This window comes from Kitasatospora griseola, assembly GCF_044999035.1.
GTDB classification, from domain to species: domain Bacteria; phylum Actinomycetota; class Actinomycetes; order Streptomycetales; family Streptomycetaceae; genus Kitasatospora; species Kitasatospora griseola.
In genome coordinates, this window is sequence record NZ_CP173360.1 from 1,678,139 (window position 1) to 2,139,511 (window position 461,373).

Annotated in this window: 369 protein-coding genes and 5 pseudogenes (2 of these 374 only partly in view); 190 read left to right on the plus strand and 184 right to left on the minus strand. The window is 73.5% G+C overall.

The annotated features are described in order from the left end of the window. The 3 genes in view from ACI1MP_RS07850 to ACI1MP_RS07860 are tightly spaced (at most 1 nt apart) and all read right to left on the minus strand, a layout consistent with a single transcriptional unit that may run on beyond the window. Positions 1-277, minus strand: partial view of an ATP-binding cassette domain-containing protein gene (locus ACI1MP_RS07850; protein ID WP_404868140.1) — the 5' end (the start) only. Its footprint begins 479 nt before the window's first position; 277 of the gene's 756 nt are visible here — the first part of the coding sequence; it begins with the start codon at positions 275-277; its stop codon lies beyond the left edge, outside the window. Further along, positions 274-1,266 (minus strand): ABC transporter permease, encoded by a 993-nt coding sequence (locus tag ACI1MP_RS07855; protein ID WP_380333201.1) that lies wholly within the window; start codon positions 1,264-1,266, stop codon positions 274-276. The genes ACI1MP_RS07850 and ACI1MP_RS07855 overlap by 4 nt, the downstream gene beginning before the upstream one ends. Position 1,267: 1 nt before the next feature. Further along, positions 1,268-2,215: an ABC transporter permease gene (locus ACI1MP_RS07860; protein ID WP_404868141.1), complete on the minus strand. Its 948-nt coding sequence runs from the start codon at positions 2,213-2,215 to the stop codon at positions 1,268-1,270. A gap of 561 nt (positions 2,216-2,776) precedes the next feature. Here ACI1MP_RS07860 and ACI1MP_RS07865 point away from each other — a divergent pair. Further along, positions 2,777-3,622 carry a response regulator transcription factor gene (locus ACI1MP_RS07865; protein ID WP_157815557.1) on the plus strand — a complete coding sequence of 282 codons (846 nt, stop codon included), beginning with the start codon at positions 2,777-2,779 and terminating at the stop codon, positions 3,620-3,622. A gap of 275 nt (positions 3,623-3,897) precedes the next feature. Further along, on the plus strand, positions 3,898-4,404 hold the full coding sequence (locus ACI1MP_RS07870) for a DUF2625 family protein (RefSeq protein ID WP_404870773.1): 507 nt from the start codon (positions 3,898-3,900) through the stop codon (positions 4,402-4,404). A 102-nt stretch (positions 4,405-4,506) separates the two neighbouring features. Here the strand turns inward: ACI1MP_RS07870 and ACI1MP_RS07875 are convergent, their stop codons facing one another. The 4 genes from ACI1MP_RS07875 to ACI1MP_RS07890 form a co-directional block, all read right to left on the minus strand. Beyond that, positions 4,507-5,460, minus strand: a complete 954-nt coding sequence (locus tag ACI1MP_RS07875) for an IS481 family transposase (protein WP_404868142.1) — start codon at positions 5,458-5,460, stop codon at positions 4,507-4,509. A 117-nt stretch (positions 5,461-5,577) separates the two neighbouring features. Then, positions 5,578-5,946, minus strand: a complete 369-nt coding sequence (locus tag ACI1MP_RS07880; RefSeq protein WP_387990767.1) for a nuclear transport factor 2 family protein — start codon at positions 5,944-5,946, stop codon at positions 5,578-5,580. 121 nt (positions 5,947-6,067) lie between these two features. After that, entirely contained in the window at positions 6,068-8,467 is a 2,400-nt protein-coding gene (locus ACI1MP_RS07885) for an FtsX-like permease family protein (protein WP_404868143.1), read from the minus strand. Then, the gene (locus ACI1MP_RS07890) at positions 8,464-9,231 is read right to left on the minus strand and encodes an ABC transporter ATP-binding protein (RefSeq protein WP_404868144.1); all 768 of its coding nucleotides are present in this window, start codon (positions 9,229-9,231) and stop codon (positions 8,464-8,466) included. The genes ACI1MP_RS07885 and ACI1MP_RS07890 overlap by 4 nt, the downstream gene beginning before the upstream one ends. 559 nt (positions 9,232-9,790) lie before the next feature. Here ACI1MP_RS07890 and ACI1MP_RS07895 point away from each other — a divergent pair. Both ACI1MP_RS07895 and ACI1MP_RS07900 read left to right on the plus strand, forming a co-directional pair. Then, a complete protein-coding gene (locus ACI1MP_RS07895) occupies positions 9,791-10,288 on the plus strand; it encodes a copper-binding protein (protein ID WP_404868145.1) in 498 nt (165 codons plus the stop codon). After that, the gene (locus ACI1MP_RS07900) at positions 10,278-10,709 is read left to right on the plus strand and encodes a hypothetical protein (protein WP_404868146.1); all 432 of its coding nucleotides are present in this window, start codon (positions 10,278-10,280) and stop codon (positions 10,707-10,709) included. The genes ACI1MP_RS07895 and ACI1MP_RS07900 overlap by 11 nt, the downstream gene beginning before the upstream one ends. 46 nt (positions 10,710-10,755) lie before the next feature. Here the strand turns inward: ACI1MP_RS07900 and def are convergent, their stop codons facing one another. After that, positions 10,756-11,403, minus strand: coding sequence for a peptide deformylase (def, locus tag ACI1MP_RS07905; RefSeq protein ID WP_380336494.1), 648 nt, complete (start codon positions 11,401-11,403; stop codon positions 10,756-10,758). A gap of 74 nt (positions 11,404-11,477) precedes the next feature. Between def and ACI1MP_RS07910 the strand changes: the two genes are divergently transcribed. The 7 genes from ACI1MP_RS07910 to ACI1MP_RS07940 all read left to right on the plus strand — a co-directional run bounded on the left by ACI1MP_RS07910 (position 11,478) and on the right by ACI1MP_RS07940 (position 18,524). Further along, positions 11,478-11,972: a winged helix-turn-helix domain-containing protein gene (locus tag ACI1MP_RS07910; protein WP_404868147.1), complete on the plus strand. Its 495-nt coding sequence runs from the start codon at positions 11,478-11,480 to the stop codon at positions 11,970-11,972. Positions 11,973-12,094: 122 nt separating this feature from the next. Next, on the plus strand, positions 12,095-12,850 hold the full coding sequence (locus ACI1MP_RS07915; RefSeq protein WP_380336489.1) for a hypothetical protein: 756 nt from the start codon (positions 12,095-12,097) through the stop codon (positions 12,848-12,850). Then, positions 12,850-14,679: an asparagine synthase (glutamine-hydrolyzing) gene (gene asnB / locus ACI1MP_RS07920; RefSeq protein ID WP_404868148.1), complete on the plus strand. Its 1,830-nt coding sequence runs from the start codon at positions 12,850-12,852 to the stop codon at positions 14,677-14,679. The genes ACI1MP_RS07915 and asnB overlap by 1 nt, the downstream gene beginning before the upstream one ends. 44 nt (positions 14,680-14,723) lie before the next feature. After that, the gene (locus tag ACI1MP_RS07925; RefSeq protein WP_404868149.1) at positions 14,724-15,275 is read left to right on the plus strand and encodes a flavin reductase family protein; all 552 of its coding nucleotides are present in this window, start codon (positions 14,724-14,726) and stop codon (positions 15,273-15,275) included. Continuing rightward, entirely contained in the window at positions 15,272-16,750 is a 1,479-nt protein-coding gene (locus ACI1MP_RS07930; RefSeq protein WP_404868150.1) for a 4-hydroxyphenylacetate 3-hydroxylase N-terminal domain-containing protein, read from the plus strand. The genes ACI1MP_RS07925 and ACI1MP_RS07930 overlap by 4 nt, the downstream gene beginning before the upstream one ends. Continuing rightward, complete coding sequence (locus tag ACI1MP_RS07935) at positions 16,747-17,631, plus strand: class I SAM-dependent methyltransferase (protein ID WP_404868151.1); 885 nt, start codon at positions 16,747-16,749, stop codon at positions 17,629-17,631. The genes ACI1MP_RS07930 and ACI1MP_RS07935 overlap by 4 nt, the downstream gene beginning before the upstream one ends. A 47-nt stretch (positions 17,632-17,678) precedes the next feature. Beyond that, a complete protein-coding gene (locus ACI1MP_RS07940; RefSeq protein WP_404868152.1) occupies positions 17,679-18,524 on the plus strand; it encodes a helix-turn-helix domain-containing protein in 846 nt (281 codons plus the stop codon). A 232-nt stretch (positions 18,525-18,756) separates the two neighbouring features. Here ACI1MP_RS07940 and ACI1MP_RS07945 read toward each other — a convergent pair whose 3' ends face one another. Further along, positions 18,757-19,995, minus strand: coding sequence for an MFS transporter (locus tag ACI1MP_RS07945; RefSeq protein ID WP_404868153.1), 1,239 nt, complete (start codon positions 19,993-19,995; stop codon positions 18,757-18,759). Positions 19,996-20,204: 209 nt separating this feature from the next. On the opposite strand from ACI1MP_RS07945, the gene ACI1MP_RS07950 reads away from it, so the two are divergent. The 3 genes from ACI1MP_RS07950 (at position 20,205) to ACI1MP_RS07960 (ending at position 22,992) form a co-directional block, all read left to right on the plus strand. Further along, complete coding sequence (locus tag ACI1MP_RS07950) at positions 20,205-21,452, plus strand: aromatic acid exporter family protein (protein WP_380336443.1); 1,248 nt, start codon at positions 20,205-20,207, stop codon at positions 21,450-21,452. A gap of 221 nt (positions 21,453-21,673) precedes the next feature. After that, positions 21,674-22,333 (plus strand): hypothetical protein, encoded by a 660-nt coding sequence (locus tag ACI1MP_RS07955; RefSeq protein ID WP_404868154.1) that lies wholly within the window; start codon positions 21,674-21,676, stop codon positions 22,331-22,333. Between the two features lie 53 nt (positions 22,334-22,386). Beyond that, positions 22,387-22,992 carry a class F sortase gene (locus ACI1MP_RS07960; RefSeq protein WP_404868155.1) on the plus strand — a complete coding sequence of 202 codons (606 nt, stop codon included), beginning with the start codon at positions 22,387-22,389 and terminating at the stop codon, positions 22,990-22,992. 35 nt (positions 22,993-23,027) lie between these two features. Here ACI1MP_RS07960 and ACI1MP_RS07965 read toward each other — a convergent pair whose 3' ends face one another. Genes ACI1MP_RS07965 through ACI1MP_RS07975 form a run of 3 tightly spaced genes read right to left on the minus strand, consistent with a single transcriptional unit; the run spans position 23,028 to position 25,935 of the window. Continuing rightward, positions 23,028-24,626 (minus strand): hypothetical protein, encoded by a 1,599-nt coding sequence (locus ACI1MP_RS07965; protein ID WP_404868156.1) that lies wholly within the window; start codon positions 24,624-24,626, stop codon positions 23,028-23,030. After that, entirely contained in the window at positions 24,623-25,522 is a 900-nt protein-coding gene (locus tag ACI1MP_RS07970; RefSeq protein ID WP_404868157.1) for an ABC transporter ATP-binding protein, read from the minus strand. Before ACI1MP_RS07970 ends, ACI1MP_RS07965 begins: the two co-directional genes overlap by 4 nt. Before the next feature lie 29 nt (positions 25,523-25,551). After that, the gene (locus tag ACI1MP_RS07975) at positions 25,552-25,935 is read right to left on the minus strand and encodes a hypothetical protein (RefSeq protein WP_404868158.1); all 384 of its coding nucleotides are present in this window, start codon (positions 25,933-25,935) and stop codon (positions 25,552-25,554) included. Positions 25,936-26,283: 348 nt separating this feature from the next. On the opposite strand from ACI1MP_RS07975, the gene ACI1MP_RS07980 reads away from it, so the two are divergent. After that, positions 26,284-27,303 carry a DUF2382 domain-containing protein gene (locus ACI1MP_RS07980; protein ID WP_404868159.1) on the plus strand — a complete coding sequence of 340 codons (1,020 nt, stop codon included), beginning with the start codon at positions 26,284-26,286 and terminating at the stop codon, positions 27,301-27,303. A 124-nt stretch (positions 27,304-27,427) separates the two neighbouring features. Here the strand turns inward: ACI1MP_RS07980 and ACI1MP_RS07985 are convergent, their stop codons facing one another. Together ACI1MP_RS07985 and ACI1MP_RS07990 are read right to left on the minus strand one after the other, a co-directional pair. Beyond that, on the minus strand, positions 27,428-28,099 hold the full coding sequence (locus ACI1MP_RS07985) for a response regulator (RefSeq protein WP_380336420.1): 672 nt from the start codon (positions 28,097-28,099) through the stop codon (positions 27,428-27,430). Between the two features lie 44 nt (positions 28,100-28,143). Further along, on the minus strand, positions 28,144-29,337 hold the full coding sequence (locus tag ACI1MP_RS07990) for a histidine kinase (RefSeq protein ID WP_404868160.1): 1,194 nt from the start codon (positions 29,335-29,337) through the stop codon (positions 28,144-28,146). 161 nt (positions 29,338-29,498) lie between these two features. Here ACI1MP_RS07990 and ACI1MP_RS07995 point away from each other — a divergent pair, with 161 nt between their 5' ends. Continuing rightward, positions 29,499-29,825 (plus strand): putative quinol monooxygenase, encoded by a 327-nt coding sequence (locus ACI1MP_RS07995; protein WP_404868161.1) that lies wholly within the window; start codon positions 29,499-29,501, stop codon positions 29,823-29,825. Between the two features lie 82 nt (positions 29,826-29,907). Here the strand turns inward: ACI1MP_RS07995 and ACI1MP_RS08000 are convergent, their stop codons facing one another. From ACI1MP_RS08000 to ACI1MP_RS08015, 4 genes are all read right to left on the minus strand, one after another. Continuing rightward, positions 29,908-31,077, minus strand: coding sequence for an aminotransferase class V-fold PLP-dependent enzyme (locus ACI1MP_RS08000; RefSeq protein WP_404868162.1), 1,170 nt, complete (start codon positions 31,075-31,077; stop codon positions 29,908-29,910). Positions 31,078-31,266: 189 nt separating this feature from the next. Beyond that, positions 31,267-33,312, minus strand: coding sequence for a dipeptide ABC transporter ATP-binding protein (locus ACI1MP_RS08005; RefSeq protein WP_404868163.1), 2,046 nt, complete (start codon positions 33,310-33,312; stop codon positions 31,267-31,269). Further along, complete coding sequence (locus tag ACI1MP_RS08010) at positions 33,309-34,193, minus strand: ABC transporter permease (protein WP_404870774.1); 885 nt, start codon at positions 34,191-34,193, stop codon at positions 33,309-33,311. Before ACI1MP_RS08010 ends, ACI1MP_RS08005 begins: the two co-directional genes overlap by 4 nt. 149 nt (positions 34,194-34,342) lie before the next feature. Further along, positions 34,343-35,329 carry an ABC transporter permease gene (locus ACI1MP_RS08015; RefSeq protein WP_100586301.1) on the minus strand — a complete coding sequence of 329 codons (987 nt, stop codon included), beginning with the start codon at positions 35,327-35,329 and terminating at the stop codon, positions 34,343-34,345. A 362-nt stretch (positions 35,330-35,691) separates the two neighbouring features. On the opposite strand from ACI1MP_RS08015, the gene ACI1MP_RS08020 reads away from it, so the two are divergent. Further along, the gene (locus ACI1MP_RS08020; RefSeq protein WP_404868164.1) at positions 35,692-37,383 is read left to right on the plus strand and encodes an ABC transporter family substrate-binding protein; all 1,692 of its coding nucleotides are present in this window, start codon (positions 35,692-35,694) and stop codon (positions 37,381-37,383) included. Positions 37,384-37,435: 52 nt separating this feature from the next. Here ACI1MP_RS08020 and pip read toward each other — a convergent pair whose 3' ends face one another. Beyond that, the gene (gene pip / locus ACI1MP_RS08025; protein WP_380336407.1) at positions 37,436-38,407 is read right to left on the minus strand and encodes a prolyl aminopeptidase; all 972 of its coding nucleotides are present in this window, start codon (positions 38,405-38,407) and stop codon (positions 37,436-37,438) included. 226 nt (positions 38,408-38,633) lie between these two features. Here pip and ACI1MP_RS08030 point away from each other — a divergent pair, with 226 nt between their 5' ends. From ACI1MP_RS08030 to ACI1MP_RS08055, 6 genes are all read left to right on the plus strand, one after another. Then, a complete protein-coding gene (locus tag ACI1MP_RS08030) occupies positions 38,634-39,362 on the plus strand; it encodes a WXG100 family type VII secretion target (protein ID WP_404868165.1) in 729 nt (242 codons plus the stop codon). After that, complete coding sequence (locus ACI1MP_RS08035) at positions 39,359-40,303, plus strand: nucleic acid/nucleotide deaminase domain-containing protein (RefSeq protein WP_404868166.1); 945 nt, start codon at positions 39,359-39,361, stop codon at positions 40,301-40,303. Before ACI1MP_RS08030 ends, ACI1MP_RS08035 begins: the two co-directional genes overlap by 4 nt. 82 nt (positions 40,304-40,385) lie before the next feature. After that, positions 40,386-40,955, plus strand: coding sequence for an SUKH-4 family immunity protein (locus tag ACI1MP_RS08040; protein WP_404868167.1), 570 nt, complete (start codon positions 40,386-40,388; stop codon positions 40,953-40,955). A gap of 39 nt (positions 40,956-40,994) precedes the next feature. Continuing rightward, positions 40,995-41,861 carry a nucleic acid/nucleotide deaminase domain-containing protein gene (locus tag ACI1MP_RS08045; RefSeq protein WP_404868168.1) on the plus strand — a complete coding sequence of 289 codons (867 nt, stop codon included), beginning with the start codon at positions 40,995-40,997 and terminating at the stop codon, positions 41,859-41,861. Positions 41,862-41,864: 3 nt separating this feature from the next. Then, the gene (locus ACI1MP_RS08050; protein ID WP_404868169.1) at positions 41,865-43,598 is read left to right on the plus strand and encodes a hypothetical protein; all 1,734 of its coding nucleotides are present in this window, start codon (positions 41,865-41,867) and stop codon (positions 43,596-43,598) included. A 91-nt stretch (positions 43,599-43,689) separates the two neighbouring features. Then, positions 43,690-44,064, plus strand: coding sequence for a helix-turn-helix domain-containing protein (locus ACI1MP_RS08055; RefSeq protein ID WP_380336404.1), 375 nt, complete (start codon positions 43,690-43,692; stop codon positions 44,062-44,064). 60 nt (positions 44,065-44,124) lie between these two features. On the opposite strand, the gene ACI1MP_RS08060 is transcribed toward ACI1MP_RS08055, so the two are convergent. The 7 genes from ACI1MP_RS08060 to ACI1MP_RS08090 form a co-directional block, all read right to left on the minus strand. Beyond that, positions 44,125-44,727 carry a ClpP family protease gene (locus tag ACI1MP_RS08060; RefSeq protein WP_043910653.1) on the minus strand — a complete coding sequence of 201 codons (603 nt, stop codon included), beginning with the start codon at positions 44,725-44,727 and terminating at the stop codon, positions 44,125-44,127. Positions 44,728-44,729: 2 nt separating this feature from the next. Next, entirely contained in the window at positions 44,730-45,368 is a 639-nt protein-coding gene (locus tag ACI1MP_RS08065) for a ClpP family protease (RefSeq protein WP_100586292.1), read from the minus strand. A 112-nt stretch (positions 45,369-45,480) separates the two neighbouring features. Continuing rightward, complete coding sequence (locus tag ACI1MP_RS08070) at positions 45,481-45,930, minus strand: DUF523 domain-containing protein (RefSeq protein WP_380336399.1); 450 nt, start codon at positions 45,928-45,930, stop codon at positions 45,481-45,483. A gap of 101 nt (positions 45,931-46,031) precedes the next feature. After that, on the minus strand, positions 46,032-46,328 hold the full coding sequence (locus tag ACI1MP_RS08075; RefSeq protein ID WP_380336396.1) for a hypothetical protein: 297 nt from the start codon (positions 46,326-46,328) through the stop codon (positions 46,032-46,034). A gap of 8 nt (positions 46,329-46,336) precedes the next feature. Beyond that, positions 46,337-46,483: a hypothetical protein gene (locus tag ACI1MP_RS08080; protein ID WP_404868170.1), complete on the minus strand. Its 147-nt coding sequence runs from the start codon at positions 46,481-46,483 to the stop codon at positions 46,337-46,339. 254 nt (positions 46,484-46,737) lie between these two features. Beyond that, a complete protein-coding gene (locus ACI1MP_RS08085) occupies positions 46,738-48,990 on the minus strand; it encodes a protein kinase domain-containing protein (RefSeq protein ID WP_404868171.1) in 2,253 nt (750 codons plus the stop codon). A 2-nt stretch (positions 48,991-48,992) separates the two neighbouring features. Continuing rightward, positions 48,993-51,200, minus strand: coding sequence for a protein kinase domain-containing protein (locus ACI1MP_RS08090; RefSeq protein ID WP_404868172.1), 2,208 nt, complete (start codon positions 51,198-51,200; stop codon positions 48,993-48,995). A 178-nt stretch (positions 51,201-51,378) separates the two neighbouring features. Between ACI1MP_RS08090 and ACI1MP_RS08095 the strand changes: the two genes are divergently transcribed. Together ACI1MP_RS08095 and ACI1MP_RS08100 are read left to right on the plus strand one after the other, a co-directional pair. Further along, a complete protein-coding gene (locus tag ACI1MP_RS08095) occupies positions 51,379-51,534 on the plus strand; it encodes a hypothetical protein (RefSeq protein WP_404868173.1) in 156 nt (51 codons plus the stop codon). A gap of 519 nt (positions 51,535-52,053) precedes the next feature. Then, positions 52,054-53,643 (plus strand): MFS transporter, encoded by a 1,590-nt coding sequence (locus ACI1MP_RS08100; RefSeq protein WP_404868174.1) that lies wholly within the window; start codon positions 52,054-52,056, stop codon positions 53,641-53,643. Positions 53,644-53,650: 7 nt separating this feature from the next. Here ACI1MP_RS08100 and ACI1MP_RS08105 read toward each other — a convergent pair whose 3' ends face one another. The 3 genes from ACI1MP_RS08105 to ACI1MP_RS08115 all read right to left on the minus strand — a co-directional run bounded on the left by ACI1MP_RS08105 (position 53,651) and on the right by ACI1MP_RS08115 (position 56,400). Next, a complete protein-coding gene (locus tag ACI1MP_RS08105) occupies positions 53,651-54,373 on the minus strand; it encodes an alpha/beta fold hydrolase (RefSeq protein ID WP_404868175.1) in 723 nt (240 codons plus the stop codon). 141 nt (positions 54,374-54,514) lie between these two features. Next, positions 54,515-55,177, minus strand: a complete 663-nt coding sequence (locus ACI1MP_RS08110) for a LuxR C-terminal-related transcriptional regulator (protein ID WP_387990891.1) — start codon at positions 55,175-55,177, stop codon at positions 54,515-54,517. Continuing rightward, on the minus strand, positions 55,165-56,400 hold the full coding sequence (locus tag ACI1MP_RS08115) for a sensor histidine kinase (RefSeq protein WP_404868176.1): 1,236 nt from the start codon (positions 56,398-56,400) through the stop codon (positions 55,165-55,167). The genes ACI1MP_RS08110 and ACI1MP_RS08115 overlap by 13 nt, the downstream gene beginning before the upstream one ends. Positions 56,401-56,521: 121 nt before the next feature. Here ACI1MP_RS08115 and ACI1MP_RS08120 point away from each other — a divergent pair, with 121 nt between their 5' ends. Beyond that, on the plus strand, positions 56,522-57,400 hold the full coding sequence (locus tag ACI1MP_RS08120; RefSeq protein ID WP_404868177.1) for a CPBP family intramembrane glutamic endopeptidase: 879 nt from the start codon (positions 56,522-56,524) through the stop codon (positions 57,398-57,400). A 54-nt stretch (positions 57,401-57,454) separates the two neighbouring features. On the opposite strand, the gene ACI1MP_RS08125 is transcribed toward ACI1MP_RS08120, so the two are convergent. The 6 genes from ACI1MP_RS08125 to ACI1MP_RS08150 form a co-directional block, all read right to left on the minus strand. After that, a complete protein-coding gene (locus tag ACI1MP_RS08125; RefSeq protein WP_404868178.1) occupies positions 57,455-57,985 on the minus strand; it encodes a DUF2087 domain-containing protein in 531 nt (176 codons plus the stop codon). Between the two features lie 119 nt (positions 57,986-58,104). Then, entirely contained in the window at positions 58,105-59,031 is a 927-nt protein-coding gene (locus ACI1MP_RS08130) for a helix-turn-helix domain-containing protein (protein ID WP_404868179.1), read from the minus strand. A gap of 196 nt (positions 59,032-59,227) precedes the next feature. Continuing rightward, complete coding sequence (locus tag ACI1MP_RS08135) at positions 59,228-59,905, minus strand: YoaK family protein (protein ID WP_404868180.1); 678 nt, start codon at positions 59,903-59,905, stop codon at positions 59,228-59,230. Positions 59,906-59,981: 76 nt separating this feature from the next. Beyond that, the gene (locus ACI1MP_RS08140) at positions 59,982-61,859 is read right to left on the minus strand and encodes an amidohydrolase (protein ID WP_404870775.1); all 1,878 of its coding nucleotides are present in this window, start codon (positions 61,857-61,859) and stop codon (positions 59,982-59,984) included. A gap of 37 nt (positions 61,860-61,896) precedes the next feature. After that, a complete protein-coding gene (locus ACI1MP_RS08145) occupies positions 61,897-62,505 on the minus strand; it encodes an FMN reductase (protein ID WP_404868181.1) in 609 nt (202 codons plus the stop codon). Continuing rightward, entirely contained in the window at positions 62,502-63,593 is a 1,092-nt protein-coding gene (locus ACI1MP_RS08150; protein ID WP_404868182.1) for an LLM class flavin-dependent oxidoreductase, read from the minus strand. Before ACI1MP_RS08150 ends, ACI1MP_RS08145 begins: the two co-directional genes overlap by 4 nt. 287 nt (positions 63,594-63,880) lie before the next feature. Between ACI1MP_RS08150 and ACI1MP_RS08155 the strand changes: the two genes are divergently transcribed. The 3 genes from ACI1MP_RS08155 (at position 63,881) to ACI1MP_RS08165 (ending at position 65,870) form a co-directional block, all read left to right on the plus strand. After that, on the plus strand, positions 63,881-64,543 hold the full coding sequence (locus ACI1MP_RS08155) for a hydrolase (protein WP_189270646.1): 663 nt from the start codon (positions 63,881-63,883) through the stop codon (positions 64,541-64,543). A gap of 5 nt (positions 64,544-64,548) precedes the next feature. After that, on the plus strand, positions 64,549-65,031 hold the full coding sequence (locus tag ACI1MP_RS08160) for a DoxX family protein (RefSeq protein ID WP_043910640.1): 483 nt from the start codon (positions 64,549-64,551) through the stop codon (positions 65,029-65,031). 125 nt (positions 65,032-65,156) lie between these two features. Next, positions 65,157-65,870: a GPR1/FUN34/YaaH family transporter gene (locus tag ACI1MP_RS08165; RefSeq protein ID WP_404868183.1), complete on the plus strand. Its 714-nt coding sequence runs from the start codon at positions 65,157-65,159 to the stop codon at positions 65,868-65,870. Between the two features lie 119 nt (positions 65,871-65,989). Here the strand turns inward: ACI1MP_RS08165 and ACI1MP_RS08170 are convergent, their stop codons facing one another. Continuing rightward, complete coding sequence (locus tag ACI1MP_RS08170; RefSeq protein WP_380336355.1) at positions 65,990-66,538, minus strand: Dps family protein; 549 nt, start codon at positions 66,536-66,538, stop codon at positions 65,990-65,992. Between the two features lie 251 nt (positions 66,539-66,789). On the opposite strand from ACI1MP_RS08170, the gene ACI1MP_RS08175 reads away from it, so the two are divergent. After that, positions 66,790-67,626: an alpha/beta fold hydrolase gene (locus tag ACI1MP_RS08175; protein ID WP_043910637.1), complete on the plus strand. Its 837-nt coding sequence runs from the start codon at positions 66,790-66,792 to the stop codon at positions 67,624-67,626. Positions 67,627-67,714: 88 nt separating this feature from the next. Here the strand turns inward: ACI1MP_RS08175 and ACI1MP_RS08180 are convergent, their stop codons facing one another. The 4 genes from ACI1MP_RS08180 to ACI1MP_RS08195 form a co-directional block, all read right to left on the minus strand. Continuing rightward, positions 67,715-68,410, minus strand: coding sequence for an alpha/beta hydrolase (locus ACI1MP_RS08180; RefSeq protein WP_380336516.1), 696 nt, complete (start codon positions 68,408-68,410; stop codon positions 67,715-67,717). 62 nt (positions 68,411-68,472) lie between these two features. Continuing rightward, complete coding sequence (locus ACI1MP_RS08185; RefSeq protein WP_404868184.1) at positions 68,473-69,315, minus strand: helix-turn-helix domain-containing protein; 843 nt, start codon at positions 69,313-69,315, stop codon at positions 68,473-68,475. A 91-nt stretch (positions 69,316-69,406) separates the two neighbouring features. Then, a complete protein-coding gene (locus tag ACI1MP_RS08190) occupies positions 69,407-70,237 on the minus strand; it encodes an alpha/beta fold hydrolase (RefSeq protein WP_380336350.1) in 831 nt (276 codons plus the stop codon). Between the two features lie 202 nt (positions 70,238-70,439). Then, on the minus strand, positions 70,440-71,681 hold the full coding sequence (locus ACI1MP_RS08195; protein ID WP_404868185.1) for a PucR family transcriptional regulator: 1,242 nt from the start codon (positions 71,679-71,681) through the stop codon (positions 70,440-70,442). A gap of 363 nt (positions 71,682-72,044) precedes the next feature. Here ACI1MP_RS08195 and ACI1MP_RS08200 point away from each other — a divergent pair, with 363 nt between their 5' ends. Continuing rightward, positions 72,045-72,494, plus strand: a complete 450-nt coding sequence (locus ACI1MP_RS08200; RefSeq protein WP_043910631.1) for an SsgA family sporulation/cell division regulator — start codon at positions 72,045-72,047, stop codon at positions 72,492-72,494. Positions 72,495-72,518: 24 nt separating this feature from the next. Here ACI1MP_RS08200 and ACI1MP_RS08205 read toward each other — a convergent pair whose 3' ends face one another. From ACI1MP_RS08205 to ACI1MP_RS08215, 3 genes are all read right to left on the minus strand, one after another. Further along, on the minus strand, positions 72,519-73,475 hold the full coding sequence (locus ACI1MP_RS08205) for a helix-turn-helix domain-containing protein (RefSeq protein WP_404868186.1): 957 nt from the start codon (positions 73,473-73,475) through the stop codon (positions 72,519-72,521). A gap of 145 nt (positions 73,476-73,620) precedes the next feature. After that, positions 73,621-74,760: a DUF3103 family protein gene (locus tag ACI1MP_RS08210; protein ID WP_404868187.1), complete on the minus strand. Its 1,140-nt coding sequence runs from the start codon at positions 74,758-74,760 to the stop codon at positions 73,621-73,623. A 242-nt stretch (positions 74,761-75,002) separates the two neighbouring features. Next, entirely contained in the window at positions 75,003-75,824 is an 822-nt protein-coding gene (locus ACI1MP_RS08215; protein ID WP_404868188.1) for a lipase family protein, read from the minus strand. Between the two features lie 297 nt (positions 75,825-76,121). Here ACI1MP_RS08215 and ACI1MP_RS08220 point away from each other — a divergent pair, with 297 nt between their 5' ends. Then, positions 76,122-77,027 carry a RimK family alpha-L-glutamate ligase gene (locus ACI1MP_RS08220; protein WP_404868189.1) on the plus strand — a complete coding sequence of 302 codons (906 nt, stop codon included), beginning with the start codon at positions 76,122-76,124 and terminating at the stop codon, positions 77,025-77,027. 2 nt (positions 77,028-77,029) lie between these two features. Here ACI1MP_RS08220 and ACI1MP_RS08225 read toward each other — a convergent pair whose 3' ends face one another. The 4 genes from ACI1MP_RS08225 to ACI1MP_RS08240 all read right to left on the minus strand — a co-directional run bounded on the left by ACI1MP_RS08225 (position 77,030) and on the right by ACI1MP_RS08240 (position 82,265). Continuing rightward, entirely contained in the window at positions 77,030-78,352 is a 1,323-nt protein-coding gene (locus ACI1MP_RS08225; protein ID WP_404868190.1) for a glutamate-cysteine ligase family protein, read from the minus strand. Then, a complete protein-coding gene (locus ACI1MP_RS08230) occupies positions 78,352-79,884 on the minus strand; it encodes a flavin monoamine oxidase family protein (RefSeq protein WP_380336329.1) in 1,533 nt (510 codons plus the stop codon). Before ACI1MP_RS08230 ends, ACI1MP_RS08225 begins: the two co-directional genes overlap by 1 nt. Before the next feature lie 174 nt (positions 79,885-80,058). Next, positions 80,059-81,492: an amino acid permease gene (locus tag ACI1MP_RS08235; protein WP_404868191.1), complete on the minus strand. Its 1,434-nt coding sequence runs from the start codon at positions 81,490-81,492 to the stop codon at positions 80,059-80,061. Next, positions 81,489-82,265 carry a gamma-glutamyl-gamma-aminobutyrate hydrolase family protein gene (locus tag ACI1MP_RS08240; protein WP_380336323.1) on the minus strand — a complete coding sequence of 259 codons (777 nt, stop codon included), beginning with the start codon at positions 82,263-82,265 and terminating at the stop codon, positions 81,489-81,491. The genes ACI1MP_RS08235 and ACI1MP_RS08240 overlap by 4 nt, the downstream gene beginning before the upstream one ends. A gap of 54 nt (positions 82,266-82,319) precedes the next feature. Between ACI1MP_RS08240 and ACI1MP_RS08245 the strand changes: the two genes are divergently transcribed. Then, complete coding sequence (locus ACI1MP_RS08245) at positions 82,320-83,054, plus strand: FadR/GntR family transcriptional regulator (RefSeq protein ID WP_380336320.1); 735 nt, start codon at positions 82,320-82,322, stop codon at positions 83,052-83,054. Between the two features lie 154 nt (positions 83,055-83,208). Here the strand turns inward: ACI1MP_RS08245 and ACI1MP_RS08250 are convergent, their stop codons facing one another. Continuing rightward, on the minus strand, positions 83,209-83,664 hold the full coding sequence (locus tag ACI1MP_RS08250; RefSeq protein ID WP_380336318.1) for a VOC family protein: 456 nt from the start codon (positions 83,662-83,664) through the stop codon (positions 83,209-83,211). A 39-nt stretch (positions 83,665-83,703) separates the two neighbouring features. After that, positions 83,704-83,859, minus strand: a complete 156-nt coding sequence (locus tag ACI1MP_RS08255) for a hypothetical protein (protein ID WP_404868192.1) — start codon at positions 83,857-83,859, stop codon at positions 83,704-83,706. On the opposite strand from ACI1MP_RS08255, the gene ACI1MP_RS08260 reads away from it, so the two are divergent. Both ACI1MP_RS08260 and ACI1MP_RS08265 read left to right on the plus strand, forming a co-directional pair. Next, positions 83,852-84,136: a hypothetical protein gene (locus ACI1MP_RS08260; RefSeq protein WP_404868193.1), complete on the plus strand. Its 285-nt coding sequence runs from the start codon at positions 83,852-83,854 to the stop codon at positions 84,134-84,136. The two genes, ACI1MP_RS08255 and ACI1MP_RS08260, sit on opposite strands and share 8 nt — an antisense overlap. 56 nt (positions 84,137-84,192) lie before the next feature. Continuing rightward, the gene (locus ACI1MP_RS08265; RefSeq protein WP_404868194.1) at positions 84,193-85,989 is read left to right on the plus strand and encodes a zinc-ribbon domain-containing protein; all 1,797 of its coding nucleotides are present in this window, start codon (positions 84,193-84,195) and stop codon (positions 85,987-85,989) included. Between the two features lie 221 nt (positions 85,990-86,210). On the opposite strand, the gene ACI1MP_RS08270 is transcribed toward ACI1MP_RS08265, so the two are convergent. Both ACI1MP_RS08270 and ACI1MP_RS08275 read right to left on the minus strand, forming a co-directional pair. Continuing rightward, positions 86,211-87,539, minus strand: coding sequence for a hypothetical protein (locus tag ACI1MP_RS08270; RefSeq protein WP_404868195.1), 1,329 nt, complete (start codon positions 87,537-87,539; stop codon positions 86,211-86,213). Between the two features lie 203 nt (positions 87,540-87,742). Continuing rightward, a complete protein-coding gene (locus tag ACI1MP_RS08275; RefSeq protein WP_404868196.1) occupies positions 87,743-88,090 on the minus strand; it encodes a hypothetical protein in 348 nt (115 codons plus the stop codon). Between the two features lie 522 nt (positions 88,091-88,612). On the opposite strand from ACI1MP_RS08275, the gene ACI1MP_RS08280 reads away from it, so the two are divergent. The 6 genes from ACI1MP_RS08280 to ACI1MP_RS08305 all read left to right on the plus strand — a co-directional run bounded on the left by ACI1MP_RS08280 (position 88,613) and on the right by ACI1MP_RS08305 (position 95,144). Further along, on the plus strand, positions 88,613-89,929 hold the full coding sequence (locus tag ACI1MP_RS08280; protein ID WP_404868197.1) for a helix-turn-helix domain-containing protein: 1,317 nt from the start codon (positions 88,613-88,615) through the stop codon (positions 89,927-89,929). A 361-nt stretch (positions 89,930-90,290) separates the two neighbouring features. Further along, positions 90,291-91,031, plus strand: coding sequence for a hypothetical protein (locus ACI1MP_RS08285; RefSeq protein WP_404868198.1), 741 nt, complete (start codon positions 90,291-90,293; stop codon positions 91,029-91,031). 2 nt (positions 91,032-91,033) lie between these two features. Beyond that, entirely contained in the window at positions 91,034-92,344 is a 1,311-nt protein-coding gene (locus tag ACI1MP_RS08290; protein ID WP_404868199.1) for a UDP-N-acetylglucosamine 1-carboxyvinyltransferase, read from the plus strand. Then, on the plus strand, positions 92,341-93,384 hold the full coding sequence (locus tag ACI1MP_RS08295; protein ID WP_404868200.1) for a serine hydrolase domain-containing protein: 1,044 nt from the start codon (positions 92,341-92,343) through the stop codon (positions 93,382-93,384). The genes ACI1MP_RS08290 and ACI1MP_RS08295 overlap by 4 nt, the downstream gene beginning before the upstream one ends. Before the next feature lie 8 nt (positions 93,385-93,392). Then, entirely contained in the window at positions 93,393-94,427 is a 1,035-nt protein-coding gene (locus tag ACI1MP_RS08300; RefSeq protein ID WP_404868201.1) for a UDP-N-acetylmuramate dehydrogenase, read from the plus strand. Positions 94,428-94,571: 144 nt separating this feature from the next. Beyond that, positions 94,572-95,144: a MarR family winged helix-turn-helix transcriptional regulator gene (locus ACI1MP_RS08305; protein ID WP_404868202.1), complete on the plus strand. Its 573-nt coding sequence runs from the start codon at positions 94,572-94,574 to the stop codon at positions 95,142-95,144. Between the two features lie 3 nt (positions 95,145-95,147). Here the strand turns inward: ACI1MP_RS08305 and ACI1MP_RS08310 are convergent, their stop codons facing one another. The 10 genes from ACI1MP_RS08310 to ACI1MP_RS08355 all read right to left on the minus strand — a co-directional run bounded on the left by ACI1MP_RS08310 (position 95,148) and on the right by ACI1MP_RS08355 (position 105,139). Continuing rightward, entirely contained in the window at positions 95,148-95,876 is a 729-nt protein-coding gene (locus ACI1MP_RS08310) for a gamma-glutamyl-gamma-aminobutyrate hydrolase family protein (RefSeq protein ID WP_404868203.1), read from the minus strand. After that, positions 95,873-97,354, minus strand: coding sequence for an aldehyde dehydrogenase (locus ACI1MP_RS08315; RefSeq protein ID WP_404868204.1), 1,482 nt, complete (start codon positions 97,352-97,354; stop codon positions 95,873-95,875). Before ACI1MP_RS08315 ends, ACI1MP_RS08310 begins: the two co-directional genes overlap by 4 nt. A 56-nt stretch (positions 97,355-97,410) precedes the next feature. Then, positions 97,411-98,862 (minus strand): APC family permease, encoded by a 1,452-nt coding sequence (locus ACI1MP_RS08320; protein ID WP_380336301.1) that lies wholly within the window; start codon positions 98,860-98,862, stop codon positions 97,411-97,413. 134 nt (positions 98,863-98,996) lie between these two features. Next, positions 98,997-99,608 (minus strand): TetR/AcrR family transcriptional regulator, encoded by a 612-nt coding sequence (locus ACI1MP_RS08325; RefSeq protein WP_100586267.1) that lies wholly within the window; start codon positions 99,606-99,608, stop codon positions 98,997-98,999. 28 nt (positions 99,609-99,636) lie between these two features. Then, positions 99,637-100,482: a fumarylacetoacetate hydrolase family protein gene (locus tag ACI1MP_RS08330; RefSeq protein WP_380336298.1), complete on the minus strand. Its 846-nt coding sequence runs from the start codon at positions 100,480-100,482 to the stop codon at positions 99,637-99,639. 14 nt (positions 100,483-100,496) lie between these two features. Further along, positions 100,497-101,429: a 3,4-dihydroxyphenylacetate 2,3-dioxygenase gene (locus tag ACI1MP_RS08335; RefSeq protein WP_380336295.1), complete on the minus strand. Its 933-nt coding sequence runs from the start codon at positions 101,427-101,429 to the stop codon at positions 100,497-100,499. After that, the gene (locus ACI1MP_RS08340; RefSeq protein ID WP_380336292.1) at positions 101,422-102,885 is read right to left on the minus strand and encodes an aldehyde dehydrogenase; all 1,464 of its coding nucleotides are present in this window, start codon (positions 102,883-102,885) and stop codon (positions 101,422-101,424) included. Before ACI1MP_RS08340 ends, ACI1MP_RS08335 begins: the two co-directional genes overlap by 8 nt. A 30-nt stretch (positions 102,886-102,915) precedes the next feature. Next, positions 102,916-103,725: an acetoacetate decarboxylase family protein gene (locus ACI1MP_RS08345; protein WP_404868205.1), complete on the minus strand. Its 810-nt coding sequence runs from the start codon at positions 103,723-103,725 to the stop codon at positions 102,916-102,918. Positions 103,726-103,734: 9 nt separating this feature from the next. Then, positions 103,735-104,946, minus strand: a complete 1,212-nt coding sequence (locus ACI1MP_RS08350) for an NAD(P)/FAD-dependent oxidoreductase (protein WP_404868206.1) — start codon at positions 104,944-104,946, stop codon at positions 103,735-103,737. Between the two features lie 4 nt (positions 104,947-104,950). Next, positions 104,951-105,139 (minus strand): ferredoxin, encoded by a 189-nt coding sequence (locus ACI1MP_RS08355; protein WP_043910603.1) that lies wholly within the window; start codon positions 105,137-105,139, stop codon positions 104,951-104,953. A 332-nt stretch (positions 105,140-105,471) separates the two neighbouring features. On the opposite strand from ACI1MP_RS08355, the gene ACI1MP_RS08360 reads away from it, so the two are divergent. Together ACI1MP_RS08360 and ACI1MP_RS08365 are read left to right on the plus strand one after the other, a co-directional pair. Next, positions 105,472-106,827 carry a glutamine synthetase family protein gene (locus ACI1MP_RS08360; RefSeq protein ID WP_404868207.1) on the plus strand — a complete coding sequence of 452 codons (1,356 nt, stop codon included), beginning with the start codon at positions 105,472-105,474 and terminating at the stop codon, positions 106,825-106,827. 16 nt (positions 106,828-106,843) lie between these two features. Beyond that, positions 106,844-108,130, plus strand: a complete 1,287-nt coding sequence (locus ACI1MP_RS08365) for a cytochrome P450 (RefSeq protein ID WP_404868208.1) — start codon at positions 106,844-106,846, stop codon at positions 108,128-108,130. 63 nt (positions 108,131-108,193) lie between these two features. On the opposite strand, the gene ACI1MP_RS08370 is transcribed toward ACI1MP_RS08365, so the two are convergent. The 4 genes from ACI1MP_RS08370 to ACI1MP_RS08385 all read right to left on the minus strand — a co-directional run bounded on the left by ACI1MP_RS08370 (position 108,194) and on the right by ACI1MP_RS08385 (position 112,601). Then, a complete protein-coding gene (locus ACI1MP_RS08370) occupies positions 108,194-109,288 on the minus strand; it encodes a Gfo/Idh/MocA family oxidoreductase (RefSeq protein WP_380336283.1) in 1,095 nt (364 codons plus the stop codon). A gap of 16 nt (positions 109,289-109,304) precedes the next feature. Then, positions 109,305-110,426, minus strand: coding sequence for a DegT/DnrJ/EryC1/StrS family aminotransferase (locus ACI1MP_RS08375; RefSeq protein ID WP_404868209.1), 1,122 nt, complete (start codon positions 110,424-110,426; stop codon positions 109,305-109,307). 3 nt (positions 110,427-110,429) lie between these two features. Further along, positions 110,430-111,593, minus strand: coding sequence for a UDP-N-acetylglucosamine 2-epimerase (locus ACI1MP_RS08380; RefSeq protein WP_404870776.1), 1,164 nt, complete (start codon positions 111,591-111,593; stop codon positions 110,430-110,432). 273 nt (positions 111,594-111,866) lie between these two features. Further along, the gene (locus ACI1MP_RS08385) at positions 111,867-112,601 is read right to left on the minus strand and encodes an SDR family NAD(P)-dependent oxidoreductase (RefSeq protein ID WP_380336279.1); all 735 of its coding nucleotides are present in this window, start codon (positions 112,599-112,601) and stop codon (positions 111,867-111,869) included. A 141-nt stretch (positions 112,602-112,742) separates the two neighbouring features. On the opposite strand from ACI1MP_RS08385, the gene ACI1MP_RS08390 reads away from it, so the two are divergent. Together ACI1MP_RS08390 and ACI1MP_RS08395 are read left to right on the plus strand one after the other, a co-directional pair. Next, positions 112,743-113,666: a carbohydrate kinase family protein gene (locus tag ACI1MP_RS08390; protein ID WP_404868210.1), complete on the plus strand. Its 924-nt coding sequence runs from the start codon at positions 112,743-112,745 to the stop codon at positions 113,664-113,666. Positions 113,667-114,066: 400 nt separating this feature from the next. Beyond that, on the plus strand, positions 114,067-116,082 hold the full coding sequence (locus ACI1MP_RS08395; RefSeq protein WP_404868211.1) for an HAD-IIB family hydrolase: 2,016 nt from the start codon (positions 114,067-114,069) through the stop codon (positions 116,080-116,082). Between the two features lie 7 nt (positions 116,083-116,089). Here ACI1MP_RS08395 and ACI1MP_RS08400 read toward each other — a convergent pair whose 3' ends face one another. The 5 genes from ACI1MP_RS08400 to ACI1MP_RS08420 form a co-directional block, all read right to left on the minus strand. Then, positions 116,090-117,115 (minus strand): alcohol dehydrogenase catalytic domain-containing protein, encoded by a 1,026-nt coding sequence (locus ACI1MP_RS08400; RefSeq protein ID WP_404868212.1) that lies wholly within the window; start codon positions 117,113-117,115, stop codon positions 116,090-116,092. Positions 117,116-117,142: 27 nt separating this feature from the next. Continuing rightward, entirely contained in the window at positions 117,143-118,984 is a 1,842-nt protein-coding gene (locus ACI1MP_RS08405) for a glycoside hydrolase family 15 protein (RefSeq protein ID WP_380336268.1), read from the minus strand. Positions 118,985-119,142: 158 nt separating this feature from the next. Next, positions 119,143-121,785, minus strand: coding sequence for a glycosyl hydrolase (locus ACI1MP_RS08410; RefSeq protein ID WP_404870777.1), 2,643 nt, complete (start codon positions 121,783-121,785; stop codon positions 119,143-119,145). 196 nt (positions 121,786-121,981) lie between these two features. Continuing rightward, a complete protein-coding gene (locus ACI1MP_RS08415; RefSeq protein WP_189270702.1) occupies positions 121,982-122,395 on the minus strand; it encodes a hypothetical protein in 414 nt (137 codons plus the stop codon). Between the two features lie 14 nt (positions 122,396-122,409). After that, positions 122,410-123,138, minus strand: coding sequence for a hypothetical protein (locus ACI1MP_RS08420; protein ID WP_404868213.1), 729 nt, complete (start codon positions 123,136-123,138; stop codon positions 122,410-122,412). Between the two features lie 224 nt (positions 123,139-123,362). Between ACI1MP_RS08420 and ACI1MP_RS08425 the strand changes: the two genes are divergently transcribed. The 4 genes from ACI1MP_RS08425 to thpR all read left to right on the plus strand — a co-directional run bounded on the left by ACI1MP_RS08425 (position 123,363) and on the right by thpR (position 128,363). Further along, on the plus strand, positions 123,363-124,088 hold the full coding sequence (locus ACI1MP_RS08425) for a Crp/Fnr family transcriptional regulator (protein WP_404868214.1): 726 nt from the start codon (positions 123,363-123,365) through the stop codon (positions 124,086-124,088). Positions 124,089-124,358: 270 nt separating this feature from the next. After that, entirely contained in the window at positions 124,359-127,475 is a 3,117-nt protein-coding gene (locus tag ACI1MP_RS08430; protein WP_404868215.1) for a hypothetical protein, read from the plus strand. Positions 127,476-127,498: 23 nt separating this feature from the next. Beyond that, positions 127,499-127,729, plus strand: coding sequence for a hypothetical protein (locus ACI1MP_RS08435; protein ID WP_404868216.1), 231 nt, complete (start codon positions 127,499-127,501; stop codon positions 127,727-127,729). 43 nt (positions 127,730-127,772) lie between these two features. After that, a complete protein-coding gene (gene thpR, locus ACI1MP_RS08440; RefSeq protein WP_404868217.1) occupies positions 127,773-128,363 on the plus strand; it encodes an RNA 2',3'-cyclic phosphodiesterase in 591 nt (196 codons plus the stop codon). Between the two features lie 57 nt (positions 128,364-128,420). On the opposite strand, the gene ACI1MP_RS08445 is transcribed toward thpR, so the two are convergent. Next, positions 128,421-128,876, minus strand: coding sequence for a DUF1214 domain-containing protein (locus ACI1MP_RS08445; RefSeq protein WP_404868218.1), 456 nt, complete (start codon positions 128,874-128,876; stop codon positions 128,421-128,423). 38 nt (positions 128,877-128,914) lie between these two features. Here ACI1MP_RS08445 and ACI1MP_RS08450 point away from each other — a divergent pair, with 38 nt between their 5' ends. The 4 genes from ACI1MP_RS08450 (at position 128,915) to ACI1MP_RS08465 (ending at position 134,729) form a co-directional block, all read left to right on the plus strand. Beyond that, a complete protein-coding gene (locus ACI1MP_RS08450) occupies positions 128,915-129,835 on the plus strand; it encodes an ABC transporter ATP-binding protein (protein ID WP_100586246.1) in 921 nt (306 codons plus the stop codon). Next, entirely contained in the window at positions 129,832-131,181 is a 1,350-nt protein-coding gene (locus ACI1MP_RS08455) for an ABC transporter permease (RefSeq protein ID WP_404868219.1), read from the plus strand. Before ACI1MP_RS08450 ends, ACI1MP_RS08455 begins: the two co-directional genes overlap by 4 nt. A 5-nt stretch (positions 131,182-131,186) precedes the next feature. Then, entirely contained in the window at positions 131,187-133,925 is a 2,739-nt protein-coding gene (locus ACI1MP_RS08460) for an alkaline phosphatase family protein (RefSeq protein ID WP_404868220.1), read from the plus strand. A 657-nt stretch (positions 133,926-134,582) separates the two neighbouring features. Continuing rightward, on the plus strand, positions 134,583-134,729 hold the full coding sequence (locus ACI1MP_RS08465) for a hypothetical protein (protein WP_404868221.1): 147 nt from the start codon (positions 134,583-134,585) through the stop codon (positions 134,727-134,729). A 101-nt stretch (positions 134,730-134,830) separates the two neighbouring features. Here the strand turns inward: ACI1MP_RS08465 and ACI1MP_RS08470 are convergent, their stop codons facing one another. The 5 genes from ACI1MP_RS08470 to ACI1MP_RS08490 form a co-directional block, all read right to left on the minus strand. Beyond that, entirely contained in the window at positions 134,831-135,754 is a 924-nt protein-coding gene (locus ACI1MP_RS08470) for a JmjC domain-containing protein (protein WP_404868222.1), read from the minus strand. A 13-nt stretch (positions 135,755-135,767) separates the two neighbouring features. Further along, complete coding sequence (locus ACI1MP_RS08475; RefSeq protein ID WP_404868223.1) at positions 135,768-136,259, minus strand: hypothetical protein; 492 nt, start codon at positions 136,257-136,259, stop codon at positions 135,768-135,770. 87 nt (positions 136,260-136,346) lie between these two features. Further along, on the minus strand, positions 136,347-136,589 hold the full coding sequence (locus ACI1MP_RS08480) for a DUF397 domain-containing protein (RefSeq protein ID WP_404868224.1): 243 nt from the start codon (positions 136,587-136,589) through the stop codon (positions 136,347-136,349). Between the two features lie 185 nt (positions 136,590-136,774). Beyond that, complete coding sequence (locus ACI1MP_RS08485; protein ID WP_404868225.1) at positions 136,775-136,999, minus strand: hypothetical protein; 225 nt, start codon at positions 136,997-136,999, stop codon at positions 136,775-136,777. Continuing rightward, positions 136,996-137,274, minus strand: coding sequence for a hypothetical protein (locus ACI1MP_RS08490; protein WP_404868226.1), 279 nt, complete (start codon positions 137,272-137,274; stop codon positions 136,996-136,998). Before ACI1MP_RS08490 ends, ACI1MP_RS08485 begins: the two co-directional genes overlap by 4 nt. A 141-nt stretch (positions 137,275-137,415) precedes the next feature. On the opposite strand from ACI1MP_RS08490, the gene ACI1MP_RS08495 reads away from it, so the two are divergent. After that, entirely contained in the window at positions 137,416-138,159 is a 744-nt protein-coding gene (locus ACI1MP_RS08495; RefSeq protein WP_404868227.1) for a helix-turn-helix domain-containing protein, read from the plus strand. 4 nt (positions 138,160-138,163) lie between these two features. Next, positions 138,164-138,634 carry an NUDIX domain-containing protein gene (locus ACI1MP_RS08500; RefSeq protein WP_404868228.1) on the plus strand — a complete coding sequence of 157 codons (471 nt, stop codon included), beginning with the start codon at positions 138,164-138,166 and terminating at the stop codon, positions 138,632-138,634. A 78-nt stretch (positions 138,635-138,712) separates the two neighbouring features. Here the strand turns inward: ACI1MP_RS08500 and ACI1MP_RS08505 are convergent, their stop codons facing one another. Both ACI1MP_RS08505 and ACI1MP_RS08510 read right to left on the minus strand, forming a co-directional pair. After that, complete coding sequence (locus ACI1MP_RS08505; RefSeq protein ID WP_274536958.1) at positions 138,713-138,835, minus strand: hypothetical protein; 123 nt, start codon at positions 138,833-138,835, stop codon at positions 138,713-138,715. Between the two features lie 403 nt (positions 138,836-139,238). After that, positions 139,239-139,778 (minus strand): recombinase family protein, encoded by a 540-nt coding sequence (locus tag ACI1MP_RS08510; protein ID WP_404868229.1) that lies wholly within the window; start codon positions 139,776-139,778, stop codon positions 139,239-139,241. 364 nt (positions 139,779-140,142) lie between these two features. Between ACI1MP_RS08510 and ACI1MP_RS08515 the strand changes: the two genes are divergently transcribed. Continuing rightward, positions 140,143-141,438 (plus strand): acyltransferase, encoded by a 1,296-nt coding sequence (locus ACI1MP_RS08515; RefSeq protein ID WP_404868230.1) that lies wholly within the window; start codon positions 140,143-140,145, stop codon positions 141,436-141,438. A gap of 59 nt (positions 141,439-141,497) precedes the next feature. On the opposite strand, the gene ACI1MP_RS08520 is transcribed toward ACI1MP_RS08515, so the two are convergent. From ACI1MP_RS08520 to ACI1MP_RS08535, 4 genes are all read right to left on the minus strand, one after another. Beyond that, entirely contained in the window at positions 141,498-141,902 is a 405-nt protein-coding gene (locus ACI1MP_RS08520; RefSeq protein ID WP_380336239.1) for a hypothetical protein, read from the minus strand. 110 nt (positions 141,903-142,012) lie between these two features. Then, a complete protein-coding gene (locus tag ACI1MP_RS08525; RefSeq protein WP_404868231.1) occupies positions 142,013-144,907 on the minus strand; it encodes an AfsR/SARP family transcriptional regulator in 2,895 nt (964 codons plus the stop codon). A 133-nt stretch (positions 144,908-145,040) separates the two neighbouring features. Continuing rightward, a complete protein-coding gene (locus ACI1MP_RS08530; RefSeq protein ID WP_380336234.1) occupies positions 145,041-145,610 on the minus strand; it encodes a hypothetical protein in 570 nt (189 codons plus the stop codon). A gap of 129 nt (positions 145,611-145,739) precedes the next feature. Beyond that, complete coding sequence (locus ACI1MP_RS08535) at positions 145,740-147,053, minus strand: AAA family ATPase (protein WP_380336232.1); 1,314 nt, start codon at positions 147,051-147,053, stop codon at positions 145,740-145,742. A 186-nt stretch (positions 147,054-147,239) separates the two neighbouring features. Here ACI1MP_RS08535 and ACI1MP_RS08540 point away from each other — a divergent pair, with 186 nt between their 5' ends. Genes ACI1MP_RS08540 through ACI1MP_RS08555 form a run of 4 tightly spaced genes read left to right on the plus strand, consistent with a single transcriptional unit; the run spans position 147,240 to position 149,963 of the window. Continuing rightward, entirely contained in the window at positions 147,240-147,845 is a 606-nt protein-coding gene (locus tag ACI1MP_RS08540; protein ID WP_380336229.1) for a VOC family protein, read from the plus strand. Positions 147,846-147,871: 26 nt separating this feature from the next. Next, positions 147,872-148,711: an AAA family ATPase gene (locus ACI1MP_RS08545; RefSeq protein ID WP_380336226.1), complete on the plus strand. Its 840-nt coding sequence runs from the start codon at positions 147,872-147,874 to the stop codon at positions 148,709-148,711. Between the two features lie 35 nt (positions 148,712-148,746). Then, on the plus strand, positions 148,747-149,787 hold the full coding sequence (locus ACI1MP_RS08550) for an alpha/beta fold hydrolase (protein ID WP_380336224.1): 1,041 nt from the start codon (positions 148,747-148,749) through the stop codon (positions 149,785-149,787). After that, positions 149,784-149,963, plus strand: a complete 180-nt coding sequence (locus ACI1MP_RS08555; protein ID WP_380336222.1) for a hypothetical protein — start codon at positions 149,784-149,786, stop codon at positions 149,961-149,963. The genes ACI1MP_RS08550 and ACI1MP_RS08555 overlap by 4 nt, the downstream gene beginning before the upstream one ends. A 14-nt stretch (positions 149,964-149,977) precedes the next feature. Here the strand turns inward: ACI1MP_RS08555 and ACI1MP_RS08560 are convergent, their stop codons facing one another. The 3 genes from ACI1MP_RS08560 to ACI1MP_RS08570 all read right to left on the minus strand — a co-directional run bounded on the left by ACI1MP_RS08560 (position 149,978) and on the right by ACI1MP_RS08570 (position 154,073). Next, positions 149,978-151,213: an ATP-grasp domain-containing protein gene (locus ACI1MP_RS08560; protein ID WP_380336220.1), complete on the minus strand. Its 1,236-nt coding sequence runs from the start codon at positions 151,211-151,213 to the stop codon at positions 149,978-149,980. 9 nt (positions 151,214-151,222) lie between these two features. Further along, positions 151,223-152,380: a hypothetical protein gene (locus ACI1MP_RS08565; RefSeq protein ID WP_404868232.1), complete on the minus strand. Its 1,158-nt coding sequence runs from the start codon at positions 152,378-152,380 to the stop codon at positions 151,223-151,225. Between the two features lie 67 nt (positions 152,381-152,447). Beyond that, positions 152,448-154,073, minus strand: a complete 1,626-nt coding sequence (locus ACI1MP_RS08570; RefSeq protein ID WP_404868233.1) for a tannase/feruloyl esterase family alpha/beta hydrolase — start codon at positions 154,071-154,073, stop codon at positions 152,448-152,450. A 181-nt stretch (positions 154,074-154,254) separates the two neighbouring features. On the opposite strand from ACI1MP_RS08570, the gene ACI1MP_RS08575 reads away from it, so the two are divergent. After that, entirely contained in the window at positions 154,255-155,070 is an 816-nt protein-coding gene (locus ACI1MP_RS08575) for an alpha/beta fold hydrolase (protein ID WP_404868234.1), read from the plus strand. Positions 155,071-155,077: 7 nt separating this feature from the next. On the opposite strand, the gene ACI1MP_RS08580 is transcribed toward ACI1MP_RS08575, so the two are convergent. Continuing rightward, on the minus strand, positions 155,078-157,792 hold the full coding sequence (locus ACI1MP_RS08580) for an ATP-binding protein (protein WP_404868235.1): 2,715 nt from the start codon (positions 157,790-157,792) through the stop codon (positions 155,078-155,080). A gap of 259 nt (positions 157,793-158,051) precedes the next feature. Beyond that, positions 158,052-159,284 carry a hypothetical protein gene (locus ACI1MP_RS08585; RefSeq protein WP_404868236.1) on the minus strand — a complete coding sequence of 411 codons (1,233 nt, stop codon included), beginning with the start codon at positions 159,282-159,284 and terminating at the stop codon, positions 158,052-158,054. Between the two features lie 228 nt (positions 159,285-159,512). On the opposite strand from ACI1MP_RS08585, the gene ACI1MP_RS08590 reads away from it, so the two are divergent. From ACI1MP_RS08590 to ACI1MP_RS08620, 7 genes are all read left to right on the plus strand, one after another. Further along, a complete protein-coding gene (locus ACI1MP_RS08590; protein WP_404868237.1) occupies positions 159,513-161,645 on the plus strand; it encodes an N-6 DNA methylase in 2,133 nt (710 codons plus the stop codon). Positions 161,646-161,739: 94 nt separating this feature from the next. Beyond that, positions 161,740-163,731 (plus strand): N-6 DNA methylase, encoded by a 1,992-nt coding sequence (locus ACI1MP_RS08595; RefSeq protein ID WP_404868238.1) that lies wholly within the window; start codon positions 161,740-161,742, stop codon positions 163,729-163,731. Next, entirely contained in the window at positions 163,728-165,044 is a 1,317-nt protein-coding gene (locus ACI1MP_RS08600; RefSeq protein ID WP_404868239.1) for a hypothetical protein, read from the plus strand. The genes ACI1MP_RS08595 and ACI1MP_RS08600 overlap by 4 nt, the downstream gene beginning before the upstream one ends. Beyond that, on the plus strand, positions 165,041-168,223 hold the full coding sequence (locus tag ACI1MP_RS08605; protein ID WP_404868240.1) for a type I restriction endonuclease subunit R: 3,183 nt from the start codon (positions 165,041-165,043) through the stop codon (positions 168,221-168,223). Before ACI1MP_RS08600 ends, ACI1MP_RS08605 begins: the two co-directional genes overlap by 4 nt. A gap of 119 nt (positions 168,224-168,342) precedes the next feature. Further along, complete coding sequence (locus ACI1MP_RS08610) at positions 168,343-170,511, plus strand: AIPR family protein (RefSeq protein ID WP_404868241.1); 2,169 nt, start codon at positions 168,343-168,345, stop codon at positions 170,509-170,511. A 154-nt stretch (positions 170,512-170,665) separates the two neighbouring features. Further along, entirely contained in the window at positions 170,666-172,195 is a 1,530-nt protein-coding gene (locus ACI1MP_RS08615; RefSeq protein WP_404870778.1) for a protein kinase domain-containing protein, read from the plus strand. 78 nt (positions 172,196-172,273) lie between these two features. After that, the gene (locus ACI1MP_RS08620; protein ID WP_404868242.1) at positions 172,274-174,415 is read left to right on the plus strand and encodes a UvrD-helicase domain-containing protein; all 2,142 of its coding nucleotides are present in this window, start codon (positions 172,274-172,276) and stop codon (positions 174,413-174,415) included. Between the two features lie 44 nt (positions 174,416-174,459). Here ACI1MP_RS08620 and ACI1MP_RS08625 read toward each other — a convergent pair whose 3' ends face one another. The 8 genes from ACI1MP_RS08625 to ACI1MP_RS08660 all read right to left on the minus strand — a co-directional run bounded on the left by ACI1MP_RS08625 (position 174,460) and on the right by ACI1MP_RS08660 (position 195,805). Continuing rightward, the gene (locus ACI1MP_RS08625; RefSeq protein WP_404868243.1) at positions 174,460-175,089 is read right to left on the minus strand and encodes a transposase; all 630 of its coding nucleotides are present in this window, start codon (positions 175,087-175,089) and stop codon (positions 174,460-174,462) included. Between the two features lie 24 nt (positions 175,090-175,113). Further along, positions 175,114-176,955, minus strand: coding sequence for a hypothetical protein (locus ACI1MP_RS08630; RefSeq protein ID WP_404868244.1), 1,842 nt, complete (start codon positions 176,953-176,955; stop codon positions 175,114-175,116). Further along, positions 176,948-182,233 carry a hypothetical protein gene (locus ACI1MP_RS08635; protein ID WP_404868245.1) on the minus strand — a complete coding sequence of 1,762 codons (5,286 nt, stop codon included), beginning with the start codon at positions 182,231-182,233 and terminating at the stop codon, positions 176,948-176,950. The genes ACI1MP_RS08630 and ACI1MP_RS08635 overlap by 8 nt, the downstream gene beginning before the upstream one ends. Beyond that, complete coding sequence (locus tag ACI1MP_RS08640; RefSeq protein ID WP_404868246.1) at positions 182,215-185,445, minus strand: hypothetical protein; 3,231 nt, start codon at positions 185,443-185,445, stop codon at positions 182,215-182,217. Before ACI1MP_RS08640 ends, ACI1MP_RS08635 begins: the two co-directional genes overlap by 19 nt. Continuing rightward, positions 185,442-186,599 (minus strand): Kelch repeat-containing protein, encoded by a 1,158-nt coding sequence (locus ACI1MP_RS08645; RefSeq protein ID WP_404868247.1) that lies wholly within the window; start codon positions 186,597-186,599, stop codon positions 185,442-185,444. The genes ACI1MP_RS08640 and ACI1MP_RS08645 overlap by 4 nt, the downstream gene beginning before the upstream one ends. A gap of 666 nt (positions 186,600-187,265) precedes the next feature. Beyond that, positions 187,266-191,963, minus strand: coding sequence for a DUF6603 domain-containing protein (locus tag ACI1MP_RS08650; protein WP_404868248.1), 4,698 nt, complete (start codon positions 191,961-191,963; stop codon positions 187,266-187,268). Beyond that, the gene (locus ACI1MP_RS08655; RefSeq protein WP_404868249.1) at positions 191,956-194,508 is read right to left on the minus strand and encodes a hypothetical protein; all 2,553 of its coding nucleotides are present in this window, start codon (positions 194,506-194,508) and stop codon (positions 191,956-191,958) included. The genes ACI1MP_RS08650 and ACI1MP_RS08655 overlap by 8 nt, the downstream gene beginning before the upstream one ends. A 139-nt stretch (positions 194,509-194,647) precedes the next feature. Next, positions 194,648-195,805 carry a cytochrome P450 gene (locus tag ACI1MP_RS08660; RefSeq protein ID WP_380336191.1) on the minus strand — a complete coding sequence of 386 codons (1,158 nt, stop codon included), beginning with the start codon at positions 195,803-195,805 and terminating at the stop codon, positions 194,648-194,650. A gap of 184 nt (positions 195,806-195,989) precedes the next feature. Between ACI1MP_RS08660 and ACI1MP_RS08665 the strand changes: the two genes are divergently transcribed. From ACI1MP_RS08665 to ACI1MP_RS08695, 7 genes are all read left to right on the plus strand, one after another. After that, positions 195,990-196,886: a sterol desaturase family protein gene (locus tag ACI1MP_RS08665; RefSeq protein WP_404870779.1), complete on the plus strand. Its 897-nt coding sequence runs from the start codon at positions 195,990-195,992 to the stop codon at positions 196,884-196,886. Between the two features lie 62 nt (positions 196,887-196,948). Beyond that, a complete protein-coding gene (locus tag ACI1MP_RS08670; RefSeq protein WP_404868250.1) occupies positions 196,949-206,230 on the plus strand; it encodes an amino acid adenylation domain-containing protein in 9,282 nt (3,093 codons plus the stop codon). Then, positions 206,217-207,851, plus strand: coding sequence for an NAD(P)/FAD-dependent oxidoreductase (locus ACI1MP_RS08675; RefSeq protein ID WP_100586209.1), 1,635 nt, complete (start codon positions 206,217-206,219; stop codon positions 207,849-207,851). The genes ACI1MP_RS08670 and ACI1MP_RS08675 overlap by 14 nt, the downstream gene beginning before the upstream one ends. 20 nt (positions 207,852-207,871) lie before the next feature. Next, positions 207,872-209,545: a phytoene desaturase family protein gene (locus ACI1MP_RS08680; RefSeq protein ID WP_380336507.1), complete on the plus strand. Its 1,674-nt coding sequence runs from the start codon at positions 207,872-207,874 to the stop codon at positions 209,543-209,545. An 11-nt stretch (positions 209,546-209,556) separates the two neighbouring features. Then, positions 209,557-210,612 (plus strand): MDR family NADP-dependent oxidoreductase, encoded by a 1,056-nt coding sequence (locus tag ACI1MP_RS08685; RefSeq protein ID WP_404868251.1) that lies wholly within the window; start codon positions 209,557-209,559, stop codon positions 210,610-210,612. A 41-nt stretch (positions 210,613-210,653) separates the two neighbouring features. Further along, positions 210,654-211,793 carry a Rieske 2Fe-2S domain-containing protein gene (locus ACI1MP_RS08690; protein ID WP_380336178.1) on the plus strand — a complete coding sequence of 380 codons (1,140 nt, stop codon included), beginning with the start codon at positions 210,654-210,656 and terminating at the stop codon, positions 211,791-211,793. Then, a complete protein-coding gene (locus ACI1MP_RS08695; protein ID WP_380336175.1) occupies positions 211,756-212,265 on the plus strand; it encodes a peroxiredoxin in 510 nt (169 codons plus the stop codon). Before ACI1MP_RS08690 ends, ACI1MP_RS08695 begins: the two co-directional genes overlap by 38 nt. A gap of 61 nt (positions 212,266-212,326) precedes the next feature. On the opposite strand, the gene ACI1MP_RS08700 is transcribed toward ACI1MP_RS08695, so the two are convergent. Together ACI1MP_RS08700 and adhP are read right to left on the minus strand one after the other, a co-directional pair. Continuing rightward, complete coding sequence (locus tag ACI1MP_RS08700) at positions 212,327-212,749, minus strand: universal stress protein (RefSeq protein ID WP_380336172.1); 423 nt, start codon at positions 212,747-212,749, stop codon at positions 212,327-212,329. A 41-nt stretch (positions 212,750-212,790) separates the two neighbouring features. Then, a complete protein-coding gene (adhP, locus tag ACI1MP_RS08705) occupies positions 212,791-213,807 on the minus strand; it encodes an alcohol dehydrogenase AdhP (protein ID WP_404868252.1) in 1,017 nt (338 codons plus the stop codon). A 310-nt stretch (positions 213,808-214,117) separates the two neighbouring features. On the opposite strand from adhP, the gene ACI1MP_RS08710 reads away from it, so the two are divergent. Then, positions 214,118-214,513, plus strand: a complete 396-nt coding sequence (locus ACI1MP_RS08710) for a hypothetical protein (protein ID WP_380336166.1) — start codon at positions 214,118-214,120, stop codon at positions 214,511-214,513. A 4-nt stretch (positions 214,514-214,517) separates the two neighbouring features. Here ACI1MP_RS08710 and ACI1MP_RS08715 read toward each other — a convergent pair whose 3' ends face one another. Genes ACI1MP_RS08715 through ACI1MP_RS08730 form a run of 4 tightly spaced genes read right to left on the minus strand, consistent with a single transcriptional unit; the run spans position 214,518 to position 219,275 of the window. Further along, positions 214,518-215,924, minus strand: coding sequence for an ABC transporter ATP-binding protein (locus ACI1MP_RS08715; RefSeq protein ID WP_380336163.1), 1,407 nt, complete (start codon positions 215,922-215,924; stop codon positions 214,518-214,520). Further along, a complete protein-coding gene (locus ACI1MP_RS08720) occupies positions 215,921-216,742 on the minus strand; it encodes an ABC transporter permease subunit (RefSeq protein ID WP_404868253.1) in 822 nt (273 codons plus the stop codon). Before ACI1MP_RS08720 ends, ACI1MP_RS08715 begins: the two co-directional genes overlap by 4 nt. Further along, the gene (locus ACI1MP_RS08725) at positions 216,739-217,719 is read right to left on the minus strand and encodes an ABC transporter permease (protein WP_404868254.1); all 981 of its coding nucleotides are present in this window, start codon (positions 217,717-217,719) and stop codon (positions 216,739-216,741) included. Before ACI1MP_RS08725 ends, ACI1MP_RS08720 begins: the two co-directional genes overlap by 4 nt. Then, positions 217,716-219,275: an ABC transporter substrate-binding protein gene (locus tag ACI1MP_RS08730; RefSeq protein WP_380336155.1), complete on the minus strand. Its 1,560-nt coding sequence runs from the start codon at positions 219,273-219,275 to the stop codon at positions 217,716-217,718. The genes ACI1MP_RS08725 and ACI1MP_RS08730 overlap by 4 nt, the downstream gene beginning before the upstream one ends. Before the next feature lie 337 nt (positions 219,276-219,612). On the opposite strand from ACI1MP_RS08730, the gene ACI1MP_RS08735 reads away from it, so the two are divergent. Genes ACI1MP_RS08735 through ACI1MP_RS08755 form a run of 5 tightly spaced genes read left to right on the plus strand, consistent with a single transcriptional unit; the run spans position 219,613 to position 225,468 of the window. Next, positions 219,613-220,593 carry a TauD/TfdA family dioxygenase gene (locus ACI1MP_RS08735; protein WP_380336152.1) on the plus strand — a complete coding sequence of 327 codons (981 nt, stop codon included), beginning with the start codon at positions 219,613-219,615 and terminating at the stop codon, positions 220,591-220,593. Positions 220,594-220,619: 26 nt separating this feature from the next. Next, on the plus strand, positions 220,620-221,609 hold the full coding sequence (locus ACI1MP_RS08740) for an ornithine cyclodeaminase family protein (protein WP_380336149.1): 990 nt from the start codon (positions 220,620-220,622) through the stop codon (positions 221,607-221,609). After that, a complete protein-coding gene (locus ACI1MP_RS08745; RefSeq protein ID WP_380336146.1) occupies positions 221,600-222,976 on the plus strand; it encodes a Y4yA family PLP-dependent enzyme in 1,377 nt (458 codons plus the stop codon). The genes ACI1MP_RS08740 and ACI1MP_RS08745 overlap by 10 nt, the downstream gene beginning before the upstream one ends. A 34-nt stretch (positions 222,977-223,010) precedes the next feature. Further along, positions 223,011-224,042 carry a cysteine synthase family protein gene (locus tag ACI1MP_RS08750; protein ID WP_380336143.1) on the plus strand — a complete coding sequence of 344 codons (1,032 nt, stop codon included), beginning with the start codon at positions 223,011-223,013 and terminating at the stop codon, positions 224,040-224,042. A gap of 40 nt (positions 224,043-224,082) precedes the next feature. Then, positions 224,083-225,468, plus strand: a complete 1,386-nt coding sequence (locus tag ACI1MP_RS08755) for an MATE family efflux transporter (RefSeq protein WP_404868255.1) — start codon at positions 224,083-224,085, stop codon at positions 225,466-225,468. A gap of 158 nt (positions 225,469-225,626) precedes the next feature. On the opposite strand, the gene ACI1MP_RS08760 is transcribed toward ACI1MP_RS08755, so the two are convergent. Then, positions 225,627-225,977: an NAD-dependent epimerase/dehydratase family protein gene (locus ACI1MP_RS08760; protein WP_404870780.1), complete on the minus strand. Its 351-nt coding sequence runs from the start codon at positions 225,975-225,977 to the stop codon at positions 225,627-225,629. A 334-nt stretch (positions 225,978-226,311) separates the two neighbouring features. On the opposite strand from ACI1MP_RS08760, the gene ACI1MP_RS08765 reads away from it, so the two are divergent. Continuing rightward, on the plus strand, positions 226,312-227,076 hold the full coding sequence (locus ACI1MP_RS08765; RefSeq protein ID WP_404868256.1) for an SDR family NAD(P)-dependent oxidoreductase: 765 nt from the start codon (positions 226,312-226,314) through the stop codon (positions 227,074-227,076). 147 nt (positions 227,077-227,223) lie between these two features. Here ACI1MP_RS08765 and ACI1MP_RS08770 read toward each other — a convergent pair whose 3' ends face one another. After that, complete coding sequence (locus tag ACI1MP_RS08770; RefSeq protein ID WP_404868257.1) at positions 227,224-228,756, minus strand: alpha/beta hydrolase; 1,533 nt, start codon at positions 228,754-228,756, stop codon at positions 227,224-227,226. A 37-nt stretch (positions 228,757-228,793) separates the two neighbouring features. Between ACI1MP_RS08770 and ACI1MP_RS08775 the strand changes: the two genes are divergently transcribed. Beyond that, positions 228,794-229,726: a MerR family transcriptional regulator gene (locus tag ACI1MP_RS08775; RefSeq protein WP_380336132.1), complete on the plus strand. Its 933-nt coding sequence runs from the start codon at positions 228,794-228,796 to the stop codon at positions 229,724-229,726. Positions 229,727-229,793: 67 nt separating this feature from the next. Here ACI1MP_RS08775 and ACI1MP_RS08780 read toward each other — a convergent pair whose 3' ends face one another. After that, positions 229,794-231,362, minus strand: coding sequence for an FAD-dependent monooxygenase (locus ACI1MP_RS08780; RefSeq protein ID WP_380336129.1), 1,569 nt, complete (start codon positions 231,360-231,362; stop codon positions 229,794-229,796). A gap of 477 nt (positions 231,363-231,839) precedes the next feature. Here ACI1MP_RS08780 and ACI1MP_RS08785 point away from each other — a divergent pair, with 477 nt between their 5' ends. The 3 genes from ACI1MP_RS08785 (at position 231,840) to ACI1MP_RS08795 (ending at position 236,691) form a co-directional block, all read left to right on the plus strand. Then, positions 231,840-232,277 (plus strand): Lrp/AsnC family transcriptional regulator, encoded by a 438-nt coding sequence (locus tag ACI1MP_RS08785; RefSeq protein ID WP_100586187.1) that lies wholly within the window; start codon positions 231,840-231,842, stop codon positions 232,275-232,277. 605 nt (positions 232,278-232,882) lie between these two features. Next, positions 232,883-235,354, plus strand: a complete 2,472-nt coding sequence (locus ACI1MP_RS08790) for an aminotransferase (protein ID WP_404868258.1) — start codon at positions 232,883-232,885, stop codon at positions 235,352-235,354. 2 nt (positions 235,355-235,356) lie between these two features. Continuing rightward, on the plus strand, positions 235,357-236,691 hold the full coding sequence (locus ACI1MP_RS08795) for a flavin monoamine oxidase family protein (RefSeq protein ID WP_404868259.1): 1,335 nt from the start codon (positions 235,357-235,359) through the stop codon (positions 236,689-236,691). Between the two features lie 66 nt (positions 236,692-236,757). Here the strand turns inward: ACI1MP_RS08795 and ACI1MP_RS08800 are convergent, their stop codons facing one another. After that, positions 236,758-237,435 (minus strand): RICIN domain-containing protein, encoded by a 678-nt coding sequence (locus ACI1MP_RS08800; protein ID WP_404868260.1) that lies wholly within the window; start codon positions 237,433-237,435, stop codon positions 236,758-236,760. 157 nt (positions 237,436-237,592) lie between these two features. Here ACI1MP_RS08800 and ACI1MP_RS08805 point away from each other — a divergent pair, with 157 nt between their 5' ends. After that, positions 237,593-238,399, plus strand: a complete 807-nt coding sequence (locus ACI1MP_RS08805; RefSeq protein ID WP_380336117.1) for a BTAD domain-containing putative transcriptional regulator — start codon at positions 237,593-237,595, stop codon at positions 238,397-238,399. Between the two features lie 120 nt (positions 238,400-238,519). Here ACI1MP_RS08805 and lysA read toward each other — a convergent pair whose 3' ends face one another. Continuing rightward, complete coding sequence (lysA, locus tag ACI1MP_RS08810) at positions 238,520-239,872, minus strand: diaminopimelate decarboxylase (RefSeq protein ID WP_404868261.1); 1,353 nt, start codon at positions 239,870-239,872, stop codon at positions 238,520-238,522. A 93-nt stretch (positions 239,873-239,965) separates the two neighbouring features. Further along, a complete protein-coding gene (locus ACI1MP_RS08815) occupies positions 239,966-240,169 on the minus strand; it encodes a hypothetical protein (RefSeq protein WP_380336112.1) in 204 nt (67 codons plus the stop codon). A gap of 312 nt (positions 240,170-240,481) precedes the next feature. Between ACI1MP_RS08815 and ACI1MP_RS08820 the strand changes: the two genes are divergently transcribed. The 17 genes from ACI1MP_RS08820 (at position 240,482) to ACI1MP_RS08900 (ending at position 259,438) form a co-directional block, all read left to right on the plus strand. Then, a complete protein-coding gene (locus tag ACI1MP_RS08820) occupies positions 240,482-240,952 on the plus strand; it encodes an SAV_915 family protein (RefSeq protein WP_404868262.1) in 471 nt (156 codons plus the stop codon). A gap of 71 nt (positions 240,953-241,023) precedes the next feature. Next, positions 241,024-241,935, plus strand: a complete 912-nt coding sequence (locus ACI1MP_RS08825) for a hypothetical protein (protein ID WP_404868263.1) — start codon at positions 241,024-241,026, stop codon at positions 241,933-241,935. Continuing rightward, complete coding sequence (locus tag ACI1MP_RS08830) at positions 241,932-244,148, plus strand: CHAT domain-containing protein (protein ID WP_404868264.1); 2,217 nt, start codon at positions 241,932-241,934, stop codon at positions 244,146-244,148. The genes ACI1MP_RS08825 and ACI1MP_RS08830 overlap by 4 nt, the downstream gene beginning before the upstream one ends. After that, positions 244,145-244,423 (plus strand): hypothetical protein, encoded by a 279-nt coding sequence (locus ACI1MP_RS08835; protein ID WP_380336100.1) that lies wholly within the window; start codon positions 244,145-244,147, stop codon positions 244,421-244,423. The genes ACI1MP_RS08830 and ACI1MP_RS08835 overlap by 4 nt, the downstream gene beginning before the upstream one ends. Beyond that, the gene (locus ACI1MP_RS08840) at positions 244,420-245,364 is read left to right on the plus strand and encodes a hypothetical protein (protein WP_380336097.1); all 945 of its coding nucleotides are present in this window, start codon (positions 244,420-244,422) and stop codon (positions 245,362-245,364) included. Before ACI1MP_RS08835 ends, ACI1MP_RS08840 begins: the two co-directional genes overlap by 4 nt. 135 nt (positions 245,365-245,499) lie before the next feature. Continuing rightward, on the plus strand, positions 245,500-246,789 hold the full coding sequence (locus ACI1MP_RS08845) for an extracellular solute-binding protein (protein WP_404868265.1): 1,290 nt from the start codon (positions 245,500-245,502) through the stop codon (positions 246,787-246,789). Next, complete coding sequence (locus ACI1MP_RS08850; protein WP_380336091.1) at positions 246,779-247,693, plus strand: carbohydrate ABC transporter permease; 915 nt, start codon at positions 246,779-246,781, stop codon at positions 247,691-247,693. The genes ACI1MP_RS08845 and ACI1MP_RS08850 overlap by 11 nt, the downstream gene beginning before the upstream one ends. Then, on the plus strand, positions 247,690-248,514 hold the full coding sequence (locus ACI1MP_RS08855) for a carbohydrate ABC transporter permease (protein ID WP_100586174.1): 825 nt from the start codon (positions 247,690-247,692) through the stop codon (positions 248,512-248,514). The genes ACI1MP_RS08850 and ACI1MP_RS08855 overlap by 4 nt, the downstream gene beginning before the upstream one ends. 264 nt (positions 248,515-248,778) lie before the next feature. Next, positions 248,779-249,423, plus strand: a complete 645-nt coding sequence (locus ACI1MP_RS08860; protein ID WP_404868266.1) for a hypothetical protein — start codon at positions 248,779-248,781, stop codon at positions 249,421-249,423. Further along, entirely contained in the window at positions 249,420-251,378 is a 1,959-nt protein-coding gene (locus ACI1MP_RS08865) for a GMC family oxidoreductase (protein ID WP_404868267.1), read from the plus strand. Before ACI1MP_RS08860 ends, ACI1MP_RS08865 begins: the two co-directional genes overlap by 4 nt. Beyond that, a complete protein-coding gene (locus ACI1MP_RS08870; RefSeq protein WP_404868268.1) occupies positions 251,375-252,559 on the plus strand; it encodes a ferritin-like protein in 1,185 nt (394 codons plus the stop codon). The genes ACI1MP_RS08865 and ACI1MP_RS08870 overlap by 4 nt, the downstream gene beginning before the upstream one ends. A gap of 138 nt (positions 252,560-252,697) precedes the next feature. Then, entirely contained in the window at positions 252,698-255,265 is a 2,568-nt protein-coding gene (gene lanKC, locus ACI1MP_RS08875) for a class III lanthionine synthetase LanKC (RefSeq protein WP_380336080.1), read from the plus strand. Between the two features lie 92 nt (positions 255,266-255,357). Further along, positions 255,358-255,486, plus strand: coding sequence for a class III lanthipeptide (locus tag ACI1MP_RS08880; protein ID WP_198520459.1), 129 nt, complete (start codon positions 255,358-255,360; stop codon positions 255,484-255,486). A 32-nt stretch (positions 255,487-255,518) separates the two neighbouring features. Next, the gene (locus ACI1MP_RS08885; protein ID WP_363471413.1) at positions 255,519-255,647 is read left to right on the plus strand and encodes a hypothetical protein; all 129 of its coding nucleotides are present in this window, start codon (positions 255,519-255,521) and stop codon (positions 255,645-255,647) included. A gap of 110 nt (positions 255,648-255,757) precedes the next feature. Further along, on the plus strand, positions 255,758-257,593 hold the full coding sequence (locus ACI1MP_RS08890) for an ABC transporter ATP-binding protein (protein ID WP_404868269.1): 1,836 nt from the start codon (positions 255,758-255,760) through the stop codon (positions 257,591-257,593). A 103-nt stretch (positions 257,594-257,696) separates the two neighbouring features. Further along, a complete protein-coding gene (locus ACI1MP_RS08895) occupies positions 257,697-258,779 on the plus strand; it encodes a sensor histidine kinase (RefSeq protein ID WP_380336072.1) in 1,083 nt (360 codons plus the stop codon). Continuing rightward, positions 258,776-259,438: a response regulator gene (locus ACI1MP_RS08900; protein WP_380336070.1), complete on the plus strand. Its 663-nt coding sequence runs from the start codon at positions 258,776-258,778 to the stop codon at positions 259,436-259,438. Before ACI1MP_RS08895 ends, ACI1MP_RS08900 begins: the two co-directional genes overlap by 4 nt. A gap of 98 nt (positions 259,439-259,536) precedes the next feature. Here the strand turns inward: ACI1MP_RS08900 and ACI1MP_RS08905 are convergent, their stop codons facing one another. Further along, entirely contained in the window at positions 259,537-259,974 is a 438-nt protein-coding gene (locus ACI1MP_RS08905; RefSeq protein WP_404870886.1) for a hypothetical protein, read from the minus strand. Between ACI1MP_RS08905 and ACI1MP_RS08910 the strand changes: the two are divergent. Further along, positions 259,868-260,101 (plus strand): annotated as a pseudogene (locus ACI1MP_RS08910) (phosphatase PAP2 family protein); the annotation flags it as partial. The gene ACI1MP_RS08905 and the pseudogene ACI1MP_RS08910 overlap by 107 nt on opposite strands. 132 nt (positions 260,102-260,233) lie before the next feature. Here the strand turns inward: ACI1MP_RS08910 and ACI1MP_RS08915 are convergent. The 3 genes from ACI1MP_RS08915 to ACI1MP_RS08925 all read right to left on the minus strand — a co-directional run bounded on the left by ACI1MP_RS08915 (position 260,234) and on the right by ACI1MP_RS08925 (position 263,274). Then, positions 260,234-260,941 (minus strand): response regulator, encoded by a 708-nt coding sequence (locus ACI1MP_RS08915; RefSeq protein ID WP_404868270.1) that lies wholly within the window; start codon positions 260,939-260,941, stop codon positions 260,234-260,236. 39 nt (positions 260,942-260,980) lie between these two features. Next, positions 260,981-262,372 carry a sensor histidine kinase gene (locus ACI1MP_RS08920; RefSeq protein ID WP_380336065.1) on the minus strand — a complete coding sequence of 464 codons (1,392 nt, stop codon included), beginning with the start codon at positions 262,370-262,372 and terminating at the stop codon, positions 260,981-260,983. Between the two features lie 137 nt (positions 262,373-262,509). Continuing rightward, positions 262,510-263,274 carry an alpha/beta fold hydrolase gene (locus tag ACI1MP_RS08925; protein ID WP_380336062.1) on the minus strand — a complete coding sequence of 255 codons (765 nt, stop codon included), beginning with the start codon at positions 263,272-263,274 and terminating at the stop codon, positions 262,510-262,512. A gap of 110 nt (positions 263,275-263,384) precedes the next feature. Between ACI1MP_RS08925 and ACI1MP_RS08930 the strand changes: the two genes are divergently transcribed. Beyond that, the gene (locus ACI1MP_RS08930) at positions 263,385-263,930 is read left to right on the plus strand and encodes a PadR family transcriptional regulator (RefSeq protein ID WP_404868271.1); all 546 of its coding nucleotides are present in this window, start codon (positions 263,385-263,387) and stop codon (positions 263,928-263,930) included. A 7-nt stretch (positions 263,931-263,937) separates the two neighbouring features. Here the strand turns inward: ACI1MP_RS08930 and ACI1MP_RS08935 are convergent, their stop codons facing one another. Next, positions 263,938-265,002 (minus strand): NAD(+)/NADH kinase, encoded by a 1,065-nt coding sequence (locus ACI1MP_RS08935; RefSeq protein WP_387991246.1) that lies wholly within the window; start codon positions 265,000-265,002, stop codon positions 263,938-263,940. Positions 265,003-265,215: 213 nt separating this feature from the next. On the opposite strand from ACI1MP_RS08935, the gene ACI1MP_RS08940 reads away from it, so the two are divergent. From ACI1MP_RS08940 to ACI1MP_RS08950, 3 genes are all read left to right on the plus strand, one after another. Continuing rightward, positions 265,216-266,373, plus strand: coding sequence for an anion permease (locus tag ACI1MP_RS08940; protein ID WP_404868272.1), 1,158 nt, complete (start codon positions 265,216-265,218; stop codon positions 266,371-266,373). Then, on the plus strand, positions 266,370-266,615 hold the full coding sequence (locus tag ACI1MP_RS08945) for a hypothetical protein (protein ID WP_404868273.1): 246 nt from the start codon (positions 266,370-266,372) through the stop codon (positions 266,613-266,615). The genes ACI1MP_RS08940 and ACI1MP_RS08945 overlap by 4 nt, the downstream gene beginning before the upstream one ends. A gap of 163 nt (positions 266,616-266,778) precedes the next feature. Next, entirely contained in the window at positions 266,779-267,819 is a 1,041-nt protein-coding gene (locus ACI1MP_RS08950) for an NAD(P)-dependent alcohol dehydrogenase (protein ID WP_404868274.1), read from the plus strand. Positions 267,820-268,053: 234 nt separating this feature from the next. On the opposite strand, the gene ACI1MP_RS08955 is transcribed toward ACI1MP_RS08950, so the two are convergent. Beyond that, the gene (locus ACI1MP_RS08955; RefSeq protein WP_363471437.1) at positions 268,054-268,422 is read right to left on the minus strand and encodes a hypothetical protein; all 369 of its coding nucleotides are present in this window, start codon (positions 268,420-268,422) and stop codon (positions 268,054-268,056) included. Between the two features lie 142 nt (positions 268,423-268,564). Between ACI1MP_RS08955 and ACI1MP_RS08960 the strand changes: the two genes are divergently transcribed. The 4 genes from ACI1MP_RS08960 to ACI1MP_RS08975 all read left to right on the plus strand — a co-directional run bounded on the left by ACI1MP_RS08960 (position 268,565) and on the right by ACI1MP_RS08975 (position 271,192). Further along, positions 268,565-268,924, plus strand: a complete 360-nt coding sequence (locus ACI1MP_RS08960; RefSeq protein ID WP_380342087.1) for a hypothetical protein — start codon at positions 268,565-268,567, stop codon at positions 268,922-268,924. Beyond that, a complete protein-coding gene (locus ACI1MP_RS08965; RefSeq protein WP_404868275.1) occupies positions 268,921-269,865 on the plus strand; it encodes a hypothetical protein in 945 nt (314 codons plus the stop codon). Before ACI1MP_RS08960 ends, ACI1MP_RS08965 begins: the two co-directional genes overlap by 4 nt. After that, entirely contained in the window at positions 269,862-270,263 is a 402-nt protein-coding gene (locus ACI1MP_RS08970; protein WP_380342092.1) for a roadblock/LC7 domain-containing protein, read from the plus strand. Before ACI1MP_RS08965 ends, ACI1MP_RS08970 begins: the two co-directional genes overlap by 4 nt. Before the next feature lie 245 nt (positions 270,264-270,508). Then, complete coding sequence (locus ACI1MP_RS08975; RefSeq protein ID WP_380342093.1) at positions 270,509-271,192, plus strand: ribonuclease H; 684 nt, start codon at positions 270,509-270,511, stop codon at positions 271,190-271,192. Positions 271,193-271,475: 283 nt separating this feature from the next. On the opposite strand, the gene ACI1MP_RS08980 is transcribed toward ACI1MP_RS08975, so the two are convergent. Further along, positions 271,476-271,895: a hypothetical protein gene (locus ACI1MP_RS08980; RefSeq protein WP_404868276.1), complete on the minus strand. Its 420-nt coding sequence runs from the start codon at positions 271,893-271,895 to the stop codon at positions 271,476-271,478. Positions 271,896-272,334: 439 nt separating this feature from the next. Here ACI1MP_RS08980 and ACI1MP_RS08985 point away from each other — a divergent pair, with 439 nt between their 5' ends. Then, on the plus strand, positions 272,335-272,460 hold the full coding sequence (locus ACI1MP_RS08985) for a multicopper oxidase domain-containing protein (RefSeq protein WP_404868277.1): 126 nt from the start codon (positions 272,335-272,337) through the stop codon (positions 272,458-272,460). Between the two features lie 55 nt (positions 272,461-272,515). Here the strand turns inward: ACI1MP_RS08985 and ACI1MP_RS08990 are convergent, their stop codons facing one another. The 8 genes from ACI1MP_RS08990 to ACI1MP_RS09025 form a co-directional block, all read right to left on the minus strand. Further along, positions 272,516-273,790 (minus strand): lytic transglycosylase domain-containing protein, encoded by a 1,275-nt coding sequence (locus ACI1MP_RS08990; RefSeq protein WP_404868278.1) that lies wholly within the window; start codon positions 273,788-273,790, stop codon positions 272,516-272,518. Positions 273,791-273,901: 111 nt separating this feature from the next. Continuing rightward, entirely contained in the window at positions 273,902-274,813 is a 912-nt protein-coding gene (locus ACI1MP_RS08995; protein ID WP_380342105.1) for a 2-hydroxyacid dehydrogenase, read from the minus strand. Positions 274,814-274,896: 83 nt separating this feature from the next. Continuing rightward, positions 274,897-275,769 (minus strand): universal stress protein, encoded by an 873-nt coding sequence (locus ACI1MP_RS09000; protein WP_380342107.1) that lies wholly within the window; start codon positions 275,767-275,769, stop codon positions 274,897-274,899. A 151-nt stretch (positions 275,770-275,920) separates the two neighbouring features. Further along, a complete protein-coding gene (locus tag ACI1MP_RS09005; protein WP_380342110.1) occupies positions 275,921-276,700 on the minus strand; it encodes a GntR family transcriptional regulator in 780 nt (259 codons plus the stop codon). A gap of 172 nt (positions 276,701-276,872) precedes the next feature. Continuing rightward, a complete protein-coding gene (locus ACI1MP_RS09010) occupies positions 276,873-277,634 on the minus strand; it encodes a sulfite exporter TauE/SafE family protein (RefSeq protein ID WP_404868279.1) in 762 nt (253 codons plus the stop codon). Next, positions 277,631-279,076, minus strand: a complete 1,446-nt coding sequence (locus tag ACI1MP_RS09015; RefSeq protein ID WP_404868280.1) for a rhodanese-like domain-containing protein — start codon at positions 279,074-279,076, stop codon at positions 277,631-277,633. Before ACI1MP_RS09015 ends, ACI1MP_RS09010 begins: the two co-directional genes overlap by 4 nt. Before the next feature lie 108 nt (positions 279,077-279,184). Further along, complete coding sequence (locus tag ACI1MP_RS09020; RefSeq protein ID WP_380342117.1) at positions 279,185-280,384, minus strand: FAD-dependent oxidoreductase; 1,200 nt, start codon at positions 280,382-280,384, stop codon at positions 279,185-279,187. Positions 280,385-281,231: 847 nt separating this feature from the next. Continuing rightward, a complete protein-coding gene (locus ACI1MP_RS09025) occupies positions 281,232-281,675 on the minus strand; it encodes a Rieske (2Fe-2S) protein (RefSeq protein ID WP_043910501.1) in 444 nt (147 codons plus the stop codon). 604 nt (positions 281,676-282,279) lie between these two features. Here ACI1MP_RS09025 and ACI1MP_RS09030 point away from each other — a divergent pair. Continuing rightward, a complete protein-coding gene (locus ACI1MP_RS09030) occupies positions 282,280-282,885 on the plus strand; it encodes a response regulator transcription factor (protein WP_157815533.1) in 606 nt (201 codons plus the stop codon). 79 nt (positions 282,886-282,964) lie between these two features. On the opposite strand, the gene ACI1MP_RS09035 is transcribed toward ACI1MP_RS09030, so the two are convergent. From ACI1MP_RS09035 to mce, 7 genes are all read right to left on the minus strand, one after another. Next, positions 282,965-283,738 (minus strand): thioesterase II family protein, encoded by a 774-nt coding sequence (locus tag ACI1MP_RS09035; RefSeq protein ID WP_380342120.1) that lies wholly within the window; start codon positions 283,736-283,738, stop codon positions 282,965-282,967. An 81-nt stretch (positions 283,739-283,819) separates the two neighbouring features. After that, on the minus strand, positions 283,820-291,634 hold the full coding sequence (locus tag ACI1MP_RS09040) for an amino acid adenylation domain-containing protein (protein WP_404868281.1): 7,815 nt from the start codon (positions 291,632-291,634) through the stop codon (positions 283,820-283,822). Continuing rightward, positions 291,631-297,165, minus strand: a complete 5,535-nt coding sequence (locus ACI1MP_RS09045) for an SDR family NAD(P)-dependent oxidoreductase (RefSeq protein ID WP_404868282.1) — start codon at positions 297,163-297,165, stop codon at positions 291,631-291,633. The genes ACI1MP_RS09040 and ACI1MP_RS09045 overlap by 4 nt, the downstream gene beginning before the upstream one ends. A 5-nt stretch (positions 297,166-297,170) precedes the next feature. Then, positions 297,171-300,509, minus strand: a complete 3,339-nt coding sequence (locus tag ACI1MP_RS09050; protein ID WP_380342127.1) for an amino acid adenylation domain-containing protein — start codon at positions 300,507-300,509, stop codon at positions 297,171-297,173. Continuing rightward, positions 300,506-305,275, minus strand: a complete 4,770-nt coding sequence (locus ACI1MP_RS09055; RefSeq protein WP_404868283.1) for a type I polyketide synthase — start codon at positions 305,273-305,275, stop codon at positions 300,506-300,508. The genes ACI1MP_RS09050 and ACI1MP_RS09055 overlap by 4 nt, the downstream gene beginning before the upstream one ends. 2 nt (positions 305,276-305,277) lie before the next feature. Then, entirely contained in the window at positions 305,278-314,001 is an 8,724-nt protein-coding gene (locus ACI1MP_RS09060) for an SDR family NAD(P)-dependent oxidoreductase (RefSeq protein WP_404868284.1), read from the minus strand. A gap of 367 nt (positions 314,002-314,368) precedes the next feature. Beyond that, positions 314,369-314,824 (minus strand): methylmalonyl-CoA epimerase, encoded by a 456-nt coding sequence (mce, locus tag ACI1MP_RS09065; RefSeq protein ID WP_043910497.1) that lies wholly within the window; start codon positions 314,822-314,824, stop codon positions 314,369-314,371. A 201-nt stretch (positions 314,825-315,025) separates the two neighbouring features. On the opposite strand from mce, the gene ACI1MP_RS09070 reads away from it, so the two are divergent. After that, a complete protein-coding gene (locus ACI1MP_RS09070; protein WP_083462206.1) occupies positions 315,026-315,649 on the plus strand; it encodes a DNA-binding response regulator in 624 nt (207 codons plus the stop codon). Between the two features lie 90 nt (positions 315,650-315,739). On the opposite strand, the gene ACI1MP_RS09075 is transcribed toward ACI1MP_RS09070, so the two are convergent. Further along, positions 315,740-315,868 carry a hypothetical protein gene (locus tag ACI1MP_RS09075; protein ID WP_404868285.1) on the minus strand — a complete coding sequence of 43 codons (129 nt, stop codon included), beginning with the start codon at positions 315,866-315,868 and terminating at the stop codon, positions 315,740-315,742. Between the two features lie 127 nt (positions 315,869-315,995). Next, positions 315,996-317,234: a sensor histidine kinase gene (locus ACI1MP_RS09080; RefSeq protein WP_380342139.1), complete on the minus strand. Its 1,239-nt coding sequence runs from the start codon at positions 317,232-317,234 to the stop codon at positions 315,996-315,998. Between the two features lie 383 nt (positions 317,235-317,617). On the opposite strand from ACI1MP_RS09080, the gene ACI1MP_RS09085 reads away from it, so the two are divergent. From ACI1MP_RS09085 to ACI1MP_RS09120, 8 genes are read left to right on the plus strand one after another with little or no spacing between them, the layout of a single operon-like run. Beyond that, complete coding sequence (locus ACI1MP_RS09085; RefSeq protein ID WP_404868286.1) at positions 317,618-318,676, plus strand: ketoacyl-ACP synthase III family protein; 1,059 nt, start codon at positions 317,618-317,620, stop codon at positions 318,674-318,676. Beyond that, positions 318,673-319,959, plus strand: coding sequence for a beta-ketoacyl-[acyl-carrier-protein] synthase family protein (locus ACI1MP_RS09090; RefSeq protein WP_404868287.1), 1,287 nt, complete (start codon positions 318,673-318,675; stop codon positions 319,957-319,959). The genes ACI1MP_RS09085 and ACI1MP_RS09090 overlap by 4 nt, the downstream gene beginning before the upstream one ends. After that, complete coding sequence (locus tag ACI1MP_RS09095; RefSeq protein WP_380342146.1) at positions 319,956-321,194, plus strand: ketosynthase chain-length factor; 1,239 nt, start codon at positions 319,956-319,958, stop codon at positions 321,192-321,194. Before ACI1MP_RS09090 ends, ACI1MP_RS09095 begins: the two co-directional genes overlap by 4 nt. Further along, a complete protein-coding gene (locus tag ACI1MP_RS09100) occupies positions 321,191-321,454 on the plus strand; it encodes an acyl carrier protein (RefSeq protein WP_100586138.1) in 264 nt (87 codons plus the stop codon). The genes ACI1MP_RS09095 and ACI1MP_RS09100 overlap by 4 nt, the downstream gene beginning before the upstream one ends. A gap of 4 nt (positions 321,455-321,458) precedes the next feature. Beyond that, positions 321,459-322,505 carry an acyltransferase domain-containing protein gene (locus ACI1MP_RS09105; protein ID WP_404868288.1) on the plus strand — a complete coding sequence of 349 codons (1,047 nt, stop codon included), beginning with the start codon at positions 321,459-321,461 and terminating at the stop codon, positions 322,503-322,505. 60 nt (positions 322,506-322,565) lie between these two features. Then, positions 322,566-323,360, plus strand: coding sequence for an SDR family NAD(P)-dependent oxidoreductase (locus ACI1MP_RS09110; RefSeq protein ID WP_404868289.1), 795 nt, complete (start codon positions 322,566-322,568; stop codon positions 323,358-323,360). A 26-nt stretch (positions 323,361-323,386) separates the two neighbouring features. Then, the gene (locus tag ACI1MP_RS09115; RefSeq protein ID WP_404868290.1) at positions 323,387-324,385 is read left to right on the plus strand and encodes an aromatase/cyclase; all 999 of its coding nucleotides are present in this window, start codon (positions 323,387-323,389) and stop codon (positions 324,383-324,385) included. Then, positions 324,373-325,119, plus strand: a complete 747-nt coding sequence (locus ACI1MP_RS09120; RefSeq protein ID WP_229847213.1) for an SDR family NAD(P)-dependent oxidoreductase — start codon at positions 324,373-324,375, stop codon at positions 325,117-325,119. The genes ACI1MP_RS09115 and ACI1MP_RS09120 overlap by 13 nt, the downstream gene beginning before the upstream one ends. A 60-nt stretch (positions 325,120-325,179) precedes the next feature. On the opposite strand, the gene ACI1MP_RS09125 is transcribed toward ACI1MP_RS09120, so the two are convergent. Continuing rightward, a complete protein-coding gene (locus tag ACI1MP_RS09125; RefSeq protein WP_404868291.1) occupies positions 325,180-326,640 on the minus strand; it encodes an MFS transporter in 1,461 nt (486 codons plus the stop codon). Between the two features lie 2 nt (positions 326,641-326,642). Beyond that, positions 326,643-328,202 carry a class I adenylate-forming enzyme family protein gene (locus ACI1MP_RS09130; RefSeq protein WP_404868292.1) on the minus strand — a complete coding sequence of 520 codons (1,560 nt, stop codon included), beginning with the start codon at positions 328,200-328,202 and terminating at the stop codon, positions 326,643-326,645. Positions 328,203-328,364: 162 nt separating this feature from the next. Here ACI1MP_RS09130 and ACI1MP_RS09135 point away from each other — a divergent pair, with 162 nt between their 5' ends. Then, positions 328,365-328,838, plus strand: a complete 474-nt coding sequence (locus tag ACI1MP_RS09135) for a nuclear transport factor 2 family protein (RefSeq protein ID WP_043910485.1) — start codon at positions 328,365-328,367, stop codon at positions 328,836-328,838. Positions 328,839-328,938: 100 nt separating this feature from the next. Here the strand turns inward: ACI1MP_RS09135 and ACI1MP_RS09140 are convergent, their stop codons facing one another. Beyond that, entirely contained in the window at positions 328,939-329,718 is a 780-nt protein-coding gene (locus ACI1MP_RS09140) for a cyclase family protein (RefSeq protein ID WP_100586134.1), read from the minus strand. 35 nt (positions 329,719-329,753) lie between these two features. Continuing rightward, positions 329,754-330,290, minus strand: coding sequence for a DUF1772 domain-containing protein (locus ACI1MP_RS09145; protein ID WP_404868293.1), 537 nt, complete (start codon positions 330,288-330,290; stop codon positions 329,754-329,756). Between the two features lie 229 nt (positions 330,291-330,519). Between ACI1MP_RS09145 and ACI1MP_RS09150 the strand changes: the two genes are divergently transcribed. The 3 genes from ACI1MP_RS09150 (at position 330,520) to ACI1MP_RS09160 (ending at position 333,104) form a co-directional block, all read left to right on the plus strand. After that, complete coding sequence (locus tag ACI1MP_RS09150) at positions 330,520-331,344, plus strand: AfsR/SARP family transcriptional regulator (protein ID WP_043910483.1); 825 nt, start codon at positions 330,520-330,522, stop codon at positions 331,342-331,344. A gap of 22 nt (positions 331,345-331,366) precedes the next feature. Then, positions 331,367-332,701, plus strand: a complete 1,335-nt coding sequence (locus tag ACI1MP_RS09155) for an acyltransferase domain-containing protein (RefSeq protein WP_404868294.1) — start codon at positions 331,367-331,369, stop codon at positions 332,699-332,701. Positions 332,702-332,795: 94 nt separating this feature from the next. Next, complete coding sequence (locus ACI1MP_RS09160; protein ID WP_043910482.1) at positions 332,796-333,104, plus strand: acyl carrier protein; 309 nt, start codon at positions 332,796-332,798, stop codon at positions 333,102-333,104. A 53-nt stretch (positions 333,105-333,157) separates the two neighbouring features. Here the strand turns inward: ACI1MP_RS09160 and ACI1MP_RS09165 are convergent, their stop codons facing one another. From ACI1MP_RS09165 to ACI1MP_RS09175, 3 genes are read right to left on the minus strand one after another with little or no spacing between them, the layout of a single operon-like run. Continuing rightward, complete coding sequence (locus ACI1MP_RS09165; RefSeq protein WP_404868295.1) at positions 333,158-333,973, minus strand: BTAD domain-containing putative transcriptional regulator; 816 nt, start codon at positions 333,971-333,973, stop codon at positions 333,158-333,160. Between the two features lie 42 nt (positions 333,974-334,015). Beyond that, a complete protein-coding gene (locus ACI1MP_RS09170; protein ID WP_380342173.1) occupies positions 334,016-334,873 on the minus strand; it encodes a 4'-phosphopantetheinyl transferase family protein in 858 nt (285 codons plus the stop codon). Next, on the minus strand, positions 334,870-336,615 hold the full coding sequence (locus tag ACI1MP_RS09175; RefSeq protein WP_380342176.1) for an acyl-CoA dehydrogenase: 1,746 nt from the start codon (positions 336,613-336,615) through the stop codon (positions 334,870-334,872). Before ACI1MP_RS09175 ends, ACI1MP_RS09170 begins: the two co-directional genes overlap by 4 nt. Before the next feature lie 419 nt (positions 336,616-337,034). On the opposite strand from ACI1MP_RS09175, the gene ACI1MP_RS09180 reads away from it, so the two are divergent. The 6 genes from ACI1MP_RS09180 (at position 337,035) to ACI1MP_RS09205 (ending at position 344,575) form a co-directional block, all read left to right on the plus strand. Then, positions 337,035-338,222 (plus strand): wax ester/triacylglycerol synthase domain-containing protein, encoded by a 1,188-nt coding sequence (locus ACI1MP_RS09180; RefSeq protein WP_404868296.1) that lies wholly within the window; start codon positions 337,035-337,037, stop codon positions 338,220-338,222. 51 nt (positions 338,223-338,273) lie between these two features. After that, positions 338,274-339,350, plus strand: coding sequence for an SDR family oxidoreductase (locus ACI1MP_RS09185; protein ID WP_380342180.1), 1,077 nt, complete (start codon positions 338,274-338,276; stop codon positions 339,348-339,350). A gap of 145 nt (positions 339,351-339,495) precedes the next feature. Continuing rightward, the gene (locus tag ACI1MP_RS09190) at positions 339,496-340,671 is read left to right on the plus strand and encodes a CapA family protein (RefSeq protein ID WP_404868297.1); all 1,176 of its coding nucleotides are present in this window, start codon (positions 339,496-339,498) and stop codon (positions 340,669-340,671) included. Between the two features lie 155 nt (positions 340,672-340,826). Next, on the plus strand, positions 340,827-342,023 hold the full coding sequence (locus tag ACI1MP_RS09195; protein WP_380342186.1) for a cytochrome P450: 1,197 nt from the start codon (positions 340,827-340,829) through the stop codon (positions 342,021-342,023). A gap of 72 nt (positions 342,024-342,095) precedes the next feature. Beyond that, positions 342,096-343,295, plus strand: coding sequence for an FAD-dependent oxidoreductase (locus tag ACI1MP_RS09200; protein WP_380342189.1), 1,200 nt, complete (start codon positions 342,096-342,098; stop codon positions 343,293-343,295). 131 nt (positions 343,296-343,426) lie between these two features. Further along, positions 343,427-344,575 (plus strand): epoxide hydrolase family protein, encoded by a 1,149-nt coding sequence (locus tag ACI1MP_RS09205; protein ID WP_404868298.1) that lies wholly within the window; start codon positions 343,427-343,429, stop codon positions 344,573-344,575. Between the two features lie 73 nt (positions 344,576-344,648). Here ACI1MP_RS09205 and ACI1MP_RS09210 read toward each other — a convergent pair whose 3' ends face one another. Continuing rightward, entirely contained in the window at positions 344,649-346,121 is a 1,473-nt protein-coding gene (locus ACI1MP_RS09210; protein WP_404868299.1) for an MFS transporter, read from the minus strand. Between the two features lie 254 nt (positions 346,122-346,375). Between ACI1MP_RS09210 and ACI1MP_RS09215 the strand changes: the two genes are divergently transcribed. Beyond that, positions 346,376-347,341: a helix-turn-helix transcriptional regulator gene (locus tag ACI1MP_RS09215; RefSeq protein ID WP_380342197.1), complete on the plus strand. Its 966-nt coding sequence runs from the start codon at positions 346,376-346,378 to the stop codon at positions 347,339-347,341. 33 nt (positions 347,342-347,374) lie between these two features. Further along, positions 347,375-348,466 carry a winged helix DNA-binding domain-containing protein gene (locus ACI1MP_RS09220; RefSeq protein WP_404868300.1) on the plus strand — a complete coding sequence of 364 codons (1,092 nt, stop codon included), beginning with the start codon at positions 347,375-347,377 and terminating at the stop codon, positions 348,464-348,466. A gap of 34 nt (positions 348,467-348,500) precedes the next feature. Here ACI1MP_RS09220 and ACI1MP_RS09225 read toward each other — a convergent pair whose 3' ends face one another. The 6 genes from ACI1MP_RS09225 to ACI1MP_RS09250 form a co-directional block, all read right to left on the minus strand. Beyond that, entirely contained in the window at positions 348,501-348,941 is a 441-nt protein-coding gene (locus ACI1MP_RS09225) for a nuclear transport factor 2 family protein (protein ID WP_380342203.1), read from the minus strand. 55 nt (positions 348,942-348,996) lie between these two features. Further along, entirely contained in the window at positions 348,997-349,764 is a 768-nt protein-coding gene (locus ACI1MP_RS09230) for a BTAD domain-containing putative transcriptional regulator (RefSeq protein ID WP_404870781.1), read from the minus strand. 323 nt (positions 349,765-350,087) lie between these two features. Next, complete coding sequence (locus ACI1MP_RS09235; RefSeq protein ID WP_404868301.1) at positions 350,088-350,387, minus strand: hypothetical protein; 300 nt, start codon at positions 350,385-350,387, stop codon at positions 350,088-350,090. Beyond that, positions 350,384-350,617, minus strand: a complete 234-nt coding sequence (locus tag ACI1MP_RS09240; protein WP_380342208.1) for a DUF6059 family protein — start codon at positions 350,615-350,617, stop codon at positions 350,384-350,386. The genes ACI1MP_RS09235 and ACI1MP_RS09240 overlap by 4 nt, the downstream gene beginning before the upstream one ends. Before the next feature lie 6 nt (positions 350,618-350,623). Continuing rightward, on the minus strand, positions 350,624-351,961 hold the full coding sequence (ccrA, locus tag ACI1MP_RS09245; RefSeq protein WP_043910465.1) for a crotonyl-CoA carboxylase/reductase: 1,338 nt from the start codon (positions 351,959-351,961) through the stop codon (positions 350,624-350,626). Between the two features lie 2 nt (positions 351,962-351,963). Then, positions 351,964-353,022, minus strand: coding sequence for a ketoacyl-ACP synthase III family protein (locus ACI1MP_RS09250; protein ID WP_380342212.1), 1,059 nt, complete (start codon positions 353,020-353,022; stop codon positions 351,964-351,966). Between the two features lie 204 nt (positions 353,023-353,226). Between ACI1MP_RS09250 and ACI1MP_RS09255 the strand changes: the two genes are divergently transcribed. The 9 genes and pseudogenes from ACI1MP_RS09255 to ACI1MP_RS09295 all read left to right on the plus strand — a co-directional run bounded on the left by ACI1MP_RS09255 (position 353,227) and on the right by ACI1MP_RS09295 (position 368,991). Then, positions 353,227-354,234, plus strand: coding sequence for an acyltransferase domain-containing protein (locus ACI1MP_RS09255; RefSeq protein ID WP_404868302.1), 1,008 nt, complete (start codon positions 353,227-353,229; stop codon positions 354,232-354,234). 140 nt (positions 354,235-354,374) lie between these two features. Continuing rightward, on the plus strand, positions 354,375-357,347 hold the full coding sequence (locus tag ACI1MP_RS09260) for a type I polyketide synthase (protein WP_404868303.1): 2,973 nt from the start codon (positions 354,375-354,377) through the stop codon (positions 357,345-357,347). Positions 357,348-357,421: 74 nt separating this feature from the next. Continuing rightward, a pseudogene (locus ACI1MP_RS09265) lies at positions 357,422-363,376 on the plus strand (type I polyketide synthase); the annotation flags it as partial. A gap of 115 nt (positions 363,377-363,491) precedes the next feature. Further along, positions 363,492-364,271 carry an SDR family NAD(P)-dependent oxidoreductase gene (locus tag ACI1MP_RS09270; protein WP_100586114.1) on the plus strand — a complete coding sequence of 260 codons (780 nt, stop codon included), beginning with the start codon at positions 363,492-363,494 and terminating at the stop codon, positions 364,269-364,271. Between the two features lie 108 nt (positions 364,272-364,379). Beyond that, positions 364,380-365,150 (plus strand): annotated as a pseudogene (locus tag ACI1MP_RS09275) (aromatase/cyclase); the annotation flags it as partial. 150 nt (positions 365,151-365,300) lie between these two features. After that, complete coding sequence (locus ACI1MP_RS09280) at positions 365,301-365,558, plus strand: acyl carrier protein (protein ID WP_404870782.1); 258 nt, start codon at positions 365,301-365,303, stop codon at positions 365,556-365,558. Beyond that, the gene (locus ACI1MP_RS09285; RefSeq protein WP_404868304.1) at positions 365,555-366,736 is read left to right on the plus strand and encodes a 3-hydroxyacyl-CoA dehydrogenase NAD-binding domain-containing protein; all 1,182 of its coding nucleotides are present in this window, start codon (positions 365,555-365,557) and stop codon (positions 366,734-366,736) included. The genes ACI1MP_RS09280 and ACI1MP_RS09285 overlap by 4 nt, the downstream gene beginning before the upstream one ends. 150 nt (positions 366,737-366,886) lie before the next feature. Beyond that, positions 366,887-368,044 carry an acyl-CoA dehydrogenase family protein gene (locus ACI1MP_RS09290; protein ID WP_404868305.1) on the plus strand — a complete coding sequence of 386 codons (1,158 nt, stop codon included), beginning with the start codon at positions 366,887-366,889 and terminating at the stop codon, positions 368,042-368,044. Positions 368,045-368,295: 251 nt separating this feature from the next. Next, on the plus strand, positions 368,296-368,991 hold the full coding sequence (locus ACI1MP_RS09295; RefSeq protein WP_404868306.1) for a LuxR C-terminal-related transcriptional regulator: 696 nt from the start codon (positions 368,296-368,298) through the stop codon (positions 368,989-368,991). Positions 368,992-369,056: 65 nt separating this feature from the next. Here the strand turns inward: ACI1MP_RS09295 and ACI1MP_RS09300 are convergent, their stop codons facing one another. Genes ACI1MP_RS09300 through ACI1MP_RS09315 form a run of 4 tightly spaced genes read right to left on the minus strand, consistent with a single transcriptional unit; the run spans position 369,057 to position 373,507 of the window. After that, positions 369,057-370,271 (minus strand): ketosynthase chain-length factor, encoded by a 1,215-nt coding sequence (locus tag ACI1MP_RS09300; RefSeq protein WP_404868307.1) that lies wholly within the window; start codon positions 370,269-370,271, stop codon positions 369,057-369,059. Continuing rightward, a complete protein-coding gene (locus tag ACI1MP_RS09305) occupies positions 370,268-371,533 on the minus strand; it encodes a beta-ketoacyl-[acyl-carrier-protein] synthase family protein (RefSeq protein WP_404868308.1) in 1,266 nt (421 codons plus the stop codon). The genes ACI1MP_RS09300 and ACI1MP_RS09305 overlap by 4 nt, the downstream gene beginning before the upstream one ends. After that, positions 371,530-372,378 carry an LLM class flavin-dependent oxidoreductase gene (locus ACI1MP_RS09310; protein WP_380344250.1) on the minus strand — a complete coding sequence of 283 codons (849 nt, stop codon included), beginning with the start codon at positions 372,376-372,378 and terminating at the stop codon, positions 371,530-371,532. The genes ACI1MP_RS09305 and ACI1MP_RS09310 overlap by 4 nt, the downstream gene beginning before the upstream one ends. A 13-nt stretch (positions 372,379-372,391) precedes the next feature. Next, positions 372,392-373,507 (minus strand): acyl-CoA dehydrogenase family protein, encoded by a 1,116-nt coding sequence (locus ACI1MP_RS09315; RefSeq protein WP_404868309.1) that lies wholly within the window; start codon positions 373,505-373,507, stop codon positions 372,392-372,394. Between the two features lie 239 nt (positions 373,508-373,746). Here ACI1MP_RS09315 and ACI1MP_RS09320 point away from each other — a divergent pair, with 239 nt between their 5' ends. From ACI1MP_RS09320 to ACI1MP_RS09345, 6 genes are all read left to right on the plus strand, one after another. After that, entirely contained in the window at positions 373,747-374,214 is a 468-nt protein-coding gene (locus tag ACI1MP_RS09320; protein WP_404868310.1) for an SRPBCC domain-containing protein, read from the plus strand. Next, positions 374,214-374,828: a flavin reductase family protein gene (locus ACI1MP_RS09325; RefSeq protein WP_380344245.1), complete on the plus strand. Its 615-nt coding sequence runs from the start codon at positions 374,214-374,216 to the stop codon at positions 374,826-374,828. The genes ACI1MP_RS09320 and ACI1MP_RS09325 overlap by 1 nt, the downstream gene beginning before the upstream one ends. Next, complete coding sequence (locus ACI1MP_RS09330) at positions 374,825-375,739, plus strand: MBL fold metallo-hydrolase (protein WP_380344242.1); 915 nt, start codon at positions 374,825-374,827, stop codon at positions 375,737-375,739. The genes ACI1MP_RS09325 and ACI1MP_RS09330 overlap by 4 nt, the downstream gene beginning before the upstream one ends. Next, positions 375,727-376,872 (plus strand): 3-oxoacyl-ACP synthase III family protein, encoded by a 1,146-nt coding sequence (locus ACI1MP_RS09335; RefSeq protein ID WP_404868311.1) that lies wholly within the window; start codon positions 375,727-375,729, stop codon positions 376,870-376,872. The genes ACI1MP_RS09330 and ACI1MP_RS09335 overlap by 13 nt, the downstream gene beginning before the upstream one ends. An 84-nt stretch (positions 376,873-376,956) precedes the next feature. Then, positions 376,957-377,616 (plus strand): class I SAM-dependent methyltransferase, encoded by a 660-nt coding sequence (locus ACI1MP_RS09340; protein WP_380344236.1) that lies wholly within the window; start codon positions 376,957-376,959, stop codon positions 377,614-377,616. A gap of 620 nt (positions 377,617-378,236) precedes the next feature. Next, positions 378,237-379,172, plus strand: a complete 936-nt coding sequence (locus ACI1MP_RS09345) for a hypothetical protein (RefSeq protein WP_404868312.1) — start codon at positions 378,237-378,239, stop codon at positions 379,170-379,172. 109 nt (positions 379,173-379,281) lie between these two features. Here the strand turns inward: ACI1MP_RS09345 and ACI1MP_RS09350 are convergent, their stop codons facing one another. From ACI1MP_RS09350 to ACI1MP_RS09365, 4 genes are all read right to left on the minus strand, one after another. Next, positions 379,282-380,286, minus strand: coding sequence for a TauD/TfdA family dioxygenase (locus ACI1MP_RS09350; RefSeq protein ID WP_404868313.1), 1,005 nt, complete (start codon positions 380,284-380,286; stop codon positions 379,282-379,284). A gap of 35 nt (positions 380,287-380,321) precedes the next feature. After that, on the minus strand, positions 380,322-381,440 hold the full coding sequence (locus ACI1MP_RS09355; RefSeq protein WP_404868314.1) for a hypothetical protein: 1,119 nt from the start codon (positions 381,438-381,440) through the stop codon (positions 380,322-380,324). 269 nt (positions 381,441-381,709) lie between these two features. After that, on the minus strand, positions 381,710-382,153 hold the full coding sequence (locus ACI1MP_RS09360) for a hypothetical protein (RefSeq protein WP_404868315.1): 444 nt from the start codon (positions 382,151-382,153) through the stop codon (positions 381,710-381,712). A gap of 332 nt (positions 382,154-382,485) precedes the next feature. Continuing rightward, positions 382,486-383,178 carry a MerR family transcriptional regulator gene (locus ACI1MP_RS09365; protein ID WP_404868316.1) on the minus strand — a complete coding sequence of 231 codons (693 nt, stop codon included), beginning with the start codon at positions 383,176-383,178 and terminating at the stop codon, positions 382,486-382,488. Between the two features lie 203 nt (positions 383,179-383,381). Between ACI1MP_RS09365 and ACI1MP_RS09370 the strand changes: the two genes are divergently transcribed. The 13 genes from ACI1MP_RS09370 to ACI1MP_RS09430 all read left to right on the plus strand — a co-directional run bounded on the left by ACI1MP_RS09370 (position 383,382) and on the right by ACI1MP_RS09430 (position 403,835). Next, on the plus strand, positions 383,382-384,719 hold the full coding sequence (locus tag ACI1MP_RS09370; protein ID WP_404868317.1) for a YhgE/Pip domain-containing protein: 1,338 nt from the start codon (positions 383,382-383,384) through the stop codon (positions 384,717-384,719). A gap of 207 nt (positions 384,720-384,926) precedes the next feature. Beyond that, positions 384,927-385,451 carry a MarR family winged helix-turn-helix transcriptional regulator gene (locus ACI1MP_RS09375; protein WP_380344216.1) on the plus strand — a complete coding sequence of 175 codons (525 nt, stop codon included), beginning with the start codon at positions 384,927-384,929 and terminating at the stop codon, positions 385,449-385,451. A gap of 353 nt (positions 385,452-385,804) precedes the next feature. After that, entirely contained in the window at positions 385,805-389,389 is a 3,585-nt protein-coding gene (locus ACI1MP_RS09380) for a CHAT domain-containing protein (RefSeq protein WP_404868318.1), read from the plus strand. Positions 389,390-389,450: 61 nt separating this feature from the next. Beyond that, positions 389,451-390,227 (plus strand): VWA domain-containing protein, encoded by a 777-nt coding sequence (locus ACI1MP_RS09385; protein ID WP_380344210.1) that lies wholly within the window; start codon positions 389,451-389,453, stop codon positions 390,225-390,227. Continuing rightward, positions 390,224-391,078 (plus strand): protein phosphatase 2C domain-containing protein, encoded by an 855-nt coding sequence (locus tag ACI1MP_RS09390; RefSeq protein WP_404868319.1) that lies wholly within the window; start codon positions 390,224-390,226, stop codon positions 391,076-391,078. The genes ACI1MP_RS09385 and ACI1MP_RS09390 overlap by 4 nt, the downstream gene beginning before the upstream one ends. Before the next feature lie 109 nt (positions 391,079-391,187). Next, a complete protein-coding gene (locus ACI1MP_RS09395) occupies positions 391,188-392,333 on the plus strand; it encodes a protein kinase domain-containing protein (protein WP_404868320.1) in 1,146 nt (381 codons plus the stop codon). Next, positions 392,330-393,025, plus strand: coding sequence for a 4Fe-4S single cluster domain-containing protein (locus ACI1MP_RS09400; RefSeq protein ID WP_380344202.1), 696 nt, complete (start codon positions 392,330-392,332; stop codon positions 393,023-393,025). Before ACI1MP_RS09395 ends, ACI1MP_RS09400 begins: the two co-directional genes overlap by 4 nt. Beyond that, the gene (locus tag ACI1MP_RS09405; RefSeq protein ID WP_404868321.1) at positions 393,025-394,509 is read left to right on the plus strand and encodes a hypothetical protein; all 1,485 of its coding nucleotides are present in this window, start codon (positions 393,025-393,027) and stop codon (positions 394,507-394,509) included. The genes ACI1MP_RS09400 and ACI1MP_RS09405 overlap by 1 nt, the downstream gene beginning before the upstream one ends. Beyond that, a complete protein-coding gene (locus ACI1MP_RS09410) occupies positions 394,506-396,479 on the plus strand; it encodes an AAA family ATPase (protein WP_404868322.1) in 1,974 nt (657 codons plus the stop codon). Before ACI1MP_RS09405 ends, ACI1MP_RS09410 begins: the two co-directional genes overlap by 4 nt. Before the next feature lies 1 nt (position 396,480). Next, complete coding sequence (locus ACI1MP_RS09415) at positions 396,481-398,511, plus strand: Hsp70 family protein (RefSeq protein WP_404868323.1); 2,031 nt, start codon at positions 396,481-396,483, stop codon at positions 398,509-398,511. Beyond that, entirely contained in the window at positions 398,511-399,722 is a 1,212-nt protein-coding gene (locus ACI1MP_RS09420) for a hypothetical protein (protein WP_404868324.1), read from the plus strand. The genes ACI1MP_RS09415 and ACI1MP_RS09420 overlap by 1 nt, the downstream gene beginning before the upstream one ends. Position 399,723: 1 nt before the next feature. Then, the gene (locus ACI1MP_RS09425; RefSeq protein ID WP_404868325.1) at positions 399,724-402,171 is read left to right on the plus strand and encodes a GTPase-associated protein 1-related protein; all 2,448 of its coding nucleotides are present in this window, start codon (positions 399,724-399,726) and stop codon (positions 402,169-402,171) included. A gap of 5 nt (positions 402,172-402,176) precedes the next feature. Beyond that, on the plus strand, positions 402,177-403,835 hold the full coding sequence (locus ACI1MP_RS09430) for a hypothetical protein (protein ID WP_380338991.1): 1,659 nt from the start codon (positions 402,177-402,179) through the stop codon (positions 403,833-403,835). Between the two features lie 25 nt (positions 403,836-403,860). Here ACI1MP_RS09430 and ACI1MP_RS09435 read toward each other — a convergent pair whose 3' ends face one another. The 5 genes from ACI1MP_RS09435 to ACI1MP_RS09455 all read right to left on the minus strand — a co-directional run bounded on the left by ACI1MP_RS09435 (position 403,861) and on the right by ACI1MP_RS09455 (position 410,468). Next, the gene (locus tag ACI1MP_RS09435) at positions 403,861-404,964 is read right to left on the minus strand and encodes a hypothetical protein (RefSeq protein WP_404868326.1); all 1,104 of its coding nucleotides are present in this window, start codon (positions 404,962-404,964) and stop codon (positions 403,861-403,863) included. A 71-nt stretch (positions 404,965-405,035) separates the two neighbouring features. Then, positions 405,036-405,728, minus strand: a complete 693-nt coding sequence (locus tag ACI1MP_RS09440) for an RES family NAD+ phosphorylase (protein ID WP_404868327.1) — start codon at positions 405,726-405,728, stop codon at positions 405,036-405,038. Then, complete coding sequence (locus ACI1MP_RS09445; protein ID WP_404868328.1) at positions 405,728-406,492, minus strand: hypothetical protein; 765 nt, start codon at positions 406,490-406,492, stop codon at positions 405,728-405,730. Before ACI1MP_RS09445 ends, ACI1MP_RS09440 begins: the two co-directional genes overlap by 1 nt. After that, complete coding sequence (locus tag ACI1MP_RS09450; RefSeq protein ID WP_404868329.1) at positions 406,489-409,851, minus strand: CHAT domain-containing protein; 3,363 nt, start codon at positions 409,849-409,851, stop codon at positions 406,489-406,491. Before ACI1MP_RS09450 ends, ACI1MP_RS09445 begins: the two co-directional genes overlap by 4 nt. Before the next feature lie 80 nt (positions 409,852-409,931). Beyond that, complete coding sequence (locus tag ACI1MP_RS09455; RefSeq protein ID WP_380338977.1) at positions 409,932-410,468, minus strand: hypothetical protein; 537 nt, start codon at positions 410,466-410,468, stop codon at positions 409,932-409,934. A 963-nt stretch (positions 410,469-411,431) separates the two neighbouring features. Between ACI1MP_RS09455 and ACI1MP_RS09460 the strand changes: the two genes are divergently transcribed. The 5 genes from ACI1MP_RS09460 to ACI1MP_RS09480 all read left to right on the plus strand — a co-directional run bounded on the left by ACI1MP_RS09460 (position 411,432) and on the right by ACI1MP_RS09480 (position 416,688). Beyond that, positions 411,432-412,778 carry an APC family permease gene (locus ACI1MP_RS09460; protein ID WP_404870783.1) on the plus strand — a complete coding sequence of 449 codons (1,347 nt, stop codon included), beginning with the start codon at positions 411,432-411,434 and terminating at the stop codon, positions 412,776-412,778. Between the two features lie 112 nt (positions 412,779-412,890). Beyond that, positions 412,891-414,114, plus strand: coding sequence for an arginine deiminase (locus ACI1MP_RS09465; RefSeq protein ID WP_404868330.1), 1,224 nt, complete (start codon positions 412,891-412,893; stop codon positions 414,112-414,114). A gap of 23 nt (positions 414,115-414,137) precedes the next feature. Beyond that, entirely contained in the window at positions 414,138-415,142 is a 1,005-nt protein-coding gene (gene argF, locus ACI1MP_RS09470) for an ornithine carbamoyltransferase (RefSeq protein WP_380338971.1), read from the plus strand. Between the two features lie 2 nt (positions 415,143-415,144). Then, the gene (locus ACI1MP_RS09475) at positions 415,145-416,089 is read left to right on the plus strand and encodes a carbamate kinase (protein ID WP_380338969.1); all 945 of its coding nucleotides are present in this window, start codon (positions 415,145-415,147) and stop codon (positions 416,087-416,089) included. After that, the gene (locus ACI1MP_RS09480) at positions 416,044-416,688 is read left to right on the plus strand and encodes a hypothetical protein (RefSeq protein ID WP_404868331.1); all 645 of its coding nucleotides are present in this window, start codon (positions 416,044-416,046) and stop codon (positions 416,686-416,688) included. Before ACI1MP_RS09475 ends, ACI1MP_RS09480 begins: the two co-directional genes overlap by 46 nt. Positions 416,689-417,250: 562 nt before the next feature. Here ACI1MP_RS09480 and ACI1MP_RS09485 read toward each other — a convergent pair. Continuing rightward, positions 417,251-417,454 carry a hypothetical protein gene (locus ACI1MP_RS09485; protein WP_404868332.1) on the minus strand — a complete coding sequence of 68 codons (204 nt, stop codon included), beginning with the start codon at positions 417,452-417,454 and terminating at the stop codon, positions 417,251-417,253. Further along, complete coding sequence (locus ACI1MP_RS09490; protein WP_404868333.1) at positions 417,427-417,723, minus strand: hypothetical protein; 297 nt, start codon at positions 417,721-417,723, stop codon at positions 417,427-417,429. Before ACI1MP_RS09490 ends, ACI1MP_RS09485 begins: the two co-directional genes overlap by 28 nt. Positions 417,724-418,142: 419 nt before the next feature. On the opposite strand from ACI1MP_RS09490, the pseudogene ACI1MP_RS09495 reads away from it, so the two are divergent. Next, positions 418,143-418,316: pseudogene (locus ACI1MP_RS09495) on the plus strand (transposase); the annotation flags it as partial. A 193-nt stretch (positions 418,317-418,509) separates the two neighbouring features. Further along, positions 418,510-418,650 carry a hypothetical protein gene (locus tag ACI1MP_RS09500; RefSeq protein ID WP_404868334.1) on the plus strand — a complete coding sequence of 47 codons (141 nt, stop codon included), beginning with the start codon at positions 418,510-418,512 and terminating at the stop codon, positions 418,648-418,650. Between the two features lie 107 nt (positions 418,651-418,757). Here the strand turns inward: ACI1MP_RS09500 and ACI1MP_RS09505 are convergent, their stop codons facing one another. The 3 genes from ACI1MP_RS09505 to ACI1MP_RS09515 all read right to left on the minus strand — a co-directional run bounded on the left by ACI1MP_RS09505 (position 418,758) and on the right by ACI1MP_RS09515 (position 422,831). Continuing rightward, positions 418,758-419,168 carry a hypothetical protein gene (locus tag ACI1MP_RS09505; protein ID WP_404868335.1) on the minus strand — a complete coding sequence of 137 codons (411 nt, stop codon included), beginning with the start codon at positions 419,166-419,168 and terminating at the stop codon, positions 418,758-418,760. A 298-nt stretch (positions 419,169-419,466) separates the two neighbouring features. After that, complete coding sequence (locus ACI1MP_RS09510; protein WP_404868336.1) at positions 419,467-421,170, minus strand: serine/threonine-protein kinase; 1,704 nt, start codon at positions 421,168-421,170, stop codon at positions 419,467-419,469. After that, positions 421,167-422,831, minus strand: coding sequence for a serine/threonine-protein kinase (locus ACI1MP_RS09515; protein WP_404868337.1), 1,665 nt, complete (start codon positions 422,829-422,831; stop codon positions 421,167-421,169). Before ACI1MP_RS09515 ends, ACI1MP_RS09510 begins: the two co-directional genes overlap by 4 nt. Before the next feature lie 1,585 nt (positions 422,832-424,416). Here ACI1MP_RS09515 and ACI1MP_RS09520 point away from each other — a divergent pair. Both ACI1MP_RS09520 and ACI1MP_RS09525 read left to right on the plus strand, forming a co-directional pair. Continuing rightward, positions 424,417-424,791 carry a hypothetical protein gene (locus ACI1MP_RS09520; RefSeq protein ID WP_404868338.1) on the plus strand — a complete coding sequence of 125 codons (375 nt, stop codon included), beginning with the start codon at positions 424,417-424,419 and terminating at the stop codon, positions 424,789-424,791. Positions 424,792-425,041: 250 nt separating this feature from the next. Next, positions 425,042-425,521 (plus strand): DUF5994 family protein, encoded by a 480-nt coding sequence (locus tag ACI1MP_RS09525; protein WP_404868339.1) that lies wholly within the window; start codon positions 425,042-425,044, stop codon positions 425,519-425,521. A gap of 271 nt (positions 425,522-425,792) precedes the next feature. On the opposite strand, the gene ACI1MP_RS09530 is transcribed toward ACI1MP_RS09525, so the two are convergent. After that, positions 425,793-426,044, minus strand: a complete 252-nt coding sequence (locus tag ACI1MP_RS09530) for a hypothetical protein (protein WP_380338923.1) — start codon at positions 426,042-426,044, stop codon at positions 425,793-425,795. Between the two features lie 196 nt (positions 426,045-426,240). Here ACI1MP_RS09530 and ACI1MP_RS09535 point away from each other — a divergent pair, with 196 nt between their 5' ends. Both ACI1MP_RS09535 and ACI1MP_RS09540 read left to right on the plus strand, forming a co-directional pair. Beyond that, a complete protein-coding gene (locus ACI1MP_RS09535; RefSeq protein ID WP_404868340.1) occupies positions 426,241-426,597 on the plus strand; it encodes a PRC-barrel domain-containing protein in 357 nt (118 codons plus the stop codon). Positions 426,598-426,626: 29 nt separating this feature from the next. After that, positions 426,627-426,794: a hypothetical protein gene (locus ACI1MP_RS09540; RefSeq protein WP_189278547.1), complete on the plus strand. Its 168-nt coding sequence runs from the start codon at positions 426,627-426,629 to the stop codon at positions 426,792-426,794. Between the two features lie 57 nt (positions 426,795-426,851). Here the strand turns inward: ACI1MP_RS09540 and ACI1MP_RS09545 are convergent, their stop codons facing one another. Further along, the gene (locus ACI1MP_RS09545; RefSeq protein ID WP_404868341.1) at positions 426,852-427,097 is read right to left on the minus strand and encodes a hypothetical protein; all 246 of its coding nucleotides are present in this window, start codon (positions 427,095-427,097) and stop codon (positions 426,852-426,854) included. 680 nt (positions 427,098-427,777) lie between these two features. On the opposite strand from ACI1MP_RS09545, the gene ACI1MP_RS09550 reads away from it, so the two are divergent. Further along, positions 427,778-429,628, plus strand: a complete 1,851-nt coding sequence (locus ACI1MP_RS09550) for an APC family permease (protein ID WP_404870784.1) — start codon at positions 427,778-427,780, stop codon at positions 429,626-429,628. 505 nt (positions 429,629-430,133) lie between these two features. Here ACI1MP_RS09550 and ACI1MP_RS09555 read toward each other — a convergent pair. Beyond that, positions 430,134-431,143: pseudogene (locus ACI1MP_RS09555) on the minus strand (IS3 family transposase); the annotation flags it as partial. A gap of 152 nt (positions 431,144-431,295) precedes the next feature. Here ACI1MP_RS09555 and ACI1MP_RS09560 point away from each other — a divergent pair. Continuing rightward, positions 431,296-431,919, plus strand: coding sequence for a hypothetical protein (locus ACI1MP_RS09560; RefSeq protein WP_404868342.1), 624 nt, complete (start codon positions 431,296-431,298; stop codon positions 431,917-431,919). 788 nt (positions 431,920-432,707) lie between these two features. Here ACI1MP_RS09560 and ACI1MP_RS09565 read toward each other — a convergent pair. Next, positions 432,708-432,878, minus strand: coding sequence for a hypothetical protein (locus ACI1MP_RS09565; protein ID WP_161801025.1), 171 nt, complete (start codon positions 432,876-432,878; stop codon positions 432,708-432,710). A 1,143-nt stretch (positions 432,879-434,021) separates the two neighbouring features. Between ACI1MP_RS09565 and ACI1MP_RS09570 the strand changes: the two genes are divergently transcribed. The 4 genes from ACI1MP_RS09570 to ACI1MP_RS09585 all read left to right on the plus strand — a co-directional run bounded on the left by ACI1MP_RS09570 (position 434,022) and on the right by ACI1MP_RS09585 (position 435,590). Then, positions 434,022-434,306, plus strand: coding sequence for a MerR family transcriptional regulator (locus tag ACI1MP_RS09570; RefSeq protein WP_229848671.1), 285 nt, complete (start codon positions 434,022-434,024; stop codon positions 434,304-434,306). 114 nt (positions 434,307-434,420) lie between these two features. Further along, complete coding sequence (locus ACI1MP_RS09575) at positions 434,421-434,558, plus strand: hypothetical protein (RefSeq protein WP_229848661.1); 138 nt, start codon at positions 434,421-434,423, stop codon at positions 434,556-434,558. A gap of 168 nt (positions 434,559-434,726) precedes the next feature. Continuing rightward, on the plus strand, positions 434,727-434,894 hold the full coding sequence (locus ACI1MP_RS09580) for a hypothetical protein (protein ID WP_404868343.1): 168 nt from the start codon (positions 434,727-434,729) through the stop codon (positions 434,892-434,894). 300 nt (positions 434,895-435,194) lie between these two features. Further along, the gene (locus ACI1MP_RS09585) at positions 435,195-435,590 is read left to right on the plus strand and encodes a hypothetical protein (protein WP_043910289.1); all 396 of its coding nucleotides are present in this window, start codon (positions 435,195-435,197) and stop codon (positions 435,588-435,590) included. Positions 435,591-436,029: 439 nt separating this feature from the next. Here the strand turns inward: ACI1MP_RS09585 and ACI1MP_RS09590 are convergent, their stop codons facing one another. From ACI1MP_RS09590 to ACI1MP_RS09600, 3 genes are all read right to left on the minus strand, one after another. Beyond that, positions 436,030-436,410: an HPP family protein gene (locus ACI1MP_RS09590; RefSeq protein ID WP_043910290.1), complete on the minus strand. Its 381-nt coding sequence runs from the start codon at positions 436,408-436,410 to the stop codon at positions 436,030-436,032. Positions 436,411-436,568: 158 nt separating this feature from the next. Further along, positions 436,569-438,092 carry a DEAD/DEAH box helicase gene (locus ACI1MP_RS09595; protein WP_404868344.1) on the minus strand — a complete coding sequence of 508 codons (1,524 nt, stop codon included), beginning with the start codon at positions 438,090-438,092 and terminating at the stop codon, positions 436,569-436,571. 366 nt (positions 438,093-438,458) lie between these two features. Continuing rightward, positions 438,459-438,662 (minus strand): cold-shock protein, encoded by a 204-nt coding sequence (locus ACI1MP_RS09600; RefSeq protein ID WP_030918248.1) that lies wholly within the window; start codon positions 438,660-438,662, stop codon positions 438,459-438,461. A gap of 505 nt (positions 438,663-439,167) precedes the next feature. Between ACI1MP_RS09600 and ACI1MP_RS09605 the strand changes: the two genes are divergently transcribed. Further along, the gene (locus ACI1MP_RS09605) at positions 439,168-439,392 is read left to right on the plus strand and encodes a hypothetical protein (protein WP_043910292.1); all 225 of its coding nucleotides are present in this window, start codon (positions 439,168-439,170) and stop codon (positions 439,390-439,392) included. Positions 439,393-439,601: 209 nt separating this feature from the next. On the opposite strand, the gene ACI1MP_RS09610 is transcribed toward ACI1MP_RS09605, so the two are convergent. The 3 genes from ACI1MP_RS09610 to ACI1MP_RS09620 all read right to left on the minus strand — a co-directional run bounded on the left by ACI1MP_RS09610 (position 439,602) and on the right by ACI1MP_RS09620 (position 440,361). Next, the gene (locus ACI1MP_RS09610) at positions 439,602-439,727 is read right to left on the minus strand and encodes a hypothetical protein (protein ID WP_268250305.1); all 126 of its coding nucleotides are present in this window, start codon (positions 439,725-439,727) and stop codon (positions 439,602-439,604) included. A gap of 221 nt (positions 439,728-439,948) precedes the next feature. After that, positions 439,949-440,113: a hypothetical protein gene (locus tag ACI1MP_RS09615; protein ID WP_229848665.1), complete on the minus strand. Its 165-nt coding sequence runs from the start codon at positions 440,111-440,113 to the stop codon at positions 439,949-439,951. Then, positions 440,110-440,361 (minus strand): hypothetical protein, encoded by a 252-nt coding sequence (locus ACI1MP_RS09620; RefSeq protein ID WP_229848667.1) that lies wholly within the window; start codon positions 440,359-440,361, stop codon positions 440,110-440,112. The genes ACI1MP_RS09615 and ACI1MP_RS09620 overlap by 4 nt, the downstream gene beginning before the upstream one ends. Before the next feature lie 424 nt (positions 440,362-440,785). Between ACI1MP_RS09620 and ACI1MP_RS09625 the strand changes: the two genes are divergently transcribed. The 4 genes from ACI1MP_RS09625 (at position 440,786) to ACI1MP_RS09640 (ending at position 445,175) form a co-directional block, all read left to right on the plus strand. Beyond that, complete coding sequence (locus tag ACI1MP_RS09625; protein WP_404868345.1) at positions 440,786-440,992, plus strand: hypothetical protein; 207 nt, start codon at positions 440,786-440,788, stop codon at positions 440,990-440,992. A 463-nt stretch (positions 440,993-441,455) separates the two neighbouring features. Then, on the plus strand, positions 441,456-441,923 hold the full coding sequence (locus ACI1MP_RS09630) for a hypothetical protein (RefSeq protein ID WP_404868346.1): 468 nt from the start codon (positions 441,456-441,458) through the stop codon (positions 441,921-441,923). A 493-nt stretch (positions 441,924-442,416) separates the two neighbouring features. Continuing rightward, positions 442,417-443,517 carry a tyrosine-type recombinase/integrase gene (locus tag ACI1MP_RS09635; protein WP_404868347.1) on the plus strand — a complete coding sequence of 367 codons (1,101 nt, stop codon included), beginning with the start codon at positions 442,417-442,419 and terminating at the stop codon, positions 443,515-443,517. Positions 443,518-443,915: 398 nt separating this feature from the next. Then, positions 443,916-445,175, plus strand: a complete 1,260-nt coding sequence (locus tag ACI1MP_RS09640) for a tyrosine-type recombinase/integrase (protein ID WP_404868348.1) — start codon at positions 443,916-443,918, stop codon at positions 445,173-445,175. 79 nt (positions 445,176-445,254) lie between these two features. Here the strand turns inward: ACI1MP_RS09640 and ACI1MP_RS09645 are convergent, their stop codons facing one another. From ACI1MP_RS09645 to ACI1MP_RS09660, 4 genes are all read right to left on the minus strand, one after another. After that, on the minus strand, positions 445,255-445,731 hold the full coding sequence (locus ACI1MP_RS09645) for a GNAT family N-acetyltransferase (RefSeq protein WP_404870785.1): 477 nt from the start codon (positions 445,729-445,731) through the stop codon (positions 445,255-445,257). Positions 445,732-445,974: 243 nt separating this feature from the next. After that, entirely contained in the window at positions 445,975-446,655 is a 681-nt protein-coding gene (locus tag ACI1MP_RS09650; RefSeq protein ID WP_404868349.1) for a hypothetical protein, read from the minus strand. Beyond that, positions 446,652-448,190 carry a hypothetical protein gene (locus tag ACI1MP_RS09655; RefSeq protein ID WP_404868350.1) on the minus strand — a complete coding sequence of 513 codons (1,539 nt, stop codon included), beginning with the start codon at positions 448,188-448,190 and terminating at the stop codon, positions 446,652-446,654. The genes ACI1MP_RS09650 and ACI1MP_RS09655 overlap by 4 nt, the downstream gene beginning before the upstream one ends. Positions 448,191-448,317: 127 nt before the next feature. Next, positions 448,318-449,706 carry a hypothetical protein gene (locus ACI1MP_RS09660; RefSeq protein WP_404868351.1) on the minus strand — a complete coding sequence of 463 codons (1,389 nt, stop codon included), beginning with the start codon at positions 449,704-449,706 and terminating at the stop codon, positions 448,318-448,320. Between the two features lie 301 nt (positions 449,707-450,007). Here ACI1MP_RS09660 and ACI1MP_RS09665 point away from each other — a divergent pair, with 301 nt between their 5' ends. The 3 genes from ACI1MP_RS09665 (at position 450,008) to ACI1MP_RS09675 (ending at position 452,856) form a co-directional block, all read left to right on the plus strand. Next, positions 450,008-451,957 (plus strand): hypothetical protein, encoded by a 1,950-nt coding sequence (locus tag ACI1MP_RS09665; RefSeq protein ID WP_404868353.1) that lies wholly within the window; start codon positions 450,008-450,010, stop codon positions 451,955-451,957. Between the two features lie 255 nt (positions 451,958-452,212). Next, entirely contained in the window at positions 452,213-452,464 is a 252-nt protein-coding gene (locus ACI1MP_RS09670) for a hypothetical protein (RefSeq protein WP_404868354.1), read from the plus strand. Beyond that, positions 452,464-452,856 carry a type II toxin-antitoxin system VapC family toxin gene (locus ACI1MP_RS09675; RefSeq protein WP_404868355.1) on the plus strand — a complete coding sequence of 131 codons (393 nt, stop codon included), beginning with the start codon at positions 452,464-452,466 and terminating at the stop codon, positions 452,854-452,856. Before ACI1MP_RS09670 ends, ACI1MP_RS09675 begins: the two co-directional genes overlap by 1 nt. Before the next feature lie 111 nt (positions 452,857-452,967). Here the strand turns inward: ACI1MP_RS09675 and ACI1MP_RS09680 are convergent, their stop codons facing one another. The 3 genes from ACI1MP_RS09680 to ACI1MP_RS09690 form a co-directional block, all read right to left on the minus strand. Further along, complete coding sequence (locus ACI1MP_RS09680) at positions 452,968-453,120, minus strand: hypothetical protein (RefSeq protein WP_198545076.1); 153 nt, start codon at positions 453,118-453,120, stop codon at positions 452,968-452,970. 657 nt (positions 453,121-453,777) lie between these two features. Next, positions 453,778-454,782 carry an NADP-dependent oxidoreductase gene (locus ACI1MP_RS09685; protein ID WP_404868356.1) on the minus strand — a complete coding sequence of 335 codons (1,005 nt, stop codon included), beginning with the start codon at positions 454,780-454,782 and terminating at the stop codon, positions 453,778-453,780. A gap of 130 nt (positions 454,783-454,912) precedes the next feature. Further along, on the minus strand, positions 454,913-455,599 hold the full coding sequence (locus ACI1MP_RS09690; RefSeq protein WP_404868357.1) for an SDR family oxidoreductase: 687 nt from the start codon (positions 455,597-455,599) through the stop codon (positions 454,913-454,915). A gap of 112 nt (positions 455,600-455,711) precedes the next feature. Between ACI1MP_RS09690 and ACI1MP_RS09695 the strand changes: the two genes are divergently transcribed. Continuing rightward, complete coding sequence (locus ACI1MP_RS09695) at positions 455,712-456,272, plus strand: TetR/AcrR family transcriptional regulator (RefSeq protein WP_404868358.1); 561 nt, start codon at positions 455,712-455,714, stop codon at positions 456,270-456,272. Positions 456,273-456,618: 346 nt separating this feature from the next. On the opposite strand, the gene ACI1MP_RS09700 is transcribed toward ACI1MP_RS09695, so the two are convergent. The 4 genes from ACI1MP_RS09700 to ACI1MP_RS09715 all read right to left on the minus strand — a co-directional run. Beyond that, the gene (locus ACI1MP_RS09700; protein WP_404868359.1) at positions 456,619-457,938 is read right to left on the minus strand and encodes a cellulase family glycosylhydrolase; all 1,320 of its coding nucleotides are present in this window, start codon (positions 457,936-457,938) and stop codon (positions 456,619-456,621) included. 345 nt (positions 457,939-458,283) lie between these two features. Beyond that, positions 458,284-458,748, minus strand: a complete 465-nt coding sequence (locus ACI1MP_RS09705) for a cellulose binding domain-containing protein (RefSeq protein ID WP_404868360.1) — start codon at positions 458,746-458,748, stop codon at positions 458,284-458,286. Between the two features lie 679 nt (positions 458,749-459,427). Continuing rightward, positions 459,428-460,042, minus strand: a complete 615-nt coding sequence (locus ACI1MP_RS09710) for an SGNH/GDSL hydrolase family protein (RefSeq protein WP_404868361.1) — start codon at positions 460,040-460,042, stop codon at positions 459,428-459,430. A gap of 78 nt (positions 460,043-460,120) precedes the next feature. Continuing rightward, positions 460,121-461,373: the 3' portion of a cellulase family glycosylhydrolase gene (locus ACI1MP_RS09715; RefSeq protein WP_404868362.1), read on the minus strand. Its footprint extends 52 nt past the window's final position; the window shows 1,253 of its 1,305 coding nt (coding positions 53-1,305); its start codon lies off the right edge, out of view; it ends in the stop codon at positions 460,121-460,123.

Consider the following 461,373-nt stretch of genomic DNA (forward strand, 5'->3'; position numbering starts at 1 on the left):
CCTGCGGGACGTAGCCGATCCGGCGGCCCCTGATCCGCGACAGCTCCCCTTCGGACAGCCCCAGCAGTTCGGTGCTTCCGAGCCGCACCGACCCGCCGACCCGCGCACCGCGCCCGGGCAGCCCGAGCACCGTCCGCGCCACCGTGGTCTTCCCGCTCCCGGACTCCCCGAGCAGCACCAGCGCCTGCCCGGCCCCGAGAGCGAGGCTCACCCCGTCCACGGCCCGCACCCCGCCGGGGTAGTCGACCGTCAGGTCGTCGATCGTCAGCACGCTCACGTCTCCCTGCTCGGCAGGCGCACGGCCAGGGGCGCGGGGAGCGGCGCGACCGGCCCCGGACCGTCGGCCGGGTCACGGTCCGTGGTCGAGTCATGGCCCGCGTCGCGTTCCTGCGACGGGTTGCCTTCCGTCCCGCGCGGTTCCGCCGCCTCGGCTTCGCCCGGGGGTGCCCCCGGCGCCCCCCGGTCCCCCACCTGCGCGCGCAGCGTCTCGCCGAGGGTGTTGAAGAGCACCGACACCCCGAGGATCACCAGCGCCGGAGTCGCGGCGAGCCAGGGGTGGGTGAAGATCGCGGGGCGGAGCTCGTCGAGCATCGCGCCCCACTCGGGGGTGGGCGGGGCGACGCCGAGGCCGAGGAAGGAGAGGCCGGCGGCGTAGACGATGGCGAGGCCGACCAGGGAGGTCGCGTAGACCAGGACGACCGGGGCGACCACCGGCAGGACTTGGCGCAGGACGAGCGCGGGCCAGGTCGCGCCGCTGACTCTCGCGGCCTCCAGGTACTCGGCGGAGCGGATGCGCCGGGTCTCGGTGAACGCGACCCTGGCGACGGCGGGGGTCAGGACCACGGACAGCGCCAGCACAGTCGCACCGAGGCCCGGCGTGAGCAGGGACGCGACGGCGATGGCGAGCAGGACGCCGGGGAAGGCGTACAGCACGTCGAGGGTGCGCAGCAGGGCCTGTTCGGTGAGGCGTCCGCCGAGGCCGGCCGCGATGCCGAGGAGGGCGCCGGCCAGGCCGGCCACGGCGACGGGCAGCAGGCCGGCGGTGAGGGACGGGCGGGCGGCCCACAGCAGGCGGCTGAGGATGTCGCGGCCCTGGCTGTCGGTGCCGAGCAGGTGGCCCGCGCTGCCGGGGTCGAGCAGCCGGTCGGCGAGCTGTCCGGCGGTGGGGTCGGCGGGTGCGAGCAGCGGTGCGGCGACGGCCAGCAGGACGGGCAGCAGTGCGGCGGCGCCGGCCAGCGCGCCGATCGGAAGTCGATTTGTCGTCATGTCAGCCCCGCACTCGGGGGTCGATCAGGGCGTGTGCGGCGTCCACCAGCAGGTTGATGCCGACGAAGGCGGCGCCGACGATCAGCACGCCGCCCTGGATGAGCGGCAGGTCGCGGGCGGTGAGCGCGTCGTAGAGCAGGCGGCCCAGGCCGGGCCAGGCGAACAGGGTCTCCACGAAGACCACTCCCTCCAGCAGGTAGGCCAGTTGCAGGCCGCCGATGGTCAGCAGCGCGGGCGAGGCGTTGTGCGCGCAGTGCCGCAGCACGGCGGCCCGGCCGAGGCCGCGGGCGCGCAGGCCGTCGGCGAGGTCGCCGTCCAGGACGGCGGAGAGCGCGGCGCGGTGGACGCGGGCGGTGAGGCCGAGCGGGACGAGGGCGGCGGCGGTCGCGGGCAGCAGCAGGTGGCGCAGCAGGTCGCCGGACCCGCCGCCGGAACCGAACGCGTCGTGGGTGCCGCCGGCCGGGAGCAGTTGCCAGTGGACGGCGAACACAGCGATCAGCAGCAGCGCCACCGAGTACTGCGGGGCGGAGACGGCGAGCGTGGACGCCGCACTGCACAGGCGTCCCCACCAACCGCGCGGGCGCAGCGCGCCGAGCGTGCCGAGCAGGACGCCGCCGGCCAGGACGAGGGCGAACGCGGCGGCGGTGAGGGTGAGGGTCTCGCCGAGGGCGGGCAGCAGCAGGGCGGTGACGGGGCGTTGGGCGGAGGTCGAGGTGCCGAGGTCGCCGGTGAGGGCGTGGCCGAGCCAGTCGAGGTAGCGGACGGGCAGGGGCCGGTCGAGGCCGATCCGTTCCGCCAGGGCCTGCCGGGCCTCGGCGGGAGCGCCGGGGCCGAGGAACGCGGTGACGGGGTCGCCGGGGACGAGCGCGACGGTGGCGAACACGACGGCGCTCACCCCCAGCAGGGTGGGCACGGCGAGCAGCAGGCGGCGCAGCAGGAAGCCGGTCACGAGGTGCTCGGGTCGGCGGGGACGGTGGCGGGCATCGGCGGGGCAGGTCCTTCGGTTCGGCGACGGGCGGGGGCACCAGGTGTGCGCGGTGCTCACGGCGCGGCCCGTCGGGTGTGTCCAGGCCGAGCGTCGTGGACGGTGCGTGGGGGCAGCCAGCCAGGCGTTCATGCTGATACCGCTGGTCATAGGAACGGCGGCACGGGGTACCGCGCTGCGGCCGACGGCCTGGCGGCGAACTTTCCTTGACCGGCCGTCACCTGCATCCATACGATTTCCGGTATGGCATATCGGCGGACCGACTTCACCCTCTGGGGAATCGGCGGCTCGTGGCACCGCAGGTGCTTCGACGAGACCTGTCGTCCCGGCGCGGTGCGCCGCCCCCGGGCCTGACCGGCCCCGGCGTCCGCCCGTCCTCCGCCGGGATCCCTGCCGCGCGCCGTCGTCCGGCCGCCGCCGATCCCCACCTCCCGTGCCGGGCCCCGTGCCCCGGCCCGCCGCCTTCGAGGGGACCTCCGCCATGCACCCGTACCCCGTCACGCCCTCCCGCCGCCGGGAGGTCCCGTGCCCGCGCTGACCCGCGGCGCCGCCCGCACCCTGCGCCCGCCCACCCGGCGCGGCACCCGGTCGCTGGACGCCCTGCACACCGAGATCGACAACCCGCTCGACCTGCTGGCGGGCCATCAACTGCTCTCCGACGCCGCCCGCCCCGCCCCCGAGCCCGCCTGCACCTGCGGCCACCCGCTGTGCCCGGCCGGCGCCCACCGGACGGCCGCGACCCGGATCTTCCTGATCGAACGCCACCCGGTGGTCAGCGCCGGGCTGCGAAGCGTCCTCGCGCCCGACCCGGACCTCGCGGTGGTCGGCTCCGCGACCGACCCCGCGCACGCGCTGGCCGCCGTCCACCGGGCCCGCCCCGATCTCGTCCTGCTCGGACGCGGATCCGGTCTGGACGCCGACCTCGCCGCCGTCGCCGCGCTGCGCCGGCCCGAGGGCGCGCCCGGCGCCCGCGTGCTGCTGCTGCGCCGCGCCGAGACCACCACCGAGGCGAGCCGCATCCTGCTGGCCGGCGGCAGCGGCTGCTTCCCGCTCGACCTGCCGCCCGACCGCATCCTCGACGCCGTCCACCTCGCCGCCGCCGGCGCGACCCTCTTCCTCCCCGCCCCCACGCCGCTGCGCCCGCACCCCGCGCCCGCCGAACGTCCCCTCGACCAGGTCGGCCTGACCGACCGCGAACGCCAGGTCCTCACCCACCTCGCCCTCGGCCTCAGCAACGCCGAGATCGCCCGCCGCCTGACCCTCGCCGAAGCCACCGTCAAGAAGCACCTCACCCACGCCATGCGAAAAACCGGCCAGTCCGACCGCCTCCGCGCCGCGCTCTACGCCGTCCGCCACGGCCTCACGGGCTGAGCCCAGGCGGCGAACGCTGCCGCAGCACGGTCGAGTTGACCGACCGGGGCGCCGGCCCGGGCAGGCCCTGCCGGGCACGGCGCCGCCGGAGCCGCCACGGCGGCCGGCAACCCGTCGTGGTGACCCGGCCGGTGGCTGCGAGCACCCTCGGGTGCGCCGACCCGACGAACTGGTGAACGTGGACGACCCGGCCCGGCCCGAGTTGCGGGAGGCCCTCCCGGCCGCGCCGTCGATCCGGGTGCTGCCCGCCGCCGGAGCCGGAGGCCCACCGCTGTCTGCTCCAGCTCCAGGTCACCGCGCGCTCCACCCTCGGCGCGCTGACCCTGCACACCGGCGGCCTGCTGCTGGACGACGGCCGGCTCCGGGTGTTCGGCGGTGGACCGGCGGGCCTGGGCCGGGTCAACCGGTTCCCGACCACGTTCGATCCCGGTCGGCACCCGGGGACCGGCCTGGTCCTCGCCCACGACGTCCTCGGCGGCGTCTTCGCCCTGAACGGCCACGGCCCGGCCGCCAGCCGCCCCGGCGCCCCCGGCCAGGTGACGCACTTCGCCCCGGACTCGCTGGCGTGGGAGGCCCTGGACGTGGGCCACTCGGCGTGGACCTCCTGGCTGCTGTCCGGGCAGTGGACGTCGTCCTACGACGGCCTGCGGTGGCCTGGTTGGCGCGAGGAGACCGCCGCGCCGGCGGCCGACCAGGGGATCGCGATGTACCCCCTTCCTCTGGTCGGAGCAGGCCCGCCGGGATGTCGCGGCCACCAGCCGGCGGCCCGTCTCGATGCGTGAACTCCTCGGCACCGCCGGAGACTTCGCACAGCAGTCGGGCCTGCCGGACCCCGGCTTCCTCGGGGACGTGTAGCAGCGCCAGCGAAACGGGCTGCCGGCGACCTAGGTGTTCTGTCCTGTGAGGTTGGGGACGCGGCTGGCGGGTGGTTTGCCTGCGAGTGCGGTGTGTCCGCGGTGGTGATTGTAGGTGTGGAGCCAGGCGGGGTAGGCGTCTCGGCGTTCTTGTTCGGTGCGGTAGGGCCGTGCGTAGGCCCATTCGTCGAGCAGGGTGCGGTTGAAGCGTTCGACCTTGCCGTTGCTCTGGGGCCGGTAGGGGCGGGTGCGCTTGTGGGTGATGCCGGCCCGGGTCAGCGTGTCGCGCCAGTGGTGGGACTTGTAGCAGGCGCCGTTGTCGGTCAGCACGCGTCGGACGGTGATCCCGGCCCGGGCGAAGAACGCGTTCGCCCGGGTCCAGAACGCGGTGGCGGTCTCCTTGCGTTCGTCGGACAGGATCTCGCTGTAGGCGAGGCGGGAGTGGTCGTCGACGGCGTTGTGCAAGTAGCTGTAGCCGGCGCCGGAGCGGGTCCTGCGGCCGGCCTCGCGGCCGATGGCGCGGTGTCCTCCGCCGTCGGGGATGTTGCCGAGTTTCTTGATGTCGACGTGGACCAGCTCGCCGGGCGCGCGGTGCTCGTAGCGGCGTATCACCCGGCCGGTGGCGCGGTCGAGGTGGGCGAGGCGGGCGAGCCGGTAGCGGGTCAGGACGCGGTGCACGGTGGCCGGGTTGAGGTTCAGCAGGTAGGCGATGCGGGCGGGTCCCCAGCGGCGCAGGACGCGGACTTTGACGATCCGTCGTTCGGTTCGGGTCGGGGTCCGGCGCGGGCTGCGGTGCGGGCGCGAGGAGCGGTCTTCCATACCGGCCTCACCGAGCGCGCGGTAGCGGTCGGCCCAGCGCTTGGCGGTGGTCGGTGAGACCTGGAAGCGTTCGGCGGCCCGTCGTAGCGGCCAGCCGTCCTCGACCACGCAGCGGGCCAGGCGCAGGCGTCCGGTCTCGGTCAGGGGTGCGTTACGGTGTGGCATGAGGGCCTTTCTGGTCGCCGGTGCAGATGTCGCAATCCACACCAGGCCAGAAGGCCCTCACTCGTTTCAAGACCACCCGACCGTGAACCCTGTCACCAACCTCCATGGTCAGTACACCTAGGGTTCGATCTCCCCCGCGAAGACGATGATCTGGTCGATGAGGCTCCGCCGCAGATGGACGACGTCCGTTCCCGCCAGGCGGGGACCTCCGTCGGGCGTGGTGAAGGCCCACTGGTACCGGGCCCACTCGTCGGGCATGTCCACCGCCGAGCAGCGCGCCATCGTGCCGGTCCCCGCCGGGTGGTGCCGGATGTCCAGCACGAACCGCTCGACCGCCGCGATTCCTTCGCTGCGACCCAACGGCCCCCAGAAGACCACGTCCGAGGTCAGGGCCTGGGAGAGCAGGGCCGTCACATAGCTGTCGTCCGAGGCGTTGAACGCGGAGATGAACGTGTCGATCGCGGAGCGTGCAATCTCTTCCTGCATGTCCTAGTAATACCAGCCGTTCCGCGTGCGCTCGTCCCGCGAGCCGCCTTCCGGTCACGGTGAGCCGTCCCGGTCGCAGCACCGGCCACCCGGAGCACGCGGACGCCAACGGGTTTCCCGGCTACTGCGCCCGGGTGCCGGTCGCGGCCCGCGGGCGGGTGGCGCGGGCCGTGCACGCGGCTGCGGTGGTGAGGGCGACGGCCGTGCAGAGGGCGGCGGCGGCGAGCAGCTCGGGCCAGGCGACCGCGGTGGACGGGTCGGTCAACAGGCGGGTCAGGGCGGCGTGTTGGGTCACGGCGGTGAGGGCGGTGGCGGCCGCGGCGAGCAGGGTCCCGGCCAGGACGGCGATCGCCGCCTCGGCGGCCACCACCGCGACGATCTGGCGGCGGACCGCGCCCGCGAGACCCAGCAGGGCGAACTCGCGGCGGCGTCCGGCCACGGCCATCGCCAGGGTGCCGGAAACCGAGATCAGCGCGTACGCCAGTGCGATGCCGAGGACCACCACGGCCGCGTTGTCGGCCTGTTCGGCGGCCTTCGCGTGTTCAGCCGCCAACACGGCCTGCCGGGTGGTCAATTGCGCACCCGTTCCCGCCAACGCCCGCTCGACCGACGGGCGTTGGGAATCGTCCAGCCCGTCCAGGTACAGCGAGGTCGGCGGCGCCGCGCCGATCAGCGACGCGGACAGGTACGCGTCGTCGCCGCCGAGCCCCCGCGCCACCACCGCCGCGACCACCACCGGAACGCGCGTGCCCGTCGGCAGCAGGGCGACCAGGTGGTCGCCCACGGCGATGCCGTCGGACTCGGCCGCGTGCTCGTCGATCACCAGGAAGTCCGCGGGCAGTTCGGCCGCCGATCCGGCCCGCACCGGCGGCGTGAACGTGCGGCCGAACGCCGCTGCGGGCACCGCCTGCACCCGCAGCGAGTCGAGCTGTTCGCCGTCCGCCGTGCCGATCTTGACGTTTAGCGAGGTCACGGGCGTGACCCGGACGCCGGGCACGGCGGCCAGCCGTTCGGCCGGCCCGGCCGCGCCGGGCGCCGGCAGCACCACGTCCGTCGCCCGCACCTCCTGGCGCTGACGGGCCGACGCGGCGGCGTCCGCGGAGTGCTGCACCGTCAGCAGGGTGCCGACCAGCCCGACCGCGAGCACCACCGGGGCCACCGTCGCGGCGGTGCGCCGCCGTTCGGTCAGCACGCTCTCGCGCACCAGCGTCGGACCGGCCTTCGCGGAGCGCCGCAGCGGCCAGGTCAGCACCCGCACCAACGGCGGCAGCAGCACCGGCGCGAGCAGCGCGAACGCGCCGACGTACAGCACCGGAACGGCTTGGTACTTGCGGACGTTGGCCGCCAGGTACGGCTCGGTCCGGGCGACGACGACGCCGGCGACGACCGCACCGATCAGCAGCGCGCCGCCCAGCAGCAGCCGCACCGGCACCCGGCCGCGCCGCTCCACCGCGCTCTCCCGCAGCGCCTCGGCGGGGCGGATCACCGACACCCGGACCAGCGTCGCCGCCGAGCCCGCCAACGCCGCCACCACTCCGAGCAGGAACGCGACCAGCAGCGGCAACAGGCGGAACGGCACGGTGAACCAGGACGGCGCGACGCCGTGGTGCAGCATCCAGCCGCGCAGCGGAGCGACCGCGAGCGGAGCGAGCGCGCAGCCGAGCAGCGCGGCGGCCGTCCCGATCAGCGCGGCCTCGCCGAGCACCAGCCGCCGCACCTGCCGGGGCGCGGCCCCGACCAGTCGCAGCAGGGCGAGTTCGCGGCGGCGCTGCTCGGTGGCGAACGCGAAGGTCGCGACGACCACGAACACGGCCACACAGACGGCGAGTCCGGTGGTACTGCCCGCCATCGCCTGGGCGTTGGCCAGCGCCTGCGCGCCGCCGGTGTCGTCGGGGTCGATCCGGGTCCGGCCCGGCCCGGCCAGCACGACGGCGCGCTCGCCGACCACGGACCGCAGTCGATCGGAAGTCAGGTTGCTCACCAGCGCGTTGACGCCCGGGGACAGGCGCTGCGCCTCGGCGTCGGTGAAGAACGCGGCCCGCTCGAACCAGCGGCCCTCGGTGACGCCGACCACCCGGTAGCGTCCGGCGCCGGTCTCGACCTGACGCCCGATCAGCTGCGCGTCCGTGCCCGTCAGCACGGTCTCGTCGGAGGCCTGCGGCGGACGTCCGGCGCGCAGCCGGTAGCCGGCGAACGCGGCCGACGACCACCCGTGGCCGGTGGCGTCGCCGTCGAGGCGGAGCGGGAAACTGCGGTCGGGCGCGGCGCCGGCCTCGACCAACTGCGCGACCAGGTCCGGCGGGAGGACCGCCGGGGCCTTCATCGGGTGGTCCGCGAAGCCGGCCGGGGCGACGACCGTCCCCGCGTCCCGGAAGCGCTGCGGGCCGGGGTGGGGGGTGCCGAAGGTGGCGGTCAGGACCAGCGCCATGGCGCCGATCATCGTGACGCCGAGCGCGAGCGCGACGAAGGCGCCGAGGAAGCTCGTCCAGCGCTGCCGCAAGGTGGCTGCCGCGAGGCTCAACACGCGTACTCCCCGGACTCGTTGGGCTCCAGCGCGGCCATCCGCAGCGCGACCGCCTCCGCCGTCGGATCGGGCAGCTCGCCGACCACCCTGCCGTCCGCGAGGAACAGCACCCGCTGCGCGTACGAGGCCGCCACCGGGTCGTGCGTCACCATGACCACCGTCCGGCCGTGGCGCTCCACCACCTCCCGCAGCAACGCCAGCACCGCCCGCGCCGAACGCGAATCCAGGGCGCCCGTCGGCTCGTCCGCGAGGATCACCTTCGGCCCGACGGCCAGCGCCCGGGCGATCGCCACCCGCTGCTGCTGCCCGCCCGACAGCTCGGCGGGCCGATGCCCGCCGCGCTCGGCGAGCCCGACCTCGGCCAACCGCCGGTCGATCTCCGCCGGATCGATCCGCCGCCCGGCCAGCCGCAGCGGCAGCTCGACGTTCTGGCGGGCCGTCAGCACCGGCACCAGATTGAACGACTGGAACACGAATCCCAGCCGCTCCCGGCGCAGTTCGGTCAGCTCCCGCTCCGACATCCGATGGACGCGCTGCCCGTCGAGCAGCACCTCGCCCTCGTCCACCGGCTCCAGCCCCGCCGCGCACAGCAGCAACGTCGACTTCCCCGACCCGGACGGCCCCATCACCGCCGTGAAGCTCCCTGCCGCGAACGCCGCGTCCACCCCGTCCAGCGCCCGCACCACGCCCTGCCCCCGCCGATACGCCCGCCGCACCCCGGCCATCCGCACCACGTGCTCCCCCGCCACACCCTCGCTCATCACCGCCCAGACGCTAGGCCCCCGCCCGCCCCCCGCACCTCCGGACGCCCCCTGATCCGGACCCTGAACTGTCCCTGACCTGCCGCCCGACGACTACGGTCATCACCACGGCCGACTCCCACCCCCCACGAGGTCGTCGCCCGGCCGCGCACCGCCGCCGGGGTCCTGCTCTTCGACCCCGAGGGCCGACTCCTCCTGGTGAAGCCCACCTGCAAGGACGGCTGGGAGGTCTGCCCGTCGTCGGGGCCGCACCCCGGCCCGGTGACGTGGCCGGGGTCTGCCCGTGCAGTGGTCGGGCCGTGAACTCCTCGGCTGGACGGCCCGGTTCAGCCTCGCCGACGAGGTCGGGGACTCGCTGCGCCGGCGCGGGGTCCGCGACGGCGTGCTCGGCGTGGACTGAACCGCCCGCCTCGGCCCGATGCGTCCGGCGTCCGTCACGGGAGGGGCCGCGCACACACGTCAGATGAACGGCTGATCGGGTGGACGGCCGCAGGTGGCGGGAGTGTCGCGACCGGTTGGCAGGCCAGGTACCCCAGGCTCGTCCCCAAACAAGGAGGCGATGACCGTGATCCCCGTACGCCGATCCAGCGTTCTCACCCGCACCGCGCTGGCGGCAGCCGCCCTGATGGCCGCCGCCACGGCATGCAGCAGCAGCGGCAAGTCCCCCGCTGCGACGAACAGCCCGACGGGTGGCGCGACCGGCGGGCCGGCGGGGACCGTCACGGTGACCGAGAAGGAGTACTCCCTCGCCTTCTCCGAGATGCAGCTGACGCCCGGCAGCCACACGTTCGTCGCCCACAACGCCGGGACGACGGACCACGCGCTGGCCATCTCGGGCCCCGGCGTCGCCACCATGCAGACCTCGCCCATCCCGCCGGGCGGCGACGCACAGTTCACCGTCACGCTCCAGCAGGGCAGTTACGAGCTGTGGTGTCCGATCGACGACCACAAGGCGCTCGGCATGGACGCCCACGTCCAGGTCGGTGCGGGCGGGACGGGGTCGCCCGCACCGACCGGCGGGGCCACCGGCGCCACGCCGCCCGGCAATGGCTACTGACACCCGGCACTCCGACACCGAGCGGCCGCTGCTGCGCCGGGCGCTCCAGTTGGTCACGGCGGCGGCGCTGGCGGTGAGTGCCGCGATCCACGCCGACCTCGCCCCCGGCTACGACGCGATCGGCGCGCACCTCACCCAGGGCACGCTGTTCCGGCTCGAAGCGGCCGTCGCCGCCCTCGCCGCGCTCCTCGTGCTGGTGGCCGGCCACCGGCGGGCCGTGTGGATGTTCGCCGCGCTGGTGTCCGCCTCCGCCCTCGGCGTCCTGCTCCTGTACCGCTACGTGGACGTGGGCGCCATCGGCCCGCTGCCGAACATGTACGAACCCGCCTGGTTCCCCGAGAAGACCACGACCGCGATCGCCGAGGCCGTCGCCACCGTCACCGCGATCGCGGGGTTCCTCACCACCCGGCGTCCCCACTGAGCGCCGGCGGGCACGACGCCGTGGCCCCGGCGCCCCGGCGAGGCGCCTACTTTCCGAGGCGGGACGCGTTCGCGGCGCGGCGGGCGAAGACCTCGGCCTGGCGGTCGGTCATCTCGCGGAGGGCGGACTTGCGGGCGCGGGACGGGAGGCGGTCGAGGTAGAGGCGGCCGTGGAGGTGGTCGGTCTCGTGCTGGAGACAGCGGGCGAAGTAGCCGTGGCCCTCGATGGTGAGGGGGCGGCCGTGGAGGTCGAAGCCGTGGGCGACGGCGTGGTCGGGGCGGGCGAGCTCGCGGTGGGGGCCGGGGACGGAGAGGCAGCCCTCGGGTTCTTCGAGCAGGCGGCGGTGGGTGGCGGGGAGGTCTTCGAGGACGGGGTTGGCCAGGTGGCCGACGTGGCGGACGCCCCAGTCGTCGGTGATGTCCCAGATGAAGAGCTGGAGGTCGACGTCGACCTGGTTGGCGGCCAGACCGGCGCCGTCGGCGATGTGGTTGGTGGCGAACATGTCGTCGATCAGACGGGCGAGTTCGGGGGTGCCGAACTCGGTGACGGGGCGGCAGCGGCGGTGCAGGACCGGCTCGCCGACGACGGTGATCCGGCGGACCGCGCCGCGCTCGGTCTCGGGGGCGAGCGCCGGGTAGGCGTCGACGGGTTCGCCCTGGACGCGGACCCGGCGGTCCTGCGGGGTGTCGGCCATGAGGGGTCTTGCCTGCCTCTACTCGGTGGTGTGACGGCTTGTCATCTGCTTTGCAAAGTAGCACGCTTTGCAAAGTGACCGATGAGATCCGCGAGACCGAACGGGCGCTGCCGCCCGGTGTCCGCCGCCCGCTGCCCGACCACCCCGTCCGGATCGCCCTGCTGGACCTGCTGGCCGAGGCCGGCACCGTGACGTCGACCGGGGCCGCCGCGCGGCTCGGGCTCAGCTCGGGCCTGTGCTCGTTCCACCTGCGGCAGTTGGCCCGCTACGGGCTGGTCGAGGAGGTCCCGCAGGGTGGCCGCGCCCGCCCGTGGCGGCTGCGCTGGGAGACCGAGGACACCCCCGCGCCGCACCCCGTCCACCCGACCGGAGCGACCGACGCCGCCGAAGCGCCCGAAGCGGCCGCCGAGCCGTTCACCGCCGTGCTCCACCTGACGCCCGCCGAGGCCGGCGAACTCCAGCAGAACGTAAGGGCGTTGATGGCGCGGTACGTCGGCCGCAAGGACCGTCCGCGCGGCGCGCGGCCGTACGCCGCGGCCGCCCGGATCGTCCCGCTGCTGCCCGGCTGAGCGGCGCCCCGCAGGCGACGAAGGTCGCCCCGGGGGGATCCGTTCGGGGCTTCTGGGGCCCGGTGGGTGCTGCCTAGCGTGGCTGGCAGGACGTAGCCGTGCGGGTCGGAGGGAGAGCACCGATGGGCGTCGCACCCGAGGGCAGAACCGGGCCGGACGGGCCGGCGGGGCGCCAGGTCGCGCTGCTGCCAATCAAGTCGGCGGCAGAACAGGAGGGTTGGCGTTCGCCGTACCGGTCGATGCCGGATGCCGAGCGCTCCGCGCTCTGGCGGCGGCGCCTGCACGAGGCGGAGGCCGGGCTGACCAGGTACCTGGTGAGTCTGGGCGACCAGCCGCAACTCGCGGAGTGGTTCGCGTTGCAGGGCGAGATCTTCGCCGACCTGCCGGACGGGGCCGCGCCGTCCGCGCAGTGGCAGCGGCTGTTCTTCCGCGGGCAGGCGCTGATGGAGCGCTTCCTGGTGCGGCACTACGGCGAGCAGGTGCTCGCGGCGTGGGCGGCGTCCAACGCCGAGGTGCACCGCACCGTCGAGCCGGACCACGGGCGGGGCGCGGCGGACCCGATCCACCGGATCGCCCGGCAGGCCGAACTGTACGGCTCCGACTACGAGTTCGACGATGCGCAACCGCCCGGCCCGCGGCACGCCGCGCTGACCATCACGCACTGCGCGATCTGGGACTACCGCGAGCAGGCTCGCCGCAGCGGGGTGACGATCACCCTCGCCTCGCCGTGCACGTACTGCACGCACGCGCTGTCCGCGAACATCCGCGCCAAGGGCTTCCGCCCGGCGCACCGCCTGCTCTCCGGTCCGACCGGCCACGGTTGCCACTGGGAGGCGAGCGCCGAAGAAGAGGCCGACGAGACGACGGGGGCGCCCTGATGTGCGGAGTGACCGGCTGGCTGGACTGGGCGGAGGATCTGCGGCTGCGCGCCGAGACGGTCCGCCGGATGACAGAGACCCTGCTGTGCCGGGGCCCGGACGCCGACGGGGTGTGGCTGTCGCGGCACGCCGCGCTGGGCCACACCCGGCTGGCGGTGATCGACCTGGACGGCGGGCTGCAGCCGTTCGCGGACGGCGAGCCCGCCCGGGCGGTGCTCGCGTACAACGGCGAGCTCTACAACCACCGTGAGCTGCGGGCCGAGTTGGAGACGCACGGGCACGTGTTCCGGACCCGTTCCGACACCGAGGTGATCCTCCGCGCGCACCTGCAGTGGGGTCACCGGGCGCCGGCCCGGTTCAACGGCATCTTCGGGTACGCGCTGTGGGACGCCCTCAACGAGGAACTCCTGCTGGTGCGCGACCACTTGGGAATCAAGCCGCTCTACTGGCACCGGCACGCGAACGGCGTGCTGTTCGGCTCCGAGCCGAAGGCGGTGCTCGCGAACCCGTTGCTGCGGGCCGAGTTGGACGCGGCCGGCATCGCGGAGCTGTTCGCACTGCCGGCCGCGCCGAGCACCGGGCACGGCCTGTTCCGCGGGCTGCACGAAGTCCGGCCCGGGCACCTGGTGCTGGCGAGCCGCCATGCGGTGCGTGAAATCCCGTACTGGCGACTGGAGTCGGCCTCGCACCCGGACGACGAACCGACCACCCGGGCCACCGTGCGGGCGCTGCTCGCGGACGCGGTGGAGCGGCAACTGGTCAGCGACGTCCCGCTGTGCACGCTGCTGTCCGGCGGCGTGGACTCCTCCGCGATCACCGCGCTGGCCGCGGCCGCCCGGGAGCGGGGCGGCCAAGGCAAGATCACCAGCTTCTCGGTGGACTTCCCCGGCAGCGCCGACCGCGCCCCCGACGCCTGGCGCACCGGCCGGGACGCCCCGTTCGTGCAGGCCGCCGCCGCCCACATCGGCACCGTGCACACCAGCGTGCTGATCCCCGACGACGACCTGCTGGACGCCCGCGACGCCGTGCTGCGGGCCCGCGACCGCCCCGGCTGGGGCGAGATGGACGCCTCGCTGCACCTGCTGTTCCGCGAGGTGCGCCGCCGCTCCACGGTCGCGCTGTCCGGCGAGGCCGCGGACGAAGTGTTCGGCGGCTACCCGTACTTCCACGACGCGGCGGCGCTCGCCTCCGGCACCTTCCCGTGGCTGCACGGGCGCACCACCCCGGCCGCGCTGCTGCGCCCGGAGGTGCGCGCCGAGGTCCGGCCGGCGGAGTACACCGAGGCCGCGTACCGCAGCAGTCTCGCCTCGGTGCCGCGGCTGGACGGGGAGGACCCGGCGGCGGCGAAGGTGCGGGAGACCTTCCACCTGGCGCTGACCCGCTGGCTGCCGCCGCTGCTGGACCGGGTGGACCGGGTGTCGATGTCGGTCGGCCTGGAGGTCCGGGTGCCGTTCTGCGACCACCGGCTGGTGGAGTACCTGTGGAACGTGCCGTGGGAGCTGAAGTCACCCGGCGGCCGGGCCAAGGGGCTGCTGCGGGACGCGGTGCGCGACCTGCTGCCGCCGCAGGTGACGGACCGTCCGAAGTCCGGCTACCCGTCCACCCCGGCGGTGCGCTACACCGAGGTGCTGACCGCCCGCGCCCACGAGCTGCTGGCCGACCCGGCCGCGCCGGTGTTCGACCTGGTGGACCGGGACCTGGTGCGCCGCCACCTCGCCGAGGGCCGTCCACTGCCCAGCCCGCGCACCGCGCCGAACCCGGTCGGCGGCCTGGACCACCTGGTGCAGGTCGACGAGTGGCTGCGGGCCTACCAGGTGGGTCTGCGGTGAGCGCGCCGGCCCGCGAGACCCAACGGGAAACCGCTTTCCAGACAGTGCCGGAAACCGCTTTCCGTTCGGCCGCCCGGCACTGGCCGACCGGCGTCGCCGTGCTCACCGTCCGCTGGGCGGGCCTCGAACACGCGAAGACCGTCTCCTCGTTCGCCACCCTCTCGCTCGACCCGCTGCTGATCGGCGTCGCGGTCTCCCGCCGCAGCCCGCTGACGGCCGCGGTGCGCGCGGCCGGACGCTTCACCGTCGCGGTGCTGGGCGAGCACCAGGCGGCGCTGGCCCGCCGCTTCGCCACCCCGGGCGCGGGCCGGGCCCCGGGCGGCTTCACCGACCTGCCGGTGCTCGACGCCCCGACCGGCGGGCCGGTGCCGACCGGCGCGACGGCCTGGTTCGACGCCCGGCTGCACGCCGAACTCCCGGTCGGCGACCACCTGTTGCTGGTCGGCGAGGCCCTCGCGGTCGGCGAGGGAACGGGCCGTCCGCTGCTGCACCACGCCGCCCGCTACCGGCAGCTCGGCCCCGAGCTCCCACCTGCCGAGCTCCCGTCGACCGAGCTCCCATCAATCGACCCTCCAGCGCAAGGAGTTGGCGCATGACCCTGCTGTCCCCGGAGCCGCGCGGCCTGCTCACCGGCGCCCGCTACCTGGCCGAACTCGACGACGGCCGCGAGCTGTACCTGGACGGGCAGCGCGTCGGCAACCCGGCCGAGCACCCGGCGTTCCGGCCCGCCGCCGAGGAACTCGGCCGCCTGCTCGACCTCCAGCACCGGCCCGAGCACCGCGAGTTGCTGACCTTCAAGGACCCGGACACCGGGCTGCGCCTGGCCCGCGCCTACCAACCGCCCACCACCCTGGAGGAGTTGCGCGTCCAGCGGCGCAGCGCCGAGTTCTGGCACGCCGAGGCGCTCGGGCAGCAGGGCCGCTCCCCCGCGTTCATGGCCTCGATCGCCGTCGGCGTGCACGACTTCCGCCACCGGCTCGGCGCCGCCGATCCCCGGTTCGGGGCCAACGCCGAAGCCTGGTACCGGCATTGTGCACAGAACGACCTGGTGCTCTCGCACGCGCTGGGCGACCCGCAGATCGACCGCTCGGCGAGCCCGCTGGACGACCCCGACCTGGCGCTGCGCGTGCTGTCGGAGAACGAGAACGGCATCGTGGTGCGCGGGGCGAAGCAGCTCACCACCCTCGCGCCGCTGGCGCACGAGGTGCTGGTGTACCTGTCGGCGTCCTTCACCCAGGGCCGGGCCGAGCAGTTCGTGGTGTGGTTCGCGCTGCCGCTGAACACGCCCGGCCTGATCACGCTGGCCCGCGAGCCGCTCGGCACCGCCCCGTGGGGACACGGCCATCCGCTCGGCGCCCGCTACGACGAGCAGGACGCGATGCTGTTCTTCGACGACGTCCTGGTGCCGTGGGACCGGGTGTTCCTGCTGCGCGACGCCGACCTGGCCCGCCGCGGCCTGGCCCGGATCAACGCCTGGAGCGCCTACGTCGGCCACATCCGCTACCGGGAGCGCCTGCGCACCCTGCTGGCCACCGCCACGCTGCTCGCCGAGTCGATCGGCGTCAGCCAGTTCCGCAACATCCAGGAGGACCTGGGCCGCCTCGCCGGGTACGCCGAACTCACCGAGTACTTCCTGGACGCGGCGGAGAACCGCGGCGCGCTCACCGACGCCGGCCTGTTCGCCCCCGGCGACACCTTCGCCTCCCGGGTCTGGTCGGCCGAAGTCGCCGGCGACGCCGTCGAGATCGTCCGCCGGATCGGCGCGTCCGGCCTGCTGATGCAGCCCTCCCCCGGCGACCTCGCCAACCCGCGGCTGCGGCCGCACCTCGACCGCTACATGCGCGGGCGGGGCATCGACGTCGAGGCCAAGTCCCGGCTGTTCCGGCTGGCTTGGGAACTCACCGGGGACGGCTTCGGGCAGCGCCAGGACCTGTACGAGTATGTCCACCGCGGCGACCTCGCCCGCAACCGCATCACCGTCTTCCACCGCTACGACCAGTCCGCGACCAGGGCCCGACTGCTCGCCCTGCTCGACGACCCCGCCGCGAACGTTCAGGAGGCCCGCACGTGAGCCCGTCCGCCGTCGAGATCCAGGCCCGCACCCTCGCCGGGTACGCCGACGCCAGCCGACTGCGCCAAGTCCAGGACCGCGACTGGGTGTTGGACCGCGTCACCGGATCCCCCGAGACGCTGATCGACCTGGGCAGCGGCATCGGCCAGCTGCTCGCCACCGCCCTCGACCGCTTCCCCTCGCTCCGCCTCGCCGTCGGCCTGGAACGCTCCGAGCACCGGATCGCCGAAGCCGCCGACCGCCTCGCCCCGTACGGCCAACGCGTCGCGCTGCACGCCGCCGACCTCACCGCGCCCGAGCAACTCCCGTACCGCGCCGAGGTGATCACCCAGACCTCGGTCCTGCACTGGCTGTACCCGGACGAGGACCGGATCTTCGCCTGGGCCGCCGAACACCTCGCCCCCGGCGGGCGCTTCCTGCTCACCACCTACCACCCGGCCCGGGACGCCCACGGGCTGGGCGGCGAGGACGAGTTGGTCCGCGAGGCGCTCACCGCCCTCGGCACGCCCGCCGCCGACGTCCCCGCGCTGCTCGCCGCGCACGGCGTCCTGCCGATCGCCACCCGCACCCGCACCGCCGCCGACCTGCTCACCGTCCTCGCCCCGCACCTGCGCGTCGCCGGCCACACGGAACGCGACGCGGTCGTCACCGTCGACTCGGCCGAGCAGTACGAGCACTTCCACGCCGCGACCTTCGGCGACTACTACGCCCGGGTGCTGCCCGGAGAGCGCCGCGCCGACTTCTACCGGGCGATCGGGGCGAGCGCCTGGCGGCGGCAGAACACGCTCGGACGGGTCAGCCGAATGCCGGTTCGACTCTGGGAGTTGACGGCACATGAGGAGTTTGTTTCAGGAACCGGAAACCGCCCGCCCCGCGCCTAGGGTGGGTGCGCGACGCCCCCGGAACCGCCCGCAACGAGGAGCCACCCGTGTCCACCCCCGCCGTCAGTCAGGAGCTCGGCGCCTTCCTGCGCGCCCACCGCGAACGCCTCCAGCCCGCCGACGTCGGACTCACCGCCACCGCCCGGCGACGCACCCCCGGGCTGCGCCGCGAAGAGGTCGCCTCGCTCTCCGGCGTCGGCCTCGCCTGGTACACCTGGCTCGAACAGGGCCGCGTCACCGCCTCCCGGCAGGTCCTGGAGGCGGTGGCGCGAGCCCTCCGCCTGGACGCGGCGGGCCTGCGGCACGCCATGCGACTGGCCGGCTACCACGAGCCCGTCCCCGCGGACCGCACCGCCGCCGAGCGGCTCGCCGACGCGGTCCGCCCCGTCCTCGACTCCTGGCCGACCAGCCCCGCCGTCCTGCTCGACCGGCACTTCGACCTGCTCGCCTGGAACGCCGCCTGGACGGCGCTGTGGGGCTCCCCCGAGAAGGTCGACGCCGACCGCCGCAACCTGATGTGGCTGATGGCCGTCGACCGCCACCTGCGCAGCGTCCTGCACGACTGGGAACCGCTCGCCATGAACGTCTTCCAGCACTTCCGCGCCCAGGCCGGCCCCGCGATCGCCGACCCCCGCACCGACGAGCTCTACCGCCACCTCGAAGCGGACGCCCCCGACCTCCGCCACTGGTGGGGCTGCCACACCGTCGCCGAACTCACCGCCCGCGAGGTGGTGGTCTCCCCACCCGCGAGCACCGCGGTGTACCTGACGCTGAGCTCGTTCCACCCGGTGGACGATCCGTCGGCGCTGGTGCTGCTGTTCACCCCGAACAGCCCGGCGGACCTGGCGCGGATGAACGACCTGATCGAGCGCCCGCTCCGGGCGACGGCGTAGGAAGCACCACCAGGGGCGCGAGCGGGTGCGAAACCAGGGGCGCGGGGAACTGCGCGAAGCGGAAGGCACCCCGCCGCAAGATCGCGACGCAGGACAATGACTTGCCATTGATCGCGACCTTACGGACAGGTTGGCGCTTGTCGCGCAGTTCTCCCCCAGCCCTGGCGGGCCGGGAGGCACCCCCACGCGCCCCTGTTTTCGCGTCCGCCTGCGATTCGCGTCCGCCTGCGTTTCACGCCCCTGTTTTCGCGCCCGCCTGCGTTTCACGTCCGCCTGCGTTCCGCACCCGCACTGTGCCCGCGGCCGCTGCAAGCGCGAGCACGACGCCCGTGATCAGCGACCCGTGCGCGACGTTGCCGAAAGCGCCGATCGCCCAGGCGCCGACGCCCGTGCCCGCGTACATCGTGGAGGTCAGCCAGGCGCTGGAGGTGGCCCGGTGGGCGGGGGCGACGGTGCCGGCCAGGGTCTGCTGGTCCGTCACGAAACCGCCGGAGGCGACGAACCAGAGGAGGACGCCCAGGAGGGAGAGGATCAGGCCCGGTCCCGCCACGGCGAGGGCGATGCCCGCGGCGAGGAGCAGCGCCCAGCCGGGGAGCAGGGCCGGCTGACGGCCCGCCGCGCGGGCCTTGTCGCCGAGGCGGCCGCCGAGCAGGGAGCCCGCCACGCTGCCGGCGCCGACCAGGATGCCGACCAGGCCGAGGGCCTGGACGGAGAGGTCGAAGCGGTCGCCGAGGACGGCGCCGAGGAAGGTGTAGGCACCGAGGTTGGCGGCGTTGAAGGCGGTGTTGACCAGGAGGGCGCGGCGCAGGGCGGGGTCCCGCCAGGCGGCCAGGACGGCGAGGATCGTGCCGCCGGCGGGAGACGCGGGCCGCGGGGCGACCTGGCGGAGCAGTAGCGGGACGGCGGCCGCCGTGCCCGCGGTGAGGGCCCAGAACGCGGCGCGCCAGCCGGCCGCGCCGGCCAGGAGTCCGCCGAGCGGGACGCCGATGACCTGGCCGGTGGAGAACAGCGCCATGCCGAGTCCGAGGGCGCGGCCGCGGACCGCGTCGGGGGCGGTTTCCGCGATGTGCGCCCAGATCGCGGGGCCGGCGGCCGCGGCGGCGAGTCCGGCCAGGGCGCGGGAGAGCACCAGCAGGGTGAGGTCGGTGGAGAGCGCGGCGGCGGCGTTGGAGAGCACGAACAGCGCGGTGCCGGCCAGTAGGGTGCGCCGTCGTCCGAACCGGTCGCTGAGCAGGCCGAGGAACGGCGCGCAGACCGCGTACACCAGGACGTACGCGGTGACGGTGGAGGCCGCGGCGGCCTCGCTGACGTGGATCGAGCCGGCGATGGTCGGCAGCAGCGGGGAGACCAGGAAGGTCTCCGTCCCGAACAGGAAGAGCAGGGCGAGCACTCCGGCGTACCGCCACCGCCGGAACACCGGTTCGGCCGGCGTCTCCGCCTCGGCCCGGGAAAGGTCGGACACGTCGCTCACGGCGACCACCACCTCGTCAGCAGCGCGCAGCGCGTCCTCGGACCGGGGAACGCCGTCGGCCGCGCGCAGGGGGTACGGGGGCCCGATGCGGCCATCCTGGGCGGCGGGCGGGGGCGGCAACCAGACAGGCGTTGGTCGTGTGACCGCCGCTCACACGTTGCTGGAGTGTCAGCGGGTGTGGAGTCCGCCCGGGGGGATAGAAGGGCGGCATGCGTGTTGTTCCGGAGTCGGTGGCGGCGCTGGTGCGTCGCGGTGCCAGGGACCCGTTCGTGGTGCAGACGGTGCGGGCCACGGTCGCGGCGACGCTGGCGTACGTGGTGGCGACCTGGCTGAGCCGGGAGCCGGTGCCGTTGACGGCGCCGCTGACGGCGCTGCTGGTGGTGCAGGTGACGGTGTACTCGACGCTGAAGACCAGCGTGCGGCGGGTCAATTCGGTGGTGGTCGGGGTGCTGATCGCGATCGGGTTCTCCACCGTGGTGGGGCTGTCCTGGTGGAGCCTGGGGCTGATCATCCTGGCGTCGCTGACGGTGGGCCGGTTCGTCCGGGTCGACGAGTTCGTCCAGGAGGTGGCGATCAGCGCGATGCTGATCCTGGGCGTCTCGCAGGTCACCACGCAGGCCTGGGACCGGGTGCTGGAGACGGTGATCGGCGCGGTGGTCGGCCTGCTGTTCAACCTGGTGTTCGCGCCGCCGGTGTGGGTGGACACCGCCGGGGAGAAGATCGAGGACCTGGCCCGGCGCGCCCGTCACCTGCTGCTGGACCTCGCGGAGGAGCTGGGCCGCCCGGTGCCGGTGGAGCGGGCCGCCGAGCGGCTGCACGAGGCGCGCCGGCTGGACCAGGCGATCGCGGAGGTGGACGGCGCGCTGCGGCAGGCCGAGGACAGCCTGCGACTGAACCCGCGGATCAGCGAGGGCCTGCTGTCGCGGCTGGTGCTGCGCACCGGCCTGGACACCCTGGAGATCTGCGTGGTGGTGATCCGGGTGATCGCCCGTTCGCTGACCGACCTGGCCAAGCGGCGCACCGTCGACGAGCAGCTGTTCCCGTCGGAGGTCGCGGTGGCGCTGGAGGAGCTCTTCGCGCACATCGGCGGGGCGCTGGTGAGCTTCGCGGTGCTGGTCACCACCCAGGTCAGCCGCAACGCGGAGGAGGCCGAGCAGCGCCTGACGTCCGAGCTGGCCGCGGCCTGGACCTGCCGGGAGAACGTCGCGCAGCTGCTGCTGCGCCGCATCCAGCAGGACCCGCAGGCCTGGCAGCTGCACGGCTCCCTGCTCGCCGAGGTGGACCGGATCCTGGACGAACTGGATCTGGAGCACCGCTCCCGCCGTCTGATGGAGGAACTCGACCGGGCCTCCGTCGCCGGCCGCGACCGCTTCTCCCGCTTCGCCGGCATCCGCCGCCTGGCCCGCGGCGAGCGCCTGCGCCCCCGCCGCCGCAAGCCCGACCGGCAGGCCGCCTGACGGAGCGTCGTCCTCGACGGCTCCTCGACGGCGGAGGGTGCGCCGGCCCGGCCTGCGGCACCTCGGCGCCTGACGGGCCGTCGGAGTGGGCCCGCTCCACCGTTGGGACGAAACGTCGTACCGGGCCGGAGTGTTGTGGTGGCGGGCGACGGGGGCGCGGTGAACCTCGTGGGGTGTCGGCGCGGTGCCGGCAGCTCCCGTCCACCCATCCGGAGTTCTCCATGGCCTCAACCCTGGCCGGGCGACGCCTGCGTGCCCTGCGTGCCGGTGTCCTCCTCGGCGCCGCCGCGCTGCCGCTGGCCGCGCCCGCGGCGCCGGCCTTCGCCGCGCCCGGCGACAACGGCGACGTGAAGATCCACAGTACCGGCGTGCCGTTCAACGACCCTCGGGACGAGCCGAAGGTCTGCAAGTTCTACCTGGACGCCTTCAACTTCGACACCGTGCAGCTGGTGTCCTGGGAGATCGACCAGCAGCAGCCGCCCGGCACCAGGACGCTGTCGGGGAGCATCGTGCTCTCCGGCGGCACCGGGCACACCACCAACCTGTCGCTGCCGAACGGCACCTACAAGCTGATCTGGAACTTCGTCGGCGAGACCGGGCAGGCCAAGCAGAAGGTGTTCGCCGTCGACTGCGGCTCCGGCGCCCAGAACAGCCCGCCGCCGACCGCGCCGCCCGCGCATGCCCAGCAGTCGGCGGCGGCGCCGCAGCTGCACTCGGCGCCGCCGCAGGTGCACCAGGGCCACGTGCCGAAGGGCGGGGTCGCGGCCGGCGAGGGCGGCGGCTCGCACGGGCTGAACCCGGCGGAGATCGCCGTCGGCGGTGCGCTGCTCGCCGGGGGCGGATGGCTGGTGGCTCGCCGGCTGCGTCGCTCGCGCCGTTGACGCCACCTCGGCGGGCCCCCCGCCGCCGACGGACCCGTGGCGCCGACCCCGTCGTGGTCGGCGCCACGGCCGTGGCCGTGCTGTTCGGCGGCATGCTGGTGCGCGACGGCCTGGTCGGCGCCCAACCGCCCCCGCCCGACGCGGCCCCCGCCCCGTCGCACCGCGCCACGCTCGCCCCGGACTCCCCGGCGCTCGACCCGTCCGCGCCGCGCCGGCTGCGGATCCCGTCGATCTCCGTGGACGCCACCTTCACCGAGCTCGGCCTGGACGTCCGGGGCGAGCTGGAGACCCCGCCGAGCGAGCGGGCGAACCTGGTCGGCTGGTACCGCGACGGCGCCGCGCCCGGCGCGGACGGCACCGCCGTGGTGGTCGGGCACGCGGACGACCGGCACGGCCCGGGCGTGCTGTACCGGCTCGGGCTGCTGCGCCCCGGCCTGGCCATCGCCGTCACCCGGGCGGACCGGCGGACCGCCACCTTCACCGTCGACGAGGTGCGCTCCTACCCGAAGAGCGCCTTCCCGTCCGAGGAGGTGTACGGGACGACCGGCCGCGCCGAACTGCGGGTGATCACCTGCGGCGGCCACTACGACCGGAAGAACGGCTACGACTCCAACACCGTGGTGTACGCCCACCTGACCTCCAGCAGCGCCGCCACCTGAGCCGTGCGCCCGGCCCCCGAACGCCCGTGCCGGGCCTAGCGTTTGACGTCGCGCCGGGCCGAGCCCGCCAGGACCGCCGCGCCGAGCAGCGCCGCCGCGAGCGCCGCGACCAGCAGCGGGCTCGGCCCGTCCGGGCGGCCGGCGGTGCGGACGGCGCCCATGAAGTCGACCGCGCGGACCTGGTTGACCAGCAGGTACCACAGCGGCAGGTACAGCGCCTGGAACGGGCGGTGGCTGCGGACGACGGTGCCGAGCCCGAGGGCCAGCGCCGGGACGAACAGCGCCCCGGCGAGCCAGTGCGCGGCCCCGGCGGCGTCGCCCGCGACCAGCATCCGCAGCAGCGGACCGAGGCCGGCCACCGCCGCCAGCAGCACGCCCGACGCCCAGTCGGCCAGCAGCCGCAGCCGCGGCGCGGGGTGCGCGGCCAGCAGTTCCTCCAGGCCGTTCTCCACCTGCTGGGAGCCCAGCCGGGACCAGATCAGCACCGGCCACAGCCACAGCGCGGGCAGCAGGAGCCCGGTGACCAGCGGCAGCGGCACGGCGAGCGCGGCCACGCCGAGTGCCGCGGTGACGGCCCACCAGGTCCACGGCACGCCCTGCACCAGGATCCGGGTCTGCCCGACCAGCAACCGCCCGAACGCCGTCCCGGCCCGCACCGGCGCGGTGGGCGGCAGCGCCCCGAACGGCCCGGGCGCAGCGGGCGCGACCGGCTCGGCGGGCTCCGCGACCGACCGAGCGGTGGCGGTGGCGGTGGCGGTGGCGGTCCGGCCGGGGCTGCGGGCCGGGTCGAAGCGCCCGAACCAGAGCGCGGGCAGCACGGCCAGCGCGGCCGCGCAGGCGACGATCGCCAGCCGGGTCGTCAGGAAGCCGCCGGAGAACTGTGCGCCGTCCCAGCCGAAGGTGTGCAGCGGCTCCGGGACCTGCGTCAGGCCAAGGCTGAACTCACCGTCCCCGAAAGGCAGTTGCTGACGCCGCAGGGCGTCGACCATGGACTGCGTCGCCTGCTGCACGCCGATCCCGCCGAGCGGGGCGTCGGCCGACTGCCCGCCGATGGCGAGCACCAGCGACAGCACGAACCAGACCACGTTGCCGAACCCGGCCCGCAGCGGCGGCACGGTGTCGAACAGCACGGCGGCCGCGGCGGTCACCGCGATCAGCGGCAGCGCGATGAGGGCGAACGGCCCGAGCAGGGCGAGCGGGTGCACGGCCCGGTCCTCGCCGCGGACGAGTTGCAGCACCAGCGCGGTGCCGGCCAGCACGCCGAGCATCGAGGCGAGCACCAGCAGGTTGGCGAGGAGCTTCGCGGCCAGGTAGCCGGCCGTGCGCAGCGGGGTGGCGGCGAGGATCTCGCCGACCCGGCCCGCGGCGTCCCGGACGATGCCGCCGCGGACCACCCAGAAGCCGCCGACGGTGAGCCACAGCGCGCCGGCCAGAGCGGTCGCGGTGCCGACCCAGGCGCTGTTGTAGACGCCGCGGTTCCCGCCGACGTCGATGATCGCCCAGCGGCTGTCCGCGGCGGGCACCGCCAGCAGGCCGAGCGCGACGGCGGCCAGCAGCGTCACCGCGTACACGGGCCGCCGCACCCGGTCGCGGAAGTCCCCGGCGGCGAGTCGGACGAGTGCGGTGCCGGTCATCGCAGCGCCTCCGGCCGGGCGGGGGCGCCGTGCACGGCGGCCAGGTAGGCGTCCTCCAGGTCGGGCGGCACGGGCACGGCGTCCGCGGTCGGCGGGTGCCCGGCCAGCACCCGCAGCCGGACGCCGTCGGCGGTGCGCACCGCGCGGCCGACCTGGTACCGGGCCTGCACGCCCGGCACCTCGGCCGGTGCGACCACGGCCTCCCAGACCTGCCCGTCGAGTTCCCGCAGCAGCTGGTCGGGGGTGCCGCGGCGGAGCAGCCGGCCGTGGGCGAGGACGGCGAGGTCGGCGGCGGCCGCTTCGACGTCGGAGACGATGTGGGTGGACAGCAACACGATCCGGTCGGCGGCGAGTTCGCCGAGCAGGTTGCGCAGCCGCACCCGCTCCTCGGGGTCGAGTCCGGCGGTCGGCTCGTCCACCACCAGCACCCGGGGGTCGGCGAGCAGCGCCTGGGCGATGCCGACCCGGCGCAGCATGCCGCCGGAGTAGCCGCGCAGCGGGCGGCGGACGGCCTCGGTCAGGTTGACCAGTTCGATCAGCTGGTCGATCCGGGCCCGGGCGGAGCGTGCGGAGAGGCCTTTGGCGGCGGCCAGGTAGGCCAGGAACTCGCGTGCCGTCAGGTTCGGGTACACGCCGAAGTCCTGTGGCAGGTAGCCGAGTTCGCGGCGCACCCGGTCGGGCTGGGCGAGTGCGTCGGCGCCCCGGTAGCGGTAGCTGCCGCGGGTGGGGCGGGTGACGGTGGCCAGGATCCGCATCAGGGAGGACTTGCCGGCGCCGTTGGGGCCGAGCAGGCCGGTCAGTCCGGGGCGCAGCTGCAGCGTGAGATCGTCCAGGGCGCGTTTGCCGCCGCGGTACTCCTTGCCGATGCCGTCGAGTTCGATGGTCGGGTCGGTCATGGGTGGGTCTCCGTGGTTCGCGGGGGTGGTCAGCCCTTGAGGTCGGTGGGGCGGCCGTCGCGGGTGACGGCGACGTTGCGGGGCACCTCGACGCGGAACCTGGCCTCGCAGTCGGCCAGTCCGGTGCAGCCGGCGTGCAGGTCGAGGGTGCCGTTCTCCAGCGTCCAGCTGAGCCTCTTGCTGCCGACCTGGGCGCCGGTGTCGAACCAGCGGGTGACCTTGACGTCGGTCCGGTCGGCGGGGATCAGGTCGGTGGGGTTGCCGTGCGCCTTGACGTCCAGGGCGGTGCCGGTGAACGCGAAGGTCTGCTCCTCCGGTTCGGCCTTGGCGGAGTCGGCGCAGCCGGTCAGCGGCAGCACGGCGGCCACCGCGAGGGCGAGCAGGACGGTCTTCGGGTGCGGGCGTCGTTCCACCGGTTCCTCCGGGCGGCTCGGTCGGGTACGTCCCGAGCCTCGCCGATCCGGGCTCGTCCGCCATCTGCCGTTCGGCAGATATCCGGTGACTCGTCGTCAGCCCTCGCCGACCCGGCCGGACGCCCGCGCCGAGGACGCCGCGGTGGCCTGGCCCGGCCTGCCGGAGGCCCGCCCGGCGTCGCCGTCGCCAGGGATCGGCCGGCCGGCGCCCTCGGCACGGCCGCCCGGGCGTCCCGCACCGTTGCAGCCCCGGGAGCTCCGGCACCGCTCCGCGCCTCGCCGGAACGTTCGAACTCGCGCGGGTCGGGCCTTCGCCCTGACGCTGGAATGTGAAGGAGGCGTGAATCCATGATCACCGAACAACAGATGCGTTCCCTGATGCACCACCCCGTGCACGACGCCGACGGCCACCGGATCGGCACCGCGGACCACCTCTTCCTGAACGACGCGACCGGCCGACCGGAGTGGGTCACCGTCAAGACCGGACGGCTCGGGAACGGCCAGTCCTTCGTGCCGGTCCGCGACGCCCACGTGGTCGGCAACCACCTCCAGGTCCCCTTCGCCAAGGACAAGGTCAAGGACGCCCCGACCGTGGCGGTGGACCGCGGCGGACACCTCTCCGAGCAGGAGGAACGCCGCCTGTACCACCACTACGGCATCGACTGGGACGAGGCCTGGAAGACCGCCAACGAGCCGGGCGAGGGCGGCTGGGCGCACCGTGACGGCGGTGACGCGAAGAGCACCCGCACCGCCGGGGCCGCCAAGGCGACGGACACCGCCGCCACCGCGCCCACCACCGGCGCCGCGCGCCCGTCCGACACCCGGATCACCGCCACCAGCGGGACGGGCGCCACCGGCGCGGCGGTCACCGGCGCAGCGGCCACCGGCGTCGCGGCGACCGGCGACCTGAAGCGCGACCGCACGGGCGGCCGGGCGACGCCGGACGACGTGATGACCCGCTCCGAGGAGCGGATGCGCGTCGGTGTCGAACGGTACGAGACCGGACACGCCCGGTTGCGGAAGTACGTCGTCACCGAGGAGGAGCAGCAGACCGTGCCGATCCGGCACGAGGAGGTCCGCGTCGAACGCGAGCCGATCACCGAGGCGAACCGGGCCGCCGCGATGTCCGACGAGCCGATCGCCGAGGCAGAGTACGACGTCGTCCTGCACGCGGAGCGCCCGATCGTGCGCACCGAGGCCGTGCCGGTCGAACGGGTGCGCCTGGTGACCGAGGAGCACGTCGAGCAGCAGACCGTCACCGGCGAGCTCCGCAAGGAACGCATCGAGGCCGACCTGCCCGACGCGGACGCCGCCCGCCCGACCCGTCCGACGACCGGTCGGGACAAGGGCGGACCCGCGACAGCCTGACGACCCGCCGCCCCGGCCGGGCCGCGACCGGCCGCACCGGCCGCGGCCCCGGGGCGTCAGGCGCGTCAGGCGCGTCAGGCGCGGAGCGAGCGGGAATCGAGCCCACCGATGCCGCGCCGCCCGCTCAGGGGCTCTCGCCGGGCGTCACCAGCCCGCTCTCGTAGGCCACCACGACGGCCTGCGCCCGGCTGGTCAGGCCGAGTTTGGACATCACCCGGTTGAGGTGAGTCTTGACGGTGGCGACCGTCACCACCAGGCGGGTCGCGACGTCCTCGTTGGTGAGGCCCTGGCCGACCAGGTGCAGGACGTGGGTCTCCCGGTCGGTGAGGGCGTCGAGGCCGGTGGTGCGGCGGCGGGCCGGGTCGGCGCGGTGGGCGAAGGTCTCGACCAGGCGGCGGGTGACGCCGGGTGCGAAGAGCAGCTCGCCGTCGGCGATCAACTCGACGGCGGTGAGCAGCCGTTCGGGCGGGGTGTCCTTGAGCAGGAAGCCGCTGGCGCCGGCCTTCAGCGCGGCGTAGACGTACTGGTCGAGGTCGAAGACGGTCAGCATGACGACCTTGGGCTTCGGTTCGACGGCATCGGCGAGGATCCGTTCCAGTGCGGCGATGCCGCTGATGCCGGGCAGTCGGATGTCCATCAGCACCACGTCGGGGCGGTGGCGGGCGGCGAGTTCGACCGCCTCCTCGCCGGTGGCGGCCTCGCCGGCCACGTCCAGTCCGGGTGCGGCCCGCACCAGGGCGGCCAGCCCGGCCCGGACCAGCACCTGGTCGTCCACGATCAATACGGTTGTCGTCATCCGCGCCGTCTCCCCCTTGCCGGCAGGGCGGCCGGATGCCGCCCCTATGCGTCGGCCGCCGGAACCGGGAGCGAGAACACCACCGCGAACCCCCCGTGCGGCCGAGGGCCGGCCTCCACCGACCCGCCGTAAAGTTTGACGCGTTCACGCATCCCGATCAAACCCAGCCCGCCACCTGGGAGTTGAGCGGCGGGGCGACCTCCCGCGCCGTCGTCGGCCACCTCGGCGTCCAGCCGGTCGGCGGCGTACCGGAGGGCGACGGTGACCCTGGCCGCCGGGCCGGCGTGCTTGATCACGTTGGTCAGCGCCTCCTGGACGACCCGGAACGCGCACAGGTCCACGCCGGGGGCGAGCGGGCGGGGCCGCCCGGTGACGGCGACCCGGACGTCCAGGCCGGCGGCGCGGGCGCGGTCCACCAGGTCGTCGAGGCGGTCCAGGCCGGGGGTGGGGAAGTAGGGCCCGTCCTCCTCGGCGCCCGCGTCGGGGGCGACCCGGAGCACCTGGAGCAGGCTGCGCATCTCCTCCAGCGCCTCCCGGCCGGTCGCCCCGATCGAGTCCAGGGCGGCCCGCGCGGCGGGCGGATCGGAGTCGAACACGTAGCCGGCCAGGCCCGCCTGCACGGCCAGCGCGGACAGGTGGTGGGCGACCACGTCGTGCAGCTCCCGGGCGATCCGGAGCCGTTCCTCGACCACCGCGTGCCGCGCCCGCAGCTCCTGCTCCTTCCTCAACCGCTCGGTCATCTCGGCGAGTTGGGCGTTGCGTTCGGCCAGGTTCCGGGTGCCGGTGGCGAACAGCCAGATCGCGCCGGTCCCGATCAGGGACTGCGCCAGCGACACCTCGACGCTCACCCGGGCCTGGAACCCGGCCGCCAGCCACAGGCCCGCCACCACGGCCGCCGCACCGGCCGCGCTCCGGGTCGGGCGGCGCACGATCACGCTGTAGCCGGCCAGCAGCGGCGCCCACGGGTTCACCGACGGCTGGTACCCGGCCGCCAGGAACACCAGCAGTCCGGCCGCCGACACCAGCAGCACCGTCCACGGCCACCGCCGCCGCACCGCCAGCGGCAGCGTGACCAGCAGGCACAGCGCGACCGCCCAGCCGTCGAACGGCCGCCAGTCCTCGTGGCGGTACCGCGCCCGGTACGCCTCCAACGAGTAGACGACCGTCACCGTCGCCAGCACCACCGCGAGCACCGTGTCGACCGCCGCCGGAGAGACCCGCAGCCGTCTGCCACCCATCTGCACACCGGCAGCGTAGACACCCCGTCGACCGTGGCACGTCAACCCTGGGGTTGACCCCGGTGCACGCGTGACACCGCAGGTGGGGGATCGTTGGAGTTCACACGACCGATTTTCCGGGGCCGTTCCCGGACGAACGAAGACGAACGAAGGAGACCCTCATGATCTTCATCGCGGTGAAGTTCACCGTCCGCCCCGAGCGCGCCGACCAGTGGCTGGACCTGGTCGCCGACTTCACGGCCGCCACCCGCAACGAGCCCGGCAACCTGTTCTTCGAGTGGTCGCGCAGCGTCGACAACCCCCACCAGTTCGTCCTGCTGGAGGCCTTCACCGACGACGAGGCCGGCTCGCAGCACGTCAACTCGGCGCACTTCAAGGACGCCATGGACACGATGGCCTACGCGGTCGCCACCGTCCCGGAGATCGTCAACATGACGGTCCCCGGCAACGGCTGGTCCGAGATGGCCGAGGTCACGCCGCGCAGCTGACCGCCCCCGGCCGGCCCCCGCCCCGGCCGCAGGAGCGGCGACCGGGACGGGCCGAGCGGCGCCGGTCGGCGGCCCCGGGGGGTCAGAGCTTGGCGACGCCGTCGAGCAACCGGTCGAGCTCGTCGTCGGTGTTGTAGTAGTGCACGGAGGCGCGGACGACCTCGACCGGCTTCTGCGCACGGAGGTCGAACCGGGCCGAGGACGGCCGGGAGACCATGGCGGTCACCCCGGCGGCCCGCAGCCCGTCCACCAGTTGCTGGGCGTCGCGGCCCTCCTTGGCGAAGGTGACGATGCCGCTGCGCACCCGGCCCCGGTCGTGGACGCGGACGCCGTCGAGACCGGACAGGCCCGCCCGCAGCCGGTCGGCGACGGTGTCGATGCGGCGGCGGATCGGGTCGAGGCCGAGGGCGAGGGCCTCGTCGACGGCCGCGCCGAGGCCGAGCAGGCCGGCGACGCTGCGCTCCCAGGTCTCGAAGCGGCGGGCGTCGGGGCGGATCTCGAAGGTGTCGGGGCCGGTCCAGGTCGCGGAGCGCAGGTCGAGCATCGGCGGCCGCAGATCGGTCACCAGCTCCCGGTCGACGTACAGGAAGCCGGTGCCGCGCGGGCCGCGCAGGTACTTGCGGCCGGCCGCCGACAGCAGGTGGCAGCCGATCTCCCGGACGTCCAGCGGGAGTTGACCGGCCGACTGGCAGGCGTCCAGCAGGTAGAGCGCGCCGGCCCGCCGGGCCAGGGCGCCGATCCCGGCGGCGGGCTGGATCAGGCCGTCGTAGGTCGGCACGTGGTTGACGGCGACCAGCCGGACGCCGCCCTGCCCGAGCAGCTCGGCGAGCGCGTCGAGGTCGACCTGCCCGTGCTCGTCGTCGGGGATCGGTTCGACGGACACCCCGAAGCGCTCCTTGGCCTGCAGGAAGGCCAGGCCGTTGGACGGGTACTCGCTGCGCGAGGTGAGGATGCGGTCGCCGGGGCGGAACGCGATGGCGTGAAACGCCATGTCCCAGGCCCGGGTGGCGCTGTCCACCAGGGCGATCTCCTCGGGCAGCGCGTTCAGCAGCCGGGCCACCGAGGCGTACACCGCCTCCACCCGGTCGTCCTCGCGGTCGGCCGCGGCGTAGCCGCCGAGGCGGGCCTCCAGCAGGAGGTGGTCGACGACGGTGCGGGTGACGTTCTCGGTGTGCAGCGCCGAGCCCGCGTTGTCGAAGAACGCCGTCTCGGTACAGCCGGGCGTCACCGCCCGCAGCTGCGTGATGTCCATCGTGCCAACTCCCTGCCGGGCCCGGACCGTCGGGCCCCGTCGTCCTGGTGGTCGGCGACGAGGTCCGCCGACCCGGTGGCGGCCGCCGCACCGTTCGGACGATCGGCCTCCGTGCTTCCTCTACCCCTCGCACGGCGGCGGGCATGCCGGGTTGCCCCACCCGGGGACGATCAAGGGGCCGACGGTCCGTCAGGCGCCGTCCGGGAAGTGGCAGGCGGCGGTGTGGTCGACGCCGGGGGCGGCGGGGGCGGCGGGGGCGGCGGGCGGCAGTTCGGTGGCGCAGCGGGTGCGCTGCTCGGGGGCGAGGGCGGTGTGCACGGGGCAGCGGCTGCGGAACGGGCAGCCGAGGTGGCGTTCGGCGGGCGACGGCGGGTCGCCGGCCAGCAGCAGGCGGGGGCGGGCGCGTTCGGCGGCCGGGTCGGGCAGCGGGACGGCGGCGAGCAGGGCGCGGGTGTAGGGGTGCCGGGGTGCGGCGAAGACCCGTTCCACCGTGCCGGTCTCCACGGTGCGGCCCAGGTACATCACGCTGATCCGGTCGGCCAGGTGCCGCACCACGGACAGGTCGTGGGAGACGAACAGGTAGGCGAGGCCGAGTTCGGCCTTCAGCTGCTGGAGCAGGTTGAGCACGCCGGCCTGCACGGAGACGTCCAGCGCGGAGACCGGCTCGTCGAGGACCAGCAGGTCGGGGCGGACGGCGAGGGCGCGGGCGATGGAGATCCGCTGGCGCTGGCCGCCGGAGAACTCGTGCGGGTAGCGGTCGGCGTGCGCCGGGTCCAGGCCGACCTGGCGCAGCAGCTCGGGGATCCGGCGGCGGGCCTCGGCGGCGGGGGTGCGCTGGGCGAGCAGCGGTTCGGCGATCACGTCGCCGACCGGCATCCGCGGGTCGAGGGAGGCCGCCGGGTCCTGGAAGACGATCTGGACGCGGGCCCGCAGCCGGTGCGCGGCGGCCCGGTCGAGGGCGGCGGTGTCCTGGCCGAGCAGTTCGATCCGCCCGCCCTGCGGGGCGGCCAGCTTGAGGATCTCGTACAGCGTGGTGGACTTGCCGGAGCCGGACTCGCCGACCAGGCCGAGGGTCTCACCGCGCCGGATGTCCAGGTCGACGCCGTCCACGGCGAAGGTCTCGCCGATCCGGCGGCGCAGCAGGGTGCCGCGGTAGCGGGGGAAGCTGCGGGTGAGGCCGGTGACGGTGAGCACGCCCTCGCGTTCCCCGCGCGGCCGGGGCTCGGCGGCGGGCACGGCGGGGACGGGGTAGACCTCGGCGGGGGCGGGCCGGGTGGCGGCGAGGTGGTCGGCGCGCACGCACGCGGCCAGGTGGTCGCCGTCGCCCGCGAGGTGCGGCTCGGCGGTGCGGCAGCGGTCCTCGACCAGCGGGCAGCGTTCGGCGAACGGGCAGCCGGGGCCGTGCAGTTCGCCGGCGGCGGGCGGGCGGCCGGGGATCGGCACCAGCGGGCCGCCGCGGCCGTCGAGGCGGGGGACGGCGCCGATCAGACCGAGCGTGTAGGCGTGCCGGGGCGCGGTGAACAGCTCGTCCACGGGGGCGGTCTCGACGATCCGTCCGGCGTACATGACGGCGACCCGGTCGGCGCTGCCGGCGATCACCCCGAGGTCGTGGCTGACCAGCACGAGGGCGGCGCCGGTCTCCCGCTGAGCGGTGCGCAGCACGTCCAGGACCTGGGCCTGGATGGTGACGTCGAGGGCGGTGGTGGGTTCGTCGGCGAGCAGGATGTCGGGGTCGTTGGCCACCGCCATCGCGATCATCGCGCGTTGCCGCATGCCGCCGGAGAACTCGTGCGGGAACGCGTCCAGCGCGCGGGCCGGGTCGGGGATGCCGACCAGGTCGAGCAGGTCGGCGGCGCGGCTCCGGGCGGCGGCCTTGCCGACGTTCTGGTGGACGCGGACGGCTTCGGCGATCTGGTCGCCGATCCGGTAGACGGGCGTGAACGCGGACAGCGGGTCCTGGAAGACCATGGCGATCCGCCGGCCGCGGATCTCGGCGAGCTGGCGGGCGGGCAGGCCGACCAGTTCCTCGCCGTCGAGCCGGACCGAGCCGCCGATCCGGGCGGCGGCGGGCAGCAGGCCGAGCACGGCGAGCGCGGTGACGGACTTGCCGGAGCCGGACTCGCCGACCAGGCCGAGGGTCTCACCGCGACGCAGGTCGAGGTCGACGCCGCGGACCGCCGGGTGGTCCCCGAAGTCGACGGTGAGGTTGCGGACGGCGAGCAGCGGGGTGGTCAACGGGTGCTCCGGCGCGAAGTGGTGACGGTCTTTCGGGAACGCCTGCGTCCGGCCGTGGCGGTGGGGTCGAGGGCGTCGCGCAGGCCGTCGCCGACCAGGTTGACGGCCAGCACGAACAGCACCAGCAGGCCGGCGGCGAAGTAGAACAACCAGGGGAAGACGGGGGCGTCGCCGGCGCCGGCCGCCAGCAGGGTGCCGAGCGAGACGTCGGGCGGGCGCACCCCGAAACCGAAGTAGGAGAGCGCGGCCTCGCTCATCACGGCGCCGCCGACGGTGATGGTGGCGTCGATGATCAGGAACGAGGAGACGTTCGGCAGGATGTGCCGCCAGATGATCCGGAACGGCCCGACGCCCATGAACCGGGCGGCGACCACGAATTCGCGCTCGCGGAGCGAAATGGTCATCGAGCGGATCACCCGGGCGGTGATCATCCAGTTGAACACGGCGAGCAGCAGCACGAAGGCGATCCAGCCGCTGCCGCGAAGCCGCGGCGAGATCACGGCGATCACCAGGAACGCCGGGAAGATCAGCATCAGGTCGACCAGGAAGGTCAGCAGCCGGTCCGTCCAGCCGCCGAAGTACCCGGCGCAGGCGCCGACCAGGGAGGCCAGGCCGGTGGAGAGCACGGCCACCAGCAGGCCGATCACCAGGGACTTCTGCAGGCCGCGGACGGTCTGCGCGAAGACGTCCTGGCCGAGGCCGTTGGTGCCGAACCAGTGCCGCGCGGACGGGGGTTGGCGCAGCGCGGTGTAGTCGGGGGTGGCGTAGTGCCAGGGGGTCAGGTACGGGCCGAGGAAGGCGAGGAGGAACAGCAGCACCAGGACGATCAGCCCGAGCAGTGCGCCGCGGGAGGCCGCCAGGCGGGCTGCGGCCAGTCGCAGCCGCCCTGCGGGGGCACGCTGGTCGACCGGCTGCGCCGGGTCACCATCACTTGCAGGCCACGGTCCGGTTTCGCGATCTCGCCGACGGGTTCCTTCCGGTTCGCGCAGTTCCCCACGCCCCTGGTTGTGCTCTCCCTGGTCTCTCACCTTCATGCCGTCCTCACTCGGGGGTCGAGTGCGGCGTGGAGCGCGTCGGCGAGGAAGCCGGCCGCGAGGACGACCACGGCGGCGAACAGGTTGACGGCGACGACGGAGTTGACGTCCTGTTCGTTGACGGCCTGGATGAACCACTCGCCCATGCCGTGCCAGCCGAAGATGGTCTCGGTGAAGGCGGCGCCGGTGAACAGGCCGAGGAAGGCGTAGGCGAACATCGTGGTCATCGGGATGATCGCGGTGCGCAGGCCGTGCTTGATCAGGGCGCGGCCGCGGGTGAGGCCCTTGGCCTGGGCGGTGCGCAGGTAGTCGGCGCCGAGGACGTCGAGCATGGTGGAGCGCTGGTAGCGGCTGTAGGTGGCGAGGCCGCCGAGGGCCAGCGAGAGGGTGGGGAGCAGCAGGTGCAGTCCCCAGTCGGCGAGGTGGGCGCCCAGGCCGCCGGAGAGGTTGGGGGTCTCGTAGCCGGTGAACGGGATGACGTCGTGGCCGGCGGCGTTCTTCGCGGCGATGGCGCCGTTCTTCAGCAGCAGGGCGAGCAGGAAGACGGGGGTGGAGAGCAGCACGAACGAGAGCACGGTGAGCGCCCGATCGGAGAGCCGGTACTGGCGTACCGCGCTCCAGGCGCCGGCGGCGACGCCGAGCAGCATGCCGAGCACGCTGCCGACCAGCAGCAGGCGCAGCGACACCCAGATCCGGCGACCGAACTCGTCGTTGACCGAGGTGTCGTGGATGGTGCGGCCGAGGTCGGCGTGCAGCAGGACGCCGTCCGCCCAGGTGGCGAAGCGCTCGACCACGGGGGTGCGGTCGTTGAGGTTGAGCGCGGTCAACTGCCGGTCGACGGCGGCGGCGGAGGGCCGCGGCTGCTTGGCCTCGAAGTAGGCGCGCGGGCCGAGCGCGGTGCCGGTGAGGGCGTAGGCCAGGAACACCGCGGCGGTCAGCAGCACCACGTAGTAGCCGAGCCGCCTGGCCAGGTAGCCCGTCACGGCGCGCCTCCGGCGCGGTTCGCACACCTGCGGAACATGGTCATTTGCCTTCGCTAGTACGGACTTTGACGCACTTTCGCGCAGCAGTTGTACGCCACGCTCCACCGACTCGTCCAGGGTCGGAGATGCCGACGGTTCGACCGTTCGGGTGAACCCGCTGGTCACAGCTGATCAGACGGGCACGAACGGGGTATTGCGGCGGTGTTTCACTCCATTTCGTTTCGATCAGTTCCGCGCATCACCCTGGTGGGGGCGGCTGATGGGCTGTTACGTTCGGCCCGCCGGCACCGACTTGGCTGCCCACGATCAAGCGTCGCCACACCTGACGACCGCCGACTCTTCGAGACCCGAGGACTCCGCCGATGCACACATCGCCCGCCACCCGCCGAATCGGCCGCGCCGCCGCCGCGGCTCTCGCCGCACTCCTGGCCGCGACCGCCTGCACCAGTCAGGGCGGCTCGGCGGACGTCGCCAAGACCGTGGTGCCGACCGTGGACGCCGAGGACAACAACCCGCAGCCGCTGGACAACATCAAGGACGGCGGCGAGCTGCGCGAACCGCTCCAGCAGTGGATCACCCAGTGGAACCCGTACCAGGTCGACGGCACGTACGGCGACGCGGTGGAGATCATGGGCTACCTGGAGGCCAAGCTCTTCCGCAGCGACGCGCAGGGCGTCTACCACCCGGTCCCGGAGTACCTGGTCTCCGCGCAGGTCACCTCCACCTCGCCGCAGGTCGTGACGTACAAGCTCAACCCGAAGGCGGTCTGGTCCGACGGGACGGCGATCGGCTACCGGGACTTCGAGGCGGTCTGGAAGGCCTCCAACGGCAAGGACCAGGCGTTCAACCTGGCCGACTCCTCCGGCTACGAGCAGATCTCGGGCGTCGAGCAGGGCGCCGACCCGAGCGAGGTCAAGGTGACCTTCTCGGAGCCGTACGCCGACTGGCAGAGCCTGTTCAGCCCGCTGCTGCCGGCCTCCGGGATCTCCACCCCGCAGGCCTTCAACGAGGGCTGGATCGAGAAGGTCCCGGTCTACGGCGGCCCGTTCGTGCTGCAGAACGCCGACAAGACCGCGCAGACCATCACGCTGACGCCCAACCCCCGCTGGTGGGGCCCGAAGCCGAAGCTGGACCGGATCACCTACCGGGTGCTGGACGCCGCCGCGATCACCCAGTCGTTCCTGAACAACGAGATCGACTTCGCCTCCGCGGGCACCGCCACCGCCTACGGCCAGCTCAAGGACGCCAAGGACTCGGTGATCCGCACCGGCACCCCCTGGGACGAGGTGCACATCTCCTTCGGCGGCAACGGCGCGCTCGCCGACCAGAAGGTCCGTCAGGCGCTCGGCAAGGCGCTGGACCGCGCCTCGCTGATCAAGATCGCCAACAAGGGCGTCCCGGTGGAGTTCAAGCCGCTCGACAACCACCTGTTCATGACCAACCAGAGCGGCTACAAGGCCAACGCGGGCGACTGGGTGGCGTACGACCCGACCACCGCCAAGAAGTGGCTGGACGAGGCGGGTTGGAAGGACGCCGGCGGCACCCGCAGCAAGGACGGGCAGCCGCTGGAGCTGCACTACGTGATGAGCGACGGCTCCACCCAGGCCCAGTCCGACCTGGCCACCGCCACCCAGAACATGCTCCAGCAGGTCGGCGTGAAGCTCACCATCGACAAGGTGCCCAGCAAGGAGTACTTCTCCAAGTACATCGACCAGGGCAAGTTCGACCTCGCCAGCTGGCGCAACACCGGCTCCTTCCCGCTCTCCAAGACGGTGCCGATCTTCCGCGCCCCGCAGGGCGACAACGTGTTCGGCAACTACTCGAAGCTGAGCACCCCCGAGATCGACGGCCTGCTGCGCAAGGCCGCCGCCACCCTCGACCCGGCGAAGGCCGCCGAGCTCTACAACCAGGCCGACGTGAAGATCTGGGAACTCGGCCACACCGTCGAGCTCTACCAGCGCCCCAGCATCGTCGCCGTCCGCAAGGGCCTGGCCAACTTCGGCGCCGGCAGCCTCGGCGACACCGTGATCACCTCGGTGGGCTGGCAGAAGTAGACCGCGAACGGCCCGTCACGATCCTGCTCGTGACGGGCCGTCGTTCTCGGCTCTACCGGCGACTCTTGAAGTCCTCCAGGGCCTGCCGGACCGTCGCCGCCATGTCCTGGCTGCCCACGTGCCCGGAGTCGTCGAAGATGTGCAGCTTCGCGTCCGGCCAGGCCTTGGCCAGCTCCCACGCGGTCTGCACCGGGCAGCCCATGTCGTACCGGCCGTGCACGAGCACGCCCGGGATGCCGGCCAACTTGCGCGCGTCCCGCAGCAGTTGGTCCTCCTCCAGCCAGGCGCCGTTGCTGAAGAAGTGCGAGCAGATCCGGACGAAGGCGATCCGGTCGTCCATCTCGCGGTCGCTGTACATGCCGGGGATGCCGTTCGGCTCGCCCTCGATGACGGCGTCCTCCCAGGCCAGCCACTCGTTCGCGGCCTGCTCGCGGACCGCCCGGTCCGGGTGCTCCATCAGCCGGGCGTACGCCGCCAGCAACCGGTGGACGTCACCGTCCCGTTCGCTCTCCGGGACGAAGTCGCGGAACCGGTCCCACGCCTCGGGCCGGAACCCGCCGACGCCCCGGTACAGCCAGTCGGTCTCGGCCCGGCGCGTGGTGGTCACCGCCTGGATGACGATCTCGCTCACCCGCTCCGGGTGCTGCTGCGCGTAGGCCAGGATCAGCGTCGACCCCCAGGACGCGCCGTCCAGCAACCACCGTTCGATGCCGAGGTGTTCGCGCAGCCGCTCCATGTCGTCGATCAGGTGCTGGGTGGTGTTCAGCGCCATGTCCGCCGCCGGGTCACTGGCGTGCGGCGTACTGAGCCCGCAGTTGCGCTGGTCGTACCGGATCACCCGGTACGCCTCCGGGTCCCACGCCCGGGTCGGCCGCTTCGGGAAGCCCGCCCCGGGGCCGCCGTGCACGTACAGCGCAGGCTTGCCCTCGGGGTTGCCGAGCTGTTCGTAGTAGATGCGGTTGCCGTCTCCGGTGTCCAGGAAACCACTGTCGTAGGGGTGCATCGGCTCATAGAGATCAACCATGACCGTCGATCCTAGGCCGCCGTCCACCGCACCGCCCACCCATTTCCGACCTGCCGTCAGGCCCTCGACAGCGGGGCCGCCCCGCCGCCTCGTCCCCGCGTCGCCCCCTCGCCGTCCGCTCGCCGTCCGCTCGCACCGGGCCGGGCGGGATTCCGGGACGGCCGGGCAGATCATCAGCTAAGTTGCCGTCAGGCGAACAGTTGTCCACGACAGCGAGGGGGGCGCCGTGGCGATCGAGCTACCCGACGAGGTGGTGTCGTTCCTGCAGTTCATCGGAGTGAACTGGCCTCAGGTGAACGAGGACAAGGTTCGCGAATTCGCCTCACATGTGCGCGAATTCGCCGAGAACGTGCAGAACACCCACCAGAGCTCGACCGAGACGATCCAGCAGCTGGGCGAGGCCTACCAGGGCGCGTCGTACGAGGCCCTGCTCGCCAAGTGGGGCCAGCTGTCGGACAGTCACATGAACGAGCTCGTCCAGGCCTGTCACGTGGTCGCCACCGCCTTGGACGTGGCAGCGGACGTGATCGTCGCCATGAAGATCGAGACGATCGGCGAACTCGTCGCCATGGCAGTCGCGTTCGTCGCGGACCAGGCCGCGGCGGTAGCCACCTTCGGTGCTGCCGAGGCCGCCGTGCTGCTGATCGAGGAAGCGGCGAAGAAACTCGTCAACTACCTGGAGCAGCAGCTGGAGCAGTACATCATGGGCCAGGTCATCGAGGCCGCGATCAACCCGCTCGTGGAAGTCGTGAGCAATGCCGTCAGCGGGCTGCTGTTCCAGGCCGCCGAGTCCGCGCTGGGGGTGTCGGGCGGCGGAGGGCCCGCCGCCACCGGCTTCCAGGTCGACCCGGAGGCGCTCGCCCGGTACGCGCAGACCATGCACGACCACGCCGAGACCGTGGCCGGCCACGCGGCGGCGTTCAGCGACAACATCGCGGGGGTGAGCTTCCAGTGACCAACTCCATCGTCAAGGCCCTGGAGCACGGCGCCGAGAAACTCGGCAAGGTGCTGGGAAAAGAAGCCGGAAAGGCGGTGAAGGACTTCTACCACTCGGCCGGGAACGGCCTGGAGAAGGTCGCCAAGAACACCGTCGAGGCCGACGCCAAGCACGCCGCCGAGCTCTACCGGATTCACCGGCGCCAGCCCGGCCGCGACGAACTCCGAGCCGGCCTCGGAGAGAAGCCGGTGTACCTTCTGGGAGACCGGGGAAAGATCCAGCGGCTCACGAAGAACGGCCCGGCGGACATCACTGACGCGGACCGGGATCTCCTGGGCGTGCCGCTCAAGCTGACCGGAGCGAAAAAGGACACCGTTCCCCGGCGGCCCAAGAACCCGGACAATCCGTACTCCTGGGGCCCGAGCACCCCGGAGGAGCGCGCCGCCCGGCCCCGGAAGCCCTCCTCCGAGGTGCCGTTCGACGAGGACGAGCTGTCCCGGGCGACCGCCCTGGCCCGGCACGAACAGGCGAGTTACGGGAACTACACCCCGGACAAGGCGACCGGCGTTCCGACGTTCAGCAGCAACAACTACGCTGCCATGCGCGTCGAGTACGAGCACAGCGACGGCAACAAACGGGAATTCATCCTGGTCGGCCGGAGCAACAATCCGGTCCACTCCGAGAAAGTCCTGGGGATACCGTTCCTGGAGAACGGGGGCGGCCAGCACGTCAAGGACCTCTACACCGAGCGGGCGCCGTGCAGCGAGAACAGCGACTGCGCCGCCTGGGTGGAGAAATGGCTTCCGCACGTCAACGTCACGCACAGCGTCGAATACGGCCCGGACCCGGCCTCGGTGGCGCGCGGGAATCGGGAGATGGAGGACCGGCTCAACAGAATGTATCCCGGCGTGCGACCGGAGAGCCGCAGCCCGTGGAAGAATTTCAAGGGCTTCAAATAATCACTCGCCACATGCGCCCGATTACCGCAATGCTATGATGCGGGACATTCAATGAGATCCCCCAGCGGAAGTACGGAATTCCATGAGCCCCTTGATCGACCGGAACGCGATGGAGTCGGTCTTCGGCGCCGAGGAGCTGGTCACCCCGGACGACCACGCACTCGCCGGCATCACCCACGAACCGACTCGGGCGTTCCTGCGCGAGGTCGGTCTGCCGGACCGGGAGGGCTGGTTCGAGGCGGACCAGCGCCTCCTCGACGGCGACCTGCGGATCGGCGGCGAAGCGTGGCAGCGCGTCGCCCTGAAGTATCCGGACTGCCCGTTCGACATGTCGACCTGGCTGACGCTCGGCGGCATCGGGATGGACGACGTGATCGTCGACACGGCCACCGGCGTCGTGTACTGCATCCCCGAGGACGGCTCTCCTCACCTGCTCAACAGCAGCATCGATGCCTTCGCGTTCTTCCTGCACGCCCTGGAGGTGGAACGACCGGACTACGACCCCGAATCCGACACGGACGGCGTCGACCCCAAGGGCGCCGAGGCCCGGCTGCTGCAGCTGATGCGCCGGACCGATCCCGCCGCGCTGGAGAATCCCGAGTCGTGCTGGTTCTCCGTCCTGCGGCACGTGCGAAACCTCCTGCAGGACTAGCCCGCGCCGACCGGCCCACCATCCGTTGAGGAGAATGACGTGACGAGCCCCAGCGACCGCATCGCCGCCCGGTTCGGGCAGGCAGGAGTGCGGCGCTTCGAAGCCGCGACCTCCCCGGTCCTGCCGGAAGCCGCCGCCCTGGCACGGATCGACGGCCTCGTCCTTCCGCTCAGGGTGAAGCCGTACTTCCACACCCTGCTGGACGAACCGGCCGCCCTTCGGGAGTACGCGGATTCCACCGGCACGGAGTTGGACGATGCGGTCCAGCTGTCGTGGGCCAGGCTCGGCTCGGACCGCGCGTTCGACCTGTGCGTCACCCCTGACGGCGACGTCCGGGGCGTTCTGATCGGCTACGACGAGCCCGAACGGTTCGTCAGCTCCGCTGCCGAAGTCTTCGCCGAAGGGCTCCTGCGGCTCGATCTCCTCCTGGAGACCATCGCCGGCACCGACGATCCCGACGAGGCCTTCGCCGCGTTCGAGGAGACGGAACAGGCGCTCCGGGCCGCGGACCCCGAGTCCTTCGCCGACTCGGAGAACTGGTGGCCCCTGGTCCTGGAGGACATCCGCACCACCGCGGGCGTCGAGGCGTTCGCGACGTTCGAGTTCCTCACCCCGGCGGGCGAGAAGCAGTTGGTCACCAAGTCCGGCGCCATCTGCGTGCATCCCGAGGAACGGACCTGGTCGGCCATGTACGCGGCCGGCATCGAGCCCGAGCAGGTCACCCGGATCCACACCGAGCTGCAGGCGTGTTTCCTGCCGGGCCACTACTGCGCGCTCTGGCTGGAGTTGATGTTCCCGGACGCCGTGCTGACCCACAACGCGCCCTACGGCGACACCGCCGCCGACCGGGCCGAGGGAATCCGGCGGCTGCGGGAACACGCCGACCGGACGTCCGGGGAGCGCTGACCCATGGCCGAGCCCACCGTCGGTGCTCCGCCCGCCCCGGGCGCAGCGGCAGCCCACGCCGCATCGGCCCTGCTCGACTGGGCGGCGGAACCTCGGCCCGACCGGCCGCGGGCGGTCGTGATCACCGGCCCGTCCGGGGCCGGAAAGACCCGGTTCCTGGCCCAGTTCCTGGCCGCGTCCGGCAGGAACCCCCGGATCACCGTCCACGCCACGGGCTTCGCCGAGGGGCAGATCGCCCGGACCTTGGCCTGGCAGCTCGGACGCCACCTCGGCTACGGCCCCCTCGACCCGGATCGGCTGACCCAACGGCTGCGGTCCGATCCCCGGCCCGTCCTGCTCGTCGTGACCGACCTGCACCGCGCCGGACGGGGGCCCGACCACCTTCCGTCCGCCTCCCCCGCCGCGGTCGTGAGCGAGCTGCTCGGGCCCCTGCTGGCGCTGCCGAACGTCCGCATGATCGTCGAGTCCGACACCGTCGACCTGCTGCGCGCCGAGGAACCACTGGTCCTCGGCCTCGACCCGGCGGCGGGCCCCACCGGGCCCTCCTCCGCGGACCCGGTCCGGGCTCCGGCGCCCGCCACCGCGATCGCGGGCCCGGACTGGCGCACGGCGACAGCCGAGGAACGCGAGCACGCACTCGACCGGGCCCTCGCCACGGGCACGGCGCGCGAACTCCTCACGGACCCCGGATATCTGGTGCACGGCTCGGTCGCGGCCATCACCGCCACGCTCGCCGACACTTCCCTCTCCCTGCCCAGACACCTGCGCGAGGTCTGGGCCACCGCCGCACCCGCGCTGTCCTTCCCCGGTCTGGCGGACTCCGAGCGGGCCGCGCTCCTCCACGCCGCGGCGACGGGTCGGGACCCGAAGCTCGCCGAGTACCTCCGCCCCCTCGCCGAGACCTCCTCCTGGACCGCCCTCTGGTCACTGCCCCGACGGAAGAGCGCCGCCCTCGCCGTCCTGCCGACCGACCCCGCCGGGCCCGGCACGGCCGTGGCAGCCGACACCCTCGGCCGGCTGACCTGTCACTCCCTCACTGACGGACGGACGCTGGCCAGTCCCGATTCCGGCACGCCCTGGACACCCGAGGCGCTCGCCGCCCTGACCCCCACCTGCCTGCTCGGGCTCGACCGCTCGGGCATCCTGCACCCCGTCCCCCTCACCACGGCGACGGTCCCGAGCTCCGCGGCCCACCTCACGCTGCACCACAACGCCGCGACGCTCGCATCCCCCGCCGACCTGCCCACCGCCGTCGCGGCCGGTCCCCGCCACGCCGCAGTCGCCGACGGCCGCGGCCGCGTCCACCTGTGGCCGCTCCACAGCCCCGAAACGGGCCCTCGCACGATCGAACTCCACCGCTCCGCCGTGACTGCCGTGAGCTGCCTGGACCTCCCGCAGGCCGGCGCCGTCCTCCTCGTCACGGGCGGCCTCGACGGCACGGTCAGACTCTGGGACTCCGCCACGGCGGAGGCCCTGCCCAGCCCCGTGGAGAGCCGCAAGGCCCTGCCGACCGCCCTCGGCCTGGCCGACACCGAGGCCGGACCGGTCCTCGCCGTCGCCTGGTCCGACCGGCGGATCCACCTCTGGCACCTGCTCAGCGGACGCCTGGCCGCACTGCCGACGCCCCACCTCGGCCGGGCCCTGACCCTCACCGGCGACGGCCACCTCCTACAGGCGGGCCGCGACGGCATCCATGCCTGGCGACTCGACCTCGCCGCGCTGTGGGCGACTGCCTGACGGACCGTCATGTCGGTGCGGGAACCGGCACTTCACCCACAGCAGAACGCCGCTCCCTTCCCCTCCCGCGGAGGATGCCTACGCTGGAGGGGTGAGCACTCAAGGCCGGAACGAAGCCCGCGTCATTCCGCTGCGCCCGCAGAGCGCGCCGCAGCCTCCTGCGCCGAAGGAACCGCTCTGGCGGGATGTGGTCGGCGGTGTGCTGCGTCGCGAACGGCTCGCCCAGGAGCGGACGTTGAAGGACGTCTCGGAGGCGGCCCGGATCTCCATGCCGTACCTGTCGGAGCTGGAGCGCGGCCGCAAGGAGGCCTCCTCGGAGGTGCTCGCGGCGGCTGCCCACGCGCTCGGGCTCGGCCTCGGCGATCTGCTGTCGCTCGCCCAGGACGACCTGGTCCGCCACGCGCCGATCCGCCGTTCCCACAGCCGCAGCGCCGCCCCCACCAACGGCCTCTGCCTGGCCGCCTGACGGACGGTCACGCCCCGGTGCGACGGCCCGCAGGCCGCCGTCGCACCGGGGGCGCCCCGCTCAGCCCGGCAGCTGCCGCCGGTCCAGCACCTGGTCGGCCAGGCCGTAGGCGACCGCCTCCGCGGCGGTGAACACCTTGTCCCGGTCCGTGTCGGCGCGCAGCGTCGCCACGTCGTGGCCGGTGTGCCGGGACAGCACCTCCTCGACCTGCGAGCGGATCCGCAGCATCTCCTTCGCGGCCAGGCTCAGGTCGGAGACCGTCCCCTGCCGACCGCCGCTGGCGGGCTGGCCGAGCAGCACCCGGGAGTGCTGGAGCACGAACCGCCGCCCGGGGTCGCCGCCGGCCAGCAGGACGGCCGCCGTGGACGCCGCCTGGCCGACGCAGAACGTCGAGATCGGCGACTGCACGAAGGTCATCGTGTCGTAGATCGCCATCAGCGAAGTGAACGATCCGCCGGGCGAGTTCAGGTAGATCGCGATCTCCTCCCCCGGGCTCGCCGACTCCAGGTGCAGCAGCTGGGCGATCACCACGTTGGCGACGCCGTCGTCGATGTCGGTGCCGAGGAAGATGATCCGTTCGTTCAGCAGCCGGCTGAACACGTCGTAGGACCGCTCGCCCTGAGCCGTCCTCTCGACCACGTAGGGAACCGTGTACGAGCCCATGTCTACAGCCCCATCCGTCGGCGGTTGGCGGCCGGGCGGATGTCGGCCAGCGACTCCACCACCTGGTCCACCATCCCGTACTCCTTGGCCTGTTCGGCCGTGAACCAGCGGTCCCGGTCGCCGTCGCGGGCGATGGTCTCCTCGCTCTGCCCGGTGTGCGCGGCGGTGATCCGCTCGATCGCCCGCTTGGTGTACTCCAGGTTCTCCGCCTGGATCGCGATGTCCGAGGCGGTGCCGCCGATGCCCGCCGACGGCTGGTGCATCATGATCCGCGCGTTCGGCAGCGCGAACCGCTTGCCCGCCGTGCCCACGGTCAGCAGGAACTGCCCCATGCTGGCGGCGAATCCCATCGCCAGCGTGGAGACGTCGTTCGGGATCAGCCGCATGGTGTCGTAGATCGCCAGGCCCGCCGTCACCGACCCGCCCGGGCTGTTGACGTACAGGCTGATGTCGGTGCGCGGGTCCTCCGCGGAGAGCAGCAGCAGCTGCGCGCACACCCGGTTCGCCGACACCTCGTCGACCTGGGTGCCGAGCAGGACGATCCGCTGCGCGAGCAACTGCGCCGCGAGGTGGTCGTCGAAGCGGCTGGGCGGCGTGTCGCCGTCCTCCGCACGGGGTTGGCGGGTGCTGAACGGTGTCATCGGGTCTCCTCGTCGGAGCGGGAGTGCGTCTTCCGCTCCACTGTTCACCCCGAACGACCCCCGTCAGCCGGTTCTCTGCCCGCCGCAGATTCGCCACCGGCAGAGCGCCCGGTCAGACACCCGGTGCCGGACGGACGGTGATCCCGTTGCGTTCCAGCAGGGCCGCCGTCACGCCGTCGCCCGGCACCAGCGCCCCCGCGAACGAGCCGTCGTACACGGCGCCCCGGCCGCACGAGGGGCTGCGGGGCATCAGCACCGCCTCCGTGCAACCCGCCCGTTGCGCGGCGAGCAGCGCGCGTTCGGCGCCCGTGACGAACTCCGCCGTGACGTCGTGCCCGGCGCCGTCCACCACCCGCGCGGCGCCGTCCAGCACGTCGTGCCCGTCGCCGCCGATCAGCTCCGCCGGCCGTCGCGGGGTGGCCAGCCCGCCCGCCACCTCCGGGCAGAACGACACCGCCTGCCGCCCGTCGAGCAGCTCCGCGAGGGCAGGCGACGCCTTGTCCCGCCCGTCGAACCGGCACGGCACGCCGCGCAGACACGCACTGACCAGAATCGCTTCCACCCGCCCAGGCTACCTGGGGCGCCCATCGGCCCTGACCTGCGGGAACCCTCGGCGGCCGGTGCGCGGAGGACGCGGAGGTCCGGCGTGCCGACGGCGGCAGGTCAGTCGGTGGCCGGCTCCGGCGCGAAGTAGCGGCGGGCCAGCACGGGCGATGCCCGGTGGCCGCGGCGGATCAGGGTGTGCGCGGCGTCGACGGCCGCTGGCCGGGCGTCGGCGGGGCCGCGGGTCCGCAGGTAGAGCAGGAGGTCGAGCCGGTCGGTCCCGCTGCGGGCCGTGATGTGCTGGAGCGCATCGCCGGGGAGGGCGTGGGCCCGGAGGATGCCGACCGTCTCGTGCGCCTCGTCCGGCGAGGCGGGGCCGGGTTCTCTGCGCCGCAGGCCGACACGGACGATGTCCATGGGGTGGGTCAGCCCCAGCCGAGGCTGCCGTCGGCGACGGTCACGGTGGCGGCCGGGGCGTCGGAGGTGAGGGCGGTGACCGCGGCCGGGGCGGCGATCAGGGCGGTGAGCGCGAGGGCGGCGACCGCGGCGGCCTTGGCGAGACGGGTGAGCATGTCGGTGGTTCCCCTCGACGGAAGTGACAGGTGGACGGACTCCGGTTCGGCGTCCCGCGGTTGACGCTCGCTCCGGTTCGCCGTCCGGTCGGTTTCCCTGGCGACGATCAATAGCTTCGCGGGTTCCGGAGCGGCCCGGAAGGTCGTCGGGGTGTCGCCATTCGGACTGTCCGAGACCGGACACCGAGCCATGGACATGCCACAACAGTCGGCGCGGCAGGGCCGGCTCCGACCCCCGCCCGCAGCGGGCCGGGCTACGCCTTGCCGGTGGCCGCGACCGCTGTCAGGCCCTGCTCGGTGGGGCCGTAGACGCGGCCGCCGCCGGCCCAGAAGGGGACGGTGAGGGTGAGGCTGGGGGCCAGGAAGTCGTAGGTCCAGCGGGCGACGCCGGTGCCGGGGTCGAGGGCCCAGACCTTGCCGTGGATCCAGAGGTAGAGGGTGTCGTCGGCGAACTGGGCGGCCAGGTTGGTGGCCAGGGCGCCGACGGGCAGGGTGCCGGCCCAGCGGACGGCGCCGTTGCCCGCGTCCAGGGCCTGGACCCTGACGGTGAGGGTCTTGTAGTCCACGGCCACGGCGAAGACCGTCGTGGCGTCGGCGTTCGCCACCACCGCCTGGTAGGTCATGGCGGCGTCGGACTTCCATGCCACCGTCCCGTCCGCCGGGTCGAGGGCGTAGACCCGGTCGGCGAGGTAGAGCAGGCGGCCGCCGGCGGAGGTGTGCGGACCGTCGGTGAAGGGCTGGAGGAGGGCTCCGGCGCCGAGGGTGGCGCCGGGCGGGTTCTGCTGCCAGGCGGAGAGGCCGGCGTTCGTGGTGTCGAGGCCCTGCAGGGTGGACTTGCCGTTGGACATCTCGGTCCGCTGCCAGAGCAGGCGGGTTCCGGCGGTGGGGACGGCGAGGCGTCCGCTGCCCAGGCCGGAGAACGGGAACCGCTGTTCCCAGCGGAGGTCGTGGGTGGCCGTGTCCACCGCCCACAGGAACATCAACTGGCCGCCGGCCGAGGCGGAGGAGCCGACGCCCTGGACGTAGACGGCGCCGTCCAGCACGCCGGCGACCGCGCCGGTGGTGGCGCTCAGTCCGGGCCGGGCGAACGACCAGGCGACTTCGCCGGTGGCCAGGTCGATCGCCTTGAGCGAGGTGCGGATGCCGACGACGGTCGCGCCGACCCGTTCCCAGCTGACGTAGTAGCCCTTGCCGCCGGCGGCGGCGACCAGGCCGAGCGTCGGGGCCGGCATGGCGCCCTGGGAGGTCTTCGGTTCCCAGCGGGGTTTGCCGTCGCGGTCGAAGCCGCGGAGGCTCTTGGCGTCGACGGTGAGGATGCTCTCGCCGTCCGCGACGATCTGGTTGAGCGGGTCGGGCACGGGCACCGTCCACAGCGCGGCGGCGATGTTGGTGGTGCCGAGCGGGCGGTCCGGGTCGGTGGGATCGGGCGCCGATGCCGAACTCCGGTGTCCGCCGGTGGACTTGTCGGGCGTCCGGCCGAACGTCAGGTACGCCGCCGTCCCGCCGCCGGCCAGCGCCGCCGCGCCGCCGGCCAGCCCGTAGAGCAGGGTCCGCCGCGCGGGGCGCTTCGGCTCCGGCTGCGGGAGGTCGGGCGGCAGTTCCACCGTGGGTGCGACCGGCGGCGGGGGCAGCGTGGGCGCCAGCACGGCCGCGGAGCGTTCGACGGCGGCGAGCAGCGCGGGGTGCAGCCACGCCCCGGGCGGCTGCGGTGCGAGCCGCTGGGAGTCGACGAGATGACGGGGCGTCGGGCGGTCGGCGGGGTCCTTGGCGAGGCAGGCGGCGATCAGCAGGCGCAGCCCGGCGGGCACGGCGGTGAGGTCGGGTTCCTCAGCGGCGACCCGGCGGACCACTTCGATGGGGTGGCCGCCGCCGAACGGTCCGGCGCCGGTCGCGGCGTGCACCAGGGTCGAGCCGAGCGAGAAGACGTCGGAGGCGGGGACGATCGGCCGGGCCAGGGCCTGCTCGGGCGACAGGAAGGAGGGGGTGCCGAGGATGGCGCCCTCGGCGGTGAGGACGCTGTCGTCGGCGGCGCGGGCGATGCCGAAGTCGATGACGTGCGGGCCGTCCAGGGCGAGCAGCACGTTGCTGGGCTTGATGTCCCGGTGGACCAGCCCGGCGGCGTGGATGGCGGCGAGTTCCTCGGCGATGCCGGCGGCGAGGATCCGCAGCACCGGTTCGGGGAACGGGCCGACCAGGCGGACGGCCTCGTCGAGCGGGATGCCGGGGATGTACGCGGTGGCGAGCCAGGGCAGCGGCGCGTCCGGGTCGGCGTCCACGACGGGGGCGGTGAACGCGGAGGACGCGGTGCGGGCGGCCGAGACCTCGCGCCGGAAGCGGGCCCGGAACCGCTGGTCGTCGGCGAGTTCGGGCCGGATCAGCTTGACCGCGACGGTGCGGCCGCCGGCCGACCGGCCGAGGTAGACGGCGCCCATGCCGCCCGCGCCGAGTCGGCCGAGCAGCAGGTAGGGGCCGACCTGGGCGGGGTCGGTGGGGCCGAGCGGATGCATCGTCAATGTCCCTTCGCGGGCAGGGCGGTGAGGATCGTCGGGCGTTGGGCGGCGATGCACAGCCGTCCCGCGCCGGCCGTCCAGGTCAGCGTCGCCGGGTCGGCGCCCTTGAGGCCGGAGTACTTCCAGCGGGCCTGGCCGGTGGCGGGGTCGAGGGCCCAGACCACCGCGTCGCGGCCGATCCGGTAGAGGGTGTCGTCGGCGTACAGCAGGTCGGCGCCGTACGCGCCGGCGCCGGTGCCGGGGCCGTCGGGCGGCAGCGGGGTCCGCCAGCGCGGGGTGCCGCTCTTCAGGTCGAGGGCGCCGACGGAGTAGCCGCCGTCGCTGTCGGTCCACAGGCAGTGCAGCAGGCTGTCGTCGGGGCCGTGCGCGAAGGCGCTGCCGGTGACGCGGGGGCCGGCGATGCCGGGGGCGGACCAGGCGGGCTTGCCGGTGGCGGGGTCCAGGGCGGTGAGGGCGCCGTCCTTGTCGGGGGTGAGGAACCAGCCCCCGCCGGCGGCGATGCCGAAGGACTGCAGGCCGGCCGTCCAGGCGACGGCGCCGGTGGCGTCGACGGCCTTGAGACGGTCGGCGCTGGAGACCAGGATCCGGTCGCCGCCGGGCAGCAGGGCGGCTTCCAGCAGCAGCAGGTCCTCGCCGTGGAACCAGGCGGTGCGCCGCCCGGCCAGGTCGACCGCCCACACGTTGCTGCCGCCCTGGTGCCTGCCCTGGCCCACGCCGACCACGTACGCGATGCCGCCGCGGATCCCCGCGAAGCGCGTCACGCCGGCCGCCTGCGGCTGGTCGAGCGTGACCCTGCCGTCGACCTTGCCGTCACCCGGGTCGATGGCGAGCAGGGCGGTCGTCAGGCCGCCCGGGGCGGCGGCGCCGCCCATTCCGGCCAGCTGGATGCGGTGGCCGTCGAAGGCGGCGACGGGGTGCGGCTGGAGCGGGTCGAGGGCGAAGGTGACGCCCGCTGCGGTGTCGTCCAGCGTCCACTTGGGCTTGCCGTCGTCGACGACCGCCCAGGTCTGCCGGGTCGTGATGCCGACCACCGCGGCGTCCAGCGACAGCAGTTGGACGCACGGCAGGGTGACCTGCCGGTTCTGCCAGAGCGGGACGGCCTCGCGGACGTCCGCGCTCGGCCGCACCGGCGGGGCGGCCTGCCTGCCGGACGGTGTGCCGCGGCCACGGTCGATCAGCGCGTAGGCGGAGCCGGCCGCACCGGCGGCGAGGACGCCCCCGCCGAGGGCGAGCAGCGTCCGGCGGCGCGGCCCGTGCGACGGCGGCCGGTCGACCGGCGCGGGTGCGGGCTCGGGGGCGTGCGCGGGCATCGGGGGTGGTGCGGGCGGCGCGGTGAGCACGGCGCGGACGGTCCGTATCTCGGTGGCGACGGCGGGCGGCAGCCAGCCGTCCGGGTCGGCGGGGTGCCCGGCCAGGGCTACGTGGGCGACGAGTTGACGGGGCGTCGGCCGGTGCGCGGGGTTCTTGGCGAGGCAGGCGGCGACCAGGGTGCGCAGGTCGGCGGGCAGCTCGCCGAGTTCGGGTTCGGTGTTGACGATCCGGAACAGCACGGCCGCCCCGGCGCCTTCGCCGAACAGGTTCCGACCGAGGGCCGCGTACGCCACGGTGGAGCCGAGCGAGAACACGTCGCCGGCGGGGGTGAGCGGCTCGCCGAGGGCCTGTTCGGGGGACATGTACGGCGCGGAGCCGATCACCGCGCCGGTGGTGGTCAGCCCTTCGGCGTCGGCGGCCCGGGAGATGCCGAAGTCGATGACGTGCGGCCCGTCCAGCGCGAGCAGCACGTTGCCGGGCTTCAGGTCGCGGTGGATCAGCCCCGCGCGGTGCACCTCGGCGAGCGCCTCGGCGAGTCCGGCGGCCAGCGTGCGGACGGTGGCGACGGGCAGCGGGCCGTGCCGCTCGACGGCCTGCCGCAGCGACAGGCCGGGAACGAACGCGGTGGCCATCCACGGCAGCGCGGCCTCCGGGTCGGCGTCCACCACGGGCGCGGTGAACGCGCCGGAGACCCGCCGGGCGGCCGCCACCTCCTGCCGGAACCGCTGCCGGAACCCGGTGTCCTCGGCGAGCTCCGGCCGGACCACCTTGACCGCGACGGCCCGGCCGCCGGCCGAGCGCCCCAGGTAGACCGCGCCCATGCCGCCGGCCCCGAGCCGGCCCACCAGCGTGTACGGCCCGACCTGCCGCGGATCCATCCCGTCGAGTGGTTGCACCTGCCCGTCCCTTCCCCCGTCGGGTGCGCGGTTCCGAACCCTACGGTCTGCGACGGGGGCACGGCAGCCGATCACACCGAATCCTCACCTGCCCGGATCCCCTGACGCCACGTCACACCGGGCCGGCCCGGTGGGCGAGGGGCGCTGCCTGGACGCGCGGCTCTCCGGTCGGAGTCAGGTGCGGATCCGGTCGACCCACCGCGCGCAGGCGCTGCCGGCGCTCAGCAGCGCCGACTCCACCGACTTCGAGGTGGCGTCGGCGAGGCGCGAGGCCGTGCCGGAACTCCGGGCGGTGCTGCGGCTGTTCGACGACGACTTCACGGAAGACGTGTAGCGGCGCAGACCCGCAGCCGGAGCGTGGCGCACCTGTCGGCGCCCGCGTTCGCGCCCGCAATGACGGGCCGTCAGGTGATCGGGGCGCTCGCCGCGGGCCGCGAGGTGCGGGTGATCGCCTCGGTGGACGTCGTCCGCTCGCCCCGGCCGCGCGGCGCCACGGTGGCAGACGCGCACCGCCCCGGGCTGTGGCGGGTGCCGGCCCGTCGATCTCGCGCCGCCGGAGCTGCGCAGCCCGGCTCTCGCCCAACCGCGCCGCGGCGGGCCGGAGTTGCTCCGGTCGCCGCCGGCGGACCGGGTGGTGGCGGCCACCGCACGCGGCCTGGGCCTGCTGGGCTCCCGGGCATCCTGACCGCACTCCGACCGCACTCCGGCCGTGCGGTGTCGGGCCACCGCCGGGGCGCGCAGCGGACAGCCGACCGCCCCGGTGCGCACTAGCCTCGACGGCTCGAACGGCCGCCCGGTGCGGGACGGCCGCCATCCGGCGGATGTCCGTCGCCGAGCCGAGGGCCTGGAAAAGATGAGACGCAGTGCGAGCGAGGAGTCCGCGTGGGCGCCGCTCGGGGAGAAGGTGTTCCGGGCGCTCTGGGTGGCCCAGTTCGTGTCGAACGTCGGCGGCTGGATGCAGACCGTCGGCGCGCAGTGGCTGCTGGTCGGCCACGGGGCGGGGCTGGTGTCGCTGGTCCAGGTCGCCGCGGGACTGCCGGTGCTGCTGCTGGCGCTGCCGGCCGGCGCCCTCGCGGACCTGGTCGACCGTCGGCGGCTGCTGCTGGTGATGCAGGCGGCGATGGCGGCGGTCGCCACCGTTCTCTCGGTGCTGGCGCTGGTGGGGGTGCTCGGGCCGTGGCTGTTGCTGCTGTTCACCTTCCTGCTGGGCTGCCTGACCGCGTTGAGCGGTCCGGCCTGGCAGGCGGTGCAGCCGAGCCTGGTGCCGCGCGAGCAGCTGCGGCAGGCGTCGGCGCTGGGCGCGGTGAACATGAACGTGGCCCGCGCGGTCGGCCCCGCACTGGGCGGCCTGCTGGTCGCGGCCGCCGGGGTGGGCTGGACGTTCGCCCTCAACGCGCTGTCCTTCGCGGGCATTCTGCTGGTCCTGCTGCGCAGGTTCCCCGACCCGCCGGCGCCCCTCCGCGAGCGGGAGCGCGAGCAGGTGCTGGCGGCGCTGCGGGCCGGCGGGCGGTACGTCCGCCGCGCGCCGGCAGTGCGGCGGATCCTGCTGCGCTGCGCGCTGTTCGTCCCGGGTGCGGCGGCGCTGTGGGCGCTGCTGCCGGTGGTGGCGGTGCGGCGGCTGGGCCTCGGCTCCTCCGGGTACGGCCTGCTGCTGGCCGCCGTCGGCGTGGGTGCGGTGGCGGGCGCGGCCGCGCTGCCGCGGCTGAGTGCCCGGCTGCGCGGCAACGGCGTCCTTGCGCTGGCGGGGCTGCTGACGGCGGGTGCGCTGCTGCTGGTGGCGCTGGCCGGCAGCGCCTGGGCGGTGGGCCCGGCGCTCGCGGCCGCGGGCGCGGCCTGGATCTGGGGCCTGTCCGTCCTGAGCGCCGCCCTGCAGTTGGAGCTGCCGAACTGGGTGCGGGCCCGCGCGGTCGCCTTCTACCTGCTGGTCTTCCAGGGCGGCAACGCGCTGGGCGCCCTGGTGTGGGGCCAACTGGCGCAGTACGCGGGCCTGGTGGTCGCGCTGACCGTCCCGGCCGCCCTGCTGGCCCTGGGCGTGCTCTCCCTCCGTCGGCTCCCGCTGCTGGACGGCAGGGTGGACCCGTCGCTGTCCGACAGTTGGCCGGAGCCGCGCCTGACGGTCGAGCCCGCCGCGGCGGACGGGCCGGTGCTGGTCACCGTCGAGTACCGGGTCGCGGACGGCGGGTCGGCGGCGTTCGTCCGGGCGATGGACGAGGTCGAGGCGTCCCGACGGCGGACCGGCGCGGTCAGTTGGGGCCTGTACCGGGACGCGGCCGAGCCGGCCCGGTTCGTCGAGACGTTCACGGTGTCGTCCTGGGCCGAGCACCTGGCGCAGCACCACGAACGCTGGACCGGCGTCGACCACGCCTTCGAGCGCGCCGCCCGGGCGCTGGTGACGGGGGAACCGGTGGTGTCCCACGCCGTCACCGCCCGGGCGGCGGGGTGACGCGTCGTCAGCCGGTGACGGACCGGACGGCCTCGCGGATCACCTCGGCGACCCGGGCGGGCTGCGAGAGCATCATCAGGTGCGAGGTGTCGAGTTCGACGGTGGTCATCCCGGCGCGCCGGTAGCCGAACCGCTGGACGTCGGGGTTGAGGGTGCGGTCGGCGGTGGCGACGACGCCCCAGGACGGCTTGGTCCGCCATGCGGCGGTCGGCGCGGCCTCGCCGAACGCGGCGGCGGCCAGCGGGCGTTGGGTGACGGCGAGGACCTTCGCCAGCTCGGGGTCCACGTCCGCGGCGAAGATCTCCGGCAGGCGGTCCGGCTGCACGGACACGTCGGTGCCCTCGCCGCCGCCGTCCAGCGGGAACGGGGTGTACACCAGCGCCTCGGCGAGCTCGGAGGCCGGGAAGCGGCCCTGCAGCTCGCCCAGGCTCTCGCCCTCCTCCAGCGCGTAACCCGCCAGGTACACCAGCGCCTTGACGTTCTCCTCGGCCCCGGCGACGGTGATCACCGCGCCGCCGTAGGAGTGGCCGACCAGCACCACCGGGCCGGGTGTCCGCCGGACCACGGAGGCGAGGTAGGCGGCGTCGCCGGTCAGGCTGCGGTTCGGCCCGGCCGGCGCGAGGACCTTCAGGCCGTCGGCGAGCAGTTCGGGGATCAGCCGGCCGAAGCCGGAGGCGTCCGCGAAGGCGCCGTGCACCAGCACGACGGTGGGCGTGTTGTTCTCGGTCATGGTCAAGTCCTTCGGATCAGCGGGGAGTTCGGACAGCGGGACGACCTCAGGCTAGGAACCCCGCGCGCGTCCCGTTCTTCCCCGGGCGCACTCCCCTCGGCCGATCCGCGCACCGTTGCCCGCCGAGCGCCCGACGGTGCGTCACCTCGCCCGCCCGGACGGCCGCTGGGGCGCGCCGAGATAGGTGAGCACCGCGAGGACCCGCCGGTCGCCGCTGTCCTCCGGGGGGAGGTCGAGCTTCCCGAAGATGTTCCCGACGTGCTTGTGCACGGCCCGTTCGGTGACCACGAGCCGAGCGGCGATCTCGGAGTTCCCGTACCCCTGGGCCATCATCGCGAGCACTTCGCGTTCGCGTTCGGTGAGCCGGGACAGCGGGTTGCCGTGCGTCGCGAACAGCTGCCGGACGACGTCCGGGTCCAGCGCGGTGCCGCCGGCGGCGACCCGGTGCAGCGCCTCCAGGAAGTCGTCGACGCGGGCGACCCGGTCCTTGAGCAGGTAGCCGACGCCGGCCCCGTCGGCGAGCAGCTCCCTGGCGTAGGTGTCCTCGACGTACTGGGAGAGCACCAGGATCGGCAGACCGGGGACGTGCTCCCTGGCGCGCAGCGCGGCCCTGACGCCCTCGTCGGTGAAGGACGGCGGGAGGCGGACGTCGACCACGGACACGTCCGGCCGGTGGGCGACGGCGGCCGTGACGAAGGACTCGGCGTCCCCGACCGTGCCGAGCACCTGGTGGCCCAGCGCGTCCAGCAGCGCGGACAGGCCTTGCGCGAGCAGCGCGTTGTCCTCGGCGATCAGGATGCGCACGGGCACTCCACGGTGATCACGGTGGGCCCGCCGGGCGGGCTCTGCACCAGCAGGACGCCGTCCACCGCCTCGACGCGCTGCCGCATGCCGCGCAGCCCGGTGCCGCCGCCCTCGGCGGCCCCGCCCCGGCCGTCGTCGGCGATCTCCGCGCGGACGGCGGCGCCGGTCCTGGTCAGGGTGACCGACACGGATGCGGCGCGGCTGTGCTTGGCCGCGTTGGTGAGCGCCTCGGTGACGGCGAAGTACACGGCGACCTCGATCCGCGCCGGCACCTCGCCGAGTTCGCCGACGTCGAGGGTGGCGGGGACGGGGCAGCGGGCGACGACCGCCGCGACCGCGCCGGCCAGGCCGCGGTCGGCGAGGATCGGCGGGTAGACGGAGCGCAGCACGTCGCGGAGCTCGGCCATCGCCTCCTCCGCGCCCTGTCGCGCCCGGGTGAGCAGCGGACCCACGGCCGCCGGGTCGGAGCCGAACGTCCGCTCGGCGAGGCCGAGTTGCATGGCGAGGGAGACCAGCCGGGCCTGGGTGCCGTCGTGCAGGTCCCGCTCGATGCGGCGCAGTTCGCTGCCGTGCGCGTCGATCGCCCCGGTGCGCGTGCGGTCCAGCGTCGCCACACGTTCGGCGAGGACCGCGGCGGCCGAGGGGGCGAGCAGCCACCGGCTCACCGACGCGGCGAGCCCGGCCACCAGGGGCGGCCCGAACAGGGCGAGCAGCACGCTCAGCAGGAACTGGGGCACCCCGACGCCGAGCACGGACCACCAACTGCGGATCGGGACGTTCAGGATCAGCCGGATCGGCTCGTCCGCGGGGAACAGCCACCAGAGGCCCGCGAGCACGAGCACGGCCACTGGGAACAGGAACAGCGCCACCCCGACGATCCCGAGCACGGTGCCGGCCACCATCGCGCCGGGCGCCCAGCGCAGGTCCCGACCGGTCGCCGGGTCCGCCAGCATCGTCATCAGGCGCCTTTTCCCGTGCGGCCCGGCCGCCGCCACCGGCGCCGCCGCCCACCGGCCGAGCCGCACCCGTTCGACGTCGGCCAGGCGGCGCAACAGCCGGAGCTCGTACGGCAGGACGAGCAGGCCCGGGCCGACCAGGCAGAGCACGGACGAGTAGACGAGCGCGGGCACCAGCACGATCAGTGCCAGTCCGCGGCCGAGGAGGGCCGCGCAGTAGCCGGTGGCACGCGCCGAACGGGCGGCCACCGCACGCGTTTTCGACAACCTGTTCACGGTGGCCAGTCTTTCCCGTCCGGGTCCCCCGACGCAGTGGAGCCAGCTACACCATCGGTCGACGAGCCTGCACGATCGTCCCGACCGGCGCCCGGTTCGTAGCGTCCCGGTCATGAAACCGAACCCGCCCTCCGGCCTCCTCCCGTTCCTCTCGATCAGCTTCGTCGGGGCGTGGCTCGCCATGGTCCCGCTCTGGCTCGACGGCCTCCGCCGGACCAGCGCCGCGCAGGGCACGCCGCCGCTCGCGGCGGCGTGCATGATCCTGATGATGCTGGTGCCGGCGCTGACCGCCTTCGGCCTCACCGCCCGCCGCCACGGCCTGCGCGGGGCCGCCCGGATCCTCGGGCTCGCCAGGGCCACCCCGTGGCGGCACGAACTCCGTTCCGTGGCAGTCGCGTTGACGATCCCGCTCGGCCTCACCGCCGCCGGCCTGGCGGTGGCCGCACTGGCCGGCCGGTACAGCCCCGCGCACCTGCCCGGTCCGGCCACGATCGCGCCGCTCGTGCTGAGCGCGCTGGTGTCGCTCCCGCTGTACTTCGGCGAGGAACTCGGCTGGCAGGGCTACCTGTTGCCGCGGCTGCTGCACCACGGCAGGACTCGCGGCCTGCTGATCGGCGGCGCGATCTGGGGAGCCTGGCACGTCCCGATGACCGCACTCGGCGGAAGCTACCCCGGCCACTCGGTCCTGCTGGGCATACCCGTCGCCGTGGTCACCGCGATGCTGCTCGGCACCGTCATCGCCACCGTCCGGCTGTCCACCGGCTCGGTCTGGGCGGCCGTCGCGGCGCACGTCTCACTCAACGAGTTCGCGCTGCCGCTGACCCGCGAGGTCTCCGACCGCCTCGTCGACCCGCTGTTCGCGGGGCCGCTCAGCATCTCCACCTGGCCGATCACCGCCCTCGCCGTCCTGGGCGCCTGGCTGGTCCACCGCCGGCGGGGCACGGCCGGCGCCGCCCCGGAGCCGAGCGGATCCCACGGCCGCGCTTCCTGACGGATCCGGGCCGCCGACCGACGTCGGCGGTCCGGACCGCACCGCGGTCGGCCCTCATGGGTTCAGCCGGTAGCGGCCGGACCCGCGGGCCAGCAGCCCGTCGTCAACCAGGGCGCGGCGCAGCGAGACGGCGTCCAGCGGACCGCCCTCGCACCACGGCCGCAGGCGGTCGGTGACCGTCCGCTCGTCGTACTCCTCGCCCGGCGCGAAGGTGGTCCCGGCGAGGTGCCCGAGCACCGCGCGGCGGGCCTCGGGGTCCTCCTCGGGCAGGTCCACCAGGACGCCGCCGCGGATGCGGCCGCGCAGCCGCGGGTCGGGCTGCTCCCTCGCCTCCTCGTCCGCGACGCGGCGGGCGGCGGCGTCCGCGGCGGCGGCGAGTGCGTCCTCGTTCAGGGCGACCGTGCCGCGGCCCTGGACGAGCAGGCCGGCCCGGACCAGCCGCCCGATGGCGGGGGCGGCGTCCGGTGCGGCGAGCCCCGAGACGGCGAGGACCTCGGCGGAGGTCGTCGCGCCCAGGGCGACCGCCGAGAACACCCGGCGCTGGATCGGGTCGGCGAGCTGGACGGCGAGGTGATCGGGTGTCATGCGGGGAACGCGTCCTCTCCGAGGCGGTGTGGTCCGGGATCGAAGGCGGACACAACTCACGTTACCCGCAGCCGAGTTCGACGCCGAACCGTTTTGGCGCCGCCCGGCCCGGGGCCCGCTCAGCCCGCGGTGTGCTGCGCCCGCCACTGGCTCGGCGAGACGCCGTACGCGGCGCGGAAGGCCCGGCTGAAGTGCGCCGGGCTGCCGAATCCCCAGTGCTGCGCGACCGCCGCGACCGACGGGCCGGGCCGGGCCAGGTCCCGGGCGGACGCGTCCAGCCGGGACCGCAGGATCAGCCGGCTCACCGTCGTCTCCTCGGCCTCGAACAGCCGGTGCAGGTAGCGCAGCGAGATGTGGTGCGCCCGGGCGATGGTCTCCGGCGACAGGTCCGGGTCGCCGAGGTTGCGCGCGATGTGCTCCCGGATCCGCCGCACCAGCCCGCCGTTGGCGGTGCGGGAGTCGTCGGCCGTCCGGCCGGCGGCCAGCTGGGCGACCATGGTGCCCACCAGGTCGGCGACGCTGCCGGCCAGCCGGTCGGCGAGCGGCGTGACGTAGGACGGCGCGGAGTCGGCCAGGGTCCGCAGGAACGGCAGCAGCACCGACCCGAACCCGGCGGCGGCGGTCACCGGGGTGCCGGTCACCCGGTGCAACTCGGTCTCCGGTACGCCCAGCAGGCGGCGCGGCAGGTGGAACAGGTGCGCGCGGGACGGCTTCGGGTACTCGATGACGTACGCCCGCGCGGTGTCGTACAGGACGAACTCGCCCTCGCCCAGCACCTTCTGCTGCCCGTCCTGGGTGACCATGCACTCCCCGGCGAGTTGCAGCCCGATGCCGACCATCGGCTCCTGGCCGGCCCAGGCGTACCGGCCCGCGAGGCGGGGCGGCAGCGCCACGGCGGTCTCCAGCGTCGCGACCCGCAGGTACCCGAGCCGGGACAGCCGCGCCCGCTCACCCGGCGAGGCGCCCGTGAGCGTCGGGTCCGTCGCGGCCGGCGGCCACGGCCACGTCGCGCCGGGCACGCACCCGTTCGCCATCCACACGCTCATCCGACCGCCTTCCGGGGTGTTGCCGAACTTCGGGAGCGCCCCGCGCAGGTACGCCCCGAGGTGCCCGGCACCCCAGGCTATCTCGCGCCACGCCGGCCCGGCACCGCGCCCCTGACCTGCGGCTATCACTCCCGGTGAGGCAGGTCGGCGCACTCGTGGTGCACCGGCGGGTTCACCCCCGGCGAAGCAGTCGGGTTCACTCCCGGTAGAGCAGCGCCGTGACGCCGGCCAGCGCCGCGCCGGCCACCAGCGCCCAGGCGAGCTGACCGTGCAGGACCAGGACGGCGCCGGGGATCGCACCGGCCAGCATGGTGGCGACGGACAGGATGCGGCGGCGCTGACGGGGCGCCGTGCCGCCGGCCAGCCGGGAGTCGGCGGCCAGGCCGGTCAGGGTGAGGGTGAGCACGGTGGTGGTGAGGTCGGGGACGCCGAGGGCGCGCACAGTGCCGTTGCGGATGCCCATCGCCACCGCGCCGAGCGTGATCACCGCGTACCGGGCGGCGGGCTCCTCGACGCTCCAGCCGAAGGCCACGGCGGCCGCCGCGCCGTGCAGCGCGACCTCCAGGGCCAGCGCGGCTCGCAGCCGGCCGGTCGGCCGCCCGATGGTGAACCGGCCGGCCAGCACCGCGCCGAGCAGGAACGCGCCGAGCGAGGTGACCGAGGCGGCGACGGAGAAGCCGGGTGCGCCGGCCAGGGCGAACGCGATGACGACCACGTTGCCGGTCATGTTGGCGGTGAAGACGTGGCCGAGGCCGAGGTAGCTGACCGCGTCGATCAGTCCGCTGGCCATGGTGAGACCGAACAGGGCCAGTGCCAGCGGGTGGCGGTCGGTGATCTGCGGCGTGGACGGGGCGGGGGGTGCGGGAGTGGACACGGCGGCGCCTCCTGAGGGGAGTGGGGGCACCGCCGCGGCACGCGCGGCGATGCCCCCTGAACGAGATGTCGGTGCGTCAGAGGAAGCAGGGGTCCTGCGGCAGCGCCGACTGTCCGGGGACGGCGTTGCCGCGGGCCAGCCGCCAGGCGAACTGCTCGTCGGAGGCCGCGGCGGACTCCAGCACCCGGTCGGCCTGCTGCGCGCCGGCCAGGCCGGGCGCGGAGCCGGCCTGGTAGCCGCCGAAACGGGCGACGGGGCTCCACTCGGGGCTGATCGCGGGCAGGTCGGCGACCAGGCCCTCGTGCTCGGCGACGGCGTGCACGATCCGGCCGCCGACCACGGTGAGGACGGACTCGATGTGCGCGATGTCCTCCTCGGGGACGGTGAAGTAGTCGGCGTCGAGCACCGCCAGGTCGGCGTAACTGCCCACGGTGAGGCGGCCCTTGACGTCCTGCTCGCCGGTGAGCCGGGCGCCGCCGAGGGTGAACAGCTCCAGCGCCCGGGCGCGGTCGAGGCGGTTGTGCTCGGCGGCCAGTCGGCGGCCGGAGACCGCGCGGCCGGAGACCAGCCAGTGCAGGGCGACCCACGGGTTGTAGGAGGACACCCGGGTGGCGTCGGTGCCGCCGGCCACGGTCAGGCCGCGGTCCAGCATGGCGCGCAGCGGCGGGGCCTCGGCCGCGGCGGCGGCGCCGTAGCGGCTGACGAACGCCTCGCCCTGGAAGGAGAGCCGGTTCTGCACGGAGACCGCGCCGCCGAGGGCGGCGATCCGGTCCAGGCTCTCGCCGCTGACGGTCTCGGCGTGGTCGAACAGCCAGCGGTTGCCCTGCGGGAACAGGCCCTCGGCGGCGAGCTTCTCGAACACGGCGAGGTCGCGGCGGATGGTCTCGTCGTAGGTGGCGTGCAGTCGAAAGCCCCAGCCGTTCTCCATCAGCATCCGGACGGCCTTCTCGAACTCGCTCTCGTACGCGCCGAGTTGCGGGCGCGGCTCGGTGAAATTCTCGAAGTCGGCGGCGGCCCAGGTGAGGTTCTCGCCGGCGCCGTTCAGTCGCAGCCACTCGTCGCCCTCGCCGGGGCGGACGGTGTCGATCCACCGCTTGAGGTCGTCGAGTTCCTGGCCCGCGGTCTGCGGGAACAGGTGGTAGGCGATCCGGAGCGTCAGTTCGCCGCGGCGGGCGAGCTCCATGACGGTGCCGTAGTTCTCCGGGAAGCTCTGGAAGCCGCCGGCGGCGTCGATCGCGGAGGTCAGGCCGAAGCGGTTGAGCTCGCGCAGGAAGTGCCGGGTGGAGTCGACCTTGTCGGCCTCGTCCAGCACCGGCGCCTTGGCGAGGGTGGAGTACAGCAGCAGTGCGCCGGGCGCGGCGATCAGCAGGCCGGTGGGCTCGCCGTCGTGGCCGCGGACGATCTGGCCGCCGGCCGGGTCGGGGGTGTCCCGGGTGAAGCCGGCGGCGCGCAGCGCGGCCTTGTTGAGCAGTGCCGACTGGTAGAGGTGCAGCACGAAGACGGGGGTGTCGGGCGCGGCGGCGTTGAGCTCGGCCAGGGTGGGCAGTCGGCGCTCGACGAACTGGTCGGCGGACCAGCCACCGACCACGCGCACCCACTGTCCGGCGGGGGTGCGCTCGGCCTGCTCGCGCAGCATGGCGAGGGCCTGCCGGAGCGAGCGGACTCCGTCCCAGCGCAGCTCCATCACGTAGTTGAGGCCGCCGCGGATGACGTGCAGGTGCGCGTCGTTGAGTCCGGGCACGACGCGGCGGCCGAGCACATCGACCACCCGGGTGCCGGGGCCGACCAGCGCGGCGACGTCGGCGTCCTCGCCGACCGCCCGGATCACCCCGTCCCGGATCGCGACTGCGGTGGCCTGCGGGCGGCGCGGGTCGTTGGTGAACACCTTGGCGTTGCGGACGACCAGGTCGGCGGGCTGTTCGGGGGTGCCGGGGCGGACTCCGGCGACGGGCATGGTGGACAAGGCGGGTCCCCTTCGGTGCAGGTGGTGGTCAGTGGAAGCCGAGGACGGGCGCGGTCGGGCCCTGGCCGTCGGCGGGGCGCATGCCACCGACGGTCACCAGGGCCGCGAGCTCCTGCCCGGCGCGCTCGATCCGGGTCGGCAGGGTGTCGGTGTGCGAGTCGCCGGTGCCGCCCCAGTCCTCGGAGGCCGCGAACACGGCGGTCGGCGCGACCAGCGCGCGCTGGTACGCGAACAGCGGGCGCAGCGCGTGGTCGAGGGCCAGCGAGTGCCGGGCGGTGCCGCCGGTCGCGCCGATCAGCACCGGCTTGCCGGCCAGCGCGCCGGGGTCGAGCAGGTCGAAGAACGACTTGAACAGGCCGCTGAAGGACGCCGAGAAGATCGGCGAGACGGCGATCAGCGCGTCGGCGCCGCTCACCTCCTCCAGTGCGGCGCCGAGCGCGGGCGACGGCCAGCCGGTCACCAGGTGGTTGGAGATCGGGCCGGCCAGCGGCCGCAACTCGTGCAGCTGGACGTGGACTTCGCGGCCGGCGGCGGCGAGCGCCGCGGTGGTGGCCCCGGCGAGGCGGTCGGCGAGCAGCCGGGTGGAGGAGGGGACGCTGAGCCCTCCGGAGACCACGGCCAGGTTCAGGGCGCTCACTTGGCGGCCTCCGTCTGCTGCCGGGCCGCCGCGAGCGCGGCGTGGGTGGGGGCGTCCGGCACCCCGGCGGGGCGCAGCTTGGCGAACTCCTCGCGCAGCACCGGGACGACCTCCTCGCCGAGGATGTCGAGCTGCTCCAGGACGGTCTGCAGCGGCAGGCCGGCGTGGTCCATCAGGAACAGCTGGCGCTGGTAGTCGCCGACCGCGTCGCGGAAGCCGAGGGTGCGTTCGATGACCTGCTGCGGGCTGCCGACGGTCAGCGGGGTCGCCTCGGTGAACTCCTCCAGCGACGGGCCGTGGCCGTAGACCGGGGCGTTGTCGAAGTAGGGGCGGAACTCGCGCACCGCGTCCTGCGAGTTCTTGCGCATGAAGACCTGCCCGCCGAGGCCGACGATGGCCTGCTCGGGGGTGCCGTGGCCGTGGTGGGCGAACCGGGTGCGGTACAGCTGGACCATCCGGCGGGTGTGTTCCTGCGGCCAGAAGATGTTGTTGTGGAAGAAGCCGTCGCCCCAGTACGCGGCCTGTTCGGCGATCTCGGGGCTGCGGATCGAGCCGTGCCAGACGAACGGCGGGGTGTCGTCCAGCGGGCGCGGGGTCGAGGTGAAGCCCTGCAGCGGGGTGCGGAAGCGCCCCTCCCAGTCGACCACCTCCTCGCGCCAGAGCCGGCGCAGCAGCGCGTAGTTCTCGGTGGCGAGCGGGATGCCCTGGCGGATGTCCTGGCCGAACCAGGGGTAGACGGGGCCGGTGTTGCCGCGGCCCATCATCACGTCCACCCGGCCGTCCGCGACGTGCTGGAGCATCGCGTAGTCCTCGGCGATCTTCACCGGGTCGTTGGTGGTGATCAGCGTGGTCGCGGTGGACAGCACGATCCGCTCGGTCTTCGCGGCGATCCAGCCGAGCATGGTGGTCGGCGAGGACGGCACGAACGGCGGGTTGTGGTGCTCGCCGGTGGCGAAGACGTCCAGGCCGACCTCCTCGGCCTTGAGCGCGATCGCGAGGATCGCCTTGATCCGCTCCCCCTCGGTGGGCGCCCGCCCGGTGGTCGGATCGACCGTCACATCGCCGACGCTGAATATCCCGAACTGCACGGGGTGCCGCCTTTCCACTGACTGTGCACGACCCGATCGGGTCGCCGCTCGACGGTAAGCAGTTGCCGGGCCGTCGAACGGTTTCCCAGCGCATCGCCAATTGCCCTGGAGTGCACTGCACTTGCCGTCGGATCGGGTGTGCGTTGTGGGAACAGTGCCGGGCGCGCAGCGGGCAGGTCGGGCCTGGGATCCGGGCCTAGCGTGGTGGTCGTCGGCATCCCGGTCGAACCGGTCGAGCGCCTGACGTTTCACCAACTCCCGGCATTTTCAAGAAAGAAGGGACCGTCATGGTCGACTTCGCCAATGTCAAGGCTGCCCCGAGCCCGGACCTGCTCACCCCCGAGAACTCGATGATGCTGTTCGTCGACCACCAGCCGCAGATGTTCTTCGGCACCGGCTCCGGCGACCGCACCTCGATCATCAACTCGACCGTGGGCCTGGCCAAGGCCGCGAAGATCTTCGACGTGCCGGTGGTCCTGTCGACCGTCGCCGCCGAGTCCTTCTCCGGCCCGATCCTGCCGCAGCTCAAGGCGGTCTTCCCCGACCACGAGGTCATCGACCGCACCACGATGAACGCCTGGGAGGACGAGGCGCTGGTCGAGGCGGTCAAGGCCACCGGCCGCAAGAAGATCATCCTGTCGGGTCTGTGGACCGAGGTCTGCCTGGTCCTGCCGGCGCTCTCCGCGCTGGGCCAGGGCTACGAGGTGTACGTCGTGGCGGACGCCTCCGGCGGCGTGAGCCCGCTGGCGCACGAGCACGCCCTGCAGCGGATGACCGCCGCCGGCGCCGTGCCCGTCACCTGGGTGCAGGTCCTGCTGGAGCTCCAGCGCGACTGGGCCCGCTCGGAGACCTACGTCGCCGTCACCGACCTGGTCAAGGAGCACGGCGGCGCCTACGGCATGGGCGTCTTCTACGCCCAGTCGATGATCGACCCGCACGCCGCGGGCTGATCGCCGTGAACACCGGTCTTCTCCTGCTCCGCCTGGTCGTCGGCCTGCTGATCGCCGGACACGGCGTCCAGAAGGTCAGCTACCACCTCGGCGGCAGCGGGCTGGCAGGCGGCACCGCCGAATTCCGGGGTGATGGCTTCCGGGGCGGGATGCTCACCGCCCTGGCGGCCGGCGGTACGCAGATCGGCGCCGGGCTGATGCTCGCCGCCGGCCTGCTCACCCCGTTGGCCGGCGCGGGCGTCATGGGCGTCATGACCGTCGCCCTGACGGTCAAATGGCCGCACGGCCTGTGGGTCCAGCACGACGGGTACGAGTTCCCGCTCGTGCTGATCGTCGCGGCCGCCGCCCTCACCGCCACCGGCCCCGGCCAGTGGTCCGTGGACGGCGCGCTCGGGCTGGCCGACTGGCCCCTGTGGTGCCTCGCGCCGGCGCTGGTCGCCGGTGTCGGTGGCGGTCTGGCCACCCGGTTCGCCCTTCACCGCGAGTAAGGGCAGTACCGCAGAAGGGCTCGGGCCCCTGGAGCGAGCGATCGCCCAGGGGCCCGAGCCCTTCTGCACACCGAACTCTTCGGTAGACCGAACTCCCCCTCTTTTCCCGACGCAAGGAAGAAGCCATGACGGCAGCGACGACCCTCGAAGACCGGCAGACGCCGCAGGCCACCGCGCCCCGGCCGGAGCTGCACACCATGACCAGGATCAGCCTGCGGCCGATCGCCTCCCCGATGCCGCTCGGCTTCTTCGCGGTGGCGATCGCCTCGGCGGTCACCAGCAGCCTTCAGCTCGGCCTGATCGACGGCGCGTACCGGCAGGCCGTGGCACTCACCGTGTTCGCCTCCTTCGTACTCCAACTGCTGGTCGCCATCCTGGCGTTCGGCGCCCGGGACGTGATCGCGGCGACCCTGATGGGCGTCTTCGCCGGGGCCTGGCTGTCCTTCGGCCTGGTCACCGCGGCCGACGCGCCCGGCGCCCGGCACGTGATGGGCGTGCTGAACCTGACGTTCACCGTGTTCGCCGCCCTGATGGCCTCGGTGGCCCGGCCGAAGAAGGCCCTGTGGGCGGTCCTGCTGGTCGCCACCCCGCGCTACCTGGTGGCCGGCGTGGCAGGCGTCACCGGCATCGAGGGGCTGACCCGCGTCGCCGGCGTGCTCGGCATCCTGCTCGCGCTGGTCGCGGTGTACGCCGCGTACGCCCTGATGGTGGAGGAACTGCGCGGCCGCGACGTCCTGCCGATCGGCCGCAGCGGCCCCGTCAAGCACGCCATGACCGCCGAACTCGCGGATCAGCTGCACGGCCTGGAGCGCCAGGCCGGCATCCGCCGCACGCTCTGACCGACCGCACGACCGACCGCACGACCGACCGAAAAGGGGCCGTCCGAGGACGGCCCCTTTGGGCTGTGTGCCGGCGAGCTCCGGCGTGCTGGGCTGCGTGCCGGCAAGCTCCGGCGTGCCTACAGCTCCGGGGTGTCCACCAGGTGCTCGGCGAGGAACCACACCTGGGTCTCGCCGCCGCGGATGATCTGCGACACCAGCAGGTCCTGGGTGCCGTCGTCACCGAGTTCGGCGGTGCGGGTGGCGGCGTCCCGGGCGTCGGTGAGGATGCGCTCGTGCGCGTCCAGCAGCCGCGAGAGCATCGAGCGCACGTCGTCGAGGCCGTCCGGCGGGCGCGGCACGCCGGTGATCTCGGCCGCGTGCCGCAGGTCGCCGACCGCGACGCCGCCGAGGGTCTGCACCCGCTCGGCGAGCGCGTCGATCAGTTCCAGCTGCTCCTGGGCGTGCTTGTCGAACAGCAGGTGCAGCTGGTAGGCCGTCGGGCCGCGCATCCCCCAGTGGTACTTCTTGTACAGCCCGTACAGGAACTGGGTGTCCGCGAGGACGCGGTTGAGGCGCTGCGTCGAGTACAGGCGGGCGTCGTGCGACAGCGCGATCGGCAGCTGCGTGACGGTGCCGAACTCCTGGACGGCGGGCCCGCGCTGGTGCAGGCGAGGCTGGCTGGACATGGTGCTCCTGAGGATCGGGGTCAAGGCCCCATCAGCGTAGAAACGCCGAGGCCTCCCGCCTGTCCCGACCGTGCACGGGCAGCGGCCGCTGCGCGCACCCCGCACCGCAGTTGACGCGCGGTCAGGTCGGATGGCGCTCTGGGGCGACGAGTTGTGCTCTCCCGGGCGATCCGCCGCCCCGACCCGCTCCTAGCGTGGGGCGAGTCAACCGCCCGCCAACCGGGCCGCTCCACTGACGAAAGTGAACCGCCATGCCTTACATCACCGTCGGCCAGGAGAACACCACCTCCATCGACGTCTACTACGAGGACCACGGCACCGGTCAGCCGGTCGTCCTGATCCACGGCTTCCCGCTGAACGGGCACTCCTGGGAGCGCCAGGAGGCCGCGCTGCTCGACGCCGGCTACCGGGTCATCACCTACGACCGCCGCGGCTTCGGCCAGTCCTCGCAGCCGACCACCGGCTACGACTACGACACCTTCGCGGCCGACCTGAACACCGTGCTGGAGACCCTGGACGTCCGCGACGCCGTCCTGGTCGGCTTCTCGATGGGCACCGGCGAGGTCGCCCGCTACGTGTCGACCTACGGCTCGGCCCGGGTCGCCAAGGTCGCGTTCCTGGCCTCGCTGGAGCCGTACCTGCTGCTGACCGACGACAACCCGGAGGGCGCCGCCCCGCTGGAGTTCTTCGAGGGCGTCGTCGCCGCCGTGAAGGCCGACCGCTACGCCTACTACAGCGACTTCTTCGAGAACTTCTACAACCTGGACGAGAACCTCGGCACCCGGATCAGCGAGGAGTCCGTCCGCAACAGCTGGAACGTCGCGGCCTCCGGCGGCGCGTTCGCGGCCTCGGCCGCGCCGTCCACCTGGTACACCGACTTCCGCGCCGACCTGCCCAAGATCGACGTTCCGGCGCTGATCCTGCACGGCACCGGCGACCGCATCCTGCCGGTCGAGAACACCGCCCGCCCGTTCCACCGTGCGCTGCCCGCCGCGGACTACGTGGAGATCGAGGGCGCGCCGCACGGCCTGCTCTGGACCCACGCCGAGGAGGTCAACTCCGCGCTGCTGGCCTTCCTGGCCAAGTAGTCCCGGCCGGTCGGCCGCGCAACGACTCGCGCCCGGCGTCCCGCATTCCGCGGGGACGCCGGGCGCGAACCATTTCCCGGACGGGCCGTCAACGACCCGTCGCGACCTCGTGGATCAGCTCCGCGACGGCGGTCGGCCGCGAGACGATCACCGCGTGCGAGGCCTCGCGCAGCTCCGTCACCGAAGCGCCCGCCCGCTCGGCGGTGAAGCGCTGGACCTCCGGCGGCAGCGCCTGGTCGGCGCCCGTCACCAGCGCCCAGGACGGCTTGTCGCGCCACGCCGCGGCGGTCGGCGCCTCGGTGAACACCCGCTCGGCGACCGGGCGTTGGAGCGCGGCGAGGACCTGCGCCAGCTCCGGGTCGAGGTCGGCCGCCACCAGTTCCGGGAACCGCTCCCGGGGCACGGTGAGTTCGTCCCCGGCGCCGGTGCGCAGCAGCTGGGCCCGGCCCTGCCCGGGGGCGAGCCCGGCGGCCAGGTCGTCGTAGCTCTCCCCCACGTCGGGCAGGTAGGCGGCGACGTAGACCAGCGCGACCACGTTCGGCGCGCCGCCGGCCTCGGTGATCACCGCCCCGCCGTAGGCGTGGCCGACCAGCACCACGGGGCCGTCGAGGTCCGCGAGCAGGGCGGCCAGGTAGGCGGCGTCGTGGGCGAGTCCGCGCAGCGGATTGGCGGCGGCGAGCACGCTCAGGCCGCGGCGGTGGAGCTCGGCGACGACGCCGGCCCACGTGGTGGCGTCGGAACAGCCGTCGTGGACGAGCACGACGGTGGGCCGGGTGGCGGACATGGCGGCCTTTCTGACGGCGTCGGCGGCGGGGCGGGCCGCCGCCGACGCGGTGCTGGTGGGGGTCACGCGGGGTGGACGCCGTCCGCGTGGGCGGCGGCGTAGGCCTGCCACTGCCGGGGCGAGACGCCGTAGGTCTCGCGGAAGGCGCGGCTGAAGTGCGAGTGGCTGACGAAGCCCCAGCGGTGCGCGACCGCGGAGACGCTGGTCTGGCGGCGCGCGGGGCACTCCAGCTCGCGGCGGCAGGCGTCCAACCGCCGCTGCCGCACCCACTGGCCGACCGTGGTGCCGTCCTGCTGGAACAGCTTGTGCAGGTAGCGCACCGAGATGTGCTGCGAGCGGGCGATGGACTCCGGCGACAGGTCCGGGTCGACGAGGTTCTCCTCGATGTGCTCGCGCAGCCGGGCGAGGATCTCGCCCGCGCCGGTCGGGTGCGGGGGCGCGTGCTGCTCCATCAGCTCGGTCACCAGGATCGCGACGATGTCGCAGACGCTGCGCGCCAGGTGATTGCCGGGCCGCGCCCGGTGGGCCCGGGACTGGCCGGCCAGAGTCTGCAGGAACTGCGAGGCCAGCGCGCCCACGCCGGTGTCGCCGCGCGCCAGCAGCCCGCCGGTGCGCCGCACGTCGGCCCGCCGGACGCCCAGATAGAAGCACGGGACGCGGAACCGGAGCATCCGGCACTCGGCGTCGCGCAGCAGGCCCGCCGGGTGCGGGGCGGTGTCGATCAGCAGGTCGCCGGGGGCCAGCACGGTGCTGGTGTCGCCGCGTCGCAGCGAGGCCGCGCCCGCCAGGTGCAGGGCGACGTACAGGCAGTCGTCGGGGGCGGTGCCGGGCGGCGGGGCCAGGACGTCGACCACGGCGCCGCCGAACAGGGTCGGGTCGAACAGCGAGCAGTCGTTTTCGGGCATGGGTGAGGGACCCGACAGGTTCACGGGGTTCTCCGACCGGTTGAGTTTTGCGAGTGCGGGGAGTGCGCCGGGTGGTGGGACGGCGCGGGGTTCAGGAGAGGAAGGCGTCCACGACGGCGTTGAACGCCTCGGGGTTCTCCAGGAACGGGAAGTGCGAGTTCGCCACCTCCCTCGGGAAGACGTGCAGGCGGCCGCCGGGGATCCGCTCGGCGACGAAGCGCTGCGAGGCGGGGTCGACGTGGCTGCCCTCGCAGCCGATCACCAGCGCCGGCACGTCGATCCGGTCGAGCACGTCGCGCCAGTCCTGCGCGCAGTGGTCGAACAGCAGCGGGACGCCCGCGTACGCCGGGGTGGCGCGGATCTCGTCCAGCACGAAGGCCCGCACGCCGGGGTCGGTGTCGCCCCCGAACATCGACCGGACGAAGCCCTCGCGGACCTCGTCGCCGTCCGGGCCGGCCAGCCCGGCGCACAGCTCCAGCAGCCCGGCCACGTCGAAGATGGCGCCGGCCGCGCGCTGTTCGGCGGGCGCCGTCCAGGGCACCGCGGCGACCGCGGCGGGCTGGTCGACCAGCACCAGCCGGCGGATCCGCCCGGTGCCGTACTGGTCGACGAAGCTCCACCACACCGAGGCGCCCATCGACCAGCCCAGCGCGTCGAACTCGTCCAGTCCGAGCTGGTCGACCAACTCCCGTATGTCACCGGCCAGTCGGGCGATCCGGTAGCCGTGCTGCGGCTTCCCGGACCGGCCGTGGCCGCGGAAGTCCACCGTGATGACGCGCCGTCCCGGCGCCAGTCCGGTGAGCTGGTGGCGGAACATCTCCTGGGTCTGCCCCCAGCCGTGGAGCATGACCAGGGGGACGCCCTCGCCGCCGCTGTCGCGGTGGCTCAGACGCACTCCGTCGTGGGTGATCACTTCGTGCATGGTGCGGGTGTCCGGTCCGTTCGGGGTCGGCTGTGGATGCGGGAACGTCCAGGCCCGGCGGTGGCCGGAGGACGGGCGACGGCTCGCGATGACGATTCTTGTCGGGACCACGAGCCGCGGGCCACCGACCGACGTAGGGATTGCCGGCCGAAGCTTTCACCGTCTGTAGCAGCGTCTCGTCATCGCTCTGTAGGAAGCGCGCTCAGCGGTCCTGCGGGTGCTGGAGCAGCTCCAGCACCCGCAGCCCCGTGTGCAGCGCCAGGCGGTGCCCGCCGTTGTCCAGGTCCAGGCCGGTGATCTCCTGGATCTGCCGCAGGCGGTAGTACAGCGAGGTGCGGTGGACCTCCAGCTGCTCCGCGGTCCGCGGCACCGAGCCGGCGTTCTCCAGGAAGCAGCGCAGGGTCTCCTCCAGCTTGGCGTTGGCGCCGCGGTCCAGCAGCCGCCGCAGCGGCTTCGGCAGCAGCGTGCTGTTCAACGCGCTGTCGGGCAGCTGCAGCAGGACGGCGTACTCGCCGAGCCGCTCCCAGTCTGCGATGCCCGCCAGCCGGGGCAGCCGGCGGGCCGCCCGGAGCGCCACCCGGGCCTGGTCGTAGGAGATCCACGCCTCGTCGAGCCGGCCGCGGCGGCCGCCCACCCCGACCACCGTGACGGTCCCCGGGTCGAGGAAGGTCCGCAGCGAGCGGGCCACGGTGCGGCACTGGAGTTCCAGGTCGTCCTCGGTCGGCTCGCGGTCGAAGACCTGCACCAGCACGGCCCGGTCCTGCTCGACCGCGAGCAGCCCCAGCGCCGCCCGGTTCTGCCGGAACGGGTCGAGGGCGGCGCACAGCGCCACCTCGACCCGGCCGGGGGCGTCGCGGTGCCCGGAGACGGCCACCACGGTCACCACCACGTGCGGCCCGGCCGGGAGCAGGCCGTCGTCGACCAGTCGCTCGTACGCCGTGCACCGCAGCGCCGTGTCGGAGCCGACCAGTTGGGCCACCAGCCGGCGGCTCTCCTCCTCGTCGATGTCCGCGGCCAGGCGCTGCGCGTACATCTCGGCGGCCAGCGCGCGGGCGGTCCGGTCGATGGCCGCGAACTGCTCGGACGTCAGCTCCTGGTCCGTGACCACCACCATCAGAATGCCCAGCAGGTACCCGCGTTCGCGGATCGGCACGCAGTACCGCGGCAGCAGCCCCAGGTCGTCCCGGCCCGGCAGCACGCCCGGCCGGGTCCACCCGGCGACGCCCTGTGACAGCACGTAGCGGATGGTCTCGTCGTCCGCGATGCCCTGGAGCAGGGTCCGGACCCGCACGCCGTCCTCGTCGCCGAAGTGCCGGCTGGTGCAGATCATCCGCACCAGCGGATCGTCCAGGACGACGGAGCGGCCCAGTTCCTCGGCCAGCCCGTCCACCAGGGCCTGGAGCGCCTCGCCGCCAGGACGAGCACGCTGGATCAACCTCGTCATGATCAAGCCTCCCGGCGCATTCATACAAGAAGCGAAACGGGATGGCCAAACGTTCGACAAACCGAGGAAAACGCCTCCGCCGCGGGCCTGCGGAGGCACCCCACGAATCTATCAACTCCCTTTACAGTCATAAGAGTTGGTGGACCAAACCGCCCCCTTCCACCGGGTGGCGCGGCCCCCGGGGACCTACCCCTCGGGCCGGTCGGAGGCCGAACGGTGCACGGATCGTCACGCCGCCGTGCATCGCCGGAACATCCGCCGCACAGGCCGCTGCATAGCCTCCTGAGAGGTTCCGCCCCCTGGTCGTCGGCAGCTCCCGGGGCCCAGGGCGGGAGCCGCGCCGCACCGACCCAGGAGAGCCCCATGCCCGCCCCCCACCCGCTGTCCGAGCCGCAGCCGGAGGCAGCCAGCACCGACCTCGACGTCGACGCCCGGATCGTCCTCGGCGAGCAGCAGTCCGTCGACGTCCCCGTCCGCCTCGCCTACTGCCAGGACGACCCATACGCCGTCGCCCTGGAGTTCCTCGGCCAGGCCGCCGAGGCGGGCGTCTGGCGGTTCGCCCGCGACCTGCTCTGGGACGGCCTGCAGAAGCCCTCCGGCCTCGGCGACGTCCGCATCTGGCCGCCCTGCCCGTGCCACGGCCGCACCTCGCTGCGGATCATGCTCCAGGGCGAGGACGGCAGTGTGCTGCTCGACCTGCCCGCCCGCCAGGTGCGCCGCTGGCTGCGCCGGGACGCCTTCGCCCTGGTCCCGCCGGGCGCCGAGGCCGCGCTGATCGACTGGGACGCCGAACTGCACAGCCTGACCGGCTGACCCGGTCCGGTCGCGGTCCGCCCGTCAGCCCTGCGACCGGCCGAGCATCTGCCAGTCGCGCGGCGTCATCCCGTACGCCGCCCGGAACGCCCGGCTGAAGTGGCTGGAGTTGACGAAGCCCCAGCGCCGGGCGATCCCCGCCACGCCGAGCTCCTCGGCCGTCGACCGGCGCAGGTCCCGACTGCACCGGTCCAGGCGCTGCGCCCGGATCCACGCCCCGACCGTGGTCCCCTCCTGCTGGAACAGCTTGTGCAGGAACCGCAGCGAGATGTGGTTCGCCTCCGCGATGCCGGACGGCGACAGGTCCGGATCCCCGAGGTTGCGCCGGATGTGGTCCTTGACCCGCTCCAGCGAGGCGGCGCCGTGCAGGCCCTGCGGCCGCTCCCGCCCGCAGCGGTCGTCGATCAGCATCGCCAGCAGGTCGAGCGCGGTCGCCGCGGCCCGCCGCCCGACCGCCTCGTCCAGCACCGGCGCCTCCCGGGCCATCCCGGCCAGGTAGGTCGCCACCAGCGCCGCGCTGCCCTCGCCGGGGCCGAAGGTGGTGGCGGTCAGCGCCCGCAGGTCCCGCTCGTGGACGTCCAGTTCGGCGCGCGGGAAGTGGAAGGACGTGAACGTGAAGTCCTCGTCGATGCGCTTGCGGAACACCCGGGACGCGTCGGTGATCGAGAACTCCCCGGGCCGGATCGACGCCTCCCGCCCGTCCTGCTCCTTGAGCGAGGTGCCGCGCTGCTGGAGCGTCAGGATCAGCGACCCGGCGTTCTCCCGGGCGATCAGCTGCCTGGTCCGGGTCACCATCTGCGGCCCGGCCTTCACCTGCAGGATCCGCATCGGGCCGAGCCGGTGGCCGACGATCGTCCCCGGCGACGGCTCGTCCTCCAGGAACTCCACCGCCATCGGCACGAACGCACTGGCCACTGCCTGGTACCAGATCTCCGCACGGTCGGCGGCGGACAGCGGCTCGGCGGGGAGCTCGGCGGACAACGGACTTCCTCCCTCGGGTCGGGCCGGCCCGTCTGGAGTCGGCGTCGGAATCACACCATCTCCGGGCCCCGGGGCCCAAAAGAGCTCCGGAGCGCCGGCGGGAGCGACAACTCCCGCCGGCGCCCGGCTCATTCCCGTCGGTCCGTCAGAGCGCGGACACCCAGTACCGGTCGAAGGTCATCGTCCCGTTGCCCGAGGCGCCGGTGCGGGTTCCGGTCGTGGTGGTGGCCAGGGTGTACCAGGACTCGACGTAGTCCGGGTCGTCGGTCCACCAGGACGACGGCATCGCGTCGATGACCGCGTTGACCAGCGGGATGTACGCGCCCTGGTCGGCGATGGTCAGCAGCACCGCCGCCAGCGCCTTGGCCAGCGAGGAGTAGTTGGTGTCGCCGTCGTCCTCCATCATCACGACGTCGGCCAGGTTGTACTTGTACAGCGACCAGTTCACCAGGATCTGGTTCGGGTAGTACGTCTTGTTGGCGTCGTCCAGGTACGGCATGGTCACGGTGTCGACCCGCACCTTGCCGTCCAGGCCGAAGCCGGTGACCAGGTCGAAGATCTCCGCGGCGCCCTTGAACCAGGGCTCCTTGACGTCCTTGACCGTGACGGCGGTGACCCGGGTGGTCCAGAAGCCGGCGGCGGCCGCGGCGGTGTTCACCGGCGCGCTCACCGGGGCCTGCAGGCCCGCGGCGGCCAGCTCCTGCCGCAGCACCTTCATCCCGGCCTCGGTGGCCTTGTCGGTGTCCACGTCCACCAGGATGACCGGACGGTCGGGGGCGTGGTCCGCGGCCAGGTCGTACGCCTTGCCGGTGCTGTCGTACGCGACCACCGCGGTGGCGTTGTCGTCCGACGGCGAGGACGCCACCAGCGGCTCCACGCCGTCGACCGCGGCGCCGACCAGGCGGGCCTGGAGCAGCGAACCGGTGTCCGCGCCGAGGCCCTTGGCGTCGGCGACCTGACGGTCCGCCTTCGCGATGTGCGCGCCGAGACCGGCCGCGCCCTGGGTGGCCGAACCGGCGGTCAGACCGCGCAGATTCACCGCCTTGCCCTGGGACAGGGCGCCGGCGACCTGGTGCCGCCAGGCCGAGTCACCGAGCGAGAGCGCGAGGGAGCGCGCCGCGCCGTCCTCGATGGCGTCCACCGCCGAGACCCGGGTCGCGTGCCGCGAGGGGGCGGACGCGGGGGCCGCGGACGCGAGGCCCGGGGCGGCGGTGACGGCGAGACCGGTCAGCGCGACACCGGTCAGCACCGCACGGAACCGCTGTGCAGAGTGCAGGGAGAACATGGGGGAGCCTCCACCTGTGGTGGCCGCCCGGATCCCGGGCAGGCCATGGACGCCGGACCCGGATCGGGTCCGACGTGATGGTTCCTGGAGCGGCACCATGGTGGGGTATCGGGCGTCTACGCGAATAGACCTCGTGTGACCGTCCAGTACGACCGGTCATGAAGTGTCCGTAATGTCTGTGCCAAATCGTGACCGTGTCTGCTCAAAATCTCCCGAGCGAGCAGGGAGAGCGCGACCGGGGGTCACAGGTTCTTCTCGATCGCCGCCAGGTAGTTCCGCATGAAGTGGTCCCGGATCCCGTCGCCGGTGGGCGAGAACGCGTCGGCCGCCAGGCCTTTCGCCCGGTTGGCGAGCTCGCCCGCCAGGCCGGCGCCCTTCTCGTGGATCCGGCCCGAGGAGTCGATCCAGCGCAGGACGTCGACGTGGGTGAAGGCCGGTTCCGGCGGCAGCTGGGGCACGATGTCGTTGTTGTTGACGAAGCGGTGGCTCCGGTCCTTGAGGCCCTTGTTGTAGGCGGCGGCCAGCAGCCGGTCGCAGGTCCGGGGCTGGCCGAAGGTGATCACGCCGTCGGCCCGGAGTTCGGGGGCCTCCAGGAGCAGCCGGGCCGCGGCCAGCATGGCGAGCGCGCCGCCGAGGCTGTGCCCGGTGAACCAGACGGTCTGCCCGTTGGTGCGGAGTTCGGCGACGGCGTCCTTGACGGTCGGGAAGATCGACTCCAGTGCCTCGGCGAAGCCGTAGTGCACGTAGCCGGTGGCGGCCGGCCCGGGCCAGGGCGGGGTGGTGCCGTCGGAGAGCCAGTCGCGGATCTCCTTGGGCTCGGTGCCGCGGAACGCCGTGATGATCATCCGGTCGCTGGCCGCCGTGTACGCCTGGGTGTCCTGGAGCGGGAACGGCGGGGTGAACGCGGTGACGTGGTGCCGGACCGTCGGAAAGCCCCAGTCGCGGGCCTGCTGCTCGACGGCGGCGTCGTCCTGGTAGGCCAGGTCGGAGGCGCGCGCCAGCCAGTAGGCGTGCGGGAGGCTGTAGTCGGTGACGGTGTGGTCGAGCGTGGTGGGAACGGCCACGGGCGGTGGATCCTTCCTCGGTAAGCAGACGAACAGAAGCGGAGGCCGCCATCGTGCGTCGCACCGGCGGTCGCCGCCCGACAACCCGGGGCCGGACGCGCGGGCGCTGGGGGGCGCAGTGGGCGCACTCCGTCGGCGGCCGCGCCCCCTGGTGCCGGTCCGATCGGTCTCGTCGGATCAGCGCGATCGGCCGGACCGGCCCCGGTGCGCACGGTCGGCGCGGTGGCTGTACCGGGGGCGCTCCGGGCGCCGATGATGGTGCCGCCCGTGCACCCGTCGATCCGAGGAGACCGTTCCGTGGCCGAAGATCCCCTGCCCGAGGCCGAGTTGTGGCTGCTGCTCGGCCCCGCCGTCCGGGAGTCCCCGGTGGCGAAACGGCTGGCCCGGGATTTCGCCGCGGCGTTCGGGTCGCGGTTCGCGGTGGTGTCGACCGATCGGGTGCTGCTGGGCGTGACGGGCGGGAAGCTGACCCTGCACGATCTGGCGGGGCGTCCGATCACGCCGCCCCGGGCGGCCGTGGTGCGCCTGGCGATGACCCCGTTGAGCACCGACCGGGAGATCACCCTGCTGCGGCAACTCCAGGCGATGGGCACGCAGTTGATCAACCCGCCGGAGGCGATCCTGACCTGCGTCAACAAGTTCTGGCAGCTTCAGGCGCTCGCCGGGGCGGGCCTGCCCGTCCCCGACACCCGCACCTACACCGACACCCGGCCGGACCTCGCGGTGGCGGCCGGGATCCCCGAGCCGTGCGTGGTGAAGGCGGTGCGCGGCAGCGGCGGCCACCAGGTGTTCCTGGCGCGGGACGCGGCGATGGTGGCCGATGTCCAGGGCTGTCTGCGTCCCGACGTGCCGTTCCTGTTCCAGCGCTACGTGCGGCACTCGCACGGCCGCGACCTGCGGGTGATCGTGGTCGAGGGCCGCGCGGTGGCCGTCGGGTTGCGCAGTTCCGCCAACGGCCTGATGCAGTCGAACGTTTCGCTCGGCGGCACCGTCGAGCCGTGCCCGGGCCGTTTCCCGGTGGCGGAGGAGCTGGCGGTGCGGGCCGCCGAGCAGGTCGGCCTGGTGCTCGCGGGCGTCGACCTGCTCTTCGAGGAGGACGGCACCTTCACGCTGTGCGAGGTGAACGCCAACGTCCGCTGGGGCGCGCGGGTCACGCAGGTGACCGACGCCCTGATCGCCGCCTGTACAAGCAGGTTGACGTAGCGTCAGATCCGGTACAGCGCCACGTAGCGGGCCGGATCGCGGCGCAGTTCGCCGTCCCAGCGCGCCAGGGTCTGTTCGGCGAAGGTGCGGCCGGTGGCGACGATCTCGTCCAGCGGGTCGAGCAGGCCGGGCACGTGCGGGGGTTCGAGTCCGGCGGCGACCCGGGCGTCCAGGCCGGCCCGGGCGAGGCGCAGCAGTTCGGCGGCCAGCGGGCGGACCGGGGTGTCGCCGAGGCGGGTGTCGAGGCCGCGGACGGGGAGTTCGGCGCGGGCGGCGCGGTGCTCGGCGGCGCTGTGGCGGCCGGTCAACTCCCAGGCGGCGTCGCAGGATTCACGGTGGTAGGCGAGTCCGGTCCAAAGCGCGGGCAGCGCGGCGAGATGGGGGTGGGGCGGGCCGTCGGCGCCGCGCAGTTCCAGGGTGCGGCGCACCCGGGTGTCGGTCCACAGCTGGTCGAGGTGGGCGGCCCAGCGCCGCGGGGCGTCGTCGAGGCCGTGGCCGAGCAGTTCGGCGAAGCTGCCCTCGGGGGCGCGGTGGTGGCGGCCGTCGCGGGTGCGGTAGTGGATCAGCGGGATGCCGAGCGCCCAGTCGACGACGTCCTCGGCGCCGACGTCGGGCCGCAGTCCGGGGGGCAGCAGGCCGGCCCGGCGCGGGTCCATCCGCAGCCAGGCCCAGCTGCGGTGGGACAGCAGCCCGCACGGACGGCCCTCGTGCAGGGGGGAGTTGACGAGCAGGGCGGAGACCACGGGGGCGACGGCGGTCTGCATCCGCAGCTTCCGGGTGAAGTCGGCGGGGTCGAGGAAGTCGAGGGTGGCCTGGGTGGAGAGCGACAGCGCCATCACGTGCGGGGCGCGGGCCCCGGCCGGGCCGAGGTCGGCGAAGTACTGGCGCATCAGCGCGCCCCGCGACATCGGCACCCATTCGACGTCGGCGAGCCGGCCGAACGGCAGGTTGCCGCCGGGGACCAGGGCCAGGTCGAGGCCGGCCGCCAGGTCGGCGAGCCGGGCCAGCGCGGCCCGGACGTCGTCCATGGTCTTGCCGACGCCGGGCCCGGGGGTGGAGGAGTACTCGATCTGCCCGCCGTGCTCCAGCGTGACGGTGCTGCCGTCGGGCAGCCGGACGCCCGTCAGGCAGTCGCGGTCCTGCTCGGGTTCGCCGCCCCAGTGCCGAAGTACCGCCTCCAGCACGGCGCGTACGCCGCGCGGGCCCGAGTAGCGGGCGCCGATGCCGGTGGCCGGGTCGAGCAGGCCGCACTCGACCTCGACGCCGACCTGTTCGGCGCCGCCCGGGGCGGGCGTCAGCGGGGCGAGCAGCTGCGCCCGGTCCATCACGGGGCGCTCACCGGGGCGGCGGTGCGGGCCTGCCGGGCGTGGTCCAGCAGCGCGCCGACGGCGCCGAGCGCGGACTGCGCGGCGCCCTGGCACCAGGCGTGCGCGCCGGACAGGTGCTCGCCGGCGAAGAAGATCCGCGGCCGGTGCGCCGGGTGGGGCGCGCCGAGCACCGACAGGTAGCGGGTGTGCTCGCCGGGGGTGAGGTGGGCGAACGCGCCGCCGCCCATGCCGGTCTGCACGTCCCAGTTGCAGTGCACGATGTCGTCGACGTCGCCGGTGATGCCGGGGTGCAGCTTCTCCAGGCACTCCAGCACCAGCGCCTCCCGGTCGGCCTGTTCCAGCGCGGCGAACCGGCGGGCGTTGGCGCCCCACAGGTAGGCGCCGAGCAGCGCGGCGGGTTCGGCGGAGCGCAGCCGGTCGCGGGCGTCCCAGCGGGGGGTGCCGGAGCCGTTGACGCCGCCGTCGGCGCGCACCGCGTTGTCGGACGGGTACCAGCACTGCTGGATCGGCAGGTCGGTGAAGCTGCCGCCGCCGTGGATGCCGTCCTCGATCTCCCAGCGGCGGTGGGTCACGTGCAGCACGGTCTTGGCGCTGGACGCGTAGCTGATGCCGCGCACGGCGTGGCGCTGCGCGTGCGGCAGGCCGGGGGTGACGGCGATCTGGTCGAGCGCGGGGGCGGGGATGCAGCAGACCACGAAGTCCGCGTCCTCGTCGAGCCGCCCGCCGATCCGCCGGCCGCGCACCCGGACGCCGTCGGCGCGCAGCGCGAGTTCGTCGATCCGGGTGGACAGCCGCAGGGTGCCGGGGCGCAGCGCCCGGACGAAGGAGTGCACCAGGGCGTCCATGCCGTCGGCGAGTTCGACCTGGCCGCGGTGGAACAGGCCGAAGTAGTCGACCAGGACTTCCAGCAGCGAGGACTGCTCGTAGTGGGCGAGGCCGCTGGCGTGGCCGAACAGGTCCCAGGCGTCCTGGGAGAGGTGCTCGTGGACGTACTGCCACAGCGACACCGAGGCGGCGCGCTCCAGCGCCGGGTCGTCCCACCGGCCGTCGAGGGCGCGGCGCTGCTGTTCGACGGTGAGGGCCCGCCAGACGGGGGCGAGGATCCGGTCCAGCAGCGCGGACGGGGCGTGGCGCTCGTCGGGGCGCAGCGCGAAGGCGGGGAACAGCGCGGCGACCTCGTGCACCCGGACCTTGCTGCCGCGCAGGTGGTAGTAGGCCTGCGGGTTGGCGTTGACGAAGGGCCGGGTGGCCAGCCGGAACCTGTTCACGTAGTGCAGCACGCAGTGGTGGTTCGCGGGGATCCGCATCGCGCCGAGGTCGGCGTGCGTGCCGTCCCAGAACCGGTGGGTGCGGATCCGCCCGCCGGGCCGGTTGCCGCGTTCGTACACCGCCACGTCGAAGCCGCGCCGCTGCAGCTCGTACGCGCACACCAGGCCGGCGATGCCGGCCCCGATCACGACCACCCGCCCGCCCGGGCCGGCGGTCGGCGTCAGCAGGGCGCGGGGGAACGCAAAACTGGTGTCGAACATCGGGACCCCTATCGGTGCGCGAACCGCGCGACGCCCCGGTCTCTCGCCCGCCCCCGTGGGTCGACCGGATCTCGCCGCGCCTCCCCGACACCGTCCCACCGGGCCGCCCGGTTCGCATCCGGGGCTCCCGGCGGCCGGCCCCCCACCGGCCGCTCCCCTCGGCCGCCGGTCGGGTCATCGGTTCGCGGACGGCGCCTGCCTGCGCTGGAGCCACCGGCCGACCAGGGAGACGGCCACGGTGAGGGCCAGGGCCAGCAGGGCGTCGACGCGGGAGTCGGCGAGGACGATCATCACGGCGTACAGGCCGAGCAGGGCGATCAGCACGGCCCAGGTGAGGCCGGGGAACAGCCAGACGGCGGTGCCCTCGGCGGGGCGGCGGCCGTCGGCGCGGTCCTGGCGGCCGAGCACCAGGTGGGCGGCGGCGATGCCGATCCAGGTGACGTAGACGGTGTCGCCGGTGATGTCGACGAGCCGGCCGAAGGCGTCCGTGGGGTGGACCACTTCGAGCACCAGGCAGACCGCGGCCAGGGCGGAGGTGAACAGGATCGCCGTGTGCGGGGCGCCGCGGCGGGAGATCCGGGCGAACAGCGACGGCGCGTCGCGGTCGCGGGCCAGTGCGAACAGCATCCGGGAGCTGGCGTAGACCTGGGAGTTCATGGTGGAGAGCATCGCCGCGAACAGCACCACGTTCAGCACGGTTGACGCGCCGGGCATGCCGAGGTGGTCCAGGGTGGCGGCGAACGCGCTGTCGCCGACGGCGGCGCTGTTCCACGGGAGCAGCAGCACCACGACGGACAGCGAGCCGAGGTAGAACACGGTGACCCGCCACATGATGGTGCGGGTGCTCTTGCGGATCGCGGCGGCCGCGTCCTCGGCCTCACCGGCGGCGATGGTGACGATCTCGGTGCCGGAGAAGGAGAACATCGCGCCGGAGGTGGCGATGACGATCCCGCTGACGCCCATCGGGAGGAAGCCGCCCTGGCCGAGCAGGTTGTCGGTGCCGGGCGCGGGCGTGCCGGGCAGCAGGCCGGCCACGGCGACCAGGCCGACGCCGATGAACAGGGCGATCACGGCGACCTTCACCCAGACCACCCAGAACTCCATCTCGCCGTAGGCGCGGACGGAGCCGAGGTTGACGGCGGTCACCACGGCGAGCATCAGCACGGCGATCAGCCAGACCGGCACGGCGGGGATCCAGCCGTGCACGATCCGGCCGGCGGCGATCGACTCGATGCACATGCCGAGCGGCCAGCCGACCCAGTAGATCCAGCCGCTGGCGAAGCCGGCCCAGCGGCCGAACGCCAGGCGGCCGTACACCGCGAAGGCGCCGGTGTCGGGGCGGGTCACCGACATCTCGACGAGCATCCGCATCACCACGATGACGATGACGGCGGTCAGCGCGTAGGCGATCAGCACGCCCGGACCGGCCTGCTGGATGCTCACGCCGGAGCCGACGAACAGCCCGGCGCCGACCGCGCCGCCAATGCTGATCATGGTCATGTGGCGGCTGAGCAGGCTCCGCGACAGCTGCGCCCCGCCGGCCGCGACGGCCGTGTCGTGGGCGTCCTCGACCAGCCGGGCCCCGGTGTTCTCTCTGACGTCGCTCACGATCGCCGCTCCACTCCGTGCCGGGCCGCCACCTGGTTCAGCAGCGCGCGGAACAGCGGCAGCCGCAGCTCCGCCACGGGCTCCAGCGCCTCGGGGTGCCACTGGACGCCGACCGTCCAGGCCGCGTCCGCGTCGCCGGTCAGCTCGACGGCCTCCACGCAGCCGTCGTCGGCGCGGGCCGACACCACGAGGCCCTCGCCGACCCGGTCCACCGCCTGGTGGTGCCCGGACGCCACCGCGATCCGGTCGCGTCCGAACGCCTCGGCGACCGCGCTGTCGGCCGACAGCACGACCTCGTGGGTGGCCCACTCGATCCCGGGCTCCGGGTTGTGGGCGACGTCGGTCGGCGCCATGTCCACGTGCAGGGTGCCGCCGCGGACGATGTTCAGCAGCTGCATGCCGCGGCAGATGCCGAGCATCGGGCGGCCGTTGTCCAGCGCGTACCGGAGCACGGCCTCGTCGAGCCGGTCCTGCACGGGGTTGACGTCGTACAGCGACGGGTGGTTCGCATCCTCACCGTACTTGGCCGGGTCGACGTCCCCGCCGCCGGGCACCACGAAGCCGGCGCACTCGGCCAGCTCGGCGTCCGACGGGTTGCCCTCGGCGTCCGGCTGCAGCAGCACGGGGCGGGCGCCGGCGGCCCGGACCAGGTCGACGACCTGCTCGAAGATCGCGTTGGCCTCGCCGATGCGCACGTCGGCGCCAGGAGCGTCGCCGTCGCTGAGACGGACGGGTATCCCGATGAGGGGTTCCGGGTGATCGGTGACGCTCATAAGCTCTCCATGGCCGGCTTGCGGATGAGATGCGAAATCTAGAAGATAGATTTCATGGATGGCAAGGGGTGGACCCAACACATCGAGCCGGTGCGTGCCGCTGGGGCGGCCGAGGCCATCGCTCGTCGGCTCGGCGAGCTGATCGGCGCGCGGATCCTGGTCGGGGGTGACCGCCTGCCGCCGGAGAAGACCCTGGCCGAGCTGTTCGGCGTCGCCGTGATGACGGTCCGCCACTCGATGGCGGTGCTCCGCGAGGACGGCCTGATCGAGACCCGGCGCGGCCGCGGCGCGGGCACCTTCGTGGTCCCCGACATCCTCACCCGGATCGGCGAACTCACCGCCCTGCACCCGTACACCCGGGCCGACATCGAGGAGCTGACGGCCTGGCGGATCGCGGTCTCCGGCGAGGCCTCGGCCCGGGCCGCGCTGCGCGCCTCCGAAGCGGGCCTGGCCCGGATGCGCGAACTCGAGGACGCCGCCGACGCGGTCGTCGCCGACGCCGAGGCCTACCGCACCGCGGACGCCGGCCTGCACCTGCACATCGCCGAACTCTCCGGCTCCAGGCGACTGTTGGAGGCCGAGCAGGGCATCCAGCACGAACTGACCCGGCTGCTCGCCGGCCACCCCGGCGGCACCGAGTCGCGCAGCACTCCCTCCCAGCGCCACCGCGCCCTCGCCGGGGCGATCGAGGCCCGCGACCCGGCCCGCGCCCGCAAGCAGTTCGCCGTCCACGCGGAGGCCACCGCGGACCTCTGCCTCCCCTTCGTCCAGGAGCCGACCGAGTCCTGAACTCCCCCCACGGTCAGGGGAATTCGACCTGCCCGGCGGCGCCCGGCCGGCACCCGCCGCCGCCCGTTGTTCGCTGTTCGCTGTTCGCCACGAGGCGACGGTGCCTGTCTCAGTCGTGAACGAGCGGCTCTGGCAGGCACCGTCGCAACGCGCGTCAGACGATGTCGAACTCGTTGCCCTCGGGGTCCTGCATGGCCGCGGCGTACAGCCCCGTGCCCGGGTCGTCCTTGATCTTCACCATGGTGGCGCCGGCCTCGACCAGTCGGTCCGCTGCGGCCCTGACCCGGCGCGCGCGGACGTCCAGCGGGACGTCACGTCCGCCACCGACCTTGAGGTCGAAGTGCCACCGGTTCTTGGCGGTCTTCGGCTCCGGAACCTGCTGGAACCACACGCGCGGTCCACGACCCGCCGGATCGACGATCGACTCCGGAACATCGCCGGCACCGGCCGGCAACTCCTCCGCGGGCACCCCCACCGCCTCCCAGTAGGCGCGCCACGTGGCGTACCCGTCGGGCGCGGGCTCGGGCACATAGCCCAGGGCCCGGGCCCAGAAGGCCACCATCCGCTGCGGATCGGAGCAGTCGATCGTCAACTGCACTGTCATCTCCATGCCCGGAGCCTCCCAGACGGGTCTGACGCAACAGGCCGCTCAGCAGCCCAGCGGCGTGTACGTGGACATGGTCTGCGCGAGCTGCCTGCCCGCGGCGGGGACGGCGGCGACCGGGAAGACGGGCACCACGCTGCCGTTGGAGACCGCCAGGCCCAGGTATTCGCCCAACATCCGGTCCTGGTCGGAGATGGGCATCCGGAACATCGGCATCGCGTCCGCGAGCGGTGTCGTCCGCTTCTTCCAGGTCCGGCGGCTCGAAGCAGATCGGCGGCGGATCGGGCTGGTCGCAGTTGCGCGCCGCCTGCGCGCGGCCGGGCGCGACGAGCACGGATGCGACTGCGGCGACGCCGGCCAGCAGCAGCGCCAGCAGCAGCGCCACCGGCCGGCCGGCGGCCGGAAATGCGGAACGTCCGGACGACTTGGCCCCCTTGTTGTCGTTTGCGGTGCTCCGAAGAATGGCGAGCGCGAGTGAACACTCCGTCAACACCGGATCGGCGTCGCGCACCGCGCCTGTGGGAAGATCCGCAGGTGAGTGCCATATCGTCGCCCCGCAAGCCGGTCCAGATCTGCGCGGACTCCGGCTGTTCGCAGCCCACCGCGTACCGCACGCGCGCACGCGGCGCCTGGTGCGACGACCACATCACCGCGATCCTGCGCGCCGACGGCCTGGAGCCGCTGGAACCGTTCGAGAAGCCGAAGGCCTGGCGGCTGACCAGGTGCCTGACCTGCGGCTGCGAGGCGCACTACCGGTTCGAGTACTCGCTGGACCGGAACAGGGCGGGCGAGACGGCCTGTCGGGCCTGCTACTGGCGCGAGTGGGCCCGCGAGTCGCGGCAGAACCAGGGCCCGTACGCGGACCTGACGCCCGTCCCGGTGGAGCAGGCGCGCGCCCACGCGGAGGAGCACGGCTACGACCACCTGGCGGCGCTGACCGAACCGTCGCTCGCGGACGACCCGCACCACGTCCGCTGCCGGTACTGCGGGCGGATCAGCGCCGAACGGCTGGGCGACATCGCCTTCGGCTGCCGGTGCCAGACCAACCCGAGCCGGGCCCGGCAGACGTCCAACGCCCCGGGCGAGAAGCAGCGGGACCTGCTCAAGGACTCGGGCCTGCCGGTCCTCGCCTGGTGGGACCACGAGGCAAACGACACCGCGCAGTGGGAGACCGTCACCCTCACCGCGCTCCGCGAGGTCGCCTGGCGCTGCCCCGACTGCGACCTGCGCTTCACCGCCCGGGTCAGCCACATGCTGCACAGCCGGCAGTGCCCGGCGTGCGAACCGAAGCACCGGGCCGAGCGGGACGCCGAGCTGGCCCGCCTGGCGGTGACGCCGGTCGCCGACGTCCCCGCACTCCTCGACGCGTGGGCCGACGAGGCGGACCCGCGCTCGGTGTTCGTCGCCGGCGACCTCACGCTGCGCCGCTTCCGCTGCCCGCAGGGCCACCACCCGCGGGTGTCCCCGCTGCGGTACCTGCACTCGGGCTGCCCGTCCTGCCGGAGCCGGAGGACCGCCGAGGCCCGGCAGCAGATCGAGGCCGTCGAGGCGGCCCCGTTCCGGCTGAGCCCGGAGATCGCCGGCCAGTGGCATCCGAGCCTCAACGGCCGCACCAGCCTGGCCAAGATCTCGCCCAGGTCGCGCCGCACCGTGTGGTGGCAGGACCCGAACTGCGGGCACGAGTGGCAGGAGACGCCCGAACTGCGCGACAAGGGGCAGCGGCTGCGCTGCCCGGTCTGCCGCACCATCCTCGACTCGCTGGCCTTCCACTTCCCGGACCTCGCCGCCGAGTGGTCCCCCGCCAACCCGCTCTCGGCCTGGCAGGTGCGCCCGACGGCGCAGACCGCGTTCGTCCCCGCCTGGACCTGCTCCGACGGGCACATCTGGCACGCGCCCCTGGCCTCCCGGGCGAACGGCAGCGGCTGCCCCGAGTGCCAGGAACACGGCAAGTCACAGGTCGAACTGGCCCACCACGCGGCCGCCCAGCGCATCTTCGGCGACGCCGCGTCCGGCCGGACCGTACGCCACGACGCGTTCGCCCGACGCAACACCTGGTCCGTCGACATCACCGTCCCGCTCCCCGACGGCCGCACGCTCGCCATCGAGTACGACGGCTCCTACTGGCACGCCGACAAGGCCGCCCTCGACACCGAGAAGTCCCTCGACCTCCTCGCCGCCGGCCACCTGGTCGCCCGCCTCCGCGAACACCCCCTCCCACCCCTGCCCGTCACCCACCCCGACTACACCGAGTTCACCGTCCACTCGACCGCCCCACGCCCCGACGAGGTCATCGAGCGAGTGAAGAACTGGGCTACCACCCAACGGAGTTGAGACCGCTCGGACCCGGCGGGCCTGCACCGCTCACCGACGATCAGCACGGCCGGGCCGGTCCACTCGACGCCCCCGCCACCGACCGGACGCAGTCACCCAGTGGCTACGGCCGCCGGCAAGACCTCCGGACACGACCCGACTCCTGCTCCACAAGGTGAGTCAAGGGTTCCGTTTGCGCCACGCTGGCTCGATCGCCGCCTTGCGACCGATCGTTCGGCAGGTCAGCCGGCGGCGGGCGAGCCGCTGCTGCGGTCGTCGAGAATGATGTGTGGCTGTTGCAGGCTGTCGCCCCCGACCTCGCCGTCCGCAGGCCGAGTGCTGTTGATGACGGCAGCGATGCGCTCGTAGCTGGTGACGGCGAGGGTCCACGTCTCGATACCGGCGCCCTTGCCGAGGCCGCTGCATACGGTTTCCCGAAGCGCGTTGAGAAGGGCGAGGGTGCTACGGCCGGACAGGATCGTGTCCTCGTTGCTGTCGTTGACCGGCTTCGAGAAGTGGTCGGCGCCTTCGACCTGAGCGGCCAGGAAGTCCCAGGTCTCGGAGTGGCAGGAAATCGCGACGGTCCTCACCGCAGCAGCCTTGCGGAGGGTGTTGACGTGGCTCTCCCAGACGAAAGGCTCCGGGATCAGGCCGGACACGTCGTTGGCGCACCCACTCGAGAGGTCATCGACTGCAGTCGGCTCCTGCCCGGCTGCTTCTGTGCGTTCGGGTTCGACCTCCGTCTCCTGCTCCGTGGCGACGGAGGGCTGCAGGAGATCTGCGAGCTGGGCGGCGACTTCGGCGGCGATCAGCCGCGCCTGGCCCTCCGGCGAGGCGGCATCGATGGTCGGCTCAGGCTCGAGCGCTTCTGCGGACTGGACTTCCGGCTTGGGTGTGACGGGCCCAGGAAGGATGCCCTGGTACTCGACAAGCCTGGCGGCCACCTCGGCGGCAATCTGGCTGAGCTGGTCCTTGGTGAGAATGTTCGGGGTGACCGGCGTGTTGTCGGCGGGGGTGGTCTCGGACACGGTCGTCTCCTCGCTGTCGAATTCCGCGGCATCGCCGGTCACGGTGGGGATAGCCGGCACTGCCGTCTGCCCGGATGCCGCGGGCTCTGCGCAGGGAGGCCTGACGGTGAGCACGGAGCCGCCGCTGTCGTCGGTGTCGGGAGAGTGAATGGCATCGTTCTGCCTGTCCGACTCCGGCGAGACCGCCACCAACCGGCTCACGGCCTCGGGCGAGTCGATGGCGGGCGGCCGAGGCGACCCGCCATGGCTGGCCCCCAGAGGGGAGCGGTCGCTGTCCTGCAGGGCACTGAGTTCAGCCCGCAGGTTGCCCAGCTGGCGGTGGAGGCTGCGGTTGTCCTGATGGGCGCGGCTGGCTTCCTGCTGCTCTCGGGCGATCGCCTCGAAGAATTCGTCGCGGTGTTCGCTCAGGCCGGCCGCCAGCGTCGCGCTGAGTTCGGTCCGCAGGTGGTCCGTGTTGTTGCGGATCTCCTCCAGGCCGGCTTGCAGGGCCGTCCCGATCTCTGCGCGCAGCAGTTCGACCTGATGGGCGGTGCCTCTCGCCATATCCCCTCCCGATCTCGCTCGCCTGTCGGGCTCGCGGCGGGTACAGCGTGGCGGCAAGGGGGCTGTGCGTGCTGAGGAGATGGATGGGACTGTCGCGATCGCATCGGTTACTGTCCGAGATCAGATCATCACTCCGAGGCAGCCGTTCACCCGTTCGACCTCCGCCTCGCCTGGAGCAACGCGCTGCATTTCCGTACGACCCGCTATTCCGACTCGAACAAGGAGGGCTGGTTCCAGGGCGCGGCTATGGGTTGCCCCTGAGGGCCGAACAGGCGTGCCAGTTGGTCGGCTTCGTGTTCAGTGAGATCGGAGAGGAGGCGCGCCGTTGTGCCGATGAGTTCATCGAGAGGAACGTGGCTGCGAGCACCTCGCGCACTGGCCAAGCGGTAGGTGAAGCTGCAATGCAGAACCACACCGGATGGTGTTGGCGCATCCGCTTCAATGACTGCTTCAGCCTGGCCCAGCGCCTCGCTGATACCGGCGAGCTGGGAGTCATGGACGACGTTGTCCCCAGGGCTGTCGTAGCCGATACGTCGATCAGTAACGAGCATTCGGATCGACGTAAGCGGGATGGAGAACCGGTCAGCCCGAGCACGCCTCTTCGTGCGCTTGCAGGCGATGACCTGGAAACGGCGTCAACGCAAGACGTTGTCGAACTCGCATTCGAGCAAAATGCTCACTGGTGGTACAGACTTCCTTGGCGTCCGCGTGGAGGATGGTCCCAGGGATCATCCGACCGCCCTCCGAGGTCTGCCGTGGTTGGAGCCCCCGCTGAGTGGAGCACCTTCCTGATCTGGGGCGTCTCGCTTGCCGGCGTCCTTCTCGGGGGGTACGAGCGCGCTTCGAAAAAGCGGCCGAAGTCGTGGGCGCATGGCATGAGCTGCGCCGGGCGGTGAGGCCGCCTCGGAGCAGGGCGAGCGGGCGCGCCGACGACCCATCGCACCGGAGGCCGGGGTGGCGCGCTCGACGACTCCATGGTTCCGTGCTGCGCACCGAAAGCGCCACACTGCGCCGCCGATCGCCGGTACGGTAGCTGCCTGTAGCTGATTGGGTACGATCCGCGGGGGTCTGCGGTGAGGAACGGCAGCAAGTCGTTCGGGGCGTTCGTCTCGCTCCGGCGATCGACTCTGGGGTGGACGCAGCTGCGGCTGGCCGTCGAGGTCGGCCGCAGCGAGGACTGGATGTCCCTGGTCGAGCGGGACCTGCAGCAGGTGAAGGACCTGACTCTTCTCCAGCGCATCGCCGAGGTGTTGGGCGTCGACCTCTCCGAGTTGATCGCCTTGCCCCAACCGGCTTCCGACCGCGTGAGATCGCGCCCCCGGAAGCCCACCTCGGCTACGCTGACGAGCACTTCAGCCAACGAGGAGGACGATGTGCGACGCCGCCCGTTCATGGCCCTGGCGGCTGCCGCCCTCCTCGCCCCGGCTGTCGGTCAGCAGACCGCGTATGCAGATTCGGCCGTGCCGTTGGCCGGTCTGGAGGACCTCCTGCTGTACGGAGCGGTCCGGGTTCCGGCACCTCGGCGTGAGCCGACCGTGGAATCCGTCGCCGCCTCGCTGGTGCGATCGCGCTCGGAGTTCAAGGCGGCACAGTACGACACCCTGGCCGGTGCCCTGCCTGGTCGGATCACGGCTGCCCAGTCGGTCGGGACGGCCGAGGAGCGCGCTCGCAATGTCGCCCAGCTCTACAACATCGCTGTCCGGCTGTGCATCAAGGTCGGCGACAACAACCTGGTGGCGGTCACCGCTGACCGCGCGCTGACCGCCGCCCGCCTGGGGGGAGACCCCCTGGTGATCGCCGAAGCCCAGCGGATGGTCTCCAGTTCCTGGCGACGCCAGGGAAGCCTGGCCCGGGCGACCGACATCGTGGTGGTCGCGGCTGAGGGCCTCCTCGCCGACACCTCGGTGTCGGAGGCCGCCCGCTTGGCCGTCCGTGGCGACCTGTACGCCACTGCCGCCTACACCGCGGCGAAGACCGGCGACCGCCCGTACGCCCACGCCCTGATCCGGGAGGCCGCCGACAGTGCCGCCGCTGCCGGCCGGGTCACCGGCCTGGCGGACGGCGTCCAGAGCGTCGCCCTGCACGAGTTGTCGGTGCACTACGAACTCGGCGACGCCGGCCGGGCGATCGAGCTGGCCCGCACGATCGACCCCACCACGCTGCCGACCGCCGAGCGTCAGGCTCGCTTCTTCATTGACGTGGCCCGTGCGTTCGACCAGTGGGGTAAGCCCGAGCAGTGCTTCAAGGCTCTACTGGCGGCCGAGGAAGCCGCACCCCAGGAAATCCACCGAGGCGCTGTCCGGGGCCTGGCCTCCGGCCTGCTGCGGCACGACCGAAAGCTGCCTGGTGTCCGGGACTTCGCCGCCCGAGCCGGCGTCCGGATCGTCTGACCCGTAGCCGGGCTACGGCTCGTAACGCGGCTACGGATCCGACTTTCGCTCCGGCGGTTCACTGGGGAACGTCAAACCCCGCCCCGCTGCCGAAGGCCCTTCATGCCAACGATCAGCACCTCCCTGCCCGCTGCCGGCGGTCGCCGGTATGCCGCTGTCCGAGATCGGGACCGGCGCGGTGCCTTCCTGACTGCTTCCTGGGCCGCACAGCACTTGGCGGTGCCCGCCCTGCTCGGCTTCTCCGATCGCCACCAGGTCGAAGCCCGCCCCAGACTTTGGCGACCGCACCGGATCTGTCCGTCTCGTAGGTCGTGACACTCTCCCCCACCTTCCGCTCGCTCGCCCGAGAGGAGAGCCGGTCATGCGCCGGTTTCCCGAAGCGCCCACGGTCAACGCCGAGTTGGAGCGCGTCGACTTCCGAATCACCCCCGAGTACTACATCGACACCGCGCAGGTCATCGATCCCGTGGTGCTGCGTCTACTGAACTGCTGCCCGACCGTGTTCGGGATCAAGAAAGCCGTCTCCGACCTGCTGGCCGACCGCCTGGACATCACACTGCCCGAGCCCGCCGGGGTCATCGAGCCCGGAGCCACCGTCCGCGGCCCGGTCATCGCCGCGGCCGGCGCCGTCATCGCCGAGGGCGCGTTCGTGACCGGTCCGGTACTGGTCTGCCCGGGCTCAGTCATCGAGGCCGGCGCCCGGGTCCGCGACAACACCGTCATCGGCCCTGGCTGCCGCATCGGCTTCGGAGCCGAGGTCACTCGCTCTCTGCTGACCGGCGGCATCTTCATGAAGCACACCAGTTTCGTCGGCGACTCCGTGCTCGGTCTCGGCGTCAACATCGGCGCGTTCGTGTCCACCACCGGCCTACGGGTCACGTCCGGGCCGGTCACCGAACCGGCCACCGAGGAAGTCTGCGCCCACCTCGACGGTCACCGCGTCGCCACCGGCCAGACCAAGTTCGGCGCGGTGATCGGTGACGGAGTGGTCGTCCCCGCCGGCACCGTTCTCCAGCCCGCCACCCTCATCGGCGCGCACACCCTGCTCTATCCGAAGACCCAGGTCGGGGGGTTCTTCCCGGCCGGAAGCCAGGGAAGGTGACCATGCCCGTCGCCGACACCGCCACGACGACCGACGAGCACGCCGTGCGGATCACCGGCGGTCGCCGCCTGGTAGGTACCGCCACCGTGCAGGGCAGCAAGAACATCGCCCTTCACCTGTACGCCGCCGCGATCCTCGCCGACGAACCGCTGACCCTCCTCGGCGCCCCCGAGATCCTGGACACCGCCGTGGTCGCCGACATCCTGCACCGCACCGGCACCCGCGCCACGGTGATCGGCGACGAGTTCGCCACCTGGCCGGCCCACTCCTGGTTCCCCGTCGTCCCGGACGACCTCGGCCGCCGTATCCGCACCACCGCGGTGATGGCCGGCGCGTTGCTGGCCCGGTGCGGCAAGGTCACCTTTCCGCTGCCCGGTGGGGACGCTTTCTGCGCTCGCCACATCGACCGGCACCTCGCGGCGATGGAGGCCGCCGGAGCCGAGGTGGAAGTGGCCAGAGGCCGGGTGCGGGCCCGCGTCACCGGCAAGCGCCTGCCGTTCGTCACCGATGTCGCCACCCGGTCGTGGGGACCGAGCCTGGGGGCCACGGTCACCGCGATGCTGCTGGCCTCCCGCACACCCGGCACCTCCTCGGTACTGAACCCGAGCGTCGAACCCGAGGTCACCCACACCGCAGCCCTGCTGTCGCAGGCCGGTGTGGGCATCGAGTGGCAAGGCCGGAAGGCCCTGAACGTCACCGGCACCGACCGCATCCGGGGCGGGGTGCTACCGGTCCCGCCGGACCGGCTGGAGGCTGCCACCCTCGCGCTGGCCGCCGCCATCACCGGCGGCACCGTCCACCTGAACGGCTTCCCACCCGCCGCCTTCCCGGACGGCCTGGTGTCGGTTTTCGCCAATGCCGGAATCAGACTCGACCCGCTGGACGGCGGCACGGTCGTCAGCACCCCGACCGGGCCGCGGCCGGTGCAGCTGGCCACCGGCCCGCACCCCGGGTTCCCGACCGACGTGCAGCCGCAGCTGACCGCCTTCCTCACTCAGGCCGAAGGCATATCCCGTATCGACGAGCGGATCTACACCCGACGCGACACCCACCTGCGGGCCTTGACGGCGTTCGGGGCCGCCGTCAACGCGAGCGGCTCGGTGATCACCGTCCGCGGCCGGTCCGTACTCAGGGCTGCCGGCGTGGCCGGGGAGGACATCCGGGCGGTGACCGCCCTGGTGATCGCCGCTCTGGCTGCCGAGGGCACCTCTACGATCCGAGGGATGTACCACCTACGGCGCGGATACGGCAGCCTGCTGCCGAAGTTGGCCGCACTCGGCGCCCATCTGACGATCGATCAGGAGCAACCATGACCACCACTGCGCCGTGGACCCCGGACGCGCTCGGCGACCTGCGCGAGTGCCTGGACCTGATGACCGCCGACGGCACCGTGCCTGGTGGCGTCATCGCCCACGGCACCTTCGACACCGAGCCCGGCTACCTGGCCTCTGGCGTGGTCGCCCCTGAGTGTGGCGACGCCCGGCCCGGCCCGAACACGGCGTACGACGTGGCTTCGCTGACGAAGGTCCTGGCCACCTGGCCGCTGGTCGGCACCTCCCTCATGGAGGGTTTCACCCTGGACACCCCGATCCGCGAACTGCTGGTCGGTATCCCGCCCACGGCGCCCGGCGGCCAGGTGACAGTTCGCCAGGTGCTGTCCCACACCTCCGGCCTGCGGGCCGACACCCGCCTCGACCAGTACCGGCACCGCCCCGAACCCCTCGCCGAACTCATCTGTGCAGAGCCACTGATCGCCGAACCCGGTACCGGACACCAGTACATCAATCGAGGGTTCATCCTCCTCGGCCTGGCCCTCCCCGAGTACCGCTGCCGGCGCCTGGACGAACTCGCAACGGAGCTCTGGCAACACCTCGGCATGGCCAACACGGCCTTCGGACCGGTCACCCGCTCCGCCCACGTCGCGCCGACCGAGCAGCGACTGCCGGGTGGCCCCCGACTGTGGGGAATGCCGCACGACGACAACGCCGCGCTGCTCGGCGGAGTCGCCGGCCACGCCGGAGTGTTCACCACCCCCGCCGACCTCACCGCCTTCGCCACCCACCTGCTGTCCTCGCACGCCACCGGCGGGCCCATGGGGCGCTGGCTCACCGCCAGCATGCAGCCGCAGGCCGAGATCGAGCCCGGCCTCAACCGCGGCCTGGCCTGGATCCTCGCAGGCGGCGGCCGCGTCGCCTACCACCACGGCTTCACCGGCACCAGCCTCTACCTCGCCCCGGCCACCGGGCGCTACCTGGCCATCTGCACCAACGCCGTTTACCACCACCAGGACAACCGCACTCGCCTGACCCCGCTGCGAGCCCTGGCGCTGAAGGCCGTCACAGCCGAACCCTAGGAGGTCCCGTGCCCCACTCCACGCTCGCACCGCTCACCACCCTTCGACTCGGCGGCCCTGCTGGCAACGTCCTGAACCTCACCGACCCCGACGACTGGTTCGAGCTGGTCCGTACGATCGACGACCGGCAGGAGGACGTACCCCTCACCCTCGGCCACGGAAGCAACGTCGTCGCCTCCGACGCCGGGCACGAGGGAACCGTCGCCGTGATGGGCACCCGGGGCATCACCGTGAGGCGGGTGGACGACGGCACGGTGGCCGCGACCGTACAGGCCGGTCATCCGCTCGCCGACCTCGTCCAATGGGCTGCCGCCGAGCATCTGGCCGGAGTCGAGTGCCTGGCGGGCATACCCGGCACCACCGGCGCCGCTCCGGTCCAGAACGCCGGTGCCTACGGCCGACAGGTCTCCGACAGCCTCGACCATCTCACCGTCTGGGACTGGGAGATGGGCCGTCTGCGAACCCTGCCCGCCCAGGCATGCCGCCTGCGCCACCGCCACAGCCGCTTCAAGAATCACCCCGGCCGCTGGACCATCCTCACCGCGACGTTCCACCTCACGCGCTCACCAGCAGCCCCAATCGCCTACCAGCCGCTCGCCGACGAACTCGGCATCCCACTTGGGGCCCGCCCGCCCGTGGCCGAGGTGGCCGCCGCCGTCCTCGCCAATCGCTGCCGCCGAGGGCTCCTTCTCGACCTCCACGCTCCCGACGCCCGCCAGGCCGGATCGGCCTTCCTCAACCCGCCCGTCACCGCAGCCCAGGCTGCCTGCTGGTCGGCCGCCGGGTGCCCGGTCCACAGCGACAGCGACGGACAGCTGCGGGCGAGCGCCGGCTGGCTGCTGGAGCACATCGGCTGTCGCCCCGGCTGCAAAGTCGCTACCGGCGTCCGCTGCTCGGACCGCCGAACTCTCACCCTCACCGTCCACGACGGGGCCACTGCAACGGGATTTGCCCAGGCCCTCACCGCGCTCTCGGCCCAGGTCGAAAGCGCCACGGGCATCGCGCTCCAACCCGAGCCGGTGCTGGTCGGCACCTGGCCGTAGGCAGGGAACGGTGGTTCGCTCACCCGGTCGCGGAATCCAATGTTCCGAAGGGGGTCAGCCTGTGTACCCCCGTACAATGCGACACCGAACTGTCGCGGGCCCGGCCCGCGGTGTGTGGTGCCGATACGGACGGAGGGAGCACCCGTGCCCAGCCAGCGGTCCATCAACGAAGCGGAGCGGCTCGTCGGGACGAAGCTCGGCGGTACGCCCGTGCGGGCGGGGCGGATGGCGGCGGTGGCCAACATCTACCGCGCGGCGTCCGCGGTGCGGCAGCATCTGGAGAACTCGGTGCTGCGCGGCTCGGACCTGACGTGGACCGCGTTCGTGGTGCTGTGGGTGGTGTGGGTGTGGGGCGAGTCGGAGACGCGGCGGGTCGCCGAGGAGGCCGGGATCTCCAAGGGCACGTTGACGGGGGTGTCGCGCACGCTGGAGTCGCGCGGGTTGCTGCGGCGGGTCGACCATCCGACCGACGGACGGCTGGTGCTGCTGGCGCTCACCCCGAAGGGGGAGGAGTTCATGCAGCGGGTGTTTCCGGCGTTCAACGAGGAGGAGTCGTTCGTCACCGCGCAGTTGAGCGACGCCGAGTGCGAGAGCCTGGCCGACGGGCTGCGCCGGGTGGTGCTCCAGGTCGAGGAGCACGGCGAGGACCGGCGCCGGTCGCTGCTGAACGGCGAGGAGCCGGCCCCGCGGCGCAGCGGCCGGCGGCCCCGCGGCTGACGGTCAGTCGGTTCCGGCGGCCGCCCGCACCAGGGCGTCGAAGATCGACTGCTGCACCGGGTCGTGCTGCGCGGTGTCCTCGGGATGCCACTGCACGGCCACCAACCACCCGTCGTGGTCGATGAGTTCGAGCGCTTCGGCGGTCCCGTCGGCGGCCCGGGCGGTGACGGTCAGCCCCTCCCCCGGCCGGTCGACGTGCTGGTGGTGATAGCAGGACGCCTCCGCCACGGCCGCACCGCCGGTGGTCTTCGCGAGCGCGGAGCCGGGGGTGAGCGCGACGGCGTGCCGCAGGTGGCGGTGCTCGTGCCCGGGGCCGCCCATGTCCTGGTGCAGGGTGCCGCCCAGCACAGTGTTGACCACCTGGAGGCCGCGACAGATCGCCAGCGTCGGCACGCCGGTGCCGATCGCCGCCCGGGCCAGCTCCAGGTCGAAGGCGTCCTGCTCGTCGTCCACGTCGTACACGGCCTCGTGCACGTCGGCGCAGCCGTACCGGTGCGGTGCGAGGTCCCCGCCGCCGGGCAGCAGCAGCCCGTCGAACCGCGCCAGCCGCTCCCGCACCTCCCCCGGATCGGCGACGCCCCCGGGCGCGTGCGGGTGCAGCGCGACGGGCTCGCCGCCGGCCCGCCAGACGGCCTCGATCAGGGCGCGGGCGTTGACCTCGGCGGCGTACCGCAGCGCGGAGGTGGACGCAGCGAAACGGGCGGGGACGGCAATCAGCGGGCGGTGGCTCACAGTTGAATCCAAGTGGTCTTGAGTTCGGTGTACTTCTCCAGCGCGTGCGCGGACTTGTCGCGTCCGTTGCCGGACTGCTTCATGCCGCCGAAGGGCACCGAGAGGTCGCCCTCCTCGTAGCAGTTGACCCAGACCGTACCGGCTCTGAGGGTGCGGGCGACCAGGTGGGCGGTGGAGAGGTCGGAGGTCCACAGGCCGGCGGCGAGGCCGTACTCGGTGGCGTTGGCGAGGGCGACCGCTTCGTCGAGGTCGTCGAAGGCCTGGACGGCGAGGACTGGGCCGAAGACCTCCTCGCGGGCCAGGCGGCTGTCGGGCGCGACCTGGTCGAAGACGGTCGGTTCGAGGTACGAGCCGCCGGTGGCGGCGAGGGTCCGGGCGCCGCCGGTGCGCAGGCGCGCGCCGTCGGCGAGGGCGGTGCCGACGTGGCCGAGGACGCGGCCCAGGTGGCTCTCGCCGACCAGGGCGCCCAGCTCGGTGGCGGGGTCGAGCGGGTCGCCGATCCGCAGGGCGCGGGCGCGGGCCACCACGGCCTCGGTGACCTGTTCGGCGATCGAGCGGTGCACCAGCAGACGGGAGGGCGCGGTGCACATCTCGCCCTGGTTGAAGAAGATGCCCCAGGCGGCGGTGGCCGCAGCCCGGTCCAGGTCGGGGGCGTCGGGGAGGATGATGTTGGGCGACTTGCCGCCGAGCTCCAGCCAGACCCGCTTGAGGTTGGAGTCGGCGGCGTAGTGCAGGAATTGCCGGCCGACGGCGGTGGAGCCGGTGAACGCGAGGACGTCCACGTCGGGGTGCAGGCCGAGGGCCCGGCCGGCCACCGGGCCGTCGCCGGCGACGATGTTGAGCACGCCGGGCGGCAGTCCGGCCTCCAGGCCGATCCGGCCGAGCCGCAGCGCGGACAGCGGCGAGTGCTCCGAGGGCTTGAGCACCACCGTGCAGCCGGCCGCCAGCGCGGGCGCGATCTTCCAACCGGCCAGGGTGAGCGGGAAGTTCCAGGGGACGACCGCGCCGACCACGCCGGCGGGCTCGCGGGTGACCAGGGCGAGCGCGTCGGGCGCGGTGTGCGGGGCTTCGTCGGTGAGTTTGTCGGCGAGGCCGCCGTACCAGCGGAAGGTGTTGATGACGGCGCGCAGTTCGATGTCGTGCGCGTCGGTGACGGGCTTGCCCATCTCCAGGCTGACGGTGAGCGCGAGTTCGGCCCGGTGCTGCTCCAGCAGGTCGGCGAGGCGCAGCAGCACCCGGCCGCGTTCGGCGGGGGCGAGCCGCGGCCAGGGGCCGTGGTCGAAGGCCCGGCGGGCGGCGGCGACGGCCGCGTCGACCTCGGCGGCGCCGGCGTCGGCGACCTCCGCCAGCACTCGGCCGTCCCGGGGCGACACCACGGCGAACGCCGCGCCGCCGCCGGCCTCGTCGGCGCCGTCGATCAGGTGCGTGGTGACGGGGCGCAGCGTCTCGGCCCGGTGCAGCCAGTCCTCGTGGGGCATGAGGGTCCTCCAGAGAAGGTGCGCGCCCAACTGTAGGGCGCGCACCGCGAGTTGAATCAGGTCTGCGAACGCCGTTGCCGGATCCGCTGGTTGACCACTCCGGCCGCCAGCACCACGGGCACCGACAGGACCAGCCACAGGGCGGTGCCGAGCTGTCCGCCGATCAGGGTGGTGAAGTTGGCGAGGATCAGCCAGATGGCGCCGGCGATGCCGAGCGCGCCCAGCACGGGGGCGATCACGGTGTTCCACAGCCGGGTGTCGACCTGCTTGCGGCGGAAGAACACCACCACGGAGACCGAGGTCAGCAGGTAGAGCAGCATCATGGCGAGGACGGCGAGGCCGCTGAACCAGGAGAACAGGGTGAGCACCGGGTCCTGGCCGGCGATCGCGAACGGCGCGATCAGCAGCGCGGCGATGACGGTCTGCACCCTGCCTGCCGCGGCGGGGGCGTGCCGGACGTTCAACCGGGCGAGCGAGGAAGGGAGTTGGCCGTCCCGGCCGAGGCAGAACAGGTAGCGGGCGGCGGAGTTGTGGAAGGTGAGGACACCGGCGAACAGCGAGGTGGCCAGCAGTACCGGCAGCACGCTGTTGACCCAGCCGCCGAACAGGTCGGCGATGGGGGCGAACACGAATCCGGCGGAGTCGCCGGCGGCCAGCGCCGCGTTGGCGGCCTCGGGGGCCTTGGACGCGCCGTGCGCGGAGATCAGCGACCAGGAGGTGAGGGCGAAGAATCCGGTGACCACGAGCACCGAGAGGTAGGTGGCGCGCGGGACCGTCTTCTTCGGATCGCGGGCCTCCTCGCCGTAGATGGCGGTGGCCTCGAAGCCGAACATGGACGCCAGGGCGAACATCACGGCGATGCCGGGCGCGCCCTGCAGGGCGGCGGACGGGGAGAAGCTCTCGGCCGCGCCGAGGCCCTCGGGGCCGCCGCCCTTGAACAGCGTGACCAGGCCGAAGACCAGCAGGATGCTGAACTCGGCGAGCACGAACGCGGCGAGCACCTTGGCGCCCATCTCGATGCCCGCGGCGCCGAGCGCCTGCACCACGGCCATGGTGACCAGGGTGTAGACCCACCAGGGCAGGTCGAGCGAGGTGTGGTCGGCGACCAGCGAGGAGACGATGGAGCCGTACAGGCCGTACATGCCGGCCTGGATGGCGCAGTAGGCGAACAGCGCGACGCTCGCGCCGCCCGCTCCGGCGGACCGGCCGAGGCCGGTGCCGATGTAGGTGTAGAAGGCGCCGGCGTCGACGACGTGCCGTCCCATCGCGATGAAGCCGACGGAGAACAGCAGGATGACGACGCCGGCCACCACGTAGGCGGCGGGGGTGCCGGCGCCGTTGCCGATGGCGACCGAGATGGGGGCGGCGCCGGCGATGCCGGTCAGCGGGGCCTGGCCGGACAGGACGAAGAAGAGGATGCCCAGGACACCGAGGGCGTTGGGCTTGAGGGTGGCACTGGTGGGGGCGTGCCGAACGGTCCGTTCACGGGAAGCCGTCTGACTGTCCACACGGATCACCTGCCAGATCGAAGTGGGGGAATCGTTTCAGCTCAAACGAGTTGCCTCATCGTGGAGGCAGGCAGTCCGTTTGGCAAGGGTTTCGCACCGCTCGCGCGGTAACGGTTCGAAGCGGGCCGCGCAGGTCAGCGCTCGTCCGGCCCCGAGTCCGCGCGGGACGCCAAACCCTCCAGCAGGCCGCGGAGTTCGGCCAGCGCACCCTCGGTGGCCGCCCGTTCGCCGAACACCAGCTGGTGCAGCACCAGGCCCTCCAGCGCGGCGAACACCAGCCGGGACAGGCCGGGGCTCACCGGGCCGGGCAGAATCCGGTCCAGCTCGCGCCGGCTGGCCTCGAAGTACTCCTCGTACAGCCCGCGCAGGTGCGCCAGCAGTTCCGGCCGGCGGCGCGCCTCCAGCAGCAACTCGTACTGGAACACCTGTAGTTCGGGCCCGGCCTCGACCATGTCGGCGAGGCCCGCCGCGAACTCGGCCGGGCCCCCCGTGCCGGCCTCCAGCGCGCTGCTGCTCAGCGAGGAGCGGATGGCGTGCGCCACCGCCTCCTCGATCAGCGCGTCCCGCGAACCGAAGTGGTGCACCACCAGGCCGTGGGTGACCCCGGCCTCCTCCGCGACGGCCCGGTAGGTGAGGTTGCGCAGCCCGCCCCGGGCCACCACCCGCACCGCTGCCTCCAGCAGCGCGGTGCGGCCCGTCCCGTAGTTCTTCACGCGCTTGCGGGTGGGGGGCTTCGGGTCGTTCATGGCCGCGACCCTACCGGGAGGCACCGGTTCAGCGCTTCGGCGGCCGGATGCCGCGGAACTCCCAGTCCCCGCCGAGCGCGGTGGACAGCACTTCCTCCGACTCGGTGGGCTGCGCGCCCACATCGCTGCGGATCGCCGTCGGGCCGGTGACGATGTGGTTGGTGAGCCGGCCCAGGCCCTCGACCTCCACCTCGACGACGTCGCCCGGCTGCACCGGACGGGAGTTCGCGGGCGTGCCGGAGAGCAGCACGTCGCCGGGGTACAGCGTGATGGTGCGGGCGATGTCGGCGACCAGGTAGTGCATGTCCCAGGTCATCTCGTCGGTGGAGCCGTCCTGGACCACCTCGCCGTTGACGTAGGTGCGCAGCCGCTTCCCCCGGAAGTCCCAGTCGGTGACCAGGCCAGGGCCGAGCGGGCACAGCGTGTCGGCGCCCTTGACCCGGAGCATCGAGCCGGCGTCGGTGTCCCGGAAGTCGTGCAGGCCGTAGTCGTTGGCGACGGTGTAGCCCGCGATGTGGTCGCCGGCCTCCTCGGGGGAGATGTTGCGCGCGGTCCTCCCGATGACGATCGCCACCTCGCCCTCGTAGTTGAGCCACTTGCAGCCCTCGGGGCGGACGATCGCGCCGCCGTGCGAGTTCAGCGAGGAGGTCGGCTTGTGGAAGTAGGTGGGGGTGTCGGGCAGGCCGATCCGGAACTCCTCCACCCGGCTGCGGTGGTTGAGGTGGACGGCGATCACCTTGGACGGCACCACGGGCGGCAGGTGGTGGGCGTCGGCGACGGCGACCCGGCGGCCGTCACCGGCGACCAGTTCCTCGCCGTCGCGGACGGTCTCGACGACGGCGCCGTCGAGCAGGATGCGGCGGTACTCGGGCATGGCGGGGGCCTTTCTCAGGTGAGCCGGTGGGGGTGGCGGGGTGCGTCCTCGGGCAGTCCGGCGCCGGTCCAGCCGTCGTCCGGGCGGTCGAACCAGAGGTGGACCTGGCCGGTGCCGATGGAGTTCTCGTACTCGCCGTACTGGCGGGCCTTGGCGGTGCACTCCCGCTCGCCGAGCGCGCCGGCCATCATCAGGTAGTGGGCGAACCGGGCCTCGGGCCGGTACGCGGCGAACTCGTCCATGGTGTCGAGCACGCGGTCGTGCCGCCCTTCCGCGAACCACGCGATCCGCTGCTCGTCGGCGGCCCGCGCCTCGGGGGTGAAGATGTGCGACGGGTCGCTGGACTCGTGCTTGCGGAGCTCGCGCAGCGGCCAGAAGGTGTGCGACAGCGCGCCGGAGGCGATCAGCAGCACCCGGCGGCCCGGGGTGGCGGCGATGCCGTCGGCCAGCGCGCGGCCGAGCCGCAGGTGGTCCTCCGCGTCGCCGGTCTGGCAGACGCCGATGGTCACCCAGCGCTTGTCGGGCAGGCCCTCGCCGAGGTACTTCCACAGGTTGACGGTGGCGTAGAAGATCGGCAGGTACGGGTCGTCGATCGGGGTGATCCAGGTGCCGTGCCTGTCGGCGAACGACGCGATGTTGTGGGCGAGTTCGGGGTCGCCGGGGAAGTCGTAGGGCATCCGGCACATACCGCGCGGCAGTTCCTCGGAGGTGAACAGCCCGGCCCGGCGCTGCTGCGCGGTGACCACGAACTCGACGGTGGTCGCCCAGTGCGAGTCCAGCACCACCACGGTGTCGTAGTCGTCCCGCCCGAACACCTCCTCGCGCAGCTGTCGGAGGCCGGTGACGAGGGTGATCTCCCGGCCCTCGTTCAGCTCCCGCCGGATCTCCTCGGGAAGCACCACGGTGGGGACGTGGGCAAGCAGGCCCGCCCCGACGATCTCACCCATTCTCCTGCCATCCCTTCGGCGCGGTGACGGTGTTCTTGACGTCGCAGTAGAAGTCGAAGCTCCAGGTGCCGCCCTCGCGGCCGACGCCCGAGTGCCGGGAGCCGCCGAACGGGGCCTGCAGGTCGCGGACGAAGAAGCAGTTGACCCAGACGGTGCCCGCGACCAGCTGCCCGGTGACGCGGTCGGCGCGCTCGCGCGAGCCGGTGGCGAGGGTGGCGGCCAGGCCGAACCGGGTGTCGTTGGCGAGGCGGACGGCCTCGGCCTCGTCGCGGAAGGTCTGCAGCGTCAGGACGGGGCCGAAGACCTCCTCCTGGACGACCTCCGAGTCCTGCGCGACATCGGTGAGCAGCGTCGGCGCGTAGAACTGGCCGGCCAGGCGCTCGCCGCCGATGACGGCGCGGGCGCCGGCGCCGATCGCACGCTGCACGAAGCCGTCGATCTTCTCCAGCTGGCGCTCGTGGATGTTCGGGCCGAGGTCGGTCGGCAGCTCGCGCGGGTCGCCCTGCTTCAGCTGCCCGGCCTTCTCGACGAAGCGACGGGTGAACTCCTCGGCGACGGACTCCTCGACCAGCAGCCGGGTGGCGGCCAGGCAGACCTGCCCGGCATTGTCGTACTGCTCGACGGCGAGCTCGACGGCGAGGTCGAGGTCGGCGTCGGCGAAGACCAGCAGCGGTGACTTGCCGCCGAGTTCGAGGCTGAGCGGGGTGAGGTTGGCGGCAGCGGACGCGGCGATGTGCTTGGCGGTGGGGACGGAGCCGGTGAAGCTGATCCGGCGCACGTCGGGGTGCGAGGTCAGCGCGTCGCCGATCTCCGGGCCGAGGCCCTGCACCACGTTGAGGACGCCGGCCGGCAGCCCGGCCTCGGCGGCGATGTCGGCGAGCAGCGAGGCCGTCATCGGCGTCCACTCGGCGGGCTTGAGGACGACCGTGTTGCCGGCCGCCAGCGCCGGGGCGATCTTCCAGGTGGCCAGCATCAGCGGCGCGTTCCACGGCGTGATCAGCACGCACGGGCCGGCCGGGTCCCAGCTGACGTGGTTGGTGTGGCCGCGGGTGTCGAAGTCCTCGTGGTCTAGGGTCAGCAGCCAGTCGGCGAAGAACCGGAAGTTGTGCGCGACCCGGGGCATGACGCCGCGCCGGTGCGAGCGCAGCAGGGCGCCGTTGTCGGCGGTCTCCACGACGGCCAGGTCCTCCAGCCGCCGCTCGACGCCGTCGGCGACGGCGTGCAGCAGCCGGGCCCGCTCGGCGCGCGGGGTTGCGGCCCAACCGGGGAAGGCGGCCTTGGCGGCGGCGACGGCGGCGTGCGCCTCCGTCGCGGTGCCGCGGGCGATCTCGCCGAGCACGCCGCCGTCGATCGGCGAGTGGTCGGTGAAGGTCGCGGCGGAGGCGACGCGTTCGCCGCCGATCCAGTGCCGGGTGTCGACGGCGACCCCGGCGACGGTGGTGAGGTGTCCGCTCATTGCGTCAATTTCCTTGCTGGGAACGGGAGTTCACTGACCGACGGTGGTGGTGTTGGAGGCGAGCAGTCGGCCGCCGTCCCAGACCACGCCGACCTGCCGGTAGTAGGCGGCGATGGGTTCGCGGATCTCCAGGCGGGCCAGTTCCTCGGTGGGCGACTCGAACAGCTCCAGGTCGAAGTCGCCGACCCAGGCCGGTCCGGCCTCGAAGGAGGCGGCGCCGGAGGAGACCAGCTCGTCCAGGGCGAGGCCCCGGCCCTTCTCGATCGAGGGCAGCCAGCGGTGGTGCGCCATCGGGTGGCCGTTGACGAACCCGTTGGTCCCGGACGGCTCGCGCAGCGTGACGACGGCCTGGGCGAGGCGCCGGTCGGCGGCGGCGAGGGTGGCGCCGAACCGGGCGCCGGCCTCGATCCGCGGCGCGGGGCCGTAGACGTGCGGGCGGGTCTGGTGGATCGAGCCGAGCTTCTTCGGGTAGCCCTGGTGCAGGCCGCGGGCGATCGCGAAGTCCTTGTCGACCCAGATGTACACGCAGCGCGAGTACGTCTGCCCCTGGAACTTGCAGCGGACCACGGCGAACGCCTCCTTGTACTGGGCGAGCACCGGGTCGAGCAGTTCCTGCCCGGAGGCGGAGCAGGACTGCCAGTCGGCCCAGATCAGCGCGACCGCGCCGGGGTCCTCGTCGGCGAGCTCCAGCGGCTCGGGCAGCAGTTCGCGCACCCGCTCCGGGTCGGTGCGGTACTCGACGGTGAGCAGGTCGCCGGAGTAGTGCCACGGCGGCGAGGGGATCAGCGACGAGGAGCCCGTCGCGGTCTTGGGGTGGAAGTACCCACGGACACTGGCCACTTGGATTCCTTACGCGGTGGGGGCGGGCTGCCGGAGCAGCTCGGCGCGGTAGCGGGCAGCGGCGGCCGCGGCCTGCTGGCCGCCGAGGGCGACGACGCCGATCAGGCGGTCGTGGTGGTGGTAGCCGACCAGGACGTCCCCGTCGGGGTCGCCGTCCAGGACGCGCACGTCCTCGCGGCCGAGGGCGGGGGCGCCGAAGGACTGGAGGCGGAAGTCGTGCTGGTCGCTCCAGAAGGTCGGCAGCGGCGCGAACGGGTCGAGGCCGTGCTCGGCGTCGGCGAGGTGGGCGACCAGCACCCTGGCGGCGTGCTTGGCGGTGTCGGTGGGGATCGACCAGTGCTCGACGCGGCGCGGCACGCCGTCGTAGCGGGCGTTGGGGAAGCGGGCGACGTCGCCGACGGCGACCACCTCGGGCCGGCCGCCGACCCGCAGGTGCTCGTCGGTGAGGACGCCGTCGGTGAGGTCGAGTCCGTTGCCGTCGAGCCATTCGGTGTTGGCGATCGAGCCGACCGACTCCACCACCACGTCGGCGGGCAGCACCCGGCCGTCGGCGAGCGCCACGCCGGTGACGCGGCCCTCGCCCTCGAAGCCGGTGACGCCGCAGCCGAGCGCGAAGCGGACGCCGCGCTGTTCGTGACGGCGCTTCAGCGCGCCGCCGAGCAGTTCGCCGAGCGGTCCGGCCATCGGCAGCGGCAGCGGGTCGACCACGGTGACCTCGGCGGCGCCGAGGGCCACGGCGGTGGCGGCGACCTCGCAGCCGATGAAGCCGGCGCCGACCACCACCACCCGCACGCCGGGTGCGGTCAGTGCTTCGCGCAGCGCCCGGGCGTCGTCCAGGGTGCGGACGGTGTGCCGTCCGACGGTGGGGCCGGGGCAGCGCAGGCGGCGCGGGCGCATGCCGGTGGCGGCGACCAGCGCGGCATACGACAGGCTCTCGCCGTCGGAGAGTTCGACGGCCTGCCGCGCGAGGTCGGCACGGACCACCGAGGTCCCGAGCCGCCACTCGACATCGGCGACGGCGGCCCGAGGACGGAAGGCGAGCGAGTCGAACCCGGCCTTGCCGGCCAGGACCTCCTTGGACAGCGGGGGCCGGTTGTACGGCGCGTGGGGTTCGTCGCCGACGAGGGTGATCGGGCCGGTCCAGCCGGCGGCGCGCAGCTGTTCGGCGGTGCGCAGGCCGGCCATGGAGGCGCCGGCGACCACGACGGGCGCGGTGCTCACCGGGTCAGCCTTCGATCCGGATGGCCTGCAGCGGGCACACGTCGGCGGCCTCCTCGACGTCGGCGCGCAGGGCCTCGTCGGGGTCGGCGACGTACGCGAGCCGGCCGGTTTCGTCGAAGGAGAAGACGTCGGGGGCGGCGAAGACGCACTGGCCGTGGTCCTGGCACTTGTTCATGTCGACGACGACCTGCATGGCCGGTCCTCCTGGGGGTGGGTGGGGCTGAGGGGGCGCCGGGAAAGTCATTTGGCGTCAAACAACATAGGAACCGACCGACCCCGGGTCAATAGCTATACGGATGGATAAATTTCTGCGTCGGACCCCTTGCGGGGCGGTGACCTGCGTCTCTACGGTTGGCCACCAACAGCGAGCGGTTCCTGCGCCTCCCCCGCAGTCCCGACGCCGCCGCACCCCCTCCCCCCAGGGCCGCGAACTCCGGTGTCTCTCGATCGGTACAGCCCAGCGCCGCGAGCAGCCGCACCCCCGCGCCCCGGGCGGCGCCCCACACTTCCCCACAGGAGACACCGGTGAGCGCATCCGACACCCCGCCCGTCCGCCAGCACCTGGAGCGGCTGGCCGCCCAGGGCATCGACGTGGTCCGGGTGACCTATCCCGACCTGATCGGCACCGAACGGGCCCGGGACGTGCTGCTGGACCACCTGCCCTCGGCCTGCGACCACGGACTCGCGTTCTGCCGCGCCGTCTACCACACCAGCCCGCAGGGCGACGTCGTCCCCGTCCCCGGCGGCCTGGACGCGGGCCTGCCCGACATCTGCGTCCGCCCCGACCTCGACACCCTCACCCCGCTGCCCTGGGAGCCCGGCGTCGCCTCCTGCCTCGGCGACGTCACCGACCCGGCCACCGGACGCCCCGCCCCCGAGTCGCCCCGCGACCTGCTGCGCGCCGTCGTCGGCCGGGCCCGCGAGTACGGGCTGCACCCGGTCGTCGGACCGGAGCTCGAGTACTTCCTGTGCGACCCGGCCCCCGACACCGCCCGCGGCTGGCGCCGCTACAGCGACGCCGCCGGCGTCGTCTACACCGCGGGCCTGCGCGCCGACGGCGACAACCACCTGCTGCGCACCCTGCGCCGGTTGCGGGAGCTGAACATCGGCGTCACCAGCGGCAACCACGAGTTCGACGGCGGGCAGTTCGAGATCAACCTGACCCACTCGGACGCCATGTCGGCCGCCGACCGGGCCTTCCGCTTCAAGGCCGCCGTCAAGGAACTCGCCCGCCAGGAAGGCCGGTTGGCCACCTTCATGGCCAAGCCGTTCATGGGCGCCGGCGGCTCCGGCTTCCACCTGCACCTGTCCTGCACCGACGACGGGGGCGGCAACCTGTTCGCCGACCCGTCCGCGCCGTACGGCCTGAGCACCACCGCCCGGCACGCGGTGGCCGGCATCCTCGCGCACGCCCCCGCGCTCGCCGCGCTGTCCAACCCGACGGTCAACTCCTACAAGCGCTTCGGCCCCGACACCCTCGCCCCCTGGCTGATCGACTGGGGCCTGGACAACCGCAGCGCCATGGTCCGCATCCCGCCGGAGCGCGGCGCCGGCGCCCGCTTCGAACTGCGCCTGGGCGACGCCAGCGCCAACCCCTACCTGCTGATCGCCGGCACCGTCGCGGCGGCGCTGCTCGGCGTGGTGGCCGGCGACGAGCCGCCCGCCCCGCTGGAGGGCTACGGCTACGACCCCGCCAAGTCCCCGGTCCTGCCGCAATCGCTGCCCGACGCGCTCGACGCGCTGGAGGCCGACACCGCGCTGACCGAGGTGCTCGGCAAGGACTTCACCACCGCCTACCTCTCGTACAAGCGCGACGAGGTCGCCCGCTTCCATCGGCACGTCACCGACTGGGAGTTCACCGAGTACGCCTACCACCTGTAAGCCGAGGAGCGAACCCATGACCACCGCACCCGACCGGTCCGCCGCGTCCGAGCCGATGCCGCTGGACCAGGTGAACCTGGCCGATCTCGACAACTTCACCGACGGCGTCACCCCGTGGCGGATGTTCCACACCCTGCGCCACCAGGACCCGGTGCACTGGCAGGCGGAGGAGGCGCCCAACTCCGGCTTCTGGGCGCTCACCAAGCACGCCGACATCGCCCGCGTCGACCGCGACGCCGAGACCTTCACCTCCGCCCGGTTCGTCAACCTGGAGGAGGTCGACGACGACCAGATCAAGAAGCGCGCCTCCATCCTGGAGCTCGACGGCGTCCGTCACCGCGCCCTGCGCAGCCTGCTGCAGCGCCAGTTCGGCGCGAGCGTGATCAACAGCTACGCCGACTTCCTGCGCGGCCTGACCGCCACCACGCTGGACGCCGCGCTCGCCAAGGGCACCTTCGACTTCGTCAAGGAGGTCTCCGCCGACTTCCCGATCAACGTCCTGGCCCGGCTGCTGGACGTCCCGCCGGAGGACAACCAGCAGCTCATCGACTGGGGCAACCGGATCATCGGCAACACCGACCCCGACTACGCCGACGTCCTGCTGCACTCCGCGGAGAGCGAGAAGTACCGCGACCTGCCGTTCCGCTCCCCCGCCTCGCTGGAGGTGTTCGCCTACGGCCGCGAACTCGCCGCGCAGCGCCGCGGCGGAGCGGGCACCGACCTGATCTCCCGGCTGGTCAACGAGACCCCGAAGGACGGCGTGCCGCTGTCCGCGCAGGACTTCGACAACTACTTCCTGCTGCTGGTGGTGGCCGGCAACGAGACCACCCGGCACACCATCAGCCACTCCATGCTGGCCCTGCTCCAGCACCCCGAGCAGCTCGCCCGCCTCCAGCAGGACCCCTCGCTGATCCCCGCCGCGGTCGAGGAGTTCCTGCGCTGGTCCTCCCCCGTCTACCACTTCCGTCGCACCGCCACCCGCGACGTCGAGCTCGGCGGCAAGCGGATCAAGGAGGGCGACAAGGTCGTCATGTGGTTCGCCTCCGGCAACCGCGACGAGGAGGTCTTCGGCAACCCCTACGACTTCGACGTCACCCGGCAGGACAACGACCACATCACCTTCGGCAAGGGCAGCCCGCACCTGTGCCTGGGCAACCTGCTCGCCCGCACCGAGATCCGCATCATGTTCGAGGAGCTCATCCCCCGTCTGGCCTCGATCGAGCTGGCCGGCGACGTCCCCCGGGTCCGCTCCAACTTCGTCAACGGCATCAAGAAGCTGCCCGTCTCGGTCACCCTCGCCTGAGACCGGCACCGCCGGGACCCCGCCGACGGCAGCCGCCGGCGGGGTCGCTGCCGTGTCGCCCCGTCACACCTTGACGGTCGTCCACGTCCCCGGCTCCGCGCGGCGGTAGGCCTCGAAGAGCTGCAGGATGTGGAACGCCTGGTCGAGCGAACCGAGTTCGGGGGCGGTGCCGTTCCGCACGCAGTCGCAGAAGTAGCCGATCTCGTCGACGTACCCCAGGTAGAAGAGGTTCTTGTTGTAGAGCTGCCCGTAGGAGTACTCGGGCTCCCAGTGCAGCGGCGCGCTCTCCGTCGGCACCATGAACGAACCGGTGCGGCCGTACGCGCGGGCCGGCGTCGGACGGTAGTAGGTGACCGAAGTCCCGTTCTCCACCACCACGTTGGCATTGTCGCCGATCACCTCCACCCGGCTGGACGGGCTGCTCGGCGACTCCCCCGCCGTGAGGTGCAGCGTCCCGATCGCGCCCGATTCGAACCGCATCACGGTGACGCTGGCCCCGGTGCGCTCCTCCCACTCGTGGCTGATCCGGTCGAGCGGGCCCATCAGGTGGAGCAGCACGGCGGCCGGATGGAAGATGCAGTCCAGGAACCAGTTCATCGCCACCAGGTCGGTGCGCCGTTCGTACGCCGGCATCGACAGCGGGTAGCGGACGGAGATCGACGAGGGCCCGCCGAACTCCGCCCCGGAGACGATCTCCTTCACCCGGGACATCACCGGCGAGAACACCGTCTTCATCCCGGTCACCACGGTGCGGCCGGCGCTGCGCGCCGCTGCCTGGAGCTGCTCGACCTCGGCGGTCGACGTCGCGGTGGGTTTCTCCATCCACACGTGCGCCCCGGCCGCCAGGCAGTCCAGCGCCAGGTCGACGGCCTGGAGCCGCCCGTCCGGGTCGTACGCCGTCACGATGAACACCGCGGTCGGCCGCTCCCGCTCCAGCATCTCCCGGTGGTCGGTGTAGGTGTGGGCGGCGCCGAAGATCCGCGCGTACTTGGCGGCCCGGTCGCCGTCGAGGTCGCAGATCGCCCGCAGGTCGACCGGGGCGTACTGGAACGACGGGTAGATGTTCCGGTACGAGTGCCCGCCGGCGCCGATGAAGGCGCAGCGGATCGGGTCCTCGTACTCGAACTGGTAGCGGACCTGCCCGGTGGTGGTGGTCATGGTGTCCTCCGCCTGTTCATCGGCCGGCCGCGGCGAGCACTTCGCGGGTGCTGGTCACGACGTGGTCGATCTCCTGGTCGGTGAGGTAGGGGTGGATCGGCAGCGAGATCACCTCGTCGGCGTGCTTCTTCGCCCGGCCGTCGCCGACCACCCGGTGCGGGTGCCGTGCCATGAACGGCAGTTCGTGCAGCGCGTACGGGTAGTGCACGAGGGTCTCGACGCCGGCGGCCTTCAGGGCGGCGGCCAGCTCGTCCCGGCGCGGGGTGCGCAGGACGTACTTGTGGAAGATGTTCTCGCGGAACGAGCCGTGCTCCGGCAGGCCGCACCCGAGGTCGCCGAAGGCCGCCGAGTAGGTCGAGGCGGTCGCCCGGCGCTGCTTCAACCACCGTTCCTCCTGGTCGAGTTTGACCGCGAGGACGGCGGCGGTCAGCGAGGACATCTGCGAGTTGTGCCCCAGCCGCACCACGGTGCCGGCGTGCGAGAAGCCCCAGCGGCGCAGCTGTTCGACGCTGTCGGCGACGGCCGGGTCGTCCGTCAGCACCACACCGCCCGTTCCCGGCGCGGGGATCACCTTCATCGCGTCGAAGCTGTGGCAGCCGGCCAGCCCCAGCGTGCCGCTGCGTCGCCCGGACACCTCGGCGCCCAGCGACTGCGCCGCGTCCTCGACCAGCGCCAGGCCGTGCGCCCGGGCGAACTTCTCCACCGGGTCGGGCGCGGCCATCCGCCCGTACAGCTGCACCATCACCAGCGCCTTGGTGCGCGGCCCGACGGCCTCCTCGGCCAGGTCGAGGTCGATGGTGCCCTCGTCGGTCACGTCGACGAACACCGGGGTCGCGCCGGTCCGGACGATCGCGTGCAGCGTCGCGACGAACGAGATGTCGCCGACCAGCACCTCGTCGCCCTCGCCGACGCCGGCCGCCACCAGGGCGAAGTACACCGCGTCGGTGCCCGAGTTCACCACCCGGGCGTGGGCGCGGCCGGCGAGGTCCGCCAGGGTCTGTTCCAGGCGGTTCACGGATTCCCCGTTCATCACCTGGCCCGAGCGGAATACCTTTTCGATCGCCGTCATCATCTCCGGGCCGATGTCGTCGAATTCACGGTCGGCGCCGGTGAACGGCACGTGCAGGAGCCTGCTCATGAGTCAGCCCTCCGTCCGAGGGGTTTTCGAGGGGGAGCTCAGGCGCTCCGCGCGGGGGTGGACGCCGCGGTGCGGCAGCGTGGGCAGGATGCCGTCGAGGGCGGTGGCCGTCCGGTCGCTGACCCGGGCGTCCCAGCGTTCGGGGCGGCGGGTGGGCCGGTCGGCGGCCAGCGCGCGGATCTGCGGGGTCGGCAGGTGCAGCCAGCTGTCGGCGAAGTGCGTGCTGCCGCAGGCCCGGGTGACGTCGCGGGCGTTGCCGGGCACGGTGGCCAGGCAGGCGACCTTGGCGGCGGCAGCCTCCTCCTGGACGCCGTCGGAGTCGGTCACCACGAACGCGCAGCCCCGCAGCAGCGCCCCGAAGGTCAGGTACGGCTGCGGCGGCAGCACCCGCTCGCGCAGGCCGCCGTCGAGCAGGCCGTGGTCGGCCAGGTGCGCCGCGGCCCGCGGGTGCAACGGGAGCACCGGCGGCAGGCCGTGCGCCGACAGGTCGCGCAGCACGTCCAGCACCGGCTTGGGGTGGCTGAGCGCGGCCGGCTTGTGCAGCGTCGCCAGCACGTACTCGCCGCGGGTGAGGCCGAGGCCGTCCAGGACGGCGGCATCCCGCTCGGGGTCGTGGTGCGCGAGGTGGCACTCGGCCATCGGGTTGCCGACGAAGTGCACCTGCCCGGCCGGCACGCCTTCGCCGTGCAGCGCGTCCACGGCCTCGGCGGTGGTGGCCAGGTGGTGGTCGGTGCAGGCGGTGACGATGCGGCGGTTGGCCTCCTCGGGTGTGCGGTCGGGCGAGCGCAGGCCCGCCTCCAGGTGGATCACGGGGGTGCCGCGGCGGGCGGCGACCAGCGCGGCGGCGACGGTGGAGTTCACGTCGCCGACCACCACCACGGCCTCCGCCGGGTGCCGGTCGAGGTCGCGCTCGACCAGGGCGCAGAGCCGGCCGAGCTGCTCGGCGTCGCTGGCGGCGTCGCCGCAGCGCAGCCACCGGTCCACGTGCAGGTCGAGCTCGTCGCACAGGCCCTGCCCGAGGCGTGGGTCGAAGTGCTGGCCGGTGTGCACGTACGACCAGGCGGCGCCCGGCGCGCGCATCTTGCCGACCGCCTGCTGAAGCGTCCAGACCTTGGGGGTGTTGGGGCGTGCGCCCAGATAGACGGTGATCGTCGGGCCGGTGTCCATGTCTCCCACCTGCCTTCCTCCCAGCTGTCGCCAGCTGTTCGTCGAGCTACCGAGGAGCCTAGGTTCGGCCCGCGCGGGCCGGTCCGGCGATTGCGCCGATCGGCCGCACGGCCCTGCCGGGCCCGCCGACCCGGCCCGTTCCCGGGGCGGCAGGGCGGGCACGGCGACGCCGCCGCCACTCTTTCGAGTGAGGTCGGCGGCGCTCCGCTTGCCGGCCGGGCCGTGGCCTACGTTCCCCCCGGGCCGTGCTCCACCTGCCGGCCGGGCCGTGCGCTACTTGCCGGCCAGGCCGTACCCCCCGTCGACGACCAGGGTCTGGCCGGTGATGTGCCGGGCGGCGTCCGAGGCGAGGAACGCCACCGCCGCGGCGACCTCCGCCGGCTCCGCGGGCCGCCCGAGCAGGTTGCCGCGGGCCTGCCGCCACGCCCCTTCGTCCCAGGTCGCGACCATGTCGGTGACGGTGAAGCCCGGGGCGACGGCGTTGACCCGCACGGTCGGCGCGTAGCGCTTGGCCAGCGAGACGGTCAGGTTGCCCAGCGCCGCCTTCGCCATGGAGTAGAACACCGTCCGGTCGCTGGCCAGGCCGTCGACGCCCCGGATCGACGACACCAGCACCACCGCGCCGCCACCCTGCGCGACCATCTTCGGCAGCAGCTCCTGCAGCACCCCCACCGCGCCCCACACGTTCACCCCGAACGCGTCCGCGACGTCCTCCCGCGACGCCTCCTCGAACGGCACCACCCGGTTCACGCCCGCGCTGAACACCACCACCTGCGGCAGCCCGTGCTCGGCCACCGCGTCCGCCACCCCGCGCCGCACCGCCGCCGCGTCCGCCAGGTCGAACGCCACCGTCGGCGCCCCCAGCTCCCGCCCCAACCCGACCAGCCCCGCACTCGGCGTCCGTCCGTGCAGCACCACCCGACACCCCTGCGCGTCCAACGCCCGCGCCGTCGCCGCCCCGATCCCGCGCGACGAACCGAGAACCAGCGCACTCGAACAGTCCGACATCCCTGCTCCCTTCCGACCCCGACTCCACCTCCGCCTACCGGCCGATGCTGCCCCGGCCTCCACCGCCAACGGCCGGAACCCGCCCGTGAACGACCGAAGATGGCCCGATCGGAGCCCCCGCCACGGCCGTATGCTCCTCCGATGGAGCGCGACACCGACCAGCACGGCTGTGAAGTCCTGATCGCGGGGCCCTACTTCGCGGACCTGGTGTTCCACGGCCTGCCCCGGCCGGTCGAGCCCGGCAGGGAGGTGTTCGCCGACGGGTTCGCCCTGGTGCCGGGCGGCGCGTACACCCTGGCCATGGCGGTGCACCGGCTCGGGCGGACGGCCGTGTGGAGCGTCGACTTCGGCACGGACGTGTTCAGCGCCGAGGTGCTCTCGGCGGCCCGGGCGGAGGGTCTGGACGAGCGGGCGTTCCGGCACCACCCGGGCCCGGTGCGGAGCCTGACCGTCGCGCTGTCCGGGCCGGACGACCGGGCGATGGTCAGCTACCAGGACGCGGTGGCGTCGCAGCCGCTCGTCCCGCTGCTGCGCCAGTACCGCCCGCGCACCCTGATGTTCCCGCAACTCCTTTGGGACGAGCCGACATTGGCCGCCGTTCGGGCTGCCGGGCAGCTCGGCGCGCTGGTGGTGATGGACTGCCACGACGTTCCGGCCTCGCTCGCGGACCCGGCGGTGCGCCGCGTCCTCGCCGAGGTCGACGTCTTCACGCCGAACGCCGCCGAGGCCCTCCGGCTGACCGGCGCGGCCGACCTCGACGACGCGATCGCCGAACTCGCCGCGCTGGTACCGACCCTGGTGGTCAAGCGCGACGCCCGGGGAGCCGTCGCGGTCCGCGGCGGCAAACGGTACGACACCCCCGCCGTGCCCGTGCGGGCCGTGGACACCACGGCGGCCGGCGACTGCTTCAACGCGGGCCTCGTCCACGGCCTGCTGTCCGACCACGACCTGCCCGCCTGCCTGGCCGTCGCCGCCGCCTGCGGCTCCGCCGCCGTCACCGGCCCGGGCTCCGGCGCGGCCCTGCGCGCGGCGGACCTCGGTGGCTGGCTGGCGCGACTCCCGTGACCGGCAGGGACGGTCGCCACCGGTCGCCACCCGCTCGGCGACACTTCGGCCGACGACCGCTCCGGGGGTCTCGCCCGCGCTCTGCACGCGACGGCCCTTGAAGTCCCGCCGCACGGCTCATCCGGCGGACCTCGCCCCGGCGGCGGCCCGCCATGGACACCATGGCAACCGGCGACTGCTTCGACCCGACCGTCGTCCACGGCCGGACGGCCGGCTGGACGGCCGGCTGGACGGCCGGCTGGACGGCCGAGCCCTCCCGGCCCACGGCCCACGGTCCGCGGATCCGCCGCCGTCCGGCCCGGGCGCGGCCCTTGCGCGCGGCGGAGTTCGGCCGGAGCGCCTCCCCAGCACCCCGCGTGACCCCTTCACCACATCCGGTCGCCGTGTTAGCGTCCGTCGAATGTCGAGGATTCTGGTCACGGATCTGGACGGCACCCTGCTCGGCGGCGACGCCGAGGACCGGCTGCGGCTGCGGGAGGCACTGGCCCGCCACCCCGAGGTGACGGTGGTCTTCGCCACCGGCCGCGGGCCGGACTCCGTCCGGGAGGTCCTGCGCGACCCGCTGGTCCCGCGCCCCCGGTGGATCATCGCCGACGTCGGCGCCACCCTCCTCGACGGCACCGACTTCTCCCCTGTCGAACCCCTGCAGGGGCAACTGCGCGCCGGCTGGCCGGGAGCGCCGCAGGTGCGGGCCGCGCTGGAGCGCTTCCGCGCGCTCCGGCACCAGGACGAGGTGCCGCAGGACGGCCGCTGCTCGTACTACCTGGACCCGGCCGGGCTCACCGAGGAACTCGCCTCCGCGGTGGCCGCGTTGGGACTGGCCTGGGTGTACTCGGGCGACCGCTACTTCGACGTGCTGCCGCCGGAGGCGTCCAAGGGCGGGGCGCTGCGCGCACTGGCGGAGAAGCTGAACTGGCCGGCCCGGTCGATCCTGGTGGCCGGGGACTCGCTCAACGACCTGTCGCTGTTCCGGCTCGGCACGCACGGCGTGGTCGTGGGCGGCGCGGAAGCCGCGTTCGACGCGGCGGTCGGCAACGACCCGCTGGTCCACCGACCCGACCGGCCGGGCGCGGCAGGCATCCTGACGGCCCTTCAGACTCTGGGTTGGGTCACCCCTCCGCCGGCCCGGCACGCACTCGTCGTCGGCTATCACCGCCCGCCCCCGCAGCACCGACCGCCGACCAGCCCCAACGGCATCCTGCCCACCCTGACCAGCGTCTTCGCCGACGGCCTACCGGGCCTCTGGGTCGCCGCCACCTCGACCCCGGTGCCGCCGTCCCTCGACCGCCTCTCGCTCGTCCCGCTGAGTGCCGAGCAGTGGAGCGGCTACTTCCACCGGGCCTGCAAGGAGACCCTCTGGCCGGTGCTGATGTCCGAGCCGGAACGCTCCGTCCTCGACCCCGACTCCTGGGCCGCCTACCGTGCCGTCAACGCCCGCTTCGCCGACCACATCACCACTCGCGCTGCCCCCGGCGCGACCGTCTGGCTGCACGACTACAACCTCTGGCTGGTCCCCGGCCTCCTCCGCGCTGCCCGACCCGACCTGCGCATCGGACTGTTCCACCACACGCCGTTCCCCGCCCCCGAGGTGTTCGCCACCCTCCCGGTCGCCGCCGAACTGCGCGCCTCCCTCGCCTGCCTCGACTGGGCCGGCTTCCACACCGCCGCCTTCGCGTCGCACTTCCGCCGTGCCCTGCCTTCCCCGCCCCGCACCGGGGTCCACCCGCTCGGCGTCGACCGCCCGGCCGTCGAAGCCCTCGCCCGGACCCGAACTCCCGCGCCCCGCCCACCGGTCGACCACCTGGTGCTGTCCGTCGAACGCCTCGACTACGCCAAGGCCCCCGTCCAGAAGGTCGACGCCCTGGACCGCCTCCTCGCCGCCCGCCCCGACCTGCGCGGCCGGGTGACCTTCCGCCTGATCTGCCCGCCGCCCGAACCGGGGATCACCGCCTACGACACCACCCGAGACCTGCTCGAACACCGGATAGCCGAAGTCAACGCCCGTTGGCAGCAAGCCGGTTGGCAGCCCGTCGACTACCGTCCGCACAGCCTGTCGTTCGCCGAGGTGGTCGACGAGTACCTGGCGGCCGACGTCTTCTGGGTGACGTCACTCCAGGACGGAATGAACCTGACGGCCAAGGAGTTCATCGCCGCCCAATCCACCCTCCCCCACCCGGGCATCCTGGTCCTCTCCCACCACACCGGCGCCGCCACCCAGTTCGCCCCCGCCGCCCTCCTCACCGACCCCCACTCCCCCGACGACCTCACCACCCAACTGACCCGAGCCCTCACCACCACCCCCACCGAACGCCGCACCCGCATGACCCACCTCTCCACCCTCCTCGGCCACGACCGCCCGGCCGACTGGGCAACCCACGTCATCGACGCCATCCGACAGGCCCCGCAGAACTCTTGACGGCCCGTCAGGCCATGGTGAGGACCATTCGGAAGCGGGCCCGGCCGGTGAGCATCTTCTGGTAGGCCTGCTCGGCGTGGGTGAGGGGGAGGGTTTCGGTCACGGGGCGGATGTCGTGGAGGGCGCTGAAGGCCATGGTGTCCTGGACGTCCTGGGCGGTGCCGGAGGGGTGGCCGCGGATGGTGCGGGCGGACATCAGGAGTTGGGCCGGGGTGATGGCGAGGGGGGTGGTGTCGGCTCCGATGACGACGAGTTCTCCGCGGGGGGCGAGGCCGTCCACGGTGGCGGTCATGGCGTCGGCGTTGGCGGCGGTGGCCAGGACGACCTTGGCGCCGCCGAGGGCCTGGAGTGCGGCGGCGACGGGGGTGTCGGAGGTGCTGTCGAGGTAGTGGTGGGCGCCGAGTTGCTCGGCGAAGGCGGCCTTCTCGCGGCCCCGGGCGATCGCCACCGTCTCGAAGCCCATCGCGGCGGCGTACTGCACACCGAGGTGCCCCAGGCCGCCGAGGCCGAGCACCGCGACCAGGTCGCCGGGGCGGGCGGGGCTGCGTCGCATGCCGTTGAAGACGGTCACGCCCGCGCAGGACAGCGGCGCGGCGTCGACTGCCGTCAGCGCGTCCGGGATCCGGGCCAGGGCATCGACGGGGGCGATCACCTTCTCGGCGAACCCGCCGTCGTAGGCCCAGCCGGGGACCTTGAGGTTGGGGCAGACGATGAAGTCGCCCTCCCGGCACGGCCGGCAGTGCCCGCAGCTGCCGCCGAACCAGCCGACCGCCACCCGGTCCCCGGTCTGCCGGCCGAAGTCTGTCGCGCCCTCGCCCAACTCCTCGATCCGGCCGGCGATCTCGTGGCCCGGCACCTCGGGGAAGGTGACTCCGGGCAGCGCGCCGCTCAGGAAGAGCGCGTCGCTGTGGCAGACCCCGCAGGCTTCGACGGCGATGCGGACCTGCCGGGGGCCGGGCGGTGGAACCGCGCGTTCGGCCGGCTCCAGCGGGCCGTTGGGGGCGGTGGCCTGCATGACGCGGTAGGTGCCCATGTCAGCGCTCCTGAGTATGGGGGGTGTTCAGCCGAGTGCGCGGTCCAGGTTGAAGGCGGCGCTGATCAGCGAGAGGTGGGTGAACGCCTGGGGGAAGTTGCCGAGTTGCTCACCGGTGCGGCCGATCTCCTCGGCGAACAGGCCGACGTGGTTGGCGTAGGTGAGCATCTTCTCGAACGCCAGCCGGGCCTCCTCCAGCCGGCCGGCCCGGGCCAGCGCCTCGACGTACCAGAAGGAGCAGATCGAGAACGTGCCCTCGGCGCCCCGCAGCCCGTCGGGGCTGGCCGTCGGGTCGTAGCGGTAGACCAGCGAGTCGGAGACCAGGTCGGAGGTGAGCGCGTCCAGGGTGGACAGCCACTTGGGGTCGGTGGGCGAGATGAACTTGGCCATCGGCATCATCAGCAGGGAGGCGTCCAGGACCTTGTCGTCCAGCCCCTGGACGAACGCGCCGCGCTCGGTCGACCAGCCGCGGGCCATGATCTGCCGGTAGATCGCGTCGCGGGCCCGCTGCCAGCGCGGCAGGTCGGCGGGCAGGCCCCTGCGGTTCGCCATCCGGATCGCGCGTTCGAGCGCGACCCAGCACATCAGGCGCGAGTAGACGAAGTCGCGGCGGCCCGCCCGGGTCTCCCAGATCCCCTCGTCGGGCTGGTCCCAGTGGTCGCAGAGCCAGTCCACCACGGCGCCGACCTCGTCCCAGTGCCCGCTGCTGATCGATTGGCCCCACTTGTCGTACAGGTAGACGGAGTCGATCAGCGCGCCGTAGATGTCCAGTTGGAGCTGCCCGGTGGCCGCGTTCCCGACCCGCACCGGGGCCGAGCCCAAGTGGCCCTCCAGGTGGGCGAGTTCCCGCTCGGGGAGGTCGCAGCGGCCGTCGATGCCGTACATGATCTGCAACGGTCCGCTCTCGCCGGTGCCGCGCATGATGCCGGTCTCGGAGATGAAGCCCATGAACGCCTCGGCCTCCGCGGTGAAGCCCAGCCTGAGCATGGCGTAGATGCAGAACGCGGCGTCGCGGACCCAGACGTAGCGGTAGTCCCAGTTGCGTTCGCCGCCGACCTGCTCGGGCAGGCTGGTGGTCGGGGCGGCGATGATCGCGCCGGTGGGCGCGTAGGTGAGCAGTTTCAGCAGCAGGGCGGAGCGGTGCACCATCTCCCGCCACCGGCCGTGGTAGCGCGACTGGGACAGCCAGTGGCGCCAGAACCGGACGGTGGCCTGGAACTGCTGCTCCGCCTCCCGGTTGGGGCAGGCCCGCGGGCCGATCGCGTCGCTCACCCGGTCCAGCGCGAACACCGCGGACTCGCCCTCCAGCAGCTTGAAGTGCGCCGAGACGTCCTGTCCGTCGGTCTCCACCGGCACGGTGGCGGTCAGTGCGATGTCCAACTCCGGTGAATGGAACACCGCGTGGCCGCCCACGAGCTCCACCGTGTGCTGCTGCGTCCCGTAGCCGAAGCGCGGGGCGACCGTCGCCCGGAACGGCAGCGTTCCGCGGACGCTGACCACGCGGCGGATCAGCCGGTGCCGGTCCGCCTCGCGCGACTCGTCGACGACCGGCATGAAGTCCTGGATCTCGGCCACCCCGTCCGCGGCGAAGAACCGGGTGATCAGCACGTTGGTGTCGGGGAAGTAGAACTGCCTGGTCCGGGCCGGCACGTCCGCCGCCAGCTCGAAGCGGCCGCCGCGGTCCGCGTCCAGCACGGACGCGAACATGCTCGGCGCGTCGAAGCGCGGGCAGCAGTACCAGTCGATGGTGCCGTCCGTCGCGACCAGCGCGGCGGTCCGCAGGTCGCCGATCAGTCCGTGTTCGGAGATCGGCAGGTACCGGTACCCGCCCAACCGGTCGAATCCGCCAGTGCTGCCTGGCCGTCCCATGCGGCCTCCTCACCCGAACGGTGCGGGGCATCGAGCCGAACCTTCTGTTTCATGCTAGATCGCGGCCCGCTGGAGCGCCGAGGAAGACCGCGACCACAAGCGCGCCGGTGCCCGGCTCCCGCTCGGGTGAGCGGGAGCCGGGCACCGGAGTCGGACGGTCACTGCTGGTTGTCGTCCCCCTCGCCGCGACCGAAGCGGTCGAGGTCGAAGGACCAGATGCCGCGGCCGTGGGTGCCGGCGTAGAGCAGGCCGTCGGGGCCGGTCCTGAGCTGCATCACCGTGGTGGTGGGCAGGCCCTCGCCGATCACCTTCCAGTTCCGCTGACCGGGCGCGCGGTAGAACGCGGCCAGGTCGGTGCCGAGGGCGAGGCCGCCGTTCGGCAGCAGGCGCAGCGTGTTGGTCGGGACGTCGGGCAGGTTGGCCGAGACGTCCGTCCAGGTGGCGCCGCCGTCGCGGCTGTCGAAGACGTGGCCGATGCCCGCGCCGGGGCCCTCGCTCCAGGCCCGGGAGAAGCCGCTGAACGAGACCAGGACGTGCTTGGCGTTCGCCGGGTCGACGGCGAAGGAGGAGACGTACCGGTTGGGCAGGGTGCCGTCCACGGGCAGGTTCAGCTGGTGCCAGCCGGTGCCGTCGGCGTTGCCGACGGCGATGCCGCGGGTGAAGCCCTGGTTGTTGCAGGGGCCGCACCAGCCGGCGTACACGGTGCCGCCGGAGGCGGCGACGGCGGTGGCGACGTGGCCGGCGCCGAGGTCGTAGGCGGCCGTCCACTCGCTGCCGCTGCGGATCGCGAAGCCCTTGTTCTGCACCCAGACGTGCTGGCCGCCGGCCACCCAGGTGTCGGCGTTCTTCGCGTCCGTGGTGATCGGCGCGATGAACCGGGCGGCGTGCGTGTGCTGGTCCGGCGGGGCGATCTCGTAGGTGGTGGCCTTGGCCGGGTCGTCCTGCCAGGCGCCGTCGTTGACGGCGCAGTTCTGGGTGGACCGCATCTCCATGTAGGCGTACTCGGCGACGATGTTGCAGCCGTTGTTCGGGTCGACGATGGTGTCGCCGCCGTCGCCGCCGAAGTTGGAGCCCATCGCCCTGTCGCGGGCGCGCAGGATCGACTGGCCGTTGTCCTGGAGGCCGCCGCTGACGACGACGCCCTTGCCGGAGCGGTCCGCCGGGTCCTTGCCGACGCCCACCGAGTAGTACTGGAGGGCGTCCATGCTGCCGTCGTTGAACGACGTCCAGTCGGTGGCGTGGCCGAGGGAGTCCACCGCGCCGTTCAGCGGGCGGCCGTAGATGCCGCCGTCGTTGCCGACGTACACGGTGGTCCGGCCCTTGCTGGTGCCGAGGGCGATGGCGTGCTGGTCGGAGTGCGGGGTCTGCGAGCAGGTCCGCTTGGCCGGGTCGATGTCCCAGCACGGGAAGTAGAAGTTCCAGTACGGGCCCGGGGTGATCCAGTCGCCGCCGCCGTTCTGGGTCTCGTAGACCTCTTCGAGGCCCAGGTAGACGTGGTCGGCGTTGTTCGGGTCCACCTGGAGGAACTGGTTGTACCAGGACTGGATGCCCGGCTGGTAGCCGTCGTCCTGGAGCGCGGAGCCGGAGCCCTTGAGCTTGTCCTTGTCCGCGATCAGGGTCCACGGGCCGAGCGGCGAGCCGGACTTGGAGACGTACACGCCCTGCAGGCCGCTGTCCGGGTCGGTCGCCATCTTCGTCGGGGACTGGTCGATGGCGTAGTAGCGCGAGCCGTCCTTGGACGGTGCGAAGGTGACGTTGCCGACGTCGGCGGCGTCGGCGGGCAGGTCGCCGAGCGAGGTCAGCCGCTGCCAGGTGCCGTCCGCGGCCTTGCTGTAGAAGCCGTTGTAGGTGTCGCCGCTGCGCCAGCCGAAGGCCAGCACCACCTTCGACGGGTCCTTCGGGTCGAAGGCGATGTCGTTGGCGATGTTCTTGTACGGGGCGTTGGGCGCCTTGGCGTCGGCGCCGCCGGGCAGGAAGGTCGGGTTCGGCGCGAACTCCAGCTTCCAGGGGCCGGACAGGTCGGTGGTGGAGTGCGTCCACACGCCGCGGCTGGTGGCGGCCCACACCTTGTCGCCGTTGAAGCGCAGGGCGTGGATGACGGTGGACTCCAGCTCGGTCCCGCCGATCCGGTTGCCCGGCTTGAACTCGCCGTGCTTCGGGTCGGCGAGGACGTACACGCCGGTGCCGACGTACGCGGTGCCGCCGGTGTTCGCCTCGCCGGTGGCGTACCAGAGCCGGCCCGAGCCGTCGAGCTCCAGCGCACCGGTGGACAGCGAGGGCAGCTTGTCCGAGATCGCCTGCCAGTGGCCGCCGCCCGAACGGGAGCGGTACACGCCGCCGTTGGCGCCGCCCGCGTACACCGTGCCGTCGTCGTCGGCGGCGATGCCGGTCACCCGGCCGGTCACGTTTCCGGAGCCCGCACCGGAGTTGGAGTCGATGTCGCGGTAGCGCGGGTCGTCCGAGTTGTACGGCTTGTCGGTGACGTGGCTCCAGGAGCCGACGGTGTGCGGCAGCGACTGGAGCTGCGCCCAGGCCGCGCTGTACGCGCCCGGGGCGACCAGGCCGGGGGCGGTGCGGGCCTCGGTGAACTGCTCGGTGGACTCGGCGGAGTTCTCCGCCTCGTCCTCGCCGTCGTCCTCGCGCGCGGCGAACGTCGAGCCGGTGGCGGCCTCGACCTTCGCGGCGTGCTGCTTCCCGACCTCCGCCTGGTGGCGGGCGGGCCAGGGCCGCTGCTCGGGCGTGGGCGCCGCGACGGCCTGAGCGGTGGTCAGTCCGAGCGCGGTGATGGTGACGGCGCACATCAACAGCCGTCGTCGCTGCCTGTTGGGCACGATGCGGTGTCCTCCCCAGGAGTGTTCCGGGCCGCGCGATCGCGCGGCCCGGCGAACCAGTCGCAGCCTTCCGGTTCGCACCGCCGCCGTGAAGAGCGTGTACATAACGGATGCTTAAAAAGCGTCCTTGGCGCGGGAGTTGACGATCAGTCGGCCCTTTGCGGATTCAGCCCTCCGCGCTTCGGACCACCCGCTGGTCGCCGTGCTGGACGGCGTAGACGGTGCCGTGGTCGTGGGCGGTGTTGTTCTGGGTGTACGCGAGGCGCTGCCGGTCGCCCTGGAACTCGGCCACCAGCCGGGTCAGTTCCGGGGCCAGGTCGGGCTCCTGGCGGAGCACGGCCGCCAACTCCAGGGCCCAGAAGGCGAAAAGCGCCCGCCGGGCCTCCTCGGGGCGGTCCGCGTCGCGGACCAGTTCGGCGTTGCGGTCGAGCTGCTCGGCGACGGTGCGCTGCCGGTCGTGGCCCAGCCGGCGGAACACCGCGAGCGTGCCGTCCTTGACGGAGCGCCACAGGTCGGTGGCCATGGCGCCGACCACCACCGCAGCGCCGGACTCCGCGAGCGTGACCAGTTCGTGGTCCATGACGTGTTTCTCCTTCAGGTTCGACGGGTGGTGGTGATGTGCTGGACGCCGTTCTGGACGGCGTAGATGACGCCGTGCCCGGTCGCCCGGTTGGTCATCCGCGACGGCCCGGCGGGCGGCGCCTCGGCGGGCACGGCGGGCGAAGCGGCCTCGGACGGGCCCTCGGCGGGGGCCGTCCGGATCCATGCGGTGGTGGTGAACTCCTTGTTGGCGACGGCCACTTGGCGGAAAGCCTCGGGCTCGATCCCGGGGCGGCCGGGCTGCACCGTCTCCTCGTGGAAGTGCTCCGAGAGGACGAGCACGGCGACGGTCTGCGGCGGCGCCTCGGCCAGCTCGGTGCGGACGGCGGGCGCGTCGAGCAGTCGGGCCAGCACCTCCAGCGGCCGCCCGGCCACCTCGCCGTCCGGGCCGAGCCGGACGTCCCCGGCGTGCAGGGCCATCCGGACCCGGATCGTGGTCAGCGCCCCGGCCAGCCGGTTGTGGGCGCGCAGCCGGGCGGCGACCTCGTCGAACAGCGGATGGACCAGCGCCGCCTTCCGCGCCCCGGCCGGTGCGGTGACCCGCAGGCCGTCGCCCAGGTCGTCGACCCGGCAGGCCTCCCAGTCGATCCGGCTCCGCTCGAAGGACTCCCGCAGCACCGTCCGCAGGGCGGCGCGGATCGCCAGCAGCGCCGGGTCGCCGCGTCCGGCGGAACGCTCGATGTCCACGGCGAGGACCGCCCGGTACGCCAATTCCCCGTCCATCCAAGCCTCCTGATGTCGTATCGGGCCGCCCCCGGACTCCATGGTGCCGGACCGGCGGACGGCGGACCCCGTCGGAATACGGGTTCTCCGGCCCCCGCGCACGACACCGCGCCGTCCCGCCACCGCGCACCGCGCCCCGGACGCATACTGGTCGCACCGGAACAGCACGGCGCGGAACGACTCGGCGCCGGAAAGCTCGGAGCCGCACGGGCAGGGGGAGAGTGATGGCAGCCGACGACCGCAGCCGCCGGGACGGTGACGACCCGTCCGGCCGCGCCTGGACCTGGCCGCTGTCGAGCCTGCTCGGCAGCCTGTCCGCGGCCGAGCGGGAGCCGCTGCTGACGCTCGGCACCGAGGTGCGCTACCCGGCCAACCGGGTCCTGCTGCGGGAGTCCGACCGGACGGACTTCCTGCTGGTGCTGCTGGCGGGCGTGGTCAAGGTGACCGGCCGCACCCACGACCACCGGGACGCGCTGCTGGCGGTGCGGATGGGCGGCGACCTGGTCGGCGAGTTCGCCGCCGTGGACGGCCGGCCGCGGTCGGCGACCGTCACCAGCTGCGGCCAGGTCACGGCCAGGACGGTGAGCCGCCCGGCGTTCCTCGACTTCATGCGGCGCGAGCCGCGGATCGCCCAGGCCGTCAACGCGTCCATCGTGACCAAGCTGCGGGCCGCGAACGACCGCCGGATCGACTTCACCGGCTGCGACACGGCGACCCGGGTCGCCCGGGTGATCCACCAGATCGCCGTCACCTACGGCGAGCCGGCCGGCGCGGGCGCGGTGATCCGCTGGCCGATCACCCAGCCCGAGCTCGCGACGCTCTCCGGCGCCGCCGAGCCCACGGTGCACAAGGCCCTGCGCCGCCTGCGCGAGTCCGGGGCCGTCACCACCGGGTACCGCACCATCAGGGTGGAGAGCATGGCGCTGCTGGAGACCATCGCCTACTCGTAGGACCCCTCCGGCCGATCCTGTCGGAACGGCCCTCGCCGCACGCCACTTGTAGGTGCGGTGAACGGCCCGGGCGGAAACCGTCGTTCGACGGGGTCTCGCCGGGGGCCCGCCGCTAGCCTGGCCAACTGACGGGCTGCCGAGGGCAGTTCCGGATGCCCCGGGGTGCCCGCGCGCACCCGGCGGACCCACCCCTTCGGTACCGGCCGACCTGCCCGCGCGGCGGTCCGCCCCGAGAACGGTCGCGTTCCACGGCCGGGAGAGACAGTCGCGATGGAAGAACCGGGCACGTCCGACGCGGGCACCGCGACGGACGCCGACAGCAACGGCGGCGGCAACGACTACCGCCTCGACATCGACGGCGACGCCCTCGGGCCGGTGGTGGTCGGCGACCACAACCTGGTGGTGGACGCCCAGCACGGCTCCACGGTGACCCTCCTGGTGGCGGGCCGCCGCCCGAAGCCGGTGCGCCGGGAACAGGTGGCGCTGCTCCCCCGCCGGCAGCAGGATCCGCTCGGCCGGGCCGCCGAACTCGCCGACCTGGAACGGGCGATCCGCACCGGCGGGCTGGTCCAGCTGTACGGCCCGTCCGGGACGGGCACCAGCATGCTGCTGCGCCACGCCGCGCGCCGACCGACTGCCGCCGCCGACGCCGGGAGGGTGTACCTGAACGCCGCCGACCGCGAGATCGGCGACCTGGCGCAGGAGATCTTCGAGGCCTGCTACGACGCCGTCGGCTACGCCCCGTCCGAGCCCGAACTGCGGCGCCTGATGGCCGGGGTGCGGGTCACCGTGTACCTCGACAACGCGGACCTGACCCGCGCTCAGGCCCTCGCCCTGGCCGACCTGGCCCCGGACGCGACGTTCGTGCTGGCCTCCCACCGACCGTCGCTGCTCGGCGAGGACGGCGCCCTGGTGGAACTCGCCGGGCTGGACCGGGCCGCTGGACTCGAACTGCTCACCCGCGAACTGCGCCGACCGCTCGCCCCGGACGAACTGGCCGGCGCCACGGCCCTCTGGCAGGCCGCCCAGGGGCGTCCGCTGCACCTGCTGCAGGCCGCCGTGCTCGCCCGGTTCCGGTCGACCGCCGGCGGCGGCCTGCCGAGGGCCGGCGAGGTGTCCGAGCTGATCCCGCTGCTGCTCGACGGACTCGACGCCCAGTCGACCGAGGTGCTGCGCCTGCTGGCCACCCTGGACGGCGCGGAACTCGCCCCGGACCGGATCGGCGCCATCGCCGACCTGCCCGACGCCGCCGCAGTGTGCGAGCGGCTGGCCGAGGTCGGCCTGCTGCGCGTCGAACAGCACGGCTACCGCTGCCCGCCGGACGCCGTCGCGGCGGCGCTCGGCCGGACCGCCCCGTTCCCGTTCGAGCGGATCTGCGAGCGGCTCACCGACTGGGTCACCCGGCGCGACACCGTACCCGCCGAAGTGGCCGAGCACAGCCGGGCGTTGGAGCGGGCGGTCGTCCTCGCCGAGGCGGCCGGACGCCCCGAACTGGCGGTGCACCTGGCCCGGGCCGCCTCCCCGGCGATGGCCCGCGCGCTGCGCCCGGGGGCGTGGGGCCGACTGCTCGGCCGCGGCTGGAACGCCGCCGAACGGTCCGGCGACCGGCCCGCACAGACCTTCTTCGTCCACGAGGAGGGCATCCGCAGCCTGTTGACGGGCCGTCGGGTCATTGCGGTCGCGCTGCTCGGCGAGGCCGCGCTGCTGTGGAAGGCGATCGGCGACCTGCACGGCGCGACGGCCGCGCTCAACGCCCAGAGCGTCGCCCCCGCACTGGCCGGCCCGCTGCCCACCGGCCTCGTCCCCGCGCCGAGTGCCGGCCTGGGCGGGGCCGGGGCGCACGGCGGCGCGGCGGTGCACGGCGGCGCGGCGCACGCCGCGACCACGCCCGGCGCCGCCGCCCACGGGGCGCAGGCCCACTCGGTGGCCTCGCACATGGCGAACCTGGCGCCCACCCCGCCACCGCCGGCCGCCCCGGCGGCAGTTCCGCACGTCGGGTCCGTCCCGCACGCCACGGCGCCGGCGGCGCAGCACGGGGCCGCGCACGCGGGCCAGCAGACGGCCGGTCACGCGGCCGCGGGCCATGCCGCCGCCGGGCACGCCGCCGCCGGTGCGTCCGTCGCGGCCGGTGCAGGAGCGACGGGGACGGCCGGTCTGCTGGGCGGCAAGGGGCTGCTCGTCCTGCTGGGCGTGCTGCTCGCCGGGACGGGCGCGGTCACCTGGTCGGTCTCGGGCGGGGGCGGCAGCGGCTCGGCCGGCGGCGGGAAGGAGCTGCGGGCGCCGTTCGACCAGGCGGTGCAGGCGCTGGCCGCGGCGCCGGGCGTGCGCTACCAGGGCGACTGGAACGTCCAGGAGTACCTCAACGACGTCACGGTGACCGCGCACGGCGAGAAGGTCGGCACCAGCCACCTCACCGGCCGCACCATGGAGTCCGACGCCAACTCCCAGGACCTGCTGAGCATCGGCGGCAAGGACTACTCCCGCTGGCACGCCACGAACCTCAGCCTGCGCCTGTGGACCTACAACGGCATGTACGACACGGCCAGGAAGGGCATCAGCCGCCTGTCGGAGGAGATGTCCCTGTACGAGGCCCCGGCCGATCTGGCCAAGCGGTTCTCGCAGGCCCTCGCCGACCGGCCGCGGCTCCCGGCGGCGGAGAACCCGCAGACCACCGACGTGAACGGCGTGCCCGCCCTCCGCGCGGACACCACCGCCGGCTTCCTCTACGTCTCCCGCGACGCGCCGTACCGCGTCCTGCGCTGGGAGCCGCCGAGCGCGATGAAGTTCCAGCCGCTCGTGGACGGCAAGCTCACCCGCGCCGCGGAGGCCAGGTCCCCGATGCTGGACACCACGTCGATGGACCTCGCGCTGGTGGCGCCGGGCGCGACCGGGGCGATGTACGACGCCCTGGAGAAGTCGACCAAGGACCTCACCACGGCCACCTACGGGACCCTCAACTTCAGCAGCAGCCACGGGGCCGACAGCTCGGTGAACTGCGACGCCTCCGGGTGCCACGTCAAGGAGGTCGTCACCGCGGAGATCCTCAAGGACGATGCCATCGTCCGCCGGCTCTCCCACGTCAACGTCCAGCTGACGGTCGGTTCGCTCACCATCGACGGCCGCGCCGCGGGCAGCTGCACCAGCGGCCCGCAGCCGCTTCCGGTCACCGGCGACACCGTCAGCGGCACCCTCACCTGCGACGACCCGGCCGGTGCCGCCGTGTACCAGCAGGTCAGCGCGGAGAACCAGAACCGGGCGAACGCCCTCGGGAGCAGCTCGTACTGGGACCGCGCCGAGGACATCGAGATCAAGTCCGTGGTCCTCACCGCCGCCGAGGTCGAGCAACTGCTCGCCACCGTCCGGCAGGAACGTTCGACCGCCCACTGACCGTCCGCGCGAAAGGAACGCCCATGACCGCCGAATCCGGCGACCGGTACGACGTCCGCATCGGCGGCGACGCCCACGGCCCCGTCGTCATCGGCCGCGACAACCGGGTCGAGACGAAACCGGCCGCGGCCGCCGAGCCCGAGTCGCCCACTCAGCACAACACCGCCGGCGGCCACGCCAGCCTCTACACCGTCATGAAGGGCGACCTCCACATCCACCACGACGCGAGCGACCCGGCCGACCCGGCCGACTGACCGGCCCGGCCCGGCCCGGCGGCGGGGGTGCTAGAAATCCCTGGTGGACGATCACCCCGAGCCCCCCACCCGGCGCTTCTTCGTGGCGCTGGCCCCGCCCGACGACGCCAAGGACGAGCTGGCCCGCGCCCTGCAACCCGCCTACGCCGCGTACCCGCTGCTGCGGTGGAACCGGATCGCCGACTGGCACATCACCCTCGCCTTCCTCGGCGAACTCCCCTCCACCGCCGCCCCGGTGCTGCGCTCGGCGCTGCCCGGCGCGGCGGCCTCGCACCCCGCCCTGCGGCTGGCCCTGCGCGGCGGCGGCCACTTCGACGAGCGGCTGCTGTGGAGCGGCATCGACGGCGACCTCGAAGGACTGCACCGACTCGCCACCGACGTAAGGGAGTTGCTCCGCTCCTGCGGCCTCGACTTCCCCGACCGCCCGCTGCGCCCGCACCTGACCCTGGCCCGCTCCCGCCGCGACGACCCCGCCAGTGTGCCCCTGGCCGCCGCCGGCCTCGCCGACTTCACGGGCCGCCCCTGGTGGACCGAACGCCTCCACCTGGTCGCCAGCAACACCGGCCGCGGCCCCGGCCCGATCCGCTACCGCGACCTCGACTCCTGGCCGCTCGACGCCCCCGCCGACTCGTAGGCCCCCCTTCCGGGACGCGTACGGGTCGGCGGGCGCTCGCTGCGGGGATTCGACGGGTCAGTCCTGCGCCGGCACCGGGGTGAGGGTCGGCGGCCGGTCGGCGAGGATGTCGTCGGTCTGCGGCGCGTACAGGCGCAGCGTGACGGAGAAGTTGCCCGAGGTCGGGATGGGCAGCCAGTTGGCCGCCGCCATCCCGGAGTCGGCGGGCTCCTCGGCCTGGACGTACAGCGTGGTCGCGCCGGTCCCGGGGTCGGCCACCGGAGGGGCGAAGCGGCCGATGGCGTAGATGTTCTCGGGTTTCTTCCGGCCGGACTTCGGCGCGCGATGCGGCCGTGCGCCGCGGTGTGCGCCCGCACCACCCCTTGTGGATGCGGAGGGGGCTTCGGGTGGGGGAAGTCGGAGGATGTCCGGCCTTGTCGGGCGGTGGGGGTGAGGGGTCGTCAGGTGTACGGCCGATCCTCGCCTTTCGTTCCACGAACGTTCAGGGACGGGGGCCTGACCGCGTTGCGTCAAGTGCCTAGGGTCTCCAACGGTTTTGGAGGTAGGTACTCATGGACACACTCCTCGCGGTCCGGGCCCGGGGGATCACCAAGCGGTTCGGGGACGTCGTCGCGCTCGACGGCGTCGACCTGGCGGTGACGCAGGGGCGGATCCACGGTCTGGTGGGGCCGAACGGGGCGGGCAAGACGACGCTGCTCGGGCTGCTGCTGGGGCTGGCGGTCGCGGACGGCGGCAGTCTGGAGATCCTGCGGACGCCGGTCGGGCGGGCGTTGGCCGCGCCGGACGGGGTGGCCGGGTTCGTGGACGGTCCGGGGCTGTACCCGTCGCTGACGGCCCGGCAGAACCTGGCCGCGTTGGCCGCGCTGCGGGGGCGGGCCGCGGGGGTCGAGGAGGCGCTCGACCAGGTCGGGCTCACCGATGTCGCCGACGACCGGGCGGGCGGGTTCTCGCTCGGCATGCGCCAGCGGCTCGGGCTGGCCGCGGCGTTGCTCACCCGGCCGCGGCTGCTGGTGCTCGACGAGCCGTCCAACGGGCTGGACCCGGCCGGCAAGCGGCACGTGCACGGGGTGCTGCGGCAGTTGGCGGCGGACGGCACCGCCGTGGTGCTCTCCAGCCACCGGATGGACGACCTGGAGGCGCTCTGCTCCGAGGTCACCGTGCTGGCCACCGGGCGGGTGGTGTTCTCCGGCCCGCTGGACGAGCTGGCCGCCGAGAACGGCGCGCTCGACTACCGGCTGCTCACCTCCGACCCGGCGGCGGCCCGCCGGGTGGCGGCCGGCACCGCCGGGGTCCGGGTCACCGACGACGGCGGCGAGCGGCTCGTGGTGCGCGCCCCCGTGCCCGCGCTGGACGCGCTGATGGTGCGGCTGGTGCAGGCCGGCGTCGCGGTGCGCGAACTCGCGCCCGTGGTGTCGCCGTTGGAGGCCGCGTTCCTCGCCCTCACCGACCAGCAGCAGGCGGAGGCCCGATGACCACGACGACCCTGGCACCCGCGGCCCCGCGCGTCCCCGTCACCCGCGCCTACCGTTTCGAGCTGGTCAAGCTGGTCGCGCAGTGGCGGATCCGCCTGCTGCTGCTCGCCTGCTGGCTGGCCCCCGCGGTGTTCGTCGCCGGGGTGAGCCGGCAGGGCACGCTCCCCACCGACACCCTGTTCGGCCGCTGGATGCACGCCACGGGGTGGGCCGGTCCGCTGGTGACGCTCGGCTTCGCGGGCAGCTGGGCGCTGCCGCTGCTGACCTCGATGGTCACCGGCGACGTGTTCGCCGCCGAGGACCGGCTCGGCACCTGGCGGCACCTGCTGGTGGCGGTCCGCTCGCCCCGCCGGATCTTCGCCGCGAAGGCGCTGGCCGCCCTCACCGTGCTGATGGTGCTGGTGACGGGCCTGGCGGTGTCCGGTGCGGTCGGCGGCCTGTTGGCGGTCGGCAACCAGCCCTTGGTGGGTCTGGACGGCCACCTGATGTCGCCGGGCGACGCCGCGCTGAAGGTCCTGCTGGCCTGGCTGTGCGCGCTGGCCCCGACCCTGGCGCTGGCCGGCATCGGCCTGCTCGGTTCGGTCGCGCTGGGCCGCTCCCCGATGGGGCTGCTGCTGCCCGCGCTGGTCGCCCTGGCGATGCAGCTGGCCCAGCTGATGCCGCTGCCCGTCGCCGTGCGGCTCGCCCTGCCCGGCTACGCGTTCCTCTCCTGGAACGGCCTGTTCACCGGGCCGGTGCAGGCCGGGCCGCTGCTGATCGGCGTGGCGGTCGCCCTGGTGTGGGCGGTCGCCGCGACGGCGCTGGCCCGGTTCCTGTTCCTGCGGCGGGATTTCACCGGCCCGGCGCACGACGGCTCCGGGCGCCGCGCGCTCGTCCTCGGCGCCCTGCTGCCGACCGCCCTGCTGGCCGTCACGGTCGGCGTCCTCACCCCGACGGCCGGGGCCGCCGGGTCCGGGATCGGGCAGGACAAGGTGCAGCGCTCGGTCGCCACGGCTTTCGCCCACCTGTACCGGCTGCAGACCGCCGAGCTGAACCGTCCCGCCGTCACCGAGGCGCAGCTGCAGGTCACGACGGCGTGCGACAAGGGCAGCGACCGGGTCGAGCCGGAAGGGCCGGGCAACGACTGGCGCTGCGTCGTGTCCTGGCGCCTGCCCGGCGTCGAGGCCACCGGGACGGCCGTCTACCAGCTCGACATCGCCCCCGACGGGCGGTTCGTCGCCGACGGCGACGGGCCGAAGGAAGTGAACGGCTACTTCCTGGTGCGCACCTCCACCGGCGACGCGCCGAACCCGCTCTGGCAGTTCGACGGCAACGTCGAGCTGCTTCCGGCACCTTCGAAGGGATAGCAACGATGCAGGTCACACGTCGCCGTACCGGGGACACCCCGGCCCCGGCCGGCCGCAGCACCCGCCGCCGGACGCTGGTCACCGCCGCCGCCACCGCGGTGGTCGTCGCGGCCGGCGCCGGCGTCGGCTGGGCCAAGTCGGACGCCTTCGGCACCGACCGGGTCGGCCAGGTCTACGACCGGGGCGAACTGGTCTCCAGCAACCAGTACATAGCTCCGTACGGCGAGCGGCTGGTGATCAAGAACGGCAAGATCATGTCGTCCGCGGTGAGCCCGGACGGCACCCACCTCGCGGCCGCGGTCGCCGACGGCGGCGCGGCGCTGGCGATCGTGGACGTGCGGAACTGGCAGGTGCAGCAGCTGGTCTCCAACGCCGCGACCTCCGTCCCGAGGATCAGCACCAACAGCGTCGGCCAGGAAGGCCCGACGTACTCGCCCGACGGCAAGCAGCTGTGGCTGGGCCAGCCGGACGGGTACACCCGGTTCGACGTGAACCCGGACGGCAGCGTCGCCAACCCGAAGGTCGTCAAGATCGCCAAGGCCGGCTCGCAGCAGGCCCTGGTGGCCGGACTGGTGTTCTCCGCCGACGGCGCGACCGCGTACGCGGCGGTCAACGGCCAGAACCGGGTGGTGGCGATCGACACCGCGGCCGGCGCCGTCAAGCAGAGCTGGACGGTGGGCATCGCCCCGCGCGGCCTGGTCCAGGTCGGCGGCAAGCTGTACGTCAGCAACGAGGGCGGCCGCCCGGCGAAGCCCGGCGAGTCCACCCTCAACTCGTACGGCACCCCGGTGCCCGCCGACCCGAACACCGCCGCCACCACCACCGGCACGGTCAGCGTGATCGACCTGGCCGACCCGTCCGCGGCGCCGGGCAGCATCGACGTCGGCCTGCACCCGACCGCCGTGTACGCCAAGAACGGCGCGGTGTTCGTCACCAACACCGCCACCAACACCGTCTCGGTGATCGACAGCAAGCGGGACAAGGTCGTCCAGACCATCGCCACCCAGCCCTGGTCCGAGGCCTCGATCGGCTACGAGCCCAACGCGGTGACCCTCACCGACGACGGCCGGCTGCTGGTCACCCTGGGCCGCGCCAACGCGATCGCCGTCTACCGGTACGCGGGCCCGCAGGAGCCGGCGAGCTACGTCGGCCTGCTGCCGACGGATTACTTCCCCGCCGAGATCTCCTCGTCCGGCAACCAGGTCCTGGTCTCCAACACCCGCGGCATCGACGCCCGCCGGGTGGACGGCGCGCACGGCACCCACGACACCACCTCCAGCGTGGTTCGGTTCACCCTGCCGAGCGACAAGGTGATCCGGGAGCAGACCGGCAAGGTCTTCGCGCAGAACAACTGGACCAACAACGCGGCCAAGCTCGCCACCGGCAACAAGGCGCACGCCGTGCCCGTCCCGAACAGGATCGGCGACCCGTCGACGATCAAGCACGTGTTCCTGATCGTCAAGGAGAACCGGACCTACGACCAGGTCTACGGCGACCTGCCGCAGGGCAACGGCGACGCGTCGCTCGCCCAGTTCGGCCGCAACGTGACGCCCAACCAGCACGCGCTGGCCGAGCAGTTCGGGCTGTACGACAACACGTACGACATTGGCACCAACTCCGCCGAGGGCCACAACTGGCTGATGCAGGCGGACAACCCGGAGTACACCGAGTCCTCGGCCGGCGAGTACATCCGCAGCTACGACACCGAGAACGACGCCCTCGGCCACCAGGTCAGCGGCACCCTGTGGAGCGGCGCCCAGGCGTCCGGCAAGACCGTCCGGGACTTCGGCGAGTTCCACCAGTTCCTCACCAAGCCGGCCGGCGCGACCTGGCAGAACCTGTACTGCGACGCCAGGACCATGCAGGCCACCGGCAGCGGCTCCGCCTACAAGCTGACGTCCTCCTCCCCGATCCCGTCGCTGAACGACGTCTCGGTGCCGGCCTTCCCGATGTTCGACACCAGCGTGCCGGACATCTACCGGGCGCAGATCTGGAAGCAGGACTTCGAGCAGAACGGCCCCGCGAACCTGAACATGCTCTGGCTCTCCAGCGACCACACCGGCGGCCCGGCCAACGCCGCCGCCCAGGTCGCCGACAACGACCTCGCGGTCGGCCGGATCGTCGACGAGATCACCCACAGCCAGTACTGGAAGGACTCGGCGATCTTCGTCGTCGAGGACGACTCCCAGGCCGGCCTGGACCACGTCGACGGCCACCGGGCCCCGATCCAGATCATCAGCCCGTACGCCCGGCACGGCGTCGTCGACAGCCAGTACTACTCGCAGACCAACATGATCCGCACCATCGAGCAGATCCTCGGCATCAAGCCCATGAACCAGAAGGACACCGCGGCCACCCCGATGACCTCGGCGTTCACCGGCACCCCCGACTACACCCCGTTCTCGGCCCTGCCGAACCGCACCTCCCTCACCAACGGCCTGGCCACCGCGCCCTCCTGCGGCCTCGACGTCCCGGCCCCGCAGTCCCCGACCGCCGCCCGCGCCGCGACCGGGATCGTCCCGGCCGAGCGGACCGACCTGGTCCAGAAGTGGTCCGACTGGAAGCAGCAGCAGCACCTCACCGGCACCGACGCCGCCCCCGACCGCGCCAACCCCGCCCAGATGAACCACCTCACCTGGTACGAGGCCCACGACTGGAACACCCCCTACCCCGGCGAGCAGGAGCTGCTCGCCCCGGCGGACGTTCCCGGCGCGACCCTGCCTTCGGCGGAGCTCGACGGCTGACCTGACAAGGGAGCGCGCGGGAAGACTCCGTACGAACCCAGGCGGGCGCGAACGCAGGTGAGCGCGAAAACAGGGGCGCGGGGGTGGACCCCCTACACCCGTGCAAGTGGTGAGAGTGCCTGATCGGAACAGAAAGAAGCCCCGCCCGGATCAGACCGGACGGGGCTTCATGGCGCTTCTACTCGGGGCAGTCGGGCGAGCACGCCCACCGGGTGCACCCGGGGCCGCTTGCGGCTTCCTGGTGGCTCACGGGGGCGGGGCGGACGGCTGCCCTGCGGTACCGGACGCACGTCGGAGCCAGCCGGGGCCACGTCTCACCGTCGCGGTTCTGGTGGCTGTGGCAGTGGAACGGGTCACGGCTGCACAGGGCCCCGTCGGCCATTTCCCAGGCGGGGTGCGCCGCATATCGGCTTGCGGGTGGTGGCGATGGTCATCACGCCACCACCCGGCAAGAGTGTGCGCACCGGGCATGTATAGCCGGTGTCCGGGAGCCCCAGCACGACCGCACCGAGTGCTTCGCGCCGTACTCGCCGGCGTTGCATCTCTTCGTACTCACACTGCATTTCGTCCAGCTCGGCGAGCCACCTGTGGCGGTCGATGTGCGGGCGGTTTGCTGCCCGCATCAAACACGGAGACTCCGGCATTACGCCCGGTTCGGTGATCACCGGCCCGATGGTGCAGGCCGAGTTCGGTCTTGCGAAAGCAACCTCGGCGAAGGTGTTCACGGAACTTCGGCGGCGGAAGCTGGTCCGGACCGAGTTCGGCATGGGTAGCTTCGTGGCAGACCAGGACGAGGGGGGCTGACGACCCGGCCCCGTCCGCTACTGCTCATGCGGACGGGACTGGTCAGGGGCGCGGGTAGGCATGGACCGGTACCGCTTTCACTTGCATGCCAAGTGAATTCGCTAACGGCCGCGCCCCGGCCTGTAGCCCTGTCCGGCGGGTTTCGGGAACAGTGCCGCACGGACGGTGTCCGTAACGTCCGCCGGATCAGTGGTAGCCAGGTGTCGAACTGTCTGCGCCAGCACGTCTGTCAGCGTCCCAGGCAGGTTCTCGGGGGTGAGCCGGCAAGGTGCGATCCCGGCCCGGAACTCGGGACGTTCGAGCGCGGTATGCACCAGGGCTTCCGCCAGGTCGAGCGGCACGCGCTCCCGCAGAGCGAAAGTCAGGTGCAGCGACGGATCAGGATCGTCCGGGAGGCAGTGCGGGCTGTGAACCCACCCGCGCGGTATGACCAGCGTGTCACCAGGGTTCAGATCGAACACCGCGTACGGCTCGGTGTTGTTCCACCGCTCTTGCATCTCTGCCGTCCACGTGGTGGGGGACGACAGGTACTCGTCCACCGGGAACTCCACTTCCGGACGCCAGATCGGCCAGCGCTTGCGGCCGTGAAGCTGTGTCACCACGGCAAGGAACTGATCCCAGTGATGCCTGAGCCCCTGCGCTCCGGGCGGGGTGACGAAGCCCGAGACGAACAGCGTGTACCCGGTCTCCGCTTCGATCTCGCAGCACAGCTCGGCCACGTACGGCACTCGCGTTTGCAGGTACCGCAGGTTGACCGTGTGCCCGCTTTCGAACAGCTCCCGCAGCTTCCCGGGACTCATCCTGCCGTCCCGCGAGAACCGTCCCGGGTGAACGGCTTTCCCGTCCTTCACAGCGGCCGTGAACGCGGGGTCCGTCAGCCCGTGGTCGATGTACGCCCCAATGAAAGGCAGCGTGATTCGCTCGTCCAGCTCGGACCCGTCACGGCGGTACACCGCCGGTTCGACAGGGCAGGCACGTAACAGTGCCTCAGCCGCTTCCGAGCCGACCAGGGTTGCCAGCGCCATGCAGTCTTCTCCATCACGAGGGGGGAAGCGGACAGGGGAGATCGGGCAAGTGCCGGTTCGGGCACACGACCACGCACGCGTTGAACATGTAGTCCCCGGGCAGGTAGTGCATCCACACCACATCCGTGCCGTTGGTGAGCGCGGCAGCCGCGTACTCCACCTTGGCGGAGAGCCCCGGGTGGATCGGGCGGCCGTCCGGAAGCGGCACCGGCGGGTCGCCCTCGTACATGCGGGCCAGCCACTCCGCAGCTTCCTTCGGTTCCCCCCACGTCTGGCGGGCGAGGGGATCCGGCCGGCGCATCAGCCAATGACCTGTACGCATGGGCGGAACAGCCCGTTTATCGAATGGGAGGTACGCCTCCATGTCGAGGCTCTTCCGTTGTTTGGTCCGCTCGTCGCGCCATTCTTGGGGGAGCGTGCCGGGGCGCCGCAGGTACTCGGCGTGGTACTGGTCGGGCCTACCGATCCACGGGCCGTAGCCATGGAAGTGGGCGAGAGTCGTCACGGGTATCCTCCACGGAGCGGGGTCGCTGGTCTGACTGAGACTCAGACCAGCGACCCCGTGTGATTCAGTGGTGCGTCAGCCTGGAACTCAGGCCGCCGTGCCCCGGATGGCGGTGGTCCGGTCGGCGAGGGCGTCCAGCTCGGCCCCGGTGAAGCGGAGCAGCGGCGAACCGTCGCCCAGCTTGCTGTCACCGAGCACGTAGGCGTCCACCGCGCCCGGGATGGCACCGACGGTCGCGCACGACTCGGACTCGCCGTCGCCGCTGTTGCCGCCGCACGCCTTGGCCAGCGCCAGGCCCTCGGTCGGCAGCGCGTACAGGTTGGTCGTCATTTCCCCTCCTAGGGGTGATCGAGTGTCCGGCCGATCGGGTGACCGGCCGGGTGGTGCACCCGTTCCGCTCGCGGGGTTGGCACGCGACCCAAACGGGAGTTGTTGGAGCTACTCGGTGGGGCAGGCCGGGACATCTGCCCACTGGACAGTGCTGGCGAGTTCGTGCGGTGTCTCGGCCTCGGCACTCACCGTCCGGCCCCTGCGGCAGCGCGGGCCCGTCTGCGGCGCTGCCACGCTTCGAGCCAATCCGGGCCGTACGCGCCGCCGATCACGGCGAGCGCCAGGGCGACGAAGCACGCCGCCCACCGCACCCCGTCATCCGGTGCCAGCATCGCGAACGCGAGTACCACGCCCGCCGCCACGGCGGAGCCGAGCGCCACCACGCCCGTCACCAGGGTCACCCGTGTCACTTCGGCCCCACCTCCGGCACCAGCACCATCGGCACGTCCGCGATCACGGGGTACGACCGGGGGTCAGGGTGGCGCATCATGTGCACACACGCCCAACCATGCACCGCATCAAGGTCGTTGAACTCGACAGACACCGCTGCACACCGGGCGCCTTCTTCGGACTCCCCCTGACATACCAAGGTGTAGGTGGGCGATTCGACGTCGCTGCCGGTGTCCGGGACCAACTTCCCCGGGATGCCGGACAGCACCCTTGCGTCGCGTACCTTCGCTGCCATTGGTAGTTCCTCCCGCCAAGTTGTCACCAAGATCTGGCAACCGCCCAGGACGGTGAAACCTCCTGCAAAGGACACTCCAGAACGTCCCTCACGCGGTAGAACGTCCCTACAAGAGTCCGGGCTTGCGGGGAGGCGGGCGAGATGCCGAACGACAGACTGAAAGCCGTCATGGAGTCGGGGGGTTGGACGTGCGCCGCCTTGGCGGAGAAGGCCGGCGTGGACACCAAGTCGGTTGAGCGGTGGGCGAATCAGAATCGGACGCCCCGGTTGAGGACAGCTCGCCTGGCTGCCGAAGTGCTGGGAGAAGACATGTTCGGCCTGTGGCCAAGTCTGCGGCAGCCACGCGCCGCCAGGGCGATAAGCCCCGAACTGGTGGCACTCTACGAGCAGCGCGCCAACCTACCGGTGTCCGTGTTCGTAGACCTGATGGGGAAGGCCACAGAGCGCATTGACGTGCTGGTCTATGCCGCCGTCTTCCTTCATGAGGCGTACCCACGTCTGAACGATCTACTTCGGGAGCGCGCCGCCGAGGGATGCGCGATTCGGATCGCGGTTGGCGACCCCAACAGCGAGAACGTGAGACAACGCGGGGAGGAGGAGAAGTTCGGTCACGGCATCCAATCCCGTTGCAGGCTCGCCCTCATGCACTACCGGCCGTTGCTCGGCACGCAAGGGATCGAGATTCGGTCCCACGGGACCACGCTGTACAACAGCCTCTACCGGGCAGATGACCAGGTGCTGGTGAACGCTCATGTGTGGGGGGTCAACGCCTTCGGTGCCCCGGTCTGGCACCTGCGGCGGACCGGCGCAGGCAGGCTGTTCGACACCTACGCTGCAAGCTTCGATGCAGTGTGGAACGCGGCCCTGCCGGTTGAGGAGAACTGATCACGTGGTGCGCACCGAGTTCTATGACGATCCCGACGCGCCGGAGCCGAACCGTCTGGTGGTGGCGGCGTCCGCAGTGGTGACCGATGGTGAAGGGCGCATCCTGCTTCAGCGGCGTACCGACAACGGCCTGTACGCACTGCCGGGCGGCACGATGGATCTCGGCGAGTCGCTTCCGGGGGCGGCCGTCCGGGAAGTCCGCGAGGAGACCGGCCTTGACGTGGAGATCACTGGACTCGTCGGAACATACACCGACCCACGACACGTTATCTCCTACTCGGACGGTGAGGTACGACAGCAGTTCAATGTCTGTTTCACCGCGCGCATCACGGGCGGGACACTCCGGATCTCCAATGAGTCGACCGATCTCCGGTTCGTGGCACCCGAAGACATCGGAGACCTACCGATGCACCACACCCAGCAACTCCGGCTCCACCACTTCCTGGAGAATCGAGCAACCCCTTATCTCGGCTAACGGAAGCCAAACAACAAAGGCCCTATCCCGACCACCCGAAGAGGGGGGAAGGGGCGGGGCCTTTGTGGTCTCACGGGGTCAGCCGGCGAGGACGTTCATCAGGCGGGCGGCGGCCTTGCCACCGAACAGCGCGATGCCACAGTAGAACTCGATCCGGGTTCGGAACACGGGCTTGTCGTGGGCCTCACCGAGGTCGGTCACCTGGATGCCGCCGTTGGTCAGACCAGTGGCTCCCGCGTCGGCGTCGGAGCTGCCGAATTCGTGGGCCGGGCGCCGACCGCACGGGCGGTCGACCCACGGGCATCTGACAGGCCACCGACAGGACATTACAGTGACGTTTGAACGCCTTTTGTCTGCCTCTTGAGGGCTTTCGCCCCGAACACCCTGCACTGCATGCTGAACTGCACCCATGACACAGCGTTCCAATCAGAGACCGCAGTTCGAACTCCGTATCGGGGGGCTGCACTTGACCATCCAGCGCATCCCTGGATGGCCTCTCGGCTTCGTGGCCACGGTCGCGAGCGTGATCGCTGCTTGGCGTGGTGGTTCATGACACGGTCCGCGCAGGGTCCTGGCCCCACGCAGTTGTTCGTGGCCGGTACACCTACCCTCTAACGCGGGGCGGGTGTTGGCGCTGTGCCCGCTGGTGGAGCACTTCACCTTCCGGGTGCTGTTTCGCCTTGGTGCCGCGCACGTTGCAGCTCAGACGCTGCTGCGAGTACTCGCGGGCGTTCTCGGCGCGGTCGAGAATCCACCGGCGGTCCCGCTCGTCCATGAAGTCAAGACACTCGTAGTCGAAGATCACACGGGCCTTGCCGAGGATCGGAACGACGGACTCAGCCCCCTTGTGGGAGAACCGGTCGAGCGCGTAGCACCAGAGCGCTTGCATCTCTCCGGCCATCACCGCGTCAAGGGCGGAATCCATCTTTGGCCGCTTGACGTCCGACCAGGCGGACAGGTTTTCCTTCCACACCTTCCGGACGCAATAGCCGTTCTCGGCGGCCCACGCACGGCCCCGGTCGTCCTGCGCCCGAATGGACAGGGCCCGCTCACCCTCGCGGACGATCTTCGACTCACGCAGCAACAGATCGACTTGCGGCCGACCGTGGCAGGGGCAGATGCCCGGCTGAACAGTGCTCTCCATACCCGTCGTGGGGAGCGAACGGTTCCGGGCAGGCGGGCGATGGTGGCGGTCGACATGGGCGAACCCCTCAAAGATGCGGGGTCGGTCTGCTCCGAGTAGGCGTTGCAAGACCTTCGCGCCTACGGGGAACTGCGCGCAGCGGAAGGCACTCAACCGCAAGATCGCGACGCGGGCAATGACTCGCCATTGATGCGACCTTGCGGACAGATCGGCGCTTGTCGCGCAGTTCCGCCCACTCGGCTTCGCCTGGGGGTACCCCAGCGCCCCCAATTTCGCTCCCGCCTGCCATCGCACAGCCCCCGCCCCTGTTGGGCAGCCCCGGATAATGGGAGATACAGGCCAGAAACTCCCGATCCGACACCTCATGCCCCTCCGCTCCCCCGACCGCAACCACTACGCGGATCTCCTGCGGGTGGCCGCGATCTGCGCCGTCGTCCTGGGGCACTGGCTGCTGACCGACGTGACCTACCGCAACGGGCGGGTCTCGGGGCAGGACGCCCTGGACGTCGTCGGCTGGGGGCGCTGGATCACCCTGCTGTTCCAGGTGATGCCGGTGGTCTTCCTGGTCGGCGGCTACGCCAACGCCGTCTCCTGGACGGGGCATCGGGACCGCGGCGAGGGATGGGCGGGCTGGGTGCGACGCCGCGCCTTGCGGTTGCTGTGGCCGACCGCGGTGTACGTCGGCACGGTCGCGCTGACCGCCGCCGCGGCCTGGGCGGGCGGCGCGGACCCGGGCGAACTGGCGCAGGCCGGTTGGTACTTGGCGCTGCACCTGTGGTTCCTTCCGGTCTACCTGCTGCTGATCGCACTGACCCCCGCGCTGCATGCCGCGCACACCCGCTGGGGGTTCGCCGTGCCCGCCGCGATGGCGGTCGGCGCGGCCCTGGTGGACGTCGCGATCCTGGGTCCGCGGCTGCCGCTGGTCGGGTTCGCCAACTACCTGCTGGTCTGGGGCGCCATTCACCAGTGGGGGTTCGCCTGGCACGACGGCAGCCTCACCCGGGGGCGGCGTCCACTCGGGCTCGCACTCGCGGGGGCGCTCCTGCTCGTGGGTCTGCTGACCTGGGGCCCGTTCCCGGTGGACATGGTCGGGGCGGGCCTGCACGCCGGCAACACCACTCCCCCGTCGATCGCCCTGCTGGCCTTCGCCTCCGCCCAGTGCGGCCTCCTGCTGGCGGCCGAGCCCGCCGGGCGGCGCCTGCTCGCCGCCACCACTCGACGGGACCGCCTCGCCCGCCTCAACCGGGCGGCGATGACCGTCTACCTGTGGCACCCCGTCCCGGTGCTCCTGGTCGCCGTCGCCCTCTACCCGGTGGGGCTCGCTCCGCAGCCGTCCGTCGGCTCCTGGCAGTGGTTCGCTCTCAGGCCGGCCTGGTTCGCCGTCCTGACCGCACTCCTCGTCGCCCTGGTCGCCGCCCTGCAACGGGTGCAGCGCCCGCTGCTCACCCTGACCGCACGATCGGCGCCGGGCACGAACCGGTCCGCCCTTCTGCTCGGCGGCCTCGCCGCCGTCCTCCCCGCCCTGGCCTGGCTGGCCATCAACGGTTTCGCCCCGGCCGGGCGCCCGGCCGCTCTCGCACTCGCCGCCTTCGCGTGCGGCTTCGCCCTGGTCCTGCGCTCGGGCCGTCGTGCAACGGCTCCGCCCCACCGCCGGTGGTGAGCGCGGTGGGGCGGAGGCGACATCCGGGGGGAGGGAAGCGTCAGGTCGGGCTCTCGAACTCAGAAGTGCAGGTCGGGGCTGGTCTGGTAGGTGTAGCCGGTGCCGGGCTGCCAGTAGAAGCGGGCCTCGGCCTTGTAGTCGTGGCCGTAGGTCGGGTTGGCGAGGGCCCAGGTGAAGGTGTACTGGCCCGAGTGGCACGGGAAGGAGGTGGAGATGGCCTGGGTGTTGGTGGTGTAGTCCCAGATGATGACCTGCTCGGTGCAGTTGTTGCTGGCGAAGTTGGTGGTGACCGAGGTGTTGATCTGGGTCCACCCGTCACTGATGCAGACCTGCTGGTATCCCGGCCCCGCGCAACCGCCACCGACCGACGCCGAGGCGGATCCGGCGCCCGTCAGTGCGATGCCGCCGGCCGTCGCCATCGTCGCCAGGGCCAGCGTGGCCTTCCGAAGTCCCTTGATGTGCATGGTCGTTCCCCTCTGTCGGACGGCCCGGCCGGGGTGCCGGGCACGTGGGAGAGGTTCGTCGACCGCGATGGACATCCGATGAGCATGGGCATGCCGAGACGGGGACGGCCTCAGGACAGGCCGCGAAGCAGTTCTTCGACCTCCGCCGCGTCGCCGGCCAGCTCCAGCTGCCGGTAGTGGCCCAGCGCCTGCTGGAGGCAGATCCGGGCCCGGTCGGAGTGGCCCAGCCGGGTCAGCGCCTCCCCGAGGGCCCGCAGCAGCCCGCCCTCCAGCAGGCCGCCGACCTGGCGGGCCTTCGGCAGCGCTTCCTCGGCCGCCCGGACGGTGGCCCGGTCACGGCCGGCCGACAGGTGGATGCGGGCGATCAGGCTGCCGGTGGCCGCCTCGAAGGCCAGCATGCCGAAGGAACGGAACCGCTCCACCACGTGCTCGGCCTGCTCCAGCGCGGGGCCGAGGTCGCCGCACAGGTGCAGCACCCTGGCCAGGTAGTACCGGCCGATGGACTCCGGGATCGACACCTGGCGGCCCGTCAGTTCGACGCACCGCTCGGCGGCGGCGCGGGCCTGCTCCAGGCGCCCGCAGTGGGCGTGGTTGAAGGCCAGTTCGCCGAGGACGAGCCCTTCGGCGCTCTCGTCCCCCTGGCGGCGGAAGAGTTCCGCCGCCTCCTCCAGGCAGCCGACGGCCTGCTCGAAGTCCCGCAGCGCGCGGGCGTTCGCGCCGAGCAGTTTCAAGGTGTCGGCCCGCAGCGTGAGCCGGTCCGGGCCGTCGCACAGAGCCAGGCAGCCGCGCAGTTCCTCGCCCGCCTCCGCGTAGGAGTTGGCGTGCCAGAGCATGCCGCCGCGCACCGAGCGGGCCAGTGCCTCGGCGTCCCGCTCGCCGCGGGCCTTGGCCGCGGCGGCGACCTGCCCGGCCAGGTCGGCGACGGTCGTCACGTAGCCGCGGCCGAACAGGATCGAGCTCATCTTGTCCAGCAGGTCGACCGTTCGGGCCAGTGACAACCCGTCGTCCCGGCAGGCCCGTTGGATCACCGCGCGGTGCAGCGCGGTCCGCTCCCGCAGCCAGGCGGTGGCCTCCTCGATGCTGGAGAAGCCGTGACCGTCCGGGTCGCGGTGCGCCGCGTTCTCGGCGTCGCGGGCGCCGGCGGCGCAGAAGTCCAGCAGCCGGGCGAACGCGGCGGTCACCGACGCGGGGGTGTCCTGCTCGGCGCCGCGCTGCCGGGCGAACACCCTGAGCAGGTCGTGGAAGCCGTACCGGTCGGCGGCGGGCGACTGCAGCAGGTTGAGGTCGACCAGCGCCTCCAGCAGGTCGCGGGCCTGCTCGGGGCCGCGGTCGAGCAGGGCTGCGGCGTCCGCGGGGCCGAGCTCGGGGGCGTCGGGCAGGGCGAGCAGCCGCAGGGCGCGGGCCTGCTCCCCGGTGAGCCGGGCGTAGGAGAGGGCGAGGACGGGCTCCACCGCGGCCTGCTCGTGGGCGAGTTCGCCGAGGCGGGTGCGTTCGTCGGCGAGGCTGGCGGCCAGGTCGGCCAGCGACTGCCCGGGGTCGGCGGCCAGCCGGGAGCCCGCCACCCGCACGGCCAGCGGCAGCCGGCCGCAGGCGGTGACGATCGCGGCCGCCGCCCCGGGTTCGGCGTCGGTCCGGGCCCGGCCGACGACGGCGGCGAGCAGGTCGAGCGCCTCGTCGTCGGCCATCGCGTCGAGCGGCAGGTGGCGGGCGCCGGGCAGGGTGCTGAGCCAGGCGCGGCTGGTGACCAGCACCGCGCAGGTCCGGGAGCCCGGCAGCAGCGGGGCGACCTGTTCGGGGCCGGCCGCGTTGTCCAGCAGGATCAGCAGCCGGCGGCCCGTCACCGTGGTGCGGTAGAGCGCGGCGCGCTCCGCGAGGTCGGCGGGGATGTCGCGGTCGGCCACGCCCAGCGCGGTCAGGAAGGCGGCGAGCGCCTCGGCCGGGTCGAGCGGGGCGGCCTGTGCGCCGCGCAGGTCGACGTGCAGCCGGCCGTCGGGGAAGTGCCCGCGCAGGGCGTGTCCGACGTGCACGGCCAGGCTGGTCTTGCCGACGCCGCCGAGGCCGTTGATCGCCGAGATGACGACGGCTCCCGGGTCCGGGTGGGAGAGGGCCTCGGTCAGCCGGGTGACGTCGGCCCGGCGGCCGGTGAAGTCCGGGAGCCCTGCGGGCAGTTGCTCGGGAACGACGGTGGGCGCCGGGCCGGTGGGCCGCCGGTCGGCGACGGGCCGGGCGGCGGTGGCGAGGGACGGGTCGGCGCGGCGGATCCGCCGGTCCAGGGCGTCGAGTTCCGCGCAGGTCAGGCCCTCGGCGCGGTAGAACCGCCGGGCGTCCTCGTACACCGCCCGGGCCTCCTCGGGCCGGTCGGACAGGTGGTACTCCAGCATCAGCAGGGCGCGGAACCGCTCCCGGTAGGGGTGCGCGAAGACCGCCTGGTCGAGCTCGACCAGGCAGGACAGGCCGCTGCCGAGTTCGACGTCCAGGCCGAGCCTGGTCTCCAGCGCGTCCAGCCGGCGCTCCGTCAGATGCCGCCGCAGCTCGGCGGCGTGCGGGCCGGGCAGGCCGGCCAGCGGCTCGCCCCGGTGCAGGTCCAGCGCCCGGGCCAGCAGGTCGCGCGCGCCGGGGCGTTCACCGGCGGCGAGGGCCTCGCCGGCCCGGGCGACCAGCCGGTCGAAGGCGACGGCGTCGACCGCCTCGGCGGGCAGGTCGAGGCGGTAGCCGCCGTCGACGGTGACCAGCAGGTGCCCGGCGGCGTGGTTCCTGAGCTCCCTACGCACCCGGTAGGCGTGGGTGGCGAGGGCGGACCTGGGGTTGCCCGGCGGGTTGTCCTCGTCGAAGACCCCGCTCGCGAGCCGTTCGACGGTCAGCGCCCGCCCGGGAGCGGCGAGCAGCATGGCGAGGAACGCCTGCTGCTGGCGGCGGCCGAGCTCCAACCGCTGTTCGCCCGCCCACCCGGCGAGCGGGCCGAGGAGTCGGAAGCGCAGGCCCTGCGGGGCGGCGGCTGTCTCCATGTCAGGTCTCCCTGGGTTCATCGCCCCCGGGCCGCCGGACGGAGCCGGACGCGGCCGCGCCCCCGCGCGATGTCGGGGCGGCCCGGGGTGGTGCGTGGTGCGACCGGCCGGTCGGGAAGGGCCCTGCCGGTGCTCAGCAGCCGGTCGGCGGCGGCAGCACGACGTAGGGGCTCTCGACCGAGCTGGGGCTGACGATGCCGCCGTGGGTCTGGCCGGGGACGTACGTGATGCCGGGCTGCCGCTCGAACAGGGTGCGGTTGCAGGTGTCGGTGATCAGCACGTCCGCGTTGCGCCAGAGCGTCACCCGCGCGTGCGGGTGGCCGGCGGTGCCGCTCTCCCAGCACAGGCCGCCGCTCGCGTCGAGGACCACCAGGTTGCCGTCGGTGCGGATGACGGCCTTGGCGCCGCAGCCGACGGTGCCGGTCGCCCAGGTCGGCTGCTGGCGGGAGAAGTCGTTGTCCGGCGCGTAGTAGGCGACGAGGTTGCCGTCGCTCTGCATGATGAGCCGCGCCGTGCCGAACTGGCCCTTGTTGTCGATGTGCGCGTCGGTGTTCGGCAGCTGTTCGCCGTCCCAGATGCTGACGGTCGACCGGTCGTAGGCGGCGTGGGCGGTGCCCTGGGCGGTCAGCACGCTCGCTGCCGCCAGCGCCAGGGCGGCGAGCGCGACCGGGCCCCGGGTGGCTCGTACGGTGGTGCGGCTCAACTTCTCGGTCCTCTCGATGGTGCTGTCCACGACGGGTGGCGAGGCCCGTGACCTGCGTCTCCGGGCCGGTGATCACGTCGCAGTCCGGATTCTGGGCGGCACGGATTGACGCCCGATGAACGGTGGCGTTTACGCCTCGTCGGACGGCCCTGTCGTGGGGCGCACGGACCCGGGGAGCGCGGCCGCGGGGAGCACCGCGGAGATCGGCCAGGCGGGGCGGCGCACCAGCCGGTCGGCGGCGTCCCGCAGCGCGCGGGGCAGGTGGCCGCAGGCGGCGGCCAGCGCCCGGGCGGCCTCCGGTTCGCGGTCCGACCGGTCCCGGCCGAGTACCCGGCCGAGCAGTTCCAGCGCCTCCTCCGGGGTCAGCGGACCGACCGGGACGGTGCTCGAACTCCCCTCCCCCGAATGGCCGTTGAGGACGACGAGGGCAGCGCTTCCGGGCCCGGCGGGCAGCAGCGGCCGGATGCCGTCGACGCCGGCGGCGCCGTCGAGCACGACCAGGATCCGGCGGTCGGCGAGCAACCGGAGGTACAGGGCGCGGCGCTCGGCGGTGCTCGCCGGCACGGCCTGTTCCTCGACGCCCAGGGCGCGCAGGAACGGCGCCAGGAAGTCGGCGGCGGCCCGGTCGTCCACGCCGTGCAGGTCGGCGTACAGCTGCCCGTCGGGGTGGGCGGGGCCCGCGAGGTGGGCGGCGCGGACCGCCAGCGCGCTCTTCCCGGCGCCGGGCGGGCCGGTGACGGTGACGATCGGCGGGCCGGTCCGCCCCGGGGCGGCCAACAGCTCGGCGATCCTGGCGAGTTGGCCGTCGCGTCCAGTGAAGTCGCCCGGGTCGGGCGGCAGTTGGAAGGGGCGCAGCACCGGCCGGGCGGCGCCGGCCCTGAGCTCGACCGGCCCCGGCGCGTCGAGTTCGCGCAGCGCCTCCTCGCGCCGCCCGGCCAGCATCCGGCGTTCGTGCTCGGCGAAGGGGCCGGGGACGCCGTCCAGCGCCGTCGGCCCGTACCAGAGGCCGAGCGCGTCGGTCAGCAGGTCGCGGGCGCGCCGGGGCTGCCAGTTCAGGCGGGCGGTGGCGGCGTCGGCGAGCGCGGACAGGAAGACCGTCCGGTCGATGCGGGCCGGATCGACGTCCAGGCAGTACCCCTTGCCGACGTGCCGCAGGACGCTCCCGTCGCCGCCCAGCGCGCTGCGCAGCCGGTACATGTTGCCCGGGAGCGCCCCGGCCCGGTCGGGCGCCTCGTCCCCCTCCTCGCCCCAGACCCCGTCGATGATCTCACTCACCGTCACCGGCCGTCCCGCGTGCGCGAGGAGCACGGCGAGCACCGCCCGGTCCCGGGCCCGGTTGATGCGCAGCTCCTGGCCCGCGCGCCGGGCCTTCAGGGGGCCGAGAGTGGTGAAGTGCAGCTCCAGCGCGTCCTCCCCGCGGTGATCATGTTGACGTTCCGTCATGTTATCGCTCCCCGCCACTCCGACCCCGGGCCGGAACGGCCCCCGCCCCCGGGGCCCGGACGGCACCCCCGGGCCCCGGGCCCGTGTCCGGGCCAGTGTTCGGCACGGGCTCGACCGGCCCGCGATCCGGGGATCGTCGGTGGTGGAGGCCGAAGGGCGGCCCCCCGAACGACAGAGGAGCCCACGATGGTGGAATTCAAGCTCGAGGTTCTGGTCCTCCCGGTCTCGGACGTGGACCGGGCCAAGGAGTTCTACGCCCGGATCGGCTTCCGCGAGGACATCGACTTCTCCGGCCCCGGCGGCTTCCGGCTCGTGCACTTCACCCCGCCGGGCTCGGCGGCGTCGCTCATCATCGGCAGCGGCGTGACCGACGCGGCGCCGGGCTCCGAGCGCGGCGTGCACCTGATCGTGGACGACGTGGTCGCGGCCCGCGCCGAGCTGGTGGCGGCCGGGGTCGAGGTCGGCGAGGTGTTCCACGACGCCGGCGGCGTCTTCCACCACGCCGGCACCGCCGGTCGGGTCGCCGGCCCGCACCCGGAGCGGCGCTCGTACGGCTCGTTCGCCTCGTTCGCCGACCCGGACGGCAACCTCTTCGTCCTCCAGGAGGTCACCGTGCGGGGCCCCGGCCGGATCAGCCACGTGGTCCACCGCTCCGCCGCCGCCCTCGAGTCGGCGCTGCGCGACGCGGCGGCCGCCCACGGCACGTACGAGGAGGAGCTCGGCCACGCCGACGCCGACTGGCCCGCGTGGTACGCCGCGCACATGGCCCGCGCGGCCGGCCTGGACAGCTGACGGCGACGAACGGGAACGGGGCGGCCATGACCGGGTGGGGACAGTGCGGCGGCGCGACGACGATCGGCCGCGAGGACGTGCAGGCGGAGCTCGCGGCGTTCGTCCGGTCCGCCGCGGGCGGGGCCCTGCTGCTGCGCGGGGAGGCGGGCGCCGGCCGGAGCGCGCTGCTGCGGCACGCCGCCGCGCTCGCCGAACAGGAGGGCCGGACCGTCGTCCGGGCGGCCGGCGTCGAGGTGGAGTCCGCACTGCCCTGGGCGGGGCTGCACCAGCTGCTCCACCCGCTGCTCGCCGACGCCGCCCGCCTGGACGACGGGACCGGGGCGGTGTTCGACGCCGTCTTCGGCGGGCGGCGGGGCGACCCGCCGTCGGTGATGACGCTCGGCATCGCCGTGCTGCGCCTGCTGGCGCTGGCCACCGAGCAGCGGCCCCTGCTGCTGGTGCTCGACGACGGGCAGTGGCTGGACGACGCCAGCGCCGACGTCTGCGGTTTCGTCGGCCGGCGCCTGACCGGCCGCCCGGTGCAGCTGCTGGTCGCGGTCCGCGACGGCCTCCCGTCGCGTTTCGACGCCGCCGCCCTGCCCGAACTGCCGCTCGCCGCCCGCCCCGACGGGGACGCGCCGACCCCGGCCGAACTGCTCGCCGCCCGGGCGGCGCGCCGCGCCTCCGCCGCGGAGCCGGATGCGCTGACCTGGCAGGAGCGCCGCGTCGCCGACCTGGCCGCCGGTGGCCTGACGAACAAGCAGATCGGCGTGCGGATGCACCTGTCGCCGCGCACCGTCAGCTCGCACCTCTACCGCGTCTTCCCCAAGCTGGGCGTCACCAGCCGGGCGGCCCTGCGCGACGCGCTCAGCCGCGCCGCGGGATGACGCCTCCCCCGCACTTCTCCCGAAGGGATCCAGACATGATCAGCAGGCGCACCTTCACCACGGCGGTCGGCCTCGGCCTCGGCGCCGCCGCCCTGCCGGCCGACGCGTCGGCCGCCGCACCGGCGACGACCGTCCCGGGCATCGCCCCCGGCACCCACACCGCATTCGCCGACCTGAAGCGGGTCCGGGCCGGCGTGCTCGACATCGGCTACGCCGAGCTCGGGCCGGAGCACGGGCCGGCGGTCGTCCTGCTGCACGGCTGGCCGTACGACATCCACAGCTTCGTGGACGTGGCCCCGCTGCTGGCGGACGCCGGCCACCGGGTGATCGTGCCGTACCTGCGCGGCCACGGCACCACCGCGTTCCTGTCACCGACCACGCCCCGCAACGCGCAGCAGTCCGCGATCGCGCTGGACGTCGTCGCCCTGATGGACGCCCTGCGGATCCGTCAGGCGGCGCTGGCCGGCTTCGACTGGGGCTCGCGGACCGCCGACATCATCGCGGCGCTGTGGCCGGAGCGGGTCAGGGCCCTGGTGTCGGTGAGCGGCTACCTGATCACCGACGTCGCTTCCCAGCGCAACCCGCTGCCGCCGAAGGCCGAGCACACCTGGTGGTACCAGTACTACTTCGCCACCGACCGCGGCCGCGTCGCCATGGAGACCAGGCAGAACCGGCACGACCTGTGCCGACTGGTCTGGGACGAGGTCTCCCCCACCTGGGACTTCGACGACGCCACCTTCGAACGCACCGCCGCGGCCTTCGAGAACCCCGACTACGCCGCCATCGTGATCCACAACTACCGCTGGCGCCTGGGCCTGGCCGACGGCGAACGCCGCTACGACCCGTACGAGCGGCGGCTCGCCGCCCGGCCGGCCATCGCGGTGCCGACCATCGCCCTGGACCCGGCCCTCGACCCGTTCCTGGCCTCCACCGACGGCAGCGGGTACCGGCGGTTCTTCACCGGCCCGTACGAGCACCGGGTGCTGGCCGGCATCGGCCACAACGCACCGCAGGAGGCCCCGACGGCGTTCGCCCGGGCGGTGCTGGACGCCGAGCGCCTGGCGGTGCGCCAGTGACCGGCCGGGAGCCGGCGGCGGAGGCCCGCCGGGCCCGGTTCGGCGCGCTCCCGCAGCGGATCGCCTTCGCCGACATGGTCGAGGAGCGCCCGCCCACGGATCGGCCGGCGGCCGGGTACGACCCCGACGCCCTCGCGGTCCGGTTCGCCTGCCTGGCGGCGGACCTGGGCCCGTGAGACCCGGCGGCCCGTCACTCGATCTCGTACATCCCGGCGCCGTCGAGGTACCGCACCGTGTTGAGGTCGCGCTGGAGCACCGCGTCCACCGGGTGCTCCAGCGTCAAGGTGGCCGGGTAGCCCCGGTCGTACGTGGTCGGGCCGATCGGGCTGCCGGGTTCGACCAGCACGGTGAGGTCGCGGAAGCTCTCCAGCTCGCGGACCCGGTCGAGCGCCCGGTAGCGGACCAGCCGTCCGGCGGCGGGGGCGACCAGGGCGGCCCAGGCGAACGCGTGCCGCCGCCGGTAGCCCCGGCCGGCCCGGGCCCGGAACCGCTCCGGGCGGGCGTAGGCGTCGACGATCCACTCCAGCTGGCCCTCGCCCAGCAACTCGGCCGTGTAGTACGGGAGTCCGGACATCCGGGCGCCCGCCTCGACCAGCCGCGGGCCGTCCGGCGTCAGCTTGATCTCCAGGTGGGCCGCGCCGTGCCGGATGCCGAGCGCGTCCAGCACCCGGCGTCCGTACGCGGCGAGTTCGGGGACGGGCTGCTCGTCGGAGCGCATCAGCACCTGGGCCACCACCAGGTCCCGCACCCCGTTGGCGGTGATCCGGTCGGTCCGCCAGGCGTCGGTCAGCTGGTGGAGGCCCGCACTGCTGACGGTGTTCAGGATGTACTCGGCGCCGACCAGGTACTCCTGCGCCACCACCTCCTCGATCGGCTCGCCGTGGACCGTCCCCCGGCTGCGCAGCCGCCGCAGCGCCGCGACCGACTCCTCCGGGGTGTCGCAGAACGACACCCCGTCGCCCCAGTAACTGCGCAGCGGCTTGACCACCGCCACGCCGGCCAACTGCTCGTGCCAGGCGCGCAGTTCGGCCTCGTCGGCGGTGCGGAGCTGGCGCATGGCGGGCACTCCGCGCGCCCTGAGCGTCTCGATCTGCACGTACTTGTCGCGGCGCGCGGCGCTCAGCCGGGTGCCGTTGGTGGGCAGTTCGAGCCGCTCGGAGAGCGCGTCGGCGAGCTCCACCCCGGTCTCCCGGCCCGGCAGCACCGCGACGGGCCGCAGCGCCGCCAGCCTCGCGGCCAGCGCGTCGAGATCGCCGTCGTGGACCAGCACCCGGCTGAACCTCGCCTCGTCCACCGGGTCGACGCCGAACGGGAGTTCGGGCGTGCTCTGCACCTGGACGACCTCGCCGCCCACCGCGCCGAACGCATCGACGTGGCCGTGGGCCGCGCCGAACGCATCGACGACGGCCACCCGGAACGCTGACATGTCGTCTCCTCACCGGTCGGTCGGAACGGCCTTGAGCGAAAGGACGTCCCGGCGGAGTTCGAGCAGCCGGTGGACGCCGTTCGTGAGGACGTGGCGCACGCCGAAACCCGAGGTGCCGGGGTGCTCGGCGTTCAGGACGTCGCGCTCGCCGGCCTGCGCGCCGATCTCCCGGCGGGTCAGCCCGGTGCGGTCCTCGAACGCCTCCGGCAGCATGCGCCGGGTGATGCCCAGGTGCACCATGCGGAAGTCGACGAACCTGTCGACGAGTCGGACCAGCCGGTCGATCCCGTCGTCGTCGAGCGCGAGCCTGCCGTCCCGCACCGACTGCCGCACGTTCACGCCCAGGCTGGAGGCGCTGCGCCACTGGGCGAGGACCGGCCGGGCCCAGGACGGGAAGTAGGACATCGCCAGGTCCAGGTAGCTGCCGTACTCCGTGGTCGGCGGCAGCAGGACCAGTTCGAGCAGCTGCACGCTGGGCATGAACGCCCCGCTCGCGCCGCGCGGACCGCCGGGGTGGCCCAGGTGGAAGTGCCGGAACCGGCCGAACGCCTCCCCGGACAGCCGACGGTAGCTCGCCATGTGCGAGGTGAACTCCGCGACGCAGCGGGCGGCGTCGTCCAGCACCGCCGCCGGCTTCACCGCGTCCGGCGCGGTGACCAGCGTCCGCAGGCCGTACGCGGCGGACCTGATCCACGGCTCGGACAGGTGGTGGCCGAGGTAGAAGTCCCGCTCCAGGGCGCCGAGTTGCCCGGGCGAGAACACCCGGATGTCACCGCTGCGCCGGTACTCCTCGCAGTTCACGTCGATCAGCAGCTCGTAGCTCAGGTACGGGTCCAGCGACCGGAACCGCCCGCACTGGGCGGAGATCAGCTCCGTCAGCTCGCGCGGCGCGGCCTGCGGCCCGGCGGGAACGAACCCGCCGAGCATGAACAGCAGGTCGAGCTGGGTGATCCGGGCCGCCCCCGGATCTTCCCCGAGCGGACCGACCGAGGCCAGCAACTCCCGCTGCTGGTCCGCCAGTTGCCGGTACGTCAGGCCGCCGCTCGCCACCTCGGAGAGGTCCTGCGGGAGCCGGTGCAGGACGTAGTCCCGAAGGGGCGACGAGGATCGGACGGGCGCCCGGGGTCCGGAGTCCACGGAGCCGTTGAAGAGATCGCTTCTGTCCACTTCCACTCCTTGTCCGCAGCTGGGAAGGGGCGGGCCGGTGGCCGCAGCACCGGCCCGCCCGGTCACGTCAGGGCTTGACGCAGCGGAAGCTGCTCGCGGCGTTCGGGTCGCCGTGGGCGTAGCGGGAGACCATCGGGTACCGGCACACCTCGCGGGCGACGTTCCGCCCGTCGGCGGTGGGCAGGGTGGCGTGCAGCACGCCCGGGGCCCTCCCCTGCTCGACCCAGGCGGTCAGCGCGGCCAGGTCGTCGGCGCCGTTCAGCGAGCAGTGCGCGACGCCGGGGGCCAGGAAGACCCGGTAGAAGTCGTCGACCTTCGCGCTGCCGCCCATCCGGGCCTCGACGCGCTTGCGGTAGTCGACCGTGCCTGCGGTGGGGATCACCGGGTCGGCGTCGCCGTGCCAGGTGAGCAGCTTGCCGCCGGCGTCGCGGAACGCGGAGAGGTCCGCGTCGCGGGTGCCGATGGCCGGGTCGAACTCGGCGCGGGCCGTGCGGAAGATCTCCTCGAACTGCGGGTACGTCAGGTTCGCCGAGCTGAACCCGGGCTGCTTCTTGACGAAGTTGGCGACCCACTCGGCGGGGACGATGAACGGCGTGCCGGTGGTGACGCCGTCCGTGGTGGTGCTGGACGCGAGGGGGCCGAAGTCGGCGCCGACCGGCAGCCCGTACCAGAGCCGCCTGCCGCTGCCGTCGCGCGGGCCGTCCCAGATCCTGCGGACCACCTCGGCGTCGGCGGCGCCGATCGTGTACTCCTTGCCGTCGCACACCACCTTGGCGCCGATCAGCCGCCGCGGGTCGAAGTCGCACCGGTTCGGGTCGCTGATCAGCCCGTCCGCGATGCCGTCGAGCTTGTCGCAGGCCTTCAGCGCGGCCTTGTTGAACTCGTTGAACTCGCAGGCGGTGGGGTAGGTGTGCTGCTCGCTCATCACCACCTGCGGCCACAGCGTGGCCACCTCGAACTGGTTCCAGTTGACGGCGGGCGAGGCCGCGTTGATGCCGTCGAAGTCGGTCGGGTACCTCTGCGCCTCCAGGTAGCCCTGGCGGCCGCCGGTGGAGCAGCCGTTGAAGTACGAGCGGAACGCGGTGTGGCCGTAGACGCCGTCGACGACCTGCTTGCCGACCAGCGCCATCTCGTGGACCGAACGCGAGGCGAAGTTCTCCAGCAGCGCGGCGTTGATCCCGCCCTGCCCGTCCAGCGCCCAACTGCTGTCCAGGCCACTGGTGTCCACGCCCGCGTCGGTAGTGGCGGCCGCGTAGCCCTGCTTGACGGCCGCGGCCACCGAGCCGATGCTCCCGGCCGCGTACGCGGCGCCGCCCGCCGCCTGGAAGCGCCCGTTCCACCCGGACTCCGGCAGCCACACCTGCACCCTGGCGTGGTCGTTCGCCCCCGGGTGGGTCAGCGTGACCGTCACCTCGCAGTGCGCCGGCACGTCGGGGACCTGGCCGCCGCCCAGCGGCGGACTGCCGGGCACCTGGAACGTGCCCGCCGGCACGGCCGTCGCCGTCACCGACTCCACCGAGAAGCCTGCCGGCGCCGCGAGTCGGAGCGGGCTGCAGGCGAACGGCGCCGAACCGGCGGCGGCCGGCGCAACGCCGCCCGCCGGGCCGGCCGACGCGCTCGCCGGTGCGTTGACGGCCGCGGCCGCCGCCAGCGAGAATCCTGCCGCCGCGAGCCTCAGAAGCCGTCGATTCATGTCTCTCTCCTCGAATTTCGGGAATCGCGCGACCACTGTCACCGACCCGCCGACTGGGACACATCAGTCATCCGACGTTCTGTGGCCATGCAGTCATCCGACCGATGCGGACGTCCGGCGCGCGGGAGACAGTGAACGCCCGAACCCCCGAAGACCGAAGACCGAAGCCAGGAGCGTCGCCATGTCGATCACCCAGAACGGCCGCGGACGGCGGCTCGCCGCGGCCCTCGCCGCAGCCGCGGGCGTCCTCGCCCTCACCGGCGCGACAGCCGACCCTGCGACGGCCGACCGCGGACCGAAGCCGACCGTCGTCCTGGAGCACGGCGCGTTCGCCGACGCGTCCAGCTGGAACGGCGTCATCGCCCGCCTGCGCCACGACGGTTACCCGGTCGTCGCCGCCGCGAACCCGCTGCGCGGCCCGGCCTCCGACGCCGCCGCGCTGCGCAGCGTCATCGACCACATCGACGGCCCCGTCGTGCTGGTCGGCCACTCCTACGGCGGCTCGGTCATCAGCGCCGCCGCCGTCGGCGAACCGCGCGTCAAGGCACTGGTCTACGTCGCCGCGTTCCTGCCCGCACCGGGCGAGTCCGCGCTGCAACTGACCGGACAGTTCCCCGGATCCACCCTGGCCGGCGCCCTCGACCCGGTGCCGTACCCGCTCCCCGACGGCAGCACCGGCACCGACCTGTACATCCAACAGGGCAAGTTCCGCGCGCAGTTCGCCGCCGACGTCCCCGCCGAGAAGGCCGCACTGGCAGCCGCCGCCCAGCGCCCGATCGCCCAGGCCGCGCTGACCGAGCCGGCCACCGCCGCCGTCTGGCAGACCGTCCCCAGCTGGGACATCGTCACCACCCAGGACCTGAACATCCCGGCCGCCACCCAGCGCTTCATGGCCGAACGCGCCCACGCCCACACCACCGAGGTCGCCGCGTCCCACTCCGTCACGGTCTCCCACCCCGACCTGGCCGGCGTCATCGAAAAAGCGAGCATGAGCTGACGCTCGGTCAACTCGAGGCCAGCGCCCCCTCGATCTCCCGCCGGTTGGTGATCCCCAGCTTGCCGAACACCTTCCGCAGGTGCCACTCCACCGTCCGCGGGCTGAGGAACAGCTGCGCGCCGATCTCCGCATTCGGGTGCCCGGCGGCGGCGAGGCGGGCGATCTGCGCCTCCTGCGGCGTCAGTTCCGGCCCGCCGACGGCCCGTTTGCGCACCGTCTCACCGGTGGCGAGCAGCTCGCGCCGGGCCCGTTCGGCGAACGCCTCCTGGCCCATCCGCGCGAACTCCTCGTACGCGGCGCGCAGTTCGTCGCGAGCCAGGGCCCGCCGGTTCTGGCGGCGCAGCCATTCGCCGAACAGCAGCCGGGCCCGGGCCTCGAACACGCCGAGCCCGCCCGCCCCGAAGTGCCCGACGGCCTCCCGGTAGCGGTCCTCGGCCTGCTCGGGCGGCCCGGCCAGCGCCTCGGCGACCGCCCGCGCGCCGAGCGCCCACGGTGTACCGGCCCGACCCCAATCGGCCAGCCGCTCCCGCGCCCCGGCCGCCGCGGCCGGGTCCCCGGCCCGGACGGCCGCCTCGACGAGTTCGCCGCACGTCCAGTGGTGCACGGCCAGGTCCCGGTACTCCGCGCCCCGCAGCGCCGCCTCCAGCGCCAACGGGTAGTTGCCGAGGCCGTTGTGGAGCACGGCCCGCGCCCACGCCGCGGTCGCGGTGAGCCGGCCGAGGCCGCACCGCTCGCCCTCCCGCTCGGCCGCCCCGATCGCGGCCAGGGCCGGCCGTTCCCGGCCCTGGTACGCGCCGATGCCGGCCGTCGCGGCCAGGCGCATCGCCAGGCCGGCGCCGTTCTCGACGGCGGTCGCCCCGGCCAGCAGGTCGCGGGTCTCGGCGAGCCGCCCGGCGAATCCCAGCGCGGCCGCCCGGTGCGGCAGCGCCGTCGCGAGGATCGACAGCGCGCCCGTCGTCCGGGCGGAGCGGACCGCCCGCTCGGTGACGTCCAGCCAGGCCGCGAGGTCGCCCAGCTCGGCGGCGGCGTTCGCGGCCGCCCACAGCAGGGCCGGGTCGTCGACGTCGGGGACGGCGCGCAGCGCCCGAGCCAGCAGCGGGTGCGCGACGGCCGGCCCGTCCGTGGTCCACGCGGCGAGGGCGCGCAGCAGGATGCCCGCCGGCTCGTCGCCGGGCGGCAGCGCGCGTGCCGCCCCGGCGACCCGCCGCAGTGCCCCGTCGTCGTGCCGGCCGGCCCAGATCGCGGCGCCGAACGCCATCAGGGCGGTCTCCCGCGCGGCGGCCGGGTCGAGCGCGCCGAGCCGGTCCGCCGCGTCCAGCAGCGGCCGCACCACACCGAGTTCCGGGCCGGCCAGGGCCGCCACCCTGGCCCGCAGCCGGTGCACGTGGGCCTGCTGGAGCGGGTCCAGCGCGCCGAGTTCGGCGGCGGCGAGCAGGTCGGGCACCCGGGCCGTCAGCCCGGCCGTGAGGTACGCGTCCGCGGCGGCCAGCGCGCGCCGCGCCCGTCCCTTCGGATCGGGGGTGAGCGCGGCGGCCCGTTCCAGGAAGGACGCGGCGGCGGCCCGCCCGCCGCGGGCCAGCGCCCGGTCCGCGGAGCACTCCAGCTCGACGGCGACCTCCTCGTCCGGCCCGAGCGCGGCGTGCGCCCGGTGCCAGGCCCGCCGGTCGGGGTCGCGCCCGCCGTCGGTGGCCTCGGCCAGCGCCCGGTGCGCGGCCCGCAACGCGGTCGCGTCCGCGCCCCGCCAGACGGCGGAGCGCACCAGCGGGTGCCGGAACCGCACCGCGGCCCCCACCGTGATCAGCTCCCCGGCCGGCGCCGCCGCCTCCGGCCCGACGCCGAGGAACCGCAGCGCGTCCCACAGCAGCGGCCCGTCGCCGACCGGTTCGACCGCCGCGACCAGCAGCAGCGCCCGAGTGTCGGCCGGCAGCGCCTGCACGCGGCGCCGGAAGCCGTCCTCGACCCGGGTCGCCAGCGGCCCGGCCCCGGGCCCGCCGAAGCCGAACGCCAGCTCGGCGGGCGACAGGCCCCGGGGCAACTCCAGCAGCGCCAGCGGGTTTCCGCCGGTCTCGGCGACGATCCGGTCCCGCACCCGGGCGTCGACCGGCCCGGGCAGCACGCTGTCGAGCAGCGCCCGGGCCTCGGCGTCGCCCAGCCCGCGCAGCACGAGGTCCGGCAGCCCGGCGAAGCCCTCGTCGCCCGTCCCGTCCACGACCCGCTCGGCGAACACCAGCGCCACCGACTCGGCGTCCAGCCGCCGTCCGACGAACGCCAGGATCCGCTGCGACATCAGGTCCAGCCACTGCGCGTCGTCGACCAGGCACACCAGCGGCGCATCGGCCGCCGCCTCCGCGAACAGCCCCAGCACCGCCATCCCGACCAGCAGCATCTCGGGCGCCGCCCCGCCGCTCAGCCCGAACGCCACCCGCAGCGCGTCCCGCTGCACCTCGGGCAGCCGCTCCAGCCGGTCCAGCAGCGGCGCGCACAGCCGCTGCAACGCCGAGTACGCGAACTCCGCCTCGGCCTCCACCCCGGCCGCCCGCACCACCTGCAACTGCGCGGCCAGCCCCGCCAGTTGATCCAGCAGCGCCGACTTCCCGACCCCCGCCTCCCCCCGTACCACCAACACCCGGCTGCGCCCACCGCGCACCTCGCGCAGCAGCCGCTCCAACTCCCCCGACTCCCGCTCGCGCCCGAGCAGTTGACGCTTCGCCTGGTCCGCCATGGTCCCCTCCGGTGTGAATCCCCTCCCGGAGGAGCTGCGCCCATCCTACGAACCGCTCGCACTTCCGGGCGGGATGGAAGAAGCCCTCGACCGTCGCCGACCTCACGTCAGAGAGCGGGATGCGACGCCTACGCCGCCAATCTCGGCTCAGCAGCTTCGAGAAAATGGCGAGCCGCTCACCTCGCCGGGACCCGCCCGTTCGGGGGAGAGTCCCGGCCGGGCATGAACCGGCTTCAAGTTTTCGGCACGGCAGGCCTGTTCAGTTCCGCAGCCCGCGAATCTTCCGGCCCGCCTCACTGTGCGGGGCGAGCAGCGCGCCCGCGACGCGGCCGGCCGAATCCTTCACGCCGCCGCTGAAGTTGAGCCGGCCGGTGGAGCCGACACTGGCGCAGATCCCGTCCCAGTAAGCGGGTTCACGCTCCCAGCGGACGTCGCCGAGCAGGCGCTCGACCGTCTCGTAGCCCATGGCCTCGCCGGGGTCGCACCAGGGGGTCGCACGGTGCAGCACGATGCCGAGGCCTGCCATCACGGCCGGGGCGGTGATGGCGCTGCGCCGGGCGAAGTCCGGGAACCGCTCCCCGATCAGCCGGGACACCAGCCGGACCACCACTGCCTCCACCTCGTCGGAGTCGGTGACGGACGGCAGGTCGCCCTCGCGGACGTTGGTCGCCGAGTACTGCACACCCTTGCTGCCGAAGACGGTGGTGACGATCAGCGCCCGCAGCGCGGACAGCGTCACGACCTCCTCGTCGGTCGTGGTGAGCTGCCGCTTGCCGGCGTTGACCAGCCGGCCGAACGGCATCCGCCGGCCCTCCGACTCGACCTCCATCCGCTCGCCGACGGCGTAGGCGAGGCGGGTCGCCAGATCGCGCTGGTCCATGGACATGGCCAGGTTCTTGGCGACGTCGACACCCTTGACGTTCCGGTCGTAGAAGATCTGGCGCGCATCCGCCGGGGAGATCCCCAGGTAGAGCTCGAAGGGGATGCGTACCCGCCGGCCGAGTTCGGCGTAGCTGAGGCCGAAGGACTCCGGGTCCTGGTAGATGTCGTGCCAGGCGGTGGTCTGGGTCTCGCCGTCGATGGCGATCACCATGGCGTCCGGGGCGACGGTCAGGGTCCGCAGGCCGGAGCCGGGGACCAACTCGTCGCTCATCGCGGCGATTTCGTCCACATGCCAGAGCGTGATCGGCGGCGTGGACCAGGCGGAGCCGTGCTTGCCGAGAATGCCGGCGGCGATGTACTCCGCGTAGGCGGGGATGTTCTTGCCCTTCTGGGACTTCAACGTCCGCTGCACCGTCGCACGCAGCTCCGCATGCCGCCGGCCGTGCCCGGACGCAGCCTTGAGGGCGCGCGGGTCCTCCTCCTGACGCGGCGACGGCACAAGGCGCACCAACGTCGCGAGGGACATGGTGCCGATGACCGCATCCTCGCGGAACGGCACGACGGTGAGCGGGATTCCTTCCGGAGTGCCGCTGGGCATGGTCAGACGCATGGGATCCCCCTGGATGGTGGTCGATCGACGGTGGCCCCGACCCGGTACGGACAGGGCGCGCGCTCAAGGACGGGACTCGGGCGGGGCGGCTTCACGCCGGGAGCCGACGCTCACCACCGGAAGCGCCCCAATGAAAGCATGGAGGTGAAAGCGCTGTCCAACGAGCTTTCGTGGTTGACATGCGTCGTATGGTGTAACCACGCCGACCATCGGAGCAGGACACCATCCATGTCGCAGCCACCCGCACCATCCGCCCAGGTGACAGCCGCCGAAATCTCCCGCATCGCGGGCGTCACGCGTGCCACCGTCAGCAACTGGCGTCGCCGGCATGAGAACTTCCCAGCGCCTTCGGGCGGCACAGACACCAGTCCGCTGTACGACTTGGAGAAGATCCGTACCTGGCTCGCCTCGCGCGGACAGCCCACAGCTGCCACTCCCAGCAGCGAGCTGCGCACCACCCTGCGCCTTCGCGAGCGGGCCGGCGCCGGTATGTCCGATCTGCTCCTGCTGGTCCTTGCAGCGGCCCGCCGCCCCACCGACCCGCATGCCCTGTCCGACGCCGATCTGGTGAAGCACGCAAACGGTGCGGCTGCCGGGTTCGCGGACGTCGTGCCCGACACCGAACCCGTCCGCTTCACCGACGCCGACGCGCCGGCCCTACGAGCCCTGCTGCTCTGTGTCCGCGACGAAGGCGCGCAGACAGCGCTGGGCGTACTCGCCGAACGGGAGCTGGAGGACAGTGCCGCCAGCGGCGCCTACCGCACCCCGGCCCCGCTCGCCGATCTGCTGGCCCGCCTGGTCCCCGGTTCCCCGACCCGGGTCCTGGACCCTGCCTGCGGCAGCGGCACCCTGCTGTCCGCCGCCGCCGCGCTCGGCGCACGCGAGCTGTACGGGCAGGACAGCCTTCCCGTTCAGGCCCGGCGCACCGCGGTTGGCCTGCTGCTTGCGGCCGAGGACGGTACAGCCGCGGAAGGGACCGGCGTCACCGTGCACACGGGCGACAGCCTGCGTGCCGACGCCTTCCCCGACCTCGCCGTCGACGCGGTCCTGTGCAACCCGCCCTACGGTGACCGGGACTGGGGCCACGACGAACTGGCCTACGACCCGCGATGGGCATACGGCTTCCCGCCCCGCGCCGAATCCGAACTCGCCTGGGTCCAGCACGCGCTGGCCCACCTCGACCCGGGTGGCCACGCCGTCCTGCTCCTCCCCCCGGCAACCGCGTCGCGCGCCTCCGGCCGCCGCATCCGCGCCGAGCTGATCCGTAGCGGCGCACTGCGAGCAGTGGCGGCTCTGCCGCCGGGCGCGGCAATTCCGCTGCACATCGGCCTGCAGGTGTGGGTGCTGCAACGGCCGACACCGGCCCCGTCGGTCCACCGGACGGTGCTCTTCGTCGACACCGCGAACGAGGCGTCAACTCCCGAGCGCGGCCTGAGTCGTTCCGGCGCCGTCAACTGGCCGCGGGTGAGCGAGCAGGTCCTCTCCGCGTGGAAGGCCTACGCCGAGAACCCGGACGCATTCGAGCCGGAGGCCGGAGTGGCCCGGGCGGTGAGTGTGGTCGACCTGCTCGACGAGGTCGTCGACGTGACACCCGCCCGCCAGGTCCGCGCCTCGCAGACCGACACCGACCCACGCGAACTGGCCTCCCGGGCCACCGCCGCCCAGGAGGCGCTGACCGGTGCAGCGGAGTCGGTCGCCTCACTGGCCGCGATCGAGCTGTGGGGCGCGGCCAGCCCCTCCACCCGGCAGTGGCGTTCTGCCACGGTGTCCGACCTGGCCCGGGGCGGCGCCCTGAAGGTCCTGCGGGCCCCCCACGTGTCACCGAAGCAGACGGACAGCGAGAGCGGAACAGGGGCGGCCCGCCCCACCCTCACCGGCAGCGACATCGCCCACGGCAGCGCACCGACGGGACACATCGACGACACACAGGCTGCCACCGACCAGGTACCCGAGATCGCCGTGGGCGACGTACTCGTACGCGGCCTGATCGGCGGCCGGGGCCCCGTCGCACGCGTCGCCGGCGAGAACGAGGCCGGCGTCCTGCTCGGCCCGAACGTCCACCTCTTCCGACCCGACCCGGCCCGACTCGACCCCTGGTTCCTGCACGGCTTCCTCGGCTCGGAAGCCAACCTGGCAGGCGCCTCCACCGGCAGCTCCACCCTCCACCTCAGCCCCGGCCGACTGCGCGTCCCGCTGCTGCCGCTGGAGGAGCAGCGGCGGTACGGGGAGGCATTCCGGCATGTCGCCGCCCTGCGCGAACAGGCGATCCGCGCTGAAGAGTTGGCCAAGGAAGCAGCACATCTCGTGGTCGACGGCCTCACCGGCGGGCAACTCGTCCCACACAAGCCCGAGTCGCTGTGACTCCCCCCGTTCACGACGCGGACGGACCAGGCCCCGACCTGCCGCCGCGAGCCACGTCATCCGTACCGGCCCTGGAAGGGAAGCGAAAGAAGTCTTGAACAGCACCAAGCACACGGAGTTGGCGAACCGCGCATGGTCCGTCGCCGACCTCCTACGGGGGGACTACAAGCAGTCCGACTACGGCAAGGTCATCCTGCCGTTCACGGTGCTGCGGCGGCTGGAGTGTGTGCTGGAGCCGACCCGCGAGAAGGTCGCGGAGATCGCAGAGAAGTACAAGGACAGCGACATCGACCCGGACCGCTTCCTGCGCCGGGCATCGGGCCACGCGTTCTACAACAAGTCCGGCCTGACTCTGCAGAAGATCGCGGGAGACCCGCAGAGCGCGGCAAAGAACCTCGCGGTATACGTGGGCGCGTTCTCCGACAACGCCCGCGGCGTGCTGGAGCGCTTCGAATTCGCCCAGCAGATCAAGCGCCTGGACAACGCCGGGCTGCTCTATCAGGTCATCGGCAAGTTCACCGACCTGGACCTGCGCCCGGAAACCGTGCCCAACCACAACATGGGCTACATCTTTGAGGAGCTGATCCGTCGCTTCTCCGAGCAATCCAACGAGACGGCTGGTGAGCACTTCACCCCACGTGAGGTCATCCAGCTCATGGTGCAGTTGCTGATCGCCCCGGACGGCGACGCGCTCCATCTCCCGGGCGCGGTGCGGACGGTGCTTGACCCGGCGTGCGGCACCGGCGGCATGCTCTCCGCGATGGACGACCTGATCACCGAGCTCAACCCGGACGCCACGGTCGAGGTCTTCGGCCAGGAACTCAACCCCGAGTCCTGGGCCATCTGCCGGTCCGACCTCATGATCAAGGGCCAGGACCCGGAGAACATCGCCTTCGGCAACTCCTTCTCCGACGACGGCCACGCCCGCAAGGCCTTCGACTACATGCTGGCCAACCCGCCGTTCGGCGTGGAGTGGAAGAAGGTCAAGGACGAGGTCGAGGCCGAACACAAGTCGCTCGGCGAAGCGGGGCGTTTCGGCGCGGGCCTGCCACGTATCAACGACGGCTCGCTGCTGTTCCTCCAGCACATGATCTCGAAGATGAAGCCGGTGGATGTCAACGGCGGGGGCGGCTCGCGCATCGCGATCGTCTTCAACGGCTCGCCGCTGTTCACCGGCGCAGCCGGCTCGGGTGAGTCGGAGATCCGCCGCTGGATCCTGGAGAACGACTGGCTGGAGGGCATCGTTGCCCTGCCGGACCAGCTCTTCTACAACACCGGCATCTCGACCTATTTCTGGATCCTGACCAACCGAAAGAGCCCGGACCACAAGGGCAAGGTCGTGCTGCTGGACGCCCGCGACCAGTGGCAGAAGATGCGCAAGTCCCTGGGCGACAAGCGCAAGCAGCTGAGCGCGGACCACATCGCTGAGGTGGTGAAGCTGTACGCCGAAGCTCTCGACGTGGCGGGGGATGCGGACCACCCGCTGCACGGCAAGGTCAAGGTCTTCCGCGACGAGGACTTCGGCTACCAGCGGATCACGGTGGAACGCCCGCTGAAGCTACGGTTCGAGATCACGGAGGAAACGCTGGCTGAGCTGGAGGCGTCAAAGGTCATCCAGAAGCTTCCGCAAGCCGCAGCCTTGGCGGACACCTTCAAGTCTCTGATGGGTACGAGCTGGGCGACGAAGCAGGACGCTTGGCTGGCCCTGAAGGACGCGGTGGTCCAGGCCGGCGGGACGTGGCCGACGGGGGCGCCGTTCAACAAGGCGCTGCGCGAAGTAATTGGCGTCCGGGACCCGGAGGGCGAGGTCCAGCTCATCAAGGGCCAGCCCGAGCCGGACGCGGACCAGCGGGACTATGAGAACGTTCCACTAGGCGAGGACGTCGAGGAGTACTTGGCGCGGGAGGTCCACCCGCACGTGCCGGATGCGTGGATCGACCACAGCAAGACTAAGGTCGGATATGAGATCCCGTTCACGCGGCACTTCTATGTGTATGAGCCGCCGCGGCCGCTGGCGGAGATCGATGCAGAGCTGCAGACGCTGGAAGCCAAAATCCAGGGGCTGCTTGGCGAGGTCACGAAATGAGCGTCTCTTTTACCTCCCAGTGGGGAACTCGTCGGCTCAAGTGGAGCACGTCCAAGATTGGCAGCGGAAAGACCCCTAGCGGAGGTGCGGAAGGCTATGCAGATTCCGGCATCACATTCCTCCGCAGCCAGAATATTCACTTTTCCGGACTGAAGCTGGAAGACGTCGCCTACATCGACCGCGCAACCCACAGAGACATGTGGAGCACGCGCGTTCTATTCGGTGACGTACTACTCAATATCACGGGTGCTTCTCTCGGCCGCGCAACATGCACCTCTTCCGATCTGGGTGAAGCCAATGTGAACCAGCATGTTTGCATCATTCGCCCGACGCCAGGGACCAACTCGAGATACATGGCCTACGCGCTGGGTTCTCAGCCGGTCCAGGAGCAGATCCGCGAACTCCAAGTTGGCGGCAACCGCGATGGGCTCAACTTTGAGCAGGTTGGGAACCTTGAGCTTCCTGCCGCCCCGCAGAACGAGCAGCACCGGATCGCCAACTTCCTCGACACTGAGACTACACGCATCGACCGGATTTATGATCTGCGCGCCAGGCAACAGACCTTGCTCGAGGAAGCCGCCATCCGTCGCGTATACGACGCGGTACGCGGCACCCACCTAAGCGCCGAACGCAAGGAAAGCGGGTTGGATTGGCTCGGCACCGTCCCCGCGAACTGGCGGATCGGCGCTGTTTCATATTACTTCGAAGTCGAGCTCGGCAAGATGCTCAATCAAGAGCGAGCACAAGGCGAGCACCTTCGCCCATATCTTCGGGTCGCAAATGTACAATGGGATCGAATCGATGTTACTAATCTGGCCATGATGGACTTCCCCCCCGCAGAACAAGCCCGATATCGACTCAAAGACGGCGACTTGCTGGTCAACGAGGGCGGCAGCTGGCCGGGCCGTGCGGCCGTGTGGAGCGGAGAGATCTCGGAAATCTACTACCAGAAGGCGCTACATCGCATCAGGGAGCAAGGTGCAGAAATCACCCGCTGGCTCTACTACTGCCTGGTCGCAGCCGAGCGCCTGAGGGTATTTCAGGTTCAAGGTAATACCTCGACTATGACGCACCTCACACGCGAGCAATTGAGGTCTCAGCGGTTCCCTTTTCCCGAAGTTCCCACTCAAGCCCGATTGGTTGCGGAGCTCGATAGAGCAGCAAGCCGGGACGCTGAGGTGCAACTACTGCTGAGCCGTCAGCTCACCCTACTGGCTGAGCGCCGCCAAGCCCTCATCACAGCTGCCGTCACTGGCCAGTTCGACGTCTCCACGGCCAGCGGCCGCAGCGTTACCGAAGGAGTCACCGCTTGAGCCCCGTGCACGACGAATCCGCCTTCGGCTCCGCCATCGTCGCCGCCCTCTGCGAGCGCGGCTGGCGCGAGGCGAACCCCGAGGACTACCGGGCCGATCTCGGGCTGGACACCCGCGAGTTGTTCACCTTCATCGGTGACACCCAGGCCGACGAGTGGAACGAACTGCTCACCGTGTACGGCGGCAACCCCGATGAGGCGCAGCGGGGGTTCGCTCAGCGTCTCGACCGGGCGATCGCCGACGACGGGCTCCTCCATGTCCTCCGCAACGGCGTCAAGGACCGCGGGGTCCTCCTCCGGGTCGCCTACTTCAAGCCCAACCTGATCTCCGCGGACTCCGTCCTCGACGGCTACCGGGCCAACCGCCTCACTGTCGTCAAGGAACTCTTCTACGCCACCAAGCAGGCCGACCACGGCAACCGCCTCGACCTCACCCTGTTCCTCAACGGAATCCCGGTCGCCACAGCGGAGTTGAAGAACCCGCTCACCCGTCAGGGCGCAAAGCAGGCCAAGGAGCAGTACCGCGACGAGCGCGACCCGACCGAGCTGATTTTCACTCGCCGCGTGATCGCGAACTTCGCGGTCGACCCGGACCTGGTCTTCGTCACCACCCAACTCCGCGGCAAGAGCACCCGCTTCCTCCCCTTCAACACCGGCTCGAACGGCCCGGGCCAGCCCGGCGGCGCCGGCAACCCCACCTCCACCGCCCACGGCAAGTACGCCACCTCCTACCTCTGGGAAGAGGTCTGGCAGCGCGACAACTGGCTCGACCTCCTCCAGCGTTTCGTTCACCAGCAGAAGCACAAGACCCCCGGCGGCGGCACCACCAGGTCGACCGTCTTCCCCCGCTTCCACCAGTGGGAGGTGGTCCGCAAGCTCACCGCCCACGCAGCGACTCACGGGGCGGGCCAGAACTACCTGATCATGGCCTCCGCGGGCTCCGGCAAGTCGAACACCATCGGCTGGCTGTCCCACCGGCTGAGCGATCTGCACGCGGACAACAATCCTGCCTGTCTCGACCAGGAGGCTCTCGCTACCGGCCGTATCAAGCCCGGCGAGCCCGTCTTCGACAAGGTCATCGTCATCACCGACCGCCGCAACCTGGACGCCCAACTCCGGGAGACGGTCGGCAGTTTCTCGCAGACCGACGGCCTGGTGGTGAAGGTCGACGAGAAGCACGGAGCCAAGAGCGAACAGCTGGCCCGCGCGCTCTCGCGGGACACCGGAAAGATCGTCACCGTCACTCTGCACTCGTTCCCAGCACTGCTCGACTACATCAAGCGCAACCCCACCGAAATCAAGGGCACCCGCTTCGCGATCATCGTCGACGAGGCGCACTCCTCCCAGTCCGGCGATGCGGCCACCGCCGTGAAGTCCGCCCTGCGCGACCTCGGCCTGGACGCCGACTCGGACGACGAGGGCGCGACCACCGTCACGCTCAACGACAAGTTGAAGGCGAAGGCGGTGGAACGTTCCCACGCCACCAACCTGTCCTATTTCGCTTTCACGGCGACCCCCAAGGCGAAGACGCTCGAACTCTTCGGCACGGAAGGCATGGAGAACGGCAAGGCCGTCTACCGCCCGTTCCACACGTACTCCATGCGTCAGGCGATCGAGGAGGGCTTCATCCTCGACCCGCTGCGCAACTACGTCACCTACAACACCTACTGGAAGCTCGCGAATCTCAACCGCGACGAGAAGGAGGTCGACCCTTCCAGGGCGAACAGCCTGCTCGCCCGGTTCGCGCTGATGCACGACCACACGGTTTCCCAGCACGCCCAGGTGATCGTGGAGCACTTCGTCGCCCACACCCGCGGCCGGCTCGGCGGGCGCGCCAAGGCGATGGTAGTCACGGCGTCTCGCCACTCGGCCGTGCAGATGGCCCGCGCGATCCGCAGCTACATCGCCGACCGTGCGTACGACAGCAGGTACCCGGACCTCGGTGTCCTGGTCGCCTTCTCCGGCTCCCTCACCATCGACGGCGAGGAGACGACGGAGAGCAAGGAGAACGGCGGGCTGTCGGAGAGTACGCTGCCCAAGGCATTCGCCTACACCCGTGCCGACGACAAGGCCGCGAAGGCTGGCGGCAAGGGCCAGCAGGAGTACCGAATCCTGGTCGTCGCCGAGAAGTACCAGACCGGCTTCGACCAGCCGCTCCTGACGACCATGTACGTCAACAAGACACTGACCGGCATCGCCGCCGTGCAGACGCTCTCGCGCCTGAACCGCACCGCCGACCGCAAGTCGCAGGCCGACCTGGCCGTCCTGGACTTCGTCAACGAGGCCGAGGACATCCAGGACTCCTTCCGCCCGTACTTCGAGGAGGCGCACACCCTGCCCTCCGACCCGAACCTCCTGTACACGGCACAGAGCCGGGTGATGTCCGCGCCGATCATCTCGGAACAGGACATGGACGAGTTCGTCGCCGCGTACTTCGAGGCGCAGGAGAAGGCCGGCGGATCCCAGGCCAAGTGGGAGAAACTGCATGCCGAGTTGTACCGGTTGCTGTCTCCCGCCGTCGCCCGTTTCAGTGCTCTGCTGGAGAGCGAGAACGAGGAGGATGTCGAAGCCGCCGAGGAGTTCCGGGCCAACCTCAACGACTATGTCCGCAAGTACGGGTTCCTGGCGCAGATCGTGCCCTACCAGGATGCGGACCTTGAGCGGCTGCACCTGTACGGGCGCTACCTGCTCAACCGCCTGCCCCGCCTCGCGGACGGCGGGGTCGACATAGGAGAGGTCGACCTCAGCCACCTGCGGGTGGAGAAGACCGGCGAGCACGACAAGTCCCTGCTTCCCGAAGGCCCTGCTGAGCTCAAGGGGTTCGCCGACGGGGTCGGCGGCGGGAAGGACGCCGAGAAGTCGCTGCTGTCCGAGCTGATCGAGAAGTTCAACGCGAAGTTCGGCACCGAGTTCACCGAGGAGGATGTGCTCCCGGCCTTCATCGCGACGAAGAAGGACCCGAAGGTCCGGGCCGCTGCCCTCGTCAACGACGAGGAGAACTTCGGCGTCGTCTTCGACAAGAAGTTCGAGGAGAACATGATGGATCACGTCTCCACGATCGACACGCTCGGCAAGCGGTACTTCGGGACGGATCGGGACTTCAAGTCCAACCTCGACCGCAGTGCACGCCGCGCGGCGTGGCGGATGATCCGCCGGGAGGAAGGGCTGGACGACTTCTGACGGTGTCAGCGGTCCGGCACCACCCAGCGCCGGACCGCACCCGCGGCCCCGACCGACAGCATGAAAGCCATTCACCGACTCCGTCGACGGGCCGCCTGGAGTGATCGCTACACTGCGTTATGGCAAAGCAACGCATGGCATTGGGGGCAGAGTTGGACGAGACAGCACGCAGGGCCGCAACGGCCCCCATCCACATCCACCAGATCCGCACTGCGCTCCTGCGGCAGTACAAGGGACTCATCTACGACGAGGACCTCAAGGGATACAACCCTCAGGGCTACGAACAGCGGTTCCTCTCCCGCGCGTTGACAGCAGCCGCGGTACGCGAAGTGACGGGCTGTGACCCCGCGGTCGCCGGCGCCGCCGTCATCGACGGTGAGGACGATCAGGGCATCGACGGCGTGGCGGTCACCGAGGGCACGCAGGAGGTCTGGCTCGTTCAGGCCAAGTGGAGCGACGAGGGCAAGGGCAAGCTCGACACCAACGCGGCACACAAGCTCATCGCCGGCCTCCGGCTCATCGAGCAGCGGAGTTTCGACCGGTTCAACGACCGCCTCGAACCGATCGTCGCTCGCGTCAACTCGGCGATGCACGACGCCCGGTTGAAGGTGACCCTGGTCATCGCCGTCATGGGTACGGGAACGCTCAGCACGGAGACCACCAACGTTCTCGAGGACGCTCGGAACGAGTTCAACGGCCTCGGTCCGGTCCTTGAGTACCGCGTGGTCCACGCTGCGGACATCCTCCGGCAGATCCGGGAGGACCTCACGCCCGAGCCGGTACGGGTGACCGTGCGGATGACGGACTGGATCCGGCGGAACACACCGCTCACGGCCTACCAGGGAACCGTTCCGGCCGGCAATGTCGCAGAGTGGTACAGGGCGCACGAGAACCGGTTGTACGAGCAGAACCTGCGTCAGTCCCTCGGTACTACCCAGGTCAATTCGGGCATGCTGAGCACCCTGGTGAACGAGCCGGAGAACTTCTGGCTCTTCAACAACGGGGTGACGGTGCTGTGCGACCAGCTCGAAGAGGAATGGCCGGGACGCCGCCGCCCGGACGAGCCCGTGCACCTGCACATCTCAGGGGTCAGCGTCGTGAACGGCGCGCAGACCGTCGCGGCGGCGCACCGTGCCATGGAGGCGTCCCCCGAAGCTGTCGAGGACGCCGAGGTCACGGTCAAGGTGATCGTCGTCGACAAGAACATGCGGGACCTCGCGCAGCGCATCACCGAGACGACCAATACGCAGAACCACGTGGAGCAGCGCGACTTCATCGCCTTGGACGAGGTGCAGGCGATGATCCGTGAGGACTTCATGCTGTCCCTGCAGAAGTCGTACGTGTTCAAGCGTGGTGAGCCCGATCCGGCACCGGCCGAAGGTTGCTCCGTCGTGCACGCTGCCATCGCCCTGGCCTGTGCGCACCGCAACACCGAGCTCGCCGTACGGGCGAAGCGCGACACCGACCTGCTCTGGGAGCGCGGCAACAGGGGTGCCTACTCCAGCCTGTTCGGAGAGCGTCCCGGAGCCTTCCAGATCTGGCGTTCGGTACTCGTGCACCGCGCCGTGGGTGCCGCTCTCAATGAAGAGCGCAAGCGGTTCCAGAAGCGCGCCGCCGACGTCAGCCAGCGAGGCGACCTGCTCGTCACCCATCTGGTCTTCCGGCTCCTCGATCAGGACCGGATCGACGATCCGGATCACGACTGGGACGCGACACTGCGCGAGGTGCCCGCGCTGACCAATCGGGTCCTTTCCTGGTTGATCCACCACATCGACGCGGAGTACGGGGCGACCTCCTTTCTCAGCGGAACGCTCACCGACGCCGGACGCTGCAAGCGGCTCGCGGAGCTGGTCCTGCGCGACGCCGAACGCGAAGGAGTCATCCCCGAGCTGCCGACGATCTACAAGGCCGCCAAGGACGGCAAGCGCAAGCCGCGCCGCCCCAACGCCGTGCCCACTCTCGTGGACAACGGAACGATCAAGAACGGCACCCCGGTTCGGCTCCGTCTGGGGAACAAGCCGGAGATCGACGCACTCACCCCGTGGCTCGCGGAGGACCCCCGGCGCAGCGAAGCCACCTGGGTGAACGACCGCACGCGGTGCCTGGTCTGGGCGGTCGACGGAAAGGCGTACTCGCCGACCCGTCTGGTCCTGAACCTCTACGAACTCGCCGGCTGGCAGGAAGCACCGGTGGCAGTGCAAGGACCGGCACGGTGGACGCTGGACGGTACCGCCACCCTGTCCGATCTCGCGCGGGCCCTGCACGACGAGCAGAACGAACAGGAGTAGCTGGACGCGGTGATCCCTCCTGGGGAAACTAGCCGTGACCAACAGGGCTCAGGGGAACGGGCGAGCGCCAGTGCAGGATGCGGGGCGGGGACAGGTGCCGAACAAGCCGATCGCGGGTCGCTACGAGTTGCTGGAACAACTCGGCAACGGCGGCATGGGCGATGTGTGGCGAGGCTATGACGCGATACTCGACCGGCCCGTCGCCGTGAAGCGGATTCGGCCTCAGGCCGTCGCCGCCACGCCCCGGATGGCCGAGGAACTCGAGAGACGGTTCCGACGTGAGGCGCGAATCACCGCCCGCATCCAGCACCCAGGAGTTCCGCAGGTCTACGACGCCGTCCTCGACGCCACCCACGAACATCTGTTCCTGGTCATGGAGTTGGTGGATGGCGTGCCGCTCACCCGGTACGTGCACGAGGCACGCCCGCTCCCGGTCAGTTGGGCGGTGGCGGTCGCCGCGCAGGTCGCCACCGTGCTGTCGTACGCGCATGACGTTCCCGTGGTGCACCGCGACCTCAAGCCGGCGAACATCCTGGTCGCGCAGGACGGCACGGTGAAGGTCCTCGACTTCGGTGTCGCGGCGATCCTGCAGACCGATGTCACCAGGCTGACGGCCACCGGCCGGCCCATCGGCACCCACCAGTACATGTCTCCCGAGCAGGTGCGCGGCATCCGGGTCACGCCGCGCACCGACCTTTATGCCCTCGGCTGTGTGCTGCACGAACTGCTCTGCGGGAAGCCGCTGTTCAGTGCCAACAGTGAATTCGAGCTGATGGACCGGCACGTCCGCACCGCACCCACCCCGCTGCGGCAGCACCGTGCCGACGTGCCGGAGGAGTTGGAGGCGCTGGTCCTGCATCTGCTCCGCAAGACCCCGGAGAGCCGGCCGGTGGACGTGCAGGAGGTGTACGAGCGGCTGATTCCCTTCCTGCCGGCCCCCGGGGAATCCTCGGCGCTCGGTGAGGCCGGGCCGCCCGGGGCTCCGGACCCGACCCGGCTCTACCGTCGCCCCTACGCCCCCCGTACCAGGGCCGAAGGCCGCACCCGCACCGTTCCGAGCACGGTGCCCGACCAGGCCGCCGCGTACGTGGTCTCACCTCCTGAGCGCGAGCAGCTCCGTTCGCAGCTTCGGGAGGTCAATGAGCACTACATCGCCCTCATGGACGAGGAGCGCTACACACAGGCCGCCGAGGTGGCGGGCGAGATGATTGCGCCGCTGGCGCGCGCGCTCGGCACGGAGAACAAGGCCGTACTTGGGCTTCGGCGCCGCCGGGCGGTCAGCCGGCAGCTGGCGGGTGACCACCGCGCGGCCCTGCCCGAGTTCGAGGAGCTGACCGAGGCCTACGGCCGCATCAACGGGCCGACCAGCGAGGACGCCCGCGACTGCCGGGCCCAGGCCGCGCGCTGTCGCGGTGAACTGGGCCAGGTGACCGAGGCGTTGGCGGAGCTGCGGGCCGTTCTGGCGGTGGAGCGGGCCGTCGAGAGCGACGTCAGTGACGCGGCAGTGGAACTGCGCCGCGACATCGGAATGCTGCTGCTCAGTCAGGGCGCGGCAGCAGAGGCCCGAACCTGTCTGGAGGCCCTGCACGAGGACGTCACGATGGTGCACGGGCCGCACCACGAGGTGGCTGTCGAAGCCGCGGAGGTGCTGGCCATGCTCCGCCGGGAGCTCGACGGCGACTGACGGGGCGGAGCCCGGCGGACAGGTGGTGAACAGGCGTTCGCCGCCTGCCGTGGCGCCACGACGCCCTAGACTCCCGGCATGCCGCACCTCGCCCTCGACAGAGCGTTCTGTCAGCAGCTGGAGAAGCTCGAAAAGCACGTCAGGAACGGCGTGTTCGACGCCTGGGAGAAGTTCGAGCGCCTCACCCTCGATCAGCTCTTCAAGGACCCGGGGCTGAAGCTGGAGTCCCTGAAGGGCGCCAGGGACCGCCAGATCCGGACCATCCGGATCACCCAGGGCTACCGCGGTGTGGTCCTGGCGCCGGAGTCCGGGGACACCTTCGTGCTGCTCCGGGTCGGACCGCACGACGATGCCACCGAGTGGGCGGTGAAGCAGAAGGCGACCATCAACGCCGTCACCGGGGCTGTGGAGCTCCGCGAGATCGCCACCCTGGAAGATCTGACCCCCGCATACCGGAGCATCGCACCTGCCGAGGAGCAGCGGCTCTTCGCGAAGGTCTCCGACGGGGAGATGGCCGCGCTCGGCATCGACGCCACCACCCTCGTGCAGGCACGCGTGCTGACCGGCTTGGAACAGCTCGACGTCTTCGGGCGGTTTTTCCCCCCGGACCAGTACAGGGTGCTGGAACACCTGGCGCTGGGCGCGAGCGTCGAACAGACGTGGCAGGAGGTCGTCGCACCGGCGCTGGCCGACGCGGCTTCGCCGGAGCCCGTCGACACCACCGACTACGCGACCGCCATCGTGCGCACCCGGACCCGCATCGCCGTCGTCTCGGACGCCGACGAACTGCGCGACATCCTCGAAAAGCCGTTCGCCGCCTGGCGAATCTTCCTGCATCCCGCGCAGCACAAGGTCGCCTACCGCCCGTCCTACTCCGGTCCCACGCAGGTGACCGGCGGGCCGGGCACCGGAAAGTCCGTGGTCGCCCTCCACCGCGTGCGGCACCTGCTTCGCCACCTGCGCGACGGTGACCGCATCCTTCTCACCACCTTCACCAATGCGCTGGTGGCTTCTCTCGACGAAGGGCTCTCGCTCCTCGTCGACGACCCGTACCTGCGCGACCGGGTCGACATCATGACCGTCGACGCCTTCGCCGGACGTCTGGTCAGCACTTCGCGGCGGCCGCTCACCGGATACGAGGAGACAACCCGGTGGGAACAGGCCGCGCAGGCCACCGGGTTCACCGGAGCACCGCAGTTCCTCGCCCAGGAGTACAAGCACGTCGTCCTCTCCCAGGACATCCGCAGCCAGGAGGAGTACGAGAGGTGCGAGCGGCGGGGCCGCGGCAGCGCACTACCGCCCTCCGCCCGACCGCTGGTGTGGCAGACCGTCCAGGAGTTCACCCGGCGCCTGGCCGAGGACGGACTGCGCACCTATCTCGGCACCTGTGTGGAAGCCGCCGACCTACTGGCCGAACAGGGGCCGCGCTACCGGCACGTCGTCGTCGACGAGGCCCAGGACCTCCACCCGGCCCAGTGGCGGATGCTCCGCGCAGCCGCCCCGCGGCGACCTGACGATCTGTTCATCGCGGGCGATCCGCATCAACGGATCTACGACAGCCGGGTCTCGTTGAAGTCCCTCGGCATCAACGTCGCCGGCCGTTCGACCAAGCTGCGGAAGAACTACCGCTCCACCCAGGAGATCCTCAGCTGGGCGACGGGGCTTCTGCTCGGCCGCCCGTACGCCGATCTGGCCGACAGCGGGCAGTACCACACCTTGATCGGATACGCCTCCGCGCTGCACGGTGCCGGGCCGCGGATCCACGGGGCGCAGACCGAGGAGGCCGAACTCGACGCCCTGGTCGCACAGGTGCGGGACTGGTTGGACGGCGGCGCCGCACCCGGGGAGATCGGCGTCTGCGCACGGTTCAACAAGACCTGCGAGAAGGTCAAGGACCACCTGACCGCGGCCGGAATCCCCGCCGACCGCATCCGCGGGGGATCCGCCCGCGCCGACGCCGCGGTCAACGTGGGCACCATGCACACCTTCAAGGGGCTCGAGTACCGCCACACCGCCGTCGTCGGCGTCAACGACCGGGCGCTGCCGAACCCTTCGGCCATCACTCCGGAGGAGATCGACCGGCTTCAGCACGAAGCCGATCTCGCCGCGGAACGCTGCCTGCTGTTCGTCGCCTGCACCCGAGCCCGGGACAGCTTGTACGTCTCGTGGACCGGTCAGCCGAGCCCGTTCCTGGTGGATGCCGGGTGCGGCACGAGATAACCATCGCCCGGTCGACAGGGGCGAACCAGGCGATGTCCTGGCGATCACGAGCGGAGCCGGATGACGAGTGCGGCTGCGGTGACGGTGCCGACGAAGACGTAGCCGCGCTTGTCATATCTGGTCGCGACCGCGCGGAAGGTCTTCAGTTTGTTGATCGCACGCTCGACGGTGTTGCGCTTCTTGTAGCGCTCCTTGTTGAAACCGGGCGGGCGGCCGCCGGTCCTTCCGCGCCGGATCCGGCCCGCCGCCTGGTCGGCCTTCTCCGGAATGACGTGCCGGATGCCGTGTCTGCACAGGTAGCGGCGGGTTCGGCGGTTGGAGTACGCCTTGTCCGCGCTGGCGCTGTCCGGCCTCGTGCGGGGCCGGCCGGCCGTCAGCCTCGGCACGCTGATCTTGTTCATGACCGCCTCGAACTGCGTGCAGTCGGCGCACTGCCCGGCCGTGATGCCTTCCTCGTCGCCGAGTTCGGAACCCAGCGCGCGACGATCACGCTCGCCAAGGGCATCCCGATCCTGGGAGGCGTGGTCGGAGGGGCGGTGGATGCGGGAGCGACCACGGTCATCGGACGGGTCACGGACCGGGCTCTGCGCGACGGCACCCTGCGGGGCGAGGAACCGAAGTAGCGGGAGACCGCACAACACTTCCGCCGCGCGTCCCGGCCACTCCGGTGCCACTGCCTCGGGTCTTCCGATACGACGTCAGTTCGCGGGCGGCTTCGGGGTGTCGATCAGCAGGTCGAAGCCCAGCCCGCTTGCGCCCTCGCCGCGGCCGACGCCGCGGGCGGCGCTCAGCCAGACGCAGACCCGGCCGCTCTGCCAGCGGGTGCGGTGGTAGGCGACGGCGAGGCGGGTGCCGGTCTGCGGGACTTCCTCCTGGTTGACGAAGTATCCGTGCGGGGGCGTCGCGTCCAGCCCTTCGCGCAGCAGCGAGGTCCTCGGCTGCACCGGCGGCAGCCCGTCGACCACGTTCGGCATCGCCGCGCGCTGCAGTTGGACGGTGCGGTTGTCGCCGGGGACGTGCACCGGGATGAACGGGATCCAGTTCTCGGGGACGGAGTTCATCGCCTCGTAGGCGATCGGCGCGAGCGGCGCGTCCGGCGGGACGGGCGGGTGCAGCCGCAGGTGCCGGGCCCGGATCTCGGCGGCGACCTCGCTGCCCCGGCGGCCCTCGCCGGTGGGGCGGGGGACGGTCAGTTCGATGCCCCAGACCAGGTCGGCGTTCTCGTCGCGGATCAGCGACACCTCCTCCAGCGCGGGGCCGTCGGCGACCTTCGGCACACTGGCGGGCAGGTACAGGCTGGTGTCCGCGGGGGTGTCGGGGCCGCTGTCGAGGGTGTCGAGGGTGTACATCGACCAGCGCTGCCAGTCCTGGTCCGGGCCGGCGCCCGCCGGGGTGATCCACAGCCGCTGCCCGAACACGTCGGTGACCGCGAGGCCCTGGATCGACGCCAGGGTGCCGACCGGCAGTTCGCACGGGAGTTGGTACCAGTCGTTGCTGTAGACCAGCGCGAACTCCAGGAAGATCAGCCGGGCCAGGTCTGTGCTGTCCGGCGACACGGCGGCGAAGTTGGTGCCGCCGTCCTCCACCGCCCACCAGCGCGGCAGCGGCATGCCCGCGTACCGCAGCTGCGCGGGGAACACCGTGCGGTTGATCGGCGGGAGCGGCGGCTCGGCGCCGCCGACGGGGTGGTCCAGGTCCACCGAGAAGGCGTGCCAGTCCAGTCGGCCGCCGGGGAACTCCTGTGCGGTGAGCACCTTCTCGGTGCCGTCCGGAGCGGTGCCGGCCACCGAGAAGCGGTGCTCCAGGCGGCGCGGGTCCCAGGTGGCGTCGGCTTCGGGCCGGTCGATCAGGTCGTCGAACCAGGCGACCAGGCGGGCGCCGAGGGCGTCCAGCGCCGGGTAGTGCAGGTGCAGGATGTCGTTGATGCCGTCGGAGGCGCGGCCGCCGTCCTTGAGGTGCCGGTACAGCAGGTAGCCGTCCATCCGGCGGCCGGCGACGGCCTGCAGGGTCGCCCAGGTCTCCGGGTCGGAGACCCGTGCGGCGTCCGCGTCGGTGGTCGGGTCGGGCAGCGCGATCGGGTACAGCCGGACGTACTGGCCGCGGAAGTCGAACGCGATGTTGGCGAGCACCGGGTCGCGGGCCAGCAGCTTGAGCCACCGCCGGCCGATCGCCAGCCGCAGGTCGAAGGCGACCGGGTCGCTCCCCGCCGTGAACGCGGGCGGCCGCCGCTCGGCCAGCGCCTCCAGTGGCCGGTCGTCCGGCAGCGGCTCGACGGCGCCGCCGGACGGACGGAACCGGCTGGGCCGGGTGCCGGCGATCGAGTACGTCGCGGTGACGGGCGAGCCGGCGTCGCCGGCGCGGAACTCGCCGAGCTGCCACTGCCGGGTCAACAGCCAGAGGGCGTCCCGTACTTCGGCCCGCAGGGCGCGCTGGAAGTCGGTGGTGCGGGGCCGGCCCTCCAGCCGGTTCCAGATGCCGACGGCCGGGTTCGACCGGCCGGCCAGCGCCTTGGGCAGGTCGGCGATGCGGGGCTCAGGCATGGGCGGCCTTCCAGCGCTGGTTGGCGATCGCCAGGTCGGTGGAGATCGTGATCGGCTGCCGGGTCGCGGACATCACGGTGGCGGGCAGCAGTTGGGCGTAGGCGGTGTTGTCGAGGTGCTCGGGTTCGACGCCGCGGGACTTCGCCAGGTCGAGGGTCTCGCCGATCGCGGCGACCAGGTCGTCGGTGTTCCAGGCGCCGGTGCGGACCGGCGGCACCACCAGCAGCATGGCCTGCGGCGGTTGGGAGTCCGGCCCGTCGTAGTGCAGGGCGATCCCGGTGGTCTCGCGCTCGGCGGGAATCACCTCCGTCCACTCGTCGAGCAGCAGGCCGACCCGGGTGGCGGTGGGGATCGGCGGGTCGGGCGCGTAGTGGGCGGTGAACAGCACCTTGTCCTCGGTGATGCTCGTACCGGGGGCGAACTCCATGGCCAGCCAGTGGTCGCCCGGCCGCAGCGGCAGCTGGATCGGCGTCAGCTGCGGTTCGGCGGACCCCAGCAGGCCGCCGAGGATGCCGCCGGGCCCGCGCAGCGCGTCGCTCAGCTCGACGACCAGCTCCCACAACCGGGGCTTCTCGCGGACCCGGGCGACGCCGTGCACCCAGTCGTCGATCGGGAAGTCCCGGCCGAACGGCGGCCGGGTGAGGTGCTGGACGAGTGCGCCGCTGCCCGCGAGGGCGTTCGCCCAGTCCGCGGCGAGCTGCGGATCGGGCGTGAACTCCGGTACGGCGAGGGCGTCCTGGCCGAGCAGCGCCTTGAGCGCGTCGAGCCCCGCCGCGACCCGGTCCGGCCCGGCGACCGCCGCGTCGTACACGGCGAGCGCCTGGTCCGCGCCGGCCAGCCGGGCGAGCACCTCGGTGTGCAGCGCGCCCGCGCGGTCCAGCAGGTCGCGGCAGAACAGCACCACCCGGTCCTGGAGCGGCTGGAGGCTGAGGTCGGTCGGGTCGAAGTCGGTCAGCGGGAGCTTGCCGGCCACCTCCGCCAGCAGCCCGCTGAGCGTGTTGCGGACGGTCCTGGCCTCCGCCCGCAGCGACTGCAGCTTGCCGGCGAAGGCCTGGCGGCGGCTCGCCACGATCGCCCGCAGCGCGGACGGCTGGGCGGGCAGCGGGGAGGTCGGCCTGGTGGCGATCAGCCGTTCCGCCTGCTGCAGCAGCCGGAACCGCTCGGCGGCGGAGGTCGCGACCGGCAGCGCGTCGTACGTGGCGAGCAGCACGTCGGCGTTGGCCAGCGCCCTGGTCATCCGGGCCGCCGCGTCGGCCACGGCGGCCAGCACGTCGGTGAACACGCCGCGCCGCCACATCGCGAGTTCGCCCCAGCCGCTGCGGACCATGCCGAAACCGCCGGCCCTGGTGACCAGTGCGGCGTACCCGGCGAGCAGGGTGTCGACGGCGGCGAGGATCTGCGCCCGCTGCGGCGGGGCGCCGGCCGGGAAGAGCGGCGCCAGTGTGCCGAGGTAGCTCTCGACGCTCGTGCGCAGCACGTCCAGCGAGGCCCGGACGGCGGCCGGCCGTTCCCGGGGCAGTGAGACGGCCCGGTCGGCGGCCCGGTCGGCGGGCACCGGGCCGGCGGCGGGCACCAGGTCGGTGGGCCGCAGCGGCCGGGCGGTGGTCAGCAGCGAGCGCAGCGCGGCGATCAGCGGGGAGAGTTCGAAGAAGGTGAGCTGCCCGGCCACCCGGTCCGTGTAGTGGATGGTCAGCTCGACGTCGGGCCGCGGGCTGTCGGTGGCGATCACCGCTCCGACGATCCGGTCGTCGAGGTCGGTCATGGTGCTCCCGCCCGCCGGGCGCACCGCCCACAGCAGGTCGATCGGCTGCAGGCCGAGGTCGAACTGGCTGACGACGCGGTGGCGGGCCAGCCCGGTGAGCGGGTCCGTCCAGGTGACGTTGGCGACGACGCCGGTGGCGGCCGGGAGGACGGTTGGCAGCCAGGCGTTGACGGCGGGTTCGGCCTGCGCGCGCGGGGTCTGGTGGGCGAGCGGCGGCGCGCCGTTGTCGGGTTTCAGGCCGGGTGTCAGCCGCAGGCCGAGCCGGTGCGTCAGGGTGGTGCCGCTGCGCGGGGTGCCGACCACGGCGGGTTCGGGCGGCAGGCCTTCCTTGGCGTACGCGTCGAGGGTCGCGGAGGCCCGCTCGGGGTTGCCGAGCAGCGCCTGGTGGGTGCTCTCGGCGACGGCGAGGTCGGCGAGCGCGTCGTGGACGTCGAGCAGGTTCTGCACGGCCCGGTCGACGACGGCCTGCTGGGTGGGGTCGACGGCGGGCAGGCCGTCCAGGCCGTACGGGTAGGTCTGCGGGACGTCGCCCCTGGTCAGGTGCCGGACCAGGGCGAGGCCGTCGACCACGTTGTGGGCCTCGACCTGATCGATCGTCAGCGGGTTCGCGGGCTCCGGCCGGTCGCCCTGGCCGGGGACGGTGTCGGCGATCCGGCTGGCCCGCAGCGGGAACTTCAGGCGCAGCGCGGCGATCAGGAAGTCGACCTCGGCCTGTTCGTGGCTGTCGTGCAGGTCGCGTTCCAGCCGGTGGCCGAGCAGTGCGCCGAGCGACTGCCCCTGGCGCATGCCGTCGAGCAGGCCGAGGGCGATCCGGACCCGCCCGGAGCTGAGGTCGACGGCGAACGACCCGGGGTTCCGCGGCGAGCCGTTGGCGAGGTAGCCGGCCCGCAGGACGGCCGCGGTGCGGGCCTGGCCGGGCGACGGGGCGTGCAGGTGGCCGCCGTTGAGCGTGTCGTGCATCAGCGGCTCGGCGCCCTGGAAGACCTGGGCGAGCGGCCCGGTCAGGGTGACTTCGCTGAGCGTGCCGGTGTCGCGGCGGCGGACGTCCTCCAGCCAGCCGTAGGCGCCCAGGTGCACGCCGCGGACGGCGGGGGCGGTGCCGTCGGGGCCGTAGCGCAGCTCGGCGAGGCGTTCGTTGGCCAGGCCGAGCCGCCAGGCGTCGAGCCGGTAGGTGGCGCAGTCCAGGTGTTCGGCGAGGACGCGTTCCAGTCGGGCGGTGGGCAGGTCGGCCAACAGGTCGAGGGCGTCGGCCTGTTCGGCGAGCCGGGCGGTGCCGGGGGCGGTGCCGAGGACCGTGGGGATGTGGTCGACGACCAGGCGGGTCGGGTCGCCGGTGATCTCCGGCGCGGGCGAGTAGAGCCGGCGGAAGCGGCTCTCGCTGGGCAGGGTCTGGCCCTGCGCCGGGATCCTGACGTGGATGAACGCCGGGTCGGCGGCGGCGCTCTCGGCGGGGCTCGCGATCCCGGCGGCGATGGCGAGTTCGGTGGCGGCGTCGGCCCAGCCGAGCAGCAGCGCGTGCCGGGCCAGCAGGTACAGCAGCGCGGACGGCAGGTCGTCCTCGGGGAAGCCGGCCTCGGTGCGGACGGTCTCCAGGTCGGTGCGGGCGTGCGAGGCCAGCCACTTCAGGTAGTTGGCGCCGTCGGCGGTGTACGGCCGGATCGGGGCGGTCTCGGAGAGCGGGCGGTCGTCGACGGACGGGGCGAGCAGCGGGTGCTGGGTGTCGACGAACAGCCGGCGGATCAGGTCCGGGTCCTGGGCGGCGCCGGTGTCGGGGTGGCCGAAGCGGGTCAGCAGGGCGCGGATCGGGCCGGGCTGGTTCAGCCGTTCCAGGCCGGGCAGCACGGTCGAGCCGAGCGCGCCGAGGTTCTCCCGGTTGAAGACGTCCTCGACACTCTGCGCGTACCGCTGGTAGTACTCGGCGGAGGTGGGGTGCACCGCGAGGATGTCCAGCAGGTGCTGGTGCGCGTCGGCGGCGGGCGCGCCGAGGTGGGCGACCTTCGCGGTGGCGGCCTGCCAGTCGGCGGCGGCGGCCTGCAGCACGGTGTACAGGCCGCGGCGGTGCGGCGCGACGGGGTCGGTGTCCGGCCAGGCGAGCCGGGAGAACGCGGTGGTCGGCAGGATCCCGTAGGGCTGGCGGCCGATCCGCACGGTCGGGACGGGGCCGCGGCCGGAGACGTGCCGCAGGTGGAACTCGCGGGTCTGCTCGACGACGGCCCGGGAGAACACCGGGTGCAGCGCGGTCTGCAGGTGGTAGCCCCAGGTGGCGGGCCACAGGGCGGTACCGGCGGCGCGGGCGTCGCGCTGGTCGGTGCCGTCGGCGCCCGGCATGCCGGCCAGGTCGGCGGGGTCGATGCCGAGCAGCTCGGCGAAGCTCTGCCCGTCGGTGCGGCCGGTCCAGTCCGTTCCGGCGACGGCGGCCCGCAGGCCGGCGGCGGAGCGCAGGCCCGCGTCGGCCTCCTGCGCGGGGTCGAGTCCGGCGGGCGCCTGGGTGCTGTTGTTGGTGGGGGTGCCCTGGGGCAGCAGGCCGAGCCCGGCGGGGCTGCGCAGTTGACGGGTCAGCAGGTCGGTCAGGTCGGCGGCGGACTGTGCCGGGGTGGACTGCCCGCGCAGGCCGAGCACCACCAACCGGTCGAGGCCGCCGGCCAGGTCGGCGGTCAGCGGGATCCGGAAGCCCATGCCGACGGTGACGGCCCGGTCGAAGTCGGTCAGCCAGCGCAGTTCGTCGGGGACGGTCAGCACGCCGGTACTCTCGTCGACCGTCATCGGGTCGCTGTTGCCCGGGTCGGGGCTGACCGGCAGCGTCGCGGGGACGGGGTTGCCGACGAGGTCGAGGACCTTGTTCCCGCCGGCCCAGCCCAGCAGCCGGAACGCGTCGGGCAGCAGGCCGGCCCGGGCGGCGACCGTCCAGGACTGCGGGGCGATGCCGCCGGCGGGCGGCCGGGGCACCACCAGGAAGGCCACCAGGACGGCGTCGCCGCTCTGCACCGGGGCGGCCTCGATGCCGGCGGGCCGGCGGGCGGTGATCGCGGCCGCCCTGGTCGCGCCGACGGCGGCCAGCAGCGCGCTGTCGGCCGCCCGGAGCTTCGCGCGGTCGCCGTGGGCGCGCCACACGGCCGTCCAGTGGTCGACGGTCGGCTGCCGGTCGGCGGCGGGCAGCGCGGTGTCGCTGAACACCACCAGCACGGTGGCGCCGGCCGGGACCGGCATCGGCCGGTCGCCCGGGTCGGCCGGCCGGATGCTGCGCAGCAGCCAGGTCGCCCGGCCGGCGGCGATCCGGCCGACCAGCTCCTGCCAGGCCGCCCGGTCGCCGACGGCGGAGCCGCCGGTGCGCCACAGCGCCGTGAAGTAGGCGTCGAGCGCGCCGAGTTCGGCCTCGGTGGGCCGGGGCTCGAAACTGTCCACCGACCACTCGTCGGGAAAGACCCGGACCAGCAGTTCGGTCGCCGTGAACCGGGTCTCGACCCGGACCGGCCCCAGCAGGACCGGGAAGTCGTCGCTCAGGGCGTTGTCGGCCATACCGGGAGCATCTCCTGTGCGTGGACGGCGACCATGACCGGCGCCTGGAAGAGGATGTACGCGATGTCGGCGGAGCTCAGGCGCGAGTACCAGAGCGGCAGCGCCTCGTCCTCGGCGTGCTGCTGCTGCGTCTGCGGGTCGTCCTCGGTGCTGTCCAGCGGCACCAGCGGGACGTGGGTGGCGTCGGTGAACTCGACGAAGCCGAGGTGGTCCGGGTCGACGTGCTGCCAGGTGAGGTCGTTCCACACCTCGACCGGCGGCAGCGGGCCGGGCTGCGGTTCGTCGACGCCGAACCGGGGCTCGCCGGGGCGCTCCTTCAGGACGAAGAACCAGCCGGGGTCGCCGGGCGGATTGCCGCGGGCCTCGGCGGCGTCCAGGTCGAAGCCCAGCAGGTAGACGTCGGGTTCGACCTTGGCCTCGTACAGCGGCATCCGGACCAGGTCGGGCGTCGGGTGGTCCTCGTCGGGCAGCGGCGCGGGGATGCGCTCCCCGGTGGTGACCGGGTTGCCGTTCGCGTCCAGCGGCCAGGCCGCGCGCTGCGCGTACACGGCGGTGTTCGGGTACTTCTTCAGCAGCTCGCCGCGGACGACCAGCACCAGGTCGTCCTTCTGCGTGGTGCCCGGCTGCTGCCGGTTGTCGTTCTCGCCGAGCAGCGCGGCGGGCCCCCAGCGGTGGATCGGCCTGATGTCGTACAGCCGTTCGCGGCGCTGCTCGGGGGTCTCGCCGGGCACCGGGAGGCCGGCCCGCGGGTCCCAGAACTGGCGGAACGGGGTGCCGCGCTGGTCCGTCGGGTACTCCCGCCAGAGCATCTCCCGGGCCATCTCGTGGTTCAGGCCGACCAGGAAGGACTCGATGAAGCGCCGGTTGTTGGCCAGCAGGGTGATCGAATTCGTTGGCACGAGGCCCAGGTTGGGCGCGAAGACCTCCGCCGACAGGTCGATCAGCGACTGGTACATCGGCAGGTCGATCACCGGGTAGGCCATCGCCTCGGTGAAGCTCTCCGCGAACGGGCGCAGCCGGTCCGGCACGTCGACCGAACCGAGCAGGCACCGCGGGACGGTGGTGTCCGGGCGCAGCCCCTGCAACACCGCGTCCGTCGTCGCGGCCACGCCCAGCCGCTCGCGGGCGGGGGCCTGCCCGACGGCGGCGGCCGCGTCCCAGCCTCCGTAGAGCTCGCGCAGCGCCGCCTTGTACCGCTGGGCCTCCGGGCTGTCGACGTCGCCGCCGGTGGTCGGCGGGACGGGGTCGCCGATGTCCTTGAGGACGAAGTCCGCGCTGTGCGGCAGCGCGTCGACCGGGTCGGCCGCCGCTCGCAGGCCCACCCCGGGGTGCAGTTCGTGGTCGAGCTGGTCCGGGGTCACCAGGGCGGCCGGTTTGACCTTCGGCGCGGCCGCCGTGACGGCCCCGGCCTCGGCGTCCATCCGCGGCACCAGCGCCTCGGCGGGCTGGTCCGGCGGGAAGGTCAGCGAACGCATCAGCCGGGCGCCGGGGCGGACCAGGCGGCGCATCGTGGCGGACAGCGGCGCCGCCGCGACCTGACTGGCCGCCACCTGGAAGCCCACCGCCAGCTGCTCCGCGGGGGTGTCCGCCGCGGCGGACCGGGCGGCCGGCCCGGCCGCGGCCGAGGTGACCCGGGGGTGCGCGGGCGCCGTCAGCGTCAGGTACTTGCCGGTGGGCGGCGGCGGCGCCGCCCCCGCCGGGGCGGCCGGCGGCGACAGGTGCTTGACCTGGAGGCGGTGCCCGACCTCACGGGCCAACTGGGCGGCGCGGATCTTCGCGTTGGCCTGCAGGACGTCGCCGAGCTGCGCCCACGCGGCGTCCATGAACTCGTCCTGCCGGGCCTGCACGACCCGGGTGCCGAAGTTCGCGGCGACCCGGTGGCGCGGGTCCAGGTTCAGCCGGTGCACCCAGTTGCGGTTGGCGGGCGAGGGCAGCGGCTGCCCGGCGTCGTCGATCAGCAGGTGCGCGGTGAGGGCGTGCCAACGGCCGTACAGCGGCGGGGTGATGACCGGGTCGACGCCGGCCGACAGGGACTGCGCCTGGGCGGCGGGCAGGGCGGCGTGCGCGGCCGCCGGGGTGGTGCTCCGGTACGCCTCGGCGAGGTTGACCAGGTCGGCCATCGCCTGTTCGAAGGGGTGCGGGTAGGGCGCGGCGGGCGGTGGCCGGTCGTACCAGTTGTCCCAGTTCTCCCAGGCGTCGATCGGCTGGTCGGGCAGCTGGAGCGCGCCGCCGAGCTTCAGCACCCCGCCGATCGCCGCCGGGGTGGTGATCGGCGGCAGGCCGGGCCCCGCCGAACGGTGCACGTCCAGGTCCCGCCGGCCGACCTGCGGGTCCGGGCGGCGCGGCTGCAGCAGCCGGACCAGGTACTCGAAGTCGCCGGTGGCACCGGTGGTGAACGCCCAGCGCTGGTAGTAGGGCAGTTGGCCCACGCCCTTGCGGTCCGGGTAGGCCGGGCCCCAGCTGGAGTACAGCGCGCCCGGCGACAGCGCCGGGTCGAAGCCCAGCCCGGCGAGCCGCCCGGTCTCGAACGCCGGTACCAGGAAAGCCTCGTACGCCCGGTCCTGCTGGAGGTGCCGCGGGCACACCAGCCGGGAGCAGGCCCGGTCCGGGTCGGTCCGCAGCACCTCGGCGAGCGCCCCCAGCACCGGGTCGCCGGCCCCGCCGAGCTCCCTGGCCACCGCGTCGTCCAGCGACCCGTTGACGTGGACGTGCGCCCACGCGCCGAGCTGCTCGGCCGGCGGCAGGGCGTTCGGGTCCGTGACGGTGACGAACGGCAGCGGCGTGCCGCCGGTGCCCTCCGCGAACTCGGCGGGCGCACCCGACGGGTCGCTCCGGGCGGCCAGCACCACCAGCGCCAGCCAGGGCGCGAGGCGGTCGGTGGAGCCGTCGGGCACCGCCGGGCTGTACCGCCAGGGGAAGTCCTCGTCGTAGAACTCGATGTGCGCCAGGTAGTTGGGCTCGATGTTGGTGGTGCCCGGCAGCGGCTCCCGCCGGGAGATCGCCCGCGCCTCGACGCCGACGACGTCGCCCGGCCCGTACAACTGCACTGCCCGCTCGACGGGTTGGCTCAGCGGCGTGCCGTCCAGCGCCTCGCCGCTCAGCAGCAGCTTGACGGGGACGGTGGCGCGGGCCGACGTCCCCGGGTCCTGGGTGATCCGGGTGGACAGGCCGGAGCGCAGCCAGGGCAGGAACGAGTAGCCGTTCGCGGTCATGCGCCGCTCCCGTCGAACAGCTCGGCGGCGGCGGTGAGTTCGGTGACGGCCGGGTCGGCGGCCGCCAGGCCCGTGCGGGCCGCGCCGCCGGCCGCGAGCACCCGGCCGTCGGACAGCACCGCGGCGGCGAAACCCCACCGGCCGGTGAGCAGACCCGGCCGGGCGGTCCAGGTGTCGGCGGCCGCGTCGTACTGGACGACGCTCCGGTAGCCGGCCTCGTCGGCGTCGCTGCCGGTGCCGCCGACCACCAGCACCGCGCCCGGGCCGAGCGCGACCGCCCGGTGGCGGGCGCGTCCGGCGGGCATGTCCTCGGCGGCCGTCCAGACGCCGGTGGCCAGGTCGTACTTCTCCGCCGTCCGCCGGCTGAACGGGTCGAAGGTGCCGTCGTCACCCGCTCCCGGGGCGCGGCCGCCGGTCACCAGCACCGTGGTGTCCGACAGCGCCGTCGCCTGGTGCAGGGCGCGCGGGCGCAGCAGACTGCCGGTCGGACTCCAACTGTCCGTCGCCGGGTCGTACACCTCGCAGAACGCCAGCGCCGGTTCCTGGTCCGTCGCGACGGACGCGGTGCCGCCGACCACCAGCACCTTGCCGTTCAACGCCACCGCGACGTGCCCGGACCGCGCGTCCGTCAGATCCGCCGCCTTGGCCCACCCACCCGTCGCCGGGTCGAACAACTCGGCCGACCGCAGCGCCCGGACGGTGGTCCCGGCCCGGACGGCGCTGCCACCGGCCACCAGCACCTTGCCGCTCGGCAACAGCACGGCGCTGTGCCCCCACCGGGCCTGACTCATCGTCCCCACCGGGGTCCAGGTGTCCGCCGCCGGATCGTAGACCTCCGCCGAGGCCAGACCCGGCGCGGTGGAACCCCCGATCCCGCCGGCCACCAGCACCTTGCCGTCGGCCATCGCCGTCACCGAGTGCAACCGCCGCGGCGACGGCTGGGTGGCCGTCCCCGCCCAGGTGTCGGCCGTCGGATCGTAGACGGCGGCCCGCCCGACGGCGGCCCCGGTCGCATCGACCCCGCCGACGACCAGCACCTTCCCGGTGCCCTTGAGCACGACCGGCCCGTCGTGCTGCCCGAACCAGGCCGTGGCCGCGGCCAGATCGTGGGCGGCGGTCCACTTCGCCGCGGCCGCCACAGTGGGACTGCTCATGAATCGAACCTTCCGTCGTCGGGGGAGGCGGGTCTCGGAGGGCACCGAGCGGGTCGGCGGCCACCGCGCTGCGGAGGCCGGGACGGTGGAACCGGTTCGTCGCACCGGACTTCCCGTCACCACCGCTCGCGGGCCGGCCCGGCCGACCGCCGCGGGCCGCACAGCGGTGGCGCCGAACCGGCCGACGACCGCCGCGTTCCGAGGCCAGGGCCCGGGCGGCACCGGTCGTCGGGGCCCGGGCGACGTGGCCGGGCGCGCGCGGCCGTGAAGCCGACCACGATCGCGAAACCACCGCCGCAGCAACCCGCCCCACTGCGAAGCCCCGGGACGCAGCACCGGTCCGTCCGTCGCGCCGGCCGTCATCATCAGTCGCCCGCCCCGGCGGTGACGGCCGGTCCGGCCGGTCCGGGCCCACCGGCCCTCGGGGCGGCAGGGCCGAACCCACCGGCGACCGCCGCGCTGTGCGGGCCCGGGCCGAGGGGCCGCCGGTCGCCGGAGACGGCGAAGGCGCGGCGCCCTCCGGTGCGACCGGCCCCGCGCCGGCCGAGGCCACCGATCTCCCCGTCGTCCCGGGCCGCGCGCACCGGTGGTGACGGCCCGTCCGCGCGGGTGCACCCGCCCCGCACCGGCCCCCGGAACCTGCCATGGTCTCGACCCCCTCCCCCGTCACGGCACGTACGCCTCGTCGGCGGCCGCCAGCTCGACGGGGTCGGGCCCCGGGGCGGCCGGGCCGGAGCGGGTGGTGCCGCCGGTGGCCAGGACACGGCCGTCGGCGAGTTCGACGGCGGCGAAGTCGGTGCGACCGGTGGCGAGGGGTCCGGTCGTGGTCCAGGTGGTGAGGGTGGGGTCGAGGAGGGCGGTGTGGCGGAAGCCGGTGTCGAGGGACGGTGTGCCGGTGCCGCCGATGAGCAGGACCTGGCCGGAGCGCAGGGCGAGGCAGTGGTGGCCGCGCCGGCCGCCGCCGGGGAGCGGGCCGAGGGCGGTCCAGGCGCCGGTGGCCCGGTCCCAGACCTCGGCGGTGGCGAGGCTGCGCGGGTCGTAGGGGCCCGGACCGGGCACCGGATCGCCACCGGTGACCAGGACCCGGCCGTCGGACAGCAGGGTGGCCCGGTGGCCCTTGCGGGCGGTGAGCAGGCTGCCGGTCGGGGTCCAGGTCCTGGCGACCGGGTCGTACAGCTCGCAGTACGTCGTCGCGGCGTCCGGTCCGCCGGTGGGCAGGGCCCCGCCGACCACCAGGACGCGGCCGTCGGTGAGCAGGACGGCCCGGTGGCCGGTGCGGGCATCGGTCATGGCCGGGCCGGTGGCGGACCAGGCGCCCGTGGTCGGGTCCAGCAGTTCGACGGTGCCGAGTGCCCGGCCGTCGGCGTCGGTGCCGCCGGCGACCAGGAGCCGGCCGTCGGGCAGGGCGGTGGCGGTGTGTCCGTGGCGGGCGGTGGTGAGGGCCCCGGCGGACGACCAGGTGCCGGGGGCGGGGTCGTAGATCTCGGTCGTGCCGAGCGTCCCGCCGTCGGCGCCGCGGCCGCCCGCGAGCACCACCCGGCCGTCGCCGAGCCTGGTGGTGCTGTGGCGGCGGCGGGCCGTGGCGGGCGACGGGACGGCCGTCCAGGCTGCGGCGACGGGGTCGAACAGGGCGGCGGCGGCCAGGGCCGTGCCGGTGGCGTCGGCGCCGCCGGCGATCAGCACCTTGCCGTTGGCCAGCCGGACCGCCTCGATGTCGCGGGCGGGCGTCGGGAGGCTGCCGACGGAGGCCCAGCCGCCCGGCGTGGCGGGCGAGCCGACCGCTTCCTCCTCCGGGATGACGTGCAACTGGCCTGCCAGGGCCCCGTCCTGGGCGATCCAGTCGGCGAGGGCGTCCTCGGCGGTGGCCCGGCTGCGGAAGGTCGCCGCGGCGAGGCCGCCGGCCGGCGGGTGCGCCTGGACGTTGTTGCGGATGTTCGCGACGACGAAGCGCCGGTCGGTGAGCTGTACCGTCTGGTCGACCGGGAACGGCCGGCGCAGCTGGGTCTCGCGCTGCGAGATCAGCGAGCGGCTGGTGCTGCTGCCCTGCAGCAGCTGGTTGAACACGGCGGGGCTGACGTCGTGGAAGCGCTTCGGCGCGTCGACGGCGGAGCGGGCCGCCATCGGGACCACCCGGCGGGCGGCGGCGGCCGTCGCGGGCACCCCGCTGTCGATGACGTGCAGTTCGTAGCGGGCGCTGCGGCGGACCACCCGCGGGGAGAGCAGGGTGCCGGCGGCCGCGGTGAGTTCCAGTCCGGAGTCCTGGTTCTCGTACGGCGGGCGGGAGAGCTTGGCGGCGTCGTCCATGTCCTGGAACTGCGCCATGGCGAACTTCTCGCCGGTGACGGAGACCCGGGCCAGGCCGCTGTCCGGCGCGGGCGTGATGCCGAACCGCCGTCCGTCGCTCGGCCGTTGGGCGCCGATCCGGTCGAGTCGGACGTCCAGCGGGACGGCGCGCTGGCGGACGAACAGGGTGCCGAGCGGGTGCAGCACCAGCTGGTCGGTGTCGGGCAGGTGCCGCAGGGTGACGAGCGGGTTGACGCCGCCCGCGGGCAGCTGGGTCTGCCAGCTCTCGATCTTGTCGAACTCGCCTGCCAGCAGCGGGAGTACGGCGACCGGGGGCAGTGTGGTGTTGTGTTCCTCGCCCCAGGTGATGTCGAAGTCGGCGGAGATCTCGAAGAACAGCAGCGAGATGGAGCCGCGGCCGTGCGCCCGCCAGGGGGCGGGGCCTTCCAGGGCGAAGTTCAGGTCGATGCCGAAGACGCCGACGCCGAAGGCCTTCAGGGTGACCCCGGCGGAGATCGCGATGGTGAAGGCGAACGGCGAGAACCGGAACAGGGCGTCGAAGGAGAGGTGGCCCTCGACGCCGAATCCGCCGAATCCCAGCCGGAGTTCGGCGGCCGCGCCGAACTGCACGGTGTTGCTGGTGACGGCGAAGTAGCCGGAGACCCGGATGAGTTGGCCGGGCCGGTTGAGGATGTCCACGGTGAGCCGGGCGGGCACCGGGAAGGGCAGCGGCGGCGGCTTGAAGGACGGGTGGAAGCCGCCGACGGTGAGCACGAAGTCCGGTGCGTCGCCCCAGGCGACGAGCAGGCCCATCCCGCCGTCGATGGTCATCGTCAGGACGTGCGAGTCGAACAGCGTGGCGAAGAACCACAGCCTCGACCTGTCGACCTCCAGCGCGCCCACGAAGGCGACCTGCAGGGCCAGCAGCGGCAGGTCCGCGCTGGGCAGCAGGCACTGGAGCACGCCGAGCACGGCGATGTCGCCGGGCGGGATCTCGATGACGACGCCGAGCGAGACGCTGACCAGGGTGGGCGTCCCCCAGCCGATCCTCGCCATCGGCCCGATCAGGAACCGGCCCTGCTCGGGCGGAAAGTAGCGGGCCAGGTCGGAGAGGATCCGCGGGGCGTTGGCGATGACGTCCTTGGGGAACATCACCGACTGGACGGCGCCCGTCCGCACGCCCTCCACCAGGGCCTGCAGGTTCATCGAGCGGTTCAGCCCGATCAGGCCGCCGACGGCCAACAGGGTGAATCCGTAGCCGAGTTGGATTCCGGTGGCGCCGAAGTCGGTGGTGATGACGACGAGCAGCGAGAAGCCGTCGGTTCCGTCGGGCATCCGGGTGCTGATCAGGCCGACCGCCTTGAGCTCGACCAGTCCGGCGAACTCCAGGTCGAGGGCGCCCGCGTACTCGCCGCGGTCCGGGTCGAAGGACAGGAACCCGCCGCCCTTGACCGCCCCGGCGTCCACCGAGAGGCCCACGCCCTTGGGGGGTCGGAAGCCGAAGGAGAGGTCGACCGGGCCGAGGTTGCCGCTGCCGTCGGAGCGGAACGCCAGCTCGGCGTTGAGCCCGACCTGCTCCACCACGGCCGTGATCGGGCCGAGTTGGGCACGGAAGGAGACGCCGAGGCCGATCGGCAGCCCGTTCGCATCGGGCGAGGCGGAGATGGTCAGGCCCTGGATCTCCAGGGGGCCGAGCTCCAGGTGCGCGGGGAGCTGGATCTCCAGGTTGGAGGTGCCGCGGAAGTAGAAGCCCTGCCGGTAGGAGAGGCCGACGGTGAGATCGGCGCCGAGGGTGAACCCGTCGGCGGGCAGCACGGCGCTGACGAAGCCGTCCGCGCCGGCCGGGGAGAGGACGAACTCCAGCCCCTCCAGGCCGAATTCGGCGAAGAAGTCGACGGCGTCCCGGACCAGCCGGACCCCGCCGGCGCCGGAGATCCGGCGCACCTGGAGCCGGGTGCCGTCGGCCTCGCCGAACAGCACCCGCGGCTGGTCGGCCGGCCCGAAGCGCTCCACCTGGACGTCGATCGAGCCCTTGGCGTGGACCGGCGCGGAGGACGACTCGAACCCGAGGACCATGTCGACGCCCCGGCCAGGGCGCACCAGCAGCGCGACGCCGCCCTGAAGGTCCAGGTCGCCGCGGATGGTGACGGCGATGTCTGGCCCGAGCTCGAACCGGAAGCCCTGGCGGCCGGTGAACGAGGGCAGCAGGGCGAGCCCCGGCGGGCCTCCGTCGGCGGTGGCGGGCAGCGGCAGCAGCCGGATCGCGGCGGCCATCTCGGCGGAGGGCTGGACGCGTTGGAACAGCACGGCGGCGAGCGTCCGCGGTCGCGGCCCGAGCGGGTCGGGCGTGGCGCCCTGGACGGCCAGCGCGGTGGTCGGCGCGAGCCGCTCGATGTCGACGTTGGCGCCGATGCTGCGCAGCAGGTTGTCGAGCTGGGAGAGCAGCGCGGGCTGGTCGAAGGCGTCGGTGCCCCAGCCGAAGGCGTCCTTCAGCACCTGCGCCGGGTCGGCGAGCGTCCGGGGCAGGTCGCCGAGGTCGAGCGCGAGGTGCACGTACGGCGGGCGGTTCCCGGTGGGCGGGGCGTACCCGGCCTTCACCACGCCGAGGCTGCGCAGCACGAAGCCGAGGTTGGGGTGGTAGCGCTGCAGGTAGGTGATGACCAGGTGGTCGAGGAGCTGGCCCGGGAAGAGGGTGAGGAAGCCGTCCGCGCGCAGCGTGTCGGGGATGGACGCGGGCGGTGCGGAGGCGATCGCCTGGATGCCCTTGACGAGTGCCTGGACGGCGCCGAGGGCCCGTTTCACGTCGTCCGGGGAGAAGGAGACCGCGGCGGAGGCCCCGCCGTCGCCGACCGTGCCGTCGACGTTCAGCCCGCCGTCGCCGAGCAGGGTGTGCAGGCTGTCGTAGAGCGTCTCCACGGCACCCCGGAGGTCGACGAACGGCTGCGGGATCGTCGTCGCCGTCCAGCCGAGGCGGCGCAGCAGCGCGCTGAACGCGGCGGGGGTGGCGAGTCCGTCGCGCAGCGGCAGCAGGGCCTGGCCGATCTCGGCGAGGATCCGTTCGAAGGTGCCCGGCTCACTCATGCTTCTTCTTCTCCGCCTTGGACTCCGGGTAGAACTTCCGGTCGAGGAGCGCGTGGAAGGTGGGGTCGACCCGGTTGACGATCAGCCAGGCGCAGACGTGGCAGAAGTCCGTCTCCATCCGCATCTTGCAGCGGCCGGTGGGCCGGTAGTGGGCGCCGGCGAAGGTGTCGGCGCCTTCGTAGATCCCGATGGTGCGGGCGGACTTGCAGGGCGGGCTGAAGTCCGGGATGTCGACCGGGTTGTCCTCCTTGGGGTTGGTGTCGTTGTGGTTGGTGTCCTGGTTGAGCGGGTTGTGGTTGGCCCGGAGGAAGGCGAGCACCTCCGGTTCGACCACCATGAGCGGCTGGTGCTGCTTGTCCTTCAGCGGGACGAAGACGATCGAGCCCTTCTGGAAGGTGGGGAAGGCGGTGGTCCCGGCCTTGGTGAGGACGATCGCGCCTTCTCCCGGCAGCACCTGGGCGACGCTCAGCCCTTCCAGGTAGTGGGCGGGGGTGCTGTCCAGTGGGAGCTGCTGGCCGCCCGGCGCGATGCCGAAGTTGCGCAGCCGCACCTCGGCGGCGAGTTTCTGGACCTGCTGCCACTCCGCGGTGTTCCGGGTGCCGATGGTGAGTTTGAGGCCGGCGGCCGGGCTGGTGACGGGCACCGAGTCGGCGAGCAGGGCGGCGGCGGTGCTGATCCGGGGCAGTTGGAACCACTTGACCTTGCCGGGGTCGATGTGGCGGTCGTCGGGGGCCGGGCCGACCCGCAGGAAGCCGAGCCTCGACACGTTGTCCCCGAGCAGGTCGGCGGGCTGCTCCTCGTCGGGCCCGCCGTCGCCGCGGAACTCCTCGTACTCGTCGAGCAGGTTGAAGCTGTGGCCGAACTCGTGGGAGATCGTGTCGATGACCTCGTCGAAGTTCACCTCGGTGTCGGCCGGCGGGTCGCGGCGCAGTTCCCGCTTGTCGGTGGCGTTGGCGTAGACGTAGGCGACGCCCTGCACGGTGTTGACGGTCTGGGCGGTCACCGTCCGGACGTTGAAGTTGGTGCCGCCGTCCAGGCCGTCGTTGGCGATCAGGGCGATCAGGCCCCGGCTGGGCTGGAACTTCTGGTCGTCGGGCTGCCACACGGCGCCGACGGCGGCCGGCGAGCCGGTGACCTTCAGGCTGCCGACGTACCGCATCAGCGTGGTGGCGGGGTTGAGCTCCGTGGGGTCCATGTACAGCTCGGGCGGGTGCCGGCGCGGGTCGAGGACGAGGTTCCGGGTCGACCTGGTCCGGTAGAACTCGTACAGCCGGGCGACGAAGGCCTTGACGCCCGGGTCGCCCACGGTGTCGGCGGCGGGTCTGGCCACCGGGCCGTTGCCGGAGAACCGGTCGGCGAGCCGCTGGCCCAGGCGGAGGCCGAAGAAGGTGTCGCGGGCGTGCAGGATCCCGACCGACTGGTGCTGCTTCCAGGCGTTGACCAGATCGTCGTTGATCCTGGTCGGGTCGATGTCGAGGTCCTGGGCCTGCCAGGTCGCCACCAGGTTGGTGCGCTGGTCGCCGCGCATCGGCAGCCCGACCAGCCGGACCAGTTCCTCCAGCGTGTAGAGCGGGCCCCCGCCGATCCGGTTGGACGGGATCGGGAAGCCGGTGCCCTTCGCCTGGCCCGCCTCGATCCGCTCCTCGCCGGCCGCGACCCGGTAGCCGCAGGTGACGGTGTGCTGCTGGGAGGCGGTGAAGGACTTGAAGGCGTTGAAGCCTCCGCGCAGCATGCCGTACGGCTCGTGCGCGGGCTTCTCGAACATCTCGTGAATGGCCCGGGCGACCAGCGCGTCGAACTTCGCCCGGTCCTGGTCGCGGAAGCCCTCGGCGAGGAACAGCACGTTGTGCTTGTCGGTCACGGTCGCCGGGTCGCCGCCGCCGAGCTCGAAGGTCAGCGCGTGCTGGGCGGCGTAGTCGACCACCCACACGTTCAGCAGCTGCGCGCCGCCGAGGCCGGGGAACAGTCCGGACAGCACCCACGGGGTGCCGGGCTGGGTGGGCAGCACGCCGCGCAGGCGGCCGGTCGGCGACACGGCGAGCTGCCGGGCGTCGGCGGGCACCAGCTGGACGTACCCGTGGCCGGTGATGTCGCCGATCAGGTCCGTCCCGGCGCCGGCGTCGTCGCTGAACTTCGCGTACAGCGACGGCTGGGCGTGCGCGACGGTGGTGTCGAGCGCGGTGGTGATCGAGTCGTTGCCGAACCACCAGCCGACCACCGACCGGTGCACCTGGAGCCGGCCGACCAGGTACTGCGTCCCGACGTGCGCCTGGAAGAGGAAGACCCCCGGCGTGGTGGCCGTGATCCGCCCGGTCGTGCTGTCGTACGTCGGCAGGCCGTCGAAGCGGTGGCCCTTGTCGTTGAACGGGGCGAAGAATTCGAACACGCACTGGCCCGGCGGGACGGGGGTGACGGTGTATCCGTTCGCCATGGGCACCGCCACCTCGCGGGTGGCCAGCGTGACGGTGAGCGGCGGCGTCCCGGTCAGCGCGAGGTGCAGGTCGGAGTGCGGGAACAGCAGCAAGTCGGGGGTGGGGACGGCCACGGAGGACCTCCTGTCGAATCCTCCGCCACCATACTGACCGGCTCGGCGAATCCGCCGGAAACGCCGCGTAAATTCCACTAACGAGTGTTCGTGCCCGACCGTTCGTCAGACAACCTGCCGCAGAACGTAGTTGGGAAAATCACCAGAGCACCCGCAGGGTGCGCGGGCTGCGGGTGGTGGCGCCCAGTCGCCAGTCGACGGGGGCGGACGGGTCGGCGAGGCGCAGGGCGGGCAGGCGGGTGGCGAGACCCCGCAGGGCGACCTCGATCTGGGTGCGGGCCAGCCAGGTGCCCAGGCAGTAGTGCGGGCCGGCGCCGAAGGCCAGGGTGGGGGACGGGAGGGGGGCGAACAGGTCGCCGGTCAGGCCGTCCGGGAAGACCGCCGGGTCCCGGTTGGCGCTGCCGAGGCAGACGGCGACGGTCGAGCCGGCCGGGACGGGCACGCCGGCGATCTCCGCGGCCGCCACGGCCTGCCGGGTGGTGAACTCGTCGTCGCCCAGCTGGATGTGGTGCAGCAGCCACTCGGTGGCCTGCCGCGCCTGCTCCTCCCCCGCGAGCCGGGGCCAGCTCCCGGGCCGTTCGCCGAGCAGGTACAGCAGGGAGTTGGCGAGCACGGCCGCGACGCTGTCGCTGCCGCTGGCCGCCAGTCCGCCGACCAGGAAGGTCAGCTGCTCCTCGGGGATGCCGCCGGCCGCGTCGGCGGCCTGCACCAGGCGGCTGACCACGTCCTCGCCCGGCCGGCGGCGGCGCTCGGCCAGCAGCCCGGCCGCGAACTCGGCGAACTCCCGCCGGTCGGCGACCACTTGGCCGTCCGAGCCGGAGCCGTCGGCGGTCAGGCAGGCGGCCCACCGCCGCAGCTGCCGGTGGTCCAGGCCGTCCAGGCCCATCAGGCGCTCCGCCACGGCGAACGGCAGCACGCCGGTGAGCTCGGCGACCGCGTCGACCGGCGGCGCGGCCGCCGCCAGCTCGTCCAGCAGCCGCCCGGCCACCGTCTCCACCCAGGGCCGCCAGCGGGCCACGGCCCGGGGCGTGAACGCACCCTGCACGGTGTGCCGCAGCCGCTGGTGGTCGGATCCGTTCTGGTTGTAGAGCGACGCCGGGTCGGCGGAGACAGGCGCGGCGGCGGGGTCGGGCGCACCGTCCTCGGCACGGACGAACCGCGGATCGGTCAGCACCTGTCGCACGTCGTGGTACCTGGTCACCACCCAGGCGGAGGTGCCGTCCCGCAGGGTGCACCAGTGCGGCGGCGCGGCGGCGGGCAGGTCCAGGGCGTGCAGCGGCGGCAGCGGGGCGGGCATGGCACCTCCACGTGGGCGGCGGGCTCCGGCGCCCGGAACGGGGCAGGAATTCCCGATTACGCTACCTGACTGACCATCAGATTTCTTTCATGCCGCGCCATGTCGGTTCCGTCGAGTCCGCGATCCCTGTGGTTAGCATCGATTCCCGTTCAGTTCGGTGACGATTCATCCGGAGGGCCGTGCGTTGATCCCGGAAAGATCGGCCGGTCCGAGGGCCGGCCTTCGCACTGTTCTGCGGTGCGCCGCCTATCCGGCTCTTCTCCTCTCGGTACCCGCGGCCGCCGCGGCCGCCCTCGTCGCGCACGCGGACATCGGCCGCGTTCTCGTCCTCCACCAGGTCCTCGTCATCGGCTACCTCTGGGCCCTGGAACGGCTGATCCCCCACCGGCCCGACTGGCACCCCGGCGGGCGCGAACTGCGCTGCTACGGCGTCTACTTCGTCCTGACGATGGTGGGCGGGGCGATCGGCCAACTGCTGGTCACGGCCCTGGTCGCCCGGGTGGCGCCGCCGCATCCGGTGCTCCCCCTGCAGGCCGAGATCCCGCTCGCACTGCTCGCCGGCTCGCTGGCGAAGTACCTCTTCCACCGCTGGTCCCACCACCAGCCGTGGCTCTGGCGGCTGCACGGCGTCCACCACGGACTGGACAAGGTGAACGTCGCCAACAACGGCGTCAATCATCTGCTCGACGTCCTGCTGGGGCAGGCCGTGGTCCAACTGGCGCTGGCCTGGCTCGGATTCTCCCGGGAATCGGTGTTCTGCGCCACGCTCTTCGTGGTCGCCCAGGGATATTTCGTGCACGCCAACATCGACGTCCGAATCGGCCGGCTGAACCACCTTCTCGGCAGTCCGGAACAGCACCGGCTGCACCACAGCACCGACCTCGCCGAATCCGGCCACTACGGCGCGGACCTCGCGATCTGGGACCACCTGTTCGGCAGCTTCACCTGGCGTCCCGGGCAGGTCCCGGCGGCGGTCGGGCTGAGCGACCCCGACAGCTTCCCGCCCACCGCCGACGTCCTCGCCAGTCTGCTGCACCCCTGGCGCACCGCCGCCGACGCCACCACCGGATCGTCCGGCTGAACCGATCCCCGCCACCCGCCCACCCGTCCCGTCCCGGGGCGCCACGACACACGGAACGGACCATGACGGACTCGCCCAACGACTACCAGGACCGGATCGCGATCATCGGCATCGGCTGCCGGTTTCCCGGCGGAGTCCGCGACCACCGGGGTTTCTGGCGCAACCTGATCGAGGGGCGGGACTGCATCGTCCCGACCCCGGCCGACCGCTACGACACCGCCACCCTGGGCAGCCGGGACAGAGCGAAACCGGGCCGCCTGATCGGCGGACGCGGCGGCTACATCGACGGGGTCGACGAGTTCGACCCCGAGTTCTTCGGCATCAGCCCGCGCGAGGCCGAACACATGGACCCGCAGCAGCGCAAACTGCTGGAGGTCGCCTGGGAGGCGCTGGAGGACGGCGGCCAGCTGCCGAGCCGGCTCGCCGGACGCGAAGTGGGCGTGTACGTCGGCGCGTTCACCCTGGACTACAAGATCCTGCAGTTCGCCGACCTGAGCTTCGACACGCTGGCCGCGCACACCGCGACCGGCACCATGATGACGATGGTGTCGAACCGCATCTCGCACTGCTTCGACTTCCGCGGCCCCAGCGTCTCCATCGACACCGCCTGCAGCTCCTCCCTGGTGGCGCTGCACCTGGCCCGGCAGAGCCTGCTGCGCGGCGAGACCGACCTCGCGCTGGCCGGCGGCACCCTGCTGCACCTGGCGCCGCAGTACACCATCGCCGAGACCAAGGGCGGCTTCCTGTCCGCCGAGGGCCGCTCGCGCGCCTTCGACGCGACGGCCGACGGCTACGTCCGGGCCGAGGGCGTCGGCGTGGTGGCGCTCAAGCGGCTCTCGGACGCGCTGCGCGACGGCGACCCGATCCACGCGGTGGTGCTCGGCAGCGGCGTCAACCAGGACGGCCGCACCGACGGCATCACGGTGCCCAACCCGGACGCCCAGGTCACCCTGGTCCGCCGGGTCTGCGCCGAGGCCGGCATCGAGCCGGGCAGCCTGCAGTACGTCGAGGCGCACGGCACCTCCACCCCGGTCGGCGACCCGATCGAGGCGCAGGCGCTGGGGCGGGTCCTCGCCGAGGGGCGCAAACCCGGCGACCGCTGCTACGTCGGCTCGGTCAAGACCAACATCGGGCACACCGAGGCGGCCGCGGGCATCGCCGGGCTGGTCAAGACGGTGCTCGCGCTGAAGCACCGCCGGATCCCGCCGCACATCAACCTGGAGCGGCCCACCGACGCGATCGACTGGGCCGCGCTGCCGTTCGAGGTCCCGACCCGGGCGGTGGAGTGGCCCGCGCACGAGGGCCCGGCCCGGGCCGGCGTGAACTCCTTCGGCTTCGGCGGCACCAACGCGCACGTGCTGCTGGAGGAGGCCCCGGTGCGCCCGGCCGCCGCCCCGCCCGCGCGCGAACCGGCCCGCACCGTCCTGCCGTTGAGCACCCGCGACCCGGCCGGGCTGCCCGAGCTGGTCGACGGCATCCGGCAGGAACTCGCGGGCGCGGACGGCGCTCCGGTGGCGCTGGCCGACCTCGGCCACACCCTGGCCCGGCGCCGCGAGCACCACGAGCACCGGCTCTCGGTGGTGTACTCGCCCGACTCCCGGGAGTCGCTGGACGAGGCGCTGGCCGCCCACCGGCGCGGCGAGCCGCACCCCCGGGTGCTGACCGGCCGCCGGCTGGAGCGCGCGCAGCGCCGGCTGGTGTGGGTGTTCACCGGCATGGGCCCGCAGTGGTGGGGCATGGGCCGGGGCCTGTTCGAGTCGGAGCCGGTGTACCGCGAGGCGGTCGAGCGCTGCGACGCCGAGATCCGCCGGCAGGCCGGCTGGTCGCTGCTGGCGGAGATGCACCGCGACGAGGCCGACTCGCGAATGGCCGAGACCTGGCTCGCCCAGCCCGCCAACTTCGCCGTGCAGGTCGGCCTGGCCGCGCTCTGGCGCAGCTACGGCCTGCGCCCGGACGCCGTGGTCGGGCACTCCACCGGCGAGGCCGCGGCCTTCCACGAGGCCGGGGTGCACGACCTCGCCGAGGCGGTCGGCGTGATGCTGCACCGCAGCCGGCTGCAGCACCGACTGGCCGGCAGCGGAACGATGTTGGCGGTCGGCCTGACCGAGGCAGAAGCCGCCCGGCGGATCCGGTCCTGCCAGGACCGGGTGTCGGTGGCCGCCGTCAACAGCCCCTCCTCCGTCACGCTCTCCGGCGACGGGGACGTCCTCGCGCAGCTCGCCGCCGAACTGGAGCGGGAGCAGGTCTTCGCCCGGTTCCTGCCGGTGCAGGTGCCGTACCACAGCGTGCGGATGGACCCGATCCGGGACGAACTGCTGGCCGCACTCGCGGACTTGAAGCCCCGTCCGGCCGAGGTCCCGCTGTACCTGACGGCCCGTGAGGGGCGTGCGCACGGCACCGAGCTCGACGCCGGCTACTGGTGGCAGAACGTCCGCGAGGCGGTGCGGTTCCGCGCCGCCGTGGATCTGCTGGTCGACGACGGCCACCAGGTGTTCCTGGAGATCGGCCCGCACCCCGTCCTCGGCCACGCGATCCGCGAATGCCTGGACGGCCGGGAGGCGACGGGCTGGACGGTTCCCTCGATCCGCCGCGAGGAGGACGAGCCGGAACGATTCGCCCGGTCGCTGGCCGAACTGCACAACCTGGGCGTCGAGTTGGACTGGGCGGCGCTGCAGCCGGGCGGCGCCCCGGTGCCGCTGCCGGGCTACCCGTGGAAGCGGGACCGGTACTGGGTGGAGCCCGCGCCGGTCGAGCAGGTCCGGCTCGGGCGGCTCGACCACCCGCTGCTGGGGCGGCGCACCGCGAACGTCCGGCCCACCTGGGAGGTCCAGCTCGACCTGGAGCGGCTGCCGTACCTGGCCGACCACCGGATCCAGGACTCCGCGGTGTTCCCGGCCGCCGGCTACCTGGAGATGGCCGCGCAGGCGGTGCGGGTGCTGACCGGCGCGGACCGGACGGTGCTGGCCGACATCGAGCTGTCCAAGGCGCTGTTCCTCTCCGAGTCCCAGCCGTCGACCGTCCAACTGGGCTTCGACTCCGACGGCGTGACCTTCTCGGTCGCCTCGGTCGGCGCCGAGCGCACCGTCCACGCGTCCGGCGTGGTCCGCACCGACCAGCGCCGCGGCGCCGGGCCCGCGCCGGACTTCGAAGCGGTCCGGGCGCGCGCCCGACGACGGCTCGCCGGGGCCGACTGCTACCGGGAGCTCGCCGAGCTGGGCTACGGGTACGGCCCGGCGTTCCGGCGCATCGAGGAGGTCTGGATCGGCCCCGGGGAGGCGCTGGCGCGGATCCGCCCGGCCGAGCCCCGCCCGGTGGACGCCGACGCCGCGCACGTCCACCCGACGCTGCTCGACGCCTGCTTCCAGGCCCTGCTGACACCGCAGCTGCTCGCCGAGCAGCGCCCGGCGAACGGCATCCGGCTGCCGCTGTCGATCGGCGAGGTGAGCCTCGACCGGGTCGGCGACCGGCCGTTCTGGGTGCACGCGACCGTCACCCGGGAGGACGGCGACGAGCTGATCGGCGACCTCGCCCTGCACGCCGAGGACGGCGCCCTGCTCGGCCGGGTCACCGGGTTCCGGGCGGCCGGCGTCGAGGGCGCCGCGGCCTCCGTGGGCCTGACCGCCATCGACGGCTGGCTGGCCGAACCCATCTGGATCGACCAGGAGTCGGCGGAGGGCGGCACTCCACCGGACCGGCTGGTGGTGCTCGCCGACGCGCACGGCCTGGCCGAGGAGCTGGCCGCGCAGGTGCGCGGGCGCGGCGGCCACTGCCACCTGGTCCGCCCGGGCGAGGAGTACTGGCACGGCGAGGACGCCTCGACGGTCCGGCCCGAGGACGCGGCCGACCTGCGCCGACTGTTCGCCGACCTCGACGACGGCTTCGACACCGTGCTGCACCTGTGGAACCTGGACCTGCCGTCGCTCGACGCGGTGCGCCGCGAGCAGTTGGCCGACTGCGGCACGCTCGGCGGCTGGTCGCTGATCGCCCTCGCCCAGGTGCTGCCCGAGGCCCGGCCGAACGGGCGGCTGCACATCGTCACCCGGGGCGCGCAGGCCGTCGTCGAGGACGACCCGGTGGAGCCGCTGGGCGCACCCGCCTGGGGCATCGGACGGGTCCTGTGGCAGCAGGAACTGGTCGCGCAGCGCGGCAAGTTGATCGATCTTGGGCCGCTGGCCGACCACCCCGCCGAGGCCGCCGCGGTGCTGCGCGAGCTGGCCGTCGCCGACGCCGAGGAGATCGCGCTGCGCGGCGAGCGGCGCCGCACCTGCCGGCTGCGCCGGCCCGCCGACCTCACCCGGCCGCTGCCGCTGCGGCTGCGCGCCGACGGCAGCTACCTGGTGACGGGCGCGTTCGGCGCGCTCGGCCGGCTGCTGTGCCGGACGCTGGTCAAGCGCGGCGCGCGGCGCCTGATCCTGGTCGGCCGCACCGCGCTGCCCGCGCGCGAGCAGTGGGCCGAGGTCGACCCGGACACCCCGGCCGGCCGGCGGGTGGCGTTCCTGCGGGAGCTGGAGGAGCTCGGCGCCCACCCCGTGCCGGTGCCGCTGGACATCACCGACGAGGCCGCCCTGGCGGACTGGCTGGCGGACTACCGAAGCCGTCAACTCCCGCCCGTACGCGGCGTGTTCCACCTCGCCGGGCAGGTCAGGGACGCGCTGGTGCCGGAGCTGGACCGGGAGGTGTTCGACGCCGCGTGGGAGCCGAAGGTGGTCGGCGCGCACGTGCTGCACCGGCAGCTGCGCGAGGAGCCGCTGGACCACTTCGTGCTGTTCGCCTCGATCGCCTCGCTGCTGACCACCGCCGGGCAGACCAACTACGCGGCGGGCAACGCCTTCCTGGACGCGCTGGCGCACCACCGGCGGGCCCGCGGCCTGCCCGCGCTGAGCATCGACTGGGGCCCGTGGGCGACCGGCATGATCGAGGAGCTGGGCCTGGTCGGCCACTACCGCGAGGCGCGCGGGATGAGCTCGCTGCCGCCGGCCGCGGGCATGGCCGTGCTGGAGCGGATCATCGGCCAGGACCGGGCACAGCTGCTGGTCGCCACGGTCGTCGACTGGCCGGTGTTCCAGGCCTGGTACGCCTCGCCGCCGCCGCTGGTGGCCGAGTTGGCGGCCGCCGCCGACGTCCCGCAGGCCGCCCCGGCGGGCGGCTTCCCGGCCGCGTTCCGGGCCGCCGCCCCCGAGGCCCGCCGGACGCTGCTGGCCGGGCGCTTCACCGAGCTGGTCGCGGCCGTGCTGCGGGCGAAGCCGGAGCGGATCGACCCGGCGGCGGGCCTGAACAGCCTCGGCCTGGACTCGCTGCTGGCGATGGAGCTGCGCGCCCGGATCCACGCCGAACTGGGCGTCGCGCTCCCGGTGGTGACGCTGCTCAGCGGTGATCCGCTGGAGCAGCTGATCGAGCGGCTGTACACCGCCCTGCTGGAGTCGGCGGCCGACGACGGCGGCGATCAGGAGCGGGCGGAGGTGGAGCTGCACACCGACGAGTCGCGGTACCCGCTGACGCACAACCAGAAGGCGCTGTGGTTCCTCAAGCACCTCAACCCGGACGCCTTCGCCTACAACATCGGCGGCGCCGTCGAGATCCGCACCGAGCTCGACCCGGAGCTGATGTTCGACGCCTTCCGGGTGCTGCTGGAGCGCCACCCCGCCCTGCGGGCCAACTTCCTGCTGGAGGACGGCCGGGCCGTCCAGGTCATCCACCCCGAGGCGCGCCCGGACACCGGCCTGTTCGACGTCCAGGACCGGGAGTGGGACGACATCCACGACATGATCGTCCAGGAGTACCGCAAGCCGTACGACCTGGAACGGGACCCGCTGGTGCGGCTGCGGCTGTTCAAGCGCGGGCCGGACCGCTGGGTGCTGATGAAGGCGGTGCACCACATCGTCTCCGACGCGATCTCGACCTTCACCTTCATCGACGAGCTGTTCACGCTCTACGAGGGGCGGCGGCACGGCCGCCCGGTCGAGCTGCCGCCGGTGCCCTCGCGCTACCTGGACTTCCTGAACTGGCAGAACGGCCTGCTGGCGGGGCCGGACGCGAAGCGCATGCTGGAGTACTGGCGCACCCACCTGCCGGCCGAGACGCCCGTGCTGGGCCTGCCGACCGACAAGCCCCGCCCGTCCGTGCAGACCCACAACGGGGCGTCCGAGTTCTTCCGGCTGGACGACGAACTCAGCGCCCGAGTCCAGGAGTTGGCCCGCGAGCACGACGTCACGGTGTTCATGGTGCTGCTCAGCGCGTACTACCTGCTGCTGCACCGCTACTCCGGGCAGGACGACATCATCGTGGGCAGCCCGGTCACCGGCCGCACCCGCGAGGAGTTCGGCTCGGTCTACGGCTACTTCGTCAACCCGCTGCCGCTGCACCTCGACCTGGCCGACCGGCCGTCGGTGGCCGAACTGCTGGGCCGGGTCCGGGAGACGGTGCTGGGCGGCCTGGACAACCAGGAGTACCCGTTCGTGCTGCTGGTCGAGCAGCTCGGGCTGCAGCGCGACCCGAGCCGCTCGGCGGTCTTCCAGGCGATGTTCATCCTGCTCACCCACAAGGTCGCCACCGACAAGTACGGCTACCACCTGGACTACATCGAACTCCCGGAGGAGGAAGGGCAGTTCGACATCACCCTGTCCGCCTACCAGGACCGGGCGGACGGCACCTACCACTGCGTGTTCAAGTACAACACCGACCTGTTCGAGCCCGCGACGATGGCCCGGATGGCCGGGCACTACCGCAACCTGCTGGACGCGCTGACCAGGGCCCCCGCCGAGCAGGCCGCCGACCGGCTGCCGCTGCTCGACGCCGACGAGCAGCGGCGCCTGCTCGACGAATGGAGCGGCGCGGCGCGCACCGAGCCCGCCGAGGCGCCGGTGCACCGGCTGATCGCCCAGGTCGCCGCCGAGCGGCCCGAGGCCGTCGCCGTGACCCTCCCCGCGGCGGACGGCGGCGTCCGGCGGCTGTCCTACGGCGAGCTCGACCTCCGCAGCCGCCGGGCCGCCGGGCGGCTGCGCGAACTCGGCGTCAAGGACGGCGCGGTGGTGGCGCTCTGCCTGGACAAGTCGCCCGAGCTGGTCGTCGCCCTGCTGGCGGTGCTCCGGGCCGGCGGCGCCTACCTGCCGCTCGACCCCGAGCACCCGGTGGACCGGCTCTCCTACCTGACCGGCAACGCCGACGCCGTGCTGCTGCTCACCGACCGCGACCGGCCCGACCTGGCCGGGCTCGCCCCGCAGGCGCTGACCGTCGACGAACTCGACCGGACCGTCGGCGGCGCCGGCCCCGAACCCGTCGTCGACCTGGACGCGCCCGCTTACGTCATCCACACCTCCGGCAGCACCGGCCGCCCCAAGGCGGTCCGGGTCAGCCACCGCAACCTGGCCTCGGTGTACGCCGGTTGGCGCTCCGCGTACCGCCTGGACAGCGAGGTCCGGGTGCACCTGCAGATGGCCGCCCAGTCCTTCGACGTGTTCACCGGCGACCTGGTCCGGGCGCTGTGCTCGGGCGGCAACCTGGTGCTGGTCGACCGCGACCTGCTGTTCGACACCGCCCGGCTGTACCGGACGATGGTGCAGGAGCGGGTCGACTGCGCCGAGTTCGTCCCGGCGGTGGCCCGCGGCCTGTTGGCGCACTGCGAACGCGAGGGCCACCGGCTGGACTTCATGCGCCTGCTGATCGTCGGCTCGGACGCCTGGAAGGTCGAGGAGCACCGCCGCCTGCACGCGCTGTGCGGCCCGGACACCCGGGTGGTCAACTCCTACGGGCTGACCGAGGCGACCATCGACAGCGCCTGGTACGAGGGCCCGGCGGACGGGATCGAGCCCGGCCGGATGGTGCCGATCGGGCGGCCGTTCCCGAACAGCGCGCTCTACGTCCTCGACGAGCACGGCGAGCCCGTGCCGCCGGGGGTGGCGGGCGAGCTGTGGGTCGGCGGGGCCGGCGTCGCCGACTGCTACGTCGGCGACCCGGAGCAGACCGCCGAACGCTTCACCGTCCGCACCCTGGGCGGCCGACGGGTGCGGCTGTACCGGACCGGGGACCTGGCGCACTGGGCGGCCGACGGCACCGTGCGGCTGCTCGGCCGGGCCGACAACCAGGTCAAGGTGCGCGGCCACCGCATCGAGCCCGGCGAGATCGAGACCCAGCTGGCCGCACTGCCCGGCGTCGCCCAGTGCGCTGTGACGGTCCGCCAGGTCGACGACGGCGGCGGGGTGCTGTGCGCCTACTACGTCCCCGAGCCGTGGGCGGGCCCGGACCCGCGCGAGCTGCGCCGGCAGCTCGCCGACCGGCTGCCCGCGTACATGACGCCCTCGTACCTCACCGAACTGTCCGCGCTGCCGCTCACCCCGAACGGCAAGGTCGACACGGCCGCCCTGCCGGCCCCGGCCTTCGACCCCGGGGACGACGAACCCGAGCCGCCCACCACGCTGTTCGAGGTGCGGATGGCCGAGCACTGGAAGTCCCTGCTCGGCGTGGAGCGGGTCGGCCTGCAGCACGACTTCTTCGAGGCCGGCGGCAGCTCGATCAAGCTGATCGAGCTGATCCACCACCTGCGGGCCGAGTTCAACGTCTCCATCCCCGTCAGCCTGCTGTTCGAGTCCACCACGCTGCGCGGCATGGCCCGCACCCTGGGGCACGTCATCACCGGCAAGGTCGCCGGCGCCCAGCCGTACCTGTCCTTCAACCCGCAGGAGGCCGCCGGCGGGACGGTGTTCTGCTTCCCGCCGGCCGGCGGGCACGGCCTGGTGTACCGGCAGATCGCCGCGCACCTGCCGGAGTACCGGTTCGTCGCGTTCAACTACCTGACCGGGGACGACAAGGTGGCGCGCTACGCCGACCTGATCGAGTCCTTCCCGGAGCAGGGCCCGTACACCCTGCTCGGCTACTCGCTCGGCGGCAACCTCGCCTTCGAGGTCGCCAAGGAGCTGGAACGCCGCTCCCACCAGGTGCCGCACGTGCTCATCGTCGACTCCTACCGGATCACCGAGGCGTTCGCCCTCCAACCCGAACACCTCGACGCGTTCGAGCGGGAACTGCGCGAACACCTGCTCCGGCACACCGGCTCGGACCTGGTCGCCGAGGAGACCCTCAGCCAGGCCCGGGAGTACCTCGACTTCTGCAGCCGCACCCCGAACCTCGGCTCGGTCCGCGGCCTGATCAGCGTCATCTCCGACCAGGAGAAGGTCCCGTTCTACGCGGCCGGCAACCAGGGCACCTGGCACGGCAGTTCGAGCACCCGGACGACCGTGTTCCGCGGCTTCGGCAGCCACGCCGAGATGCTCGACCAGGACTTCGCCGCCCGCAACGCCGAACTGACCCGCGGCATCCTCACGGGAGGAGCGTCCGGTGCCGCGGTCTGACGGCGGGCCCCGGGTCATCGTCATCGGCGCGGGTGTCGGCGGCCTCGCCACCGGCTGCTACGCGCAGATGAGCGGGATGCGCAGCCGGATCTTCGAGAAGCACGTGCTGCCGGGCGGCTGCTGCACCGCCTGGTCGCGCAAGGGCTACCTGTTCGACTACTGCATCGACTGGCTGATCGGCACCGCGCCGGGCAACGACGCCCACCGCGTCTGGCGGGAGCTCGGCGCGCTCGACGGCAAGACCGTGACCAACTTCGACCTGTTCAACCGGGTGGTCGACGAGCACGGCCGCGCCGTCACCTTCTACAACGACCCCGACCGGCTGGAGCGCCACCTCCTCGACCTCTCCCCCGCCGACGCCCGGCTGATCCGCGGCTTCTGCCGGGACCTCAGACGGTTCGCCACGCTCGACCTGCACCCCTTCCTCAAGCCGTCCGCCCTGAAGACCACCCGCGAGCGGCTCGACACCCTGCGGACGGTGCTGCCCTCGTTCCGGCTGCTGTGGCGGACGGCGGCGACCCCGCTCAACGCCTTCGCCGACCGCTTCCAGGATCCGCTGCTGCGCCAGGCGTTCCGCAACATCCTGTTCCAGGACCCGGACGGCTTCCCGCTGCTGCCCTACCTGTACAGCATGGCCGCCGCCCGCAACCTCAACGCGGGCTTCCCGCAGGGCGGTTCGCTGGGCCTGGCGCGGTCGGTCGAGCACCGCTACACCTCGCTCGGCGGCCGGATCGACTACCGCTCCCGGGTCGAGCGCATCCTGGTCGAGGACGGCCGGGCGATCGGCGTGGAACTCAAGTCCGGCGAGCGGCACTACGCCGACCACGTGGTCTCCGCCTGCGACGGGCGGACCACCATCTACCGCCTGCTGGAGGGCCGGTACACCGGGCCGCGGATCGACCGGCTCTACCAGGAGGAGCTGCACCGCCCCGGCACCCTGTTCCCCGCCGTGGTCTCGGTCTTCCTCGGCATCGACGGCGAACTCGACGCCGAGGACCCGCACTGCACCACCTACCTGCTCCCCGCCGAGCAGGCCGCCGAACTGCCCGGCGGGCTCCAGCGCAGCCTGGTGGTGCAGCAGCGCTCGCGCTACTCGGACGGCTTCGCCCCGCCCGGCAAGTCGGTGATCCACTGCACCTACTTCAGCGACTACGACTACTGGAAGAGCCTGCGCGCCCGCGACCGCAAGGAGTACCGGGCGCACAAGCAGCGCGCCGCCGACGTGGTCCGGGCCTTCCTGGAACGGCGCCACCCGGGCCTGGGCGCGCGCATCGACCTGATCGAGGTCGCCTCGCCGGCCACCATGGAGCGCTACACCGGCAACAGCTACGGCAGCATCCTCGCCTGGAAGGCGTTCTCGGGCGCCGACGACCTGATCACCAAGCTGATCAACCGGGACCGGATGCGGCTGCCCGGGCTGAGCGGCTTCTCGATGGCCGGCCACTGGGCCAGCCTGGGCGGCCTGATCCGCGCGGCGTCCAGCGGCCGGTTCGCCGTCCAGTACCTCTGCGAGGAACTGGACGTGGAATTCCGGGCCTGGGAGAGCGAGGACCAGGACCCCTGGCATCCCGGCAAGCTCGGACACCTGCCCCAACTCGCCCGCTGGAGCGCGTCGGCATGACCGGACCACGCAGAGAGACCATGATCGTCATCGGCGGCGGGCTGGGCGGCCTGTCCACCGCCTGCTACGCCCAGATGAACGGCTACCGCAGCACCGTCGTGGAGATGCACGAGATCCCCGGCGGCTGCTGCACCGGCTGGGACCGCGGCAACTTCACCTTCGACTGCTGCATCAGCTGGCTGCTCGGCTGCGGACCGGGCAACGAGATGCACCAGATCTGGCTCGAACTCGGCGCGCTGCAGGGCAAGCAGATGCGCCACTTCGACGTGTTCAACATCGTGCGCACCGAGCACGGCGAGGTGTACTTCTACTCCGACCCGGACCGGTTGGAGGCCCACCTGCTGGAGATCTCCCCCGAGGACGCCCGCACCGTCCGGGAGTTCTGCGCGGGCCTGCGCAAGTTCCGCGCCTGCCTGGCGAGTTACCCCTTCCTCAAGCCGGTCGGGCTGATGGGCACGGTGGAGCGCTGGCGGATGCTGGCCGGCTTCCTGCCGTACTTCAACGTCATCCGGCGCTCCATCGGCACCCTGATGACCGACTTCTCGGCGCGGTTCAGGCACCCGCTGCTGCGCGAGGCGTTCAACTACATCCTGTACGAGCGCCACCCGGCCTTCCCGGTGCTGCCGTTCTACTTCCAACTGGCCTGCCACGCCGACCTCTCCGCCGGCGTCCCCGAGGGCGGCTCGTTGGGCCTCGCCCACTCGATCGAACAGCGCTACCGGCGGCTCGGCGGCGAGATCCACTACAACGCCAAGGTGACGGAGGTGCTGGTCGAGGACGACCGGGCGATCGGCGTCCGGCTCAGCGACGGGCGCGAGCTGTACGCGGACATCGTGGTCTCCGCCGCCGACGGCCGGACCACCGTGATGGACCTCCTCAAGGGGCGCTACCTCGGCGACACCTACCGGGAGTTGTACACCAGCACCATCACGGAGCCGGGCATGGTCTTCCCCGGGTACGTCACCGTCTTCCTCGGCCTGCGCCGGCCCTTCCCCGACGGCGAGCCGTGCACCACCTACCTGCTCGACCAGGACCGGGCCGCCGCCCTGACCGGCATCCGCCACCCCAGCATCAACGTCCAGTTCCGCAGCCGGCACTACCCCGAGCTCTCCCCGCCGGACACCACCGTCGTCTACGCCAGCTACTTCTGCGACATCGCCCCCTGGCGGGCCCTCAGCACCGGCCCGGAGCAGCAGAGCCGGATGCGCCGCGGCGAGGAGCTGCACACCCTGCCGACCGGGCGCGGCAAGGCCTACCAGACCGCCAAGCGCCAAGTCCGGGACACCGTCGTGGACTTCCTCGACCAGCGCTACCCCGGCCTGAAGGCCGCCGTCGCCGTCAAGGACGTCTCCACGCCGCTCACCCAGGTCCGCTACACCGGCAACTACGACGGCACCGTGCTCGGCTGGCAGCCGTTCGTGACCAGCGGCGAGACGCTGGAGCAGGAGATGAAGCGCAACGGCCCGGTCCTGCCCGGCCTGCGGAACTTCTACCTCTCCGGGGTCTGGGCGACCACCGGCGGGCTGATCCGGGCCGCCGCCGCCGGCCGGCACGTCATGCAGTTCGTCTGCCGCGACGACGGCCTGCCGTTCCGGGCCGAGATCGACCGCAGCGCGCCCCTGCCCACCCATCTCGTCGTCCCCGTGGACCGTCGAGCCGTAGACCGTCGATCCGTTGATCCGTCGATCCGTTGAGGAGAGCGCCCGTGCAGATCGCCAAGTGGGTCGTCCAGGAACACCTCGAAGGGGTGCCGGACGTCGAGCGGATGTACCGGAAGGTGGTCGAGGACGTCGACGTCGACCTCGCGGACGACGAGATGCTGTTCCGCACCCGGTACCTCTCGCTCGACCCCTACCTGCACGGCATCACCCTGGACACCCCGCTCGGCGACCTGATGGGCGGCGACGCCGTGATGGAGGTGCTGGCGGCCGGGCCGCGCGCCCGGTTCACGGTGGGCGACCTGGTCCAGGGCTACGGCGGCTGGTGCACCCACCTGGTCGGCACCGGCGCGGAACGGCCGTGGCAGACCGGGACCTTCCCGATGGTCTTCCCGGCGTTCCGCCGCCTCGACCCCGCGCACTACGACGACGCCCTGCCGGTCAGCACCGCCCTGGGCATCCTGGGCGGCTCCGGCATGACCGCCTGGGGCACGATGACCAAGTTCATGGCCGTCGAACCGGACCACACCGTCCTGGTGAGCGGCGCGACCGGCTCCGTCGGCTCGCTGTTCGGACAGCTCGCCGCCCGGGCCGGCGCCCGGGTGATCGGCACCACCGGCTCCGAGCAGAAGGCCGACTACCTCGCCGACCTGGGCATCGAACCCGTCGTCTACCGGCACGGCGACGACCCCGAGCGGATCGGCGAGCTGCTGCGCAAGGCCGCGCCCGGCGGCATCGACCGGTACCTCGACAACCTGGGCGGCGCCGTCACCGACGCGGCGTTCACCATGCTGAACGTCCACAGCCGGGTCGCGGTCTGCTGGCAGTGGGCCACCCAGGTCGGCAACGACCACACCGGGCTCCGCCTGCTGCCGTACATCCTGTTCCCGCGCACCACCATCCGCGGCATCTTCGCGCCCGAGTGGTTCACCGAACCCAACTGGGCCGCGCTCCGCGCCGAGGTCGGCGCCCTGGTCCGCAGCGGCGGGATCCGCTACCGGCAGACCGTCCACCACGGCTTCGACGCCATCCCCACCGCCTACCGGAGCCTGTACGGCGACGGCCGCGCCACCAACCGCGGCAAGGTCGTCGTCGAACTCTGAACCGGGCGACCGCAGCGCCACCGCGACCCACAGGAGGAACCGTGCGACCGTCCCGGAAGTTCGGACAGGTCACCACCCAGGGCCCGACCCCGAGCGACGCCGCGCTGCCGCCGGCCCTGCCCTACCCGGACGGCTGGGCGGCGCTCGCCTTCACCGCCGAACTGGCCCGCGGCACCGTGCTGACCCGACGACTCGCCGGCCAGGACGTCGTGCTGTACCGGCAGCGCGACGGCCGCGTCCGGGCCGTCCGCCCCTACTGTCCGCACCTGGGCGCCCACCTCGGCCTGGCGAAGGTGGCCGGCAACGACCTGGTCTGCCCCTTCCACCGCTTCGCGTTCGGCCCGGACGGCGGCTGCGTGCGCACCGGCTACGGCACCCCGCCGCCGCCCAAGGCCGCCCTGACCCACCTTCCGGTGCGCGAGGTCAACGACGCCGTCTTCGTCTGGCGCCACCACGACGGCCGGGAACCCGACTGGGAGATCCCCGCCTGGCACGTCCTCGGCAACCTGCCCGCCAGGCACGCCACTTGGGAGATGGCCGGCTACGCCCAGGACGTCATGGAGAACTCCGTGGATGTCGGGCACTTCCAGACCCTGCACGGCTGGTCCCGCGGCGAACTCGCCGCCCCCGTCGCGTTCGGCGACGTGACCTTCCACGTCTCGATGCGGGTGCAGGAGGAGTTCCCGCTGATCGGCCGCCGCCAGGTCGACGTCGAGGTCGACGGCTACGGCCTGAGCTGCCTGCACACCGACATCCACACGCCGGCGCTCGGCCTGGAGATGTGCTCCCTGGTGATGGCCACCCAGACCGCGCCCGGCCGGATGCAGTTCCGGCAGGCCAGCCGCTTCCTGGTGACCGAACCGTCCGTCCTGCCACCGGCGTTGGCCCGCACCGTCAGCCGTTCGCTGACCCGGCTGCTGGCCGGCCCGATGTTCAGGTTCAGCTGCGAGTTCACCGCCGCGGACTTCCCGATCTGGTCCACCAAGCAGTATCTTTCCCGCCCGCGGCTCGCCGCCGGCGACGGCCCGATCGGCCCGTTCCGGCGCTGGTCCCGGCAGTTCTACCCGCCCGACCGCACCAACGGCCGACTCCCGCAGCCGACCGTCCCGCTCGTCCCCGTCACTCCCGAGGAAGGCCCCGACCATGGCCAGACCACCCGAACCGGGCACACCCGCCCCTGAGTTCACCCTGCCCGGAGTCCAGTTCGACGGAGACACCGCCCACCGCCGCGAGTACCGCCTCGCCGACGCCAAGGGCAGCCCGCTCGTGCTGGCCTTCTACCCGGGCGACGACACCCTGGTCTGCACCCGCCAGCTCTGCTCCTACAACTCCGACCTCGCCCGCTTCACCGACCTCGGCGCGGCCGTCTGGTGCATCAGCGGCCAGGACCTCGACAGCCACGAACGCTTCGCCCGCAAGCGCGAGTTGAACCTCCCCCTGCTGACCGACACCGGCGAGGCCCTGGCCAGGTCCTGGGGCATCACCGCCCCGGGCATCGGCGTGCGCCGCTCGGTCTTCGTCCTCGACGCCGCCGGCATCGTCCGCTGGCGCCACATCGCGCTGGCCGGCCTGACCTTCCGCAGCACCGACACCCTGATCGAGCAGCTGGCCGCGCTGTCCTCCGGCGACGCCGAGGCGACGCCCGCGGGCTGACGCGGCGTCGGAACACGGGTGCGCCTCCGCCGATCGGCGGAGGCGCACTCGTGACGGCCGCCTACCGGACGACGACCACCGGGCAGCTCGCGTGCTGGACGCAGTGCTGGCTGACGGAGCCGAGCAGGGCCTTGGCGAAGCCGTGGTGGCCGCGGTTGCCGAGCACCAGGAGCTCGGCGCCTTCGGCGGCCTCCAGGAGGATCTGGGCGGCGTTGCCGGACTCGACCCGTTCGCGGATCTCCACGCCGTGCTCCGCGGCCTCCCGGGCGACGGTCTCGGCGAGGGTCTTCGCGGCGGACGCGGCGATGTCCGCGTCGACGACGGGGACGCTCCAGCCGAACGCGGCCGGGTACTCCCAGGTGGTGATCGCCTCGACGGTGGCGCCGACCGCGGCCGCCTGGCGGGCCGCCCACCGCAGGGCCGCCCGGGAGGACGCCGATCCGTCGACGCCCACCACGATCCGTCGCTGTGCCGTCCTGTCCATGGTGTTTCCTTTCGGGTCTGTGGGGAGGAACCGGGGCGCGTTCAGGCGCGCAGGTCGAAGACCAGGCGGGCGGCGACCTTGCCGCTCAGCACCTCGTCGAAGCAGCCGTTCACCTCGTCCAGCCGACGGGTCTCGCGGATCACCCGGGTGCGGCCGAGGGAGTGCAGCCGGAACACCTCGGCCAGGTCCTCGCGGGTGCCGACGATCGAGCCGATCACCGAGGTGCCGTTCAACACCGTGTCGAACACCGGCAGTTCGAGCGTCCCGTCGGCCGGGAGAGCCACCAGGACGAGCGTGCCGCCGCGGCGCAGCGAGCCGTACGCGGCACGGAACGAGTCGTTGCTGACGGCGAGGGCGATCGCCGCGTGGGCGCCGCCGAGCGCCTGGACCTCGGCGGCGACGTCCTGGAACCGGGCGTCCAGGACGTGGTCGGCGCCGAGTTCGCGGGCCAGGGCCAGCTTCTCGTCGGTGACGTCGACGGCGATGGTCTCGGCGCCGAAGATCCGGGCGTACTGCAGGGCGAGGTGGCCGAGGCCGCCGATGCCGGAGATCAGCACCCGGGTGCCGGGGCGGGCGCCGGAGACCTTGAGCGCCTTGTAGGTGGTGACGCCGGCGCAGGTCAGCGGGGCGGCGTCCAGCGGGTCGACGCCGTCGGGGACGGGCACCACGTAGTCGCCGTGGGCGAGCGCGTACTCGGCGTAGGCGCCGTCCACCGAGTAGCCGCTGTTGTGCTGGGCCTGGCAGAGCGTCTCCCGGCCGGCCACGCAGTGGTCGCAGCGGCCGCAGGCGTCGGCGAGCCAGGCGATGGCGACCCGCTCGCCGATCCGCACGTGCCGCACCTCTTCGCCGATCGCCTCCACGATGCCGACGCCTTCGTGGCCGGGGACGAACGGCAGACCGGGCTTCACCGGCCAGTCGCCGCGGGCGGCGTGGATGTCGGTGTGGCACAGCCCGCAGGCCTCCAGCCGGACCAGGACCTGCCGCGAGTCCGGGGTCGGGACGGGACGGTCCTCGACGGCGAGCGGTTCGGTGAACGCGTGGACGACGGCGGCCTTCATGATGTCCTGCCCTTCTGACCGTGGCGGAGCGGCCCCGGTGTGCACCGGCTGCCGCGCTGTCTCCATCCCACCTCGCCGACCCGGCCGTCCGCTGGGGCCGGGCGGTGCACCGCTTCGAGGCCGAAGGTCCCCGGACCGACGACGATGGTCTCCGTGCGACCGATCCGCCCGGGCCGAGGCAGCTGGAGACCCCCGGCGACCAGGGGGCAACTGCCGAGTGACAGCCCGGACTTCGACTGGATAAGGTGTGCCGCTTCGAGGACACGGCGGGTCGGGGAGAGACGCCGTGCAGTGAGGAGGATCAGGAACGGTGGGGGATTTTCAGGACCGGCCCGCGATGCCCGGGTACGGCCCGGCAGCCATGGGCAGACCGGCCGGGGCGCCGGTCGGGTTCATCTTCGTGGTGGTGCTGTTCGCGGTGCTCGGCGCCCTGGTCGACGCGCTGTTCTCGTTCGGAATGCTGTTCGCCACGGACAGCTGCGGCACCGGGAGTCCGGACGGCTCGGCGGCGGTGTGCAACCCGGCCGTGTGGGCGCTCACCGTCGCCCTTCCGTGGGCCGGCCTGCTGGCGGCCGTGGTGCTCGCCTCCGTGGGCGCCGTCCGGGCCCGGCGTCGCGGGCGCTCGCCCTGGCGCGCGCTGCCCGTCGCCGTGGCGGTCTACCTGCTGGCCTGCGGCGTCGCCTACCTGGTGGTCTTCGGTCCCTGACCGACTACGGTGCTGCGTAGGCGCGTTCCAGGGTGAGCAGGTGATCCGCGTGGGCCGCCACCAGGGGCAGGTCGTGGCTGACCAGGAGGACGGCGAGGCCCCGGGCGGCGCGCAGGTCGCGGAGGAGGTCCATGATGCCGTCGGCGGTGCCGGCGTCGAGGGCCGAGGTGATCTCGTCGCACAGCAGGACGTCGGGTTCGGCGGCCAGCGCCCGGGCGACGGACACCCGCTGGCGCTGGCCGCCGGAGAGCTCGTGGGGGCGGCGTCCGGCGTGGTCGGGGGTGAGGCCGACGGCGGTGAGCAGCTCGGCGACCCGGGCCTCGCACTCGTCGGCGGGGCGGGCGAAGTGCAGCTTCAGCGGCCTGGCGAGGGTGGCGCCGACGGTGTGGGCGGGGTTGAGCGCGCCGAGCGGGTTCTGCGGGACGAGTTGGATGCGGCGGCGCTGGTCGCGGGTGCGCCGACGGTAGGAGGCGGCCAGGGGTTCGCCGTCGAGGGTGATGCGGCCGGCGTCGGGGCGGTGCAGGCCGGCCAGGGTGCGCAGCAGCGTGGTCTTGCCGCAGCCCGAGGGGCCGGTGATCCCGGTCAACGTGCCGGGACGGAGCGAGAGTTCGAGGCCGGTGAGGACCTGACGGCGGGTCCGGCCGGCGCCCACCCGGGCGTCGAGCGCCGTCACTTCGACGACCGGCGCGGCCTCGACGGAGCTGCGGACCGGCGCGGGCTTCGCGCGACGAGGGCCGACGACGGCGGGCCGCAGCACCGACGTCTCGTCGGCGCAGCGGGCGACGAACTCGGTGTCGTGGCTGCTGAGCGCGACGGCGATGCGGTCGCGGTCGGCCAGCTCGCGCAGCAGGTCGGCGATCTCGTCGCGCAGGGCGGCGTCCAGTCCGGCGGTGGGTTCGTCGAGGAGCAGGATCGCGGGCCGGCGGGCGAGGGCGCGGGCCAGCGCGACGCGGCGCTGCTGTCCGCCGGACAGGCTCCCGGGGCGGCGGTGTTCGAGGCCCTCGTCGGTAGGGAGCCGGACGGCCCGCAGCAGCTCCGGCACGGAGACTCGGCGGGGCTGCGGGGCGGTCTCGGCGACGAGCCCGGCGACCCGCATGCGGGGGTTGAGTCCGGAGCCGGGGTCCTGGCCGAGGAAGGCGAGGCGGTGGCGGCGCAGTCGGCGCAGTTCCTCGGGCGGGAGGGCGAGGATGTCGTGACCGAGAACGGTCAGACTCCCCGCCGCACGGTGCGCGCCCGGGGGGAGGGCGCCGACGAGGGCGCGCAGCAGGGTGGTCTTGCCGGCGCCGGAGGGGCCGGTGACGGCGGTGATCCGGCCGGGGCGGAGGGTGAGTTCGGCGTCCACGAGCAGCGGGGTGTCCCCGAGGGCGACGGACAGGCCGGCGGCGCGGGCGGCGGGTTCGGTGGTGCTCACAGCGGGGTCTCCGGGGTGGGCCGGGCGGGGGCGAGCGCCTCGGCGGCGAGGTTGACGCCGATGGCGAGCAGGCCGATGGCGAGGCAGGGCGCGCCGACGGCCCACGGGTTGAGGGTGATTCCGGCGGCGTTCTCCCGGATCATCAACGCCCAGTCCGCTTCGGGAGGTCGGGGGCCGAGTTGGAGGAACGCGGCGACCGAGACCAGGTAGACGCCTTCGACGAAGCGCAGACCGAACAGCGCGAGCAGGGTGGCGCGCAGGTTGGGGAGGACCTGGTGGAACGTCAGGTGCCAGAGCGTCTCGCCGCCGGCGGCCGCGGCTTCGACGAAGCCGGTGGCGGCGACGGGGGCGGCCGCGGCGGCGACGATCCGGACCGCGTAGGGGATCCCGAGCAGGGTGGCGGCGACCGCGACGGCGAGCTGGCCGCCGCCGGGCCAGGACAGGGCGACGAGCATGACGGCGAGCACGGGCGGCAGCAGGATCGTCAGGTCCGCGGCACGTTCGATCCACCGGCCGAGGGCCGGGCGCAGCACCGCGACGATGCCGACGGCGGTGGCGGCCGCGGTGACGGCCAGCGCGATGGCCAGGGCGGTGGCGATCAGGGGTGCGCCGCCGGTCAGCAGGCGGCTGAGGACGTCCCGGCCGAGCTGGTCGCCGCCGAGCGGTGCGCCGTCGCCCGCTCCGGCGTACGGGAAGGTGACGGGGGTGTCGATCGGGTGCGGGGCGAGCAGCGGCCCGGCTAGCGCGAGGGCGACCAGGACGAGCGCGGGGGCCGAACGGAGCAGCACCCGCCGGGTGGTGGGCGCGGGGGCGGTCATCGTCGCTCTTCTCCGAGAGTGGTGGTGCGGACGAGGTCGGCGAGAAGCAGGAGCGCGCTGACGGCGGCGCCGGCGGCGGCCACCACTCCGGCGACCAGCGGCGTGTCGCGGTCGGTGATCGCCCCGGCCAGGACGGCGCCGATGCCCGGGTAGTTGAAGAGGGTCTCGACGACGACGGCGCCGCCCAGCAGCATCCCGGCGGAGGTGGCGATGCCGACGGCGACGGCAGGCAGCGCGCCGGGCAGCAGGTGGCGGGCGAGGACGCGCCGGCGGGGCAGGCCGTCGAGGACGGCGGCCCGGACGTGCGGCAGGGCCGCCTGGTCGGCGAGCGCGCCGCGGACGATCCGGGTGTTCCAGCCGACCTGGGGGACCGTCAGGGCCAGCAGCGGCAGCACGATCATGGTCCAGCTCTCGGGTCTGCCGTCCGGCCCGGTGAGGGTGACGGCGGGCAGCCAGCCGGTCCACCGGGACAGCAGCAGGAGCAGCGCGACGGAGACCACGAACTCCGGCAGCGCGAACGCCGCGGTGGACAGGGCGTCGACGCCCCGGTCGACGCGGCCGCCGGGGCGCAGCGCGGCCCAGCCGCCGAAGGCGAGCGCGCCGGCGGTGCTCAGGACCAGGGCGAGGCCGCCGAGCAGCAGGGTGTTGGGGAACGGCCCGGCGAGCACGTCGGCGACGGGCCGGCCGTGCGCGGTGGTCCCCAGGTCGCCGGTGGGCAGGCCGGTCATCCAGTCCCGGAAGCGTTCGGCGACCGGGCGGTCGAGGCCCATGGCGGCGCGCCGGGCGGCGAGGTCGGCGGCGCCGACGCCCCGGTCGGAGCTCGCGCCGGCGGCGTCGCCGGGCAGCAGCTCGACGGCGGCGAACACGACCGCCAGCAGGACGACCAGCATCAGTACGCGCCGGGCGGCCTGTCGGGCGACCCGGCCCGCGCCGGGGAGGACGCGGGCCGGGAGACCGGACGCCCGGGGCGCGGTCAACGCGCCAGCCAGGTCTTTTCGAGCTGGACCCGGCCGTAGCCGGGCAGCCCGGGCAGGTCGCGGACGGCCGCGCCGGCCAGGTCGATGCCGTCGGCCATGCCCCACAGCAGGTAGCCGGACCCGGCGAACTCGATCTCCTGGAGCCGGTGCAGCAGCTTGTCGCGCTCGGCGGCGTCGGCGGTGCCCATGGCCGTGCGGTAGGTCTCGTCGAAGCTCGGCTCGTTCCACCCGGACTCGTTCTGGCCGGCGTCCGAGAGCATCGTCTTGGAGGCGAAGAACACCACCGAGTCGTTGGTGCCCCAGTAGCTGGTGTAGAGCGTGCCCTTGAGCCAGGTGTCGTCCCAGAAGACCTTGGAGTCCTGCTTCACCACGTTGATCCTCACCCCGGCCTCGCGGACCTGGGTGGCGAACAGCGTCGCGGACTCCGCCAGGCCGGCGATGTCCTCGGTGGTGACCAGGTCGTAGGTCTTCGCGGTGTCGAAGCCGGCGTCGGCGAGCAGCTGCCGGGCCCTGGCCAGGTCCCGGGTGCGCTGCGGGATGTCCTTGGCGAAGGCCGGGTCGCCGGTGCCGAGGATGTCGTTGGCGACGGTGCCGTAGCCGGACAGCACCTGCCTGACCATGGCGTCGCGGTCGACGGCGAGCTTGAGCGCCTCGCGCACCCGCGGGTCGGCGAACGGACCGTCGGCGGTGCGCATCACCACGGGCATCGCCATGTCGTTGGGCCGGCGGACGATCCGGACGTCCTTGCGGGCCTCGGCCGTCCGGGCGGCGACGGCGCCGACGTTGGAGGCGACGTCGATCTGCCCGGCCAGCAGGGCGTTGGCCATCGCCTGCGGGCTCTCGAACAGCCGCACCTCGACGGCGTCCAGCAGGACCTGGCCGCCGTGCCAGTGGTCGTTGCGCACCAGGCGGGCGTTGCCGTCGCGGTACCAGTCGAGCTTGAACGGGCCGGTGCCCGGGGCGCCGGCGACCGCGTCGTCCGCGGTGTCCTTCTTCAGCACGAAGGTGGTCAGCCGGGTCAGCAGCGGCAGGTCGGCGTTGGGGTAGTCGGAGACCAGGACGACCGTCCGGGCGTCCTCCGCCGTGATGCTCTCGGGCCGGATGCCGGGCAGCCGGCTCCGGCCGGCCGGGGTGTTGCGCAGGCGCTTCAGCGACCAGACCACGTCGTCGGCGGTGACCGGGGCGCCGTCGTGGAAGGCGGCGCCGTCGGCCAGGGTGAAGCGCCAGGTCCGCAGGTCCGGCGAGGGCTTCCAGGAGGCGGCCAGGCGGGGGGCGGTGTTGGTGCTCGCCCCCGGTATCGCCAGCGTGTCGTAGATCAGGCTGATGATCAGGTAGTCGCTCTCGTTGGCCTGACTGCCGTGCGGATCCCGGGTGACGGCGGAGGCCTTCCCGAGCGCACCGACCTTCAACGTCCCACCCGGGCGCGGCCGTTGACCGGACTCCCCGGAGGACGCGGCACCCTCGCCGCCGCCGTTGCCGCCACCGCAGGCGGCGAGCACACCGACCGCCCCCGCTCCGGCTCCGGCCCACAGCAGCTGTCGTCTGGTGACGCCCACGTTCGATCCTCGTCTCGGGTCCGCGTTCCACTTGCTGAGGTTTGCCTATCCTAAGTTCTAGGCCTGCCGCAAGCCCGCCGCCCTGTTGCCACCCATCCGACCGACCGCCAACTCCTTTGATCTGCAGACCAGTTGACTGCACCTCAAACAAACTCCATCGCCAACGATCGAATAAGTAAGGGTTGCCTAACCTCGAAGTCGTTGTTACGTTTCGTGCCGTCCGGCGGTTCGAGCCGCCCCGGACCGATGCTCCACGCGCAGCTCCCGCCGCCGTCCCACCTCGGCGCGGTGATGCCACGTGGCTCCGTCCCCCCTCCTGTCCCCGGAAGGTCCCGCCGTGCCCACCTGCCCTGCCCCGGTACGCCGTCTCGACCCCACCGCCGTCGCGGAACTCACGTCCGCCGCCGCCGAGTTGCTGGCCCTTCACGGCTCCGCCACCAGCCCCGGCCTGCTCGCCGACCTGCCCGCGAAGTCGGCCGCGCTCGGCGAACCGCTGCGCCGCCGCCTGCGCCCCGTCGACACCGCCGACGGCCTGTTCGTGCTGCGCGGACTGCGCATCGACGACACCGACCTCGGCCCCACCCCCGGGCACTGGTCGAAGGTCGGCGACGCCGGCGCGCTGTGGGACGTGGCCCTGCTGCTGGTCTCCGCCCTGATGGGCACCCCGATCGCGTGGGAGGGCCAGCAGGACGGCCGGTTCGTGCACAACATCGTCCCGTCGCCCGGCCACGAGAGCGAGCAGACCGGCGCCTCCAGCTCCGTCCTGCTCACCCCGCACACCGAGGACGCCTTCCACCCGGGCCGCGCGCACCTGCTGCTGCTGTGCTGCATGCGCAACCACGACGCCATCGCCACCACCGCGGCCAGCGTCCGCCTCGTCGAGCTGTCCGACGCCGACGTCGACCGGTTGAAGCGGCCGGTCGCGCCGATCCTGCCCGACGACGCCTACGAGCAGGCCCAGCGGTTCGGCGGGCGGCCCGCCCCCGTGCCCACCCTGTTCGAGGCGCCCGACGGCCTGACCATGCGCTACGACCCGGCCTACACCCCGCAGGAGACCGCGGACCCGGCCTGGCGCGCCGCGTACAGGCGGCTCGGTGACGAACTCGCCCGGGTCTCGGTCGCGGTGAGCCTGGAGCCGGGTGACGTCCTGGTCGTCGACAACGACCTGGTCGTCCACGGCCGGGTGCCGTTCCGGGCCCGCTACGACGGCACCGACCGCTGGCTCAAGCGCGCCTCCGTCCGCGTCGAACAGCGCCCCACCCGCCCGGCCGCCGAGGCGGACGAACACGGCTACGGCCAGGCCGCCCTCACCCTCTGAGCCACCTCCTCGAAAGGGCATCCCTCATGGACCGGGACGACACCACCCTGCGGGTCCTGTCCACCAGCGACCTCGCCGGACTGGACATCACCCTCGCCGACGTCCTCGAGACCGTCGAACAGGCCTACCGCACACTGGCCGCCGGACAGTCCGACAACCCGCGCAAGCTCACCGTCAAACCGGCCGACGGCCACTCCGTCGCGTACGCCATGCTCGGCCGCGACGGTGTGCGCAACGTCGTCGCCGTCAAGACCTCGTACAAGCACGGGCTGGACGCCGGCCGTGAACAGCAGCACTACTACACGACGCTGACCCTCTACGACGACGTCACCGGACGGCCGGTCGCCATGCTGGACTGCGCCCGGATCGGCTCCCTGCGCACCCCGGCCGTCTCCGCGCTGCTGGCCCGCGAATGCGCCGCCCCGGGGGCGAGGACGGCGCTGGTGATCGGCACCGGCACCCAGGGACGGCTCGCCCTGCCGTTCCTGCTCACCGCCCTGCCCGGGCTGGAGCGCCTGCTGCTGTCCGGCACCCACCCCGACGGCATCGCCGCCGTCCGGGCCGAACTCGCCCGGCACTTCCCCGACCGGGAGCTCGAACTGGTCACCGATCTGGAGACCGCCGCCCGCGACGCCGACCTGGTCGTCGCGACCGCCGGCGGGCACACCCGGGCCGCCGTCGAGGCCGACTGGCTGAAGCCCGGCGCGGTGGCGATCCTGGTCGGCCACGGCCTCGCGCCCGCCACCCTCCACCGGGCGGACCGCGTGATCGCCACCAGCGCGGCCCAGATGCGCGTCACCGGCACCGACATGGCCGACGCCGACGGCGAACTCCCGCCCGTCGACCTGGAGTTGCCCGCCGTCCTGGCCGGCGACGGCGCCGCCCGGACCGCGCCCGAACAGCGGATCTTCGCCTACAACAGCGGACTCGTGGTCACCGACATCGCCCTCGGCCACCGCTTCGCCCAACTCGCCGCCGACCAGCGGCTCGGCACCGAGGTCGCCCTGTGGCGCTGACCCTGCCCGCCCACCCCGACCCGCTCGCCGAGCGGATCCACCGGAGCGGCCTGCTCCACGAACTCGCCCACGGCCTCGGCGGCCCGTTCCACTACCTGCTGCCCGAGCGGTTCGACGCCAACCTCGCCGCGTTCCGCGCCGCCCTCGCCGACGCCGGCGTCGACGGCCGGATCCACTACGCGAAGAAGGCCAACAAGGCCTCCGTGTTCGTCGACCGGTGCGCCGCGGCCGACATCGGCGTCGACGTGGCGTCCCTCGGCGAGCTGCGCGACGCGCTCGGCCACGGCGTGCGGGGCGAGCACCTGGTCGTCACCGGCCCCGCCAAGTCCGCGCCCCTGCTCCAGGTCGCCGTCCGGCAGGGCGCGTTGATCGCCGTCGACGCCCCCGACGAACTGGAGCACCTGCTCGGCCTCGACGGCGGCCGACCCGCCCGCGTCCTGCTGCGCCGCCACCCGCCGTCCCAGCCGGGCAGCCGGTTCGGGCTGGACGACGGGCAGTTGCACCGGGCACTGGAGCGGTGCGCCGCGGCGGGCGACGCCGTGCGGATGGAGGGCTTCAGCTTCCACCTGTCCGGCTACGCGGTCCGGCCGCGCGCCGACCTGGCCGGGGAGCTCGTCGAACTCTGCCTGCACGCAAGGTCGTTGGGCCTGCCTGCGAACCGGATCAGCATCGGCGGCGGCTTCCCCGTCGACTACGTCGCCGCCGACGCCTGGGACGCCTTCCTCACCGCCCAGCGGCCCGGGCACTACCACGGCGAAAAGTCCTTCGCCGCAAGCGACTTCTACCCGTACCACTCCCCCGTCGCCGGCGCCGACACCCTGCGCGAGATCCTCGCCGCCCGCCCCGGCGGCACCGGGCCCAGTCTCGCCGAGCGGCTCCGGCAGGCCGGCGTGACGCTCCTGCTGGAGCCCGGCCGCGCGCTGCTGGACCGGGCCGGGTCGTCGGTGTTCCCCGTCCAGGGCGTCAAGGACCGCGCCGGGTACGGCATCGTCACGGTGGACGGCACCAGCCTCAGCCTGTCCGAGCAGTGGTTCGCCAGCGAGTACCTGCCGGAGCCGGTCCTGCTCCGGGCGGCCCCCTCGCCCGCCGATCCCGCCGATCCCGCTGGCCTTGCCGATCCCGCCGACCTTGCCGACCGGCCGTACCGGGCGTGCGTGGGCGGGGCCAGCTGTCTGGACTCCGACCTGCTGACCTGGCGCAAGATCGCCTTCCCGGCCCGGCCCCGGGTGGGCGACCTGCTGGTCTACCCCAACACGGCCGGCTACCAGATGGACTCCAACGAGTCCCCCTTCCACGAACTCCCGCTGCCGCCGAAGGTGGTCGTCGACCACTCCGGCGACCGCCCGCGCTGGCGCCTCGACCGCTGACCCCCCGACCCGACGTCCTCACGGAGCCCACACCATGACCGACGCCCTGACCCGCCCGCCGGTGGTCAGCCGGATGTCCGAACTGATCGGCCGCACCCCGCTGTTCGAGCTCGCCCACGCCGACAACGGCGCGCGGCTGCTGCTCAAACTGGAGATGTTCAACCCCACCGGCAGCGCCAAGATCCGGATGGCCCGTCAGATGGTCCTCGACGCCGAGGAGCGCGGCGAGCTGCGCGAGGGCGGCCACATCGTCGAATCCACCTCCGGCAACACCGGCCTGGGCCTGGCCGTGGTCGCCGCCGAGCGCGGCTACCGCTTCACCGCCGTCGTCGACAACCACGCCGCCGTCGACAAACTGCGCGGGATGAAGGCGATGGGCACCGAACTCGTCCACATCGACGCCGGCGCCGACGGCGGGGAACTCCACACCGCGGCCCGCGAGGAACTCGCCGAACAGCTGGCCCGCGGCAAGGACAACACCTTCTTCACCGAACAGCACAACAACCCCAGCAACGCCGTCGGCTACTACGCCGTCGGCCGGGAGATCGCCCAGGCCCTCGACCACCGGGTCGACGTGCTGATCGGCGCGGTCGGCACCGGCGGCGGGCTCTGCGGCACCGCCCGCGAGCTGAGGAAGTCCGTGCCCGGCGTCGCCGTCGTCGGCGTCGAACCGAAGGGCTCGATCGCCTTCGGGCCGCCCGCCCATGACTACTACCAGTCCGGCACCGGCACCCCCGAGGGCGCCACCATCGGCCTGCTGGTCGACTACGACCTCATCGACGAGGGCGTGAAGGTCGGCGACGTCGAGGCCTTCGCGACCGCCCGCGTCGTCGCCCGCCGCACCGGACTGCTCATCGGCGGCTCCGCCGGGGGCGTCGTCCACGAGGCGCTCAAGCGCCTGCCGACGCTCGCGCCGGACGCCGTCATGGTCGCCTTCGTCAACGACGGCGGCGAGAAGTACCTGGACACCGTCTTCGACGACGACTGGATGAACGCCCGGGCGCTGCTCGACCCGGCCGTGGAGGCCGACATCGACGAGACCCTCGGCAAGCTCCGCAGGTCCTGACTTCCTGACTACCTGACTTCCGAGAAACGTGACACCCACGATGCAGCCAGCCACCCTGGTCCGCGACAGCCGCGCACTCGCCGCCCTCGCCGTCCCGCTCGCCCTCACCCAACTCGCCCAGGTCGCCCTCACCACCACCGACACCGTCATGATGGGCGTCCTCGGCACCGAAGCACTGGCCGCCGGCGGCCTCGCACTGGTCGTCTTCAACCAGCTGCGGACCATGGGCGTCGGCCTGGTCACCTCCGTCGGGAACCAGGTCGCGGCGGCCGCTGCCCGGGCCGAACGGGCCGACGAGTCAACAGAGTTGCCGGACGGGGACGGTGTCCGGGCGTTGGTGCGGGCGGCGATGGCGGTCGCCACCCTCGCCGGGCTGGCCGGCGCCGTCCTGATGGTCCTGATCGGCCAGGCCGCGACGCTGCTCGGCCAGGACGCCGCCGTCGCCCACCGCGCCCAAGGCATGCTCGCCGCGCTGGCACCTGGCCTGCTGCCCTGCCTCTGGTTCCAGGCGATCCGCCAGTTCACCGTCGGCATGCGCCGCCCGCAGGCCCTGCTGCGGATCACCCTCGCCTCGGTCGCCGTCAACGCGGGCCTCAACTGGGCACTGATAAACGGAATTTGGGGCCTGCCGAAGCTCGGACTCACCGGCATCGGCATCGCCACCAGCACCGTCCACCTGCTCACCTTCCTCGCGCTGTACGGCTCCGCCCGCCGCGACCCGCAACTGGCACCGCTGCTGCGCCTCGACTTCTGGCGCGCCGACCCGGCCACCGTCCGCCGCCTGCTCCGTCTGGGCGCCCCGATCGCCGCTACCTACGGCTCCGAAGCCGGATTCTTCTCCGTCACCGCCCTGCTCGCCGGCAGCTTCGGCGCCGCCGCACTCGCCGCCCACACCGCCGTCAACCAGCTGATCTACCTCGTCTTCCAGGTCGCCGTCGGCCTCTCCCACGCGGCCTCCATCAACGTCAGCCGGGAACTCGCCCTCGGAGACTTCGCCGCCGCCCGCCGGATCAGGAACACCGCCCTCGCCTGCGGCGCCGTCGTCACCACCCTGGTCGGCCTGGCCTACCTCGCCGTCCCCGAGCTCGTCCTGCGGCCCTACTTCGACCCCGGCTCGCCGTCCGACCAGCAGGCCCTGAAGATCGCCACCGGCCTGCTCGCCGTCGTCGCCGTCCTCCAATTCTTCGACTGCGCCCAGAACATCGGCGTCGGCCTGCTGCGCGGCCTCGACGACACCCGCAGCGGCTTCCGCCTCACCCTGGTCGGCTACTGGCTGGTCGGCCTTCCCGCCGCCTGGCTCTTCGCGTTCCCCCTCGGCGGCGCCACCCACGGCCTCTGGCTCGGCCTGCTCACCGGGCTCGCCACCACCGCCGTCCTGCTGCTGCGCCGCTACGGACGCGCCCTCACCGCGAGAGCCGCCGCCTGAGCCTTCCCCCTCCCCCCTGCCCGCGGGCCGGGGTCCGGTGACCGACCGGCCCGGGTCCCCCTCACCCCGGCTCCGCGGCAGCAGCAGAGCGGTGACAGAGGTGCGGAAGCCGGGCCGGGCGGCATAGGCGAGGCACAGCTGCTCGGCCGCCAGTTTGGTCACCCCGTACGGCGAGGCCGGCCGCGGCGGTTGGTCCTCGCGGTACGGGGGCGTACGCCGTCGCCGTACACGCTGGAGGACGAGGCGACGACCAGGCGTCGCACCCCGGCCGAGCAGTACGCCTCGGTGGTTCGCTGGGTGGCGAGGACGTTGTTCCGGGCGTAGTCGGCGAAACGCTCGCCCCAGGAGTCGCGCACGCCCGGGACGGCCGCCAGGTGGAACATCGTGTCGACGCCGGTGAGCAGCGACCGCACCGCGGTCTCGGCGAGGTCTGCCTCGACGAAGGAAAAGGCCTCATGGGCCAGACAGTTGGCGAGATTGTCCCGGGCACGGTCGACGGTATGCGCAATTCACGCATTCGGGTTGATTCCCACCATCTCACTTGACGCTGTGCGGAGTTGCACCCCCTTCCGACGCGACTGGTCCGAATTCAGTAGCGGGCGATGGCTGCGCCGAGCGATGTTCGGGAAGCCGCCCCGGCCGTATCACCGCACGGCAGACCCGTCCTGACCGTCCTTCATCCGCCTCTGCGGTCGGTGGCCGCGAAGGGTGACTCAGTAGACGGCTGCTGCGCCGGTGGCGTTGCCGGCGGGTCGGCGGGGTAGGGCTTCTCCGGACGGTACGGCTCGGGCCGGAGGGTGTGTCCGGCGTTCCGCGGGCCCAGGAGTGGGGGGTGTGGCGTCCTTGTCAGGAGATGTTGTCGTCGTCACCGGCGCTGCCAGTGGCATCGGGCGGGCGGCGGCGTTACGGCTGGCCCGGGCGGGCTGGGCGGTCGCGGCGGTGGACGTGGATGCGGCCGGTCTGGATGGGCTGGCCGCCGAAGCGTCCGGGGTGCGTCCGTTCGTCTGCGATGTCACCGACGGGGAGGCGGTCGCCGCCTTCGCGCTCGAAGTGGCACGGGAGTTGGGACCGCCGCGCCGGCTGCTGCACAGCGCCGGCGTCGGCGTGATGGGGCCGCTGCTCGATCAGGATCCGGCGGACACCCTGCGGGTGATGGACATCGTGTACGGCGGGACGCTGCGCATGGTGCACGCGCTGGTGCCGTTGATGGCGGCCCGGGGCGGCGGCGAGGTGGTGCTGTTGGGCTCGATCGGCGGATGGGTGCCGGTGCCGATGGGCGGCGGGTACGGCGCGGCGAAGGCTGCGGTGCACTTCCTGGCCGAGATCGTCACGGCCGAGCACCGGGCCGACGGCATCCGCGTCCTGTGCGTCTGCCCGCCGGCGGTGGAGACGCCGATGCTGGACCGGATCCGCATCGACTCTCCTCAACTCCTCGGCCCCCGCCCGGGTTTGAGCATCGAAGCAGTACTGGACTCGATGGACCGGGCACTGACCCGCGGCCGACCGTGGGCCTTCCCCGGACGTGGCACCCGGGCCCTGTGGACGGCCCGGCGGCTGGCGCCCAGGACGCTCAGCGGAATCATCGCCCGGAAGCTGGTCGGCAAGTAGCGCGCCACCCGCGGCCACCGGCATCGCCTCGCCTCGGGACCGCACGGTGGTCGGCGCATCGGCGCGCGCAGTTCGGCCACGGGCCGGTGTCCGGGTCCCCGCCTGCTGCCGAGGCGGGGACCCCCGTTGCCCGGTGCGGGCGTTCGGTCAGGCGTGAAGGTGCGTGAGGACGGCGGACAGCGCGCGCTGCACGGCCTCGCGGGTCTCGTCCGTGGGGTCGTGCACGTCGAATCCGTGCAACGCGTGCGGCACGTCCACGAGCTCCAGCGCCGCGCCGCACTCGTCCGCCGCCGCCACGAACGCGGCGACCGTCGCGGCGATGTCCGGCGCTTCGAGTCCCACCCGGGTCAGCACGATCGGCAGTCGGCCGGCCTTCGGCAGCACCGCGGCCGGGGCGAAGCGCGGGTCGACACCGACCCAGCCTGCCAGCGGCGCCAGCACCGGGTAGTTGGCGGCGACACAGCGCAGCCAGGGCTGGGGAGCGGCCAGGTGGTCGGAGAGCAGCAGGCCGCCGCCGGAGAAGACCCACAGCGCGATCCGGTCCGCGTCGACGCGCGGGTCCGCCCGCAGCACCCGCAGCGCCTCCGCGACGTCGGCCGCGGCCGTCGGGTAGTCGGACGTCGCGTGGAGCCGGTGGGCGACGACCGCGCCGACCACGCCCCGGCTCGCCGCGAGCCGCGCGTGGCCGACGTAGAGCGGCCAGTCCCGCAGGTCGGGCACCAGGTCGCGCGGCAGCGGACCGCCGTGCACGAAGAGGATCGCCGGGCGGGGGCCGCCGTCGTCGGCCGGGTCCGGCAGGTGCAGGTCCAGACGTCCGGTGCGTTCCCGTGCCGCCACCGGCACGTCGAGCAGGAACGGACGCTCCTGGAACGGCGTGTTGTTCGCCGGAGTGAGCCGGTGGCCCTCTCCGGCGGCGGCGCGCAACAGTGTCGCGGCCAGCTCGTCGGGGCAGGAGAGCATCGGCCAGTGGCCCGTCGCCAGTTCGAAGAAGCCCACGCCCGGCTCGGCGAGGGCCTGGAACTGCGGCATGCCCGACGTCACCAGCTGCTGCACGGCCTCGATGGTGAGCCCGCTCGCCGTGCACAGGACGCCGCTGGTCGGCACGCTCCTGAGCGCACCGGTCAGCCGTAGCGGCTCGGTCAGCGTCCGCCCCGGCTGCGGCGCGGCGAGCGACGACAGCTGCTCCAGATCGGCCGGCGACAGGCCGGTCGTGTTGCCCCACCGCTGCCACTGGTCGGGCGCGGGCGCCGGCACGGTCGCGTCCGGCCGCTCGCGCAGGAGGGTGTGCACGTCCGTGTCGGGCACCAGCGCGAGGGGCAGGTCGCCGTCCTGCGGCAGCCCGGAGTCCAGGTAGACGATCCGGGTGACCCGCTCCACGCGGCGCTGCGCCGCGCCGAGCACGGGGTGGATGGCGTAGTCGTGCCCGACGAGCACCACCGTCGGCGCGGTGACCGCGTCGATCAGCCGCACCACGTCGGCGATGTGGGTCTCCAACTCCACCTCGCCCTCGTCCACCCCGCCTGCGGGCGCCGCACCGCCGCCCGTGCCGGTCAGCGTCGCGGCGTGCACCTCGGCGCCCGCCTCGCGCAGTTTCTCGCCCACCCGGTCCCACAGCAGCCCGCCGGTGAACGGGCCGGAGGCCAGGATGAACGCGGTCCGAATCTCTTGATCGCTTCGCATGCGGGTACGGTAGGAACTCCCCCAACGGGAGGTTCAAGTGGTGCTGCCGCACGACCTGCTGAGCATCGGTGAGCTCGCCGAGCGCGCCCGGGTGAGCGTGAAGGCAGTGCGTTTCTACTCGGATCAGGGCCTGCTGCCCGAGGCCGGTCGCAGCGGCGGCGGACACCGCCGTTACGCCCCGCAGGCGCTGGAGCGGCTGCGGCTGATCCGCTCGCTGCGTGCGCTGGACGTGCCGCTGCCGGAGGTCGCCCGGGTCGTCGCCGAGGAGACGGCCGAGGACGGGGCCGGTGAGGGCTTCGACGAGGGTCTTGAGGCCGTCGTGGCCCGGCAGTTGGACAGCCTGGGTGCCGAGATCGCCGCGCTGCGCTGGCGGGAGGCGGCGCTGCGGCTGCTGCACGAGGCCGCGCCCGTGGAGCGCGCCGAGCTCCTGCGTCTGGTCGGCGCGCTCGGCACACCTCCCAGTACGGAGACCCTGGTCCGCTACTGGCGCGGGCTGCTGCCGGTGAGGCTCCCCGCTCGGCTGGTGGCCGCCATCGTGGAGGCGGCGGTGCCGTCGCTGCCGGAGCAGCCCTCACCGGCACACGTGTTGGCCTTCGCCCGGCTGCACGAACTGACCGCGGCCGTGAACAACGCGTGCCTGGCGGATCACCGCCCCTCGCCGCCACGGCCGGACATGCTCTACGACGGCCTGCGCGAGGCCTACGACCTGGCTACGCCCGCCCTGCTCGCCGGTCGCGACCCCGCCGCGGGCGAGGCCCTGGACTGCTTCGTCGCCGCCCACGCCCGGGCGCACGACCGCCACGACACCCCCGACTACCGCCGCGAACTCGGCCGCGACCTCGCGGTGGGCGACCACCCCGCCATGCGCCGCTACTGGGCGCTCGCAGGCGAGTTGACCCCGGCCCCGACTCTCGGCGCCGCGAACACCTGGCTCAGCTCCGCGCTCGCCGCACAACTCGCGACGAACTGACGGCGCAGCGTCCGCAGGTCGCTCCGTAGGAGGTCCGCGGTGGTTCGTGTCATCGGGTGCCGGGCTGTCAGGGGGCGGTCGAGCGGGTGATCGCGGTGAGGGCGTGCTGGAGGGTGGCGTCGCTCGCTGGCCGGTCCCGCCAGCGGGCGCCGATGTGGCCGTCGGGTCGGACGAGTAGTGCTCCGTGCGGCCGGAGGCCGCAGAGGTCGGCGTGCTCAAGGGGAAGGGCCTCGATGTGCAGCGGCCATGGTGCGGCGCTCTGTTGCTGCCAGTGAGTCGGGTCCGGGGTGAGCAGGGTGAACCACTCGCCGAGGGTGTCGAGGGTGGAGCGGTCGCGGGAGAGCCGGAGGTGCGGCAGCCGACGGCCCGGCTCTGCGGTGGGGACGTAGTCCGTGCCCGAGTCGGACGGCTCGGGCGGGGTGCTGCCGTCGGTGAGGACGGCGTCGGAGCGGTAGGTGACGCCGAGCACTAGACCGAGTTGGGCGAAGTACTGCTCCGACCACGGGAGTTCGGCCTCTGCCGGTGCTGCTTCGCCGGTTCGCAGCTGCTCGCGGCGCCGGTTCTGCACTTGGAGCAGCAGTCGGGTGTTGGCCACGGCCTGGTCGAGGGTCTGCTGGGCGACGGGCTGTCGCTCCGTCTCGTAGGTTTCCAGCAGGCTCGGTTCGGCCCACCCCTGGAGGACGCCCGCCAGTTTCCAGCACAGGTTGTGCACATCGGCGACGCCGGCGTTCATGCCCAGACCGCCGATGATGGGCACCGCGTGCGCGGCGTCGCCGGCCAGCAGGATCCGGCCGTGCCGGAGGCGTTCGGCGACGAACCCGTTCATCACCCAGTGCTGAACCCGCAGCACGTCGACCGGTACGTCGGAGTCGGCGCCGAGGGCGCGCGAGACGAGGCCGGGCCAGTCGGCCCGAGCGGCGTCTTCGGGTGTGGGGACGAACCAGGCCCAGCCGCCCTCGGGGTAGAGCGGGAGGAACGTTCCGTGCGCGGTGAAGTAGACCCCGGCGGGCCGGCGGGCGCACCAGCGGTCGAGGTCGGCGTCGAACACGACGGTGGTGAAGCCCCCGATCGCTCCGGGGCCGGTGGTGTCGATTCCCAGCCGTTGCCGCACCGTGCTGCCCGCGCCGTCGGCGGCGACGACATGGCGGGCACGGACGCGAACCTTCTCACCGCGCCGGTGGTCGACGAGCAGGGCCACGACGCCCTCGGCCTCCTCGACCAGGTCGACGAGCTCGACCCCGAACCGCATCGGCGCGTCCGCTGCGGCGAGAAGCGTGGGTTCCAACCGGTCCTGCGAGGTGACCACGCCGACTACGGGGCTCTCCGGGACCGGCGCATTGACCCCGACCATCGCCGCGGTGGCGAAGTCGCGGTCGCGCAGGGTGTCGCGGAAGCGGACGCGGCCGTATTCCGGTGCGAATGCGCCGGCCGTGATCTCGGCGGCAAGCCCGAGCTGGCGAAAGATCTCCATCGAGCGCACGTTGACCAGTCGGGACCGGGGAAACGGTGACAGCTTGCGGTGCTTCTCGACCAGCAGCGCCCGCACACCCCAGCGCTCCAGCAGCGCCCGGGCGGTGAGCCCGACCGGCCCGCCACCGACGATCAATACGTCCGCCCCGGCGTCGGCTACGGGCATGTCGAACTCCTCCTGCTCACCCCGGGCCCGTCGGGGCACTCGGCGACGGTGACAGGCAGGCGGGCGGCAACTCGGCCGCGCCGGTGGCGTAGCCACGCTCGACGTCGACCTGAACCATCCTCAGGTCATTCATCCGCGCCCTGCGGCCGACCGCAATGTCCGCACGTCGAATGCGCGGGAATCCGTGCTCGCAGAGTCACGGCACCTACCACCGTACCCGGCCCTTGCCCGGACGACGAGCACACCGCTCCGGTGCAGCCGACCCGCCGTGGGACGACGCCTCGACCGACGTTGTCCGACCTCGCGCAGCTGCCCTCCTCGACCGCCGCCGACGACCATGAAACGCTCGATTCGCGCGCCGAAACAATCGATTCGATCGTCCAGACCGTTGATTCGAGCGTCGGGATCGGGCATCGTGTCCTGCACAGCGCTCCGGGCTGCTGTTCCGCGTGTTCCGCAGTGAAGGGGTTCTGCCACATGGACGAGATCGATCGGGCCATCCTGCGGGAGCTTCAGGTGGACGGGCGGATCCCGTATGCCGAGTTGGGGCCGAAGGTCGGGCTGTCGCCGTCGGCTGCGCGGCAGCGGGTGCAGCGGCTGGTCGATGCCAAGGCGGTGCAGGTGGTGGGGGTGACCGACCCGATGACCATGGGGCGTCAGACGATGGCGCTACTGGGGTTGCGGGTGGACGGCGATCCCCGGGCGGTGGCGGACGCGCTGTCGCGGCACGACGAGGTCGTGTACGCGGTGCTGACCGCCGGCAGCTTCGACCTGTTCGTCGAGGTGGTGTGCGACCGGCCGAACGACCTGCTGGACTTCGTCAACGACGCGGTGCGCACCGTCGAGGGCGTGGTGTCGGTGGAGAACTTCCCGTACTTCGCGATCCACACCCACCGCTTCCTGTGGCACACGTGAGGCCGGTGTGAGGCACACGTGAACCGGGCGTCCGCCCCGTACCCAGATCCGCACCACGCCGAGGACTCCGCCATGCCCCACTCCGAGCACCGCACCGTCGACTTCTTCGCCGAGGACGCGCTCCCCGTCCCGCTCGTCACCCCGGCCGAGGCCGAACTCCTTGCTGCCCGGCAGCTCGGGGTCGCCGGGCGGGCCGAGCCGCTGGGCAGCCAGCAGGACGCCAACTTCCTTCTGCAGGACGGGAACGGGGACATACTCGCGGTCCTGAAGATCGCCAATCCGGCCTTCGGCGCCGTCGAGGTCGAGGCCCAGGACGCCGCCGCCGATCTGATCGCGGCGGCACACCCGGAGCTGCGGGTCGCCACCGTGCTGCGCGGGCCGGACGGTGGGCCGCGGCGCGCCGTCGTCGAGGCCGGCGGCGGGGCGGTCATGGCGCGGCTGTTGCGGCATCTGTCCGGCGGTACGCTGTCCGGCCCGCGGCACCTGTCGGCGCCGACGGTCGCGGCGATGGGTGAGATCGCGGGAAAGGTCAGCACCACGCTGCGGGATTTCCGGCACCCCGGGCTCGACCGCGTCCTGCAGTGGGACCCCGGCACGCCGACCGGGTGGTGGCCAGGCTCGCCGGGCACGTCACCGAGGCCGATCGGCGGGACGCTGTCCTGGCGGCGGCGAAGGAGGCCTGGGAGCGGGTGGCGGCGGTCGCGGCCGAACTGCCGCTGCAGGCCGTGCATCTGGACCTCACCGACGACAACCTGATCCGTCGGCCCGGCAGCCGTCCGCCGATGCCCGACGGGATCATCGACTTCGGTGATCTGACGACGAGTTGGGCGGTCGGCGAGCTCGCCGTGTCGCTCTCGTCGATGCTCCACCACGACGGCGTCGAGCCCCATCAGGTGCTGCCGGCCGTCCGGGCCTTCCATGCCGTCCGGCCGCTGTCCGCCGCCGAGGCGGGGGCGCTCTGGCCGCTGGTGGTGCTGCGGGCGGCCGTGCTGGTGGTCAGTGGGCGGCAGCAGGCGGCGGTCGACGCCGACAACGCCTACGCCACGGCCGCGCTCGACCGGGAGTGGCGGGTGTTCGAGCAGGCCACCCGCCTGCCGCTGGCGGTGATGACCAACCTGGTCCGGGACGCGGCGGGCGTCGCCTGCCGGCCCGCTCCGGTCGCCGCACCGACGCACCAACTGCTGCGCGAACTCGACGAGTTCGCCGTCCTCGACCTGTCCACCGATGCCGACGCGATGAACGGCGGGGCCTGGCTCGACGCCGGCGCCGAGGACCGGGCGGCGGCCGCCGCGCTGGCCGGCGGCGGGGCTGCCGCCCGCACCCCGTACGGCGCAGCCCGGCTCTCCCGGACTCCCGCACTGTCCACCGACTCCCCCGCCACCGTGTCCACCGGCGTCGACCTGTGGCTCGGCCGCACCGCCGTTGCGCAGGCGCCCGACGCCGGCCGGGTGTTGGCCGCGGGGCCGGGCCGGATCGAACTCGCCGTTGGGCAGCGGGTCCTGGCGCTGGCGTTCGCTGCCGACGTCCACCCGCTGGTGACCGCGGACGCGGAGGTCGATGCGGGCGCGGAGCTGGTGCGCCTCCCGGCCGGGGCCGCCCTGCACCTCTCGCTGCGCGACGCCGACGGTCCGGCCGTCCCGCCGCTGGTGCGTCCCGAGTACGCCGCGGGCTGGCTGCCGCTCACCACCGACCCGGCGCCGCTGCTGGGTCTGGCCGCCGAGCAGGCGGCGGACCGGGGCGACCTGTTGGAGCGGCGCGGCGCGGTGTTCGCGACGGTGCAGGGGCACTACTACGCGGCCCCGCCGCGGATCGAACGGGGTTGGCGCCACCACCTGTTGTCCACCGACGGCCGCTCGTACCTGGACATCGTCAACAATGTCACGCCGCTGGGCCACGCCCACCCGGGCGTGGAACGGGCGGTGGCCCGCCAGTTGCGGCGGCTGAACACCAACTCGCGGTTCCACTACGCCTCGGTGGTGGAGTTCACCGAGCGTCTCGCCGCGCTGCTGCCGGATCCGCTGGACACGGTGTTCCTGGTCAACTCCGGTTCCGAGGCGGTCGATCTGGGGCTGCGGCTGGCCATCGGCGCGACCGGGCAGCCCGATGTGGTGGCTCTCCGCGAGGCGTACCACGGCTGGACGTACGCGTCCGACGCGGTCTCCACCTCGCTCCAGGACAACCCGAACGCTCTTGCCACCCGGCCGAGTTGGGTCCACACCGTGGATTCGCCCAACTCCTACCGGGGCCGCCACCGCGGCGCGGACGCGGCCCGCTACGCCCCCGAGGCCGTCGCGGCGATCGACACTCTCGCCGCCGAGGGGCGCCCGGCCGGGGCGTTCGTCAGCGAGACCTTCTACGGCAACGCGGGCGGGGTGGCGCTGCCGGACGGCTACCTCGCCGAGGTGTACGCGGCGGTCCGCCGGCACGGCGGCCTGGCCGTCGCCGACGAGGTGCAGGCCGGTTACGGCCGACTCGGGCACTGGTTCTGGGGGTTCGAGCAGCAGCAGGTCGTCCCCGACATCGTCTGCGTCGCCAAGGCGATGGGCAACGGGCACCCGCTCGGCGCGGTCGTCACCACTCGGGAAATCGCCGAACGGTACCGGGAGCAGGGCTACTTCTTCTCCTCCACCGGCGGCAGCCCGGTCTCCAGCGTGGTCGGCCTGACCGTCCTGGACGCGCTGCGCGACGAGGACCTGCAGGGCAACGCGGTCCGCGTCGGCGGGCACCTGAAGCTCCGGCTCCAGGCGCTGGCCGAGCGGCACGCCGTGGTCGGCGCGGTGCACGGCTCCGGTCTGTACCTCGGGCTCGAACTGGTCCGCGACCGCGGCACGTTGGAGCCCGCCACCGAGGAGACCGCCGAGCTCTGCGACCGCATGCTCGACCTCGGCGTGGTCGTCCAGCCCACCGGTGACCACCTCAACATCCTGAAGATCAAGCCCCCGCTGTGCCTGGACACCGCCGCCGCGGACTTCTTCGCCGACACCCTGGACCTGGCTCTGACCCAGCTCGGCCACACCGGCCGACCGGAGGCCGATCCCGCCCCGGGCCCCACCCCTTCGAACTTCCTGGAACGGTGAAGATGTTGGACACGATCGTCGTCGGCGCGGGCATCGCCGGCCTCACCGCCGCTCGGCTGCTGCACGCCGCGGGACAGCGGGTGGTCGTGCTGGAGGCCCGGGACCGGGTCGGCGGCCGGATGTGGACGGACCGCACGGCCGGGTTCTCCGTCGACCGCGGCGCCTCCTGGATCCACGGCCTCACCGGCAACCCGCTCACCGGGATCGTCGCCGAACTCGGCCTGGAGACCGTCGAGTTCACGGTCGGGAGCTTCCAGGCGGGCGGGCGGCCGATCGCCGACCACGACGAGGCGCGGCGGCCGATGGACGAGGCCGCGACGAAGCGGTGGCTCGACGACGTCGAGACCGCGGACGCGCTCTTCCAGCAGGCGATCGCCGACTCCGGCGACGACGAGAGCTACGCCGACGCCACCGAACGCACCCTCGCCGGCACCGGCTGGGACGCCGAACGGGCCGACCGCGTCCGGCAGTTCTACCGGCACCGCACCGAGGAGCAGTGCGGCGCGGACATCGAGCAGGTCGCCGCCCACGCCCTCGACGAGGACGCCATCGAGGGCGAGGAGGTGATCTTCCCGGGCGGCTACGACGCCATCCCCCACGCCTTCGCGGCAGGCCTCGACGTCCGCCTGGGCACCACCGTCACCGCCGTCACCAGGTCGGCGTCCGGCGTCCGGGTCGACACCGACAGTGGCGCCTTCGAGGCCGCCCGGGCGATCGTCACGGTGCCGCTGGGCGTGCTGAAGGCCGGGGCGATCGCCTTCACCCCCGCGCTGCCGGACGCCGTCGCGGGACCGATCGCCCGACTCGGCATGGGCGCGTTCAACAAGGTCTTCCTCCGCTTCCCCGAGCGGTTCTGGCCGGACGGCGTCTACGCGATCCGCCAGCACGGCCGGGCCGGCGTCCCCTGGCACTCCTGGTACGACGTCTCCGCGGTGAGCGGCCGGCCGATGCTGCTGACCTTCGCCGGCGGCGACTGGGCACGGGAGATCGAGCAGCTGACCGACGAGGAGATCGTCACCTCGGTGGTCGACGCCCTGCGCGGCATCCACGGCGACGCCGTCCCCGACCCGGTGGCGCACTGGATCACCCGCTGGGCCTCCGACCCGCTCGCCCTCGGCTCCTACTCGTACGTCGCCGTCGGCTCCTCGCACGACGACCACGACGCGATGGCCGAACCCGTCGACGGCGTCCTGCACTTCGCCGGCGAGGCCACCTACGGCCACGAACCGGCCACCGTCCACGGCGCGCTCCTCTCCGGCCACCGCGCCGCCGAACGCGTCCTCGGCACACCGCTCGCCCTGACCGGCCTCACCCGGGAGCTGGATCCTTCGAGCTGACGGGTGCCGCGTCGCTCCCCGTGACGGAGAGCGACGCGGAACCAGACCACCGCGCTACCGTGTCGCTCAGCGGGGAGGGGGCGGGAAGTTGTTGAGCTGGAGGAGGTTCCAGCTCTGGTTCGCCGTGTTCCAGTAGTCGTCGCTGGGGATGCAGTCCCACTGCTGCAGGACGGCCTGCTCACCGGGCGTGCCGGACGGGGCGTTCGCGTCCAGACATCTGTCGGTGGCCCGATTCTTGATGACCATGGTCATGGGGAAGCACAGGGTGGGACAGGTGTGACCCACCCATGCGGTGCGCCATTCGGACGGCGCGTAACCGGCGTCGCAGTACGGGTACTGGATGACGGGGGTGCCGTTCGAGTAGGTCCCCGCGCGCCAGTCGAGCATCAGGCACTGGCCGGAGTGCAGAGCCTTGATCCGGAAGTACCCGTTCCCACTGTCGAGCAGCTCGTACTGCTGGGAGAGGCTGGTGTTGTCCGGCCACAGGAAGACGCCGGTGTACGAGGCGGTCTGTCCCCAGATGACGTCGGCGCGCAGCCCGGTCCGGACGTTGACGAGCTTGTACCGGGTGGGGTCCGTCGCGTGGGCGGACGAGGGGGCCAGTGCCGCGACGACGACGAACGCCACGGCCGCCGCCAGGGCCGCCGGAGAGAGCCGGGAGAGCCGGCGCCCGGCCGATGCAGTGGACCTGGGGGGACGGCCGAACCGTCGGAGCAGCGGTGTCCGCATGGTGTGGTCCTCCATGGGTTCGAGTGACCGGCGTGGTCGCCGGTTTGGCCCGGACACCCTGGCACCGCGGCCTGTGCGCCGACCTTGCGGCTACCTTGCGACCACCTTGCGAGCCAAGCCAGCATGGGGAGTTGGGCGTTCCGCGGGCACTGTCGATCACCTGGGGGTACATGTGGACTTCCGGCTGCTGGGCGAGATCGAGGTACGGTCGGCGGGCCGGGCGCTCGACATCGGTGCGCCGCGGCAGCAACTCGTCCTGGCCGCACTGCTCGTCGACGCCCGAAGACCGGTCCCGATCGAGGCCCTCGTCGACCGGGTCTGGGGCCACGACCCGCCCGCCAACCCCCGGCCCGTCCTGTACGCCCACCTGAGCCGCATCCGCGCACTGCTGAGACGGCTCGACGGCGGCACGCCCGCGCGGATCGAACGCCGCCACGCCGGCTACGTGTTGGACGTCGACCCCGAGCGGATCGACCTCCACCGGTTCCGCCGGCTGGTCGCCGACCGGCAGCACGACGACGAGACCCGCGCCGAGACGCTCGCCGAGGCCCTGGACCTGTGGCGCGGCGAACCCCTGGCCGGCCTCTCGGGCGCCTGGGCCGCGCAGGTCCGGGCCGGCTGGCACCAACGGCGACTGGACGCGGCCGTGCAGTGGGCACAGGCCGAGTTCCGGCTCGGCCGCGCCACCGCGGTCGTCTCCGCCGTGCCCGACCTCGCCGCCGAGTACCCCCTGGCCGAGCCCCTGGAACACGCCCTGATCCAGGCCCTGCACGCGACCGGACGGGGTGCGGAGGCCCTGCACCGCTACGGCGTCGTCCGCCGACGCCTGGCCGAAGAACTCGGCGCCGACCCCGGCCGCGACCTCCAGACCCTCTACCGAACCGTCCTGACCCCGCCCCCACCGCCCCGCCGCCCCACCGCCCCGGTACCCGGCGCCGCCCCTCCCGCCCCGCCGCCGACGTCCACACCGAAACCCTGAAACCCGCCGTCCTGACCCACGCCCGCACCCGCCACGGCGCCCACCCGACAGACTTCGGCCAACTCCTCGGGCCCTGACGGCCGTTCAGAAACCCTCGTTCGAGCGACGCCGGGCGGCGGGTCAGGGGGTGACTTCGCGGGTGTGGAGGTCGGTGAGGGTTTCGCGGCGGATCAGGAGGCGGAGGTGGCCGGCGTGGACGGTGGCGACGGGTGGGCGGGCGGTGAGGTTGTAGGTGGAGGACATGGAGAGGTGGTAGGCGCCGGCGGTGGGGGTGGTGAGGAGGTCGCCGGGGCGGAGGTCGGTGGGGAGGGGGGTGTTGCGGGCCAGGATGTCGCCGGCTTCGCAGTGGCGGCCGACGACGTCGAAGGGGCGGGTCGGGGCGGTGCCGGTGCGGCCCAGGAGGCGGACGGTGTAGGCGGAGCCGTAGAGCGCGGGGCGGGGGTTGTCGCTCATGCCGCCGTCGACCGCGGCGAAGGCGTGGCCGTCCGCGGTGTGTTTGACGGAGAGCACCCGGTAGACGGCCACGGCGGCGGGGGCCGCGATCGCCCGGCCCGGTTCGATGGTCAACTTCGGTACGGCCAGGCCGTTTTCGGCGCAGCGGGCGGCCAGGCGGGTGGTGACTTCGGCGGCGAAGTGCGCGGGGGCGAGTTCGGGGTCGTCGGGGAGGTAGCGCACGCCGTGGCCGCCGCCCAGGTCGAGTTCGGGGAGTTCGACGCCGTGGCGGTCGCGGATCAGGGCGAGCAGGTCGACCAGGCGGTCGAGGGCCGTGAGGTAGGGGGCGGTGTCGGTGATCTGGGAGCCGAGGTGGCAGTGCAGGCCGGTCAGGCGGAGGCCGGGTTGGGCGAGGATGCGGCGGATCACCTCGGCGGCCTCGCCGGCGGCGATCGAGAAGCCGAACTTCTGTCCGTCGACGCCGGTGCGGACGGCGCTGTGGTGTCCGGCGGCGACGCCGGGCAGGACGCGTACCAGGACGCGCTGCGGGGTGTCGGCCGCGGTGAGGGCGGCCAGGCGCGGGACTTCGGCGAGGTTGTCGATCACGATCCGGCCGACCCGCAGGCGGCGGGCCAGCCGCAGTTCCTCGGGGGTCTTGGCGTTGCCGTGCAGGAGGATCCGTTCGGGCGGGAAGCCCGCGGCGGCGGCGAGGCTCAGCTCACCGGCCGAGCAGACGTCGAGGCCCAGTCCCTCCTCTGCGATCCACTCGGCCATCGCTGTGCAGAGGAACGCCTTCGCGGCGTACAGCACGTCGGCGTCCGGCAGGGCGCGGCGGTAGGCCCGGGCGCGGCGGCGGACCTCGTCCTCGTCGAGCACGTACAGCGGGGTCCCGAACCGCTCGGCGGCCTCGCGCAGGCTGACGCCGCCGAGGGTCAGGTCGCCGTCGCGTCCGGGCCGGGCGGACGCGGGCCAGGGGCTGCCGAGCGGGCGGGGCGCCGAGCGGACGGGGCTCAGTTCGGGCAGGTCGGAGAGGGTGGTCATCGCGGGGGTTCTCCTGGTCCGGAGGGAGGGTTCGGCCCCGGCGGCGGTCGGCCGTCCGGGGCCCGATGGGCGGGCGGTGTCGCCGACGCGCCGTCAGTCCTCGTAGTGCATGGTGTAGCGGCAGTGCCCGGCGACGGGGCGGCGGGTCCGGTCGGGCGCGGGCCGGTTCTCGGGAACGCCGTCGGACCAGCTGTCGAAGACCGATCCGCGCAGCAGGCGGCGGAGGGTCGCATCGCCGGGCCGGTCGTGCTGCCCGTTCGGCACCTGGTTCACGGGGGCGAGCTGGAGGTCGGTCATGGCGTGGTCCCTTTCACCGGGGGGCGAGGGGCGGGCCTTCGGAGCGGCTGCGCCCACGACTCCAGTGCACGCCCGCCGTCCGCCGCCCGCACCGGTTCTTGACGCGGCGGCTACACCGATCGGGCCTGCCCTGACGGGACGTTGACGGAAGCGGCCGACGCTCGGCGCGGCACGTCAACGGTCCGTACGGATCGCACCCCGCCCGATCAGGAACGCAACAGGAAGGCGTCGTCGCCGGTGGCGAGCGGGGATAGCGTCTCTGCTGCGCCCGTGAGCGGCGCCTGGTGTCCGCCCGTCGTGTGGAGGTAGGCCGTGAAGCAGCAGCTGCGGTACCCCGAACGTTCGAAGCCGTCGGAACGCACCCCGACCGGACGGCTGGTGGTACCCGTCCGATCGGGTCCGGCGGGCCACACGCTCCGCGTCTTCCGTACCGCCGTCGGTGACCGCACCGCGGTCGCCTTCACCTCCGAACAGCGCCTGATCGCCGTCCTCGGCCCCGACCATCCCTGGATCGCCCTCGCCGAGCCCGCCCTGCGCGCTCTGTGCGAGCCGCTGGGCATCACCGCACTCACCGTCGACCCCCCACTGGCCGCCCCCGCCCCGGCCCCCTGCGACCCGGCACTCCCCCGGAACCCCGAACCCGGGAGCCTCGAATCCCGGAACTCCGAGCCCCGGAACTCCGAGCCCCGGAGCCTCGAACCCCGGAACCCCGAGCCCCGGGACCCCGAGATCCGCCCGCGGACCCCGGCCTCGGCGCAACGAGGCCCCTCGCGCGTCGTCTGACCGTCGGGCGGCGGCCGCGCATCTCGCCCGCAAGTCCCTTGCGCGACAGGGGCCGGGGCTACGCTACGGGCATGGAAACCGGGGGGAACGGGTTCACCGTGAGCGGGGATCCGCGGGAATTGGGGGAAGCCCTCGCCCTTGAGGCGGGGCTGGCCCGGGCGTTGGACGGGGCGGAGGCGGGGCCGGCGGAGGCGTCCCTCCGGGTGGACGCGGGGCCGATCCTGGCCGAGGCCGAGCGGATGGCCCGGCAGCAGGGGCCCGGGGCCGCCCGGGAGTACCTGATGCGGGAGTCGCGGCGGTACGTGCGCTGGCTGCGGCCGATCGACTTCGGGCTGGCGGGGAACGACAGCGCCGGCCCAGATCTCGCGGTCGGCGTGCGCGGCACACTGGTGCGGCTGGTCGCGTACGCGGTGGTGTACGGCGAGCAGGCGGGGGTGCCCGCGGACCGGCTCGCGGCCGACCTGATCGGCTCGGGCGCGGTCGAGCTCGGGGAGGCGGGCCTGGCGGTCACGCTCCCGCTGCTGTCCAACTGCTACCTGCGGCTCGACCGGCCGGAGCTCGCGCTGACGACGCTGCTGCGCTGCCCGCCGGCCGATGCCGTCTCGCTGCTGGGTTCGGTGCTGCCGGCCGCGCGCCTCACCTGGGCGGCCGGCGGGCGGGAGCGGCTGGCCCGGCTGGTCGCGGTCGACTGGCGGTGCGACCCGACGGGTCTGGCCAAGGAGCTGGTCGGCCGGCTGGTGACCGAACGGGAGCCCACGCCACAGGAGTTGGCGACCCGGCAGGGCCTGCGGCACTCGGCGTTCGAGCGGGGCGACTGGGCGGGGCTGCGCCGGCTCGCGCTGTCCGACGTCATCTGGCTGGAGGACACCGCGACGCTGTGGCGGGCGCTGTCGGCGATCCTCCGGATGAACCGGGCCGTGGACCAGTCCGAGTTGGCGGACGCCATGGCCGACCGACTGGAGAGGCGCGGTGATCGAGGATGAGCGGCGACACCGGGCCGGGCGGCGGCGAGCCGTCGACGGCCTACCAGGACTTCCTGAGCCGCAACCCGGGGGCCGACCTGGCCGTGGTGCACCTGGGGGCGGACGCCGTGCACCACGTGTTCTTCACCGAGCCCATGTGCCTGGTGCCGAGCGCCTACGTCAAGGAGCTCGCGGTCGGGGCGGCCGCCACCTGGGACATGCTGATGACGGCGGTCTGGGACGGGATGGAGGCGATGCAGCGCCTCGGCGGCGTCGGCCCGGCCCTGAGCGCCCAGCTGCTGGTGGCGCTCGGCGGCAACCCGCTCCGGGCGGGGGTGTCCCCTCGGCGGCACGTCCACCTGGCCCTGCTGGCCACCCAGGGCTTCGAGGAGCACGGGTCGCCGCTGCAGCAGGGCCGGGCGTACCTGGAGCTGGGCGTCGCGCTGGGCGCACTCCGCCGGGTGTCCGACGCGATGACCGCCCTGGAGCGCGCCCGCGCACTGCTGGAGCGGGCGGGGGACGACCACGGGCTCCGGGCCGGCCACGCCAGGACGGCCGGTCTGATGACCCGGCTCGGCCTGCCCGAGCAGGCGCTGCTGCGCGCCGAGGAGGGCATGCGGATCGGCGCCCGGCTGGAGCCGAAGCCGTCCCGGGGGCAGACGTTCGTCACCGGCCACCTGCACCACCAGCGCGTGCAGGCGCTCACCGACCTGGGGCTGCTGGACGACGCGGACCGCGCCCTGGAGGACTGGCGCGCGGACGCCGGAAGCGACCGCGACGTTCACGACCTGCTGCGCAGCACAGCAGAGTTGAGGGACAGTCAGGGCCGCCCCACCGAGGCCCTGGCCTGCTACATCCAGGCCGTCGACGCACGGTTCGCCCGGCCGACGGCGGACTCGCTGGCCGGGCGCAGCTTCTTCCTGGAACACAGCGCGCACCTCGTCGGGCGTGCGGTCGGCGCGGCGCTCCAAGCGCACCGGCCGGACCTCGCGGTCGGCGTGCTCGCGGCCGTCGGGCGGGGCGGCCCGGGGCCGCTGCACCCGGGCGCCGCCGCGCAGGACGAGCTGCGGCACCGGGTCGGGCAGCTCACCCGGTCCGCGACGGCCGCTGTCGTGGCGGGCGACCGGGCCGAGCTGGACGACCAGGAGAACCGGGCGCGGGAGCTCCTGGAGACCTGGCAGAGCCAGGCCGCCGGGCAGCAGGGGGCGCAGCCGGCCCGGACGGTCGCGGAGCTCGCCGAGGCCCTGCCGCGGGCGGTGCGGGCCGGTGAGCTCGCGCTCTGGTACGGGCGCAGCGACCGGGGGGACGGCGTGGTGCTGGCGGTCCGCGACGGCGCGGTGTTCCGGCGCAGCATCGCGCTCCCGGCCGAGGAGTTGGAGCGGCTGGCCGACCTGGCCAGGGACGAGTGCCTGCGGCGGAGCGGCACGGAGGGCCTGGACCGGCTCGGCGCGGCCGTGCTGGATCCGGTGGCGGACCTGCTGGCCGGGGTGGGGCGGGTCTTCGTCACGGCACAGGGGGTGCTGGAGGAGTTTCCGTTCCACGCCGCGCCGTTCCGCGGGGAGCCGCTGGTGGTGAGCGCCGAGGTGCGGTCCCTGCCGTCGCTCGCGCACCTGCTCCGCCGCCGGAACGGGCCGGCCCCGCAGCGGGCCGGGGGCGCCGTGGTGGGCGCGGTCCGCTCGCCCCGCTACGAACTGCTGCCCGACCTGCCCGCGGTGCACGCCGAGGCGGACGCGGTGCGGGCGGTCTTCCCCGGCACGACCGTGCTGCACGGCGACGAGGCGACCGCGGCGGCCGTCCTCGGCAGCTTCGCCACCGCCGACCTGCTGCACCTCGCGGGCCACGCCGCCTTCGCGGCCCGGGAGCCCAATCTGGCCCGGATCCTGCTGGCGGACCGGCCGCTGTTCGCGTTCGAGATCGCCTGCGCGCCGCGGGTGCCGCGCCTGGTCAACATCAGCGGTTGCCGGGCCGGGGCGGAGCACCGGACGCTGGGCGGCGAGGGCGAGGGCCTGCCGTCGGCGTTCCTGGCGGCCGGCGCGGAGGTCGTGGTGGCGCCGCTCTGGCCGGTGCGGGACGACGCCGCGTTGCTGTTCAACCGGCTGCTCTACCCCGAACTGGCCCGCTCCGGAGGCGACTTGGCGCAGGCCGCACGGAGCGCCCAGCTCGCCGTGCGGCGGTATCCGGACTACTCCCACCCCGGGTTCTGGGGTGGCTTCACCGTGCAGGGGGCGTTGTGAGCGGAGCGGAAGAGTCCAGGCAGCGGGGCGGAGCGGAACTGCCCGGGCAGCAGGGCGCAGCAGCGGAAGGGCCCGGGCGGCAGGGCGGACCGGCCCCGGCCGGTCTGCCGCCGGACCGCGGCACCTATCTGAACGACGACGTACCGGGCCTGCCGCTGACCACCCTGCTGTTCACCTGCGCCGTCCACCAGGAGGACCAGGTCGTCGCGTACTACGACCCGGAGGAGCCGCCGCGCTGCTCGCACGGCGACCTGATGGCACGGAAGGCCCGATGAGCACCCTTCTCGACGGGGGCCTCGGCAGTGTCGAGCGGTTCTTCGGTTCACGGTTCGTCATCGCGGTGCTGCTGCCCCTCGCCCTCGTGGGGGCGGTCTCGGCCCCGGTCGTGCTGACGCTCTCCGGCCGCTCGTTCGACGCGGTGCTGGACGCCTGGCACCGGCACGGGACGCTGGGGCAGGCGGTGATCGCGCTCGCCGGCCTGCTGTCGCTGGCCGTGGCCGGCTATCTGCTCTCCTTCTTCCAACTCCCGGCGCTCCGGCTGCTGGAGGGCTACTGGTCGCCGGCCGGCCCGCTGGCGGCGCTCGGCCGCCGCCGGACGGAGCACCACCGCCGCCTCGCGGCGGACGGCTGGCGGCAGGTGGCGGCGGACCCGGCCGCCCACTCCGCCCTGGCGGTGCGGCTCCAGACGGACTATCCGCCGCGCTCCCGGCTCGCCGCCGGCTGCCTGCCGACCGCGTTCGGCAACCGGCTGCGCGCCGCGGAGTACTACCCGTTGGAGCGCTACGGCGTGGACACCGCGGTGATCTGGCCGCGCCTGCACCCGCTGCTGCCGGAGGACTGTCGGACCCGGCTGGCCGACGCGCGGTCGGCGCTCGACTGCGTGGCCTCCCTGGTCGTGCTGGCGGCCGCGTTCGGCACGCTCTGGCCGGTCCTGCTGGTGCTGGACGGCGGCCGCTTCGGCCCGGCCGCCTGGTGCCTGCTGGGCTGGCCGGCCGCCTGGGTCGGGTACCGGGTGCTGCTGCAGGTCGCCGTCTCCTACGGCCAGGAGATCAAGGTCGCCGTCGACCTCCACCGCCGGGCGCTGCTGAAGCACCTGGAACTCGACTCCGCCGCACCCGACCTGGCCGCGGAACGGGTGCTGTGGGACGCGCTGGCCCAGTTCTACCTGCGGAACCTGCCGTTCGAGGTGCCCCAACTTCCGTCCCCCGCGGCCTGATCCGGCCCGCGTCCGCGACCGGGACGCTCCGGGACGGCGAACGTCGTCTTCCGGCCGAATGTCTAGACCACTGCACCGTACGCGCATCTGATGGGTAATCAAATCATCACCCCCACAGTGATGTTGGAGACCCCCATGACCATTCGCGTGCGCCACCGTCCTCTGATTCTCACGTCCCTCCTGGCCCTGGCCCTGGCCGGCTGCAGCTCCGGCTCAGGCGGCGGCTCCGACGCCGGCGGCAAGCTGACGGTGTGGCTGGCCGTCGACGCCCAGGAGACGTGGCCGGAATTGGTCCAGTCCACCAATGACCGTTTCGCCAAGGCCCATCCCGGGGTCAAGGTCGATGTCCAGTACCAGCAGTGGACGACGAAGAACCAGAAGCTGGACGCCGTCCTCGCCGGGAAGAACGTGCCCGACGTGGTGGAGATGGGCAACAGCGAGACCACCAACTACATCGTCAACGGCGCGTTCGCCCCGGTCGACCCGGCCCGCTTCGACCAGTCGGACGCCTGGCTGCCGGCCCTCGCCGACGCCTGCCGCAAGGACGGCCGGACGTACTGCGTGCCCTACTACGTCGGGGCCCGGGTCGGGATCTACCGCACCGACCTGTTCAACCAGGCCGGCGTCGCCGGGGCGCCGAAGACCTATCCCGAACTGCTCGCAGCGTTCGACAAGTTGAAGAGCACGTTCGGCCCCGCCGACCCGAACTTCTCCGCCTTCTACCTGCCGGGCCGGTACTGGTACGCGGCCATGGCGTTCGTGAAGGACGCGGGCGGCGAGATCGCCGTGCAGGACGGCGGCCGCTGGAAGGCCTCGCTGTCCTCGCCGAAGTCCGTGGCGGGGCTCACCGAGTGGAAGCGGCTGATCGACGCCTACTACGTCGGCGACCGCGCCAAGGACAACGGCGACCAGCCGGGCGTCGTCGGCCAGGGCCACGTGGGCGTGTTCTACGGCAACACCTGGGAGGCCGACGCCGCCGCCGACCCGCGCTCCGGCGGGGACCCGAAGCTGAAGGACAGGTTCGCCACCTTCCCGTTCCCCGGCCCGTCCGGGAAGCTCCTGCCGCCGTTCCTCGGCGGGTCCACGCTGGCCGTGCCCGCCAAGTCCGCGCGCAAGGACCTGGCCGCCGACTGGATCAAGCTGTTCACCGACCGGGAGTCGCAGAAGGCGCTGATCGCCGCGAACACCCTGCCCAACAACACCGCCCAGCTGGCCGAGGTCGCCGCCGGCGGCATCAACGGGCCGTCCGCCCAGGCCGCGGCCACCGGCGGCTGGATGACCCCGTTCGCGCCGGGCTGGACGTCGGTGGAGAAGTCCAACGTCCTGCCCGAGATGCTCGAACGGATCGCCAACGGCAAGGCCTCGGTGCAGGACGCCGCCCGGGACGCCGACCGGCGGATCGACGAAGTGATCAATGAGCGCTGACCGGGTCCGGCGGCACCGGCCGTCGCTGCTGCCGTACCTGCTGATCGGCCCCACCGTCCTCGCGCTCGTCCTGGTGCTCGGCTACCCGCTCGTGGACATGGTCCTGCTCGCCTTCCAGGACATGACCCGCGAACAGCTGTTCAGCGGCGCGGCGCCGCCGTGGGCGGGGCTGGACCAGTTCCGGCGGATCCTCGGGGACGGGTTCTTCTGGACGGTGGTGCTGCGCACGGTGGTGTTCACCGCGGTGTGCGTCGCCCTCACCGTGCTCTGCGGGCTGTTCACCGCGCAGCTGATGCACCGCGTCTCGCCGTGGGTGCGCGCCGTCATCGCCGGGGTGCTGGTCACGGTGTGGGCGATGCCGGCCATGGTCGCCGCGTCGATCTTCCGCTGGCTCTTCGACGCCGACTACGGCGCGGTGAACTGGACGCTGTCCCTGCTGCCCGGGGTCGACCTGGCCAAGCACAACTGGTTCACCGACCCCTGGCAGGGCTTCGCCGTCATCGTCGCCGTCGTGGTGTGGGGCGCGCTGCCGTTCGCGGCGATCACCCTGCGGGCCGCGCTGGCGCAGGTCCCGGCGGAGCTGGAGGAGTCCGCGGTGCTCGACGGCGCCCGGCCGTTCCAAGTCTTCCGGCACGTCACCCTTCCGGTGATCAGGCCGGTCCTGCTGATGGTCACCACGCTGATGGCCATCTGGGACTTCGGCGTCTTCAACCAGATCTGGCTGATGCGCGGCGGCCAGCCCGAGCGGGAGTACTACCTGCTCGGCATCTACTCCTTCATCGAGTCGTTCGCCGTCAACCGGTACAGCACCGGCGCCGCCATCGCCCTGGTGACCGTCGTACTGCTGCTCGCCGGATCGGTCGTTTACTTGCGCCAGATGCTCAGGACGGGAGAGATCGAATGAGACGACGGCGGTCGCCGGCCCTCGACCTGCTGGGGCTGGTGGTGGCCGCGGTGGTCGGCTTCCCCGTGTACTGGATGGTGCTCACCGCGTTCCGGCCGGCCAACGAGATCCTCAGCCTGCCGCCGCACTTCTGGCCCGGCCGGCCCACGCTCGCCAACTTCTCCCGGGCCCTGCACACGGAGACCTTCTGGGCCAACGTGCGCTCCAGCGTCCTGATCGGCGTCGGCACCGTCCTGGTGTCGCTGGTCGTCGGCACCCTCGCGGCGTTCGCGCTGGCCCGGTTCCGTTTCCTGGGCCGGCGGGCGTTCGTGGTGGTGATCCTGGTCGTGCAGATGGTCCCGCTCACCGCCCTGATCATCCCGGTGTACCTGCTGCTGAACGACGTCGGGATGACCGACAGCATCGCCGGGGTGATCCTCACCTACCTGGTGTTCACGCTGCCGTTCACGGTGTGGATGCTGCGCGGGTTCATCGCCGGCGTGCCGGTGGAGCTGGAGGAGGCCGCCATGGTCGACGGCTGCAGCCGGCTCGGCGCGTTCCGCCGGGTGGTCCTCCCGCTGCTCGCGCCCGGCATCGTCGCCACCTCGGTGTTCGCGCTCGTCCAGGCCTGGAACGAGTACGTCCTCGTCTACGTGCTGCTGTCCACCCCGACGAAACAGACCGTCAGCATCTGGCTGGTCTCCTTCCAGACCGGCTTCGGCACCGACTACGGCGGTCTCATGGCGGGCGCCACGCTGACCGCGCTGCCCGTGGTGGTGTTCTTCCTCGTCGTCCAGCGCAGGATCGCCTCCGGCCTCGCCGCCGGGGCGGTCAAGGGCTGAACGGCGAGAACCGCGCGCCCCGTTCACCACCGAGCGCCGCAGGTCGCCCCGATCTGCGGCGCTCGGCACGGAGCGGGCGACCGGAACAGCTCCCCGGGCGCGCTCCGCTCCACCGCCGGACGGGTGAATCCCCGGTCCCCTCCTGGCGGGAACCACGACGCGGCGCCGAGGCGGGCGAAGAATCGGGGCAGTTCGCCCGAGAACGGTTCGAGTGCACGGCATCCCGCCCCGCGCCGGGCGACCTCCCCGCGAGAGAGGAGCGTGATGTCCGATCCCACACGTCCCGCCGTGACGACGGACGTTCAGGACTTCGTCGAGCTGTGCGTACCGCTGACCGGGTTCTCCGAGTTCGACCTGTACGCCACCGGCATGGCCGAGCGCTACCTGGAGACCGCCCGGCAGCAGGTCGGCCCGGACCGGTTCGCCGAGTTCTGGGCCGCCTGGACCGCCGCCGTCGCGGCCGGGGGCGGTCCGCAGAGCCTGTCCCCCGTCCACCTGGAAGTGGCCCGGGCCGTCACCTACCTGTGGCACACCGGCGCCTGGCCGCGCCTGGCGCCGGCCGCCCACGCGGCACTGCGCCGCCAACCGGCCAACGAGGAGTTCGTCGTCGCGCCGGAGGCGTACGTCGAGGGCCTGGTCTGGCGGACCTTCCACGGACATCCGGGCGGCGCCAAGCCACCCGGGTACGGCACCTGGTCGGTCCAACCCCCGGCACAGCCGGATTTTCTGTCGCTCCGTCAGGATCTCGGTCTCGGCGAACTGCCGTTCCGTGCCGGGCTGACCGCCGAGGTCGCACTGAACGCCGTACCGGGGCACCTGCTGCCGGGCCTGCGCGCCGCGGGCCACATTCCGCCGTCCGCCGTGCCCACCGCCGCCGAGCGGCCCGACGCCCCGCGGGAGCGCGCATGACCGGGACCGTCGGCGCGGACGAGGCGGTCCGCCGGCGCTACGACGTCGTCATCGTCGGCGGCGGCTGGGCCGGCAGCCTGCTCGCCAAGGACCTCGGCGAGCGCGGCTGGCAGGTGCTGGTCCTGGAGGCCGGCAACGGCGGCACCGAGACCTGGCCCGGCTACCTCGACTCGCTCTCCACCTTCTACTCCGCTGTCGCCAAGGTGCCCAACTCCGGCTACCGGCGCAGCGTCGCCGCGCCCTTCCCGGACGTCCTCGACCTGGCCCCGGTGCGCGACCCGAAGCCGGGCGAGCGGGAGTACACCGCCAACGGCTACTTCGTGCAGAACGGCCGGCTGCCGTACGGCACCGACTACCTGCGGGAGTTGGGCGGCGCCGCGATGCACTGGCTCGGGGCGGTGCCGCGGATGCACCCCGAGGACTTCGCCACCAACGAGCGCTTCGGCTACGGCCGCGACTGGCCGATCACCGCGGCGGACCTGCAACCCTGGTACGCCCGGGCCGAGTTCGAGATCGGCGTGGCGGGGAACGCGGAGGGCCAGCGCGAGCTCGGCGTCGTCACGGACCCCGACTACGTCTTCCCGATGCACCAGATCCCGGCCAGCTGGATCGACCGGTACTGCACGGCCCTCGACGGCACCCCGATCCGGGACGAAGTCGCCGACGAGCAGTACCCGTTGAAGGTCCACAGCCTGCCGCAGGCCCGCAACTCGACGCCGAACCCGGACTACCGGCCGGGGCCCTACCGGCCGTCGAGCGCCGTCGGCCTGCCCAACTACGGCGAGCGCTGCGTCGGCAACGCCAGCTGCGTGCCGATCTGCCCGGTGCAGGCCAAGTCCCACCCGCTGCGCCAGCAGGCCCGCTTCCCGAGCACGGTCACCACGGCCACCCGCTGCGTGGTGACCCGGGTCCGCCTGGCGGGCCCGACCATGGGCGGCCGGGTGAGCGGCGTGGAGTTCCGCACCTACACCGACCCGGCCTCGCCGGTCGGCCGGTCGTACGTGGTCGAGGCGGGCGTCGTCGTGCTCGCCGCGCACGCGATCGAGAACGCCCGCCTGCTGCTGTTCTCCGGCCTCGCCAACGGCAGCGACCAGGTCGGCCGCAACCTGATGGACCACCCGACCGTCCTCAACTGGGCGCTGGCGGACGAGCGGAGAGGACCCGTCGGCCCGTTCCGCGGGCCGGGCCACACCTCGGGTTGGGAGGTCTTCCGGTTCGGGGAGGGACGCCGGCGGCGGGCCCCGTTCCGGATCGAGATCGGCAACTGGGGCTGGGGCTGGGCCACCGGCGCGCCGATGAGCAACGTCGCCACCGCCCTCGGCGTCGGCGGCGACCAGCAGGGCGAGATCCGCCCCGACGGCGTCTTCGGCCCGGAGCTGCGCCGGCTGCTCGGCTCCACCATCGGCCGTCAGCTCCAACTGCAGATCGCCGTCGAGCAGTCGGCGAACCCCGGCAACCGGGTCACCCTCGACCGCCGCCACCGCGACGCGACGGGCAACCTGCGCCCGGTCCTCACCTACGACCTCGACCCGCACACCCGGAGCGGCGTGTACGCGGCCCGGCTGGTCGCCGCACGGATCTTCCAGCAGCTCGACGCCACCGACTGGACGAACCACGCGCCCCGCGACGGCGTTCCGCCGCTCGGCCACTTCACCCACACCGTCGACGGGACGACCCTGGACCTGGCCTACAGCGGCGCCGGGCACGGCGCCGGGACGCACGTCATGGGCAGCTCCCCGAGGGACTCCGTGGTCGACGCGTTCCAGCGCACCTGGGAGCACCCCAACCTGTACGCCGTCGGCTGCGGCAGCATGCCGTCCATCGGCACCAGCAACCCCACTCTCACCATGCTGGCCCTCGCCCTGCGCAGCGCCGAGCAGATCCACCAGGACCTGGTCCTCGACCGGCGGCCGGCCGACGTCCGCCCGGCGGACGAAGCGGAGGTACCCGCATGAGAACCGCTCTCGCGCTGGAGAAGGCGGGCTTCGCCGTCCCCGACACGCTGGAGAAGCTGCGCACCTGCCTGCAGGCGGCCCTGGAGGTCGAGCACCTCACCATTCCGGTCTACCTGACCGGCCTGTACACCATCCGCGCCGGCACCAACACCGCGGCCTTCTACGGGATCCGCGCCGTCGTGATGGAGGAGATGCTCCACATGACGCTGGTCGCCAACCTGCTCAACGCGGTCGGCGGCGCCCCGGTGGTCGACTCCCGGGTCGTCGCCGAGTACCCGGCGAGGCTGCCGTTCAGCGGCGAGAGCGTCCCGTCGATCGGGCTGCAGCACTTCTCCCCCGCCGCGTTGAAGACCTTCCTGCGGATCGAGCAGCCCAGGAGCATGACGCCGCCGACCGCCCCGGGCGCCGGCTGGACCTCCATCGGGCAGTTCTACGACACCGTCCGCGAGGGTCTGGAGCACCTGGTCCGCACGCTCGGCCACGACCGGGTGTTCACCGGCGGGCCGGAGCGGCAGGTCGGCCCGGAGGACTTCTACAACTCCGGCGGCGAGGTCTTCCCGGTCGAGGACCTGGCCGGCGCGCTGCTGGCGATCGAGACCGTCACCGAGCAGGGCGAGGGCGTCCACGACACCATCTGGAACAGCAACGAGATCTTCGGCGAGGAACGCGAACTCGCCCACTGGTTCCGCTTCAACGAGATCTGTACCGGCCGCAGCTACGGCCCGCACGACCGCCCCGGGGACCGGCCGAGCGGCCCGCTGATCGACGTCGACTGGGACGGCGCCTACCCGATCCACGGCGACTCCAAGGTCGCCGACTACCGGGTGTACGAGCGGACCAGCGCCGTCTACGAGCAGGCCGTCGCCTTCAACTCCCGCTACGCCGTCCTGCTGCGCTACCTCGACTCGGCGTTCAACGGCCACCCCCGCCACCTGGCGCCGGCCGTCCCCACCATGCTCGAACTCCGCGACAGAGCCGCGCAGTTGTACCGCAACCCGCACCCCGACCCGGCGCTCGCCGCCAGGGGCTGCTTCGCCAGCGCCACCTTCGAGATCACCGACTCCCAGTTCGACGCGGCCGACGCGGAGGTCGCCCGCAACCTCGCGGCGGCGTCCCTCCGGACCGGCGAACCGGTCGACCTGGCGGGCCTCGCCTCCGACTCCGCGGAGGCCTTCGCCTGACCCTTCCCACCGTCGACCGGCCAGGTCGAGCGCCGCGGGCCAAGCCCCCCAAAGAGGGGGGTACAGGTGATCCACGTCACCCGCATAACGTCATCCCTGCCCCCGGGAAGCGGACTCCGGGAGCAGAAATCATCGGAGGTGGCGGTGCTCGACTTCTGGCTGACGCTGGCGGACCGGGAGTTCTACGTTCCGCTGGAGCGGGCCCCCGAGGTGGGCGAACGCTACCGGCCCGGTGAGGTGCCGGACGGGTGGCGCGGCACCGCCGACGGGGTGTGGATGCACTGGCAGCCCGCCGAGCCGGTGATCGCAGAGCAGGGCTGGAAGGTGCACGTCTCCACCGTCCTGCCGCGGCTGCAGTTCACCCTCGACACCGTCGCCCGGATCTGCTTCGAGGAAGGGCTGGCGTTCAAGCACCTGGCGAACCGGCTGTTCTTCGAGACCATGCACCACAAGCACGCGGCGCGCTCGCAGGCCGGCAAGTTCTGCGCGATCTACCCGCCGGACGCCGACAGCGCGCGGCGGCTGCTGGACCGGCTGTCGGTCGAGCTGAAGGACGAGGTCGGTCCGTACGTGCTCTCCGACCGGCGGTACGGCGACACCGGGGTGGTCTACTACCGCTACGGCGCCTACCTGACCCGCACCCTCACCCAGCTCGACGGCACCAGGCTGCACCTGATCAGGGACGGGCACGGCAACGACGTCCCGGACGTGCGGTCCGCGCAGTTCGTGCTGCCGGCCGGCATCGAGGACCCGTTCGCCCTGCCGGCCGAACCGCACACCGGGCCGATCCTGCTGGGCGGCCGGTTCGAGATCAACAAGGTGATCCGGCACAGCAACGGCGGCGGCACCTACCGGGCCGTCGACACCGAAACCGGCCGGACGGTGTTCATCAAGGAGGCCCGGGCCCACAACGGCCTGATCGGCGACGACACCGACTCCCGGGACCGGCTGCGCAAGGAGTACGCCATGCTGCAGCTGATCCACGAGCGGGCCCCCGGGCTCTGCCCCGAGCCGGTCGACTACTTCACCGAGTGGGAGCACGACTTCCTGGTCGCCGAGTTCGTCGAGGGCACCGGCTTCCTGCAGTGGGTCGCCGGGAACACCGTGATGGGCCGGCTCGGGGTGGAGGCCGAACGCCACTCGGCCTACCTCGCCAAGGTGGAACAATTGATGGCGGGCCTGCGGGAGAAGATCGACCGGCTGCACGCGATCGGCATGCGGTTCGGCGACCTCAGCCACGGCAACGTGGTCGTCCTGGAGGACCTGACGGTCCGCCTGATCGACTTCGAGACCTCGACGCTGCTCACCGAGCCGCCGTCCCCGCTCGGCACGCCGGGGTACACCCCGCCGCGGCCGCTGCGCGAGGCGGGCGTCGACAACGACGAGTACGGCCTGTCCGGCCTGGCCCTGTGCGCGCTGTTCCCGCTCAGCCAGCCGCTGGAGCGCGACCCGCGCGGCCGGGCGGAGCTGTACCTCCGCGACCTCGAACAGCAGGTGCCCGTCCCGGAGGCGCTCTGGCGCACCGCCACCAGGTACCACGGAACGGCCACGCCGGACGTGACGGGCAGCCATGAACTGCCCACCGCAGCCGAGTTGGACGAGGACCCGCAGCGGGCGCTGGCCGCGCTGCGCGACGGCATCGCCGCGGGCCTGCTCGCGATGGCCAGGCCGGACGGACCGGACTGGCTGTTCCCGCCCTCGCCGCGCGGCTACGCGGCGAACACCCACTGCCTGGAGCACGGCACGGCCGGCGTGCTGCACGCCCTGCACCAGGCCCGCGTACCGATCCCCGACGAGGTGCTGGCCCGGTTCCGCCGCGACGTGCTGGCGAACGCCGGCACCATGCCGCCGGGCCTGCAGGCCGGCACCGCCGGTCTGGCCTGGGTGATGGCCGAACTCGGCCTGGCCGAGGAGGCCGAGCAGCTCCTGCACACCTCGCTGCAGCATCCGCTCGCGCTGAACTCCGCCCACCTCGGCAACGGCGCCGCCGGCATCGGCCTGGTCCACCTCGACCTGCACGCCCGGTACGGCGGCGACCAGCGGCTGGTCACCGCCACCAAGCTCGGCGACACCTTCGTCGGACAGCACCGGGACGTCGTCCGGTCCGACGCCGGCATCGCGGGCCTGGCCACCGGGCTCGCCGGAACCGCCCTGTTCCTGACCGCGCTCGGCGAGTACACCGGCGAGCGGCGCTACCTGGACGGCGCCGTCGACCTGATGCACGCCGAACTCGACCGGGCGGTGGACGGCGGCGCGGACGGGCTGCTCTTCCGGGACGACTCCGGGATCCGCAACCTGCCCTACCTGTCCGTCGGTTCGGCCGGCGTCGCGCTCGCACTGACCCGGCTGGCCGCCGTGACCGGCGACGAACGCTGCACCGCCGCCCTGCCCCGGGTGCTCACCATGTGCCGCCTCACCTGCGCGGCCGAACCCGGCCTCTACCTGGGCGTCGCGGGCTGGGCGTACGCCCTCGCCGAGCACGCCCACCGCACCGGTGACGCCGCCGAGCAGCAGGTCGCGGTGCGGATCGCCACCGGCCTGGCGAAGTACGCCGTCCGCCACCCCTCCGGGCTGCGGGTGCTGGCCGGCGGCCAGGAGCGGTACACCGCCGACCTCGCGTCCGGCAGCGCGGGCGTCCTGCTCGCCCTCACCAGGGTGCTCGACGGGCCGGGAGCACTCCTGCTCCCCGCCCCGGCCCCCCACTGAACTCCGGTCCCCGGCAGCGCCGGTGACCGGTCACCGTCCCCCGCAGTCCCGCGGGTCGACGGTTCACCACCGCACGGAAGGAAGGACCCGACATGAACGCCGTCATCGCCCTGCAGGCCCTGGAAGAGACCACCGAGGCCATCGAGACCCCCGGCTTCTCCGGCCTCGGCAGCCTGATCAGCCTGTACAGCTCCTGCTCCAGCAGCTGCCGCCCGGCGTGACCCACGCCCTCCACCGGAAGGACGGACTCGACATGAACGCTGTTCTCGCCCTCCAGGGCCTGCCGGAGAGCGCCGGGTCCGCCGAGGGCCTGGCCGTCACCACCATCGGCAGCTTCATCAGCCGGTTCAGTGAGTGCTCCTCCAGCTGCCAGATCGCCTGATCACCCGATCTCCTGATCGGTGACCGGCAGCCCCGGGCGGCATCCGACAGACCTCAACTGCCGGATGCCGCCCGGCTCCACTTTACGCACGAGGGGAAAGGCACATCCGGATGGTCGACACCGGGCCGGCTCCGGCCGGCGCACCGCGGGCCCCCGAACCGACGCTCCGCGAGGCCCTGACGGAACTGCGCCGCTACGTGGCCCCCGAGCGCCGGCGACTGCTGACGGCAGGTCTGCTGCTGCTGCTCTCCGGCGCCGTCGGACTGGTGCAACCGCTGGTCGTGCAGCACCTGTTGGGCGGCTCGGACCCGCTGCGCGGCGCCGCCCGGCCGCTGCTGGCGCTGATGGCCCTGGTCGTGGTCGGCGCGGCCGCCTCGGCCTACGGCGGCTACCAGTTGAGCTCGGCCGCCGAGGGCGCCGTGCTGACGGCCCGTCGGCAGCTGACCGCGCACGTCCTGCGCCTGCCGATGACCGCCTTCCGCCGCGCCACCCCCGGCGACCTGATGGCCCGGGTCACCGGCGACACCACCCTGCTGCGCCAAGTGGTCCAGCAGACCCTGGTGCAGGCCGTCACCGGCCTGGTCATGACGCTGGGCGCGCTGGTCATGATGGCCGTCCTGGACCCGGTGCTGCTGGGCGCCAGCGTGCTGGCCATCGCGCTGCTGCTGGGCGCGCTCGGGCTGGTCATGCCGCGGATCCGCCGGGCGTCGATCGGCGCGCAGGACTCGGTCGGCGAGATGGGCGCCGTGCTGGACCGGTCGCTGACCGCCTTCACCACCGTCAAGGCGTGCGGCACCGAGGAGTCGGAGGCCCGGCGGGTCGCCGACGCGGCCGAGCGGGCGTACCGGCACGGCGTGGTCCGGGCCCGCTGGGACTCCACCGCCAACGCCGCCGCCCTGCTGGCCGTGCACCTGGTCTTCCTGGTGGTGCTCGGCGTCGGCGCGCTGCGGGTCTCCTACGGCGCGATCCCGGTCGCCACCCTGGTGGCGTTCCTGCTCTACGTCTTCTTCCTCACCGAGCCGGTGATGTCGCTGGTCGGGGTGGTCGCGTTCGCGCAGACCGGGCGGGCGGCGCTCCAGCGGATCGGCGAGATCACCCGGCTGCCGCCGGAGCCCCCGCGCTCGCCCGCCGCGCCCGCCGCGTCCGCCGCGTCCGCCGGGCCGGGCGAGCCGGCCGTGGTCTTCGACCGGGTCTCGTTCCGCTACCCCGGCGGCCCCGACCCGGTGCTGCGCGACTTCTCGCTCGCCGTGCCCGCGGTGGGCCTGACCGCCCTGGTCGGGCCGTCCGGCGCCGGCAAGAGCACCGTGCTGAACCTCGTCGAACGCTTCTGGGACCCGGACGCCGGCTCGATCCTGCTGGACGGCGCCGAGGTGCGGGACTGGGACCTGCACCGGCTGCGCTCGGTCATCGGCTACGTCGAGCAGGACGCCCCCGTCATGGCCGGATCGCTGCGCGAGAACCTCGCCTACGCCACCGACCGGGCCACCGACGCCGAGCTCCACGGAGTCCTCGAACTCACCCGGCTCGACGGCCTGTTGACCCGCCTCGGGGGCGACCTGGACGCCCCCGTGCAGTACCGCGGCGTCTCGCTCTCCGGCGGCGAACGCCAGCGGATCGCCATCGCCCGGGCCCTGCTGCGCCGCCCCCGCCTGCTGCTCCTCGACGAGGCGACCTCGCAGCTCGACGCCGTCAACGAGGCGGCGCTGCGCTCCGTGGTGCAGGACCTCGCCGCCCGGATGCCCGTCCTCGCCGTCGCCCACCGGCTGTCCACGGTGCGCGACGCCGCCCGGATCGCCGTGGTGCAGTCCGGAACCGTCCGGGCGGTGGGCACCCACGAGGAGCTGCTGCGCTCCGACCCGCTCTACGCCCAGCTGGCCGCGCAGCAGCTGCTCACCGAAGCATCACCTTCCGGACCGATCAACTCCCCTGTCGTCACAGGATCTTGACGGCGGTCATGTTTCGAGATCAACTTAGCCCCCGTCAACTCGTGGCCAGGGGGTCTCATTGGGATCGGGGCTGGGATCCGGGCTGCAGCGGGCCCGGCAGTTCATGCTCTTGGCCACCGGCCTGTACCGGGCCAGCCATCTGCTCAACGGTGTGGCCGCGGCCGGTGGCGGCGGAATCGCGCTGCTGCTCTTCGGGGCGTCACTGGCCAGCAGCGCGGTCCTGTTCCTCCCCGGCTGGCGGCAGGGCGAGTTCGGCCGCTACCGGCTCTGGTGCGACATCCTGCTGGCCGGCTGCCTGGTCCCCGTCCTCGCACAGGCGACCGGCACCGCACCGATCGCCCAGGCCGGCTCCTGGGTGATGCTGCTGGGCAGCTCGGCGACCGCCGCGGCGGCGGCCGGACTGCCCGAGCGGGCGGCGGCCGGCGCGATCGCCCTGGTGGTGGCCGTGCACACGGCCTGCTGCCTGCAGGCCGGTGCGGCCCGCGCGCTGGGCGGCCACCTGGTCTCACTGGTGTCCTCCGCACTGCTGGCCTACGTCCTTGGGCGCTACCTGCACCGCCAGGGCGTCCAACTGGACGAGGCCCGGGAACGGGCGGTGCGCGCCGAGGCCGCCCGGGCCCGCCGCGCCGAACGGGTCGCCCAGCACCGGGCCCTGCACGACACCGTGCTGGCCACCCTGACCGCCATCGCCCACCAGCGGATCGACCCCACCGCGCCGCCGTTCCGCGAGCGCTGCGCCCGCGAGGCCTCCTACCTGCGGCGGCTGATCCAGCGCCTGGACGAGGAGGAGGGGCAGGGCGGCGAGGTCGCCGCCGGCGAGGTGCTGGAACAGGCGGTGACCGCCGCCGAGGGCATCGGCCTCACCGTCAGCGCCCGGTACCACGCCCTGCCCGCGCTGCCCGCCCCGGTGGCCAGCTCGCTGGGAGCGGCCGTCACGGAGGCGCTGAACAACGTCCGTCACCACGCCGGCACGTCGACCGCCCACCTGACCGCCACCGGGCAGGGCGACGGCATCGCCGTCACCGTGGCGGACGACGGCTGCGGCTTCGACACCCGACTGACCCGGGCCGCCGGCACCGGTCTGCGGCAGTCGATCCACAGCCGGATGAAGGAGATCGGCGGCGCGGCCGCCGTGGACAGTGCCCCCGGCGAGGGCACCCTGGTGGAACTGAGGTGGCCCGCATGACGGACAGACCCTGCGACGCGATCCGGGTGGCGGCCGTGGACGACGACCGGATGCTGCTGGACGGCCTGTGCTCCTGGCTGGAGAAGGTCCCGAGCTTACGGCTGCTCGCCAGCGCCCCGACGGTCGGCGACCTGCTCGCCGGACCGGGCCGCGAGGCGGACGTCGTCCTGCTCGACCTGCTGCTGCGGGACGGCTCGGCACCCGAGTCGAACGTCACCCGGCTGTGCGCCGCCGGACCCCGTGTCCTGGTGATCAGCACCCACGCCGCACCCGCCGACGTGGTGGACACCATCGCCGCCGGCGCGGCCGGCTACCTGACCAAGGACCACGCCCTCGACCGCCTGGTGGACGTGATCGGCGAGGTCGCCGCGGGCCGGGCCGTGCACTCCCCCGAGATGGCGTTCGCGCTGGCCCACGACGACCGCCCGGAACGCCCCCGGCTCGCGCCCCGGGAACTCCAGGTCCTGCTCGACTACGCCTCCGGCCTCACCCTCAAGGCGACCGCCCGCCGGGCCGGCATCAGCCCGCAGACCGCCAAGTGGTACCTCGACCAGGTCAAGGAGAAGTACCAGCGGGTCGGCCGCCCCACCTTCACCAAACTCGACCTGGCCGCCCGCGTCCGCGAGGACCGCCTCCAACTCGCCGGACCCCACGGCTGACCTGGCGTCAACCCCGACCTTGGTCAGGGGTGCGCCTGGACCTTCGGGCCGGGCCCCCGGCCCCGGCGGCCGCCTACCGTCCGCCTCATGACGCACCTTCATCGAGCGACCGACCCCGGCTCCCACCGCCTCCCGCCGCGACGCCGTCCCGGCCTCGCCGCGGCCCTGCTCGGCTCCGGCGCCGGCGCCGTCGCCGCGCTGGCGCCGCCCGGCGGCGGGGCCGCGCCGGGCTGGTCCGCCACCGGGTACCGGCACCTCGCGGAGGCGCTGCCGGCCGGGCTGCCGAAGCTCGCCACCGAGGTCGGGCTGCTGGTGCTGGGCGCGCTGTGGGCGGTGTGCTGGTGGCGGGCGCGGAACCGGTCGGCGGCCACCGTGGCGGCGTTGGCGCTGGTCGCGTGCGGGACGGTGGCGGCGTACGCGCTCAGCGAGGTGCTGAAGACGGCGCTGGGCGAGGAGCGCCCCTGCCGGGCCCTGGCCGTTCCGGCGGAGGTCGCGGCGCAGTGCCCGCCGCCCGGGGACTGGTCGTTCCCCAGCAACCACGCCACGCTCGCCGCCGCGCTGGCCGTCGGGCTGGCGCTGGCGCGGCCGCGCCTGGCGGTGCTCGCGCTGCCGGTCGGCGCGGCGACGGCCGGGCTGCGGGTGGCGGCGGGCGTGCACTACCCGCACGACGTGCTGGCGGGTGCGGCGCTGGGCGCGGCGGTGGTGGCGGCGCTGCTGGCCGTCGCCCGTCCGGCGGCGGTGCGGGCGGTCCGGGCGGCGGCGGGCGTGCCGCTGCTGGGCGCGCTGGTGGCGCCGTCAGACCGGGGCCGGGCCGGCTCCCCCGGGCTCGGCGGCGGGCAGTCCGGCTTCGTGGGCGAGGACCGCGGCGGCGGCCCGGTTGGGCACGTCCAGGCGGGCCAGGATCGAGCTGACGTGGGCTTTCACGGTGCCTTCGACCACGCCCAGCCGGCGGGCGATGCGCCCGTTGGACAGTCCCGCGGCGACCAGTGCGAGCACGTCGCGTTCCCGGGCGGTGAGGGCGGCCACCCGTTCCCGGGCCGCTTCGCGCCGCCCGGCCGGGCCGCCGGCGCCGGTCGTGGCGAGGTGGGCGACCACCCGGGCGGCCACCTTGGGTGACAGGTAGGCGGCGCCGGAGGCGATGGCGTGCACACCGGCGAGCAGTTCCTCGGGCTCGCCGGACTTCACCAGGAAGCCGCTCGCGCCGCCGCCCAGCGCCCGCAGGATGTAGTCGTCCTCGCCGAAGGTGGTGAGCATCAGCACCCCGGTGGCGGCGCCGCAGCGGCGCAGTTCGGCGGCGGCCGCGAGCCCGTCGAGGCGGGGCATCCGGATGTCCAGGACGGCGACGTCGGGGCGGTGGCGCAGCGCCAGGTCGACGGCCTCGCGTCCGTCGCCGGCTTCGGCGACCACGTCGATCGCGGGGTCGGTGGCCAGCACGGCGCGCAGTCCGGCGCGGATCATCGGTTCGTCGTCGGCGAGCAGTACCCGGATCGGCGCGGCGGCCATCGTGGGCTCCTTCGGTACGGGGTGGGGCGGGGGCGCGGGTCAGGCGGCGAGCAGGTCGCGGGAGACCAGGCGGCTGTCCTGGTAGCACAGCCGGTAGGCGTCCCCGGCCCGGTCGACGAAGAGGTCGGCGGTGACGGCGTAGTAGTCGCAGCGGACGCCGTCGCCGGGCGGGGGCGGCGGCGCGCCGGGCCCGGCGGTCGGCCGGTAGGGCAGGCGGCGGTCGGGCAGGCGGGCGTCGAGCTCGGCGCGGTCCTGTCCGACCCGCAGGTCGGCGTACACGGCGGGGTCGAGGACCGAGCGGTGGACCAGGTGGTACGTCCAGGCGCGGTGGGCGACGGTCAGGGTCATCGCGGTGGCGAGCGGCACGATCAGCGCGGCGCGCAGGGCGCGGCGGGTGCGGCGGCGGGCCTCGCGCAGCGCGGGCGCGGGCCGCGGGGGCGCGGCGGGTCCGGCCGGGGCGACCGGGGCGGCGGTGCGGGGCAGCCGGGCGGCGACCTGGAAGCCGCCGTCGGGTGCGGGCCCGGCGTTCAGCCGGCCGCCGGCGAGGCGGACGCGTTCGTCGAGCCCGGCGAGGCCCTGCCCGCTGCCGGGCCCCGGCGGCGCGGAGCTGGGCCCGTTGGCGACGCGTATCCGCACCTCGTCGGGGGTGTAGTCGACGGTGGCGGTGACGGGCGCGGCCGGGGCGTGCTTGGCGGCGTTGGTGAGCGCTTCCTGCACCACCCGGTGGGCGGCGTGTTCGACGGCGCGGGGCAGGCCGTCGGGGCTGCCGGTGATCCGGGTGGTCAGGGGAAGCCCGGCGGCGGCGGCCGCGGCGAGCAGGTCGGGGACGGCCGTGTCGGCGGGTCCGTCGCCGGGGGCGGCGGTGTCGTCCTCGCGCAGGACGCCGATGACTTCGCCGAGCCGCTCGACCGCGGCGGCGGCACCCGCCCGGAGGTCGCGGGCGGCGGCGCGGTGGGGTTCGGCGAGGTCGGGGGCGAGGGTGAGGGCGCCGGCCCGCAGGGCGAGCAGGCTGAGGTCGTGGCCGAGGGCGTCGTGCATGTCGCGGGCGATGCGGGCGCGTTCGCGCAGCCGGGCCTGTTCGGCCGTCAGCCGCTGCTCGTGTTCGAGGCGTTCGGCGCGCTCCCAGCCGGCCCGGGCGAGTTCCCGGGACTGGCTCCAGTACCGCCCCAGCAGCCAGGGCGTCATGCCCGCGCCGACGGCGACGACGATGAACCGGGTGCCCAGGACGATCCACCCGGGCACCACGCCCACGGCCAGCACGGCGACCCCGGCCAGCGCGGCGAACACCTGGGCGGCGGGCCGGACCTGTTCCCGCCGCAGGCCCAGCAGGAACGCCAGGACGGCGGCGGGCAGCGCCCACCACAGGTGGGCGATGCCCAGCGCGATCCCGATCGCCGCCGCCACCGGCAGTGCTGCCCCGCTCTTTCGCATGCCGACGACCTTACGGGGCGCACCCGGCCGCCCGGATCCGTCGAAAGTCATACCGCAGTCGGGCGCACCGAGCTGCCGCGGAGGGCGGGCGTCAGCCGTTCAGGGCGTCAGCCGTTCAGGGCGTCGGCGGTTCAGCGTCAGCCGTTCAGGGCGTCGGCGGTGGCGCGGGCGAAGGCCTCGGGGTTGTCGAGCATGATGTTGTGGCCGCAGTCCGGGACCGCCCGGACGACCACGCCCGAGGCCGTCAGCCGCTCGGCGTCGGCGGGCGCGCCGTCGGCGGCCGGGTGGAGGAACGTCCGCGGGACGGGCAGGCCCCGGAGCTGGTCGCGCAGCGCGGGCGTCGTCCCCCGCGCGCGGTGCACCGCCGTCCGGTACAGCGCCTCGCGCCCCGCCAGGCGCATCGTGGCCCACCAGGCCGGGCCGACCCGGTGCTCCGTCCGCCGCCAGCCGTCGGCGAGGAACTCCTCCTCCGTCCAGGTCTCGATGGCGCTGCTGCCGGGGCGGGGTACCGGCGGGGCCGGGTCGAGCGCGGCGTCCACCAGGACCAGTCGCGAGACGAGCCGCGGGTGCCGGGCGGCGAGCAGCACCGCCACCGCGCCGCCCAGGCTGTGCGCGACGACCTCGGCGCCCGTCACCCCGGCGGCGTCCAACGCGGTCGCCACGGCGTCCGCGTGGGCCTCCAGGGTGTAGGTGAAGTCCGTCGGGCGGTCGCTGATGCCGAAGCCGAGCAGGTCGAGCAGCAGCGACCGCCGGCCGGTCAGCAGCGGGTGCGCGGCTGCGGCGGCCCAGTACACCGGCGAGCTGGCGCCGAGCCCGTGCAGGTAGAGCCGGGCGGGTTCGGCACCGGGGAGCTCCACCCAGCGGATCCGGTCGCCGTTCGGGGTCACGGGGGCATGGCGCACGGGCGTCTCTCCTTGCTCGATGTCGGAACGGCGCGACCATACCTCGACGTCGAGGTATCGCGCTATCGATATAACGCGGCCGTGATCCACTGATCTGACAGCATGGACCCATGCTCAAGCTCGCGATCCTCGGGTTCCTCCACGACCGGCCGCTGCACGGCTACGAACTGCGCCGCCACCTGGCCGCCCTCACCGGCCACATCCGCCCGATCAGCGACGGCACCCTCTACCCGGCGATCAAGCGCCTGGAGGCCGACGGCCTGCTCGTCCGCGAGACCGAGCCCGGCTCGGTCGCCGCCCCCCGCCACACCCTGCACCTCACCCCCGCCGGGCGGGCCGCACTCCTCGAACGCCTGCGCACGCCCGAGCAGTTGGACATCAGCGACGAGAACCGCTGGTTCACCGTGCTGGCCTTCCTCCGCCACCTCCACGACCCCGCCGAACAGGCCGCCGTGCTCCGCCGACGGCTCGCCTTCCTCGGCGAACCCGCCAGCTTCTTCTACGACGGGGCCCGGCCGCTGCGCGCGGAGGAGATCACCGACCCGTTCCGCAGCGGCATCCTGCTGATCGCCCGGGCGACCACCGAGGCCGAACTCGCCTGGCTGCACGACGTCCTCGCCGGCCTCGACGACTCCCCGGCACCGCCCCGCGACTGAGGCGACCTCAGCGGGCCGCAGCGGGCGGGGCCAGCCGCAGGCCCGCCAGGTCCGGGGGGACGCAGGAGTCGGGGCGGAAGAACGGGGCGGACTCGCCGTCGGTCGCGGCGGCGGGCGCGTCGGTGAGCCGGAAGCGGTCCCGGAGCCGGCCGTAGAAGTCGGTGGGCCGGAGCCGGACCAGTCGCACGCGCTGCGGGGCCCGGTAGACGCCGATCCAGTCGCCGGGGTCGAGGACGCCCCGGAGCTGGCCGTCGATGCTGACCGCGGCACGGCCGGAGTGCGGCAGGATGCGCAGCGCGACCGGCTCGTCGGGGGCGGCCACGACGGTGCGGTTGAAGGTCATGTGGGCGGCGATCGGGGTGAAGACGACGGCGTCCATGTGCGGGGAGAGCACGGGCCCGCCGGCGGAGAAGCTGTACGCGGTGGAGCCGGTGGGCGTGGCGACCACGAGGGCGTCGGCGGAGTAGGCGGCCAGCAGCCGGCCGGAGACGTAGACGCCCGCGCCGACCTGGTGGTCGCGGGCGAGCTTCTCCACCACCACGTCGTTCAGGGCGTTGACGTCCAGCGGCACGCCCCAGCCGTCGCCGGCCACGGGCTCCGGGCGGGTCGGCGGGGGCGGCAGGGTGGGGCCGCGTCCGTGGTCGAGGAACGGCCCGAGGTCGGCGGGCACCTCGGGCGGCCGGGAGGCCCGCATGGTCAGCGTCATGCGCTCCTCGACCGGGGCGTGGCCGGCGTGGACGGTGTCGAGGGCGGTGGCGAGGTCGCAGGCCGGCACCTCGGTGAGGAAGCCGACCCGGCCGAGGTCGACGCCGAGCACGGCGGCGCCGGTCTTCACGGCGATCCGGGCGCCGCGCAGGAAGGTCCCGTCCCCGCCCAGGGTGACCACCAGGTCCGGCTCGCCGGCGGCCTGGGCCTCCTCGCGTCCGGAGTGACGCCGGTGGTCCCGCGACCACACGTCGATCTCGGTGCAGGGGACGCCGTGCGCCGCGCACCACCCGAGCACGACTCCCGCCGCCTCCCGGGCGGCGGCCCGGCCCCGGTGGACCACCAGTCCGACGCGCTGCACGGCCATGCTGGACCTCGTCCCGTTGCCCCGTCCCACCGACCCGGGCGGCCAGGATGCCGGGGGTCGCGAACTGTCACCCCGTCAATCCTGGGATCCCGGCTCGCGATCGGGCCGCCGACATGCCGTACGTGCCGGCCCGGTCCGCGGGTCGGCCGCACCGGCGCGCCGGGCCGTCCCGGGACCGGGGCCGGAGCGTGCCCGCGCGGTAGGTTCGGTCCCGTGACCGGCAACGACGCGGTCCTGGCGTTGATGGTGGCGACGGCGCTGGGCTTCGACTTCACCAACGGCTTTCACGACACCGGCAACGCGATGGCGACCTCGATCGTCACCGGGGCGCTCCCGCCCCGGGTCGCGGTCGCCGTCTCGGCGGTGCTGAACCTGGTCGGGGCGTTCCTGTCGACCGCGGTGGCCGCGACCATCGCCAACGGGCTGGTCGCCACCGGGGAGGTGACCCTGACGGTGGTCTGCGCCGGCCTGACCGGCAGCATCCTGTGGAACCTGGCCACCTGGTACCTCGGCATCCCGTCCAGTTCCTCGCACGCGCTGATCGGCGGGGTGATCGGCGCGACGGTGGCGGCGGCCGGCTTCTCGGCCGTCAAGTGGCAGGGCCTGGTCTCCAAGGTGATCGTGCCCGCGGCACTGTCGCCGTTCATCGCCGGCGCGGTCGCCGCGACCGGCACCGTCCTGGTCTACCGCTTCACCCGCGGCGTCCCCGAGGGCCCGCGCGGGCGCGGGTTCCGGTACGGGCAGGTCGGTTCGGCGTCGATGGTCTCGCTCGCCCACGGCACCAACGACGCGCAGAAGACCATGGGCGTCATCACGCTGGCCCTGATCGCGAACGGCACCCTGCCCCCCGGGTCGAAGGCCCCGGACTGGGTGATCCTCTCCTGCGCGCTGGCGATCGCGCTCGGCACCTGGATCGGCGGCTGGCGGGTGATCCGGGCCCTGGGCAAGGGCCTGGTGGAGATCGAACCCCCGCAGGGGATGGCCGCCGAATCGGCCTCGGCCGCCGTGATCCTCAGCTCCACCGACTTCGGCTACTCGCTCTCCACCACGCACGTGGCCACCGGATCGATCCTCGGCTCCGGGGTCGGCCGCAGCGGAGCCCGGGTGCGCTGGCAGCTCGCCCGCAGGATGGTGGTGGCCTGGCTGCTGACCCTGCCCGCCGCCGCCCTGGTCGGCGCGGTGGCCTACTGGATCGCGAACGGCATCGGCGGGACGGCCGGCGTGGTGGTGATCTTCGTGGCGCTGGTCCTGGCGTCGGTGGCCCTCTTCGTCGCGTCCCGCTACCCGGCCGTCACCGCGGAGAACGTCAACGCCGCGTGGACGGGCACGGTGGCGCCCGAGCCCACCAGGACCGACGAGGTCAGCCGGTGAACTCCTGGATCAACCTGGACGCGCTCTGGCGGATCGTCGTGGTCGGCCTGCTCACCGGCGCCGGCCTGCCCGCCCTGTTCGCCCTCGGCCTGCGCCTGCTCAACCCGGCGCCCCTCCCCGGCCGGCCGGCCACCGACCGCCCCACCGCCGGACCGCTCGGCCGCACCCTGGCCGGGCTGATCTTCGCCGTGGTGCTCGCCGCGATCGGCTGGGGCGTCTCCGTCATCGTCAACCACCGGTGACGGACCTGCCGGGGCCCGGGACGCTGCGCCGCGTTGCGGACGGCCCGCGGTAGCGGTGTCGTACAGGTGTACCGAGATCCGCCCCTGCTCTCCGTGACCGCCCGGGCCGCCCGGCTCACCGCAGGCCCGCCGGGCCGGTCCGGAACGAAGGGAACGAACCCCCATGGCCACCGTCACCGCCTACGCCGCACCCGCCGCCAACGCCCCGTTGGAACGCACGCTCGTCGAGCGCCGCCCGGTCGGCGAGCACGACGTGCTGATCGACATCGCCTTCGTCGGCATCTGCCACACCGACATCCACCAGGTCCGCGAGGGCTGGGGCGCCGCCTCCTTCCCCATGGTCCCCGGACACGAGATCACCGGGATCGTCGCCGAAGTCGGCCCCGGGGTGAGCACCTTCGAGGTCGGCGACCGGGTCGGCGTCGGCTGCATGGTCGACTCCTGCCGGGTGTGCGAGAACTGCCGGGCCGGACTGGAGCAGTACTGCGCCGACGGCCCGGTGTGGACGTACAACGCCGTCGGCAGGGACGGCGGGCTCACCTACGGCGGCTACGCGCAGACGATCGTCGTCGACGAGAACTACGTCGTCCGCCTCCCCGACGCCCTCGCGCTCGACACCGCCGCCCCGCTGCTCTGCGCCGGCATCACCACCTACTCGCCGCTGCGCCACTGGAACGCCGGCCCGGGCCGGAAGGTCGCCGTCGTCGGCCTCGGCGGCCTCGGCCACCTGGCCGTGAAGCTCGCGCACGCGCTCGGCGCCGAGGTCACCGTGCTGTCGCAGTCCCTGCGCAAGAAGGACGACGGCCTGCGGCTCGGCGCCGACCACTACCTGGCCACCGCCGACCCGGCCACCTTCGAGGAGCTCCGGGGCCGCTTCGACCTGATCCTCAACACCGTCTCCGCGCCGCTCGACTACCCCGCCTTCTTCTCCCTGCTGCGCACCGACGGCACGATGGTCAATCTCGGCCTCCCCGAGGAGCCGCTGCCCGTCGACCTCCGCGCGCTGAGCGGCAACCGGCGCAGCATGAGCAGCTCCGGCATCGGCGGCATCGCCGAGACCCAGGAGATGCTGGACTTCTGCGCCGAGCACGACGTGGCGGCCGAGATCGAGACGATCCGCGCCGACCAGCTCAACGAGGCGTACGCCCGGGTGCTCGCGGGCGACGTCCGCTACCGCTTCGTCGTCGACGCCGCGACCCTCTGACATCCCGGCCATAAGGCCGCGCCCATGGCGGGGTCCGGCATCGAACCACTCGGACGGATGACGGTCCGCGCCCCGGTCCATTCGACCGAAAGGCCCGGTGGCGAATATGACGTACAGTCATCGAAACGTCACGCGGCCCGGTTGTTCACCGTACGGCCGAGGTGTTCGCCACCGGAATTCCGCATCATGACCTTTCGGTCATCGAATCGCCGTGTCCGGCCCCCATTGTTCGGGCTACCGAATGGCCAGGGCGGACTCGATCCGCTTGAGGCTGTGTCGGGCCAGGGCCAGGTTGGCACGCGACCGGTCGAGCGCGACGTAGAGGAAGAGCGAGCCCTGGCTGTCCGCCAGCGGGCGGATCAGGTGGTACTGGGTGCTGAGGGTGATCAGCACGTCCTCGATGGCGTCGTCGATCGACAGCACGGCCAGGGCCCGCATCTTCGCCCGGACGACCTCGGTGTTGGCGGCGGCCGCGACCTCCAGGTCGAGCTGCTGGCTCCCGCCGAGAAACCCGAGCGACATTCCGCTCTCGTAGTCGACCAGGGCCGCCCCGAGGGCGCCCTCGATGCTCATCGCATCCGCGAGCGCGCTGTCAATGTTCATGAGCTGTCCGTTCTTTGCATGGCTTCCGGGCAGGACTCCCGGATGCAGGTGGACAAAGTAGCAACAGGAACCCGCTCTGGTCACCGCACGGAATTGGCGAATAAAGTACGCTGCACAGGAGTTGGGGAACGAGGGGGTATTGGTGCGCGCGCTCGAAACGTCGCTCTCCGCGGTACTCGACTCCCCCGGGGTGGTCGGCGCCGTCGTCGCCGACGCCGTGTCGGGCCTCGGCCACGCCTCCATCGGCGAGCACCGGCTGCTCGGCACCGCGGCCGAACTCGCCGAACTGGTGGGCCTGGTCGACGACGGGCTGCGCGCGGCGGGGGCGGAGGGCGAGGTGGAGAGCCTGGTGGTCAGCACCACTCGCCACCATCAGGTCGTTCAGCTGATCGCCCGGCAGGGCGACCCGCTGCTGCTGGCCACCGTCCTGGACCGGACGCGGACCAACCTGGCGCTGGCCGTCCGTCAGACCGCCGATCAGGCAAGGGAACTGCTGGCATGACGGGTGAGCCGGACCTCGACACCCCGTCCGCTCCGCCCGCCGCGCACAGCGTGCCGGACCTGCTGCTGACGCTGCGCCAGGCCCGCTTCACCGGTTCGGTGCTGGTCTCCGGCACGCCCGGCGGCACGATCCGGCTGGAACAGGGGCTGGTCACGGCGGTCGAGACCCCGGGGGCGCCCGCCGTCGAGACCCTGCTGCTCAAGTCCGGCCGGATCGGCGAGGCCCAGTGGGCCGCCGCCGAGGCCGCCGCGGGCTCGGCCTCGCCGGGCGGCCGGCCGGCCGACCTCGGCGCGGTGCTGGTGGCCCAGGGAGCGATCGGCGCGGCCGAGCTCGAAACCGTCTGCGCGGCCGCGGTCTTCGACGGCGCGTTCGCGCTGGCGCTGGGCCGGCCCGGCAGTTGGCAGGCCGCCGAGGCGGACCTGCCCGCCAGGATCGCGCTGCGTCCCGGCGTCGAACCCGGTCAGCTGTCCGAGGAGACCGCCCGCCGGATCTCCCTGCTGACCCGCCTCGGGAGCCCGCCGCGCGAACTGGCCGCCGTCCGGATCCGCCCGTCGGCGCAGGCCGGGACGGCCGTGGCCCGCACCTCGGCGCGCCACCGGGACATCCTCGTCGCCGCCACCGGCCGGCGCACCGCCCGCGACCTCGCCTTCGCCCTCGGGCGCGGGGTGTTCGCGGTGATGCTCGACCTCGTCCGGATGGATGCCGGACACCTGCTCCACCGGGAGCCCGCGACCGCCGCTCCCGGCGTACCGAGCGTCGCCCCGCGCACCCCTCCCAGCGGGCCGCCGCCGATCAGCGACGGGCCCCTGCCCCGCCGGGTCCGGGGCGAACAGCCCCTCGGCGCGACGGCCGCCCGCACCGGGACACCCGCACGGGGCGCGCTGTCCGCGCCCGCCGAGCCGACCGCAGCACACGAGAAGAGCGAGAAGAACGCACGATGAGCAGCCAGATCACGCCGACCGCGCTCGAAGCCGAGCTGAAGTCCCTCCGGGAACGGGTCATGGGCATCGCCGAGAGCGTCGTCGCGACCGCCGACGGCCTCCTGGTGGCCGCCGACACCGCCACCGTCCACGCCGAGTCCGCCGCCGCGCTCTCCGCCGCGATGCTCGGCCTCGGCCAACGCACGGCCAACGAGGTCGGCCTGGGCGGCCTGCGCGACGTCGTCACCCGGTGCAACGGCGGCTACACCGTGGTGCTGGCGATCGGCGACCGGGCCCTGCTGATGATCCTCGGCGACGAGGGCCTGGACATCGCCGCCCTGCACCGCGAGTCCCCGGCGACGATCCACCGCCTCGCCGAACTCCTCGGCATGGCCCCGGCGGACCTGACCACGGCCTGACCCGACCGCGGCTCCACCGGCCCCGGCACCGCGTCCTCGCCCGCTGCCGGGCCGCCTGCCGCCGGCCGCTGTTCCACGGCGACTTCGGCGGCGGGGGCGAGGACGGCGGCGAGGGTCGCCGCGGCGAGCAGCGCGGTGCGGGCGGGGCGGGTGACGGTCACGAGGGGGCTCCGGGCGTGGCGTGAATGGGGCCGCGGCGGCTTCCAGCGACCGGGCGACGGCGCGCCGGCTGGCATGATCGACACATGGTCGAACGAGTGATTGCCGCATGTGACGGAGCAGCCAAGGGCAACCCCGGGCCGGCGGGCTGGGCGTACGTGGTCGCCGACAGCGCCGCCGTGCCGCAACGCTGGGAGTCCGGGGCGCTCGGGCACAGCACCAACAACGTGGGCGAGTTGACGGCCCTTCAGCAGCTGCTGGCCTCCATCGACCCCGCCGTGCCGCTGGAGGTGCGGCTGGACAGCACCTACACCCGCGACGCCGTCACCAAGTGGCTGGCCGGGTGGAAGCGCAACGGCTGGAAGACCGCCGCGGGCAAGCCCGTCGCCAACCAGGAGCTGATCCAGCGCATCGACGCGCTGCTGACCGGCCGCGACGTCACCTTCGTCTACGTCGCCGCCCACCAGGTCGACGGCGACCCGCTGAACGCCGTCGCCGACAAGGCCGCCAGCGACGCCGCCCGCACCCAGCAGGGCGCCTCCGGCACCGCCTCCGACCTGCCCGAACCCGACCCGCAGACCAGCACCGCCACCGCGGCCAAGCCCCGCCGCCGCCCCACCGCCGCCAAGACCGCCACCAAGTCCACCGGCCGTACCCTCGCCGCCCGCTTCCCCGGGACCTGCCCGTGCGGCACCGCCTACCCCAAGGGCGCCACCATCACCAAGGTCGGCTCCGGCTGGGGCCACCCGGACTGCGCCACCGCCCACTGACACCTCGCTGCGGCGGCCACGGAGGACTCTGCTCGGGGCCACCCGTGGCCTCCCGGACCAGGGCCGTGCCGGTGTACGCGTCGCTGGTGGGCCTGCCGACGGTGATGAAGGCGGGGCGGCCCTTCGGCGTCTTCACGCGCAGGCGGGTTCCCCGCTCGATCGGCTCGGTGTCGACGGGCCCGTCGACGGGCCGGCTGTGACGGGCGGTCGGAGCGGGTTCGGGTCCCGCCGGCGTTCGCGTCGATCCCGGTCCAGGTCTCGGCGACCGGATCGTCGCGGTCGGTCATCGATCGGTGATGGTCATGTCGCGGCCGGCCTGGTAGATCTTGGCGTGGCCCGAGGCCCTGGCGTTCAGCGTGACGCCCGGAGCGGGCGCGTCGTCGGCGGGGAGGGCTGCGCGGAGCTCGTCCAACAGCTGTCGCAGTTCCGGCGCGGCGTTCGCGTCCCGCCGGAGGAGGCGGGCCAGTCGGCGCTCCCACTCGTTCTGCAGGCCCGCGACGGCGCTCTCGTCGCCGGCTTCCCGGGCGGCCGTCAACTCGTCGCGGGAGTCGTCGAGTTCCTCGCCGATCGACTCGCCCTGTCCGGGGTGGAAGCGCCGCCACAGCGCGATCAGCCCGCTCCGGGCCAGCGCCCACCCCTCGGTGACCATGACCCTGGTGACCACCGGCGCGGCCGCCTGGGCCAGCTGTTCGAGCTCGTCCACCGAATTCCCCTCCCCCGAACGACTTCCCGTGCGCCAGCGTAGGGCAGAACGGCCTCCGGTGGCCGCCGGTCCGGAGAAGCAACTCGCGCCAACGCCTGGGGACTTGCCACGAGGACGCGCCGCTCGACGAGGACCGGGCGGCGGACGTGCCCGGTCCTCGGGACCTGCCCGGGGTGAGGACGGCCACCGTTGGCGCACGGCGGCCGGGATCGGGCATGGGCACATGGCAGCGGCGCTGACGTTCGGACCGGCACACCGGTCGCGGGCATGCCGGCTCCACGCCCTGCTCGTCGTGCGGCCACGGCGCCGGTCCTGCTCGTGCACCACAGCATCTCGGCCGACCCGTCCCCGACCACGCGGGCGATGCCGGGCATAATGCACAGCACGGCCGGGCCGGCGGGCGCTTCGACCTGAACGACCCGACCGCCGGTGCGTTCCTGTGGGCGACTCCGGCCCGCGCAAGGACACCGTGATCGTCAAGCCGAAGCAGCGGGTCGTCTGCGACTTCGACGCCGACAACCCCGGCCGGTGGATGGTCCACCGCCGCAACGCCTACCGCGCCTGACGGAACATCAGCCGCCGGGACCGGCGCTGGTACGCCGGTCCCGGTGGCCGGGCCGCTACCGTCCGGACGTGGCGGGTGCGGGCGAGGACGACGGGACGCCGCCGGTCGCCGCCCGCATCGACGACGACGGCGACGGCACCGCGGACACCGTCGGCGCGGGAGCGTCGCAGCCCGGCGAGGCCGAAGCCGAAGGGCTCCCGGAGGGCCGCGGCGCGGACGGAGACGCGCTCGCCGATCCGGACGCCGACGCACTCGGACGCGCACTCGGGCTCGCCGACGCCGAAGCCGACGGGGACGGGGACGGGCATCCGGAGGGCGTCCCGCTCGGCGACGGGGACGGCGACTGGGACGGCGACGCGCTTGCCGTGGGCGACGGCGAGGGCGCGGCCGTCGGCGTCCGATCGGGACTCGGGCTCGGCGTCGGAGTCGGGCTCGGCGTCGGTGCGGCGGTCGAAGCCGGTGCGGACGGCGGCGGAGCGACGGTCGGCGCCGGCGTGACCCGGTCGGGGCGGTCGGCCGTCGTCGTGGTGCCGGTCTGGAAGTGCACCATCCACGCCCGGACCGTCCGCAGGTACTCGGCGGAGTTGTTGTACCCGAGGACCGCCCGGTCGAGCTGCGCCGGCACGGCCAGGTCCCGGCCGGCCGCGCAGAGGTACCGGCCGGCGGCGAGGGCCGCGTCCCAGATGTTGTTCGGGTCCGCCTTGCCGTCGCCGTTGCCGTCCGCGCCCCAGGTCGCCCAGGTGGACGGGATGAACTGCATCGGGCCGACCGCCCGGTCCCAGACGGCACTTCCGTCGTACCGGCCGCCGTCGGTGTCGGCGATCGCCGCGAAGCCGTTCCCGTCCAGGACCGGGCCGAGGATCGGGCGGTAGGTCGTCCCGGTGGCGTCCACCCGGCCGCCGTCGGCCTGCCCGGACTCCACCTCGCCGATCGCGGCGAGCAGCTGCCACGGCAGGTGGCAGCCCGGGGACGAGGCGGCCAGGGACGCCTCCGCCTTGCGGTAGGCGTCGAAGACGATGGACGGCAGTCTCGCGCCGCCGAGGCCCTGGAGCGCGAAGGTCCCCGCGTCGGAGCCCGGCAGCCCGACCACCGGCAGCGGCGGCTGCGGGAGCGTCCGGGCGCCGCCGCCGTCCAGCGGCACCTGACCGGCCGGCAGCTCGGCCACCACCGGGCCGTCGCCGGTGAAGGCGTCGAGCGAGCCGACGGTCGGCGCCTGCGCCGCCGAGGGCTTCGCCGGCGCCGTGGGTGCGGTGGGAGCCGTCACCGCCGCCAGGGCAGCCAGCACCCCCAGCCCGCGCAGCAGCGCGCGCTTACGTATTCGCCGTCCCATCCGGGTACCTTTCGACGATCTCGCGGTCAGCAAGTCGGACGATTCGACGGTCGATCAGGTTCCGGGGCCCGGCGGCCCGTTGATCGACCCGATGCGCGCGGGCCGTACCGGTCAGCGCCCGGCGGCGAGCGGCTCGCCGTTCTCGAACCGCAGGATCTGCTCGCGCAGGGTGCGCCTGGCCCGCGGCAGGAACGCGCTGCTGGGACCGCCGACGTGCGGGGTGATCAGCACGCCGGGGGCGTGCCAGAGCGGGTGGTCGGCGGGCAGCGGCTCCGGGTCCGTGACGTCGAGCGCGGCCCGCAGCCGCTGCGCGGTGAGCTCGGCGAGGAGCGCCGCGGTGTCGACGACGGGCCCGCGGGCGACGTTGACGAGCAGCGCGCCGTCCTTCATCCGGGACAGGAACCCGGCGTCCACCAGGTGACGGCTCTCGGGGGTCAGCGGCGTCAGCAGCACCACGACGTCCGCGGACGGCAGCAGTTCCGGCAACTCCGCCACGCCGTGCACCCGTTCCTCGGGGCGGGCGCTGCGGGCGACCCGGACGATCTCGCACTCGAAGGGCTCCAGCCGCGCGGCGAGCGCCCGGCCGATCGAGCCGTACCCGAGGATCAGCACGGTCCGGTCGGCGAGCGACTGGTGGAACTCCTGGCTCCAACGCCCCTGGTCCTGGAGTCGGGTGAAGTGCGGAACGCCCCGCAGCGAGGCGAGGATCAGCGTCACCGCCAGTTCGGCGGTGCTGGCGTCGTGCAGTCCGCGCGCGCTGCACGCGAGGACGCCGTCCGGCACGTGCGGCAGGACGTCGTCCATCCCGGCCGTGAGCGTCTGAACCACCTTCAGCGACGGCAGGTGCGGGATCACCGGCAGCGCGACGGCGTGCCGCAGGTACGGCAGGCAGAAGAACTCCACCTCACGGAGCGCGTCGTCCGACGGCGCCGGCCCGTCCCCGTCCCACACGAGGGCGTCGAGGCCGGCGGGCAGGCCGCCGATCACGTCGGGGGCGTACGGAAGAAGGTAGCGAGCGCTCATGCTCCGACCCTAGCCACCTCGGCCGACGTTCCACCGGGCAGGTCGGACGTTGAGCGGGCGAGGAGCGACTGCCGCACCCGCCGTCAGGTCCGGTCGCCCGGGTCGGGCACCGTGACGACCGGGCAGCTCGCGTCGTGCAGCAGCCCGCGGGGGACGGAGCCGAGCCGCATGCCGGTGAACCCGCCGCTGCCGCGTCTGCCGATGACGACGGCCACGGCGCGCCGGGACGCGTCGGCGAGTTCCCGGACGGGGTGGCCGCCGACGACCTCGCAGGTGACGGCCACGTCCGGGTGGTCGGCCCGCGGTCCGGCCGTCGTCTCGGCCAGCGTCCGGCGCAGCTCGTCGAGGGTGGCTTCCTCGTCGATGCGCGCCAGCCGCGGCCGCTGCCACACCCACAGCGCCCGCACCGTCGCGCCGTGGTCCTGCGCCAGCTCCAGGGCGGCCGCGAAGGCGACGGCGGAGCAGGGGCTGCCGTCCACTCCCACCACGAGGTGGGGCGGGTCGTCGAGCTCGCCGTCCTTGCGGGGGACCACGACCACCGGGCAGGCGGCCTGCGCGCTCACCGGCACGGTGACCGAGTAGCCGCTGAGCAGTTCCTCGATCCGGCTGAGCGACCGCGAGCCGAGCACCACGAACGCGGCCTCCCGGGAGGCCCTCACCAGCAGCGGGCCCGGCATCCCCTCCTGGATCTCGGCGGACACCTCCAGCTTCGGATGCCGGCTGCGGGCGAACCGACCGGCGAGGTGGAGTTGGCGCCGGCCGACCCGCACCTGGTCCTGCTGGAACGCCACTCCGAGGGTGCGCATGCTCCGGGGGGACGGCTGGACGACATGGATCATGCGCAGCGGGAGGCCGCGGCGGTGCGCCTCGTCCGCCGCCCACTTCAGCGCCTCGTCGTTCTCCCCGAGCGCGTCGACGCCGAAGACGACCGAACGGCCTGGACCGGTGGCTGCCATCACTCCTCCAACGAGCCTTCGGGCCCGGCCCGCCGACCCGACTGCCGGACCTCGCCGCCCTTTTCCCCTCGCACGGTAGGCAGCACCGGGGAGGCGGCGCGCGCCGGAACACGTCCGACTGGCGGGTCGCTCCGGGAGGTCGGGCCCCGGGTCAGAGGGCGTGGATCGGCGCGCCCAGGCGGTAGTCGGTGCGGGAGAACGCGGCGGAGACGGCGAAGCGGTCCGCGCGGACGAGGGTCTGGCGCCACTCGATCATGCGGCCGCCGGTGTCGTGGCCGAGGCGGTCGATCGCGAACAGGGCGGTGGTCGGGGGGCAGTCGAGCAGGATGCGCTCGCCCCGGCCGGGGACGACGGCGCGGATGCGTTCCCAGCCGCCGCAGATCCGGCTGCCGCAGTGGCGTTCGAGCTCGTCGTAGAGCGCGGTGCGGGTGAAGTCGACGGCGAGGAGCGGGTGGGCCACGTCCGCGGGGAGCCAGGTCCGGTCGACGGCGAGGGGTTCCTCGTCGGCCAGGCGGATGCGCTCCAGGTAGATCAGCGGCGTGGACTCCTCCAGCCCCAGGCGGGCGGCGACCACGCCGTCGGCGCGCCGGTCGAGCGCGCGCACCACGCTGCGCTGCACCGCGCCGACCTCCTCGACGGAGCGGAACAGGCTGTACGCCTCGCCGACGTCCTGCTCCAGCGGGCGGTTGGCGGTGAACCGGGAGGCCTTGCCGCGCTGGGCGCTGACGAGGCCCTCCTCGCGGAGCTGCCGCAGGGCCTCGCGGACGGTGTGCCGGCTGACCTGGTACTCGGCGACCAGGTCGTGTTCGCCGGGGAAGACGTCGCGGAACTCGCCCTCGTCGAGTCGGCGCAGCAGGTCGGCGCGCAGTTGCGCCCAGAGCGGGTTCCCCGGGGTGCGGACGAGGGGCCGGGGGCCGGGGGCGGTGGTCACGGCGCCGTCCTGGGGTCGAGGGTGGGGTGGGTGGTACGGGGCACGGAGTAAATGTTCGTACCTTTACCGTGGCAGCGCCAAATCGACGCCCGCCGGGTCGGCGGGCGTCGATCGGGCGGCGCGGCGACCGCTGCCCGGGCGGGCCGTCCGGGCAGCGGTCGGGCGGGGGCGGTCAGACGAGGACGCCGATCAGCATGGCGGCGGCCACCGCGAGCAGCACGACCGCGAAGGTCCGCTGCAGGGCGGTGCCGGACAGCTTGGCCGCCAGCCGCTTGCCGTCCCAGGCGCCGAGGACGGCGGCTCCGACGAACGGTCCGAAGACCGCCGGGTCGAGGTTCGGGCCGGAGACCGTCAGGCGGGTGGCGAGGGAGACGGCCGAGTTGACCAGGATGACCACCAGGCTGGTGCCCACCGCCTTGCGCATCGGCAGCCGGAGCACGGACACCAGGGCGGGCACCGCGAGGAAGCCGCCGCCGACTCCCAGCAGCCCGGTCACCGCCCCGAGTCCGGCCCCGGCCGCGAACGTCCCCGCGCGCCCGCCCCGGCCGGCGGGCTCCGTGGTCGGCGCGCACCGCGCGGTGCGGGCGCCGCGCAGCATCGCCGCGGCGGCCAGCGCGGCCAGGACGGCGAACGCGGCGGTCAGCACCGGCTGCGGGACGCGGTGGGCGAACGCGGACGCCCCGACGGCGGGGAGCACCCCGGCCGCGGCGAACAGGAAGCCGGTCCGCCAGTCGACGGAGCCGCTGTGGCGGGCGAGCGCGGTGACCGAGGTGGCGATGACGATGACCAGGCTGGTGGTCCCGGCCTCGGCGGGCGCGACGCCCAGCAGGTACACCAGGGCCGGGACGGCCAGCACTCCCCCGCCGCCGCCCAGCGCGCCGAGCGCCACGCCGACCACGGCTCCGCAGAGCAGAGCGGTGATCAGCACGCTCACGCCGTGACGCCGTCCGCGTCCCGGCCCGCGGCGGAGGCGGTCCGGCCGGCGGGGTGGGCGACCTCGCCGTGCCAGGCGGCGAAGCCGCCGCGCAGGTCGACGGCGTCGAAGCCGCGGGCGCGCAGCACGGACGCGGCCACCGAGGAGCGGTTGCCGCTCGCGCAGATCACGGTCAGCGGCCGACCGGTCGGCAGTTCGCCCAGGCGGGCCAGCAGTTCGGGCAGCGGGATCAGGCGGGCGCCGGGAACGGTGCCGCTGTCCTGCACCTCGCCCGGGCCGCGCACGTCCAGCACCTCGAACTCGGCGGTACCGCCGGCGAGTTGCTCGGCGAGTGCGTCGGCCTCCACCCGTATCGCGCGGGTCAGGTGCGCGGCGCCGACGGCGTCCACCGGGGTGGCCAGGGCTCCCAGCACCCGGTCGAAGCCGATCCGGGCCAGGCGGGTGCGGGCCTCGACGGCGGTGTCCTGGTCGCCGCACAGGACGATGGCGTCCTGCGCGTCGAGCACCTGACCGGCGAGTTCGGCGAACCGGCCGCCGAGCGGGATGTTGACCGCGCCGTGCAGGTGCTCGGCGGCGAACGCCTCCGGGTCCCGGGTGTCCAGCACGATCGCGCCGCCCGCCCGCGCCTGCAGCACCGCCTCGGGGGTGAGCGACGGGACGAGGGTGTCCTCGTCCAGGACGGGACGGGCCTGCCGGTTGCGCACCGAGGTGAACGCGAAGTAGGCGGGCACGGCGGGCTGACCGGCCGTCACCACGGCGACGAACTCGTCCTCGGTCAGGTCGGCCAGCGCGTAGTTGCCGACGCGCTGGTTGCCGATCGTGCAGCTCAGCTCGGTCGACAGGTTCTTGCCGCAGGCCGAGCCGGCCCCGTGCGCCGGGTAGACCCGCGTCCCGTCGGGGAGGGCGAGCAGCGCGCGGGTGGAGCGGTACAGCAGCCGGCCCATCTCATCGGCCGAGCGGCCGCGCGAGCTGAGCAGGTCGGGGCGGCCGACGTCGCCGATGAACAGCGTGTCACCGGTGAGCACGCCGTACGGGACGGCGTCGCCCGCGTGCTCGCGCACCACCACGCAGATCGACTCCGGGGTGTGGCCCGGCGTGTGCAGGATCTCCAGCTCGACCTCGCCGAGGTCGAGGCGCTCGCCGTCGGCCAGCGGGTCGGTGTCGAAGTCGAGCGCGGCGACGGAGCCGTAGGAGATCCGGGCGCCGGTACGCTCGGCCAGCTCCAGGTGGCCGGAGAGGAAGTCCGCGTGGACGTGGGTCTCGATGACCCGCTCGATCGTCAGGCCGTGGCGCTCGGCGGTTTCGAGGTAGTCGTTGACGTCGCGCTGGGGGTCGACCACGACGGCCCGGCCGGTGGTGCGGTCGCCGACCAGGTAGGAGGCGTGGGAGAGGCAGTCGAGGTAGAACTGCACGAGGACCAGGGGTCCGGCGTTCTCGGGCATGTCGAGCTCCTGAGGGTGGGCAGGGAGAGTTGGGCCGCGGCGCACGGGGACGGCGCCGCGGCACTGGTGGACTCGGGCGGGGCGGCGTCCGGGTCGAGGTCGGACGGCTCAGGCGAGGCCGCGGAGCATCAGGTTCCAGTAGAGGAACGGCAGTCCGTGGCGCTTGAGGTACCACATGTCGGCGCGCTCGCGGACGGTGTCGATCACCGGGATCGACGGGGTGGGCCGCCCGCTGTAGTCGAACTCGGCGAGCAGCATCCGGTTGCGGGCGGTGGTCAGCGGGCAGGACGAGTAGCCCTGGTAACCGGCCGTGGGTTCCCGGCCGTCGAGCACCGCGAGCAGGTTCTCCACCACCACGGGCGCCTGCTTGCGCACCGCGGCGCCGGTCTTGGAGTTCGGGGACGATCCGGCGTCGCCGAGGGCCCAGACGTTCGGGTACCGGACGTGCCGCATGGTGTGCTTGTCGATCTCGACGTAGCCGGCCGGGTCGTCGGCGCCGGCGAGCGGACTGCGCTTGATCCAGTCCGGGGCGCTCTGCGGCGGCACCAGGTGGGCCATGTCGTACGGCAGCGTCGTGGTGCCGCTGCCGTCCACCGCGGTGACGACCAACTCGCGGGCGTCGGGCCGCACTTCGGTGACCTCGCTGCCGTAGTGGACCTTGATGCCGTACCGGCGCACCACGCCGTCCAGCACCCGGGCGAACTCCGGCACGCCGAAGATGGCGGCGCCGGGGATCACCAGGTGGACGTCGATCTTGTCGAGGACGCCCTGCTCGCGCCAGTAGTCGGCGGCCAGGTAGGCGATCTTCTGCGGCGCGCCGCCGCACTTGATGGCGCCCGTCGGCATGCTGAACACCGCGCTGCCGGAACGGGTTTCGCGGATGAAGCGCCAGGTCGCGGGGGCGTGCTGGAACGAGTAGTTGCTGGACAGGCCGTTCTTGCCGAGCCCGGCCTCCAGGCCCGGTATGCGGTCCCAGTCCAGCTGAATGCCGGGGCAGACCACCAGTTGGTCGTACGAGACGGTGCCGCCGCCGTCCAGCGTCACCTCCTGCGCCTCGGGGTCGACGGCGAGCGCCGCACGGCGGATCCACCGGACGCCCTTCGGCATGACGGACGCCTGCGAGCGGACACTCTGCGCCAGCGGCGCCCGTCCACCGCCGACCAGCGTCCACAGCGGCTGGTAGTAGTGCCGCTCGCTCGGGTCGAGCACCGCGACGTCCCGTTCGCCCGCCCGGCGGAGCCGGGCCGCGACCGTGATCCCGGCGGTTCCGCCGCCGATGATGACGATCCGGTGATGCTGCGTGGCCATGAAGACCCCCCTCATCCGAATGTACGGACATTAAGTTAGGACCGCACCGCCCAAGCACGCAAGCCACCTGCGCCGATTCGACCCGACTTGTCCGTACATTTAAGTGTTGGGACCATCGAACCCTCCGGCACCCGCACGCGCAAGCCCCCCACGCCCACCGGCGATCGGCAGCACCGGGCACAGCAGCGCAGAGGCGCTGGTCACAGACATGGAGCCGTCCCGACGGCGCCCGCCGTCGCGGATCATCGGCGCGGCGCGACGCGGGACCACGGCGCTCACCGCGCGGCGTTCGATCGGCGCCGCCGTGCGCTCGACATCGACAACCGGACGTGAAGAGAGACTTGCCGCGGGATGGACACCGGCGGTCGGGAAATCACCTCGCGACGCGATCGGCGATGCCACTCGACCGATGAGGGAGTCCGCACGGGCGTCGGCCGGGGCGCGCTTGTCGCGCACGCGGGAGCGGATCGCGCGGGGCGGCCGAGTCGCGTTTCGGCAGCGACCGTTCGCAGTCGATCTGCAGCGAAAACAGTCCGGTGCGCGGGGGCGCCGTTTCCGGCCCCGCGAGGGGGGATTGCGCGGGTCTTTCCGGGGTTCCCGGCAGGCGGACGGCGTGATACTCGCCGGTATCAACGCCCTTGCCCGGCAGCAGGGTTGCCCCGCCCGCCGCAGGCGCGACCGACCGGTTTTCGGACGGGCGGTTCCGCCCGGGGTTTTTCGCCCACGCCGGCGCTGCTTCGCGGCGGCACGGCGGCGCGGCCGGAAGCGGCCCGGGGACAGCAGGACGTCGGCCCGGACCACGGGGGTGAGGTCCGGGCCGACGTCGGTCGGGATGCGAGGAGTTCGGCTACTTGGGCTCGGCCGTCATCGACTCGCCGTTGATGGTGATCTTGAGTTCGGGCAGCGGATCCTTGGCCGGTCCGTGCGTCACCGAACCGTCCTTGATGTCGAACTTGGCACCGTGGCACGGGCATTGGATCGTCCCGCTCTTCACCTTGGTCACCAGGCAGCCGTGGTGCGTGCAGACGGCGGTGAAGGCGCGGTACTCACCCTGCGTGGGCTGGGTGACGACGACCTTCTGGTCGGCGTAGATCTTGCCGCCGCCGACCGGCACGTCACTGGGCTTGCCGAGCGAGACCGGCGCCGTGGGCACGGCACCGGGGGTGTAGTGCGTGGTGGGCGCGCAGGACGTGGCGGTGACACCGACGATCGCGGTGACGCCCGTCGCGGTGGCGCCCTGCAGCACAGTGCGGCGGGAGGGAGACTTCGATTCCGAGGCGTTGTCAGTCACATGACCATGTTGGGAAAGGCGACTTGAGCGGCACTGGAGCCCCAGGCGACGCCGGTGCCGTCTCGCCGGACGAGCCCGACAGCGGTGGTCTGCAACGCCGGACGCACCCGGCGGGGCCGGCCGGCGCGCGGGCCCGCGCGCGGGGCGCGCCCACCAGGAGCCCCGCGGGCACTTCGAGCGCAGGACCGGCTCGGGGCCGCGCCGAAGAACCGGCGCACCGCCAGGACGAAATACGCCGCCACGCGCGCGGGCAGGAGGTGGTCCGGCTTCTCGCCGCCCCCGGTTTCGGCGATCGGTCGACCGTCCGGACCCGGCCGAAACACCCGGGTCGGCGCCCCGATCACACTCCGGTCCGACCACCGCTCACCGGCCGCCGACGCGCCCCGCCGGACCGCAACCAACCTGGTCATGCAGAGACTTGCAGATACTTGCAGACCCCCGTGACGGGATGATTCCATTGCGGGCAAAGGCTACGTGGCATATCCGTACGGGGGTTCACATGGAGCGTTCAAGTCGGCGTACAAGAGAATTCGGCGGAGAAATAAGAATTCTCCTCCTTGCCGAAGACTCACTGATTCGTGTCGGAATTACTGCACTTCTCCAAATGGCCGACGACCTGTCACTCGTCGCCGAAACGCAGGACGAGGAAATAGCGCACACCCTCGCCCTGGAACTGGCGCCGGACATCACGGTGCTCAGCGCCTCCGCGGAGACGCCGTTCCGAGGCGCGGTGGTCGAGCGGCTCTCCGCGGTCAGTCGGCTGGTCTACGTCGGCGCCTGCCAGCCCGACGTCGCCCACCAGGTGATCACCTGCGGGGCTGCCGCGGTCTTCGACCCACGCGGGCGGCCCCAGGCGCTGCCGGACATCATCCGGGTGGCCGCCGCGAACGACACGCTGATCATGCCGACCTGCGGTCCGCTGAAGATGACCCGGATCCCGACGGCGACGAGGGCTTCCGAGGAACGCGACCTGCCGCTGGCGCCGGACGCGCTGACCAACCGGGAGGCCGAGGTGCTGCTCCTGCTCGCGCAGGGCTACGCCAACCAGGAGATCGCCAACAAGCTCTCGGTCTCCTCGGCCACCATCCGCTCACACGTCCACCACCTGCTGACCAAGCTCAGCGTCCGCAGCCGGGCCCACGCGGTGGCGCTCGCCTACGAGTCCGGTCTGATCAGAGCGGTCGAACAGGGACTGCGGCAGACTGCCTGACGGATCGACGGGTCCGCACCGGGCAGCCCGCCGGGTCGGCGGGGCCCGCAGTGGGCGGCCCGCCGACCCGGCGCCCTGGTCAGGAGGGGTCGCCGGCGTCGAGGGCCCCGGCGACGGCGCCGAGGATCTCGACCACCGAGGCGTGCAGGAAGAAGTGGTCCCCGGGCAGCATCTCGAGCCGGGCCCTGGCACTGGTCTGGGTCCGCCAGCCGTGCAGCGCCTGGGGTCGCACGGACGGATCCGCGGTGCCCCCGAAGACGGTCATCGGCACCGTCAGCGGGGGCTCCGGACGGTAGTGGTAGGTCTCCAGCACCGAGAAGTCGGCCCGCAGAGTGGGCAGCATCAGCTCCATCAGCTCCCGGTTGTCCAGCAGCTCCGGCGGGGTGCCGCCGAGGAAGCGCAGCTCCTGCTTGACCTCCTCGTCGGTGGCCGTGTGGAGCACCGGACGGGTGCGCGGCGCGTCCGGCGCCGAGGCCCCGGAGACGAACAGGTGCTCCGGCTCGGCCGCGCCGCGCCGCCGCAGCTCCCGGCAGAGCTCGAACGCCAGCAGCGCGCCCATGCTGTGGCCGAAGAACGCGAACGGCTGGTCCAGCACCGGCTCCAGCTCGGTCGCCAGCAGGGCGACCAGCGGCCGCAGCCGGGAGACCGGACCCTCTGCCAGCCGGCGCCCGTGGCCCGGCAGCTCCACCGGGCAGACCTCGACCCGGTCGTCGGCCAGCGCGCCCCATCCCCGGTAGAGCGAGGCGGCTCCGCCCGCGTACGGCAGGCAGAGCAGCCGGACCCGGCCGGGCGGCAGCCGCCGCGGGGCGTCGGCGAGGGCCGCGGATCGGGCAGGGGCGGGGGCGGGGTACATCAATCACCTCCGGTCCGTCCCGGCGGGCGGACCCGCCGGGACGAATGGTAAAAGAATAGTAAACGAATCATCGATCGTGGATCAGTCCTGGCGAATTACCTCGACCAGCTCGGCCAGCCGCCGGTCCGGATCGACCGTCAATTCACTGAGCAGAACATGCCATTGGCGCATCATGGCCGCCATCGTCCGCGGGTCGACCACGTCCAGGCCGTACAGCCACATGCCGCGCAGCGACCCGTCGTCGAAGCGGCGGAGGATCAGCGCCAGGTCGACGGCCGACGCCTCCATGTCGATGATGACCTCCGGGAACACATAGTCGTCACCGATCCGGAGGTCCAGTGGAGCGGCGGTCAAACCGGTCAACTCCAGTGCGGGAACAGTGGCGTTGAGCAGGTTGAACGAGATCGCGAAGGGGTCGCGGCCGCGCTCGCGGATGCCCTCCTGGTGCCAGAGCGGCACCCCCTGGTTGGCGTAGGCGTCGAGGGTCTCCTCCCGGACCCGGCCGACAAGTTGGCGGAAAGTCAGCGATTTGGCCAGATCTGTTCGGACCAGCAGGTGGCTGACGAAGAATCCGATCATGTTCTCGGTCTCCGGCTGCTCCCGGCCGGCCACCGGGAACGAGACGGTGATGTCCTCCCGGCCGGCGTAGCCGGACAGCAGCAGCTGGAAGGCCGCCATCACCACCATGAAGAGGGTCGCGCCCTCCTCGCGGGCCAGTTCGGCCAGCGCCGTGCCCTCCGCGGCCGGCACGGCGAACCCGCGGGTGGCGCCGGTGGCCGGTTCCAGGAGCTGGTGCTCCGGGGCCCGGAAGACCGGTGACGGGGGCAGGGCCGCCAGCCGCCGCTCCCAGTGCCCGGACCGCTCGCGCAGCGCCCCGGCCGCCCGGCGGCGCTGCTGCCAGTCGGCGAAGTCCGGGTACTGAACCGGCAGTTCGGGCAGCGCGGGCGGCTCGGCGCCGTCCAGCCGGGCCGCGTACTGGGCGCGCAGCTCCTGGAACAGCACGCCGTACGACCAGTTGTCGGTGACCAGGTGGTGCATCACCAGGGCCAGCACGTGCTCGTCGGGGCGCAGCGCGATCAACGCGCCGCGCACCAGCGGCTCGTCGGCCACCCGGAACGAGCCGAGCTCCTGCTCGGTGAGCAGCCGCCGCAGCTCCTTCTCGCGGGTCTCGTCGTCCAGGTCGGTCAGGTCGACGACGTCCAGCGGCCAGCTGCCGATCTCGTCCACCAGCTGGCACGGCACGCCGTCGACGCTGCCGATCCGGGTGCGCAGCGCCTCGTGGCGCTGGGCGATGGCGTCCAGGCTGTCGCGCAGCGCCGCCGGGTCCAGAGTGCCGCGCAGCACCAGGGCGGTGAGCACGTTGTGGAAGTGGTGCTCGACCGGCACCGGGTGGTAGCTGACCAGGTCCTCCTGGGAGAAGGAGAGCGGGATGCCCGCGGTGCGGTCGGCGAGCGGGATCCGCTCCCGCTCCGCGTCGTCCCGGTGCTCGTCGAGCCAGCCCGCCTGGCCGGCCACCGTGGGCCGGTCGAAGAGCGTCCGGATCGGCACCGGAACCCCGTGCTCGGCGCCGAGCCGGGCGGCCAGCTGGGTGGCCAGCAGGGAGTGCCCGCCGAGGTCGAAGAAGTCGTCGTGCACCCCCACCTCGGGCACGCCCAGCACCGCCGACCAGGCGGCGGCGACCGTGCGCTCCAGAGCGGTGCGGGGGGCGATCCGCTCGGCCCAGGCCGCCGCGCCGGCCTCGGGGGCGGGCAGGGCCGCCCGGTCCACCTTGCCGTTGGGGGTCAGCGGCAGCGCGGTCAGCAGCACGCAGGCGGCCGGGACCAGGTGGCCGGGCAGCTGCCCGGCCAGGTGGCCGCGCAGGGCCGCCGGGTCCGGGGCGGTGCCGGCGACGGGCACCACGTACCCGACCAGCTGCTGCACGCCGGGCCGGTCCTCGCGGACCACCACCACGGCCTGTGCGATCTCCGGGTGGGCCAGCAGCGCCGAGGCGATCTCGCCGGGCTCGATCCGGAAGCCGCGCAGCTTCACCTGGTCGTCGATCCGGCCGAGGAAGTCCAGCTGCCCGTCGGGCAGCCGGCGCACCAGGTCGCCGGTGCGGTACAGCCGCTCCCCGTCGGGGCCGTCGACGAAGCGCTCGGCGGTCAGCTCCGGGCGGCCCAGGTAGCCGAGGGCCACGCCGCTGCCGCCCACCAGGAGCTCGCCCGGCACGCCGACCGGCACCGGCCGGCGGCGCTCGTCCAGCACGTGGGCGCGGGCGTTGACGATCGGACGGCCGATCGGGGGCCTGGCCGCGCCGCCGGTGAGCGGGTCGCTCATGGTGGCGCAGACGGTGGTCTCGGTCGGGCCGTAGGCGTTGATCATCCGGCGGCCGGCCGACCAGGCGGCGACCGTCTCCGGCGGGCAGGCCTCGCCGGCCGTGACCAGCGTGGTGACGGTCGGCAGGCTCGCCGGGTCGAGCACGGCCAGCACGCTCGGCGGCAGCGTGACATGGCTGACCCGGTGGTCGGCGCAGGTGCGCACCAGCGGGTCGCCGGGCAGCATCCGGTCGGCGGGCGCCACCACCAGCGCGGCCCCGGAGAGCAGCGTGACCAGCGTCTCCGCCACCGCGGCGTCGAAGCTCGGCGAGGCGAACTGCAGCATCCGGCTGTCCGGGGCGACCGCGAACCGCTCGCGCTGCCCGGCGACCAGGCTGCCGATGCCGGTGTGCGGCACCAGCACGCCCTTGGGACGCCCGGTGGAACCGGAGGTGTAGATCACGTACGCCGGGTGCTGCGCGGTCGGCCGCTCGGCGCCCGGGGCGCCCGGGTCCGCCGCGGCCAGCTGCGCCACGGTCGCGGGCGCGTCCAGCAGCAGGCACGGAACCGGGCCGTCGGGCAGGTCGTCGGCGTCCGCGCCGAGGGTCACCAGCAGCGCCGGGGCGGCGTCCCGCAGCATGTAGTCGATCCGCTCGACCGGGTAGCCCGGGTCGACGGGAAGGTAGGCCGCGCCGGTCTTGGCGACCGCCAGCAGCGCGGTCACCAGCCGGGTGGAGCGGCGCAGCGACACCGCGACGATCCGGCCGGGGCCGGCGCCGCGGGCGAGCAGCAGCCGGGCCAGTCGGTTGGCCTCGGCGTCCAGCTCCCGGTAGGTCAGCTCGCCGGGCTGCTCCGGGTCGGCGGAGACGACGGCGACGGCGTCGGGGGTACGGGCCGCCTGGGCCTCGAACAGCTCCGCCAGGGTGCCCTGCGGCACCGGGCGGGCGGTGTCGTTCCAACCGGGCAGGGCGCGGCGCTCCGCGGCGGTGAGCACCTCCACGTCGTCGACCGGGGCGTCCGGGTCGGCGAGGACGGCCCGCAGCACCAGGCCCAGCCGCTCGGCGAGCGCCTCGACCGTGCCCCGGTCGAAGATGTCGGTGTTGAACTCCACCACACCGTCCACGCCGGCGGGGGAACCGTCGGCGGCCGGGCGGCGCTCGGTGAGCGCGAAGTGGAGGTCCACCCGGGTGGAGTCGGTGTCCACGGTGAGGCGCTGCACCGCCACGCCCGGCATCGTGGCGTCCGCGTCGGGGGTGTTCTGCCAGGCCAGCGCGGTCTGGCAGAGCGGGTGGTGGGCCAGCGAGCGGGACGGCTTGAGCAGGTCCACCAGGTACTCGAACGGGATGTCCTGGTGGGCCAGGGCGTCCAGGCTGCGCTCGCGCACCTGGGCCAGCAGCTCGCGGAAGCTCGGGCGGCCGCCCAGATCGGTGCGGAGCACCAGGGTGTTGACGAAGAAGCCGATCAGCTCGGCGGCCGCCTCGTCGAGGCGCCCGGCCACCGCGATGCCGAGCGGGATGTCGGTGCCGGCGCCCATCCGGTGCAGCAGCGTGGCCAGCGCCGCGTGCACCACCATGAAGGCGCTGGACCCGTTCTCCCGTGCCACCCGGGCGACTTCGGCGTGCAGGTCGGCGTCCCAGGAGAACTCCAGCGTGCTGCCGCGGCGGGACGTGCGGGTCGGGTGGGGGCGGTCGGTGGGCAGGGCGATCCGCTCCGGCAGACCGTCCAGGGCCCGGCTCCAGTAGGCGCACTGCTGGGCCAGCAGGCTCTCCGGGTCCTCGGCGTCGCCCAGCAGCCGGCGCTGCCACAGCGCGAAGTCGGCGTACTGGACGGGCAGCGGGCTCCACTGCGGGGCGGCGCCGTCGCAGCGGGCGGTGTAGGCGTTCGCGAGGTCGCGGCCGAGCAGGGCCAGCGACCAGCCGTCGGCGGCGATGTGATGGATCGTCAGCACCAGCACCCGGTCGCGCTCGCCGAGGACCAGCAGTTCCGCGCGGAGCGGCCGTTCGGTGGTGAGCTCGAAGGCGTGCCGGGCGGCCCGGGACATCGCCGCGGGCAGCGCCTCCTCGGTCAGCTCGGTGATGTGCAGCTCGGGCGCCGCCTCGGCGGCGGGCAGCACCAACTGGCGGGGCACGCCGTCGGTGTCGGGGAAGACGGTGCGCAGCGCCTCGTGCCGGGCCACCAGGTCGCCCAGCGCCGCGTGCAGCGCCTGCGGGTGCAGTTCGCCGCGCAGGCGCAGCACCACCGGGATGTTGTAGGTGGGCGACGGGCCCTCCAGGCGGTGCAGGAACCAGAGCCGCTGCTGGGCGAAGGAGAGCGGCAGCACCTCGGGGCGGTCGGCGGGCAGCAGCGCCGGGCGGACCGGGCCCGCGGCGGCGCGCAGCCGCTCGGCCAGCTTGGCCGGGGTGGGCGCCTGGAAGAGCGCGCGGACCGGCAGTTCGACCTCGAAGGCGGAGCGGATCTGCGACATCAGCCGGGTGGCCAGCAGCGAGTGGCCGCCGAGCTCGAAGAAGCTGTCGTCGATGCCGACCTCGGCGGCCTCCTCGTCGCGGTCCAGCACCCGGGCGAAGAGCCGGCACAGCAGCTCCTCGTCCGGGTTGCGCGGGGCGGCGTACGGGGCCCGCAGCTCGCCGCGGCCGCCCTCGGGGGCGGGCAGCGCCCGGCGGTCGATCTTGCCGTTCGGGGTCAGCGGCAGGGCGTCCAGGACGAGGAAGGCGGACGGCAGCATGTAGTCCGGCAGGGTGCCGGCCAGCGCCGCGCGCAGCTCGCGGGCCAGGGTCGGCCCGTCCGGGGCCGAGTCCGCGTCCTCCAGGACCAGGTAGGCGACCAGGCGCTGGTCGCCGGGGGTGTCCTCGCGGACCAGCGCCACGGCCTGGGCGACGACCGGCTGCTCGGCCAGCACCGACTCGATCTCGCCGAGTTCGATCCGGTAGCCGCGCAGCTTGACCTGGTGGTCGAGCCGGCCGAGGAAGTCGATCCGGCCGTCGGGGCGGCGGCGCACCAGGTCGCCGGTGCGGTACAGGCGCTCGCCCTCGGCGCTGTCGGCGAACTTCTCGGCGGTCAGCTCCGGGCGGCCCAGGTAGCCGCGGGCCAGGCCGTCGCCGCCGATGCACAACTCGCCGGGCACGCCCACCGGGACGGGGCCGCCGGCCGCGTCCAGCACCTGGAGCGTGGTGTTGGCGATCGGCTCGCCGATCGAGATCGGGCCGCCGTCGACGTGGGAGACCGAGGACCAGATGGTGGTCTCGGTGGGGCCGTACATGTTCCACACGGTGGCGCCGGTGGCCAGCAGCCGGGCGGCCAGCTCGGCGGGCAGCGCCTCGCCGCCGACCAGGGCGGTCAGGCCGGGCCCGGCGGTCCATCCGGCGTCCAGCAGCATCCGCCAGGTCGCCGGGGTCGCCTGCATCACGGTGGCGCCGCAGTCGGCCAGTTCGGCGGCCAGCCGGCCGCCGTCGGCCGCGCTCTCGCGGCGGGCCAGCACCACCCGGGCGCCGGTGACCAGCGGCAGCAGCAGCTCCAGCATGGCGATGTCGAAGGCGGCGGTGGTCACCGCGAGCAGCACGTCGTCGGCGGCCAGGCCCGGGCGCTCGCCCATCGAGTGGAGGAAGTTGCCGAGCGCCCGGTGCGGGATCTGCACGCCCTTGGGGCGGCCGGTGGAGCCGGAGGTGTAGATGACGTAGGCCAGGTCGTCCGGGTCGGTCCCGACGCCGGGGTCGTGCGCGGCCCCGGTGGTGAGCTCGGCGGTGAGCTCGTCCAGGCAGAGCACCTCGGCGCCGGTCTCCGGGCCGCGGTCGCCGAACAGCTCGTCGTGGACGCTCCGCTGGGTGAGCAGCACCCGCAGGCCGGAGTCCTCCAGGGTGTACGCGATCCGGTCGGCGGGGAAGCCCGGGTCCAGCGGCACGTAGGCGCCGCCCGCCTTGAGCACCGCGAGCATCGCCACCAGCAGCTCCGGCGAGCGCTCCAGGCAGATCCCGACCAGCACGTCGCGGCCCACGCCGAGGCCGATCAGGCGGTGCGCCAGCCGGTTGGCCCGCTCGTTCAGTTCGCGGTAGCTCAGCGGGGCGCCGTCGGACTCCAGGCGGAGCGCCTCGCGGTCCGGGGTGCGGGCGGCCAGGTCCTCGAACCGCCGGTGCGCGGCGAGCGGCAGCGGCCAGTCGCGCGCGGTGTCGTTCCAGCGCTCGCGCAGCTGCCGGCTCTCGTCGTCGGACAGCATCGGCAGCCGGCCGACCGGGCGGTCCGGCTCCGCCAGCAGCGTCCCGACCAGCCGCTCCAGGTGGCGGGCGAAGCCGTCCACGGTCTGCGGCTCGAACAGGTCGCGGTTGTACTCCAGGCTGCCGCCCAGCCCGTCGGGCCGCTCGAAGACCTCCAGCACCAGGTCGAAGCGGGAGGTGGCGCTCTCCACCTCCATCGTCTCCATCCGCAGGCCGACGCCGTCGAACCGGGGCAGCTCGATGTTCTGGTAGATGAAGGAGACCTGGAAGACGGGCGAGCGGGAGAGGTCGCGCTCCGGCTGGAGCTCCTCCACCAGCCGTTCGAACGGCAGCTCCTGGTGGGCGAAGGCGCCGAGCGCCGTCTCCCGCACCCGGGCGACCAGTTCGCGGAAGGTCGGCGCCCCGGAGAGGTCGGTGCGCAGCGCCAGCATGTTGACGAACAGGCCGATCAGCGGCTCGACCTCGCGCCGGCCGCGGTTGGCGACCGGCACGCCGACGACGATGTCGTCCTCCCGGCTGTACCGGTGCAGCAGCACCAGGTAGGCCGCGAGCATGGTCATGAACGGGGTGGCGCCCTCGCCGCGGCTGAACTCCCGCATGGCGTCGGCGGTTTCGGCCGACAGCCGGAACGGGCGGGAGCCGCCCCGGCTGCCCAGCACCGCCGGGCGCGGGCGGTCGGTGGGCAGTTCGAGCATCGGCGGCGCGCCGTGCAGGGTGGTGCGCCAGTACTCCAGCTGCGGGCCGAGGGCGTCCCCGGCCAGCCGGTCGCGCTGCCAGAGCGCGTAGTCCGGGTACTGGATCTTCAGCGGCGGCAGGCCGGCGTCCTCGCCGGTGCTGAACTCGCGGTAGAACGCCACCAGTTCGCGGAACGCCACCGAGGTGGACCAGAGGTCGCCGGCGATGTGGTGCATGGTGAGGAGCAGCACGTGCTCCTCGGCGGCGAGGCGCAGCAGGGTGATCCGCAGCAGCGGGCCGTGCCGCAGGTCGAACGGGCGGGCGAACTCGGCGCGGGCCAGCTCCTTGATGCCCTCCTCGCCGTCCGGCCCGTGCAGGTGCTCGCAGGCGACGACGGTGAACTCCGGCTCGCCGGACTCCGCGATCACCTGCACCGGCTCGCCGTCCACCTCCTCGAAGACGGTGCGCAGCGCCTCGTGCCGCTGCACCAGCGCCACGCAACTGCGCCGCCAGGCCTCGGTGTCGAGGGCGCCGTGGACGCGCAGCGCGCCCGGGATGTTGTACGCCGCGCTGCCCGGGGCGAGCTGCTCCATGAACCAGAGGCGCTTCTGGGCGAAGGACGCCGGCACCCGCTTGGGGCCGGCCTTGCGGCGCAGCTTCCGGGCGAGCAGCGCGCGCTTCTGCTCCGCCGTGAGCCGGCTCAGGTCGACGTTGTCGGTCATGCCAGGTTCTCCAGGTCGTCGGTCTCGGCGGCGAGCATCTCGGCGAGCATCGCTTCCACTTGTTCGTCGGACAGTTCGTCCAGGTCGGCCGACTCGTCGTCGGAGCGGGCCGTGATGGCGTCCTCGGGGTCCTCCTCGGACCCGCCGGCGGCCAGCAGGGCGACGGTGTGCGCCACGGTGGGGTCCTCGAAGAAGCCGCGCAGGTCGAGCGGGACGCCCAGCCGGCTGCGGATCTTGGTGCCGATCTGCACGGCGGCCAGCGAGTGCCCGCCGAGGGCGAAGAAGTCGTCGGCGGTGCCCACCTGTTCGACGCCCAGCACCTCCTGCCAGATCTCCGCGACGGCGCGTTCCTCGTCGGTCGCCGGCTCCTGGTAGGGGGTCGACAGGTCGGGGCGCGGGTGGCGGCCGAGCGCCGGGGCGGCCTGGTCGTCCCCGCCGGCCAGCAGGGCCGGGGTGATGCTCCGGGCCACGGCCCGCATCTGCGCCAACTCGCGGTGGGAGAGCACCAGTTGGGCCGGGGCCTCGGGGTTGGCCAGCACCCGGGCGAGCGCCTCCTGGCCGTCCTGCTCGGTGATGCCCTCGGCCAGCAGCCGCAGCGCCTCGGGGAGTTGCGGCGCGGCCGGGGCGGGGGCGGTGCCGGCGGCCACGGCCTCGGCGACCTGGTCGCGCATGCCGTCCAGGTCGTTGATCCGCTTGAGGGTGAAGTCGGTGATCCGGACCAGCACCCGGCCGTCCTCGGCCAGCATGTCGATGTCGCAGGTCAGGCTCTCGCCGCCGTCGGGCGAGCCCTTGAGCGCGACGTCGCAGGTGATCTCGGCGGTGAGCGGGGCCAGCGCCTTCAGCGAGCGGTAGGTGAACGGCAGGTAGTAGCCCTTGTCCGGCATCTGGATCCGGGCCGACACGCCGGCCACGTCCAGCAGCGCCGGGTGCAGCAGGTAGGCGTCCAGGTCGCCGGCGTGCTCCTCGGGCAGCCGGAGCGAGACCAGCAGCCGCTCCGGGGTGACCCGGGCGCCGCGCAGGCAGTGCCAGCGCGGGCCGAGGGTGAACTCGATGCCGTTGCCCTGCACCAGCAGGTCGAGCTTGAAGAGCCGCTTCAGCTCGTCCTCGTCGTCGACCGGCGCCACCTCGGCGAACTCGGCGCGCAGCGCGGCCAGGTCGCGAACCGGCGGCGCCTCGTCGAGGGCGACGGCGGTGCCCATGGCGTGGATCGGCCCGGTGGCGGGGTGGTTGCTGCGCACGGTGAACCGCAGCTCCTCGCCGTCCGCGGCGAGCGCCGTCCACAGCGAGCGGGACTGGCCGTCCGGCACGATCACCGGCTGGGCGAAGAGCACGTCGCGCAGCTCCACGCCGGCCGCCCCGGTCAGGTCGGCGACGGCCGCCCGGACCAGCTCCAGGTAGGCGGTGCCCGGCACCAGGCCGTGGCCCATGATCCGGTGGTCGGCGATGATCCAGCTGTCGGCGGTGCTGATCGCGCCGGTGTAGCCGCGGCTGTTCCCGTCGCCGCCGGGCAGCCGGCGCAGCAGCGGGTGCGCGGTCGGGGTGCCGGGGGCGGCGGCCGACTCGTCGAGTCCGGCCGCCATGCCGACGCCGCGCCAGGTGTCCCAGGCCACCGCCGTCACCGGGGCGCCGGAGCGGCGCCGCCACTGCGCGTAGGCGTCCAGGAAGGCGTTGGCCGCCGCGTAGTCGCTCTGGCCGGGGCCGCCGAGCAGGCCGGTCAGCGAGGAGCAGAGCAGCAGGAAGTCCAGGTCGTCGTCCGCGCACACCCGGTCGAGCACCAGGGTGCCGAGGGTCTTGGCGGCCAGGACGGCGGCGGCGTCCTCGGGCGTCTTGCCCATCAGCAGGCCGCGGGACGGCAGGCCGGCCGCGTGCACCACACCGTGCACCGCCCCGGCGCGGGCCCGCAGCAGGGCCACCGCCTCGGCGGTCCGCGCGGCGTCGGTGACGTCCGCGCGCAGCGGCAGCACCTCGGCGCCCAGCTCGGTCAGCCGGTGCAGCGCCGGGTCGTCGGCGGCCAGCGGCGACCGGCCGAGCAGGCCGAGCACCGGTCGCCGCACGGTGCGGGCGATCTGCTCGGCGATCGCCAGGCCGACGCCGCCGAACCCGCCGGTGATCAGGTAGCCGCCGCCGTCGCGCAGACCGCCGGGGCCGGCTTCGGGAGCGGGCAGCTCGACGGCGTCGAAGGTGCGGCTCCACCAGTGCCGGCCGCGCAGCGCCAGCTGCGGCTCCTGGCGGGCGGCGGCGTCCAGCAGGCCGGCCGCGACCGCGGCGGGTTCGCCCGCGCCGACGTCCAGCAGCCGGCACTCGACCCCGGTGACCTCCTGCGGGATGACGGTGCACGGGCCGAGCAGCAGGGCGCCCTCCGGGTGCAGCGGCTCGTCGCCGGTGACCTCGAAGACGCCGCTCGCCAGCACGTCGAGCAGCACCGGGCGGGCGGGGGCCGCGTCCAGCAGGCCCTGGGCCAGGGTGGCCAGGGTGTCGAAGCCGGTCCGCTGTGCGGCGGCCAGCCGGTCGGCGTCGAGTCCGTCCCCGGCGGCGGGGTCGGTGAGCGCGCCCAGGTGGACCAGCCGGATCGAGGCGGCCTCGCCGGTGGTGTCCAGCGAGCGGATCAGGGTGGCGCAGGCGTCCCGGTCCAGGCCGTCGGCCCGGCCGATCCGCCGCACCGTGGCGCCCCGGGCCTCCAGCTGCCGGGCCAGTTCGGCGCCGAGCGGCTGCTCGGTGCCGAGCACCGCCCAGACCGCGTCGCGGGCGTCGCCGGTGCGGGGGCCGGCGGGCAGGCGGCGCCAGCCGGGGGTGGTGAACCAGTCGTCGAGCGGCAGGGCCGCGCTCCGCGGCTTCGGCGCGGTGCGCGGGCCCGCCTCGATCCAGTACCGCCGGCGCTGGAAGGCGTAGCCGGGCAGCGCGGTCAGCGCGCCGCCGCCGCACACCGCCGCGCGGTCCACCGGGGCGCCCGCGCTCCACAGCGCGCCCAGGCCGGCCAGCAGGTGGGTGCGGTCGTCGGTGCTGTCCTTGGGGTGCGGCAGCGAGTCGACCGCGGTCCGCTCCGGGCTCCAGGAGTCGTGCTGCTGGGCGAAGTTGGTGAGCGAGCGGCCGGGGCCGACCTCCAGCAGGAGCAGCTCCGGGTCGTCGAGCAGCAGGCCCAGCACGTCGCGGAACCGGACCGCGCCGCGCAGGTGCTCACCCCAGTAGGCGGGGCTGGTGGCCTGCTCGTCGGTGATCCACTGTCCGGTGAGGCCGGAGCAGAACGGGATCCGCGGCGCCCGCAGTTCGACGCCGCGCACCACGTCGGTGAACGGCTGCACGGCGGCGTCCATGCTCGCCGAGTGGAAGGCGTGCGAGGTGTGCAGCCGGCGGCAGGCCGTGCCGTCGGCCACCAGCCGCTTGCGCAGCCGCTCCACCGCCTCGGCCGGACCGGCCGCCACGCACAGCGCGGTGGAGTTGACGGCGGCCAGGTCGAGCTCGGGCAACTCGTCCAGCAGCGGCGCGAGTTCGGCCTCGGGCAGGAAGACGGCGAGCATCTCGCCGGCCGGCATCGACTGCACCAGCCGGCCGCGGGCGGCGACCAGCCGGACCGCGTCGGGCAGCGAGAACACGCCGGCCAGGCAGGCCGCGACGTACTCGCCGATGCTGTGGCCGGCCATCGCCCGCGGGTGCACGCCCTGGGACATCCAGAACTTGGCGAGCGCGTACTCGACGAGGAACAGCACCGGCTGGGTGATCTCGGTGCGGGCCAGCGCGGCGGCGGCCTGCTGCGGGTCGGCGTCGGGGCCGGGGAACAGCAGGGTGCGCGGGTCGGCGCCCAGCTCGGCGGTGAACAGCTCGGCGCAGGCGTCGAGTTCGGCCGCGAAGGCGGGCTCCTCGCGGTACAGGCCGTGGGCCATCGCGACGTACTGGGCGCCCTGGCCGGGGAACAGGAAGGCGACCGGGGCGTCCTCGGCGGCGGTCGTGCCGGTGAGCCGGCGCAGCGCGGCGACGGCCGCCGAGCGGCCCTCCGGGCCGGCCGGGGCGGCCACGGCCGCCCGGTGCTCGAAGCCGCGCCGGCGGGCCAGCGTGTGGGCCGCGTCGCGAAGCGGCAGCTCCGGGTCGGCGTCCAGCCGTTCGGCGAGCCGCTCGGCGTTGGCGGCGAGCGCCTCGGGGGTGCGGCCGGAGAGCGTCAGCAGTTCGGCGCGCCCGGCCGTCACGGGAGCGGCGGCGCGCGGCTCGGCCGCCTCCTGGAGCACCACGTGCACGTTGGTGCCGCCGATGCCGAAGGCGCTCACCCCGGCCCGGCGCGGGTGCTCGGCGCCCGGCCAGTCCCGCAGCTCGGTGGGGACGTAGAACGGACTGGTCTCCAGCTTCAGGCCCGGGTTGGGCTCGCTGAAGTTGACGATCGGCGGGATCGCCCGGTGACGCAGCGCCAGCACCGCCTTGATGAACGCGGTGACGCCGGCGGCCGCGTCCAGGTGGCCGACGTTGCCCTTCACCGCGCCGAGCGCGCAGTAGCCGGTCTCGTCGGTGGCCTCGGGGTGCAGCTGGTACGCCTGGGTCAGCGCGGCGACCTCGATCGGGTCGCCGAGCGCGGTGCCGGTGCCGTGCGCCTCGACGTAGCCGATGGTGCGCGGCGCGACCCCGGCGACGGCCAGTGCCTCGGCGATCACCTCGGCCTGCCCGTCGACGCTGGGCGCGGTGTAACCGGCCTTCAGCGCACCGTCGTTGTTGATCGCGCTGCCCAGCACCACGGCCTGGACGGCGTCCTGTGCGTCACGGGCGTCGGCCAGCCGGCGCAGCACCACCACGCCGGCGCCGTTGCCCGCCACCGTGCCGCCGGCCGCCGCGTCGAACGGCCGGCAGTGGCCGTCGGCGGAGAGGATGCCGCCCTGCTCGTACAGGTGGCCGCCGGCCGGCGGGCTGCTCACCGAGACGCCGCCGGCCAGGGCGATGTCGCACTCCCCCGACAGCAGGCTCTGGCAGGCCAGGTGAACGGCCGTCAGCGAGGTCGAGCAGGCGGTCTGCACGGTGATGCCGGGGCCGCGCAGGCCCAGCTTGTAGGAGACCCGGGTGGCCAGGAAGTCCTTGTCGGAGGCGAGCAGGGTGCGATAGATGCCGCTCTCCTCCAGCGCCTCCGGGTCGCCCGGCAGGTTGCGCAGCAGGTAGGAGTTGAGGCTGGCGCCGGCGAAGACGCCGATCCGGCCGTCGAAGGTGCGCGGGTCGCAGCCGGCCGCCTCCAGCGCCTCGAAGGCGCACTCCAGGAAGACCCGCTGCTGCGGGTCGAGCAGCTCCGCCTCGCGGGGGCTGAAGCCGAAGAAGCCGGCGTCGAAGCGGTCGGCGTCGGCCAGCACCCCCTTGGCCTTGACGTAGTCGGGGTGCCGCAGCAGCTCCGGGTCGACGCCGGAGGCCAGCAGCTCCTCGTCGGTGAGCGCGGAGACGGTCTCCCGGCCCGCGGCGAGCTGCTGCCACAGCGACTCGACGTCGGGGGCGCCGGGGAACCGTCCGGCCATGCCGATGACGGCGACGTGCTCGTCCTGCTCGTCGTGCGTGAAGTCGGTCTCGTACACGTCCATCACCTGTCACTTGCGTCAGTTGCGGGGGTGCTGCGGCCGCGGCGCACGGCGGCGCGCCTGCGGCGGTTCGCGGCGCGGTCCCGGGCCGCGTTCAGCAGGGCGTCGTCCTGTCGGCCGGACCGCTCCAGGTGGCCGGCCAGCGAGCCGACGGTGGGGTGCTGGAACAGCTCCACCATGGACAGCTCGTGGCCCAGCCGGGCGGCCAGTCGGGCGCGCAGTTCGACCATCAGCAGCGAGTGGCCGCCGAGCTCGAAGAAGTTGTCGTCCCGGCCGACCCGCCGGGCGCCGAGCAGCTCGCGCCACAGCTCGGCCAGACTCTCCTCCAGTCCGGCCCCGGGAGCGGTGTAGCTGCTCGCCAACTCCGGTCGGTCGGCGGGCGGTTCGGGCAGCGCCTTGCGGTCGGTCTTGCCGCTGCTGGTCAGCGGGAAGGCGTCCAGCACCATGAAGGCGGACGGCACCATGTACTCGGGCAGCCGCTCCTTGAGGAAGGGGATCAGCTCGCCGGTCGCCGGGGCGTCGCCCTCGGCGGTCAGGTGCGCGACCAGCCGGACGTCCCCGGCCGGCTGCTGACGGGCCGTCACCACGGCCTCGCGGACCCGCGGGTGGCCGGTCAGCGCGGACTCGATCTCGCCGAGCTCGATCCGCAGCCCGCGCAGCTTGACCTGGTGGTCGAGCCGGCCCAGGTACTCGATGGCGCCGTCGGAGCGGAACCGGGCCAGGTCGCCGGTCCGGTAGAGCCGGGCGCCCGGCGCGGGGTCGAACGGGTCGGCGACGAACCGCTCCGCGGTGCGCTCCGGGTCGCCGAGGTAGCCGCGGGACAGGTTGGCGCCCGCGATGTGCAGTTCCCCGGCGACGCCCGGCGGGACCGGCCGCAGCGCCCGGTCCAGCACGTACATCCGGGTGTTGGCGATCGGCCGGCCGATCGGCACCGCCCGCGGGTCGTCGTCCCGGCGGCAGGCCCAGGCGGTGACGTCCACGGCGGCCTCGGTCGGCCCGTACAGGTTGTGCAGTTCGGCCCCGGAGCGGGCGAAGAACCGGTCCTGCAGGCTGCGCGGCAGCGCCTCGCCGCTGCACACCACCCGGCGCAGCGCGGTGCACTCCTCGACGCCCGGCTCCTGGACGAACGCCTGCAGCATGGACGGCACGAAGTGCGCCGTGGTGACGGACTCCTCGCGCAGGGTCCGCACCAGGTACGCCGGGTCGCGGTGCCCGTCCGGGCGGGCCACCACCAGGGTGGCGCCGGCCATCAGCGGCCAGAAGAACTCCCAGACCGAGACGTCGAAGGAGAACGGCGTCTTCTGCAGCACCCGGTCGGTGCCGTCCAGCCGGTAGGCGTCCTGCATCCACAGCAGGCGGTTGCGGATCCCGGCGTGCACGTTGACCACGCCCTTGGGGCGGCCGGTGGAGCCGGAGGTGAAGATGACGTAGGCGGCGTGCTCGCCGGACAGCTCGACGTTCGGGTCGGTGTCGGCGCCGCCGGCGGCGTGCTCCTCGACCAACAGGACGGTCGCGGAGCCGGTGTCCGGCAGCCGGTCGCGGACGTGGCGCTGGGTGAGCAGCACCGGCGCCGGGGCGTCCTCCAGCATGCCGGCCAGCCGCTGGGCGGGCAGGCCCGGGTCCAGCGCGACGTAGGCGCCGCCCGCCTTGAGCACCGCCAGCAGCGCGACCACCAGCTCGACCGAGCGTTCCATGGCCACCCCGACCAGCGAGTCGGGGCCGGTGCCGAGCCGGATCAGGGTGTGGGCCAGCCGGTTGGCGCGCCGGTTGAGCTCGGCGTAACTCAGACTCTCGCCCTCGAAGCGGAGCGCCTCGGCGTCCGGGGTGCGGTGCGCCTGCTGCTGGAAGACCTCGTGGATCCAGCCGGCGCCCGGCCACTCGCGGGCGGCGCCCTCGCCCGCCGCCAGCGCCTGCCGGCGCTCGTCGGCGTCCAGCAGCTCCAGCTCGGCCACCGGGGTGTCGGGGGCGGCGACCACCAGTTCGGCCAGCCGCCGGAAGTGCCCGGCCATCCGGGCCATGGTGTCCGGCTCGAAGAGGTCGCGGTCGTACTCGAACCAGCCGCTCAGCGCGCCGTCCCGGGTGAACGACTGGAACTCCAGGTCGAACCGGGCGCCCTGGGCGGGCAGTTCCAGGCGCTCCAGCCGCAGCCCGCCGATCGGGCGGGCCGCCACCGGGTCGTCCTGGTAGGAGAAGCAGCTCTGGAAGATCGGCGGGCGGCTGAGGTCGCGCTCCGGGCGCAGCTCCTCCACCAGCCGCTCGAACGGCACGTCCTGGTGCGCGTACAGCCCGAGGCAGGCCTCCCGCACCCGGCCCAGCACGGTGGCGAACGACGGGTCGCCGTCCAGGCCGACCCGCACCGGCAGGGTGTTGACGAAGAAGCCGATCAGCGGCTCCAGTTCGGCCCGCTCCCGGCCGGCCGTGGGCACTCCCACGACCACGTCCTGCTGGCCGCTCCAGCGGTGCAGCAGCACGTGGAAGAGCGCCAGCAGCACCATGTAGGCGGTGGCGCCGTTCGCCCGGCCGAGCGCGGCGAGTTCGGCCATCAGCGGCTGCTCCAGCTCCACCGGGCAGGAGGCGCCGTTGAAGCCCTGCACCGACGGGCGCGGCCGGTCGGTGGGCAGCGTCAACTGCGCCGGGGCGCCCGCCAGGTGCTCGCGCCAGTAGGCCAGGTGCGCGGCCTGGTCGGCAGTCTCGGCCTGCTTCTGCTGCCAGGCCGCGAAGTCGCCGTACTGGATCGGCAGGCCCGGCAGCGGGGACGGCCGGCCGGCCCCGAACGCCTCGTAGAGGGTGCCCAGTTCGGTGATCAGCAGGCCCATCGACCAGCCGTCCGAGACCAGGTGGTGCATGGCCACGGCCAGCACCTGGTCCTGCGGGCCCAGGTGCAGCAGCCGCAGCCGCAGCAGCGGGCCGGCGGCCAGGTCGAACGGGCCGGCGACGGCCGCGGCGATCGCGGCCTCCAGCGGCTGCCCGTCGGCGGCGGGCGACTCGGCGAAGTCCAGCGGCAGTTCGGGGCGGACGACCTGCACCGGGCGGCCGTCGCGCAGCTCGAAGACGGTGCGCAGCGACTCGTGCCGGCGCACCACCTCGGCCGCCGCCTTCCGCAGCACCGCGGTGTCCAGGGCGCCGCGCAGCCGCACCGCGCCCAGGATGGTGTAGGCCGGGTTGCTCGGGCGCAGCTGCTCGAAGAACCAGATGCCCTGCTGCGTCACGGAGAGCGGGAAGACGGTGCCCGCCTCGGCCTGCTCCTTCAGCAGCCGCTCGTACTTGGCCCGCTGCTCGGGCGGCAGCGCCGCCAACTTGCGTTCCAGCGCGGCGAGTTTGGTGTCCAGGGTGTCGGTCATCGGGACTCTCCTCGGCCCGGCGCCTCGACGGGGAGCTCGGGCAGGCTGTCGATCTCGGCGAGCAACTGGTCGGCCAGGTCCTCCAGTCGGGCGGCGCGGCCGATCGCCGGGGCGGCGGGGGCCGGCTCCTCGTCGGCCGACACCTCGGCGACCAGGCGCTCCGCCAGCGAGCGCACGGTGGCGCCCTTGAGGAAGTCGGAGATCGGCACGTTGACGCCGAGCGCCTGGTCGATGGCGTTGCGCAGTTCCACGGCCATCAGCGAGTCGAGGCCGAGGCTGATCAGCGGGGCCTGCGGCTCCAGCGCCTCGGGGCTTGCGCCGAGCACCGCGGCCACCGCGGTCAGCAGCTGCGCGGCCAGCGCGCCGGAGCGCTCCGGCGCGGGCAGCGCGGCCAGCTCCTCGCGGCCGGGCAGCACCGGGCCGCCGCGGCGGGCGGGCCGGGAGCCCGTCGAGCCGTCGCCGGCGCCGACCAGCTCGGTCAGCAGGTGCGAGCCGGAGAGCGCCCGGTAGCCGCGGCCCCACTCGTCCCAGTCCACCGGGACGACGGCCAGCTGGGCGGCGTCGCGGCCGAGCAGCCGGTGCAGCACCCGCAGCGCCTGGGCCGGGCGCAGGGTGCCCATGCCGCGGCTCACGCCCGGGGTCTCCTCGGCCTTCCGGGCCGCCATGCCGGTGTTCTCCCAGATGCCCCAGTCGATCGTCAGGGCGGGTCGGCCGGCGGCCCGGCGGAGCTCGGCGAGCGCGCCGAGGAAGGCGTTCGCGGCGGCGTAGGCGGCCACGTACGGGGAGCTGAGCACCGCGCTGGTCGAGGAGCAGAGCACGAAGAAGTCCAACTCCCGCTCGGCGAAGGCCTGGTGCAGCACCCAGGCGCCGAGCGCCTTGGGGCGCAGCTGGCGGTCCAGCTCGGCGGCGTCCAGCTCGGCCAGCGGCACCATCGCGCCGATGCCGGCGGCGTGCAGCACGCCGCGGATCGGCGGGCGGCCCTCGCGCTCCTCCTGGGTCAGGAAGGCCTGCACGGCCGCCTCGTCGGCGATGTCCAGCGAGACCAGCCGGACGCCCGCGCCGAGCGCCTCCAGCTCGCGCACCGCGGCCGCCCGGTCGGCGAACGGGTGGTCGGCCGGCAGCTCGGACCACTCGGCGCGCGGTGGCACGGCGGAGCGGCCGACCAGCACCAGGTGCCGGGCGCCGGCCCGGGCCAGCGAGCGCGCGGTGGCCAGGCCGACGCCGCCCAGACCACCGGTGATCAGGTAGGAGGCGTCCCGGCGCCAGCGGACCGGGCGGGCCGGGCCGGACTCGACCGGCTCCCGGACCAGGCGGGCCGCGTGCCGCACCCCGTCGCGCAGCGCGACCTGGTCCTCGCCGTCGGCGTCGCGGCGGGTGACGGCGTCCAGCAGCTGCTCGGCGCCGTCGGTCGGCTGCTGCCGCGGGTCGAGGTCGACCAGGCCGCCCCAGACGGCGGTCTGCTCGGCCTGGAGCGAGCGGCCCAGGCCCCACAGGGCGGCGGCCGGCGGGACGGGGCCGGTCGGCTCGCCGCCGACCCGGACGCCGCCGCGGGTGACCAGCCAGAGGCGGGCGGCCCGGCCGTCCAGCGCCTGCGCGGTGCGGACGGCGTCCAGCACGCCGGTCCACCGGCCGTCGGCCGGGTCCTGCGCGTCGAGGCCGGCCAGCTGGACCACCTCGACGCGTCCGCCCTGCGGCACCGTCAGCTCGTCCAGCAGCCGGGCCAGGTCGGCCGGCCGGTCGGCGCGGACCTCGGCGCTGCCGGACCCGGCGACGTGCCGGTAGTCGGCGCCGGAGCGGACCAGCACGCACGGCTCGCCGCGCCGGGCGGCGGCTTCGGCGAGCTGCTCGCCGAAGCCGGAGCCGTCGGCCAGCAGCACCCAGCCGCGGGCCCCGGCGGCCGGGGCGTCGGCGGGGGCGTCGGCGACGGGTCGCCAGGCCAGCCGGTACAGCAGGCTGTCGTCGTCGGCCTCGTCCTGCTCGGCGGCCGGCTCCTCGGCGCCTTCCAGGGCGTCGGCGTCCGCCGCGTCCGCGGGGCGGCGCTCCCGCCAGCACGGCGTGGGCTCGAACGGGTAGCCGGGCAGCGCCACCCGGGCGCGCCGGTAGTCGCGGTCGAAGCCCTGCCAGTCCAGGTCGGTGCCGCGGGTGTACAGCTCGGCGACGGCGGCCAGCAGCACCTCCCAGTCGTCGTGCTTGGGTCGCAGGCTCGGCAGCAGCAGGGTGTCGTCGCCGGCCGGCAGGCTGTCGCTGATCAGGCCGAGCAGGGTCGGCGCCGGGCCCATCTCGATGAAGGTGCGGTAGCCGAGCTTGCGCAGGGTGCCGACGCCGGCGGCGAAGCGCACCGCGCGGCGGGCGTGCCGCACCCAGTACTCGGCGTCCGGGGCCTCCGCCCAGTCCCACAGCTCCCCGGTGACGTTGGAGATCAGCGGGATCTGCGGCGGCTGGAAGTCGACCCGCAGCGCGGCCTGCCGCAGCGGCTCCAGGATCGGCTCCATCAGCGGGGAGTGCGAGGCGGTGGTGATGTGCAGCCGCTTGGCCTGCACGCCGAGCGCGGTGAAGTGCGCGCAGACCAGGTCGACCAGCTCGGCGTCGCCGGAGATCGTGGTGTTGGCGGGGCCGTTGACGGCGCCGACGGCGATCCGGTCGGGGTCGTCGGCGATCTCCATCAGCGCCTCGGCGACCTCCATCTCGGAGGCGAAGACGGTGGCCATCGCGCCGGTGCCGGACAGCGACTCCATCCGCTTGGAGCGCTCGACGGCCAGCATCAGGCCGTCCTCCAGGCTCATCACGCCGGCCACGCAGGCGGCGACGTACTCACCGAGGCTGTGCCCGAGCACCGCGCCCGGCTCCACGCCCCACGAGCGCCACATCTCGGACATGGCGAACTCGACGGCGAACAGCGCGGGTTGGGCGTAGCCGGTGCGCTGGATCAGCTCGCGGTCCTGCTCCTCGGGGTAGAGGTAGGAGAGCAGCGGGCGGTCCAGCAGCGGGCGCAGGATCTCGTCGCAGCGGTCGATCGCCCTGCGGAAGGTCGGCTGCTGCTGGTAGAGCGCCCGGGCCATCCCGGGGCGCTGCGGGCCCTGGCCGGTGAACAGGAAGACCACCTCGGAGGGCTCGGTCGCACCGGTCGCCGGCAGCCCCTCCTGCACCAGCTCGGCCAGCCGGTCGGCGGCCTGGGCGCGGTCGGCGCCGACCACGGCGAGCCGGTGGCGGAAGTGCGAGCGGCCGGTGGCGGCCGAGTGGCACAGGTCGGCCAGCGGCGTGGCGTCGGGCGCGGTGAGCCGCTCCCGGTAGCGCTCGGCCAGGCGCAGCAGCGCGGCGTCGCTCTTGGCGGACAGCGGCAGCACGGACAGCGGGCGGTCCGCCCCGTCCTGCCCGGCCTCCGGGGTCTCCGGACGGACCGGGGCCTGCTCGACGATCAGGTGCGCGTTGGTGCCGCTGAAGCCGAAGGCGCTGATGCCCGCGGTCCGGGGGCCGCCGGTGGCGGGCCAGGCGGTGCGGCCGGTGGGCACCTGGAAGGTGGTGCCGTCGAACGAGACGTTCGGGTTGAGCTTCTTGAAGTGGACGGTGCCGGGGATCTCGTCGTTGCGCAGCGACAGGATCACCTTGATCAGGCCCGCGATGCCGGCCGCCGCCTCCGGGTGGCCGATGTTGGTCTTGCACGAGCCCAGGTAGACCGGGTTGCCCTCGGGGCGGCCGTAGACGTCGGCCAGCGCCTCCACCTCGATCGGGTCGCCGAGCAGGGTGCCGGTGCCGTGCGCCTCGATCAGCGAGACCTGCTCCGGCCGGACGCCCGCGGCGGCCAGCGCGGCCCGCACCACGTCGCGCTGGGCGGAGCCGTTGGGGGCGGTGAGGCCGGCGCTGCGCCCGTCCTGGTTGACGGCGCCGCCGCGGATCACGGCCAGCACGGTGTCGCCGTCGCGCTCGGCGTCGGACAGCCGCTTGAGCACCACCACGCCGCAACCCTCGCTGCGGACGTAGCCGTTGGCGTCGGCGTCGAAGGCCTTGCAGCGGCCGTCCGGCGAGACCATCCGGCCGAACTGGGTGAACGAGACGCTGGGCAGCGGCGACAGCACCGCGTTGACGCCGCCGCTGAGGGCGGTGTCGCACTCGCGGTTGCGCAGGCTCTGGCAGGCCTGGTGGACGGCGACCAGCGAGGAGGAGCAGGCGGTGTCCACCGCGACGCTCGGGCCGCGCAGGTCGAGCACGTAGGAGAGCCGGCCGGTGAGCACGCTGTGCGCCGAGCCGGTGCTGGCGTAGGCGCTGAAGTCCAGCGGGCCGCGCAGGTGTTCGGTGGCGAAGTCCCAGCTGGAGACGCCCATGAAGACGCCGGTCCGGGTGCCCGCCAGCGCGCTGGGCGCGATGCCCGCGTTCTCCAGCGCCTCCCAGGTCACCTCCAGGCTCATCCGCTGCTGCGGGTCCATGAGCAGGGCCTCGCGGCGGGAGATGCCGAAGAAGTCGTGGTCGAAGCGGTCGACCTGGTCGAGGAAGCCGCCCCAGCGGGTGGCCATCCTGCCCGGGCGCGGCTCGCCCTCGTGGTGGAAGGCGTCGGCGTCCCAGCGGTCCGCGGGGATCTCGCTGATCGCGTCGATGCCCTGCCGGAGGATCTCCCAGTAGCTGTCCGCGTCCACCGCGCCGCCGGGGAGGCGCAGGCCCAGGCCGACCACGGCGATGGGTTCGGTGCGGGCGCCGGAGAGCTCGTCGATGCGGCGCTGCATCTTCTCCATGGTCAGATAGGCGCGCTTGAGGGTGTCGTTCGTCGCGGTCATGGTCAACGCCCTTCGTGAATCTGCTCGAACTGTGCGGACTTGGCGGCGAGGAGGGCTTCGAGGTCCTCGATGGACAGCTCGTCGAGCTCGGCCTCGGCGACCGACTCGGCGGCGGCCTGCACCGGTTGCTCGACGGCGGCCTCCAACGCGATCTCCATCTGCTCCGCGAGGAACGGCACCATCACCTCGATCGAGGGGAAGCGCCAGGTGAGAGTGGCCGGCAGGTCGGTGCCGGTGGATGCCTCCAGGCGCTTGCGCAGCTCCAGGGACATCAGCGAGTCGAATCCGAGGCCGACCAGCGGCGCCGCCGGGTCGACCAGCGACGGCTCCAGGCCCAGCACCTTGGCGGCCTGGTCGACACAGTGCCGCACCAGCAGGGTCCGGCGGCGCCGGCCCGGCTCCACGGCCAGCAGCCGACCGCGCAGTTCGCCGGACGCCTGCCGGGAGCCGGCCCCGGCGGCCGCGCCCGTCCGGTCGGCGACCAGGTCGAGCAGCAGCGCGGGCAGCAGGCCGCCGGCCGCGGCCTCGGCGAGGCGCTCCCGGTCCAGCGGCAGCACACAGGCCAGCGGGTCGGTGGTGCGCATCAGCCGGTCGAACGCGGCGATGCCGTCGGCCGGGCTCAGGCTGAGCACACCGCGGGTGGACAGCGCGCCCCCGCGGTCGGGCCGGGCGGCCAGACCCACCTCGGACCACGGGCCCCAGGCGATGCTCAGCGCGGGCAGGCCCTGGGAGCGGCGGTGCAGCGCCAGTCCGTCCAGGAACGCGTTGGCGGCGGCGTAGTTGGCCTGGCTGGCGGAGCCGAGCAGCGCGGCGGCCGAGGAGTAGAGGACGAAGAAGTCCAGCTCCCGTTCCCGGGTGGCCTCGTGCAGGTGCCAGGCACCGGCCGCCTTCGGCCGGGCGACCGCCTGGAAGCGCTGCTGGTCCAGCTGGAGCAGCAGGCCGTCGTCCAGCACACCGGCGGTGTGCACCACACCGCCCAGCGGCGGCAGTTCGGCGTCCACCTCGGCGAGCAGCGCGTCCACCTCGGCGCGCTGCGAGACGTCCACCGGGCGCACCAGCACGGACACCCCGCGCTCCCGCAGCTCCGCGATCGCGGCCTCGGCCTCGGCGGACGGGGCGGAGCGGCCGACCAGCACCAGGTGGCGGGCGCCCTGGTCGGCCAGGTAGCGCGCGGTGGCCAGACCCAGGCCGCCGAGACCGCCGGTGACCAGGTAGCCGGCGCCGGGGCCGACCGGCGGCAGGTCCGCGCGGACCGCGACCTGCGTCTGCGCCTCGGGCCGCAGCACGATCTTGCCGGTGTGCCTGGCCTTGGCCATGAAGGAGAAGGCCTTGGCCGCCTCGCCGTAGCCGAAGGCGGTCACCGGCAGCGCGCCGAACTCGCCCCGGGCGAAGCCCTCGGCCACCTCGGCGAACAAGTGCCGCACCAGGGCGGGCTGTTCGGCGAACGAGTACTCCAGGTCGACGGCGAAGAACGACCGGTTGTCCTTGAGCAGACGCATCCCGAGCGGGGTGTCGCCGTAGACGTCGCGCTTGCCGATCTCCACGAACCGTCCGCCCGGGGCGAGCAGTTCCATGCTGCGGGCGAGCGCCTCGCCGGCCAGCGAGTTGAGCACCACGTCGACGCCGCGCCCGCCGGTGACGGCCGCGATCCGGTCGGCGAACTCCAGCGAACGGGAGTCCAGCACGTGCGCCACGCCGAGCGAGCGCAGCAGTTCGCGCTTCTCCTCGGTGCCGGCCGTGGCGAACACCTCGGCGCCGCAGCGCTTGGCCACCTGGATCGCGGCCAGCCCGACGCCGCCCGCGGCGGAGTGGATCAGCACCTTCTCGCCCGGCGCCAGCCGGCCCAGGTACTCCAGGCCGTACACGGCGGTGAGGAAGGCGATCGGCACCCCGGCCGCCTGCTCGTCGGTCAGTCCCTCGGGGCGGGGCACCACCAGGTGGCGGCCGGTGGTGGTGAACTCGGCCATGGTGGAGCCGGCCACCGCCATCACCGGGTCGCCGACCCGCAGGTCGTCCACGCCCTCGCCGACCGCTGCCACCCGGCCGGCGCACTCGCCGCCCAGCGGCACCACACCGCTCGGCACGCCCGGGCAGTCGCCCATCGCCTTCAGCAGGTCGTTGAAGTTCAGGCCGGCGGCGGCCACCTCGATCTCCACCTGGCCGGGGCCCGGCGCGGTGCGCCGCCACACGGTCGGCACCAGGCTCTCCAGGATGCCCGGCCGCTCGGCCAGCACCCGCAGGTTGGTGTCCCGGGCCCGGTCGTAGCGACGGCGGTGCCAGGCGCCGCCGTCCACCGCGCGGCGCGGCTCCAGACGGGGCGTCAGGCAGGTCCCGCCGCGCACCGCCAGCTGGGCGGGGCCGGACTCGGCGAGCAGCCGGTCGGCCAGCAGCGCCGCCTCGACGGCCGAGCCCGGAGCGGTCGCCGGGTCCAGGTCGACGACGAGCGGCCGCAGCTCGGCGTGCTCCAGGACGGCCACCCGGGCCAGACCCCACAGCGGGGCCTGGGCGAGCGCGACGGCCGGCCCGTCGCCCGGGACGTGCTGGGCGCCGCGGGTGAGCAGCGCCAACCGGGGCGGGGCGGCGAAGCCGGCGCCGGCCAGCGCCTGCACGGCGTGCAGGGCGGCGGCGGTGGCCGCGTCCTGCCCGGTCCACAGCAGGTGCTCGCCGCCGTCCGCCTCCGGCTCGGGCGCGTCCAGCGCCCAGGCGCTCAGCACGCCGAGGCAGCTGCCGGGGCGGGAGTCGCGCAGCTCGGCGAGGAGCCCGGGCAGGGCGTCGGGGGCCAGCGGCGGCAGCCGGTGGGCGTCCGGGCCGAGTCGTTCGGCCCGCTCGCCGGCGGTGGCGGTGACCACCTGGGCGCCGCGGGAACGCAGTTCGGCGGCGAGCGCGTCGGCGGTGCCGCCTTGGTCGGCGAGCAGCAGCCACCAACCGCCCGGCTCGACGCCCTCGGCGGGCGCGGGGGCGTCGGCCGGCTGCCAGGCGAGGTCGAGCAGGGCCTCCGCTCCCGGCTCGGTGTCCGCGGCGCCGCCGAGGCGTTGCAGGGTGATGCCGTCCAGGGTGCCGAGGACGGTGCCGTCGGCGGCCAGCAGCTCCACCCGGCAGCCGGCGAAGCCGTCCGGCTCGGCGGTGCCGCGCACCGCGTGCGCCCAGGCCGGCACGGCGCGGGCGGTGTGCAGGGTGAACGAGCCGACGCCGACCGGGAGATGGGTGGCGGTGCCGTCCAGGGCGCCGTCCAGCGCGGCGGCCAGCGCCTGCAGGCAGCTGTCCAGGACGGCGGGGTGGACCAGGTGGGCGGCGCTCTCGCCGGTGAGCTCCACCGCGTCGCGCAGCTCGGCGAGCGCCTCGCCGGTGCCGCGCCGCAGCGTGCGCACGCCCTGGAAGGCGGGGCCGTAGCCGATCCCGGCGCGCTCCATCGCCCGGTAGAGGCCCTCGGCCTCGACCGGCTCGGCGCAGCGGGCCCGCAGTTCGGCCAGGTCGACGGGGGCCGGCGCGGCCTCGTCGGCGGCCCGGTAGCGGCCCGTGGCGGCCTCGGTCCAGCCGCCGTCCGCCGCGGCCCCGCCGGTCGGCCCGGACAGCTGGCGGAAGGAGCCGGTGTTCCCGGCGCCGGGCTGCAGCACCAACTGCCAGGTGGCGTCGGCCGCCTCGTCGGGCAGCACGTTCATGGCGGTGAGCGCGACGTTCTCCAGCGTCACCCGCTGCTCGCCCAGCGCCTCCCGGGCGGCGGCCAGCGCGGCGTCCAGCAGCAGCGCGGCGGGCAGCACGGCGGTGCCGCCGACCTGGTGGTCCGCCAGCCAGCCGAAGCCGGCCCGGTCCACGGTGGCGCTCCAGTGCAGGGTGCGGGGCTCGACGGCGGAACGCAGCGCGGTCTCGCGCAGCGGGTGGCCGCCGGCGGTGCGGCGGCGGACCGCCGGGCCGTCGGTGAGCCGGCTCTGCTGGTGCTGCCAGGGGTAGGACGGCAGCGTCAGGTTGGGGCCGCCCACGGGGAGCAGCCGGCTCCAGTCCACCGGGTGACCGGCGCAGTGCAGTTGGGACAGCGCGGCGAGCAGCGCGGGGCGGCCGGGCTCGTCGCGGCGCAGCGAGCCGACCGCGACGCCGTCGGCGCCGTCCGCGCCGAGCCGGTCCGCGATCGGGCCGAGCAGCGTCGGGTGCGGGCCGACCTCGACGAACGCGCCGTGGCCGGACTCCACCAGCGCGGACACCGCCTGGTCGAACAGCACGGGGCTGCGCAGGTTGGCGCCCCAGTAGGCGGCGTCCAGCTCGGCGCCGTCCAGCAGCCGGCCGTGCACGGTGGACAGGAACGGCACCTTGGTCGGGCGCGGCGCCAGGCCCTCCAGCAGGCGGCGCAGGTCGTCGGCGGGCTGGTCCATCAGCGGGCAGTGCGAGGGGAACTCGACCGACTCCAGCACCCGGCAGAACAGCCCGTCCGCGGTCAGGCGGGCGGCCAGCTCCTCGATCTCGGCGCCGTCGCCGGACAGCACCGCGGACTGCGGGCCGTTCGCCCCGGCGACCCAGACCCGGGCCAGGCCGGAGCCGGCCACCAGCCGCTCGGCCTCGTCGAAGCCGACGCCGACCACGGCCATCCGGCCCCGGCCGACCGCCGAGTGCAGCACCCGGCCGCGGTGCAGCGCCACCAGCAGCGCCTCCTGCAGGGTGAGCGCCCCGGCGACGTGCGCGGCGGCGATCTCGCCGACGCTGTGGCCGACCACGGTGTCCGGCCGCACGCCCCAGGCCTGCCACTGGGTGGCCAGCGCGATCTGCACGGCGCACAGCGCGGGCTGGCCGACGGCGGTGTCGGTGAGCCTGGACTCCTGCTGCCCGGCGGCGAGTTGGGCCAGCAGCGACCAGTTGGTGTGCGGGCGCAGCAGTTCGTCGCAGCGCTCCAGGACGGCGCGGAACACCGGCTCGTCCATCAGGTCGGCGGCCACCGGCCACCAGCGCGGCCCCTGGCCGCAGAACACGAACGCGGTGCGCGAGGTGCGGCCGAGCACCCGGCTGCCGTGCAGCAGTGCGGGGTGCTCCTCGCCGGCCAGGAACGCGGCCAGCCCGGCCTGCCACTCCTCGACGGTGCTGCCCAGCACGGCGAGGCGGTGCTCGGGGTGCTGGGTGCGGCGCAGCGCGGCGGTGGCGGCGGTGGCGGTCAGCGGCGCGCCGTCCGCGCGGTCCAGCAGCTCGCGGTAGCGCTCGGCGAGCGCGGTCAGCGCCTGCGGGTCGCGGGCCGACAGCAGCAGCGGCCGGACGGCGGCCGCGTCGCCGGCGGCCGGCGCGGCCGGACGGGTGCGCGGCCCCTCCTCCAGCACCAGGTGCGCGTTGGTGCCGCCGAAGCCGAAGGAGCTGACGCCGGCCAGCGCCGGGCCGGCGGTGACGGGCCAGGGCTGCGCCCGGTCGACCACCCGCAGCGCCAGCTCCCGGAACGGGATGTGCGGGTTGGGGGTCTCGAAGTGCAGGCTGGCCGGGATCGAGCGGTGGCTGAGCGCCAGCGCGGCCTTGATCAGGCCGCCGATGCCGGCCGCGGCCTCCATGTGGCCGAGGTTGGACTTGACCGAGCCGATCAGCATCGGCTGCTCCGGGGCGCGGTCCGCGCAGAGCACGGCGGACAGCGCCTGGGCCTCGATCGGGTCGCCGAGCAGGGTGCCGGTGCCGTGCGCCTCGACGTACTGCACCTGCTCGGGGCGGACCCGGGCCGCGTCGTAGGCGGCGCGCAGCACCGCCTCCTGGGCGAGCGGGTTGGGGGCCATGATGCCGTTGCTGCGCCCGTCCTGGTTGACGGCGCTGCCGCGCACCACGGCGTAGATCCGGTCCTTGTCGGCGAGCGCCCGGCCGAGCGGCTTGAGCACCACCACGCCGCAGCCCTCGGCCCGGACGTAGCCGTCGGCGCGGGCGTCGAACGCCTTGCAACGGCCGTCCGAGGCCATCGCCCCGGCCTTGGAGAAGTTGACGGCCAGCGCCGGGGAGAGGATCAGGTTGACGCCCGCGGCCAGCGCCAGCGTGCACTCGCCGGAGGCCAGCGCGGCGGCGGCCTGGTGGACGGCGACCAGCGAGGACGAGCAGGCGGTGTCCACGGCCATGCTGGGACCGCGCAGGTCGAACAGGTAGGAGAGCCGGTTGGCGGCGATGCTCAGCGCGCTGCCGGTGCCGGTGTAGGCGTCGATCTTCTCGATCTCGTGGAAGTTCTGCACACCGTGGTCGAAGCTGGAGATGCCGACGAAGACCCCGGTGGCGGTGCCGGCCAGCTGCTCGGCGGGCAGGCCGGCGTCCTCCAGCGCCTCCCAGGCGACCTCGGCCAGCAGCCGCTGCTGCGGGTCCATCCGGGCGGCCTCGGCCGAGGAGATGCCGAAGAACTGCGCGTCGAAACCGTGCACGTCGTCCAGGAAGCCGCCCCAGCGGCTGGTGGTGCGGCCCGGCTCGGCGGGGTCGTCGGTGGCGTAGTCGGCGAGCTTCCAGCGGTCCTCGGGCACCTCGGTGACGGCGTCACGGCCCTCGGTGAGCAGCTGCCAGAAGCCCTCGGGGCCGTTGGCGCCGCCGGGGAAGCGGCAGCCGATGCCGACCACGGCCATCGGCTCGGCGGCGTACTCGGCGGTGGCGGCGGGGGTCAGGAACGCCGGGACGGACGCGGGCTCGGCGGGCTCTGCGGGCTCGGGGGCCTGCGGGGCCCCGACCGCCGCGGGCTCGGCGCCGGCCAGGTGCGCGGCGAGCGCCTCGACGGTCGGGTAGGCCCAGGCGAGGGTGGCCGAGAGGGTGCGGCCCAGGTGGCGCTCCAGCTCGCCGATCAGCGAGACCAGGTCGACCGAGCGCATGCCCAGCCCGGCGATCGGCGCCGTGCGGTCGATGCCGGCCGGGTCGCAGTCCAGGGTGCGGGCCAGCCGCTCGGTCAGCCAGGCCTCGATCTCCTGGGCGCCGGGGGCCTGCGGCGCGTCCTCGACGACGGGCTCGGCGGCGGTGACGGGCTCGGCAGCGGGCTCGGCGGCCTTGGGCACGTTGCCGTCCGCGGTCCAGACGGCGAGCGGGCGCATGCTGCCGGCCAGGTAGGTGTCCAGGCAGAGCGAGCGCTGCAGCTTGCCACTGGAGGTCTTGGGCACCCCGCCGCGCCGCACCAGGGCGATGGTGTGCACGGGGATGCCGTGCACCTCGGCGACCCGGGCCCGGATCGCGGCGAAGACGGCCTCGGCGTCCAGGTCCTGCGGCCTGCCGCCCACCTCGTGCACGATGATCAGCCGCTCGGCGCCGTCGATCTCGCGGGTTCCGGCGATGCCGCAGCCCTGGCGCAGCCCCGGGTCCACCGACTCGATGGAGCGCTCGATGTCCTGCGGGTAGTGGTTGAGGCCGTCGATGATGATCAGGTCCTTGGCGCGGCCGGCCACGTAGAGCTCGGTGCCGTCCAGGAAGCCCAGGTCGCCGGTGCGCAGGAACGGACCCTCGCCGGTGTCGTCGATGGTGGCCCGGAAGATGTTCTCGGTCTCCTGCGGGCGCGCCCAGTAGCCGTGCGCCATGCTCGGACCGGCCAGCCAGATCTCGCCGACCTTGCCGTCCGGCAGCCGGCGCCGGGTCACCGGGTCGACGATGGCCAGCTGCTGGTCCTCCAGCGACGGGCCGCAGCCGACGACGGTGCGGAACTCCTCGCCGTCCACCGCGTCCACCGCGGTGGCCTGCTCGGCGAGCGCGGTGGCCTGCAGCCTGCGCACCGCCCCCCGCTCGCCGAGGTGCCCGCCGGTGACGGCGAGGGTGGCCTCGGCCAGCCCGTAGCCGGGCATGAAGGCCCGGCGGCGGAACCCGGACGTCGCGAAGGCCCGGGCGAACCGGTCCATGCTCTCCAGCCGAACCGGCTCGGCGCCGTTCAGGGTGACGCGCCAGTTGCTGAGGTCGAGCGCGGCCCGCTCCTCCTCGGTGCTCTTGGCCACGCACAGGTCGTAGGCGAAGTTGGGGGCGCCGCTGAGCGTGCCGCCGGCCGTCGAGATCGCCTCCAGCCAGCGCAACGGGCGCTTCAGGAAGGCGAACGGCGGCATGAAGGTGACCGGGTAGTTGCCGAAGGCGGGCGCCAGCAGACCGGCGATCAGGCCCATGTCGTGGTACGGCGGCAGCCAGATGACCATGTGGTCGTCCGGGGTGGCGTCGAAGAAGCGGCGGTTGAGCGCCGCCAGGTTGTGCACCAGGTTGGCGTGACCGACCATCACGCCCTTGGGGCTGCTGGTGGAGCCGGAGGTGTACTGCAGGAAGGCGAGGGAGTCGCCGGTGATGTCGGGCCGCTGCCAGGAGTCGGCCGCGGTCAGGTCGATCTCGTCCACGCTGACCCAGAGCAGCTCGGCGAACGACGGGACGTACGCCGCGAACTGGTCCGCCGTCGCGGTCACCGAGGCCGGGGCCAGCACCGCCTTCGGCCTGGCGTCCTCCACCACCCCGACCAGCCGGGGCAGGGTGCGCTTGAGCAGGGTCGGATCCGGCGGGTAGACCGGCACCGCGATCACCCCCGCGTACAGGCAGGCGTAGTACGACACGACGTAGTCCAGCCCGGGCGGGCAGACGATCAACGCCCGCTCACCGGCCCCCACCCGTTCGCGCAGCAGCACGGCGAGCGCGCGGGCCCGCTGGTCGAGCTCGGCGTTGGTCAGGCAGAACGGGGCGCCCTCCCCGTCCGGCAGGAACCGGTACGTCCGGTCCTCAGGGTGCTCGAGGAAAACCGCCCGGTAGTGGTCGACGAGTGTTGTGTACTCGCTGCGGTGCCCGGCCTTCGCCATCTTTCGCTCCAGGAATTCGGGTTGCCGACTTGCCGCCTACGGAGGGTTGTCAGAAAAATTCCCGCTCCTCGGCGCCCGCAGCTTATGGGCGGACTTTGTCGGGTGTCTTCGGCATAACGGTCGAACCTTTTTGCGTCGTCCGTTTGATTCAGTCGGGCCGAAAACTCAACCAAAAGGTTGAGACGCGGTCGGGGTGATCAACATCTGGTGGGACGAGGACGGCCGGAGCGGCTCAGCACTCCGGCGGATCCACCTCCACCTGCGGAAACGACGAGGCCCCGGGCGGCAGTCGCCCGGGGCCTCGCGTGGGGGGATGGGATTGGTGCAGGTGTTGCGGATGGTGCAGGAGGTACAGGAGGTGCCGGGGTCAGCAGGCCGTCTCGACCAGCTCCACCAGCACGCCGCCGGCGTCCTTGGGGAAGACGAAGTTGACCCGGGAGCCCGCGGTGCCGCGCTGCGGAGTGTCGTAGAGGAGCCGCACGCCACGGATCCGCAGCTCGTCGCAGGCCGCGTCCAGGTCGGTCACGGTGTAGGCCAGCTGCTGCAGCCCGGGGCCCGACTTGCCGATGAAGCGCCCGATGACGGAGTCCGGGGAGAGCGGGGCGAGCAGCTGGATGCGGCTGCCCTCGGCGTCCAGCGGGTCGACCGCGAGCATGGCCTCGCGCACGCCCTGCTCGACATTCTCCTCCACGTGCACACACTGCATTCCGAAGACGCGCTGGTACCGGTCGATGGCCTCGTCGAGGTCGGGGACCGCGATACCGACGTGGTCGATACGGCGCAGGCCGATTGACGTTCCCGCCATTGCTAGAGTGTCCGTCATGCGTCGAGAGTAAGTCAGAGAATGCCCGGGTGAACAGGCCCACCGGGGAATTCACCAGGAATTGTCAAGGCATTCTCCAGGCCGACTCAAGCGGCGCTCAAGCGGTTCTGCGGCGACCCGGACTCCGGACGGCCCAAGATCTCGTACCCTGAGGGCGAGGTCGGTAAGGTCGGAGCCCGCTCAGGGCCGGGGAGGACGCGCGTGATCCGGATTCTGCTCGCCGAGGACATGTCCATGCTCCGCGGCGCGCTCGTCGCCCTGCTCAACCTGGAGGACGACCTGGAGGTGGTCGCCGAGCTCGCCAGGGGCGACCAGATCGTGTCCGAGGCGCTGCGCGTGCGACCCGACGTGGCGGTCATCGACGTCGACCTGCCCGGCCTGGACGGCCTGAGCGCCGCCGCGCAGCTGCACGACCAGCTCCCCGAGTGCCGCGCGCTCATCCTGACCAGCCTCGGCCGGCCCGGCACCCTGCGCCGCGCCCTGGAGTGCAAGGTCTCCGGATTCATCCTCAAGGACGTGCCGCCGCGTCAACTCAGCGAGGCGATCCGGGCGGTGGCGGCCGGGGAACGGGTGGTCGACCCGCAGCTCGCGCTCTCCGCCTTCGACGCCGGGGCCGAGAACCCGCTGACCCAGCGCGAGACCGAGGTGCTGCGACAGGCCGGACACGGCGCGGAGGCCGACGAGATCGCCGACCGGCTCTTCCTCTCGGTCCGCACCGTCCGCAACTACCTCACAGCAGCGGTGATGAAGCTCAACGCACGCAACCGGGTGGACGCCGTCCGGATCGCCCGCGAGGCAGGCTGGCTCGACCACCACGGTCACTGATCGCCGAAGGCCGGCCCGGCAGGATCTGCCGGACCGGCCGGGGCCGAGAACATCCCGGCCGACCAGGCCGGTTGCCGGGGTGACCGGCAATCAGGCGGGGAAGTTGCCGCCCAGGCTCCACATCACGGACCAGGGCTGGCCCGGGATGGCGGACTTCTCGAAGACGTTGCCGTTGGTGGCGCCGGAGTGGACCCGGACCTTGCCGTCGATGTCGGTCACCGTCGAGGATGTCACCGCCGAGGTTCATGCTGACGTTCCGACTCTGGTTCGGACGAAGGTCGTTCTCGTACAGCTTGCGGTCGGATTCACGTATGCGGCAGCACACAGGCGGCCTCTGCGGTCCGCCCTAGTACTGCGCGGGCACCTGGACGGCCAGCCGGAACCAGTCGGTGCCCTCGATGGCGCCGACCTCCAGCAGGCCGCCCACGCCGGCGATCCGGTCGGCCAGGTTGGCCAGGCCGGTGCCGCGTTCCCGGGTGCCGATGCGCTCGGTGTGCACCCCGTCGTTGGCCACCAGCAGGCGGAGGTTGGGGCCCTCGGTGGTGAACTCGATCCGGCAGACCTCGGCCTTGCTGTGTCGCAGCAGGTTGGTGACGCTCTCCCGCAGCACGGTGGCCAGCACGGTGTTCGCCTCGCCCGACGGCGCCGGCGCCGAGACGTCCACCTGTGCCCGGATGCCGCCCGCCGCCAGCACCCCGCGGGCCGACTCGATCTCGGTGAGCAGTGACATCTCCCGGTAGCCGCGGGCGACCGTGCGCACGTCGGCCAGCGCCTGGCGGGAGATCGCCAGCACGTCGGTGAGCTCGGAGAGCGCCTGCTCGGGCCGGACCCGGACCAGCGCGGAGGTCAGCTCGCACTTCACCGTGATGGTGGAGAGGCTGTAGCCGAGCAGGTCGTGCAGGTCGCGGGCGAACCGCTGGCGCTCCCGTTCGACCGCCATGGCGGCCATCGCGGAGCGCGCCTCGTACAGCCGGTCGACCAGCTCCACCAGCCTGGTGATGCCGTAGAGCACCAGCGAGGAGAGCAGGTTGGCCACCACCAGGTAGACCGACCCGGCCGCGGGCATGCCGAGGACCGGCCCGGTCGGCGCCAGCACCAGCAGGAAGACGCCGTACCCGATCCAGGCGTCCCGCCCGGCCAGTACGAGCAGCACCGACGCACCGGCGAAGCCCATCATCGCGCCGGTGTTCCAGTGCGCCAGGTAGAGCGGCGCGAAGGCGAGCGCCGCCTGTAACGCCAGCGTCCAGTGGCCGAACCGCCGGCGCAGGCCCGCCGCGCACGGCAGGCAGTGCACCACCTGGAGCCCGGCGATCAGCAGGAAGTCGACCATCAGGCCGGTCAGCCGGAGCGATCCGGAGATGCCGATGCAGATGTCGACCATGCTCTGCGCGACGAAGCCGGCCATGATGACGGCGAGCAGCGCCGGCGCCAGTCGGCGCGGCGGGACCCCGCCCATCAGTCGGGCCAGCAGCGCGGACGGTCCGGCCGCCCCGTCCAAATCGTCGGGCAGCCGCCGCCCGCCGGAGGCCCGCTCGTCCTCGTGGTGGCGGCCGGTCGGCCCGGTGTGTCGAGTGCGTCCGGTCAACGGTCCCCCATGTGTCCCGCAGCAGCCTGACGTCCCATTCGATCTTGAGACTCTCCGGACGAAGCATAGGCCCGCTTACCTGGCAGTCCACCCCCCTCGGCGATCACCGCGTCAAGCGGCCGTCGGCGGTCGCCGGTCACCGGTGGTCGACGGGCTCCGACGGGAATCCAGTCGGGTTCGAGGTTTCGTGCGCACCATGGCGGAGCCGTCGCGGCGCGAGGTGAGAGCCCGTCCGACGGATCGTTCCGGGCGCGGGTCGTCGGGCACCCCGACGGCCTGCCCGACGACCACGACGCGTGACCACCACGACGCATGACCACCACGACGCGTGACGACCGCGACGGGTGACGACCGCACTGCTCAAGAACGGGGGAGGTCTGGGCGTGAGATACCCGGAGATCTTCATCGCGGGAGGCGCGACCGAGCTGCCGCCCGCGCAGGACGTCCGGGCCGCCGTCGCGGCCGGGCGGCTGGACGGGCGGATCGCCGACCGCACCGAGGCCCTGGCGGTGACCGTGTCCGACGGCCCGTCGGGCCCCGAACTGGCGGCCCGGGCCGCGCGCCGGGCGTTCGCCGAGGCCGGTTCGCCCGGGCTCGACCTGCTGCTGCACGCCACCGTCTACTACCAGGGCCACGACCTGTGGGCGCCGGCCTCCTACGTCCAGCGCGAGGTGCTGGCCGACGCGCCGGGCTGCGTGCCGTGCCCGGCCGTCGAGATCCGCCAGCTCTCCAACGGCGGGATGGCCGCGCTGGAGCTGGCCGCCGGCTACCTGGCCGCCACGCCCGGGCGGAGGCACGCGCTGCTCACCGCCGGCGACCGGTTCGAGGCGCCCGGGTTCGACCGCTGGAACGGCGACCCGGGCACCCACTACGCCGACGGCGGCTCCGCGCTGCTGCTGTCCAACCGCGACGGCTTCGCCCGGCTGCGCTCGCTGGCCACGGTCTCCGCCCCGGAGCTGGAGGGCATGCACCGCGGTGACGACCCGTTCGGCGCCGCCCCCTTCGCGCACCGCCCGGTGGTCGACATGGAGACCACCAAGCGCGCCTTCGTCTCCCGCACCGGGGTCGGCCGGTGCACCGCGCTGGTCTCGGCCGGGCAGCGCCGGGCCCTGGAGACGGCGCTGGACGAGGCGGGCAACAAGCTCGCCGACATCGACTGGTTCGTTCTGCCGCACCTGGGCCGGCGACGGCTGGAGGCGGCCTTCTTCACACCGTTCGGCATCGACCCGGAACGGTCCACCTGGCCGTGGAGCCGCGCCGTCGGCCACCTGGGCGCCGGGGACCAGTTCGCGGGCCTGGACCACCTGCGGCGCAGTGGTGCGCTGCGGCCCGGCCAACTGGTGCTGCTGGTCGGCATCGGCGCCGGCTTCACCTGGTCGTGCGCGGTCATCGAGGTGCTCGGGCCGCCGCGCCCGAGCGGAAAGGGCACGGAAGCAGCGTGACGAGACAGAGAACGCCCGACCGGCGGGTGGTGATCACCGGCCTGGGGGCGGTGGCCCCCGGGGGAATCGGGATCAAGGCGTACTGGGAGCTGCTCACCGCCGGCCGCTCCGCCACCCGCACCATCACCCACTACGACCCCTCGCCGTTCCGCTCCCGGGTCGCCGCCGAGGTCGACTTCGACCCCGTCCGCGAGGGCCTGAGCCCGCAGGAGATCCGCCGCCTGGACCGGGCCGCGCAGTTCGCGGTGGTCGCGGCGCGCGAGGCGCTGGCCGACAGCGGACTGGCCGTGGCGGCGCTCGACCCCGGCCGGATCGGCACCACGCTGGGCTGCGCGGTCGGCTGCACCACCAGCCTGGAGCAGGAGTACGTGGTGGTCAGCGACGGCGGCCGGCACTGGGAGGTCGACCACGGTTACGCGGTCCGCGACCTGTACCGCCACTTCGTGCCCAGCTCGATGGCGGTGGAGGTGGCCCGGCTGGCCGGCGCCGAGGGCCCGGCCGCAGTGGTCTCCACCGGCTGCACCTCCGGTCTGGACGCGCTCGGCCACGCGGCCGAGCTGATCCGGGAGGGCTCCGTCGACGTGATGGTGGCCGGCGCCACCGAGGCGCCGATCTCGCCGATCACCTCGGCCTGCTTCGACGCGATCCACGCCACCACTCCCCGCAACGACGACCCGGAGCACGCCTCCCGGCCGTTCGACCGGACCCGCAACGGCCTGGTGCTGGGCGAGGGTTCGGCGGTGCTGATGCTGGAGGAGCTGGAGCACGCCCGGCGCCGCGGCGCCCGGATCTACGCCGAGATCGCCGGCTTCGCCTCGCGCTGCAACGCCTACCACATGACCGGTCTGAAGGCGGACGGCGTCGAGATGGCCGCGGCGATCACCGCCGCCATGGACGAGGCCCGGCTCGGCCCCGACAGCCTGGACTACATCAACGCGCACGGCTCCAGCACCAAGATGAACGACCGTCACGAGACCGCGGCGTTCAAGGTCAGCCTGGGCGAGCACGCCTACCGCACCCCCGTCAGCTCGATCAAGTCGATGATCGGCCACTCGCTGGGCGCCATCGGCGCGTTGGAGATCGCCGCCTGCGCGCTGGCGATGGAGCACAGCACGGTGCCGCCCACCGCCAACCTGCACGAGCCGGACCCGGACTGCGACCTGGACTACGTGCCGCTCCAGGCCCGGGTGCAGCGCACCGACGCGGTGCTCAGCGTCGGCAGCGGTTTCGGCGGCTTCCAGAGCGCCATGGTGCTGGCCCGCCCGGATCGGAGAATGCCATGACCGCCGTCGTCACCGGTATCGGGGTGGCCGCCCCCAACGGCCTCGGGACCGACGCCTACTGGCGGGCCGCGCTGGCCGGCCGCGGCGGACTGCGCCCGCTCACCCGGTTCGACGCGTCCTCCTACCCGTCCCGGGTGGCGGGCGAGATACCGGACTTCGAGGCCGCGGAGCACCTGCCCAGCCGGCTGCTGCCGCAGACCGACCGGATGACCCGGCTGGCGCTGTTCGCCGCGGAGGGCGCCATCGCCGACGCCGGGCTGCGCCCCGAGGAACTGCCGCGCTACGGCGCCGGAGTGGTGACCGCGGCCTCCGGCGGCGGCGTCGAGTTCGGCCAGCGCGAGCTGCAGGCGCTCTGGTCGCAGGGCAAGGACCACGTCAGCGCCTACCAGTCGTTCGCCTGGTTCTACGCCGTCAACTCCGGCCAGATCTCAATCCGGCACGGCCTGCGCGGGCCGAGCGGGGTGCTGGTCACCGAGCAGGCCGGCGGCATCGACGCGCTGGGCCACGCCCGGCGGCACATCCGCCGCGGCACGCCCGTGGTGGTCTCCGGCGGGGTCGACGGGGCGCTCTGCCCGTGGGGCTGGGCGCCGCAGATCGCCACCGGGCTGCTCTCCACCGCGGCCGACCCGGACCGCGCCTACCTGCCGTTCGCCTCCGACGCCGGCGGCTACGTGCCCGGCGAGGGCGGCGCCATCCTGGTCCTGGAGGACGACGAGCAGGCCCGCGCCCGCGGCGCCCGCCGGTACGGCGAGGTCGCCGGGTACGCGGCCACCCTGGACCCGGCGCCGGACAGCGGACGCCCGCCCGGGCTGCTGCGGACCGCCCGGCTCGCCCTCGACGACGCCGGGATCGGCCCGGACGAGGTGGACGTGGTGTTCGCCGACGGCGCGGCCGTGCCCGAGCTGGACCGCATCGAGTCCGACGCCCTGACCGAGCTGTTCGGCCCGTACGGGGTGCCGGTCACCGTGCCCAAGAGCATGACCGGGCGGCTCTTCGGCGGCGCCGCGCTGGACGTCGCCACCGCGCTGCTGGCGATCCGCGACGGGCTGATCCCGCCGACCGCGCCGGTCGACGCGCCGGCCGCCGAGCACCGCATCGACCTGGTCACCGGGGCGCCGCGCCCGGCCCGGCTGCGCACCGCACTGGTGCTGGCCCGTGGCTACGGCGGCTTCAACTCCGCGCTGGTCCTGCGCGGCTGCAACGACACCACCGATTCCGAGGAGACCGCCCGATGAGCGTCCTTGACCTGCCCACCCTGACCCGGATCCTGCGCGAGAACGCCGGCGCCGACGAGTCCGTCGACCTGTCCGGCGACATCCTCGACGTCCCGTTCCCGGAGCTCGGCTACGACTCGCTGGCGCTGCTCCAGGCCATCGGCGTGATCCAGCGCGACTTCGGCGTCGAGCTGGACGACGACGCCGCCTCGGCGGAGACGCCCCGGGAGTTCCTCACCGTGGTCAACGGCGGGGAGCAGCCGTCGGCCGAGGGTGTCTGACCCGGTGGACGCCGACACCGGACTGCGGCCGCCGCGCCCGGTCGCCCTGCTGCTGCCCGGCCAGGGCTCGCAGTACCCGAACATGGCGCGCGGCCTGTACGGGCGGGTGCCCGCGTTCACCGAGCCCTTCGAGGAGGTGCTGGGGCTGCTCGGCCCGCTGGGCGAGCAGGCGCTCGCCGACTGGCTGGCCGAGCGGCCCGCGGTGGACCTCGACCACGTGTCCCGGGCCCAGCCGCTGATCTTCGCGGTGGACTACGCGCTCGCCCGGATGCTGACCGCCTGGGGGCTGCGGCCCGCCGCGTTCGTCGGGCACAGCGCCGGCGAGGCGGTGGCCGCGGTGCTGGCCGGCGTGATGTCGCTGCCGGACGCCGTCCGGCTGCTCGCCGAGCGGGTCGAGCTGATCGCCGACGCGCCGCCCGGCGGGATGCTCGCGGTCGCCGCCAACCCCGCGCAGCTGGCGCCGTACCTCACCGCCGAGGTGGTGGTCGGCGCGGTCAACGGGCCGCAGCAGGTGCTGCTGGCCGGCCCGGACCCGCAGTTGGAGCAGGTCGCGCAGCGGCTGCGGGCGGCCGGCCACACCTGCATGCGGGCCAGGGCGACCAGCGGGTTCCACAGCCCGTCGCTGGCCGACCGCTGCCGCCGCGCGCTGCCCGGGTTCGCCGGGGTGCGCCTCGCCCCGCCCGGGATACCGGTCTACTCCGGCCGGACGGGCGGGGAGCTCGACCCGGCCTCCGCCTGCGACCCGGTGTTCTGGGCGATGCAGCCCGCCGAGCCGGTGCTGTTCGCCCCGGCCCTGGACGCGCTGCTGAGCCGCGGCCCGCACCTGCTGGTCGAGGCCGGGCCCGGGCAGGGCCTGACCGCACTGGCCCGCCGGCACCGCGAGGTGGCGAGCGGGCGCAGCGCGGTGGCGCCGCTGCTCGGCACCCGGGCCCGGCAGCCCGAGGCGGACCGCCTGGACGTGCTGCGGGCGGTCCGCACCCTGGTCGAGGAGGGCCACCCGGTACGGCCGCTCGGCCTCGACGACCTCGCCCCGGCCGCCGCCCGGGCCTGAACCCCCTTTCCACAGAGGGCTTTCGACGACAGCCCGACCCCAACCTCAGGGAGCCCCACCATGGTCGAGAAGACCACCCCCCAACGCCGGCCCGCCCTGGTCACCGGCGGCACCAGCGGCATCGGCCTGGCCGTCGTCGAGCACCTCGCCGAGGCCGGGCACCCGGTGTACTTCTGCGCCCGGGACGCCGATCTGGTGGCGACGGTCGTTGAGAAGCTCCGCAGTCGGGGCCTGGAGGTCCGGGGCAGCGCCGCCGACGTGCGCGACGGCGCCGCGGTGCGCGCCCTGGTGCAGGCCGCGGTCGGCGCGTACGGCCCGCTGGACATCCTGGTCAACAACGCCGGCCGGGGCGGCGGCGGCATCACCGCCGAACTCCCGGACGAGCTCTGGGACGACGTGATCGCCACCAACCTCACCGCGGTCTTCCGGGTCACCCGCGAGGTGCTGACCACCGGCGGCATGCGGAAGTCCGGGCACGGACGCGTCATCAGCATCGCCTCCACCGGCGGCAAGCAGGGCGTGATGCTGGCCGCGCCGTACTCCGCCTCCAAGCACGGAGTGGTCGGCTTCACCAAGGCCCTCGGCCTGGAGCTGGCCGGCAGCGGGATCACCGTGAACGCGGTCTGCCCCGGCTACGTGGAGACCCCGATGGCGGAGCGGGTCCGGCAGGGCTACGCCGCGCACTGGGGGATCACCGAGGAGCAGGTGCTGGAGAAGTTCCACGCGAAGATCCCGCTCGGCCGCTACTCCACCCCCGAGGAGGTGGCCGGCCTGGTCGGCTACCTGACGACCCGCACGGCCGCCTCGATCACCGCGCAGGCGCTCAACGTCTGCGGCGGCCTGGGCAACTACTGACCGACCCTTCCCCAAGGAGCTTCGCCGTGACTGAACCACGCATCCGCACCACCCGGCACCGCACCACGGTGCCGGCCGATCCCGACCAGGTCTACGCGCTGCTCGCCGACGCCGGCCAGTGGCCGCAGGTCTTCACCCCGACCGTGCACGCCGAAGTCACCGAAGTACCGTACAGTGACCAGCAGTTGATCCACCTGTGGGCACTGGCCAACGGCGAGGTCCGGGACTGGACCTCGCGCCGCACGCTGGATCCGGCGGCCCGCCGGATCACCTTCCGGCAGGTGGTCTCCTCGCCGCCGGTCGCCTCGATGGGCGGCGAGTGGCAGGTCGACGCGGCGCCGGACGGCGGCTCCGAGGTCACCCTGCTGCACGACTGGACCACCGTGGACGACGACGAGGCGGCGGCGGACTGGATCGGGCAGGCGGTGGAGCGCAACAGCACCGCCGAACTGGAGGCGCTGAGCCGCGCCGTGACCCCCGGGCCGGACGGCGAGCCGCTGCGGTTCGCCTTCGCCGACTCGGTGGACGCCGAGGGGCCGGCCGAGGCGGTCTACGAGTTCCTGGCCCGGGCCGAGCTGTGGCCGGAGCGGCTGCCGCACGTCGACCGGCTCGACCTGACCGAGCAGGGCGACGTCCAGCGGATGGAGATGGTCACCCGGGCCCCCGACGGCTCCGAGCACACCACGGTCTCGCTGCGGGTGCTCCGCCCCGAGCAGCACACCCTGGTCTACAAGCAGACCGTGCTGCCTGCCGCACTGGCCTCGCACACCGGGCGCTGGACGGTCGAGCCGCACGGCGCCGGGGTGCGGATCACCTCCTGGCACGGCGTCACCCTGGACGTGGACGGGGTGGCCCGGCTGCTCGGCCCGGACACCGACCTGGCCGACGCCCGCGCCCGCATCCGGCACAACCTGGGCGCCAACAGCACCACCACGCTGCGGCACGCCAAGGAGTTCGCCGAGCAGATCGCCCAGCAGGCCGCTCAGCAGGCCGCCGAGCAGCAGGGGGCGGCGTGGACGCGTTGAGCCTGACCGGCCGCACCGCCGTGGTCACCGGCGCCAACCGGGGCCTCGGCGAGTCGATCGCCGAGGCGCTGCTGGCCCGCGGCGCCCGGGTGGTCTGCGCCGCCCGGGACGAGGCCGCCGCCGAACCGCTGCTGGCGCTGGGCGGCGACCGGGTGCACTTCCACAAGACCGACGTGCGGGACCCGGACTCGGTGGAGCGGGCGATGGCGTCCGCCGTCGACCGGTTCGGCGCCCTGGACATCGTGGTCGCCAACGCCGCCGTCAACGCGCCGGGGCCGGTGGCCGCGATATCGCCCGAGGCCTGGGCGGAGGCGGTGACGATCAACCTGAGCGGCACCTTCCACTGCCTGCGGGCCGCCGTGCCGCTGATGCGGGAGCGCGGCTGGGGCCGGATCATCACGCTCTCCTCGGCGCTGTCCACCCGGCCGATGCCCGGCGCCGGCGCGTACTGCGCGACCAAGGCGGCGGTGGAGGCGCTCACCCGGGTCACCGCCCTGGAGGTGGCCGCCGACGGCATCACCGTCAACTGCCTCGCCCCGGGCGTCGTCGACCGGGGCATGGGCAGGGCGCTGGCGGCGAACGAGCGGCTGTGGGGGCAGTTCCTGCCGAAGCTCGCCTCCGGCCGCGCGGGCCGCGGCGAGGAGATCGGCGCGGTGGCGGCGTTCCTGGCCGGCGAGGAGAGCTCCTACGTGAACGGCGCGGTGATCGAGGTGGACGGCGGCATGGGGCACTGACCCGCCGGCCATGCGGAAGGGGGCGCGGACCACAGGTCCGCGCCCCCTTCCGTCATGCGGTCACACCGTGGGGCGCTCGTCGACGATCGCCAGGTACCCGACCGGGTGGCCCTCCGGCGCGGCCTCCGCCGTCGTCGCCTCCGGTTCCTTCTGTGCCTTCGACCGGGCGGCGTCGCGGTCGACGAACAGCGCCGCCACGGCGCCCGCGGCCACCACCGCCGCGCCGATCCAGACCGCCGGACGCATCCCGTCGACGTACGCGGCGGCACTGCCGTAGCCGCCGTACGCGGTGAAGACCGAGGAGAGCACCGCGACGCCGAAGACCCCGCCGAGCTCGCGGACCGTGTTGTTGGTGCCCGAGGCGATGCCCTCCTCGGAGCGCTCCACCGCGCCGAGCGCCACGTCCGCGCTGGGCCCGAAGAACAGGCCCATGCCGAAGCCGTTGAGCGCGAAGCCGGGCACCAGGGCCGGGTAGCCGGTGTCGGTGCCGGTCACCAGCGCCAGGTACACCAACCCTGCCGCCTGCAGCGCCAGGCCGACGGTGAGCAGCGCCCGCCCGCCGTACCGGCCCGCCAGCACCGCGCCCAGCGGGGCGCCGATCATGGTCAGGCCGGTCCAGGAGAGCAGCCGCACGCCCGCGCCGAGCGGCCCGGCGTGCTGCACGTCCTGGAGGTACTGGGTGATCAGGAAGATCGAGCCGAACATGCCGAAGTACATCAGCAGCGACACCGCGTTGACGGCGGCGAAGGTGCGGTTGCGGAAGTGCCGCAGCGGCAGCATCGGGTGGGGGGTGCGCTGCTGCCACCAGAGGAAGGCGACGAGCAGCAGCAGGCCGGCGGCCAGCGGCAGCACCACGCCGGCGGCCGTCCAGCCCGCCTGCGGGCCGCGGATCAGGCCGTACACCACGCCGAGCAGGCCGGCGCTGGCCAGCACCGTGCCGGGCAGGTCCAGCGGGCGCGGCTCGCCGCGCTGCTCGCTCAGCCGGAGCGGGGTGAGCACCAGCATGGCCACGCCGATCGGCACGTTGATCCAGAAGATCCACTGCCAGGAGGCCCATTTGACGATCATTCCGCCGACCAGCGGGCCGAGCGCCACCGCCAGTCCGCCGACGGCGCCCCAGATGCCCAGCGCGGCGGCCCGCTTCTCGGGCGGGTAGGCGGCCGCCACCAGGGTCAGGGTGAGCGGCAGCAGGACCGCCGCCCCCAGCCCCTGGACGGCCCGGCCGGCCACCAGCAGCGCGACGTCGGAGGAGAGCGCTGCCAGCAGCGAGCCGAGGGTGAACAGGCCGATGCCGATCATGAAGAAGCGCCGTCGGCCGAACCGCTCGGCGACCGCCGAGGCGGTCAGCAGCAGCACGGCGTAGGTCAGGGTGTAGGCGTTGACGGTCCATTCCAGGCCGTCGATGCCGATGTGCAGATGCTCGCGGATCTGCGGCAGTGCGGTCGTCACCACCAGGTTGTCGAGCGAGATCATGAAGACCACGACACCTGTGACCAGCGAGGTGCGCGCGGTACTGCTCATGCTCATGAGGTTGCCATCCTTTCGGTCGTCGCCGATTCGCGGGCCGTCCCGCGCAGCGTGGAGCGGTCGAGCTTTCCGTTGGGCAGCCGGGGCAGCGCGTCCACCAGCCGGACGCGGAGCAGCTGCTGGTGCTCCGTCAGATCGGAGTTGGCGCGGCGGAGCAGGTCGGCGGCGTCGGCCGGCCCCCGGGTCACCAGGTAGGCGACGGGGCGCACCCGGTCGCCCGCCGGGGCGTCGACCACGGCGCTCTCGGCCACCTCGGGCAGCTCGTCCAGAAGCGCCTCGATCTGCCCGGGGGAGACCAGGGTGCCGTCGGCGGCCTCGAAGACGTCGCGCACCCGGTCCAGGAAGAACACGTTGCCCGCCGCGTCGAGTCGGCCGATGTCGCTGGTGGAGAGCCAGCCCTCGGCGTCCACTGCCGACGGGGTGGTCAGGTAGCCCTGCATCACGTTCGGGCCCTGGACCTGGATCTCGCCCAACTCGCCAGCGGGCAGCGGGACTCCGGTGCGCGGGTCGACCACGCGCAGCCGGCTGCCGGGCAGTGGGCGGCCCACCGAGCCGGGGCAGCGGGTGTCCAGCCGGTCCGAGGTGGCCAGCGAGGAGGTCTCGGACAGGCCGTAGCCCTGGAGCACCGGCGCGCCGATCCGCTCCTCCAGCCTGCGCAGCACGGCGGGGCGCAGCGGGGCGCCGCCGGTGGAGAGCATCCGCAGCGCGCGCGGCGCCGGGCCGGGCGGCTCGGGCGCGTTGGCGGCCGCGACCAGCCGGAACGGCAGGGTGTAGAAGTGCGTGGCCCGGTGGTCGTCGGCGTGCCGCAGCGCGTCGCCGATGTCGTGGCCGGAGAGCACATGGGTCGCGCCCGCGTGCAGCGAGGCGTTGAGGTGCATCGGGTGGTAGATCGGCAGGCCGTTGAGCACCAGCGAGTCCGGTCCCTGGCCGTGCGCGGCGGCCAGCTGGGCGGCGCCGGTCAGCAGGTTGCGGTGGCTCAGCCGGACGGCCTTGGGGCTGCCGGTGGAGCCGCTGGTGAAGAGCAGGCAGGCGGTCCCGGTGCCGTCGCCGGCCGGCGCGCCGTCCTGGCGCAGCAACGCCCGGGCGCCCTCGCCGATGGTGAACAGGTGCTCCAGCTGCGGCAGTTCGCCGCCGAACGCGGCCAACCGGTCGCGCGCCTCGGGGGTGACGATGGCGGCCCGGGCGCCGGAGAGCGCCGCGACGTGCTTCAGCAGGTGCGGCGGATAGAACGGGTTGACCGGGGCGACGGTGTTACCGCTGCGGATGATGCCGTGGTACAGCGCACCGAAGTCGGGCGCCATCGCGGCGGACAGCAGCACCACCGCGCCGGAGTCGCCCAACAGCCGTCGCAGGCCCCGGGCGTAGGCGTCGGCGCGCTCGTCCAGCTGCGCGAAGGTCAACTCCTCGCCGCCGGGCACGATCACGGCGGGCGCGTCCGGGCGGGCGGCGGCGGCCAGGGAGAGCAACCGGTCGGCGGTGCCGGTCGGGACGTCGGGCAGCGGACCACCGCTGCTGACCGCCGCGGCGGTCTCGGACGGGGCAATGACTTCGGCCATGTTCGCCTCCTGCGGCACACGGGACAGACCTCCGCGTCATCGTCGGGCGGTCCACTCGACAGCCGCTCGACCGACGCCGGAGCCGCCCCGGCTCCGCTGCGGCTCCAGAACCGGCTGGCACCCTCGCCCTGCATCCGCACACCCATCCGGCGAGGAGCCCCCATGACCGACCTGTTCAGCCCCGTCGCGCCGTTGAGCAGCAGCGCCGACGCCCAGCTGTACATCGCGATCCAGCAGTTCTACGCCCGCCACATGCAGGCCGTGGACGGCGGCGACGCCCGCACCTGGGCGCTCGGCTTCACCGAGGACGGCGAGTTCGACAGCAACGCCCTCCCGGCGCCGGTCCGCGGGCGGGAGACGATCGAGACGGCCACCCTGGCCGCCGAGGAGGCCCGCAGGCCCACCGGCGTCACCCGCCGGCACGTGATGACCATGCTCGCCGTCGAGCCCGAGGACGAGGCGGCGACGGTGGTGCGCACCCGCTCCTACGTCGCGGTCTTCACCACGCTGCCCGGACAGCCCACCGGCATCTACTGCATGACGTCCTGCCAGGACGTGCTGGTGCGCCAGCCGGACGGCGGCTGGCGGATCCGCAGCCGGCACGTGCTGCGCGACGACCTGCCGCCGCGCGACTGACGACCGCCTGCGCACGCACGTGTGCCCGGTACGGCTCGGAGCCGTACCGGGCACACGTGCGCGGGGAGTCACCAGGTCGCCGCCGGCGTCGGCCGCCGGGTCACTCCGGGTCGGCGACCCTGGCCACCGCGCGGGTCCAACCGGCGCCGCCGCCCCGGATCTTGACGGGGAAGCAGGTCACCGAGAAGCCGTGCGGCGCGGGCAGCGCCTCCAGGTTGGAGAGCCGCTCGATCTGGCAGTACTCGCGCTCCCGGCCGGCGAAGTGCGCCGGCCAGAGCACGCCGGGGTCGCCGGTGGCCCGGTACTTCTCGATGATGGCGCCGAACGGGGCGTCCAGGCTGAACGCGTCGGTGCCGATCACCCGCACCCCCAGGTCCATCAGGTACCGCACGGCCGAGCCGTCCAGGCCGATGAAGTCGGTGAAGTAGCGCTGGCTGCCGGCCCATTCGGCGGCGCCGGTGCGGAACAGCGCGATGTCCATCGGCTGCGGCCGGTAGTCGATGGCCTTCAGGGCCAGCTCCACGGCGGCCGCGTCCACGGTGCGGCCCGCGGTGTCCCGGACGTCCAGCACGAACGCGGGCCGGTCGAACCAGTCCAGCGGCATTTCGTCGATGGTGCGGGCCACCTGCCCGTCGGCGCGGGTGCCGTAGTGCGCGGGGGCGTCCACGTGGGTGCCGGTGTGCGAGGAGAGGTAGAGCATGTCGTTGGTGAGGAACTCGCCGCCCGGCAGCTCCTCGGGGCGCAGGTCGATGCCGAAGTTCTCGCGCATGCCGTCGGTCATGTGCCGGGCGCCCTCGGCGGCCGACATCACCGTGTGCTTGACCGGCTCGGGTTCCCAGCCGGAGGCGTCCACCGGTGCGGAGAGGTCGATAAGTCGCATGGCCGCTCGGCCCTTTCGGATTGACGGGGCGTCGTTCACTTGCTTCGGACGGGTGCGGTGCTCGGCGCCGCGGGCTGGGCGCTGCCGGCCCGGTCCGGGGTCAGGCAGGCGCCGACCAGGAGCACCGTCGAGAGCACCGCGCAGACGGTGCGCACCACGTGCCAGTTGTTCCAGGAGTGCTCGATGGCCGCCCGGGCCTGGTGGAACTGGTCCGCGGTGGTGGTGACCGCGTCGGCCAGCTGGGTGTTCATCGGCACCTCCACGGCCAGCGAGACCACGAAGGCGGTGAGGGAGAGCAGCGCGGCCGCACCGATCAGCCAGACCCGGGTGTCGGCGCCGCGCCACGGCGTGCGGACCAGGAACGCGGCCAGCGGCCAGGCCACCGAACCCACGATCACCAGGAAGAACAGCACGCCCGGCACCGCCTCGTTGAGTCGGCGCATCGTCGTCACGTACGCCTCGTCGTCCAGCCGTTCCAGGGCGGGCGTGACGACGACCGCGTAGCAGAAGCAGAAGCCGGCGAAGAGCCCGGCCGACAGGGCGGCCAGGTGGAGGAAGACGCGGAACGGCACGGTGCCGCCTCCTTCGTGAATAGTCGTGGAGGAAGGGTCGGTGCTGGTGCTAGAGACCTGCTCAAGACCGGCGGCCCGGCCCGTGACGGCCCGTCGGGGTCGTGACCGGCGACCGGGTGCACCTGTGACGGAGTCACGGTTTTTCCGTGACCCTGACACTGTCCGGAAGGCTTCCCCGCCTTCGAGAATGAGATCCCAAGATCGTGGGAACACAGGGGGTACCGCCATCATGAAGGTCCGCGTCTTGGGCGAGTTCGAGGCCACCGAGGACGGCAGATCGGTCGCGCCGAGCGCCGCCAAGCCCCGTCAGATCCTGGCCCTGCTGGCACTCTCGGCGGGTCAGGTCGTCCCGGTGACCTCGCTGATGGAGGAGCTCTGGGACCACTCGATGCCCCGGAGCGCGGCCACCACCCTGCAGACCTACATCCTGCAGCTGCGGCGCCAGGTGCAGCGGGCGCTCGCCGCCCAGGACCACGCCGACCCGGCGGCCGGCGCCAAGACCGTGCTGGCCACCCGTTACAACGGCTACCTGCTGGACCTGCGCGGCGAGGAGACCGACGTCCAGCAGTTCGAGCGGCTGGCGGCGGCCGGCAGCCGGGCCCAGGAGGCCAACGACCCGGAGGCCGCCTCCCGGCTGCTCGGCTCCGCGCTGGCGCTCTGGCGCGGCCCCGTGCTGGCCGACGTGCAGACCGGGCCGCGGCTGGCGATCGAGGTGATGCGGCTGGAGGAGACCCGGCTGGGCATCCTGGAGCGCCGCATCGAGGCGGACCTGCGCCTCGGCCGCCACCACACGCTCCTCGGCGAGCTGGCCGTGCTGGCCGCCGAGCACCCCTGGCACGAGAACCTGCACGCGCTGCACATGATCGCGCTGTACCGGTGCGGCCGGCAGTGGCGCGCCCTGGACATCTACCAGCGGCTGCGCGCCACCCTGATCGAGGAGTTCGGGCTGGAGCCGTCGGCCCGGCTGCAGCACCTCCAGCGGGCGATCCTGGAGTCCTCGCCCGAACTGGACGGCGTCGGACGCTGGGCGCCGGCCCACGAACTGACCGGTTGACCGAAGGCGGGGGGGCAGGGTCATGCAGATCGTCCGCGGCGGCGGCCTCAGCGGCCCCGCACCCGTGGCGGCGGACCGGGGCGCCGCCCGGCGTCCCCGGCTGATGGTCTGGTCGGCGGCCGACCCGCAGGGCGAGCAGGACGTCCGGCGCTCGCTGCGGCGCTGGCTGCGGGCCCGCGGCGAGTCCGGGTTCGCGCAGGTGGCGCAGGCCTGGGGGCAGGCCGAACCGGGGCCGGTGCGCGGGGCGGTGGTGGCCGCCGACTGCGCCGAGGCGCTGGCGCTGCTGGGCGAGCCGGGCCCGTCGGCGCCGTCGCCGAGGGCCGCGCAGGTCCGGCAGGTCGGCGCCGCGCCGCCGCCGGTGGTGCTGCTGCTGCCCGGCCAGGGCGCCCAGCGGCCCCGGATGGCCCGCGGCCTGTACGCGTGGGACCCGGTCTTCACCCGGGCCGCCGACGAGGTGCTCGGCCTGGCCGGCCGCGGCGCCCGCGAGGACTGGCTGGCCGAACCCTCCGCCCGCACCCGCCGGGACGCGTTCGGCGCGGAGCGCGCCGCCCGGATCCACCACTCCCTGGTCCAACTGTTCGCCGTGGACTACGCGTTGGCCCGGCTGCTGGTCGGCTGGGGGGTGCGCCCGGCCGCGCTGCTCGGCCAGGGGATCGGCGAACTGGTCGCCGCCGTGCTGGCCGACGTGATGGCGCTGGAGGACGCGGTACGGCTGCTGGCGCTGCTGGCCGAGGAGGCCGCCGCGCTGGCTCCCGGCGGGATGCTGGTGGTGGCCGCCGGCGTCGAGGAGGTGCGCGGGCAACTGACCGACGGGGTCGCGGTGTCCGCCCTGAACGGCCCCGACCAGACGGTGCTGGCCAGCCCCGGGCACGCCCTGGCCGACACCGCCGACCGGCTGGCCGGCGCCGGGTACGAGTGCCTGCCGGTGCGCACCGAGGCGGCCTACCACACCCCGCACCTGGCCGAGGCCTGCGCCAGGGTGGCCGAGCGGCTGCCCGTCACCGCCCTGCGACCGCCCCGACTGCCGCTCTACTCCCCGTCGGTGGGCGCCAGGCTGCCCGTCGACGCGGCCCGGGACCGGCTCCACTGGACCGGCCTCGCGGCCACCCCGGTACGGCTGCGCGACGCGCTGGACGCGCTGTTCGCGGACGGCGACTGGGCGTGCGTGGAGACCGGCCCCGGGCCGGGGCTCGGCGCCCTGGTCCGCCGCCATCCGGCGGCCGCGCGGACCTTCAGCGCGCTGCGGGCCCGGCCCGGCAGCGGCGCGGACGACCAGCGGGCCGCGCTGTCCGCCGCCGCCGGCCTCTGGCTGAGCGGCCATCGCCTCGACTTCGAGGCGATCCGAAGCACCGGCTGACCGGGGCGGCCGATTCCGAGCATCGGCGGCCCCGGACGGGCGGACATCCGCTCCGCGCCGCGGGCGGGGAGCCACCGGGAGAGAGGGAGCACCGATGGCCGACGAACTGATCGACGTGGCGGCGCTGTCCCGCCTGCTGCGCGAGTGCGGCGGTGCGGAGCCGGGCGGCCCGATCGGGCCGGACGACCTGGACGTACCGCTGTACGAACTGGGCCACGACTCGCTGACGGTGGCCCAGTTGCTGACCAGGATCGGGCGGGAGTTCGGGCTGACGGTGCCCCGCGACCTGCTGGAGGACGCCGACACCCCCCGGTCGCTGCTGGACATGCTGGCGACGCTGCCGCGGGTGCCCCGGGCGCCGCGCCCCGAGCACCTCGACGCCCGCGGTCGACGCGGTGCCTGACGGGGCCGGCGCCCGTGAGCGGCGGGTCCCCGCGCCAGGGTGGTCGGGGCTGCTCAGCGCGGCAGCAGCTGCATCGGCGCCGTGAAGCGGTCCAGGGCCGGGACGGAGTCGATGACGGCGCGGTGGAGTTCCTGGAGCTCGGGGCCGGGTTCGACGGAGAGTTCGGCGACCATGTCGGCGCGCAGGCGCTGGAAGGTGCTCAGCGCGTCGAGGCGGCGGCCCGAGCGGTAGAGCGCGATCATCTGCTGGGCGCAGAGGCGTTCGTTCATCCGGTCCTGGACGGTCAGCGCGGCCAGTTCGCCGAGGAGTTCGGCGTGCCGGCCGATCGCGAGCTCCGCGTCGATGCGGCGCCCGGTCAGCGCCGAGCGGCTCAACTCCAGCTGCTGGGCCTCCGGTTCGAGGGCCGGGCCGCGTTCCACGTCGAGCAGGGCGCCGGGGCCGCGCCACAGCCGCAGGGCCTCGCGGAGCAGCCGGGCCGCGTCCTCGTGCGCGCCCAGGGCGGCGGCGCGGTCGCCGAGCGCGGCCAGCGAGTGGTACTCGTGGACGTCGAAGGCCTCCGGCCGCAGCCCCAGGCGGTAGCCGCCGCGCACGGTGCTGATCAGGCGGCTGGACAGGCCGGCGCCGCGCAGCCTCCGGCGCAGCTGGAAGACGTAGGTCTGCAGGGTGGCGGCGGCGCTGGCCGGCGGGCGGCCGGACCAGAGCTCGCGGATCAGCGTCGACGCCGGCACCACCTGGCCGGGCCGGACGCTCAGCAGCGCCAGCACGGTGCGCGGTTTGCTGGCGGTGGGCACCACTGAGCGGCCGTCGACGCTGATCGCGAACGGACCGAGGACCTCGACGCGGATGCGGCTGGGTACTGCGCTGGTCATGACGGTTGTTCTCCCCCGTTGCTGGTCGTGCGTGAGTGTTCGTCAGTCGCCGCCGGGCGGCTGGTGGGCCGCCGACTGCCGCTCCCAGAGCACCTGGACGGTGCGGCGGTCGAGGGCGGTGGCGAGTCCGGTGTCGAGGTTGCGGCCGCGGCCGTCGTCGCGGACGGCGGCCCCGGCGAGGAAGCCGTCGGCGAACCGCTGGGTGTGGAAGGTCCACCAGTGCTCGTCCACCGGGTCGCCCTCCGGGTGCAGCAGCCGGGCCCGGCCGCAGGAGTCCGGCAGGTCGAAGCCGAAGTGCGAGAACCGGAACGCCAGGCCCTGGCCGAGCGCCTTGGTGTAGGCCTCCTTGAGCGTCCAGCGGCGCAGCAGTTGGAGGTTGCGCTCCGACTCGGGGGCGGCGGCGAGGCGGCGCAGTTCGTCGGGGGTGCACATGACCGGCTCGATGCCGCTGCCGTGCACCCGGCGCCCCTCGTGCTCCAGGTCGACGCCGATCAGGCCGAGCGAGGTGATGCCCACCAGCGCGACGTCCTTGGTGTGGCTGAGGTTGAGGTCGATCTGGTCGCAGCCGCGCACGTAGAGTCGCCCGGTGAGGCCGTAGGCGAGCTCCAGTTCGTGCGGGTGGGCGCCCACCGCGGTGGCGGCGACGTGCTTGAGCAGCAGGCGGGTGGCGCGGAACCGGTCGGCGTTCGGGCGCCCGGCGAGCTCCCGGTAGCGGGCCCAGTCGCGGCCGAGCAGCCGCCGCAGTTCGTCCTCGCCGCCCGGCGGGGCGGGCCAGTCGGCCAGCCGGCTGTAGACCAGGGCGACGCCGTGCCGGTCGAGGTCGGCGCGGACGGGCTCCCAGGGGCCGTCGGCTCCGGTGACCAGCCGCGGTGGTAAGACCAGGTCGGCGCCGCCGCTCATCCGGCCAGCTCCAGTGCGTACAGGTCGTAGCCGACCGCGCCGCGGGCGCGGCGCAGCGCCTCGGCCGCGAGCTCGGCCGTGACGGCATCCGGCACCCGGGGCCCGGCGTGGCCGAGCCGCCGAAGCAGTCGGTCCAGCGCGGCCACCAGCCAACCGGGGCCGGCCAGGAAGGAGCCGGGGTCGGCGCACCGCCAGACGCCCAGGCAGGCGCAGGCGACCAGCAGCAGGGCGTAGCGGTCGGTGAGCGGGAACGCCGAGGTGTCGGTGACGAACCGTCCGTCGGGGCCGTCCAGCGCCGGGCAGCCCTCCCGGATCGCGGACAACTCGGCTTCCAACAGCGCCAGTTGGTCGGAGAGCAGGCGCAGCAGCGGGGCGTCGGGGTCGCCGGGCGGAGCCGCCCGCCGCTCCTGGCGGCAGCGGGCGATCCAGCCGATCAGTCCGTCCCGGCCGCCGAACGCGGCGAGCCGCTCGGAGGCCAGCGGCGGCAGCGTGCCGTCGGTGCGGAACAGCTCGGCGGGGGCGGCGAGTTCGGCCGGCCAGTCGTGGGCGAGCAGGCGGGGCAGGAAGGGCGCGATGGTGGCCTGGCAGACCGCGCTGCTGACGTGGCCGAAGCTCACCATGGTCAGGTCCCGGACGTGCTTCTGGAAGATGGCGTGCTCGCCGCTGCGGGTGTGGAAGGCGTCGCCCATCAGCGCCGAGAGCCGGTAGAAGGTCTCCCCCACGATCTTGGGGACCAGGTACTTGGCGGCGGCGGCCAGCACGTTGCACTCCTCGGGGAGCACGTGCAGCGCGCGGGTCGCGGCGAGCGCGATGCTGTCGCAGGCCAGCAGGTCGACCAGGGCTCCGGCGATCGCCCCGCGGGCCGAACCGGACAGCTTGGCAGGGCTGTTGTGGACCGAACCGCCGACGGCGAACCGGATGGCGGTGCGCAGCCCGGTGTCCGCCATGCCGAGGATCATCGACGGCACGGCGGCGGAGTTCACCTGGAGGGCCCGCAGGCCGAGCGTGATGCCGTCGCCCCACTCCCCGACCAGCGCGCCGGCCGGCGCCGGGCAGTCCTGGAACCGCAGTCCGGAGACCTGCAGGCCCTGGGTGCCCTCGGTGCGGTAGCGCGGCAGCCGTTCGCAGGACGCGGCGGGCATCGCACCGGGCTCCAGCAGCAGCAGCGAGTAGCCGTCCTCCGGGTCCTGCGGGCCGACCGTGCGGGCGTAGCTGAGCATCAGCCCGGCGCGGTCGGCGTTGTTGACGGCGGCCTTGCGCCCGCCGAGCAGCAGGGTGCCGTCGGCGGCGCGCCGGACCCGGAACTCGTCGGCGACGAAGTCGTTGCCGTGCTTGAACTCCTGGTAAGCGACGGTGGCCTGGCCGCCGTCGAGCAGCATCCGGGCGGTGCGCCGCTGCTGCCCGGCGTCGCCCAGCAGCCACACCACCATCGCCCCCATCAGCGAGGTCAGCGCCTCGCCGACGGCGAGCGTGGCGTCGCGGCGGAACAGCGGGCGCAGCATCAGCCCGAGGGTGTCGATCTGCTCCAGGCTGCCGCCCAGCGGGGCCGGCACGTACTCCGCGTTCATGCCGAGACGGTGGTACAACTCGACGGCGGCCCGCGGAAGTTCGGCGCGCTCGTCGGCGTCGAGCAGGGCCGCGAAGCCGGTCGGGTTGGCTCTGTCCCACGGATCCCCGTACGCCGTCTCGACCGCCGCATGACGCGCTGCGGCGGTGGTGGTGTCCATGATGCGATCCGTCATTGCCGCTCCCAAGGACGCATGACCGGGCGGGCGTTCCATGCTTCCGCCGCCCGGTGGAGCGATGATGGAGCGCCACTAGACCGGAATCCCGTCACCGGTCGGAAGGCCGCGCAGGAGCGGCGGGAACGGCAGCCGCGCCCGGCCTCGCCGACTGCGTCACCTCGGGAAATACCCTGCCGCCCGTCCACCTTGTTGTCGGATCGACCGATAGATCACTCGATCGCGTGATCAGCCTGGCATCCGACATTTCGCCGGGGCAGGATCTCGACCGGTGCGCAACGGCGGCCGTCCTTCCCCTCGCACGAACAGCTCGCACCAACAGCTCGCACGAGCAGCTCGCACAAACACCTCGCACCAGCAGAGAGTCCAGGGTCACCATGACAATGCCGCGGCAACGGCGTGTGCGACGTATCGGCCCGGTGGACCAGGTGTTCCTCGGCCTGTCCCCCGGCCTGATCGCCGGATTCGTCCTGGAGTTCACCGGACGCCTTCCCGAAGCGGCCGCTCTGCGCGAACATCTTCGCGAGCGCGCGGCGGAACTCCCCGCTCTGGGCCTCACCTTCCCGGATTCCGCGAAATCGAGAAGGTGGAGCGCCGCCGCGCAGGCCGCGTCGGTCGATTTCTCCCACCGGCCGGACCTCGCCGACGAGGATGCCCTGCGGGTCGCGGTCACCGAGCTCTTCGACCGCCCGTTCCCGGCCGAACCGGCCCCGCAGTGGGACCTGCTGTTCCTCTCCGGGTACGACGCGCAGCGGTTCACGGTGATCTACCGCGCGAATCACGCCCTCCAGGACGGGGTCGGCATGATCCAGAACCTCCAGGCCCTGCTGGGCGATCCGCGGGACGAACCCCTGGGGCTCCGTCCCCGCCGCCGACCGACCGCGCGGGCGGTGGTCAACATCGCCAGGGACGTCCGCGCCACCCGGGAGGGCCCGGCGGCGGACGCGGCCGGGGGCTCCCCGACGCCGCTGCGGTGGCACTTCAGGGACCTCGACCGGTCGCACCTCGCGGCGGCCGCGGAGAGCCGTGGCGTCACGGTGAACGACCTGTGCCTGGCCACCCTCGCCCGCGCCGTCCGGGCCGTCGGCATGCGCCACCCGACGCTGCTCGTCCCGATGTCGACCCGGCGCCCTTCCGAGCGGTACACGCCCGGGAATTTCACGGCCGGATATCTGCTCAGGATTCCGACCGGGAATCCGCTGTCGCCGGACGACGCGCTCCGGAGCGTCCGCAGACAGGCGGGCAATGCCCGTCGGACGAACGAACGGGACACCCGACGGGCCGTTCTCGCCGGCCTGCCGAATGCCCTCGCCAGGAGAGCGGCCCGGCCGGTCATCGTGAACGTCGGGCTGACCGCGAGTTCCGCGACTCTCCCGCACCTGGAAATCGGGGACGCCCGGCTGATCGGCGCCGCCATGGCGCACTCCGCCCCCTCCTCGCTCGCGCTCGACGCCTACGTGTCGTTCGCCACCACCGGGACGACCGTCCGGTGTTCGGTCTTCCACCGGAAGAACCTGCCGGGCGAACTCCTGGTCGAGACGGCCCGGAACCTTTTCCTCGGCCTGCACCAGCACGAACCGAGCCGCGCCTTACGCCTCGGCATGTGACGGCGTCGAGCCGTGACAACGAAAGACAACGAAAGAAGCGGAGCACCCTTCATGCGACCCGTCGCCCTGGTCACCGGGATCTCAGGAGTCCTCGGCTCGGCCGTGGTTCCGGCCATGGCCAAGTCGTTCGACATCGTGGCCCTGACCGGACGCCGCCCGATCGATCTGCCGTACCGACAGGTCGGCATCGACCTGCGGGCTCCACAGCTGGGCCTGGACAGCCCCGCTTTCAAGGAACTCGCCCAACAGGCCGACGTGATCGTCCACTTGGCCGGCAACGTCCGCTACACGGCCTCCGCCGACGACCTGCACGCGGTCAACGAGGGCGGCGCGGCGGAGATGGTCGCGCTCGCCGAGACGGCCGGCTGCCCGCTGATCTACGCCTCGACGGCCTTCGCGGGGCGTCACACGCAGGCCGCCAGGGAGGACTCGGTCGGCGCGGTGTGCTCGTCACGGCCGTCCGCCTACCACCGGTCGAAGGCCGCCGCCGACGAGCGGATCCGGTCCTGCACGCAGCCCTGGTCGATCGTCCGCCCGTCGATCATCATGGGCGACTCGCCGGACGGGGCGATGCCCGAGCTGCAGAACATGCACCGGATCATGATGTTCGTCGCCTCCGGGCTGCCGGCGATCTTCGGCCGGCCCGAGCAGCGGGTGGACATGGTCCCCCGCGACCACGTCGCGGCGGCCGTCGCCGCGCTGGCCCGCCTGGCCGTGGAGGGCGCGCCGCTGCCCCGCGAGCACTGGGCCACCGCCGGCCCGTCCGCGCTGACCGTGGCCGAGTGGGTCGACGTCCTCGGCGCGTCGGCGACCGCCGCCGGGCTGCCGTTCCGGCGTCCTGCGCTGCTGGACCCGTTCACCACCGAGCTGACGGCCTACCCGCAGTGGGAGACGGTGCGGCGGTCCGTGCGACGGGCGCTCGGCAACCTCTACGTGAGCGCGCTCGCGCTCGGCGACGGCGAGAGCTTCCCGGCCTCCGCGCTGCCCGAGGGCCACCGGGTACCGGGGATCGACCGGGGCGCCGCCCGGTCCCTGTTCGCGAACGACATGGCGTGGCTGCTGCGCAAGCACGTCGTCCCCGGCCCCAGGAAGCACGAGCACGCCACCGGTCCGAGCCCGGTGGCATAGGGAACGCCGGCGAGTTCGGCCGCCCGGGGGTTCCTGCTGGTGCGGCCGGGCGACCCGCTCGCCGTGTGGCGGCCCGCCGCGGCCGAGCGGCCACTTGCCTGGTCGGGGGCCCGCCCGGGTTCCCCGGCTGCGAGGAGGCTCCACGATGCGCCTGCGGGCCCTGACGACGGCTGCCGCGCTGTTCACGGCCCTCGCGGCGTGCGGCGCCCCGCCGCCGTCGCCGCAGGCCCGCCCGCAGCCCGCCCGCAGCACGGCGGCCGTCTCCCCCGCCGGACCGCGGCCGTTCACGCTGCTCGCCTCGGGCGACGTCCTGCCGCACGCCGAGATCATCCGGCAGGCCGCGGACGACGCCGGCGGCCACGGCTACGACTTCTCCCCGATGCTCGCGGACGTCGAGCCGGTGGTGAGCGCCGCGGATCTGGCCATCTGTCACCTGGAGACCGTGTCCGGGGCCGACGGCGGGCCGTTCACCGGCTGGCCGACCTTCAAGTCTCCCCCGCAGCTCGCCCGCGCCCTCAAGGACACCGGCTACACCTCGTGCGACACGGCGTCCAACCACACCCTCGACGACGGCCCCGACGGCATCCGCCGGACCCTCGACGCCATGGACGCGGCGGGCCTGGCGCACACCGGCTCGGCCCGCACCGCCGACGAGGCCGGCGCCCCGGCCCTGCTGCGGGTGCACGGCGCCACCGTCGCCCAACTCGCCTACACCTACGGCACCAACGACATCCCGCTGCCGCCGGGACAGCCCTGGGCGGTCAACCTCATCGACCGGGACCGGATCCTCGCCGACGCGCGGGCCGCCCGCCGGGCCGGCGCGGACATCGTCGTGGTCAGCATGCACTGGGGCACCGAGTGGCAGGACGAGCCGAACGACCAACAGCTCACCCTCACCCGTGAATTGACCGCCGAACAGCAGCCCGACGCACCCGACGTCGACCTGATCCTCGGCACCCACGCGCACATCCCCCAGGCGTACGAGAAGGTCAACGGCACCTGGACCGTCTACGGCATGGGGGACCAGATCGCCGGACGGATGTACGACTACACGGGCGCCGAGGACCCGCGCGGCAACTGGAGCTCGATCGCCAGGTTCACCTTCTCGCCGCCCGCCGGGCCCGGCCGCCGCTGGACGGTCACCAGGGCCGAGTTCCTCCCCCAGCTGATGGACGGCCCGCCCTACCGGGTCCTCGACCTCGCCGCGGCGGCCCGCCGCCACCCGGACCGCACCGACCTCGCCCGGGCGCTGGACCACATCCGGACGATCGTCCTCAGCCGCGGCGCCGCCGCCGACGGACTCACCATGGCGCCGTCCTGAGACCGTGCGGGCCCACCGGGGGGCGGCGGCGAAACGGATTCGAATCAGGCTCGAAGGGGGTAGGACAGGCTGGGCCCGCTCCGAACGCCGGGCGAGTCGTCCCGGGCGGAGTGCCGCCGCCATGACCGAACCCATGACCGTCAGGAGCACACATCGTGACCGGTGCACCGGAGGAGAGCGCGACGTTCCCGTTCGCCCGGCCCTGTCCGTTCGCCGTCCCGGAGGAGTACGCGCGGCTGCGCGCCGACGGGAGCGTCCCGCGGCTGCCGCTGGCGGCCGGCGGGGACGCCTGGGTGGTGACCCGGTACGAGGACGTGAAGAACGCGCTGAACGACGACCGGCTGAGCAACGACCGGACCCACCCGGGGTACCCGTCCCCGATCGCCATCCCCCCGGCGATGCGGACCAACGGCTCGCTGCTGGGCATGGACCCGCCCGAGCACACCGCGTACCGGCGGATGGTGAAGGCCGAGTTCACCCTGCAGCGGGTGCGCGCGATGCACCCGCGGGTGCAGCAGTTGGTGACCGAGCACCTGGACCGGTTCGTCGCCAAGGGCGCCCCCGGCGACCTGGCCGCCGACTTCGCGCAGCCGCTGACGCTCGCCGTCATCGGCGAACTGCTGGCGATACCGCCGCAGGACCTGGACGGCCTGCACGACGCCACCCGCGGCATGTTCGACGCGGCCCGCACCCCCGAGCAGCGGCACGCCGCGATCTCCTTCCTCGACCACTACTTCGAGCAGTACGTCGCCGACCGCCTGGAGAAGCCCGGCGACGACATGATCGGGCGGATCATCCGACGCAACCCGCAGCTGGGCCTGACCGAGACCGTCCACCTGACCCGGCTGCTGCTCAACGGCGGGCACGACAGCACGGCCTCGATGATCTCGCTGGGCGTCCTGACGCTGCTCCGGCACCCGGAGCACTTCCGGGCGCTGGCCACCGACGAGGCGTTCGCCGAGGACGTCGTCGAGGAGCTGCTGCGCTACCTGACCGTCACCGATCTGACCACCGCCCGGGTCGCCGCCGCCGACCTGGAGATCGGCGGCAGCGCGATCGCGGCCGGCGACGGCGTGTACCCGGCCACCGCCGCGGCCAACCGGGACCCGGAGGTGTTCGAGGACCCGGAGACGTTCGACCCGACCCGCGCCGGGCGCAACCGGCACCTCGCGTTCGGCTTCGGCCGACACCTGTGCCTGGGCGCCGACCTGGCCCGGCTGGAACTGCGGCTGGTGTTCACCGAACTCGCCCGCCGGCTCCCCGACCTGCGCATCGCCGTCCCGGAGGAGCAGGTCACGGTCCGCGACGGCGGTTTCGTCTACCGGCTGGCCGCCCTCCCCGTGACCTGGTGAGAACAGCGGCCCCTCCCGTCCCCGCGGTCGACGCCGTCGCCCGCCCGCTCCCCGAACAGAGGTGACCACCAGATGGCGCGCGCGCTGATCATCGGCGCCGGCATCGCCGGCCCCGTCGTGGCGATGGCCCTGCAGAAGGCCGGCTTCGAGAGCACCGTGTACGAGGCGTACGAACGCACCGCGGACGGCGTCGGGGCGTTCATGAACATCGCCCCCAACGGCCTGGACGCGGCGGACTGCCTCGGCCTGGCCGACCTGGTCCGCAAGGTCGGCTTCGACACCCCGGGCATGGCGTTCTACCGGCACGACGGCCGCCGGCTGTCCGGCGACATCCCCTTCGACCTGGTCCGGGGCACCGGCAACACCACCGTGGAACGCTCCGACCTGTACATCGCGCTGCGCACCGAGGCCGAGCGGCGCGGCATACCGATCGAGTACGGCAGGCGGATCGTCGACGCCCGCCGCGACGGCGGCACGGTGCGCGCCGAGTTCGCCGACGGCACCCGCGCCGAGGGCGACCTGCTGATCGGCGCGGACGGCCTGCACTCCCGGGTCCGGGAGATCATCGACCCGGCCGCGCCCCGGCCGCGCTACGTCGGGGTGCTGAACGCCTGGGGCTTCGTGCCCGACTACCCGTCCGGCGAGGCGCCCGGGATCATCCGGATGTTCTTCGGCAGGCACTGCTTCTTCATGTACACCCAGGCCCCGGGCGGCGAACTGCGCTGGTACGCCAACCCGCCGCAGGCGGTCCGGCCCGACCCTGCGGCGCTGCGCGGCGGCGAGGCCTGGCGGAGCGAACTGCTGGAGCTGGTGCGGGCCGACCGGATGCCGGTCGCCGACATCATCCGGGCCACCCCCGAACTGCCCGCCCCGTTCCTGAACTGCGACCTGCCCTCGCTGACCCGCTGGCACCGGGACGGCATGGTGGTGATCGGCGACGCGGCGCACGCGGCGTCCCCGACCTCGGGTTCCGGCGCGTCCATCACCATGGAGGACGCGGTGGTGCTCGCCAAGTGCCTGCGCGACCAACCCGGGACCGACCAGGCCTTCCGCGCCTTCGAACGGGCCCGGCGGGCCCGGGTGGAGGCGGTCGTCGCGCAGGGCAAGCGCAACATCGAGGGCAACCTGAGCGGCGGTGTGCGGGCCGCGCTGCGCAACTACTTCATCGCCCGGACCTTCCGGAAGCCGCAGGTGGACGGCAAGCGGACGCTGTGGATGCACGAGCACCACATCGACTGGGACGGCCCGGTGACGGTCGGCGCGGCCGGCTGACCCGAGCACGGGTGGAGCGGCCCGGGACCTCGCCCGCGAGGTCCCCGTCGCTTCACCCGTTCGAGGCAATCTGTCCGGGGGCCGGGCGAAGGCGGACAGCCGGGGTCACCCATTCCGGACATGCTGCCCAGGTGACCGCAATTCACCCCTACCGGATCGATGTCCCGCAGTCCGCGCTGGACGACCTCGACGACCGCCTCGCCCGGACCCGCTGGCCCGAGGCGCTGCCCGGCGTCGGCTGGTCGTACGGCGTCGACCGGGACTACCTGGCCGACCTGGCCGAGTACTGGCGCACCGGGTACGACTGGCGCCGGCACGAGGCCCGGCTCAACGCGGTGCCGCAGTTCACCACCACGATCGACGGCCAGAACGTCCACTTCCTGCACGCCCGTTCGGTCGAACCCGACGCGGTGCCGCTGCTGGTGACGCACGGCTGGCCGAGCACCGTGTACGACTTCCTGGACGTCCTCGGGCCGCTGACCGACCCGGTCGCGCACGGCGGCGACCGGGCCGACGCCTTCCACGTGGTCGCCCCGTCCGTCCCGGGCTTCGCCTTCTCCGGCCCGACCCGGGAACCCGGGTGGGGCGTCAGGCGCACCGCCCGGGCCTGGGTCGAACTGATGGAACGGCTCGGCTACCCGCGCTACGGCGCCCAGGGCGGCGACTTCGGCAGCCTGGTCGCCCCCGAGGTCGGCCGGATCGCCCCCGACCGGCTGCTCGGCGTCCACGTCAACGCCCTGGTCGGGGCCGCCACCCTGACCGGCCCCGACGACCGGGCGGCGCTGTCCGGCCCCGAGCTGGCGCAGGCCGAACGCAACGGCCGCTGGTGGCAGGGGCGGTCCGGCTACGCCACCCAGATGAGCACCCGGCCGCAGACCCTGGCGTACGCGCTGAACGACTCACCGGTCGGCCAACTCGCCTGGAACCTCGAATGGTTCGTCGACTGGGACCCGACCGGCACCAAGCAGGGCCCGATCCGCCGGGACGACGTGCTGAGCGACGTGTCGATCTTCTGGCTGACCGGCACCGCCGGCTCCGCCGCCCGCCTCTACCGGGAGATGCTGCCCGACGCCTGGGGCCCCCGCCCCGCCCGCGGCCCGGTGCCCACCGGCGTCGCGGTCTTCCAGGGCGACCGGGTGCTGCGGCCCCTGGCGGAGCTCTCCCACACCATCACCCGGTGGACCGGGTACGAGACCGGCGGCCACTTCGCCTCCCTCCAGTCCCCCGCCCAACTGGTCGGCGACATCCGGGAGTTCTTCCGCCCACTGCGCCGCGCCTGAGGCCGGACACAGCACGGCGGCCCGGCCGGTGCCTGCGCACCGCCGGGCCGCCGCGCTCCGCGGAGCCGGGGGATTACTCCGCGTCGCCGCCGACGCTGCTCGCGGCGGGCTTCTTGGGCTGCGACCAGTTCTTCGCCGCGGCCAGTGCCTCCGGCGAGACGCCGGGGACGGCCAGGCCGGCCAGCAGACCGGCCAGCGGGAAGACCGCCGCGATCAGGAAGGCACGGGCGTAGCCGTCCGCCGAGGCGCCCGGCACCAGGCTGTTCGCGTAGCCGGCCACCACCGCGGCCAGCACGCTCAGCCAGAGCGCGCCGCCGATCTGCCGGCTCGCGTTCAGCAGGCCGGAGACCAGACCGGCCTGGGTGTAGGGGACCTTGGCGGTGCCCGCCATGGTGACGGTGGAGGACACCATGCCCTGGCCGGCGCCGAACACCAGCGAGGGGCCGAGCAGGTCGCTGACGAAGCCGCCCCCGCCGACCGAGAAGGACAGCCACAGCAGCGAGACCAGCGAGAGCGCGGTGCCCGCGACCAGGACCGGCTTGGGGCCGAGCTTGGTGATCAGCGACGGGGCGACGCCGCGCGCCGTGGTGACGATCGCCAGCGACAGCGGCAGGTAGGCCAGGCCGGTCTGCAGCGAGTCGTAGCCGTAGACGAACTGCATCAGCAGGGTGAACAGGAACAGCACGCCGACCAGCGCCGCGTTGGTGGTGAAGGAGACCACGTTGGCGGCGGACACCGAGCGGTTGCGGAAGATGCTGAGCGGCACCAACGGCTGCTTGGCGAACTTGGCCTCGTTGAGCACGAAGAAGGCCAGCAGCGCGACGCCGACGATCAGCGAGACCAGGGTGGTCGCGGAGCCCCAGCCCCTGTCGTGCGCCTCGACGATGCCGTACACCCCGGCCATCAGGCCGGCCGTGACGGCGATCGCACCGGTGGTGTCGATCCGGCGGTCGGCCTGCTCGTTGCGGGACTCCGGGACGGCCACCAGCAGCAGCGCCATCAGCGCCGCGCCGATCGGCACGTTCACCAGGAAGATCCAGCGCCAGGACAGCCACTGGGTGACCACGCCGCCGACCAGCGCGCCGATCGCGCCGCCGCCGGCCGCGACCGCGCTCCAGGTGCCGAACGCCTTGGCCTTGCCGCCCGGGTCGGTGAACGAGGTGAACAGCACGGTCAGGGTGGCGGGCGCGAGCACCGCGCCGCCCAGGCCCTGGAGGCCGCGCGAGATCAGCAGGGTGGTCTCGTCGACCGCCAGGCCGGCGACCAGGCTGGCCACGGTGAACAGCGCCAGGCCGATCGCGAACACCCGCCGGCGGCCGAACAGGTCGGCGAGCCGGCCGCCGAGCAGCAGGAAGCCCGCGAAGACGATCGTGTAGGCGTTGATCACCCACTGCAGGCTGTTCGACGCCAGGTGCAGGGAGTCCTGGATGGGCCGCAGCGCGACGTTCACGATCGACGCGTCCAGCACCACCATGAACTGCCCGACACAGCACGCCAGCAGGATCAGGCCCAACCGCGGTGCGGCGGTACTCGTCGTTTTCTCCATCGTCGCCATCTGCTCTCGATCCAGTTCCGGTGATTCGTCACCCCGCCGCCGCTGCGGCCGGGCCCGCGGATCCCGCCCTGCGGGTCCGCCACTGCGCTTCCGGGGGAGACCGTAGGAGAGATGTAGGACGCGGACGGTCCCCCATTGGCCGGATCCGGGTACCAATCGGCGAACCCCGCACCGCAGTTCGTCCGCGGCGGATCCCGCCGCAATGTAGGACCGTTCCTGTCCTGAATCGACGTTAGGGTGGCGCAATGCGGGAGACCTCGTCACGACTGCTACGACTGCTGTCCCTGCTCCAGACCCGTCGGGAGTGGACCGGGGCGGAACTGGCGGAACGGCTCGACGTCACCACCCGGACACTGCGCCGGGACGTCGACCGGCTGCGCGTCCTGGGCTACCCCGTCAACGCCCGGATCGGCGTCGGCGGCGGCTACCAGCTGGGCGCGGGCGCCGAGATGCCCCCGCTGCTGCTCGACGACGAGGAGGTGCTGGCCGTGGCGCTCGGACTGCAGTCCGGGGCGACCGGTCCGGTGATCGGGATCGCCGAGCCGGCCCTGCGGGCCCTCACCAAGCTCCGCCAGGTGATGCCGTCCCGGCTCCAACGCCGCCTGGACGCCCTGCAGGTCGACGTGCTGGACCGGCCGCAGGCCGCGGCCGTCGACGCGGCGGTGCTCTCCGAGCTCGCCACGGCCTGCCACCACCGGGAACGGGTCAGGTTCGACTACCGGTCCCGGGGCGGCGCCGAGAGCCGGCGCGAGGTCGACCCGTACCGCCTGGTGCGGGTCGACGCACGCTGGTACCTGGTCGCCTGGGACCCGGACCGGGCGGACTGGCGCTCCTTCCGGATCGACCGGATGGAACTGAAGAGCCCCACCGGGCCCCGCTTCGACCCCCGCCCGCTGCCCGAGGGCGGGGCGCGGGCCTTCGTGTCCTCCGGGCTGCGCCAGGCGTTCACCCAGGCCAGCGCCAGGGTGCGGCTGCACGCCCCGCTCGAACGGATGACCGAGCGGATCCCGGCCGGCTGGGGCCGGCTGACCGCGGACGGGCCGGACGCCTGCATCGCCCGGCTGTACGGCGAGTCCCCGGCCGCCATCGCCGAGTGGCTGGGGTCCTTCGGGGCCCCGTTCACCGTCCTCGAACCCCCCGAACTGCGGGACGCCTGCCGCGAGTTCGCCGAAAAGCACGCCCGGCTGGCGGCCTGCTACCAGCAGGCCTGAGCCGACCGACCACCACCCGAACGGGGAACCTGTATGGCCGTCATGTCCGACCGCGCGCTGGGCCGCGCCACCCTGCACCGCCAGCACCTGCTCGAACCGGCCGGGCTGACGGCCCTGGAGATGATCGAGCACCTGGTGGGCATGCAGGCCCAGGCGCCCTGGCCGCCCTACGTCGGCCTGTGGACCAGGCTGCGCACCTTCGACCACAAGGACCTGGCCCGGCTGCTGGAGGACCGCTCGGTGGTCCGGCTGCTGATGTTCCGCGGCACCGTGCACCTGGTCAGCGCCGCGGACTGCCTGGCCCTGCGGCCGCTGGTGCAGCGGGTGATCGACCGGATGTACGTCACCGCCAAGCTGACCGCCGCGGTCGGCGACCCGGACGCGGTCGCCGACCGCGGCCGCCGGCTGCTCGACGAGAAGGCACTGACGCCCAAGGAGATCGGCGACGCGCTGGCCGAGCACCTGCCCGGCGTGCTCCCCCGACAGCTCGGCGACGTCGTCCGGGCCCGGCTGCCGCTGGTCCAGGTGCCGCCGCGCGCGGTGTGGGGCGTGGGCGGCGCGACCCGCTACGCCACCGCGGAGTCCTGGCTCGGCGCGCCGCTGCAGGCCGCCGAACTGCCCGCCGTGATCCGCCGCTACCTGGCCGCGTTCGGACCCGCCACCGTCGCCGACGTGCAGGCCTGGAGCGGACTGACCAGGCTGCGCGAGATCACCGACGCGATGCCGGGCCTGCTGCGGCTGCGCGACGAGCACGGCGGCGAGCTGCTCGACCTGCCGGACGCGCCCCGGCCGGACCCGGACGTGCCGGCCCCGGTCCGGTTCCTGCCGGACTTCGACAACGTGGTGCTCTCGCACGCCCGGCGGGCCCGCATCATCCGCGACGAGCACCGCCCGCACCTGTTCCTGCGCAACGGCATCGTGCCCGGCTCGTTCCTCGTCGACGGCCTGGTCGAGGGGACCTGGCGCGCCGACGACGGCACCGTCACGGTCCGGCCGTTCAACCCGCCGAGCGACCGGGTGCGCGAGCAACTGACGGAGGCCGGCGAGCAGTTGGCCCGTTTCCTGGCCCCGCCGGGGACGGCCGTGGCGGTCCGGTTCGCCGACCACGGCCAGGGCGTGAGCTAGATGCGCCGACGATGCGTGAGGTCGGCCGACCGGGTCAGGCCGGCCGGTCCTGGCGCACCGTGCGGGCCCGGATCAGCCAGGAGTCGCCCGCGCGGACCAGCTCGTCCTCGCACGTGGTGCTGGAGCGCACGGCGGCGCCCTCGGCCTCGGTGATCTGGAACACCAGCGCGTAGCTGCGCACCCGGACCGTGGTGTCGTCGGCCGGGGCGATGTCGACCATGCCGAGCCAGTGCCGGCGGGCGATGCCCTGGCCGCGGAGCTGCTCCACGGTCCGGGTGGCGCCGGCCGTGATCTGGCCGCGGCCGCGGGCCGGCTCCGGGTGCGAGTCGACCGCGAAGGTGCCGTCCTCGGTGAAGAACGACGCCCACTCGGGGATCCGTCCGGCGTCCAGCAACTGCATGTGGTGCGCGTAGAACTGCTCGACCGACGCCCGCAGTTCGGCGTCGACCTTGATGGTGCTCGAATCGGTGGTCATGCGGTTGCTCCTCCTGTCGGTGCCGGGCCCGCCCGGCCTGGGTGCCGAGGCTGCCTCACGCGCTTCGAGACTCGATCGAAGGCGCGATCGGCTGCGGCGGTTCGATCTCGTGGTCGTGCAGCACCGCCTGCTGGATCCGCCGCAACTCGTGCGACGGGGCCAGGCCCAGCTCCTCGGACAGCACCCGGCGGGTGCGGGCGTACGCCTGCAGCGCGTCGTGTCGGCGGCCGATCCGGGCCAGCGTGAACACCAGCAGGCTGTGGTACCACTCGTTGTACGGGTGCTCGACGATCAGGGCACGCAGTTCGGCGACCATCTGGTGGTGCCGGCCGAGCCGCAGGTCGGCCTCGATCCGCAGGTTCAGCGTCTGCATGCGCTGCTCCTCCAGGGCGGCCACGTAGCCCTCCAGGACCGGCCCGGCGTCCACGTTGGCGAGCGGCGGGCCGGACCACAGGTCCAGCGCCCGGCGGAGTTTCGGCCCGGCCTGGTCGGGGCGGCCCGCCTCCAGCAGGGTTTGCGCCTCGGCGGTGAGGCGCTGGAACTGGAAGAGGTCGACCTGCTGGGGGTCGACGGACAGCAGGTAGCCCGGGGCTCTGGTGACCAACACCTGCTTGGCGTCGCCGCCGGTCTCCTCGTCGATGAGGCGGCGTAACTGGTAGATGTACGTCTGGGCGGTGGTCGCGCCGCTGCGCGGCGGCTGGTCGTTCCAGAGCTCCTTGATGATCGTCTCCAACGGCACCACGTGATTGGCGCGCAGGAGCAGCAGAGCGAGCGTGGCAAGGGTCCTGGGTGCCGTGGGGGCGCAGGAGCGGTGGTCGTTCATGACTTCCAAGGGCCCGAGAATGCGGAAACTCAGCACAGGAACCTCATTACTTCCCGACGTTGGGGCGCGGCGGTACCGAATATAAGAAGGCGGCGTTTCGGACCGATTGCCGGACACCGAACGGCCTTCCGAATGGACCGCCGGATACCCGTCCGGACCCGACCGGGCCCGGGAGGGCATCTTTCGGACCGCCCCTGCGGACCGATCGATCCGCAAATCGGGGTTTGAGAGGCGGACGGACGGTGCAGCGGGCCCCGACGGGCGGGCCGGTCAGCCCGACCCGGGGCCCGGAACCGTCCGGGATCCCGGCGCTCCGTCCGCGTTCACGTTCTCTTCACCGCCCGCGCCCCGGCCCGTCCGCCCCGCCGTCTGCGGCCCGGCCCGTCCGCCCCGCCGCCCACGTTCGCGCCCTCGCCCCCGTGCCCTCGCCCGCCGCCGACCTCGCGCTCGTTCTCGCCCTCGCGCTCGTTCTCGTTCTCGCCCGAGTCGAGCATCAGCCAGGCGGCCAGCTCCAGCCCCCGGCCGTGGACGAGCAGGGCGGCGACCGCCTCGGTGATCTGCTCCCGGGCGCCCCGGACGCTGTCGGGGGGCAGGCCGCCGGCCGGTCCCGCGCCCGTGGTCACGGGCCGTCCCCGAACCAGCGGTCCTCCGTCAACTGCCGCCAAAGCAGCCGTTCCTGACGATCGGGCGGCCGGTCGGCGCAGAGCCGTTCGGGGTGCCCGGGGGGCGGCCCGCCGCCGTCGGGGTCGGGGTCGAGCGGCGGCGGCGGGACGTGCAGCGCGCCGTAGACGACCAGGGCCCGCCAGCCGGGCCGCATCAGGTACCTGACGACCAGTCCGAGGAGGTACCGCATGTCCGGCTAGCCGGCCCGGAAGCGGTCGATGGCCCCGGCGTGCCGCTCCCGCAGCCCCGGATCGGTGACGCCGAGGCCCTCCCGGGGTGCCAGCGCCAGCACGCCGACCTTGCCGCGGTGCACGTTGCGGTGCACGTCGTGGACGGCCTGCGCGGCCTCGGCCAGCGGGTAGGCGCGGCTCAGCGTCGGGTGCACCACCCCGCGCCGGACCAGCTCGTTGGCCTCCCAGGCCTCCCGGTAGTTCGCGAAGTGCGAGCCGACCACCCGCTTCAGGTGCATCCACAGGTACCGGTTGTCGTACTCGTGGAGGTAGCCGGAGGTGGCCGCGCAGGTCACCACGGTGCCGCCGCGCCGGGCCACGTAGACGCTCGCCCCGAAGGTCTCCCGGCCCGGGTGCTCGAACACGATGTCGGGGTCGCGGCCGCCCGTCAGTTCGCGGATCCGCGCGCCCAGGCGCTTCCACTCGCGCGGGTCCTGGGTCCGCTCGTCCTTCCAGAACCGGTAGCCCTCGGCGGCCCGGTCGATCACCAGCTCGGCGCCCATGGCCCGGCACGCCTCCGCCTTCCCCGGGTCGGACACCACGCACACCGGGGTCGCCCCGGACGCCAGCGCGAGCTGCGTCGCGTACGAGCCGAGGCCGCCGCCCGCGCCCCACACCAGGACCACGTCGCCGAGCTTCATGCCCGCGCCGTTGCGGGACACCAGCTGCCGGTAGGCGGTGCTGTGCACCAGCCCGGGCGCGGCGGCCTCCTCCCAGGTCAGGTGGGCGGCCTTCGGCATCAGCTGGTTGGCCTTCACCAGGGCCAGTTCGGCCAGGCCGCCGAAGTTGGTCTCGTACCCCCAGATCCGCTGCGCCGGGTCGAGCATGGTGTCGTCGTGGCCGTCGGGGTGCTCCAGCTCCACCGACAGGCAGTGCGCGACCACCTCGTCGCCCGGGTGCCAGGCGTGCACCCCGGGCCCGGTGCGCAGCACCACCCCGGCCAGGTCCGAGCCGAGCACGTGGTACGGCAGGTCGTGCCGGCGGGCGAGCGGGGAAGTGCGGCCGTAGCGCTCCAGGAAGCCGAAGGTGGGGACCGGCTCGAAGATCGAGCTCCACACGGTGTTGTAGTTGACGGAGCTGGCCATCACCGCCACCAGGGCCTCGCCGGGGCCGAGTTCGGGCACCGGCACGTCCTCGACGTGCAGGCTCTTGCGCGGGTCCTTGTCGCGGCCGGCCAGCCCTTCGAACATGGCGGCCTGGTCGCGGTGCACGGTCACCGCCCGGTAGTGCTCCGGCAGCGGCAGCGCGGCCAGCGCCGCCCGGTCGCGCTCGCCGGACAGCAGTGCGTCACGGATCCGGTCCATGGTCAGACTCCTCGCGGGGACGGGCGGTGCGGGAACGGGGCGCCGGCCGGGTCGCCGACGATCTGCAGCACGGCGACGGACCAGGCGAACGAGGCGCCCGCGCTGATCAGCACGCAGGTCTGTCCGACGGACAGCGCGCCGGTGGACGCCAGCCGGTCCAGGCCGGCGATCTGGTCGCCCGCGCCGAGGTGGCCGACGCCGCTGCCCCACGGCCAGGTGGTGCGCTCCGGGTCGATCCCCAGCGGCTCGAAGAACTGGAAGTCCATCTTGGGGCGGCCCAGGTTCGGCAGCACGAACCGGTCGATGTCGGCGGCCGTCAGCCCGGCCTCCTTCAGCGCCCGCCGGTAGGCCTCCCGCTGCCCGGCCTGCAGCCGCTCCAGCACCGCACCCGCGCCGAACTCCCGCAGCAGGTGGGCCCGGTGGGCCTCGATGCTGATCGGCGCGCGGGCCGTCAGCGGGGCGTCCCCGAACGGGTCGTCGCCGCGGCCCATGCTCTCCAGCTCCGGCGCCGACACCGTCACCAGGCTCAGCAGCCGGGCGAAGCCGCCCCGCGCGGACAGCACCAGCGCCGTCCCGCCGTCGCCGCACACCGTTCCCGGGTCGGTCCGCCACCGGTCGAAGCCCGGCAGGCAGAACCGGTCGCCGGTGGTGATCAGCACGGAATCCCGCTCCGGGTCGGCGAGCAGGTACGCCGCGCCCAGCTCCAGCGCCGCCATCCCGCCGTTCGAGAGCTGCCGCACCTCGACCGCCAGGCAGGCGTTGCCGACCGCGCCGCGCTGCACGTACGAGGCGGGCGCCCACAGGTCGTGGCCCTGGTGGTAGGTGTCCGCGTGCAGCACCAGCTCGATCCGGTCGGGTCCGGCCCCGGCCGCCGCCAGCGCCCGCCGGGCCGCCCGCACCGCCAGTTCCGGCCCCGGCTCCTCGGACACACACACCGAGCGGATCCGGGTGCGCCGCACCGTCCAGTCGTCGCACAGCCCGGCGTCCCGCGCCGCCTCCGCGGCCATCGGCACCGGCAGTTCCACCCCGGTCCCCGACACGTACAGCCCGTCGACCCTCACTGCGGCCCTCCTCCCAGGCAATGGCGGGCCCGCCCGGCCGCCGTACTGCGGCCGACGGCGCCTCCCGCCGGTCGGGGCCGAGTGTGCAGGCCGCCCGTCCAAGGGAGTTCGAGGATCGCCCGAGGTCAGCGCCTGGATCGATCCTCGTACCAGCTTGGATGCCGGCCCGTTGCAATGCCTTCGACGCGCGACGAGAGGCATGCGATGGAGACACCGACCGACCAGGGCCGCCTGCGGGTCGCCCTGCTGTTCCCCGGGCAAGGCGCCCAGCACCCCCGGATGGCCGCCGGCCTGTACGGCGAGTCGCCGGTCTTCACCGCGGCGATGGACCGGGCCTTCGAGCTGCTCGGCCCCGACGGGCCCCGGCTGCGCGCCGAGTGGCTGGCGGCCGAGCCCTCCGCCGCCTTCGACGACGTGACGGTGGCCCAGCCCCTGCTGTACGCGGTGAACCTGGCGCTCGGCCGCACCGTGCTCGGCTGGGGCGTCGAACCGGTCGCGATGCTCGGCCACAGCGTCGGCGAACTCGCCGCCGCGACGCTGGCCGGCGTCCTGGACGCCGAGGACGGCTTCCGGCTGATGCGCAACCGGATCCGGGTGTTCGCCGACACCCCGCCCGGCGGGATGCTCGCCGTCGCCGCCTCCCTCGCCGAGGTCTCCGACCTGCTCGGCGAACACGTCCACCTGGCCGCGCTGAACGCCACCCGGCAGCTGCTGCTGGCCGGCGAACGCCACCACCTCGACCGGGCCGCCGACGCGCTCCGGGAGCGCGGCGTGGCCTGCCGGGACGCCCTCGCCCGGCAGGCCTTCCACAGCCCGCTGGTCGACGGCGCCGTCGAGGAGTCGATGCCGGACTGGACGGCGACCCCGCTGCGCCCGCCCGGCCGGACCCTCTACTCCGCCTACACCCGGGGCGTCCTGACGGCCCGCCAGGCCGTCGACCCGGTGTTCTGGGCCCGGCAGGCCGCCGAGCCCGTGCTGTTCGCTCCCACTCTGGACCGGCTGCTCGCCGACCACGACTGCCTGCTGGTGGAGGCCGGCCCCGGCAACAGCCTGAGCGCCCTGGCCCGCCGGCACCCCGGGGTGCTTCGCGGCCGCAGCCGGATCCTGCCGCTGCTGCCGGACCGCCCGTCCGGGGACCGCGCCGACCTGGACGCGGTCGCCGCCGTCCACCGCACCGTCCTCGGCCCGCTCGCCCCGGCCCCGACCGCCTGAGACCCGCCCCGACCGCCCGGGACCCGGCCCCGACCGCTTCGGGCCCGCCCGGGGCCCGCCCGAGACCCGCGTCGCCCAGAACCCGCCTGCCCGGACCGGTCCCCGCCCGGCCCCGGCGGTCCGCCGAACGGAGGAGACAGATGTCCGCACCACCGCAGCAACCACCGGCCCCGGACGGGCCGGTGGCGATCGTCGGCCTCGCCTGCCGGTTCCCCGGCGCCCCCGACCGACGGGCGTTCTGGCGGCTGCTCGCCGAGGGCCGCGACGCGGTCGCCCCCGGCACCGGCCCGCGGGCCGGCCGCCGGCCGGGCGGCTACCTGGAGGACACCGAGCTGTTCGACGCCGAGCTGTTCGGGATGTCGGCCCGCGAGGCCGCCGCCACCGACCCGCAGCAGCGGCTGCTGCTGGAACTCGCCTGGCTGGCCCTGGAGGACGCCCGGATCGCCCCCGACGCCCTGCACGGCACCGACACCGGCGTGTTCGTCGGCGCCTGCGCGGACGAACACGCCTTCCTCGCCCGGGCGGCCGGGCCGGCCGCGCTGTCCGCGTACACCCTCACCGGCACCGGCCGGGCGTTCCTGGCCAACCGCCTGTCGTACGCGTTCGGCCTGCACGGGCCGTGCCTGGTGACCGACACCGGCCAGTCGTCCTCGCTGGTCGCCGTCCACCAGGCCGTGCGCAGCATCCGCTCGGGCGAGAGCACGCTGGCGCTGGCCGCCGGGGTCCAGCTGAACCCCACCGCGGAGGGCGACGCGGTCGTCGAGGCGCTCGGCGCGCTCTCCCCGACCGGGCGATGCCGCACCTTCGACGCCCGCGCCGACGGCATCGTGCGCGGCGAGGGCGCCGCGGTGCTGGTGCTCAAACCGCTGGCGCGGGCCCTCGCCGACGGCGACCGGATCTACTGCACGGTGCTGGGCGGCGCCGTCAACAACGACGGCCGGGGCGCGGGCCTGACCGCCCCCGGGCAGCAGGCCCAGCAGCGGGTACTGGCCGCCGCGTACGCGGACGCCGGCGTCGACCCGCGGCAGGTCGGCCACGTCGAACTGCACGGCACCGGCACCCGCAGCGGCGACCCGGTCGAGGCGGCCGCGCTGGGCGCGGTGCTCGGCGCGGGCCGGCCCGTGGACCGCCCGCTGCTGGTCGGCTCGGTGAAGACCAACATCGGCCACCTGGAGGGCGCGGCCGGCCTGGCCGGGCTGGTCAAGACCGCGCTCGGCCTGCACCACGGCGAACTGCCGCCGAGCCTGCACTACACCGAGCCCAACCCGGCGATCGACCCGGCGGCACTCGGCCTGGCGGTGTGCCGCATCCGCACCGCGTGGCCCGGATCGGTCGCCGGCGTCTCCTCGTTCGGCCTGGGCGGCACCAACTGCCACGTGGTGCTGGGCGCCGCGCCCACGCCCGCGCCCGACCCTGCGCCCGCGCCCGACCCTGCGCCCGCACCCGCAGCCGCAGCCGCAGCCGACCGACCTGACCGGTCCGACCGGCCGGCCGGCCCGGTGCCGCTGGTGCTGTCCGGGCACACCCCGGCGGCGCTGCGCGGCCAGGCGCTGCGGCTGGCCGCGCACCTGTCGGGCACCCGGGCCGCGGACCCGGCGGCGCTCGGTCTGTCGCTGGCCGTCACCCGGGCCGGGCTGCGGCACCGCGCCGCGGTGGTCGGCGCCGGCCCGGAGGAGCTCGCCGAGGGCCTGCGGGCGCTGGCCCGCGGCGCGCACCCGGACGGGGTGCGCACCGGGCTGCGCGGCACCGGCGGCACCGTGTTCCTGCTGCCCGGCCAGGGCATGCAGCGCACCGGCATGGGCCGTGAACTGCACGGCTCGCACCCGGAGTTCGCGGCGGCCTTCGACCGGGTCGCGGAGGTCGTCGGGCCGCTGCTGGGCACCGGCCTGCACGAGGTGGCGTGGCACCGCGAGGACCTGCTGGACCGGCTGGAGTACGCGCAGCCCGTGCTGTTCGCCCTGGAGGTGGCGCTGTACCGCCTGCTGGAGTCCCGCGGCATCGCGGCGGACCTGCTGGTCGGGCACTCGCAGGGCGAGATCACCGCCGCCCATCTGGCCGGGGTGCTGTCGCTGGAGGACGCGGCGGCGTTCGTGGTCGAGCGCGGCCGGCTGATCGCGAGCCTGCCGCCGGGCGGGGCGATGGTCGCGGTGCAGGCCGCCGAGGACGAGGTGCGCGAGGCGATCGCCGAGCAGTCCGGCCTGGTCGGGGTGGCGGCCGTGAACAGCGACCGCTCGCTGGTGGTGTCGGGCGCCGAGGAGCCGGTGCTGGCGCTGGCCGCCCGGTTCGCGGCGCTCGGCCGCCGCACCCGGCCGCTGCGGATCAGCCGGGCCGGGCACTCCCCGCTGATGGCCCCGATCCAGGACGAGCTGCGCGCCTTCGCGGAGAAGCTGACCTTCCACCGGGCGTCCGGCCCGGTGGTGGTGTCGGCCGTCACGGGCGCCCCCGCCGGACCGGAGGAGCTGGGCAGCGCCGCGTACTGGGCGCACCACCTGTGCGCGACCGTCCGGTTCGGCGACGCGGTGCGCGCCGCCCACGCCCTCGGCGGGCGGTTCTTCGTCGAGGTCGGCCCCGGGCACGGGCTGAGCACCATGGCCGAGGAGGTCGCCGGGGGCGGCGCGGAGGTCTTCGCCGCGCCGCTGGCGACCGCCGAGGAGCGCCGGGGGCTGGCCGAACTGGCCGCCGCCGCCCACGTGTTCGGTCGGCCGGTGGACTGGCGGGCGTACTTCGGCCCGACGGTGGCGCCCGTCGATCTGCCCGGCTACGCGTTCCAGCGCCTGCCGTACCGGCTGGCGGACGCCGCCGCCCCGGCCGCCGAGCCGGCGGCGCAGGAGCCTGCGGAGCCGGCCGGCGGCGGCGACCCGACCGAACTGGTGCCCCGGCACACCCTGGAGATCCTCGGCCGGCCGGCCGGCGCCCCGCTCGACTTCGACGCCTCGTTCAACGACCTGGGCCTGGACTCGCGCGCCGCGCTCGCCCTGTGCACCCGGCTGTCCCGCGACCTCGGCCGGAAGGTCCCCGCCACCGTGCTGTTCGACCACCCCACCCCGGCCCGGCTGATCGAAGCCCTGCGGGCCGCGGCACCCAGCCAGAGCCCCCGGGCATCCCACCGATGAAGGACACCGCTGCAGCGATGACTGACGCCGACACCGCACCCCGCTCCCCCGACGAACCGATCGCGATCGTCGCGATGGCCTGCCGCTACCCGGGGGGCGTGCGCTCCCCCGAGGACCTGTGGCAGCTCGCCGACGAGGGCCGCGACGCCATCGGGCCGTTCCCGACCGACCGCGGCTGGGACCTCGACGCGCTCTACGACCCCACCCCCGGCACCCCCGGCCGCTCGATCACCCGGCACGGCGGCTTCCTCGCCGACGCCGACCGGTTCGACGCCCGGTTCTTCGGCATCTCCCCCCGGGAGGCCGCCGGCATCGACCCGCAGCAGCGGATCCTGCTGGAACTCGCCTGGGAGCTCTTCGAACGGGCCGGACTCGAACAGCGCGCGCTGCGCGGCAGCAGCACCGGCGTGTTCGTCGGCGCGATGGCCCAGGACTACGGCCCGCGGCTGGCCGACGACAGCGCGGACGCCGGCGGCTACCGGATCACCGGCAGCAGCACCAGCGTCGCCTCCGGCCGGCTCTCCTACTTCTTCGGCCTCCGGGGCCCGGCCGTCACCGTCGACACCGCCTGCTCCTCCTCGCTGGTCGGCATCCACCTGGCCGCGCAGGCGCTGCGGCAGGGCGAGTGCGACCTGGCGCTGGCCGGAGGCGTCGCCGTGATGCCCACCCCCGGTCTGTTCATCGACTTCAGCCGCCAGCACGGGCTGTCCCCCGACGGCCGCTGCAAGGCCTTCTCGGACGCCGCCGACGGCACCGCCTGGGCGGAGGGCGCGGGCCTGCTGCTGCTGGAGCGGGCCTCCGACGCGGCCGCCCGCGGCCACCGGGTGCTGGCGCTGCTGCGCGGCAGCGCGCTCGGCCAGGACGGCGCCAGCAACGGCCTGACCGCGCCCAGCGGCCCCGCCCAGGAGCAGGTCGTCCGCGACGCGCTGCGGCGGGCCGGCCTGACCCCGGACCAGGTCGACGCGGTCGAGGCGCACGGCACCGGCACCCCGCTCGGCGACCCGATCGAGGCGCGCGCCCTGGCCGCCGTGTACGGGGCCGGCCGGAGCGGCGCGGAGCCGCTGTGGCTCGGCTCGCTGAAGTCGAACATCGGGCACGCCCAGGCCGCCGCCGGGGTCGGCGGCGTGATCAAGATGGTGCAGGCGATGCGGGCCGGCCGACTGCCCGCGACGCTGCACGTGGGAACCCCCAGCCGGCACGTCGAGTGGGACGGCAGCGGCCTGGGGCTGCTCACCGCGGCCCGGCCCTGGCCGGAGACCGGGCGGCCGCGGCGCGCCGCGGTGTCCTCGTTCGGCATCAGCGGCACCAACGCCCACCTGCTGCTGGAGCAGCCGCCCGCCGAGGCCGAGCCGGAGCCCTCGCCGGAGGCCGCCGGCCCGTACGTGTGGACGGTCTCCGCGCCGACCCCCGACGCGCTGCGCACCCAGGCCGCGGCCCTCGTCGAGCACCTGCACCGCCGGCCCGGGCTGCGGGCCGCGGACGTCGCGCACACGCTGGCGCTGCGCACCCGGTTCGCGCACCGCGGCACCGTGGTCGCCGACGACCGCGCGCAGCTGCTGACCGGCCTGGAGTCGCTGGCCGAGGGCCGGCCGGCGCCGGCCGCGCCGGGCCGCTACCGGTCTCCGGCCGTCGGCCGGGGCGAGGCGGCGGCCGGGCCGGTGCGGCCGGTGTTCGTCTTCCCGGGGCAGGGCTCGCAGTGGCAGGGCATGGCGGTCGAGCTGATCGACTCCCACCCGGTGTTCCGGGCCTCGATGGAGGCCTGCGCGGAGGCCCTCGCCCCGTACTGCGACTGGGAGTTGACGGACGCCCTGACCGGCGCCCTGCCGGACCGGGTGGACGTGGTGCAGCCCGCGCTGTTCGCAGTGATGGTGTCGCTGGCCCGGCTGTGGCGCTCGGTCGGCGTCGAGCCGGCCGCCGTGGTCGGCCACTCGCAGGGCGAGATCGCCGCGGCGCACGTCGCCGGGGTGCTGTCGCTGGCGGACGCGGCGCGGATCGTCGCGCTGCGCAGCCGGGCGCTGCGCGCGGTGGCGGGCACCGGCGGCATGGTGTCGCTGCCGCTCCCCGCCGATCGGGCCCGGGAGCTGCTGGCGGGCTTCGGCGGCGCGGTGTCGGTGGCGGCCGTGAACGGCCCGGCGATCACCGTGGTGGCGGGCGAGAGCGCCGCCCTGGAGCGGCTGCTGACGGCCTGTGAGCGGGACGGCGTGGACGCCCGCCGGATCGACGTCGACTACGCCTCGCACACCGCCGACATGGACGTGCTGCGCGAGGCCCTCGCCGAGGACCTGGCGGGCGTGACGGCCGGTCCCGCCGAGGTCGCGCTGGCCTCCACGCTGACCGGGCGGCTGCTCGACGGCGCCCCGATGGACGCCGGGTACTGGTTCGACAACCTGCGCAACCCGGTGCTGTTCGACCCCGCGGTGCGCGAACTCGCCCGGGCCGGGCACCGGGTGTTCCTGGAGATGAGCCCCCACCCGGTGCTGACCCTGGGCGTCCAGGAGATCCTCGACGACCTGCACGCGGACGGCACCGTGCTGGGCACGCTGCGCCGGGGCAGCGGCGGCGCGGGCCAGTTCCTGGCGGCCGCGGCCGCCGCGCACGGCGCCGGCGTGTCGGTCGACTGGACGGCCGCGCAGCCCGCGGGCCGGCCGGTCGCGCTGCCCGGGTACCGCTTCGAACGGGCCCGGCACTGGCTGGAGCCGTCCGGTCCGGCCCGGCCGTCCGGCCCGGCGCTGCTGCCGGACGCGCTGGACCTGCCGGACGGCTCCACGGTGCTGGCCGGGACGCTGTCCGCGGCCCGGCAGCCGTGGCTGGCCGACCACCGGGTCGGCGACGCGGTGCTGCTGCCCGCCACCGGGTTCCTGGAGCTGCTGGCCGAGGCCGGCGCCCGGCTCGGCCTGCCCGCCGTCGAGGAGCTGACGGTGACCGCGCCGCTGCCGGCGCCCGCCGCGGCGGAGGCGGACCTGCGGGTGGTCGTGCGGCCCGCGGACCCGGCGGGCCGCCGGACGGTCTCGATCAGTGCCCGCACCGCGCCGGACGGGTCCTGGCAGGAGCACGCGGGCGGCGTGCTCGCGGCCCGGGCCGGGTCGCCGCGGCCGGCCCCCGCGGTGTGGCCGCCGATCGGCGCGACCCCGGTCGACCTGCGGGACGCCTACCCGGCGCTGGCGGCCCGCGGCTACCGGTACGGCCCGTCGTTCACCGGGCTGCGCGCGATGTGGGTGCGCGGCTCCGAGCTGTTCGCGGAGGTCGAGGCCGGTCCGGGCGTGCGGGACGGACGGCAGTGGGCGGGCCCGCACCCGGCGCTGCTGGACGCGGCGCTGCACCCGGCCGTGCTGCGCTCCACCGGGCTGCGGCTGCCGTTCTCCTGGCGGGACGTGACGCTCCGTCCGACCCGGTCGGCGGTGCTGCGGGTGGCGCTGACGGTCGAGGAGGGGCGCTGCGCGCTGGTGGCCACCGACGAGCGGGGCGACCTGGTGGCGTCGGTGGGTTCGCTGTCGCTGCGGCCGGTCGCGGACGAGAGCGGGGAGCTGCTGGAGGTGGTGTGGCGGCCGGTGCAGGACGGGCCGGCGCCGGAGCCCCTGCGGTGGGCGGCGGTCGGGCGGGGGCTGGGCTCCGGCCCGGCGTACCCGGACCTGGACGCGCTGCCGGATCCGGTGCCGCCGGTGGTGGCGGTGTCCTTCGACCCGGCGGGCGCGCTGCCGGGCGAGGGCGCGGCGGCGGCGCTGGAGGCGCTGCAGCGCTGGGTGGCGGACCCCCGGTTCGCCGGGTCCGTGCTGGCGGTGGTGACGCGGGGCGCGCAGGCCGTGGTCGGCCGCGAGCCGGTGTCGGGGGTCGCCCAGGCGGCGGTCACCGGGCTGCTGCGGGTCGCGCTGGCCGAGCACCCGGGCCGGGTGCTGCTGGTCGACCTGGACGCGGACCCGGCGTCGGCGGCGGCGCTGCCCGCGGCGCTCTCCTGCGGCGAGCCGGAGGTCGCCGTCCGGGCCGGGCGGCTGTACGCCCGGCGGCTGGCCGAGCCGGCCCCGGCGGACCTCAACGATCCTCCGCAGGAGGGGAGTTGGCGGCTGGACGTGACGACGAAGGGCACTCTGGACAATCTGGCGCTGCTGCCGCACCCGGAGGCCGACGCGCCGCTGGGCGCGGGCGAGGTGCGGATCGCGGTGCGGGCCGCCGGGCTGAACTTCCGCGACATCGCGGTCGGCCTGGGCCTGGTCGCCAGCGAGAGGACCATGGGCAGCGAGGGCGCGGGCGTGGTGACCGAGGTCGGCTCCGCCGTCACCGGTCTGGCGGTCGGTCAGCGGGTGTTCGGCGTGTTCGAGCGCTCGCTCGGGCCGGTCGCGGTCGCCGACGCGCGGATGGTCCGCCCGATCCCGGCCGACTGGTCGTTCGCGCAGGCCGCGGGCGTGCCGATCACCTACATCACCGCCTACCAGTGCCTGGTGGAGATCGCCGGGGTGAAGCCCGGCGAGTCGGTCCTGGTGCACACCGCGACCGGCGGCGTCGGCTTCGCCGCGATCCAGCTCTGCCGTCACCTGGGGGCGGAGCTGTACGCCACGGCGGGCCCCGACAAGCACGACCTGCTGCGCGGACTCGGCCTGGACGACGCGCACATCGCGTCCTCCCGCACCCTCGACTTCGAGTCGCACTTCCACCGCACCAGCGGCGGCCGGGGCGTCGACGTGGTGCTCAACTCGCTGGCGGGCGAGGCGATCGACGCCTCGCTGCGGCTGCTCGCCGACGGCGGCCGGTTCGCCGAGATGGGCAAGACCGACATCCGGGACGCGGCGGCGACCGAGGCCGCCCACCCCGGCGTCCACTACGAGGCCTACAACATCCTGGGAGTGGCGCCGGACCGGATCGGCGAGGTGCTGGACGAGCTGATCGCCCTGTTCGAACGGGGGGCGCTCTGGCATCCGCCGCTGACCACCTGGGACGTCCACGACGGCGCGAAGGCGCTGCGGCACCTCAGCCGGGCCCGGCACCGCGGAAAGATGGTGCTGACCCTGCCGCGCCGGCTCGACCCGGACGGCCTGGTGCTGGTGACCGGCGGGACGGGCGGGCTGGGCGGCACGCTGGCCCGGCACCTGGTGGACCGGCACGGGGTGCGACGGCTGCTGCTGGTGAGCCGCCGCGGCCCGAACGCAGAGAACGCCGGGGAGCTGGCCGCGGACCTCGCGGCGCGCGGTGCCGAGGTGGTCGTCGAGGCCTGCGACCTGACCGACCGGGAGGCGCTGGGCGCGCTGCTGGCGCAGTACCCGCCCGCCGCCGTGGTGCACGCCGCGGGCGTCCTGGACGACGGCCTGCTGACCGGCCTGACGGCGGCCCGGCTGGCCCGGGTGCTGCGGCCGAAGGCGGACGCGGCGTGGGCGCTGCACGAGCTGACGGCGCACCTCGACCTGTCGGCGTTCGTCCTGTTCTCCTCCGCGGCGGGCGTGCTCGGCGACCCCGGGCAGGGCAGCTACGCGGCGGCCAACACCTTCCTGGACGCGCTGGCCCAGCACCGCCGGGCGCTCGGCCTGGAGGCCACCAGCCTGGCCTGGGGCTTCTGGGAGCAGCGCAGCGGGATGACCGCGCACCTGTCGGAGCAGGACGTGGCCCGACTGGGCCGCTCCGGGATCCTGCCGATGCCGACCGGCCGGGCGCTGGAGCTGTTCGACCGGGCGCTGGCGGGCGGCGGGGCGCTGGCCGTGCCGATCGCGCTGGACGCGGCGGCGGCGCGCGGCGGCCGGCTGGGCGGGCTGCTCGGCGACCTGCGGCCGGCGGCGGCCGCGCCCGTGGTGGCGGCCGCCCGGCCCGAGCCGGCGCAGCGGAGCGCCGCCGGGCCCGACGGCGCGGACCTGCTGGAGCTGGTGCGGGGCCAGGCGGCCGAGGTGCTGGGCTACGGCGGCGCCGAGGACATCCAGCCGGGGACGCCGTTCAAGGAGCTCGGCTTCGACTCGCTGCTGGGGGTCGACCTGCGCAACCGGCTGAACGCGGTGACCGGCCTGCGGCTGCCCGCCGAGGTGGTGATCGAGAACCCGACCCCGGACCTGCTGGTCGCGTTCATCCGGGCCCGGCCCGCCGGAGCGCGAGAAGCGCTCTGGATCCGTTCTCCAAACGCCCCTGCCAGGCTCGGGCGCGACCGACGACATCGTGAAGGAGAGGCGTCCGATGGAACTTCGAGAAGGCGGTACGGCCCTGGTCACCGGCGCGACCAGCGGCATCGGACTGGCCGTCGCCCGGGAGCTCGGCGGGCGCGGCGCCGCGGTCTTCCTGTGCGCGCGGGACGGCGACGCGGTCGCCGGGACGGTGGCGAAGCTGCGCGCCGAGGGCGTGCGCGCGGCGGGCACCGCCTGCGACGTCCGCGACGTCGCCGACATCCGCCGCACCGTCGCCGAGGCCAACGCGTTCGGCCCGCTGGACGTGCTGGTCAACAACGCCGGCCGCAGCGGCGGCGGGATCACCGCGGAGGTCCCGGACGAGCTGTGGCAGGACGTCCTGGACACCAACCTGACCAGCGTCTTCCGGATGACCCGGGAGGTGCTCGGCGCGGGCCTGGGCGGCCGCGGCTGGGGCCGGGTGGTGAACATCGCCTCGACCGCCGGCAAGCAGGGCGTGGTGTACGGGGCGCCGTACTCGGCGTCCAAGCACGGCGTGGTCGGGTTCACCAAGGCCCTCGGCCTGGAGCTGGCCGGCAGTGGGATCACCGTGAACGCGGTCTGCCCGGGCTACGTGGAGACGCCGATGGCCCAGCGGATCCGGGCCGGGTACGCGCAGCACTGGGAGGTCACCGAGGACGAGGTGCTGGCGAAGTTCACCGCCAAGATCCCGCTCGGCCGGTACAGCACCCCGGAGGAGGTGGCCGGCCTGGTCGGCTACCTGGTCACCCCGACCGCCGACGCGATCACCGCACAGGCCCTGAACGTCTGCGGCGGCCTCGGCAACTTCTGACCCGCCCGCACACCCCATCCTTCGGACCCTCGCAACAGGAAGGCACCCGCAATCGTGACCACCATCCGGACGACCCACCGGATCGAGGTGTCGGCCCCCGCCGCGGCCGTGTACCGCGTCGTCGCCGACGTCACCTCCTGGCCGCTGTACTTCCCGCCGACCGTCCGCGCCGAACTGGTGTCGGGCGACGACCGCACGCAGGTGATCCGGATCTGGGCGCTCGCCAACGGCGAGCTCCGGACCTGGACCTCCGCCCGCACGCTGGACGAGGCCGCCCTGACCGTCGAGTTCGAGCAGACCACCCCGCGCGACCCGGTGGCGGCGATGGGCGGCGCCTGGCGGATCACCGGCCGCCCGGACGGGACCTGCACGGTGGAGCTGGACCACCACTACCGGGCGGTCGGCGACACCCCGGAGAACCGGGCCCGGATCGCCTCCGCCGTGGACGCCAACAGCACCTCCGAACTGGCCGCCCTGAAGGCCGCCGTGGAGCGCACCGCCGAGGAGCCGGAGCTGCTGGTCGCGTTCGAGGACTCCGACACCTTCGCCGGCTCCGTCGAGGACGCCTACGAGTTCGTCCGCGACCTGGCGAAGTGGCCGGAGCGGATCCCGCACGTGCTGCGGATGGAGGTCCGCGAGGAGGAGCCGGGCCTGCAGTCGATGGAGATGGACACCAGGTCCCCGGACGGCTCGGTGCACACCACCCGCTCCGGCCGGGTCTGCCTCGCGCCGACGCTGATCGCCTACAAGCAGACCCGGCTGCCCGGCGTGCTGGCCGCGCACACCGGCGAGTGGGCCTTCGAGGCGGCCGGCGACGGCCTGGTCACCGTGACCTCCCGCCACCGGGTGGTGATCGACCCCGGCAAGCTCGCCTCGCTGCCGCAGCCGCCCGGCACCCTCGCCGACGCCCGGGCCGCGGTCCGCGCCGCGCTCGGCGCGAACAGCCGGGCCACCATCGCGGTGGCCCGCCAGTACACCGAGAACCTGCACCGTGACCCGACCACCCATGAGAGCGAAGGCGGTACTGCCGTGTCCGAGTTGACGTTCGACCAGCTGAGGGGCTTCCTGCTGCGCGCGGTGGGCGAGGAGGACTCGACGGACCTGTCCGCCGACGACCTGGACGCCGAGCTGTCCGCCCTCGGCTTCGACTCCCTGGCCGTGATCGACGTGACCAGCAAGCTGGAGCAGCACTTCGGCATCAAGCTGCCGGAGGAGAGCACCGCCGAGGCGACCACCCCGCGCGGCCTGCTCGACCTGGTCAACGGCGTCCTCGCGACCTCGGCGTGACGCCCGGCCGGAAAGCGGCGGGGACGGCGCTCGCCGAGCAGTGCGACGCCGTCGCCGAGGCGCTGGTGCTCGGCCACCTCAACCGGGCGGTGGCGCTGCACGACGAGGGCGCCGCCTCCCGGGCCGATCTGGACACCGCGATGCGGCTGGGCTGCGGCCTGCCGGAGGGGCCGTTCGGCGCCATCGACCGGCTCGGCCCCGACCGGGTGCACCGGAGGCTGGTCGCCCTGCTGGCCCGCACCGGCGACCCGGCGTTCGCCCCGGCCGCCGGCCTGCTCGCCGCCCGGCCGGACGCCGGGCCGGCCTCCGCCGCGGACCCGGTCGGGGCCGCGGCGCCGGCCCGGCTGGGCGTGCTGGGCTCGGGCACGATGGCCGGCGGCATCGCCGAGGCCGCCGCCCGGGCGGGCGTCCCGGTGGTGCTGGTGGCGCGCGCGCCGGAGTCCGCGCAGCGGGCCCGGACCGGCGTGGACGGCTCGCTGGACCGGGCGGTGCGGCGCGGCCGCGCCACCCGGCAGGACGCGGCCGACGCGCTGGCCCGGATCCGCTTCGGCGCGGACCCGGCGCCGCTCGCCGACTGCGACCTGGTGGTGGAGGCCGTCGCCGAGGACGAGCGGGTGAAGCGGGAGGTGTTCGCCCGGCTCGGCGCGCTCTGCGCGCCGGGCGCCGTGCTGGCCACCTCCACCTCCAGCCTGTCGGTGGCGCGCTGCACCGAGCCGGCCGGGCGGCCCGAGCGGCTGGTCGGCCTGCACTTCTTCAACCCCGCGCCGGTGATGCGGCTGGTGGAACTGGTCCGCGGCCCCGCCACCGGCGGGCCGGCGCTGGCCGCCGCCCGCGCGCTGTGCGGGCGGCTCGGCAAGACCGTGGTGGAGTCGCCGGACCGCACCGGCTTCCTGGTCAACTACCTGCTGTTCGCCTACCTGGCCCGCGCGGTCCGCGCGGTCGAGCGCGGCGATGCCGACCCGGCCGGCACGGACGCCGCGGTGGAGTCCGGGTTCGGCTTCCCGTTGGGGCCGTTCGCGCTGCTGGACACCATCGGTCTGGACGTCTCGCTGGCGATCCTGGAGCAGCTGCACGAGGCGTACCGCGAGCCCGACTTCGAGCCGCCGCGGCTGCTGCGCGAAGCGGTCGCCCAGGGCCTGCTGGGCCGCAAGAACGGACGCGGATTCCGCACCGGGTGAGCACCGGCGGCCGGGCACCGGGCCCGCTCCCTCGGATCCTGCCGGGCGCCCGACGCGGCGCGCCGATCCGAGAGAGCGGCCCGGGCGCCGGCCGCCGACCCCATCGATCACCGACCGCCGGGTCGGGAAGAGCCAATTCGAGGAGCACCGATGAATGCCGAACTGATCGACCGGGCCCGCGGTTTCGCCGAGCGGGAGCTGCTGGGCCGGGAGCGCTGGTTCGATTCCAAGCCCCCCGCCCCGACCGCCGCGTCGGCGGCCCTGCACGCGGCCGGGCTCGCGAACTGGTGGCTGCCCGCCGAATACGGCACGGCCGGCGCCTCACTGACCGACAGCGTCGACATCGTGTCCGAACTCTCCTACGCCGACGCGGGATTCGCCTTCTCCTCGTTCCTCTCGGTACTCGGCACCACGATGCTCCGGCTGTACGGCGCCCCGGCGCTGGCCGAGCAGTACCTCGGCCGGATGGCGGCCAGCGGCGGCTTCTGCGGGATCCTGGTCAGCGAGGAGGACGCCGGGAGCGAACTAGGCCGCACCGCCGCGCTGTTCACCGCCAAGGGCGACCGGCTGGTGCTGGACGGCGACAAGTACTTCGCCACGAACACCGACGCCGCGGACTTCCTGCTGGTGGCCGCCAGGTCGGCGGAGGACGACGCGGTGTTCGGCGTGGTGCTGGTGCCCCGCGACACCCCCGGCGTCGAGATCGTCAAGCGCTGGGACATGATCGGCATGCGCGGCTCGGCCACCTACCAGGTGCGGCTGTCGGGCTGCGAGGTCCCGGCGGCCAACCTGCTGCGCGGGCACGGGCTGCGGCTGCTGGAGGCCGGCCTGAACGCCAGCCGGATCCTGATCGCCTCCACCGCGATCGGCGTCTGCCGGCGGATCCGGGACCTCGCCATGGAGTACGCGGCGGCCAAGCAGGTCAAGGGCGCGCCGCTGCTGGGCAACGCGGTGTTCGCAAGCAAGCTCGGCCAGGTGGAGATGCTGATCGACGTGATGCGCAACCAGTGCCGGTCCGCCGCGGCGGAGTTCGACCGGGCGATGGCCTCGGCGGACCCGGCGGCAGCGCTGTACCGGGCCGGCACGCTGCGTTCGGCGCTCGCCGCGAAGATGTACTGCGGCCAGGCCGGCTGGGAGGTGGCGACGATCGGCTCGGAGCTGTTCGGCGGGCTCGGGTACACGCATGACCACCTGATCGGCAAGCTGGTCCGGGACCTGCGCTACGTCGGCCTGGTGGAGGGCGGCGACGACGTGATCCGCGACCTGCTGTACACCCGCTACGTGATCCCCACCGCAAAACGGCGCTGAGCACTTCACCGCAGCCCGGCGACTGCGGACAATGGCGGACAGTCGGGCGGTAATCACGGAAATATCTTGATTTCCCCGTGGTCAATCACCAAAGCAATTGCGTTATTGACAGACGTGCGACAGACTTGGCCGCTGAGCGTCAGCCTCGATTCGAATCATGAGGGGGAAGTGTGTCGCACAGTTCGCATTCCAATCCGGTGGAACCGCCCTTTCCAGGGGTCGGCCGACCGGGTCCCACCCCCCTGATCACCGTGCTACTCGCCGGTAAACACACCCTGCTGCTGGACGGCCTGTGCCGCCTCCTCGACGAGGAGGACGACATTCGGGTCGTCGCCACCCTGGACCCCTCCGACCAGGCTCCCCCGGTCTCCCCGGAAAGCGTCGACGTGGTCGTGCTGAGCGGAGATTTCGACCACCTCGCCGAGGCCGCGGCGACCAGCCTCCGCTGCCCCGACTGCCGGGCCAGGACGGTCTTCGCCGACACCTCGGACGCCTCGCACCGCGCCCTGGAGGCGCTCGGCCTCGGAATCGCCGCCTATCTCCCCAGACGGGCCACGCCACTGGAACTAAAATCCGCCGTGCGGGCGATCGCCACCCATTCCGACCGGGTCATCATATCGATTCCCCGGGACGGGCTCCGGCGCATCGACAATCAGCGGAACAATATCCAGATCCCGCAATTGGAAATAGAAATCCTCTCCATGGTGGCGGCCGCCCTGACGAACGGCCAGATCGCCAATCGGCTGTCGGTCAGCGAGGCCGTGGTCAAGCGCCACCTGCGCAACGTCTTCCGCCGGCTCGGCGCGGTCTCCCGGCTGGACGCCGTGAACAAGGCGCACGAGGCGCGGATCCTGCCCGCCCAGCGGTCCGAGCCGGCCCCGCTCCGCCACGCCCCGAAGCGGCCCTCCCGGCGCACCCACGGTCCACTGGTGCTGACCGAGCGGTAGCCCGGCTCGGTGCGGCGGCCGGGCCGGGGAGCCCACGACTCCCCGGCCCGGCCGCCGTACCGCGTTCAGGGCCCGGTCAGCACCAGCGCGGAGGCGAAGCCGCCGCGGCCGCGGGCCAGCACCAGCGCGGTGCCGATCTCCAGCGACCGGGGGGCGCCCGTCACCAGGTCGATCCGCGGATCCACCCGGCCGGGCGGCGCCGCGGCCACCGCGGGGACCAGCCCGTCGCGGATCGCCAGCAGCGCCGTGGCGACGTCCAGCGGGCCGCCGCCGGACAGCAGCCGCCCGGTCAGCGCCTTCGGGGCGGCCACCGGCACGCCGCGCTCGCCGAACAGCGTGCACAGCGCGTCCGCCTCGGCCCGGTCGAGCGCCGAGGTGCCCGCCGCGTCGGCGAACACCACGTCCACGTCCCGCGCGCTGCGCCCGGCGTCGGCGAGCGCCTGCCGGGCCGCCCGCACCAGCCCGTCGCCGCCCGGCCCCGCCGGGTCGGGGTCGAAGGCCGCGCCGTACCCGGCGAGCGTGCCGTACAGCCGCGGCGCCCCGCGGCGCTCGGCGTCCTCCCGGCTCTCCAGCACCAGCACCGCGCCGCCCTCGCCGATCGCGTGGCCGGCGCTGTCCAGGTGGAACGGCAGGTAGGCGCGCTCCGGGTCGGTGCCGGTGCCGACCTCGCCGGTGGACGACTGGATCGCCACCCCGTACGGGCAGATCAGCCCGTCCAGGCCGCCCGCGGTCATCACCGCGGTGCCCTTGCGGACCCGGCGCCGGGCGTAGCCGAGCGCGTCCAGGCCGCCGGCCTGCTCGGAGACCACCACCCCGCTGGGGCCCTGCATGCCGTACCGGATGGAGATCTGGCCGGTGTGCACGGCGTAGTACCAGGCGAAGGACATGTAGGCGCTGACCGACTCCCAGCCGGTGCCCCACAGCGCCTGCAGTTCGCGCTGGCCGAACTCCAGGCCGCCGGTGGAGCTGGAGACCGCGACGCCCATCGAGTAGGACGGCAGTTCCTCGGGGACGATCTCGGCGTCCTCCAGGGCGAACTCGGCGGCGAACAGGGCCAGCCGGGTCAGCCGGTCGGTCTGCGGCATCAGCCGCCGGGTGAAGTCCTGCTCGGCGTCGAACTCCGGCACCTCGCCCGCGAGTTTGATCGGGTAGCGGGCGGTGTCGAACCGGCTGATCGGGCGGATGCCCGACTCCCCGGCCACGACGGCCTTCCAGTACTCCTCGGCGCCGACCCCGTTGGGGGCGGCCACGCCGATCCCGGTCACCACGACCTCGCTCATGCCGCACGCCCCGTTCCGGTCAGCACCATCGCGCTCTGGAAACCGCCGAACCCGCTGCCGACCGTCAGCACCGTGTCCAGCCGGCGCTCCCGGGCCACCAACGGCACGTAGTCCAGGTCGCACGCCGGATCCGGCTCGTGCAGGTTGGCGGTCGGCGGGACCAGCCCGTGCTGCATGGCGAGCGCGCAGGCCGCGATCTCGATCGAACCGATCGCGCCCAGCGAGTGCCCGACCATCGCCTTGATGCCGCTCATCGGCGTGCGGTAGGCGTGCTCGCCGAGGCTGCGCTTGACCGCCGCGGTCTCGTGGACGTCGTTCTGCTTGGTGCCCGAGCCGTGCGCGTTGACGTAGTCGACGGCGTCCGGGGCGACCCTGGCCTCGACCAGCGCCGCGTCGATGGCGTCGGCCATCTCCCGGCCGTCCGGCTTCAGCCCGGTCATGTGGAAGGCGTTGCAGCGGCTGGCGTAACCGGCCACCTCGGCGTAGATCCGGGCGCCGCGCCGCCGTGCGTGCTCGTACTCCTCCAGCACCAGGACGGCCGCGCCCTCGCCGAGGATCAGGCCGTTGCGGGTGCGGTCGAAGGGGCGGCAGGCGGTCGCCGGGTCGTCGTTGCGGGTCGAGGTCGCCTTGATGACGTCGAAGCAGGTCAGGGTGATCGGTGAGATCGGCGCGTCGGTGGCCCCGGTGATCACCACGTCGGCGTCGCCGTCGCGGATCAGCTCGGCGGCGTAGCCCACCGAGTCGATGCCGGAGGTGCAGCCGGTGGAGACCACGGACGCCGGGCCGAGCGCGCCGGTGGTCAGCGCCACCTCGGCGGCGATCGAACTGGGCAGGAAGTAGTCGTACAGGTGCGGCACCGCGAAGGCCGGGTCGACCAGCCAGTCCGCGCCGGAGTTGCTGAGCACCGCGTACTCCGACTCCATGGTGGTGGTGCCGCCGACGGCGCTGCCGATCGCGACGCCGGTGCGCTCCGCGAGCCGACCGTCGATCTCCAGGCCGGAGTCGAGGACCGCCTCCAGCGCCGAGACCATGGCCAGCTGCGACACCCGGTCGGTGCGGCGCACCTGCTGGCGGGTCAGGCCGAGCGCGAGCGGATCGAAGTCGCACTCGGCGGCGACCCGGCAGCGGTGCCCGGAGGCGTCGAACCTGGTGATCTCCCGGGTCGCGGTGGTGCCGCTGCTGATCAGCTCCCAGAACGGCTGCCGTCCTACGCCGCCCGGCGCCGTGACGCCGATGCCGGTGATGACTGTCCTGCGGGTCATGCGTTCTCCTTCACTGCGGCAGCGAGCAGGTCCAGCTGCCGGACGTCGGTGGAGCACGGGATGAGGACGAGTTCGTCGCAGCCGGCCTGCCGGAAGCGGGCCACCTCCTGCCGGACGGCGTCCTCGGAGGTCAGCGCGGTACGGGCGATCAGGTCGGCCGCCGGACCGGCGAAGGCGTAGTAGGAGCGCAGGTGGTCCAGCGCCTCGTCCGGGCCCTGCGGGCCGAGCGCGTAGTAGGTCTGGGCGACCAGCCGGGGACGGCCCGGGCGGCCGTGCGCCGTCCAGCACTCCCGGGCCTCGACGGCCCGCTCGGCGAACATCGCCGCGGAGGCGACCAGCACCGCGCCCTCGCCGTGCCGGGCCATCCGGTCCAGGGCGGCCCGGCTGCGGCCGCCGACCAGCACCGGGGGCGGGCCGGACGCGGGCCGCGGGCCGATCGCGCCGTCGTCCCAGAACGCGGCGAGGTCGGTCAGCAGCCGGTCGAGCGCGCGGCCACGGCGGCGGAAGTCGGTGCCGCCGGCCTCGAAGTCGTCGGGACGGATCCCGGCCGCCACGCCGAGCACCAGCCGCCCGCCGGACAGCTGCTGCAGGGTGGCGAGCTGCTTGGCGAGCAGCGCCGTGTTGCCCCGGTAGCCGGGGACCAGCACCTGGGTGGCCAGCCGGATCCGGCGGGTGACCGCGGCGGCCGCGCCGAGCGCGAGCAGCGGCTCCCAGCCGTCGCAGACCAGCCGGTCGAGCACGGCCAGCGTCGAGAAGCCGCACTCCTCGGCCCGGCGGGCCCATTCGGTCAGTTCGGGCCCGGTCAGTTCGCCCGCCATGGTGGGCAGGCCGATTCCGATCTCCATCTCCCGCCCCCGCTCAGCGGGCCGCGAGCACGGCGTCGGTGTACGCGGTGGCGATCCGGTCGAAGCGCAGCGCGGCGTGCGTGGCGGCGACCGTGATGTCCCGCCAGTGGCGCTGCAGCGGGTGCGCGGCGTCCTGCGCGGCGGTGCCCGCGGTGCGGACCAGTTCGTGCGCGGTGTCGACCAGGACCCGGGCCGCGTGCGCCGTGTCGCGGGCGTTGCGGGCCGCGAACGGGCGGGCCCGGCCCTGGTCGAGCAGCAGTGCGGCCCGTTCGGCGAGCAGGGTGGCGGCGTCGACCTCGGCGGCGGCCCGGGCGAGGACCTGGTCGTTCAGCGGGGTCGGGCCGGCGCCGGGGGCGGACCGCCGGGCGGCGACCAGCGCCGTGTAGGCGTCGACCATGCCGGCCGCCGCGCCGAGCACCGGCGCCAGGCAGGTGAGCCCGCCCAGGGACATCAGCGGGACGGCGTGCTGCGGGCGGTCCGAGGTCCGGTTGACCCCGCCCACCACCTCGGCCAGCGGCACGGTCCGGTGCTCGGGCACCCACACGTCGGACAGCACCACGGTGTGGCTGCCGGTGGCCCGCATGCCGACGGTGTCCCAGCTCTCCTCGACCGCGAAATCGGCGCGCGGCACGGCGAAGAACCGCGGCGGCGGCGCGCCCGGCCCGGGGGTCGGCCCGGCCAGCAGCGCCCAGTCGGCGAACAGCGCGCCGCTCACGTACGACCAGCGGCCGTCCAGCCGGAAACCGCCGTCGACGGCCTCCGCCCGGCCGCTGGGGACCAGCCCGGACACCCAGAGCACGTCCGGGCTGTCGCCCCAGGCCTCCTCCTGCCCGGCGAGCGGGAGGTGCGCGGAGAACCGGGCGCTGTAGGCGAACATCGAGCCGCACCAGGCGGCGGAGGCGCAGGCCCGGCCGACCCGGGTCATCGCCGCGGTCAGCTCCGTGAAGGTGCCCTCGGCGCCGCCCCACCGGGCCGGCACGAAGTGCCGCGGGTAGCCGGCCGCGGTCAGCGCCTTGACGGTCTCCGGGTCGAGCGCGCCGCCGCGGTCCGCCTCCCGGGCGTACCGCCCGGCCGACTCCGCCGCGAGGGCGGCACGGGCCGCCTGGTCGTCGGTCAGGATCTCTGTCACGTCATCGGTTCCTCACCCCGCGCTGCGCCGGGCAGCCGCGGACGGTCCATCCGGCTCCGGCCGGCACCGGAAGGGTGGCCGGAGCGCTTCGACGTCCGATCCAGCCGTGTTGGAAGGCCCCGCCCCGGCGGCGGCCGGCCCGGCCGCCTCGAACCGGGCTGTACCGGACGTCGAACGGCCCGCGCCAGGGTGGCCGACGGCCCCGCTGTCCAGGGGCCCCGACCCGCGAAGGAGGGCCCGTGCCCGAACAGCAGCAGATCCCGGACGTCCGGAAGTCGGTGACGGTGAACGCCACCCCCGAGGAGTGCTTCCGGGCGTTCACCGAACGCCTCGCCGAGTGGTGGCCGCCGTCGCACGTCCTGCTGGAGAAGGAGCGGGCCGGCCTGGCGTTCGAGCCGGGCGTCGGCGGCCGCTACTACGAGTGGGACGTCGACGGCAACGAGATCGACTGGGGCGTGGTCCTGGTCTGGGAGCCGCCGCACCGGCTGGCGATGACCTGGCGGGTGGACGGCCGCTTCCGGTCGATCCCCGACGACGAGCGGGCCAGCGAGATCGAGGTGGAGTTCACCCCGACCGACGACGGCACCCTGATCTCCCTCGCGCACGTCCGCCTGCACAAGCACGGCCCCGACGCCGAGCGGATCTTCTCCGCCCTCGACGGGCCCAGCCCGGGCGAGACCCTGGCGCGCTTCGCCCAGGTGCTCTGATGCGGACCGGCTCCCCGCAGCGGGCCGGCCGGGCGCCCCACCCGGGTGAGCCGGACGCCGCCGGGCTGCGCCAGGCCATGGGTCGCTTCCCGACCGGAGTGACCCTGCTGACCTGCGGATACGGCGACGAGACCACCGCGATGACGCTGAACAGCCTGGTGTCGGTGTCGCTGGACCCGCTGCTGGTGCTGGTGTCGGTCAACCGCGAAGGACGGATGCGGCCGCTGGTGTCCAAGGCCGGGACGTTCGCGGTGAACCTGCTCACCGACCGGCAGCGCGAGCTCGCGCTGGCCTTCGCCCGGCCGGACCGGCCCGAGGGCGAGGCCGCGGTCCGGCGCACCGCCGCCGTCGAGGGCGTCACCGGGAACGCGGTGCTGCCCTCGGCGCTGGCCGGCCTCGAGTGCGAACTGCACGCCGAGGTCGAGGCCGGCGACCACGTCCTGCTGATCGGCCGGGTGGTGACGATCCACCTCGGCGACCGGGGCACGCCGCCGCTGGTCTTCCACCGCGGCTCGTTCACCGGCCTGGCCGCCCCGGCCGACGGGGACGACCCCGGGCCCGCCCACCGCCCCCGGCAGTCCGGGGCCGACCGACCCCTTACGGAGGAACCATGACCGTGCCGCCCGGACCCCCGACCCTGCGGGAGATCGCCGCCGGCGTGTACGCCTTCGAGCAGCTGCCGGGCGGCTGGTGCCTGAACAACGCCGGGCTGATCGTCGACGACGGCCGCTCGGTGCTGATCGACACCGCCGCCACCGAGGCCCGCGCGCGGCAGCTGCGCGCCGAGGTCGAACGGATCGCCCCCGACGGCCCCGACCTGGTGGTGAACACCCACTTCCACGGCGACCACGTGTTCGGCAACGCGGTGTTCCCGTCACGGGCCACCGTGATAGCCCACGAGGGCACCCGCGCGGACATCGCCGAGGCCGGACTCGGCCTGCGCGGCATCTGGCCGGACGTCGACTGGGGCGACACCGGCCTGCGGCTGCCCGACCTGACCTTCCGCGACCGGCTGGTGCTGCGGACCGGCCGACTGACCGTCGAACTGCTGCAGGTCGGCCCCGCCCACACCCCCGACGACGTGGTGGCCTGGGTCCCCGAACGCGGCGTGCTGTTCACCGGCGACGTCGCCTGGTCCGGCGTCACCCCGTACGTGCTGATGGGCTCGATCGAGGGCTCGCTGCGCGCCCTGGACCGGCTGCTCGCGCTGGAGCCGCAGATCGTCGTCCCCGGCCACGGACCGGTCGGCGGGCCCGAGGTGCTGCACGCCACCGCCGCGTACCTGCGCTGGCTCCGGGACCTCGCCGAGGCCGGGCGCAGAGCCGGCCGGTCCGCCCTGGAGACCGCCCGCGCCGCCGACCTCGGCCCCTACGCGACCCTGGTCGACGCCGAGCGGCTGGTCGGCAACCTGCACCGGGCGTACGCCGAGCTCGACGGCCTCGCCCCGGGCGAACGGCTCGACGTGGCAGCCTCGTTCCGCGAGATGGCCGCCTACCACGGAGGTCTCCCGCAGTGCCACGCCTGACCGCACCCCCGCAGGCCCCCGCCGGCGGGTACGGGATCCTCGGCACCGGCTCGTACCTGCCGCCGGTGGTGGTGCCGAACGGGCCGGTCGCCGCCGCCGCCGGGGTCACCGACGAGTGGATCGTCCGCAAGACCGGCATCCGGGAGCGCCGGCACGCCCGCCCCGACCAGGCCGCCTCCGACCTCGCGGCGCACGCCGCGACCGCCGCACTGGCCACGGCCGGGATCGACCCCGGCGCGGTCGGCCTCGTGCTGGTCGCCACCTCCACCCCCGACCATCCACAGCCCGCCACCGCCAACCTGGTCCAGCACCTGATCGGCGCGGACCGCGCCGCCGCGTTCGACCTGAACGCGGTGTGCAGCGGATTCGTCTACGCCCTGGAGGTCGCCCGCACCCTGCTCCCCGGACTCGGCCCCACCCCGTACGCGCTCGTCATCGGCGTCGACGTGTACTCACGGATCCTCGACCCCACCGACCGCCGCACCGCCGTCCTGTTCGGCGACGGCGCCGGCGCCGTCCTGCTCGGCCCCACCCCGGACGGGCCCGGCCTGCACCCGGCGATCCTGCGCGGCGTCGGCGCCGAGCACCGCCTGATCGGCGTGCAGGCCGGCGGCAGCCGCCTCCCCGCCTCGGCCCGCACCGTCGCCGACGGCTCCCACCACTTCCGGATGGACGGCCGCGCCGTCCGCGCCTTCGTCGCCGAGGAACTGCCCGCCCTCGTCCACGACACCCTCGCCGCCCACCGCCTCCCCGCCCCCGACCTCGACCACTTCATCCCCCACCAGGCCAACGGCGTCATGCTCGACGAACTCGCCCCCCGACTCGGCCTGCGCCCCGACACTCTCCGCCGCACCGTCACCCACTACGGCAACACCGGCGCCGCCTCCATCCCCCTCACCCTCGACGCCACCTTCCGCGCCGACCTCCTCGCCCCCGGCCACCACCTCCTCCTCGCCGCCTTCGGCGGCGGCATGAACCTCGCCGCCACCCTCTGCACCTGGACCGGCCCCCGTCACGGACCGGCGATCGACCGACCGGCCGCCAACGGTCGCCCGGAGGAAGGGAATCGTCAGAACAGCGCACCCGCAACCGGAGAGCCCCGCCCCTCGACCGCCTCGGCATCGGCGCCCTGACCGGACTGCCGAGGGCGCCGCCCGACCGGCAGCCCGACCCCGCGGCGCCGGTTCCGGCGTCGTCATCGCCTTAGGATGCGGACCATGGACAGCACCACGCCGGCACCCGGGGATCCCATACCTTCGACGACGCGGCGAACCCGCTGGCAGGAGGCGGGAAACAGCGGGAACTTCGGCAAGCGGTTCGCCGAACTCGTCTCCTCCGGTGAGGACATCGACGGCGAGGCCCGACTCGCCGACACGCTCCTGCCACGCGGCGCCCGGGTACTCGACGCCGGCGCCGGCATGGGCCGGGTCACCGCGGCACTCCTGCGGCGAGGACACGACGTGGTCGCGATCGAGCCCGACGAGGCACTGGTCCGGCAGGCCCGGGAAACCTACCCCGGGCTCCCCATCGAGGAGCGCGACATCCTCGACCTCGGCCCCGACGACGGCCCCTTCGACCTGGTCGTCTGCGTCGGCAACGTCATGCTCTACCTGGCCGAGAACACCGAACGCGAAGCCCTGCGCGCAATGCGCACCGTCCTCACCGAGACCGGCCGACTCCTGATCGGCTTCCACCTCCAGGACGCACCCCCGCACGCCCGCACCTACACCCCGGCAGACTTCGAGGCAGACCTGACAGCCGCCGGCCTCCGCGTCGACCTCCGGGCAGGCACCTACCAACTGCACCCCGCCAACGACACCTACAGCGTCTGGATCCTGAGCCGCGCCGCGACGGATCGCCACGGCCCGGGGATATGAGCGGGCGTCAGGATCAGCTCGGCAGGAAGCGGGTGCGCTCCCGGTGCCAGGAGATGGTCAGGGCGTCAACCGGTCCTCAACGTCAGGGGTGAACGGGTCCGCCGTAAGGATTGCCGGCCTCTTCGATCCTGTCCGCGCGATCAGCACCGAAGCGACCTGCCTCGGCCTCGATCCGAACCTGGTCACCCGATGGCCGGCCATCGTCGCGGACGCCACCGGCAACCCCGTGTTCCCCGCCCTCGCGTGTCCGCACGCCGGGAGAAGCTCGACACCGGCCTCGGTGGCCGGCTCCGCATGGTCGCCGACTTCGGTGACCGCACCCTCGCCGTCAGCCGACAGGCTCACGAAGCCCAGCTCCAACCGGTGGAGGTGATTCAGCCGACCTACCGGCCCCTGTGCCCGGTCCCGCCCCACAGGATTCCCGTACGCAACGTCACACTTTCAGCCGATACCATCAGCAGGATCGGGAAGTGCTTCGTCCGCAGGCGACACGCTTCGCCCGAGAAGCACTGGCCGTCAGGGTCTGGTCCAGGTCCCTGGGCGAGATCCCTGCATGCCCTGGGGCGACTTCCTCATGACGGCCCATCGAATGACAGAGCGATCTTCAGGAACACCAGGCGATGAGTGAACGACAACGAGCGGATGCCACAGCAGGCTCCATCAAATCCGATCCCGAAGCTCGGATCACGATGATCCCGGCAGCAGACCCCGCGTTCGCCATCGGCGTGGGGCTGTGGCGGGAGAGCAAACCGCGCGAGACGTTCCGTTCCTTCGCCCAGGACCAACTGTCCCAGCGTCGGAACAGTGGCCCGGCAGGGACCGGTCGCGGGCGGAAGGACGACAGCAACGTCCTTCCCGTGGTCGTCCAACTCGTTCCCCGCCCGGACAACACCTACAACCCGGATGCCATCAGCATCGCAGCGCCGCCCGCCTACGGCGGCACCGATCACGAGCGACACATGGCGTACATGTACGACAGGCACCTCGTCTCCCTCGGAGGAGCCCTGCGCAGCCTGGCGATTCTGTCCCCGCTCCCTGTCGGTTGCCACGCCTTCATCGAGCTGGACGAGGTCGAGCACGACGAGTTCGAACCGGAGTCCGGCCCGGACGAAGAGGACGACGGCGCGCTCCTCATCACCGACGAGCGGCAGGTCGCGTACTGGACTGACGGGCTGCGCCTGCTGATGCCGCGCTGGGACAGGCTCCAGGAGTTGACGGTCGGCTACGCCCGAGGGATCCGCCCCGACCTGATCCTCCCGTTCATCGGCCACTGGACACCTTGGCTGCCCGGCAGCCGTGCGGCGCTGGCGAGCGTGACACGGGAAAAGTCGTTCGACGTCACGCTGCGCGCCGAAGGCGACGCACTCACGGCCTCCTACGGGGATCTACCGCTGGCCGACCTGAACTCCACCCCCCGGGACTACTTCGATCGCACGATGCTGCAGGTGCGGAACATGGGCGGACGGGCCACGGCCCGCGCGGAGGAGCATCAAGGGTCGCTGAAGGTGTTCGTGGAGGACAGCCGGCCGCTGCCCGAACGCAGCACAGGTCGTTGACGGCCGAGGTGCTGCGAGTACCCCGGTCGGCGAGAACAACAGCTCACCGACCGGAGGGCCGCGAGGACTGCTGACGGCGCGGGACCGGCTGCCGCGTGTCGGCAGCCGGTCAGCGGGCGAGGACGTGGCCGTCGTCGGGGCGGTGGTCGCGGGAGCGGCGCAGGTCGGTGGTGACGTAGGTGCGCTGGAGCCAGCGGTCCGCCCCGTCGTAGCGGGGCCGGAAGGCGGTGCGGCCGTGGACGGTGACGCGGTTGTCGAGGACGACCAGGTCACCGGGGGTCAGGCGCAGGGTGCGGGCGGTCGCCTCGCAGGCGCGGCCGAACTCGGCGAGTGCGGCGGCGGCCCGAGGGGTGAGCGGCGTGGTGACGAGTTGGGCCATGCGGATGTCCGGGTCGTCGGCCGCACCGAACAGCACCGACACGGGCTCGGGTGCGTCCCCGCTCGCGTCGGGGGCGAACGAGGGCGGCGGTGCGGTGATGAACTCCGGTGCGAACAGGGCCTCGCGGCCGGCCGGGGTGAGCAGCGGCAGCGCTCGGCGGATGCCGGCGACGCGCATGCCGGCCGTCCCGTCGTGGTCGGCGCGCAGGCACAGGAAGACCACGTAGTCGGGCGGGTGGGGGTGGAAGCCGTTCTCGCTGTGGAAGGACAGCGGCGCCGATCCGGCGTTGCCGTGGAAGGACTCCTGTCCGGGCACCGGGACGACGTCCTGCACGAGGGCCCCGGACTTCTCGGCCCGGTAGGCGAGCGGCTCGCCGAGACCGCAGGCCACCATGGCGAGCAGCGCGGCCGGGACGGTCGCCCGGCGCTGCACCGAGCCGGGTACGGCAGGTGTCGGGGGCAGCGTCGCCCGGCCGACGGGCAGGCCGCCGATCACCAGGGTGCCGTGCGGGCCGGAGTGCCTGCGGAACCGTCGCAGTGCACGGCGCAGCGGCAGCGGGAGTTCGTCCCAGGCGTCTCTGGCCCGGTCCACCCATGCGGGGTTGTCGACCTGGTCGGGTCCGTCGGTGCACAGGGTGCGGGCCAGTTGCTCGCAGGCGTGGGCGTCGGCGGGATCGAGTTGCCGGTCAGCAGCGGTGGCGGTGCGCCGTTCGGCGCCTGGCGTCGTCTCGGTCATCGGTCTCCTGCCGAAGGGGCGGCGGGGCGCGGGTTTCAGGGGTGGCGCAGGCCGGCCACGGCGTCGGCGATGTAGTGGTCGCCGAACCGGATCAGTGGGGCGTACTGGGCGGCGCGGCGGTGGCGCATGAGCCGCAGTTCGGCGACGGCGTTGTCGGGGCCCTCCGGCCGTTGGGCGATGGAGCGGCGCAGGTGGACCATCGAGTAGGCGAGGGTGACGTGCCGTTCGGCGTCCACGATGTCGGCTTCCAGCAGGGCGCCGCGGGCGTCGGCCAACTCCGGCGATCGGGCGGCCAGTTGATCGTAGGAGTCGGGCAGTGCCGTCAGCAGGTCCTTCATCGCGGCGCGGAACAGCTTGTAGCCCCGGTGCTGGCGCCCGCTGAGCGGGATGTCCGTGGACGGGGGCGCCATGGTCCGACGGATCTCCGCCATGTAGTGGTCGGCGGGGATCGTACTGGCGTGATTCATCGCCGCCGGGAAGCCGCGCACGTACACCGTCGCGTCCGCCAACCGGGTCAGTGCGGCATCGGCATCGCCGTGGCGCAGGCGGCGAGTGGCGTCGGCCACGGCGACGGCGGCGCAGACGTTGAACAGGACATGGACCTGGTGCCCGATGAGCCAGCGGGCGCTCCACACGCTCTCCAGCGACGGGCCCGGGCCGGATTCGGGCGCGGCCGCCGGCGGGACGGGCTCGGGGCCTGCGCCGGGCGCCGTGCCGGTGAGGTCGAGCACGGCCTGCCGCATCCCGGCCGTCTCCAGCGCCAGGTCGGCACCCGACAGCGGCGCTTCGCGCAGGTCCTCCAGGCCGCGGTGGACGACCAGGGCGCCGTGCAGGGCAGCCTGCTGGTCCGACAACTCCACCTCGCGGACCCGGAAGTACGACTGGCTGGTCGACTCCGCCGGCACGTCCTCACCGGCCACGGCCGGAGCCAGCGCCGACAGCGCGCCCACCAACTCCCCTGCTGCCGCTGCGACCTGCCGCAGCGCGGCGGCCCGCTCGGCGGGCCTGCCATGGGTCGCCACCTCGGCCAGCACACGGGCGGTCCGCCGCGCCTCGGCCTCGACCGCAAGGCCCAGCGCCGGAGAGGGCCGCCCGCCCCTGGGTTCGCGGAAGACGGCGACGGCAGGGTGATCGGCAATCGGAGGTAAGCCCATGGTGGACATGGTTCGCCAGAAACCTGCCACTCGAAACCTGGATGACAGGGAACTTCCTTACTTGCCAACGTAATTGACCGATCAGGTCGGCGGCGCCGGGATCGCCGGGCGCATGGGCGTGCGGGCAGTGGCGGGCCCGACCACGTACCGGGAGCGGCCTCGGAAGGCGCCGCCGATCCCCGCCCGGCGAATCCACGCGGCGCCGCGACCGGGCCCCGGTGGAACGGCGGTCGCCACGGATCCGCCACGGCGGTCGGGAGCTCAGGGGTTCAGCCGAGCCCGAAGTGGATTCCCTCCCCGGGCTCCCGGATGGAGATCTGGTCGGGCACGTCGTCGAACAGGACGAGCAGCACGTCGGGGCCGGCGTGCTGCAGTCGGGGCGACTGCTCCGGGGCGGGCGCCGGATCGGGCGTGTGGAGCTGCGCCACGCCGTTCGACCAGGCGAATCGGGCCGCGCGCGCCGCGCCGGAACTGTCCACAACGGGCAGTTCGGCCGGAACGTACTTCCCACCGCTCACGACGACCACGGGTCGGCCGTCCCGGTACTCGATCGACAGGGTCGCGATGTCCTCGGGCTCGACCCGGCTCGCCGGAACCAACGTCGGCTCGGGCTCCGTTGCCCCGGGGGGCGCAGACATCCCGAGGTTGGCCATCTGCTCGGCCGACATCTGCGTCTTGGCGGGGCCCTTGGCGTTGGGCTCGGTCTCGGACACGGCGTCTCCTCACTGAACGGCCCGCTGCCGCTACGCCGACATCCTTCCATGACGGAGCGTCAGGACACCGTCACCCACGCCCCATGTCGGAGTTGGGCCGGACGGCTCGGAGGACCTGCCGATCCACCCCCTCATCGTCATCACCACCGACTCCGACGACCGCCGCCGCCTGGCCGGATTCTGCGGCACCATGATGCTCGTCGCCGCCGTCCAGCACAGCTCCCTGCGTTCCACCACCGGCTCGACCGGCGTCGTCCACGCCGAGTACTTCCACTTCATCCTCTACCTCGCCATCGCCCCGGCCGCCCGCCTGCCCGCCTGCTCACCGCCGGTCAGTCCCGCGGGCGGTCCCGCGGCCGGTCCTGCGGTCGGGACTCGGGGGCGGTCTCGTCGGTCGCGCCGGTGAACGCGGCACGGTGGTGGGACTCGTTCTCCTGGGCGAGGCGTCGCAGGACCGCCAGGACCGGTTCGAGCAGCAGGACGACGATGGCGGCGTATTCGGCGAGCCGGAGGCGGTCGTCGATGTGTTCGAGCCGGTCGAGGTCGAGCCTGGCGACGGCGGCGGCCGGTTCGGCGTAGGGCAGCAGGTCCTCGGTGCTGTACTCCAGACCGAGGCGGCTGAGGTCCATCAGGCTCGCGGCGAGCGCGCGGCGGTGCGGCGAGTCCGCGGAGACGTCCCAGCCCAGTGCCGTGAGCAGCTGGTCGACCCGCGGCAGGTGCTCGTCCACCGCGTCCGTCTCCGCGGCGTCGACGGGGGTGGGCAGCGAGTAGTGCACGACCTTGAGCGTGTCGAGCGGTTCGAGCGGCTGGTCCATCGCGGTGACGATGTCGCGGGTGGCCGCGATCGACAGGCCGCCCCGGGAGGTCAGGGCGCGGATCAGCCGCAGGCGCTGGACGTGCTCGTCGCCGTACAGGGTCAGCGTGGCCCCGAGGGGCCGGCCGGGCGGCAACAGGCCCTCACGCAGGTAGTACTTGATCGTCCCGACCGGTGTCCCGGACAGGCGGCTCAGGTCAGAGATCCTCATGCGCTCACTCACTCGAACGGTTCCGCGGGCGTCCGCGTGTGACCAGTCTCCCAGGTCCCCAGCTGGACGCGCCTGTTCGACAGTGCAACTATCTGCTTAGAAAGTGAAAGTTTCCAGAAGGTGCGCCGACCAGCAGCGCCGCCGGAAGCCACCGTCCTCGCACCCCGGCGCCGCTGCGGGCGCGACACCGCGACTGGAGCACCATGTCCGAGCCGACCCACGCCCTCACGACGAGCGCCCGCGGGCTGCTGCGCCGCCGGAGCCTGTGGATACCCTCCGCAGTGATCCTCGGCCTGTTGTCGTTCGTCCTGTCGCTGCTCTACCTGGGCGCCAACAACGACCCGGTCGGCTCGATGAAGAACCTGCCGATCGCCATCGTCAACGAGGACCGGGGCACGCAGGCGGCCGGCCGGCCGATCGACCTGGGCACCCAGCTCACCGCCCAGATCACCGGCGCCGCCGACCTGCAGGGGAAGGTCGACTGGAAGCAGGTCGACCGCCACACCGCCGACGACCTCATGGGCAACGGCAAGGTGTTCGGCGCACTCGTCATCCCGGACGACTTCTCCGCGTCCGTGGCCGCGCTGGCCGGCCCGCTCCAGCAGGGCGCGCACCCGCCGACCATGACGGTGCTCACCAACCCGGCCGCCGGAAGCTTCGGTTCCAACATGGCCTCCGAGATCAACCGCCAGGTCATCCAGTCCGCCTCCACCCAGCTCGGCGACCGGCTCACCCAGCAGCTGGCCCAGCAGGCCGCACAGCACCCCGCACAGCAGGCGGGCGCGCCGGGCACCGCCGCCAAGCTGATGATCACCGACCCGATCAGGACCACCGTCCAGGCCGGCCACCCGCTCGGCGACCACAGCGGCCTCGGGATGAGCGCCTTCTTCTACACCCTCGTCCTCGTCCTCGGCGGCATGCTCGGCGCCAACGTGATCCACGCCCAGCTGGACACGGCCCTCGGCTGGCTCGCCAACGAGAAGGGCCCGTTCCGCAGCATCAGGCCCGTCCAGCACCTCAGCCGCGTCGGCCACTTCACGGTCGCCTCCGTCCTCATGGTCGCCCTGTCGATGCTCACCTCCGCACTCGCCATGGCCGCGGCGGTCGGCGTCATCGGCATCGACGCCTCCCACCTGCCGATGCTGTGGCTCTTCGGAACCTGCGCCACGGCCGCGATGGGCATCACCGCGCTGGCCCTGCTCGCCGCGTTCGGCACGCCTGGCCCCATCGTGTCCATGCTGATCCTGATCGGCCTCGCCGTTCCGTCCGCCGGCGGCACCGTCCCGCTGCAGGCCCTGCCCTCCTTCTACCGGTTCCTCGCCGAGTTCGAGCCCTTCCGCCAGGTGGTCGACGGTGTCCGCGCCATCCTCTACTTCGACGCCCGGACCGGTGCCGGACTCGGCCGCGCCTGGACCATGGTCGGCATCGGGTTCGCCCTCACCCTCGCCCTCGGCCTCGTCGTCACGCATCTCTACGACCGCAAGGGCCACCGCCGGTCCGCAGCTCAGCTGCAGACCCCGCAGCCGGCCCCGATCGGCTGACCCGTACCTGCGGACCCGACGCCGGCCGCGCGCCGGCGTCGGGCCGACGGCTGCGCGACCGCTCCGCCCCGGCAGCCGGGCCGTCTGCGGCCGTTCACCCCGACCCGGCGAAGAACAACGAACGCTGTGGACTCCTCCCCCGCCCAAAGCCCCACCAGGACACGAACCTCGGGACGGCCCACCATGTCTCGGAACACTCTCGAAGGGATGCCCGCCTCAACCGGCGACCCGTCCCACGGCACACCGGAAGCCCCCGCCACCGCCACTGGCCCCCTGCGGCCGCTCGGCGTCCTCCATCACGTCGCCTCGACGTTGACGGCGCAACTGGCGGCCGACCTCAAGGCACACGGACTCACCGCGCCCACCTTCCACATCCTCGCCGTCCTGCGGCAGGCCGGCCCCGCCCACCGGCTGACCACCGGTCAACTGGCCGCCATCGACATGGTCACCTGCTCCGGAATGACCGTGCGCGCCGACAAGCTGGAGCGCGGCGGGCTGATCGTCCGCGAACGCGACGAACACGACCGCCGCGTCATCCACCTCCGCCTCACCGAGCGCGGCCTGGACCTCACGGACCGGATCCTGGCCGACCAACACACCCGCGAAGCCCGGCTGATGGCAGCGCTCGACACCGACGAACTCCAGGCCCTGGCCAAACTCGCCGACACCCTTGAGCGGACCCTCCAACACGCCGCCGACGAGCCCCCGCCCCCGCCCGCGCCACCGCACTGACGAAACACCCGCACGCCGGACGCGCGGCCCGCCCACCGCGCCACGACCCGTCGCCTTCCGTCGCCGCAAGCCGACCGACCGCTGCCACCAGAGGTCTCGTCAGAACCCGCAAGGTCGCGTCGTCTCGGGCCGCGGGTGTGCAGGAAGACCACCGGGCCGCCCTCCAGGCGGCCGGTCGCGTCCAGGTCGAGCAGGGCAGCGAGCCTCCCGGGCCGCCCCGGGCGGGCGCCCGGCGGGCGGTGCGCGGGGGCGGGTCCGGCCGGATCGCGGGTGAATCCGGGTTGTTCTCTGGTGAACGAACCGAACAGGCCCGCGGCAAGCGGCATGATGTGGCTCACCGCTTTCACAGGCAGATGACGAGGCGTGAGATGACGGACAGTCAATTACCTTTCCAGGAAGGTAGTTCCGGCGGCGAGGGAGGTCTCACCGGCGTGCGGATGTGGGCCGCCGCGGCGTCCGGGCGGGCGGAGTCGCTGCTCCTGCCCGACCCCGCCGGCCCGCCCCGGCCGGTGGTGGGCGATCCGGCCGTGCGGGACCGGGCGATCGACGAACTCGCCCAGTTGGAGCGCTTGTTGGGGGCGGGCGAGAAGCAGCGTGCGGTGCTGGCCGCCCGGCTCGGAGGGCTGCTCGCTCTCCGGCTGCTCAACCGTCAGGGTGAAGCCGCTGACCGGGAGCGGGCCGTCGGGCTGCTCCGGGAAGCGCGCTCCGCCGTACCCGGGCTGTCCGGATGGGAGGCGAAGCGGGCTGCGCTGATGCTCGTCCTGCTGCTGCTCCCGTTGCCGGAGGTTCCGACGAGCGACCCGCCGGCCTTCTCCGACCTGCTGGCCTTCCAGCAGGCCAACGCCGCCGCACTGCGTCCGGACAACCCGGTGGTCTCCGAGGTGCGCGTCCTGCTCGACGAACTCGCCGAGGTGCCGTGGCCGCCCGAACTGGCCCGACAGTTGGACGACATGCGGACCGTATTCGCGCTGATGGGCGGGAGCACCGACGAGTTCTTCGCCGGGGTGGGATCACTGGTCGACGCGCTGCCGCCCGACTTCCCGTTCCTGCCGCAGCTCCGAGCGCTGCGCGACCTGATGCCGGAAGAAGCCGCCCCACCGCCCGGCCGGGCCGAGCCACAGCCCACCACCGCGCCGGATCCGACGGCCGCGCAGGAGGCCGACGAGCGGGACCAGGCACTGCTGCTCGCGCTGGTCAACCTGTCGGTCCCGGGCTCGCTCTCGCCGGCCCAGGTGGAGGAGCTGGCGGACCTGGTGCACGGTGCCCGGGTGCACGGCGCGGACGACCCGGAGGCCGCGGCCGGTGACGCGATCACCTACGCGGCGCTGCAGCTCATCGAGGCCCTCCGGGACAACGACCTGGAACGCCTGGCCGCCGCGGTCGAGCAGGTGCGCCGCAGCGGCGAGCAGCTCCCCCAGGACAGCGCGTGGTACCCGTTCGTCTCGACCGTCGAGCCGCTGATGCTCGCCCTCACCGCGGAGCTCGGCGGCAACCTCCAGGACCGGGAGGCGGCCGAGCAGCGGATCGCCGCCGCGAACGAGCGGTTCGCCGCGGGGAGCACTCCGGCGGAGCCCGGCGCCGTCGCGGACGTCTCGCGGGTGTTCGCCGTCCGGCTGCGGGTGGACCACCTGGTGCAGGAGGAGGACGCGGCGGGCCTGGAGCAGTGCGTCGCGGAACTGCTGGCCCTGCGGGAGGCCGGCCTGGGGGGCGACGCCGTGCCGATCTCCGAGCTGGTGCTCGGCGACGCCTACCAGCAACTGGGCCGTCTGCGCGGCGACTCGGAGCTTCTGGAGCTCGGCCTCGCGCACGTCACGGCCGCGTCCGAGGCCCTCGTGCCGGTCGCCGACAGCCTCGGTGTCCACGAGTCCTGGCTCACCGCCATCACGGCGATCCGGGCCGATCTGACCCAGGACACGGAGCTGCTGCGCGCGCGCCTCGACGGATCGCCGGCCGGAGCGACCGCCGCGGGGACCGAACCCACCGCCGCCGCGCGGATGCGTTCCATGGCCCTCGCCCTGCAGGCCGAGATGAGCGGCGACCGGGCCGATCTCGACCGCGCCATCGCCGAGTTGGCCGCCGTCCAGACCGTCCTGAGAGGGGGCGGAACCCGCTTCAAGGACGCCGATCTGCTCTGGACGCTGGCCGACCTCCACCGGCGACGCGGCGACGCGGCGCTCGACGACCCGGCGAACGCCGCGCGGGCCATGGTGGAGTCCTTCGAGGCCACGGCCGCCGACGTGCTGCTGCAGTCCGGCGCCGAGCACCGGCTGCTGACGGCCCGGGACGGCGCCTCCCGGGCGGTCCAGGCGGCCTGGTGGGCGGGGTCGCACGGGCAGGTGGAACAGGCGGTGACCATGCTGGAGCTGGGCCGTTCGATGGTGCTGCAGGCCACCGCGGCCGCCGCGGACGTCCCCGAACTGCTGACCGCGCGCGGCCACCGCGAGCTGGCCGAAGCATGGCGGGCGGCCGGCGGCGGGGCGGACCCCGGCTCGGTGCCCAGCCTGCTGCGCCGCCGGGCTCTGGACGCACTCGGCTACCGCGCCGGTTCCGGCCCGTTCGAGCCCGCCACCGTGGCCGAGTTGAACGCGGGTCTGCTGCCGTCGGACGCCGACGCGCTGGTCTACCTGCTCGCGGGCGCCGGGAGCGCGCCGGGCATGGCCATCGTCCTCGGCCCCGATCTGGAACCCGGGGTCCTTGCGCTGCCGCTGCTCGCGGGCGACCGGCGCGCGCCGCTGGAGAAGTACCTGGACGTCTCCGCCGAGCGCTCCCGGCTGCTCGCCGCCGGGCAGCGGACCGCCGAGTCCGCCGAGCGGCTGGCGGCGGTGGAGGAACGGTGGGAGCAGGCGCTGTCCGCGCTCGCCGACTGGGCGCTGCCGGCGGCGGTCGGCCCGGTGCTCCAGGGCATCGCGGAGCGGTTGGCGGCCAACCCCGGCCGGCGCCGCGGCCGCCCGGGCGGCCCCAGGCTGGTCCTGGTGCCCTGCGGCACCCTCGGCGTGGTGCCCTGGCACGCCGCCCGGCTGCCCGAGGGCGCCCCGTACCGGTACATCTGCGAGGTCGCGGTGCTCTCGTACGCCGCCTCCGGGCGGGAGTTCCTGCGCGCGGCGGGCCGCGAGCGCCTCGCGCCCGACGGGCGGTCCGTCCTGGTGGCCGACCCCAGGTTGGACCTCACCGGCGCGGAGGACGAGGTGCTCGCGCTCCGCGACGGCTGCTACCCGAACGCCGAACTGTACGGCGACTACTACGAGTTGGATGAGCCTCCGGTCCGCGCCGGCACGCCCGAGGAGGTGCTGGCGCTGCTGCCCGGTGCGGAGCCGGACCGGCCCGTCTCGCTGCTGCACATCGCCTCGCACGGCAGCGCGGGGCTGCGGCCCACCGTGTCGGCGCTCAACCTGGCCGTGCCGCCGGACAGCCCGGCCGTACCGCCGGGCACGCCGGACGCCGGGATGCTGACGGTCAGCCGACTGCTGGACCGCCGGGACGGCGCGTCCGCGTCCGCCGGGCCGCTGGTGGTGCTGAGCGCCTGCGAGACCGACCTGAGCACCCGGGACCACGACCAGGCGCTCACCCTGGCGACGGCGTTCCTGGCCGCCGGCGCCACCGACGTGCTGGCCTCGCGCTGGACCGCCCGGGACAGCGCCTCGGCCCTGATGATGGCGGTCTTCCACCACTTCCGCGCGAAGCACGGCAGCAGCCCGGCCGACGCCCTGCAGGCCGCCCAGCGCTGGATGCTCGACCCCGACCGCACCGCGCCGCCGGGCCTGAGCCCGCACCTGCGGCGCGAGGTCGGACGGCCGCACCTGGCCCGGCTGCCCGTCTGGGCGGCGTTCGTCCACCACGGCTCCCCCGGGGCCGTGAGCGCCGTGGACGTCCGCACCGCCGGAGCGCCGACCGTCCCGGCTCCGAGCCGCCCCGAACCCGTCCCGGAGGAAGAGGCATGACCGCGGAAGCACTCTCCGCGCCGTCCCGGCGCACCGCGACGCCGCCGGAGGTGGCCGCGCCGTGACCACGCCCACGACGACGCTCGGCTTCGGCCGCGGGTACGACGAACGGCAACCGGTGATCGTGCTGCTGGACACCTCCGCCTCGATGGCCCGGCCGGCCGCCCGGCCCCGGATCGCCGAGCTCAACCGGGCGCTGGCCGACTGGTTCGGCTCGGTGCGGTCCCAGGACCGGCTGCGCGCCCGGGTCGAGGTCTGCCTGATCGCCTTCGACTCCGCGGTGCGGGTCTTCCAACCGGACACCGGGGCACTGGTTCCGGGCACGCCCGCGGCGGACGCCCGGCTGTTCGCGCCGATCGACCGGCTGACCCCGCCCGAGCTGCACGCCGACGGCTACACCAACCTGCTGCCGGCGATCCGCCTGGCCCTGGAGCTGGCCGCCCGGCGGCACCGGGAGCTGACCGACCAGGGGCTGCCCGCGCTGCGGCCGCTGATCTGGCTGCTCACCGACGGCGCGCCGACCGACGGAGTGGGCCGGGCCCTGGCCGCGGCCGAACTGGCCGACGACGCCGCCCTGTTGCGGCGGGCCGAGGAGCAGCGCGAGTGCGTGTTCTTCGTGGTCGGGGTGCGGGGCGCGGACCGGGCCGTGCTGGAGGTGCTGGCGCCGAAGGCCACCTACATGCTGGAGCAGCTCGACTTCGGCGAGATCCTCCAGTTCCTGTTCCACAGCGTCGACCAGGTGCACCCCGGGGACACGGCCGCGTCGACCCATCAGCAGGTGGCGCGGCAGGTCGCGATGCGGGCGGCCTTCGCGGGCTTCATCGAGGACCAGCTGTGAGCGCCGCCGGCCGCCGGATCGTGGCGGGCGCGGTGGTGCAGGGCGCAGGCCACCTGGCCACCGGCCTCGGCTGCCAGGACGCCTTCCGGGCGGCGGCCGCGCCGGACAGCTCGGCGCTGGTACTGGCGGTCGCCGACGGCGCGGGCAGCCGGGAGCGCAGCGCACTGGGCGCGCACCTGGCGGTGGACGTCGCCTGCCGTCGGCTGCTGGCGGTCGAACCGCCGTCGGCCGACGCCGCACCGGCCGACTGGCAGGCCTGGCTGGACGAGCGGGCCGACGCCGTGCTGGACGGCTGGCTGGCGGCGGTCCGGGCGCTGCTCGCCGCCGAGGGCCCCGACGACGGCGACGACCCGGGGGGCGCAGGCGGCGGCACCCGGGAGCAGACGTTGGCCGCCACCCTCGCCGCCGCCGTGATCCGCCCGCCGTGGGTGGCCTTTCTCCAGGTCGGGGACTGCTTCGGCGCCGTGCTGAGCCGCCCGGACGGCGACCGCGGCGAGCTGTGCCGACTGGCGCTGCCCGCGCAGCGGCCCGCCGACTTCCTCTCCACACCGGGCGCCCGGGAACGGGCGGTGACCTCGGTGCTGCACGAGCCGTCGCTGAGCGGCGTGGTGCTCGCCACCGACGGCTGCGCGCCGCTCGCCCTCGACCACCCGTCCGTCCTCGGACTGCCGCCGGAACACGGCCCGGCGCCCTCACCGCGGTTCTTCCAGCCGCTGGCCGCCGCACTGCGCGCCAACGGCGGCGACGCGCAGCCACTGCACGCGCTGCTCTCCGGCCCGGACGCGGCCCGCAGCGGCGACGACCTGACGGTGCTCTGCGCGCTCTCCCCCGGCGGTGGCCCGTGGTCGTGAACGCGTCCGCCCTCGGCCGCCCCTCGAACCCCGCACCACCGGCCGCCTCGCTGCACACGCACCCCTGCGGCCCGGGCGCGGCCCGCCGCGGCGACGATGCGACGGCGCGGTGCGCACCCGCCCCCGGCGGTGGCCCGTGGTGGTGAGCGTGCTGGCCGCCGACGGGCGGCGCTGGCGGCTGGCCGAGCAGGTCGGCCAGGGCGGCGAGGGCGTGGTCTTCGCCGTCGCCGACCGGCCGGGGCTGGTGGCCAAGCTGGTGCCGCACCCCACCGACCCGGCCGGGCACCGGGAGCGCATCGGGCGGCTGGTGCGCCGGCGGCGCGAGCCGCACACCGCCCGGCTGCTCTCCGGCGAACTGGGCACGCTGGCCTGGCCGTTGCTGGCGGTGCGCACGGTCCGCGGCGAGGGGCACGGCTACCTGATGGCCGACCTGCGCCCGCGCCACCAGCCGCTGGACCGGCTGCTCCACGCCGCCGACCGGGAGCGGCACCTGCCGGGCGCGGACTGGGCGACCGCGCTGCGGGCCGTCGCGGCGCTGGCCGCGCTGGTGGCGGCGGTCCACGCGGAGGGGTACGTGGTCGGCGACCTCAAGCCGGGCAACGTCTGGGTGGACGGACGCGGCAGCGTCGCCCTGTCCGACCTGGACTCCTGGCAGTTCGCCGACCGCGGCACGCTGTTCGAGAGCCGGCCGCGGACCCCCGGCTACACCGCGCCGGAGCGGATCGCCGACCCGTCCGCCGCGCCGACCCGTTCCGCGGACGACTTCGTCCTGGCGGTGCTGGTGCACCAGGTGCTGATGGCCGGCCTGCACCCGTTCTTCGGGCTGCCGGCCGACGGCGGCCCGTACCTGTCGCTGGACGACAACCTGCGGCACGGGCGCTGCCGGCTGACGGACCGTCGGAGCGTCCGGCTGTCGGAGCCGCTGCCGCCTGCGGACCTGCTGCCGGGCGCGGTGCGCGTCCTGCTCCGGGCCGCCTTCGGCGAGGCCGGCCGCGGCAGTCCGGCCGCCCGGCCGACGGCGGCCGACTGGAGCAGGGTGCTCGGCGCGGAGCTGGGCCCGGGGAGGCTGCGCCGTTGCCCGGCCGAGCGCCGGCACGTGCACACCGTGGAGCGGCCCTGGTGCCCGTGGTGCGACCTGGCCGGACGGGGCCACCACGAGTACCCGGCCGAGGCCGGGGCCGCCGGACCGGCCCCGGCGCCGCCCCGAACGGTCCGGCCCGCCCGCCCGCCGCACAGCCCGGGGAGGAGTCAGTGAACGACCACGGGGGAACCAGGCTCTCCGTCGCCCGCACCCTGGCGCGCTGCACGGTCCTCGGGCCCGGCGCGCGGGCGGTGATCTGGGTGCAGGGCTGCCCGCTGCGCTGCCGCGGCTGCGTGGCCGCCGAGACCCTGCCGTTCACGCCGGCGGAGCAGGGCCGACCGGTCGCCGACCTGGTCGACTGGTTGGCGGCGCTGTCGGGAATCGAAGGCGTCACGCTCTCCGGCGGCGAGCCGTTCGCGCAGGCCGAGGCACTGGTCGAGCTGCTCGACCGGCTGCGTGAGCGGCGCCCGGAGCTGTCCGCGATGGCCTACTCCGGGTTCCGGCTGCCGGTGCTGCGCCGCGGCACCGCCGGCCAGCGGGCCCTGCTCGACCGCCTGGACCTGCTGGTGGACGGCCCGTACGTGGCCGCGCTCCACGCCGACCTGCGCTGGCGCGGCTCCTCCAACCAGCGGATCCACGCCCTGACCGCGCGGTACGCGCAGGTGCCGACGGAGCCCGACACCGGCGCCGGGCTGCAACTCTCCGTCGGCCTCGACGGCGCCGTGTCCTGGGCGGGCGTCCCGGCCGTCCCGGGGTTCCGCGCCGAACTGGAGCGCCGACTCGCGGCCGACGGCTTCGAACTGCGGACCGCACCGGGACACGAACCGTCCCACCGAGCCGCACCGCACCTCCGGGAGGGAACCTGATGAGCGGATCACCCATGTACAGCGCGGTCGGCGTGGGCGCCGCCGTCCGGGCCGCGCAGGCGGCGCAGCAGCAGGCCCGGCTGGCCGAGCGGCGCCGCCGGGAGCAGGCCCGGGCCCGGGAGCGGGCCCGGCTGGCGGCCCGGCGCGCCGCGGAGCGGGCCGCCGAGCGGGCGGCCCGGGAGCGCCGGGACCGGGCGCGGATCGCCCAGGCCCGGCGGCGGGCCGAGGAGCGCTCCGAGGAGCTCGCCCGGCGGGACGGCGCGGAGCGCGAACAGCGGCTGGCGGCGTTCGGCGAACACCGGCGGGCAGCGGTGTCGCGCAGCCTGGACGACGTGGCCAGGCTGATCACCGAGGTGCGCGGGCAGGCGGACCCGCAGACGGTGTTCGACCTGGACGGTCGACTGTCGCTGCTGCGCAGCCGGCTCCGGCTGGACCCCGACCCCTCGCTCGGCGCGGCGGCGGAGCAGCTGCGCAGCCGGGTGGTGGCCCTCCGGCGCACCGCGCCGGATCCGGAGACCCCCGATCGGGCCGGTCAACTGGCCGCTCTGGAGGGGAGGTTGGCGGCGATCAGCCCGGCCGAGGGCGGCCCGGACACCGCGGGCCGGGCCGGCTGCACGCAGCTGCTGGAGCGGATGCGCGGCGCGCTGACGGGTGGTCAGGGCCTGCGTTTCGACGCGCTGCTCGGCACCGCGGAGCACGACCTGGCCCGCCACGCCGCCGCGGTGGCGCGGGCCGAGGCCGAGACGCAGGCCCGGCGCGCGGCGGAGACCGCGGCCCGGGCCCGCCTCGTGGCCGAGGCGGAGCTCGCCGCCGAGCTGGAGCGGCTGCGGGCGGTGGCCGCGGCCGAGCAGGCGGCGGCCCGGCTCGCCGAGCAACTGCTCGAAGCGGGGCAGCGGTTCGAGGTGGTCGCCCAGGGGGCCCGGAACGCGGCGCAGGATGCCGCGGAGCTCGGCGAGCCGACGCTGCACGAGCAGCTGCTCGGCCTGCTGGACCGGGCCGGGGCCGCCCTGGCCGAGGGGCGCGGCGAGCCGGCGCTGGCCGCCGTGGCGGAGCTGGAGAGCGTGCTGCCCGCCGCCGAGGAGCGCCTGGACGACCTGCTGGCCGCGCACGAGCAGCGGACCGAGCTGGCCCGGGTGCTGCAGGACGCGATGGCCGCGGCCGGCCTGGGCTTCGCCGGGTTCGAGGACCGCGGCCAGGACCTGGTGCTGCACTTCGACCGGGCGGGCGGCGCCACCTACGAGGCGACCTTGCAGCACGACGCGACCGGCACCCCGGTGCTGAGCTACGTCGTCGAGGGCGAGCCGGACCGGATCGTCCTTCCGGCGACCGGCGAGATCACCTGCGACCGCACCGAGGCGCTGCTGGACCACGTGCACGAGCTGATGGCCGCCGACGACTACCACCCGGGTGAGCTCGACTGGGACGGCAAGCCGCCGCCCTCCGGTGTGCCCTTCACCAAGGCCGACAGGAGGAGGACGCGGTGACGGAGCACCGGCCCGAGGAGCGCCCGGACGGGCGGGCGGTCGCCGCCGATGTGGCGCCGCGCTGGGCGGTCTCGCTGTTCCTGGAGCTCTGCCGGGGCCGGCAGGCGATCGTCACCGGCCGGGTCCGCGACCGCTGGTGGCTGGCAGGCCGACCGGCCTCGTTCCGTACCGTGCTGGCCAACTGGCTGCACTTCAACGGGTCCGACGTGGTGGCCTGGTGGGACCCGGTGGGCGGCCTCGGCTTCCCGCTGGAGGGCCACCAGGAGCGGTTCGCCGCGCTGGGCCGGCGGGCCGCGCCGGGCGACCCGCCGGACCGCAGGACCGGGCCCGAGGCCCCCGGCGCCGAGGAGCGCACCCCGCCGCGCACCCCGCGCGGCGACGTGCGCCACGGCAGCCTCGCGCGGCTGTCCGCACCGCGCCCTCCGGCCCGGCAGTTCGCCTCGGCGGACGAGGCGCTCGCGGAGGCCCACCGGCTGGCCGCCGACGAGGCCAACGCGATCGCCTTCGTCTTCGAGGACCTCGACCTCGCCCTGCCGACCGACCAGCCGTCCAGCGCCCTCGGCTACCTCCGGCTGCGCGCGGCGATGACGGACGCGGTGGCGCCGCTGGCGGGCGAGCACGCCACCGCGTTCGGCGAGCGGCCGCGCAACCCGGTGCTCGCCGTCGTCGGCGACCTGGGCCGGCTGCCGGGCTGGCTGCACCGGGAGGACCCGCGCACCGTGGTGCTGCACGTCGACCCGCCCGACCAGACCGAACGGCGGCTCTGGTTCAGCATGATCGGCCGGGAGTTCAACGGCGGCCCGCAGGCCACCCGCGCCGACTTCGAGCCGCTGGTCGCCGCCACCGACGGGATGAGCGGCTGGGAGCTGGACGCGCTGGCCCGCTCCTCGCACGTCCGCCGGGTGGCGGTCCAGCAGCCGGGCCGCCTGCTGGACCGCCACCGGCTCAACGTCACCACCGACCCGTGGACCCAGCTGGACCACCGGACCATCGTCGAGGCGGCGGGCGAACTGGGCGACCGGGTGATCGGCCAGCCCGCGGCGGTCGACGCGGTGGTGGGCGCCCTGCAGTCCGCCTACGCCGGCATCGGCTTCGGCAGCTCCGGGGCCTCGCGCCCGCGCGGCGCCTTCTTCTTCGTCGGGCCGACCGGGGTGGGCAAGACCGAACTCGCCAAGTCCGTCGCCCAGTTGATCTTCGGTGATCCAAGCGCCTACGCCCGCTTCGACATGAGCGAGTACCAGCAGGAGCACTCCGCCGAGCGGCTGGCCGGCGCGCCGCCCGGCTACCTGGGCCACGAGCGCGGCGGCGAGCTGACCCGCCGGGTGCAGGAGCGCCCGTTCAGCGTGCTGCTCTTCGACGAGATCGAGAAGGCCCACCCGGTCGTCCTCGACAAGTTCCTGCAGATCCTGGAGGACGGCCGGCTGACGGACGGTCAGGGCCAGACCGCGCACTTCTCGCAGAGCCTGATCATCTTCACCTCCAACACCGGCGCCGACGGACTGCCCGCCCTGCTCGCCGAGTTCGGCGACGAACTCCCCTACAAGGTGCTCCACCAGCACTTCACCGACGCGGTGGAGGACAAGTTCCGGACCATCGGCCGCCCGGAGATCTACGGGCGGCTCAAGCCCGGCGTGGTGGTGTTCGACATGCTCCGCACCGAGCACGTGGTCGGCATCGCCGAGCGGCTGCTCGCCCAGCTCGCCGAGTCGGTCCACGAACGCCACCGGGTCGAGCTGGTGCCCGACCGGCCCCGGCTGGACCGCTGGATCACCGAGCGGATGACCGCCCCGGAGCGGCGCGCCTACGGCGGCCGGCAGATCCGCAACGAGTTCGAGGCCGTGCTGCTCGCGGTGGTGCGGTATGTGGTCGAGCAGCGGCCCGCGCCCGGGACCCGGCTGCTGCTGACCGTCGACGAGGACGACGAGGTCCGGGTCGCTCCTGACTCCGGGCCGATCGCGGGTGAGGACTGAGATGTACGGAGTGGACCTGGGCGACAGCTACGCCCGGATCGCCTGGCTGGACCACGACGGCCGGCCGGTGACGGCCGACCCGCCGCCGGACGCGCCCGCCGTGCCCGCCACGGTGCGCGGCACCCCCGGCACCGAACTGCGGGTCAGCCGCGCGCCGGGCGCCGTCTCGGCCCGCGACCGGCTGCTGCGCCGGACCGCCGGCAGCGCGGCCGCCGCGGCGGCGCTGGTGGGCTGCGTGCTCGCCGAGCTGGCCCGGCACGTGACGGCCGCCGGCCGGGAGGCCCCGCACCGGGTGGTGCTGGGCCGGCCGACCGGCGGCGAGCCCGAACTGCGCCGCGCGGCGGAGGCCGCCGGCCTGCGGGTCGAGCAGGTGCTGCCCGAGGCGGTGGCCGCCGCGCTGCACTACGGAACGGTGCGGGAGGGGGTGCGCGGCTCGGTGCTGGTCCACGACCAGGGAGCGACCGGGCTGCGGCTGTCGCTGCTGTCCGTGGACGGCGACGAACGCAGCGTCAGCGTGCTGGAGACGGTGCACCGCCCGCTCGGCGGCGACCACTGGGACCAGCGGGTGGAGGCCGAGCTGCGGCGCTCGCTCACCGCCGCGGACCACGCCCCGGACGGCGCTCTGCGGCGCACCGCGGAGCACCTGCGGCTGGCCCTGGACACCGCCGACCACGCCCGGCGGACGATCCGCTGGGGCGGCACCGACCGGACGGTGGAGCTGGACCGGCAGACGCTCGACGCGCTGGTCCGGCCGCTGCGCGAGCAGTCCGCGGCGGCGGTCGGCGACCTGCTGGACCGGATCCAGGAGCGCGGCTGGGAGCCGCCGGACACCGTGCTGCTCGCGGGCGGGCTGGGCGCCGCCCCGGGCGCGAGGGAGTCGCTGGAGCAGCTCGGACTGCTCGTCCGCTCGGACGCTCCGCAGGCAGCGGTGGCGAGCGGGCTGGCGCTGGCCCCGACCGTCGGCATGCTCTGGGTGCAGGAGGGGCCGCAGGCCGCCCCGCCGCGCCGGACGCCGCGGGCACCGGGAGCGGGGCCCGTCGATCCCGAGCCGCGGTCGTCCGAGCCGCCGGTGGACGACCCCGAGCCGCCGTCGGCTGTCCGCCCGCCCTCGGCCGACCCGGCGACGGAGCCGGAGCCCGAGGCGGTGCCGGTCCCGCCGGAACCGGCACCGCCGACCGGACCTGACGAATCGCCGGCCGGACCTGACACGCCGCCGGCCGAAGCGGAGCCGGAGCCGGCCCGGCCCGAGCCGGAACCCGAGCAGACCTGGCCCGACCCGCCGGCCGGCCGCGGGCCCGAACCCGGCCCCGGGCAGGACGCGCCGCCCCCCGAAGGGACTCCTCCCCCGGCCTGGGACCGCGGGCCCGTCGCCCCGGAACAGCCGCCGCCCGGGGCCGCCGGGGAGCACCCCGTCCCCGTCGGGCAGCTCGACGGCCTGCGCCGCGACGAGCACCTGCTGGTCCGCTGGGTGTGGCCGGACGGCGCCCAGCAGGCGCAGGTCGAGTGGCGCCTGGACGGCGAGCCGCCGGCCGGGGTCGCGCGCAGCGGCGAACTGCGCTGCTCCCGCCGCGGCTACCACCACGACGGCGGCCTGACGCTGCCGGTCGGGCGCGGCGCGGTGGTGGTCACCGTCTGGGCGCTCGCCCCGTACCCGGCCGACCCGCTCGCCGAGCCCGCCGTGCTGGACCTGCCGGCCCGACCGCCACTGGTCCGCTACGACGTGCTGGTGCCGCGCCTGCGCCCGCTGGCCGCCCGGCGCGGCTGGACCGCCCGGCTGGTCGTCAGCTCGGCGACCGGCTGCCTGCTGCCGCCGCTCCAGGTGGTGCACGGCCTCGGCCGGGCCCGCCCGACCCGCGCCGGGGAAGGCGCCGTGCTGCACGAACTGGCCGAGCAACGCCTGGCGGCGGGCGTCCCGCTCACCGTCAAGGTGGCGGTGCCGCCCACCGACGGCCCGTCCTGGCTGGTCTGCCTCGCGCCCGCCGACACCGTCGATCTGCGCCCGATCTCGCTGCACCGACTGAGAGTGACCTGATGGCCTCCGACATCGCCTGCCCGTACTGCTACGAGACCTTCCCGGTCCGCGACATCCTGTTCCGCTGCATCGCCCGGCCCGGCCCGACCGGCAGCCGGTGCAGGGCCGAGCGCGACCAGGTGCTGGAGGAGCGCCGCGGCCGGCGCGGCGAGCTCGGCCCGGTCTTCGCCGCCCGGACCCGGGGGCAGCTCGCCCCGTGCCCGACCTGCCAGGCCGTCAGCACCTTCCGGATCTGCCCGGTCTGCCACAGCACGCTGCCCGCGCAGTTCGGGCTGGTGGACAACCGGCTGATCGCCATGGTCGGCGCCAAGGCCTCCGGCAAGACGGTCTACATGACCGTCCTGCTGCACGAGTTGATGAACCGGGTGGGATCGGCCGGCGGCTTCGCGCTGATGGCCGCCGACGACGAGACCATGACCCGGTTCGACTCCGACTACCAGGACCCGCTCTACCAGGGCGGCGAGCTGTTCCACGGCACCCGGACCGCCGTGGCCAACGACCACCGGGTGGACCCGCTGGTCTTCCGGTTCGGCGTGGCGCGCCGGCGGCTGCTGGGCGCCCGGCCGGAACACACCCTGCTCTCCTTCTTCGACACCGCGGGCGAGGACTTCAGCTCACAGGAGAGCGTCCAACTGAACACCCGCTACCTGGCCAACGCCGACGGCGTGATCCTGATCCTGGACCCGCTGCAGCTGCCCGGCGCCCGCCCGCTCGCCCGGCCCGGCAGCACCCTGCCGGACACCGCGGGCGCCGACTCCCCGATCAACGTGCTCTCCCGGGTGACCAGCATGCTGCTGCCGCACCGCTCCGGCCCGGACGGCCGGCTGCTCCCGGGCGCTCGCGGCGCCGGCCGGATCAGCACGCCGATTGCGGTGGTCTTCGCCAAGCTCGACGCCGTCTGGGACACCCTGGACCCGGGCAGCCCGCTGCGCGCCCACCCGCCGGGCGGCGCGCGCTTCCACACCGCGGACAGCCTGGACGTCCACGAGGAGGTGCGCCACCTGCTGCGGGAGTGGCGCGGCGGCTCGATCGACCAGATCCTCGACGCCAACTACCGGCACTACCGGTACTTCGGGATCTCCGCGCTGGGCAACAGCCCCACGGCGGAAAGCCAGGTGGCGCCCACCGGAATCCAGCCCTACCGGGTGACCGATCCGCTGCTGTGGCTGCTCAGCGAGTTCGGCTCGGTGGCCCGGCAGAGGCGGCGGTGACATGGCCTTCCAACAGCTCTACTACACGTCCTGCGAGCACGGGCTGAGCGGCTTCTCCGGCTACCAGTTCAACGCCGTCAGCCCGGACACCCCGGCCGAGACCCGGCACCTGGTGGAGTCGCTCACCGCCTACGAGCCGCCCCGGTCGCTGCTCAACTCGCAGACCCCGCAGGAGTTGGCGCGCTGCCCGGTGAACCTGGTGCACGTGCCGGGCAGCCCGTGCGTCTCGGCGCAGGTGCGCTACGTCGGACGGGACTCGGCCCGCCGGGTCGGCAACTACTTCGCCCACGCGCTGAGCACCCCGGACTTCGACCGGGACGGCGACGGCCTGCTCGGCATCGAGCTCTGGGACTCCGAGGTCTGGCGGAGCACCCCGTCGCCGAGCACCGTCCTGCCCGAGCTGGCGGACGTCCGGCCCGGCCCGCTGTCCCGGGCGGCGGTCGGCCGCTTCCTGCACGGACACCCGCACCGCGACCTGCTCGGGCCGCTGCTCGCGGCGACCCTCGACGCGCTCGCGCACCGGCGCACCGTGCTGCTGGTCGAACAGGACTCCACGCGGGTCGCGCACTGGATCGCGGCGCTCTGCTACCTGCTGCCGCCGCCCGCAGCCCGCCGGCTCTCCTTCGCCACCTACCTGCACCGGCCCGACCGCGGCCGGCTGCACCTGGTCGGCACGGTGCCGGAGATCCGGATCGACCTGGGACCCGAGCACCAGGACGCCTTCCACCTGCTGGACCTGGTGCAGGGCCGGGCCCCGGAGCTGACGGTCCCCCCGTTGGCCCGCCTGCTCACCCGGATCGACCTGCCCGCCACCCGGATCTTCTGGGCCCGCGCCGCCGAGCACCTGCGCGGCGACGAACCGGACCCGGACGCCTGGCACGGCCCCGCCGCGGCCACCGCGGCCGCCGCCGGCACGCCGCTGGCCGAGCCCGACATCGCCGCCGTGATCGGCTGGCTGCGGCACTCCGACGACCTGCCGGCCCCGGTGGTCGGCGCCGTCCTGCACGACCTGCACCGCCAACAGCGGCTGCGCCGCGACCGGTTGACCGAGCTGATCGGGATGTCGAAGGCCGCCGGGCTGCCCGAGTTCGCCCAGCAGCTGACCGGAGAGGTGGTCGAGCACGACCTGCTGCTGTTCCGCGACGGCTCCCCGCAGGCCCTGGATCCGGTCCGGATCGACGACCCGGAGCAGCGCCTCCGGTGCACCTCGCTCTGGCTGAACCACTTCCAGGAGGCCCACGGCGCGGCCGCGTTGCGCCTGCTCGCCTGGGCGGACGGCGCCGGCCTGGAACCGCCCGAGCACGAACTCGCCCGGCACGGCGCCCGGATCACCGAACGGCTGCTCGCCACCGCGGTGACCGCCGCCGCACCGGTCGGGCTGGAACAGCCGCTGACGGCCGCCGCCCGCCGCTGGCCCGCCTTCCGGCAGGGCCTGGCGGGCGCCGTGCTGGGGCTGGAGCAGGGTCGCCCCGGCCAGTTCCGCGAGGTGCTGCGCACCCTGCCGCCCGGGCTGCTCACCGAGGACGACCTGGCCGAGCGCCCGGACCTGCTGGAGGACTTCCTGGTGGTCGAGGTGGAGCGCCACCGGGCCCGCGCGGGCGCCACCCTGGTCCGCATCCTCGCCGCCCGGGGCAGCGGCGAGGTCGACCTGACGCTGCTCCAGTCGCTCTGGCCGGGCCACGGAAACCGCTGGTCGCACGCCGAGGCCCACACCCTGCTGCGCAGACTCCCGCCCGACCTGCACTGGACCGGCGGCGCCGGACAGTGGCTCGCCGCGACCGTCCTCCAGGACGCCCCCGGCCCGCTGGAACTCGCGGCCTTCCTGCAACTCGCCGAACTGCTGAGCCGCCCGCCCCGGGCCGACTGGCTGCCGGCCGACGCGCAGGCCTGCGTCGGGTACGCCCTGAAGCTCCGGACCGCGATCGAACAGGCCCGCACCGCCGACCAGTTGGCCGAACTGCTGGACGACCGCCCGGCCGACGGGTGGCTCCCCGCCCAGGCCCTGCTGCGCCGGCACCTGCCCCGGGCACTGACCGACCGGATGGTCCACCAGCCCGCCGTGACCGGCCCGCTGCTGGGCCGGCTGGACGGGCCGACCACGGCCGACTACCTGGCCCGGCTCGACGAGCAGACCCGGCGGGTGAGCCGCACCGCCCCGGCGGGTGAGCCGCTGATCAGCCACCTGACGGCCGTCGCCCGCGCCAAGCTGGCCGAGCGGCCCCGCGCCCGGGTCGTCGCGATCCTCACGCACGCCGGAAACCGCTGGCCCCCGGCCGACCTGGCCCGGCTCGCGGAGGCGATGCGCCCGGTGCACCGCGGCTGGGCCGACGCCCTCGACCGCGCGCTGGCGAAACGCCCGCCGACCCTCACGCAGCGCCTGACCCGCTGGCTCCCCGACCGCCGGACCAGGGCCGACCGCAGCCCCACCCCACCGAACCCGCAGGAGTGAGTCCGTTGGCCGAACTCGTCGGCGTCGTCCTGGCCTTCCTCGCCTACCTCGCCGCTCTCACCCTCTTCGTCGTGTTCGTCGCCCCGATCGTGGCGGCCGCACAGGCACTGCACCTCGTCGCCCTGCTGCTGCTCGGGCACGCCCGGCTGCTCGACGCGGTGCTGCGCCGGCACGAACCGGAGTTCCAGACCCGTCCGCTGCCGCGCCCCGACGACGAACCCCAACCGGCGCACCGCAGCTACTGGTTCGGCCCCGCCCAGCGCGACCTGCTGCTGATCGGCACGCACGGCCACCGGCGGGTCCGGCGGACCGCCGCCACCGCCTTCCGGACCGTCACCGACCGGATCGAGCAGAGCTCGGCCGACCTGCGGCCCGTCACCGTGCCGTTCGGCCTGGCGCTCTACGCCGGCCTGGCGGTCGGCCTGGGCCTCGCCGCCGGGCTGCTGGGCGTGCTGATGGTGCTGCACTGGCTGGTGATCCTGCTGCTGCAGGGCGGCGTCCGGCTGGCGGCGGTCCTGCTGGCGGGCGTGGACCTCGTGCTCCTGCGGATCCGCAACCTGCACGAGGGCGTGCTCTGCCCGCACTGCTTCGACCGGGTCCGGCGGCCCGTCCACGAGTGCTCCGACGAAGACTGCCGGCGCCGGCACACCGAGCTGCGCCCGGGCCGGTACGGGCTGCTGCACCGCCGGTGCGCCTGCGGCCGGCGGCTGCCCACCACCTTGCTCGGCGGCCGCTACCGGCTGCCCGGCTACTGCACCCACGCCACCTGCGGGCGGCAGCTGAGCACCGAGACCGGTCGGCTCGCCGAGTTCGCGCTGCCGCTGATCGGCGGCCGGGCGGCCGGCAAGACCCAGCTGATGGCGGCGATCCTGACGCTCCTCCAGCGGCCCGACCCGGACGGCCGGGCGCACGGGCGGCTCGCCGACCGGGAGACCGAGGAGCGCTACCAGTTGCTGCGCGAGGTGCTGGAGATCAGCGGCCACCCTCGCGCCACCCCGCCCGAACTGCGCCGCGGCTACTCGGTGCTGCTGGACCGCGGCCGGCCGCCCCGGCTGCTGCACCTGTTCGACACGGCCGGCGAGCGGTTCGTCCGGCGCGAGGAGACCGACGCGCTGCGCTACGCGCGGGCGGCCCGGACCTTCCTGTTCGTCCTCGACCCGCTCGCCGTGCCGGACTTCTGGAACCAGCTCGGCCCGGCGCAGGCGGACCGGCTGGACCGCACGCTCGCCTCGGACATGCGCCCCGGCGACGTGTTCGCGGCGGCGGTCAACGCCATCGGGGCGATGGGCGTGCCGCTGAAGCGCTGCCGACTGGCCGTCGCGATCAGCAAGGCGGACCTGCTCGAACAGGCCCTGGACGGGCCGGCCGGCCTGCCCCGGCAGGACGACAGCGACGCGGCTCGGCGGTGGCTGACGGAACACCTGGGGCTGGGCGGCCTGCTGGAGAACATGAGCCTGGAGTTCCGCGAGGTCCGGTTCTTCTTCACGGCCTCCGTGCTGAGCGACCCTCAGGAGGACGGCGCCGAGCCCGAGTTGCACGAGAGCGTGGCGCCGCTGCTGCGCTGGTGCCTGGCCGGCAGCCGGAGGCCGAGGGTCCGGCCCCGGCCCCGGGGCGCCGTCCCGGCGCAGCGCACGGCCCCGGCGCGGGCCCGGGTGCTGCGGTGACGTGCTCCGCCCGGCCGGGCCCCGGTCAGCCCGCCGGCCTCCGGTCGTGGGCCGGGCGGAGCCCGGCCGGGATCCGCTCCACCAGCGCCGCCGCCTCGGGCGTGCGCACCACGAAGTGCACCTCCCACTGCGCGCCGCGCGCCAACTCGGCCTCCACGGCCGCCCAGACGGCGGCCAGGCTGACCTCGTGCGGCAGGCCGCCGCGCCCCGAGCCGAGCAGCGGGAAGCAGATCGAGCGCAGCGGCGGATCGAACCGCCGGTGCTCCTCGGCGAGGACGGCGAGTGCCCGGGCGGCGGCCCGGGTGACGTCGGTGGGCAGCACGTCGTAGTCGTTGGTGCCGGCCCGGGGCACCGCCACGGCCGCGTGGTAGATCCGTCGCACTCCCTGCTCGGCCAGGGCTCCCGAGCCGGTGGCGGCGACCGTTCCGGGCCGCACGGCGCGCCCGGCGACCCCGTGCTCGGCCGCCCAGGCGCGCAGTTCGTCCTGCACCGGGTCGGCCAGCACGTCACCCGTCACCCCGTGCCGGGCCGAGGCCCGGCGCAGCGAGGCGGCGACCGAGGACTTGTACGGCTCGGGCAGCGCGAAGTGCAGGTTGGACGGGGACACCACGACGTCGACCTCGCGCAGCAGGTCCACCGGGTGCACGTGCAGGGTGAGTTCCACCTGCCGTCCGCCGGCCGGGCAGCGGACGGTGCGGTGCGTGCCGCCGCCCGGCCCGGCGGTCGGCGCGGGAGCGGCGGCGGGCGCGGCGGCGAGCCGCAGGATGTGCTCGGCCACCTGCTCCAGGACCACCACCTCGTGGTCCTTGCGGAACCGTTCGACGCTCACCCGGTACACCTCGGCGGCCCGGGCCCGGCGCTCGGAGGCCGGCCGGTCCCGGGTGCCCGGGGCCAACCCGAGGGTGTACTCGGCGGCGGTCCGCAGCGTCCCGGCGTCCAGCTGCGACACGGCCAGCCGCAGCAGTGACTCGACGGCCGCACCGGCGGTCCCGGCGGTGGAGGGGACCACCGCGTCCGCGGCCGACTCCAGGGCGGGCAGCGCTCGGCCGCGCAGACGGACCGGCCCGGCCCGCCTGACCTCCTTGAGTTCGGACACGAGTGACGCTGGGTCAGGTACGGGCGCGGCCATGCGCCCACCATGGCATCACGGCGCGGGGGCGGACAAGTAGCCGGTGCGCAGCGCCGGTTGACCGGCCGGGCTCACCACCCTACCGGGACGGAGATCTCCGCCCAGAGCGGCTCCAGCAGCTCGTTGGCCTGCTTCAGGCCCTCCCGGGAGCCGAGGTCGGCGATGCTCCGCTCCGCCACCACCTCCAGCGGCCCGCCGTCGCCCTGCTCGACGCGGTCCCGGTAGAGCACCATGACGTCCTCGCCACGGTTGCGCCGGGAGTCCCAGAGCAGGCCCTGCGCGTTCGGCGCCTGGGCCCGGATCTCGCTGGACCAGCGCCGGGCCACCGCGTAGTTCCGCTCGTCCTCCAGCAGCGAGGCATCCTGCCGGACGGCGGCCAGGTCCGCACCGGTGCGCAGCGCGACCAGCGCCAGGTCGTGGCGCACCCGCAGGCAGCTGAGCGAGCGTCCGTGCGCCGCGGCGTAGAGGATCTCCCGCTTGCCGTCCCGGCCGCTGTAGGGCACGGAGCGCAGCAGGCTCTCGGCCATCGCGGTGACCGGGCTGCCGGCCAGGTAGAGGTAGTGGTACGGGTCTAGGACGGTGCCCTCGAACCGGCCCCCGTCGAAGTGGATGTCGGACAGCCGGTCGTTGAACTGGTTCGGCGCGTACTTGGAGTGGTGCACCCGCCACAGTTCGGTGCCCGCGGCGACCGTGTGGAAGTTGGGACACAGCAGCCTGCCGGTCCTCGGGAAGAACCCGGTCGGGTCGAAGGTGCGCTCGCTCATCATTCCCCCTCCACCAGCTGGGTGGCCGCGCCGACCAGTCGGTGGTCGGGCAGCAGGCCGAGCAGGTCGGCGGGTGTGCCGCCCAGCCAGCTGTTCTCGCTCAGCCACCAGGTCCCGGCGCCCCAGGGGTCGATGTCGGCCAGCAGCAGCCGGTTGACCTCCAGCACCACCTGGCGCGGGGCCCCGACGCCGTCGACGAACTGGAACCGCGGGTAGCGGTCGCCCTCACGAGGGGCCGTCACCCGGATCAGCTCGACCGGCGGCGGGCCGCCGCAGCGGTCCCGGGTCTCCTGCGCGGAGAACGTCCCGACGCCGAGCAGCAGGTGGCCGGGCCGGGTCCCGGTCTCCGGGAGCGCGGGTTCGGCTTCGGGTCCGGCTTCGGGTCCAGCCTCGGCTTCGGCTTCGGCTTCGGGTTCGGGTTCGGGTTCGAAGGCGGGTGCCGACAGCCAGGCCAGCAGCTCGCGCGCCGCGGAGACGTCCACCGGCTCGGGCGGGGCGGCGGTCAGCCGCCAGGACTCCAGCGCGACGCTCACCCGGTGGTCGAACGGCAGCGGCCGCAGCGCCCGGCGGACGCCCTGCATCGCGTGCCGCCGGCCCCGGTCGTCGCCCTCGGCCACGGCGGCGAGCACCGCGAGCCGTTCCAGCAGCAGCGCGTACCCCTCCTCGCCGAGCGCGGCGCGGATGCTGTCGTGGTGCTCCCGGATCAGGTCGAGCAGCGGGTCGCCCGCCGGGCTCCGGCCGGCGCCCGTTCCGTCCTCGTTCATCCGGTCCTCCTTTCGCTGGTGGTGTCGTCGTTCGCGGCTCCGGGGCCGGGGTGGCCCTGGTGGATGAAGGCCCCCCAGTGGACGATCCGGTCGAGGTCGGGCCGGCCCGCCGCCCGGAGCAGGTCGCCGTGCAGCGAGCCGGGATTGGACCGCCGCGGGTCGAGCATCCACAGCTGCGCGGACCGCAGCGCCTCGGCAGGGCTGAGCCGGTCCTCGTTCAGGTAGTGGTGGAACACGGCCATCAGCACCGCCGTGGCGCCGTCCGAGGCGGCCCATCGGGAGCCGATGACGTCCCGCGCGCCGGCTGTGACGAAGCCGGTGGTGACGGTCAGCGCCTCGTCGTGGTCACGCGTCGACAGGTCCGTCTGACAGGCGCTCAGCACCACCAGCGGGCCGTCCTCCCGGCCGGCCGCCGCACCGGGCCGGTCGAGCAGCCGGCTGACCGTCAGCCGGTCGGCCGGTCGTTCGACGGTGCCGGGGACCGGCAGGCTCAGGCCCGAGGCCGTGGGGCTGGTCCCCGCCGAGCCGTGCGCGGCCACGTGGAGCAGCGACAGGCCGTCGGCGAGGTGGCCGAGGACCGCCTCGGGCGTTCCCGGGGACAGTTCGTCCTCCGCCAGCCCCGGCACGTCCCCGCACACCCGGGCGTCCGGGTAGAAGGAGTCCCGCAGCGCCAGCACCTCGTCCTCGGCGTAGCTCAGCGTGTACGTCGGGTCGGCGATCAGCACCGGCGCCGCCGCCGGGGGCCGGGGCGCGAGCCGCAGCGTGCGCAGGAACTGGCCGCCGGAGGCGGCGTAGCTGACCACCGCACGCCGGACCAGGTAGCCGCCCTCGGGGTGCCGGGCGGCGTGCCAGGGCACGATGCCGAGCCGTCCGCAGGGCACCAGGACGAGCCGCAACGGCCGCCCCGCGGCGCCGAGTTCGTGCTCCAGGCCGTCGACCAGCGGACCGAGCACCTGGCCGGCCCAGTCGCAGAGCGCGCTGAGCGCGTCCTCCCAGGCCTGCCGCAGCGCGGGGGCGTCCGCCCCGGCCCGGTGCTCGGCGGCGGCGTCCAGGTAGCGTTCGAGCGGCGCGCTCCCGGCCGCGGACAGCTGCTGCACGACACCCATCCGGATCCCGAGCCTGGGCGCCACCGCGAGCACCACGCCGGGGCTGACGGCGTCCCCCGGGATCAGGTGGAGCAGCGCGTCGGCGCCGCACTCGGCGAGCCCGTCGGCGAGTTCGGCCGGTGTCGGCGCGGCGAGCAGGCCGTCCTGCTGCCGGTAGCCGAGCGCGTCCAGCGCCCGGCGGCGCAGGGTGCTGGGCAGTTCGGCGGGCACCCCGCCGCCTGGCCGGTCACGGGGCCGGTCTCCGCCGCCCGCGGCGGCCGCCCGCCAGTCCGCGGCGAGCTCCGTGTGCCCGCGCCGCTCCAGGAGTTCGGGGACGGTGGCGGACGTGGACGCCGCGTGCAGCACCAGTGCCCGGCCCGACTCCAGTGCGGCCACCGCCTCGTGCGGGCGTCCCTGGGAAGCGGCCCAGAGCGCGGCCTGGACGCCGCGGCCGGCCGCGGCGCGGGCGGCCACCAGCCCGTGCTCGGCGCCCTCCTGCATCAGCACGTCCGCGGCGAGCGCGGCCAGCGCCTCCCGGGCGGCCGTCAGGGCCCGGGTGTCCGACACGTCCTCGTCCTCGACGGCCCGGACGCGGTACGCCTCGGCCAGCTGCCACAGCGCCTCCGCGGCGATCCGCGGCGCCCGGCCCTGGCGGATGCCGTCGCGCACCCGCTCCAACTCGCGGATCAGCCGGTCGAGGACCGCCCGGTCCCGGGTCACGCTGTACGTGACGGCGAGAGCGAGCGCCGCGGCGTGGACCTCGTCCGTCGAGGCGTGCGCCGGCGGGGAGGCGTGCCCCGCGGGGGCCGCCGCCATCGCCGCCGCCGGGTCGTCGGACAGCGCGGCCCGCAGCACATCGAGCCCGGGGAGGGCGGGGATCGGCACGGCGCCGCCGAACAGCGGCCCGAACGCCTCGAAGGCGGACCGCCCCTCGTCGAATCCGGCCAGGCCGTTGCGGGCCAGCTCCCGATCGCCGGTGACGACGCCGAGCTTGGCCCGGGCCGCACCGAGCGTCAGCGCCACCATCCCGTGGAACATGTCGTCGGGGGCGTCCGCCGCCAACTGCTCGGCCTCGGCCGTCAGCCGCCGCAACTCGGCCACCTCGGCCGCGTCGGCGTTCGCGCTCTCCACCGTGGCCATGATCGCGCCGTACAGCTCCATCACCCGGACCAGGACGCGGGGGTCCCCGGTGCCGGGTGGCAGGCGGTGCCGGACCCGTTCCATGGCGTCCCGGACCGCCGCCAGGTGGCCGCCGCCCGCCTCGCGGTCCTGGAGCGTGCCGCCGGCCGCGCCCCCGACGTTGAGGAGCAGCGCCCGAACCCCCTCCAGGTAGTCGGTCGGGTCGAACCCCGGGGGCATGTCGTCCTGGACGGCGCGCAGCCGACCGAGCAGGCCGTTGATGCCCTGGTGGGGATCGGCGCTGTTGAGCACCTCCCGCAAGCCTTCGTCGGCCGCGTTGACGGCGTCCAGGCCGGCGGCCAGACGACGGAGGTCCTCGCGCGTCAGCTTGGTCGGCGGCCCGGTCGGGACGGGCCCGGGGCGCTCGTCGTTCGGCGTACCGGCCGCCGGAGGTGTCGGACGTGTCGGGGCCGGCCGGCCCGCTGCCTGGCCGAGGAAACCGCCCAGCAGCTGCCGCAACTGATCCGCGAACGGGTCGCCGGCCGGGAGCATGCCCTCCAGCGCCTCGGCGATCCCGGCCGGGGTCTGGGCCGCCGCCATCTGCCGCAACTGCTTCGGACTGGCGCCGGAGTCCGGGGGCAGCGGGAGGTCCGCGACCTCCGCGGACAGCTCCTGGATCTCCGTCGCGACGCTCGTCATCCCGGCCGGCCCCGCGCGCTCGGTCCAGGCCAGGAACGCCGAGAGGTCGGGCACGTCCCGGAAGCCCTCCTGTGGAACCAGCGGCGAGAGCAGGCCGATCAGCCCGAGCGCCGCCCACTTGCGGTGCTCCTCGTCCGCCGCCGCCCCCAGCTCCGTGCCGCGGTCCCGCACCCCGCGCAGCAACTGCTCGGCCCGTTCCCGGTCGGCCGGCACCCCGCCGCCGGCCGAGCGACGCATCGCCAGCGCGACGCCCCACCACATGCTCGTCGCGCTGCGCAGCACCGGCTCGTGGTCCAACAGGCTTGCCAGCTGCTCCAGTTCGGCGACCGACGCGTCCCAGTCCGCGAGCGGCGCCGGGCCTCCCCGCACCATCGGGAGCAGCCGCTTCACCCGCTCCTGCGCGTCCGCCGCCCAGGCCCGCAGCCCGCGCATCCCGCCGTCCGCCTGCTCGTCCACCGGCACTCCGCCCTCCCTGACCCACCGTCACTATGCCGATCCGGCGGGCCTCCGACAGCCGAATCCCGCGACTTGCCGGATCATCGACCGACATCCGACCGGGACACGCCCAGTTGGAACCTCATCTCGGCCCGGATCCGACGCAACGCGGTCCACAGCACGGCGATCCGCTCCCGCACCGCCTCCGGCGAGTCCCCGGGTCGGGGCACCCCGCCGTCGAGCCGGCGGACCATGCCGTACACCGCCCCCAGCTCCCGACTGAACCGGCCCGCCGGGCCGAGCACCGGCTCGGGAACCCGCACCTGCGCCTCGGCGTAGACCTCGCGGAAGTGGTCGCGCGCCGCGGTCAGCCGCCGACGGGCGTCCGGGAGGTCGGGCTCGTGCCCCAGCGCGTGCAACTGGTCGGTGAGCGCGGCCAGATACTGCCGGGCCGCCGCGTTCAACGCGACGAAGCAGGCACGCAACTGCTGCTCCTGCTGACGCCGGTCCGCCGCCTCCTGCGCCCGTTCCCGCTCGCGCTGCCGACTGCGGTCGGCCGCCCGACGCGTCAACAACGCCGACAGCAGCGTCCCGACCACGCCGACAATCGCGACGCCCAACGTTCCGGTGTCCCCCATGCCTCCCCTGCCTCCCGTCCGCCCTGCCCGCCCTGCCCGCCCCCAGGCCAGCAAAGCAGCGCCCCCGTCCGGGCGGAATCCGCCGCCCGGTGATCACCCGGTGTTCGACCTGCCCGCGACCACCCCCGGGGCTTTCGCGCGGCCCGGCGCGCCGTGGCGCCCCCTCACGGCGGCGGGCCGGCGGGCCCGTTCGGGGCCGTGTACTGCGGGCCGCGCCACCGTACGCGGACGCCCTCGGCGAGCGTCGGGGGCGACGCGGCAGCACGATTCACGCAACCCGGGCGAGAGGCCGGCCGGGTCGACGAGGTCGGCCCCGTGCGGCGGGGAGGCCACCGCCTCGGCAGCCCGCGACTGATGGTGAACTCGCGAAGGCCGATGCCACGCGATCAAGCTGCCCTACTCACCGAACGTGCTCCGTGATCACCCTCGCGACGTGTCGCCGGGTACGTGTCCCGGCAGTCGGTCTTGCCGTGCTCCACGCCCCGCCCCGCGCGCTCTGCCGACACACCTGCCACTCTCGCAACTCTCCACGCGCCACCACCACTTGGTTCCCTTCTCGCGACCTGTCAGGTCGGGTCCGGTGACCTTCCGCACCTCGGGGGACCTCAGTCCCGGACCGGTTGAGCGCGCAGGTGGAAAAGGCCCTCGAAGGGGTGCGGCACGGGCGAACCAGCAGGTGGCGGCCGTTCGGTTCGAGACCTGTCACAGCGGCTGCCGGTCGGGAGGCGGGGCCTTCGGGCCGTTGCGGCTGGGACCGGTGACGGCACGATCAGGGACCGTCGGTCCCTGGGTTGCTTCGCCTCGCCGGTCGAGGATCTCCAGTGGCGGACGCCAACCCTCACCGCGTCCCGGCCCATCGCCCAAGGAGTTCAGATCATGTCTGCGCCCGACCGTGCAAGACCAGAAGCCGAGCCACCCGCGCAGGGGAACAAGACCTTCGGACTGCCTGCGGCGACTGCGCTGGTGGTCGGCAGCATCATCGGTACCGGGGTGTTCGCGCTGCCGTCCGCGCTCGCGCCCTACGGGCCGATCGCGCTGGTCGCGTTCGTGCTGGTGACCATCGGGGCGCTGGCGCTCGCAGTGACCTTCGGGCGGCTGTCGGAGCGGGTGCCGGGCAGCGGCGGGCCGTATGTCTACGCCCGGGAGGCGTTCGGCGAGTTCGCCGGCTTCCTCACCGCGTGGTCCTACTGGATCACCGCTTGGGCCGGCAACGCGGCGATCGTGGTCGCCTGGGTCGGCTACGTCGAGGTGTTCGTCAACAAGGGCCACCACACCGGGACTTCGATCGCGATCGCGCTGATCGGCCTGTGGGCGCCGGCGATCGTCAACCTGACCGGGGTGCGCAACATCGGCGCCTTCCAGGTGGTCACCACGGTGCTGAAGTTCCTGCCGCTGGCATTCATGGCCACGGCGGGCCTGCTCTTCGTCAAGGCGGGCAACTTCGGCGCCTTCAACGCGAGCGGCGGCTCCGCCATGGGCGCCATCTCCGCGGCGGGCGCGATCGCGCTGTTCAGCTACATCGGGCTGGAGACCGCCTCGGTGGCGGCCGGGCGGGTGCGCGACCCGCGGCGCAACGTGCCGAGGGCGACCATCTACGGCACGCTGGCCTGCGCCGCGATCTACCTGCTCGGCACCCTGGCCGTCTTCGGCACCGTGCCGCACGACCAACTCACCTCCTCCGGCGCGCCGTTCACCGACGCCATGAACAACATCGCGGGCGGCCACTGGGCCGGCAACCTGGTCGCCGCCGCAGCGATCATCTCCGGGGTCGGCGCGCTCAACGGCTGGACGATGATCTGCGCGGAGATGCCGATGGCGGCGGCCCGCGACGGCCTCTTCCCGCCCGTGTTCGCCGGCACCAAGGGGCGCAACGAGGTGCCGGCCTTCGGCATCGTCTCGGCGACCGTGCTCGCCTCGCTGCTGACCGTGGTCAGCTACACCCGGTTCACCAAGGTGTTCACCGAGATCGTGCTGCTGAGCGTGCTGACCGCGGTGATCCCGTACCTGATCTCGGCGGCCGCGCAGCTCTACTGGCTGGTGCAGCACGGCCGCGAGCAGCTCGATCGGCGGCGGCTGGTCAAGGACGTCACCATCACGCTGCTCGCCCTTGCCTTCTCCTACTGGTCGATCCAGGGCAGCGGCTACCAGACCGTCTACTACGGCCTGTTCACCGTCCTGCTCGGCATCCCCGCCTACATCTGGGTGGAGCGCCCGCACCCGGCCCACGGCACCGCCGCCAAGGCCGACCTCACTCCCGTCCCCGGCCCGGCCGCCAGGACCGGCCCTGCCGAGGCGCCGCCGCTGCCGTAGGCGGCCCGCACCGCCCGGCCTGCCCACCCTCCTGCGCCGCGCTCCGACCGCGCGTCACCGAGCACTCACCACCCCCGCAGTACTGACACTCCCTTGACGAGGAGAACCACCCATGTCCACCCTGCGTGTCGAATCCGAGGCCGGCCGCCTGCACCAGGTGATCCTGCACCGCCCTGGCCTGGAACTGTCCCGGCTCACCCCGCGCAACGTCGACGAGCTGCTCTTCGACGACATCCTGTGGGCCAAGCGCGCCCGCGAGGAGCACGACGCCTTCGCCCAGGTGCTGCGCGACCACGGCGTGCGCGTCCACCACTACGCCCGGCTGCTCGCCGAGACCCTGGAACTTCCGCAGGCCCGGGCCTGGCTGCTCGGTCAGGTCGTCAACCCCGCCGCCGTCGGCCCCGCGCTGGTCGACCCGCTGCTCGAACTGTGCGCGGACCTGGACGCCGAGACCCTGGCGGAGTACCTGATCGGCGGCGTCCTCAAGGACGACCTGCCGCTGCGCAGCCCGCACAGCCTGGTCTGGCACACCGTCGGCAGCCAGGACTTCGCCCTGCCGCCGCTGCCCAACCACCTCTTCCCCCGCGACAACTCCTGCTGGATCGGCGCGCGTTACAGCCTCAACCCGATGGCGAAGCCGGCCCGCCGACGGGAGACCCTGCACACCGCCGCGATCTACCGCTTCCACCCGCTGTTCTCCGAGACCGCCCCGCCGCTGCTCGACGGCACCACCACGCCGAGCGGCCTGAGCCTGGAGGGCGGCGACGTCCACGTCCTCGCTCCCGGCGTGGTCATGGTCGGGATGGGCGAGCGCACCACCCCGCAGGCCGTCGAGGCCCTCGCCCAGCAGCTCTTCCTGACCAACACCGCGCACCGGCTGATCGCCGTCCGACTGCCCGCCAGCCGGGCGTTCATGCACCTGGACACGGTGATGACAATGATCGACCGGGACACCTTCACCCTCTACCCGGGCCTGGCCGACCAGTTGCGCTCCTGGACGCTCACCCCGGCCCCCGAGCGGGCGGCCGGCTTCGACGTGCGGGCCGACACCGACCTCGCCACCTCGCTCGCCGAGGCCCTCGGCCTGGACAAGGTCCGCTTCCTGTCCGCCGACCAGGACGTGCGGGCCGCCGAGCGCGAGCAGTGGGACGACGGCACCAACTTCCTCACCCTCGAACCCGGGGTCGTCGTCGGCTACGAACGCAACACCACCACCAACACCTACCTGCGCAAGCAGGGCATCGAGATCGTCACCATCGCCGGTTCCGAGCTCGGCCGCGGCCGCGGCGGCGCGCGCTGCATGAGCTGCCCGATCCAGCGCGACCCCGCCAACTGACCACCGCCAAGAAAGAGTTCACCATGGACATCAACCTGAACGGCCGCCACTGGCTGCGCGAGCTCGACTTCACCGCCGCCGAGATCCACCACCTGCTCGATCTCGCCACCGAACTGAAGGCCGCGAAGCGGGCGGGCACCGAGACGCCGCGGCTGACCGGCCGCAGGATAGCCCTGATCTTCGAGAAGGCCTCCACCCGCACCCGCTGCGCCTTCGAGGTCGCCGCCGCCGACCAGGGCGCCACCACCACCTACCTGGGCCCGGACGGTTCGCACATCGGCCACAAGGAGAGCATCGCCGACACCGCCCGGGTCCTCGGCCGGATGTACGACGGCATCGAGTACCGCGGCTTCGACCAGCAGACCGTCACCGACCTCGCCCAGCACGCCGGCGTACCGGTCTTCAACGGTCTGACCGACCAGTGCCACCCCACCCAGAGCCTGTGCGACGTGTTCACCATGCGCGAGCACAGCGGGAAGCCGGTGGAGGAGATCTCCTTCTGCTACCTCGGTGACGCCCGCAACAACACCGCCAACTCCCTTCTTATGATGGGAAGTCTGCTCGGCATGGACGTGCGCGTCGCCGCTCCGCGCGAGCTGTGGCCCGACCCGGCGCTCGTCGACGAATGCCGGCGGCTCGCCCGGGACAGCGGCGCCCGGATCACCCTCAGCGACGAGGTCGAGGAGGCCGTGCGCGGAGCGGACTACCTCTACACCGACGTGTGGGTGTCCATGGGCGAGAACCACGCCCAGTGGCCCGAGCGGATCGCCCAGCTGCTGCCGTACCAGGTCAACGCCAAGACGCTGGCGGCGACCGGCAACCCGGACACCGCCTTCCTGCACTGCCTGCCCGCCCTGCACGACCGCCGCACCGACCTCGGCGCGGAACTCGCCGAGGAACACGGGCTCGACGGCCTCGAAGTCACCGACGAGGTCTTCGAGTCGCCGGCCTCGCTGGTCTTCGACCAGGCCGAGAACCGCATGCACACCATCAAGGCGATCCTGGTCGCCACCCTGGGGAGGGACTGATCATGCGCATCGTCGCCGCCATCGGTGGAAACGCCCTGCTCCAGCGGGGCGAACACCCGGACGCCGCCGTCCAGCAGCACCACGTCCACGAGGCCGGCCGCTCGCTCGCCGAACTCGCGCTCGCCGGCCACGAGGTGGTGATCACCCATGGCAACGGGCCGCAGATCGGCCTGCTCGCCGTGGAGAGCGAGACCGACCCGGCGCTGAGCGCGCCCTACCCGCTCGACGTGCTCGGCGCGCAGACCCAGGGCATGATCGGCACCCTGCTGGCCCGGGAACTCGCCGGCCGGCTGCCCGATCGAGCGGTCACCGCCCTGGTCACCCACACCGAGGTCGACCCCGGTGACCCCGCCTTCGGTCTGCCGGACAAGTTCATCGGGGGCCAACTGACCGAGGAGCAAGCCCGGTTGATGGAGCGCGAGCGCGGCTGGAGCTGCGCGCGGGACGGCGAGCGGCTGCGGCGTGTGGTGCCGTCGCCGCTGCCCCGAGAGATCGTCGAAGTGCCGGCCATCAGCACGCTGCTGACGACCGGGACGGTGGTGATCGCGGCCGGCGGTGGCGGCGTCCCGGTGGTCCGCAACCCCGACACCGGCCTGCTGCGCGGCGTCGAGGCCGTCGTCGACAAGGACCGCACCGCCGCCCTGCTCGCCGAACGGCTGGACGCCGACGCCCTGTTGATCCTCACCGACGTCACCCACGTCTTCCGCGGCTTCGGCACCGTCCGGCCCACGCCGGTCACCAGCGCCACCCCCGAGCAGCTGCGCCGACTCGACCTGCCGGCCGGGTCGATGCGCCCCAAGGCCGACGCAGCTGCCGAATTCGTCGAACACACCGGCAGGTTGGCCGCCATCGGGCCACTGGGCGACGCACTCGGCACACTCCTCGGCACCACCGGCACCACGTGCCAGAGTTCACCGTCGCCGGCCCGGTCGCATGCCTGGACCTGAGCGGCCGGCCGGCCTCGGCGCACGGCGGGACACCCGAAGCGCGGGCGCCCCGCCGCATGCCCCCGAAACAGACTGGGCATGAACGGGACAACATTCGGGACCAGGGCTTCCGTGTACACGAGCGGGATCGGCGACTGGCCGACCGCATCGCCGGAGATCCGGTCGGACGGGCCGGTCAGGAGTTGGGTGCCCCCGCCCGGCTCGGCGTCGACTTCGGCTTCGGTCGTAAGGGATCCGCCGTTCCGGATCCGGTGCGCCATCAGGCTGCGGAGGGCGCGAAGGTGGGGCGTCTCGCAGGGCAACGCGGAGATCGTCTCCCAGGTGCGGAGGACGACGCCGACCTCGCGGTCGGCCATGGTGACGTGGTGGATGTCCCGCCACGGGTGCGCCGAGCCGTCGACGGTCAACACGGCGGCGCTCAGAGCGAATTGGCCGTAGGTGACCGGCTCTCCCCGGTCGAGTCGCTCCTGGGCCCGCGGGACTTCGTAGGCCGCGAGCAGCTCGGCGAACCGGTCCACCTCCCGCTGCCCGAGGAATCCGAGCAGTTCGGTGCCGGCGGGGGAACGCAGCTCCAGGCAGTGGTGGTAGGAGGTTCGTGAACCGCTCCCCCGGCCACTGCTGCTCCTCAGGGCCCGCATGAACTCGAAGGGGACGACGTCCTGCCAGGCCTGGGGTTCGCAACCCCGCTCGGAGGCGATGGCCATGCCGGACTCGTACCCGTACACGATGGGCGCCCTGGCGGTGCCGCGTCTGTCGCGTCGGGCCGTGAGCACCACGACGGCCACCGCCGCGACAAGAAGGACGACTCCCACCAGGCTCGGGGCCGACCCGAAGCCCGTGGCCGCCACCAGGGCGACCCCGAAGACGATGAGCAGGACCGCGCCCATGCACCCGCCGACGAAGACGGCACTGCCCGGCATCTTCTTCCTGGCGACGAACGAACCGAACCCTTCCGCTTCGGCCACGCTCCGTACCTCCGGCGTGTCCTGCTCCGGCTCAGGTGCGTCACCGTCGCGACCAAGCCGAGCGAGGTCCCGTCCACCAGCCCCCACGCCGCCCCCGCGGCCGTCAGCGCGGAGAGCACGATGCCGACCCGCAGGAGCCTGTAGTCCTGGTCCGCCCTTCCCAGGTCTCCCGGGTGGGACGGGTCGACCCGCAACGTCACGGGAAGAGACCCCCGAAGTTGCCCGCGCCGAGGTACTCCCGCCCGTTCACGACGTAGGAGTAGTGGCACTTCTGCCCGTGCTCACCGGAGTCCTCACACTCCACCGTCAAGGCCTGGACCCGAAGCGTCGCGGTGTCGTCGAGGTCACGGCCGTGGAACCAGACGCTGACGGTCAGCGCGAAGCCACCGCCGCGACGCACAGCACCAGGACCCAGACGAAGGCGAGGACGGCGGTCGCCCGCCTCTTCACCTCGCCGGCCGGCACCTCGCGGATGCGCCGGGGCCACGCCACGGCCACCGCGACGAGGCCGAGGCCCGTGATCAGCCAACCGGCTTTCCACTGCGGCGAGAACCACGTCCCCGACGCGGTGGTGAGAGCCCCGGCCACCATCACGCACACCGCGGCCACCGCCGCACCGCGCACCGGACCCGGCTCGGCCGACTTCCCCGTACTTCCCTGATCGGTCACAGGATCTCCAAGGTGGGTGCGCATCGCCGGGCATTCGCGAGTGCCGCGAGTCGGGGTACCGATCTCAGGCGTTCAGCGCGACCAGGCGCAACGGGTCAGATTCCCGGCGGCTCTCGACTTGTCCTCGACCGCTTCGCCGCTCGCCCCAACGCCCCTCTGTCGTAAGGCAGTTGTGGCAGCCTGGCGCCCGGACAACAACGCGACTCCCCGTCACGGACGCTACTGGAAGCCATGCCAATGGTGGGGGTGGTTCCAATACCGGGCGAGTGTGAAGTCGCCCCCCGCGGCAGCGAAAGAGTCCTCCCGGACGACGGACGGGCGGCCGCGACGCGGCAGGCGATCGTCGAAGCTGCCGTAGCCCTCCTCGTCGCGGGCGGACCGGCGCCCGTGGCCGGGCCCTGGTCGGCCGGGAGCTCTACCTGCTCAAGTCCTGGGCCGCGGACCGGGACCGCTGCCGCGCGGCGAAGATCCCCGATGAACGGGACTTCCACGTCAAGGGCGACCTGGCCAAGGCCATGGTGCTGCGTGCGCTTGCCTCCGAGCTGCCCATCGCCTGGGTCACCGCGGACTCGGCCTACGGGCAGGAGGGCCGCGTCCGGCGCCTGCTCGAACAGTCCGGCGTCGGCCATGTCCTGGCAGTGCCCAAATCCCGGTTCGGCGTAGGCTGTCCACGCATCGACCGGCTGTTCGCCCAGGCCCCGGCCGAGGCTTGGGAACGGATCTCGTGCGGCAACGACGCCAAGGGCCCGCACGTCTACCACTGGGCGGCCGTCCCGGCTGCCCGCCGTGGCCGAGTACGACCACCAGGACGAGACCCAGGTCCGCCGGCGGTGGGCACTGGCCCGCCGCAGCCTGACCAAGCCCGACGAGATCGCCTACTACCTTGCTTACTCACAACTCGACACGACCGTCGAGCAGTTGGTGTGAGTCGCCGGAACGCGCCAGTCGGCCCTCGGTTGACCTCCATGACGGTGCGCACCTCCAGCGCGGACACCCGGGCGGCGTAGAGCAGACCCTGCCATCGTTCGGCGGCGTCAGCGGACGAAGATCCGGTGCGGGGTGTTCGTGGTGGTGGGCTGGTCGCGGTCCACGCGGACGCCCGAATAGGTCTTTGCCCCGTTGCGTACGCCGAAGCTGGTGGCCACGGCCAACAAGCCGGTCACGCCTGCCAAGCCGGCACCCGCGCCGCTGCCGCCGATGAGACAAGCGATGACAACAAGGCCGATCCCCGCCACGAGCAGGAGCCAGCCGAGCGTGCTGCGGGTCCGCTGCTTCTGCGCTGCGGTCGGCTCGGATTCCAGCACGATCCTGATGGGGACGCGGCAGTCTCCGCACACTACGTCGAGAACCACGAACCCCGTTTCCGGGCGTCGGCTCGCGCCGAGCGGGAACAGGTGCCACTGCGACCGATAGGTCGTGCTGCGCAGCCCCTCGGTGCGGGTCATGCTCGTTCTCGGCCCAGGCGAAACTGTGAGATCTCAGTAGGTACGCTCATGGATCTCGCTCCGTTCTCCCCGTGCACGGTCCCCCACAAGTCCGCGCGAGTCGCGATGCCGGCAGGCGCGCATGTACACGCAGAGGCCATCGGGCAACGCCCAGGCGGCGACCTCAGCCGCCGGCCGGCGGACCAGTGGATAAAGCACTTCGGCTGGTGATCCGTTGCCACACCGGGTCGACATGCTGGGACACCGCGGTGCGCTGCTGGCAGGGATCAACGAGATTGAGGGGTGACACGGGAGCGGTTCACACTCCCGCCGGGATGGCCGCCAGGGTCGCCCTCGCGACGTCCCGGGCCGACGCCTCGCAGTCGGGGTAGGTGTCGCGCTTCAAGTACACCCGGATCACCAGGTTGCCGGCGCGCACGTTGAGCTGGCATTTGGGGCCGGTGGTGGTGGCGTCGAGCCAGTCGGCCTGGTCGCCGAAGCCCAGGCCGGTCTCGGGCCGGTTGCCCGTCCCGGCAAAGTCCTGTTCGGCAGCCCGGGTGCCGTTCTGGGCGCGGGTCGAACGGAACATCTCCCAGGAGACGATGCCGCTCTCGGCCGGGACCGGATCGCCCTGGCTGAGGGGGGCCGTGGGGAACCAGTGACACTCGGTCTTGGCGTGGTTCCCGATGTTCGTATCCGACCCCTTGTCCGCCTGCAACTGATCCTTCATCGGAACAACGGGCGCCATCTGCGCGCAGGTCGGCATCGTGTAGTAGGCGTCGGGCGGTTCACTGCCGCCGCCTTTCTGACTGAGCATCAGGTAGCCGCCGATGCCGAGTCCGGCCGCGAACAGCCCGCCCACGACCCACCACCTGATCTGGCGTGGCGCGCGAGGACGGGGCAGTGGGGCGGGGAGGTCGGGCACAGTGCGCAGGGCGGTCGGCGGGGCGGCCGCGGTGGGCGGCGCCGGGTACTCGGCCCCGCCGCTCAGCAGCTGCTCGGCGCGGGCCCGCTGCGCCCCCACCATGAGCTGCAGTGGGGGGCGGGGAAGAGGCGGTGGGGTAGGGAGGTCGGGCACAGTGTGCAGGGCGGTCGGCGGGGCGGCCGCGGTGGGCGGCGCCGGGTACTCGGCCCCGCCGCTCAGCAGTTGCTCGGCGCGGGCCCGCTGCGCCCCCACCATGAGCTGCACGGCGGGTGGCCACGGCTCGGTCGATGGGGGCACCGGCCCAAGCAGGGCCAGTAGTTCGGCCGGCGTGGGGCGGTCGGCCGGCTGCTTGGCCAGGCAGCGCGCGACGATCCCGTGCAGGGCCGCCGGCAGGGCGGTCAGGTCGGGTTCGGCGTGCACGACGTTGTAGAGCGTCTGCAGGACGGACGGGCCGGCGAACGGGCTGTGGCCGGTCGCCGCCAGCACCAGCACCGAGCCGAGCGAGAAGACGTCGCTCGCCGCGGTCAGCTCCCGGCCGTCCGCCTGCTCCGGCGACATGAACTGCGGAGAACCGATCACCCAGCCGGTGCCGGTGAGCTCGGTGGTCTCCCGCCCCTCCGCCGCGCGCGCGATGCCGAAGTCGATGACCCGGGCCCCGTCCTCGGCGAGCAGCACGTTTTCGGGCTTGAGGTCGCGGTGGACCAGTCCGGCCTGGTGGATCTCCGTCAGGGCCGTTGCCAGGCCGACCGCCAGCCGGTGCAGTGCCGGTCCCGGCAGTGCGCCGGCCTTCCCGACGGCTGCGGCGAGTGACGGGCCGGCCACGAACACGGAGGCCAGCCAAGGCTGTTCGGCATCCGGGTCGGCGTCCAGTACGGCCGCCGTGTACGCCCCGGAGACCCGGCGGGATGCGGCCACCTCGCGCCGGAAGCGGGCCCGGAAGTCGGGCTCGGCCGCGTGCCGGGCGTGCACCAGCTTCACCGCTGCCGGGCGCCCGTCCGGTGTGACTCCGAGCAGCACCCGGCCCATGCCGCCCCGGCCCAGTTCGGCGAGCAGCACGTACGGTCCGGCCTGCCGGGGCAGTTGGTTCTCTCCGCTCACAGGGCCGCCACCGCCGCCAGGCCCTGGCGGGCCATGTCCTTGGCGAGGTTCTGGCAGACCGCCCCCCTCGGGTAGTGGACGCCCTTGACCATGATGAACATCTCCACGTTGACGTCCCGGACGTACAGCTCGCAGTTGGCGTGATCGGGGGTGGCGTACCACATGCCCTCCTCGCCGACACCGAGGTTCGGGTCGCGCGGGGTCTTGGCGCCGAGGTACATGCCCTCGTAATGCTGCTTCGCGAGTTGGGCACCGGTGAGGCCCCCCGGTCGGGAGAGGAAGAGGTTCCAGTCGACCTCGACCTCGTCGCCCGAGCGGCTGTTCCAGAAGCAGGAGTTCGCCGGATGCTGCTGCCCGCCCGGGCCGGGCTCCTGGCCCACGCCGTCGCTGTTGCCGCCGGGCATGCCGAAGTCGGCCGGAGCCTTGATGCTGCGGTCGGCCTGCGCGCAGGTGGGGAGGGTCTTGGTGTACTTGTCGGCGACCTCGGCGAGCGGGGTGCTGCCGGGCGTCGGCACGGGCTCGGGAGCCACCGCCTGGTACACCTTGTCCGGGTCGACTGTCAGCACCAGGGCCGCCACTGCGGCGAGCACCACGCAGGACGCGATGACGGGGACGAGCCAGCGGGGGCGACGGCGTGGGGCGGGGGGCGGCGCGACGGGGGCGGTCATGGTGGGGGCGGTGGCCACGGAGGCGGTCACCGCCGGAGCAGGGGCGGTCATGGTGGGGGCGGCGGCCACGGAGGCAGTCACCGCCGGAGCAGGGGCGACCGGGGGCGCGGCCTGCGCCAGCCGGGCCGCGGTGCTTCTCTTCTCTTCGATCTGCGCGTACACGCTCGCCGGCCACGGGCGTGCGGTCGGGGCCAGCGGGCCCACCAGCTCCAGGAGCTGACCGGACGTCGGCCGATCGGCCGGCTCGTTCGCCAGGCACGGGTCGACGATCCGGCGCAGCCCGGCCGGTACCGCGGCGAGGTCGGGCACGCCGTGCGCGACGGCGTGCATGATGGCGAGCGGCGAGTCACCGGCGTACGGGCTACGGCCGGTGGCAGCTGTGACGAGTGTGACGCCGAGCGAGAAGACGTCGCTCGCCGGCCCCGGCTGCTCGCCGCGCACCTGCTCGGGCGACATGAACGCGGGCGAGCCGATCACCGCTCCCGTGCGGGTGAGCACCGTCTCGTGGTCGGCGGCGCGGGCGATCCCGAAGTCCACCACCCGGACGCCGTCGGCCGTCAGCAGGACGTTCGACGGCTTGAGGTCCCGGTGCACGAGCCCGACCCGGTGCACCTCCGCCAGCGCCTGCGCGAGCCCGGCAGCGAGCAGGCGCACCGTCTGCTCGGGCAGCGCCCCGCCCGCCTCCAGCGCCTCGGCGAGGGTCGGCCCGGCGAGGAAGAGCGAGGCGAGCCAAGGGGTGGGCGCATCAGGGTCGGCGGCGATGACCGGTGCGGCGTACGCCCCGGAGACCCGGCGGGATGCGTCCACCTCCCGCCGGAAGCGGGAGCGGAACCCGGGGTCCTCCGCGAGGTCGGCGTGCACCCGCTTGATGGCGACGAGCCGCCCGTCCGGCGCCACCCCGAGCAGCACCTGCCCCATACCGCCCTGTCCGAGCACCCCGGCCGTGCGGAACGGTCCGATGTGCGTCGGGTCGTGAGATGCCAGTGATTGCACGCCAGGTCCCCCTTGCCCGCGAGTCTAATACCTTGCCGGTTGGCCGCCTGCTCGACGGGTCCCGATCAGGCGGCCAACTCCCTTCACGCAAGGCGAAGTTGACCCCCAAGCGATTGACTCGCGCGGTTCGCGCGTCCTGACGGAGGCCCAGGTGTCACCTCGGCCAGAGATGTCCAACTCCGTCCACATGCGTCCACCGGCAGCCAAAACAGCTGGTCCCAAAATGGTCCCAACGCCCAGCAACGACCACGGACACGCCGAGCAACAGCACTCCAGCCACCACCTGTGGCATCCCGCTGACGCCACCCGAGACAACGGCCTGCAGCGTCGCCTGCAGCGGGGCATCCGGGAGCGGATCAGAACCGCCTACCCGCCGACCACTCGCCGTGCTCTTCCGATCGGCGTTTCGTCCTGCGCATGTCGCCGCCGGCCAACCAGGGCTCGCTTCGCGCCCTGTTTCGCACGCTCTACCGACACGCCGAACGAGGTGGCGAACCTTGGCGCCAGAGAGCACCGAGTGCGAGGAGGGGTCCATGGGACAACGTCCCCAGCGGGGCAGGGTCTACCGGCGATGCGGCTGCTCGGACAGCAACGGCAAGCAGCTCGGGCCGTGGTGTCCGCAGCTGGCCGCGGACGTGAAGCACGGGAAGTGGACGTACTGCGTCGACCTCGCCCCCGACGAGGGACGGCGCCGAGGCCGCCGGCCGGGCGGGTTCGCCTCCCGCGCCGAGGCCGCACGGGAGATGGCCGCGGTCCTGGACGGCGAACTGCGCGGAGTGCATGAGAACCGGCGCACCACGGTCGCGAGCTTGGACCCCTGCGCCCCAAAAAAGGCGGTCCCCGCATCACTGCGGGAACCGCCTTTCCGGCCTGTGCAAACGTAACGCCGGCCGAAGCAACAGGATCCAAATCTGCGAGCCCCCGCCCCCGTCACCCTATGATCTTCCCGCCGAAAGGGCGGACATTTTTGCGATCACGAGTCGCAGATTCAGGGATCCTGCCTCAGTGATCTGCATATTCGCCTCCTCGCGATCGCCCTACCGGTGACTTATCCCGGCAGTGTCCAGAATACTCCGCACTGCGCGAATTCGAGGCCTCCATGCACATAAATAATTATTCAAAAATTCCCACGCGCGACGTTTAGTCAGAAAAGTCACCCAAGGGATACCCTGCGTTGCACCCCACGGTGACAAGATCCATCCTGACTGAGGTACCGCAGCAGGGCCTCGGCAAAGTCGCAGGATGTCCGCTTCGTGATCCTGTGAGTCCGAGGAGGTTGAGTGCGCGGGTCGCGTCGCGGGCGTTGCGGCGTAGGCCGGCTGCGATGTTGCGGACACCGTCGAGTCGTAGGGCGCCGATGGAGAGGTTGCGCCAGGTGGCCATCGTGCGAGGCCTCCTCGGTGAAGGTCACGTTTCGCACGTGGTGCAGGGGCTCCACCTGCCGGTGATCACGTACCGGTCTCGCGAGTTGGACGGCGGTGACCTGCGCCGCAGCCAGGCTGGTGACCGCGGGTCTTCACCGTGGCTTTGCCGGTCTCGCGGTCCACTCGGGAGCGCTTGATAGCGATGCTTATAGGCTGGTTCCGTGGAATACAGGGAACTCGAAGCGGACATTCTTCAGCTGATCATCGGAGCCAGCGAGCACAGCGTTCGTGTCTTCGGGGAGGAAACAGTCACCCGCCTGGTACGCCCGGAGCTGCTCCAGCATGCCGCCGAGGACGAGCTCACCCAGGATGCCTGGGCGGCGCTCACCACCGCCCGCAAGAACGTCTTGACGATCAGCGCCGCCGAGCTCAGTGGCCAGCTTGCGACGATCGATGACGGCATCCTGGCCGATGGCGACCTGGACGGTGGGATCCTCACCATCGTCAACGCACTCGCACACTGGAAGGACTACCTGGAAGAGAGACGGCGCGGTGAGCTCTACGAGCTCGCCATCCGCTCGATCGAAGACGGCTGATCTGAGCCCGAATCCACCGGCTGATCGCCGGTGCGGGCGGGGACCGGAACGAAGAGATGCCTTGTGACCTGCGATGATGTGAGTTCTTTACGCTCCATCAGCACAATCAGCAAGGCATCTCGTAAGTGCAATCCTCTCACGCCACAACGGCCGTCTCCGCCGCGTTCGACGACCGTCCACGGCTTGCGGATTACTGCGGTGCCGTGGCGGCAGCAGGCCGTCCAGAACAAACCCGAGGCGGGTGTTCGACATGACCGCGACCTCCGATCCCACCGCCGCCCAGCCACCAGAGCCAGAACCGCCGGTCCGCATCTCCCTGACACCCGAGGGCGCCACCCGGGGCCGGCTGGACGGGGCCTGGTGGCCGCGCTCGCACGACCTCCCGCGCGAGTTGCCCCCGCTGGCGGCAGCACTGGACCCCACGTGGGGGAAGATCACCCGTGTCACCGTGAACCCGACGCACTGGCCGGTCATCCCCCGGCGTGTCCCGGTCGAAGGCCACGTCATCCACGTCGGGTGGTTCGAACAGGAGCAGGGCGCGGACGAGGTGATGGTCTGCTCCTTCATCCCCCTGCGCCTGGAGCTCCTGGTGATTCCCCCCCCCGAGGCCGAGACCTCTGCCGCCGAGTGGCTGATGACGGCGGCGTCCGACCCGGCCAACACCCGTACCCGCACCGACCTTCTGACAGCCGCAGGTGTGCCGACCACAGGCCCACGGGCCGACGGATGACAACGATCACCAGCGGACGACAGCATGCGGTTCACCGCCGGCCCCGCCCCTGGCTTCCGCCATCCGCGCACTGCCGCCCGACGGTACCCCGGATCGTGCGGGCAGGTGCGCGGACGCCGCCCCGACATGTCCCACCGCGCGGCCCCATGAAGCCCCGCTCTCGGCGGCCTCGCAGTCGATGACCGGAGCCCTCCCGCGCTGGATGGACATCCGGTGCAGGCAACGGGGATGCGGCGAGCCGCGACCGCCCTCATGACTGCAACTGATCCCGCTACTCGCGTGACCACTCCGTTTCGGCCTGGGGCTCACCGATGGAGTGCCGTCCCTCCCATGCCCGGATTCTGATCGCCCGGGGTCCGGGAGCGGGGCTCGACAGCGTGCGGACGAACACGTCCCGCAGGTGGTTGGCCGCCTGCTGAGGCGGCCCGTCGTATTCCAGAGGGTTCGGCATGGGAACGCCGTCCTGCTGGGACCAGCGGCCGTCGTCATCCTGCGTCTCGAGAATCCACCGGTAGTACCGCATCCTGGCCTCCTGCGACGACGGGCCTGTGTCAGAACACGACCGTAGGGGGCCCGGCAGACCGCCCGCGACCGGACGACTTCCACCCCGCCGCGTGCCCGATCGTCGCGCCGAGTCGCCGCGCCGGCGCACCGGGCGGGTGCGGCGCGCACGCCCCCGATGGAGAACGGGAGATGCCCACAGACCTCGGAGGTTGCCGGTGTTCGAAGCAGGTGACATCCGGGAATGGCGCGGCCACGGTGTGCTCGACGTCGACCGCCACAAGATTGGCACGCTGGAGTCCGTCTACGTCGACACCGCGACCGATCAGCCCTCGTTCGCGACCGTCACGGTCGGGCTCCCCACACGCCGCCGCCTGGTCTTCGTCCCCCTCGCCGACGCGCGGGTCGGGCCAGGCCGTCTGCAGGTCGTCTGGCCCAGGAGCCAGGTCAAGAAGGCGCCGGCAATCGGCACCGACAGCGTGCTCCCGGCCGAGGACGAGGCAGCGATCTTTGCCCACTACGGACTGGACTACGCGCAGGGCGCGGGCGGCGAACGCCGCCTGGCACGCCGATAGGCCCCCGCCGGGCCCGGAGGAGACCGGAGATGGCACTGGTGCTGTTCCTGATCATCCTGGCGATCGTGCTCGGCATCGTCGGCGTGGTCGCCCACGGGCTGCTCTACCTGCTGTTCATCGGCATCGGCGTACTGATCATCGCCATCGTCATCTCCGCCGTCCGGTTCCGGCACGGCGGCCGCTCCCCCAACCGCTGAGACACCCACGCGCATTCACCGTACGGGTACGCGGCGGATGCACTGACAGTCTGCGGGTCAGTAACCGGAACCGCTTCGCACATAGGTGCCCGCGACCTGGAGCCACGCCACGGGGCTGAAGTGCGCCTCGACCACATGCGGAGTGTCCTCGAAGACGCGCGGGATCCGCAGCGCTCCGCTCGGGTGCAGGTCGTACTCGTACGTGACGCCACCGGGTTCGTCCTGGTACTGCATGTCCAGCGGCCCCTTGGACGGCTCCGCCGGCGACCGGGCCTCGGCCGAGAGTTTCACATAGACGGACATGTCTCCGTCATGCTTCTTCCAGTGGCCCTCCCGGTCGTACCCAGCGGCGCAGCGGTCAGGGCGCTTCGCCGGGAGGCTCGCAGGTGATGCCGGTGGCCGTGAGGATCTGGCGCGCCGAGTCGGTGCCGTCAGCCTGAGTGCAGCGCCGGCGTGCTGCGATGCCCGAAGGCACGAGGCCGAGCTGCACGCGCGTTCGGATGAGGTAGGGATGCGCCGCCCGCCGTGCCGAGCAGGCTGGCGGCCCGGCGTGTGTCTTGACCCCACAGGGGACGCCGTGCGTAACACTGTGTGCTGTGTCGAGTACGAGCCGGGGCGGCAATGGCGGCGTGCAGGAGGGCGGCGCGCCGAGCCCCGACGCTCTGCTGCCGGCGCTCGACGCGGAGCAGCTCGGGGTTTTGCGCCGGGTGGGGCTTGCGTGGGGCCGGGTTGCCGGGGATCCGCAGGTGTGGCGGCGGGCGCTGCCCGTGGATCCGGATTTCGGTCGTTATCCCGCTCCTTCGGAGATCCTGCCGGTCCGCTTCGGTCGTTTCGTGCGGGTGGCCACGGTTGGCGGACGACCGCCGGCGGCTGAGGCGACCGGCGAGGACACGCGGACTTCCCGGCCCGGCCGGGTCGGTTCCAGGGTGCGGCACGTGCTGTTCGGGGCTCCGCTGAGGAGCACCGCGATCGCGCACGAGCGGATGCGCAAGCTGGTGGCGTTGCCGGTGCTCTCCGCCGACGCGCTCTCCTCGGTCGCGTATGGGCCCGAGGCGATGCTGGCCGTCCTCGTTCTCGCCGGTGCCGCCGGATTGCGGTACACGGTGCCGATCGCCGTGACGATCGTGTTCCTGATGCTCGCGGTCGGGGTGTCGTACCGTCAGACGATCCGCGCCTATCCGCACGGCGGTGGTTCGTACATCGTCGCCACCTCGAATCTGGGCCGCGTTCCCGGGCTCGCGGCCGCTGCCGGCCTCATGACCGACTACATCCTCACCGTCGCGGTCTCGATCGCCTCCGGGATGGCGGCGGTCACCTCGGCGATCCCCTCGCTCCAACCCGACATCGTGCCGATCGGCATCGTCGTGATCGCCGCGCTGCTCGCCGGGAACCTGCGCGGCGTGCGGCAGGCGGGTGCGCTGTTCGCCGCACCGACGTACGCCTTCGTCATCGCGGTCCTCGTACTCGTCGCCGCGGGTCTGTCCGACGCGGCCGGCCGCGGGTTCCACCCGACGGCGACACCACAGCTGACCGCGACCGAGAGCGTCAGCCTGCTCCTGGTCCTGCGGGCCTTCGCCTCCGGCTCGACGGCGATGACCGGCATCGAGGCGATCTCCAATGCGGTGCCGGTCTTCCAGCCGACCGAGTGGCGCAACGCCCGCACAACTCTGGGCTGGATGGTCGGCCTGCTCGTCGCGCTGTTCGCGGGCACGATCGCTCTGGTCCATCTCGATGGCATCGTGCCCAGCGCGAACGAGACCGTGCTGTCACAGCTCGCCCACCGCACCTTCGGCTCAGGCTTCCTCTACGTCTTCACCCAGGCAGCCACCGCCGCGATCCTGCTCCTCGCCGCCAACACCGCCTACAACGACTTCCCCCGCGTCCTGTACCTGCTGGCCCGCGACCACCAGGCGCCGCGGATCTTCCTGAGACTGGGCGACCGCCTGGCCTTCAGCAACGGCATCATCCTGCTCTCCGTCGCGGCGGCGGCGATCTACGCGGCGTTTGGCGGCAAGACCGGCCCCCTGATCCCGCTCTACGCCGTCGGCGTCTTCCTCGCCTTCACCCTGTCGCAGACCGGCATGGTCGTGCACTGGTGGCGCCTGCGCGACCGCCACTGGCGCAAGAGCCTGGCCTTCAACGCCACCGGCGCCCTGCTCTCCGCGATCGTCTTCATCACCGCCGGCATCACGAAGTTCACCGAGGGCGCCTGGTTCGCCGTGCTCACGGTGGGACTGTTCATCCTGGTGACGACACGAATCCGGCACCACTACGACACGGTCCGCGCAGCAGTCGCCCTGCACCCCCACGCCGTCGAAGTCCCCAGCCACACCATCACACCGCCGGGCCCGGGGACCGGCCCACCACGCGCCACCTGGCCCGAGGCGCCGTCCGAGGCCCAGGCAGAAGCGGAGAGCGAGGAGACCCCGGAGGAGATCCACCCGCTGTCGATCGTGCCGATCGCCACACTGGACCAGGCCGGCATGCGCGCCCTCGCCTACGCCGCCTCGCTCCAGCAGCCCGTCCTCGCGCTCCACATCAGCTCCAGCGCGGACGAGGCCCAACGCTTCCGCGAGTACTGGAACCTGTGGGGCGACCACCTGCCTCTGAAGATCGTCCTCTCCCCCTATCGCGCGATCGTCGCACCACTGGTCAACTACATCGAGTCGCTGCACCACCAGCGCCCGGACCTCACCCTGACCGTCATCCTCCCGGAGATCGTCGTGCGGCACTGGCGCCACCGTCTGCTGCACAACCGACTCGCGGCTCGGCTACGGAGGGCACTGCGCCCCCTGCCGAAGGTCGTCGTCACGACCGTCCCGTTCCACGTGTAGCGCAGCGGCGCACCGAGCAACCCGCTGTTGTCCCACCGCGCACAGCAGCGAATCCGCTTCGTCGGGCCACCGGGACGCTTCCACGTCCGTCCGGGAGAAGCCGACCCTCTGGAAGGGCGGGCGCAACGGACAGCCGGCCCCGGGCCGACCGGGGCACGGAGGTGGACACCAAGCCCCTCGGGCGGGCATGACAGGGCTCCAGTGATGAACCCGGGATCGAACTCGGACAATCAGGTCATGGCAAGCCTTGAGGCGGAACCCGGAACGGTGCATCTGGCCCACGGGGCCGGATACGTCAGCCCCGGCGTTGCGATCGGCGAATCGGTCGATGCATTATCCGTATCGACGAGCGCGGATGGGTGCACGTTACTCAGACGGACGGGTCTCGGGCGTCGTTCCCGCCGCATGCAGTAGAACGCATCAACTGGGGCGAGCCCGGTTCCTAGACACGAGACTCCCAGCCTTGCCGTGGGCGGGGGCTCCCCCCGAGGTGTGGACACCAGTGCTATGCGGCGAGTGCCAGCGTAGCTGATCGTTGTTCGAACTCGATCGGGCTGAGGTAGTTCAGCGCGGAGTGCCTTCTGCGGGTGTTGTAGCGGGTGATCCAGCGGAAATCCGCCAGGCGGGCGGTACGGGCTCCGGGCCGGCGCTTCGCGCCTTGGAGGGTCTCCCGTTTCAGCGTGGCGTCGAACGCCTCGGCGGCGGCGTTGTCCGCGCTCGTACCGACCGCGCCGCGGCTCCTGGTGACGCCCAACTCGCGGCAGGTGTCGGCGAATTCCTTGGACACGTACTGGGACCCGTTGTCGCTGTGGAAGACCGCGCCGTCCAGTCTTCCGCCCCGGGCGGCGGCCGCCGCCTTGAGCGCGTCCGTGACCAGCTCGGTCCGCATGTGATCTGCGATCGACCAGCCCGCCAGGCGCTTGGAGCACAGGTCCAACACCGTTGCCAAGTAGAGGAATTGTCCGTCACCGACCGGGAGGTAGGTGATGTCCCCGACGTAGCGGGTGTTCGGCGTCGGCGCTGTGAAGTCGCGCTTGACCAGGTCCGGAACCGGTACTGCCGAGGGCTCGGGGACTGTGGTGCGGACCTTCTTACGCAGGTGCACGCCGACGATGCCCCGCTCGCGCATGACGCGCTCGACGCGCTTGCGGTTGACCCGGCGCCCGGCATGCCGCAGCTCGGCGGTCACCCGCGGGCTGCCGTAGGTGCCGTCCGTCTCGGCGTGGATCGCGCGGATCCGATCGGCGAGCTCGTCATCGGCCCGTCCTCGGGCCTCACGGGCCGGCGCGGCGGCCAGCCACCGGTAGAACCCGGACCGGGAAACCTCCAGTACCCGGCACAGCCGCTTCACCCCGAAGGTGTCTCGATGGTCCTCAACGAACTGGAAGCGACTCATCACCAGTTCGTCTCTCCGGCGAAATACTTCGCCGCCCGGCGCAGGATGTCCCGCTCCAGCTCAAGCTCCCGTATCCGGGCCCTGAGCTGCTTGTTCTCTTACTCCAACACGGTGCCGGAGCCTACCGGGGCGCCCCGAACCAACTGCCGGAGGGGCGCGGTGGCTGCTCACCGAGGCGTTCCAGGGGACGAGCGCCTTCCTGGACTTCGACGACCTGCCGGCCGTAGCGCCGAGGAGCGACGACCCCTGGGGCCGAATGGACTCTTCTTCCTTGGACCAGGAGCCGGTCCTGACGCAGCGCACCTGGTTCAGCGAACTGATCAGCCGTGCTGCGGAGATCCGGCAGTTCACCGAGCCGCGCCCCTACTGGCCGCAGCGCAAAGCGGTCTCCGGCTTGGTATCTGCCGCACACCCGGACGCGGTTCGGCTCGGCTTCGCCCGACTGGTAGCGGAGTTGGAGGGCAGGGGTTACCTGGTCGAGCACTTCGGCGAGGAGTGCGTCGATGCCGACGAGGTGCTGTCCGATCCCTCCGACGTCCTGGAGCTCGCGGACCTCGGCGCGGCTCAAGAGTGCGCCGGTCTTGCCGGCCGCGACGCCGTCGCGGTGCAGGACCGGGCCGAACTCGGAGTCCAAGGGCGGGTGGTGGAACTCGGCGACCAGCTCGACTTGTTCTGTGGGCCGGTCGCAGGGTCGGTGACGTTCATCCAGGTGGAGGTCAGCACCTGCTGCACGACCTCCACCGTGCATCCGGCGGCTTCGTACGCGGCCGCCGCCGCGGCCACCGCTGCTGACATCTCCTGCGTCGCCCGGTCGATGGACGCGAAGAGGTCGACGTCGTCGCTCACCCTGTCCACGACGCGAGAGCCTGGACCGCGTAGCCGCCGGCGAGCGTAGCCGTACTCCGCGGCCAGGGCGTCCAGGCCGGTCCTGATCAGGCGGAGGTGTCGTTCGTCCACTACGCCGCTGCCACGCGGGGCCGAGTTCGGGGAAGCGGGCCTGCCAGAGTGTGCGCAGTTCGCTGGGCAGGAACAGCTCCGGCCAGATCCGTAGCAGCGTGGCCCAGTCCAGGTGGTCGTGGAGGTTGGCGGACGACTGGGCCTCGCGGATCACCCGCTCGTACATGAGTACGAGATCGGCCGGATCGGTGAGGTTGTAGGTGTAGGGCGGGCCCCAGTCCAGGTGCCGGGGCAGCACGACCGGGCCGGACGTGGGACCGGCCAGCCGGTCCAAAGACGCCAGCGGTGCGTACGGCTTGGCCACCGCGTACCTGATACGGCCCTACCCTGCCGCACCGGCAGCGGACGGCGCAGGCTCCTCCTGCTCGTCGGAATCGGAATGGAGGATGTCGAGGAGGCCCTGGGCCGCCCAGTCAGGGAAGGTCACCGCCGGTGGAACCGGCAACCCGGCGGCTCGTAGCAGGGCTTCTTCTTCGTGAATGTCCAGGGTGTTCCAGAGGGGTGTGTCGTCGTCGAGGAGGTCCGGGCCGGCCAGGATCGCCAGGTGGCGCTCGGCGGTAAGGGCGGCGTGGCAGCGGGAGCCGGAGGCGGTGATCGCCTGGCGGTAGCTGTGGGTCGACGACGTCGCTGGCGGTGAGGTTCCAGATCCGGGAGAGCCCTGATCACCGGCTGTCCTCCTAGATGAACCAGCCGGTCGGCATTCGGGATGCTGCAGGCGGGCCGTGGCTACCGCGGGCGCCGGTTGCGGTGTCGGCGGGCCGTGTCGAGGGCGTCGCGGAGTGCGGGCAGGTCGGCGATGGTGACCTGTTCGGCCAGGCGTGCAAGAAGCCGGCGCAGGGTTCGTTCGTCGTGGTCGCGGACGGCTTCGGCGAGGGCGGTCAGCAGGGGCTCTCGCATATGGGGGACGGATGTACGAGCCGTCGGCGTGTCCCAGGTTCCTTCCACGTTCACACTCCTGCGCGTTGTCCCTGGTCGCACCGGCATGTTCCGACCCGCGCGCGGGCCGAAGACTATCTCCCCTTCGAACACTGAAAAATCTATCCTGGCCGGAGTAGACATTGCCGTCTGGCGTGACTAGTGTTTCTCTCGTAGCCAGGCAGTCGAAAGGGCTCGCCAGACACGAACTGGCGGGATTTACAGAAGTTCGCAGGTCGGTGCGGTTGCGGTGTGCTGAAGCCAGGGTTGGTGCAGGACGGCGACAGGACTGGCGACCGGACCGGGCGGCCCGCAGTGATCAGGGGCCGTCAACGAGTGGTACCGCAGTGAGTAGGGCCAGCGGGACCGATGTGCGCGCCGGGCAGGTGGGCGTGGAGCAGTGACGCAAGAACCGGTGCGGCGGCGGAGTCACGGAGCCAAGGGCAGGTGCAGGATGGCGACGGGACTGGCGGCCGTGCCAGGTGGCCCGCAGTGATCAGGGGCCGCCAAGGAGCGGTACCGCGGCAAGGTAGGTCAAGTTGATCCGCAGTCACCAGTAGGTGAAGCAAGCAGGGTCTCAGCAAAGGCGCCGGACTGCGGGCGCGCGTGCTGGGAAGTCCGGCAGTGGGGTACCGAAGCCGAGCAGTGGAGCACAACGGGCGACGGGGCCGGCCGCCGGACCGGACGGTGAGCCTCTTCGGTCACCACGGCAGTACCGAGCAGTGCCTGTGCCGAACCGGCAGTACGCGGTACCCGCAGTTCGCAGGATGTCAGTTGACGCAGAGGAAGAACGGAGGGCGCACGCGCCATCAGGATCGCCCGGCCCGTGAGATGAAGCAGCTCTCGTCCGGGCGGACACCGCAGACCCCTCGCAGCACGAAGGACGGTGGTTTCCGGTCACGCATACGCGATCCCCGCGATCATCCTCCCCGGAGGATTCGCGGACACAAGGACCGGCCCAGGGCCGGTAGATGGTGAAATTCCCTTCGGGGCCCCGGTGCCGTACGGCTCCGGGGCCCCTCCACGCGTTCTTGGAACCCCACTCGAAGAGGTGCAGTGACCACGACCACCAACCGACCAACCACCGCAAGCAGCTTCGACGACGATGACTACCCCGCCTACACCATGGGCCGCGCCGCCGAGATGACCGCCACCACCGCCGGCTTCCTGCGCGCCCTCGGCGAACACCGCCTCATCACCCCGCTGCGCTCCGAAGGCGGACACCGCCGCTACTCCCGCTACCAACTACGCATCGCGATGCGCGCCCGCGACCTCGTCGACCAGGGCACCCCCATCGACGCGGCCTGCCGCATCATCATCCTCGAAGACCAACTCGAAGAAGCCCTGCGTATCAACGAGCAGCTCCGCGCGGGCCACCCGGACCAACAGCCGCCGGCAGCCGGCACTTGACCCGGGGACCGTCGCTCTCTCTTCCTGCCCCCGCCGGCTCTCCGGGGTGTGAGTGCGGGGCCGGACGGGGGGTACGAGCAGGCTGCAGCTCTGGCTGCTGCGAGGGAGGTAGCGGTGCGGCAGATGGCGTGCGAGAGCGAGAGCCGGTCCCTGGAGGGCCGTCCGGAGCTGTCGATGACGGTGTTTGTCGGCGGTGAGCCGCTGGCGTGGGCCCGCCGAAGCGCCCGGGACTTCCTGGCCCGGGCGCGTTGACACCCGCGTGGTTGCGGTCTCGGGGCGGGTGGTGGACACGGTTCAGCTGGTCGTCTCCGAGCTGGTGACCAACGCCCGCAAGTACGCGCCGGGGGGTGCCTGCTGGAGCTGACGATCACCGACAGTATCGGGGAGATCAGCGTGTGGGATAGCGAGCCCACCGTCCCCATGGCACAGGTCCCTGACCCGGCCCGCATCGGCCGCCACGGCCTGGAGAGCGTGCTGGCCGTCAGCCTGCGCTTCGAGATCCTCCGCGAGATCGTGGGCAAGCGCGTCACAGCCACCATCGCACTCGCGGACGGCCCCGCGGACAACCCGGCAGGTCGGGTGATGTGACCGGCCGACCAGCCGCGGCTCAGCGAGGCCGTCCGCCCACAACCCGCGCCAAAGCCCGACCACCATCCCCCTGGCCTTCGCCCGCCGTCGCGGTGCCCGTCCCACGGCGGCGGCTGCCCGGATGCGGGCGCGGCCGGGAGCCGGCACCCTGCGGTGCGACCGGGCGCGCTCACCCTCCACAGCCGCGAGCCGCCCGTACCTGAACGGTGATCGTGGCCAGCACGGCTCCCGCCTCGGATACCGTGTCCCTGCACGGGGTGCCCTAACGGATGTGGCGCCCCCTACGGAGGTAGCCAGCGTATGAGTTCCAAGCGCAGCCAGAATCCAGCCCTGCCCGTCCTCGACGACGCGTACCGGCTCGCGTCGGTCAAGGACACCGAAGAGTCCACCCGTGACTTGGCCGCACGGCTGGCCACCACCGAGCTGCGCCGCGCCTCCCACCCCGGCCGGGTCACCTGGGATGCCATCGATCAGGCCGATCCCGTACCGGCCCCGCCGACCGTGGTCGACGGTGACGGGGACCTGTGGCTGCGGGACCGGGGCGCCGGCACCTGGACCATGCCCGAATTCGACCCGAAGACGTTCCCGGCCCGCTGCGGCGAGGTCCTGACGTGGAACGAGCTTGCCCGTGAGTACGGCCCGCTGACGGCGCTGGCCAACGACCGCCACATCGGCGGCGGCGGCCGCCGCCGCTGACCGCGCCGCCCTCCGGGTTGACCGCACCCGGAGGGACACCGATGCGGCCCTGACAGTTGACGCTCTCCCCGACCGGGTTTCGAGGTGCTGTGTGAGCCGGCGGCCAAACGAACAACCGCCACGGGATCCCTGACTGGTGGTGCCCTGGGAGCAGGCCCCGGCAGCGGCCGACGCGGAGTACACCCGCTGCCCGGTGGGGCCGCTGACCAGCCGTCGGCCAGTTGTTCCCCGGTGCAGGCTGCCGCCCTGCACCGGGGGTGTGGTCGCGCCTTCTGCCCGGGGCCGGTGGGTTTCGCCGGCGAAGTCCGGTGAGTTTGCCCGGCTCGGCATGGTCTGTCCCGCCTCTTCGCCGCTTTCTCGCCTGTCGTCCGGGGAGACGGCCGTTTCACCGCAGGGCAGTCGGAAACTCGCCACGGGCGCGAAGCCCGGGCGTGCGCTGCTATGCGGTGAGCAGGCCGATGGCGTGGCCGTCGTGGTCGATGACCGGCCATGCGTCGAGGCCGCGCGAGCGCATCGCGGTGGCCGCGAGGGCTACGGGCATGGAGGCGGTGGCGAAAGGGCCGCGGTCGTGGCGGATGTCGCGGACCCGGGTGTGTTCGGTGTACCAGGAGCGGGCTTGGAACGGCGCGAGGTGCAGACGGGTCAGCAGCCCGGCGCAGCGCCCGTCCTCGTCGCGGACCAGCAGGTGGCCGGTGCCGGAGCTGAGCAGGACGTCCATCGCGGTGTCCGCTGTGGCGTCGTCACTGATCTGCAGGCCGGGAGGCTGCATGAGCTCCCCGACGGTGAGGTCTGTGCTCGGGCGCTCAAGGGTGGTACTCATGGGCAGTTCCTCTGTGTCGGTTCCGTCGGTGACGGCGGTGCTCTGGTCTGCGGGGCGGCGTGGGCGGGGTGTGCGGTCACCACGAGGTGCGGCGCTTCCTGCCACGCGGTGCGGGGTGCCCGTTCTCGGTGTGGGGGAGCAGGGGCACGCCCACTGGGCTATGCGGCGAGGGTGACGCGGTTGGGCGCTGCCTGGCGGCGGCCGGCGTTCTGCGTGCCGTGGCCGGAGGCCGGGCGACGGCGGCGGTTGCGGCGTGAGGGGGCGGTGCGGTTCGGGCGCTCGACGACAGGGACCACAATCGTGGTGGGGATGCCGGTGGGCACGCGGGCGCCGGTGATGCGGGCCAGTTCCTCGTCGCCGGCGCTGACCCGGGTGGTGACGGGAGTGATGGCGGCCGTGGCCATCATGCGGGCCATCTCGCGGCGCTGTTCGGGCAGAACGAGGGTCACGACGGTGCCGGACTCGCCGGCCCGCGCCGTGCGCCCGCCGCGGTGGAGGTAGTCCTTGTGGTCGCTCGGCGGGTCGAGGTTGACGACCAGGTCGAGGCCGTCGATGTGGATGCCCCGGGCGGCGACGTTGGTCGCGATCAGCGCGGTGACCTGGCCGGTGCGGAACTGCTCCAAGGTACGGGTGCGTTGAGGCTGGGACTTGCCGCCGTGCAGGGCCGCGGCCTTCACCCCGTTGGCGAGCAGGCCGCGTACCAGGCGGTCGGCACCGCGCTTGGAACCGATGAACATGATCACGCCGCCCTCGCGGGAGGCGATGTGGGCGATCGTGGCGGCCTTGTCGGAGTTCTGCACGTGCAGCACGTGGTGCTCCATCGTACTGACCGCGCCTGCGGACGGGTCCACGGAGTGGGTGACCGGGTCCTTCAGGAAGCGGCGGACCAGGCGGTCGACGTTGCGGTCCAGGGTGGCGGAGAACAGCATCGTCTGGCCGCCCTCGGCGACCTGGTCGAGGAGTCCGGTGACCTGTGGCAGGAAACCCATGTCGGCCATCTGGTCGGCCTCGTCGAGGACCGTGATGCCGACCCCGTCCAGCTGGCAGTCACCGCGCTGGACCAAGTCCTTGAGGCGGCCGGGGGTGGCGACCACGACCTCGGCCCCCTCGTTCAGGACGTGGGCCTGGCGGCTGATCGACATCCCGCCGACCACGGCCGCCATCCGCAGCCGCACCGCGTGGGCGAACGGGGTGAGGGCGTCGGTGACCTGCTGCGCGAGCTCGCGGGTGGGCACCAGCACGAGGGCCAGCGGACGGCGCGGCTCCGCGCGCCGGCCGGCGGTGCGGGCCAGCACGGCGAGGCCGAACGCGATGGTCTTGCCGGAGCCCGTCCGTCCACGTCCGAGGACGTCACGTCCGGCCAGCGAGTTCGGCAGCGTGGCGGCCTGGATCGGGAACGGCGCGGTGACGCCCTGCCGGGTCAGCACCGACAGCAGCGCCTTCGGCATGTCCAGCTCGTCGAACGCTTCGACGGCCGGCAGTGCCGGGGTGGTGCTCACCGGCGTCGCGAACTCCCCCTGCAGGGATGAAGTCTGACGGCCACTTCGGCCGGAGGACTGTCCGCCGACGGGGCGGTCGCCGTAGAAGGAACTGCCGCCGGAGAAGGAGCTGCCACGGGCACGCGACCGGGAGCCGGAGCGGGAGTTGGCGTTCTGGTACGAGGAGCGGCTGGAGCGGTTCATGGGAAACCTTCCTGGGCGGCCGTCACGACGCGGCTCTGCAGCGCGGAGGCGCCGACGGAGCCCGCGGGGGAACGGGCCGAGAAGTATGACGGGCGGGGCGTGGACGGTGGAACCGTGCGGCACGTCACCTGTGGTCGGCGCTCACAGAAAAGGGCGGGAGCGCAGAGCCTCGAACCGTGGGATGTCACGGCAGGGAGCCGATCCGGACGCGACGCCGAGCGTCTCGCGTGCGGATGGGCTGCCGGTGGCGGAGCCAGGGGCCTGGGCGGCCGGGGTCGTGCGCGGTGATGCAATGCCGAGGGGCCCGCACCGGGCATGTACGCGGTGCGGGCCCCTCGCTGCTGGGCGGGTGCCGTGGCAGAAAAACTACAGCGGACGAATGTTCTCGGCCTGCGGGCCCTTCTGGCCCTGCGTGACGTCGAACTCGACCTTCTGGCCCTCGAGCAGCTCACGGAAGCCGTTGGCGTTGATGTTCGAGTAGTGGGCGAACACGTCAGGACCGCCACCCTCCTGCTCGATGAAGCCGAAGCCCTTTTCCGCGTTGAACCACTTCACAGTGCCATTAGCCATAAATAGATCTCCTTCAAGGGGCTTTCCGAAGCGCACACGGCGCGCACCTCGAGTCACCGCGATGAGCACCCACCCGGAAAACATCCGGGAAAGAAAAATGCGCCTGCGACACATCAGCAGGCGCACACAAAGTTCATGGGAACCACTACTGCAACTAAGAGAGACTCTAGCAGGCCCAGGCCCGCCACGGGCGGAAATTCCGTGCCCGGTTCTGCGGCGCCTCTCGCCGGGCACCACCGACCAGGACGCCGAGGAACCGCAAACATGCCGCATCTCCGGCCTGGTTGGGCATCCCCCGCAGCACCTTCGGAGCCCGCTGGCGGCTTCCTCGGACGGGCGGGTCGCGCGGCCATCGATCGCCCCGCCCACCGCGCCGGAACCTCACCGCGCCACCGGCACCATCGGTGATCATTGCGGGCGGCGTGCGCGACATTCTTGCCGCAGCCCCGAAACCGAGACGCCGGAAAAGGTCCGCTGCCACGATTTTCGGCGCATACTGCAGGAGATGAAGAAATTTGCAGCCCGCCGCGTCCTTCCCACCAGTCCCTTCAAAGCCCGGGCCGAAGCACCGCGCAAGCACTTCGCCGTCGGCGACCGCGTCACCCACGACCAGTACGGCCTCGGCCGGGCCATCGAAGTCGAAGGAGACAGCGACATCGCGGTGCTCGTCGACTTCGGATCGCGACGCGAACGCATCACCCAGCCCTACGCCACGATGTACAAGCTCTGATCGACCCGGCACTCGGCCGCGGAGGGAACGCGCGATGCGGAGCCGGCCGTGCGTCCCCTCCGGATCGAACGGGCATCCGCCACTGCGCCTCTGGGGCAATGCCGATGACCGGATGCGCCCAGTGACCGGGCGTCCGCGGAGCGGCGGGAGGTGACCGCTGGTTCCGCCCGGCCCGGGAGCCGTCCGGGGTCACCGGACCGGCGGGAGCGTCAGGTCGGCCGCGCCGCGCTCGCGGGGACGTGCGGGGGCGCGGCGGTGGCGGCCACGACCTGCCCGACGCTGACGCCGGAGGCCATGGCAAACAGGACGAGTCCGGCTTCGGTGACGTCGAGCACCCCGAGGTCGGTGACGATCCAGTGCGGCGGGGAGGCGGCGGCCTCAGTGACTCAGCGCAGCTCGCGCTTCCTTGATCCCGTAGTAGACGATGACTATCCGGCGAGCGGATCGGCCCACCAGAAGCCGAAAGCGTCATTGAGCACCAGCCCGAGCAGGACGGCCGCGGCCAGGAGGCCGTCGATGAGCGTGACGCGTCCCTCGGTCTTCAGAACGGGGTTGTTCAGGGCCGCGCCGGTGCGGGCCCTGCCGTGAACATCACCACGGCGGTGATCGCGGTCCAGGCGATGCCGGTCGGGCTGTGGGGCGCGTGGAAACCCGCAGCGAGGACCCAGGTGGACTGGATGAGCAGGTAGGCCGCGAGGGCGATGAAGGCGATGCCGATCATGCGCATGGCCTTGCGCTGGCGGTCCTCGCTGGTGCCGGAGAGTTCCCAGCAACCACGGTGGAGGCGCCGATCTCGATCAGGGAGTCCAGGCCGAAGCCGGCGAGCGCGACCGACTTCGCGGCGATCGCCGCGATGGCGAGCACCACGATGCCGAGGACGTTCCAGGCCAGGGTGGTGTATTCCAGGGCGAATCCCCGGCGCAGCAGGCGGGCGGTGTCCGCAGCGGCTGCGGGAGGAGTCGAGCTCATGAGAAGCATCTTCGCAGGCCGGATCAGGCAGGTTCGATCGCAGATTCATCGAGGCGGGCAGGCCGTGGGCCGGGGCGGTGTACCGGGCCGTGCGAGTCCTCTCAGTGCGTCGCCTCCTTGGCGTACTCGCGTGAGGGACGAGTCCGTCGCCCACCACCCGCTCGACCGGCGCACCTGGGAAGCCGACGCCACCGGCACCCCGCCGCGCGCCATTGGACCAGGACGAGCAGCGTCATCGACAGCCGGGGCCTGGGCCCTCGGCTAGTCCAGCAAGCCACCACAGGATCGCCATCCAGGCACCCTGCGCTTTCGCCCTACGGCAACCAACCCGAGACAGCCGACCGAACCGCTGGCACACCTGACGGTGCGCCAGAATATGAAGCCGCCGAGCGAGGTGTCCTGCGGATCCCGGAGGTACGGCTCAGTGACCCGCTACAGCATCGACCCCGAACAGCACGAGCTGATCGCGACCTGGGGAACCGGCGAGGGCGACCTCGCCACCCGTATCACTGCCCTCCCGGCCAACACGAACACGGCCGCGCCGATGCGGCTGGCCCGCGCCCTCACTCACCGGTCCGAGGCGGCGCTGCGCACCTACACCCACCCGGCCGGCGCCACCGCCGCCTCCTAGGACCCCAACTCCGAGGGCTGGCACCGCGCCGAAGAACGCAAGGCGTTCGACGAGGTCCCCGGTGCCATCACCCAGCCCAACCTCCCCCAGGACGGCATGCTCGACGTCGAATACAGCCCCTTGGTCGAATCCGCCCACCGCGCCGGCCGCACCCTGCACACCCTCGACAATCCGGACCTCACCGCCGCCGTCCTCACCGAAACCGCCACCGAACTCGCCGCCGTGGAGAACGCCGAACTCGGCGACCTCACCGGCCGCGACCGCCAGGCCGTCCTCCTCAGCCGCGAAAGCTCCTCCCCCGCCCAGGTCGCCGCCGCCGACCACCTCCTCGAACAAGACCCCTTCGGCCCCTCGGCGCTGTTCACCGAGATCGCCCCCACTGCCGCCGCCGTCGTCGCAGCCCACTGGCTCGCCGCCGCGGCCGACGTCACCGCCGAAGCCACCGGTCACTCCCCCACCGCCCGTGCTCCTCGAAGCCGACAACATCGAAGCCCTCCCCCACGAAACCCCCACCCTCGTCCTCGGCCTCCTCGAAGCCGGCACCTCCCCATACGACGCGGTCACCGGCCTCGTGCGCTACGCCCTCCACATCGCAGACGGCCTCCTCCCCGACTCCGCCGGCCTGCGCGAACAACTCGAAGACATCGACGACGATCTCGCCCAGCACACCGGCCCGAACACCGACCCCGAGGACACCGGCCTGCGCCTGACCCCGCTCGATCCCCGGCGGCCCGCGCCCGACCTCCTCGAAGACCTCCTCGCCGGCATCCACGGCTGCCGGCTCCTCCCCGAGGAATACGACGAACTCGACGACGAGGACGGCTTCGGCGACGACGAGCAGACCGGACAGCCCAGCATCGACCGCAGCCGCGAACACTTCACCCAGCTCGTACGCGAAGCCGCAGCCGCCAACCATGACCGGCTCATCTGATCACCCGCCCCAGCCTCAGGGACGGCTACGCCGACCCACTCCACCGGATTCCAAGGATCCCGTCCGATGGACCGGTCAGCGCCAGCAGGACGATCCGCTGATCCGCCTGCCCGTTGCGACTGGTCAAGGGAGAACCGCAGCTCAGAGCCGTCTTGCCGTCCTGGTGGTCGCAGGGTGGTCGCAGCATCGGAGCACACTGGGAGGCGGACGACCTTCGCGCACCCGGCCCTTTCGAGGCGATCACCATGCGCAGCACCTCCATCCCGAAGCGGGGCCGCGTCTACCGGCGCTGCGGCTGCCGTGACGTCCGCCGCCGCCAGCCGGTACCTCCTGCCCGCGCCTGGCCACCGATGCGAACCACGGGAGTTGGGCGTTCGCCGTCGACGTCCCCTCCCTGGACGGCCGCCGCCACACCGCCCGCCGCTCAGGCTTCCCCGACGAGGCCGAAGCGCGCGCCGCGCTGCGGCAGTTCGACCAGGGCCTGGCCCTGGGAGTGGTCATCGACCCGCGGCAGAAGAGCGCCGATTACCTGCGCGGCTGGCTCGACGAGAAGCAGCTGCACCTCAAGCCCACCACCATGGCCCGCTACCGCGACTACGTCGAGAACGACCTCGTCCCCGCCCTCGGCAACATCCCCCTCGACGACCTCAACCGACAGCACCTGCGCGCCTACGTCACCACCCAACTCCAGTGCGGGCGAGGCAAGGTGACCGTCTACCGAATCATGGCGACCCTCTCCAGCGCCCTTTCGAGCGCCGTCAACGACGACCGCCTGTCCCGCAACGTCGCCAAACCCCCGCTACTGCCCCGGCCCGCCTCCGCACCCCGGCGCCTGTGGACCGAAGCCCAGACCTCACGCTTCCTGCGCTTCACCCGCGCCATCGACCCCTTCTACGCCGACCTCGCCGAACTCATGATCGACACCGGCCTGCGCAAAGGCGAAGCACTCGCCCTCCACTGGGGCGACGTCCACCAGGCCGAGAGCGCCCTGTTCGTCCGCCACACCCTGTCCGTCGTCGACAACAACCAACTCGTCCTCACCACCCCGAAGACCCCGCACAGCAAGACCTGGGTCGCCCTGTCCCACCGCGCGGCCACCGCCCTCGACAACCGAGCCTGCACCGGCGCCTTCGGCGACACCGCCGACCCCACCGGCTACGTCTTCCACCGCCACGGCCGCCCTCTGCACCCCAAAACCGTCCTCGACCACTTCCACCTGCTCTGCGACAAAGCCGGCGTCCCCCGCATCGCCCTCCACGACCTGCGCCACCTGGCCATGAGTTTCGGCCTCGCCGCAGGCGTCCCCCTGCCGATCATGTCCAAGACCCTGCGCCACCGGACCCTGTCCACCAGCGCCAACATCTACGCCGAACTCACCCCCCGCGCCGCCCGCGCCGGCGTCGACGGCATCGCCTGGATCCTCGACAGCGCCGAGCGCGAACAACTCGGCACCCGCATCTGCCGCGCCAGCCACTTCGCACGCCAGCACCCGCGCCCCCACCGGCCACGGCCCGCCAACCGCACCCCGCGCATCGACGACCCCACCGAGGACTGGCCGATGTGGCCGGGCGACCACCATGCGACCACCAGCTGACACAACAACAGAAAGAGCCGGCACTCGGTTTCCCAAGTACCGGCTCTCACAACCGACTTCACAGTCGGGACGACAGGATTTGAACCTGCGACCCCTTGACCCCCAGCGCCGGGCTCGGACACGCGGAGTAACAGCCCTCGCCAGCCACGCGCTACATACCGAGACGTCTGCCGCGACCTCGGCCTGCGGGTTCACCTATTGCGCAGCCTCCACGGCGCGGATCAGGAGCACCTACCCATCGGTTACGTGCAGTGATCTCCCGTTCGGCGTGTCATCTGGCGCGTGTCGTCGCCGGTCGGCCACGGTGTGCTTCGCGCCCGGCTCCGTACGCTCTGCCGACACGCCGACCAGACCGGCGAACCTTGGTGCCAGAGAGCACTGAGCGCGAGGAGGGGTCCATGGGACAGCGTCCACAGCGGGGCAGGGTGTACCGGCGGTGCGGCTGCAAGGACGGCAGCAGCGGGAAGCAGTTGGGGTCGTGGTGTCCTCAGTTGGCCGCGGACGTGAAGCACGGGAAGTGGACGTACTGCGTCGACCTCGCTCCCGACGAGGGACGGCGCCGCACCCGCCGGCGGGGCGGGTTCGCCTCCCGCGCCGAGGCGGCGCGGGAGATGGCCGCGGTCCTGGACGGCGAGCTGCGCGGGGTATACGAGAACCGGCGCACCACGGTCGCCAGCTTCCTGCGCGAGTGGCTGGCCACCAGGCAGGCCCATCTCGCGCCGAACACCTACGCGGGCTACCGGGCGTGCGTGGAACGCGACCTCATCCCGGCGTTCGGCCACCGGCGCTTCCTGGACCTGCGGCCCCAACACATCGACGGATGGATCACCGCTCAACTCGACGCCGGCCGAGGCACGGTCACCGTCTACCGGGCCGCCTCCACCCTGCGCAACGCTCTCAACGTCGCCGTGCGCTCCTGGCGCCTGCACTACAACCCCGCCGAACACTCCGTCCCGCCCAAGCCCCGCGCCGCAGAACGCACCTGCTGGACACCCGAACAAGCCGCCGCGTTCCTCCACCACAACAAGGAGCAGCACGCCGACCAGCTCACCGACCTGTTCGAGGTCATGCTCGGCACCGGCATGCGCCGCGGCGAAGCCCTCGCCCTCCACTGGGACGACGTCCACCTCATGGACCGCAAGCTCTTCGTCCGCTGGAGCCTCGCAGCCATCGACAACGGCCAACTCACCCTCGGCCGGCCGAAGACACCGGCCAGCCGCGCCTGGATCAGCCTCTCCCCCAGAGTCACCGCCGCACTGCACCACCAGGCCGCGCTCCAGATGGCTGCCCACCCCGACCACCGGCTCGAAGGACTCGTCTTCCCGAAACCGGGCGGCGCTCCCCTGCGGCCCCAGTGGGTCCTCGACCAGCTCCGCAAACGCACAACCGAGGTCGGCCTACCCGTCATCGGCCTCCACGACCTGCGCCACACCGCCGCCAGCATCATGATCGCCGAAGGCATCCCCCTCGCCATCGTCTCCAAGACACTGCGCCACGCCACCCTCGCCACCACCATCAACCTCTACGGCCACCTCTTCAAAGACTCCGCCGACCAAGCCGTCCACGCCCTCGCCCAAGCACTCGACCGCGCCCACCCCAACCCGCCACACCTCCACAAGGACGACGACGGCGAGAACCCCATCCCCGTAGCCGCATAAGCTTCAGCTGGTCCGAGCTCCGGGGCGAAGGCCCACGTCCAGACCGAACGAGTGATCGTCAAGGCCTTTGGACGCGAAGTCAGTTGATTGCCAGTTGCCACCTGATCTCTCCGTCGTGCCACTGATCGGTGGGGATGAGTCCGATTGCGGTGGCGACGGCGGCAGATGCCTTGTGGTCGGGGTGGATGTGGGCGATGACCGTGTGCACCGGGTGCTGCCGGAGCCAGTCGACGAGCCCCCGAGCCGCTTCGGTCGCGATGCCCCGCCGCTGCCAGGGGGTCCCCACCACCCAGGCGATCTCCGCAGTGGCGCCGCGGTCATCGGCGGTGATCGTTGCCTGGAGCGTGCCGATCAGGCAAGCCTCGTCGCGGAGCCGGATCGCCCAGTTACACCAGGACTCGGCGGGGTCGGGCGAGCCCGCCGCCCAGCGTTCGTAGCGGGTACGCAGGTTTGGGGCGGTGTCCGGGGCCCCGCCGATGAAGGTGTGCAGGCCGGGGTCGGACAGCACCGTGGCCATCTCGTCGGCGTGCGCGGCCTGCAGGGGCAGCACGGTCAGCCGGTCGGTGCGGATGGTTTCGGGCCTGAGAACGATGACGCTGCCTCCTGGTTGGAACGTCCGACGAGTATGCCCCGGTCGAAGCGAGTGCCGTCCAGGCCCAGGGCGACGAGCTGGGGCGTACTGACTTCGGCTCGTCAGGGTGAATCTGTGCGAAGTGCCTGATGAGCCTGAAGCGGGGGACTACTCGCCGTAACGGTGGAGAGGCCGGGCCGGCCCTTCCACCGCTACGGCGCGGGCTGGTCAGCTTGTCCGGCGTCGGGTCGCCAGGCGGGTGCGGAGCTCGCGAACGACCTCGTGCCAGCGCCACGACTCCGGGGCGTTCCAGTAGTCCTCGCCCTCCGGTTGCCAGCCGGCCAGTGCGGCGAGGCGCTCCGCCAGGAGCTCTCCGTCCGTCCGGAGCGGCTTGTCCGGGTCCCAGCGGAGTTCCTCGGCGATGTCGTGGAGTTGGTGCGCGGCCCGGTAGTAGGAGAGCTGGGTATCGGTGAACCGCCGGATCGCGTAGCCCTGGCACTTGCTGCACCAGTCGAAGTCGCTCCGTGCGAGGAGGTCCGCGACGCGCAGCAGGTCGTCATCCTGCTGGACGCCGCGTTCCCTGGCGTGTTGGCAGAACGGGGAGTGGCCCTTGCGCTGCCACCCGGGGTCCGCGTCGGTCGTGTAGACCTGCACGTCGGCGAGGACTCCCAGGTGGATTCCGCTGCCGTCGCGCCAGCGGTCGGTGCCGGGGGCACGGAAGGGCTGGAGGCCGAGGTGCTCAGCGCCGGCGAGCAGGCCGTGCCACACTGCGGTGGAGACGGTCCGGCTGCGGCCCTCGCGGTCGTGGCCGCTGTCGAGTGTCCGCAGGTCTCCGGCTCCGCGAGCCATGGCCAGGCAGCGCAGGTCGTACTTCTTGAAGGACTCGTCGTAGCCGAGCCAGGCCGTCATGCGAGCACCGTCGGCGTGGCCGAGGTCCGCGCCGAAACGCGAGTCGTACGGGTCGTGGACCGCGGGCGGCCAGATGCGTTCGCCGTCGGTGGGCCGAGGGCCGATCTCCTCGATCCACGGTCCGATGACGCTCTCTCGGGCAGGTCGGAGGCGCGGGCGATCACGGTCCCGTTCCATCCTGCGGCCACCCGTGCCGCGAGCGTCGACAGGGGCAACACTTCGGTTCCGGCTCCCGGGGAGAAGACCAGGCACGGTTCGTCCCCTCCCACCGGGGCCGCGTTCAGTGCGCGCAGGTGGTCCGTGTGGAGCGGCAGCCGGTCGAACACCGGGGTGTCGTCGAAGACGCCAGGGGTGAGGCGGACGGCCCGCTTCCGGGGCTCGGCGCGGTCAGGACTCCGGAGGCCGCACTCGATGAAGGGGGAGCTGGAGGTGAGGAGCCGGTCCGCGACGAGCAGCGGGACGTTCAGTGTGAGGGTGCGGCGGCCCCAGTCGGCGTCGGTGAGGTAGGTGATGAGTACGCCGGTGCTCCACTCGTCAAGGTCGGCGAGGAAGCCCCGCTTGTACCCGGCCGAGGAGTCTTCGGCGGCTTCCGACAGGCGGACGGTCACCTGCCGGGTCCGCTCCACACCGGCATCCTCGACGGCCGCCCGTGCCCGGCCCTCCCAGGAGGCGACCAACTCCTCCACGGCGGAGCAGAGTTGGTCGTAGCCCTTGCGGTTGGAGCGCAGCCGGCCCGTGATCCCGTACACGACCCGCCAGCGCTCGTCCGCCGGGTCGCAGCTGCCAGAGGCCCGGTGCTGCCAGTCGGACCACAGGGAGTCGAGGGCCTTCGCAACCTCCGTCCCGTCGCCGAGGGCAGCGAACGCCGGTTCGCCGGACGGGAGTTCGGGCTTCTCCAGGGAACCGACCGCAGCTGCTTCCAGCAAGCCGCTTTCCGGGACGAAGAGCGCCGCCTGCGTACGCAGGGCCTCCAGGTACTGGCGCTTCGCGGCAAGCGTGGGCTCGGCCCATTCGCCGAGCCAGTCGTACATCGAGAGGGCGGCCTCTGCCAGGTGCAGGCTCTTGGCGGCGCCGCGCCATGTCGCGCGTACCCTGCCCCGGAGGTGTTCGGCGTCCTCGCGCGCCTGCGCGTCCTCCTCGTCCGGTTCCTCGTCCTCCGGGTCGGTCTCGGGGACGGAACGCAGCAGGGCCGCGGCGGCCCGCACTTCGTCGTCCGTCCAGTCCTCGTCCTGGTCGGGCTCGGTGTAGGTGCGGAGCTGGTACAGCAGCCCTATGCCGCCGAGGGCGCGTAGGAAGATACCGAGCCCGGTCCCGGGCCGGGCCCAGCCGCTCCAGCGATCGCACTGCGCGCACATCCGCCCGATCGTCTCCGCGTTCAGCGGCACCTCTGCGGTGACGACCTCCCGGGTGCGCAGCATGCTGCACGACCGCGTGGCGTGGAACTTGGCGTTCTTGCTCGTGGCTGAATGAACGGTGATCGGCTTGCCCGCGAAGGGCCCGAGCGGGACACCTGCGGTCAGAGCGTTGTCGAGCACGTTACTCCCCTGTCGGTCTCGGCCCGCGAGCGTAGCCGCGGGCACCGACAACCCACTCCTCACGACTGGAGCGGGTTGCCGCAACGGCGTGTTCGGATACCGGCGGCTGACGCGCGCCATCCTCGGGTCAGCGGCGGAAGCCCCGCCGGGGATCGCGGGCGTCGACGTTGTCGAACGGCTCGAACCACACCGCCGGGCGCAGTTCTCCGGGGCCCGACCACTGGTTGGTGTCGGGGCTTTCGATCCCGGCGTATCGGGAGCTGTAGAGCATGAGCACGTCGGTGTCCTGGAAGAACATGTCGGTGCAGGCGCTGAAGTCGTAGTCGTCCCGGTGAGTAGGCAACTCGGCGTGGCCGGACGACTTGTCAGCGGCGAGTTCGCCGCACCGGCTGCCGGCGTCGTCGAGGGCGAGGTGCAGGGCCATTTCCTCGGCGGTGCAGGTCGGTTGGGGCCAGCGGCCGTGTTCCAGGTCGTCGGTGAGGTCGTCCACGGCTCGGGCGAACCTGCGCCGCCATCCGTGGTCCATGGCGAAGGTGGGTTTCGGCAGCCGGGCGAACACGCCCCAGGTTCCCTCGTGCGCGTCCGGCACCAGCCGGCCGTCGCCGAGTTCTTCGGCGTCCTCGTACGCCTCGTCGGCGAGTTCGCACAGCGCTCCGTGGAGGACGTCCGCGGTGCGCGGGGTCAGGCTCCACAGGCAGGACTCGTCCTCGCACTCGGGGTCGTCGCAGTGCACCGGATCCGTTGCGAACAGTGAAGCGAAGTCGGGCACTTCGTCCTGGGCGGGCTCTTCGGGCCGACCGGCCATGAGCAGGGACGAGCCTGGGCCGAAGTCGATGACCGTGCTCCGACTCCAACGGGCCACCTCTTCCCCCTTGTCCCGACGCAGGAAGCCTCCCTGACCGCGGCCGACGAGGGAGTCGGCACCGGCGATCTCGATGTCCTCGTCAGTGAGCCACATGACGGCGCCGACCACGTCGTGCGGATCGTTGGCGTACAGCTCCTCGGCCGGTCCGGGCGTCCATCCCTGGCCGCGCGCCGCTTCCAGCACCGCATTCCGGTCACGGATGTGGTACTCCCGCAGCACAGCCACCCTGACCACCTGGCCGGGAAGATCCCGCAGGCGCGGAACGGACCCGAAGGCGGTGGACACCGCCCCGTCGTCCCGATCGGGTTCGTCCGACGCGACCGCGGCCTGGTTCTCCTGCTTCTCCGGCCAGGTGGCGAGCGACCCCGGGCCGACGGGCCAGGCACGGGAGAGCACCCGGGTCACGGCCTGCCGCAGAGAAGCGGCCGGAGCGTCGGGCAGTTGCCCGCAGAGCTCGTCCACCCGGGCCGCCGCCCACCTGTCCGGGGTGGACTCCAACGCCTGGAGAAGCAACCAGGCTGCGTGGTCGGCCAGTTCCGCCTGGCGGCAGGTGAGGACGGCCTGCAGGGAGTCGGGGCCGCGGTCGTGGCCGAGCCGCACCAGCACGCGACTCTTGCTCGGGGTGTGTTCGCACAGGAAGTCGGTTGGCACAGCAGTGAGTTGGCGCTCGGGCATACGGAGACTCCGGAAAGGCGGGCGCAGTGCGCTCTGGATGGGGAGTTCCGCTGGTGGACGCGCTGCTGACGAGTCCCCGGACGGGTGAAGTCGTTGCCACGGCTGGTTCCACCGATGCTTTCGGCGGCCCGGACCGGGTGCTGCCGAACACCGTACATGACCCTGGGAGCCGTCGGCGGGCCGATCTTCCGGTGGTGGAGCGATCAGGTCCGGCAGCCCGGAGTGTCCGAGGGGTGCAGCAGGATGGGACGACGATCCGTCTCGGGAGGGGAGAGCGATGTCCGCCAGCGGCAACTGGCTGCCTGTGGAGTTCCTGATCGCCGTCGCGGCCGGCGCCGAACCTGGTTCGGCCGCCGCGCTGATGGTGGCCGAACAGGCGCGGGAGCGTTCCGGTGACCGGCAGACCGGGGAACTGCTGGAGGCGCTGCTCCGTGGTCCCTTCCGGGAGAGCGCGCCGGATTGGATGCTGACGGCCGCCGTGGCGGAAAGCATGCGGGTGGACGATTCCGAGTACCGCGCCCAGACGACCGTCGAACTGGCCGCCCTCGCCCTCGGGCACCCCGACTTCGACGGCGAGCTGCTGGCGGAGGGCCTGCGCGACTGCTCCGCCTACCGGCTGGGGATGCTCGGCGCCGCCGACCGTCCACCGGCACTGACCGTCGCGGTGGCCGCCGAACTGCACCGACAGGTACCGCAGCGACTGCCCTTCACGTCCGCCATGCTGAAGGACCGGACGCCTGCGCAGGAGGTGTTCCGGACCGGGCGCCTCGACGACCGTGTGTTCGACGCGGCGGTCGCGCTGCTCCCCGGTGCGCCCGACCGCTCTCGCCCAGAAGGCGAGAGCCGGGAGGAGTGGTCGGAGCGGATCCGTGCGGAGTACCGCGCCTGGGAGAGCATGTGGCGGACGGTGTTGGAGCAGCAGTTGGACCGCCACGATCGGTTCGTGCGGGCGGTGGACGGCACCGAGGCGGACTCGGTGGTCCGGCGGCAGCTCCTGGGCGGTCTGCCGTGGATGGTGGAACCCGGGCTGCTCCGCCGACTCGCACTGGACGACCTGGCCTCGTTCGACTCCGCCGTGCTGACGGCCCGGATCTGCGGGATGGTGGCCGAGGGGGCGTCCGAGGATGAGGCCCGAGACAGGTTCTCGGTCGAACTGGCCGCACTCGACGGCCCTGCCCGCAAGGAGCTCAGCCTCTATCTGGGGGACGACCCGGTCCTGGGTGCCGAGTTCGGCCGCGAAGCGGCGGTGCTCTGGACGCAGAGTGCAGCCGATGAGCGCTGGCGGCTCATCCTCGACCCCACCGAGGCAAAACCCCGATACAGCGGCGACCCCCACCCGTGGCGCACACCGCCGGACGAACTCGCCGAGCTGGCACGCCGGTTCGCGCTGGTCGCTGAGCAGGCCCTGCACACCTGGGAGCCGAAGGAGCTCTACAGCATCAGCCGGGCCGCCGACCTCCGCTGGGTGCACGCCATGCTGGTGCACCTCCCCGAGGTGACGGCCGAGACGAGGGCCGCCGTCCAACGCATCGTCCGCGATGCCCGGCGCAGCTCGAACCGCCCCCGCTCCTACCGCCCCCAGGACTACGAGAACCACGAGCAGTTCACGAAGCTGCTCGCCGACATCACCCGGATCATCACCGATCCGCTCCCCCAGCCGGCCGCCACCCGCCGCGCCGCCCTCGGCGACCCCGCCGAGGTGACGCCACGCCAGCTCTCCGCCGTCGAACCCGCCGTCCTGACCGCCTACTTGGACCAGCACGCCGGCAACGACCAACTGGTCGAGAAGGCCCTGCTGTCCTGCGCCCAACGGGGCAGCTACGGCAGCGAACCGGTCTTCGTCGATGTCCTCGCCCGGCACTCCGACCCGCAGCGGGCCTTGCGCACCCTGACCCACGACCTGCGCCGCCGCCTCGGGGGCGGCCCCAACGACCGCGAGTCCTGGACCCGGCACGTCCTCGCGCTGCCCGACCACGACCAGGAGACCGTCCTCGCCCTGCCCGCCTGGACGACGCTCACCGTCGGCGGCCCGCGCTACCGCGGCAGCGTCCACCCCGCCGTCCTCGCCCTGATCACCACCACCCTCGGCGACGACCCCCTGGCCTGGCAGCGCTTCGCCGACAGCCCGATAAGCCACGCCGGCCACACCGCCTGGCTCCGGCTCGGTGAGGTCCTCGACGCCGCCAAGCACGGAACCCCGTGGCCGAAGCCGCCCACCTCCCGCTGAGCCGATGACGGGTTCCGGCTCACACTCTCGATGGTGGAGACCGTCTACCGGCCCACCAGAGCATCCCGCTGCTCAAGCGCATGCGCGACGGCCAAGGAGATCGACGTCGCACCAGGGCGGATCATCGGCGTCGGCACCGTCGCAGCGGTCCACCGGGAGGTCCTCTTCCGACCCACGCGAGCCCCGCAGCCGTCCCCCTGACGGATGCGGCGATCCCCGGGCCAGTCACCTACCACCAGAGGTAGCATCGAGACCATGAGCGGTAGCAAGAAGTATTCGATCAGCCTGCCCGAGAACCTCGCCGAGAGCGTCCGCGCCCATGTCGGCCCCGGCGGGTTCTCCGCCTACGTCGCCGAGGCTCTCGAACAGCGCGTCGCCATGGACAAGCTCCGTGAGATCGTCGCCGACTTCGAAACCGACAACGACGAGCTCACCCGCGCCGAGATCGAAGCGGCCCGGACCCTGCTGCGCCACGACCACCGCCAGGCCGGCGGGGCCGCCGCCTGATGCCCGGCACCCTCCTCCTCGACAGCGAGGGCCTCTCCAAGCTCTACCTCAAGGACCGAACCGTCATGGCCCTGGTCCAGGCCGCCGCCGAAGAAGGCGTGCGCGTCGCCACCACCGCCATGACCACACTCGAAGCCGACTACGAGCGCATCCACCGCGCCCGGATCAAGTGGGTCCTCTCCCGCATCGACGTCCACGACGTCACCGCCGACATCGCCGATCAGGCCGCCGCCCTCCTGCGCACCCACCACCTGCACGGCCACAAGTACGCCATCGACGCCGTCCTCGCGGCCGTCGCCCGCACCGCCCCCGCCCCGGTCACCGTCCTCACCTCCGACCCAGAAGACCTGACACTCCTCTGCGGACCCACCATCGAGGTCATCAAGGTCTGACCGCCCTTCCAGCACCGCGTTCAGACCTCGGTGTTCGGGCCCCGGTCCCCGCGAACCGCCACTCGACCTCCGAGACGGTCCGAAGTGCTTCGATCCCGTCGAGGAGACGGGTCAGCGGTTCACTGCCGAGCGAACCGCGAAGTAGACCACGTCGGCGATGAGCAGCAGGACGGCGATGGCGAGCAGGAGGAGCATGCCGTCGACGACGGCGCCGACGACGCCGAGCACGACTGCGACGACGAGGACCAGGAGGAAGAGGACCATCGCACGCCTCCTTGGCGGGGCGGGGTTGTTAAGCGGCGGGCGAGCTGCCGCTCACCCGCGGTGCCCGACCGGTAGGCCGGACGGTGGTGCCGGAAGACCGCTTCCTCGTCCTCGGCGGGCAGGGCGTCGCCGGTGCCGACGGAAGGGCGGTCCTTGATCGGCGGCTTGTCGTGGACGACCTCGACGTGTCCGGGTCCGACGCCGACGCCGTCCAGGGGGACGAGGACCGGGCGGTGGCGGGTGGGCGGGCCGATTCGGACGGCGGCCATCGCCGGTTCGTGCGTGCCGGTGTCCGCGTGGATCGCTTCCAGGGTGCCGACGTCGTGACCGTCCGCGTCCACGACGTCATGCGTGCGCCCCGCGCGGATGTCCGCCGCCTCGATCACCGTGGCTCCCTGCACCGGCCCGCCCCGTGGGGAGCGTCCGCAGGACGACCCGGATGGCCGGCCCGCCAAAAGGCCCTCCCCCTTCAGCGTGCCCCCGTCGGCGCCCGGACACCAGCACCCGCGGTCTCCGGCTGGCTCTTCCCGCACCCGCCAACCGCCGTTCGCGCCGACCGGGCCGCGGTCCGCGGCGACGTGGAAGCGCCGTCCGGACGGTTCCTGCGCCGCCAGGAGCGGCCGGTCAGCCGGAGAGACGGGGACCGGCCGACGGGCCTCACTTCATCGCGACGACAACCTTTCCGGCCTTGGCGCGGCCCTCCTCGGCGTACTCCATGGCGTCGCGGGTCCGGTCGAAGGGGAAGACGCGGTCCACGACGGGGCGAACCTTCCCGGCGTCGACGGGCCGGGTGATCTCGCGCAGCTGGTCACCGTCGGCCTTCATGAAGAGGAAGGAGTAGGTGACGCCGTGCCGCTCGGCGCGGCGCCGGGTCGTGAAGCTCAGTGCGTTCATCGCCTGCCGCAGGAACGGGTTCGCGCCGAGTTCGCGGGCGAAGTCCGCGTCGGGCGGCCCGGCGATGCTGATGGCCTTCCCGCCCGGTTTGAGGACCCGCAGCGACTTCTCCAGGGTCTGGCCGCCGAGGGTGTCCAGGACGACGTCGTAGCCGTCCAGCAGCTGTTCGAAGTCCTGGGTGCGGTAGTCGACGACGACGTCCGCGCCGAGTTCCTCGACCAGGTCGGCGTTGGCCGCGCTCGCGGTGGTGGCCACGTGGGCTCCCAGGTGCCTGGCCAGTTGGAGGGCGATGGTGCCCACTCCGCCGGAGCCGCCGTGGACCAGGACCTTCTGGCCCGGCCGGACCTGCGCCCTCTCGACCAGCGCCTGCCAGGCGGTGAGGGCGACCAAGGGGAGGGAGGCGGCCTGCGCCATGGTGAGGGCGGCAGGTTTGGGGGCCAGGTCGTCCTGGTGGACGGCGATGAGTTCGGCGAAGGTGCCGATGCGGTCCTTGTCGGGCCGGGCGTAGATCTCGTCGCCCACCGCGAAGCGGGTGACGGCGGAGCCGACCCGGACCACCACTCCGGCCAGGTCGTTGCCCAGGACGAGTGGAAGGCGGTACGGCAGGATCCTCTTGAAAGCGCCGTCGCGGATCTTGAAGTCCAGCGGGTTGACGCTCGCCGCGTGGATCTCGACCAGGACGTCCTCGGGGCCCGGCCGCGGATCGGGCCTCTCGGCGGCGCGCACCGCCGACCGGTCGCCGTACTTCTCGATCAGGTAGGTCTTCATCTCTCCGTCTTCCTGCCCCGCCCGCCTGCGGACGGGGTCCCCGCTCGTTTTCCGGCGCGCCCGGTACGGGCCGCTCTCCTCCGGTCACCGCTGGTTCACGGCGCCCCGCGCCGATGCGGCGCGGGGCCTCTCACGCCGCGTTCGGCGACGTGGCCAGGCCCTGCTTGACGTACCGGGTGGTCTCGTCGGCGAGGACCTCGGGCAGGCCCGCCTCCACGGCGGCCAGGGCCTGGGCGGCGACCTCGGCGGGGTCCGCCTTCTGGTCGGCGGGAACGCCGGCGGCCATGTCGGTGTCCATGTAGCCGACGTGCAGCGCCGTCACCGTGATGGCGCGGGGCGCCAGTTCCTCCCGGACCGCGCCGGTCAGCGCCCATGCCGCCGCCTTCGCCGCGGCGTAGCCGCCGTGGCCGGCGGGGTGCATCCAGGACAGGACCGACAGCACGTTGAGCACGCCGCCGCCGCCGTTGGACTCGATGACCGGGGCGAAGGCCCGCGTCACGGCGAGCGGGCCGAAGAAGTTCACCTCCATCTCCAGGCGCGCCGCGTCCGGGCTGCCCGCGATCAGCGGCGTTCCGGTGGAGATGCCCGCGTTGTTGACCAGCAGCGTCGCGTCGGACGCGATGCGGGCCGCCGCCCGGATCGACTCCGCGTCGGTCACGTCCAGCCGCAGCGGGACGACGCCCGGCAGGTCCACCGTCTCGGGGCGGCGGGCCGCCGCGTACACCTTGGCCCCGCGCGCCACGAGCTGGGCGGCCAGGTGACGGCCGAGTCCCCGGTTGGCACCGGTGACGACCGCGACCGCGTCCTTCAGTTCCATGAGCACTCCCGACGTAGGGGGCGGCGGTCGGCCGCCCGAGATAGATTTCATCCGAAATCTAAGTGGGAGTCTAGAATAGATTCAACTCGACATCCAACCGGAAGGGTGACCGATGGGCCGCGTATCGCAGGCACAGGCGCAGGAGAACCGCCGGCGGGTCGTGGAGACCGCCTCCCGGCTCTTCCGGGAACAGGGCACCCACGTCAGCGTCGCCGACCTCATGAAGGCCTCCGGCCTGACCCACGGCGGCTTCTACAAGCAGTTCGCCTCCAAGGAGGCACTCGTCGACGAAGCCACCGCCCACGCCTTCGCCGAACTCGCCCGCCACCACGAGGCCGGGCTCGACCAGTACGCCGGACGGCGCGACGCCGCCCAGCGGGCACTGATCGACGCCTACCTCTCCACCGAGCACCGCGACGGCGCCGCCGACGGGTGCCCCGCCGCCGCACTCGCCGGCGACATGGCCCGCGACGACGCGGACGGCGAGGCCCGCCGCGTCTACACCCAGGGAGTCGGTGACTTCGCCGACCGGCTCGCCACCGACGACCAGGACGGCATCACCCGGCTGTGCACCATGCTCGGCGCACTCGTCCTGTCCCGAGCCACCAAGGGCTCCCCGCTCTCCGAGAAGATCCTCACCACCGCACGCGAGGCGCTGACGGCCACCGACTGACCGGAAACGCGGCACAGGGCAGCCCCTCCCGGGAAGGGCGCGCCGCCGGCCGGCCGCCGGCGGCCCCTCACGTGCAGCCCCGCCCCTTCACTCGGCCCGCCCGGCGACCCCGACCGCCTGCGGGCGGGGGCAAGCGGAGAGCAGCGCAGCAACTGATCGGGGCGTCTGCTCCATGTGCTCGGCAGGGCAGCAAGTGACGGGCCAGGACCCATTCGGGCACCGCTGTGGGTGCGGTGCCGTGGAAGCTGGCCACGCGGCCGTAGGCGCGAGCCAGACGCCGAGGTGTGCCGCCCCCCGGAGAGACAGGGGGTGGCACACCTCGGCGCTCTGCTGGCCGGGAAAGCGGTCAGAAGTCGGCGCGGCTGCCGCGGACGACGCAGGAGGCGCTGTTCTCCCAGCCCCAGCCGTCGCCGTCCGGGTCGGAGGAGGCGCTGGCGCAGTACGGGTAGCCGTTGGGCGCCTTGGTGGGCAGCGGGGTCTGGGTCGGGGTGATGCCGGTGTCGGCGCGGCTGCCGCGGACGACACAGGAGGCGCTGTTCTCCCAGCCCCAGCCGTCGCCGTCCGGGTCGGAGGAGGCACTGGCGCAGTACGGGTAGCCGTTCGGCGCGGTGCCCGGCAGGGACTGGGACGGCGAGGGCGACTGGCTGGGCCGGTCGTAGATGGTGGCGGGGCGGGCGGTGGCGGCGATGCCGTTGGCGCCGTTGAAGAAGCGGTTGCCCCAGGTGGTCAGGGAGTTCTTGTCGAAGTTGTTGACCAGGTCGAGGTACTCGACGCCGCCGCCGTTGCCGCTCCAGGACCAGCCGATGTAGCCGACCTGGAGGGACTGGGCGGCGGCCATGATGGCGTCCTCGTCGGGGTTGCCGTCGCTGTGGTTGGCACCGAACTCGCCGACCACGACGGGCAGTCCGGCGCTGACGTAGCTGCCGAGGTAGGCCTGGACCTCGGCGGCGGTGTCGTAGACGCCGTACATGTGGATGGAGAAGACCGTGTTGCGGTCCGGGTCGGCGGCGAAGACCGAGGCGGCGTTGTCGCGCATGGTGTTGGACCAGTCCTGGCCCCAGTTCGGGCCGTCGACCATCAGGGCGTGGCGCAGGCCGGCCCCGCGGAGCTTGCCGATGGCGTTCTTGGTGGCGGCGGTCCAGGCGGTGTAACCGCTGTTGCCCCAGGGCTCGTTGGCGATGTTGACGACGACGTAGGCCTCCTGGCCGTCCAGGACGCTCTTGTTGTCGACCCAGAACTGGGCGGCCCGGTCGAGGGTGGTGGCGGCGCCGTCCTCGCCGTAGCCGGTGGCGTCGTGGACCTCCAGGACGCAGATGACCTTCGCGGCCTTGCACTGGCCGATCAGGGTGGAGATCTGCGCGGAGCTGGTGCGGGTCCAGCGGTCGCCGTTGCTGAGCACGACGCGGACGGTGTTGGCGCCCTTGGCGGCGATGTCGGCGATCGCGGTGGTCTGCCCGGAGTACCAGGTGTACGCGTGGTTGACCCCGCGCATCACGAACTGGTTCCCGTTGGCCTCCAGGATGCGGCCGTTGCTGACGTGGATGCCGGTGGCGGCGGCCTGGGCACTGCCCGGAGCGAATCCGAACACGGCGATCAGCAGACCGAAGGCGGCTGCGATCGCCGCACCGATCGTCGTGAGCGCTCTGCGGCTCTGCGACGGGTTCATGGCTCTCCTCGAATCGTGGGGGGGGTACGGCCGGCCCGCCGCCATGTCGAATGCAGGGCCCCTGCTGGGGGCTGGGACAGGCGGAGGGAGCGCGGGCAAGCCGCTGGTCGACGTCCGGCCGGTCGACCCGCCGGGGGTGGGGGCCGGGAGTCGGTCCTCGTCGTCTTCGAGATGCTGACACACCATCAGTCGGCGGTCAACGGATCTGACTTAACCGATTAATTAAGCGTCAGAAGCTCGCGGTCGGACTGGAGAGGGTTGTTCAACTGAGATGATCGGGGCTTGGCTGGGTCCTGGTCAGAGTTGACTCTGAGATGAACTGAACCAGTTAATACAAGGCTGCCGTCAGTAGGTGCTGCAGGTCTCCCCGTTGAGGGCGAAGGAGGAGGGCACGCCGTTGGTGCCGAGGGTGGAGGTGCCGCTGAAGCCGAAGTTCACGCTGGCTCCGGCCGCGATGGCGGTGTTGTAGGAGGCCGGGTTGGCGGCCGTCACCTGCCGGCCGGACTGCGCGCTCACGGCATTCCACATGGCGGTGACGCGCTGGTCCCCGGGGAAGGAGAAGACCAGCTGCCAGCCGTTGACGCTGGTGCCGCCGGTGTTCTTGACGGTGACGTCGCCGTTGAAGCTGCCGCCCCAGTCGGAGAGGCCGTAGTGCACCGCGCAGCCGGCCGCCGGTACGGGGGAGGTGGACGGCGCGGAGGGCGAGGGCGGAGTGGAGGCGGACCCGCTGGCGGAGGGTGACGGCTCGCCGGGGGAGGCGGAGGAGCTCGGGCTCGGGGTGCCGGCCACCAGGCCCGACTTGGCGCGCATCCGCTCGGAGCCGGTGGCGGTGAGGGCGGCGGCGAGCAGGACGGCCGTCGGCGCGAGGTTCGAAGTGCGGCGGGGCCGGAGTCTCTTGTACGTGGGTGTCCCTTTCGTCCCGTGAGTGGGGGTGGGAGGAATCCGTGGGGATGACCCGCGGTCGGCGCCTGTCCGTGGCGCGGGCAGCGGGGTCGACCGGGTGCGGTCCCGGCGGATGCCGGGGTGCGGCCTTGCGCACCGGGTCCGGCGGGGGCGGCACGTCTGGTGGCCGCGGGGCGGCCCACGTGACGCGCCTGCGCCTAACCGAATAAGGCGCGCAGACCGTGTTGCTGGCTATAGTCCTCTGCCAATGAGAACCTAACCGGTTTTTCTCAGTCAGCTCTTCCGGCCGGGATACGTCTCGCTCCGGCGTACGGCGCCGCGGCACGAGAGCTCGGCTGTCGGCCACCGGCACGACTGCAAGGCGGGCTGAAGGTCATGCCGGGCCGGACGAGTACGACGTCGCGGGCGGCGGGCGCCGGGCGCCGGTGTGCTGCCGCCTCACGGCCCGAGGCATGCTCCGGCGCCCGCAGCGCTTTCCGCTGCGGGTGTGGTGGTCCGAACCGGCGGTGACCGCGGATGGCGATGCGGACTGCGGGCTGCCCGGCCGCCGGCCGGGCAGCCCGCAGGGCCGGTCGGCTGTGCCGGGTCAGGTGTTGGGGGTGGCGGCCAGGGCGAGCCAGGCGTCGGCGAGCAGGCGGTGGCCGAGCGGGGTGGGGTGGACGCCGTCGGCCGCGATCAGGGCGGGGTCGCCCGCGGTGCGGGCGGCCTGGTTGAGCAGGCCGTCGGCGGCCAGCAGGCGGGCGTCGTGTGCGGTGGCGAGGCGGCGGACTGCCTGGATCCGGGCGTCGAGGTCGGCCCGCCAGCTCCACTGCTCCGCCCGCACCGGCAGCAGGAACGGTTCGATCAGCAGCAGCCGAGGGGCGCAGTGCCCGCGCAGGCTGGTGAGCAGCAGGTGGTAATCGCGCTCCCAGGTGTCGACCGGGCTGGGCAGCCCCTGGTCGTGGCGGCGCCAGGTGTCGTTGACGCCGATCAGGACGGAGACCAGGGCCGGGCGGTGGGCGAGGGTGTCGGTCTCCCAGCGCTCGCGCAGGTCGGTGAGGCGGTCTCCGCCGACGCCCCGGTTGAGCACCTGCGGGGTGCCGGGCAGAGCGGTGGCGGCCAGCGCGGCGTATCCGTGGCCGAGGTCGCCGGGGCGGGTGCGGTCGCGGCCGGCCTCGGTGATGCTGTCGCCCTGGAAGAGGACGGTGGCGCGGGGGTGCATGCGGGGCTCCTCACGGCGGGGCCCGCCGCCCGGGCATGACGGTCACCGGGCGGCGGGCAGTCAGGGGCTGGCGAGGGGTCAGCTCGCCGCGGTCATCGCCTTCGCGTGGGCGGCGAAGAGCTGGGCGCTGGCGTGGGTGGGGTTGGCGGGGTCGTTGTTCCACATGACGCGGTGGCCGTCGTAGTCGGGGTAGAAGGAGCCGTCGTCGACGCGGGAGGTGAGCAGCCAGAACTGGTCGCCGGCCGCGCCGTTCGCGAGCGCGGCGTCGGTCCAGGCCCGGTAGGCGGCGTCGCGGGCGGCAGTGTCGGGGATGTCGCGGGCGGGGTCGATCTGGAGGCCGAACTCCTCGACGACGACGGGCTTGCGGAGCCCGCGGCCGTCGGTGAGGTGGTCGGTGATCCAGCGGGTGCCCCAGGCGGTGGCGTCGGCGCCGGGCTTGGAGCCGCTGGTCTCGCCCCAGTTCTGCGGGTAGACGTGGACGGTGCCGTAGTCGACGGCGGGCAGGGCGGTGAGCTTCAGCCAGTCCACGCCCTCGTAGTCGGAGTAGGGGTAGTCGGCGTGGCCGGCCTTGCCGTAGAAGCCCTCGTCGCCGACCGCGAGGAGCTGGCGCGGGGCGAGCGCCTTGACGTAGGCGCTCATCTCGCGGGCCCAGCCGAGCAGCGTGGCACCGGACTTGTCGCTGCGGCAGCGCGGCTCGTTGGCCAGCTCCCAGGCCATGACGGTGGGGTCGGCGTCGTAGCGCAGGCCGGTGTAGCGGTTGCGGCGTCCGATGACGTGCTTGGCCCAGGCCCGGTAGGCCTTCTTGCAGTTGGCGTCGGTGTAGAAGCGGTCGTGGTTGACGCCCTCGCCGTAGGAGTCGTCGGGCAGGCCGAGGAACCAGGAGACGTACTGGCGCATGCCGCCGTAGTCGGGCCAGTTGTTGACCAGCGGGAGGACCAAGCGCAGGCCTAGCTGCCCGGCCTTGTGCACGGCGTAGTCGAGGCTGTCGAAGGCGGCCTCGTCGTACCGGAACGGCTTGGGCTGAAGGGCGCGGTGGGAGTGGCCGTCGCCGTCGGCGAAGGCCCAGGCGCGGATCACCGTCAGGCCCATCGCGGCGGCATCGTTCAGCACCGCGTCGATCATGTAGTGGGACTGCTGGTGGAGGTAGTAGCAGTTGGTTCCGCCGAAGCGGAACTTCCTTCCGTCCAGGCGCAGTTCGCCGCCTCTTGCGGTGACGAACGAGCGCTTCGCGCCGTCCTCGCGGCTGCGGCCCTGCTGCTCGGCGTCCTGGCCCGCGCCGGTGGTGGCCAGTGCGGTGCCGCCGAGTAGGGGGGTGGTGGCGAGGCCGAGGG

Bases quoted from the DNA above. Each gene is read 5' to 3' on its own strand.
- ACI1MP_RS08920 (WP_380336065.1), bottom strand. From the start codon at position 262,372: ATGCGAAAGAGCGGGGCAGCACTGCCGGTGGCGGCGGCGATCGGGATC.
- ACI1MP_RS09670 (WP_404868354.1), top strand. From the start codon at position 452,213: ATGAGCGGTAGCAAGAAGTATTCGATCAGCCTGCCCGAGAACCTCGCC.
- ACI1MP_RS08120 (WP_404868177.1), top strand. From the start codon at position 56,522: ATGAAACCGAACCCGCCCTCCGGCCTCCTCCCGTTCCTCTCGATCAGC.
- ACI1MP_RS09165 (WP_404868295.1), bottom strand. From the start codon at position 333,973: ATGACCAGCGCAGTACCCAGCCGCATCCGCGTCGAGGTCCTCGGTCCG.
- ACI1MP_RS09370 (WP_404868317.1), top strand. From the start codon at position 383,382: ATGTCCGAGCCGACCCACGCCCTCACGACGAGCGCCCGCGGGCTGCTG.
- ACI1MP_RS08770 (WP_404868257.1), bottom strand. From the start codon at position 228,756: ATGCGAAGCGATCAAGAGATTCGGACCGCGTTCATCCTGGCCTCCGGC.
- ACI1MP_RS08700 (WP_380336172.1), bottom strand. From the start codon at position 212,749: ATGGACAGGACGGCACAGCGACGGATCGTGGTGGGCGTCGACGGATCG.
- ACI1MP_RS09340 (WP_380344236.1), top strand. From the start codon at position 376,957: ATGGACAGCACCACGCCGGCACCCGGGGATCCCATACCTTCGACGACG.
- ACI1MP_RS09695 (WP_404868358.1), top strand. From the start codon at position 455,712: ATGGGCCGCGTATCGCAGGCACAGGCGCAGGAGAACCGCCGGCGGGTC.
- ACI1MP_RS08245 (WP_380336320.1), top strand. From the start codon at position 82,320: ATGGATGGCAAGGGGTGGACCCAACACATCGAGCCGGTGCGTGCCGCT.
- ACI1MP_RS08635 (WP_404868245.1), bottom strand. From the start codon at position 182,233: ATGGCCGACAACGCCCTGAGCGACGACTTCCCGGTCCTGCTGGGGCCG.
- ACI1MP_RS09600 (WP_030918248.1), bottom strand. From the start codon at position 438,662: ATGGCTAATGGCACTGTGAAGTGGTTCAACGCGGAAAAGGGCTTCGGC.
- ACI1MP_RS08290 (WP_404868199.1), top strand. From the start codon at position 91,034: ATGCCCGTCGCCGACACCGCCACGACGACCGACGAGCACGCCGTGCGG.
- ACI1MP_RS08740 (WP_380336149.1), top strand. From the start codon at position 220,620: ATGGACCGGGACGACACCACCCTGCGGGTCCTGTCCACCAGCGACCTC.
- lysA (WP_404868261.1), bottom strand. From the start codon at position 239,872: ATGACCACCCTCTCCGACCTGCCCGAACTGAGCCCCGTCCGCTCGGCG.
- ACI1MP_RS08640 (WP_404868246.1), bottom strand. From the start codon at position 185,445: ATGACCGCGAACGGCTACTCGTTCCTGCCCTGGCTGCGCTCCGGCCTG.
- ACI1MP_RS08885 (WP_363471413.1), top strand. From the start codon at position 255,519: ATGAACGCTGTTCTCGCCCTCCAGGGCCTGCCGGAGAGCGCCGGGTCC.
- ACI1MP_RS08405 (WP_380336268.1), bottom strand. From the start codon at position 118,984: ATGGGACGGCCAGGCAGCACTGGCGGATTCGACCGGTTGGGCGGGTAC.
- ACI1MP_RS08185 (WP_404868184.1), bottom strand. From the start codon at position 69,315: ATGCCCGAAAACGACTGCTCGCTGTTCGACCCGACCCTGTTCGGCGGC.
- ACI1MP_RS07915 (WP_380336489.1), top strand. From the start codon at position 12,095: ATGGGCGTCGCACCCGAGGGCAGAACCGGGCCGGACGGGCCGGCGGGG.
- ACI1MP_RS09110 (WP_404868289.1), top strand. From the start codon at position 322,566: ATGGTCGAGAAGACCACCCCCCAACGCCGGCCCGCCCTGGTCACCGGC.
- ACI1MP_RS09650 (WP_404868349.1), bottom strand. From the start codon at position 446,655: ATGACGGCCTGGCTCGGCTACGACGAGTCCTTCAAGAAGTACGACCTG.
- ACI1MP_RS08330 (WP_380336298.1), bottom strand. From the start codon at position 100,482: ATGCCCGAGTACCGCCGCATCCTGCTCGACGGCGCCGTCGTCGAGACC.
- ACI1MP_RS09040 (WP_404868281.1), bottom strand. From the start codon at position 291,634: ATGACCGACAACGTCGACCTGAGCCGGCTCACGGCGGAGCAGAAGCGC.
- ACI1MP_RS08195 (WP_404868185.1), bottom strand. From the start codon at position 71,681: ATGACGAGGTTGATCCAGCGTGCTCGTCCTGGCGGCGAGGCGCTCCAG.
- ACI1MP_RS08455 (WP_404868219.1), top strand. From the start codon at position 129,832: ATGACCACGACGACCCTGGCACCCGCGGCCCCGCGCGTCCCCGTCACC.
- ACI1MP_RS09305 (WP_404868308.1), bottom strand. From the start codon at position 371,533: ATGACCCGCAGGACAGTCATCACCGGCATCGGCGTCACGGCGCCGGGC.
- ACI1MP_RS08880 (WP_198520459.1), top strand. From the start codon at position 255,358: ATGAACGCCGTCATCGCCCTGCAGGCCCTGGAAGAGACCACCGAGGCC.
- ACI1MP_RS07855 (WP_380333201.1), bottom strand. From the start codon at position 1,266: ATGACGACAAATCGACTTCCGATCGGCGCGCTGGCCGGCGCCGCCGCA.
- ACI1MP_RS08085 (WP_404868171.1), bottom strand. From the start codon at position 48,990: ATGCATCCGCTCGGCCCCACCGACCCCGCCCAGGTCGGCCCCTACCTG.
- ACI1MP_RS08250 (WP_380336318.1), bottom strand. From the start codon at position 83,664: ATGGAGATGACAGTGCAGTTGACGATCGACTGCTCCGATCCGCAGCGG.
- ACI1MP_RS09290 (WP_404868305.1), top strand. From the start codon at position 366,887: ATGAATGCCGAACTGATCGACCGGGCCCGCGGTTTCGCCGAGCGGGAG.
- def (WP_380336494.1), bottom strand. From the start codon at position 11,403: ATGGCCGACACCCCGCAGGACCGCCGGGTCCGCGTCCAGGGCGAACCC.
- ACI1MP_RS09015 (WP_404868280.1), bottom strand. From the start codon at position 279,076: ATGCCCGAGAACGCCGGACCCCTGGTCCTCGTGCAGTTCTACCTCGAC.
- ACI1MP_RS09595 (WP_404868344.1), bottom strand. From the start codon at position 438,092: ATGAACCGCTCCAGCCGCTCCTCGTACCAGAACGCCAACTCCCGCTCC.
- ACI1MP_RS08410 (WP_404870777.1), bottom strand. From the start codon at position 121,785: ATGTGCGCCGTCACCATCACCGCGCTCGGACTGACCACCGCTCAGGCC.
- ACI1MP_RS08860 (WP_404868266.1), top strand. From the start codon at position 248,779: ATGTCCGATCCCACACGTCCCGCCGTGACGACGGACGTTCAGGACTTC.
- mce (WP_043910497.1), bottom strand. From the start codon at position 314,824: ATGACGGACACTCTAGCAATGGCGGGAACGTCAATCGGCCTGCGCCGT.
- ACI1MP_RS08550 (WP_380336224.1), top strand. From the start codon at position 148,747: ATGATCAGCAGGCGCACCTTCACCACGGCGGTCGGCCTCGGCCTCGGC.
- ACI1MP_RS08815 (WP_380336112.1), bottom strand. From the start codon at position 240,169: ATGACCGACCTCCAGCTCGCCCCCGTGAACCAGGTGCCGAACGGGCAG.
- ACI1MP_RS08660 (WP_380336191.1), bottom strand. From the start codon at position 195,805: ATGCCCGCCCCGCTGCCGCCGCTGCACGCCCTGGACCTGCCCGCCGCC.
- ACI1MP_RS08865 (WP_404868267.1), top strand. From the start codon at position 249,420: ATGACCGGGACCGTCGGCGCGGACGAGGCGGTCCGCCGGCGCTACGAC.
- ACI1MP_RS09125 (WP_404868291.1), bottom strand. From the start codon at position 326,640: ATGAGCAGTACCGCGCGCACCTCGCTGGTCACAGGTGTCGTGGTCTTC.
- ACI1MP_RS08370 (WP_380336283.1), bottom strand. From the start codon at position 109,288: ATGACCACCACCACCGGGCAGGTCCGCTACCAGTTCGAGTACGAGGAC.
- ACI1MP_RS09310 (WP_380344250.1), bottom strand. From the start codon at position 372,378: ATGGAGATCGGAATCGGCCTGCCCACCATGGCGGGCGAACTGACCGGG.
- ACI1MP_RS08670 (WP_404868250.1), top strand. From the start codon at position 196,949: ATGACGGACTCGCCCAACGACTACCAGGACCGGATCGCGATCATCGGC.
- ACI1MP_RS08580 (WP_404868235.1), bottom strand. From the start codon at position 157,792: ATGGCGGACCAGGCGAAGCGTCAACTGCTCGGGCGCGAGCGGGAGTCG.
- ACI1MP_RS09130 (WP_404868292.1), bottom strand. From the start codon at position 328,202: ATGGCCGAAGTCATTGCCCCGTCCGAGACCGCCGCGGCGGTCAGCAGC.
- ACI1MP_RS09570 (WP_229848671.1), top strand. From the start codon at position 434,022: ATGGGCCGCGCCGCCGAGATGACCGCCACCACCGCCGGCTTCCTGCGC.
- ACI1MP_RS09215 (WP_380342197.1), top strand. From the start codon at position 346,376: ATGCGGGAGACCTCGTCACGACTGCTACGACTGCTGTCCCTGCTCCAG.
- ACI1MP_RS07990 (WP_404868160.1), bottom strand. From the start codon at position 29,337: ATGGGTGGCAGACGGCTGCGGGTCTCTCCGGCGGCGGTCGACACGGTG.
- ACI1MP_RS08900 (WP_380336070.1), top strand. From the start codon at position 258,776: ATGACGGACAGACCCTGCGACGCGATCCGGGTGGCGGCCGTGGACGAC.
- ACI1MP_RS09705 (WP_404868360.1), bottom strand. From the start codon at position 458,748: ATGCGCGCCAAGTCGGGCCTGGTGGCCGGCACCCCGAGCCCGAGCTCC.
- ACI1MP_RS08990 (WP_404868278.1), bottom strand. From the start codon at position 273,790: ATGGGACGGCGAATACGTAAGCGCGCGCTGCTGCGCGGGCTGGGGGTG.
- ACI1MP_RS09030 (WP_157815533.1), top strand. From the start codon at position 282,280: ATGGCCGACGACCTGTCACTCGTCGCCGAAACGCAGGACGAGGAAATA.
- ACI1MP_RS08225 (WP_404868190.1), bottom strand. From the start codon at position 78,352: ATGGACCGGGCGCAGCTGCTCGCCCCGCTGACGCCCGCCCCGGGCGGC.
- ACI1MP_RS08065 (WP_100586292.1), bottom strand. From the start codon at position 45,368: ATGACACCGTTCAGCACCCGCCAACCCCGTGCGGAGGACGGCGACACG.
- ACI1MP_RS09240 (WP_380342208.1), bottom strand. From the start codon at position 350,617: ATGCGGTACCTCCTCGGACTGGTCGTCAGGTACCTGATGCGGCCCGGC.
- ACI1MP_RS08460 (WP_404868220.1), top strand. From the start codon at position 131,187: ATGCAGGTCACACGTCGCCGTACCGGGGACACCCCGGCCCCGGCCGGC.
- ACI1MP_RS08975 (WP_380342093.1), top strand. From the start codon at position 270,509: ATGGTCGAACGAGTGATTGCCGCATGTGACGGAGCAGCCAAGGGCAAC.
- ACI1MP_RS08080 (WP_404868170.1), bottom strand. From the start codon at position 46,483: ATGCTCACCCGTCTCGCCAAGGCCGCCGCGGTCGCCGCCCTCGCGCTC.
- ACI1MP_RS08285 (WP_404868198.1), top strand. From the start codon at position 90,291: ATGCGCCGGTTTCCCGAAGCGCCCACGGTCAACGCCGAGTTGGAGCGC.
- ACI1MP_RS09605 (WP_043910292.1), top strand. From the start codon at position 439,168: ATGAAGAAATTTGCAGCCCGCCGCGTCCTTCCCACCAGTCCCTTCAAA.
- ACI1MP_RS08855 (WP_100586174.1), top strand. From the start codon at position 247,690: ATGAGACGACGGCGGTCGCCGGCCCTCGACCTGCTGGGGCTGGTGGTG.
- ACI1MP_RS08125 (WP_404868178.1), bottom strand. From the start codon at position 57,985: ATGACACCCGATCACCTCGCCGTCCAGCTCGCCGACCCGATCCAGCGC.
- ACI1MP_RS08620 (WP_404868242.1), top strand. From the start codon at position 172,274: ATGCCGCACCTCGCCCTCGACAGAGCGTTCTGTCAGCAGCTGGAGAAG.
- ACI1MP_RS07875 (WP_404868142.1), bottom strand. From the start codon at position 5,460: ATGCCACACCGTAACGCACCCCTGACCGAGACCGGACGCCTGCGCCTG.
- ACI1MP_RS09615 (WP_229848665.1), bottom strand. From the start codon at position 440,113: ATGATCGGCATCGCCTTCATCGCCCTCGCGGCCTACCTGCTCATCCAG.
- ACI1MP_RS08255 (WP_404868192.1), bottom strand. From the start codon at position 83,859: ATGCCCATCTCCGACCAGGACCGGATGTTGGGCGAATACCTGGGCCTG.
- ACI1MP_RS08325 (WP_100586267.1), bottom strand. From the start codon at position 99,608: ATGAACGACCCGAAGCCCCCCACCCGCAAGCGCGTGAAGAACTACGGG.
- ACI1MP_RS08050 (WP_404868169.1), top strand. From the start codon at position 41,865: ATGGCCGAGCCCACCGTCGGTGCTCCGCCCGCCCCGGGCGCAGCGGCA.
- ACI1MP_RS08935 (WP_387991246.1), bottom strand. From the start codon at position 265,002: ATGGCCGTGCAGCGCGTCGGACTGGTGGTCCACCGGGGCCGGGCCGCC.
- ACI1MP_RS08570 (WP_404868233.1), bottom strand. From the start codon at position 154,073: ATGAATCGACGGCTTCTGAGGCTCGCGGCGGCAGGATTCTCGCTGGCG.
- ACI1MP_RS08480 (WP_404868224.1), bottom strand. From the start codon at position 136,589: ATGACGACCAACCTGTACGCGCTGCCGACCGAGGGCCTGGCGCTGGCC.
- ACI1MP_RS09160 (WP_043910482.1), top strand. From the start codon at position 332,796: ATGGCCGACGAACTGATCGACGTGGCGGCGCTGTCCCGCCTGCTGCGC.
- ACI1MP_RS09230 (WP_404870781.1), bottom strand. From the start codon at position 349,764: ATGAACGACCACCGCTCCTGCGCCCCCACGGCACCCAGGACCCTTGCC.
- ACI1MP_RS09475 (WP_380338969.1), top strand. From the start codon at position 415,145: ATGCGCATCGTCGCCGCCATCGGTGGAAACGCCCTGCTCCAGCGGGGC.
- ACI1MP_RS08020 (WP_404868164.1), top strand. From the start codon at position 35,692: ATGCACACATCGCCCGCCACCCGCCGAATCGGCCGCGCCGCCGCCGCG.
- ACI1MP_RS08870 (WP_404868268.1), top strand. From the start codon at position 251,375: ATGAGAACCGCTCTCGCGCTGGAGAAGGCGGGCTTCGCCGTCCCCGAC.
- ACI1MP_RS08615 (WP_404870778.1), top strand. From the start codon at position 170,666: ATGGGCGATGTGTGGCGAGGCTATGACGCGATACTCGACCGGCCCGTC.
- ACI1MP_RS07900 (WP_404868146.1), top strand. From the start codon at position 10,278: ATGGCTACTGACACCCGGCACTCCGACACCGAGCGGCCGCTGCTGCGC.
- ACI1MP_RS08755 (WP_404868255.1), top strand. From the start codon at position 224,083: ATGCAGCCAGCCACCCTGGTCCGCGACAGCCGCGCACTCGCCGCCCTC.
- ACI1MP_RS08130 (WP_404868179.1), bottom strand. From the start codon at position 59,031: ATGAGCGTGTGGATGGCGAACGGGTGCGTGCCCGGCGCGACGTGGCCG.
- ACI1MP_RS07980 (WP_404868159.1), top strand. From the start codon at position 26,284: ATGATCACCGAACAACAGATGCGTTCCCTGATGCACCACCCCGTGCAC.
- ACI1MP_RS09255 (WP_404868302.1), top strand. From the start codon at position 353,227: ATGGAGACACCGACCGACCAGGGCCGCCTGCGGGTCGCCCTGCTGTTC.
- ACI1MP_RS08075 (WP_380336396.1), bottom strand. From the start codon at position 46,328: ATGGACATCGTCCGTGTCGGCCTGCGGCGCAGAGAACCCGGCCCCGCC.
- ACI1MP_RS08600 (WP_404868239.1), top strand. From the start codon at position 163,728: ATGAGCGTCTCTTTTACCTCCCAGTGGGGAACTCGTCGGCTCAAGTGG.
- ACI1MP_RS08000 (WP_404868162.1), bottom strand. From the start codon at position 31,077: ATGGACATCACGCAGCTGCGGGCGGTGACGCCCGGCTGTACCGAGACG.
- ACI1MP_RS09505 (WP_404868335.1), bottom strand. From the start codon at position 419,168: ATGACCCGCACCGAGGGGCTGCGCAGCACGACCTATCGGTCGCAGTGG.
- ACI1MP_RS09525 (WP_404868339.1), top strand. From the start codon at position 425,042: ATGACCGCGACCTCCGATCCCACCGCCGCCCAGCCACCAGAGCCAGAA.
- ACI1MP_RS09690 (WP_404868357.1), bottom strand. From the start codon at position 455,599: ATGGAACTGAAGGACGCGGTCGCGGTCGTCACCGGTGCCAACCGGGGA.
- ACI1MP_RS09300 (WP_404868307.1), bottom strand. From the start codon at position 370,271: ATGAGCGAGGTCGTGGTGACCGGGATCGGCGTGGCCGCCCCCAACGGG.
- ACI1MP_RS09585 (WP_043910289.1), top strand. From the start codon at position 435,195: ATGAGTTCCAAGCGCAGCCAGAATCCAGCCCTGCCCGTCCTCGACGAC.
- ACI1MP_RS09380 (WP_404868318.1), top strand. From the start codon at position 385,805: ATGACGAGGCGTGAGATGACGGACAGTCAATTACCTTTCCAGGAAGGT.
- ACI1MP_RS09175 (WP_380342176.1), bottom strand. From the start codon at position 336,615: ATGACGGATCGCATCATGGACACCACCACCGCCGCAGCGCGTCATGCG.
- ACI1MP_RS09415 (WP_404868323.1), top strand. From the start codon at position 396,481: ATGTACGGAGTGGACCTGGGCGACAGCTACGCCCGGATCGCCTGGCTG.
- ACI1MP_RS08270 (WP_404868195.1), bottom strand. From the start codon at position 87,539: ATGGCGAGAGGCACCGCCCATCAGGTCGAACTGCTGCGCGCAGAGATC.
- ACI1MP_RS08535 (WP_380336232.1), bottom strand. From the start codon at position 147,053: ATGACGGAACGTCAACATGATCACCGCGGGGAGGACGCGCTGGAGCTG.
- ACI1MP_RS08395 (WP_404868211.1), top strand. From the start codon at position 114,067: ATGTCGAGGATTCTGGTCACGGATCTGGACGGCACCCTGCTCGGCGGC.
- ACI1MP_RS09680 (WP_198545076.1), bottom strand. From the start codon at position 453,120: ATGGTCCTCTTCCTCCTGGTCCTCGTCGTCGCAGTCGTGCTCGGCGTC.
- ACI1MP_RS07985 (WP_380336420.1), bottom strand. From the start codon at position 28,099: ATGACGACAACCGTATTGATCGTGGACGACCAGGTGCTGGTCCGGGCC.
- ACI1MP_RS08695 (WP_380336175.1), top strand. From the start codon at position 211,756: ATGGCCAGACCACCCGAACCGGGCACACCCGCCCCTGAGTTCACCCTG.
- ACI1MP_RS08965 (WP_404868275.1), top strand. From the start codon at position 268,921: ATGACGGGTGAGCCGGACCTCGACACCCCGTCCGCTCCGCCCGCCGCG.
- ACI1MP_RS09100 (WP_100586138.1), top strand. From the start codon at position 321,191: ATGAGCGTCCTTGACCTGCCCACCCTGACCCGGATCCTGCGCGAGAAC.
- ACI1MP_RS07955 (WP_404868154.1), top strand. From the start codon at position 21,674: ATGGCCTCAACCCTGGCCGGGCGACGCCTGCGTGCCCTGCGTGCCGGT.
- ACI1MP_RS09000 (WP_380342107.1), bottom strand. From the start codon at position 275,769: ATGGCAGCCACCGGTCCAGGCCGTTCGGTCGTCTTCGGCGTCGACGCG.
- ACI1MP_RS09685 (WP_404868356.1), bottom strand. From the start codon at position 454,782: ATGAAGACCTACCTGATCGAGAAGTACGGCGACCGGTCGGCGGTGCGC.
- ACI1MP_RS09550 (WP_404870784.1), top strand. From the start codon at position 427,778: ATGCGCAAGCTGGTGGCGTTGCCGGTGCTCTCCGCCGACGCGCTCTCC.
- ACI1MP_RS09565 (WP_161801025.1), bottom strand. From the start codon at position 432,878: ATGCGAGAGCCCCTGCTGACCGCCCTCGCCGAAGCCGTCCGCGACCAC.
- ACI1MP_RS09455 (WP_380338977.1), bottom strand. From the start codon at position 410,468: ATGGGGGACACCGGAACGTTGGGCGTCGCGATTGTCGGCGTGGTCGGG.
- ACI1MP_RS08340 (WP_380336292.1), bottom strand. From the start codon at position 102,885: ATGAGCGGACACCTCACCACCGTCGCCGGGGTCGCCGTCGACACCCGG.
- ACI1MP_RS08275 (WP_404868196.1), bottom strand. From the start codon at position 88,090: ATGCTCGTTACTGATCGACGTATCGGCTACGACAGCCCTGGGGACAAC.
- ccrA (WP_043910465.1), bottom strand. From the start codon at position 351,961: ATGGACCGGATCCGTGACGCACTGCTGTCCGGCGAGCGCGACCGGGCG.
- ACI1MP_RS08525 (WP_404868231.1), bottom strand. From the start codon at position 144,907: ATGGAGACAGCCGCCGCCCCGCAGGGCCTGCGCTTCCGACTCCTCGGC.
- ACI1MP_RS08780 (WP_380336129.1), bottom strand. From the start codon at position 231,362: ATGCCCGTAGCCGACGCCGGGGCGGACGTATTGATCGTCGGTGGCGGG.
- ACI1MP_RS08335 (WP_380336295.1), bottom strand. From the start codon at position 101,429: ATGGGTGAGATCGTCGGGGCGGGCCTGCTTGCCCACGTCCCCACCGTG.
- ACI1MP_RS09590 (WP_043910290.1), bottom strand. From the start codon at position 436,410: ATGAGTACCACCCTTGAGCGCCCGAGCACAGACCTCACCGTCGGGGAG.
- ACI1MP_RS08230 (WP_380336329.1), bottom strand. From the start codon at position 79,884: ATGTTCGACACCAGTTTTGCGTTCCCCCGCGCCCTGCTGACGCCGACC.
- ACI1MP_RS07995 (WP_404868161.1), top strand. From the start codon at position 29,499: ATGATCTTCATCGCGGTGAAGTTCACCGTCCGCCCCGAGCGCGCCGAC.
- ACI1MP_RS08575 (WP_404868234.1), top strand. From the start codon at position 154,255: ATGTCGATCACCCAGAACGGCCGCGGACGGCGGCTCGCCGCGGCCCTC.
- ACI1MP_RS08470 (WP_404868222.1), bottom strand. From the start codon at position 135,754: ATGGCGCTGGCAACCCTGGTCGGCTCGGAAGCGGCTGAGGCACTGTTA.
- ACI1MP_RS08315 (WP_404868204.1), bottom strand. From the start codon at position 97,354: ATGCCCCACGAGGACTGGCTGCACCGGGCCGAGACGCTGCGCCCCGTC.
- ACI1MP_RS08970 (WP_380342092.1), top strand. From the start codon at position 269,862: ATGAGCAGCCAGATCACGCCGACCGCGCTCGAAGCCGAGCTGAAGTCC.
- ACI1MP_RS09355 (WP_404868314.1), bottom strand. From the start codon at position 381,440: ATGGGCTTACCTCCGATTGCCGATCACCCTGCCGTCGCCGTCTTCCGC.
- ACI1MP_RS08520 (WP_380336239.1), bottom strand. From the start codon at position 141,902: ATGCACATCAAGGGACTTCGGAAGGCCACGCTGGCCCTGGCGACGATG.
- ACI1MP_RS09665 (WP_404868353.1), top strand. From the start codon at position 450,008: ATGTCCGCCAGCGGCAACTGGCTGCCTGTGGAGTTCCTGATCGCCGTC.
- ACI1MP_RS08210 (WP_404868187.1), bottom strand. From the start codon at position 74,760: ATGTTCTCCCTGCACTCTGCACAGCGGTTCCGTGCGGTGCTGACCGGT.
- ACI1MP_RS08540 (WP_380336229.1), top strand. From the start codon at position 147,240: ATGGTGGAATTCAAGCTCGAGGTTCTGGTCCTCCCGGTCTCGGACGTG.
- ACI1MP_RS08610 (WP_404868241.1), top strand. From the start codon at position 168,343: ATGGCAAAGCAACGCATGGCATTGGGGGCAGAGTTGGACGAGACAGCA.
- ACI1MP_RS09640 (WP_404868348.1), top strand. From the start codon at position 443,916: ATGGGACAGCGTCCACAGCGGGGCAGGGTGTACCGGCGGTGCGGCTGC.
- ACI1MP_RS09710 (WP_404868361.1), bottom strand. From the start codon at position 460,042: ATGCACCCCCGCGCCACCGTCCTCTTCCAGGGCGACAGCATCACCGAG.
- ACI1MP_RS08390 (WP_404868210.1), top strand. From the start codon at position 112,743: ATGGAGCGCGACACCGACCAGCACGGCTGTGAAGTCCTGATCGCGGGG.
- ACI1MP_RS08630 (WP_404868244.1), bottom strand. From the start codon at position 176,955: ATGCCTGAGCCCCGCATCGCCGACCTGCCCAAGGCGCTGGCCGGCCGG.
- ACI1MP_RS08355 (WP_043910603.1), bottom strand. From the start codon at position 105,139: ATGCAGGTCGTCGTCGACATGAACAAGTGCCAGGACCACGGCCAGTGC.
- ACI1MP_RS09260 (WP_404868303.1), top strand. From the start codon at position 354,375: ATGTCCGCACCACCGCAGCAACCACCGGCCCCGGACGGGCCGGTGGCG.
- ACI1MP_RS08720 (WP_404868253.1), bottom strand. From the start codon at position 216,742: ATGACCGCCCCCGCGCCCACCACCCGGCGGGTGCTGCTCCGTTCGGCC.
- ACI1MP_RS09155 (WP_404868294.1), top strand. From the start codon at position 331,367: ATGCAGATCGTCCGCGGCGGCGGCCTCAGCGGCCCCGCACCCGTGGCG.
- ACI1MP_RS08750 (WP_380336143.1), top strand. From the start codon at position 223,011: ATGACCGACGCCCTGACCCGCCCGCCGGTGGTCAGCCGGATGTCCGAA.
- ACI1MP_RS08840 (WP_380336097.1), top strand. From the start codon at position 244,420: ATGAGCACCCTTCTCGACGGGGGCCTCGGCAGTGTCGAGCGGTTCTTC.
- ACI1MP_RS09440 (WP_404868327.1), bottom strand. From the start codon at position 405,728: ATGAGCGAGCGCACCTTCGACCCGACCGGGTTCTTCCCGAGGACCGGC.
- ACI1MP_RS08430 (WP_404868215.1), top strand. From the start codon at position 124,359: ATGGAAGAACCGGGCACGTCCGACGCGGGCACCGCGACGGACGCCGAC.
- ACI1MP_RS09095 (WP_380342146.1), top strand. From the start codon at position 319,956: ATGACCGCCGTCGTCACCGGTATCGGGGTGGCCGCCCCCAACGGCCTC.
- ACI1MP_RS08930 (WP_404868271.1), top strand. From the start codon at position 263,385: ATGCTCAAGCTCGCGATCCTCGGGTTCCTCCACGACCGGCCGCTGCAC.
- adhP (WP_404868252.1), bottom strand. From the start codon at position 213,807: ATGAAGGCCGCCGTCGTCCACGCGTTCACCGAACCGCTCGCCGTCGAG.
- ACI1MP_RS08180 (WP_380336516.1), bottom strand. From the start codon at position 68,410: ATGTCCGCCACCCGGCCCACCGTCGTGCTCGTCCACGACGGCTGTTCC.
- ACI1MP_RS08155 (WP_189270646.1), top strand. From the start codon at position 63,881: ATGGTCGACTTCGCCAATGTCAAGGCTGCCCCGAGCCCGGACCTGCTC.
- ACI1MP_RS08365 (WP_404868208.1), top strand. From the start codon at position 106,844: ATGACCACCGCACCCGACCGGTCCGCCGCGTCCGAGCCGATGCCGCTG.
- ACI1MP_RS09375 (WP_380344216.1), top strand. From the start codon at position 384,927: ATGCCCGCCTCAACCGGCGACCCGTCCCACGGCACACCGGAAGCCCCC.
- ACI1MP_RS08295 (WP_404868200.1), top strand. From the start codon at position 92,341: ATGACCACCACTGCGCCGTGGACCCCGGACGCGCTCGGCGACCTGCGC.
- ACI1MP_RS07895 (WP_404868145.1), top strand. From the start codon at position 9,791: ATGACCGTGATCCCCGTACGCCGATCCAGCGTTCTCACCCGCACCGCG.
- ACI1MP_RS08645 (WP_404868247.1), bottom strand. From the start codon at position 186,599: ATGAGCAGTCCCACTGTGGCGGCCGCGGCGAAGTGGACCGCCGCCCAC.
- ACI1MP_RS08435 (WP_404868216.1), top strand. From the start codon at position 127,499: ATGACCGCCGAATCCGGCGACCGGTACGACGTCCGCATCGGCGGCGAC.
- ACI1MP_RS08380 (WP_404870776.1), bottom strand. From the start codon at position 111,593: ATGGACACCGGCCCGACGATCACCGTCTATCTGGGCGCACGCCCCAAC.
- ACI1MP_RS08560 (WP_380336220.1), bottom strand. From the start codon at position 151,213: ATGTCAGCGTTCCGGGTGGCCGTCGTCGATGCGTTCGGCGCGGCCCAC.
- ACI1MP_RS09150 (WP_043910483.1), top strand. From the start codon at position 330,520: ATGAAGGTCCGCGTCTTGGGCGAGTTCGAGGCCACCGAGGACGGCAGA.
- ACI1MP_RS08240 (WP_380336323.1), bottom strand. From the start codon at position 82,265: ATGAGCGTCACCGATCACCCGGAACCCCTCATCGGGATACCCGTCCGT.
- argF (WP_380338971.1), top strand. From the start codon at position 414,138: ATGGACATCAACCTGAACGGCCGCCACTGGCTGCGCGAGCTCGACTTC.
- ACI1MP_RS09365 (WP_404868316.1), bottom strand. From the start codon at position 383,178: ATGAGGATCTCTGACCTGAGCCGCCTGTCCGGGACACCGGTCGGGACG.
- ACI1MP_RS09350 (WP_404868313.1), bottom strand. From the start codon at position 380,286: ATGACCGAGACGACGCCAGGCGCCGAACGGCGCACCGCCACCGCTGCT.
- ACI1MP_RS09060 (WP_404868284.1), bottom strand. From the start codon at position 314,001: ATGGCGAAGGCCGGGCACCGCAGCGAGTACACAACACTCGTCGACCAC.
- ACI1MP_RS09220 (WP_404868300.1), top strand. From the start codon at position 347,375: ATGGCCGTCATGTCCGACCGCGCGCTGGGCCGCGCCACCCTGCACCGC.
- ACI1MP_RS07970 (WP_404868157.1), bottom strand. From the start codon at position 25,522: ATGACCGACCCGACCATCGAACTCGACGGCATCGGCAAGGAGTACCGC.
- ACI1MP_RS08040 (WP_404868167.1), top strand. From the start codon at position 40,386: ATGAGCCCCTTGATCGACCGGAACGCGATGGAGTCGGTCTTCGGCGCC.
- ACI1MP_RS08950 (WP_404868274.1), top strand. From the start codon at position 266,779: ATGGCCACCGTCACCGCCTACGCCGCACCCGCCGCCAACGCCCCGTTG.
- ACI1MP_RS09445 (WP_404868328.1), bottom strand. From the start codon at position 406,492: ATGAACGAGGACGGAACGGGCGCCGGCCGGAGCCCGGCGGGCGACCCG.
- ACI1MP_RS08845 (WP_404868265.1), top strand. From the start codon at position 245,500: ATGACCATTCGCGTGCGCCACCGTCCTCTGATTCTCACGTCCCTCCTG.
- ACI1MP_RS08450 (WP_100586246.1), top strand. From the start codon at position 128,915: ATGGACACACTCCTCGCGGTCCGGGCCCGGGGGATCACCAAGCGGTTC.
- ACI1MP_RS09055 (WP_404868283.1), bottom strand. From the start codon at position 305,275: ATGACCGCGACGAACGACACCCTCAAGCGCGCCTATCTGACCATGGAG.
- ACI1MP_RS08100 (WP_404868174.1), top strand. From the start codon at position 52,054: ATGAGACGCAGTGCGAGCGAGGAGTCCGCGTGGGCGCCGCTCGGGGAG.
- ACI1MP_RS07880 (WP_387990767.1), bottom strand. From the start codon at position 5,946: ATGCAGGAAGAGATTGCACGCTCCGCGATCGACACGTTCATCTCCGCG.
- ACI1MP_RS08200 (WP_043910631.1), top strand. From the start codon at position 72,045: ATGCCCGCCCCCCACCCGCTGTCCGAGCCGCAGCCGGAGGCAGCCAGC.
- ACI1MP_RS09580 (WP_404868343.1), top strand. From the start codon at position 434,727: ATGGCACAGGTCCCTGACCCGGCCCGCATCGGCCGCCACGGCCTGGAG.
- ACI1MP_RS08800 (WP_404868260.1), bottom strand. From the start codon at position 237,435: ATGGAGGACCACACCATGCGGACACCGCTGCTCCGACGGTTCGGCCGT.
- ACI1MP_RS09135 (WP_043910485.1), top strand. From the start codon at position 328,365: ATGACCGACCTGTTCAGCCCCGTCGCGCCGTTGAGCAGCAGCGCCGAC.
- ACI1MP_RS09185 (WP_380342180.1), top strand. From the start codon at position 338,274: ATGCGACCCGTCGCCCTGGTCACCGGGATCTCAGGAGTCCTCGGCTCG.
- ACI1MP_RS08545 (WP_380336226.1), top strand. From the start codon at position 147,872: ATGACCGGGTGGGGACAGTGCGGCGGCGCGACGACGATCGGCCGCGAG.
- asnB (WP_404868148.1), top strand. From the start codon at position 12,850: ATGTGCGGAGTGACCGGCTGGCTGGACTGGGCGGAGGATCTGCGGCTG.
- ACI1MP_RS07930 (WP_404868150.1), top strand. From the start codon at position 15,272: ATGACCCTGCTGTCCCCGGAGCCGCGCGGCCTGCTCACCGGCGCCCGC.
- ACI1MP_RS07965 (WP_404868156.1), bottom strand. From the start codon at position 24,626: ATGACCGGCACCGCACTCGTCCGACTCGCCGCCGGGGACTTCCGCGAC.
- ACI1MP_RS09325 (WP_380344245.1), top strand. From the start codon at position 374,214: ATGCGGACCGGCTCCCCGCAGCGGGCCGGCCGGGCGCCCCACCCGGGT.
- ACI1MP_RS08165 (WP_404868183.1), top strand. From the start codon at position 65,157: ATGACGGCAGCGACGACCCTCGAAGACCGGCAGACGCCGCAGGCCACC.
- ACI1MP_RS07950 (WP_380336443.1), top strand. From the start codon at position 20,205: ATGCGTGTTGTTCCGGAGTCGGTGGCGGCGCTGGTGCGTCGCGGTGCC.
- ACI1MP_RS08890 (WP_404868269.1), top strand. From the start codon at position 255,758: ATGGTCGACACCGGGCCGGCTCCGGCCGGCGCACCGCGGGCCCCCGAA.
- ACI1MP_RS09425 (WP_404868325.1), top strand. From the start codon at position 399,724: ATGGCCTTCCAACAGCTCTACTACACGTCCTGCGAGCACGGGCTGAGC.
- ACI1MP_RS09270 (WP_100586114.1), top strand. From the start codon at position 363,492: ATGGAACTTCGAGAAGGCGGTACGGCCCTGGTCACCGGCGCGACCAGC.
- ACI1MP_RS09420 (WP_404868324.1), top strand. From the start codon at position 398,511: ATGGCCTCCGACATCGCCTGCCCGTACTGCTACGAGACCTTCCCGGTC.
- ACI1MP_RS08515 (WP_404868230.1), top strand. From the start codon at position 140,143: ATGCCCCTCCGCTCCCCCGACCGCAACCACTACGCGGATCTCCTGCGG.
- ACI1MP_RS08895 (WP_380336072.1), top strand. From the start codon at position 257,697: ATGCTCTTGGCCACCGGCCTGTACCGGGCCAGCCATCTGCTCAACGGT.
- ACI1MP_RS08175 (WP_043910637.1), top strand. From the start codon at position 66,790: ATGCCTTACATCACCGTCGGCCAGGAGAACACCACCTCCATCGACGTC.
- ACI1MP_RS09190 (WP_404868297.1), top strand. From the start codon at position 339,496: ATGCGCCTGCGGGCCCTGACGACGGCTGCCGCGCTGTTCACGGCCCTC.
- ACI1MP_RS09675 (WP_404868355.1), top strand. From the start codon at position 452,464: ATGCCCGGCACCCTCCTCCTCGACAGCGAGGGCCTCTCCAAGCTCTAC.
- pip (WP_380336407.1), bottom strand. From the start codon at position 38,407: ATGGTTGATCTCTATGAGCCGATGCACCCCTACGACAGTGGTTTCCTG.
- ACI1MP_RS08105 (WP_404868175.1), bottom strand. From the start codon at position 54,373: ATGACCGAGAACAACACGCCCACCGTCGTGCTGGTGCACGGCGCCTTC.
- ACI1MP_RS08785 (WP_100586187.1), top strand. From the start codon at position 231,840: ATGGACGAGATCGATCGGGCCATCCTGCGGGAGCTTCAGGTGGACGGG.
- ACI1MP_RS08425 (WP_404868214.1), top strand. From the start codon at position 123,363: ATGGCAGCCGACGACCGCAGCCGCCGGGACGGTGACGACCCGTCCGGC.
- ACI1MP_RS08955 (WP_363471437.1), bottom strand. From the start codon at position 268,422: ATGAACATTGACAGCGCGCTCGCGGATGCGATGAGCATCGAGGGCGCC.
- ACI1MP_RS08590 (WP_404868237.1), top strand. From the start codon at position 159,513: ATGTCGCAGCCACCCGCACCATCCGCCCAGGTGACAGCCGCCGAAATC.
- ACI1MP_RS08400 (WP_404868212.1), bottom strand. From the start codon at position 117,115: ATGGGCACCTACCGCGTCATGCAGGCCACCGCCCCCAACGGCCCGCTG.
- ACI1MP_RS09540 (WP_189278547.1), top strand. From the start codon at position 426,627: ATGGCACTGGTGCTGTTCCTGATCATCCTGGCGATCGTGCTCGGCATC.
- ACI1MP_RS08260 (WP_404868193.1), top strand. From the start codon at position 83,852: ATGGGCATCCGGAACATCGGCATCGCGTCCGCGAGCGGTGTCGTCCGC.
- ACI1MP_RS09465 (WP_404868330.1), top strand. From the start codon at position 412,891: ATGTCCACCCTGCGTGTCGAATCCGAGGCCGGCCGCCTGCACCAGGTG.
- ACI1MP_RS08060 (WP_043910653.1), bottom strand. From the start codon at position 44,727: ATGGGCTCGTACACGGTTCCCTACGTGGTCGAGAGGACGGCTCAGGGC.
- ACI1MP_RS08680 (WP_380336507.1), top strand. From the start codon at position 207,872: ATGATCGTCATCGGCGGCGGGCTGGGCGGCCTGTCCACCGCCTGCTAC.
- ACI1MP_RS07890 (WP_404868144.1), bottom strand. From the start codon at position 9,231: ATGAGCGAGGGTGTGGCGGGGGAGCACGTGGTGCGGATGGCCGGGGTG.
- ACI1MP_RS08510 (WP_404868229.1), bottom strand. From the start codon at position 139,778: ATGGAGAGCACTGTTCAGCCGGGCATCTGCCCCTGCCACGGTCGGCCG.
- ACI1MP_RS09225 (WP_380342203.1), bottom strand. From the start codon at position 348,941: ATGACCACCGATTCGAGCACCATCAAGGTCGACGCCGAACTGCGGGCG.
- ACI1MP_RS08190 (WP_380336350.1), bottom strand. From the start codon at position 70,237: ATGCACGAAGTGATCACCCACGACGGAGTGCGTCTGAGCCACCGCGAC.
- ACI1MP_RS08795 (WP_404868259.1), top strand. From the start codon at position 235,357: ATGTTGGACACGATCGTCGTCGGCGCGGGCATCGCCGGCCTCACCGCC.
- ACI1MP_RS08825 (WP_404868263.1), top strand. From the start codon at position 241,024: ATGGAAACCGGGGGGAACGGGTTCACCGTGAGCGGGGATCCGCGGGAA.
- ACI1MP_RS08415 (WP_189270702.1), bottom strand. From the start codon at position 122,395: ATGGACCACGAACTGGTCACGCTCGCGGAGTCCGGCGCTGCGGTGGTG.
- ACI1MP_RS08495 (WP_404868227.1), top strand. From the start codon at position 137,416: ATGCCGAACGACAGACTGAAAGCCGTCATGGAGTCGGGGGGTTGGACG.
- ACI1MP_RS08170 (WP_380336355.1), bottom strand. From the start codon at position 66,538: ATGTCCAGCCAGCCTCGCCTGCACCAGCGCGGGCCCGCCGTCCAGGAG.
- ACI1MP_RS09620 (WP_229848667.1), bottom strand. From the start codon at position 440,361: ATGAGCTCGACTCCTCCCGCAGCCGCTGCGGACACCGCCCGCCTGCTG.
- ACI1MP_RS08490 (WP_404868226.1), bottom strand. From the start codon at position 137,274: ATGGCAGCGAAGGTACGCGACGCAAGGGTGCTGTCCGGCATCCCGGGG.
- ACI1MP_RS08140 (WP_404870775.1), bottom strand. From the start codon at position 61,859: ATGCCCGTCGCCGGAGTCCGCCCCGGCACCCCCGAACAGCCCGCCGAC.
- ACI1MP_RS09330 (WP_380344242.1), top strand. From the start codon at position 374,825: ATGACCGTGCCGCCCGGACCCCCGACCCTGCGGGAGATCGCCGCCGGC.
- ACI1MP_RS08915 (WP_404868270.1), bottom strand. From the start codon at position 260,941: ATGGCCGCCGCGCCGATCCGGGTACTGCTCGCCGACGACGAACCGATG.
- ACI1MP_RS08650 (WP_404868248.1), bottom strand. From the start codon at position 191,963: ATGAGTGAGCCGGGCACCTTCGAACGGATCCTCGCCGAGATCGGCCAG.
- ACI1MP_RS09140 (WP_100586134.1), bottom strand. From the start codon at position 329,718: ATGCGACTTATCGACCTCTCCGCACCGGTGGACGCCTCCGGCTGGGAA.
- ACI1MP_RS09345 (WP_404868312.1), top strand. From the start codon at position 378,237: ATGAGTGAACGACAACGAGCGGATGCCACAGCAGGCTCCATCAAATCC.
- ACI1MP_RS09435 (WP_404868326.1), bottom strand. From the start codon at position 404,964: ATGGCCGCGCCCGTACCTGACCCAGCGTCACTCGTGTCCGAACTCAAG.
- ACI1MP_RS09405 (WP_404868321.1), top strand. From the start codon at position 393,025: ATGAGCGGATCACCCATGTACAGCGCGGTCGGCGTGGGCGCCGCCGTC.
- ACI1MP_RS09700 (WP_404868359.1), bottom strand. From the start codon at position 457,938: ATGAACCCGTCGCAGAGCCGCAGAGCGCTCACGACGATCGGTGCGGCG.
- ACI1MP_RS08995 (WP_380342105.1), bottom strand. From the start codon at position 274,813: ATGAGCGCTCGCTACCTTCTTCCGTACGCCCCCGACGTGATCGGCGGC.
- ACI1MP_RS08385 (WP_380336279.1), bottom strand. From the start codon at position 112,601: ATGTCGGACTGTTCGAGTGCGCTGGTTCTCGGTTCGTCGCGCGGGATC.
- ACI1MP_RS09035 (WP_380342120.1), bottom strand. From the start codon at position 283,738: ATGTACCCCGCCCCCGCCCCTGCCCGATCCGCGGCCCTCGCCGACGCC.
- ACI1MP_RS09170 (WP_380342173.1), bottom strand. From the start codon at position 334,873: ATGAGCGGCGGCGCCGACCTGGTCTTACCACCGCGGCTGGTCACCGGA.
- ACI1MP_RS09545 (WP_404868341.1), bottom strand. From the start codon at position 427,097: ATGTCCGTCTATGTGAAACTCTCGGCCGAGGCCCGGTCGCCGGCGGAG.
- ACI1MP_RS09530 (WP_380338923.1), bottom strand. From the start codon at position 426,044: ATGCGGTACTACCGGTGGATTCTCGAGACGCAGGATGACGACGGCCGC.
- ACI1MP_RS09200 (WP_380342189.1), top strand. From the start codon at position 342,096: ATGGCGCGCGCGCTGATCATCGGCGCCGGCATCGCCGGCCCCGTCGTG.
- ACI1MP_RS09050 (WP_380342127.1), bottom strand. From the start codon at position 300,509: ATGACCGACACCCTGGACACCAAACTCGCCGCGCTGGAACGCAAGTTG.
- ACI1MP_RS08375 (WP_404868209.1), bottom strand. From the start codon at position 110,426: ATGAGCAGGCTCCTGCACGTGCCGTTCACCGGCGCCGACCGTGAATTC.
- ACI1MP_RS08420 (WP_404868213.1), bottom strand. From the start codon at position 123,138: ATGGACGGGGAATTGGCGTACCGGGCGGTCCTCGCCGTGGACATCGAG.
- ACI1MP_RS09020 (WP_380342117.1), bottom strand. From the start codon at position 280,384: ATGGCCACGCAGCATCACCGGATCGTCATCATCGGCGGCGGAACCGCC.
- ACI1MP_RS08830 (WP_404868264.1), top strand. From the start codon at position 241,932: ATGAGCGGCGACACCGGGCCGGGCGGCGGCGAGCCGTCGACGGCCTAC.
- ACI1MP_RS08850 (WP_380336091.1), top strand. From the start codon at position 246,779: ATGAGCGCTGACCGGGTCCGGCGGCACCGGCCGTCGCTGCTGCCGTAC.
- ACI1MP_RS09210 (WP_404868299.1), bottom strand. From the start codon at position 346,121: ATGGAGAAAACGACGAGTACCGCCGCACCGCGGTTGGGCCTGATCCTG.
- ACI1MP_RS08585 (WP_404868236.1), bottom strand. From the start codon at position 159,284: ATGCGTCTGACCATGCCCAGCGGCACTCCGGAAGGAATCCCGCTCACC.